Source organism: Haemophilus influenzae, from assembly GCF_019703545.1.
Classification (GTDB): domain Bacteria; phylum Pseudomonadota; class Gammaproteobacteria; order Enterobacterales; family Pasteurellaceae; genus Haemophilus; species Haemophilus influenzae_E.
Map to the genome: position 1 here is coordinate 1,553,469 of NZ_AP018771.1, position 349,068 is coordinate 1,902,536.

Below are 349,068 nucleotides of genomic sequence, written 5' to 3' on the forward strand. Positions count from 1 at the left end.
CACAAAGAATGATTTTATCGTTACCACATTCTTCGATTTTTTCCACAATATTACCCATTTGACCTGGGCTTAAAAATTGTGGTTTTTTCACGTTAATTACCGCACCAGTTCTTGCCATGGCTTCGACTAAATCGGTTTGACGAGCCAAGAATGCCGGTAATTGAATCACATCCACCACATCAGCAACAGGCTGACATTGATAGATTTCGTGTACATCGGTAATAATTTTTACCCCGAATGTATCTTTTAATTCTTGGAAAATTTTTAATCCTTCTTCCATGCCAGGTCCACGGTAAGAATGAATAGATGAACGATTCGCTTTGTCAAAAGACGCTTTAAATACATAAGGCACGCCAAGTTTCTCTGTCACTTTCACATAAGCTTCGCACACTTGCATTGCCATATCACGGCTTTCCAACACGTTCATTCCGCCAAAAAGCACGAAAGGTTTGTCGTTTGCAACATCAATATTGCCAATTTTTACAATTTTATTTTGCATAAATTTTCCTTAAATCAATGGAGGGGAAAAGTATCTTTATTAATCTCGCCTTTAAGTTCTAAAAATTGCGTGCGGATAAACGCCGCCGTTGGATCTTTTGGACAATGTTCCACAAAAAATTCTAAATCTTTCAATGCTGAAGGATAAGCCCCCATTTGAGCTAAAACTAAGCCACGGTCACGGATATGATAAGGATTTTCAGCATCAGTAATCATTAAATTCTTAATATAGTGGTATGCCATATCGTTATGCTCTTCACGAATAAGCGCATTTTTCGCCAGTTGCTCAAAGCGAGAATAAAGTAAAGAAAGATCAGCTCTATCAAGTTCTTCGGGTTGAATTTTCGCCCCAAATCCAAATGCACCTTCATAAAGTTGCTGCAATTTTTCTTGCGATATATAAGTGCCATCCCAAGGATCAATAAAAGCCACTTCATCTCTAATTTCAGCACGTAAAATTAACTGTGTTGGGAAATTTACTGGGTAAATTGGTAAATCTAATACGTCAGCTAAATAAAGCACTATCGCCCCAAGAGTCACTGGCATACCTTGACGATTTTGAAACACATAAGGCAAATATAAATTGCGAGCATAAAAATAATCTTCTGGATCGCAACAAAAGCCCCAATCGCCGTAAAATAGTTGTAGCAAATGATGAATCTGTTCTTCTTTCGACCAATCTGGCGAAATTTCTTTACGCGCTTTACGTACAAGCCCACCAATTGTTCCCCGAAGTTGTGCTTCTGAGCTGCCATCATCTGAGATAACAAGATAAAAATGCACAAATTGATCGTATAACGCACGTTGATAATATTTCATTACTTCTTCCAAAAACCTAAAGTGACGCGCTCATTGTCGCCATAATCACGCACGGTTTCAACCATTTCCCAATGATTTTCGAGGAAAATTGACCGCACTTTTTCGCCTTGTTGCCATCCGTGTTCAAGCAATAATGCGCCATTAGCATTCAAATAACTTGGCGCTAATTCAATAATATGACGTAAATCAGCATAACCCTCATCATTCGCCACTAATGCAGAAAGAGGTTCAAAACGCACATCGCCTTGACATAAATGTTCATCTTGAGCATCAATATAAGGTGGGTTGCTGACGATAAGATCAAACTGCCCTGTTATATTTCCAAACCAACGGCTCTGCAAAAATTGGACATTTAGCTTATTTCTTTCCGCATTAGATTGGGCTAACGCCACAACATCGGGCATAAGATCAACACCAATTATTTCTAATGAAATTTGTCGTTTTTGACAAATAGAGGAAAGCTCCGATGCTAATGCCAACGCGATAGCGCCTGTGCCTGTTCCAAGATCAAGAATACGAAAGTGCGGTGGATTTTGTTCCAGTTTTTCCAAAGAAATTTGTAATGCCTTTTCCACTAAAATTTCCGTGTCTGGTCTCGGAATCAATGTGCCTTTTGAGACATTTAACGGCAACGACCAAAATTCTTTTTCGCCAAGAATGTAGGCAATAGGTTCTCCGTTTAAACGACGATCTAAAAGTGCGGTCAATTTTAACCGCACTTTTTCATCAATCTCAGTATCATCAAAAGCAAGGATTTGCGTACGCGATTTGCCAGTAGCATGTTGAAGAATCACAAGCGCATCAATTTTACTATTTTCAGTGGGATTTTTTTGTGCTAAATCCGTGATCGCTTGTGCCAGCCATTCTTTATAATTCATTAATTTTCGTCTTTTAACACAATCGTGCCAGCCACTAAATCAGTTAAAGAACGGCGGTCATCTCGCACCAGTGCAACAATACCGCTAATAATCAATAAGAAACTCGTCCACGCCAATAAAATATCAATAATCTCACGGCCGATGTATTTACCAAATTCAACGGGTTGATTGGTATGATAATTAAATACACGCAAGCCTAACCAGCGTTTTGCCATTGTTTGACCATAAGTTTTCATAAAATATAACTGAAAACCAATATATACCATAGTCCCCACTACACCGGCAAAATCCCCCAATGCAAAACCAAGACCAACCATCACCCAAAGCACAAGCCCATTAATCATACTCGCAAGCCAGCGTTTAAAACGGCTGGCTTGAGTGGGTTGAGATGGCTGGAAAGCAGAAGAAAACTCCGCATCTTTTTGATTTTCAATGATCATTTTATTTCCTTGTAACGTTAAAAAGGACATCTGAAATCAGACGCCCCTATCATTAATTTTGTTCAGACAATGCCGCCAACTGATCCGCTTGATATTCAGTAATAATCGGCTGAATCAGTTCATCAATTTTACCATTCATTACTTCATCTAAACGGTAAATAGTGAGATTAATACGATGATCAGTCACTCGACCTTGCGGATAATTATATGTACGAATTTTATCAGAACGATCGCCCGAACCTAATAAGTTACGACGCATATCTGTTTGTTCTGCAGCTTGGCGTTCTTGCTCTGCCTGAACAATACGTGACGCTAATACCGACATTGCTTTCGCTTTATTTTTGTGCTGTGAACGCTCATCCTGACATTCCACCACAATACCTGTTGGAATGTGTGTAATACGCACTGCTGAATCCGTTGTATTTACGTGCTGACCACCAGCGCCTGATGAGCGATAAGTATCAATACGTAAATCGGCTGGATTAATTTCTGGCATTTCAGATTCTGGCAATTCTGGCATTACCGCAACGGTACAAGCAGACGTGTGGATACGTCCTTGTGATTCAGTTTTTGGTACACGTTGCACACGATGACCACCCGATTCAAATTTAAGCTGGCCATACACACCTTCGCCACTTACTTTTACGATCACTTCTTTATAACCGCCTTGCTCACTTTCGTTAGCACTGAGCATTTCTACACGCCAGCGTTTACTTTCGGCATAACGGCTATACATACGGAATAAATCACCGGCAAAAATACCCGCTTCATCACCGCCTGTTCCCGCACGGATTTCTAAATAGCAGTTATATTCATCATTAGGATCTTTCGGCAGTAAAAGAATTTGAAGTTGTTGTTCCACTTCTTCAATTTCCGCTTTGGATTCTTCAATTTCCATTTGCGCCATTTCTTTCATTTCAGGATCGTCAAGCAATATTTCAGCTTCTTTAATATTTTGATTTAATTGAGTCCAGCGATTAAAACATTTCACCACTTCTTCAAGTTGCGAATATTCTTTAGAATACGCACGGAATTTATCCTGATCACTAATTACAGAAACATCGCCCAATAAGGCTTCTAGCTCTTCATAACGTTCTTTTAAACTTTCAAGTTTTGCAATAATGGAATCTTTCATATTCTTTTAATGTTAAAGCCAAAAATAAAATCGGCGTATTCTAGCCGATTTTAGGGAAAATTGACAGTGAAAAGGAAATTAAGAATCTCAGACGCTTTATTTGTGATTTACCCACTATTTATTGGTGCCTTGTTTTTGATTGAGCTCACGATATTTATCACACCTTTCTTGACTACGTAGATCGCAAGCCATGCCATAGTAAGATTTAGCTTTTTGCTCATCTTTATAAAGAAACGCGTTCCCTAATTCCACAAACACTGCAGGATCTTGGCTATTTTCCAATTCTAATTGCAATGTTTCAAATTTTGCTTTTACATCATCATTCGGCGCCTCATCTTTTAATTTTATTAACTTCACCTTTGTACCAATCACTGTCATTTCATCTTTAGTTTCTTTATTATGCTCTTGCAATAATTGCTCGGCTTTATTTTCATCTTTTACCGTGCCAATTCCCAAAATATAAAGAATAGCTAATTCACGATAAACGCTATTTGGACGAAGTCGATTATTTTCTACTTGTCTAAACACCGCAGGTTGATGGTGTAATAGACTGCTTTTATAGGCTTTATCCAACCAATAAAACGCCTTTTCCCAATCTGGTTTAATATTATCATTACCATCAAAATACCAACGCCCTAACTGTGCTTCCGCCATTGGATAACCATTATTTGCGGCTTGTTCCACCAACATATAACCTGTCAAAAAATCCTTATCCTTATTTACGGCATCTATAGCAAGAATCATTTTGGCAAAATTATCGCCCGCATCCGCAGCCATTTTCATATAATGTTTTGACGATTCTTTATTTCCTTTGTCATTATAAATGGTTGCCAAACCACGATATGCCAACGGATAATTTTGATTGCTGGCTTTAAGAAACCACTCTGTCGCTAAATTTTTTTGACCTTTGATAAAATAATAACGCCCCAACTGATATTGCGTCACAGCATTGCCTTTTTCTGCCAACACTCGCAAACGTGCTGGAGAAAAATCTTCAAGTGCTTTTCTAGCTTGCTGATCGCCATAATACTCCTGAGCACTAACTAATCGTTCTAGCTGTTTAATCTCACGATATTCTGGGTAATATTGGGTAAAATACACAGCTCCACCACCAATTACTGCCAATAATAAAACGGCTAAGGTTAATTTTTTCTTCATTATTTTGTTCCTTGATTTAATTGTTTATACATCTCACAACCTTTTTGCTCTTTATTATCACAAGCCTTGCCAAACCATTTTTTGGCAGTGGCAAAATTTTGTTTTACTCCTATTCCGCCCATATAAGCAAGACCAACTATTGCCTGCGCTCGAGAATTATTATTTTCTGCTGCTTTTTGATACCATTTTATGGCTTCAGTTTTATTTTCTTTTACTCCATCGCCATCATAATACATATCGCCCAATATCATTTGGGATTCAGTATCATTTTGATTTGCCGCTTTTTTCAACCATTTCACTGCTTCCGTATTATTCTGTTTTACGCCAACTCCATCTTTATACATCATTCCCACTTTAAATTGGGCATCAACATCATCTTGCTCCGCAGCTTCCTTCAACCATTTAAAGCCTTCTTGGTAATTTTGTTTTACGCCCAAGCCGTTAATATACATACCAGCTAAATCATATTGAGCGATACGTACACCTTGTTCAGCCGATTTTTTATACCATTTTATCGCTTCAAAATAATCTTGCTTTATGCCATCGCCATTTTTATATAACACCGCTAACATCCCCTGTGCAATCCCATCTCCCTGCTCTGCTAAAGGACGAATAATTGCTAATGCGGACTTAAAATCTTTCTGTTCAAATAAATGAACAATCTTATCAACTTGCTCCTCTTCCATTGCATAAACGGTTGATTGAAAAGAAAAGATAGAAGCACCGAAAAGTGCGGTGGTAAGAAGTGTTTTTGTTAGTTTCATTTTGTTTTCCTTATTATTAAGATTTAAATACATTACTTATTCTTTTCTCTCGAGAATTATATTGATTAATTAAGTGATAACTTTCTAAATCTGAATAATTAATCATTAATTTTTTATTTGCTTCAAATAAAGCATTTATGAAATTATCATCTATACCAAAATCAAATGAATAAAACTCATCTGCTCTAACAACATCAAAAATTAATTGCTTAATATAAGAAATCGTTTCAGCTGATATATCACTTTCTTTTGCAAAAGTTTCAAAAATATATCTAATATAATTTCGATAAACTTGATGTGCTTTCAACTCGACTCTTGCCAACATTTCATAATAAGGTAAAGATTCTAACCAAATTTCAATCAGCTTATCGTTAAACCTAAGCATTCTATTAGATATTGCCTTCTTTTCTCTTAACTCATTCTCATCTTGTTTAAATTGAGCCAAAATAGAATACAATCTATATCTCATATCAAAACTGTTTTCATCAATCGCTAACTTTAACCAATCTCGTTCATTTTCATTAAGGTGATCATCTAAAACATATTGATAAAGATATTTAAACATTTTTTCTTTATGTGTAGTTTCTTTTAAAATATTATTAATCTCCTTTTCTTTTTCTTTAATATTAGATAACTTTTCTTCAATATCTTTTTTCACTTCAGACTGACGATCATATAGACGTCCTAAATCACTTTCAGCCTTATTAAAATTTTGTTTAAAATCCTTGAATGAAACCAGAGCATAGATTACTGATATTGCCGCCATAATCCCAGCTAATGTCCCTAAAAAAGTCAAAAAAATTACCGTTTTATCCAATAATGTTTTATCTGCCCCATAATGCATCACGGCATTAAAGTAGAGCCAACAAAATAAAACGGCAATTCCACTTACAAGTTTAAATTGCCAATTTTTCATTATTACAATTCCCCTCTATTTAGCTTGCCATAATATTCGCAACCAGCTTGATGACCATTATCACAAGCCTTACCAAACCATTCTTTGGCTAAAGATTTATTTACTTGAACACCTCTTTCTCCTAAAAGATATAAGAATCCCAATAGAGCTTGAGCAGTTGCATATCCCTGCTCCGCTGCTCTGCGAAACCAGTTCACAGCTTCAACACCATCTTGTTTGACGCCTCGTCCACTTTGATACATTACCCCCAAACTACCTTGAGCTTCTGCATATCCTTGCTCCGCCGCTTTGCGATACCAGTTCACTGCTTCAACATAATCTTGTTTGACGCCTAGTCCCTTAGCATACATATTGCCCAAATTTAATTGAGCATCTGCAACTCCCTGCTCCGCCGCTTGGCGATACCATTTCACCGCTTCAAAATCATCTTGTTTGACACCTTGTCCTTTTTTATACATCAAGCCCAAATTAAATTGAGCATCTGCAACTCCCTGCTCCGCCGCTTGGCGATACCACTTCACCACTTCAAAATCATCTTGTTTTACCCCTCGTCCTTTTTCATACATATAGCCCAAATTTAATTGAGCATCTGCATGTCCCTGCTCCGCCGCTTTGCGATACCATTTCACTGCTTCAAAATCATCTTGTTTTACACCTTGCCCCTTATAATACATCACGCCCAAATTAAATTGAGCCTTTGCCTTCCCCTGCTCCGCCGCTTTGCGATACCATTTCACCGCTTCAAAATCATCTTGTTTGACGCCTAGTCCCTTAGCATACATATTGCCCAAATTTAATTGAGCATCTGCAACTCCCTGCTCCGCCGCTTGGCGATACCACTTCACCGCTTCAACATCATCTTGTTTTACGCCTCGCCCGTTGCCATACATAACACCCAAATTATATTGAGCCTTTGCCTTCCCCTGCTCCGCCGCTTTGCGATACCATTTCACCGCTTCAAAATCATCTTGTTTGACGCCTAGTCCCTTAGCATACATATTGCCCAAATTTAATTGAGCATCTGCAACTCCCTGCTCCGCCGCTTGGCGATACCACTTCACCGCTTCAACATCATCTTGTTTTACGCCTCGCCCGTTGCCATACATAACACCCAAATTATATTGAGCATCTGCAACTCCCTGCTCCGCCGCTTGGCGATACCACTTCACCGCTTCAACATCATCTTGTTTTACGCCTCGCCCGTTGCCATACATAACACCCAAATTATATTGAGCCTTTGCATTTCCCTGCTCCGCCAAAGGCAACCAAAGTTTAAAGGCGGTTTGATAGTTGCTTTGCTCATAAGCGGTTAAACCTTGTTGGAATTGCTGTTCCAGCGTATCCCCCCAAGCCGTGGATTGAAAAGAAAATACAGAAACACCGAAAAGTGCGGTGGTAAGAAGTGTTTTTGTGAATCGCATAGAAATCGTCCATTTATTAATCAATAATTGAAATAACCAAACATTTTTTGTTTAGCAAGATGTTTTGTTGTACTCTCTGTAAAGAGAGTACAACACCCAGTATACTGGGTGTGAAATGATTAAAAATTGAACTATTTAATTAGGAGGGAATTGGGGGGATTAAGACTGAAAAAAGTGAGCCATCTTGCTCACTTTCAGCTATTAAATACGCACGACATCAAACTTCACCAGATCAATTTCATCTTCTGTGCCATAAAATGCCACTAACGCCTTGCGTAACATTTCCGCTCGTTTTGGTAAACCTTTTTCTGCGTAAGTTTTCACTTGCTCATACACGGCTTGTTTAAAAGGCTGTGTATCGCCTGGATTGCCATTCAAATTATCCGCACTGGCAAAATAACGGAAACCTGCTGCTGTCGCCAAAATCCATTCTAATGCTTGCGGTTTCACTTCCACCTTTTCAAAATCACGCTGGCGTTCTTCAGAACGTCCATCTGGCTCATACCAATAACCAAAATCTTCTAGTTTACGGCGTTCTTTGCCTGCCACTAACCAGTGGGCAATTTCATGCAATGCACTGCTGTAAGAGCCTCTCGCAAAGTAAATCGCGTTATAGGGTACTTCATCATTTGCGGGTAAATAAATGGGTTCTTCACTGCCTTTGACTAAGCGAGTGTTGTATTCCTCTTCAAAACATTGATTAAAAATTGCAATAATATCTTCTAATTTATGTTCCATTCTATCGACTCCTAAAAAACTGCGAGATTATATCACTAGAGGCTCATTTGTTCTTGTTTATTTTCTTCAGGCAAATTGACATGTAGCCCAATCAAACGAATCGATCGCCCTTTTGCTCGCATAAAAATTTGAGGAAGTAATCGTTGATTTTTAAAATTTAAGGGGGTATATTTTAGTACGCACTTAGAAAAGCGATGAATCTCCCAGATCGCAAGCGAAGAGGTGAAATAGACTCGGGACTGTGTGTAGGTGTGGGGAGCCCTACCTAGGTGCGTAATCCTTTTCTAATAGCTTTTTAAGCTCCTTGTCTTTTATTCGTCTAAACGACAGCACAAAGATTTCTTTTGGGGATATTGAGCCTAATTTACTTCGCTCGTTTCTGGATAATCGTGAATAATGCGTAAATCTCTCAAGTAACTTTGCAAACCAAAGCTCTCACCTTGTGAGTAAGTAAATCGATGTAGTAAAGCCTGTTTCAAGCAGGCTTTTTCATTCTGACTTAACGTATTCGGATAACATTCTTGCCAATCTTGTCCCAAAAGTTTGTCCATATTTTCTCCTATGTTGCTTTTTAAATTTTAAAGGGGTATATTCATGCAAGGCAGTTATTAAAAAAGCGGTGATAATCTCCCTGCCGCAGCCTACTTGAGGTGGCTCGTCCTGCTCAGGTGTCCGAGAGCGTGTGTAAGTGATCGGGAGCCTTACTTGATAACTGCCAATTTACCTTTCATTTTTTCTACTTCCTTGATATTAATCTCCCTTGCCGAAAGCACAAAAATTTCATTAAATTCAGATAAGTGCTTTATTACACCTAAAATACGCTGTTTCTCAAAGTTTTTGATAAAATAAAAACGATCATTATCTTGTAGAACAATATCAGGCTGATTAAATAAATCAGGGAAAAGTGCATAGCTTTCCAGTCCAAAATCTTGCCCATCACGACTATTAAATTGCTTAATTAAAGTATCATCAGAAAGCCACACTGTGCCAGTTTTGCTTTTCAATAAATCCTTACTTTCCGCACTCAAGACACCTGCCGCAAATTTAAAATTTTTGGTAAGACTATCTCGCACCTGTAACATCTGTTCAGCAGTGAGTTTTTTTCCATCTGGGCTGAGCGTTTGTTTCATCTCCGCCATATGCTTTGCCAACAATTCAAAATCGTGCTTAAACTCCCCACCTTTCATCTCAACCTTCGCAAACGCATGCGCCAGTTTTTCAGGATAAAGATCCAAATTAGGCTTGTAGTTTAATCGCCCTACATTGTAATCAAAGCCTTTATCCGTCACACGTATCGTGCCATCAGGCAATTTAAACCCTACCGTCTTTTCACGATTACCTTGCTTATCCGCAGGGCGTTCTACTTCCACCAAAAATTCAGAACTATCGTCAGGCTTATCAATCCCACGTCGTTTTAAATCTCTTTCGCCTAACCTTCCTGCGGTTCAGGAATCCCTAATTTATCCCGCACCCAACTTTCCGAAATCTGCACGCCAATGCCTGTAAGTTTAGGGATGGCATCTGCAAATACCGATAAATCTTCATATTCTTTTGTGTCAAACTCAAAATAAGGGATACGATGTGGCGCAATATTCGGATCAACATTAATTTGCAAATACGGCAAAATGATTTGTTGAGTGATGGTTTGCGCAAGGTGGCGCAATGACAAAACGTGGTGATCAGCCGATTTGTATTGAGTATGAAGAATGCGAACCGAATAAATACGGTGAGATTCGTAAGAAAATTGTGGGGGTAAAAAACAGATTCACAGAAAAGAAAATCATCACCAAATTAAAAAACTGGGTGATTAAATCAGCGAAAAGTGCGTTGGGTTCCACCGCACTTAATTCGGAGTCCACCGAAACAAACAAGGCGCATCGCGCCGCTTGGACTTGTGTCAATAACTGTAACCGTTCAAAAATTGAACAGCAAGCTAATTTATTGATGTTGCCTATTGGTTCGCCATTAAAACCGTCACAAATTGATATGTTAATCAGGTTCGGACGGTTACGGCTTAATGACTATCGGTGGATTTGTTGTGAAAACGATGAAGTTTTCATTAAAGAAGAAAAAATTCCGTTGGCTCAAGCCTTTGATTGGGGCGAGAGCTTGGGGGATTTTAGGGTTAATTTCATGTTCATCATATCGACGAGTTCTTGGTGCTGGCGCTTTTGGTTTCTCAAGATATTTTAGGAGTTTTCTGTTATAAAATCCCATTCAATCGTTTTGGCCATTAGAGCAGAAAGCGAACTACGTTCACGCAAAACTGTTGCTGGAAAGACTTCTTTTAATCGTTAATTTTACCACTCACGAAAGTGTGCTTTTCCTATTTCTTGTAAAGATATTGCGGCAAGCGGAGTTCGAGAAAGACGCAGTAGTCTTATGCACTCTTCACGTTTCCCGCACTTGGTCACGGTGACTTCTTTTAGATACTTATCAATCAGTTCATCCAATGTAATATCAGGGATTTCATTATACTTTTCTGATTCAATTTGTTTTTCGAGCATTTCAGCCCATTTTTTTGCGTCTGCTTGAGTCAAAAAAATGGCTGATTTGCTCACGCCAAACTTGCGCACTTGTGCGTGCCAACGCTTGCCATTCTTGATAATTGTCGCCATTGTTTATTCCATAAAAATGTGTGCAAAAATATGTGCAATGGAGTATAGAACAGATCGAAATCGATCCCAATCGGTATAAAAATACTACCTTTTAGGCGATTTTGATATAAAGAAGGTGTGTTTTAGTGTGTGAAATTATATAAGCTATTGTTTTTAATTATATTTTATCTATTTCTCTCTGAAAATTGGGGAATAAAGAAAAATAGAGATGGTGCGACTAGCTGGATTAGAATTAATTAAATAATATTTTGATTTAAAACGAAATTTTCAAAAGAAATATAATTATATAATACCATTCATAATACCATTATATTTAATGCCATATATCTAGACAAAAAACGTCCTTTAAATCATCATTAAAGGGCGTTTAAATTTTACACTTTAGATAAACCCGCACAACATAACTGTCCCTAAAAAAGCAAGATAATTTCCTTTTCTTGCTTTTTTCATTTAGTGAAATGGCGTTACATATCTGCACTTATTTAGCCGTCCATACCTCCCCAGTCTAATTCGACCGCAGTCAGTCGTTTTGCCGCAATGATGACTTGCTATGCCTGCCGAAGAGAGTAATCCTGTGACCAACTTAAACAAGCACAGGAAACCACAAAATGACAAACTTTAGAATGAGAACCGAGCAAGAAATGATGATGGAATTAGCCCTTGTTGCCGTGAAAGAACACGACGGTTTTATTGCGGACGGTTCGCAATATTCACTACCTAACGGACGGGGGCAAACCTTTGTGTATAACACGGCGTTTTTAGATGTGCGGTTTGTGGAAGACGGGCATAAAGATTGTGTAGTCAGATTTACGTCCACACTTGCCCCTTTCGCCCCACCGTTTTATTGCTTGCTTTCCGAATTAGAAGACTAATGCAAAAGGCTTCGTGATCACGCGAAGCCTTTTTTACTACTAGAATTTATAGACTAAATTATCTTCATACGCCACTTGGTAGTTCAGTTTTGCATTCACCGTAATGCGTTTGGCGTTTTCAAACGCCTGCCAATTATCCACCTTATCTTCCAGCATATAATTCACAAAGCGAATAAACTCCGACTTCGTCGAGCTAAAGAACACATACGGTGGCCGCGTAATATTGACCAGTCGCAAGAAATCAATCAAATCAAAATAGGTGGCTTGTTTGTAGCTTTCCTGCTTGGTGCAAAGGTAAGGCGGATCTAATACAAACAACGCTTTCGGATCATCGCTAAACTTAGGCAAAAGCGTGTGGAATGATTCTTTCACAATCTCTACGCCGTCCAAATAGCCATCAGCCTTTGGATAATCAGACTGACGAATACAATGCCAGAAATTATGTTGGAATAAGTCATCAAGCGTTGCCACTTGTTGCCCACTGAACAATAACCAACTCGCTAAGCAATTTAAATCTTTATACCCTTTGAAGTTTTGAATGATTCTGATGCATTCTGCTTTACAATCCTTCGTCATGCGTTTATTTTTTGACGTAGCATTACCAACTACAGAGTAAAGCTCGGTACGCAACTTGTTAATGTCATCAATGTGCGCCAATCGCTCCGCATAGCCATCAAAATCATTGTAAATCACTCGGGCTTTCGGTTTTAACCGTTTGGCGGTATGGCTGAGCAAGCCTGAACCGCCAAAGGTATCAAGAATTATCCAGCCCTCACCGTCATCGGGAATGTTCTCATTTAAAACTGTTTCAAAATGTTTAAGAAACATTCGTTTTTGTCCGATAAACGGCAATGGGGCTTGTTTAAAGGTGTTTTGATTTGCCATAGTTTTTCCTTTCTATTCTATGGCGTTCCGATGCTCAAGGCATTCTGACACTCAAATCAAATTAACGTGTAGTATTAACGGTTTTGCAACGAGGGCATTTGATTTCTAAATAACCAACTATCCCCACTTTCGCCAATAATTTGTTACAAAATGTGCAACGGATTGCTTTAATTGACTGCATATATTTCTCCTAATCAAAAGATTTGTTACAATCCGCCCGCCTTGCGCAAGGTAGGCGGCGTATGGCTATATGCAGGCACGTTCTGCGTAGCTGGTAACAACGAGCATTCCTAGTGCCGTTGTTATCGCCGTCTTTTCTTTATTGAATTAAACTTTGTGCAGGGTAAACGCTCCTTTTAACTTTTCTCCTTATTAAATATAGCCCCTAATTGATTCGGACTAAATCGCCAGCCATTTTCCCCACCGCAAATCGCATTAAAACACCATTCGCTACAAAAATATTTTGAGCGTTTTTGTTTGATGCCAAGTACGATTCCTAGCGCACCCCACCAGTCGTATTTACATCCCAAAGTGCGGCTAAAATAGGCTTTGATTTGTTCCTCAGTAACATCGTTGAGTGGGATTAAATCCCACTTCAAGCTATCAGAAACATCAATTTCTTTACAACGCACGCCACCGTCACGAATTGAAGACGAATAACACTCGTACGTCACTTCTGTTTCATAGTGATGCCCACTGACAAACGTTTCTTTCATTACTGCAATTTCACAATGTGAATACGCGCCTTTTGTTAGCTTCCTTGTTAACCAATCACTAAATTTTGCTAACAAATCTTTTGGTTTTTTACCTGATTTTTTACCTTTATATAATGCTAAGTAGATTTTAGTCCCAATCATTGTTGTGCCTCCGCTAGTTGTCGCATTTTTGAAACAATATCGTCATGAATGCGTTTCAGCTCTTCATCACTTAATTCTTCACGCTTTAACTCATACTTACGCATTCTTTGCACTGCTAATTGTTGTTGCAATGCACGTAATTTTTCTGCTTGCTGAAGAATCAAAAGTGCTGCAGACTGATTATCAAGACCTGCAACCGTTGCAAAACTGCTGATATAAACGCTTACTTCTCCAGCAAAATTTGCTTCTTTAAAGGCAATAGCAGCAGCTTCTCGCTCCTTATACTCTTCGGCAAACCTTGTCCATCTTGCACTAATGTTAGCCGCTGTATCATCAATGCTATCAACTAGATTTTTAATGAGTTTACGCTTAATTTCAGTTTTCTTTTTTTCATCGACAATCCAACTCTTTCCACTCCATTTGTGTAATTCTGTTGGTTGTCTGCCAACTAAAATATATTGGCCTTTAAAATCAATAAGTTGTTTAGTCTCAAGCTCTGATTCGTTTTCTACTTCCATTTCCACAAAATCATTTAAGTTTTGCGGAATAGGGAAAATTTGATAACTATTCAAATTTTCTTTTAAAAAATAGACTTTCATTTATCACTCCTTTATCGGATATAAATACGTTTTATATAACGATTATCAATTTGACCAATATTTATAGTTTTACCGTCACCAGCAATATACACAGTGAACTCTTTGGGTAGTGTTTGACGATAATTATAGCTGGATACTATTTCACGAATACTAGTCAAACGACCTCCGCCTTCATCTTCTGCACCCACCTCAAAACTGACTAATTCAGTAGTGTCAGGATCATAATTACTCTCTTCAGATAGTTGGAGATAAAAAATTAACGTTTTACCGAAGCACTTCTCTGCTATTTCGATTTGCCCAGAATTCACGTTACCTTCCCAGACTTTTTTTAATGTACCAATTTGAGATAAATTCTCTTTTGCCTGCAAAAATTGCTGATTTATATCAGATTTTGCATTGTTTATTTCTTGTAAAGTAGATTGTTTATTCTCTTCTATTTTTTGTTTAACACTCTCAGATAACGCTTGCATATTTTGCGCAAGTCTGCCCGCGTCTAGCAATCCTGCATTAGTTACATCACCGTGCGATTTAATCCAAAACACAACATCATCAAAACTATTAATGGCCTTGATACATAATTTGAGGATTAATGATTTAGGGCGAGTTTCATTTCCACCTGTTGCCATTTGAGAGGTGTCTTTAGGGGAAACAAAACCATTATCGCTATCTGCATTGTCATAACCAAGAGTGCTCCACAAATCTGAAGACTGGGCAAATGTTGTATAGTCAAAATATGGATTTTTGCTTCCTTGACTTGAGTGATTAAACCAAGAATCGTAGTCTATCGGTACTCTATGCACATGTCGCTTGAATTCATCCTCTTGCGTTTGCCCCACTTGCAAACCATTGCCAGCATTACGGATAAATCTATCCTCTGCTTTTGGCACTGCTGCAATTGAGCCATATTTACCGACTAAGTGACGATATAACTCGGGGTAATTTTGCTGTGTAACGGTTGTTCTGATTGAATCAAAGGCAATCCAGCCTGCAGGAATGTTATCCACGGCAAAATAAGCCGTCATGCCTACATCACTACGAGTTAAATCAGGAAGTTGGTTGCTGTTGCCCAAAGTGCGGTATAAATCGGGAAAGGTTTGTTGGCTGAACGTCGAACCATCAGCACGTAAAAAACCGATAGGATTGGTTACTGCACGAGGGAATGACACCACCGCACCAAGTGGCACGCCGTCGCCGCCTGTCTCTTTCCATTCTGACCAATTTGAGCCATTAAAAAAGCGTGTTTTGATTTTGTTATCATTTGCTTTACGTGCAATTTGACGCACCGCATTTGTTGCCCCTCCGCTCACTACTTCAATATGCCATGCCCCATTTTCGGGTAGATTTTGACCGCTTGCTAAGTAATAATTGCCATCGGTTTTATAGCCATTGGCATCGCCTTGCCCTTGTTCTACTTTGAAATTCCCAATACCATAGCCTGCTAAGGTTGTGGCTGGGGATTGTTTAGCGCTAGCAGCTTCTTTTGCTTCCGTCGCTTTATCATAAGCCGTTTTAACGGCTGCTGAACTCGCAAACTTTGTGTCACTTTCGTCGTCAACAGCAGAGTTTGGGAGTGGCTTGTTTTTGAGTGAGTTATAATCAACGGGTAGTTTATACTCTGTAGCCATGGGTACCCATTGAGCACCATTATATTCTTCAAAAATTTTTGTCGATGGATTCCAGCGTTTTGCTTTTAGCGGGACATTAGTGTGCTCCCCATCCAAAAATGATAAAGCCGCACTAATGGCGGCTCTAATTTCGGTTGGGAATTGCGTATATTCGCTATCGACAGTTGGTTTGTTAAAATCTGCCATTTTTGCTCCTTTACACTCCTTTTACAACCCAGCCAACTTTACCGCTTACACGATTCCCATTTTTATCAAATAAAAATACGTAAAAGCCTTTAGGTTTTGGCTCATCCTTAAAGTCAGATGTTGCAAAAAGTGGTTGTTTAGATTGTGGTGTTAAAACCGGGACAGACGCATCGATAAACTCTGTTGCAAAGTTTACCCATGTGCCTTTTATATCTGACGCATTTGCCTGTACGGTTCCTCCGTCAGTTTTTTGTTTTTGATCGAGTTTTAGATTAAGTGACTCTATTACGACAGGTTTCTGTGCATTGCTCACTGTAATTCTAAACTTAACATATCTAAAGTTGGTTTCATAAACGGATTGTTGGTCGTGTTCGCGCCAATTATCTTTAGCGTTTTCTTTTACTGCTATATGATAGTTAATATCATAACTGCCAGAGCTTATCACCTTAGGGGTAAGAGTAATTTTGGATGATGCTAATACCGTGCCGTAATCCATTTCCTCCTCATAATATCCGCTCTCGTCTATTGGCTGGAGGTACAACGGGAAACCTCTATTAATTTGAGATTTTGGAGTAGCGAGATTATTGGATCTAAAATGCTCTGCCCATGTATCTCGTCTGACTGGTAGATATAACTTGCCATCGATTTTATCCGAACCATTTTTAATTCCGTCATACGAGCTGTTGTAGTCGTATTTAAGGATATAATCTGGCGGTTGCGCAACATTGGATAGCGTATATTGCGGCTCACTTCTGTTACCTGCACTATCAACACCAATAATCCAGTATTTATATAACCCTCCTACAGTTTCAAACTGTGGAAACGCTAACCCATCAATATTTGTGATAAACTCTGAATTTTCTATTGTTTCCCCTTTCCGCAACTCATAATAGACAATCGGCAAGGTAGCCTTGGCACTTTGCCAACGCAACATGACGTAGTTATCGATAACTTGTTGAGATATAGAGACAGGTGTCGGTCGATGGACAATTAGCTGCGCTTGAGCGGATTCACTACGATTTCCGCCTAAGTCAATTGCAGTAACGGTAAATTTTTTATTGCCGTTAAAATCAGCCTTAAATTTAAATGATGTACTTTTAACTAAAGCCAGCACATCATCATCTTTTTTAACCTCGTAGAGCTCAGTCGAAAAAGAGTTGTTTTTTGTCTCACCCCAAGTCATCAAAACTTCATCGCCGACAATTTCTGCAACTAAGTTTTCTACCTGTCCGCCTGAAATATTAAACGTTACTGCAGTGGGCGATTCAGAGCGAACATCGGAAGAATCCACCGCGCTTAGCCAATACTTATGCTCACCAGCGCGAATAAAACCAAGATTAAATTCGTTTGCCTTGATTTTCCCAACTGGTTTAGAAATTTCATAGGTGTCGCCTTTTTTAATCTCGTAATACTCTAAATCTATATCGGGCGATAAATCCCAAATTAAAAAAGCTCCTTCTTGGGCAATAGCCTTGTGTCTTAAATTAGAAACATTATGCGGAGGGCGTAATCTACCTATTGGCTCATAGTTTTGGATTGGATTATCGGACCATACACCTAATACATTGCTTGTTTTGATGCGGATTTGATATAACACACCATCTTTTACATTAGGAATATCAACCGATGTTAAGGTCGTTGGCTCCATCTGTTTCCAGTTGCCATTGCCCTCGCGATACTCAATTTGGTATCGAGATGTGAGTGATGTTGCAGGTTCATAACTTACAACAATTTTGGTTTGGATACTTCCCCCAAGCCCACGATAAATCTCATCGGTAATCACTACATTTTTTACACCAGTATCTAGCGTATTGTTTGTTGTGTCATATTCAATGAGTTCATTTCCATTTTCAATATGCTCAAACTTAGAGGGATTGTAATCAGATGCAGTGATAGTATATGAGCCGTCATCACTCTCAACAATGGAGATAACTCGATAAAGTTCAGGTTTTATATCTGAACTAGCAATAATCCATGTGCTATTTTCTGTGACCGATGTAAAGCCTGGATTTACCTCAATCTCAGTGAGTTTTCCACGTTGTGTAATTGCTCTTTGTTCTAACTCCCCTTTCTCATTCACAATGCTAATCGTTGATTCTTTTGTGATTTCAACTTCCGCATCGAGAATGATTCGATTGACTGTTGAGCCGTCTTTAACTCGCCCACCGCGTCTCTCCCCTGAACGATGGACGTCAGATACTTGTATCACTTCACCAGGGATGGGTATGGCACCATCTTGTCCGCAAGAAAACGTAATAACTTCGCTTTCGTATTGCTCAGTATAAAGTAGCCATTTCCCTAGTCGTCTCGCTTGCCCTCTCGATGTACAGCCGAACGCCACAACTTCCGTTTGGGATATGTACCCCATCTTAACAATCGCCTCCGAGTCCTCGATGTACTCTACAGATTGTTTAAAGTACTTTTTCGGGTCGTTCCACGTCACTAATACAACATTGTGACGAGTTTTAATATTCGAGCCTGAGCGGCTGAATTTACCGCCGATAACATTGGTATTATTAAACTGATAAATAGGCTCTTTGGGTGAGTCTTGGACGAGCATTTGAGTACCGCTACTCCAATAACTCATTGCTCTAAATACCGATGTTAAATCTCGTAACAGCTTAAAGGCTTCTTGTTTGGTTTGGATGTAAACATTACAGGTAAAGCGAGGTTCACGGCCACCAAATCCATCAGGGACTAATTCATCACAGTATTTTGCTATTTGGTACATCGACCATTTATCTAGCATATCTTCTTTGATGTATTCCCCTGCCCCATATTCCTCGTTAGTGAGTAAATCAAAATAAATCCAAACAGGGTTATTTGAGTATTTGACAATAAATGTACCATCCCAATCACCGCTATATTCTCGAGTTTCTGGATTGTAGTTTGAGGGCACTTTTAGTTTGATGCCACGGCAATGATACCCACGAGATGGTATTGAGCTAAATTGCTCAGCGTCTATTTGCACGCCGACATATGCCACGCCAGGATAAGTTAATTTTTCCTCAAAAACCGTTGTGATTTTCGAAAAAATGGTTTTGTTTTGTAAAACCTGGCTATCTGAATCATCAGTTAACCGTGTCACTTTTATATTCCAGGGAGCTTCGCCTGTTAATCTAAAGCTATGTTCGCGATTATATGATGATGTGGTTTTACCCTCGATAACGATATTACCTGCATCTATCCATTGACTACCATTAGCTTGATATTCAACTTTTAACTCAACTTTTGTTCCATTAATATCACCATTACTTTTATTTTGATGACTTAATCCAGGCACAGTAATAGTTACTCTAACAATATCTGCTTCTGGTGCAATAATAGAGCGGGTGATAGGTTTGTCTTTTTTTACTTCGGTATTAACATCTGTTGTCACTTCATTGGTTTGGCAAATTTCTGATGGTGCTTGTCTCACGCTACCAGGTCGCCACTCAATAGCAACATTATTAAAATTGAATTTGCCTTTTTCATCTTGTAACTGTACATCACCAAAGTAAACTGAGTTCAGTCCATTTACCGGTCCTTCAATTTCTCCACAAGAAATAACATCAATAAATTTTGCATAGGAACAAGATTTGAGCGAATCTGGTGCTTCAACTGGTGCTCTACCACCTCCGCCACCACCTTTTCCACCGCCTTTTCTACCAACTATCTGCATTTATCACCCCGAAACTCGTTTAAATTTAAGTTTTCCTCTAGTCTCATTGTTTGATGTAGAATTTGTTCTGATAGGAATTTCTTTATCGGTAAGACCTGCCGATACAACAGCAGATCCAACTATTAATTCGCCATATAACAATGGGATAGGTTGCCCTTGCTCGGTTGTATTTACTGCACCATTAAATAAATAAGACGGCTTATTCTCTGGACGTTCTTGTGGTCCGCTTACTTTTGGCACAGGGACGAGTAATTGGCTGATGCCGCCAAGTACAAGTGACGCACCAATCGTAAGTGGCAAGGTTGCCGCGCTGCTTAAAAAGCCTGTACCGCCTATAGTAGCCCATCCTAAAGGGTTCCAAAATGCAAGACCAATCATCGCAGCCCCCGCTATAAGCTGAAAGAATCCCCCTCGCTTAGAACCCCTAATGATAGGAATAAGATGAAATTCGGCTTGAGCGCCATACCGCATTTGAAATTCATCAGATGATGTTGTCAGCTCTTCTCTCTGCACCAAGAACCGATAAACTATTCCGTGTTTTTCAGATTCTAAGAGAAACTCTTTAAATCCTCTTTTTAAAACACATAAGGCTCGGATGGCTTCCGCTGGTGTTTTTACTGCCAGCTTATGGACTTTACCAAAGCGTTTGCCTAACTCGCCTTTAAGGCGTATTTTCCTTATGTCGCATGATGTGCGTTGTTCGTTCGCGGTAGAATTGTCCATATACATCCTTACTTGATAGTCGTCCGTATAGGTGATGGCCAATTAAACCATCACCAAGATAAACACCAGCATGATTAGGTACATTTGCGTTAATTTGCATCACAATCATGTCGCCTATTTTTAAGTCTTTGACTGGATAAAATCCCGCGTCCTCAAAGTTATCAACATAGAGATTGCCACCATTATCCCACCAGCCATCTATGCGATTGTAGTTTGGGAGATTAATACCCAGTTCTTGGCGATACCAATCACGCACAAATCCGTAGCAGTCGGTCATGCCATGGATAAACTTACGCCCATACAAATCAGGCACCTCTGTAAGTGCAGGCATAAAATGCGTAGATACCTCATCGCCCTCTAGTCCAATAATGCACCATTCCAATCCACTCATTTTATGTGCATCTTGATCTGCAATACTTGGTAAACAGCTCTCGTCAGGATGAGAGTGGACAACGGTTCTAATCTCGCCTACTCCTTCCGCTCTGGCATAATCTTCTATGCCAATCAAAAATTCATCTTCTGTTTCTGCTGCTAAATTGGTACAGGCGACATACTGCAATTTGCCATTTTTAAGCACAAAAAAACCGCAACTTTCGTGCGGATAACTTTGTTTGGCGTGTGCTATTGCATCATCAATATGTTTCATTTTAAATCCTCATATATGCCGCACTAGGGAAACCACCAAAAGGCAATTCAGAGTGCTCACCAAAATGTGCTTTACAGTCAGCAAGTGTTTTAGCGCAAGTTGCTTTATCACCTGTATATCCGCAAAACTGCCCCTTATATTTATGAGTGCAATATTGAGCCACAATCTGCCTACGGGGTAATTTCACCCCTTCTAAATCAGTGGCAGGTAATAGCTCGAAACTAACGGTTAAATGGTCTTCCGATGTTTTTTGCGATATATAAAATATATCATCGGGTAAATGTGCGTTTGGGTCGGCAGTCAAATTTCCATTTTCAAAATTTACCGCATCAAGATAGATTATTTTCGTTCGTTTGCGAGTAAGTCGAGCGCCCTCAATGCCTTTTAATTTTGCCAAGACTAATGTAATCGCCCCACCTAAATTGGAAAATGTAATCCTTGGTCTAACAGGATTTAACCCATCAACTGCAAATCCCTCAGCTTTGACTGGATAAGGTGTATATTCCAGCCCTTGCCACACAATAGCTTGACCTAATGGATTTAATCCATCATGGAAACGATAAACAATATCGCCAAATTTAGTGAGATCGAGTTCAAATAATTCTATCCAACCATGAGAGGCGTATTGTTGCAGTTGTCCGTAAATACTCATATTTACTCCAATAAAAAACCGCACTTTCTAAAAGATTGTGCGGTTATAAGTTCACGAAAAGATCTAACTGTTTAATTTGTAAAAGCTCACGCTCAAGGTCTTGCTTTTCTGATTTGCATTGCTGCAATAATTTTCCCCGTTCACCAGCTCGTTGCGTATATTCAGCTTTCGCTGATGATAGAAATACTTTGAGCGCCGTTTCCTGCCTGACTGTCGGTTAAACCGATAGTCGCCTTTGAAAGTTGGGTTTGATTAGACATAGAATGTCTCCTTTGGTTTGTTTTCGATATTAAGATTTACCCAGTTAAGGGTGCCGGGTGGTTCGAAAGCCGACCAAAAGAAACGGCTGGGATTATTCCCCTTTCGGGTGTTGTATTCTCCGCCCGCCCGACATAGATGAAATTGGATTTATGCGTGTTAAGTCTTAATGGCAATAAAACTAAACGAGATCACAAATTTTGTGCATAAAAAAACCGCTATGCTATCGGGTGCGGACTTCCGCTTTTGGTTTAAGGTTTCGACACCTTGAGAAAGAGTGTATTAATTTATTTGTATACTGTCAATAACAAAAAAGCTCTTGATTACGAGAGCTTAATGTGCCGATATTTAATCACCTCGACAAGTGATTGCCATTCAAACAACCTGCTAAATAGAAAGGCTTTTGAGACCTTGAAAAACATACTAATAAAAAAGCCCATTTGTAGTCAAGAGGCTAATTTTCAATTTTTTGTAAAAAGAAATGTATAAGCAATTAAGAATAGGATAAATGTCACAATAAGAATTTTTCCTATTGGTGGATCATTACTTTTCTCTTTATCTTCAGATTGGTTTAGCTGCAAAAAATATTCGGCAACATCTTCAACATCTTTTCCTGACTTAATGTCAAACACTCTTTGTATATCATTCAAGTAAAAGACCGACTCTTGCTCAAGTTCTTCGCAATATCCCCAAATAGCATTTTTTTCTGGGTAATAATCAGTAATTGCAACATTTAATGTTACAACTTGCCCATCTACAACATAATCAATCAACACATCAAGGTTGCAATAATCCTCCTCTTTGCTTGAGGAAAATTCCAATTTATCTCGCTTAGAGATACCCGTTCCCGGTATGCCTAAATTTCGATAAACCCCATTTTTTCCTATATTAATAGATGCGCCTTTAATTCCGGTTGTAACACTTACGCCGGACTTGCTTATGTTTAACTTTACGCCTGGTAGGATTTTTTTTGTCTTTCTAAATTTTATAGCCATAGGATCTCCTTAAGTAAAGATAAGTCATTATTACAAAATAAGAGATCCTATTCAATGGTAGTCAATTAAACACCTGCTCAAACGGCAGCTCATAATCAACATAAACTCCGTTATCTGTGCTTGTCCACTTACGGCAGACAACTAAGATCGGAGTTTTTTTACCAGGCTGTAGCCACTCAAACGACTTATAGCCTCCGTGTCGCAGTAAAAAACTCTCAAGCTCATCAATAGCCGCTTTGTCTCGTTTGTTTAGACGCACCGTAAGGGTAGCTTTAGAGACAATGTGATTTAAGCCGTCTTGTATTCTCTGCGAGTAGCCATCACCAAATTTAATTTCTTTAACCTTTGGTTCTGTCTCTGTTGATAAACCCCAAAGGGTTTTCCACTTAAAACGCTCTTTTGCCACTTATCGACCTCCCATCATTCCGCCCGGGCGCGATTCATTTCGGATTACCTCATAAACCTGTTGTTTGGTTGCGGCAGCAACCATGCGGGCTAACTCCGCATTGTCTGCACCGTTGCCATCAAAATTATTTGTTTGATTAATCACAACGCTATTTACACCGCCGCCACTACCAAGGGCTTTATTTAGATTTTCGTTACTCGTGATTTGACCGGTTGCGCCCGGCACAAAGATTTCCGGCCCACGCTCACCAACAAGATAAGCTCGACCACCACCAACCGGACCACCATTAGCCCGAGCGCCAGATATTGTAACGCTTTTTATTTGTTGCAATACTGCCGCACCTTGCGCTGCCACTGCCGCCATGTTGGCAAATTTCTGCGCCGGCGTAACTGCGGTAGGGTCATTCATCGCTTTCATGACTGCCGCATGTAGGTTGAGCATTGATTGCGCAATCTGAAATGATTTAGATATTGCAAATAGCGTACGGTAAGCACCGGATTGTTTACCTCCGGCAACCTCAGCCAATCCGGCTAAGCCGTCAAATAAAGATGATGCCATACTCAACTGAGATGATACCGCCTGACGATCTAAATCCTCTTTGCGTTGTCTGTATGTATCCTCAATTAATGCCTTAGCCTCCTCAAATTGCTGTACGCTCAATAATTGTTGATCGTAAAGCTCTTGTGCTTTGGTTAATTGATTCTCGCGAGTAATATCGTTTTGTACATACGGATCATTTCCTGACCCTCTGACATCATTAAAAAAAGACCGCACTTTTTCCGTTTTGTCGTACTCATCACGGCGCATTTTGTCTTTTTGCTTATTGATTGCGTCCTCATAGGCTTGATTTTCAAGTTCAAGGTAATGTTTACGCAATTCTAAAGCTGAGGCAAAGCCACGCTCTTTTGCATCTCTTTCAGAGATTGCCATTTTACCGATAAGCGCTATGCGTTCTTGGTGGTCTAATGTGATTTTTTGCAATTCGTCAGCATACGCCATATCCAAGCGCGCTAAATCATTCGTTTTAGAGGATGATTTGACCGCACTTTTTTTATCCTCGCTTTTTTGGAGCTCCGCCAACTCTTTGTTATAGCTTTGAGTTAATTTATCTAAGGAGGATTGGCGTAGTGCGTCAATATTATCAAAGCCTCTGCGGCGGATTTCTTCTTCGCTCAACACAAGATTTTCAAGGGCTTTTTTGTCCTTTTCGTATTGGGCTGTTAATTTTTCGGATCTGCTTTTTAGCTTATATTCGATCTTTCCGAGCGTTGACGCTCCGGCGGTTTCTCTTTCAGATCTTTCGTGCTTTTCTTTCGCCTCGTTGGCCTCTTGTTGGCGTTTTCTCGACTCTGCCTCTTGCGCATCTAGCTCTTTTCTTGATTTGGCTAGATTTTCACGGGCTTTTTCCAACTCTTTCGTGGTGTGTGCTAACGCATCATTTATGCCATCACCATAAATACCTGACTTAGCCTTTTCTTCGAGGCTTTTTTTGGATTTCTCCAACACATCAATTTGCTTTTCGAGGGTATCTACATGCGTTTTTGTATCAACCCCTCTCATGACTTTTGTCAGCCATAAAAACGCCTCAGCTAATTTATTTATTGAGGCTTTGTATAAGTCAGTGATACCAGTAGAGGTTGCAAACGCCTCTTTTAGCTCATCGGTTGCTTGTCCCAAGGTATCTAACGCACCAGCAACAGTATCGCTTGCAGCAGCCTCACCGGCTCCACCAACACGCTTTTGTAGCTCATGCAAAATAATCTCTTGTGCTTTTGCTTTTTCGCCGCTCTCTACAAAGGATTGGATCAGGTCTTTTTGTGTCTCTGTAAGCTCAATGCCTTTGCGTTTTAATAGAGATACAGCCTCAGCAGGGGACTCTAAAGCTCGCCCAAGATTGCGTGCCTCGCTTGATACATCAGTTTTATAAACTTCCGCCAAGTCTTGCGCTAATTTAATGGCTGTTTTAAATGTCTCACCAGTCACACTACGATAAGTCATCATGACTGACATAGCACTTCTTACGCCATCTACACTTGCTAGGGTGTTCATGGCAAGCGATCCGGCAAAATCATTAAGCTCGTCAGATGTAAATCCAACAGCCGCACCGGTCGCTTTTAATTGCGCCTCTGTGCGAGCTAAGTAGCGTTCTGTTTCGGCGTACAACTCAATCCCTGCCATTGCTGAACTGTACATAGCAGCAAGCGCACCAGCAGCGCTTAATGCGGCAGCGGCTAAACCACCAATCGCCAATTTGGTTAAGTTAATTCCGCCCGTAGTTTTACCCAAACCATTGAGAGAGTTGCGGGCTTTGTTAATTTCTTCAGTAAATTTTGCCGTCTCTGCCTCGAGTTTGATTTTTAAATTGCTGATCTGGTCCAATTCTCAATACTCCATCATTTGCAATAGACGCATCCATCATTTCTTCCGTTGTCATTTCTGCGTTTGGTTTAGCTGTATGTAAAACGCTAAAATCCTGCGCTGTAACAACCTGTTTTAATGCCGCAACGTTGTAAACCGCACTTGCTACCGTGCCGTAGCCGTAATCTAATAACTCAAGTGTAAACGGACGTTTGCCAAAGTATTTACACCAGCAAAAATACTCCGCGACAGACATTTCGCGGAGCATTTGCCGGTAATCGGCGCGTTTAAACTCGTGCGCCAGCTTTAGGACAAAGTCAAGTTCGGTTTCTAGGCGTTTTTTTGCTCACCATCTTCCTGTGTGCTTTCTGACGGATCTGCCTGCGGAAATTCGCAAACATCCTGCACCGCCTCAAGCACGCGGAAAATATCCGCTTGAGTCCAAGTGGTTAATAGCTCTTTTTGTAAGTCATCAACAGACTTATCGCTGTCATACGATAGCGAGATCGCAATCAAGCGAGTGTGCGCCATTAGATTGTTACGAGTGATTTTGTTGAGCTTGCTATTTAATTCCTGCTCGGTGTCGTTCTCCGATACCGGTTCAGGTTTATCTAGACTGTTTAGGTAATCAACATAATCAAGGTAATCAAGCGCGGAGATTGCAGATACCACCAACACTTGATCGCGTAACTCAAACTTAACTTTTTTTAACATAGTAACTAGTCTCCAGCCTCGTTATACTCAGCCAATAACGGTTTACCTACGTTAGTTAGCTTAACTGTACGGGTCATCACTTCGTTTTGTGGCACGGTTTTGCCTAAAGATGACACCCAAGCGTAATACACATCACGTACGCCGTTAGGATAGACAACAAGATAATATTTCTTTTTGCCGGTGTTAAAGTCGCTGACCAATGCTTGTTGGGCGGTATCACCAGGTAACCAAGCAAGCGTTAATGTAGTTTCACCGGCTGATTTTGCGCCTTGGCTTGTGGATTTCCAATCGGCGTTTGCATCGTCTAAATAGTTATCCTCATAGCTATCTGCGGTAACTTCGCCCGGTGACAGTTCTTTGATTTTCGCAATGCGATCCCAGTTTTCTGGCTTTTTAATGTCAACCGCTTTAATTGTGCCGTTTACAATTACGGTTGATTCCTTATCGTCTTTAAGACGATAAAACATCGTTCCCGCGCCTTTTGTAGGAGTTGTGTTTTTAGCCATTATCTACCTCGTATGTAATAGCGTATTGCAAATCGGCCGCTATCCAAGTCGCCATTTGGTCGTCTTGTTCGTAGTCAAATGCCGTAAATGCAATGTTTTCTGTTAGCGTGGTTAAAGAGGATTCAACAATGCCCGATTCGTAGATTTCTTGGGTTAATTTATCCAAGTCATCTTCACGGGCAGCAGACTTCATAAAGCAGGCGACATGGAGCGTTGCCTGCATTGTGCCGTCCAGATAACCGGTAGGGGAGACTCCGCTAATAAACACTGCAACAGTGGGGCTTTGGCTCTCAATATCGGTAAATGACGGCTTGCCATTGCTAAACTCTTTAACTTTTGGGAGGTGCGGTCGTAATGCGTCAATGACCGCCTGTCTTATCTTGGAGTGGATTTTCATTTTTTAACCACTATTTGGATTTGTCGGATTAGCTGAGTGCGTAATTCCTGCGGCATATCCTTTTCGTAAGCCCTTTTCACTTCGGCATTAAATGATTCGGTGAGTGGGGTTTTGAGTGGGATTTTGACTACATTGATTGGGTAGCGATCTTTGCCTTGCCGTTGTAACACTTGCACTCGTCCGTTTTTAAGTTTTTGGACAAATGCTCGAGGGTAAAGACGATTCCCGATCTTTAACTGCCCCTTATTTTCGCCACGGCGCACAAATCGCCCTCCGCCCGTTACTAAACGGATAACTGGGAGATTGCCACGATTTACACGGATAAATGCACTAAGTCGTCTTGGCTTAGCTCTCTCAAGTTTCGCACGACCTTTAATTAGGCGCTTTGGTACATCAACCTTTTTTGATGTCTCAATCACAGATCTAACCATCACTTTAGCAGCAATGTTATTAATCGTGCGTGCCATGGCTTGAGGTACTGCTTTTTTATCAATGTCGGATAAGGCTTTCTTCGCTTTTTCGATGTCGTCATTAATTGCCATCAGTAACTTGCATCCTCCTCTAACTGGAGCATGATAGTGCCGCTGTTAAACGTAAACCCAGTAACAACATAATCAACGCCATTAATGGTTGTTTTATCCCCTTTTTTAGGCTTGTAACCGGAGGATTTAAACATTGTCAACGTACGGTAAACACCATTCATCGGATCCATTTCTTTCGGTGTCTCATCAAGCACCGCTTTGTATTTTTTGCCGTTGATAACATAGACGGACATCATCACGTCAGTAATGACTTTGTCCGCCTGTGCGAGTGCGTCATCAAACGGACTAAGCGTTGATCTTGACATCGACAGTGTCCACGGTTGCACCACTTGCGTGCCATGCAATACCTAAGCGTTTGTTAGTGCCTGCGGTAGTTGTTGCACCCTCAGTCGCAGACCAGTAAACGATCGCACCTTGTTTAATGTCGTCAGCCGCTTTTGCTTTAACGGTAAATACACCGGTAGTCAAACCAACACCAACGGCGGATTTTTCCACGTCGGCAACAGCAATCGCCGCAAGGTTTTCTAACATCACTACATCACCGCTTTTTACGGCAGCGGCAGCGGTAAAACGCACGGTGTTTCCGTCTTGCATATAGTTTTTAGCCATATTTAATGATCCTTTAATTTTGATAATAAAAAACCACACCTCGCTTAAAAGTGCGGTCGTTATTTAAGGCGTTTTAAGTTACTTATTGGTAACTTTTACAATGCCACGGTAGTCAATTACATTAACACCTGCATCAATGCGCACCTTGGTAGATACGCCATCAACAGTGAAACCTTGTTGTTGCTCCATGTATGGCGTATCAATGCCGTCAAGGTAAGAAACTTCAATAGCCTCTTTGTTGATTAAGTACCAAGATTTTGGATCGGCAACTTGTAAACGTGCGGATTTAACTGTCGGCACAATGTCACGGATTGGATTGATAATGCCAGAATTAATATCAGCCCCCTCCACACTTGCCGAACCTAGAACTTGTTTAGCACGAGTATAAAGTGAGGTTGGTAACAACATAAAATCAGGCTCAATCGCTAATGGTTCACCACGAGTATTGACAAATCCATTCATCATTTGAATTGCTTTATCAATATTGGTTACATCTAATGCGGCACCGGTTAAAGTGTTTTTGTGAGATGCGTCAAATAACGCTTTGCCGTCTTGTGCAATCGCGTTACCGGTTAATAACGCAAACACTAATTTAGCGATTGTCGCACGTGCAGCTTGTCCCATTTTTTCAGGGATTTTTGTCAACAAGTGCATATCGTCATTGATGATTGCTTGACGAGTAATGCTAAATAATTGCCCGTAAGTCGCTAATGCAACGCTAGCGCCCTCATCGCCGATTGTGCCGTAGGTGTACTCCTCACCCTCACCAACTTGCGGTAAGTAACCAAAGTCACCTAATCCAACACGTTTCGCCGCGCGGAAGTCGGTTAATGTGCCACGAGATGTAAACTGATCAAAGTTTTCCGCTGCGGTTTCCCAACCTTTAAGCAAGGATTTGTGCGCTACATCAATTAAGATCTGACCAAAGTCAGAGCTTGAGTGAGTAAATGCCAAACCAACCATGCTCATTGCATTTTGACCCGATACACTAATACCTCGATCAACCAATGATGCACGAGCAAGCTCACGCAATGTCATCGCATTGTAGGCGTTGTCTTTAGCATTTACTTTGTCTTTGTCGATACCTGCACGAGCCAATAAGGATTGTTTCACGCTATCACCAACAATGTTACCGTTATCGGCATAAGGCGTTACTGCTGCACTTGGGGTTGTGCCTGCACCAAGTTTTGCTAATAATTTGTCTTTGGCTTGATCTGCGGTAATTGATAAATCACCTAAACACTCCACTAACAAATCATTGTGCGTAGTACCAAACGGTGCAAATACCGCTTTAATGTCGGCGTTACGTTTATTTAATTCAGCCTGCACTTGTGCGGTGTTATCTACCGGTTCAGTTGGTGTTGCTTGTGGTGCGGATGCGCCAGCGTTGCCTTGTGGCTTAAACAACATGTCTTTCATTGCTTTTGGCATATTTTCAAAGTCCTCTAATTTTCTTGATTTAATAGACGCCATCGCCACAAGTGGTTCGGCTAGTTTGTCTGCAAATCCTTGTTCAACACATTCTTTTCCGTTGAGCCAAGTTTCTGCTGATAGCATTTCTGCTAATTCTTCAGGTGTTTTTCCTGTTTTGCTTGCATAAGCTGGGATTAGCGTATTTTCGACCTTGTCTAATAAGTCGGCATATTTGCGCATATCCTCAGCATCGCCACCTTGGATGCCCCAAGGCTTGTGGATCATCATCATTGCATTTTCCGGCATGATTACCTCATTGCCCGACATCGCAATAACGCTCGCCATACTTGCCGCCAAGCCGTCAATGTAAACTGTCACCTTTGCCGGGTGATTTTTTAGCAAGTTGTAGATAGCGATCCCATCAAATACATCGCCACCGGGTGAGTGGATGTGTAGGTTAATCTGCTTAATGTTGTTTCCGCAGTCTTTTAAATCCTGCGCAAAGCTCGCAGCAGATACGCCCCAAAATCCGATCTCATCGTAAATTGAGATCTCTGCCGTATCGTTGGCTTTGGCTTTGATTGAGTACCAAGACTGGTTATTCGTCTTTGTTGCGCTCGTTGCCATCGCCACCGGCGACAGAATCATTTTTTGTTTTGTCATTTGTCGTACCTGTGTTAGTTAAATCCGTGTCAAACTTGAGACCAAATTTGCGGTTTTCCTCAACCTCAACTCTACGTCTGCGTTTAACTTCTGCCGGGTTGCTGCCGCTTGCTCGTACTGCTTGGCTTTCGGTCGCTAATCCACCTTTGATGCGCTCTTTCCACGCTTGCGCCTCTTTTGTCGGGTCGATCCACGGCATCACAGGGCCGCTATAAACAGCGTTATAAAGTGATGCAGGATCAATATCGACTGGCACATCAATTTCGCCGCTGACAATCGCCATTTTTAGCCATTCTCTGTATATCGGGCGTGAGATGTGCGCAACAAAGGTATCTTGTAAAACGGAGTAACCCTCAAAGCTCTCCACCAACTCTTGGCGCTGGCTTGAGTAAGTGCCGTTATAATCTCGCGCAATGCTTGAGTAACTGGAGCGAGTTCCCGCCGCCGTTGCCCTTAATTGTCCGTTTCTAAAGGTTTCAAGGTTAACGTTTGGGCGATTAGAATTGATTAACCCGATGTCCTCACCGGGTTTTAAATCATCAATGATTGCACCGGGAGCAATCTCAAAATCTCGCTCCGGGCTGTCTGCGCTATAATCCTCATTATCCCCATAGATAGCGGCATCACCTTTTTTGATGTACATCGTAAAGGCGGCGGCAATTCGTGCGGCCACACGCTCGCTTTCCTCATAATCTTTAAGGTCAGCAAGTCGGATAATTACACCGTGCAACATCGATACGCCACGCAACTGGTGCAAGCGTTTTTTAAACGCAAGGTGCAACATATTTTCTGCCGGCACCGATTTAACTCGCCCGTAAGTGCGGTTATTTTCTTGGGGGTTGTCCATGTAAACACGGTACGACTTAGGACGACGCCATGCGTCAAGCTCTACCCCTTGAATTAAATTTGCTGTATCAAGGGTATTCATCGGCACAAAATCAGGCTCTAATGCCTCAAGGCTAAATGCGATTTTAGTACTGTGATTGAGACCTGCTACACTGCCTCGCACGAGTTGGATAAACACTTCCCCATCACGGAGCCACGTGCGTAACAACATCCGCTCAAGTTCAGGGCGAGTAAACTGCCCTGTCACTTCAGGACGAATAGACCATTCTGCCCATTTTTTGCGAATCTGTTCAGCTAAGGTTTCATTCACATCACCGTTTAAATTCATCGGCTGTGGTTCAATGTGGATACCTCGTGAGCCAATAACACGTTCTTCCATCTTGTCCAAAATCCCGATCACAATATCGTGATTTTGATCTAATGCCCGAGCCTGTTCTCGCAAACTGACCGCACTTTGTTTGGTTGATACGTTAGCGCCTTGGCTTTCGCGTTTTGCCTTATGTGTACGGCTTGGCATTGCTGCCTCGTATGCATTCATCACATATCGGCTTTTTGCTCGCTGTGCGCCCCATTTAGGCGAGATTGCGGCAATTGTTTTATCTAATATTCCCATCGTTTAAAATCTCGCATATTTGATTCTGTGGCGTTTAACGCGCTGTCTTGTTTCCGCTAATAACTCATTAAGCATTTGTTGATAGCGGTCACGTTGTTTTGTCCATTCGGACACTTGGTAAGATACCGATCGCCCATTAAAACTAACTTGGCTTTGGGCGTTTTCGATCTTTTCATCAAGAGCTCGGATTTTTTCTTCAAGCTCGTCTTTGTCGTAAATCACAGCCACCCACCTTTTTTCTTGCTTGCGCCACCGTTTAACCAATTACTTTTTGGTTTGGGTTTCGGTTGCGGTTTTACTTGTTCAATTTCTACCGCACTTTCAGTTTCTTCTTCCGGTGCTGTTGTCTCTTTTCGGATTACATCAGGATTTAATCCAGGTAGTTTTGCCCAGTATGGGACATTGTCCTCATCGCCCCACTTAATACGCTCATAACCTCGCAAAATAGCAATCGCATGGGCGTAGCAAAATAAGTCAAACGCCTCATTATTACCTTTGCCAGGTTTGCGCCACTTGCCGTCTTGTCCTCGCTCCTCATAGGTCAATTCATCAAAAAACCATTCGCCAAGCCACGACGGAAAATGGATATAGTTAGCCCCGATAGTCTCACGGCTTAGTGCGTTACTAATGCGATCTTTGAGTTGGTCTGTTTGAAGTAGGTATAGCGGCACATCACCTCGTGCTTTAGCATGACGATCTGACCGTGAGGTGTTATCAGGATAAGTTCGAGAAATCATTTTTTGGCGTTTGGTACTATCACCTTTAACGAGATACACTCGTTTTGATATGCCATCTCGTTTGCATCTACGCCAAAACTTATAGGCGTTATCTGTTACACCGTCCTCACCGCCACTATCCACCGCCATTGCAAGGATTGGCATGACTCCGCCGTCTAATCCCTCAATACGATATTGCTTATTAAGCACATCACTGATGAGTAAATCCCAATCCTCAGGGTAGGCGGACGGATCAATTGGTAGGCTTTCCCCCTCTGAATTGCTCCGCATTGATGATTTAATGTTGTATCTATCAATGAGCCACCGTTCGCTGTTTTCGCCATATCCCACAATTTGGACGACAAAACGGCGATTCCGCCCACCCTGTACATCAACTGCAGCCAACAAAAAACGGCACCCATAAGGTACCGTTCTTTTTTCTGTATCTTCTCGCCGCTCCATCAGCTCATCACTTCGGCGTTGCTCAAGTGCGGAGCGTGGTAAATAAGGCAATCCCCAGTCTGTATTTGTTACTGCCTTTAGCGTTTCTTCACTGCCAGTCATTTCAAATTCATGTTCAGCAGTGAGTAATTTATAAGTTAATTGCGCCCATGTTTGATAAGCGGCGGCAGGGCCTTCTAGCCAAAATGACGCAATACGGGAGTTTCTGCCCTCGCCATGTATCACACCATCTTTATCTATCGTTTGCCCCTCTTTTAACCACTTGCCACCGATGTTTAATGCGCGTTTCTTGTCAGGAGCTACGAGAGATTGGCAATGAGGGCATTGCAATCGAGCGTTTTCGCTTGCCTTAACATAGTCAGTATCATTACGATAACCCACCATATTTGCCATTGATGGCTCAAACCACTCTTTGCAATGTGGGCATTGCCAATAGAATCTGCGTCTATCACCACGGTTATATAAAGATAAAATCCCAGTTGTTGGCGGGGCCTCGTGAGTCGTTTTGGGATGATGTTTTATATCAACAATATCCTTGCCTGGCGAACTCTCTACAAGTGTCATACCCGCACTCATAAATGTAGTCGTACGTTTGGACGCTAAACTAAATCCGTCGCCCTCACCGTCCACATCATCGGGCCAGCGGTCGTAATCGGTTAATGCAACGTATTTATAATCTGATGATGACAATACGTTGATTGACGGCCAGCCAATTTTTAATAAATTACCTGCCCTAAAATATTTATCGTGGACATTGTTATCGTTTTTACGCGGACTTAATCTTTTTGCAATCTCAGGTGAGCATCTAAAAGTGCGGTCTAAACGTTTACGGCTATGCTCACTGGCTTTCTCTTGTGTAAGTTGCACCAAGAGGAAATCTGACGGATCACAAATAATCGCATAGGTTATCCAGCCATCAATCAATCCGATTGTTTTACCAGTACGAGCTGGCCCAACAAAAATAACTGCGTCATACTCACGAGAGTTTAGGCAGTCCATCGGATCTAACATATATGCAGTAGTATCTTTATCCCATTTAACAGAGTTACCCCCACCAACTGGCACTCGCATATATTCCGCTACGGCTTCCGATACTTTCATTCGGCGAGGCGGTTTAAGTAGATTTGCAATATCTCGCCTAATATCTTTAGCTGATGCAAACATGACTACTCCTCTGATTTATTATCGCCAGCCTGTATATGTAATGACATTTGCGATTTAACATCATCAATCACCTGTATTACACGAGTTAATTGTGTTGGAGTTAACGCACAATCACGCTCTAAAATATCTGGCAATGTATCAAGTGATTGCACAACAGCTTTAGCCAAAAATCCCATCTCTTGAGCAACTTCAAATGATGGCACCAGTTCGCCTGTATCTCGCTCGTATTTAAGTCTTTCGTTTTCCGCTTGCCAAAATGCTCGTCTCTCAACAGGTGACAAGCTATCAACATTAGCCGTCATTTTTTCGGCAAGTCCGATTTTGATTAAATCAGATAGCGTATAGAGCTTTAATTTGGAATTACTGCCAATAGCTGGCGTTAGTCCTGCAAGCCTTTGTGACACGGTTTGCCGATGCATTCCGACCAGTTCGGCGATCTGATTTATATTGAGTTTTAAGTCGTATAAATTATCCATAGCCGAGACCGTTAAAATGCCCAAAAAAGGGAAAAGATGATGATGACTAGAAACCTAAAAAACTGTCGAAAACCGCGAGCCCGAAACCCCGTGGAAAGGGGTATCCCCTCAGGAGTACCTTTTCTAGCCTGACTTACTCACACTAATTTATTTAATTTGTAATATTTACATTACATAGCTTAGATATAACCCCGAGATTTTTAGAGCGGGGGGATAGCTGAGATATGTGCGCATATAAAACAAAAGCGACTCTTGTCAGCCGCCTTTATTGAAGATTTAAATATTAAATACTGTCTTACCTTGCTCATTGGTAACGTAGATATGATCTCCAGTGCCAATTAAGCTGTATGCAATCTCTTTCTCAATGCCTTGATCGCCGTGCTCGTCGTCCGGTATAAAATCAATCATCATACCAATGATTTTATCTGTTGGATTGTTTCGAGCTGAGCAGTAGATTGACTCCTCGCGGATAACCTCTTTGCACTCTTGGTCGCCGTACATTGGCTGGGTGTAGTAGATGCCGTTAAGTGTGGTCGGCTTTTCTTTTAGTTTGTCCGCCAATCTGAGCATCTCTTTGTACTCACGAGAGGTCTCATCGTAAAATACAAAGCTATTACTCTCGGTGATTGACGTTACACCGTCTTGGATGATTTTAATTGTTAGCATAATTGCTCCTGTTGTTTTTATTGATAAAAAAAGACCGCACTTTAATTGGCGGTCTTGGTTTGGTTAATCCACTTATTGAGATTATCTACCTGGCTTGCGCACTTATCTCGCTCTGCTGTTACCTTAACAAGCTGTATGACTACATCACCGTATGTCTCACCAGTAAATGCTGTTTTAACACAAGGTGCGGTATAGGCTTGAGGCGGATAAATATATTCTGCTTTAGTCGTGACTTTATTTGTACAAGCGGTCAAGAACAGACTGAGGCAAACGAGTGTGAGCGCAAGGTTGAGTCTTAATGATTGTTTTAACTGATTCAGCATTTTCTGTTGCTATCCTTTCTATTTCATCATTACGCTCTTGTTGAGCAATAACGGCATCACGCTCTTGTTGTAACGCAAGGCTCAATGATTTATTAGCATTTTCTTGTTGCTGAATAGTTTGGGCTTGAGCTTGGTTCTCGGCTTTTAAACTACTTATCTTCTGAGATTGAAACCAAGTCCAACCGCACAAGCCCAAAATCAAACAAAGTGCGGTCAATTTTATGGCAGTTTCAAATCGGCTAAACATAATGCTTTCTCTTTTTCTCGGCGAACCACCAAACCTGCTAATTTTTTACCACTGGCATACACCCATCTAGGAAATTCGCCACAAGCCTTTTCATATTGTTTTGCTCGAAGATATTTAAACATCGTAGATTTGCTTACTGCCCCACAACCCACATTAAAAGTGATTGACACCGCAGAATCAAATACCGATTGCGGTAACATCTCGCCATTACCATATTTATTCACACATCGTTCAGCAATCACAATATCATTCTTCCAACGTTCGGCAATTTCCAAATCTGTGTAACGGTATTTTGGATTGATTTTCTTACCACCATATTCAGTTGAACCAATTCCAACGGTCAAAACATCCGCAGGGCATTGATACGGATCACGTCTGCAACCCTCGGCATTCCCAATAATTTCAGCACCTACAGGACTTAATCTTAGCTCGTTACCGAACTGAGCATACATTAATCCCATTACCGTAATCACAGAACAAACACCAAGAGCTTTCCTAGTTTTTGTCAAAATCATCATCAAATCCTAAAGACAATCGTTTCATTTTCACACGGTGTATTTCTTCTGCACGCCGTTCTTCATTTTTTCTAACTTTCCCTTCTTGGCATTTAGCATACATATTCACGAGACCACTTATTAAACCTATAACAAGCCCCATAATAGCCAGCCATTCTTGAAATGAATACATTGCCCAGAACGCACCAAAGCCAGACCAAAAAATACTTTGGCTTCCTGCATCTTTTAACATTTTTACACTCCACCCATTTACAGGGCTGATAAAAAAGCCCACGTATTAACGTGAGCTTGTGATAGATGGCCTTACCCCGTGCGATTTCTCGCGCAATAAAGTCTAACAAGGTAAGGAGCTATTACTGTAAACAAAAAGCCCCGACCGTTTCCGATCAGGGCTGTAAAATTTATTCGGTGAACATTACTTACACAACGACCACCTTACATCTAAATGATAGGACAAGATGACAAGGTTTGTCAATAAGTAATTTTGATATTTCTTGCATTTTGTCGTCCAGTTCGCAGAATAACAAACCCAGTTACAAGAAGTTCGTGAATTATTGCCTTCGCTAATTTTAGCTCTTTTTCAACATTCCGTATCATCGTTTTAAGGCTTGGAATGCGAATATCTGGCTTGCCTGCACACGGCTGCATTTTTATCTCTCCGCAGTTTTCACGGAGTTTAACCGCTATATGATTAATAGTGCTTTTATTAACATAATAGGAAAATACGATATAGTGTAAAGTGCGGTCGTTTTTAAGGAAAAATCTCTCAATAACTTCGCTAATCATCATTCCTGTTGAGTCATCGCAAATTGGTTCATTTGGCTCTGCAGGAATGACTGATTGCATTAGTTTTGCAATAATATTTAATTGCGGTTTATCAAGCCTACCGCTGCGCACCCAAGCACCCCATTGATACATATAACGGTCAACAAATTCTTCTTGTTCAATCGTTAGTTCTGATAATTCGCTAAATTTACGCATTTATTCCTCTAGCTCTTTAATTTTTGTCTTGTAATACTTAATAATCGCCTTGCAATCTTCAATGGTGTATTTTTTCGGTTCGTGGTCTTGCCGTTCTAACCAAGCTACCTTATCCGCACCGATTTTATTGACGAGATTTATTCGATATTCGATGATGTTTCCGCTCTTATGGTCATTACAGGGGGCGCATTGCTTATGTACGTTGAGCTCACAAAATCTTAATTCAGGGCACGCCCCAACGCTCCGATAATGTCCAGCATGGTATTGCCCTTGATGATGCCGACCGCAACTGATACAAGGCTGGTCTTTATCTCGTAAACGGATAAATTTATTAAAGACCGATTGAGCCTCTTTTAACCATTCTGAGCGACTTTTTAATTTATCCTTACGTTCCCTTTGTTTTTTCTTTTCCGCTCGTTCTTGCGCTTTTTGTGCATTATCTCGGGCTAATTTAATCGCACATTCAGGTGAGCAAACTTTTTGAGTTGAGCTAAAGGTTTTTACAAACGGTTGGGCACAAACTTTGCATTTATACTCTTTAGCCATTAGCCAAACACCATATTAAACATTACCCAAACTGCCACAATAAAAAGTACGATTTTTAACTCTAAAATCTCGTCATCATTTAATTTCATTTTCATCCTTTACTTGTGTGTATGCTTGTGTATAATTTATCGTGATTAAGACGACAAGGAGGAAGCATGCGATCCAGCGACTTAATCAAGGAACTTAAAAGTGCAGGTTGTACTTTTGTCAGGCACGGTAAAGGCGATCATCAAATCTGGCAATCGCCCATCACAGGGAAGACGTTCCCCGTACCGCATCCAAAACAACACGTACCCATCGGCACATTAAGATCCATCAAAAAATCGGCAGGGCTTCTATAGCTCTGCCGAGCTAACCCACAAGGAGCGACTATGTTATTCACTATCGGCATTGAAACCCCAACAAACGAAAATGAAGCCTACGGCATTACGGTGCCAGCATTATTTACTGAAGAATATTCCTGCTTTAGTGCCGCTGATACCCTTGAGGAAATCCCAACGCAGGTGACTGATGCCATTCATTCCATCTTAGAAATGATGTTTGAAGACGGAATAGACATCAACGAACTTCAAGATAAAGGCTATCGTCACTACCAAACGCAAGAAGATTTCAACTATTGCGATACTTGGTTGTTGCTTGATGTAGATATTTCCGCATATCAAGGCAAACGCCACCGTATTAATATCAGCTTGCCTGAATACCTTATCAAACGTATTGATAGCCGTGTTGCAAGCAATCCAATCTACAAAGACCGCAGCCACTTTTTAGCGATTGCCTCACAAAAAGAGCTACGGCAATAATTACCCAAAAAACGCATACAACTGATTTAACGTATTTTCATCGGTTGTATCGTTAAAAATATGCTTGATTGCTGCACTAATTAACGCTTTGTAACAGCTTTCAAACTCTGCTTGCTCCATATTCCCATAACTCAAGGATTGCGCCTCAATCCGCAAATCCCCTTTAATGTTGTATGTAGATTCGTAAAATCCCGCCAATACCGTTAGATGTTTACGAAAGGTGTCAAATTGCTTGCGCTCATCAAAGTGAGCCCATTCTGTTTTATCTGCAGCCCAATGGTTAAAACAGAATTTAAAAAAGGCGAACACCTTACGATGGAAAGCGGGATTGCGTGTACGGATGATTTCAATTTCATACTGCTCGCCATTTTTTAATGATTTCAATTCTTCTGATTCCAGTTCATCAAGTGGCGCAAGCACACCGCCTTGTAACTTAATCATCTGAATTTTTAACCGCCCTTCAGTTCGTTTCCCGTGTGCTTTTTTAATATCATCAACACTACAAGCCATTAACCTATTTCTCCATGCGGATATACCCACTAACCTTTTTAATAAAATCAAGGCTAATTGAACGTGTGACAAAGTCTTCCATTGTTGGATCAAAGACTACGACCATTTGCCCTTTGCTATTCCCCTTGATTTCTTTTCCTGTTACAGGGTTGATAAATGCAATTCGACCACCTGTAATATCAATCACTTCATTTGCCACGCCTTGAATATGGTTTTGATACCATTGAGTAGATTTATCATTGTTGAGTAACATCACGACTAAATAACCAGCATCACATAATTCTTTCGCACGTTGTAGATATGGTGTAACGTTGGAATAAGGTGGATTCACATAGATTCTTAACGGAGCCGAAAAACGTTCTGCGACTTCATCCAACAATACATCTAACATTTGATCAATCGGCATTAGAAAGTCATCTGCGATTGATTGATGCTCATCATTATCTGAGTTAGGCTCGCCGATATAGTGACATGTCAAGGCGTTGTTGGCTGTAGCGCAACCATCAAGATCGAACCAGCCGAAACGTTGAGATAGCCATTCAAATACATAGCACGGTGTTTGCCATGTATCTTTATCAAATTGTTGTCCTGTCATTGCAATGCCCCTTTCCCTTTCATCATTGTCATCAAGCTATCTCGAGCTTTATCAGCCTTCGCTTTATCGTAAAAACTTGGTTTTGCTGGAATCATTTTCGGAACATCCTCAAAAGGAAAATTCGACTGCACTTTTTCTACCGCTTCTGTGAGTAATTTCGGAATAGCTTTCAACGTGTCCTCTTCCGATTTTTTCTTGCACTTTTCGTACAGATTTTTAAGCAACCAAAATTCCACTTTTGAACGATATTGAAATTCATCCCGATTGAATTTGGCATAGCCTAAGAAAGTTTGATAACGTTGGTATAATTCCGCTTCATTCGGTAAGCCCAATTCGTGGTAGTCATAGGCTTTGCACCAAAACACAAACAACCCTACGCTAGGTAAAAATTTATCAAGAGAGTTTTCTGCTTCATAAAGCCCGTTCTCCAACTGAGGTCTCGTAATTTTTTCTCGTACCAATACACGCAACCAAGTTTTTTTAGCAGAAAGATAATCCGCTTCGGTTTCAAAGGCTGCACGCCAACCAGGAAAAATCGATTTAAGCTCTTGAAAGAGCCAGTTAATCGTCTCTTCCGCACGCTGTGCACGTTCTGGCGGGAGCGTGTTAATTTGGTCTTGTGTTATGGAATTTTCCATTGCGTACCGTCCACTGTGAAATTCATTCCTGCAGACCAGCCTGTCTGCGTATCGTCAAATTTGGGTTTATTGGGGTGTGATTGCCCTAAGTGCGGTGAATTTGGTCGCAGTTTCTCATCACGCCAATCCCAAGATGCGTTAAATCCCTGCCAGTTGCGTTCGATGCAAATCTCCACCGCTTCACAAATCGAAATCCCAGCCTTGTCCGCCTGTTTTTGCAGACGGTTGAGTTGCGTTTGATTAATGACGCCCTTTTTGGCTTTGCGGTGTGCGATAAAATCTTTCGCCAGTTGTCCGGTAATACCGAACTGCTCAAGCAACATTTCGGCTTCGCTTTTTTGCGTAGTTTTTTTAGGTTCATTGACTGGTTCTAAAGAGTGACTGGTTCTGGGTGAAATATTTTCACTACCCCCTAGTGCAAAATTTTCACTACCTAGTGAAATATTTTCACTACCCAGTGCAAAATTTTCACTACCTTGTTCAAGGTGTAAAAAGTATAAATTTGAGATGGAACCATCTTTATTTTTACGTTCTTTTTTGCTTACTAATCCCATTTTGATTAAATATTCAATGTGATTGATTGCACTACGTCGGGTCATCTCGCATTTATCGGCAATGTATTGATAACTTGGGAAACAAATTCCATCATCATTGGCATTATCAGCCAGTTTTAAAAGCACAAGTTTTCTAGCAGGATTACCAACCTTACAATTCATTGCTTGAACCATTAATCGCATACTCATAACATCAACTCCGAAGCATAACGTGACGCAATAAATTCAATGCCTTTGCTTGTTACACGTGTCTGTGTGTAATTGTGACCGTGTTCAGCGGTACCTGTTTTAACCGTAAAAAGATCTTTGGTGCGTGCCGATTGATAAGGCAAAAGCACGCCAGATTGACGATACAAATATTTATCTTCCACCAAGCGATTGACTAATGCACGCTCAGGCATTTTTAAAATCTTCGCCGTCTCACGAAATGATTTACTCGTCCCTACTTCCACATAGTGATCAACAAAAGCGACTTTAGGCGCATTACGCTCTTTTTCTGCTTGTAACTGAGCGGCTAACATCAACGCCTCAGAAAAAGATTGCGGAATAAGTGCGGTTGGTTTTTGTTGATTTTCCAACGCTTGCCAGCGATCGACAATTGCCGCAGTAAATTCAGGACAATTCTGAGCAACAACAATTAAACTATCTCGTTTGGTTAGATGGTACTCATAATAAGTCTGACCGTTCTGTGGATGGGTGTAAGCCATTGGCTGATACCCCCAAATCACCTCTTTTGCGATAAGTCTTTCGATTGAACGACACAGATCGCTGTGGTTTTTATTGATTAATTCCGCAATTTCACGACTACTCATCGTCAAAGTGCTTGTGTTTTCTTTCGAAATCGTTAATAATTGATTCATCTGTATATTCCTTAATGAATTAGCCACGAAATCTCCTCGTGGCTTTTTTTATTTCTTGTGTAACACAATCGCACATTCAATCGAATGTTGCGTCGCTGCCAAATGTTTACTCAATGCTTGACGTATTTTGTCTTCTTCTTTCGAAGTGATTTCGCCGTCTTCTAACGCTGTTTCTAATGCAGCAAATAACAAGCCTCGTGCGGAAAGCTCGTGCAGTTGTAAATTAGCAAGCTCAACCTTGTCTAATTCATTCTCTGCTACATCAGGTACAAAACGCCCACCAGCCAAACGGCATAGTTCATCAATAAATTGCGTGCAGCCATATTCTTGCTGAATCGCAATTAATTCTTCATTTTTGAATCGCTGTCCCTTTGTTTGATAAAGACGATTGTTTAATTCCGCCTCCGAAAATCCGAGAAACCCTGCAACCGCACTTTTGCCGCCAGGTATCTTTTCAATCATTTCCATAATGACTTTCTTCATTGCCATAATTTTTGCCTTATTTTTATGGTTTTCTTTTCCGTTGGTCTTGTTAAATTAAATTCCGTAAACATCAGGTAGGATTTCAGATTTTTTAACTTGTCTTTTCGTGGCTTTTTCAATTGCAACCGCCACGCTTGGAGGTGCTTTTGATTTGCCAGAAATGATTTGCGAAAGAAATGATGGAGCAATACCAATTTTTCTTGCGAAATCAGCCTGAAATCCACGAGGTTTATCGGAAAAATATGCTTTTAAACTCATATAAATCCCACCATTTAGTAAAAACTAAAGTGAGTTTAGTTTTTATTTAGTATTTTGTCAAGAATATTTAGTTTTTGCTTATTTAGTTAATGCTAAATAAAATCAAAAAAACGGAGGGCGTATGAAACAAATAAGATCGCAAATGGCGGAAATAAGACGGGCAAACCTTAAAATATGGTTTTCCGACAAACAGCTACCGGAGAAAGATAAGAGCTTTATTTCGCAGTTAATAAGCGGCAAAACGGAATCTTTTGGCGAGAAAGCCGCTAGACGATTAGAGCGTGATCATGGTATCCCTGATTTGTTTTTAGACAACCCAAGCATAGCCAACACTGATTTGAGTAACACTAAATTTAGCGGCGGTACAGTATCAATTACGACCGCTAATAAAATTACACATGGCGGCCAGTTAATAGCGCAATCAGAACTAGACGGAAATTACAAACACCGAATAGATTACTTGGACGTTAGAGCGGCGGCGGGGCTGACCGGATTTGAAAACTCGGACTACCCCGAAATAGTATCAAGTCTATTTTTGTCTGATGAGGGGTTATTGCAGATCATCGGTCGTAAGTCTGCCGTCGGCATTAAGATTGTCAACGTGCCAACAGATAGTATGGAGCCAACAATCCGTAAGGGTGATTGGGTGTTTTTGGATACCAATATTGATTATTACAACGGAGACGGCGTTTATGCTTTTGCGATAGATGGTGCACTATTTATCAAACGCATACAAAAACTTGTTGGTGGCGGGTATAGATTGCTCTCAGACAACAAGGACTATGATCCACAAGATATAACAGACGAGATCTGCCAAACTGCAAAATTTGTTGGTCGGTTTATCAAGACAATCCATATTGATGTTGCAACGTTATAAAAGGTCAAAGGGGCAAGCATGCGCGCGGTAGCACAAAGAATAAAACAAGAGCGAGAAAAACAAACTAATCCTCGAGCGCATGGAGCACCTAAATGAAAAGATGGATTTTTTGCTAACAGTTGGCGAAATCACGCCTAAGGATATTAAATGAGTGAAGGAATTTTATCTTTTACAATCGAAGAACAAATTAAGTACAATACAACAGGTGGAATACGCATAAAGGACTTGATAAAGTCACTTGAATCTTTGGAGGAATTGACTAAACAAACCAAGGGTGCGTTATCCGATCTCTTGGGCGTTAAGGTTAAAAGCATTGATCTTAAAGTGTCCGAAGTAAGAGAAGGCAGCATGATTGAAACAATCCATGCAGAAGTAAAATACTACAACGAAAACAAAGATGATGTAGATCAACAAATAAATAAATTCGTTAATAAGAACAAAATGAAAGTAGGTGTATTCGGAGCGGTGTTAGCTGGCATAGCGGCTTTTGGGGTGTGGCATTATGTTACAACCGATTCTGCGAAAAATATTAATGTTAACGTGTCTGGCAGTTATAATAACGTAATTGTGAGCAGCGCAGGTGCCGTTGGCGTGCCTGCCGATGAATTTAAAACCATGATCGAAAAAAGCCCAGTAAACAAAAAAACACTTGCGAAAAGCGCTATAGGATTTATAAACCCAGCAAAACAAGAGAACGGTAGCACCTCAATTTCATTTAGCGACAATAATGTAACAATCCCGACGGAACTTGTAGAACAAACCCCGACAGAATATGTTGCACAAAGCGAAGAAAAAAGCGTTGATCTAAAAGATATTACGCTAAATATCAGAGCTTCCGACCGCGATAGCTACGATAAAGGCTGGTATGGTTTTATTGATGGTATCTTTACTAAGCGGGTGCGTATTGATATACCGACCACAATGGATTTAACCGTATTATCCAAGCAAGAGTCCGTCAAAGCCGATGTTGTTCTTTATTCGACACAAAAAGGCGACAAAACAGACTACAGACATATTGAGCTTAAAGCTATTCACACAAAATAATTTAACTCTGCCAAAACCGCCTAACTGGCGGTTTTTTATTGCTCGTTAAACGCTGCGATCAACTCCTCTAGCACAATCCTCTCCTGCTCATTAGCGTGCACCACTCTCAACTCATCATCTAGGCGCGACACTATCTCATCAATCCCTAAACCATTAATCCCCTCACAATCCAAAGAGATTAGCCATTTTTTAAATTTTTCTTTCATAATTCGCACTCCTTATCGGCAGAGGCATAATAAACCAATCTCAATTTAAACCAATTATCGCTACCAAAACTTGCGATCGGCATCGCAAAAATCTCAAAAACACACCTAAAAACTCAAACTTTACTTGTAATTGATTAAAAAACAAGCAATCAAGCACATTTCTTGAAAATTTATTTCTTTAAAAATCAACTAAATACTAAATTTTATATAAATTTATTCAATTTTTACTAAATAAACCATTTACAAATTGTTTAGCCTTTACTAAACTACACACATCAAAACAAAACACCCATAAGGAACCCAACATGAACATTAATAGCCCAGCAGAATTAAAAGCCTTTTTCATTACCGAAGTGTTAGAGCGTTACGCAGAGAAAACAGGAAAAGCCTTAGAAGCCTTAGCAGATTTGTTTATGACTAATGAAGATTTCAGAAATCTGATTATGGATGAAGTTGAAGTAGAGGCAAAACAAGTTGTAGCACATATTTAAAAATGTACCCACCGCAATAGCAGGCGTAAGCCGAGAGATAAGCAGAGACGGCAGTGGGATTTAATAAAAGAAGAAGAAAAATAAGAACAGTCACTTAAGTTTATCGCCTAAAGTTTTTACTAAGCCCTTTGAGAAGGTCTTGAATAAAAATTTTAATTGCTCTTTAACAAATCGAATCACCCACGAACCAACATCAACATTGGGAATAATGTGTAACTTGAACGCGTGGGGCTGAGGCAATCAAGATAACGCCATTTTTAACCGCACTTTTCTCTTAATGCAGCCGAAATCGATTTGACGGCGACAGCGTTGCGGAATCTGACAGATTAAGCGCATTATCACATTAAAGCGCGGTTAAAAATGGTACACAAACAAGGAGCCAACTATGGCAACTATCATCGTAAAGCGTGATGCAGGTTCACGCAAATTCACCGAAAAAGGCGAAATTTTACAACGTGGTAAAGCGGGCAGATTAGAAAGAATGTTCGATAAACAACGTCGCATTAATGCCGCGTTTGAAAAAATGGTAGAAAAAGAAAGTACGGTGGACCGCGCAATTAAATTTGCAGCCAACCGCCAAAAAGAACAACTTATCGACATCGCCAACTACCACCACTACAAAGGTAAACCTGCTGGCACAAACACCGTGCACGCAATGCAGAAGCGCAGACTAGGGGTAAGAGAATTAATACGATAGCCTCGGCTTGAGCCTTACAAGCATAAAAAAAGCCACCCTATTCTAGACAAAAATTTCGTGATTAGCGGCTTTTAGTCGCCAATACCACTGATTATTTACACCTTTAAATATTTGAAAATACATATAGGTAATTCCTTATGCAAGATGAAATGAAACGCTATGCGATTTCTTATTACTTCGACGGCAAAAGGTGGGCGACAGATGTTTACGCCCATTCATTCGAAGAAGCGGAAGAAAAGCTAAAAGCAATGTCCCAAGGTACTGTTGACGGCGAGATTCACCTTTCAGTTTACATTCCTGAAAATCCGCTATCGAAAGTATCAAGGTTGATTACAAGAATAGCTAAAAAGTTTATGTAAGTCAGTGACTTTCATCACAAATTTTAAACAATTTGGTTAAAGAAACTCACTCGGCGGAAGCGCAGACGGAAGCCCAACGGTGCTAAGCGGTCGTTAGATTGAAAGCCCTAACCTACTTAGTGAAGAGTGAGTTTTAAAGTCTGCCCATGCAAAGCCAGTGAAAAACGGTGCAGTTGCCGAAAGTGGAGCTCAAGCAGGCGAATATCCCAATGTGGATATTTCAAAACACATTTGCTAGTACAGAGACACAACGGCACGTGAAACCGTTGCGAATGATAGATGAAGTGTGTTTTGAAATGGTAACAATAAAACAAACGAGGTTAAAAATGGAAGAAAAACAAGAAAACAGCCTATCTGATAACGATAAAGAACTAATCAAACAGGCTGTATTAGAAAGTGCAGCAAAAAATACTAATTTTCCCCCAGATAAACTAGCCAAATCAATTTGTGATGCTATTTATCTGATTGATTCTTATAAGCATTGAGAATATGAGGAAGTGATACGCTATCATCTAATGCTTCAAAGCGTTTTGATAACATCTCAACAAAATCAGCATAGACTGATTGCACTACTCCAGTTACAGCTCGAAAGGGCGGTTTTTTAAGAGTATTTAAAATGAAAAATAAAATCACAGACTTAAACAATCATTTATTTTCCCAGTTAGAAAAACTGCTTGATGAAGACTTAACCGATGAAGAACTTAATCGAGAAATTAAACGTGCCAATTCCGTATCAGGCATTGCGGCAAATATTATCGCAAGCAATGCGATTTCGCTTAAAGCAATGACATTGTTTGAAAATCGTCAAATTGAAAGAGAATCCCCTGATTTTCTAAGAATATCTAAGGCGCAAGGCGATGACCTCTAATGCGGAACGATTTAAATTCACCGATGAACATATTGCGTTTATTCGCTTACATTGGGATAAAAAGCCATCTGATCTAATTAAATTGTTTCAGCAACAGTTTGATTTATTAATAAATCGTAATGTTTTCTATAAATTAAAAAAGAAACACAATATTCCAAGCCTTAAGCATGCCAATCGTTACAGCAAAGAAGAACTTGCGTTCATTAAAGCGAATTGCACGTTAAATGAAAGAATCTTGGCTCAAAAAATGGAAGTTTATTTCAATAAACCATTTAATCCACACGCGTTAAAGGTTTTGCGCGTGAAGAGACAATGGCTAACCGGACGAAGCGGTCGATTTGAGAAAGGTGAAAATTTAAAACCGATTGGCTTTGAGCGATATTGTGAAAATGCAAAATGTTGGTTAATAAAAGCAAGCATTAAACGTTATGAACGGAAATCGCATTATCTCTGGCGCAAAGCCGGTAGAAAAATTCCGCGTGGACATATTATTGATTACAAAGACGGCAATTCAAGAAATTGCACCCTTGAAAATCTCGAATTAATTTCACGCGTTGAAATGGCTTGGCGAAAGAAATTACAGTATCACCAACTCAATGATGAAATTAAACCCACCTTTTCCGCCTTTGTAAAACTCAAAGAAGGCATAAATCAACGTAAAAAAGAGAAAGATATGGAAGAAAATCAATCCCCCAATATTGCCACGCAGGAACCGACAACATTTACGTTTGAATTTACCGAACACGAATTGCAAACAATGGCGTGGGCGTGGTTTGTGCTTATGCGTAATATGGAAACCTTCCAAGCACTCTATCCGGCAATGGAAAAAATAGGCTCAAGTTATGCGCCGTCAATTTATGACCAAGCCTATGAATATCGCACCACAATTCGTGATATGCATAAAATCATTGAACGAATTACAAGTGGTTTTAAATTTGATCAAATGACAAATTGGCGCATACTAAAACGCATACGCCATTTTAACCCAAAGAAAATGGAATTTTTCGAAATCTAACGCCGCACTCAGTGCGGTATTTTTTTACCCAAAATTCAAGGAAACCCAAAATGAAACGCTCAAAATCCGCATTCTTCCAAGAAAAACAAAGCTTCACGCACTTTATGAATGGCAGTGAAAAATGGCTAAACAGAATCTGCTATTTTCTCGCCGCCTTGATTATTGCCCTGATTGTAGGCGGAATTAGCCTACACGCCAATGCCCACCCCACCGATTGGCACGATAACGAATTAAGCCAACAAATCCAAGCAGAAACACAGTGTGAACTGAAAGGGGGCATATATGAAAACGGCGTATGTTTACCGCCCAATCTTACACTGGCAACAGAAAAAGAACTGCAGGATTACACCGCACAAAAACAAGCAGAAATTAACCGCACTTTAGGAGCAAAACAATGAAACCTTACGCTGATTACTACGCTCAACTCGATGCCGCTTACCAACGTAAAGTGGATTGGCAAGCAGGCTATGAAATCGCCTTAGATGAAGTCGCCACGGAAATCGACAATGATTTACAACAAGGCGACCAAACGCATTATCACGAACTCACAGAAATGTTGTGTGATAACGATAATTTCTGGCTTGCTATTGGTAGCGGTGCAAGTTATGAGCCTTATAGACAAGAGGCGATTAAGAAAATCGCTGAGCGTGAATTGCACGACAGAATGAATGATTATGACCCAGATTAATGGAGGGGCGAGATGACAAACCAAGTCCAACATCAACAAAATAAACAGACGCCTGCACTTAAAACATTTTTTGAAAGTGCGAATGTGCAAAATAAGATTAAGGAACTTGTTGGCAAAAATGCGGCAACCTTTGCAACAAGTGTTATGCAAATTGCCAATAGCAATGCAATGCTTAAAACAGCAGACCCAATGAGTATTTTTAACGCAGCTTGTATGGCGGCTACACTGAATTTGCCACTACAAAATGGCTTAGGCTTTGCCTACATCGTCCCTTTCAGAAACAACAAAGAAAAGAAAACCGAAGCACAATTCCAAATTGGTTATAAAGGTTTTATCCAACTGGCACAACGTAGTGGTCAATTTAAACGCTTAGTCGCATTGCCTGTGTACAAAAAGCAACTTATCAAAAAAGATTTCATCAATGGTTTTGAGTTCGACTGGGAGCAAGAACCCGAGCAAAACGAAAACCCAATCGGCTATTACGCCTATTTTAGACTGGTAAACGATTTTTCGGCTGAACTCTATATGAGTCACGATGACATCGTCAAACACGCTCAACGCTACAGCCAAACATTTAAAAAAGGCTATGGTGTATGGCACGATAACTTCGAGGCAATGGCATTAAAAACTGTAACTAAGTTATTGCTATCAAAACAAGCCCCGCTCTCTGTTGAAATGCAACAAGCCGTATTAGCCGACCAAGCCGTTGTGAAAGATGTAGAAAATCAAGAATTCAACTACACCGACAATATTCAAGAGGCGGAATTTTTAGCGGTTGTTGATGAAGCCACATTCGAACAATGCAAACAAAGCATTGCTAACGGCGAAACCACCCTACAAGAACTTTGTGATAGTGGGGCGTATGAATTTAGCCAAGAGCAGATTGCGGAGTTGGAGGCGATTGAGAATGGAAATGTACAAGCTGAAAGCTAGATGCTCTGGCTTGGCTGATTTAATGGCAAAACCTAAAAGCGGTAACGGAATATCTGCTACCGCTAAAAGTGCGGTGAGAAAGATAGTGAAATATGACCTGTTTGGCTATCAAGATTTTGAGGGGAATAAATACACCGAGAAAGGCATCGCACTGGAAGAACAAGCCATTAAATTAAGCGGCCGTAAACGTGGCTTGCCACTTAAAAAGAACACGGAAAGACGCGAAAACGATTGGATTACAGGCGAGTGCGATATTTATGTGCCAAGCCGAAGATTAATCATAGACACTAAATGTTCTTGGGATATTGGTTCACACCCTTTTTTTGCTGATGAGGCGGAAGAAAAAGCGAAAAAAGCTGGGTATGACGCACAAATGCAAGGCTATATGTGGCTATGGGATTGTAGTGAGGCGCAAATTGATTTTGTCCTCCTCCCTACCCCTTACGACCAATTATCAAGCTATGACGATCCAAACAGATACATTGACTTGGTTGAGCAAATCCCCCAAGAAAAGCGTATCACGACGGTCACAATTAAACGTGATGAGAAAGTCATCGAGAAAATCAAAGAACGAGTAGAAATTGCTCAAGAATATTATCAACAACTTATACAGGAGATGCGCTAATGGCACGTAATACCAATACCGTGATATTAGTCGGTTATTTAGGCAGTGACCCAGAAATCCGCCAATTCCAAAATGGCGGGCAAATTGCCACATTTAATCTTGCTATCAGCGATGATTACCGAGATAGACAAGGCAATACAGTTAAACGTACGCATTGGATACCTATTGTGGTGCATGGCAATTCTGCTGATGTAGCAAGACAATATCTGCAAAAAGGCTCAAAAATCTGCGTAACAGGAAAACTAGTACAGGAAAGCTGGCAAGACCAAAACGGCAATAACCGCACCGCACTTAAAGTAGCAACACAATCCTTTGAAATGCTAGACAGTAAGGCAAGCAGTGAAACACAACAGCCAAGCAAAGACAAAGAAAAACCTGACCCATTAAACGCAGCAGCAGAACAAGATGGGTTTAATGATGATATTCCGTTTTAGAGGGAAAGATAGCTTGTATAACCCTCTGAAGAAATCAAAGCCGCTAAATAGGCGGCTTCATTTAACGAGATTGCTTCCACAATTCAACCGCCTGAATAATCAGTTGGTTTTGTGGAATGTCGTGTTGTTTACTGAGTTGTTCAATTTCAGCGATGGTTGCTAATGGCAACTTGTAAGATTTCGATTTTACACCGCGTTTTTCATCTGAACGCGCTTTAATTTCGTTGATTGACAATTTCATCTTTATAGCCCATAATTTTGAAGAACTGGGGGAACTGGTACTTCCCCCAGATTATCGTTACCTATTAATAAGCAGGAAAGCTAATTAGTAGTAAGACAACGATAAGGAAAATGCGAACTAACATTTTATTTTCCTTCTTCGTAACGTGGGATTAAGCCACACGCTCACTTTCAAGCATCCCCTTGAAAGTGAGATTATTATAAATCGGTATACCGATTAAATCAAGTATTATCTAAGAAAGCCATTGTATTTTACAGTGGCTTTTTTATCGCCCTCAACCCAGCTCGCTTAGGCGGGCTTTTTTATTATCAGGAAAAACAATGAACCTACTAAAATCCCTCGCTAGAAAAATCCTCAAAGAGGAAATCGAAAATAATAAATATCATTTTGAAAAATTAGGCAATGAAAATCTTGCTAAATCAAGACGTATTAAAGAGCTTGAAAGCGATAATTACCGCCTAAGAATTAAAGTGGAACAAATCCGACAAGACAATTTAAAACTCCGTGAAAATCGACCGCACTTTAAACACCATAAGAAAAAAGGAGGGCGAAAATGAATGAAATTAACATCAAAATCCCCTTACATAAATTCCAAACATTAATACACCGTTATGTTAGAGACAGCCTACACGATAACGGAACGCCTGTTTTAATCTGCATCCACGATGTTAAAGAGTATTGGGCGGTGCTAGATAGCCATACAAGAGAAAAAATTAAGGGCGAAGTGAAATTTTTTATCAAAGAATATCATCATCTACGCAATGATGAATTCTTTAAGAAAGATTTAGCTGCTTGGAGTGAATTAGCCGACTGGATAAATGAAAACCGCAGTAGTACATCAACAACTGGCACAACAGCAAAACCACTTGTGCCTGTGTTGCCAGTAATTGATTTAAAACAGAGGGAAAGATGATTGTATGGGCTTTATTTGACAGTGGTAATGGTTGCTACACGCAAGGTGCGGAGCTATTTAATCAGTCAGTCAGTCAGTCAGTCAGTCAGTCAGTCAGTCAGTCAGTCAGTCAGTCAGTCAAAATATACCCTATCGGCATGGATATTGAGTGTAAAAATAATCACTTTATCAATCTTAATCTGGCTGATTATGGTCGTATGTTTGGCGATAACAAGCTATTTGATGAGCTTGATAAACTGCCTAAACCTGATTTGATTATAGCTAGTCCACCTTGTGAGAGTTGGTCAGTAGCTAGTGCGATGTGGGGAGGTAATGCAAGTTGGAAACAGGAAACTGGTGCAGTAAATCGTGAATTGTCTAAATTTACCGTGCGTGGACGAGCAGATTATGATCTACCTCATGTGCAATTTAAGTATGACCGCTCTTTCCTAAACCGCATTAATGGTGAGCTTTGTATCTATAACACAATAGAAATTATCAAACGATATAAGCCTAAAGTTTATGTAATAGAAAATCCAGCAAGCAGTAAGATTTGGCATTATATTAACGATATTTTGAATTTTACTATACCGTTTGACAATCTGGCACATTACCATTGCTATGGTTATCCACTGCGTAAACCAACCCGCTTTAAAAGTAATATCAACCTAAGACTAAAGAGCAACAATAAATTGCCTCCAGTTATGGGATTTCAGGATTTTTCAAAATCATATAACGAGCGATCGAACATCCCACTAGATTTAATCATAGATATTTATAAGGCAGTAAATCAATATTTAACAAACCCAATAGACGTTCCAAGTGAGCGCCTTTTGTTTTAGGAGAAAGAAAATGAAAGAATTTAACTTAGATGCGGCTTTAAATGGCGAGCCTGTTGTATTAAGAAGTGGAAGAAAGGCTTATATTGGTCATAAAACCCCTGACTGTTACGTTTGTGATAGCGGTGAAAAAATCGAATTTCCATTACATGGTTATATTATTAAAGCGGATAACATAATTGAAGTCCCTAATATGTTTTGGGCTATAAATGGGCGAGCGTATAAAGATAATGTTGATAATGCATCTGATATTGTCGGAATGTGGGAAGAACCTAAACTAACGTCAGAACAAGTATTGGAAAAGGCTTACAAGGAAGATTTGCTAGTGCTATGCGATGGTAATCCTGATTTACCACTAAAAGTTATCGCTAAGACTAAAAACGGCGAGTTTGTGATGCAGCCGGAAGACGATACTATCCAACCATGGCTCGCTAATCTGACCATGGAATGGTTTTTTGTAAAAGACTCCGCACCAAAATCCAACACAATCACTGTTACACTGCCTAAGCCGTTTAAAGCCAAAAAAGGTGACAACTTTTGGTTTATTGTAGAGGATTTTGAGATCTGAATATCCAAGTTACAAAGGAAAAGGAACAGAAAATGAACAATGAAATAACCACAAAAGTCCACATGACAATTGAAGTCGAAATGGACGACTACCAACGTGATCAACTCGAAATATCAAAAAGTACGCAAGTGTTAGGCGGAAATATCGTGCGATTAGACTGGGAGGGAGGAGTGTTTAATGAGGTCGATGGTTATCGCAAATTATTTAATGCAGTTGATTCGAATTTGATGGGTATTGCATTTGACAATATGGAGGATGAGGACTTTATAGACGAATTGCAACTAGCGATTAAACGGGTGGTTACGCCGATTATTAAAGCAAAACGCAAAGCAATTTTAGAGGACGAAAATGAGTGAAAACAATGGATGGATTAAATGCACCGAGAGTTTACCCGAACCAGGCATTAAGTGTTTAGTTTTCGATGCTGAAACTCAATGTGTAAGCATGAACTTTCTTATGAAAGATGCTAAATGGTATGTTGGTTATAACATTAAGCACTGGATGCCTTTGCCTAAACCGCCAAACGATGAAACATCGGCGAACATAGCAGATAAATTAAAGGCATTACAATCAAATCCTGATAAAGAAGTGGCGCATAACCAAGCGGATAAAATCCTATGCGATCTATTAAATTCGTTAGGTTATCATGATGTTGTCAAGGAGTTTGAAAACTTAGAAAAATGGTATGCGTAAGCACAGAATATTTATAACCGCCCTTATGGGCGGTTTTTTATTGGAGGAAATATGGAATCTACGACAAGAAAATTACATAATTTGAAAACTGTTTCTGCTTTATTAGATATGAGCACACCAACAATTTATAGAAGGATAAAAAACGACCCCAATTTTCCAAAGCCTCATCTAGTCGGTGGGAATAATTTTTGGACTGATGCACAAATAAATGACTACATTGAAAGAATTGAATCAGGTTGCTATTCATCTTAGCAGCCCATTAATGCTTTCCCATCAGATGCCTCTTCTACAAAATTCCCCCACCACTGCATATATTCGATCCGTTGTGGCATATACTTTGCTTTATTGTATGTGCCACGAACGGAAGAATATTCAAAATGTGCCAAGCACACCTCAATAATCTCACTGTTAAATTCGGCCTCATTCATAGCTGTGCTAAAAACAGATCGTAAACCATGTGCGGTCAAAATATTCCTATAACCGATCCGTCCAAGTGCTTTATTTGGCGTCTCTTTCGATATAGGCTGTCTTGGATTTTTTTTGCTAGGGAAAACAAACTTACTATTGCAACGATTCAACTTCTGTAACAAGCGCAAAATCGTTACAGCTTGTTTGGATAATGGCAAGATAAAATCTTGTACTTTACCTTGTCGCCCCTTCATTTTTTCTTTCGGTATATTCAATAAGCTGTTTTCGAAATCTACATTTCCCCATTCTAATTGAGTAATAGCCCCAGCCCGACCTGCGGTAAGTAGTAGTAGCTCTAATGCACAACGAGTTTCAATTTCAAGGGTACTATTCTGCAAATCTTCAAACAATTTAGGTAATTGCTCTGGGCGAATAGTAGGGTTATTTTCAGCTATTGGTCGAATAAATACCCTTCCAATATCTGCGGTTGCATTATAATTAATTACCCCTCTATTAACCGAATAAATCATTATTTGGTTTAAATAACCAATAATACGATGCAATGTATCCAATTTTCCTGCTCGTTCTAATGGTTTTAATTTCTCAATAGCAAGAGGAGCGGAAATCTCACTAATAGAATAATGCCCCAACACTTTAAACAAGTGACGTTCTAACCGTTTCCCAATATCAATAAAAGTCACTTCTTTTAATCGACCAGTATCAACTTCATTTTTCTTTAGGTATAGCCATTCCTTCCCCATTTCGCTCAAGGTAAATTGACGTTCTTGGATGGCTTTTTGTTCTTGCTGTAAACGATAATCTTGCGGATCGATATTTTTCGCCAACAAAGAACGATATAAATCCCTAATCTCTCGAGCGTCTTTCAATGAAATCTCAGGATAAACACCAAGACTAATTAAAGTTCTTTTTTTAGAAATTGGTTTATAATATTGAAATCGCCAAATTTTCGAACCATTCATTTTTACGAGCAAGAAAAGACCTTGACCATCAGACAGTGAGTAGTCTTTCTCTTTAGGTTTAGCATTATTGATTTCTGTAATGCTTAATGGTTTCACTAATACAGCCATCCTCCCTCCCCATTTGGTATTACGAAAATAATTTTGGTAAGCGTGATTTTTTAATTTTTTTATGAATTTTGGTATTACGACACCTAAAAATCCAAAATCATATTACCAAATATAATACCAAAAAAGTGAGTTAGATTAATATAGATTGATATAGATTGACTTTATAAAAGCAGATAATACCTTGATTTACCAGGAAATTTAATTTTATTTGATATGGATTGAGAGGGATTGAAAAGAAAATTTGGTGCGACTAGCTGGACTCGAACCAGTGACCCCCACCATGTCAAGGTGGTGCTCTAACCAACTGAGCTATAGTCGCACTGTGTGAAGTAGTTGTGATTATAGATATTTTTAACTTGAACACAAGTATTTTTCTTAAAACCCGATATAACTGGCAAAAAAGTAAACAAAACCAGCTTAAATAACTGAGCCGTTTTTGATTTCCAAAAGTTTTAAGCGTATAATGTGCACCGATTTTTTTATCTGGCTAATATGTAGCGAAGTAAAATAACACCTTTAAAATTTTGTAATTATTGACGGAGTAAATAATGTCTAGAAGACTAAGAAGAACGAAGATTGTATGTACTATGGGCCCATCAACTGACCGTGATAACAATCTTGAAAAAATTATCGCAGCGGGCGCAAACGTAGTTCGTATGAACTTCTCTCACGGTACACCTGATGACCATATCGGACGTGCTGAACGTGTACGTTCTATTGCGAAAAAATTAGGTAAAACCGTGGCAATCTTAGGTGATTTACAAGGTCCTAAAATTCGTGTTTCTACTTTTAAAGACGGTAAAATTTTCTTAAACATTGGCGATAAATTCATTCTTGATGCAGAGTTACCAAAAGGCGAAGGCACTCAAGAATCCGTTGGTTTAGACTATAAAACGCTTCCTCAAGATGTTGTGCCGGGCGATATTCTTTTATTAGATGATGGCCGTGTTCAATTAAAAGTATTATCAACTGATGGTGCAAAAGTTTTCACTGAAGTTACTGTTGGTGGTCCATTATCAAATAATAAAGGTATCAATAAATTAGGTGGCGGTTTATCTGCGGATGCCCTAACAGAAAAAGATAAAGCCGACATTATTACCGCTGCACGTATTGGTGTTGATTTCTTAGCCGTTTCTTTCCCTCGTTCAAGTGCAGATTTAAATTATGCACGTGAACTTGCTCAACAAGCAGGTTTAAATGCAAAAATCGTTGCTAAAGTTGAACGTGCAGAAACCGTTGCTAATGATGAAGCCATGGACGATATTATTTTAGCATCCGATGTAATTATGGTTGCTCGTGGTGACTTAGGCGTAGAAATCGGCGATCCTGAATTAGTCGGTGTACAGAAAAAATTAATTCGTCGTTCACGTCAATTAAATCGTGCTGTAATTACAGCGACTCAAATGATGGAATCAATGATTAGTAACCCAATGCCAACGCGTGCTGAAGTAATGGACGTTGCAAACGCAGTATTAGATGGAACTGATGCAGTTATGCTTTCTGCAGAAACAGCAGCAGGTCAATATCCTTCTGAAACAGTGGCAGCAATGGCTAGCGTATGTTTAGGTGCAGAAAAAATGCCAAGCATTAACGTTTCTCGTCACCGTATGGATAAAGAATTTGAAACCATTGAAGAATCTGTTGCGATGTCTGCAATGTATGCAGCAAACCACATGAAAGGTGTAGCGGCAATCGTCACTTTAACTAGCACAGGCCGTACTCCATTATTAATGTCACGCATTAGCTCTGGCTTACCAATCTTTGCTTTATCTCGTAATCAAGAAACCCTAAACCTTTGTGCACTATACCGCGGTGTAACACCAATTTATCACGGTGAAGAAAGTCGTACAGAAGCAGGTGCAAAAGCAGCACTTCAATCATTAAAAGAAAAAGGTTATTTATCTACTGGCGATTTAGTACTGGTAACCCAAGGTGGTCAAGGTGCGACACAAACTAACGTATGTCGCACATTAATTGTTGAATAATCAACAATCTAAATACGTTAAAATGAAAGAGCGGTGGATTTTTCCACCGTTTTTTATTTCCTTTTTTCACCGCACTTTTCACTTAAATCCAATAGATATTTGCGGTATCATAGGCGACATTCTAGTATCGAAATAAGTCCTATGGCATCACAACCTCAAATCAAATCTTCAGACAAAAAAACAGCACAAGTTAGCATTCCTCCGCACTCAATTGAGGCTGAACAAGCCGTGTTGGGTGGCATCATGCTGAGCAATCAACATTGGGATGGCATTGCTGAACGTGTGATTGCTGACGATTTTTATACTTTTCAGCATCGTCTAATTTTTACAGAAATGGAACATCTAATGCGTAATCAATCGCCTATTGATTTAATTACGCTAGATCAAGCCTTAAGAAGCCGCGGTGTCAGCGATGAAGTAGGTGGATTTGCCTATCTAGCAGAGCTTTCTAATAATACTCCGAACGCGATTAATATTTTGGCTTATGCAGATATTGTGCGCGAGAAAGCCATATTACGAGAACTTATTTCGGTAGGGAATCGCATTGCTGAAAATAGCTATTCTCCTAAAGGTCAAGACATCAAATTAATTCTTGATGAAGCTGAGCGTGAAGTATTTGCGATTGCAGAAAAACGAACAACTTCTAGCGAAGGCCCGCAGAATGTGATCAATGTGCTAGAAAGTACCATTGAAAAAATCGATATTTTAAGCAAACTTGAAAATCATTCAGGTGTAACGGGCATTACGACAGGTTTCACTGATCTTGATAAAAAAACGGCAGGTTTACAACCTTCTGACTTAATTATCGTTGCGGCACGTCCGTCAATGGGTAAAACCACTTTCGCTATGAACCTTTGCGAAAATGCCGCAATGGCAAGTGAAAAACCCGTTTTAGTATTTAGTTTAGAAATGCCAGCAGAACAAATTATGATGCGTATGATCGCTTCCCTTGCTCGCGTTGATCAAACTAAAATCCGAACAGGTCAAAATTTAGATGAAATCGAGTGGAACAAAATTGCCAGCGTAGTAGGAATGTTCAAGCAAAAAAATAATCTTTTTATCGATGATTCTTCAGGTCTAACACCTACCGATGTTCGTTCGCGCGCACGCCGAGTTTATCGTGAAAATGGTGGATTAAGTATGATTATGGTGGATTATTTGCAATTAATGCGCGCACCCGCATTTTCAGATAACCGAACACTAGAAATCGCAGAAATTTCTCGTTCCCTCAAAGCACTCGCCAAAGAATTACAAGTGCCAGTAGTTGCCCTTTCTCAGTTAAATCGTACTTTAGAACAACGTGCAGACAAACGCCCTGTAAATTCAGATTTACGTGAATCAGGCTCTATTGAACAAGATGCAGACTTGATTATGTTTATTTACCGAGACGAAGTCTATAACGATAACTCGGAAGATAAAGGCGTTGCAGAAATTATTATCGGTAAACAGCGTAACGGCCCAATTGGTCGAGTGCGGTTAAAATTTAATGGACAATTCTCACGCTTCGACAATCTCGCTGAACAACGTGAATATCGAGATGATTATTAAGGAAAAATAATGAACGTAAAACCGGCGACAGCGAAAATTAGCTCGCACGCCTTAAAACAAAATTTAGAAATAATTAAACAAAAAGCACCAAATAGCAAAATTATTGCTGTGGTTAAAGCAAACGCTTATGGTCACGGCGTTGTATTCGTTGCTTCAACCTTAGAACAAAGCGTCGATTGCTTCGGGGTAGCGCGTTTAGAAGAGGCTTTAGCATTACGCTCAAACGGCATTACTAAACCGATTTTATTGCTTGAAGGCTTTTTTAATGAACAAGATTTGCCTATTCTAGCCGTTAATAATATTGAAACCGTGGTACACAATCACGAACAGCTTGAGGCTTTAAAACGTTCAAATTTACCAAGTCCAATTAAAGTTTGGTTAAAAATAGATACGGGAATGCACCGTTTAGGCGTTGCTCTTGATGAAGTGGATTATTTTTATCAAGAACTGAAAAAACTCCCTCAAATTCAACCGCACTTAGGCTTTGTCAGCCATTTCAGCCGAGCCGATGAACTAGAATCAGATTACACCCAACTTCAAATCAATCGTTTTTTATCCGCCACAAAAGATAAACAAGGTGAACGCACTATCGCAGCTTCTGGCGGCATTCTTTTCTGGCCAAAATCTCACTTAGAATGTATCCGCCCAGGCATTATTATGTACGGCATTTCTCCAACTGATACTATCGGTAAAGAGTTTGGCTTAACGCCAGTGATGAATTTAACCTCGTCATTAATTGCCGTTCGCCATCATAAACAAGGCGATCCTGTAGGTTACGGCGGTATTTGGACAAGTCCACGAGATACCAAAATTGGCGTGGTCGCAATGGGTTATGGCGATGGTTATCCGCGCGATGTGCCAGAAGGTACGCCTGTTTATTTAAATGGCCGTCTTGTACCAATTGTTGGACGTGTGTCAATGGATATGCTCACTGTTGATTTAGGCGCAGATAGCCAAGATTTGGTAGGCGATGAAGTAATTTTATGGGGCAAGGAATTACCTATTGAAACCGTAGCTAAATTCACAGGCATTTTAAGCTACGAGCTAATTACAAAATTAACACCACGTGTTATAACTGAATATGTTGATTAATCACTGCATTTTTTGAACAGAGGGAGTCATTTTCCCTAATAAAAATCCCAGAAAGTGCGGTTAAAATTTCAATTATTTTTAATGAAAGGAAATACTATGAAAAATATTAACCCAACTCACACCCAAGCGTGGAAATCTCTCGAAGCACATAAAGCTGAATTATCAAACACCACAATCCAAGATTTATTTAAACAAGAAAAAAATCGTTTTGACGATTATTCTTTAACATTTAATAACCAAATTCTTGTAGATTTTTCCAAAAACAACATCAATCAAACAACCCTTTCACATCTTCGCCAACTTGCTCAAGAATGCGCGCTTGATAGCGCAAAAGAAGCAATGTTTACCGGTAAAAAAATCAATCGTACTGAAAATCGGGCTGTACTACATACCGCACTTCGCAATCGCTCTAATACTCCAGTGCTTGTAGATGGTAAAGATGTCATGCCTGAAGTCAATGCGGTGCTAACTAAAATGAAAGATTTCTGTCAGCGTATTATTTCTGGTGAATGGAAAGGCTATACAGGCAAAGCGATTACGGATGTTGTGAATATTGGTATTGGTGGCTCTGATTTAGGCCCTTATATGGTAACTGAAGCACTTCGCTCGTATAAAAATCATCTAAATATGCATTTTGTTTCAAATGTGGATGGTACACATATTGCAGAAACCTTAAAAAAAATCAATCCAGAAACCACTCTTTTCTTAGTGGCATCGAAAACCTTTACAACTCAAGAAACCATGACAAATGCGCAAAGTGCGCGTGATTGGTTACTGAAAGCTGCGAAAGATGAAAGTGCGGTTGCAAAACATTTTGCAGCATTATCAACCAATGCTAAAGATGTAGAAAAATTTGGTATTGATACCAATAACATGTTTGAATTTTGGGATTGGGTTGGCGGTCGTTATTCTTTATGGTCAGCCATTGGTATTTCAATTGCACTATCCATTGGCTTTGAAAACTTCGAAGAGTTATTAAATGGCGCGCATGAAATGGATAAACATTTCCGCTCTGCTCCAATCGAACAAAATATCCCAACTACTTTAGCCTTAGTTGGTTTATGGAATACCAATTTTCTTGGTGCGCAAACAGAAGCGATCTTACCTTATGATCAATATTTACATCGCTTCGCAGCCTATTTCCAACAAGGTAATATGGAATCAAATGGGAAATATGTAGATCGTGATGGTAATATTATCAATAATTATCAAACTGGCCCTATTATTTGGGGAGAACCTGGTACAAACGGACAACATGCGTTCTATCAATTAATTCATCAAGGTACCACTTTAATTCCTTGTGATTTTATCGCACCAGCCCAAACCCACAATCCATTGGCGGATCATCACAATAAATTGCTTTCAAACTTCTTTGCACAAACAGAAGCATTAGCATTCGGAAAAACAAAAGAGGAAGTCGAGGCTGAATTTATAAAAGCGGGTAAATCTTTGGATGATGTAAAAAATATCGTTCCATTTAAAGTATTTACGGGTAATAAGCCAACTAATTCCATTCTCGTTCAAAAAATCACGCCATTTATCTTGGGTGCATTAATTGCTATGTATGAACACAAAATCTTCGTACAAGGTGTGATTTTTAATATCTTTAGCTTCGATCAATGGGGCGTAGAGCTAGGCAAACAACTTGCAAACAGAATTCTTCCTGAATTAACCGATTCTGAAAAAGTCGCAAGCCACGATAGTTCAACAAATGGATTAATCAATCAATTTAAAGCATGGCGTTAATTATTTGGATTTGAATAATTCTAGAGCTGTCACAGATAACGACTAAAAACTCTATTTAGGTTAAGATAATCAAATGAGAGAAAGTCGCTTAAGTCAATATAAGCAAAATAAACTTATTGAGATATTTCTGACAAGTGTGACAGCTCTAGCTGCAGCTAAGTTGGTAAATATAAATAAACTTCAGCTTATTACTTTCATCGTCTACCATTATTTATCACTCAAAGCAGCCTACATATGGAAATGTTTGAAAGTGAAATTCAAGCGAATGAAAGCTATTTTGGTGGTGCTCTGAAAGGTAAACTTGGTCAAGGAGAAGCTGGAAAAACTTCCTAATTTTTTTTTTGAAACGAAATGGCAAAGTATACACCGTGGTGGTTATGAATATGCAATCTGCAACACTGTTACCGATTATTCGAGAAAAGGTAAACAAGGTAGTATTGTTTATATGAATTTCTACAGAGGTTATGATATTCTTAAGCTATTTTTAAAGGAATATGAATGGCGTTTTAATCACAGTGATTTAAAAAACTCAAATTTCTATTGTAAAACAATTAATTTAGGAGAGTTTTAACTGGTTATCTATGCATATCCTTTTGTTATTTAAATAACGTATAAAATAATTTAAATAAGAGTGTAAAATTGGAGCTTATATGGAAAATCCTCCATTAGTATCGGTTATTGTTTGTGCTTATAACGCTGAGCAATATATAGATGAAAGCATTTCATCCATTATTAATCAGAGTTATGAAAATCTAGAAATTATAGTTATCAATGATGGTTCAACAGATTTGACTTTGTCTCATTTAGAAAAAATATCTAAATTAGATAAAAGGATAAAAATTATTAGTAATAAATATAATTTAGGGTTCATAAATTCTTTGAATATAGGTCTTGGTTGTTTTTCAGGTAAATATATTGCGAGAATGGATGCTGATGATATAGCTAAACCATCGTGGATTGAGAAAATAGTTACCTATCTAGAGAAAAATGATCATATTACAGCAATGGGATCATACTTAGAGATTATTGTAGAAAAAGAATGTGGAATTATCGGTTCTCAATATAAAACTGGAGATATATGGAAAAATCCATTGATACATAATGAGATTTGTGAAGCTATGCTTTTCTATAATCCGATACATAACAATACTATGATTATGAGAGCAAATGTATATAGAGAGCATAAATTAATCTTTAATAAAGATTATCCGTATGCAGAAGATTATAAGTTTTGGTCAGAGGTTAGTAGGCTTGGTTGTTTAGCTAATTATCCTGAAGCATTGGTACAATATAGACTACATGGAAACCAAACATCATCAGTTTATAATCATAAGCAAAATGAGGTAGCTAAAAAGATAAAGAGGGAAAATATTACATATTACCTTAATAAGATAGGTATAGATATAAAAGTAATTAATAGTGTGTCGTTGCTAGAAATATATCATGTGGATAAAAGTAATAAAGTGTTGAAAAGTATACTTTATGAGATGTATATGAGCTTAGATAAATATACTATAACTTCACTCTTACATTTTATTAAATATCATCTTAAATTATTTGATTTAAAGCAAAATTTTAAGATTATAAAAAAATTTATCAGAAAAATAAATGTTATGTTATGTTATGTTATGTTATGTTATGTTATGTTATGTTTTAGATGGAGTGTTCAGAAAGGGGAGGAACAAATTCCAAGTTTGTCTAAGGACTAAATTAGAATTTAGTCCTTTAAATTTATCTTAGATAAACGATAAATATATATTTTAAATGAGTTTAATTATAAAAAATCAGTGCCTTACTAAGTTAAGGCACTGATTAATCATATTAGACTTTAATGCTATTAGTTATAGCACAGAAACATTTAAGTTCGAGCCGCCACCAACAATACGAACTCGGCGACCAGCTACAAAACTGCTGTCAGCCTTTTGAACAACAACGATCTCTTGACCATCATCTTTTTTAATTACAAGTTCAGCACCGTTTACTTGACTTACTTTCTCTTCGATTTTGCTTCCAGCTACTGCACCACCAATCGCACCAACTACTGCTGCGATAACTTGACCACGACCACCGCCAATTGCACTACCCGCAATACCACCTAACGCACCGCCACCAAGAGTACCAATTACGCCTTGATTATCAGCTTGGATCTTAACAGGACGCACAGAAACAATCGTACCATAAGTAATTGAACGAGCTTCCTTTGCTTGAGATGCACTATACACATCGCCACTAAAAATATCTGTATTCGTACATCCAGCCACACTAAAAATAGTTAAGATAGCTAATGCTAGTGTTTTCTTTTTCATATCTATATCCTTAATTTAAGAATTAAAATGGATTTCTTGGCGAAAATGATGAAATATTCTTTACTTGGCTATTATTAGACACCGTCACACAAGCCCCAACAGCAAGAGTTGAATCATACTTATGCACAATAATAACTTCCTCTCCTTTCTGCTGGTTACCAGAACAATCATTTTTACGAATAGTTAATTTAAGATTTTCGCCTTCCATTTGGCTAAAAACGATTTGACCTTTAAGCATTTTCATCTTTTTGAAAAGAAGAACAAGCACTCAAGCCTACTGTTGCTAAAACAACGAATGCAAGTGATAATTTATTCATTTTTACTAAACCTCAAGTATTTTTTTAATAGAATAAGGATGAACCTTAATGCAAGTATGATTTACTGTTTTATCCGTAAAACTTACTGCAATAGATGGATTTGGTAATCTTTCCCCATCCACCTTAGGCTCGCTCACTTTAATGGTTAATTGAGTTAATTTGTTCCATAAAAAATACATATTAACACGGTCAATCCATTCATTTATCGATTCATTCGGTAAAAATGGCACTACAATCTCAATATGTTCCCAACCTTCAATTGGATATTTTTTATTTTTAGGAAGTGGAAGTTCAATAATATCCACAAATTGATTGGCAAATTTAACTGGTTTTTCTAATTCAATAAGATAAATCTTACGACCATTAACAATATTATCAGATAAAATTCTACCGCACTTTAATAAAAGTATCAGCCAATTTTTAGCACTTTGCTCACTATTTACCCGTAATGCAAGATGATCGATTTCATAGTGAGACAGATCTATTGTCATTTCTTTGGCTAAATGCTGAATTTTTCTTTCAAATGTTGCTAAATCTGCTGAAAGTGCGGTCAAATTTTCCTGTAAATTTGTCATTTTGTCCCTTTGAGAAATATACAAAGAACGGTATCATAACCGATTATTTTTATTATTCAATTTGAACATAGGAAAAAACGTGAATATTCAATCTATTCTATCCGATAAAATTAAACAAGCAATGGTTATTGCAGGTGCTGATCAATCTTGTGATGCGCTTGTTCGTCAATCAGGCAAACCACAATTTGGCGATTATCAAGCCAACGGTATTATGGCTGCAGCAAAAAAATTAGGTTTAAATCCACGAGAATTTGCTCAAAAAGTTTTAGATAATCTTCAACTATCTGATATTGCAGAAAAATTAGAAATCGCAGGCCCAGGTTTTATCAATATTTTCTTAAATCCAACTTGGCTAACAACTGAAATTTCAGCTGCACTTTCCCACAAAAATTTAGGTATTCAAGCTACCAATAAACAAACAGTTGTGATTGATTATTCCTCTCCAAACGTAGCAAAAGAAATGCACGTAGGTCATTTACGCTCTACGATAATCGGCGATGCTGTAGCCAGAACCCTTGAGTTTTTAGGTCACAATGTCATCCGCGCTAACCACGTAGGCGACTGGGGAACTCAGTTCGGAATGCTTATTGCTTATCTTGAAAAAATGCAAAACGAACACGCCAGTGAAATGGAATTGCAAGATCTTGAAGCCTTTTATCGCGAAGCCAAAAAACATTACGATGAAGATGAAGTATTCGCAGAAAAAGCGCGTAATTACGTCGTGAAATTACAAAGTGGAGATGAATATTGTCGAGCGATGTGGAAACGTTTAGTCGATATTACTATGCAACAAAATCAGCATAACTATGATCGCTTAAATGTGACTTTAACCGAAAAAGATGTAATGGGCGAAAGTCTTTATAAGACTATGTTACCGAGCATTGTAGAAGATCTTAAAAAACAAGGCTTAGCTGTGGAAGATGATGGTGCATTAGTTGTTTATTTGGATGAATTCAAAAATAAAGAAGGAGACCCAATGGGCGTAATCGTTCAGAAAAAAGACGGAGGTTTCCTTTATACTACAACTGATATAGCTGCAGCAAAATATCGTTATGAAACATTAAAAGCTAATCGCGCCCTTGTTTTTTCAGATACTCGCCAAAGCCAACATATGCAACAAGCTTGGCTAATTACTCGTAAAGCAGGTTATGTACCAGACAGTTTCTCGTTAGAGCATAAAAACTTTGGGATGATGCTTGGTAAAGATGGCAAGCCATTTAAAACTCGTACTGGTGGCACGGTAAAATTAGCCGATCTATTAGATGAAGCCATCGAACGCGCCACTGTATTAATTAATGAAAAAAATACCAATTTATCTAATGATGAAAAACAAGCTGTGATTGAGGCTATTGGTATTGGATCGGTAAAATATGCAGATTTATCCAAAAACCGCACCACGGATTACGTTTTTGATTGGGATAATATGTTAAGTTTTGAAGGTAACACTGCGCCTTATATGCAATATGCTTACACCCGTATTCGTTCGATCTTTAATAAAGCAGATATAAATTCGACCGCACTTTTAGCTGCACCTTTAACGCTTGAAGATGATAAAGAAAGAACATTTGCAATTAAACTTCTCCAATTTGAAGAAGCGGTGCAAACTGTCGGAAAAGAAGGCACACCACACGTGCTTTGTGCTTATTTATACGAACTTGCTGGCATATTCTCATCATTCTATGAACATTGCCCAATTTTAAATGCTGAAGATGAGGCCGTAAAATTAAGCCGTTTGAAATTGGCATTATTAACGGAAAAAACCTTAAAACAAGGTTTAGAGTTACTCGGTATTAAAACCGTAGAAAAAATGTAATTTAGATAATTAAAATCCCTTTCTCACGAAAGGGATTTTTTATTCTGTAAATAAGCATAAAAAAAGTGCCCCAATGGGGCACTACTCGGAAAGCAAAATAGATGTCGGCTATTTAAGATAGCACTTGTTTTTAGTGGGTTCAGAATAAAGAAATCCTATCAGTTATGCAAATACATATTTTTAGATTTGTGAACTTGGTCACGATTTTTTTATAAAAAACAAATGTATTTATAATAAAGTGCGGTAAAATTCTATTAAAATATTTCCGCACTTTACGCCCCTACTTTAAAGAATATTCTTTTCTCCACGAGATACACTAATCAAGCCAGAACGAACAATTTCTAACAATGTGGTTTCTTCTTTCAATGCAGAAATAAACGCATCAACTTTATCATTTGTACCGCTTAATTGAATTGTGTAAGACTTTGGTGTGACATCTACAATTTGACCGCGGAAAATATCGGCTAATCGTTTAATTTCATCGCGAGATGACCCCACGGCTCTGACTTTCGCTAAAACAATTTCTCGTTCTATATATTCCTGTTCACTTAAATTAACCACTTTAAACACATCCACTAATTTATGGAGTTGTTTTTCGATTTGCTCCAATGCTTGAGTATCGCCCACTGCTTCAATAGTCATTCGAGAAAGCGTTGGATCATCCGTTGGCGCAACCGTCAAACTTTCAATATTAAAGGCACGTTGAGAGAATAAACCAACAACACGCGATAATGCTCCCGATTCATTTTCGAGTAAAACAGATAAAATTCTACGCATTAGTTTGTCTCCTCTTGAGGTTTACTTAAAATCATTTCATTCATTGCGCCACCACGAATTTGCATTGGATAAACGTGTTCAGATTCATCTACATTAATATCTACAAAGACTAATTTATTTTTAATACTGAATGCTTCTTGCAATTTGCTTTCAAGTTCATCGGGGGTAGCAATTTTTATTCCTACGTGACCGTAAGATTCAGCCAATTTCACAAAATCAGGCAAGGAATTCATATAGGTTTGTGAATGACGACCAGAATAAATCAAGTCTTGCCATTGTTTTACCATTCCCAAGAAATGATTATTCAAACAAATAATGACAACAGGAATACCATACTGCGTTGCGGTAGAAAGCTCTTGAATATTCATTTGAATACTTCCATCACCAGTAACACAAACAACTGTTCCTTCAGGATGAGCTAATTTCACACCAAGTGCCGCAGGAAAACCAAAACCCATTGTGCCTGCACCACCAGAATTAATCCAATGACGCGGTTCATCGAATGGATAATGTAACGCAGCAAACATTTGGTGCTGACCTACATCAGAAGCCACATAAGCTTGTCCTTTCGTGAGGCGATATACCGCTTCCACGACTTGTTGCGGTTTAATCACACCAGAAGTGCGGTCAAATTCCAAACATTTTTTTGCTTTCCATTGGTTGATTTCTTGCCACCAACTTTCAAGATCTGTTTGCGATCTCAAGCCTTCTTCATTCAATAAACTCAAAAATTCTTCCAATACATTTTTCGCATTTCCGACAATTGGAATCGCGACTGGAACATTTTTAGAAATCGAGGTTGGATCAATATCAATATGAATCACTTTTGCATTTGGGCAATATTTTTCTAAATTATTTGTTGTACGATCATCAAAACGAACGCCAATCCCCAAAATAAGATCACTTTCGTGCATTGCCGTATTAGCTTCTAAAGTACCGTGCATACCCAACATACCTAAGAATTGTTTATCTGTACTTGGATAAGCCCCTAATCCCATTAACGATGAAGTCACTGGCAAATTTAAGCGTTGTGCAAACTGAATTAACTGCTCACTACATTCAGCAGTGATTGCGCCACCACCGACAAAAAGTATCGGTTTCTTCGCCACTAAAAGTGCTTTTAACGCTTTTTTAATTTGGCCTTTGTGCCCATTTACTGTGGGATTATAAGAGCGTAACTCGACAGATTCTGGGTATTCATAAGGATATTTAAAATTAGGATTTACAGTATCTTTTGGAATATCCACAACAACAGGGCCAGGGCGACCTGTAGACGCAATATAAAAGGCTTTTTTCAAAGTAGATGGAATATCTTCCGCCTTTTTGACAATAAAGCTATGCTTCACAACGGGACGAGAAATACCCAGCATATCACATTCTTGGAAAGCATCACTGCCAATTAAATTGCTCATAACCTGACCCGAAATGATAACCATAGGCACAGAATCGGTATAAGCCGTTAAAATACCAGTGATAGCATTTGTTGCACCAGGCCCCGAAGTCACTAGCACACATCCAACTTTACCCGTTGAACGTGCGTAACCATCCGCCATATGCACCGCAGCTTGTTCGTGGCGAACTAAAATATGTTCAATACCACCCAGCGTATGAATTGCATCATAAATATCTAATACCGCGCCTCCGGGATAACCAAATACATACTCTACGCCTTCATCACGTAAAGATTGAACCACCATCTCTGCGCCAGATAACTTCTTCATTTTTCACTCCTTAAATTCACCGCACTTTTAAAAATACGAACAGATTATGTCAATGTTTCACATAATACAAAGTAAAAAAAATTTGTCTAGCCACTAAAACAACAAAAAAATCAATTAAAAAAATATAAAAAACCAAATATAAATGAAAATTTAGTTTTTTATAAATTTTTCCATCAATAAAAATAAAAAAATGCGACAAAATGCCGCATTTTATAAAATAGTAAAAATATTATTTTTTATTCAAATTTTTGAATGAGATCACAGTTTTAGCGTTTTTTAACTGCAAATACAATGACAATCAATGAAACTGCCGTTGCTGCAAAACCAGCTAAACCTGAATAAGTAAACCCTACCACAATGTAACCAATAGAAGTCGCTGTTGCAACTGTGGCAGCATAAGGAAGCTGAGTAGTAACGTGATCAATATGATTACATTTCGCACCCGTTGAAGACAAAATTGTTGTATCCGACACTGGCGAGCAATGATCGCCACATACAGCCCCTGCCATTACTGCAGATAAACAAGGAAGCAATAATTCTGGTGCGGCATTCGCTGCCATTGCTGCGGCAATTGGCAACATAATACCGAATGTTCCCCAGCTCGTACCTGTTGAAAATGCCATCGCTGCACCAAGAACAAAAAGTATAACAGGCAAAAATTGCATTGGAATATTACCAGACACAAGAGAAGATAGATATTTACCTGTTTGCATATCGCCTACTATTTTATTAATTGTCCAAGCAAAGAATAAAATTGCGATTGCGCCTGACATTGATTTAATTCCCACAATCCAAGAACGTACATATTCAGGAACACTCACTTGACGATCAAGAATAATTAATAAAGTAGAAATAATAATTGAACAGAATCCACCTACAACCAAAGATGTCCCTACTACGGTGTTTTCAAATGCACCTAAAACACTAAACACTTTGCCATCCGCAGCCAATGCCTCTGCACCCGTGTAAATCATCATTGAAACTGTAGCGATAATTAAAACTAAAATAGGTAATATAAGATTACGCACCTGACCTTTTGTACCCGTTTCTTCTTCCAACTGATCTTCAGTATTTTTCAAAGCTAATTTTTCGTGACGCACCATTGAAGCAATATCAAAAGAAAAATATGCCACAAAAAACACCATAATAATGGAGAAAATTGCATAGAAGTTCATTGAACTCATTGCTACGAATGCACCAATTGGTGTGTACTCCGTGATCGAATAAGTCGCTAATAAACCGCCTATTAAAGTAATAATATATGCGCCCCAACTGGAAACTGGCATCATTACACACATCGGTGCTGCCGTTGAATCTAAAATATAAGCAAGTTTCGCACGAGAAACTTTAAAACGATCTGTCACAGGACGAGCAATTGCGCCTACAGCGAGACTATGGAAATAATCGTCAATAAAAGTAACAAAAACCAATGATGCCGCTAATAATTTAGCACCACGACGACCTTTAATACGGCTTTGCGCCCATTCAGCAAAGGCACGATTACTACCTGATACGGTTAAAAGTGCGGTTAAAACACCAAGCAATAATAAGAACAAAACAATGTTCATATTTGAATTGATTTCACCATCGGCATAAACCAAAGAAACCACATTTTTTACCAAATAATTAAATGCGCTGCCGATTTGCCAATCGCTTAACATTAATGATCCAATAATAATCCCCGCACTAAGGGAAACCAAAACACGGCGAGTTGCTATCGCCAAAATTATCGCCAACAAAGCAGGGACGATTGACCAAAAAGATGATGAAAAATCAATAAGTTCCATTAAATAATACCTATAATTAATGGAGAGAACGGAAAGCACAGGACAGAATAAGACCAAAACAACCGTAGCACTCCATAGTTAATCAGAAAAACTATGACAGTGTCGCCCCTTTCGAGTACGCCACCAACCAAACAAAACGACTTTTATTTGATTTCGGCAACTATTCCTTTCTTTTTTCTTCTTCGTTATCCACTCTGAAAAAATACTTATAATAATTGCGCCTCTACTTTTGTAGTGATTGGAGAGATTACCGTAAAACAAACAAAATGCCAACAGATTTTATAAAAATTTTATAAACTTGAATAAAAATACAAAGAAAATAAACACAAAAAAATATATCTGTTTCGACCATTTATTTAATAATAGATATTTACAATAAATTTTATTTTCTCTATTATTAAATTAAATTTTCCCACATTTAATGTTATTTATTGAGGTTTATTATGAACGAATTAGTAAGAGGTTTAACAAATCTTCGTAGTTTACGTGCAGCTGTACGTGAATTAACGTTAGAACAAGCAGAAAATGCCCTAGAAAAATTACAAACAGCTATCGAAGAAAAACGTGCTAATGAAGCAGAATTAATTAAAGCAGAGACAGAGCGAAAAGAGCGTTTAGCTAAATATAAAGAATTAATGGAAAAAGAAGGTATTACACCTGAAGAATTACACGAAATTTTTGGCACAAAAACTGTATCAATTCGAGCAAAACGTGCTCCACGCCCTGCAAAATATGCCTTTATTGATGAAAATGGTGAGCATAAAACTTGGACGGGTCAAGGTCGCACACCACGTCCAATTCAAAATGCATTGAACAAAGGTAAATCATTATCTGATTTCGAAATTTAATTTTTTTATTCGAAACTAGAACTCATTTTTATGGGTTCTATTTTTTTATCTAAACATAGCACACAACATTATGATCGAAAAAAAAATATTACTCACTGATTGCCCTGATGATAAAGGCTTAATCGCAAAAATAACTAATATTTGTTACAAACATCAACTAAATATTCTGCATAATAATGAATTTGTAGATTTTGAAACCAAGCATTTCTTTATGCGTACAGAATTGGAAGGTATTTTTAACGAAGCTACTTTATTAGAAGATCTAAAATATAGCTTACCCGAAGGAACGAATTGTCGATTAATTAGCACCCAACGTAAGCGAATTGTAATTTTAGTCACAAAAGAAGCTCACTGCCTTGGCGATATTTTAATGAAAAATTATTATGGTGCGCTTGATGTAGAAATTGCGGCAGTCATCGGCAATCACGATAATTTACGTGAACTTGTTGAACGTTTTAATATTCCATTTCATTTAGTTAGCCACGAAAACTTAACCCGTGTAGAACACGACAAATTACTGGCAGAAAAAATTGATGAATATACGCCAGATTATATTGTTCTCGCTAAATATATGCGTGTGCTAAACCCTGAATTTGTCGCGCGTTATCCAAATCGAGTGATTAATATCCATCATTCATTCTTGCCTGCTTTTATTGGTGCCAAGCCTTATCAACAAGCCTATGAACGCGGTGTAAAAATTATTGGCGCAACGGCACATTTTATTAATAACGAATTAGATCAAGGCCCAATCATTATGCAAAATGTGATTAATGTGGATCATACTTATAATGCAGAAGCGATGATGCGTGCTGGCCGTGATGTGGAAAAAACCGTGTTAAGTCGCGCCCTTGATCTCGCTTTACACGATAGAATTTTTGTTTATAAAAATAAAACGGTGGTGTTGTAATGGAAAAAATTACTCTTGCACCAATAAGTGCGGTTGAAGGAACAATTAATTTACCAGGTTCTAAAAGTTTATCGAATCGCGCATTACTTTTAGCCGCCTTAGCGAAAGGCACAACAAAAGTAACCAATTTATTAGATAGCGATGATATTCGACATATGCTTAACGCCCTCAAAGCATTGGGCGTACGCTATCAACTGTCTGATGATAAAACTATTTGTGAAATAGAGGGATTGGGCGGAGCATTCAATATACAGGACAATCTTTCTCTCTTTCTTGGTAATGCGGGGACGGCAATGCGTCCATTAACCGCAGCACTTTGCTTAAAAGGAAAAACCGAAAGCGAAATCATCTTAACTGGCGAGCCTCGGATGAAAGAGCGGCCAATTCTCCATTTAGTCGATGCATTACGCCAAGCGGGTGCAGATATTCGCTACTTAGAGAATGAGGGTTATCCTCCGCTCGCAATTCGCAACAAAGGGATAAAAGGTGGAAAAGTCAAAATTGATGGTTCAATTTCATCTCAATTTTTGACCGCACTTTTAATGTCTGCGCCACTTGCAGAAAATGACACAGAAATAGAAATTATCGGTGAACTAGTCTCTAAACCCTATATTGACATTACCCTTGCAATGATGCGAGATTTTGGTGTTCACGTTGAAAATCATCACTACCAAAAATTTCAAGTTAAGGGCAATCAATCCTATATTTCGCCTAATAAATATTTGGTAGAAGGGGATGCATCATCAGCCTCTTACTTTCTCGCAGCTGGAGCAATTAAAGGGAAAGTGAAAGTAACAGGCATTGGCAAAAACTCAATTCAAGGCGATCGTTTATTTGCTGATGTATTAGAGAAAATGGGGGCAAAAATCACTTGGGGAGAGGATTTTATCCAAGCCGAACACGCTGAATTAAATGGCATTGATATGGATATGAACCACATTCCAGATGCCGCAATGACGATTGCAACCACCGCACTTTTTGCCAACGGCGAAACCATCATTCGCAATATTTATAACTGGCGTGTGAAAGAAACAGATCGTTTAACAGCTATGGCAACCGAACTACGTAAAATCGGTGCAGAAATCGAAGAAGGCGAAGATTTTATTCGTATTCAACCGCTTCCACTCAATCAATTTAAACACGCCAATATTGAGACCTATAACGATCACCGTATGGCAATGTGTTTTTCTCTAATCGCACTATCAAACACACCAGTGACGATTTTAGATCCCAAATGTACTGCCAAAACCTTTCCTACATTCTTCAATGAATTTGAAAAGATTTGCTTAAAAAATTAAGTAAAAAAGTGCGGTTAATTTCAAAAAGGTTTTTAAAATTAACCGCACTTTGTATATCAATAGAGTATTTTTACAATATCATACTTTTAACTTATAATTCCAAACTAGATTATTATGGTCTTAAACTGTTAGAAGAATATATATGATTGGAAAAAATCTTTATAACTATTGTTCTAACATTAACTCTAATTAGGATATAAATGCACTTTTATCAATATCTAAACGCATTTCCATATGTAATTTCGGGGGATAAATGAAACTAATATCTCTATTCTCAGGTTGTGGGGGAATGGATATCGGATTTGAAGGTAATTTCTCTTGTCTAAAAAAATCTATTAATGAGGAGCTCCACCCTGAATGGATCAGCTCCACAGAAAATGAATGGGTTACCGTTTCGCCCACCTCTTTTGAGACAATTTTTGCTAATGATATTAAACCTGATGCTAAAGCAGCATGGGTTTCTTATTTCTTAGACCAAAAAGCGAATGCAAACGAAATCTACCACTTAGAAAGCATTGTTGATCTTGTAAAAAAAGAACGGGAAACTCACAATATTTTCCCAAAAGGCATTGATATATTAACAGGTGGATTTCCTTGTCAAGATTTTTCTGTAGCCGGAAAACGATTAGGATTTGATTCTCACAAAAATCATCATGGAAAAATATCAAATATAGATGAACCCTCAATTGAAAATAGAGGACAATTATACATGTGGATGAGAGAAGTAATATCTATAACTCAACCCAAATTATTCATAGCTGAAAATGTAAAAGGATTAACGAACCTTAAAGATGTAAAAGAAATTATTGAACATGATTTTGGTCAAGCTAGTGACGAAGGATACTTAGTTGTACCAGCTCAAGTATTAAATGCTCAGTTTTATGGAGCTCCTCAATCACGTGAGCGTGTCATTTTTTTTGGTTTTAAAAAAAATGCGCTAAATAAAAAAGCTTTAGAAGAATTACAAAAAGAAAATATTGCTGAGGATTACAATCCATATCCTCCCCCAACTCATGGAAAAGAAAATTTGAAAGCTGTTGTTACATGCGCCGATGCATTTATAAATCTACAAGAACCCAATTTTAGCAAAGACCCCTCTCAACAAAAATATTCAAAAGCCAAATATATGGGAAACCATTGTCAAGGGCAGGTTGAAATTAAACTTAATTCTGTTGGCCCAACAATCCGATCTGAACATCATGGTAATATTGAATATCGTAGGCTAAGCATAGAGCATGGAGGGAAATATATTAACGAATTATCTAAAGGCATGCTCGAACGTCGTCTTACTATAAGAGAATGTGCTAGATTACAAACGTTTCCTGATAGATACCAATTTATTTTACCTAAAACAGCAGAAAACGTTTCTGTTTCAGCCAGTAATGCCTATAAAATTATTGGCAATGCGGTACCATGTATATTAGCTTATAATATTGCTAAAAATATAGAAAAAAAATGGAATCTTTATTTTAAATAGGATTTATTTATGATTTTCTCTAAAAATAAGTATCCACCTTTACATGAATTCACGTCATTAATGAATAGAGTCGATAATTTTCTTAATCATGATGCAGAAAATAGGGTTGCATACTATAAGAAACGTAGTGGTATTGATTTAGAAAAAGATGTATATGAGGCTATTTGTTATTGTGCTCAAAATACTCCTTTCGAAGACACTATTAGTTTAGTATCAGGGAAACATTTTCCAGACATTGTAGCTAGTCAATATTATGGTATTGAAGTAAAAAGTACACAAGGAGATAAATGGACTTCAATTGGCAGTTCTATTCTTGAGTCTACACGAATTCCAAATATAGAAAAAATTTTCTTAACATTTGGTAAATTAGGTGGAAATATTAAATTCCTATCCAAACCATATGAGTCGTGTTTATGTGATATAGCTGTAACCCATTACCCTAGATATAAAATAGATATGTTATTAGAAAAGGGGGAGAGCATATTTGAAAAAATGGAGACCACATATGATTCTCTCCGAGAATTAGATAATCCAATAACTCCTGTAGCTAAATACTATAAATCTCTATTAATAGAAGGTGAAAGTTTATGGTGGACTTCAAACAATGTTTTAGATGATATTGCCCCTCCCAAAGTTAGACACTGGAAGGTAATAGAAAAATATGAGCGAGATATGTTAATTGCTCAAGCATATGCTTTCTTCCCTGAAACGATCTTAGGAAATCCTAGAAATAAATATGATAAATTCGCACTATGGCTAGTGACTAAACATGGAGTAATAAACACTAGTTTAAGAGATGAGTTTTCTGCAGGAGGGCAACAAAAAATAACTGATACTTGTGGTGAAACACATCTTTGTTCTGCTGTATTAAAGAGAGTAGAGAACAATATTCTTGCAATTAAAAAATTTATTTTAGAAACTCCTGAAAATATTCTAACTGAACTTTGGGGAAATTACATTAAAGATGATCGTATAACTCAATGGGCAAATTTAGTGTTATCTTATTGTAAACCTTCAAACCACAATGAAATGAAATTAATTTTGACAAAAATTGTAAATGAAAAAACAATTTTTAATGATAAAGATGATGTAAACAAATTAGAAGAAATGGCAAAAATATACATAACCAATCAGAAAATTAATAGTTTATAACAGGCAACCCAAAGTGCGGTCAATTTCAAAAAGGTTTTTAAAATTAACCGCACTTTCATTCCATTCTAAAAAAATCCTAAATAAATATTATTTATACCGTTTTTTCACCGTACTTTTATCTTGCTCACGTAATCGTTCTAGTTTTTCCTTAATCTGAATTTCCATACCTCTATTCGTTGGAAAATAATATTGAGTATCTTTTAATTCAGGTGGGAAATAATTTTCGCCTGCCGCATAAGCGTTAGGTTCATCGTGAGCATAACGATATTCAGCCCCATAGCCAAGCTCTTTCATTAAATTAGTTGGCGCATTGCGTAAATGTGGTGGAACATCGTAATCGGGCAAATCTTTCGCTTGCTGTTTTGCTGTGTTAAATGCAGTATAAACCGCATTACTTTTTGGCGCTACTGCGAGATATATAATGGCTTGGGCGATGGCTCTCTCTCCTTCATAAGCCCCCACTCGAGTAAAGCAATCCCAAGCAGCCAATGCAACTTGCATAGCACGAGGATCTGCATTTCCCACATCTTCTGAAGCAATGGCAAGTAATCGGCGCGCGACATATAAAGGATCGCCACCTGCCGTTAAAATTCTTGCATACCAATACAGTGCAGCGTCTGGAGCAGAACCTCGAACAGATTTATGTAGCGCAGAAATTAAATCATAGAAACGATCACCTTGTTTATCAAATCTCGCTTGACGTTCGCCTAAGACTTCTTTTAATAAAGTGCGGTCAATTTTCTTTCCATTTTCCATTTCATCTGCCATATCCACCATTAATTCGAGGCAATTCAAGGCTAATCGTGCATCCCCATTAACATATTCGGCAAGCACTTGCAGTAAATTCTCTTCTAAAATTAACCGCTCTTTACCCAATCCTCGTTCAGGATCTTCTACAGCTTGCTGCAAAACTTGTTCAATTTCAGCCGTTGTGAGTGATTTCAGCACATACACTCGGGCACGAGAAAGCAACGCATTATTTAGCTCAAAAGAGGGATTTTCTGTTGTCGCCCCAATAAAAATAACGCTTCCGTCTTCAATGTGCGGTAAAAATGCATCTTGCTGGCTTTTATTAAAACGATGGACTTCATCCACAAATAAGATAGTTTTACGATCCGCAAGACGATTTTGTTTTGCACGATCAATCGCTTCACGAATTTCTTTGATACCACTCGTCACCGCAGAAATTCGCTCTACTTCTGCATTAATACGTTGTGCTATGATTTCTGCAAGGGTTGTTTTCCCCGTACCTGGCGGGCCCCACAAAATCATAGAATGAATATGGCCAGCTTGGATAGCTTTTCGCAGTGGCTTGCCCTCGCCAATTAAATGGCTTTGCCCAAAATATTGTTCTAGACTCGTTGGACGCATCTTGGCCGCCAGTGGGCGAAAATCATTTTCGACAAAATCAAAATTGAGGTTAGACATTTTTATTTCTCACAAAATTGAAGGGCGTATTTCTACGCCCTTATTTCAAATAATCATTCATTATTTTTTGCGTTGATCATCAACTTCAATGCCTTTTTCTGGCTTGAATTGGAACAAGCTATCAGACAAGGTTTGATTAGTGATATTACGTAAAACATAAAGATTGGTTTGACCATCTTTCTCTGTCGTACTGAAATTTCGCAATATTCCATTAGCATCAACACGAATATCAAATTGCTTAATGTTGCTTGTGGATAAAGTTGGTTTTAACACAAAGGTGTCCGCTTGTTGTGTTACCGTATATTGATGCCAATGGCTATTATCATTGCTGGTAAGCAAAACAAAAGGAGTATTATTTACCGCATTTTTTACCCATTGTGCGGTCACTTGTTGCACAAATGGATCGTAGAACCATAAGGTTTTACCATCAGAAATAATCTGGGTTTCTTGAGGGGTTTTAGTCTCCATACGGAATAAATTTGGGCGTTTAATTTGAAGTTTGCCACTTCCTTGTTGAACATTTTTTCCACTTCCAGAAGTCACTGTTTGCACAAATTCTGCACTTAATACATCGACTTTAGCTAAACGCATTTGTAATTCACTTGCCGCATCAGCCAATGCCAAATTACTCAAACCAAGTAAGGTAAGTGCGGCAAATTTTAAGGTTGTTTTTTTCATTTTACTTTCCTTTTAAATTAGTATTCTGGACGATGCGATAAAATTTCACGCTTACCATTTTGCATTGGGCTGACAATCCCTTGTTCTTCCATTTGATCCATAATACGCGCTGCTCGGTTAAAACCTACGCTGAATTTACGTTGAATAGAAGATACTGAAGTTGTACCAGTATTAATAACAAAGTCCATTACTTCATCAAAGAGTGGATCTAATTCTCCACCGTTTGATATCCCTTTTTCTGTACTTTCCTCATCATCTGCGCTTTCTAAAATTCCATCAATATAATCAGGTTTACCACGTGCTCGCCAATCATCGGCAATATTGATGACTTCATCATCACTCATATAGGCTCCATGTACACGGATTAAATCAGATGAACCTTGTCCAGAATAAAGCATATCTCCACGCCCTAAAAGGGCTTCTGCCCCCCCTTGATCAAGAATAGTGCGTGAGTCAATTTTACTTGCCACCGTAAAGGCAATGCGACTTGGAATATTTGCTTTAATTAAACCAGTAATCACATCCACAGAGGGGCGTTGTGTGGCTAAAATTAAATGGATACCAATAGCTCGCGCTTTTTGTGCCAACCGTGCAATCAGCTCTTCGATTTGCTTACCCGCTACCATCATTAAATCAGCAAACTCATCGACAATAACCACAATATAACTCAATTTTTTCAACGCTGGTGGCATTGCATCCATCGTATCGCTCGGTCGCCAAATTGGATTTGGCACAGGCATTCCCATTGCTTCGTATTCATCAATTTTTTCATTAAAGCCTTCAATGTTTCGTACGCGTAAAGCTGAAAGCAACTGATAACGACGTTCCATTTCATCTACGCACCAACGCAACGCATTAGCGGCTTTTTTCATATCCGTTACAACTGGTGTCAGTAAATGCGGAATATCATTATAAACAGAAAGTTCGACGACTTTAGGATCAATCATAATAAATTTCACATCTTCTGGTTGAACACGATAAAGTAAACTTAGAATCATCGTATTCACACCAACAGACTTACCTGATCCCGTAGAACCTGCTACCAATAAATGTGGCATTTTTGCTAAATCAACAATGACTGGTTTACCACTAATATCTTTACCTAAAGCAATAGGTAAAGTTGCCTTGCTATCACGGAATTCATTGCTATCTAACACATCACGTAATGGCACCATTTGACGATGAAGATTTGGGGTTTCAATACCAATATAAGGTTTACCTGGAATAACCTCTGCCACACGAATAGAACGAAACATCAATGCTCTTGCTAAATCGGTATCGATGCTCGTGACTTTTGATGCTTTCACACCCGGCTGTAATTCTAATTCATAACGCGTAACAACAGGGCCAACAAGCACATCTTTTACGCTGGCTTTTACATTAAAATTGCGTAATTGCTGTTCAATACGCTGTGAGGTTTCCATTATTTCATCTGGTGTAATGCGTTGTTCATTTGGCGGATATTTTAAAAGCAAATCCAAACTAGGTAATGGTGTACTCGGTTTTTCACGTTTTGTTGTTTGCTGTTGAAATGCAGGATGAATCAAGCTACCGCTATAACCTTTATAATTAGGCTCTTGATTTTTGTCTAATTGAACGGCTTCCATATTATCCTGTAAGGATAGGTTAAATTTCACTCCATCTTTTTCTAAATCTACCATTTCAGTATTCAAAGATTCATGACTGGGTCTTAATAAAACTGTTGGCATTTCATCTTTTGTTAGCAAAGAAACTTGAGTAAAATCATCCGCACTTTGATTAATTACTAAATCTTCTTGAACAACTGTTTTTACAGGCTTATTCCAAGCTGCGACAAAATCATTTTTGCTTACCCTTTGTTCATCTGAATCACTCGATAAATTCACACTAGGCAAACTTTCAGAATCAAACCCAAAAGAAAATTGCGGTTTTTCATTTTCTTCGTTCGCAAGTTCATATTCTGATTTTATAGAAACCTCTGGATTTAAACCATGAATATTAATTAAATGCGAAGGTTGCTCAACTGAGCTTTCTTCTGCCTCTAAAGATGATTTTTGAGTTTCAATCTCACTATTTTGTTCTACATTGAGATAATTTTGATCTAGATTTTCTGTTTCTGAACGATCTGATTTTACAATCACAATTTGCTCTAATTCTTCCGTTGATTTTTCTTGTTTGGCATTTTCTGATTGCTCATTTTTCATTGTTAGCCAATGATAAAATGCAACAATTAATCGAATTAATGATGCGCCAGAACAAAAAATAAAACCAATTAAAGCAAGCACAAAACCAATTAAAATTGAACCAAATTTACCTAATACGGGATAAAACCAATTTACAACAAGCGATCCGCCTAATACGCCGCCACTCAAATAAAAAGTATTACTTGATAAAAGCAACATACTCACTACACAAAGCCCAATAATCAGCATGGTAAAGCCAAAACTACGTAAAATAATTCGAGTACAGGAAAGCTGTTTAACTGCTTTTGTTTTCAATAAATAAATAGGCACGAGAAAAGCGGTGAAAGGAATAATATGGGCAACATAACCTAAAAAAACAAAAAAAAGATCGATTATCCACGCCCCAAATGAACCTACTTTATTAATTGTGTTTCCATACGCACTGGCTGTTGCCCAAGAATTATCAAGGGGCGTATAACTTGACCAAGCAACAATCAAATAAAGTCCAAAAAGTGCGGTTAATCCCAGCAAAAATTCCGCTAAATACTGTCTTGGCGTAAATCGTTCTGTAATTTGTTTAATCATATTATTTCAATACAAGGAAATTGGTTTGTTTTACTTCTTCCATCACAACATAAGTGCGCGTGTCATTTACACCTGGTAAACGTAACAATGTCGTGCCTAGCAATTTTCGGTATTCCGCCATATCTGCCACACGAGTTTTTAATAAATAATCAAAATCGCCCGATACCAAATGGCATTCTTGAATTTCTTCCAACGCTTGAATCGCTGCATTAAATTCTTCAAACACATCAGGCTTACCCCGTACTAATGTAATTTCAACAATCACTAACAATGGCGCATCCAATAATTCTGGATTTAACAGTGCGCGATACCCCATAATCACACCTTGTTTTTCCAAACGTTTAACTCGCTCTAAACAAGGTGTTGGCGAAAGCCCCACTTTTTTCGACAAATCGATATTGGAAATCTTACCGTTGCGTTGTAATTCATTCAGAATTTTTATATCTATCGCATCCAATGCTTTATTTCGTTTTTTTTCCATTTTCTTTATTTCTTTGCACATAAAAAGGAACAACTATTCTACAGAATTTTCCTTTCATTTTCAGTAGGCGATGATTTTTTATAAATTATCTAACACAGCGAGCGCATCCGTGAGTTTTTTCACAGTAAAAACCTGCATATTTTCGACCGCACTTTTCGGCTTGTTACCAAAAGGAACAATAGCACGTTTAAAACCGTGTTTTGCAGCCTCGCTAATACGTTCCTGTCCACTTGGCACAGGACGAATTTCTCCCGCTAATCCAACTTCGCCAAAAATCACTAAATCTTGCGGCAAAGGGCGATTACGGAAACTTGAAATTAACGCAAGCAACAAAGCTAAATCTGCACTGGTTTCACTGACTTTTACACCACCAACCACATTTACAAAAACATCTTGATCCGCCATTTGCAAACCTCCGTGTCTATGTAAAACCGCCAGTAATAGCGCTAAGCGATTTTGCTCTAATCCCACCGCAACACGGCGAGGATTTGCCAGCATTGAATGATCCACCAAGGCTTGAATTTCCACTAAAAGAGGACGAGTACCCTCCCAAAGCACCATAACGGAGCTGCCCGATGTAATCTCATCACCACGACTTAAAAAGATCGCCGATGGATTTTTCACTTCGCGCAAACCCTGCTCTGTCATTCCAAATACACCTAATTCATTGACTGCACCAAAACGGTTTTTATGGCTACGCAAAGTACGATAACGAGAATCGGCTTCGCCTTCTAATAACAATGAACAGTCAATGGCATGCTCTAACACTTTAGGCCCTGCAAGGGTTCCGTCTTTCGTGACGTGTCCAACCATAATAATCGCCACTTGGCGAGTTTTCGCATAACGGGTGAGGAAAGAAGCACATTCACGCACTTGTGCCACACTTCCTGGCGATGATTGAATATCTGCCAAATGCATTACTTGGATAGAATCTACCACGATAATTTGTGGTTTTAATTGATCCGCCAAATTACAAATCTGTTCCACAGAGGTTTCTGACAACATTTTTAATTGATCATTTGGTAATCCCAATCGGCTTGCGCGCATCGCAACCTGTTGTAATGATTCCTCTCCCGTTACATAAAGTGCGGTCATATTTTTTGCCAAACCACACATAACCTGTAGTAACAATGTACTTTTCCCTGCACCAGGATGCCCACCAATTAAAATCGCACTCCCCGGTACGATCCCGCCGCCCAAAACCCTATCTAATTCACTAAAACCACTGGAAAAACGAGGCGTTTCTTGCAAACTAATTTCAGAGAGCGTTTGAATTTTTGCCTGAGTTTCCCCCGCATAACCACTAAAACGATCATTTTTTGATTTTGCCGTGGAAATTAACCGCACTTCCGTGATTGTATTCCACGCTTTACAAGCGGAACATTGCCCTTGCCAACGAGAAAACTCCGCACCACAATCGTTACATACATAAGCTGTTTTCGGGGCTTTAGCCATTTTATTCTCCGTATTTGCCGTGGATAACTTCCCGTGGGTAAGTATACCCACGGTTAATTATAGTTATAGTGGTTCCCCCTTTGAGGAACATCAAACTACCCCAACGGAGTAGCACTGAGATTAGCCTAGGGTATACCTACCCTAGGTCATAAGATAATTCCATTAATTTGATCATTCGCTCAAAATAAACTCGACTTTTCAAAAGTGCGGTCAATTTTTCAATAGTTTTTTCATTGTCTTTCGTTTCACTATGAAAACGAATCAAATCACGGATTTCAGCAAAGATTTTCTGATTGCTTTCTAACAAAGCTGGTAAGCGCGTTTCTTTTTGTTTTTCTGTTGCCACCGCTTCTAAGATTTTCCCATTTTCATCATAATAATGATAAAGATTAAAAAATGCCCCGACTCGCTCCACTGTTTTCATAAAATCTTGGCTAAAAAGTACGGGAGAAAATGATAAGGTTTCTTCCAAAAGTTTCTGTTCCATTTTCAACACAGAATTAAATTTTGCACAAAAATCTACCGCACTTTCTTCTCGTTCTTCTTTTAAAAAATCACGCCATTTATTGAGCCAATCCGTCAAAAATTGTTTTGAACCTAACAAATAACCACGCTTCGCTTTACTTGCACTACTAAAATAAATATCCCTTTCAAAAGGCAAAGTTTCCACAAAATCAAAAAGATCCTGCACATTGCCAGATTTTAATTCAAATTCAATTTCACAAATAGGCTGTTCATATTCGCCTGCAATAATTTTGCCTTGATCGAATGCCACTTCAATTTTGGATTGTTGAAATTCAACTAACCAAAAAGTGCGGTTAAAATCTGTGGAGAAAATAGGTTGTAGTGTAGAACTAGGTAATTGTTCAAAAGAATAAAGTTCTCTTAATTGCGCATTGGTTGGCGTTTCTTTTTCGGTTAATGGTAAATTATATTCTGGACGACTATGCAATCCACCAACAACTTCGCCGTTAGTTTTAAGCGTTAATGTAAGTTCTTGATCTTCTTGACGAATACGCAACCCCATTTTTTGTTTAGCAAGAAAATGATCGGGATAATCATAATAGGTGTTACCCAAAAATAAATTTTGATGTTCTAAAATCGTAAATTTTGCAAGATATTGTGGCAATTCAATACCTATTTGTGGCGAAATCGCCAATTTTAATTCAATTTCTTGTAACATAATATTCTCCATTTAAATTAACTGGTTAAATATACAATACAATAGAAATAAATCAAGATTTTTGTGGTGTTTTACTTTACATATTAAATAGCTATAAATGAATTTTTATTTATTGTGATTAAAATATTGCGACTTTTAAATAAAAAAATAATCCGAAAAACATAAACAGATTTCATCGGATAATATTGATAATTTTAAATAACAAAGCCAGATTAAAATGTGAATATTTACTAATCTAAATTAGCAATAATTGTGAAATGTCAATTAAAATAAGTAAGATGAAAATATGAATATTTTCATCTTACTCAGCATTTTCAAAAATTTTATCTTTGTTCGGGGTAAATTACTTCAGATGTAACCCATTTCATCCATACTTGCTCTAATAATGGGATTATTGAGGTACTGTCTTCAACCATTGTATTAAGAGCAGACAAAACATTTTCTAATGAATTTGGTTGTTCTTGTAGATAACTTAACAACCAGTAATCTAACTCTGAAAGGATTTGTTGCTGAATCCTAAAATCACTATCACGCCATACAATAACTTGAATTGGCGTATCATCAAATTGTTTAAAGTCACTTGATAAAAAATCAACGTCATAACTTTTTAAATAAGCTGCACCAGATAATTGCATTACGCTATGTCTATTCCACTCAAATTTTTCAGGCACTTTGGCTAAAGAAACTTCTGCGAGTAATTGTGTATTTTCAAAATCCATCAATGCCAATATATTTGTATCAAATATCTCTTTTTCTTGACAAAACAAGAGAAATTCTCCTGCAATATCTTGGAAATAAGGAGAATGGGCATTACCATTTTGCACAAAATTTTCTTTAGCATTTTTCCAATACTCTGGCTCAATATGCAATGGTGCTTCAACAAAACAACGATCAATAAAACCAAAAGCATTATTACGAACTAAACGTGTATATACCGCTAAACGGCTTGCAGCATAACCATTTAAAGGATCTGCATTACCTAACCGAATAGCATTTGCCAATGCTTGCTGAGTTTCTTTCAATGATGACTTAGGCAGCATAAGACATTACCTCTGTGTGAGCGTATTTTTGCTGTAATTGTGCAATATGCTCAACTTCGGCGTAAAGTTCTGCAAATGGTGGGAAGTTGAAATCACGCTCCAATAATGTTGGAGGAATCGTAGGTAGTCGTTGATAGGCATATTCGAGTAAATCCCATACAGTGCCTTTTACAGCTTCTCCGTGTGTATCAATTAATAATTCAGGTAAATGGCGATATGCTCCTTTTACTTTATTAAATGATTCATTTGCTGAATTCTCTACAACTTGTGCAGCAGAATGTTCTTCATCGTGCCCTGCAATATGAATGTAATTAACACGTTTAACATCAACTTGATCTAAAAAGATATAAGGATCAAGCAATCCGTGATTAACACCATTAACATAAATATTATTCACATCTAAATGAATGCCACAATCAGCCTCTTGTGCGATAGCATTTAAAAATTCCACTTCATTCATTGTGCTAGTAGGAGAATGCAAATAATAAGAAGTATTTTCTAATGAAATTTGTAATCCTAAGAAATCTTGCACATCACGTATTCGTTGTGCAACGTGTTTTACTGCTTCTTCTGTAAATGGCATAGGTAATAAATCATATAAATGCCCTTCACATTCACAATAACTTAAATGTTCAGAAAAGAAAGACGAATTATATTGATTAATTAATGCTTTCGTATTACGGAGTAATTCGCGATCAAGTGGTGCTTGCCCACCTAAAGAAAGTGAAAGACCGTGTACTGCTAACGGAAATCTTTCTGCTGCTTGATCAAATTGATAACGTGCCATTCCACCCATTTTACTCCAATTTTCTGGTGCGACTTCAATAAATTGAATAGCGTTATTTGAGGGAAGTTGTAAAAAATCCTCAGCTAAATTCCGACGATAACCTAGTCCAGCGCCTTGTAATTTCATAATTAACTCCTTTTTAATAAAAGCTGGCATAAATTGTTACGCCAGCATAATTATTATTCTTATTTAGAACCGCATTTACCTTCGCCACATTTGCCTTCAGCAGCTTTCGGTTTGCTCGCACCACATTTACCCTCGCCACATTTACCTTCAGCAGATTTAGCTTTGTCTGCACCGCATTTGCCTTCACCACATTTACCTTCTGCAGCTTTTGTTTTGACACATTTATCGCCCACACAAGATGTTGCTGTATTATCAGTACTGCTTGACTTTGATTCAGCCTGTGCTGCTGTCGCTACTGCCATCGTTAATGCACCTGCTAATGCTGTTAATGTTGCTAATTTTTTCATTTGAATAATCTCCTAGAGTTTGAATTTTGAATAAATAATTAGAGAAATTTCAACCAGCTTTTAGTTGGATAAACCTTCTTAATAAGCGTGTCTAAAGAGAGTTTCCCCGCTCCCTGCGTAATTAAGATTAATAAAGTCACCACATAAATTAATGGTAATTTATAACCATTATCACATACGTTATAACCTGAATCGGCGTGAATGCTATACCACGCGACAGAGATTAAAATCGTTAAACTTAATGCACTAAAACGTGTTAGTACCCCAAATATCAGCAAGAATGGGAAAATTAATTCTGATCCCATTGCAACGTGCCAATTAATATCGGCAGGAATAAGATTAAATGGAAAAGGAAAACGATCTTGTATTTCAGCGAACCAATTTTGTCCATTCCATTTTTCTAATCCTGATTCAAAAAATTCCCACGCGAGAAAAAAGCGTAAAATCAATAAACTTACGCCACTGCCGATACCTTGCATCTTACAATCCTTCATTTTTTTACCTTTCAAATTTTCTCGCTTTTAAAGCGAAAAGTGTATTGAGTTACTTATCTTACCACACTAGGAAATATTACCCAGTTGCTTACTTAGTCGAAGATAAACCTTTTTTCTTACAAATTTTTTTGAAAAATTTTAACTATCAACAAAAATCGGGTAATATGCGCACGAATTTTTAACCCCTTAATTTGGAGTAAATCACTTATGGCAATGAATAATATTCTCGGATTATTTGCCCATTCGCCTCTCAAACCGTTACAAAAACACTCTGAAAAAGTGACCGAATGTAGCGATCTTTTGATTCCTTTTTTTCAAACTACTTTCTCAAAGAATTGGGAACAAGCGGAAGAAAAACGCTTAGAAATTTCTCAATGTGAACGCGAAGCAGATAGTTTAAAACGTGAAATTCGATTGAAATTGCCACGTGGTTTATTCTTACCTATCGATCGTACTGATCTTTTAGAATTAGTCACGCAACAAGATAAACTTGCCAATTATGCCAAAGATATTGCAGGCCGTATGATTGGTCGTCAATTTGGTATTCCTGAAGAAATGCAAGAAGAATTCTTACATTACGTAAAACGAAGTTTAGATGCTATTCATCAAGCTCACCGAGTAATAGAAGAAATGGATAAGCTATTAGAAACGGGTTTTAAAGGCCGTGAACTCAAATTAGTCAATGATATGATTCAAGAACTTGATTCAATTGAAGATGATACAGACCAAATGCAGATCAAATTGCGTAAAATGCTTTACACCATCGAAAGCCGTTATAATCCAATTGATGTAATGTTCTTATATAAAATTATTGAATGGGTTGGCGTTTTGGCTGACCAAGCACAACGTGTCGGTTCGCGCATTGAATTAATGCTCGCGCGTTCATAATCAACAAAACATAGGAAATAAACTATGGAAATTATTAGTCAATATGGTTCTTGGTTGGTGTGGATCACAGCAGCCTTTGGCTTTTTTATGGCGTTCGGAATTGGAGCGAATGATGTCTCAAACTCAATGGGAACATCAGTAGGATCTGGTACCATAACCGCCAAACAAGCAATTATTATCGCATTAATTTTTGAATCTGCTGGTGCCTATCTAGCAGGTGGTGAAGTAACACAAACCATTAAAAGTGGTGTAATCGATCCAATGCAATTTGTCGATACGCCAGATATTTTAGCTCTAGGTATGCTTTCAACCTTATTTGCATCGGGTGCTTGGTTATTTATTGCAACCAAAATGGGTTGGCCAGTTTCTGGTACACACACTATTATTGGTGCAATTATTGGATTTGCCTGTATTACGATTGGCCCTAGTTCTGTAGATTGGTCAAAGATTGGCAGCATCGTTGGTAGCTGGTTTGTCACGCCTGTCATTGCGGGTATTTTGGCTTATGCAATCTTTGCAAGTACGCAAAAACTTATTTTTGATACCGAACAACCACTAAAAAATGCAAAAAAATATGGCCCTTATTATATGGGGATAACCGTATTTGTACTTTGTATCGTGACGATGAAAAAAGGCTTAAAACACGTAGGCTTAAATCTTTCAAACAGTGAAACTTTAATCATTTCACTTGCCATCAGTCTTATCGGAATGTTTTTCTTCCATTTCTATTTTAAAAGCAAAACCTTCACTCAATCAGCAAACAAAGGCACTTTTGGTGCAGTAGAAAAAGTCTTCAGTATTTTAATGTTATTAACCGCTTGTGCGATGGCATTTGCGCACGGTTCTAATGACGTAGCCAATGCAATTGGCCCTCTTTCTGCAGTGGTCTCTATTGTAAATGAAGGCGGTAAAATTGTTTCAGGTGGAGCCTTAACTTGGTGGATTTTACCACTAGGTGCATTAGGTATTGCAGTAGGCTTAATTACTATGGGACAAAAAGTGATGGCGACTGTTGGATCTGGGATTACCGATTTAACGCCAAGCCGTGGCTTTGCTGCTCAATTTGCTACAGCGATGACCGTTGTCGTGGCATCAGGCACAGGCTTACCCATCTCAACAACACAAACACTTGTTGGAGCTATTTTAGGTATCGGCTTTGCACGTGGTATCGCAGCACTGAATTTAACGGTTATCCGAAACATCATTAGTTCTTGGATTGTCACATTACCAGCAGGCGCATTTTTCGCCATTATTATTTTCTATGTGCTAAGAACTATCTTTAATTAATTGATCTCAATAAAAAGTGCGGTTAATTTTAACCGCACTTTTGTTGTGATGTTTAAGGGGAAAAAATGAAAAAGATCTATAAAGCCTTAATCTCATCTTTACTTTTAAGTACATCAATAAATGTTGCTTATGCGGAAACCCAATATGTTACTGAAAATTTAAGTACTTTCTTACGTCGTGGTGCTGGCGAACAATTTAAAATTGCAGGTTCAATTCAAGCAGGCGAAGCGGTGAATGTATTAGAACGCCAAGGCAAATACACACTCATTCGCGACAATAAAAATCGTGAAGCTTGGATTTTAAATTCAGACTTAAGTAGCACGCCAAGTAGTAAAGAAGAAAATCCAAAATTAAAAGCGCAAGTCCAAGAATTAACCTTAAAACTTAGTCGTTTAGATGGCGATTGGCAACAGCGTACCGTCGAAATGCAACGTCGAACCAAACAAGCTGAGCAACAAAGTGCGGATCTTTTAGAACAAAATTCACAATTGAAACGTGAACTTGAAATGACCAAAAATAAAAATCGTGATTTAGAAGCGATACTTGATGCAGGTAAACGAGAAATTGCGATCCAATGGTTTATTTATGGCGGTTCAGTATTAGGCGTAGGCTTACTCTTCGGCTTGCTCATTCCTTATGTGTTACCAAAACGTCGCCGTCGTGATGGCTGGGAATAATCACGAATGAAAGTTTATTTGGTTGGAGGGGCTGTTCGCGATCAATTATTGGGGTTACCAGTAAAAGATCGTGATTGGATTGTGGTAGGCACAGACCCCGCTACGCTACTCTCTCTCGGTTATCAGCAAGTAGGCAAAGATTTTCCGGTTTTTCTCAATCCTAAAACAAAAGAAGAATATGCGCTTGCCCGAACAGAACGTAAATCTAGCGCAGGTTACACTGGCTTTATTTGTGATTTCTCCCCAACAATCACATTAGAACAAGATTTAATTCGACGAGATCTCACTATTAACGCGATGGCTCAAAGCGAAGACGGTGAAATTATCGATCCTTATGGCGGAAAACAAGATTTAGAAAATCGAATTTTACGCCATATTTCTCCCGCTTTTTCAGAAGATCCTTTACGTGTATTGCGCGTGGCACGCTTTGCAGCCCGTTATCATTCTCTCGGTTTCAAAATTGCCTCGGAAACATTAGCTCTAATGACAGAACTTGCCCTATCGGGAGAATTACAACATCTCACGGCGGAACGCGTTTGGCTAGAAACAGAAAAAGCCTTAAACGAAAAAAATCCTGAAATTTATTTTGAAACCTTACATAAAACAGGCGCATTAAGCGTTTTATTTTCTGAAATTGATGCCCTTCATGGGGTGCCAAATCCAGTAAAACATCATCCCGAAGTGGACAGTTTTATTCATACCATGTTGGTATTAAAACAAGCGGTTAATTTGACTGAAAATAACCCTATCCTAAATAAAAGTGAGGTTCGTTTTGCGGCTATTTGTCATGATCTTGGCAAGGCTCTTACACCTCAAAATATTCTTCCTCATCATTATGGGCATGAACAAGCTGGCATAAAACCGACTAGATCATTGTGCAAACGCTTGAAGGTTCCAAGTTATTTTCAAGAACTTGCAGAACTGACTTGTGAATTTCACACGCATATTCACAAAGCCTTTGAGCTTCGAGCTGAAACCGTCATAACGCTGTTTAATCGTTTTGATGTGTGGAGAAAACCACAACGCTTTCAAGAATTTCTACAAGTATGTCTAGCTGATACTCGAGGTAGAACTGGTTTTGAAACTAAAGACTATCCACAAATAGATTACATCAATCAGTTATTACATACGGCAAATGAAGTAGATGTACAGCAAGTTATTGCCGATGGATTTGAGAAACAAGCAATCAAAAATGAATTAACGAAACGAAGAATCTTAGCGGTTAAACAAACAAAAACGAATTACCCAACAAATTAACAAATAAAAGTAACTTTACTCAATTAAACTAAATCCTTAAAATATGCGAGCTTATTAACTTGATGAATAATATGAAAACGTTTAAATTTCTCACCGCACTTTTTGTCACTGCGATTCTAACCGCTTGCACATTAGATATGGAACGTCCTACTAATGTACAATACATTGATAAAACGGATGCGATATGGCAACAACATTTACAAAAGATTCAAAAAATTCAATCCTATCAAGCCAAAGGACAAATTGGTTATATCAGTCCTACAGAACGTTTTTCTAGCCGCTTTGAATGGCAATACCAAAATCCAAAATCTTATACGCTTAAACTCTATTCTTTAATCAGTAAATCTACCCTGTTGATTCAAATGCATCAAAGCGGGATGACAATTTCCGATAACAACGGTAATCAACAATCTGCAGCCAATGCGAAACAATTATTACAAGAGATCATTGGAATGGACATTCCTTTAGAACATTTAGTTTATTGGTTGAAAGGCCAACCAGCAATGAATGCAGATTATCAAGTTGGCACCAACCATTTACTTGGTGCATTTACTTATCATGTGGATGGTTCTCAATGGACGGCAGATTATCTAACCTATCACTCAAATAATTCGATGCCTGAAAATATTTTGCTGAAAAATGACAGCACGAAACAAACCTTAAAAATTCGCGTAGACGAGTGGATTTACTAATGAATACATTAATGAAATCACATCAATTTTCTACCGCACTTTGCCAAAATACAACAGAATCAAATGGGCAGCCATTACGCTTCCCTAGCCCAGCCAAACTGAATTTATTTCTTTATATCAATGGAAAATTGCCGAACGGCTATCATGAATTACAAACGCTTTTCCAATTTTTAGATTTTGGCGATTGGTTAGACATTAGTATTCGGGAACAAGATAATCAAATTGTTTTAACGCCAGAAATTCCAAATCTAAAAACGGAAAATAATCTAATTTATCGAGCCGCAAAACTTTTACAAGAAAAAGCCAATATTCAATTGGGTGCGAATATTCATTTAGATAAAATTCTTCCAATGGGAGGCGGTGTTGGTGGTGGTTCATCCAATGCAGCAACCGCATTAGTCGCTTTAAATTATTTATGGCAAGCCAATTTATCCATTGATGAACTAGCAAAATTGGGATTAACATTAGGCGCGGATGTGCCAATATTTGTACATGGACACGCAGCTTTTGCTGAAGGCGTTGGGGAAAAAATCACTTATTGTGAACCTGCCGAAAAATGGTTTGTTATATTAAAACCCGATGATTCAATATCGACGGCTGTCATCTTTCAAGATCCAAATTTACCACGTAATACACCGAAAAAATCCCTCGAACAACTTTTGAGTGAACCTTATAAAAACGATTGCGAAAAAGTTGTGATAAATCATTATTCAAACGTTGAAAAAGCGTTAAACTGGTTGCTACAATATGCGCCGGCAAGATTAACAGGAACGGGAGCCTGTGTTTTTGCTGAATTTGATCATGAAGCAGAAGCGCAAGCGGTATTTAGAAAAAAACCAGAAGCATTTTTTGGTTTCGTCGCTAAAGGACTCAATGTGTCTCCCTTGCACGCAATGTTGAAGCAGCTATCATCAACTCATACTCATCGACAATCTAAACCTGAGGTTTTATAAAATGCCTGACATTAAACTCTTCGCGGGTAATGCTACACCTGAACTTGCAAAACGTATTTCTGAACGTTTATATATTTCACTAGGCGATGCAACAGTCGCTCGTTTCAGCGATGGAGAAATTCAAGTTCAAATTAATGAAAATGTGCGTGGTGCGGATGTATTTATCATCCAATCAACTTGTGCGCCAACCAATGATAACTTGATGGAATTGGTTGTGATGGTAGATGCGTTACGTCGCGCATCTGCTGGTCGTATTACTGCCGTAATTCCTTATTTCGGCTATGCTCGCCAAGATCGTCGTGTTCGTTCTGCTCGTGTGCCTATTACCGCTAAAGTTGTGGCAGATTTACTTTCAATTGTTGGTATTGACCGTGTCTTAACCTGTGACCTACACGCAGAACAAATCCAAGGTTTCTTTGATGTTCCCGTAGACAACGTATTTGGTTCGCCAGTTTTAATTCACGATATTTTGAAAAAATCTGATCTTAAAAATCCAATTGTTGTTTCCCCAGATATTGGCGGCGTTGTACGTGCTCGCGCTGTCGCTAAATTATTAAATGATACGGATATGGCTATTATTGACAAACGTCGCCCTCGTGCAAACGTAGCACAAGTGATGCATATTATCGGTGATGTTGCAGATCGTGATTGTATTTTGGTTGATGATATGATTGATACTGGCGGTACGCTTTGTAAAGCGGCAGAAGCATTAAAAGAACGTGGTGCAAAACGTGTTTTTGCTTATGCAACTCACGCCGTTTTCTCTGGTGCAGCAGCCAAAAATTTAGCCAGCGATGCCATTGATGAAGTTGTAGTTACTGACACGATTCCTCTATCAGAAGAAATAAAAGCGATCGGTAAAGTTCGCGTGCTTACGCTTTCTTCCATGCTGGCAGAAGCCATTCGCCGCATTAGCAACGAAGAATCTATTTCTGCGATGTTTAACTAAATTAAAATTTCAATAAAAAATACCGCACTTTTATTGCCAAAGTGCGGTATTTTTTTTATCTATTTTATTCCACAGTCACACGCGCAAATTTTCGTTTACCCACTTGGTAAACATTTGTGCCTTTCGGTGCATTATCTTTTACGTTATCGACTTTTTCACCATTGATTTTTACACCGCCTTGTTGAGCAGAGCGAATCGCTTCAGAAGTGGAAGGAACAAGACCAGCTTCTTTTAATAAGGTGGCTAAACCAATTTCGCCAGAAAACGTAAATTCAGGCATTTCATCAGGCATTGCGCCTTTTTGGAAACGGTTAATAAATTCTTGTTCTGCAGCGTTTGCTGCCTCTTCATTGTGGAAACGTGCAATTAATTCTTTTGCTAATAAGATTTTTACATCACGTGGATTTTTGCCGTTTTCTACTTCCGATTTTAATTGTGCAATTTCACTTAATGGACGGAATGAAAGAAGGTTATACCAATCCCACATGAGTTCATCAGAAATTGACATCACTTTACCGAACATATCGCTTGGTGCTTCCGTTACGCCAATATAGTTACCAAGTGATTTAGACATTTTTTTCTCGCCGTCTAAGCCAACGAGTAATGGGAGTGTAATCGCAACCTGTGGTTTTTTGCCTGCTGATTTTTGTAATTCACGACCAACAAGTAAGTTGAATTTTTGGTCTGTACCGCCTAGTTCCACATCTGCATCTAATGCAACGGAATCGTAGCCTTGCAGTAATGGATAAATAAATTCATGGATGGCAATGGGTTGGTTGTTGCCAAAGCGTTTTTTGAAGTCGTCGCGTTCAAGCATACGTGCAACAGTGTAGTTGCTTGCAAGGCGAATCATACCTTCTGTACCAAGTTTGCTTAACCATTCAGAGTTGAAGACGATTTTGGTTTTTTGAGGATCGAGAATTTTATAAATTTGCTCTTTATAGGTTTCCGCATTGCGCAATACATCTTCACGGCTGAGCGGAGGACGAGTCGCATTTTTACCTGATGGATCGCCCACCATTCCAGTAAAATCGCCAATTAAGAAATAGACTTCATGACCGAGTTGTTGAAATTGACGTAATTTGTTTAATACAACAGTATGTCCTAAATGAATATCTGGTGCGGTTGGATCTGCGCCTAATTTTACTTTTAATGGGCGATTTTCTTTCAGTTTTTCGATTAAATCCGCTTCTGAAAGGATTTCATCAGTACCACGCTTTAGTTCCGCGAGAACGGTATTAATGTCAGTCATTATTACTTCCTAATTATGTTTTTTGAAAGGTTTTATTATAGGGATTCTTGGCGATTTGTGAATAAAAAAAACGCCTATTTGTGGGGAAATAGGCGGGAATGTTGGAGTGATTATCTAATATTGTTGTTGGAATGATTAGATGATAATTGTTATCAATAATGTTGTCAATAAATAAATGAAAATAATTCTCAAAAAAATATTATTTTATATAAGGCACCGATTCTATCAAAGAAAGTGCGGTAGGAATTTCATTAGAAATTTCAAATTGTCCCACATAAGCATAGGCTTCAACACCTTGTTCCATTGCTTCTTTTAATAAGCGATCATATTCAGGATCAATATATTCTGCGATTTTGAAACGATCAAACCCATTATGTAACCCAGCAAATAGCACCACTGCTCTATGACCTTGTTTTTTCATTGCGAGTAATTCACGAACGTGTTTTTGTCCACGCGTAGTAACCGCATCGGGGAACATACCTAAATTACCTTTTACAAGCGTGATTGATTTCACTTCTACATAACAATCAGGCAAACCCTCGCCTTTTAGTAAGAAATCAATTCGGCTATTTTCTTCGCCGTATTTCACTTCAGGATAAATTTCATCATACATTGCTAATTCTTTGATTTGTTTATTTTGCAATGCTTCAAAGACAAGCTGATTAGAACGATGCGTATTGATACAACAAAGTTGTCCATTTGCAAGTTGTGTGAGCTCCCAAGAATGGGGATATTTGCGGGTTTGGCTATCAGAATGTGAATACCAAATGGTATCGCCTTTTTCACCGCAGCCAGTCATCGCACCTGTATTGGCGCAATGAATTGTCATCACATCACCAGTTGGTAGTTCAATATCCGCAAGAAAGCGTTTGTAACGACGAATTAATTTTGCCGATTGTAAAGCTGGAAGTTGCATAAAGTTCCTTATTTAAGTTTTTCTAAACGTTGTAAAATAGCGTTGTCGTTCATAGCTTGCATTTTTTTCATTCTCAAAGAAAGTAAGAATGCCGCAAAAGTGAGCGAGACCACAAAGGCAATCCAGAAACCTTTCGCATCAATGTGTGGCACAAGCCAATCTGTACGACCTAGCGTATAACCAAGTGGCACACCAATTACCCAATAAGAGAAAAGGGTAATGTATAAAATGACTTTAGTATCTTTATAACCACGTAAAATACCACCAACCACCATTTGAATGGTATCTGAAAATTGATAAAGTGCGGCAAATAATAATAGATTTGCTGCCATGGCGATGACAATTTCATCTGTCACGAAGATCGATGCAATTTCATAACGGAAAAAAATCGTAATTAATGCAGTAACAATTGTCACAGTTAGCCCTAATAATAATGCGGCATAGCCAATTTTCTTCGCATTTTGTGGAGAACCTGCACCCAATGCTTGTCCAACTAAAATCGTCGTTGCCATACCAATCGACATAGGGAACATAAAAATAAAAGAACTAGTATTCAGCGTAATTTGATGGCTTGCCACAATAGTTGCACCCAGCGGAGAAAGCATTAAGGACGTAAGTGCATATAACGCCACTTCGCAACAAATTGCAATGGCAATGGGTAATCCTAAACGCAGTAATTTTTTAAGTGTTTTCGGATTTGGCATTTCAATTAATTGACTAAATACTTTTAGTGAACGTTCTTGAGTATTCGTGTAGGAATAGAAAATCATCATTAAGCACATTGCCCAGTTCACAATAGCTGTCGCAATACCACAGCCCACCGCACCAAAAGCAGGCATACCAAATTTTCCATAAATAAAAATGTAATTAAGCGGAATATTAATCAATAAACCTAAAAAGGTAATGACCATCGCAGGCTTGGTTTTCTCAATCCCATCATTTAAACAACGAAAATTAATCAGCATCAAATAAGCTGGCAATCCCCACAACATCGCGTGTAAATAATCGCGTGCTAAATCTGACATTTTGCTTTCCATTTGCATATATTGCAGCGGAATTTCACAGAAATAAATCAGTAAACCTAAAGGAATACTCACGCCTAACACAAGCCAAATGCCTTGGCGAACTTGATGTGCAATGCGATGGTGTTGGCCTGAACCATTCAAATAAGAAATTGTAGGCGGCAATGCCAACAATAAACCTTGCCCAAAAAACATCAATGGCATCCAAATTGAAGCACCAATAGAAATGGCTGCCATATCAGTGGAACTCACTCGCCCCGCCATAATGGTATCCGCTAATCCCATTGAGTTTTGTGCAATTTGCGCTAATAAAATAGGCAAGGAAATTTTAATCAACTTTTTAATATCAGTGTGGTATTGAGATAAAAGACGAAAATTCATAAATTTGATATACTGCTAAAAATTTTTAGAAAAGGAAAAAATTATGTTTACTGGAATTGTCCAAGGCACCGCCCCTATCCACTCCATTAAAGAAAAGGCTAATTTTAGAACACAAGTAGTAAAATTACCACCTGAAATGCGTAAAGATCTGGAAATTGGCGCATCAGTAGCAAATAACGGCGTATGTTTAACTGTAACTGAAATTAACGGCGATCTGGTTAGCTTTGATCTGATGCAAGAAACTTTAAAAATTACAAATCTAGGCACAGTAAAAGTGGGCGATTATGTGAATATCGAACGTGCTATGCAAATGGGAACGGAAATTGGCGGACATTTATTATCTGGTCATATTTATTGCACCGCAAAAATTTCAGATATTATCGCTAGTGAAAATAACCGACAAATTTGGTTTGAACTGCCAAGTGCGGATGTGATGAAATATATTTTAACGAAAGGATTTGTTGCGGTAGATGGCATTAGCCTCACTATTGGCGAAGTAAGAGACACTCAATTCTGTGTAAATTTAATCCCTGAAACTTTGCAACGAACCTTAATGGGGCAACGTAAAGTGGGCGATATTGTGAATATTGAAATCGATCCTCAAACGCAAGCCATTGTAGATACGGTAGAAAATTATTTGCAGTCAAAAAATTTTTAGTTCATTTAAAAATATTCGGTAATTGAATAGAGAATAGGCATAAAGCCTATTCTCACATCATCAAGTGTTACTGCAACGCTTTCTCAATCTTTTCAAATAAATCTTTTGAAAGATTTTCTACGACACTTAGGCGTTCTAAAGCACGTTTCATCAAGGTTTGGCGTTGAGCATCAAAGCGAGAAAAACGAATTAATGGCTCGATTAAACGTGCAGCCACTTGCGGATTACTTTCATTTAAACGGATTAACACATCTGTTAAGAAACGATAGCCAGAACCGCTTACGTTGTGAAATGCTTTTAAATTGTGATTTGCAAAGCTACCTACTAATGCACGTAAACGGTTTGGATTGTTGAAGTTAAAACTTGGGTGATCCATTAATAACTGAATAATTTCCAACACATTTTCATCTGGGCGAGTGGCTTGTAATGCAAACCATTTATCCATTACTAATCCATCGTGCTGCCATTTTTGTTCAAAATCAGCTAACAACGCATCTCTACAAGGTAATGCCGCTTTAGTTGCAACACTTAATGCCGCCAATGTATCTGTCATATTATTCGCATTATTGTAGTGTTTTTGTACTAGGTTGTTACCCAAATTAGTATAAGCCAAATAAGTTAAGCAAAGATTACGCATTGCACGCAAGGCGATGTCTTGTTGCGTAACTTGATACTCATCAAGACGAATATGGGTATAAACACGCAAGAAATCATCTTTTAAAGATTCTGCAATTTGAGCTTGCATAAATGCTCTTGCTGCTGAAATACCATCAGGATCGATGGTTTTGAAACCTTCCGCAAATTCCATTTCTTTCGGCAGTGTGAGAATTAATGTTGCCAGTTCAATATCTTTCTCATAATGGTTCAGAACATAAGAAAGTGCGGTTAAAATTTCAGGCGAAATTTCTAGTGCCTCGCCTTGTTGGAAACGCACAACATTACGACGTAATTCTTGCGCAAATAGCATTTGTGCCGCATCCCAACGGATAAATTGATTGCCTGCAAATTTAAGCAAGCCTAATAACTGCTCCGTTTTATAATCATAATCAAGTTTTACTGGCGCGGAGAAATCACATAATAATGCTGGAATTGGGCGACCATAAATGCCGTGAAACTCAAAGACTTGGTCTTTTTCAGTAACATTTAATACATCACTCAACAATTCGCCATTATGTTGTAACATTTGTTTCGTGCCATTCGCATCATAAAGTGCGATTTTTAATGGAATATGTAAATTCACTTTTTCCATTTGATCTGCGGTTGGCGGTGTGGATTGTGAAACCGTTAAACGATAAGTATGCGTTTTTTCGTCATAAGCATCGCTAATCAATAATTCTGGTGTACCCGATTGGCTATACCAACGGCGGAATTGATTTAAATCGAGGTTATTTGCTCGTTCCATCGCAGAAACAAAGTCTTCACAGGTTGCCGCTTTGCCATCATTTTCAGCAATATAAAGCTGCATCCCTTTTTGGAAGCCTTGCTCCCCTAATAAAGTGTGCAACATACGAATCACTTCCGCCCCTTTTTCATATACGGTTACGGTATAAAAATTATTCATTTCAATCACTTTTTCAGGGCGAATTGGGTGTGACATTGGGCTTGCATCTTCGGCAAATTGCACGGTACGTAAAAATTTCACATTATTAATGCGATTCACAGCACGCGAACCTGTATCAGAAGAAAATTCTTGATCGCGGAAAACCGTTAAGCCTTCTTTCAAACTTAATTGGAACCAATCACGGCAAGTCACACGATTGCCTGTCCAGTTATGGAAATATTCGTGTGCAATCACACTTTCAATGGCAAGATAATCCTCATCGGTTGCCGTTTGTGGATTGGCTAATACAAATTTAGAATTAAAAATATTCAACCCTTTGTTTTCCATTGCACCCATATTAAAAAAATCGACGGCAACGATCATGTAAATATCTAAGTCGTATTCTAAATTAAAGCGATCTTCATCCCATTTCATCGCTTTTTTCAAACTTTCCATTGCCCAAGTTGCACGGTTAAGATTACCGCGATCCACGTAAAGCTCTAACGCAACTTCACGGCCACTTTTAGTAATAAATTTATCTTGTAATAAATCAAAATCCCCCGCCACTAAAGCAAATAAATAGCTTGGTTTTGGGAATGGATCATTCCATTCCACCCAATGGCGACCATCTTCTAATTCGCCACTTGCAATGCGATTGCCATTAGAAAGTAAGAATGGATATTTAATTTTATCTGCCGTAATTTTGGTTGTGTAACGCGCTAACACATCAGGACGATCAAGCATATAAGTGATTTGACGGAAACCTTCCGCCTCACATTGCGTACAAATGCCTTCGCCAGACTGATATAGCCCCTGTAATGAAGTATTTTCAGCTGGCATAAGGAAGGTCACAATTTCAAGTTCAAATTCTTCCGCACTTTTACCTTTTAAATCGAGCGTTAAACTCTCGCCATCTTGTTGATAGGCAGTAAATGGCTCGCCATTAAATTTAATAGAAGAAAACTGGAAGCTATGCCCGTCTAAACGCAAAGAAGTCGCTTCATTATTTAAGCGTTGGAATTTTGAGGTTGCGGTTACCACAGTATGTTTAGGATCAAGTTGAAAATCTAAATAAATGTCTGTGACCGTAAAATCTGGTTGTTTGTAATCTTTTCTATATTTTGCTTTGGCTAACATAATTTGACCTACTTTTGATGAAAGAAAATGTAAATACGTTTTGTTATCTTAAACTTGGTTTTTCACGAAAAATTTTTTCTTGAATCGCTTCCGTAACAAAAGCATTAAGAGAACGATCGCCTGCTATGATCGTAGCTTCTCTATGCAATTCCTCGCCAATTCGTACATTAAATACACCTTTAAAAGGCTTATTCGGTTCTTTACCTAATTCCAAACAATCTTGTAAATATAAATCAACAGATTGACGAAATTCTTTTTCTAGCTCAGATAATGACTCTGCTTCGTAAGTCACTAAATCACGAATGTAAGCAAGTTTGCCAAATAATATATTGTTTTCTAAATCCGCCTCAATCGTGCCAACATAACCTTTATAATTTAATAACTTCATAGAATACCTACCTGTTTTAATGATTCTTTCACTGACTTTAAAGCACCGCCTTTAATATAATTTTCAGGGTGGGGCTTGTGTAACAAAATCGTATGTTCGAGTGTTCTATTATAAAATCTCACTCGAGAGCCTGCCATTTCTCGCTTTTCATAACCTTGTTGAGCTAACAAAGAAACTAATTCATTCCAATTAAATGTAGATTTTGATTGTGCGAGCTTATCTAATAATTTTTCAGTTCGTCCCATATAAACTATCGCCCATTAATTTGGTATCAAGTATAGTTACTAAAATTTAAAAATCAAATAATTATAAAATAATCCCCATTAATACTTACATAAATAGCAAACGTTTGCTCAATATATGTAATCTATGCTATTCTACGCCACGTTTTTAATTAGTTGTAGGGTGGGCTTCAGCCCACTTTTGTTATGGCTAAATGGATAAAAAACGGTGGGCTAAATGAATAAAAATGGTGGGCTAAAGCCCACCCTACGATCTAACATAATTTGACCTATTCTTATAAAAATTGTGCTTAGGATAAAATTTTATCCTTAAAGTTGCAATGGTATTTTCCTATAAAAGCCATTTGGCAAACGTTTGCTCAATATATGTAATCTATGCTATTCTATGCCACGTTTTTAATTAGAAAATTGAGAAAATAGCATGTCAAACACTGCACAAATTGCCGTTGTAATGGGTTCCAAAAGCGATTGGGCTACCATGCAAGAGGCAACTCAGATTTTAGATGAATTAAAAGTACCTTATCATGTGGAAGTCGTCTCTGCTCATCGTACGCCTGATAAACTTTTTGAATTTGCTGAAAATGCACAAAAAAATGGCTACAAAGTGATTATTGCTGGGGCTGGCGGTGCGGCACATTTACCTGGTATGATCGCAGCGAAAACCCTTGTGCCAGTGCTGGGCGTGCCAGTAAAAAGTTCTATGTTAAGTGGCGTAGATAGCCTTTATTCAATTGTGCAAATGCCAAAAGGGATTCCAGTCGGAACATTAGCAATTGGCCCTGCGGGTGCCGCAAATGCTGGATTGTTAGCCGCACAAATTCTAGCAAGTTGGGATGCAGAATTGCTTTCACGCTTGCAATCTTTCCGTGAAAGCCAAACTCGTGCTGTACTGGACAATCCCGATCCACGCACATAAAAACATCTTTAGATCTGACCGCACTTTTAAAGTGCGGTTGTTTTTTTCGTAAATTTAACGAGAAATATTATGCAAAACTCCACCTTATACCCAACGGTTTATGTACTTGGCAACGGACAACTCGGCAGAATGTTAGGTTACGCAGGCACACCTTTAGATATTTATGTTGAACCCTTAGCCTTCAATGCGCCAGTTTTTGACTTACCTGAAAATGCGATCATCACGGCAGAAATTGAACGCTGGGAAAAAATGCCTTTAACTGAATTACTCGGCAATCATAAAAACTTCGTCAATCAACATGTATTTGGATTATTGGCCGATCGTTTTACGCAAAAATCCTTACTTGATGAACTCAATCTTTCTACCTCGCCTTGGTGTTTATTAAAAGATAAAACGCAATGGAATGATGTTTTCCAAATTGTTGGCGAGAAAGTTGTCGTCAAACGTAGAACAGGCGGATATGATGGGCGTGGTCAATGGATTATCAGCGATGAAAACAAAGCGGACATCACTGATGACTTATTTGGTGAAGTGATCGCAGAAAAATTTATTCCTTTCGATTATGAAGTTTCTATTGTAGGCGCAAGATTTAAAAATGGCGAAAAGCGTTTTTATCCCGTTACGCATAACCTGCAACAAAATGGTATTTTGCGTTACAGTGTGGTTGATAGTGCATTTCCTCAACAATCCGCACAACAAAAACAAGCTGAAACAATGCTCGGCAAAATTATGGATAAATTAGGCTATGTGGGTGTGATGGCAATGGAATGTTTTGTTGTAGGCGACAAATTACTAATTAACGAACTTGCGCCTCGCGTACATAACAGTGGACATTGGACACAACTGGGATGTGCTATTAGTCAATTTGAATTACATTTACGCGCGCTACTTGATTTGCCAACACCTGACTTACAAATTTTTGCCCCAAGTGTAATGGTAAATTTAATTGGCACAAACCATAATCCAAAATGGCTTAATATACCTTTTGCACAACTTCATTGGTACGGTAAAGAAGTGAGGGCTGGGCGTAAGGTTGGGCATATCAATCTTTCTCATCCCAATAAAGCAGTCATTATTCAACAATTAGAAAAACTTCGCGCTGAATTACCCGAAGATTATCAATCGGGATTAAATTGGGCGGTTGAAAAACTAAAATAATGTAAAAAATGACCGCACTTTTTGATGAATATTTAAAAATATCAAAGTGCGGTTAATTTTTATAAAAATCTTTCTTGATAAAATAAAACGGCTGAAGTATAAAATTATCCACCACACAACTGATACATAAGGAAAAGCTATGTTTGAACATATTAAAGCGGCACCAGCCGATCCAATCTTAGGCTTAGGCGAAGCATTCAAATCCGAAACTCGCGAAAATAAAATCAATTTGGGCATTGGCGTTTATAAAGATGCGCAAGGCACAACCCCAATTATGTGTGCAGTGAAAGAAGCAGAAAAACGCTTATTTGATAAGGAAAAAACGAAAAATTATCTGACTATCGATGGTATTGCGGATTATAACGAACAAACAAAAGCGTTACTTTTCGGTAAAGATTCTGAAGTCATCAAATCTAATCGTGCGAGAACAGTACAAAGTTTAGGCGGAACAGGCGCATTACGCATTGCGGCAGAATTTATTAAACGTCAAACTAAAGCACAAAATGTTTGGATCAGCACACCAACATGGCCAAACCACAATGCGATTTTCAATGCCGTCGGTATGACAATTCGTGAATATCGTTATTATGATGCTGAACGCAAAGCCCTTGATTGGGATCATTTACTTGAAGATTTAAGCCAAGCAAGCGAAGGCGATGTGGTGCTTTTACACGGTTGTTGCCATAATCCGACTGGTATTGACCCAACCCCTGAACAATGGCAAGAATTAGCCGCACTTTCAGCAAAAAATGGCTGGTTGCCGCTCTTTGACTTTGCTTATCAAGGTTTAGCCAATGGCTTAGATGAAGATGCTTATGGCTTGCGTGCTTTTGCGGCAAACCACAAAGAATTGTTAGTAGCGAGTTCATTCTCGAAAAACTTTGGTTTATACAATGAGCGTGTAGGCGCCTTTACTCTTGTGGCTGAAAATGCAGAAATTGCATCAACCGCATTAACACAAGTGAAATCAATTATTCGTACACTCTACTCTAACCCTGCATCTCACGGCGGCGCAACTGTAGCAACAGTATTAAATGACACTCAACTTCGCCAAGAGTGGGAAAATGAATTAACTGAAATGCGTGAACGTATCAAAAAAATGCGTCATTTATTCGTTCAGTTATTAAAAGAATATGGTGCAGAACAAGATTTCAGCTTTATCATTGAACAAAACGGTATGTTCTCTTTCAGTGGATTAACAGGGGAACAAGTGGATCGCTTAAAAGAAGAATTTGCAATTTATGCTGTTCGTTCTGGTCGTATCAATGTGGCTGGTATTACTGAAGATAATATTCGCTATTTATGTGAAAGCATTGTGAAAGTGCTTTAATAGGGTTAGAAATAATATCCTCTAAAATATTGTAAGTAAAAAATAAAGCCTTGATTATCAAGGCTTTAATTTTATTTAATCATTAATAAATTCTCGGCAATGGTTCATTTGTTGGTAAATCTAATAATTTCTGTGGCTAATTCGTTAATAAATCCATGATGATGGGATGAAATCAAAATGGGTAAGGAAAGCTCACGCAAAAGTGCGGTCAATTTTTCAGTGTTTTTTCGATCTAATCCATTGGTGGGTTCATCTAATAATAAAATTTTTGGCTGCATCGCTAAAACACCCGCAAGTGCCGTGAAATTTTTCTCACCACCAGATAGGGTATGCACCATACGATCTTTTAAACCTGTGATACCAAGACGTTCTAATTGCTGCTCTGCAATATGATATGCCTGCTCTCTAGGCATATTTTGGTTTAATGGCCCGAAGGCAACATCATCCAACACTGTTGGGCCAAAAAGTTGATCATCGGCATTTTGAAAACAAATACCAATCGTGCCACGAAAGGGTGCAAAATCTTTTTCTTCACGACAAACTTGGTCAAATAGTTTAATTTCCCCTTTGGTTACAGGAACAAATCCCAACAAAGCAAGGAGTAAAGTGGTTTTTCCTGAACCAATTTCCCCTTGTACGAAAAGACGTTTTTGACCTTCCAAGGTAAAACTCAAATCTTGAATAATCGCTCTACCATTGCGTTCTATATAAAGATTATTTACAGCTAACATGTTATTTTTCTCTCTTTTTGCCGAACTGAAAACCACGACATTTTAACGCCATTTGCGCAGTTTCAGCTTTCAGCAGAGCATGAATCAATAATAAAGCGACACTTTGAGCCGTCACATAAAGGGTTCGGCGATTAAGCCCAGGACGAAATCCACGAGCTCGCATGGCAATATCCATTTTTTGACGCAGTTCGCCAAGCAGTGCAATGTAACGTACAGTCAGCACAAAAAGTTGAATTAATTTTTCTGGCAAAGGCAATTTACCAATGGCTTGAACAAGTACTGCATCATTAATATTCCACAAAAAAAGCCAAAGAGAAATCAGCAATAAATGAGTCCGTAAACTTAATTTTTCTGCTAATTCGATGCCTTGAAAATTGAGTTCAATGCCATTTTCTCCAATTTGCCAACTTAATGTTGCCCACATTAAAGCAATAAAAATGACTAAAGCAAACCAACGTTTAAGGTAAGGCAAAAAAGATTTTTGACTGAGCTGCAGTGAAATAAAAAAGAGAGAAACTGCAAGCACATTAAGGGAGATAAGCCAAGTAAGATCATTCAATCCACTAATGATTAGCCCCCAGATAAACAGATAAATCAACCTAAAGTGCGGTTGAAATAAGCGATGAATTTTCATTAAGAGACATTCTGGGTACGATTCATGACTTCAGGATACATTTTACCAAGCAAGGTAATCACCCCTACGCTGATAATACTATCCAAAATAAATACCGGAAGATGAGAGACTAGCAAGAGCCAAACAAGATTCAGATAACTTTTTCCACCATCTAACATCAGCACAAAAGAAGCAAGCGCGCCTGCCCCGCCAACGCCAATAACGCCAGCACCAATACCGACTAATAAGCGATCTTTTAATGCCATGTGCGGTTGTAAACGAGAACGGAAAAGATAATAAGCGATCACAGCTGGTATTGCCATCACGCAAAGATTGACACCTAACACGGCAAATCCGCCAAAAGAAAAGAAGATGACTTGCAATAAAAGTGCGATAAGAAACGCAGGAAAAACAGCCCACCCAAGGAATAAACCAGCCATACCATTTAAAATTAAATGCACGCTACCAATTCCTACAGGCACATGAATGGTTCCTGCCACAAAAAATGCAGCGGCAAAAAGTGCGGTGAGCGGTAAACGTTCTGATTCTAAACGACGTAACCCCACAGCAATGCCCGCAACAGCAAGCACTGCGCCAGCTAATAAAATAGGCGTATGTAACACGCCTTCAGATAAATGCATTAAATACGTCCTTGTTTAATTTTACGCGCATTACGTAAAGCAATAAGTCCAGCAATACCAACGATATAACCGATTCCACCTAAAATATCATGCAAATAAATTTTATCTTTTAAATGTGCAATATCTTCACGAAGCAGCATTAAATCTGCACCGCTTTGATTTTCGGCAGAGGTATGAGCGGCAACCACTGACGCACGGTGTCCTTCATCGCCTTCCACCACCACTTTTAAGGTTGTGTGTGGCACATCAGCAATAGAAAGCTTAAATGCACCTTGGCGGTCTGTTTTTCCAGTTAAAACGGGATCAGAAACACCTGAGCGGAAAACTTCTAAATAAGTTTCAGCTGCTGGGGTCATATCAGAATAATAGGATTTGCCAGAGAGTGTTTGCCCATCATATTGGGCAAACACATAAAGTGCGTGGGCATAAGCATTCGGGAGATAGCAAGCCGCAAAAAGTGCGGTTAAAAAAGCAAATTTTTTCATCCCAAATCCATATTATTGTGCGTCAAAAGTTAGCATATATTCCACAGTTCGACGATCGTAATCCGCATTATTTGTTACTTTTTCCTCAAACTCTGCCCATACTTTGTTGAAGCCTTTAGTTGGCGTAAATTGAGCGATACCTTTTTCATTAGTTAAATTGAACGGTGCATCTTCACTCACACCCACTTTAATGCCTTGAACGGGTTTACCATTATGTAAAACAAGGATAGAAAGCGGTTTATTCGCTTGTGCTTTTTCTTGAGGAATCAATTCGTAAGCTTGTTGATGAGATTTGAAAGATTCAGCATCCCATTTCAAAATCGCTTTACCAAATTTAACAGGATTGGTACTAAATTCTGCTGTTGGTTCTTCACGTTTTGTTTTTTCAACGTATTTACCGCTTGGTAATTTTGACCATACACCATTATCGAAATGAACGAAAACTAAATCTGATTTAGGCATAAGATAGGCTTCGCCATTTCTGAATTGGTAATCAACGGCAGTTAATTTGCCTTGCGAATTTAAGGCTTGGATAGATTTAAGTTTAGATTCTGGATAGGTTTCAGTTTGTTCATGTCCAAATTTCACCACGTATTCATCTTGCGATGAAGCAGGCTCAAGCCAAACATTGTGTGCGTTAGCAACAGACATACCTAAAAGTGCGGTTAATCCCACAGCGATTTTTTTCAATTCCATTTTGGATACTCCTTGTTTGTTTAAGAAAATCTAGGCGTATGATAAAATATGAAGTAACTTTAGAATCAAGTCATTTTTTAAGGAAATTGATGAAAATTGGAGCACTTGCTAAAGCCCTAGGCTGTACCGTAGAAACCATTCGTTATTATGAACAACAAGGTTTAATCCCGCCCCCAAAACGCACTTCAGGCAATTTTCGCCAATATAATGAAGAACACTTGCAACGTTTATCATTTATTTGTAACTGCCGAAATTTAGATATTTCATTAAGTGAAATAAAAAGCCTACTGAATTTAGAAAATGCCTCCAAACAACAAGCAGAAGAAATTAATCGTGTGTTAGATAAACACATTAAAGAGGTGGCAACAAGGATTCACGAACTCGCCCATTTACGGATGAAATTAATTGAATTACGTGAAAAAACAGTCTCGAATGATGAAGATCCAATGAAATTGCTATTGCAACATAGTGGCGTGAAATTTGTGCGATTAAAATAACCGCACTTTTAGATTATGGCTGACTAGATAAACGCTGTTTTGCTTCCTGATTACCTAATTCAGCCGCTTTTTTCAGCCATTCTAATGATTTTTCAGGTTGGTTTTGTAAGCGATAAATATTACTTAACATCATCATCGCATCCGTATCTTTAGCTCGAGCTGTACGTTCAAAAAGCTTAATGGCTTGCTCTGTATTTTGTTTGACGTAATCGCCACGTAGATACATAACGCCAAGGTTATTTAGCCCTTTCACACTGCCCTTCTCTGCCGCTTCGCTAAACCACCAATAAGCCTTTTCATAGTCTCTCACCGTGCCACGCCCAAGGTTATATAACATACCTAGATTGCTTTGAGCCGTTATATTTCCTTCTAACGCCATTGGATACATAATATTGAAAACGTCGATCCATTGTTGTTTATTGGCAAACTCTTGTGCCAAATTCATTCTTGCTTGATCATCCATTTTCGGACTCGCTGTAACATCAACGGTTTTCATTGCCCAAATAGGCAAACTAAAACAAAGTAATACTATATGAAAAAATAACTTCAGTTTCATTTACAAGGTTGCTACTAAAAGTAAAATAAAAAACACGGCAGTAATCGCAAATTCGATTAGTCCAACTTGCATAACAGAAAGCTTTTTAGTGGGCAAATAAACGGCTCGCACTAATCCAGGCACAAAAGCTAATGCTAAAATAAATTGTTGCGAAACCACAAAAATCAGCGCACATAATAAGTGAAAAATCACTGATGCCCAAAAATAACGTGGATTTTTTCGTTCACGCATCATTGATTTTACATAAAGTGTTGTTCCAATAAAAAATAATGTTGGATAAATCGCCACCCAAAGTATTTTTTCATCAAAAGTTCGGTCAGAAAAGTAATAGGATCCCATTCCAGCTAGAGCAAAAATTAAGATCCCTGCCAAGTCATTCCATAAATTGCGCTCATCTTTTTTCTTGGTGAAATAAATATTCACCGCAACAAACGGTAACATGGCAAACATAAAATAAAGCACTTGCCAATTATAAATTAACGCGGGAATCGCAAAAATCACGGCGGCAGCAAAATAAATCACAGACCATTTTTTATATAACTCAAAATTTTTACCTTTAAACAAATTCAAAAAAGGATAAGTCATCAAATAAAGCGAAAACCATCCTAATAATAAAAATAAGTGTGCCCATACTGGATTAGCAAGCAACATACCGTAAATAAAAGGCACCAATGCCATAACAATAGCACCGTGCTGATTAGAAATAAGCAGTTTCATAATAATTAAATAATTGAGAATAATTGTCGGATATTTTAGCCTAGTAAAGAGGATTTTACAAAGCAGTAAAGGCTATTTAGAATAGAAGAAAACACCCCAAAGGAGAACCCTATGACAATTCAACGCATTTTACCCAGTGCACGTTTAAGTGAAGTTTCAATTCATAACAACCTCGCCTATTTTGCAGGGCAAGTTCCAGAATTAACCATCGAGCAAAATGCCTACGAACAAACCAAAGAAGTATTAGGTTTAATTGATAAATTGTTAGCAGAAATTGGCTCCAATAAAAGAAATATTTTAACTGCGCAAATTTTCTTAGCTGATATGAAAGATTATGCACAATTAAATCAAGCTTGGGATGAATGGGTCGATCATGTTAGCCCACCAAGTCGAGCGACAGTGGAAGCTAAATTAGCGGATCCTCGTTGGAAAGTTGAAATTGTTATTATTGCAACTTGTTAGTTTTTTAAGCCGAATAAACAGGAGAATATTATGGAAAATTTGACCAATGAAATTTGGGTAGCAATTGGTATCGCTTTTATTGTTGGATTATTTATTGGTTACATTATTGTGCGTTTAACCAAAGGCTCCGTAAAACATCAAGCTAAAACAGAAGCTGAATTAAAAACAGTTAAAACCCAACTTGATACACAAAAGGCGCAAATCGAAAAACATTTCGCAGAAAGTGCTGAGTTATTCAAAACCTTAATTAACGATTATCAAAAACTTTATCGCCACTACGCAACCTCTTCCAATAACTTACTGGGCGAAAAAGATCAAAAAGGTTTATTTACCCAACAGTTAATTACTGCAACAGATAAATCTCAAAATGAACAGCCTAGAGATTATTCGGAGGGTGCATCAGGCTTATTTAAAGAAAATAAAGAAGAAAATTAAAAAGTGCGGCTAAAAATAGAAATATTTTTAGCCGTTTATTATTCTATTATTGCGTTGATTTTTTAGATTTTTTCCATTTCCAAAAAAAGAATAGTACAAGTAACCCAATAAATATATAAATCACAATTTGACCTTTTTGAATTTGTGTATGTAGCCAATCTAAATTTTTAGCCCCCAATTCCCCAAGATAAATCCAAATAGGTACAGAAATAATCGCAGCACAGAAATCTATTAAAACAAAACGAACATAACTTACACGGCGTGTAATACCTGATACCATATAAATTGGAGCGCGTAAACCGGGTAAAAATCGTGCAACAAACAGTACTCGATTGCCATATTGACTGAATTTTTCACGCACCATTCTTAAACGCTGTAATGTTACGATTCTACGTATTGGTCGGAAACGTAAAATTTTCGTGCCATAAATTCGACCAAGCCAATACATACAGGAATCGCCAGCAAGCACACCAATCATACTAACCAGTAACATCAAATGAGAATTGACATTTTCTGGATAAAGCCCCGCAATGACACCACCTGAAACTAATGTTATATCTTCTGGAATAGGTACACCAAATCCACAAATAATTAAAACAAAAAGAACAGCCCAATAACCATATTCAGTAAAAAATCCAATTAAAAATTCCATTTGTTCCTGCTTTTTTATTATATTAATAGATGTGATAAAAAATTGGTTCACATTTTAATCTTTTCAAATCAAAAAGCCTAGAAAAAAGTTTGATTTGAAAATAAGGATATTCTATAATCCACCGCTCTCAAGGTTTGTCTTTGAGCGGTTTTTAGGAAAATTGCTGGGTCGCCTGCAATTTTCTTTCTTTTAACATTAATTTAAAGAGAACATTAAAATGGCATTTAAATTTAACGCTGAAGTTCGTACTGCGCAAGGTAAGGGTGCGAGCCGCCGCCTGCGTCATAATGGTCAAATTCCTGCAATCGTTTATGGTGGCAGCGAAGAACCCGTTTCAATCATCTTAAACCACGATGAATTAAACAACGCGCAAGCACATGAATCTTTCTATTCTGAAGTGATTACTTTAGTGATCGGTGGTAAAGAAGTTGCAGTTAAAGTACAAGCAATGCAACGTCACCCATTCAAACCAAAATTGGTTCACATTGACTTCAAACGCGCATAATTCTAGTTCACGCATTTAAATAAAATAACAAAAAAGCTAAGACATTCATCTTAGCTTTTTTCTTACATATTCATTGTTTCTCAATAAATATCTAAACTTTAATTTTTGATCAAATAACGATTTTTGCAAGTTATTACGAAGATATTGAAAATATGGCTGGGGTACTAGGATTCGAACCTAGGAATGCTGAGATCAAAACCCAGTGCCTTACCGCTTGGCGATACCCCAATTAGATAAATCTTTGATTGGATATAAAGAAGACTTTTTTGATAGTATGGCTGGGGTACTAGGATTCGAACCTAGGAATGCTGAGATCAAAACCCAGTGCCTTACCGCTTGGCGATACCCCAACGACTATTTGACTTACAAAGCGATAAATGGTGCGGGACGAGGGACTTGAACCCACACACCTCTCGGCGCCAGAACCTAAATCTGGTGCGTCTACCAATTTCGCCAGTCCCGCAAATTTGGTGGCTACAGCGAGATTCGAACTTGCGACCCCAACATTATGAGTGTTGTGCTCTAACCAACTGAGCTATGTAGCCATCACTTAATTTGCTTAACCATATCGGCTTTGCGGGGCGTATTATGCTAATTTTGATGATCCTCGTCAAATACTTTTTTACAAAAAAAGTAATTTTATGTTTGTTTGGTTATTAATGAAGCATATCACTTATTTTTTATTCATTTAAACAACTTATATGGCTTTCTCAACAGCCAAATTTTTCCTAATCCTATTTTTTCTTTTATGCGTTCATTTATTTGTTAATTAAAATTTATTTGACAAAAAATGATGAAATCGTTATTTCTATACCCACTATTCTAAAAAAAACACAACATCTAGGAATATCTTATGCCCCATCTCTCAGTCGCCAAATTTGGCGGAACATCTGTTGCTAACCACGATGCGATGACAGCTTGTGCAAAAATTGTCATTGCCGATCCCAATACACGCGTAGTTGTGCTTTCTGCATCAGCTGGTGTAACAAATTTATTAGTAGCTTTAGCAAATGGTGTAAAAACGACAGAACGTGAAAAATTAATTGGCAATGATCTGCATATCACTTCAGGTGTGGCAAAACGTATTTTTGATACTGTTCAATCTTATAATGTGCGAATGATTAGTTATGGGGCAAGTACCAACAATGTTTGTATGTTAGTACAAAGTGAACATTCTGATGAAATTGTACGCTCGTTACACAAATCCTTATTTGAATAAAATTTAAACCTAAAGTGCGGTGAAAAATCACCACACTTTTTCTTTTATATCATTGAGATTAAAGCCGAAAAAGAGTAAAGTAAACGGCTGTTCATTTGACTAATTTAACCGAATAAAAGGCGGAAATTATGGGAAAAAGCGTTGTTATCTTAGGCGCACAATGGGGCGATGAAGGTAAAGGAAAAATCGTTGATCTTTTGACGGATCGCGTAAAATACGTAGTTCGTTATCAAGGCGGTCATAACGCAGGTCACACACTTATTATCAATGGTGAAAAAACCGTATTACGTTTAATTCCATCTGGTATGTTACATCCAAACGTAACTTGCTTAATTGGTAATGGCGTTGTGGTTTCGCCTGAAGCATTAATGAAAGAAATGGGCGAACTTGAAAGCCGAGGTATTAAAGTTCGTGAACGTTTATTAATTTCAGAAGCTTGTCCTTTGATTCTGCCTTATCATGTGGCTATGGATCACGCGCGCGAAGCAGCCCTTGGCAAAAAAGCTATAGGTACAACTGGTCGTGGTATTGGCCCAGCTTATGAAGATAAAGTGGCTCGTCGTGGTTTACGCGTAGGCGATTTATTTAATAAAGAAGCCTTTGCCGAAAAACTCAAAAATATCCTTGAATACTATAATTTCCAATTAGTGAACTACTATAAGGTTGAACCTGTCGATTATCAAAAAACCTTAGATGATGTAATGGCAATTGCCGATGTAATCACTGGTATGGTGGCAGACATCACTACAATTCTTGATACTGCGTGCAAAAATGGCGAACATATTTTATTTGAAGGCGCACAAGGGACAATGTTAGATATTGACCACGGTACTTATCCGTATGTAACCAGCTCAAACACAACGGCTGGTGGTGTTGCAACAGGTTCTGGTTTTGGCCCACGCAATCTTGATTATGTACTTGGTATCATTAAGGCTTACTGTACTCGTGTAGGTGGTGGCCCATTCACAACTGAATTATTTGATGATGTGGGTGCTGAAATTGCGCGTAAAGGTAACGAATTTGGTGCGGTAACAGGTCGTCCACGTCGCTGTGGTTGGTTTGATGCCGTCGCCATTCGTCGTGCAATCCAACTTAACTCTATTTCTGGTTTCTGTATGACTAAACTAGACGTATTAGATGGTTTTGATGAAGTAAAAATCTGTGTTGCTTACAAAATGCCAGATGGCGAAATCGTTGAATATGCACCGTTAGCGGCGAAAGATTGGGATGGTGTAGAACCAATTTATGAAACATTACCTGGCTGGAAAGAAAATACTTTCCGCGTCACAGATGTAAATAAATTGCCACAAAACTGTATTAACTATATTAAACGTATTGAAGAAGTGACTGGCGTACCTATTGATATTCTTTCAACTGGCCCTGATCGTGTAGAAACCATGATTTTACGTGATCCGTTCGCAGCTTAATTGCTTTAAATTTCTGACCGCACTTTTAAAAGTGCGGTCTTTTTTTATTATTTTTTACTATTCTTCGATAGAACGTAATAATTCGTTAATGCCTACTTTACCTAAAGTTTTTGCATCCACTTTTTTCACGATCACGGCACAATATAGGCTATATTTTCCACATTTTGATGGAAGGCTACCTGATACCACCACAGAACCTGCTGGTACACGGCCGTAATGAATTTCGCCTGTTTCACGATCATAAATTTTGGTTGATTGACCAATGAATACGCCCATTGAAATAACACAACCATCTTCAACGATAACACCCTCAACCACTTCTGAACGTGCGCCAATAAAACAGTTATCGCCGATAATGGTTGGGTTAGCTTGTAATGGTTCTAACACGCCGCCGATTCCTACACCACCCGATAAATGCACGTTTTTACCAATTTGTGCGCATGAACCAACCGTCGCCCAAGTATCTACCATGGTGCCTTCGCCAACGTAAGCACCAATGTTTACATAAGATGGCATTAATACGCAGTTTTTAGAAATGTATGCACCTTTACGCACCGTTGCAGAAGGCACAACACGGAAACTTTCTTCAGCAAAACGTTCTTCGGTATAATCCGCAAATTTTAATGCCACTTTGTCGTAATATTTTGTTTCTGCACCATCAATGATTTGGTTATCGTTAATGCGGAAAGATAGCAATACCGCTTTTTTTAACCATTGATGTGTTACCCATTCGCCATCAATTTTTTCGGCTACACGATATTTTCCAGAATCTAATCCTTCGATCACTTCTTCAATTGCCGCGCGCGTTTCTGCATCAACGGTTTTTGGTGTAATTTCTGCACGTTTTTCAAATGCCGCTTCAATAATTGCTTGTAAATTTGACATAGAACTTCCTATATACGTTGTGAATAAAACGGCATTAGTTTTACCATATTTTAAACGGGCAAGCAAAACACCGAAAAAAATCACCGCACTTTGTAGAAACAAAACTGCGGTGATAATAAAAAGTTAGTTTGATTAAAAGATTGAAAGTGCAAGCCCCACGACAACAGACATACTAAAAACAACCATAATCATTGCATAACCAAAATCGCTCATTTTGTTCTCCTCATAAAAAAATAACGCAGACATTCTAGCAAGAATAATACGAAAAAATCACTTCTTTTTATAAAAAATTTGCAATAAAGATGACTAAATTCTCAACAAACCTTTATAATAGGAAAAATTTTTTAGGGATTTAAATATATGGCAACAATTAAAGATGTGGCAAAAATGGCTGGTGTGTCCACCACAACCGTATCTCACGTAATTAATAAAACCCGTTTCGTTGCAAAAGATACGGAAGAAGCGGTGTTATCCGCAATTAAACAACTTAATTATTCCCCTAGTGCTGTGGCACGCAGTTTAAAAGTCAATACCACCAAATCCATTGGTATGATTGTGACAACCAGTGAAGCTCCGTATTTTGCCGAAATAATCCATTCTGTTGAAGAACATTGCTATCGACAAGGTTATTCTTTATTTTTGTGTAACACACAAAATGATCCTGAAAAAGTCAAAAATCATTTAGAAATGTTGGCAAAAAAAAGGGTCGATGGTTTGCTTGTAATGTGTTCTGAATATACTCAGGATTCATTGGATTTACTTTCATCATTTTCCACTATTCCAATGGTTGTAATGGATTGGGGCCCAAATGCCAATACCGATGTGATTGATGATCATAGTTTTGATGGCGGTTATTTAGCAACCAAACATCTTATAGAGTGCGGTCATAAAAAAATCGGGATTATCTGCGGCGAACTCAATAAAACTACCGCAAGAACGCGTTATCAAGGCTTTGAAAAAGCAATGGAAGAAGCTAAATTAACAATCAATCCGTCTTGGGTACTAGAGGGTGCATTTGAGCCTGAAGATGGCTATGAATGTATGAATCGTTTACTAACTCAAGAGGAATTACCAACCGCCCTATTCTGCTGTAACGATGTGATGGCGCTCGGTGCAATATCAGCGCTAACAGAAAAAGGCTTGCGTGTGCCAGAGGATATGTCAATTATCGGCTATGATGATATTCACGCCTCACGTTTCTATGCGCCACCATTAACCACCATTCATCAATCAAAACTACGTTTAGGCAGACAGGCAGTAAATATTCTGTTAGAACGAATTACTCACAAAGATGAAGGTGTTCAACAATATAGTCGTATTGATATAACCCCTGAGCTTATTATTCGAAAATCCGTTAAATCGATTTTATAAACTTAGCAAAAATAGACCGCACTTTTTAAACAATCCCTAAAAAGTGCGGTTCTTTTTTAGCTATTTTTTAGCTTTTCTTGATTATCTTCAAGGTTTCCTTGAATAGCATTTGCCCTCCACCCTATTTTTAGTTATACCTATCGCCAACTGACAAATTTTATTTTTTACTTTTAGGAGTTCCTATGACACAAGAGTACAGTACTCTGCGCAATAACATTAGTATGTTAGGGCGTTTTCTCGGAGAAACCATCAATGATGCACAGGGCGAGGATATTCTCGAGTTAATCGAAAACATTCGTAAACTTTCTCGTAATTCTCGTGCTGGCGATGATAAAGCAAGACAAGCATTGCTCGATACGCTAGGTAGTATTTCTAATGAAAATATTATTCCCGTCGCACGTGCTTTCAGCCAATTTTTAAACCTCACTAACATAGCAGAACAATATCAAACAATTTCCCGTGAACATTCTCTTGCACAAAGTTCTTCTCAATCCTTAAGCGAACTTTTCAAACGCTTAAAAGAACAAAATGCTTCAGTGGAAGAGGTGCATAAAACCGTCGAAAAATTATTAATTGAGCTTGTTCTGACCGCACATCCAACAGAAACAACACGTCGTTCATTAATTCATAAACACATTGAAATCAATAAATGTTTAAGCAAGCTAGAACATCATGATTTAACGGAAAAAGAACGCAATATTATTGAGCGTCTATTACTTCGTTTAATCGCTGAAGCATGGCATACCAACGAAATTCGTACTGTTCGTCCAACACCATTTGATGAAGCGAAATGGGGCTTTGCGATGTTAGAAAACAGTTTGTGGCAAGCAGTGCCAGAGTTTTTACGCCAACTCAACGAAACCGCCCGTGAATTTTTAGGTTACGATTTGTCGGTGGGATTAAAACCTGTGCGTATTTCCTCTTGGATGGGCGGCGACCGTGATGGAAATCCATTTGTTACCGCACAAATTACCAAAAAAGTACTTTATTTTGCCCGCTGGAAAGCGGCGGATTTATTCTTACAAGACATCAGCAAATTAGCCGATGAACTTTCAATGATGAAATGTAGCGATGAATTTCGTGATAAATACGGCGAACATTTAGAACCCTATCGTTTCGTAGTAAAAAATTTACGCAATCAACTTACAGCAACATTAGCTTATTTTGATGATCACTTATCTAATCGCACACCAAGAGTCTCCGAAAGCGAGATTATTTTGGAAGATAATCAACTGTGGGAACCGCTTTACGATTGTTATCAATCTTTAATTCAATGTGGTATGCGCATTATTGCAAATGGTTCATTGTTGGATATTTTGCACCGTATTAGTTGTTTTGGCGTGACACTTTCCCAAATGGATATTCGCCAAGAAAGCACCCGTCACACCGATGCCATTGCTGAAATCACGCGCTATATTGGTTTGGGCGATTACTCTCAATGGATGGAAGACGATAAACAGGCTTTCTTAATTCGTGAATTAAGCTCTCGCCGTCCATTGATTCCGCAAAACTGGACGCCATCGCCTGAAACCAAAGAAATTTTAGATACTTGTAAAGTCATTGCTCAACAAAAACAAGGTGTAATAGCTTGTTATGTTATTTCGATGGCGCGCAGTGCATCTGATGTTTTAGCCGTTCATTTACTCTTAAAAGAAGCTGGCGTGCCATATCATATTCCTGTTGTGCCATTATTCGAAACCTTAGAGGATTTAGATGCAGCCGAAAAAGTGATGACTCAACTTTTCAATGTGGGTTGGTATCGTGGCGTGATCAATAATCGTCAAATGGTAATGATTGGTTATTCGGATTCAGCAAAAGATGCGGGAATGATGGCAGCCTCTTGGGCACAATACCGTGCGCAAGAAGCCTTAGTAAATTTAACAGAAAAACTTGGCATTGAACTCACTTTATTCCACGGACGTGGTGGCACAATTGGTCGTGGCGGTGCGCCAGCACATGCGGCATTACTTTCTCAGCCACCTCGTTCCTTAAAAAATGGTTTACGTGTAACAGAACAAGGCGAAATGATTCGTTTCAAACTGGGTTTACCCGCAGTAGCAGTAGAAACCTTTGATCTTTACGCCAGCGCCATTTTAGAAGCAAATCTTTTACCGCCACCAGAACCAAAACCAGAATGGCGTACTATAATGGACGAGCTTTCCACGATTTCTTGCGATATTTATCGTGGTGTGGTGCGTGCCGATAAAGATTTCGTGCCTTATTTCCGTAGTGCGACGCCAGAACAGGAGCTCTCCAAATTGCCGCTTGGCTCTCGCCCTGCAAAACGCAATCCAAATGGCGGCGTGGAAAGTTTACGTGCGATCCCGTGGATTTTTGCTTGGATGCAAAACCGTTTAATGCTGCCAGCTTGGTTAGGGGCTGGTGCAGCTATTCGTCAAGTTATTGAACAAGGCAAAGGCGATATTATTCATAAAATGTGCGAAAACTGGCCGTTCTTTTCAACGCGAATCGGAATGTTGGAAATGGTCTTTAGTAAATCGGATACTTGGCTTTCCCAACAATATGATCAACGATTAGTGAAAAAAGAGCTTTGGTATTTAGGTGAAAATTTACGTAAGCAACTTGAAGATGATATTCAAACTGTGCTTTCACTTTCTCACCAAAGTGAATTGATGTCTGATTTACCTTGGATTGCAGATTCAATTGCATTACGTAATATCTACACGGATCCACTCAATCTACTGCAAGTGGAATTGCTCCACCGTTTCCGTGAAAATCCAGAGCAAGTCAATCCCGATGTGGAACAAGCATTGATGATTACCATCACAGGTATCGCGGCTGGGATGCGCAATACGGGCTAGAAGGATGAAAAAAGTGCGGAAAATTTTCCGCACTTTTTTATTCAAATCGATCACTTAATAAAAATTGTAAAACAGCATCCATTCTCAAATGAGGAATAGTTTCGCCTTGTTCTAAAGGCTGAGGTTCAAAACTATCAAAATCAAAGTGCGGTTGTTTTTGCCAAAATTCTGCTCTTGGTAATTTACTTGGCACCGTTCCTGGATAAAGTGTAATCAGCTGTTTATCAATAGAACGAATCCCTTGAATTGCTTTAATTTCTTTTCCTTGCTGATTCACAATCACTTGCTTTGTGGTACGAACAGCCGCAATGGCGGTATATTCCGTATCAATTCCTTCAAATTCTACATGGCGACCGCCCTCTTGCACAATTTGGCGCATTAAACTCACTAAATTAGGAATTTGATCACGAGTAATATGATCCGCCTTGGTCGCAACAAACATTAATCGATCAATTTGCGGAGAAAACAAACGATGAAGAAAATTTCTGCTGCCATAATGGAAATTATTAAATAACTGATTTAAGCCCATTTGCATATCTAAAAAGGCTTGCTGACTGTGATTTAAAGGCGTTAAACAATCCGCCAAAATAACTTGACGATCAAAGGTAGAAAAATAATTTTCGTAAAAACCTTTCACAATTTTATTGCGATAATAATTATAACGTTTTGTCAGCACGGCAAAATAGCTATTCGATTTGGCTGTTTTTTTCAAGGTTTGCCAATGTTCTTCCGAAAGATGAATTAATGGGAAAAATTGTAATGCGGGCGCGCCCTCTAAATCACTCGGCAATACAAATCGCCCAGGCTGAATAAATTGCATGCCTTGCGCTTTGCATTGATGTAAATAATCCGTATAACTTTTCGCTATCTTGGCTAAAACATCTTCATTTGCGACCGCACTTAAATCCAAATTCTGCAACATGGAAAGCCAATTTTGCGCCAATTCTGCACGAACGCCAGTTGTGACCTTGATTTGCTCTTGTGACCATTGTTGAAAATCTAAATTTAACAACGGCAAATCGAGCAGCCATTCTCCCGGATAATCAAAAATATCCAGATAAAGCGTGCCTCGTTCTTTCAAATGACGTAGCAAGCCAGATTGGCGTTGAAAACGAATTGCTAAACGCGTTTCACTCACGCCACGAGTAGATTGAAACCATTGAGGCGGATTTTGTGACAAATCATTTAAATTACTTTCATAATCAAAACGTGGCACGCTGAGATCTTGTTGGGATACTCGTTTGACTGCCAAAATTGAACCATTTCTCGCTGCTTCAAACAAGGGCAAATTCTGTGATGAATGTTGATTAATGGAGAGAAGTTGATTGATTAAACTTGTAATAAACGCCGTTTTTCCACTCCGACTTAACCCCGTCACCGCCAAGCGCAAAGTGCGGTCAAAACCACGATTAATAATTTGATTGATTTCCTTTTGAACCCGATTAAACATTCAATATCCTAGCCATTTTTACTAATATGCCTTACAATTTGACACATAATTTATCACAATGCATTTGTTATGTTACGTCTAAATCTGAGATTTTTATCTTTTCTGCTCTGTATAATCCAAAGTGTAGAATTACAGGCTGCGCCAAGTGTTCCAACATTTTTAACTGAAAATGGCTTAACTTATTGCACCCACGCTTCAGGTTTTTCATTTAATCCGCAAACGGCAGATGCAGGAACCAGTATGAATGTGGTCACGGAACAAATTTATAACAAATTATTTGATATAAAAAATCACAGTGCAACATTAACACCAATGCTGGCGCAATCTTATTCCATTTCAGCTGATGGTAAAGAAATTTTATTAAATTTACGTCACGGCGTAAAATTTCACCAAACCCCTTGGTTTACCCCAACACGTGATTTTAACGCTGAAGACGTAGTATTTTCGATTAATCGTGTATTAGGGCATAATACTTATTTACCAACCTTAGCTGAGGCGAATGTTACCTATAGTAACCCACAATATAAAGTGTTTCACGAACAAGCAAGAAAAGTGCGTTTTCCTTATTTTGATAGCATTAAACTTAACGAAAAAATCAAATCTGTGACCGCACTTTCGCCTTATCAAGTAAAAATTGAATTATTTGAGCCAGATTCCTCCATCTTGTCGCATCTTGCCAGCCAGTATGCCATTATTTTTTCACAAGAATATGCCTATCAATTAAGCGCAGATGACAACCTTACTCAATTAGATACCCACCCAGTAGGCACAGGGCCTTATCAAGTAAAAGATTATGTATATAACCAATATGTTCGCTTAGTGCGTAACGAAAACTATTGGAAAAAAGAAGCAAAAATTCAAAATATTATCGTGGATTTATCTACTGATAGAAACGGGCGACTCGTCAAATTTTTCAATAATGAATGTCAAATAGCCTCTTATCCTGAAGTGAGCCAAATTGGCTTATTAAAGAGCAACGATAAGCACTACTATATGCAATCCACTGACGGAATGAATTTGGCATATCTTGCCTTCAATTTTGAAAAGCCATTGATGCAGGATCGCACCATTCGAGAAGCTATCTCACAAAGTTTGAACCGCGCACGTATTATTCACAACATCTATCACAATACTGCGACAGTGGCGAATAACATTATTCCTGAAGTATCTTGGGCTTCAAGTGTCAATACGCCAGAATTTGAGTTTGATTACAATCCCAAAATCGCCAAAAATAAATTAGCAGATAAAAACCTTTTGTTAAATTTATGGGTAATTAATGAAGAACAAGTCTATAATCCTGCACCTTTTAAAATGGCTGAAATGATAAAATGGGATTTAGCTCAAGCGGGTGTGAAAGTTAAAGTGCGTGCCGTAACTCGTCCATTTTTAACTGCGCAATTACGCAATCAATCGGAAAATTATGATTTGATTCTATCTGGTTGGTTAGCTGGTAATCTTGATCCTGATGGTTTTATGCGTCCAATTTTAAGCTGTGGAACAAAAAATGAACTCACTAATTTATCTAATTGGTGTAATGAAGAATTTGATCAATTTATGGATCGTGCCATTACCACCTCACATTTAAGTTCACGCGCAAAATCCTATAATGAAGCCCAAGAACTCGTTTTACGTGAATTACCCATTATTCCTATTGCCAATGTAAAACGAATTTTAGTCGCAAATAGTCGTGTGAAAGGAGTAAAAATGACGCCTTTTGGTAGCTTAGATTTTTCCACTTTATATTTTATTCAGGAGAAACACTAATGTTATGGTCGGCTCTTCGCCATATTCTGTGGGTGGCATTATTATTACTCGTATTATCGCTATTAGGCTTTGTCATTTTATTGCGCGATCCTCTTAATGCGAATCTTGTTACACAAAACATTTATATCGGCTATTTCCATTATTTAGGCACCTTGTTACAAGGTGATTTTGGCATTACCTATAACGGTGGAAAATCATTAATGAACCTTATTCTTACGGTTCTTCCTCCCACATTGGAACTTTGTTTCATTACATTGTTTTTGGCATTTATTTTTGGTTTGCCACTTGGCATTATAAGTGCGGTCAATTCTGAACAAGTTTTTGCAAAAAGTTTACAGAGCTTATCTTATGTAGGGCTATCTATTCCAATATTTTGGTTAGCCCCTATTTTACTGTACGTTGCCGCGCTCTCACATTGGGAAATTGCCGCTATTGGACAATATAATTTGCTTTACGAAATTAAATCCATTACGGGATTTCCTGTTATTGATATGTGGTTTATGGAAGTGCCTTATCGTACAAAAATCGTACAAAATATATTGCAACATTTAGCCTTACCAACATTGGTATTGTGTATTTTGCCAACAATGGAAATTATCCGCATTATTCATCAACGAGCAGAATATATTTTGAATCAAAATTTTTCTAAAGTAGCGACAACACGGGGTTGGTCAAAATGGAAAATTCTCCATCAATACGTATTCCGTAATACTTTTCCCCTACTTGTTCCACAAGTACCACGTGTATTCACATTAGTATTAACGCAATGTATGTTGGTAGAAACGGCTTTAGGTTGGCCTGGCATTGGTCGTTGGTTAATTAATGCCGTAAATGAACAAGATTACAACAGCATTGCCGCAGGTGTAATTGTTATTGGTGTATGTATTATTTTGATTGATACATTCACTAAAATATTCACTTTTATACTCGATCCATTTAAAAAGAAAGGTTGGTATGCAAAATAAAGAACCTGATGAATTCCGCGAAAGCACCTCAATCTTTCAAATTTGGTTACGCTTTCGTCAAAATACCATCGCACTTTTTAGCTTTTATTTATTAATCGCATTAATTTTTACCGCACTTTTTGCTAGTTATCTTGCACCTTATGCTGATAATCGACAATTTATTGGGCAAGAATTAATGCCTCCTTCTTGGGTAGATAGAGGAAAAATTGCTTTTTTCTTTGGTACTGATGATTTAGGTCGCGACATATTAAGTCGTTTAATTATGGGTACTCGTTATACCTTAGGTTCTGCTTTACTGGTTGTCTTTTCAGTGGCAATAATAGGCGGCGCACTAGGAATTATTGCAGGACTACTGAAAGGTATTAAAGCTCGTTTTGTCGGGCATATTTTTGATGCTTTTTTATCGTTACCTATTCTATTAATTGCCATTGTTATTTCAACATTAATGGAACCAAGTTTATGGAATGCAATGTTCGCAACACTCTTAGCGATATTGCCGTATTTCATCCATGCAATTTATCAAGCCATTCAACAAGAATTGAAAAAAGATTATGTGCTGATGTTAAAACTTGAAGGCATTTCTAACTGGGAATTATTAAAAAGCACTATTTTACCGAATATTACTGTTATTTATATTCAAGAAGTGGCTCGTGCTTTTGTTATAGCCGTGTTGGATATTAGTGCGTTAAGTTTTATTTCCCTTGGCGCACAACGACCAACCCCAGAATGGGGCGCAATGATTCGAGATTCTTTAGAACTACTCTATCTTGCACCTTGGACGGTATTACTCCCTGGCTTTGCAATTATTTTTACTATTTTATTAAGCATTATTTTTAGCAATGGCTTAACTAAAACCATCAATCAACATCAAGAATAGCCTATGGCACTTTTAGACATTTGTAACCTCAATATTGAAATTCAAACCTCCAATGGACGTATAAAAATTGTAGATGGCGTCAATCTTTCCCTTAACGAAGGGGAAATCAGTGGATTAGTTGGCGAATCAGGCTCAGGAAAAAGCTTAATCGCTAAAGTCATTTGTAATGCAATCAAAGAAAATTGGATTATTACTGCCGATCGCTTTCGTTTTCACGATATCGAATTACTTAAACTCAGTCCTAATAAACGCCGAAAGTTAGTGGGTAAAGAAATATCCATGATTTTCCAAAATCCCTTATCTTGCCTTGATCCAAGTCGAAAAATAGGGAAACAACTCATCCAAAATATTCCTAATTGGACATTTAAAAATAAATGGTGGAAATGGTTTGGGTGGAAAAAAAGACGTGCTATTGAATTGTTACATCGCGTAGGAATTAAAGATCATCGTGATATTATGGCAAGCTATCCTAACGAACTGACAGAAGGCGAAGGACAAAAAGTTATGATCGCAATGGCTGTCGCTAATCAGCCACGTTTATTAATCGCAGATGAACCAACAAATACATTAGAATCAACCACTGCCCTACAAGTTTTTCGTTTACTTTCCAGTATGAACCAAAATCAGGGAACAACAATTTTACTTACGAGTAACGATATTAAAAGTATTAGTGAATGGTGCGATCAAATTTCAGTGCTTTATTGTGGGCAAAATACCGAATCTGCCCCGACTGAAATATTAATCGAAAGTCCCCATCATCCTTATACCCAAGCCTTAATTAATGCAGTACCCGATTTTACTCAACCTTTGGGGTTTAAAACTAAATTGGGTACGTTAGAAGGCACCGCGCCTATTTTAGAGCAAATGCCAATTGGCTGTCGTCTTGGCCCAAGATGCCCTTTTGCACAAAAAAAATGTATGGAAAAACCAAGACGATTGAAAATAAAACAACACGAATTTTCTTGTCATTATCCTATTAATTTACGAGAAAAAAATTTCAAAGAAAAAACAACCGCCACCCCTTTTATACTTAATTGCAAAGGAAATGAATAATGCCCTTATTACAAGTGGAAGATTTAACTAAAACTTTTAAAGGTCACGCCAGTTTATTTGGTCGAAATCAATTCAATGCAGTGGATAAAGTGAGTTTTACCCTTGAACGTAAACAAACACTTGCAATCATTGGCAATAATGGCTCTGGTAAATCAACCCTAGTGAAAATGATAGCAGGTATTATTCCGCCAACTTCTGGTCGAATTTTATTTAATGATCGAGAATTACAATATCAGGATGCCCAATCTAGAGCTAAACATATTCGTATGGTTTTCCAAGATGCCAACTCTGCATTTAATCCACGTTTAAATATTGGACAAATATTAGACGAACCATTAAGCCTAGCGACAGATTGGACAGAAACACAACGTAATGAAAAAATCTTTGAGACCCTCTCTCTTGTTGGGCTTTATCCTGATTACACAAATCTCAATATTAAGCATCTTTCTATTAGCCAAAAACAGCGTGTCGCTTTGGCACGTGCGCTGATTTTAGAACCTGAAATAATTATTATAGATGATGCAATTGGCAATTTAGATGCTTCTGTACGTATTCAATTGCTTAATTTAACCCTTGATCTGCAGCAACGTTTAGGTATTTCTTATATTTATGTAGGGCAAGATCTCGGTGTAATTAAACATATTGCAGATACGATTATCGTAATGGATGAAGGAAAAATGATTGAATATGGCAGCCCTCAAAATCTTTTTACTGATCCACAAACTGATGTTACTCGTCGCTTAGTCGAAAGCTATTTTGGCAAAATTTTAGATGAAACCGCTTGGGTAAAAGACAAAAACACTCACTAAGGAAAGGAAAAATGAACACTCGTCCCTTTTATTTCGGACTTATATTTATTGCGATTATCGCTATACTTGCTAACTATTTAGGAAACACTGATTTTTCCCATCATTATCATATCAGTGCTTTAATTATTGCCATCTTGCTGGGAATGGCAATCGGCAATACCATTTACCCGCAATTTTCAACACAAGTGGAAAAAGGCGTGTTATTTGCCAAAGGCACGCTTCTTCGCACTGGCATTGTGTTGTATGGTTTCCGCCTCACTTTTGGCGATATTGCCGATGTAGGATTAAATGCTGTTGTCACTGATGCGATTATGCTAATTTCAACCTTCTTTTTTACCGCACTTTTAGGCATTCGTTATCTAAAAATGGATAAACAATTGGTTTATCTCACTGGAGCAGGATGTAGTATTTGTGGTGCGGCAGCGGTTATGGCGGCAGAGCCTGTGACCAAAGCAGAATCTCATAAAGTTTCAGTAGCGATTGCCGTAGTGGTCATTTTCGGGACGCTTGCTATTTTTACTTACCCCTTTTTCTACACTTGGTCACAAGATTTAATTAACGCCCATCAATTCGGTATTTATGTTGGTTCTAGTGTACACGAAGTGGCTCAAGTGTATGCTATTGGGGAAAATATTGATCCTATCGTGGCGAATACTGCCGTCATTTCCAAAATGATCCGAGTGATGATGCTCGCACCATTTTTATTAATGCTTTCTTGGTTATTAACACGTAGTAATGGAGTATCAGAAAATACGTCACACAAAATTACAATTCCTTGGTTTGCTGTACTTTTTATTGGTGTTGCGATTTTTAATTCTTTTGATTTATTACCAAAAGAACTCGTAAACTTATTAGTTGAAATCGATTCTTTCTTATTAATTTCATCAATGGCTGCCCTTGGCTTAACGACGCAAGCAAGCGCAATCAAAAAGGCAGGATTAAAACCGTTTGTTTTAGGAATACTAACTTATTTATGGCTAGTGGTTGGTGGATTTTTAGTGAACTATGGAATATCAAAATTAATATAAAATTCACTTAAGATTGACCGCACTTTTAAAGTGCGGTCTTTTTTACAGATATGGTTATTTAAAGGATTAAATTACGCTTTATTTCAAAGTACGATTTAATAAACCATCCTCTAAAAATAAAGGGCCAATTGGGCGTTTAGGAATATCAAACTTCTGCGGATAAATCACATCAACCAAATACAATCCATCGGGTTTTGCTGTTGGTGCAGCAAGCTGACGATTTTTCTGCTCAAGTAGCCATTGCATCCATTCAATCGGCTGATTTCCAGCACCGACCTCAATCAAACTTCCCACAATATTACGCACCATATGATGCACAAAAGCGTTCGCCTGAATATCCACAATAATATATTGCCCGATACGAGACACATTCAAATGATGCACATTACGCCAAGGGGTATGGGATTGACATTGTGCTGCACGGAAAGAGGAAAAATCATGTTCGCCAAGTAAACATTGTCCTGCCTGATGCATTTTTTCCGCATCTAAATCTAAATGACAATGTGTTATTCCTCCCGCTAAAATTGCAGAGCGTAATTTATTACAATAAAGAATATAACGGTAACGGCGTGCTGTTGCGGAAAATCTGGCGTGAAATTCATCATCAACTTGTTTTGCCCAACTCACTGCAATGTCATCAGGTAAATGAGCATTAGTGCCAAAAGCCCAAGCTTTCTCAGGACGAATCACATTGGTTTCAAAATGAACAACCTGCCCCGTTCCACTTACGCCAGAATCCGTTCGACCCGCACAAAATATTTCAATTTTTTCATTCGCAATACAAGAAAGTGCCTTTTCTAATTCTTCTTGTACACTGCGGACTTTTTCTTGTCTCTGCCAACCATAATAATTTTTCCCGTTATACTCAATGCCTAATGCAATTTTCATTTTTTACCTTTTGGCTTAATAAAGTGCGGTTATGGTAGCTCAAGTTTATTTGGAGCGCAAATGCATAAAAACACTCCAAAATTTATTCAAAAATAAGCGATAGTTTCTAAAAATTGCAGTAATAAATGTGAATTTTTTGTGATAAAGATCCCATTCTGATAATCTGCCATTAGAGTTTACACTCCAAACTTCCTATAATTAACTTACGCATTATGAAAAACTAAAAGGAAAATTATGAAAACATTGAGTGAATTTATCGTTGAACGCCAAGCAGAATACCCAAATGCTAAAGGGGAATTGAGTGGTATTTTGTCGTCAATTCGTCTTTTAGCGAAAATTATTCATCGAGATATTAACAAAGCAGGTTTAACAAATATTCTCGGTCAATCTGGTATTGAAAATGTACAAGGCGAAAGTCAAATGAAACTCGATTTATTCGCCCATAACACGATGAAAGCGGCATTAATGGCACGTGAAGAAGTGGCTGGTTTTGCCTCTGAAGAAGAAGAAAGTTTTATCGCATTTGATACAGAACGTGGCCGTAATGCAAAATACATTATTTTAACGGATCCCCTTGATGGTTCTTCAAATATTGATGTAAACGTATCCGTCGGTACAATTTTCTCCATTTACCGTCGTGTATCCCCTATTGGCTCACCTGTTACCTTAGAAGATTTTATGCAACCAGGTAATAAACAAGTCGCGGCGGGTTATATTGTTTATGGTTCATCAACAATGTTGGTTTATACCACTGGTCACGGTGTGAATGGTTTTACTTATGACCCATCAATCGGTACATTCTGTCTTTCCCACGAAAATATGCAAATGCCAAAAGAGGGCAAAATTTATTCCATCAATGAAGGGCAATACCTCAAATTCCCACAAGGTGTGAAAAAATATATTAAATATTGCCAAGAAGAAGATAAAGCGACTCATCGCCCTTACGTATCTCGCTATATTGGTTCACTTGTAGCAGACTTCCACCGCAACTTATTAAAAGGCGGCATTTATATTTACCCAAGTGCAACCAACTATCCAAATGGAAAACTCCGTTTATTATATGAAGGCAATCCTATTGCATTTTTAGCGGAGCAAGCTGGTGGTGTCGCAACAGATGGTTATCGTCGAATTTTAGATATCGAACCAACCGCACTTCATGAACGTGTTCCACTATTTGTTGGTTCAGAAGATATGGTAAAAAAAGCGCAAGAAATGATGGAAGAATTTAAAGAAGAATAATAAAAATCTCCTCGATTAAAAGGGGAGATTTTTATCAATAAAAAGCATAGCCCAACTTTTCAGCCAACGCATAACAAAGCGTCCCTTTCCCAGCACCACTAGGACCATCAACAGTAATAATCATTCCCATACAAATTATCCTTTCATTCTCAAAATTTTGCGCATTATAGTGAGAATTTGGTAATCCTGCTAATGTTAATATGGTATTAAACAATCTTTATCATATTCCATATTCTTCTATTAATGCTATAACTAAACACAAATAGTAATAAAAATGTAAAAAATGAAAATAAAATGTTAAATTTTATGAGATATTGATCACATTTTCTTAAAATAGGTATATGCTTTTGCATATAAATCCATAAAATAACCACATCTTTTAATCTAACTCTGAGGATATTTTATGCTGTCTTTTATTCTAAGTATTTTTCCTATCGTTTTACTGATTTATCTTATGGTAAAAAGAAACGCGCTACCTTCTTATGTTGCCTTACCTTGGATTGCGACATTAGTTATGGGCGTTCATCTTTTACACTTTAATACAGATATTGTTACTATTAGTGCAAATGTTGTTTCTGCAATTGTTGCGGTACAAACACCTATTACAGTAATTTTTGGTGCGATTCTCTTTAACCGTTTCTCTGAAATTTCAGGCGCAACAAATATTATGCGAAAATGGCTAGGAAATATTAATCCAAATCCCGTTGCACAATTAATGATTATTGGTTGGGCGTTTGCTTTTATGATCGAGGGAGCAAGTGGTTTTGGTACACCAGCGGCAATTGCTGCACCTATTTTAGTGGGATTAGGTTTTCATCCATTAAAAGTGGCGATGTTGGCACTTATTATGAACTCAGTTCCCGTATCCTTTGGTGCGGTAGGTACACCAACTTGGTTTGGTTTTGGTGCTTTAAAATTATCAGAAGATATGATTTTAGAAATTGGGTCTATTACAGCATTTATACACTCCATTGCTGCACTTATTATCCCATTATTAGCACTTCGTATCTTAGTAAATTGGGATGATATTCGTAAAAACATCGTATTTATCTATATTAGCGTACTGGGTTGCGTAGTACCTTATTTCTTGATTGCTCAAGTCAATTACGAATTTCCATCACTCGTTGGGGGGGCAATCGGCTTATTTATTTCTGTATGGGCTGCTAATCGCAATATTGGTTTAGCAAAAGTAACAAATACCCTTGATAATAATGCGGTAAGTACGGGAGAAGTAGTTAAAGCATTATTCCCTACAGGTTTACTTATTGCATTTTTAATTGTAACTCGTATTCATCAATTACCATTCAAAGCAATGATGAATGACGCAACTGTTTGGTTCTCAACCACATTAGGTTCGTTAGGATTATTTGAAATTAGCAAAGGTTTAATCTTTAGCTTAAAAAATATTTTTGGCTCAAATGTTTCATCAAGCTATAAACTTCTTTACGTACCCGCATTGATTCCATTTGTCATTACAGTACTAATTGCGATTCCTGTCTTTAAAATTTCCAGTTCAAATGTTAAACAGATTTTTGTATCAAGTTTACAACAATCTAAAAATCCATTTATTGCCTTAATTGGTGCCTTAGTGATGGTAAACCTAATGTTAGTGGGTGGCGAACATTCTATGGTAAAAATTATAGGTAGAACTTTTGCTGAAATTTCTGGTAGTAACTGGACTATTTTCTCCTCTTTCTTAGGCGCGATTGGATCCTTTTTCTCAGGTTCAAATACCGTATCCAACCTAACATTTGGTAGTGTTCAACTTTCTACCGCAGAAACAACAGGCATTTCTGTCGCACTTGTTCTTGCTTTACAATCTGTTGGTGGGGCAATGGGGAATATGGTATGTATAAATAACATTGTAGCGGTAAGTTCAGTGTTAAATATTTCAAACCAAGAAGGCACAATTATTAAGAAAACCATTATACCTATGATCATTTACGGTATCATTGCCGCACTTGGTGCGCTGTTCTTAGTACCTTTATTTTATAATCTATAAAATTCACGCCAAAAATGACCGCACTTTTGCGGTCATTTCCTATTTTTCTCTTTTATATTTCTACTATCAAAAACGATTTTCAACCCATTAAAGTGCGGTTGATTTTGCGAATAAATTTATCCATTTCGCAAAAACTAAACTTTCTTTTTCTCTATCTTCTAAACGTATTTTCTCTCTAAAAAATTAATTTTTTTCATTATTTTTTTAGGTATTTTCATTAAATTTATTAAATCATTCCTTGAAATCCCTCTTATAAAATGGATAATCGTAATATTTCTCAAAAATAAATAGGAACTATAATGAAGAAAGCTATAAAATTAAATTTAATTACACTTGGCCTAATTAATACGATCGGTATGACGATTACACAAGCTCAAGCCGAAGAAACATTAGGACAAATTGATGTAGTGGAAAAAGTTATATCAAACGATAAAAAACCTTTCACTGAAGCCAAAGCCAAAAGTACGCGTGAAAATGTCTTTAAGGAAACACAAACCATTGACCAAGTGATTCGGAGCATTCCTGGGGCATTTACTCAACAAGATAAAGGCTCGGGTGTGGTTTCTGTAAATATTCGTGGCGAAAATGGATTAGGTCGTGTCAATACGATGGTTGATGGTGTAACACAGACTTTTTATTCTACAGCCTTAGACTCTGGTCAATCAGGCGGAAGTTCTCAATTTGGTGCGGCAATCGATCCTAATTTTATTGCAGGTGTAGATGTTAATAAAAGTAACTTTTCGGGAGCAAGCGGTATAAATGCGTTAGCAGGCAGTGCTAATTTTAGAACATTAAGCGTTAATGATGTCATTACTGATGACAAACCATTCGGCATTATTCTGAAAGGAATGACAGGAAGCAATGCCACTAAATCCAATTTTATGACGACAGCCGCAGGCAGAAAATGGCTTGATAATGGTGGCTATGTAGGCGTGGTGTATGGTTATAGCCAACGTGAAGTTTCACAAGATTATCGTATCGGTGGCGGAGAACGATTAGCATCATTAGGGCAAGATATTCTTGCTAAAGAAAAAGAAGCCTATTTCCGCAATGCAGGTTATGTTTTAAACCAAGCTGGACAGTGGACTCCTGATTTAAGCAAAAACCATTGGTCTTGTAATCTCCCCACCCCCAAGTTAGCTGACTCGACACAAAATCTTGGCGATGATGCATGCAAAAAATGGTACGAAAAGCCTGAAAAAAAGAACATTTTAGAAAAACTTTATACAGAGAAAAAAAATCCATCAGAAATTGCAGAATTACAAAAAGACATAACAGAAACTGATAAAAGCTTTGAACGCAATAAAGATCAATATAGTGTCGCACCTATTGAGCCAGGCAGTTTGCAATCTCGTTCACGTAGCCATTTATTAAAATTTGAATATAGCGATGATCGCCATACCTTAGGGGCACAAATACGTACCCTTGATAATAAAATTGGTTCTCGCAAAATTGAAAACCGTAATTACCAAGTCAATTATAACTTCAATAATAACAACTATCTCGATCTTAATTTAATGGCTGCACATAACATTGGTAAAACCATTTATCCTAAAGGTGGTTTTTTTGCTGGCTGGCAAGTGGCAGACAAACTTATTACCAAAAATGTCGCAAATATTGTTGATATAAATAACAGCTATACCTTCTTATTGCCAAAAGAAATCGATTTAAAAACCACATTAGGTTTTAACTATTTTACCAATGAATACAGTAAAAACCGTTTTCCAGAAGAATTAAGTTTGTTTTATGATGATCCTTCACATGATCGAGGTAACTACAGTAATTTAGGACGATTTAAAGGTAGTCGAAGTTTACTACCCCAACGTTCAGTGATTTTACAACCTTCTGGCAAGCAAAAATTTAAAACGGTGTATTTTGATACCGCACTTTCTAAAGGCATTTATCATTTAAATTACAGCGTGAATTTTATCCATTATGCGTTTAATGGTGAGTATGTTGGATATGAAAATGGAGCGGAACCGATTTTGCATAAATCAGGGCATAAAAAGGCATTCAATCATTCCGCTACATTAAGTGCAGAGCTAAGCGATTATTTTATGCCATTTTTCACTTATTCACGCACACACAGAATGCCGAATATTCAAGAGATGTTTTTCTCTCAAGTGTCTGATGCAGGGGTAAACACGGCATTAAAACCTGAACAATCTGACACCTATCAACTAGGCTTTAATACTTATAAAAAAGGTCTATTCACTCAAGACGATGTGCTAGGCATCAAATTAGTGGGTTATCGTAGCTTTATTAAAAACTATATCCATAATGTTTACGGTGTTTGGTGGAGAAATGGCGTTGTACCTACGTGGGCAAGCAGTAATGGTTTTCGCTTTAATATCGCACATCAAAATTATCAACCTATCGTGAAAAAAAGCGGTGCTGAGTTAGAGCTTAATTATGATATGGGACGTTTTTTTGCGAATGTCTCTTACGCTTATCAACGTACTAATCAGCCAACCAATTATGCCGATGCCAGCCCACGTCCGAATAATGCTTCAAAAGAAGACATTTTGAAACAAGGTTATGGCTTATCTCGTGTTTCAATGCTACCAAAAGACTACGGCAGATTAGAGCTTGGTACACGTTGGTTTGATCAAAAATTAACCTTAGGTATGGCAGCTCGTTATTATGGAAAAAGTAAACGTGCGACAATTGAAGAAGAATATATCAATGGCTCTCGCTATGAAAAATATACTTCAGGTGAAAGAACTTACTATGCCGTGAAAAAAACAGAAGAGATTAAAAAACAACCGATTATTTTAGATTTACACGTCAGCTATGAACCAATCAAAGATTTGATTATTAAAGCGGAAGTACAAAATCTATTAGATAAACGTTATGTTGATCCATTAGATGCTGGAAATGATGCGGCTTCGCAACGTTATTATTCAAGTTTAAATGATTCAATTTGTAGTAAAAAAGATGATATTTGTGAAGGTGGAGGAAAAGATAAAACTGTACTTTATAACTTTGCACGTGGAAGAACTTATATTCTGAGCTTAAACTATAAATTCTAATAGGTTCATATAAAAAGGCATAGCTAATAAGCTATGCCTTTTCAATAATGTTTATGAAATTTGTGATCTTATGAAAAGATTATGGCTACAGTCTATCTATCATCTCTAACACTAATGCGGAAGACTGCTTCGCCGCCAATGGCAAAAACTCTTCAAAAGATATACTTGCTTTGCCATCGCCGCCATCAGAAATAGCTCGAACCACCACAAAAGGCACATTAAACGCATAGCAAACTTGCGCAATCGCTGTGGCTTCCATTTCAACCCCCGTCACATTCGGAAAATCTGCTTGAATTTGTGTAATTTTGTCTTCGCTATTAATAAAACTATCGCCAGAGCAAATTAAACCACGTTTTACCGATTGCCCTTGCTTTTCTGCAATTTCTTGAGCGAGATCTGCCAATTTTTTATCAGATAAAAATGCCGCAGGATTAGCAGGCAACTGCCCTTTTTCATAGCCAAAAGCTGTCACATCCGCATCGTGATAGCGTGTTTCATCAGAAATCACAATATCCCCCACTTTCAAGCCTTTTGCTACCCCACCTGCAGAGCCAGTATTGATCACACAATCTGGTTTGGCTAATTGCAATAATGCCGTCGTGCCAATGGCAGCTGCCACTTTTCCAATGCCTGATTGCAATAATGCAACATCTTTACCGTTAATTTTACCTTCAAAAATGACCGCACTTGCTACTCGAGTTTCCGTTCTATCAGCCATTAAATTTTTTAAAATTTCGACTTCTTGTGCCATTGCACCAACAATTCCTATTTTCATTGTTTTTGTTCCTGTTCTATTTTATTTACCAAAAAATCTAACACTGCTACGCTATAATCATCATTATAAAGCGTACTTGCAGTGAGTACATATTTTCCACCAATGACAACGTAAGGATAGGTAAAAACACCATATTCTTCCGTCAATTCAATCGCATTTTGGATCTGTTCTTTTACGCTTTGTGAATTTTCAGTTTGAATAAATAACTGCTTATCTAGCCCTTGTTCTTCCGCCCATTGCTGAATTTTATTTGCTGTAGACAATTCTGTATAACGGGATTTTTCTGAAGTTTCAAATAACAAAACATTGGATAATTCGCTCGCACTTAATGCTTGCAAAGTATAAAAAATACGTGCGCTAAACTGGCTATCGGCAGTTGCAATAGGATATTGTTCCAACACAACTTTATATGTGCGTATTTGGCTATAAAGCTCTAAAATATCTTGTGCTGACGAACATACGCGGCAATCGTAATCAAAAAAGAATTGAATGCGGATTTTTTTATCGGTTCGAGACACTTGTTCGATAGGTTCTTTATAAGAAAAATAATCACGCCCGTCTTCAAAATAGATTGTGTCCCTTGATGGCAAGTGCGGAGAATTTTGCACTGAAAATTCTTTCTGATTGACTTCTGCTAAAACAAACGACGATAAAAAAAGCAAACAAAATGCCAATAACCCTTTTAATTTCATTCTATCACTCATCTATCGGCTCAATATAATCTACCAATAATTGTACGCTACGATTGCCACGAAATTCGTTAATATCTAATTTATAGGCTAAACGAGCCTGTTTAATTGAAAGATCAGGATACAATCTTGTATTAATATTAAACGCAATCGCATCTAATAAAACCCCGCCTTGTTTCGGTTCTAGCAACATTTTTAGATGATTTTTATTTTGCCCAATTGCGCGCTGATCCAAAATTTTAAATTCGCCATCAAAGCAAGGCTCAGGAAACCCTTGTCCCCAAGTGCCTACCGATTTTATCAGCTCTGCCGTTTCAAGATTAAATTCATTTGAATTCAGTTCGCCATCTGTCCAAATTATGCCTTGCAGATGTTCTTCATCAAGCCAATCGGCAATGGTTTGATTAAAAAGATATTGGAAATCGGCAAAATATTCTTCTCGAATACTCAACCCAGCAGCCATTGCGTGTCCGCCAAATTTTAAAATTATATTAGGATGTTGCGAATGAATACGCTCTAAAACATCGCGCATATGTAACCCCTCAATAGAACGAGCTGAACCTTTCAAAATTCCCTCACTATCTTGTGCAAAGGCAATCACTGGACGATGATATTGATCCTTAATCCTTGATGACACAATGCCTAATACGCCTTGATGCCAATCAGGTTGATAAAGCGTAATACCATAGGGTAACTCTTTAAAAAGTGCGGTAAGATTTTGACAAATTTTTATTGCCTCAAGCTTCATACCCGCTTCAATTTCTTTACGAGTTTGGTTAAGCTGATCGAGATCTAAAGCTAATTCTCTGGCTTTTGACATTTCGTTCGCCAACAAAAGTTCTACCCCAATCGACATATTATCTAAACGCCCTGCCGCATTTAAACGCGGCCCAATACAAAAACCGAGATCACTTGAAGTAAACTGCTCTACGTTACGGTTAGCCACTTCTGCCAACGCAATGATACCGAGACGGCAGTGTCTAGCACGGATACGCATTAAACCTTGATAAGCAAGGATACGATTATTTTGATCTAAAGGCACAACATCTGCGATGGTGCCTAGTGCCACCAGATCGAGCAAATCAGTAAAATTAGGTTGTGTTTCTGCCGTAAAAATACCGAGTTCTCGAAATTTTGCTCGTACGGCTAACATCAAATAAAATGCCACACCCACACCTGCCAAGAATTTTGAAGGGAAATGACACTGACTTAAATTAGGATTAACAATCGCATCGGCTGGCGGCAAAGTTTCGGGGGGTAAATGATGATCCGTGACTAAAACTCGAATGCCTTTTTCTTTCAAAAATGCCACACCGTCAAAAGATGAAACGCCATTATCCACCGTCATTAAAAGCTGAACGCCCTTTTCAATTGCCATTTCAGCCACGGGAATACTCAAGCCATAACCCTGTTCAAATCGATTTGGCACAAGGTAATCCACATCAGAAAAGCCAAGTTGTCTTAAAGCCAGCACACTCAATGCTGTGCTGGTTGCACCATCAGCATCAAAATCCCCAACAATCACAATTTTTTGCTTTTGTTGATAGGCTTCCACTAATAAATTTACAGCTTGATCAATGCCATATAATTGATTTGGATTGAGCATTGATTTCAAAGTGCGGTCTAATTCTTTGGTGTTTTGAATACGACGAGCGCGATAAAGGCGATCTAATAAGGGATGGTTTGAAACAGAGTTTCCAATTGGAATTTCACGGCGTTTGATAAGTTTTTTCACTGGATATTAATTCATACCTAAAAGCAAAAAGCTGTTGAAATCAACAGCTCTTTTATCTATACTTTTTCCTGTTGCTCAGGGCTTTTAACCCTGAATGCTGACAGGGGTTAAAAGCCCTACTGACCATTAGTCTAACTATTGTGTCAGCTAAGGATTTTAATGATGCCTAAATTATGCATTTATATCATAATTTTTGTGTTGTTAATGCTTTTTTGCCCACCAGCATATTAAGCATACCGACTATTAAAACACAAGGGGTAGGCAACTGCCCCTTGCTCTTTATTATAAAATTATTGTGCTGTTTCTTCAAGTGCTCTTAATAAATCAGCGGGTTTTAAATAACCGCCAATAAGCTCACCAGTTGAGGTAACAATACTTGGTGTTCCTCGTACACCAAATTGAATACCTAATTCATAATGTTTTTTCACGATATTTGGCGTTTTAACTTCTTTTGGTAAATTGCCTTTTTCTGCTTCATTTAAAGCAAAAACGGGATCTTTCGCCGTCCAAATCGCTTCCATTTGTTTCGCCGTTTGATTATTCATACCTGCGCGAGGGAAAGCTAAATAACGCACAGTAATACCAAGATCGTTATATTCTTTTAATTGCTGATGTAATAAATGGCAATAATGGCAGGTAATATCCATAAATACTGTTACTACGTGTTTTTCATTTTTCGCAGGATAAACAATCATCTCGTCTTTATAAGAATTAAGTTTATCCACTAAAATTTTACCTGCTACATCAACAGGGCCATTATTTGTGAGTTCATAAAGTTTACCTTCAAAAAGATATTTTCCATCTTCGCTCACATAAAGTATACCTTGATCCGTGACAGCCGTTCTAATGCCTGAAATCGGCGAAGATTTAATAACAATATTTGATACATTAAAAGACTGTAATTTGCGTTTAATTGCCGCATCATCTGCCATTGCATTAGCCGCAGCCACGCACAAAAGTGCGGTAAAAATTTTCTTCATTTTTTGTTCCTAAATTAGCTTGAGTGAGAAAGTCTAAAATTATAGAGAGATTGCTAATTTCTGCAAGGTCAAACTATCCAAAAATCAGAAAATAGCATATAATTCCACAATTTATCACACAGTGAATTTATTATGTTTGAAATCAATCCTGTAAAAAATAAAATCATCGATTTATCTGACCGCACTTCGGTGCTTCGGGGGTATCTTTGACTTCGATGCCAAAGTTGAGCGTTTAGAAGAAGTCAATGCGGAACTAGAACAGCCAGATGTTTGGAATGATCCAGATAAAGCTCAAACGCTTGGTAAAGAACGGGTTTCTTTAGAACAAGTTGTAAATACCATCAAAAATTTAGAACAAGGTTTAGAAGATGTCGATGGGTTGTTAGAACTCGCCATCGAAGCAGAAGACGAAGACACCTTCAATGAAGCGGTCGCTGAATTAGATGAACTCGAACAACAACTCGAAAAATTAGAGTTCCGTCGAATGTTTAGTGGCGAACATGATGCTTGCGATTGCTATGTGGACTTACAAGCTGGTTCTGGCGGTACGGAAGCTCAAGATTGGACAGAAATGTTGCTGCGTATGTATCTTCGTTGGGCAGAAAGCAAAGGCTTTAAAACAGAACTAATGGAAGTCTCTGACGGCGATGTAGCAGGATTAAAATCAGCAACGATTAAAGTGAGCGGAGAATATGCTTTTGGTTGGTTACGAACAGAAACGGGGATTCATCGTTTAGTGCGTAAAAGTCCATTTGATTCCAATAACCGTCGTCACACATCATTCAGTGCAGCATTTGTCTATCCTGAAATTGATGATGATATTGATATTGAAATCAATCCTGCTGATTTACGTATTGATGTTTATCGAGCGTCGGGAGCAGGTGGGCAGCACGTAAACAAAACTGAAAGTGCGGTGCGAATTACCCATATGCCAAGTGGTATTGTAGTGCAATGTCAAAACGACCGTTCACAGCACAAAAACAAAGATCAAGCGATGAAGCAATTAAAAGCGAAATTGTATGAGCTTGAATTACAAAAGAAAAATGCGGATAAGCAAGCAATGGAAGATAATAAATCGGACATTGGTTGGGGAAGCCAAATTCGCTCTTACGTATTAGACGATTCACGCATTAAAGATTTACGTACTGGCGTAGAAAACCGTAATACGCAAGCCGTATTAGACGGGGATTTAGATCGATTTATTGAAGCGAGTCTCAAGGCTGGATTATAAAATTTTTGCCTTCCCCTGTTTACGGGGGAAAGTGGCGCGAAGCAACGGAAGGGGGCTTTCGATAATATATTTCCTTTAGTCTTCGACAGCTCCTAAAGTAAACAAAGAAAATAAAAATTTCTTATTAATTTATAAAAAAGGTAAACAATATGTCAGAACAAGAAGTTAAAGAATTAGATCTCAATGGCGAAATGCTCGTTCGTCGTGAAAAATTAGCCGCATTACGTACAAAAGGTAATGCATTTCCAAACAAGTTTCGTCGTGATGCGCTCGCGCAAGATTTGCACAATCAATATGATGCAGAAGACGGGGAAATCTTAAAAGAAAAAAGCATTGAAGTACAAGTTGCTGGTCGTATTATGACTCGCCGTGCAATGGGTAAAGCAACTTTTATCACTATTCAAGATATGAGCGGTAAAATCCAGCTTTACGTTGCACGCGATAATTTGCCTGAAGGTGTTTATGCTGAAGATGTAGGTAACTGGGATTTAGGTGACATCGTTGGCGTTAAAGGCACTTTATTTAAAACAAAAACTGATGAACTCACAGTGAAAACTACGGAAGTTCAACTTTTAACTAAAGCTCTTCGCCCATTACCAGACAAATTCCATGGTTTAACCGACCAAGAAGTTCGCTATCGCCAACGTTATTTAGATTTAATTTCTAACGAAGAATCTCGCCGCACTTTTATTATTCGTTCTAAAGTTGTCGCGGGTATTCGTGAATATTTCATTTCTAAAGGCTTTATGGAAGTGGAAACGCCAATGTTACAAGTGATTCCAGGTGGTGCGTCTGCTCGTCCATTTATCACTCACCATAACGCATTAGATGTTGATATGTATCTTCGTATTGCACCTGAACTTTATTTAAAACGCTTGGTCGTTGGTGGATTTGAACGAGTATTTGAATTAAACCGCAACTTCCGTAATGAAGGGGTTTCTGTTCGTCATAATCCAGAATTTACTATGCTTGAATATTATCAAGCCTATGCAGATTACCACGATTTAATGGATAACACCGAAGAACTGCTTCGTAAATTAGCGATTGATATTCTTGGTACGACTATTGTGAAATACGGCGAATACGAATTTGATTTTGGTAAACCATTCGAACGTATTACGTTACACGATGCAACCATTAAATATGGTGCTGACAAAGGTATCGTAAAAGAAGATTTATATGACTTTGATCGTGCAAAAGCTACGGCAGAACGCTTAGGTATTGAAGTACAAAAATCTTGGGGTTTAGGCAGCATTGTGAACGCAATCTTTGAAGAAGTAGCTGAACATCACTTAATTCAACCAACCTTCTTAATGGCTCATCCTGCGGAAATTTCGCCACTTGCACGTCGTAATGATGAAAACCCAGATGTTACAGATCGTTTTGAGCTCTTTATCGGTGGTCGTGAAATCGGTAATGGTTTCTCAGAATTAAATGATGCAGAAGATCAAAATGAACGTTTTGATGCACAAGTGACTGCGAAAGAAGCGGGCGATGATGAAGCGATGTTTAAAGATGAAGACTTTGTTGTTGCACTAGAACACGGCTTACCACCAACAGCTGGGGAAGGTTTAGGTATCGACCGTCTAGCGATGCTTTATGCAAATGCACCATCAATTCGTGATGTGATCTTGTTCCCTGCAATGCGTCAGAAATAATAAAGATACAAACAAAAGCCACCAAATGGTGGCTTTTTTATCGAAACATAAAAAGGGAGCTAATGCTCCCCTTACTTTTTAATGATTAACCATTAATAAATTTTTCGCCTAATTCAATATCTGCACGTAAAGTCGGCAACATATTTTCTAGAGCTTGTTGTTCAAAATTGCTTAATGGGCCAATTGGTAAAATTTCTTCTACACCTTCTTTGCCTAAACGAACTGGTTGAGAGAAGAAACGAGCATATTTGCCATCACCTTCAACATAAGTACATTCAACCACTGTCTCGCCACTTAATCCTTTCACTAAAGAACGCGCAAAACGTGCTGCAGCTTGCGCCATTGAAAGGGTTGCAGAACCGCCCCCCGCTTTTGCATTGACCACTTCTGTACCTGCATTTTGAATACGTTTTGTTAATGGTTCGATTTCATCTTCATTCCACTCAGCATATTGAACTTGAGAAAGTAATGGAAGAATAGTCACACCTGAGTGACCACCAATAACAGGAACGCTTGTACGAGAAACATTTAAACCTTTTAATTCAGCCACAAAGGTTTCAGAACGTAACACGTCTAAAGTTGTCACACCAAATAATTTACGTTTGTCGTAAACGCCTGCTTTTTTCAGCACTTCAGCCGCAATTGCAACAGTAGTATTTACTGGGTTAGTGATGATACCAACGCATGCTTTCGGACAAGTAACCGCGACTTTTTCAATTAAACCACGCACGATACCTGCATTAATATTGAATAAATCTGAACGATCCATACCAGGTTTACGTGCAACACCAGCAGAAATTAATACAACATCCGCACCTTCAAGTGCTGGAGTTGGATCTTCACCAGAAAAACCTTTCACATTCACTGCCGTTGGAATATGGCTCACATCCACTGCAACACCTGGGGTAACAGGGGCAATATCATACAATGATAAGTCGGTACCTGCTGGCAACTGAAGTTTTAGTAATAACGCTAATGCTTGACCAATACCACCTGCGGCACCTAATACAGCAACTTTCATAAATACTCCTTATGTGTTAGTTAATTTAAAACAGACTGATTTTAAAATGTTCATCTTACAATTACAAATAGAGAAATATCATTCTATGATCTAGTTCACATTTCTGAGATAAATATTTTCTTCTCTTCGTTCTTATTCATATTTCAGTTGATGAAAGTGAATTTTTATGCAATTCTTATGCAAATTTTGACTATTGAAAAATAAAGATGACTGAGAATTTAACTCGCGCTTTTAAAGAATTACTCAACCAAGAACGCTTTGGTTCTCAAAGTGAAATTGTCGATGCCTTAAAAAAACAAGGCTTTACTGGTATTAATCAATCAAAAATATCAAGAATGCTCAGCAAATTTGGTGCGGTTCGCACCCGTAATACCAAGATGGAAATGGTCTATTGCTTACCAAATGAATTAAGTGTTCCCAATACCAGTAGTCCATTAAAAAATCTTGTCTTAGATGTTGATCACAATGCGATGTTAATCGTAATAAAAACGACGCCCGGTGCTGCTCAATTAATCGCACGATTACTTGATTCCATTGGAAAATCAGAAGGCATTTTAGGTACTATCGCAGGCGATGATACTATTTTTGTCACGCCCACAAACGATAAACCTATCGACGAATTATTGCAAAATATCCAACGTTTATTTGAAAACACATTGTAATGAATATTCTATTAACGGGAGGAACAGGACTTATCGGCAAAGCACTTGTCGAACAACTCTGTTTACGCAATGAACAAGTGACGATCTTAACGCGCTCAAGTTCGCCGCACACTCTCTCAAAGCACAAAAACATCAAATTTATTACCGCACTTTCCCAACTTAATTCACAAGAACAGTTTGATGCCATCATCAATCTTGCTGGCGAGCCAATTTTTCATAAAGTTTGGTCGAAAAACCAGAAATCTATTTTACGAGAAAGTCGTTTAAGCCTCACTACTCAACTGGTTGAATTCATCAATCAGTATCAGCAATACCCAATTTTTATTTCAGGTTCAGCAACAGGAATTTACGGCGATCAAGACGAACAAAAAATTACCGAAACAAGCAAAACAGCAAAAACCTTCACTGCACAATTATGCCAAGATTGGGAAAATATTGCACGACAAGCACATGCTAGAGTTTGTTTGATTAGAACAGGCATGGTCTTTTCTACAAAAGGTGGCGCACTTGCTAAAATGTTGCCTTTATACAAATGGGGACTTGGCGGTAAACTGGGCAAGGGAGAGCAATATTTCCCTTGGATTGCTTTGGAAGATATGGTAAACGGCATTTTATTTTTACTCGATCATTCAGAATGCAGAGGGGCGTTTAACTTCGCTGCCCCCAAGTCTATAAAACAGCATAAATTTAACCGCACTTTAGCTCAACTATTAAAACGTCCTGCTTTTGCAACCATTCCAAAATGGCTATTACATTTCATTCTTGGCAAGCGAGCAAATCTATTACTCGAAAGTCAAAATGTTGTACCTGAAAAATTACTTAACGCTGGATTCCAATTTCAATATGCTGATTGCGAAAACTATCTAAAAGATATCCTAAAAAACAAATAAAAAAATCACCGCACTTTTAATACGATGATTTTTATCCCTCTAAATGCCTAGCATTTATTGTTCATTGTAAATTTCAAGATTGGATGCTTGTTTTTCTCGTTTCTTCTTTGCGTTATCATTGCGTTGAGTTGCGATTTTCTCTAAATATTCAGGGCTAATATCGCCTGTAATATATTCGCCTGTGAAAACAGAACAATCAAAACCTTGAATGGCTGGGTTTTCCAATTGAACAGATTCAGTAAGTGCGGTCAGATCTTGGAAAATTAATTTATCTACGCCAATCAAATGTGCAATTTCATCAACATTTCGTCCATAAGCGATCAGCTCATCGCGACTCGGCATATCAATACCATAGACATTCGGATAACGAATTTCTGGGGCAGCCGAGGCGAAGTAAATTTTCTTCGCGCCAGCTGAGCGAGCCATTTCAACAATTTGCTCAGAGGTTGTGCCACGAACAATAGAATCGTCTACCAATAACACGTTTTTATCTTTAAATTCAGCTTTAATGGTATTCAATTTACGACGAACCGAACTAATACGCTGTGCTTGTCCTGGCATAATAAAGGTACGGCCAACATAGCGATTTTTCACAAATCCTTGGCGATAAGGCTTCCCTAGTACACGAGCTATTTGTAACGCAATATCTGTTGAAGTTTCAGGAACGGGAATCACCACATCAATATTATCAATTTCATCAGCCCATTCTTTTGCAATTTTTTGTCCAAGTTTTTCGCCCATGTGAACACGCGCAGCATAAACAGAGACGCCATCAATCGTTGAATCTGGGCGTGCAAAATAAACATACTCAAAAATACAAGGATTTAACACCGCACTTTCAGCACATTGTTGTGAATAAAGCTCGCCATCAAACGTCACATAAACGGCTTCACCTGCAGCAATATCACGCACAAATTCGAAACCTACAATATCTAAAGCCACTGTTTCAGACGCAAACATATAATCGGTTTTGCCATTTTCCTCGCGTTTACCCAACACCAAAGGACGAATGCCAAAAGGATCACGAAACGCAACCATACCATGCCCAATAATCATCGCTAAACAAGCATAAGCACCGCGAACATCCTTGTGAGTTTTACGAACAGCATAGAAAATATCTTGTGGATCGAGGTGATCTTGAGGAATGTGATCGAGGTGATTGGCGAGAATATTAAGAAGAAGTTCGGAATCTGAATTAGTGTTTACATGGCGGCGAGCAGTTTTAAAGACCTTTTCTTTTAACTCCACTGAGTTGGTTAAGTTGCCGTTATGCACCAAAGTGACACCATAGGGAGAATTCACATAAAAAGGCTGTGCCTCTGAGACGCTAGAACTCCCCGCTGTAGGATAGCGAACATGCCCCAACCCAGCATGTCCTTGCAAGCGTAGCATATGTTCTTGATGAAACACATCGCTGACTAAACCATTAGCTTTACGTAAGCGAAAACGGTTTTCATCATCAACCGTTACAATACCTGCCGCATCTTGTCCACGATGTTGCAAAAGGGTTAATGCTGCATAAATAGATTCATTAACCGGACTTTGGCTAACAATACCGACAATACCACACATTTTGTGTTCCTTATTGATTAAGCGTTGGAGTTAAAAAACTTGAACTCGCCTGAAGTTGTTGAAAGAACCATTCAATAATAAAACCAAAGTGCGGTATTAATTGAGATTCTTTCCACCAATCAGTTTGTTCAAAATTGGTAAAAGTATCCATAAAAAATAACAACGCAGCCACAATCAGCGCACCACGCACTAAACCGAAAGCTGCACCTAATACGCGATCAGTACCGCTTAAACCCGTTTTATCCACTAATTGACTAATCACATAATTTACTATGGCACCCACAATTAAAGTCAGAACAAACAAAATGGCGATTGCAGTTCCATTACGAATATACATTGATTCAATTTGCGTAAGATAAGCAGCAAGATAAGGATAGAACTGACTTGCAACAATAAATGCCACAACCCAGCTACCGAGTGAAAGCACTTCGCGAACAAAACCGCGTAATAAACTAACAAGAATGGAAAAAGCGATAATGCCAATAATAATGTAATCAATCATTAAAAAATCTCTCAATGAAAAACGGCCGTTTAAAACGACCGAGCTATTCTACAAAAATAAAGCCAAAAAGAAAACGTTTGCGTAAACTAAATTTCCTGCCAAAAAGCACGTTCCAATTTACTTTGAGCTTTCTTTAAGACTTCCGCTAAATGTTGATATGTCGGTTTTTCTTGCACAAAAGGCAAGGGTTCATGTAGTTGTTTTAAACGTTCGCAAATATCATAAAACCATACCGCACTTTGATTTTCTAACGGCGTATTGGCACGCTTACCAAGCCAATAAAGACCTTGAAAAGGAATAAGCAAGGCAAAAAGTGCGGTCAAAATTGCGATAGAAAATGCCATCAAATCATTTTTTGCATAAAACTGCTGCCATAGAATTGCAAACACAGCAACAAAAGGCATAAATTTTTGTGCAAAACTCGTGGCTTTCATAATACGGTTTTCAGGGAAAATAATGCCTAACTTCGCCTCCAGCGGCCAAGTATTAAGATAAATTTGCCCCTGTTTAAAAATGGAAAAAAATGCCATAAAAACACCTCAAAAATTGACCGCACTTATCATACGCTATTTTAAGTCTATTTTTAGTAAAAATAGTTTAATTTTTCAAAAAATACGATAAAGTTTGTATTTTTTCCTTACCGATGAATTTATTTTATTCATCAAAAGGTGTATTCTATGTCTGATTTTTCAAACCATCTTAGATGATGGATTTCTATTAACCTCAATCAAATATAGGGTTCCTATGTCAAAACTTGTTCTTATCCTTAACTGTGGTAGTTCTTCACTCAAATTTGCAATTCTTGATCCAGCAACAGGGGAAGAAAAATTATCTGGCTTAGCCGAAGCATTTTTCTTACCTGAAGCACGTATCAAATGGAAACTCAATGGAGAGAAAGGTAACGCAGATTTAGGCGCAGGTGCAGCGCATACTGAAGCGCTTAATTTTATCGCATCTAACATTCTGAATGATGAGCTTAAAAATTCTATCGCGGCAATTGGTCATCGTATCGTTCACGGTGGCGAAAAATACACTCAATCTGTCATCGTAACAGATGAAGTTGTTAAAGGAATTGAAGATGCTGCACAATTTGCGCCACTTCACAACCCTGCTCACTTAATTGGTATTCGCGAAGCATTCAAGGCATTCCCACACTTAAAAGATAAAAACGTGGTAGTTTTTGATACAGCATTCCACCAAACTATGCCTGAAGAAGCCTTCCTTTATGCCCTTCCATACTCTTTATATAAAGAGCACGGCGTACGTCGCTATGGTGCACACGGCACAAGTCACTACTTCGTTTCTCGTGAAGTCGCTAAATATGTAGGCAAACCTGCAGATCAAGTAAATGCTATTATTTGTCACTTAGGTAATGGTGGTTCTGTTTCTGTTGTGCGTAACGGTCAATGTATTGATACTTCAATGGGCTTAACTCCGCTAGAAGGTTTAGTAATGGGTACGCGTTGTGGCGATATTGACCCTGCAATCGTATTCTACCTATACAAAACACTAGGTATGTCTATGGATCAAATCGAAGAGACTTTAGTGAAAAAATCAGGTCTTTTAGGTTTAACTGAAGTAACAAGCGACTGCCGTTATGCTGAAGATAACTACGATGATGAATCTAAACCAGAAACAAGACGTGCTTTAAATGTTTATAGCTATCGTTTAGCGAAATACATTGGTGCTTATATGGCTGTGTTGGGCGATGATCACTTAGATGCAATTGCATTCACTGGTGGTATTGGCGAAAACTCAGCGCACGTTCGTGAATTAGCCTTAAATCACTTAAAATTATTTGGCATTAAAATCGATCACGAACGAAATCTTGCCACACGTTTTGGTAAAGATGGTGTAATCACCACTGATGATTCCGCATTTAAAGCAATTGTTCTTCCAACTAACGAAGAATTGGTTATCGCACAAGATACCGCAAAACTTTGTTTCTAATTTAACAACAAGCTGCCGAATTTTTCGGCAGTTTTTATTTATAATATATACATATTAAGGTTTAACTATGTCTCGCACGATTATTCTTATCCCTGTAAGTACAGGCGTGGGTTTAACTAGCATTAGTCTTGGATTAATCCACTCTCTCGAACAAAAAGGCACAAAAGTTGCTTTTATGAAACCAGTTTCTCAACCAAGCACTGGCGAAGATAAATTGGATCGCACAACTTCTATTATTCGCACTAGCACTAGCCTTGAAACTGCCGAACCTTTTATGTTAAGCGTGGCAGAATCATTAATTGGTCAAAATCAGTCTGACGTATTGTTAGAAAAAATTGTAGCTAACCACCAACAATTAACCAAAAATAATGATATCGTTGTAGTTGAAGGTTTAATACCCACAAGAAAACACGGTTACGCAAACAGTATCAACTATGAAATTGCACAAGCATTAGATGCGGAAATCGTATTAGTTGCAGCGCCAGCAACTGAAACCCCAACCGAATTAAAAGATCGTGTAGAAGCAGCAGCCTCTTTATTTGGTGGTAAAAACAATCCAAATCTTTTAGGTGTTGTTGTAAACAAATTTAATGCACCCGTTGATGAATCTGGTCGTACACGCCCCGATCTTGCCGAAATCTTTGATTCATTCCAACACAATCATATTAGCGAAACAGAAGTAAACAAATTATTTGCAGGTAGTGCCATCAAGTTATTAGCTTGTGTGCCTTGGAATGCAAATTTAATCGCTACACGAGCAATCGACTTAGTCAAACATTTAGGTGCATCAATCATTAATGAAGGGGAAATCAATCGCCGTATTCGTGGTATCACTTTCTGTGCAAGAAGTTTACCAAATATGGTTGAGCATTTCCGTGCAGGCAGTTTATTAGTCGCTTCAGCAGATCGTCCAGATGTGCTTGTAGCAGCCACTCTCGCAGCGTCAAATGGTATTGAAATCGGCGGTATTTTATTAACAGGCGGTTATAAAATTGATGCTCAAATTAATAAACTTTGCCAACCTACTTTTGAAAAAGCAAAATTGCCGATCTTCCGTATTGAAGGCAATACTTGGCAAACGGCATTAAGTTTACAAAGCTTTAATCTTGAAGTGCCTGTTGATGACAAAGAACGTATTGAAAATATTAAACAATACATTAGCCAACACTTTAATGCTGACTTTATCAATAATTTAGTTGCAGATTCTAGCCGTTTACCTCGCTTATCCCCACCTGCATTCCGTTTCCAATTAACTGAACTTGCTCGTGCGGCGAAAAAACGTATTGTGCTTCCTGAAGGCGATGAACCTCGTACAATCAAAGCAGCTGTACTTTGTGCAGAACGTGGCATTGCTGAATGTGTACTTTTAGCAGATCCTGCATCAGTTCAACGTGTTGCAGAAGCACAAGGTGTTAAATTAGGTAAAGGCATTACAATCATCAATCCTGCTGACGTTCGTGAAAACTATGTTGATCGTTTAGTTGAATTACGTAAAGCGAAAGGTATGACTGAAACCGCAGCTCGTGAGCAATTAGAAGACACTGTGGTACTTGGCACAATGATGCTAGAAGCAAATGAAGTGGATGGTTTAGTATCTGGCGCTGTCCACACGACTGCAAACACCATTCGACCACCAATGCAAATCATCAAAACTGCACCAGGTAGTTCAATCGTTTCTTCTATCTTCTTTATGTTATTACCAGATCAAGTGCTTGTTTATGGTGACTGTGCGGTAAACCCAGATCCAACTGCAGAACAACTTGCTGAAATTGCAATTCAATCAGCAGATTCTGCTAAAGCATTTGGTATTGATCCAAAAGTCGCGATGATTTCTTACTCAACAGGTACATCTGGTAGCGGTGCTGATGTAGAAAAAGTGAAAGAAGCAACTCGTATTGCGAAAGAAAAACGCCCTGATTTATTAATCGATGGCCCATTACAATACGATGCGGCAGTGATGGAAGATGTGGCTCGCTCTAAAGCACCAAATTCACCAGTAGCAGGTAAAGCAACGGTATTTGTATTCCCTGACTTAAATACGGGTAACACGACTTACAAAGCAGTACAACGCTCTGCAGATTTAGTGTCTATTGGCCCAATGCTTCAAGGTATGCGCAAACCAGTCAATGACTTATCTCGTGGTGCCTTAGTTGATGATATTGTGTACACAATTGCCTTAACCGCAATTCAAGCAACACAATAATTCAAGTAAAAACATAAAAGAAAATACCGCACTTTGCCCTAGCAGTAAAAGTGCGGTATTTTTTATAACGTTTTTTACAAATCGACCAAAATCAAAATTGCGGCTTCACCGCCCCACTCCCTTGGTGCTTGATGTAATGCCCGCACTTTAGGATGTTGTACTAGCCAACGTGGAATTTGTTTTTTCAATGTAAAGGTGCCATAGCCCGTCATAATGCTGGCACAATCAACATGCTCATTTTCACAAGCCAGTAAAAGTGCAGCTAATTCTTGCTTAGCTTGTTCACGGGTTAAACCGTGTAAATCTAAAAACAATTCTGGCGAAAAATCTCCACGACGAAGTTGTTTTAATAAATGGGAATCTTCCCCATCACGTAAATATTTCACAACACCATCATTGTCATTCAGTAATGGCTCATATTCATCAGAAAAATAGAACAATGTATCTTCTTTAACTCGTAATTCTTTCAATTCTATTTTTTTCTGATCACGTTTTTGGCGGGGGGCAACAAAAGTATCTTGTTTAATTGGCTTAATGCCTTTGGTTTCCGCTCGGAATAAATCAAATTCGTCTTGCATTTTTTTCTCATTAATTTCAAATTTTGCGTATCATATCATAGTTCTACATTCTCATCTGTGGTATAACTACGCCAAATTTTCATACCTAATTTTATGCTAACTTTTCTACTCACTTTTATGGAGAAATGCGATGGAAACCTCACATAACCAAGAATTAGTTGCAACTATCTTGGAAGATAATGTTGCAAACGAACTGCAAACCATCCAAGATTTTCTGCGTTGGACGTATAGCATTCTCAATCGATCTGATATTTACTTCGGGCAAGGGCACGATAATCCTTGGGATGAAAGCCTGCAACTCGTTTTAAGTGGCTTACATTTACCCATTGATTTACCTACCGAATTATTTAACAGTCGATTAACCCCATCTGAAAAAGAAACCTTAATTCAACTTGTATTAACCCGAATCGAACAACGCGTACCTGTGGCATATTTAACAAATAGTGCTTGGTTCTGCGGTCACGAATTTTATGTCGATGAACGAACCATTATTCCACGTTCTCCAATTAGTGCTTTAATTCAAGATCGATTTGAAGATTTAATTTCACAAGAACCAAATCATATTCTCGATCTATGCACAGGCAGCGGTTGTATTGCCATTGCTTGTGCTTATGCTTTCCCGAATGCGGAAGTAGATGCGGTAGATTTATCGGTTGATGCACTTAATGTCGCAGAGATCAATATTTCACGCCATCAATTAGAGCATCGCGTATTCCCGATTCAATCAAACTTATTTGAAAATACTTTGGGACAAAAATACGATCTTATCGTGACCAATCCACCTTATGTGGATGAAGAAGATCTCGCCGATATGCCAGAAGAATTCCATTTTGAACCAGAGTTAGCCTTAGGTTCTGGCAGTGATGGCTTAAACATTACCAAACAAATTTTAAAACAAGCACCAGATTACTTAACTGAAAATGGCGTGTTGGTGTGTGAAGTGGGTAATAGTATGATTAGCTTAATTGAGCAATATCCAGATGTACCATTTGAATGGGTAGAACTTAAAAATGGCGGACTAGGCGTATTTACTATTCAGCGTAAGGATTTAGTGAAATATCACGATCTGTTTTAATCTTTCAAGTGCGGTTAAAATTCTTATTAAATTTCAACCGCACTTCATTTATACATTGTTATCTTGTTTCCAATTCAATGCCTTCAAATAATTTTTTCACTGAATTGTTATCACGCAAACGCTCGGCTTTTTCTACGACACTACGAGTTAAGTGCGGTGAAAAATATTCCATGAAATCGTACATATAATTACGTAAGAACGTGCTATGTTTAAATGCAATATTCGTCATACTCGGGCGGAACAAATGGCTTGCATCAATCAGCACAAGATCCGTATCTAATGCCGTATGTGCCATAGATGCCATAATGCCCACCCCTAAACCCAAGCGCACATAAGTTTTAATAACATCAGCATCGGTAGCCGTAAAAACTATATTTGGTAAAATGCCTGCACTATTAAATGCGTAATCTAAATCAGAAACACCCGTAAAACCAAACGTGTAAGTCACAAGTGGGTATTTGCCTAATTCCTCAATGGTCAGTTCTTTCACTTTGGCAAGCGGATGTTCTGTCGTAACAATCACAGCACGATTCCACCAATAGCATGGAATCTGAACTAAATCATCAAATAAATAAGGTGCTTCAGTGGTAATTGCCAAATCCACTTCACCTGACATTAAAGCATCGTAAATTTGTGTTGGCGAACCTTGATGAATATGCAAGCTCACATCAGGGTATTTTTTAGAAAAACGTTCAATCACGCTTGGCAACATATAACGTGCCTGAGTGTTTGTTGTCGCAATACGTAACACACCGTGATTTGGCTGAGTATATTCATCGGCAACGGCACGGATACCTTGCGCTTTAACAAGTAACTCGCGTGCAATCGAAATAATTTTTTTCCCTGCTGGTGTAATTGATTTTATATGTTTGCCATGACGCTCAAAAATTTCCAGACCTAATTCATCTTCTAAGAGGCGAACTTGTTTACTGATACCCGGCTGCGATGTGTAAAGTGCATTTGCAGCTTCTGTAACATTCAAATTTTGGTTTACAATCTCAACGATATAACGCAATTGCTGCATTTTCATAAAAAAGTCCTTATTTTTTATAACGTTTATTCATCTCCGAATAACGTTTCACCGCTTTACGAATTTGCCCAGATTTTGGACGACGACTTGCCTGTTTTACATCTAATTTCGTTGCGGTTTCAGCAGGTAATCCCACCAATTCACGCAAATAATTGACGTTTTCAAGATCCATTTCTTCCCAGCCACCACGAGGCAAACCTTTCATTAATTTGATATTTCCATAACGAATACGAATTAATCGGCTAACTTGAATACCTTGGGATTCCCACAAACGACGCACCTCACGATTACGTCCTTCCATCAAGGTTACATCATACCATTGGTTAATACCCACACCGCCTGTAAATTTAATTTCTTTAAAATTGGCAGGGCCATCTTCAAGCTGAACGCCTTTGCGTAAACGTGCTAACATCGCATCATCCACTTGACCAAATACACGCACAGAATATTCACGTTCAACTTCACGACTTGGGTGCATTAAGCGATTTGCCAGCTCTCCATCAGTGGTAAAAAGCAATAAACCCGATGTATTAATATCTAAACGCCCCACCGCAATCCAACGAGATCCCGTTAAACGCGGCAAACGATCAAACACGGTCGCACGCCCTTCTGGGTCGCTACGTGTACAAAGTTCGCCTTCAGGTTTGTAATACATTAATACACGGCAAATTTCTTTTTGTGCGTGGCTAAGATTAATGATTTGACCATCAATACGCACTTTCACACCAGAATGTACGTCAATACGATCGCCTAAAGTCGCAATTTTACCCTCTACGCTCACTCGGCCTGCGGCAATCATCGTTTCAATTTCACGACGAGAGCCTTGTCCTGCACGCGCTAAAACTTTCTGTAATTTTTCGCCCTCTGCTTTGGATTGATTCGAGGCTCTTACAACAGGTTTCGATTTTGGCTTCGCTAAAAATTTGTTGTCAGAATTAACCGCACTTTTTTTCGTATTTGCTGTTTCTATGCGAGCAGTACGAGATACTGAACGTCTGTCATTTTTAGCTGAAAAATCACGTTTCTTTGCTGAATCTTTGGAAAAGTGCGGTTGTCTTTGAGTTTGTTTTTGACTAGGTTTCATTGTTTTCCTTGAATAATGGAAAGGTCGCTTTCACAAGCGTCTATAAGTTAAATAAAAGGAGCAGTACTCCCACTTCCTTCGCGCAAAATCACTGGCGATTCTTCCGTTAAATCTACCACTGTTGTAGGCTCTTGCCCTAAATATCCACCATGAATAATTAACTCCACTTGGTGTTCCAAACGATCACGAATTTCTTCAGGATCGGATTGCGTAGTATGTTCTTCATTCGGCAACATTAACGAACAAGATAAAATCGGCTCGCCTAAGGCTGAAAGCAAATCTAAAGCAATTTTATTATCTGGTACGCGTAAACCAATGGTTTTACGTTTTGATGTCATTAAACGACGCGGTAATTCTTTCGTTGCCGTAAGAATAAAAGTATAACGCCCTGGCGTATTATTTTTAATCAAACGATAAGCGGTATTATTTACCCTTGCATAAGTTGAAAGTTCCGACAAATCGCTACACACCAAGGTAAAATTATGTCCTTCAGGCAATTTACGAATTGCTACAATGCGATCCATTGCGTGTTTATCGCCCATCATACAGCCCAAGGCATATCCCGAATCCGTTGGATACACAATCACACCGCCTTTTTGTAAAATCTCTACGGCTTGATTAATCAAGCGCACTTGTGGATTTTCAGGGTGGATATAGAAAAATTGGCTCATGTGTTTCTTCCTTAAAAAGTGTGCGCTGATTATAGCAGTTTTGCACTCACTTTATAATGGCGAGCATATAAAAATAAAGGTGCAGGGAATCAATCTACGCCTTGTCAAACTAAAGTGCGGTTAATTTTTAGATGATTTTAATAGCTTTCTCAAGGCTTCACCAATTTCAGCAAGGCTTTTTACACAGGTCACACCAGCGGCTTCTAACGCTGCAATTTTTTCTACTGCAGTACCTTTTCCGCCGCTAATAATGGCTCCCGCATGCCCCATCCGTTTGCCTTTTGGCGCAGTGATACCCGCAATATAGGCAACCACTGGTTTAGTGACGTTATCTTTAATGAAGATTGCCGCTTCTTCCTCTGCAGAGCCGCCAATCTCGCCAATCATCACAATGGCTTCTGTTTCGGGATCTTGTTGAAATCTTTCGAGAATATCAATAAAACTAGAACCCAGAATAGGATCTCCCCCGATACCCACACAAGTCGATTGTCCAAAGCCTTCATCTGTAGTTTGTTTTACTGCTTCATAAGTTAAAGTTCCAGAACGAGAAACAATCCCCACTTTACCTTTTTTATGTATGTGAGCTGGCATAATGCCGATTTTAGATTCATCAGGCGTAATCACACCTGGGCAATTTGGCCCAATCATCACAACGCCTGTTTCATTTAATTTTTGTTTTACCTTAAGCATATCCAATGTAGGAATACCTTCAGTAATACAGACAATTAACTGAATCCCTGCATCAATGGCTTCAATTATGGCATCTTTACAAAATGATGCTGGCACATAAATGACCGTCGCTGTTGCCCCCGTATTTTCGACAGCTTCACGAACTGTATTAAATACAGGTAAACCAAGATGAGTGGTTCCACCTTTATTTGGCGATACGCCACCGACTAATTGCGTTCCGTAGGCCAATGCTTGTTCAGAATGAAAAGTCCCTTGTCCACCAGTAAAACCTTGGCAAATCACTTTGGTATTTTTATCAATTAAAATCGCCATTAGTGTTCTCCTTTTGCTGCATTCACGGCTAATTCTGCGGCTTGTTGTAAACTCTGTGCGGTAAGAATATTAACGTCACTTTCCACTAAAATTTGGCGACCCATTTCAGCATTCGTTCCTTCTAATCGCACAACCACAGGCACTCTCACGCCCACTTCATTTACTGCAGCAATCACGCCTTCAGCAATCAAATCACAACGAACAATGCCACCAAAAATATTCACTAAAATCACTTTAACGGAAGGATCGGTTAAAATGATTTTGAACGCTTCAGCAACCCGCTCTTGCGTTGCACCACCACCCACATCAAGAAAATTCGCAGGCTTCCCACCATAGAGTTTCACAATATCCATGGTACCCATTGCAAGCCCAGCCCCGTTTACCATACAACCAATATCGCCCTCTAAAGCCACATAGTTTAACTGGAATTTTTCAGCTTCTGCTTCACGGGCATCATTTTGAGTTAAATCTTGCAGTGCCAATAAATCTTTATGGCGAAATAAAGCGTTATCATCGACAGATATTTTGGCATCGAGACAAACCAAATTGCCTTGTTGAGTGAGAACAAGCGGATTGACTTCCACTAAAGATAAATCTTTTTCTAAAAACAAACGAGATAAGCCCATAAAGATATCGGTAAACTGTTTGTTTTGTGCATCACTTAACCCTAATTTAAACGCCAATTCACGGCCTTGATAAGGCAATCCTCCAAATAAAGGATCAATCTCGACTTTGTGGAGTAAGTGCGGTGTATTTTGCGCGACTTCTTCAATATTCATTCCACCAGCAGGAGAAGCAATAAACACCACTTTTTGAGAGGCACGATCAACAACCGCACTTAAGTAAAATTCTTTATCAATATCGCAAGTTTCTTCAAAATAAATCTGGTTTACTGGCTGACCCAATTTATCCGTTTGAAAAGTGACTAAACGTTGTCCCAGCCATTTTTCTGCAAAAGCTCTCGCTTCCTCTACATCCTGTACCAATTTAACGCCACCCGCTTTACCACGCCCACCAGCATGAACTTGGCATTTCGCTGCCCACTTATCGCCAGAAAGTTGAGCCAGTACCAAATCGACATCCTCAACAGATTGACAGACCGCCCCATTTTTTACGGGTAATCCATAATGCTCAAATAGTTGTTTTGCTTGGTATTCGTGTAAATTCATTCGCGACGTCCTTTTTGGTTATGAAAACAATTCACTCAAGGTTTTAATGCTATATGAACCGTGATTTCTTCACGATCGTGATATAAATGTTTTGCTTGGATATCAAAATTTAAATTCTGCTCAGCCAACATAACAGCCAAGTTTTCTAAACATAATATCACTTCTTGATAACGTTTTTTCATGGGTAATTTTAAATTGAAGATGGTTTCTCGGCACCAACCATTCAACAACCATTTACCAATCAATAAAGAAATACGACTTGGTTGTTCCACCATATCACAGACTAACCAATCTACTTTTTTCCTTTTTGGGGGCTGAAATGTAAAACCATCTTCCGCGCAATGTTCAATGCGCCCCGTATCATGCAAACTCGCCGCCATTTTTCCGTGATCAACAGCATAAACAAATAAACCTCGTTTGACTAATTGATACGTCCAACCACCAGGGCAAGCCCCTAAATCAACGCCAATCATATTTTCATTTAAACGTTTATTCTCTTCTTTACGCGGAATAAAAGTCAAAATAGCTTCTTCTAGTTTTAACGTGGAGCGACTCGGTGCATCTGCAGGAAATTTTAAACGAGGGATTCCCATAAAATGGGAGGAATGATTATCCACATAAGAATATCCCACATAACAGCAATTCGGTTTTACAAAAAAACAATGTAAAAATTGACCGCACTTTTGACTCGCCTTTGCCGAAAGCCAACCTTGTTTTTTCAATGCCTGACGTAAAGGCACGGTAAATTTACGACAAAAAGTGGAAAGCTCCTTCGCTTCATTTGTATCTGCAGTTTCTACAAAAAGCTCGCTAGATTGAGCAAAATTAAGTTGTTGTGATAATTCTTTAAACGCCGCCACGATGGGACTAATACGATCAGCGGGATCTAAATCTTCCAATAAATCGGAAATAACCATCATCTGACGAGCAAAAATCAAACGATTAAAAGGAATGTCTCGGGCAAGGCGATCTGCCTCATCAGGTTGATAACATTCAAAAATCACATAGCCCGAATTATCTTGTACTCGTGCAAAACCAAATACACCTAAATGACTTGCTTGATCGGTAATCTCTGCGGCGACTTCTTTCTCAAAACCTGGGCGACAATATAATGCGAGTTTATTCATTTTCTTCTTGTTTAATTGAGTTAATAATCCACTGACGGAATGCTTGAATTTTTTGGTCATCAAGGCGATCAAGATGATTGACCACATAAAATGATTTTGGATCAGGCAAATTAGTCGGCAACACTGCTTGCAATGATCCATTTTCAATTTCTTGCAAGGCTAATAAGCGATTAGCTAATACAATGCCTTGCCCGTGAATAGCCGCCTGTAACGCCATAAATGTATGGCTAAATAACGGCCCTTGCTGAATATTTAAATCATCTAACTGTAAATGATTTGCCATCGCTTGCCAATTATCACAGGTATGAATGTGAATTAATGTGTGTTTTTTTAAATCTTCAGGTTGAATAATTGGATTTTCTGCTAGCAATTCAGGTGAGGCTAAAATCAATAAATTTTCTTCGCAAAGACGATCTACTTGAAGATTCTGCCAATTTCCCAAACCATAATAAATAGCAAGATCAATTTCTTTATTTAACAAACCTTCATCTTGATCCACGCCTGTTAAACGAACCTCAATTTGCGGATAAAGCTGATTAAATTCACTTAAATGTGGCACTAACCATTGGATACCAAAAGTTTGTGGCACACTAATGTTTAAGTGAGGATCTGCTTTTAACATCAACAATCGCTCTGTTGCTTCATTTAAGCGACGCAGAATTTTATTAATATCAACAAAATAAGCTTTACCAAGCTCCGTTAATTCTAAAGAACGATTCTTTCGCTTAAATAATTCAATCCCTAAAAATTCTTCTAATAATTTAATTTGATGACTAACCGCCGCCTGTGTAACACAAAGCTCATCTGCTGCTTTAGTAAAACTTAAATAACGAGCAGCCGACTCAAAAGATTTTAGTGAATTCAATGGTGGCAAACGTTTATACATAAGTATTTCCATTTATAAAATTTTCGTCTATAATGGACAAGATTTATTTCAAATTAGTTTTTCTAATACCTCAAATAAAAAAACGTCACTTGTCCTTTCCTACCCTTTTCCTTACAATACAACCATACTTAATGATTGGTAATTCCTTACTAGTTAATGAGTTTCAGACTTAAGTATGATGTTGTGTTTGCATATAGTTCGGGAAACCGAACTTGAGTAACAATTTGTTACTCATTTACTTCCTGTATATTATTAAACCGATTTGGTTAAACGCTGCTCTCATTGAGTGGCGTTTTTTTCATCCCGATTTTAGCATAACTATATCTTTATTTCCTGCCCTGTTTCCAAAATTTCATTATTCCTTTTTAGTTGGCTAAAAATTGCATCATTTCGAGAATTTATTATTTAAATCACTTCAGGAATGGTGTAGATTAAGCGAAATTTCATTCAAAAAATAATATTAAGGAAGTAAAATGAAAGACTTAGACTGGAATAACCTTGGTTTTAGTTATATTAAAACAGATTACCGCTTCATCGCTCACTGGAAAGATGGCAAATGGGACGAAGGAAAACTCACTACAGATAGCACATTACATATTCACGAAGGTTCAACCGCTCTTCACTACGGTCAGCAATGTTTTGAAGGATTAAAGGCTTACCGTTGCAAAGATGGTTCAATCAACTTATTCCGCCCGCAAGCAAATGCAGAGCGTATGCAACGTACCGCAGACCGTCTTTTAATGCCACGCGTACCAACTGAATTATTCGTGCGTGCATGTAAAGAAGTGGTTAAAGCTAACCAAGATTGGTTGGGTCCTTACGGTTCTGGTGCAACCTTATACTTACGTCCATTCTTAATTGGCGTGGGCGAAAATATCGGCGTGAAAACGGCACCAGAGTTTATTTTCTCTGTTTTTTGTTGCCCAGTGGGTGCTTACTTCAAAGGTGGTTTGGCTCCATCAAACTTTATCACGACTGATTACGACCGTGCTGCACCAATGGGCACTGGTGGTGTGAAAGTGGGCGGGAACTACGCAGCAAGCTTACTTCCACACGAATTAGCCGCAGAACAAGGTACGCCAGAACGTAAATTTGCGGATGCAATCTATTTAGATCCAAAAACTCACACAAAAATTGAAGAAGTCGGTGCGGCAAACTTCTTTGGGATCACAAAAGACAATAAATTCATCACACCAAAATCAGAATCTATTTTACCAAGTATCACTAAATACTCTCTTTTACATATCGCAAAAGAGCGTTTAGGTATGGAAGCTATTGAAGGCGATGTGTATATCGATCAACTCGATCAATTCGTAGAAGCGGGTGCGTGCGGTACAGCGGCGGTGATTACCCCAGTGGGCGGCATTCAACACAACGGAAAATTCCACGTATTCTATTCAGAAACTGAAGTAGGCCCTGTTACCCGTCGTCTTTATGATGAATTAACAGGCATTCAATTCGGTGATATCGAAGCGCCTGAAGGCTGGATTGTGAAAGTGGAATAATTTCTACCAATAGAAAAACGAAAGTGCGGTTAAAAATCAACCGCACTTTTTTATTGATTCAATCCCCATTGGCGAGAATCTTTATCAAATTTAACACCTGAATGCGAACCTTCTGCACCGTTAAAATACACATCCTTATTTGCGCAAGCTGAAATAATCAACGCGCCTGCGATAATCAACAACCATTTTTTCATAAGTAAACCTTTTTGCTAAATTAAAAACCTGCGAATTGTAGCACAACGACTTCACATCCAACGAAATATTTCACTTGTCTTGCTAAAATAGAACTTCCCCACTAGAATACCCCCCGTAGTTCGCAAACCTCCTACAATAAAAAACTAGGTAAAATATGAATATTTTCAATCCAAACCACGATCGTAAAGCGATTGTCATCTTTTCAGGTGGACAAGACTCCACGACTTGTTTATTCCAAGCTATTGCTGAATACGGCAAAGAAAACATAGAAGCCATTACCTTTCAATATGGGCAGCGTCATGCTATTGAGTTAGAAAAGGCGCGCGCCATTGCGCAAGATCTCGGCATTAAACAAACCTTGATTGATACATCTGTTATGAAAGCTATCACGCATAATGCATTAATGGATGAACAGGCGCATATTGAGCAAAAAGAGAGTGAATTGCCAAACACTTTTGTTGATGGTCGCAATGCCCTATTTTTACTTTATGCAGCGATTTATGCGAAAGGCCAAGGCATTCAAGATATTATCACTGGCGTATGTGAAACAGATTTCAGCGGTTATCCAGATTGCCGAGATGTGTTTATCAAGTCAATGAATGTCACATTAAATTTAGCTATGGATTATCAATTCAATATCAAAACACCATTAATGTATCTCACTAAAGCCCAAACTTGGCAACTTGCTGATGAATTAGGCGTATTAGATTATGTACAAAAACATACTCACACTTGCTATGAAGGCATCGAAGGTGGATGCGGAAAATGCCCAAGCTGTATTTTACGCAATAAAGGTCTAAAGAAATATTTGACTCAAAAAGGTAGAAAAAATGTTTAAAATTTCCAAAGAATTTAGCTTTGACATGGCACATTTATTAGATGGTCATGATGGGAAATGTCAAAATTTACATGGACACACATATAAATTACAAGTTGAAATTTCGGGTGACTTATATAAATCAGGTGCAAAAAAAGCAATGGTCATTGATTTTTCAGATCTAAAGTCTATTGTGAAAAAAGTTATTTTAGATCCGATGGATCACGCCTTTATTTATGATCAAACCAATGAGCGAGAAAGCCAAATTGCCACTCTATTGCAAAAGTTAAACTCAAAAACTTTTGGTGTTCCCTTTAGAACTACGGCAGAAGAAATAGCTCGTTTTATTTTTAATCGTTTAAAACATGATGAACAACTGTCCATATCATCCATTCGTTTATGGGAAACCCCAACTTCATTTTGCGAGTATCAGGAGTAAATGTTGATGGAAAAATATCATGATTTTGAACCGAACTTTAACATAGTCGAAATTTTTGAAAGTCTGCAAGGGGAGGGCTTCAATACGGGAATGCCAAGTGTTTTTGTACGATTTGGTAAATGCAATCTAGACTGTCCTTGGTGTGATACACCTTATAATAATTTTAAACGCTGGTCTGTATCACAAATTCTAGAAAAAGTGCGGTCATTTTCGTCAAAGAATATTATCATCACAGGTGGTGAGCCAACAATTGTACCAAAAATTGAATACTTACTTGAGCAATTTAAATCAGATGGCTATTTTCTTGCAATTGAAACCAATGGTCTAAAAGCAATTCCTGCACAAATAGATTATATTGCGACGAGTCCTAAGAGCCTTTATGCTCATAAGTATGAAAAGCGTTGCATTCCATTTGCAAATGAAGTACGTATTGTAATGGACAGTAATATGCCATCATTTTGTGAATTGATCGAGCAAAAAATAAAAGCAAAGAATTACTATCTTTCACCTTGTGAAATTGATGGGAAAATGAATTTACTTGAGACTATCACTTTACTTGGTCAATTGAATCAACGTTCAAATAAACCTAAATGGCAGCTAAGTTTACAAACACATAAATTGATTGGTATTGAGTAATAGAAGGAAATATTATTTTTTGATCAGTATATAATTTAGTATATGACGTTTTCTACTTTAGAGAGTGATCATAATGAAACTTGGATAGCACACTTCTCCCATTCCTTTGTGCTAACCATTTTTTGGAATTTTGTACCGTATCTCACTCTTTCTTATTTGTGTTAATTATGAATAACATTAAATTTGAGTAACTTTTTAACCTAAAACTTAATTCGGACAAAATCACCGACTATGCGTAAAATGGCGTGCAAGTAGAAGGAAAAGCAAATGTTTATAAAATCATTACAGGAATCCTAGCAAATCAAGTATTGATTAAGTCATTAAACAACATTCCTATACTATTATTGTTCATCATGGGTATTTTTGGAAAAATGAGAAACCTTGCATTTTAGGAATGAGAGGTAAACGAATTAAAAGTTTGTTTATAAATAGTATAAAAATAGCTTTCAAAGCATATGGTTTTGATGTTGAGTTTAAGGATATAGGAGAATCCCGCTTAATATTATTCTTAAAATGTTCTACCCTACTTTTGATATACTCACAAATCTTATTGTTTCACAAGATAGATGGGACTATAATAACTGTAAATTTAAACAGATTAAAGATAGTTTATGATGGATATTTCTGAATTACTTGACGGACTCAACGATAAACAACGCGAAGCCGTAGCAGCCCCTCTTGGTAATCACTTAGTGCTAGCTGGTGCAGGCTCGGGCAAAACGCGTGTATTGACGCACCGTATTGCTTGGTTAATTGCGGTCGAAAATATTTCTGAAGGCAGCATTATGGCGGTGACGTTTACCAATAAAGCCGCAGCAGAAATGCGTCATCGTATTCAATCTACCCTTGCCAAACACGCACAACATCAATTATTTGGTATGTGGATTGGAACCTTCCACAGCATTGCCCATCGTTTATTGCGAGCTCATCATTTAGATGTGGGATTGCCACAAGATTTCCAAATTTTAGATTCAGAAGATCAACTTCGTTTAATTAAACGATTATTAAAATTACATAATTTTGATGAAAAAGCTTTTCCGCCTAAACAGGCTTGTTGGTACATCAATAACAAAAAAGATGAAGGCTTGCGACCAAATGATATTGAAGATTTTAATGATCGCCAAGAACGTGAATGGATTAAAATTTATCAGATCTATCAAGACACTTGCGATCGCGCAGGGTTGGTCGATTTTGCTGAATTATTAATTCGGGTCTATGAATTATTTGAGAAAAAACCATTAATTTTGCAACGTTATCAACAACGTTTTCAGCATATTTTGGTGGATGAATTTCAAGACACCAATAAAATTCAATATAAGTGGATTAAAATTCTTGCTGGAAAAACAGGCAAAGTCATGATTGTGGGCGATGATGATCAATCTATATACGGCTGGCGTGGCGCACAAATTGAAAATATCCAAAAATTCTTGAAAGATTTCAAAGCCGAGACAATTCGCCTTGAACAAAACTATCGTTCTACCGCCAATATCCTAAACAGTGCAAATGAATTAATTGCAAACAATAGTGATCGTCTTGGTAAAAATTTATGGACAGAGGGTGAAAAAGGCGATCCTGTGGGCATCTATTCTGCCTTTAATGAATTAGATGAAGCAAAATTTGTTGCTTCACAAATTCAGGATTGGGTAGAACATGGCGGAAAACTTGATGATTGCGCTGTACTTTATCGTAGTAATAGCCAATCACGGGTTATTGAAGAAGCTTTAATTCGTTGTCAAATTCCATATCGTATTTATGGCGGTATGCGTTTCTTCGAACGTCAAGAAATTAAAGATGCGTTAGCCTATCTTCGTTTGATTAATAATCGTCAAGATGATGCGGCTTTTGAGCGTGTAATTAATACGCCAACCCGTGGCATTGGCGACCGCACTTTAGATATATTGCGTAACTTAACACGTGAACTCCAAATTACCTTATGGCAAGCAGTACAAGTCGCAACACAAGAAAATATGTTGGCAGGGCGAGCCTCAACAGCCTTATTACGTTTCAAAGAATTAATTAATTCACTACAACTTGATACCGCAGAAATGCCGCTTTTCGCACAAACTGATTTTGTGATTAAACATTCGGGCTTATATGAAATGTATCAACAAGAAAAAGGCGAAAAAGGCGAAGTGCATATTGAAAATTTGGAAGAATTAGTTACTGCAACCCGTGAATTTATCAAACCTGATAATGCGGAAGAAATGACCGAACTCACTGCCTTTTTAACGCACGCTTCCTTAGAAGCTGGCGAAGAACAAGCCTCGCCGCATCAATCTTGTGTAGAAATGATGACGTTGCACTCTGCGAAAGGCTTAGAATTTCCTCGTGTATTTATGGTGGGCGTAGAAGAAGGATTATTCCCAAGTTTTCGTTCTTTTGAAGAACCCGGACGTTTAGAAGAAGAGCGTCGTTTAGCTTATGTCGGTATTACTCGCGCGCAGAAAAAACTGACCATCTCTTATGCGGAAAGCCGTCGATTATATGCCAAAGAAGAACGCCATTTACCATCACGGTTTATCGCAGAATTACCGAGAGAATGTATCCAAGAAATTCGTTTACGAGGGACAGTCACACGAGCGATGAACCTAGCAAAAGTCGGTTCATTGTCGAATACCAGTGCGGTCGAAAATGAATGGAAAATGGGTCAAAAAGTTAAACACGAAAAATTTGGTTTCGGCACAGTGATTAATGTGGAAGGATCTGAAAATAACACACGTTTACAAATAGCGTTCCAAGCGCAAGGCATTAAATGGTTGATTGCGCATTTGGCAAAATTGGAAAAAGTGCGGTAGAATTCAAGAGTATTATATTTTTTACCGATTAATTTCTTTGAAAAGTGCGGTGAATTTTTACCGCACTTTTATTATCTACGAGTGATGGAATGTTTAAATTTGTATTCAAACGAATCTTAATGGTGATCCCTACTTTTATTGCCATTACTCTTATTACCTTTGCCCTTGTGCATTTTATTCCCGGTGATCCTGTGGAAATTCTGATGGGGGAACGTGGCTTAACGGCAGAAGTACATCAACAAATGATGCACCAATTGGGTTTAGATTTACCTCTTTATCAGCAATATTTCCACTATATTGGCAATGTAATTCAAGGGGATTTCGGTGCATCGTTCCGCACTCAACAACCTGTCCTTACTGAATTTTTTACGCTTTTTCCTGCTACCGCTGAATTAGCTTTTTTTGCGTTATTTTGGTCATTATTAGGTGGAATAATTTTAGGCACGATTGCCGCAGTAAAAAAAGACAGTTGGATTTCTCACACCGTTACAGCTGCATCGCTCACAGGTTATTCTATGCCGATTTTCTGGTGGGGATTGATTTTAATTTTATATGTTTCGCCACAACTCGGTTTGCCACAAGGTGGGCGTTTAGATAATGAATTTTGGATCGATACACCAACAGGATTTATGCTCATTGACAGCTGGCTTTCTGGTATGCCAGGTGCCTTCGAAAATGCGGTGAAATCATTAATTCTTCCTGCAATAGTCCTAGGCACAGTTCCTCTTGCCATTATTACGCGTATGACACGATCTGCGATGTTGGAAGTATTAGGCGAAGATTACATTCGCACGGCTAAAGCAAAAGGTTTAAGCTATACTCGAATTGTTATTGTTCACGCATTGCGTAATGCGTTAATTCCTGTTGTCACTGTGGTCGGGTTAATTGTAGGTCAATTGCTTTCTGGTGCAGTTCTCACAGAAACCATTTTCTCTTGGCCGGGGATTGGAAAATGGATTATTGATGCCATTCAAGCCCGTGATTATCCGGTATTACAAGGTTCTGTACTGATTATTGCGACGATTATTATTGTGGTGAATTTAACCGTCGATTTACTTTACGGCGTGGTCAATCCGCGTATCCGTCATTAATTGTAGGAGAAATTATGTCTGACACGCCTTTAACTTTCGCGCCAAAAACACCCTTACAAGAATTTTGGTTTTACTTTAAACAAAATCGTGGTGCGCTAATTGGTTTAATTTTTATTTTGATTGTTGCCTTAATCAGCATTCTCGCACCTTATATTGCACCTTTTGATCCAACAGAACAAAATCGTACCGCACTTTTACTTCCCCCTGCTTGGTATGAGGGCGGTAATCCTGCCTATTTACTCGGCACAGACGATATTGGGCGAGATATTCTTTCGCGTATTATTTATGGAACGCGAATTTCCGTCTTTGCGGGATTTATCATCGTATTACTATCTTGCGCCTTTGGTACCAGCCTTGGCTTGATTTCTGGTTATTATGGCGGCGTGCTAGATACAATTATCATTCGCCTAATTGATATTATGCTCGCAATTCCAAACTTACTTTTGACGATTGTAGTCGTCTCTATTTTAGAGCCATCACTCGCCAATGCCACTTTAGCGATCGCCGTGGTATCGATTCCTAGCTATGTGCGTTTAACTCGAGCAGCGATGATGAATGAAAAAAATCGTGATTATGTGACTTCATCTAAAGTGGCAGGGGCAGGTATTTTACGCCTCATGTTTATTGTGATTTTACCAAACTGTTTAGCCCCTTTAATTGTGCAAATGACTATGGGCATTTCCAATGCTATCTTAGAACTCGCAACACTTGGTTTCTTAGGCATTGGTGCAAAACCACCAACACCTGAACTTGGCACAATGCTTTCAGAAGCACGTGGTTTTATGCAAGCGGCAAACTGGTTGGTTACAATTCCTGGCTTAGTGATTTTATCTTTGGTGCTTGCTTTCAACTTAATGGGCGATGGCTTGCGTGATGCCCTTGATCCAAAACTCAAACAATAGGAAAACAGAATGGCATTATTAGATGTAAAAGAACTTTCTGTTCACTTTGGCGATAAAAAAACGCCATTTAAAGCAGTGGATCGTATCAGCTACCAAGTCGCACAAGGCGAAGTGCTTGGCATTGTGGGGGAATCGGGTTCAGGTAAATCTGTGAGTTCTCTCGCAATTATGGGATTAATTGATCATCCTGGACGTGTATCTGCTGAATCCTTGCAATTTGAAAATACTGATTTACTCACTTTAGAGAGTAAAGCTAAACGCCAGCTTATTGGTGCTGATGTTGCGATGATTTTCCAAGATCCGATGACAAGTTTGAATCCAGCTTATACTGTGGGCTTCCAAATTATGGAGGCGTTAAAAACTCACGAGGGCGGCACAAAAAAGGCAAGAAAAGACCGCACTTTAGAGCTTTTAAAATTGGTCGGTATTCCTGATCCTGAATCTCGGATTGATGTTTATCCCCATCAGCTGTCTGGTGGAATGAGCCAGCGCGTGATGATTGCGATGGCAATTGCTTGCAGACCTAAATTATTGATTGCTGACGAACCAACCACGGCATTGGACGTGACTATCCAAGCTCAAATTATGGAACTCTTACTTGAATTGCAAAAGAAAGAATGTATGTCCCTAATTTTGATTACTCACGATCTAGCACTTGTGGCTGAAGCGGCAGAGCGAATTATCGTGATGTATGCAGGACAAATCGTTGAAGAAGGCACCGCAAAAGATATTTTCCGCGAGCCAAAACACCCTTACACACAAGCCTTGTTACGTTCATTACCTGAATTTGCAGAGGGAAAATCTCGCTTAGAATCATTACAAGGGGTCGTCCCTGGAAAATACGATCGCCCAACAGGCTGTTTATTAAATCCTCGCTGCCCTTATGCCACCGAATATTGTCGCCAAGTTGAACCTCAATTGCATCAGATCGGTTCGCGTAAAGTAAAATGCCATACTCCACTGAACGAGCAAGGCAATCCAGTTGAATATCAAGGAGCTTAATAATGACGAATGAAGTAAAAGAAAATCCGCCATTATTAAATGCCATTGGCTTAAAAAAATATTACCCTGTAAAAAAAGGCTTGTTTGCAAAACCACAGCAAGTAAAAGCGTTGGATGGTGTCTCTTTTCAGCTTGAACGAGGTAAAACTTTAGCAGTCGTGGGTGAATCAGGTTGTGGAAAATCAACGCTAGGGCGTTTGCTAACCATGATTGAAGAACCAACCAAAGGCGAACTTTATTACAAAGGGCATAATTTTTTAGAAAATGATTCTGAAACAAAAGCACTACGTCGTAAAAAAATTCAAATAGTTTTTCAAAATCCTTACGCATCGTTAAATCCACGCAAAAAGATTGGTTCAATTTTGGAAGAACCATTAATCATCAATACAAAACTTTCCGCCAAAGAACGTCGAGAAAAAGTTTTATCGATGATGGAAAAAGTGGGCTTGCGCGCTGAATTTTATGATCGTTATCCCCACATGTTCTCAGGCGGACAACGCCAACGTATTGCCATCGCTCGTGGTTTAATGTTAGATCCCGATGTGGTTGTTGCCGATGAGCCTGTTTCTGCATTGGATGTTTCCGTGCGTGCGCAAGTACTGAATTTAATGATGGATTTACAAGATGAACTAGGCTTGTCTTACGTATTCATTTCACACGATCTTTCCGTGGTAGAGCATATCGCCGATGAAGTGATGGTAATGTATCTAGGTCGCTGTGTCGAAAAAGGAACAACAGAACAAATTTTCTCTAATCCTCAGCATCCTTATACCAAAGCGTTACTTTCAGCAACGCCACGTTTGTCGCCAAACTTGCGCCGTGAGCGCATAAAACTGACAGGCGAATTGCCAAGCCCAATTAATCCGCCAAAAGGCTGTGCATTTAATCCTCGTTGTTGGAAAGCGACAGAAAAATGTCGTGAAAATCAACCGCACTTGGAACAATATACTGATGGAAAATTAATCGCTTGTTTCCATATTGATTAAATTCATTTTGTCAGATTTATAAATAGGCTCATTTTTTCTCTCGCCAATAGGTTGCAAATCGAGGTTTTCCACTATTCGTAATGCCTCGATATTTATAAGTAATCACAGATCCTATCGGAGGGGGATTTTCTCGTTCCTTTAAATTAAAACCCGAACCGATTTTAAATTCTCCCCGATGATTTTTACAAGTTAAAGCACCCATCACATTTTCAAATTGTCCTTTGCCTTTATGGTGTGCAATAACCGTACATTCTTCATCTCGTGCTGTTTTCAATTTTAAAATTTGTGAGCTTCGCTTACGTTCATAAGGTGCATTAGGGTTACGTACAACAATGCCCTCGCCTTGCAAATTTTCGACTTGTGCAAGAAATTGATATAAATGGGTTTTATCTTTAACAGGAATTTGCTCAATAATTTCAATGTAAGTTGTTGGATGTTCAAGTAAATGCGCTTTTAATTTAGCTAAACGCTCAAATAAATTGCCCTCTGCATCAGGCACATCAAAAACATACAATTTCAGTTTTTCCCAACCATCGCCTTTAAAAGATTTTGTGATGGATGAAATTTCCTCAAAATGATTTCGCTCACTAAATAATTCACCATCAATGGCAAAAGGCGGAAAATCCTTAGTGAAATAGGCGGGCGGTGATAAACGTTGCCCTTGTCGAGTTAATAATTGCTTTCCATCCCAATAACCGCGTACACCATCTAATTTTTCAGACATCACCCAACCTTCTATTGATTGATTATCGTAGGTATGAAGAAGCATTAAATCTGAGTTAGCATAAGCAAAAGAACTAGCAAAGAAAAGTAACAAAGTGCGGTAAAATTTCATTGTGTTTTTGAAAATTAAGGGCTAAGAATTTACGTAAGATAAACATATCTTGAAAAATCCCCAACTACTCAAACTTATTTTTTCGATCTAAATCGCAAAAAATCATCATTTCATCGAAAAAAGATGAATTTTTATTTAGGCTAGCGAAGAATCTTCATCTGCTATACAATGCCATTGTGATTTTATTCCCAACAAGGAGCAATCAATGTATTTAGATCAAATCAAAGCAGAACTTGTGGAAGCACAAGATTTGTTAAACAAATTTATTTCTGACGAAAATAACATTAAATTAATTCAAGAAGCCGCATTATTAATTTCGAATAGCTTCAAACAAGGAGGCAAAGTGCTTTCTTGTGGTAATGGCGGCTCGCATTGTGATGCGATGCATTTTGCAGAAGAATTAACGGGTCGTTATCGTGAAAATCGCCCAGGTTATCCTGCTATTGCGATTTCAGATGTAAGCCATTTAAGCTGTGTAAGTAATGATTTTGGTTATGAATATGTCTTTTCACGCTATGTTGAAGCGGTGGGTCAAAAAGGCGATGTGTTATTCGGTTTATCAACCTCTGGTAATTCAAAAAATATCTTAAATGCTATTGAAGCGGCAAAAACAAAAGGCATGAAAGTGATTGCGATGACAGGCAAAGATGGCGGAAAAATGGCAGGATTAGCAGATGTTGAAATTCGCGTACCCCATTTCCGTTATGCAGATCGTATTCAAGAAATCCATATCAAAGTTATTCATATTTTAATGATGTTAATTGAGTTTGAAATGGCAAAACAAGCCTAAAGTGCGGTTGATTTCAAGCGAGTTTTTTAAATCCCAAAATTTTTTGGGATTTTTTATTAACAGCACTTGCATAATTATGCATAAAAATGTAATATTTTTTCATCTTATAAAGCATAGAGAAGAAAAATGGCTATTCGTGTTAAAAATCTCAATTTCTTTTACGGTTCATCACAAACGTTATTTGATATTAACCTTGAAGCAGAAGAAGGCGATACCGTTGTGTTGCTGGGCCCAAGTGGTGCAGGCAAAAGTACATTAATTCGCACATTAAATTTGTTAGAAGTGCCAAAGTCTGGTGAATTAAGTATTGCAAATAATGAATTTAATTTATCCAATGCAATGGCAAATCCCAAAGCAATCCGACAATTACGCCAAGATGTAGGAATGGTGTTTCAACAATATCATCTTTGGCCACACTTAACGGTAATTGAAAACCTAATTGAAGCACCAATGAAAGTGCGTGGTGTGAGTGAAAATGAAGCGAAAACCGATGCAATGGAATTGTTAAAACGTTTACGTTTAGAACAACTTGCCGATCGCTTTCCATTGCATTTATCAGGCGGTCAGCAACAACGTGTTGCAATAGCGCGCGCACTAATGATGAAGCCACAAGTTCTATTATTTGATGAACCAACGGCTGCGCTAGATCCAGAAATTACTGCGCAAGTTGTAGATATTATTAAAGAATTACAAGAAACTGGCATTACGCAAGTGATTGTGACCCACGAAGTCAATGTGGCGCAAAAAGTGGCGACAAAAGTCGTCTATATGGAACAAGGTAAAATCATCGAAATGGGATCGGCTGATTGCTTTGAAAATCCAAAAACGGAACAATTTAAACACTATCTTTCTCACTAGAAAATAAGGAACTTACGATGAAAAAAACATTATTAACTGCCATTTTATTGGGATCATCTATTGCTGTAAGCGCACAAGAACTCACTTTTGCAATGGAACCTAGCTATCCACCATTTGAAACCACAAATGCAAAAGGCGAAATTATTGGTTTTGATGTGGATGTGGCGAATGCAATTTGTCAAGAAATCCAAGCAACCTGTAAATTCAAGAGCGAAACCTTTGATTCATTAATTCCAAGTTTAAAAGCAAAACGTTTTGATGCAGCAATTTCCGCAATCGATATTACCGATGCTCGTGCAAAACAAGTGTTATTCTCTGATGCGTATTACGATAGCTCTGCAAGCTATGTTGCTCTTAAAGGCAAAGCAACCTTAGAAAGTGCAAAAAATATAGGTGTTCAAAATGGTACAACATTCCAACAATATACCGTAGCAGAAACCAAGCAATATAGTCCAAAATCCTATGCAAGTTTACAAAATGCCATTTTAGACTTAAAGAGCGGTCGGATTGACATTATTTTGGGCGATACCGCAGTGCTTTCCGATATGATTTCCAAAGAGCCAGAAATTCAATTTGTAGGCGAAAAAGTGACCAATAAAAAATATTTTGGTAATGGTTTAGGTATTGCAATGCACAAATCAAACAAAGATTTGGCTGCACAATTAAACAAAGGTTTAGCTGCAATTAAAGCAAATGGCGAATACCAAAAAATCTATGATAAATGGATGACAAAATAATTTATGTTTTCTGACTTTCTTTCTTTAATGTTTACCGCTGCTCTAATGACTTTAGGGCTTGCGGTCTGTTCATTGCTCTTAGGCTTATTTTTAAGCCTTATTTTTGCCGTGCTTGAAGCAAATCGCTTTGTTGGCAAGCCGATGACAGTATTTGTGGCATTATTACGTGGCTTACCCGAAATTATTGTTGTATTACTTGTCTATTTTGGTTCTACTGAATTAGTAGAAATGCTGACAGGAGAATACATTGAATTTGGTGCATTTGGCTGTGGCATGCTTGCGCTTTCTCTTATTTTTGCAGCTTATGCTTCACAAACATTACGCGGCGCAATTCAAGCTATTCCGAAAGGTCAATGGGAATCTGGTGCGGCGTTAGGCTTAAGCAAAAGCTATACGTTCATTCATATTGTTATGCCACAAGTATGGCGTCACGCTTTACCGGGTTTAAGCAATCAATGGCTTGTATTACTAAAAGATACGGCATTGGTTTCATTAATTGGCGTAGACGATTTGATGCGCCAAGCGGATCTGATTAATACCAATACTCATCAACCCTTCACTTGGTACGGTATTGCTGCGTTAATTTATTTGGCAGTGACATTAATTAGCCAAGTTGGTATTCGAAAATTAGAGCTGCGTTTTACTCGTTTTGAAAGGGGCATGAAATAATGTTTCAAGAATATTTAAGCGTGATCGTACAAGGGATTCCAACGAGTTTGTTGCTTACAGTCGTATCGTTGCTGATTGCCTTCTGTTTGGCATTATTTCTCACCTTTTTGCTTTCAATGGAAAACAAATGGGTAAAAAGAGCGGTTAATTTATACCTTACTTTATTCACTGGCACGCCACTGTTAGTACAGTTCTTTTTAATTTATGCAGGGCCAGGCCAATTTCAATGGATTATTGACAGCCCATTATGGTATGTCTTATCCAATGCGTGGTTCTGTGCTGCATTAGCTTTAGCACTAAACAGCGCAGCTTATTCCACCCAATTATTTCACGGTGCAGTAAAAGCCATTCATAAAGGACAATGGGAAAGTTGCGCAGCGTTAGGGTTAAGCCGATTACAGACACTCAAAATCTTAATTCCCTACGCTTTAAAACGCGCATTGCCGTCTTACAGTAACGAAATTATTTTGGTATTTAAAGGCACGGCATTAGCATCCACCATTACGATTATGGATATTATGGGTTACGCACGCCAACTCTATGGTACAGAATATGATGCACTCACAATTTACGGCATCGCGGGTGGTATCTATTTAATTATCACAGGCATTGCGACTTTATTACTACGTAAATTAGAGAAAAAAGTGTTGGCATTTGAACGTTTTGAAGTAAGCAAAGCATAAAGTGCGGTAAAATTTTTAGTGATTTTAAATCCCAATCTCCGTTGGGATTTTTTATTTTGTGATCTTGATCACATATTTTTGAAATTAAGCCATTGGAAAATGCTTATAAAACAGAGCGTCAAAATTATGCTGATTTGGCAGAATTACGTAATATTCTTTACGATTTGCCGAAAAAAAAGAGGAAGTTGCTGGGTTAAAAAGCAATATGGAACAGTTGAAAACCGCAGCTAATCCAAATCAAGCTAAGATTGACAATGCGACTAAATCTTATGAAACAGCTAAAAATAAATTAGTTTCAACTTGGAAAGGCACTGCGGGTTCGGTTTCAGTGGGGAATAAAATAAGAGGCATAACCCGCCAAATTACTGGCGTAGCTGCAGGGACTTATCGAGGACAATCTGCCGTTGCAGCTGGAGTCCGTTATACGCCTAAACCAAATATGGTAATTAGCCTTTCTGGCTCTGCTGATACCAATAACGGTGTGGGTGCTGCAACTGGGGTAAGTTTTGGGTTTTAGCGTATTGAAATAATCCCAAAATAAATAACGGTGATTGTTTTAAACGATCACCGTTAAATTAAAGTGTTTTATAAAAAAGATTTTTGTATTCTAAAAATTAGAATCCGTAACCCACACCAACTTTCGCACCATAGTTATTAACTTTGGTACTATCAAAATTACCTAAACGATTGTACTCAATCCCACCATTAGCGTACCAGTTGCCATCTAATTTATATTTCGCACCTGCTACAACACCATATCCGAGCTTAATATCAGAAGAACTTTTAAACTTTTGTTCTGCGCGATTGGTGTATTTAAATTGATTAGTCGCTACACGAGCACCAACATAAGGTTGCACTTTAGAATTCGTGTCAAAATCATATAATACTGATGCACCTAAACCTTGAATTTTTGTGCCATCAACTTTTCCATTATGAGTATAATCACCCGCAACACGTGTATTTCCTACTTTATAACCCACGGATACGCGAGGTTCAACTCTTGTATTGTTACTACCGTTTGCTTTAGTTTGAGATAAACCGATATCGCCTTCAGCATAGATATTCGCATTTGCAACAGAAGCAAAGGCAAATGCACCAACAATAACTGCTAATAAAGATTTTTTCATTGGATAACTCCTTTATTTATTGAATAAACTGAAAAAATATATCACAAAAATTATTCTTCATCATCGACAAAAACTAATTTTCCCTTACATTTTTTACACAAATATTCGATGTTTTCTTTCATTATTTTGTTATGCCGACGAATAGTTAGAAAATGGGTTTGGCAAGCACAACGATATTCAAAGGTTTTACCTTGCACATTTTTTATATCAAATTGATGGCAAGTGTCTTCGGGAAGCTTAAAAATTTCATTCATTACAAGCTGCCACTCTTTCCCGTGTGGTTTTACGCGACCAAACATTTGATACACAATCAAATGTGCAAGCTCATGTGGCACGACTTGTCGAATAAATTCATCCGTATTTTCTTGCAATAAAGTGCGGTTAAATTTTATTTCATTTTTTTGTAGGTAAGCCAAGCCTGCCTTTATGCCACGTAACTCATAATTTACCTCTGGCATTGTAAATTTTCGCTTAAAATAAGCCTCTGCAAGCAGCAAAGACTGATTCAATTTGCGTTGCACTTGCATTTTTAAATGACGAAATGGAATGAGTGATATTGATGTCATCGGTAAAAGCAAAAACCGCTAGATAAGCGGTTTTTATATGATAGAATAACCAGCGGTTGGTCAGGTACGTTATTGCCTGACTGGCGGGTCAGGCAGTAACTCAATCTCGATCAGCTTTGTTTAACAACTCTGAAAGGAGATAGCCTTATGATAAAAATCATCTTAATGATTATTATCGGGTTCTTGTTGCTGTCCTTTAGCTCCCCAGCTTGGTAGCAACCTAAACCAACTAAGGCAACAAGAAACCTTGTTGCCTTTCCAATATAAACCTTTCAAACTAAAAATTCAAGCCTATTATTTTAATCCTGCTGCAACACGTAATTCTGCTGCACGATCCACTTTTTCCCAAGGGAATTGCTCACGACCGAAATGGCCATAAGCCGCCGTTTCACGATAGATTGGTTGGATTAAATCTAACATTTTAATTAAGCCATAAGGACGTAAATCAAAAAACTCACGAACTAATGACACTAATAATTCATTTGCAACTTTTCCAGTTCCAAAGGTTTCGACCATGATAGATGTTGGATCAGCCACACCAATCGCATAAGAAAGTTGGATTTCACAACGATCTGCTAAACCAGCTGCCACAATATTTTTTGCGACATAACGTGCAGCATAAGCCGCAGAACGATCTACTTTAGATGGATCTTTTCCTGAGAATGCGCCACCACCGTGACGAGCGGCACCACCGTAAGTATCCACGATGATTTTACGGCCAGTTAAACCACAATCACCCATTGGCCCACCGATAACAAAACGACCAGTCGGGTTAATGAAGAATTTTGTTTCTTTAGAAAGCCATTCACTTGGTAATACAGGTTTGATAATTTCTTCCATCACACCTTCATGTAAATCTTTTTGGCTAACTTCTTCAGAATGTTGAGTAGAAAGCACAACCGCATCCACACCAACAATTTTATTATCTTCATATTTTAACGTAACTTGGCTTTTCGCATCTGGGCGTAACCATGCTAATTTACCGCTTTTACGCACTTCAGCTTGTTTTTCCATTAAGCGATGAGCATAAGTAATGGCTGCAGGCATTAATACATCCGTTTCATTGGTGGCATAACCAAACATAATACCTTGGTCGCCTGCGCCTTGATCTAATGGATTTTCACGATCAACGCCTTGATTAATATCTGCAGATTGTTTACCAATCGCATTAAGCACCGCACAAGAATGACCATCAAAACCCATTTCAGAATGTTCATAACCAATATCACAAATCACTTTACGGGTTAAATTCTCAATATCAACCCATGCTGATGTGGTGATTTCCCCACCCACCAATGCCATACCGGTTTTTACGTAAGTTTCACAAGCTACTCGTGCTTTTGGATCTTGTTTTAGGATTTCATCAAGTACTGCATCAGAAATTTGATCGGCAATTTTATCTGGATGCCCTTCAGAGACAGATTCAGATGTAAATAAATAGCTAGACATATTTTCTCTCTTCTTCTTTTAAATTTGGATGTATTGACGTATAGACGGCTATAATACGCATTTTTGCTTAATAAGCAAGCGGTATTATGGGTTAGTTGTGGGAGGAATCGCCAACCAATTACGCAAAATTTTCTCGCCAAAGTCTGACATATAAGATTCTGGATGAAACTGGACACTATAAATTGGCAAAGATTTATGTTGCATCGCCATCACTACATCTTCATCACAAAGTGCGGTGATTTCTAGGCAATCAGGAAAATCTTCTTCCTGTACGCCCCAAGAATGATATAGCCCGATATTAAATTCAGTTGGAAGATCAAAAAACAATGGAGAATTTGACCGCACTTTTAATGTTCGTTTCTGCCCGTGACGAACATTCTCTAAGTTATACAATGTACCACCAAAAAATTCACATAAGGTTTGATGCCCTAAACACACACCTAAAATAGATTTTTGCTGATAATATTTTTCCAACATGGAAAAAAGTTGTGGATAAGCGCATGGTATATCAGGCCCTGGCGAAATCAATATATGGCTATAATTTTCCGCTGTATTTTCTTTCAAATCTTCTACGTTTAAAACATCATAAGGCACATTTAATTTTCGAATTAAATCCACCAAGTTAAAAGTAAAAGAATCGTGATTATTAATGATGAGTAATTTCATAACAGTTCGGTATTCGTTATAATCAGGTCATTTTACGCAAAATGGCACAAAGCACAATGCAACATTTTATTGAACAGGCTAATCATTATGGCAAACAACGCACGCCATTTTTCTTTCTTATTGATTTTGAAAAAGAAAAACCCTTGATTTGTCCTCTCGAAAATTCTGCACAACAAGGCATTTATTTTGATATTTTAGGCAAAAAAAATTGCACGATTTCTCCACGGCCTCTCCCTCTTAATTTTACCAAACATCCAATGCCTTTCTCGCATTATCAACAAGGTTTTAAACTTGTTCAAAGTGAATTACAAAAAGGTAATTCTTATTTATTAAATCTCACCTACCCCACTGAAATTTCAGGTAATCTGTCACTTGAACAAATTTTTCATCAAACCAACGCACCTTATAAATTGTGGTTACAAGATCAATTCGTTTGCTTTTCACCTGAATGTTTTGTCAATATTCATGACAACAATATTTTTACCTATCCCATGAAAGGGACAATTAATGCCTCTCTGCCCGATGCAGAAAATCAGTTACTCACAAATGAAAAAGAACAACGCGAGCATTACACGATTGTTGATTTAATGCGTAATGATTTATCTATGGTGGCAGAACACATTCAAGTGAAAAAATTTCGTTATATCGATCGTATCAAAACCCAGAAAGGCGAAATACTGCAAACCAGTTCTGAAATTTACGGAAAATTGAATGAAAACTGGCAAAATCAAATTGGTGATATTTTAGAGAAACTGTTGCCTGCTGGGTCTATTAGTGGTGCACCAAAAGAAAAAACCACGCAGATTATTCAACAAGCAGAAAAACAAAAGCGCGGTTATTACACAGGAATTTTTGGCATATTTGATGGCAAAACACTACAAAGTGCGGTGGCAATTCGATTTATTTCTCAAGTAGATGAAAAATTTTATTTTCATAGTGGAGGGGGAATTACCATTCATAGCAATGTGCAAGATGAATATGAAGAATTGTTAGAAAAAGTCTATTTACCGATTGAAGGTGCGGATTAATGTATCCTCTATTTGAAACCCTTTGTATTGAAAACGGGAAAATTCAAAATATCGATTTACACCAAGTGCGATATGAACGTAGTTTGCGTGAATATTATGGTAAAAGTGCGGTGAAAATTTTTAATCTTTTTTCACTCATTCAACTTCCAACGCCTTTACAAAATCAATTAATTCGCTGCCGCATTGATTACAATGCCGAAACCACACAAATTCAATATTTTGAATACCAACGAAAAATCTACCGCACTTTTCAACCTGTAATTTGTGATGACATTGAATATAGTTTGAAATATTCAGATCGCAGTTTAATTAATACATTATTTGCTCAACGTGGTGCTTGTGATGAAATTATGATTATCAAAAATGGAAAAGTGACAGATTGTTCCATCGGTAATTTAATTTTTCGCCAAGGAAAAAAATGGTACACGCCAGACACGCCATTGCTTTTAGGCACACAACGAGAAAAATTATTACAAGAAGGGAAAATTCAAGAACGCACAATATTCCAAGAAGATATTGTCAATTTTGATGAAATTAAAATCATTAACGCAATGAATAGCTTATAAAAAATAAGCCGACTGATTCAGTCGGCTCTAGTTATCCTATTATTTTTCAGCATTTTTCAATAATTCTGCGTGTGCTTTTTTCTGTTCTTTCATTTTCGTACTCGCTTCACGGCGTTGCTTAGAAAGTTCAGCATTGCGAATTGTGTAATCATCCACACGGCTTTCATAATCATCACGCATACTTTCAATAATTCCGCGTACTTCTGCAATAGTCATATCATCACGAATATATTGATTTAAATTATCCAATAACAATATGCGTTTTTGGTTATCGCGAATCTTACGATTATTGTCTTCCATATCTCGTTTAATTCTATTTTTTAAACGATACATACGCACGTATTCCAACACATCTTGAAAAGATTGTTTATTCACAATTTCCATAACAACTCCCTTTAAAATAAATAAAATGACTGTGCCGTAATTTAGCTTTTTTTTAATCAATCGTCAAAATTTACCCTCTATTTTATGAATGATAGAAAGAATTTTTTTGATTTCAGTAAAAAGCATTGATTATCGATTTTTGTAGTGATAAAAAAGACACCATTATTTTCATAAAAAGCAAGGAAATACAATGTCACAAGTCTTTAATTTTAGCGCAGGTCCTGCGATGATTTTCCCAGAAGTGTTGCAAAAAGCACAAAATGAACTTACAAACTGGCTCAATCAAGGTGTGTCCGTAATGGAAGTAAGCCATCGAGGAAAGTATTTTATGGAACTCGTTACCCAAGCGGAAAAAGATCTACGTGAGGTTTACAATATTCCTGATAACTATCGTGTACTTTTCTTACAAGGTGGTGCTCGCGGTCAATTTGCCGCGATTCCGATGAACTTAATCGGTAAAAAAGGCAAAGCCCTTTATTTAAATAGTGGGCATTGGTCAGCTACAGCAGCAAAAGAAGCAAGAAATTTTGCAGAAATTGATGAAATCACTATCGTAGAAAATGGCGAACAGACTCGAATTACCGATCTTGATTTTAGCCATATCGCTGATCAATATGGCTACGTTCATTATTGCCCGAATGAAACCATCAGTGGTGTGGAGATTTTTGATGTACCAAATGTGGGCAATGCCGTATTGGTCGCGGATATGTCTTCAAATATTCTTTCACGTCAAATTGATATCAGTAAATTTGGGGTAATTTATGCAGGTGCGCAAAAAAATCTTGGCCCAGCGGGCATTACGTTAGTCATTATTCGTGATGATTTAATCGGTAACGCGCGTAAAGAAACCCCATCCATTTGGAATTATGCAACTCAACGTGATGCAGATTCAATGATCAACACCCCCCCAACTTTTGCTTGGTATTTATGTTCCCTCGTCTTTAAACATCTTAAAGAAATAGGTGGCTTAGAAGTAATCGCAAAACGTAATGTGCTAAAAGCACAAACTCTTTATAATTATATTGATTCGAGCAAACTTTACCGCAATGTGGTAGCAAAAGAAAACCGCTCAACAATGAATGTGACTTTCATCACTGGCAATGCTGAATTAGATGCAAAATTTGTCGCAGAGTCTACTGCTGCAGGCTTACAAGCCTTGAAAGGACACAAAGTTTTAGGTGGAATGCGTGCATCTATTTATAACGCAATGTCGCAAGATGGTGTTGAAGCACTGATTACATTTATGAAAAAATTTGAAGCTGAAAATCTTCCTCAATAGTTAAAGAACATTTTCAATGGGCATATTTACCACGCCCAAATTTATTTGAAAATTCATACTAACCCATATCAATATTTACAAATAACACTATGCAGTACATCAACATTGCCAATTGTGGCGTAAAATCCTTATCCCCTTATCAAGCAGGCAAACCCATTGAAGAATTAGAACGAGAACTTGGCATTTCCAATATCGTTAAACTTGCCTCAAACGAGAACCCATTTGGTTTTCCAGAAAGTGCAAAAAAAGCAATTTTTGAACAATTAGATAAACTAACTCGTTATCCTGATGCCAATGGCTTTGAACTAAAACAAACTATCGCAAACAAATTTGGCGTTCAACCAAATCAAATTACGCTCGGAAATGGCTCAAATGATTTATTAGAACTTTTTGCTCACACTTTCGCAGCAGAAGGCGATGAAATCATTTATTCACAATATGCCTTTATTGTTTATCCTTTAGTAACTAAAGCGATTAATGCAATTGCAAAAGAAATTCCAGCTAAAAATTGGGGGCATAATTTACAAGGATTTTTGACCGCACTTTCTGATAAAACAAAGCTCGTTTACATTGCTAATCCCAATAATCCAACGGGTAATTTTTTAACTTCACAAGAAATTGAAGATTTTTTAGCAGAAGTCCCTCAAAATGTAATCGTGGTATTAGATGAAGCCTACACGGAATTTACCAAAGCTGAAGAACGAGTAAACTCTTTCAGTTTATTAAAAAAATATTCAAATTTAATTATTTCACGCTCTCTTTCTAAAGCCTATGGCTTGGCAGGCTTACGCATTGGTTATGCGGTATCTAATCCTGAAATCGCGGATTTATTAAATCGAGTTAGACAACCATTTAATTGTAATTCTTTGGCATTAACCGCTGCTGTTGCCGTAATGAATGATGATGAATTTGTTGAAAAAGTCGCTGAAAATAATCGAGTAGAAATGCGACGTTATGAAGACTTTTGTCAAAAAAATCAATTGGACTATATTCCCTCCAAAGGAAATTTTATAACCATTGATTTCAAACAACCTGCCGCTTCGATTTATGATGCGTTGTTACGAGAAGGTGTAATTGTTCGCCCAATTGCTGGTTATGGTATGCCAAATCATTTACGCATAAGTATTGGTTTACCTGAAGAAAACGATAAATTTTTTACCGCACTTTCTAAGGTATTAAAGTTTGCTTAATCTATTATTTAATAATGAAAGGTAAATTTATTATATAAAAAACCCGCTTATTGCGGGTTTTATTTTTCCACTGTGATTAAGCGTGCTTTGCTGCCACTTCAGCTAATAAAGTTTGCAATTCGCCTGCTTGATACATTTCTAAAATAATATCACAACCACCAATTAATTCTCCCTCAACCCATAATTGTGGGAAAGTTGGCCAATTTGCATATGTTGGTAATTCAGCGCGAATATCTGGATGTTGCAAAATATCCACATAACCAAAAGGCACTTTGCAGTGCATTAATGCCTCAGATGCACGAGCAGAAAAACCACAAGATGGTAATTTTGGCGAACCTTTCATATAAATAAGAATGGGATTTTCACTAATTTGCTTTTTGATTTTGTCTAAGGTTTCCATAATGTTCCCTATAAATAAACGAGGTAAGCATTTTATCACAAGTTAAAACTTGATTGAAATGCTTGGTTTTATATTCATTTAAAACAAAAGGCCTAAACCGAAGTTTAAGCCTTTTGCTGTATTTAATCTTTCGTTAAACAAATACTAAAATTATTTAGTACCGTTTACCGCGATTTCTACACGACGGTCTGGAGCAAGACAAGCGATAAGCGCTTTACGACCTTTAACTTGGTCACAAGTTGCGCCAGTTACTGGGTTTGCTTTACCGTAGCCAGTTGCAGAGATTGCGTCTGCTGCAACACCTTTAGCAACAAAGTAGTTAGCTACTGAATCTGCACGTTCTTGAGAAAGTTTTACGTTGAACGCATCAGAACCAATACGGTCAGTGTAACCAGCAACAGCTACTTTTGCACTTTTAACTTGTGACATTTCGCCATAGATGCTGTCTAATGTTGCTTGTGCTTGAGGTTTTAAGTTTGCTTTACCAAATGCGAAAGTTACATCAGAGTTTAAGCTGAAAGTTTTGCTTACAACTTCAGGTGCTGCTACAACTGGCGCTTCGCCTTGACCAAAACGGTAAGAAATACCCGCATTGATAGAACCAATCCAAGGGTTGTAGTTAAGTGCACTATTTGGTTTATCTTGAGGGCGGTATTTACCTACGCGAGTTAGCCATTGGTATTCTAAACGAACTGCTAATTCTGGTAATACTGCGTATTCTGCACCTACTGCAAATAAACCAGAGGCACGTGCTCTGTGATGTTCGCCTAGGTTTTCAAAAGTACTACTACTACTATTTTTATCGTATAATTTATAGTCAGAACGAACTAAAGCAACACCTGCTTTACCATAAACATCTAAACCTTCTAACACTTCATAGCTACCTTTTAAGCTTAAATGTGCACCGTGGTTAGTGTGTTTAGCAACAGTTCTACCTTTTTCACGACCTTTAGCACGACCGAAATCGTCGTAACCTAATTCAACCGCTAAACCTAAGTTATTTTGATTTAAAATTTGATAACCACCGAATACACCATAAGTGAAAGAATTACGGTGATAACCTGCATTATTTTCACGAGCTAGAGCACGAAGTCCATCGTGAAAAGATGCTTGACCAGCTTTAACGCCAGCGTAGAAAGTGTTTTCTTGTGGAGCTGCTTGAGCTACTGAAGCCGCTGCTAAACCAGCAACTACTAATGCGATTGCAGTTTTTTTCATTTTGATGTCCTCTATTTAGTGATCGAATAGTAATAAAAAAGTGTCCTTGTTTATACTGAACTTTTAATTAAAGCTACATTCTAAACAGTCACTTAACTAGGGTTTTGAATTTGCCCTACTTTATTACCTTTTGACAAATTCAATTCCTTTGCTTATGTTTACCCCAAAGGAACGTTCAAAAGTGCACTTATTATCCTATAAAAATTGAAAAGATCAAATTCTTTTGAGTGTTTTGACTATTATTTAATCAAACAACATCATTTTCTTGACTAAATTCACTCCATAAAATGCCTCCCCAAAACGCTTAAAATCTAATTCGACATTGTTCGCACCTTAAGATATTATCAAGAACCTGCCGTTTTACCTTCAAATGAGTTAAATACTATGTTGCCAAATCTAAATCGCATTCCTCAAGTTGAACAATATGTACTTGATTATCTTGATGATCTTGATGATCTTGATGATCTTGATGATCTTCAATGCCAACATTTTGAGGGGGATATTGCAACAAATTATTCGGATAGATTAAGTCTGGCTACGGATAACAGCGTTTACCAACAACTTCCACAAGCGATTCTTTTTCCGAAAAATGTTGCTGATATAGTGCGTATAACCAAATTGGCAAATTTACCAAAATATCAATCAATCAGCTTTACGCCTCGCGGTGGAGGCACTGGCACAAATGGGCAATCCATCAATAACAATATAATAGTGGATCTTTCTCGTCATATGACTGCCATTTTAGAACTCAATGTAAAAGAACGTTGGGTTAAAGTACAAGCAGGCGTTGTAAAAGATCAACTTAATCAATTTTTAAAACCACATGGTTTATTCTTTGCTCCAGAGTTATCCACCAGCAATCGAGCGACTTTAGGCGGAATGATTAACACAGATGCCTCGGGGCAAGGTTCATTGCAATACGGTAAAACCTCTAATCATGTTTTGGCATTACGTGCAGTCTTAATAAATGGCGAAATTTTAGATACAAGTGCGGTCAATTCTGTTGATGTTTTAGAAAACATTGATGCGCTTAAATTAAGTGAGAGTAGCAAAAGACTCCATCAAACAATCGCGCAACACTGTAAAGAAAAAAGAGCGGCTATCATTAAAGATTTGCCACAACTTAACCGTTTTTTAACGGGTTACGATCTGAAAAATGTCTTTAATGAAGATGAAAGTGAATTTAATCTCACGAGAATTCTCACTGGTTCTGAAGGTTCTCTCGCATTTATTTGCGAAGCCAAACTCAATCTTCTGCCAATTCCGCAGTATCGCACGCTCATCAATATTAAATATCGTTCTTTTGATGCGGCATTACGCAATGCACCCTTTATGGTAAAAGCCAATGCGCTTTCTGTGGAAACCGTTGATTCCAAAGTCTTAAACCTCGCCAAACAAGATATTATTTGGCACTCTGTGAATGAACTTCTTACAGAAGATGAAAAAGATCCAATCCTCGGATTAAATATTGTGGAATTTGCTGGTAATAATAAAGAAAAAATAGACCGCCAAGTCACCGCACTTTGTCGCTCACTTGATGAAAAAATCGAACACAACCAAGATCACATTATTGGCTATCAAGTTTGTTCTGATTTACCTTCTATTGAACGTATTTATGCAATGCGAAAAAAAGCCGTGGGCTTACTTGGTAATGCAAAAGGTGCTGCCAAACCGATTCCTTTCGTGGAAGATACTTGTGTCCCCCCAGAAAATCTTGCGGATTACATCAGTGAATTTCGCGCTTTATTAGACCAGCACAATTTACAATACGGCATGTTTGGGCACGTGGATGCTGGTGTGTTACACGTTCGCCCTGCGCTTGATTTATGCGATAAAGAACAAGTGAAATTATTCAAACAAATTTCAGATGAAGTGGCAGAACTTACGATTAAATATGGTGGATTACTTTGGGGAGAACATGGAAAAGGCGTGCGTTCCCATTACGGCGAAAAATTCTTTACCCCAGAACTCTGGCACGAACTTCGTTATATCAAAACCTTATTCGATCCGAACAATCGCTTAAATCCTGGCAAAATCTGTACACCTTTGGATTCCAAAGAGGAACTTTATTCTATTCTTTCGCCGATGCGAGCTGATAAGGATCGCCAAATTCCTATCCAAGTGCGTGATGAATTTAAGGGTGCGATGAACTGCAATGGAAACGGCTTATGTTTCAATTTTGATGAACACAGCATTATGTGCCCATCGATGAAAGTCAGTAAAAACCGTGTATTTTCGCCGAAAGGTCGTGCAGCCATGGTTCGAGAATGGCTTCGATTGATGGCGAATGAAAATGTTTCGTCCGAACAATTAGACTTCCGTAAAACAGAAATAAAACTAACCGCACTTGTAAAAAGACTAAGCAATACAGTTCAAAAATGGCGAGGCGACTATGATTTTTCTCACGAAGTGAAAGCTGCAATGGACACTTGCCTTGCTTGTAAAGCCTGTGCGAGCCAATGCCCGATTAAAATCGATGTACCAAGTTTCCGTGCGAAATTCTTTCATTTTTATCATAGCCGCTACTTACGCCCCGCAAAAGATCACATTGTAGCAAATTTAGAAATCGCAGCGCCTTATATGGCAAAACAGGCAAAATTCTTTAATTATTTTACCAAGCTAAAAGTCACGCAAACATTAGTGGAAAAAACGCTAGGCATGACCGATTTGCCCTTGCTTTCTGAACCCAATTTGCAACAACAACTGGTGGAAATTCATTATCAAGGCAAATCCTTGGAAGAATTGGAAGACCTAAGTGCGGTAGAAAAAAACGATATTTTATTTATTGTGCAAGATCCTTACACATCTTACTATGATGCGAAAGTGGTACGCGATTTTGTTATGCTTACGCAGGAATTAGGCTTTACACCAATTCTGTTGCCATTTAAACCAAACGGCAAAGCAATGCACATTAAAGGTTTCTTAAAACGCTTTAGCAAAACAGCAAAAACCCAAGCCGAGTTTTTAAATCGAATGGCAAAATTAGGCATTCCGCTTGTGGGCGTTGATCCAGCCATCGTGCTATCTTATCGAGACGAATACAAAGAAGCACTACAAGAAAAACGGGGCGACTTTCACGTTCTCACCGCACACGAATGGTTAAAACAAAGATTACAAAATGCGGATTTACAAGAGAAGTTAAAAAACATCGCCAAAACTGACCGCACTTTCGATTGGTATTTATTCCCGCATTGTACGGAATCTACTTTTATGCCGAACAGTCCAAAAGAATGGCAAGAAATTTTTGGAAGATTTGGACAACAACTTAATGTAGAAAAAGTAGGATGTTGCGGTATGGCTGGTGTATTTGGACATGAAGTGCAAAATCAAAAAATGAGCCGAGAAATCTACGATGTATCGTGGCATAAAAAACTACATGGAAAAGATCCGCACTTTTGTTTAGCAACTGGTTATTCTTGCCGCAGTCAGGTAAAACGTTATGAACATGTGGTGTTAAAACACCCTGTTCAAGCCTTACTTGAGATATTTAAATAAAGAATGATAACTTGCCTTCCCCTGCTTGCGGGGGAAGGTGCCCGAAGGGCGGAAGGGGGATATAGGGATATAGGGATATGCGAAATAAAAATAAACGATTAGCCCAATATGCTACAGAATTAAGACATAATATGACAGATGCAGAGTATGCACTATGGTACCATTTGAGAAATAAACTCTTTTGTGGTATCCGTTTTAATAGACAGGTTATTATTGGTCATTACATTGTGGATTTTTGCAGTAGAAAATTAAAACTTGTTATTGAATTAGATGGCATTCAGCACGTAGAACAAGAACAATATGATTTAGAAAGAACAAAATTCTTAACAGCACAAGGCTATAAAGTTATTCGGTTTTGGAATGATGAAGTACTAAAAGACATAGATAATGTACTTGAGGCAATTTATGTTGAAATTGAGCATTTATCCCCCCTCAGCCTTCGGCAGCTCCCCCCATAAATGGGTGGAGCCAAGATTAGAAGTTATAAAATAAATAATGATAACTTACCTTCCCCTGCTTATTAGAGGTTTTAAAAACTTGCCTTCCCTGCTTGCGGGGGAAGGTGCCCGAAGGGCGGAAGGGGATATAGGGATATGCGAAATAAAATTTTGGAATGATGAAATATTAAAAAAAGATAATGTACCTAAAACAATTTATGTTGAAATTGAACATTTATCCCCCTCAGCCTTCGGCAGCTCCCCCCCCATAAATGGGTGGAGCCAAGATAATTGATAATATGGAATAGATTAAATGCTCTGGAAAAAAACTTTTACCCTTGAAAACTTAAATCAACTCTGCTCCAACACTGCAGTTAGTCATCTTGGCATTGAAATTTCAGCTTTTGGCGAAGATTGGATTGAAGCGACAATGCCTGTGGATCATCGTACTATGCAGCCGTTTGGTGTGTTGCACGGTGGGGTTTCGGTTGCTTTAGCTGAAACAATTGGTTCCCTTGCGGGTTCGCTTTGTTTAGAAGAAGGCAAAACCGCGGTTGGATTGGATATTAACGCCAATCATCTTCGCCCTGTTCGTTCAGGTAAAGTGACTGCAAGAGCCACACCAATTAATTTGGGCAGAAATATCCAAGTTTGGCAAATTGACATCCGCACAGAAGAGAATAAACTTTGTTGTGTTTCTAGATTAACCCTTTCCGTAATCAATTTATGACAAAACCAGCAAAAATCGGCGTATTACTTGCCAATCTAGGCACGCCAGATAGCCCAACGCCGAAGTCAATTAGCCGTTATTTATGGCAATTTTTAACGGATCCTCGCGTGGTCGATTTACCGCGTTTCAAATGGTATCCACTGCTTAAAGCCATTATTTTGCCATTGCGTTCAAAACGTATCGCCAAAAATTATCAAGCCATTTGGACAGAACAAGGTTCGCCTTTACTTGCCATTTCACGACAACAAAAAGACGCATTACAAGCCTATTTAGATAATCAAAATATCGATACTCAAGTAGAAATTGCCATGACTTATGGCAATCCATCAATGCAAAGTGCGGTGAAAAATTTGCTTAAAAATCAAGTTGAGCGAATTATTGTCTTGCCTCTTTATCCGCAATACTCTAGCTCAACTACAGGCGCAGTATTTGATGCTTTCGCTAACGCTCTTAAAGAAGAACGAGGATTACTGCCTTTTGATTTCATCCATTCTTATCATATTGATGAAAATTACATTAATGCCTTAGCCGACTCCATAAAAGTGCGGTTAAAATCCGATGAGTTTTTGTTATTTTCTTATCACGGTATTCCTCTGCGTTACGAAAAAATGGGCGATTATTATCGTGAACATTGTAAACAAACGACTATTGCAGTTGTTAATAAGCTAGGCTTAACAGAAAAACAATGGGGAATGACGTTTCAATCTCGCTTTGGACGTGAAGAATGGCTACAGCCTTATACCGATAAATTTTTAGAATCTGCTGCAACACAGAACATTCAAAAAATTGCTGTTGTTTGCCCAGGTTTCTCCGTAGATTGTTTAGAAACCATTGAAGAAATTGACAAAGAAAATCGAGAAAATTTCCTAAACAATGGCGGACAATCTTATCAATATATTCCTGCACTTAATGTAGAGCATGCACATATTGAAATGATGGGAAAATTGATCTTAAAAAAACTTGATTAATAATAGAAATGGTAAAACGTTTCTAAAATCTTCCGCACTTTGCTAAAATCAGCCATTATTTTTTCACAAGGATAAAACATGGCTGATTTTCCTTTTATCGTTGAGATCAACGAACAAAACCTTACTGAAATACTGCAACAATCCTTAGAAAAACCACTTGTCATCAATTTTTATGCGCCAACGCATAAAGAATCCGCAGATTTTTTGGTGCTACTTGAGCAAGTTGCAGAACAATATCAAGGACAATTTATTCTTGGAAAAGTAAATTGTGAAAAAGAGCAAATGATTGCCGCACAATTCCGCATCCAAGCATTACCAACCACCTATTTGTTTAAAGAAGCACAGGCATTAGATGCATTTTCAGGCATGCTTGATAAAGCGTCATTAATCCAACGATTAAGCATTATTTTACCGAAAGAGGAAGATTTAAAATTCCAACAAGCATTAGATTTCTTGCAAGTAGAAAATTACGAAGCTGCATTGCCATTGTTGAAAGACGCATGGGAACTTTCTAATAAGAAAAACAGTGATGTTGCCCTACTCTACGCAGAAACCTATATTGCAATGAAGAAAACGGAGCCAGCACAAGAAATTTTAAATCAAATTCCATTGCAAGATCGTGATAGCCGTTGGCACGGATTACAAGCACAAATTGAGCTACAAATTCAAGCAGCCGATACACCTGAAATCCAACAATTACAGGCTGATTATGCTAAAAACCCAACAGCTGAAATTGCAATAAAACTTGCTGTACAACTTCATCAAGCTGGACGAAATGAAGAAGCACTGACACTACTTTTCGGCATTTTAAAAACAGATTTAAGCGCGCAGAATGGCGAAGTGAAACAACAATTTTTATCTATTTTAAGCGCAATGGGCAATGCTGATCCGCTGACAAATAAATTTCGTCGATTGCTTTATTCGCTGCTTTATTAAGCAAAAAGTTTATAATCAGTAAAATGCAACTTATTGCATTATATTATTACTTAACTACAAACAAGGATTCTTTATGTCAGATACCAAACACGCAAAACTTTTAATTTTAGGCTCAGGCCCTGCTGGTTATACAGCAGCCATTTACGCAGCACGTGCAAACTTAAAACCAGTATTGGTGACTGGTTTGCAACAAGGTGGGCAGCTGACCACTACAGATGAAATTGAGAACTGGCCAGGCGATTTTGAGATGACTACTGGTTCAGGTTTAATGCAACGTATGTTGCAACACGCAGAAAAATTTGAGACAGAAATCGTCTTCGATCATATCAATCGCGTAGATTTATCTTCTCGCCCATTCAAACTTTTTGGCGATGTACAAAATTTCACTTGTGATGCGTTAATTATCGCAACAGGTGCCTCTGCACGTTATATTGGCTTACCTTCAGAAGAAAACTACAAAGGTCGTGGTGTTTCCGCTTGTGCAACCTGTGATGGTTTCTTTTATCGCAATAAGCCTGTCGGTGTGATTGGTGGTGGAAATACTGCGGTGGAAGAAGCGCTTTACTTAGCCAATATTGCAAGTACAGTGCATTTAATTCACCGTCGCGATAGCTTCCGTGCGGAAAAAATCCTTATCGACCGTTTGTACAAAAAAGTGGAAGAAGGAAAAATCGTTCTGCATACTGACCGCACTTTAGATGAAGTATTGGGCGATAATATGGGCGTAACGGGCTTACGTTTAACCGATACAAAAACGGGCGAGAAAGAAGAACTCAAATTAGATGGCTTATTCGTAGCGATTGGTCACTCGCCAAATACGGAAATTTTCCAAGGGCAACTAGAATTAAATAATGGCTATATCGTTGTAAAATCTGGTCTTGAAGGCAATGCAACAGCCACTTCTGTGGAAGGCGTGTTCGCAGCAGGCGATGTAATGGATCACAATTATCGCCAAGCCATTACCTCCGCGGGAACTGGTTGTATGGCAGCATTGGATGCAGAACGCTATTTAGACTCTCAAGAAGCATAAATCTTCTAACCAATTCCCCTCTTTTAAAGAGGGGAACTTTCTCTATATCACGATAAAACTATGAACAAACTTCGCCAAAAATATTTACAAAAATGGCTTCGCGCACAACAAGAACCTATCAAAAAATTAATGCGTGTGAACATTGTCTTAGCTACGCTTTCTTCATTCATTTTAGTCGCACAAACTTATTTTCTTGCGACGTTGCTCGATAAATTGATTATACAAAATGTGCCTCGTGATGAACTTATTCCTTATTTTCTCGGGCTAATTATCGGCTTCGGGATGCGTGCTATTATTTTATGGGCACGCGAAAAAATAGGTTTCCAAAGCGGACAATTATTACGCAACCATATTCGTCAAAAAATTCTGGATAAAATTCATCTTGTCGGCCCTGCGACAATCAATCAAAAACCAGCTGGAAGTTGGGCAAGCATTATGTTGGAACAAGTTGAAAACTTACATAATTTCTATGCCCGTTTTCTGCCTCAACAAAGTCTTTCAGCCATTGTTCCAGTGGTTATTTTCATTGCTGTATTTCCCTTGAACTGGGCGGCAGGCTTAATCTTAATGATTACCGCACCGCTTGTTCCTCTGTTTATGATCATTGTCGGTATTGCTGCGGCTGACAACAGCCAAAAAAATATGGATACCCTTTCTCGCCTCAGTGCCCAATTTTTAGATCGCTTACGCGGCTTGGAAACCTTGCGTCTTTTTAACCGCACTTCTGAACAAACGGAGCATATTGAAAATGCCACTGAAGATTTCCGTGAAACCACAATGGATGTGCTAAAACTCGCTTTTCTCTCTTCTGCCGTATTGGAATTTTTTACCTCTATTTCCATTGCACTGATAGCGGTCTATTTTGGTTTTAGCTACTTAGGTCAAATTGAATTTGGTACCTATAATGCACCGCTTACACTTTTCACAGGTTTCTTTTGTTTAATTCTTGCACCTGAATTTTATCAACCCTTACGCGATCTAGGCACTTATTACCACGACCGCGCAGCGGGTATTGGCGCAGCTGATGCTATTGTTGATTTTTTAGAATCCGATTATTTAACCGTTCATCAAAATGAAAAAACAATTTCTTTAGAAAGTGCGGTTGAAATTTCTGCCGAAAATTTAGTGGTGCTTTCGACACAGGGTTCAGCATTAACCAAGCCGTTAAACTTCCAAATTCCAGCAAATCACAATGTTGCGCTTGTAGGGCAAAGTGGCGCAGGAAAAACTTCATTAATAAATGCGATTTTGGGCTTTTTACCTTATGAGGGCTCTCTTAAAATTAATGGGCAAGAACTTCGCGAAAGTAATCTAGCTGACTGGCGCAAACATATTGCGTGGGTAGGACAAAATCCATTGTTATTACAAGGCACAATTAAAGAAAACTTACTACTTGGCAATATTCAAGCCAACGATGAAGAAATTAATCAAGCGTTAATACGCTCTCAAGCCAAAGAATTTACCGATAAACTTGGACTTCATCACGAAATAAAAGATGGTGGATTAGGCATTTCTGTGGGTCAAGCGCAACGCCTTGCCATTGCTCGGGCATTGTTACGCAAAGGCGATTTACTTCTGCTCGATGAGCCAACCGCAAGCCTAGATGCGCAATCAGAAAATCTTGTTTTACAAGCATTGAATGAAGCAAGTCAGCATCAAACTACACTGATGATTACCCACCGAATTGAAGATTTGAAACAATGTGATCAAATTTTTGTGATGCAACGAGGAGAAATAGTACAGCAAGGTAAATTTACCGAATTACAACATGAAGGTTTCTTTGCTGAACTACTCGCTCAACGACAACAGGATATCCAATAATGCGCACATTACTTCCATTTATACGTTTATTTAAATTCGCCAAATTTCCGCTTATTTTAGGCTTGGTGCTGATGATTTTAGGATTGGGATCCAGCATGAGCTTGCTTACCGTTTCAGGCTGGTTTTTAGCCGCTACAGCCATTGCAGGACTAGGCACGCTATTTAACTTTTTCTACCCTTCAGCCAGTGTGCGAGGTTTAGCTATCGGACGAACCGTCATGCGCTATTTTGAAAAAATAGTGACGCATGATGCAACATTCCGCATTTTGTCGAAATTACGCGTACAAGTATTTGAAAAAATCATTCCTTTAAGCCCAGCGGTATTAAATCGTTATCGCAACAGCGATTTATTAAATCGTTTAGTTTCCGATGTGGATACCCTTGATAGCCTCTATTTACGTTTACTTGCGCCATTTTTCACTGCTGTATTTGTAATCATTGCCATAACGATTGGACTTAGCTTTATCAATATTCCACTCGCACTTGGTTTAGGCTTATTTTTGTTAATTTTATTAATAATTATCCCAACTGTTTTCTATCGACTAGGACAGCAATTTGGCGAACGCTTAATCCAAGCACGCGCGACCTATCGAACCCAGTTTTTAGAATTTATCCAAGCACAAGCCGAGCTTTTATTATTTAATGCGGAAGATAGATTAAAAGAAAAAATGTCAGTCACAGAAAAAACATGGCAGGAAGATCAAGCTAAAGAAGCAAAATTAAACGGATTCTCTACCGCACTTGTTCTCTTTCTTAATGGTTTGTTGATTTCTGGAATGCTATGGTTTGCAAGTAACGCCGATTTTGGCACAGATGAATATCGCACGGCTTATATTGCACTTTTCACTTTTGCTGCACTTGCCGCCTTTGAGATCATCATGCCATTGGGTGCTGCTTTTTTGCATATAGGTCAAGTGATTGCTGCAGCAGAACGTGTGACCGAAATCATTGAGCAAAAACCGCTTGTTGAGTTTAATGGTAACGAGGAATTTGAAACAAAAGTGCGGTTAATTTCTGCGAAGAATTTAAATTTTTCCTATCCCGAACAAGAAACACTCGTATTAAAAAATCTTACATTAGATTTAGAACAAGGACAAAAAATTGCTATTTTAGGCAAAACTGGAAGTGGAAAATCTTCACTCCTTCAACTTTTGGTACGCAATTATGATGCGAATCAAGGTGAGCTTTTATTGGCAGAAAAACCCATTTCCGCCTATTCAGAAGAAACATTACGCCGCCAAATTTGTTTTTTAACTCAACGTGTTCACGTATTCAGCGATACACTTCGTCAAAATTTACAATTTGCAAGTGCGGATAAAATTTCTGATGAAAAAATGATTGAAGTACTACATCAAGTTGGCTTAAGTAAATTACTTGAGCAAGAAGGAAAAGGTTTAAATCTTTGGCTGGGAGATGGCGGTCGTCCACTTTCTGGTGGGGAACAACGCCGTTTAGGTTTAGCGCGTATTTTACTCAATAATGCGCCCATTTTATTATTGGATGAACCGACAGAAGGCTTAGATCGCGAAACTGAACGTCAAATTTTACGTTTAATTCTGCAACATGCCGACAATAAAACCCTAATTATAGTCACTCACCGTCTCAGTTCAATTGAACAATTCGATAAAATTTGTGTAATTGATAACGGAAGATTAATCGAAGAAGGCGATTACAATAGTTTAATCACCAAAGAAAATGGGTTCTTTAAAAGATTGATTGAGCGAGTATAAGAAAAGGAAGTTGGGCGGAAACCTTCCCAGCTTCTTCTCGGCACACAGTAATTCCGACTTTGGCTGCTTCCTTCCAGACCTGACCGAGTAAACCAGACACCGTTGCGAGAGACCGAGAAGGTTTCCATTGATATCGCAATGCGATTGCGTGCTATTATGCAGAAATTACCGCCGTATTGCAAAGACTAATTCAAAAGTGCGGTGAATTTGGCGAGAATTTAAGCCACATTTTCAGGATTGTTATGAAATGAACTACCTCCAATACTACCCGACCGATGTGATCAATGGCGAAGGCACAAGATGCACACTTTTCGTCAGTGGCTGTACGCACGCTTGCAAAGGTTGCTACAACCAAAAAAGTTGGTCATTTTCAGCGGGTGTATTATTTGATGATGTAATGGAACAACAAATCATCAATGATTTAAAAGACACACGCATTAAACGCCAAGGGCTGACGCTTTCAGGTGGCGATCCACTTCATCCCCTCAACGTAGAAACATTATTGCCCTTTGTGCAACGTGTAAAACAAGAATGTCCCGATAAAGACATCTGGGTTTGGACGGGTTATAAGCTAGATGAATTAGACGAACAACAACGTGCTATGTTGCCTTATATTGATGTATTAATTGATGGGAAATTTATTCAAGAACAGGCTGACCCAAGTTTAGTTTGGCGAGGTTCCGCAAATCAAATTATTCATCGATTTAAGTTATAAAACACTGAAAAGAACCACCGCACTTTTTAGTCAAAAGTATTGAGCGATAAAAAATCTGCAACTGAATTCTCAATTGCAGATTTTTTTATTGATTTCCAGTTACTTATTTAGCAAGCGATCCGTAATCGTGCCAGCCACCATGGCACCGTTTACGTTAAGTGCGGTACGTCCCATATCGATGATCGGTTCGATGGAAATGAGTAAACCGACTAATTCCAGTGGTAAACCTAACGTAGATAGCACGACGATAGCGGCGAATGTGGCTCCGCCACCTACGCCTGCGATACCGAATGAAGAAATGGCGACCACGAAAATTAAGGTTAGAATGTAGCTGAAGCTAAAAGGGTCAATGCCGACCATTGGGGCGACCATTACAGCAAGCATCGCTGGATAAATGCCGCCACAGCCGTTTTGTCCGATAGTGGCACCGAATGAGGCAGCAAAGTTGGCGATGACATTGTTGTTACCTAATTTTGCGGTTTGCGTTTCAATATTTAACGGAATTGTCGCCGCACTTGAGCGAGATGTAAACGCAAAACTTAAGGTTGGCAACACTTTTTTGTAGTAATCCACAGGATTGACTTTAACGAAGAACAATAAAATGCCGTGAACCACAAACATTAAGGCAATAGCAGCGTAAGAAGCCACAATAAAATTGCCCAAATTGACAATATCCGCCCATTTTGAGGTGGCAGCCATTTTAATCATCAACGCAAACACGCCGTAAGGGGTTAAGCGAATCACAAAACGCACCAAACGCATCACTAATTTGTTTAAAGTTTCTACACCTTGTGCAATTCGTTCGCCAAGTGCTTGATCTTCTTTGCCTAAACTCAAAGCCGCCACGCCAAGTAATGCTGAGAAAATTACGACACTAATAATGGACGTTGGGTTGGCACCCGTGAGATCAGCAAAAGGATTTTTCGGAATAAAGGACACCAACATCGCAGGCACAGTTAAATTGGACACTTGCCCTGCTTTATCTAACACTTTGCCTTGAGCCGCTAATTCACGATCGCCCACGATTAATCCTGCCGCCGACACATCAAATAAATGCACCATCGCAATCCCAATTGCAGCGGAAATGGCGGTGGTAATCAGCAAGGTGGATAACACGCCAACGCTGACTTTGCCCAATGATCTGGTTTGATTGATACGAGCGATAGCAGATAAAATCGACACGAACACCAACGGCATCACGATCATCTGCAATAAACGAACATAACCGTTACCGACCACGTTGATCCAATCTAAAGTTTCGTCTAACAAAGGTTTTTCAAAAGCGGATTGCAATACCGCACCAAAAAGCAAACCGAGCAATAAACCGATAAATACCGTTTGCCCTAATTTTTCGGTTTTGCGATATAGCTGTGCTAACAGCAATAAAAAAGCAATAAATATCGCCAAATTGACTAATAACATAAAAAATCTCCAAAACTGATTAAAGTGTTTGGAGACTATCAACTTCAGTAAAAATAACAAGTTTTCTTTCGTTATATTTTATACTTTTTGGTAATTAAAATGCGGCTGCAGTGGCTAGCACGCCTGAATAAACTAAATAGTCGCCGAAAAATAAGAAAATTGCCCCAGCAAGATTATCAATATAACGGCTGTATTTGCTGTAAAAAGATTTAGCAAGTGATCGAGAAAATAGCAATGAAATAATACAAAAAAGTGCGGCTAAAAATTCATTTAAAATTTCAACCGCACTTTTCAATAAAATCAAATTATTCTTCTAAAACAACTTTACCGATATAGCCTAAATTACGATGGCGTTGCGCGTAATCGATACCATACCCCACCACAAATTCATCAGGAATTTCAAAACCAATCCATTCAACAGGCACTTCCACTTCCCGACGAGAAGGTTTATCAAGTAACGTACAAATTGCAAGGCTCGCAGGATCACGCAAATTCAAAATATCACGCACTTTTTCCAAGGTATAGCCCGTATCAATAATATCTTCCACAATTAAAACGTGTTTACCTTTTATATCGCCGTCCAAATCTTTGGTAATACGAACGTCGTGATTCGTGGTCATACCAGTGCCATAACTTGAAGTAGTCATAAATTCAATTTCCACAGGTAAATTTATCTGACGAACAATATCCGCCATAAACATAAAGGAACCACGTAAAAGTCCCACTACAACAAGGCTATCGATCTGTTTTTCTTGATAAAATTTTGTAATTTGAGTACCTAATTCAGCAATACGAGCATGAACATCGTTCTCTGAAATTAAAACATCTACGTGGTGTTTTTTCATTGTGTTTCCTTATGAAATGACAGGGGATAAAATAGTTTGCTATTTTACAAAAAAAAGGCTGAAGTTTAAACCTTCAGCCTTTTTGAACCCTAACGAATTTACTTTCTACTCTACCTGTTGGAGCAACCTGCAATCGCTTAACAGATGTGCGTATAGTAGCAGATATTTATCCATTGTCAATAAGAATTATTCTCAATTTCAAAAATATTCTTAATTTCCTGAAATTTTCATTTTATCTAACAAAATAGAACCCGTTTGGATGTTAGAACGATGCTCTATATCATCCGCTACAGCAACCATATTCTTCAACATATCTTGCAATTGCCCCGCAATAGTAATTTCGGCGACGGGATATTGAATTTCCCCATTTTCCACCCAAAAACCTGATGCACCACGGGAATAATCGCCAGTAACGATATTGACCCCTTGCCCCATCACATCTGTTACGAGTAAGCCTGTTCCCATTTGACGTAAAAGTGCGGTCAATCCACCCGTTAAATTTGGCTTAACAAGCCAGTTGTGAATACCTCCAGCATGACCAGTGCTCGGCATACCGAGTTTTTTACCACTGTAACTTGTCACTAAATAAGTTTGTAATATGCCGTTTTCGACAATTTCACGATCTTGCGTGCGAACACCCTCACTATCAAAAGGCGTTGAAGCTAAACGGCGTAATAAATGTGGTCTCTCACTAATATTGAACCAATCTGGTAAGACCTGTTTACCTAAATGATCGAGTAAGAAACTTGATTTTCTATATAAGCTGCCACCACTTATTGCAGCGGCAAAATGAGAAATAAGAGCAGTTGCAACATCATTTAAGAAAATGACAGGTACTTCTCGTGTACTCAATTTTTGAGGATTTAAACGAGAAACGACTTTCTTTGCACAATTTTCGCCAACCCAAATTGGCGATTGGAGTTTATCGAATTCACGAGAGATCGCGTATTCGTAATCATTTTCTAAGGCATCTTCTACGCCACCAATAACCGAACAAGATAAGGAATAACGGCTTGATAAATAACTTTGCAACATACCATGGCTATTTCCATAAACTTTCACGCCTGTATGTGAATTAAAACTTGCACCATTACTATTTATAATGCGTTTATCCGCTTGCAAAGCGGCTTGTTCTGCTTGAAGTGCCAATTCCGTCGCTTTATCAACATCCACATCAGCAGCATGATAAAGTTCTAAATCAGGCGCATTAAAAGCCATTAAATCCTTATCCGCAAGGCCTGTGCAATCATCGGGTGAAGTGTATTTTGCAATTGCAAGTGCGGCTTCTACCGCATTTTTAATTGCGCTTTCGCTTAGATCGGAAGTAGAAGCATTGCCTTTTTGTTGCCCCATATAAACGGAGATCCCCAATGCGCCATCATTAGTAAATTCTACGTTTTCAATTTCTTGCAAACGAGCAGATACGGATAAACCGCTCACTTTTGTGACTGCGACTTCTGCACTTGCGCCAGCTTTCGTTGCTAACTCCACTGCAAAACTGACGGCTTGACGTAATTCTTGTTCTTGTGCTTTTAAAAGTGCGGTTGAATTTTCAGCTGTTTTCATTATTTTTTCCTATTAAAAATTTTCAACATTTTATCTTATTTTCAAAGTTTATGGTAAAATGTGCACCAATTTTTATAAAGGATAAAAAATGGCAAAACGTAAGAAAAAAGAAGTTTTCGATTGGGAAGATGAAGATCAAGAAGAAATTATTTGGGTGAGTAAAAGCGAAATCAAACGCGATGCGGAAGATTTAAAACAACTTGGCGAAAAGATTGTCAATTTAACCAAAGCTAATCTTGCCAAAATCCCACTTGATGAATCCTTACTTGATGCCATTGAACTTGCACAGCGTTTACAAAAAGAAGCTCGCCGCCGTCAATTACAATATATCGGTAAATTGTTGCGTGGAATTGATGTTGAGCCCATTCGTGAAGCCTTAGATAAAATCGAAAATAAACATAACCAACAGCAAGCTATGCTGCATAAAATCGAAAAAGTGCGCGATGAATTGGTGGAAAAAGGCGATGTGGCTTTAACAGATTTATTAAATGATTATCCTAATGGCGATCGTCAGCAACTACGCAATCTGATTCGTTCTGCACAAAAAGAACTGGAGCAAAATAAACCATCGAAAGCCTATCGAGAAATTTATCAAATGCTCAAGGTATTAATGTTGGAAGATTAAAAATATTGAAATTTTCATCCGCACTTTGTGGATAAGTGATTGAAATAAAAATGAATATTCGTTGGAATGTAATTTTGGGCGTTATCGCACTTTGTGCTTTGGCGTGGTTTTATTCCTTAAATCAGGAAACCGCAGATTTATCTGAACTGGTGAAAAAGCCAGATAGTCCTGATTATGTGGGTTATAAAATGGAAACTACGGTTTTTTTCCCTGATGGTAAAAAACAATATTTGGCTTTATCCGATAAAATTGAGCATTATACAGTCAATGAACAAACCCTTTTTACCGCGCCTTTAGTTTATTTATATCCCACAACATCAAATGAAAAGGAAGAGGAAAAAAATGCCAATCAAAATGTAGATTTTTTTAGCACACAAAGCTGGAAATTAAGTGCAAATCAAGCAAGATTGACAAAAGATCAAATATTGTATTTAGAGGGTAATGTCGTCGCGCAAAATTTAACATCAGATTCACGTTTGCAACGCATTGAAACAGAATCAGCGGTCGTCAATTTGAAAACACAGGATATGACTTCCGAAACACAGGTTAAAATTAAGGGTAAAAATTTTAGTTCTACAGGATTAAAATTAGTCGGAAATTTACGCCAACAAGTGGCGACATTAAAGGAACAGGTAAAAACATATTATGAAGTTAGTAAGCAATAAAATTCTTTTTCTTGCAACGATGGTATTAGCATCAAGTTCAGCTTTTGCATTGAAAGGTGATGTTAATCAGCCGATAAATATTGTTTCGGATAATCAATCCTTAGATATGGAAAAAAGTGTAGTGACATTCACAGATAATGTGGTAATTACACAGGGGTCTATTGTTATCAAAGCAAATAAAGTTGTCATCACTCGTCCTGCTGAAAAATCAGGGAAAAAAGAAACGGTAGAAGCATTCGGCACGCCAGTCACATTCCATCAACAGTTAGATAATGGTAAGCCAGTGGATGGAAAAGCAAATAAAGTTCATTATGATCTTGGTAACGAATTTTTAACATTAACTAACAATGCCGAATTAAAGCAGCTTGATAGTAAAATTAATGGCAGTGTTATTACCTATGATGTGAAAAAACAACAACTTAAAGCTAATGGTAATGGAAAATCACGGGTAACAACAGTTCTTATTCCATCTCAATTACAACAAGCTAAAGGGAAGTAATCTATGTCAATTTTGACTGCAGAGAATTTAGCTAAAAGCTACAAAAGTCGTAAAGTTGTTTCGGATGTTAGTTTAACCGTAAACTCTAATGAAATTGTTGGTTTACTCGGGCCAAACGGTGCAGGGAAAACAACAACTTTCTATATGGTCGTTGGGCTTGTTCGCCAAGATCAAGGTAAAATTGTTATTGATGGCGAAGATATTAGTTTGCTCCCAATGCATAATCGTGCGCAACGTGGCATTGGTTATTTACCGCAAGAAGCCTCGATTTTTCGCCGTTTGACTGTCTATGAAAATTTGATGGCGGTATTGGAAATTCGTAAAGATTTAACCCCACAACAACGTCGCGAAAAAGCAGATGAATTAATTGAAGAATTTAATATTGGCCATATTCGGGATAATTTAGGGCAAGCCTTATCAGGCGGAGAACGTCGCCGTGTAGAAATCGCACGTGCCTTAGCAGCAAATCCAAAATTTATTCTATTAGACGAACCTTTTGCTGGTGTAGATCCTATTTCTGTGAGCGATATTAAGAAAATTATCACCGACTTACGTAACCGAGGATTAGGCGTTTTGATTACTGATCATAATGTTCGTGAAACCCTTGATGTTTGCGAACGCGCTTATATTGTTGGCGCAGGTAAAATTATCGCAACAGGCACACCAGAACAAGTGATGAACGATGAACAGGTTAAACGCGTTTATCTTGGCGAACAATTCAAATTATAAAAATGAAAATAACTGAACTATTAAGCCCTGAAAATATTCGTCAGGGCGTTAGTTTTTCTAGCAAAAAACGATTATTTGAGTCTATTGCGCATTTTGTAGAGGAACAAATCCTTGCAGAACAAGGCGAACAAGCCTGTTTTGAATGCCTTTTTGAACGCGAAAAACTGGGGAATTCTGGTTTAGGAAATGGGATTGCAATGCCAAAAGCGAAAATCCCCGTAACAGTATCAGATAAAGCAATCGCAGTGTTTATGCAACTCGATAATCCGATTGATTACGATGCTGTTGATGGTAAACCAGTGGATTTAATCTTTGCCTTGCTGATTCCAGAAAATCAATGTGAAACCTACATTCCAGTTTTAGCATCATTAATAGAAAAACTGACTGATAAAAATGTGTTGAAACAATTACGATCAGCCAAAAGTGCGGATGAAATTTGGCAAGTTTTTGAAATTACCGATCAATCAGAAACGACATTTGAAGAAGTGAAAGAATAATTACAGTGGGGAAACTTATGGAAATTATCATTATTAGTGGACGTTCTGGCGCAGGAAAATCTGTAGCCTTACGAGCATTGGAAGATACAGGATATTATTGTGTTGATAATATTCCTCTGGATTTACTTCCTCAATTGACTGATATTCTATCTCAATCCCAATCATCTGTCGCCATCAGTCTTGATATTCGTAATATTCCAAACTCCGCTCATTCTCTTAAGCAAACCCTTTCAACATTACAAAAGCATCATCAGATTAAAATCATTTTCTTAGAGGCTGATCGTGCCACCCTAATTCGCCGATATAGCGATTCACGCCGTTTGCACCCGCTTTCATTAAAAGATTTATCTCTTGAAGCCGCAATTGATGAAGAATATTGCTATCTTGAACCATTGATTCAACACGCAAATCTTATTCTTGATACCACCCATCTTTCTACACATAGTCTTGCAGAGCGATTACACGAATTTTTACGCGGTAATAGTGAAAAAGAATTAAAAATTATTGTTGAATCTTTTGGTTTTAAATATGGGATTCCTTTAGATGCGGATTATGTTTTCGATGTACGATTTTTACCTAACCCCCATTGGGATCCAACATTACGCCCAATGACTGGATTAGAAGCCCCTGTCGCAGAATTTCTAAATAGTCATACAGAAGTCAATGAATTTATTTATCTCACTCGTCATTACATTGATACTTGGTTACCGATGTTAGAAAAAAATAACCGTAGCTATTTGACGATTGCCATTGGATGTACTGGGGGAAAACACCGCTCCGTTTATATAGCACAGCAGTTAGGCGAATATTTTCAAGCCAAAGGAAAAACGGTACAAATTCAACATAAATCCTTAGAACGGAACAAAAAAATATAAAAAGTGCGGTCATAAAAACATCATTTTTATTGACCGCACTTTTTTATACACTCACAGGCTTTACAATCTCACTAGGATAACAACCTAAAATCTTTAAGTAATTGCTATAACCTTTTAATTCTTCCAAAGCCTGTTTTGTATCTGGATGATGAATATTTGCTTCAATTTCTAGATAAAACATTTCTTCCCAAGGCTTACCATAAATCGGTCGAGATTCCAGTTTTGTCATATTTATTTGATGCTTTTTAAACACGAATAAAGCATCCACTAACGCACCAGCTTGCTGTGAAGTTGTCATTAATAATAAGGTCTTTGTGGGAATCTGTGATGAAACTTCGCGAGGATCTTTAGCCACCACAATAAAACGCGTAATATTGTTCTCTTGATTAGCAATATTAGTTTTTAATACACTAAGTCCATACAATTTTCCACCGTCTTCATTGCCCAATGCTGCAATATTAGGTTTATTCAAACTTGCGACTAATTGCATTGCGTGTGAACTACTTTCGCAATATTCAATATGCATGCGATCAAGGCTATGAATAAATTGGCTACATTGTTGAATCACTTGAGGGTGGCTATACAACGTATCAATTTGACTCAAATCTGTTTTATCATTGACAAGCACGCAATGTTTGATTGGATACGCCAACTCCCCCACTAATGATAAATCAGTATGCTGAAGTAAATCATAAACTTCATTAATTGCACCCGATGTTGTATTTTCTAAAGGCAATACACCAAAATCAGCTTCTCCACTTTGCACTTTTTCAAATACTTGCTCAAAAGACTGACATCCTAGTTCTACAAATTGTTTTTGATAACGAGCAGCATAATTACGTGCAGCTAAATTAGAATAAGAACCACGTTTACCTAAAAAAGCAATATGTAAATTTTGATTACGTTGTTCATTAAGTTTATTCTGCAAGTAGACTTGCTGGGTCAATACCGAGTCTTCAATAATTTTTTGGAAAATTGAAGTAATGTATTGTGCTTCAAGCTGATAATTTTCATTTTCAGCAAATTGCACTAGTTCTTGTAAAAGTTGCTGCTCACGCGCGACATCACGTAAAGCCTTCTGCGAGATCTCTTTACTTCTCACTACATCGAAAGCTAAACGATGACGCTCAGAAAGTAATTTTAATAAACTACGATCTATTTGCGTAATTTGTTGGCGAATGTCAGATAATTCTAATGCCATAATGCTTCCTTATAAAAAATCCCACGAAATTGACCGCACTTTTAGTACATTCGCCATTTAAGCACGAGATGAAATAAAAAAGCTATACTTCCCACCAGAAATATAGCTTTTTCAACAATAAAACAATTAAATAAGCACTTGTGCTGGGGAAATATACCCTTGTGGCACTTGCTCTTTATCTTCAAAGGTTACAAATTCCCACGCTTCTTGATTTGCTAAAACAGCACGGAGTAACTTATTATTTAAACCGTGACCAGACTTATAAGCTTTAAAATCGCCAATAATGTTATAACCAGCCATATAAAGATCGCCAATTGCGTCTAACATTTTATGACGAACAAGTTCATCTTTAAAGCGTAAGCCATCTTCATTTAAAATTCTATAATCATCAAGAACAATCGCATTATCAAGGCTACCACCTAATGCTAAACCTTGAGATTGAAGATATTCAATATCTTTCATAAAGCCAAAAGTTCTTGCTCGGCTAATTTGATGAACAAATGCTTGGGCGGAAAAATTCATTTCATAGTTACGTACATCTTTGCCAATAGCAGGATGGTCAAAATCAATAGTGAAATCTAAACGGAAACCATTATAAGGTTTAAATTCAGCCCATTTATCGCCATCTTCAACTCGTACATATTCTTTAATGCGAATAAATTTTTTCGCTGCATTTTGTTCTTCAATTCCCGCATCTAACAACAAATAGATGAATGGACTAGCACTGCCATCCATAATAGGAATTTCAGGGGCATCAACTTCAATAATGATATTATCAATACCAAGCCCTGCCAAAGCTGCATTTAAATGCTCAACGGTAGAAATGCGAACACCTTGATCATTAATTAGTGCGGTACAGAGCATTGTATCACGCACTGAATTAGGATCGGCAGGGAATGCCACTGCTGGGTTTAAATCTGTACGATAATAAACAACACCTGTGTTTGGCATAGCTGGGCGTAAGGTTAATGTCACTTTATTACCGCTATGTAAGCCAACGCCTGTTACTTTAATACTTTGTTTTAATGTTCTTTGTTTAATCATTCTACTACCTTCATTTACTAGGTATTTTCTGAAACTTATTAATTTTCTTTACGCTGTGCAGGATTAAAAAAATTATTTTTCTTAAATGCTTCCAAGCGATCTGTAATCGGTTTATCTAACGGTCGTTGATATTCTTCTGATGCAGACCTTGACACTTCAACAGATTCACGACGATGAAGTTCAGGAACAATGTTTACACGCCCTTCGCCTTCAATATTCTGCGTAGAAAGCCCTTGACGAACAACTTGAATTGGCTCATTTCCTGCAATTTCCCCTAGACCAGTTGCCACAATAGTTACACGAATTTCATCGCTCATCTCAGGCACTAAACTCGTACCAACAACAACTGTCGCCTCTTCAGAAGCAAAGCTACCTATTGTCTCACCTATAATGTTAAATTCATCAAAAACTAAATCCATTCCAGCAGTAATATTAACTAAAATACCTTGAGCATTAGAAAGATCTATTTTTTCTAGAAGATCGTTACGTACCGCAAGGCGAGCCGCCTCTTCTGCTCTACCCGCACCAGGTTCTCCCACCGCTGAACCAAAACCTATCATTGCTTGCCCTTGAACGGACATTACCGTTCTTACATCGGCAAAGTCCACATTGATTAAGCCAGGCGATGTAATCATATCCGAAATACCCATAACCGAATTACGTAACACATCGTTTGCAGCAGCAAAAGCCTCTATTAATTTAGCATTTTTAGAGAGAACTTTTTGAATTTGTTGATTCGGAATAATAATCATTGAATCAACATATTGGGATAAATCTTTAATACCAAGCTCTGCAAATTGCATACGTTTTTTGCCTTCAAAAGCAAAAGGTTTAGTCACTACTGCAACAGTTAAAATACCCAGTTCTTTAGCAATTTTAGCAACAACAGGCGCCGCACCCGTACCTGTGCCGCCGCCCATACCTGCTGCAATAAAGACCATATCTGCGCCTTCAAGCATTTTGCGGATTTCATCCTGATCATCTTCAGCTGCTTTACGACCAATATTCGGATTTGCCCCAGCACCTAAACCTTTAGTTGTTTCTCCACCGATTTGTACAGTCTGTTGAACTTGGCTTTTACGCAATGCTTGAGCATCAGTATTGACGGCATAAAATACTATACGACCGTGTTCTTCTGATGTTAATGAATTTTCGCCAACAAAGGTTCCGCCCATTTCTTGTTTTACCATATTCATTACCATATGGTTTACGGCATTACCACCGCCACCGCCTACACCTACGACTTTGATCAGTGCGCCGGATTCGTTAAAATTGTCGTACTCAGGGTACTCTGGGTATAGCATTGATATTCTCCGTTACTGCCAGATAAGCTGACTAAATATATAAAATATAAATTCCCTTTATTGTAGATGAAAAATTAAAATAATCAAAATTCTGACCGCACTTTATTGACAATTTTTTTTACTCCTTGCCAAATAGATTCAAAGAAAGTTCCTTCAGAATCATCACTTCCTGAAATTAAATCATCGTCACTATTACTGTGATTATATTGCAATAATCCCACCACCGTTGAATATTGTGGACGATTCACATAATCAGTCAAACCAGTAATATTTAATGGGCTTGCTATACGTACTTGGCAATGGAAAACATTTGAAGCGCATTCTTTAAGATCTTCAATCTGTGCTCCACCACCAGTCATAACCACACCTGCAATTAATTCAAATTTAATATGTTTTGCTTCTAATTCAGCTTTTAACTTATCTAATTCATCTTTTACCACACCTAAAAGCTCCGTATAACGAGCCGATGTAATTAAAGATAAATCACTTTTTGTTAATGAACGAGGCGCACGACCGCCAATACTTGCTACCTCAATTTTTTTATCTCCGTGCAAGCGAGCTGGGTAAAATGCACTCGCATAGTTCACTTTAATGCGTTCTGCTTCTGATCGCGAAATTGTACAAGCGTGCGCAATATCATTCGTCACAATATTACCAGCGTAAGGAATTACCTTGCTAAAACGTAATGCACCATTCGTGTAAACCATCACGTTCATTGTGCCTGCACCAAAATCAATTAGACACACACCGAGATCTTTTTCATCCTCAGTTAGCACAGAATGTGTCGCTGCGAAACCAGAAAAAACGACTTTATCTACTTGTAAACCACAACGTTCAACGGCTTTTTTTAAGTTATTTTGCCAATCTTGATGACAAGCGATCAAATGTACTTGTGCTTTTAAACGCACGCCTTGTAATCCTAATGGATTTTTAATGTTCATCTGACGATCAACAGCGTATTCTTGTGGAATAACATGCAATAAAGATAAGCCTTCTGGTAATTTTATTGAACTTGCTGTATGAAGTGCCGAATCGATTTCTTCTTGGGTTACTTCACTTTCTGCTATCGGCACAAAACCACTTTCATTAAGGCTTTGAATATGCTCTCCAGTAATGGCTAAAGTCACACTCATAATCTGACAATCAGCCATAGATTCTGCCGCTTCAATAGCACGTTGAATCGAACCTACCACAGCATCAAGATCAGTGATACTGCCACGATCAATCCCTTTTGAAGGACAACTGCCTACACCAAGCACATTCACTACACCATCAGGAAATACTTCGCCAACTACAGCGACCACTTTTGAGGTGCCAACCTCTAAACCTACTATTGTTTTTGCTTCCACACCTTTAACCATTTTTACACCCAGTTATTTTTATCTATCAACCATACCTACAGCGGCACCTGCCGTATATCTTAAATCTATATAATCTATTTTTTTGTTTTCTGGCACATCAATTTGCGGATAAATTGTGACAAATCGCTCAAGTTTTGATTTCCAATCGCCACGACCTAATTTTAGCACAATATCGTTATCAAGCTGGACCTGCCACGCACCGCGATCATCAATATTGACTCCCTTTGCCATTATATTATTTGATTTTAAATTGACATAAATTTGATTCCACGTCTCAATTACCTTCAAACTCTGATAATCGGGCCCGCCCAAATAGGGCAAATTTTTTGCTGTTAAACGTACAGAGGGAAGCTGAAAAACGATACCATCAAGGGTAACAAATTGATTTTGATTCCAAAACGCAACGGGTTGATATTCCGACACCCAAATACTTAAACGATTTGGCCACATTTTTCTTACTATTGCACCTTTAACCCAAGGTAAAGCCTCAATTTGAGCTTGAATCGGTGCCACATCTTGCCCCCAAAATCCTTTTAATTCGCCCATTTTTAATAGGCTTTCTTTAATATCATTATCGGTAGTAAAGGTATTTTGTCCAACAAGTGCAAATGCGCTAATCGGCTTATCATCCATTTTTTCTAAAATGCTTTGCCAATTAAAATAAACACCAAGTAAAAAAAAGACGCCAAGCAACACCGCAAAAGCCCGAATATGAAAATAATATTTAGGCTTTTGTTCTCCAAAACGAATATTCTGTGGCGTTTTTCTTTTCAGAATGTTCATTACACACTTAGCTCCAAGATTTTCACAACAAGCTGTTCAAAAGAAATACCTACTGTCGCTGCAGATTTTGGGAATAAACTATGGCTAGTCATTCCTGGATTAGTATTAACCTCAACCAAACGGAAATTGCCTTTTGCATCACACATTACATCAATACGACTCCAACCTCGACATCCCACTGCATCATAAGCACGTTTTACTAATATTGCTAACGCTTGCTCACGTTCAGGCGTTAAACCTGCTGGGCATAAATATTGCGTATTATCAGAAATATACTTCGCTTCATAATCATAAAATTCGCCCTCTGGAACAATACGAATTGCGGGTAATACTTGATTGTCAAGCACAGGCACAGTTAATTCATCGCCAGCTAACCACTCTTCAATTAGAATGGTATTATCAAATTTAAGCGCATATTCCACCGCACTTTTTAACTCTTCTACCGCTTTTACTTTCGTTAAGCCGACGCTAGAGCCTTCTAAAGAGGGTTTAACCATTAATGGTAAACCTAATTTTTCCACAACAGACTGAGGATCTAATTCAGAAAAAGTTTCTCGGGTAACCACTTCCATATCTGCAACAGGTAAACCAAAAGCTTTCCACAACATTTTTGTACGCATTTTGTCCATGGTCAATGCTGAAGCCATCACGCCACAACCAGTGTAAGGTAAACCAATTTGCTCTAATAAACCTTGCATTGTGCCATCTTCTCCACCACGACCGTGCAAAATATTAAACACTCGATGAAAACCATCCTTTTTAAGGTTAGCAACATTATATTCTTTAGGATCAATAGGATGAGCATCATAACCTTGCTTTAATAAAGCCTCTAATACTGCGTTACCTGAATTGAGGGAAACTTCACGTTCAGCAGATGTGCCGCCCAATAACACCGCAATTTTTTCTTGTTTTAAGTTCATTTTTTATCCTGTTTTTCTTCTTATGATGATATTTTTCTAATGCTAAGATTTTCAATCAATCCATCTGGCATTAATTCTTCCAACATTCAGCCAAGCCACGAGAAATTTTACTTACACTGCCCGCACCTTGTGCCAAAATTAAATCGCCATCTTGAATAATTTGATCAAGAACGTCGCCTAATTGTGATGTGTCAGAAACCAAGATTGGATCGATTTTTCCTAAATTTCTAATTGAACGACAAAGTGATTTACTATCAGCTCCAACAATTGGTGCTTCTCCCGCTGCGTACACATCAAGCATAATTAATGCGTCCACTTGCGAAAGCACTTGTACAAAATCATCAAATAAATCACGAGTACGAGAATAACGATGCGGTTGGAAAATCATCACAATTCGTTTATCTCCCCAGCCTTCTCGCGCCGCTTTAATGGTTACGCCTACTTCTGTTGGATGATGACCATAATCATCAACTAAACGTACTTTACCATTTGGACGAATAAACTCACCTAACTGATCAAAGCGACGACCTGCACCTTGGAAATCAGCCAGAGCTTCTAAAATTGCCTCGTTAGCAATACCCTCTTCTTTTGCTACAGCAAGTGCAGCCGTTGCATTTAACGCATTATGTTTTCCTGGCACATTTAACAGTACATTAATACGTTCATTATTTGGGCAAAACACTGTGTAATGACCTTGAAAACCTGTTTGTTCATAATCTTCAATGCGATAATCTGCCTGTTCACTAAAACCATATGTAATCACTTGGCGACCAACTTTTGGCACAAGTTCCATTAAAACAGGATCATCAGCGCACATCACGGCTAAACCATAGAATGGTAAATTATGCAGGAATTTCACATAAGTGGCTTTCATTTTTTCAAAATCGCCTTCGTAAGTATCCATATGGTCTGGCTCCATATTAGTTACAACAGATACCATTGGCTGTAAATGCAAAAACGACGCATCACTTTCATCGGCTTCGGCAATTAAATAACGACTTGCCCCTAAATGTGCATTCTTACCCGCCGATTTCACTAAACCGCCATTTACAAAAGTCGGATCAAGTTTAGCTTGGGTGTAAATCATTGAAATCATTGCTGTTGTTGTCGTTTTCCCGTGTGTTCCTGCAACAGCAATACCGTGACGAAAACGCATAATCTCCGCCAACATTTGTGCGCGTTGAATCACTGGAATGCGTTTTTGTTTCGATGCAACTAATTCAGGGTTATCATCTTTTATCGCACTAGACACAACAACAACACTGGCACCTTCAATATGTTCTTCTGCATGACCAATGTAGATTTTTGCCCCAGCTTGAGCTAAACGTTGAGTGACTACGCCATCGGCAATATCTGAACCTGAAATTTGATAACCTTCATTTAATAAAATTTCTGCAATGCCGCTCATTCCCGCACCACCAATGCCAATGAAATGAATTTGCTGTACACGGCGCATTTCAGGGATAATTTTTCTAATTTCTTCGTGGGAATGTTTCATTTATTTTTCCTTTTCTCCCAATGACAAAACTCAACTAAAAGTGCGGTCAAAATTCGCAACGTTTTTATTTCTAATATTAGCACTTTTGGATATAAAAATACTTATGACTGAGGCTATTTATAAAACGCCACAACCCCTAGTTTGAATATTGTTTAATTACTTCAGCTACACGTTGTGCCGCATTAGGCATCGACATTGTTTTCGCTTTCAATGCCATCTGCAATAAATTTTCACGAGTGAAATTTTTTAAAGAATTCACTAGAATTTCAGGCGTTAAATCTGCCTGTTCTATAATTTTCGCCGCGCCAACATCTGATAAATATTTCGCATTTAAATATTGTTGGCGATCTTTATGTTGGAAGGGTACAAAAATTGCTGCGGCTCCCACTGCTGCAATTTCACATACGGTTAATGCGCCAGAACGGCAAATCACCACATCAGCCCAAGCATAAGCCTCTGCCATATTATCAATAAATTCTGTTATTTTAACTTGTTCTAAATTCTCGCCATAAAGTTGGCTGACTTCTTCTACCGCACCTTTACCTACTTGATGACGAAGCTCTAATTTATCTGCAAGCTGGGCTACTACTTTAGGTAAAGTATGATTAAGCACTCTCGCTCCTTGACTACCACCAACCACTAAGACACGTAATTTTTCCTCACGATCCGAGAAACGAATATCAGGATTTGGCACCTCAAATAAATCTTCTCGAACTGGGTTTCCTACTACTTCAGCATGAGGAAAAGCAGTTGGAAATGCCTGCAATACACAGGTTGCAATTTTACCTAATAATTTATTCGTTAAACCCGCTATCGCATTTTGTTCATGTAAAATGATTGGTACACCACAAAGTTTTGCCGCAACGCCAGCGGGGCCAGAAACATAGCCTCCCATACCAAGTACAGCGTCAGGCTTTTCTTCTTGAATAATTTTTTTTGCCTGCAACACGGCACGAAAAATGGCAAAAGGCGCATTTAACAAAGCTTTTATACCTTTACCACGCAAGCCAGAAATTTGAATAAATCGAATAGGAATACCATATTTTGGTACAAGTTGAGCCTCCATTCTATCTTTCGTACCTAACCAGCAAATATCCCATTCTTGTTTTTGTAAAGTTTGAGCAACTGCAATGGCAGGAAAAACATGACCGCCAGTGCCACCCGCCATCACTAATAATTTTTTATTTTTCATCTTTTCTATCTCTAATCATCACGCAAGCGTGCTTGACCTATACGAAATAAACGATTTTCGTGATCAATTCGCAATAAAATACCAATAGTGGCGGACATAATGATAATACTCGAACCACCATAACTCACGAGTGGAAAGGTTAAACCTTTAGTTGGTAGTATTCCAAGAGCCATACCTAAATTCACAAAGCCTTGAAAGAAAATCCAAAAACCAATACCTAATGCAAAAAAACCTCGAAAACGTTGTTCTAACATTAAGGATTCTCGTCCAATTTTCATTGCACGAAAAATTAATAAACCTAATAAAAGAATAACAATCAATATACCGATAAATCCAAATTCTTCGCCGATAATCGCCATAATGAAATCGGTATGTGCTTCAGGCAGATAATCTAATTTTTGAATTGAATTACCTAATCCTTCGCCAGTAATTTCTCCCCGCCCAAATGCTATAAGAGAGTTTGTTAATTGGAAACCAGTGCCATAAGGATCTTTAAAGGGTTCTAAAAAACCTATAAATCGCTTTAACCGATAAGAGGCGGTCAATACTAGCCAAACGAATAAGATTCCACCTAATGCTATCAATCCTACAAACTGTAAAATTTTCGCCCCTACGATAAAAAGCATCCCAGACATAATAATAAATAGCACGACTGTACTACCTAAATCAGGTTGCAATAAAAGAAAACAACCCAATACAAGCATAACAATAAACGGTTTAAAAATACTAACATGTCGCGACCGCACTTCATCATAACGACGAGTGAAATAACTTGCTAAAAAACAAGTCAAAGCCAATTTTGCAAATTCTGCAGGTTGAAAGTTTAAGATCCCCAATGAAATCCAACGTTTTGCGCCATTAACCGATGTACCGATAAAAGGGACAAGCAATAATAATATGACAGAAAATAAAAAAATTTTAGCGTGCCATTTTTCCCATTGCGAAGAAGAAATTTGTAATGAAATATAACAAGTGAGCAAAGAAAGTAGCACATAAATAGCGTCGCGTTTTGCAAAGTAAAAAGGATCATTAAATAAACGAGAGCTATAAGGAATAGAAGCAGATGTTACTGCCACTAAACCAATTAAAAGCAAAATAACAAATAACCAAAATAGTGCACGATCATACAACAAACCTTGCGGTGTGATGCGTGTCCATTCATCGTAATTTTTTTTGATGTTCTGTAAAAATTCCATCTTATTTTTATTAATGACTAAATTAGACTGAATATTGAGCTAAATGCGTAAATTCTTCGCCGCGCTTTTCAAAAGAAGCAAACTGATCGAGACTTGCACAAGCAGGCGACAATAATACCATATCTCCGCTTTGCAATGTTGGGCGTAAAAATTCTATCGCTTGTTCCATTGTTTCAAACAAATAGCTTTGTGATGAAAATTTTGCAAGCAGCGCACCATCTCGACCAAAACAATAACAAATAATGTGTGGTTGATTAATTAATTCAGCTAATTCTGAAAAATTAGCCCCTTTTCCGTCTCCGCCTAGCAACAAATGCAATTTACCCTCAATATAAAGCCCAGCCAATGCAGCAACTGTACTCCCCACATTTGTTGCTTTAGAGTCATTAATCCAACGAATGCCATTAGCTTGATGCGCTAATTGAAAACGATGATCTAACCCTTTAAAATGGCGAAGTGCGGCACGAATTGAATCTAAATTAATACCTATAGCTTGTGCCAATGCTGTTGCTGCCAAAATGTTCATATAATTATGGCGACCAACCAATGTAGCTTCTTCACAAGGTAAAATCACTTCATCTTTTACCATTAAATATTGCTTGCCATTTTCAGTTTTTAGCCAATAATCCGCACTATTTTCCGCAAAAGAAACGGTATGTTTCGCTTGATTTTCGTTTTCCCCAAAAGTCAGCCTATCTTCATTGTTCAACACACCTACTTTAGCATTATGATAAATGCGTAATTTTGCTTGGCGATAATCTTCTAAATCCATATAGCGATCCATATGATCTTCAGTCACGTTCAAGATAGTCGCAGCCGCAGCTTTTAAGCTATAAGTTGTCTCAAGCTGAAAACTAGAAAGCTCTAATACATAAAGTTCACAATCTTCATTCAACAATGACAAAGCGGGAATCCCAATATTTCCGCCCATACCAACTTTCACGCCAGCAGCTTTCGCCATTTCATAAACTAAAGTCGTCACAGTACTTTTACCATTTGAGCCTGTAATCCCCACAATTGGCTTTGTCGCTGCGCGGCAGAATAATTCAATATCGCCGATTACTTCCACTCCCGCTTTAAGTGCGGTTTGAATTTCTGGTGTTTTTACCGCAAGCCCTGGGCTAATAACAATCATATCGCTTTCAAGTAACCATTCCTGATTTAAACTACCAGTATGAAGAGGGATATTTTGAGGAAGTTTATCAATACCAGTAGGATTTTTTCGAGTATCAATCACACGAATATTAGCCTGTTGGGATAAGAGATAATCCACACAAGAAAGACCTGTTTTGCCAAGCCCAATGATCGTAATATTTTTGTTTTGATAGGCATTCATTTTATTTCTTCTTAATTACTATAAGTTTTAAATTTTGCTGATGGGAATATCAATTTATAACGTAAAAAGCTCGCTCTTTCAAAAACTGAAAGAGCGAACCTCACAACATTTATTAACGCAACTTCAAGGTTACTAATCCCATCAACACTAACATTAAGGAAATAATCCAAAACCGAATAATCACTCTTGGTTCTGGCCATCCTTTCAATTCAAAATGATGATGAATCGGTGCCATTCTAAAAATGCGTTGTTTGCGTAACTTATAAGACCCTACTTGCAAAATAACAGAGAGCGCTTCAACAACAAATACGCCACCCATTATCACAAGCAAAAATTCCTGACGAACAAGAATTGCTACGACACCCAGCGCGCCACCTAATGCTAGAGAACCCACGTCCCCCATAAATACTTGAGCTGGATAAGTATTAAACCATAAGAATCCCAAACTTGCGCCAACAATAGCTGTACAGAACACCACTACTTCAGAACTGTATTTAATATACGGAATGTGCAAATATTCAGCGAAATTCACGTTACCTGTAGCCCAAGCAATTAAAGCAAACGCACCTGCAACAAGCGCAGTAGGCATAATCGCTAATCCATCTAAACCGTCGGTTAAATTCACTGCATTACCCGTGCCAACAATCACAAAGTAAGATAACACAATATAGAACAAACCTAATTGAGGCATAATGTCTTTAAAGAATGGAATCACTAAACGGGTGGCATCAGTGTCGTGACCAAGCCAATAAAGCCAAAGGATTGCCACTAATGCCACCACAGACATCCAGAAATATTTCCAACGAGCAATCAATCCATCAGTATTTTTACGGGTAATCTTGCGGAAATCATCCACAAAACCAATTGCACCGTATCCAAATAAAACAAATAAACAAACCCAAATATACGGATTAGCAAGATTTGCCCATAATAACGTACTTACGCCAATAGAGAATAAAATCATCACACCGCCCATAGTGGGTGTGCCTTTTTTTGCAAAGTGACTTTCAGGGCCATCATTTCGCACTTCTTGGCCAAATTTTAAGATCTGCAAGCGTTTGATTACTTTAGGGCCAATCCAAAGTGAGATAAAAAGTGCGGTTAATAATGCAAGAATTGCACGGACGGTAATATAAGAAATCGCATTAAAGGCGGTTTCGTAACGAACAAGATATTCAGCAAGCCAGACTAACATTTAATTTTATCCTTTAATGAATAGATCACATCTTCCATTTTCATTGAGCGTGAGCCTTTTCCTAGCACCACAACTTTTTTATTTTGTTGTAATTGGTTTTCAATAAGTGGAACTAAGAAATCCACCATTTCAGTTTTATCCGTAAAATGCTTGCCCAAAACAGCCTCAGAAATAACCGCACTTTCATTGCCATAAGAACACACTAAATCTAAATTTACCAAATTAATATATTGTCCAACTTCACGATGAATAGCGAGAGAATTTTCGCCCAATTCTTTCATATCTGCGACACATAGAATACGGAAAGCATCATAATTTTTTAGGACATCAATAGCCGAACAGAGAGAATCTTTATTTGCGTTATAAGTATCATCTAATAACAATAAATTAGGCGTTACTTGAATAGGAAATAAACGCCCTTTCACTTGTGAACGTTGTTCTAATCCAGCTTTGACATCGGCAAGCGTAGCACCAACATTCATCGCTAGTGCGGTAGCAGCTAAAGCATTTTTTACATTATGCTCTCCAAGATAAGGCAAACTAATATCAATTTCGCCTTGCGGAGAAACTAACGTAAAGGTTGAACCTTGTTCGTTACCTTGAACATTTTTGACGGAATAATCCTTGCCGTTGAAATATTGAATGGCGTGATTGCTGATTTCTTTTTGCCAAATATCTAAGTGATTATGTTCAGCATTGATAATCGCCACACCATTTTTTGTTAAACCTCGATAAATCTCGCCTTTTGCTTGAACAACTCCCACTAAAGAACCAAACCCCTCTAAATGTGCGGGCGCAATATTATTAATCAATGCGGCATTAGGTTGAACTAATTTTGTGGTGTAATTGATTTCATTTTGATGATTTGCACCAAGTTCAATCACAGCAAAACGATGTTTTTCTGTTAAGCGAAGTAGAGTTAAAGGCACACCTATATCGTTATTGAAGTTACCATTGGTAAAAAGTACCGCTTCTGAATCTGCTGCGGTATGTTGCAAAATACTTGCCGTCATTTCTTTTACCGTGGTTTTACCAGAAGAGCCGGTCATCGCCACAGTACGTGGATTAATTTTCTCACGTAACCATTTTGCAAGTTCACCCAAGGCAATACGGGTATCCTTAACCACCAATTGTGGAACAGAAATGGATGAATTTTCTTGCTGAACAACAAGCGCAAGCGCACCCTGTGACACCGCTTGATCAAGATATTGATGAGCATCAAATTTTTCGCCTTTTAAAGCAAAAAATAAGCTATTTGATACGCTTTTTCGAGTATCTGTATTAATTTCTTCAACTTGCACATTTTCATCGCCAATTAATTTAGCTTGAAGAATCTGTGCAAGTTGTACAGTAGAGAGTTTAATCATAATTGAGTGATTATTATTTTAAGAAATCAAGTGCAATTTCTTGGTCGGAAAAATGCACAACTTCCGAACCAATAATTTGATAATGCTCGTGACCCTTTCCAGCAATTAAAATCACATCATTTTCAACCGCACTTTCAATCGCAAACTGGATTGCCTGTGCGCGATCAGGAATAATCCCCACTTTTTCCATATTTTTAAAGCCAGCGACAATATCTGCTTCAATTTGGCTTTGTGGTTCTGTTCGTGGATTATCTTTTGTCACAATAATCTTTTCAGCAAACTGCTCTGCAACCTGTGCCATTAACGGACGTTTGCCTCTATCACGGTCTCCGCCACAACCAAAGATGCACCATAATTCGCCTTGGCAATGTTCACGCGCAGCAATCAACGCTTTTTCCAACGCATCTGGTGTATGCGCATAATCTACAATAACGGTTGGTTTATTTGGATATTGAATCATTTCCATTCTTCCACATACTCCTTTTAAAGATTTCGCCGTAGCGAGTAAATTTTCCAATGGATAACCAAACGATAACAACGTGGTCATTACTAATAATAAATTACTTACATTAAAAGCACCAATTAATGGGCTATGCAAAACACCATTACCCCAGCTAGATTCAAAAGTAATATCTGCACCTTTAAAATGATAATGGATATTTATTGCTTTCATCCATTGGTGTGAACCTACTTTAAAATCCGCATTCATACTTACGGCAATAGCATCAGGTAGTTCAGTTAGCCATTGGTATCCAATTTCATCATCAGCATTAATCACTTTAATTTGGGTATCTAATTCAGTGAACAAGCGTTTCTTCGCCGCAGCATAATTTTCCATAGATTGATGATAATCTAGATGATCACGGGTTAAATTTGTGAAAATTGCTGCTTTAAAATGCAAGGCTTCTACACGATGCTGCGCCAAACCGTGTGATGAAACTTCAATAGAGGTAAAATCTGCACCTGCGTGTTTGAAAGTTGAAAGAGATGACTCAATTTCTACTGCTGAACCTGTCGTATTTTTAGCTTCTACAATTTGCCCAAAAAGTCCATTACCAATGGTTCCCATCACAGCCGCACGATGCCCCAATAATTCCACCCATTGCGCTAATAATTGAGAAATAGTGGTTTTGCCATTTGTTCCTGTAACACCAACAAGGGTTAAATTTTTAGAGGGCGAATCATAAAAAACATCAGCTAAGGACGAAAGATGACGTGAAAGTTGATGATATTTCACTACGGGAACATTCCCAATAAACTCTACAGTTAAATGCTCGCTAGATAATTCTGTCTCAGAAACCACCGCACTCGCACCAGAATGAAGAGCAGAATCAATAAATTGATTTCCATCCACCTGATGACCTTTTATCGCCACAAAAAGATCGCCAGCTTTAACCTTACGGCTATCTAACACCATATTATGGAGTTCTATATCATTCTTTAATTCAGGCAAATTAAAAAGTGCGGTGAGTTTTTTCATAATTTTTCCTTAATTCACTTTTTGATTCTTGTGTTCGCCAATATAAACAATACGTTTTGCACTTTTCGTTGTTGTGTTTTCAGCTGCTTCAGCATCTTGCGGAATAGCATTTGCACGTAACGCATAGCCCATAATGTTAGAGAATACAGGGGCAGAAACCGCACCACCATAATATTCTCCTGCTTTTGGATCATTGATCAAAACCACTAATGCATAACGAGGATCACTAATTGGTGCAATACCCGCAGTAAATGCCACATACTTATTTACATAATGTCCATTTTCAATCTTACGTGCCGTACCTGTTTTTACGCCGACACGGTAGCCTTCCACCATTGCGCGTTTATTTTTAATTGCTACTTTCTCTAAAATTCCCACAATATCTTTAGTTATTTTTTCAGAGAAAACCCGTTTCCCAATAACTGGCGGATCAACTTTAGTGATAGAAAGCGGACGATAAACACCGAAACTACCAAGGGTTGCATAGGCACGAGCAATTTGTAAAGGTGTCGCAGTAATACCATAACCATAAGCGACTGTTGCACGCTCAATATCTGCCCAGCGTTTACGATTTGCATTCAAAATCCCAACTTGTTCTCCGATCAAGCCTAAATCTGTCGGTTTACTTAAACCTGCATTTTGATAAGTTTCCATTAATGCACTAGGTGGCATACGTAGTGCAAGACGACTTACACCACGGTTACTAGAATTCATTAAAATCTCGTCTAAAGTTTGCTGAGCACGTGGTGCTACGTCCACAATTTCTTTACCGCTTAATTTAAAGGACGTAGTATCAATAATTTCATCTCGTTTAACGACACCTCGTTGAAGTGCGGTTAAAACAACGAAAGGTTTTACCGTAGAACCTGGCTCAAAAGTATCGGTAATTGCACGGTTACGCATTAACTCTGATTTCACGCCGACACGGTTGTTTGGATTATAAGAGGGCGCAGTCGCCATAGCTAACACCTCCCCAGTACGAACATCAACTAACACCGCAGTACCAGACTCCGCATTATTCTCAGACACCGCCTTTTTAATCTCACGATACACCATAGATTGCAATTTTTCATCGATACTTAAGGTAACATCTTGTGCATCATATTTTTTCTCATCGGAGATATGTTCAACAATATTCCCACGTTTATCTTTACGAACAGTACGTGAACCGTCTTTACCAACAAGCAGGGAATTAAAACTTTTCTCAATGCCTTCAATACCATTTCCATCAATATCCGTATAACCCACCACGTGTGCAGCTTCTTCTACACGAGGATAAAAACGGCGATGCTCTGTTTCTAAAATAATACCCTTAATTTTTAATCTACGAATATAGTTAGCTTTACTTAATTCAACTTGACGTGCTAAATACAAATAACCAGATTTAGAATTTTTCTCAATTTTTTTCACTAAATCATTTTCAGTCATACCTAATTCTTCGGCTAAAGCTGCAATTCGTTCTTTATCCGCAAGCGAATTTTCCTTCAACATCGTTTTTGGATCTGCCACAATCGCGCTCATCGGCACGCTTACAGATAAAAGCTGACCATTACGATCTAAAATAGAACCACGCACCGATAATACTTCATCTTTACGCAAAGAACGCTTATCCGCTTCATTTGATAACGTATCGGCATTAATAGATTGAACATAAGCTGCTCGTGCGACTAAAGCACACAGACCAAGTAAAATAAGAACCGTAGAAAGCATATAACGTCCACGCATAAAGCATTTTTCAAACACCTTTTGAGGCTTGTTTTGCTTTACAGTTTCAGGTGCGGTCAATTTTCTAATTGTTTTTTTTGACTTACCTGATTTACGCGAGGAATTAAATTTCACCATTTTTTTACCTATTATTCTCTAATTTCAACTTCTTGCTCTGAAGAAACAACTTTCATTTTTAATGTACTAATCGCAATAGATTCTACACGCGTGCTATCCCCTTCCGTAGCTTCCTGCACTTGTAAATTACGGTATTCATTCTCAAGTGCTTGACGCTGTAAAATTAACATTCCATTTTCAGAAATTAGTTGGCGAGTTTTATGGGTTATCCAAATCGTTCCCATTGCAGAAACTAAAATCCCTATTAACAGCAACACCACTAACTTATTTGAAGAAAATAAATCTTCGACTAAAATCTGCTGTAACGGATAACGAGGCTTATTATTTTCAGACATCGCTAAATTCTCTCTGCCACACGTAATATGGCACTTCTTGAACGAGGATTTGCTTGAATTTCTGCATCACTTGGCTGAATGGCTTTACCAATAATTCTTAATTTTTGATTACGCTGAATTTGATCTTCTCGCAATGGTAAACCTTTGGGAATATCCTCGCCCTTACTTTGTTTTTTCATAAAATGTTTCACCATTCTATCTTCTAAAGAATGGAAACTAATAATTGATAAACGACCTTCTGGTGCTAACATATCTAACGCAGAATTAAGCAGACTTTCTAATTCATCTAATTCCGAATTAATAAAAATACGAATAGCTTGGAAACTACGCGTCGCAGGATGTTTATGTTTATCTTTAAAAGGAACTGCCTGTGAAATAAGTTCCGCCAATTGACTGGTACGTGATAAAAATTCTGTGCCATTTTTTACCGCACTTTTATTGAAATCAACAATAGCAGTGGCAATACGTTTAGCGAAACGCTCTTCGCCAAAAGTTTTCAACACCCAAGTTAAATCCTCAATGGACACTTGTTTTAACCATTCTTCAGCAGATAAACCTTGAGTTGTATCCATACGCATATCAAGCGGGCCATCTTTCATAAAACTAAAACCACGTTCTGCTTCATCAAGCTGAGGGGAAGACACACCAAGATCAAGCAAAATACCGTCAATTTTGCCCACTAAATTTAATTTGTCACAAATTTCAGGAATATGCGAAAAGCTGTTATGTTCAATCTGAAAACGCGAGTCTTGGATTTTGTGTGCTTCTGCAATAGCACGAGGATCGCGATCTACAGCTATCAAACGACCATTAGAAGAAAGTTGAGAAAGGATAAACCGAGAATGCCCCCCACGCCCAAAAGTACCATCAATATAAATGCCATTCTCCTTCAATGCCAAGCCATTCACGGCTTCGTGAAGTAAAACTGTAATATGTTCAGATGAAGAAAAGGAATTTTCGCTATTCATAAATTTAAGATAAAAGTACTACATTATTTTCTATAATGAGAAATCATTTAACGCATCAGCAGCAAAATCTGCACTGGAGCCAATTTCTATATCCTCTGCAATTTGAGTATGCCATTCTACATCGCTCCAAATTTCAAATTTATTAAGTTGCCCTACCAACATTAAACCTTTTTCTAATTTTGCGTGTTGGCGTAATGGCCCACTAAGCAAAATACGACCCTGAGCATCCATCTCACATTCAGTGGCATGACCAAGCATTACTCGCTGCAAACGGCGTTGGGTAGGATCAAAGTTAGAAAGTGCGAGAAGTTTTTGTTCGATTTTTTCCCATTCATCAAGGGGATAAAGTAAAAGACAGGATTGGCGAATATCTACAGTACAAACCATTTGCCCTTGGTTCTTTTCAAGAATTTCAGCGCGATAGCGAGTTGGGATCGCTACACGTCCCTTAGAATCTAAATTAACCGCCGTTGCACCACGAAACATATTACACCTTAAAAATTGAACTTATTTTTAGAAAATCTCTAAAAATCTCCACAAAACACCACTTTTCTCCACTTCTAGCAAGTTTATAATTTGTTCGCTCAACTTGCAAGTAATTCCACATTAAAGCAACTGATTTTTATCAAAATAAAAAAGCCGTTTGAATAAACAATTCAAACGGCTTTTTTCATCAAATTTTATTGACTAATTATTTATATAAGCTTCTTCATCTCGCGTACCTAATGGTTTAAGCATTGTGAAGAACAATACGATACAAACGATGGTTGTTGCTAAACCAAGATACACAGAAAGCTGATAATCTAAGCCGAAACCAATTTTGTTGTAGAACAAATAAGTTGCACATACTGTTGTGATAAACCACGCAGGAAGAGACGCAACCCAGTGGAATTTATGATAACGATATAAATATCCCGCTGCAGTCCATAACATTACCATTGCTGTCATTTGGTTTGCCCAAGTGAAATAACGCCATAATACGCTGAAATCAATGGTTGAAATAAAATAACCTAATACAAACAACGGCACAGCAATTAATAAACGTTTAGGTAATGAACGTTGATCAACATTAAAAATTTCGGCTATCTGTAAACGCGCAGCACGGAATGCCGTATCGCCAGAAGTAATAGGAAGAACAATCACGCCTAATATGGCAAAAATACCACCAATAAAACCTAAGAAATGTAACGAACTATCATACACAACTTTAGATGGAGAACCTGCTGAAATTGCATCTTGTAACGCTTGTGGATTTTCATAGAATGCAAGACCAACCATACACCATACTAATGCAATTACCCCCTCAGTAATCATTGCACCGTAGAAAATGAAGCGACCTTCACTTTCATTTTCTGTACAACGCGCCATTAATGGAGTCTGCGTTGCGTGGAAACCTGATAATGCACCACAAGAGATAGTTAAGAATAAAAGTGGCCAAATTGGAACATCACCTTTCACTTGGAAATTTTGTGTAAATTTCGCCCAAGTTAAACCCTCGCCATCAGCATTGATTGTACGGAAAAACTCAATTGGATCTGTTGCACTAAAATGTGAAACAACTAATCCGTATACCATACCAACTGACATAAAGAGTAATAACGCACCAAAGAGTGGATAAATTCGACCAATAATCTTATCAACTGGAAGTAAGGTTGCAAGAATATAATAAGCAAAAATAATTGCTGTCCACACAGCAACCACTGTTGCTTTATCCATTCCCCATACTTTAATCCCACCAGCTTCAACAGAATGATGAACTGCCTCTGCATCACCAAGCACTAACGCACCTTGCGAAGCACCAAATACATCCATTGTAATGGTACCCATCAATTGAGCTGGGCTTGCCACAAACACAACACCGACAAGTAAAAGCAACACAAGTGCTAATGTATTGATAAAGACTTTAACGGGACGGCCTAAAAACTTACCCGCCAAATATGGCATTGTTGCGCCACCGTGACGAATACTTAACATACCACAGAAATAATCGTGTACTGCGCCAGCAAAAATACAACCAATAACAATCCAAAGCATTGCAACAGGTCCATATAATGCACCAAGAATAGGGCCAAAAATAGGACCTGTTCCCGCAATATTTAATAATTGAATTAGCCAAATTTTCGTTTTAGACATTGGCATATAGTCCACACCATCATTTACTTGGTAAGCAGGTGTTTGACGTTTTGGATTAATCACAAAAATTTTTTCGATAATTTTTCCATAAATAAAGTAACCGATAATCAACACGGCTACACAAAAGAAAAACCATAACATAGGAAGGCTCCTCAAAAAATAAAGTAAAAGTATTTATATGCCCTAAACAAGCGGCTGTATTCTATTTCAAATTACGTCAAATCAAAATTGAATTTAAAGATTTTTATAAGATTTGTGACTTGTATCACATTTGTAAAATCTAAAACATCCATTAAAATGCTAATAAATAAGTAATTGAATAGGTATAAAAGCAAATATGTCCTTAACAAGATGCCCTGAATGCAGAAAAAAGATTAGTGAAAATGCAAAAAATTGCCCTAATTGCGGCTTCTCTTTCAAACAAAAAGATCTAGAGATGTACAAACAAAGATTAGAAGCTCGACGTTTACATAATGAAGAAGTCAATCGTAAAAGCACAAAACTCCACATAATTTGGTTTTGCATCTTTGCAATTTTTATCGCAGTCACAAGCTGGATGGTAAATTAATCTATCAATGATAAATTTATTAAGGAGTTACTATTAACTCAAAAAGCTGATAAAAATTATAATTCTATTTATAACTTACAATGGCTTGATGAAAATACATCGAAAAAAGATGCTTCTCTTGAAGAATGGGTAAATAAAAATACAAAATCTAATATAACCTCTTTTCTCGACAACCATCTTTATACCTGATGTGAACTTATCTATTGGTAATTTTGCTCAATTCTTTGAGGAAAGAAAAATTATCTTAATTAAGAAATTAAGTGATTTATTAAGCTAATTTATAATCATATATCAAATGGTAATCATTCCAGAATGTATAAAATATTGGGAAGACTACCACTTTTCTCTGATATTATCGCAAGTTAAAATTCTAACTACTAATTTAGTATAAATTAGAAATATAATTTATCTTTATTAAAATATTTTTATAATAAATTTCATCTATTTTGTTATGAAAATGTATTACTTAATAATATTTCTGTAACCATTATCTATCGCTGCTAGGAGTAAATAAACAAAAATACACCGAATTTTTACCGCACTTTTATATCTTAATAAATAAAAAATCTGCACTCAAATTAGTTAAATATTTTCTTTAACTAATTCAAGAGCAGATTGAAGTGCGGTTATTTTTTATATTGAATTATAGATTAAAGTTTTGCTGAAAGCATGGTTTCCAATTTTTCTTGGTCAATAGCAAATTTACGAATACCCTCTGCTAATTTTTCAACAGCCATAGCATCGCTGTTATGTTGCCAGTAGAACTCAGCTTCTGTTAATGGTTGTGGTTTCGCTTTTACTTCGCCTTTATATTCTAGTTTGCGTACAAGTGCGGTTGAATTTTCTTGTAATTCTTTCAGTAATGCTGGTGCAATGGTTAAACGATCGCAACCTGCAAGTTCAGTAATTTCGCCTACATTACGGAAACTTGCGCCCATCACAACGGTGTTGTAGCCATATTCTTTGTAGTAATTGTAAATTTTGGTGACCGAAATAACGCCTGGATCTTCTGCTGGCGCATATTCTTTTTTGTCGGAGTTTGCTTTGTACCAGTCTAAAATACGACCTACAAATGGCGAAATTAAGTAAACGCCTGCTTCTGCACAAGCACGAGCTTGAGCTTCAGAGAATAATAAGGTTAAGTTACAGTTAATGCCTTCTTTTTCAAGGATTTCTGCAGCTCGGATACCTTGCCATGTCGAAGCGATTTTAATCAAAATACGATCATTTGAGATGCCTGCTGCATTATAAAGTACGATTAATTTACGCGCTTTTTCAACCGTTGCTTGGGTATCGTAAGAAAGGCGAGCATCCACTTCAGTAGAAATACGTCCTGGAACAATTTTTAAAATTTCTAAGCCGATGTTTACCGCTAATTTATCTTCTGCATCAATAAGTTGCTGTGCTTTATCATTGCTTTGAGCTTTTGCATAAGCTACCGCTTCATCAATTAATGGCGCATATTGTGGAAGTGCAGATGCGCTTAGAATTAATGATGGGTTTGTTGTTGCATCTTGTGGTTGGTATTTTTTGATTGCATCAATATCGCCAGTATCAGCTACGACGACGGTCATATTACGCAGTGAATCTAACTGTGTTGTCATTGTATTCTCCTTGAATGGACTTGTTTAAATCTAATCAGGTTACGATAGCACAATTAGCATTAAAAGGGTAATTTATGTAGGAAAATATTTACAATAGGAAAAATCAATACATCCTAGATTCCCCCCTCTCATATCATTACTTTTAGCAATTTTTTTAGCGATTTATTAGACACAACTCACAAAACTCAATTTTTCTTCAAATAATTTCCTGACAAATCTTTACAAAAATGAATTTTTGAGCTAATAAGTAGAAGACTTTTTATAAAAATATCGCCTAATGACAAGGAGGCTCAAATGCAACACAAACTACTCTTCTCTGCAATCGCTCTTGCTCTTTCCTATTCTGCGCAAGCAGTTATAGTGCCTGAAGGAACACAATTAGATGAAAAACAGCATATCGTGTTCAATAATGGGGCTGAACCACAAAGTTTTGACCCACACAAAACCGAAGGTGTGCCAGAATCCAACGTTGCTTATCAATTACTTGAAGGCTTAGTCACCTCAGACTCTGAAGGTAAACTTCAACCGGGTGTGGCTGAAAGCTGGGAAAATACACCTGACTTCAAAACCTGGACATTCCATTTACGTAAAGATGCTAAATGGTCAAACGGAGATCCTGTTACTGCACATGATTTCGTGTTTGCGTGGCGTCGTTTAGTGGATCCTGCAACTGCTGCACCTTACGCGAGTTACCTAAGTTATTTACAAGTTGAAAATGCACAAGACATTATTGACGGTAAGAAAAAACCGGCTGAATTAGGCGTGGAAGCAAAAGATGATTACACCTTTGTGGTTCATGCAATCAATCCTGTGCCTTATGCAGTCAGTTTAACGACTCACCAATCCTTATTGCCATTACCACAAAAAGTAGTCGAAAAATTGGGTGATGCATGGGTGAAAAAAGAAAACTACGTGGGTAACGGTGCGTATAAGCTGGCTAACCACATCATTAACGAAAAAATCGAATTTGAACGTAACCCACTTTATTGGAACGATAAAGAAACCGTAATCAATAGCGCGACATTCCTCGCCATTGAAAACCCAAGTACCGATGTAGCGCGTTATCGTGCGGGCGATTTAGACATGACCAGTTATGGTTTACCGCCAGAACAATTCGCTAAATTACAAAAAGAATTGCCAGGCGAAGTATACGTTACTCGTACCCTAGGAACTTATTCTTATGAATTAAACAATAAGAAAGCACCTTTTGATAACGTGAATATTCGTAAAGCCTTGAACTTATCTCTTGATCGTCATGTGATCACCGATAAAGTATTGGGCCAAGGTCAAACACCAACCTATGTGTTTACCCCAACTTACATCGAAGAAGGTCATCTCATTCAACAACCTGCTTATTCAAAAGAACCGATGGCACAACGTAATGAAGAAGCCATTAAACTCTTAGAAGAAGCTGGTTACAGTAAAGCGAATCCGCTGAAATTCAGCATTCTTTATAATACCAATGAAAACCACAAAAAAGTGGCTATTGCTGCAGCATCTATGTGGAAAGCGAACACCAAAGGTTTGATTGATGTGAAATTAGAAAACCAAGAGTGGAAAACTTACATTGATAGCCGTCGTGCAGGTCGTTACGATGTGGCACGCGCAGGATGGAGTGCGGATTACAACCAAGCAACAACATTCGGCAACTATTTCTTATCTAATTCTAGTAACAATACTGCGAAATACGCGAACCCAGAATATGATAAAGCGATGGCAGAATCTTACGCAGCAACTGATGCAGAAGGTCGTGCAAAAGCTTATGCGAAAGCCGAAGAAATTCTTGCAAAAGATTACGGTATCGTACCAATCTTTAACTATGTGAATCCACGCTTAGTGAAACCTTACGTAAAAGGTTATTCAGGCAAAGATCCGCAAGATCACATCTACTTACGAAACCTTTATATTATTAAACATTAATTCGTTGCTCGTATTTAAGTGCGGTTAAAAATCGTCGTGTTTTTTGACCGCACTTTTCGCCCATTTTGGTTGGAGTTGTTATGCTCAAGTTTATTTTTAAACGGCTGTTGGAAGCCTTGCCGACGCTGTTTATTTTGATTACTTTTTCTTTCTTTTTGATGCGTCTCGCCCCTGGCAGCCCCTTCACTTCTGAACGCGCTTATCCGCCAGAAGTCATGGCTAATATCGAAGCGAAGTATCATTTAAATGAACCATTATATAAACAATATTTCCTTTATTTAGAAAATCTTTCCAAAGGAGATTTTGGTCCCTCTTTTAAATATAAAGACCAATCAGTCAATGATTTAATCGCGTCAGCTTTCCCTGTTTCCATAAAATTGGGCATGGTGGCCTTCGCCTTTGCAGTCGTGCTAGGAGTAACAGCAGGTACGCTCGCCGCTCTCAATCAAAATAGCCGTTGGGATTATATTTTGATGAGTTTCTCGATGCTTGGGGTCATTATGCCAAGCTTCGTATTTGCACCTATTTTAGTGCTAATTTTCGCCATTTATCTAGGATGGCTGCCAGCTGGCGGTTGGAACGGCGGTACCGCCATATACATGATCTTACCTGTAGCCTCCTTAACTATCGCTTATGTTGCAGGGATTGCGCGTATCATGCGTGGTTCGATGATTGAAGTGTTACATTCCAACTTTATTCGAACCGCCAAAGCTAAAGGACTTTCCATGTCGAGAATCATTTTAAAACATGCTTTGCGTCCCGCACTTTTACCCGTGATAACCTATTTAGGACCTGCTTTCGTAGGGATTATTACCGGCTCAATGGTCATCGAAAGCGTATTTGGTTTACCTGGCATGGGATTATTATTTGTAAACGGCGCATTGAACCGCGATTACTCTTTAGTTTTGAGCCTCACCATTTTAGTGGGGACATTAACCATTTTATTTAATGCGATTGTGGATATTTTATACGCCATCATCGATCCAAAAATTCGTTATTAAGGATAAGTTATGACAGATTATCGTACTCAGCCGATTAATCAGAAAAATGCGGATTTTGTGGAACAAGTGGCTGACCGTATTGAAGAAATGCAACTGGAAGGCCGCAGCCTATGGCAAGATGCGAAACGCCGTTTTTTCCGCAACAAAGCGGCCGTTGTCAGTCTGATTATTTTGGCGTTTATTATTATATTTATCACCGTAGCGCCTTGGTTCTTCCCATTTACCTATGAAGATACCGATTGGAATATGATGAGCGCCGCACCAACAATGGAAGGCTATCACTTCTTCGGTACCGATGCCTCAGGTCGAGACTTGTTGGTACGTACTGCTATCGGTGGACGTATTTCATTATTGGTCGGTATTGCTGGTGCTTTCATTTCCGTCACTATCGGCACAATTTATGGGGCTATTTCCGGTTATGTAGGCGGTAAAACAGATATGCTGATGATGCGCTTTTTGGAAATTCTTAGCTCATTTCCATTTATGTTTTTCGTGATTTTGTTGGTGACCCTTTTTGGCCAAAACATTTTCTTAATTTTTATCGCTATCGGGGCCATTGCCTGGCTTGGTCTTGCACGTATTGTACGCGGACAAACCCTCAGCCTAAAAAATAAAGAATTCGTCGAAGCCGCCATCGTTTGTGGCGTACCTCGTCGCCAAATCATTTTGAAACACATTATTCCGAATGTATTAGGCTTAGTGGCAGTTTATGCCTCGCTTGAAGTGCCTGGGCTCATTCTATTTGAATCATTCTTAAGCTTCTTAGGATTAGGTACACAAGAGCCGATGAGTAGTTGGGGCGCACTCTTAAGTGATGGTGCTGCACAAATGGAAGTGTCGCCTTGGTTATTAATTTTCCCGGCATTTTTCCTTTGCCTTACCCTATTTTGTTTTAACTTTATCGGTGACGGGTTGCGTGATGCGCTCGATCCGAAAGATAGATAGGAGCGAATAATGAATCCTTTATTAGATGTAAAAAATCTCTACGTTCGCTTCAAAACACCAGATGGCGTCGTCACAGCAGTGAATGATTTAAACTTCACGCTGAATGCAGGAAGTACGCTCGGTATTGTAGGCGAAAGTGGATCAGGCAAGTCACAAACAGCCTTTGCTTTAATGGGTTTATTGGCAGCCAACGGTGAAGTAGAAGGCTCTGCCATTTTTGAAGGGAAAGAATTAGTTAATTTACCGAATGCTGAATTGAATAAAATCCGCGCCGAGCAAATTTCCATGATTTTCCAAGATCCAATGACGTCGCTAAATCCTTACATGAAAATCGGTGAACAACTCATGGAAGTGCTGCAATTGCACAAGGGCTATGATAAACAAACTGCCTTTGCTGAATCCGTGAAAATGTTAGACGCAGTTAAAATGCCAGAAGCTAAAAAACGCATGGGCATGTATCCGCACGAGTTTTCTGGCGGTATGCGTCAACGGGTGATGATTGCGATGGCCTTATTATGCCGTCCCAAACTACTCATTGCAGATGAACCAACAACAGCTTTGGATGTGACCGTTCAAGCACAAATCATGACTTTATTAAATGAACTAAAACGTGAATTTAATACTGCAATTATTATGATCACTCACGATTTAGGTGTGGTAGCAGGTATTTGCGATCAAGTTATGGTGATGTATGCTGGACGAACCATGGAATACGGCACATCGGAACAAATTTTCTATTATCCAACCCATCCCTATTCCATAGGCTTAATGGATGCGATTCCTCGCTTAGACGGCAATGAAGAACACCTGGTAACCATTCCTGGCAATCCACCGAATTTATTACATTTGCCAAAAGGTTGTCCATTCTCACCTCGTTGCCAATTTGCTACCGAACAATGCCAAATTGCGCCAAAACTGACTACATTTAATCACGGTCAATTACGTAATTGTTGGTTACCAGCGGAGAAATTTAACCTATGACAGTCTCAAACAACAAAGAATTACTCCTTGAAGTCAATCACTTAGGCGTCAGTTTTAAAATTAAAAATGATAAATCCCTTTTCTTCGCCAAACCGCAAACCTTAAAAGCGGTGAAGGATGTGTCTTTTAAACTTTACGCAGGTGAAACTCTCGGCGTAGTAGGTGAATCTGGTTGTGGTAAATCCACACTTGCACGCGCTATTATCGGTTTAGTCGAAGCGAGTGAAGGGGAAATCTTGTGGCTTGGTAAACATTTACGAAAACAATCAGCGAAACAATGGAAAGAAACGCGTAAAGATATTCAAATGATTTTCCAAGACCCACTAGCCTCTCTCAATCCGCGAATGAATATTGGCGAAATCATTGCTGAGCCATTAAAGATCTACCAACCGCACTTAAGTGCCGCCGAAGTGAAAGAAAAAGTGCAAGCTATGATGTTGAAAGTTGGGCTTTTACCGAACTTGATTAACCGCTACCCACATGAATTTTCTGGTGGTCAATGTCAGCGTATCGGTATTGCTCGTGCATTAATCATTGAGCCCAAAATGATCATTTGTGATGAGCCCGTTTCAGCGTTAGATGTGTCGATTCAGGCTCAAGTGGTGAATTTATTGAAATCCCTGCAAAAAGAAATGGGGCTTTCCTTAATTTTTATCGCTCATGATTTAGCGGTGGTAAAACATATTTCTGACCGCGTATTAGTGATGTATTTAGGCAATGCAATGGAATTAGGCAGCGATGTGGAAGTATATAACGATACCAAACATCCTTATACCAAAGCCTTAATGTCTGCTGTTCCGATCCCCGATCCAAAATTGGAACGCAATAAATCCATCGAATTACTTGAAGGTGATTTGCCTTCACCAATTAATCCACCGTCTGGTTGCGTATTTCGTACTCGCTGTCTAAAGGCTGATGAGAATTGTGCGAAACAAAAACCACCTTTCACCAGCCAAAACAACAGCCATTTTGTGGCTTGCTTGAAAGTCTTATAAAACAAAAAGTGCGGTTAAAATTCACCGCACTTTTTACTTTTACAATCCTAACTTTTCTTCAATTACCTTAGCCAAATCATCTAGCATCGCATAACGTTTACGATACATGGAACGTTTTTTACTTGGAATATCATCCAGATTTCTATCCATTTCTAAAGGTAATTCCCAGTAATCTTTTAATTCTCCGCCTGATTCGCCAAAAATTGCATCATAGTCCACTGTGTATTGTTTGCTTTGGATGAAGCGAGATTTATTTTGGTATTTTTGTGGAATGCCCAGCAATTTATTGTAGCCTAGTATTTTTGTGAGTGATTTCATGGTTTCAACCATTAAATAGGCAGGGCGCAAACCGTGGCATAATTTGGTTAGTTGCTTCACCATTTCTTTTGAGCCTTCAAAATTTGGCCCTTGTACAACAGCAATAAGCAACGCATCGCCTAATTTGGCAAAAGTAAGCAAATAAACTAATTCATTTCTTGGTTTATGCCATAGCTCCAAGACCCAATATCCTTCCATCGGTTGATGGGTTGTCATGCTTAATGTCATTTCAAAATCAGGAATGACTTCGCCAAAACTTAATGGTTTTTCCCATAACGGCATCGAAAGTGCGGTAAGTTTTTCAGGTAAAAATAAAAGGTTATCACAAACGGCATGAAAACGTTGTGATGCGTTAAAACGCTTATCTAAAAAACGACAAGCAACAGGATAACTATAATCCAAGTGCGTATTAAAAATATCGACGAGAAAAGGATATTGATTGATAAATTGTTCAAAGCGACGAATTGAACCACGATTTAAAAAGCTACGTAAGTTATAACGCCAATGTTTTGGGGCATCAAAACGCCCTGGTCGATATGGATAAATATCCTTAGATTGAGGCCATTGGTAAGTTGTTTTTGTTGTCATCTGGATTGCCATTAATTGATTATAATTTCAGAGAGAATTTTGACATAATTTCAGGAAATTTTCCATTTATGCTATTCTAAACACAATTTTTAAAAGGAATACTTATGTCTGAAATTAAACTTAATTACCACAAAACCCACTTTTTAACGAGCGCACCGAATATTCGTTCCATTCCTGAAGATACGGGCATTGAAATTGCGTTTGCGGGTCGTTCAAATGCAGGAAAATCGACCGCACTTAATGCATTAACCAATCAAAAAAATTTAGCGCGCACCTCAAAAACACCGGGGCGCACGCAATTGATTAACTTATTTGAAGTAGAGCCTAATTGTAAATTGGTAGATTTACCGGGCTATGGCTATGCCGCAGTGCCAGAGCAAATGAAAATCCAATGGCAAAAATCCTTGGGCGAATATTTGCAAAAACGAGAATGTTTGGCGGGATTGGTTGTGTTGATGGATATTCGCCATCCGCTTAAGGATCTTGACCAACAAATGATTGAATGGGCGGTTTCTGCAGATTTACCAGTACTTTTATTGCTAACTAAAGCCGATAAATTGAGCCAAAGTGCACGTAGTAAACAAGTAAAAATGGTGCGTGAAGCAATTCTTCCATTTCAAGGCGATATACAAGTTGAGGCTTTTTCTGCACAAAATAAAATTGGTATTGATAAATTGGCGGCGAAATTAGATTTTTGGTTTTCGCCACTTTTTGCGGAATAAAATATGAATTTTGCGATCTAGATCGCAAAAAAAGCACGGAATGAATGATTTCATTACGTGCTTTTTTTATAGTGCAAAAACTATCTTCATTTTTACCGCACTTTAAGGATTATCATGTCCCTTGCTATTGTTTACAGCCGTGCTTCTATGGGTGTGCAAGCACCGCTAGTCACCATTGAGGTGCATTTAAGCAACGGAAAACCAGGATTTACACTTGTTGGTTTGCCAGAAAAAACCGTGAAAGAGGCACAAGATAGGGTGCGTAGTGCGTTGATGAATGCACAATTTAAATACCCAGCCAAGCGTATCACAGTGAATCTCGCCCCTGCGGATTTACCGAAAGAAGGTGGGCGATTTGATTTGCCTATTGCTATCGGAATTTTAGCTGCATCGGATCAGCTTGATGCAAGCCGTTTAAAGCAATTTGAATTTGTGGCTGAACTTGCGCTGACGGGACAATTGCGTGGCGTACATGGTGTGATTCCCGCTATTCTTGCAGCACAAAAGTCAAAGCGAGAGTTAATTATCGCGAAACAAAATGCTAATGAAGCCTCGCTCGTGTCTGATCAAAATACTTATTTTGCACAAACGCTTTTAGATGTAGTGCAATTTCTCAACGGTCAGGAAAAATTACCACTCGCCACTGAAATTGTGAAAGAAAGTGCGGTAAATTTTTCAGGTAAAAATACGTTAGATTTAACGGATATTATTGGACAACAGCACGCTAAACGAGCATTGACCATTGCCGCAGCAGGGCAGCATAATTTGCTCTTTCTTGGCCCACCGGGTACAGGAAAAACCATGTTAGCCAGCCGTTTGACAGGGCTTTTACCTGAAATGACAGATTTAGAAGCGATAGAAACAGCATCTGTAACGAGTTTAGTTCAAAACGAGTTAAATTTTCATAATTGGAAGCAACGTCCTTTTCGCGCACCACATCATAGTGCATCAATGCCAGCTTTAGTTGGTGGTGGGACGATCCCTAAACCTGGCGAAATATCCTTAGCAACAAATGGGGTGCTGTTTCTTGATGAACTTCCAGAGTTTGAACGAAAAGTGTTAGATGCACTACGTCAGCCTTTAGAAAGTGGTGAGATTATTATTTCTCGTGCTAATGCCAAAATTCAATTTCCGGCTCGTTTTCAATTAGTGGCAGCGATGAATCCAAGCCCTACAGGCCATTATACTGGGACACATAACCGCACTTCACCCCAGCAAATTATGCGTTATTTGAATCGACTTTCAGGGCCATTTTTAGATCGTTTTGATTTATCTATTGAAGTGCCTTTATTGCCACAAGGCAGCTTACAAAATACAGGTGATCGTGGCGAAACCAGCGCGCAAGTTCGTGAAAAAGTGTTAAAAGTGCGTGAGATTCAAATGGAAAGAGCAGGGAAAATTAACGCTTATTTGAACAGTAAAGAGATTGAGCGTGATTGCAAGTTAAATGATAAAGATGCCTTTTTCCTTGAAAAAGCACTGAATAAACTGGGGCTTTCTGTTCGGGCTTATCATCGTATTTTGAAAGTTTCTCGAACCATTGCCGATCTACAAGGAGAACAACAAATTTCTCAACCGCACTTGGCGGAGGCCTTGGGCTATCGAGCAATGGATCGTTTGCTGCAGAAATTGTCGAATATGTAAAAACGCGTGGAAAGAATACCACCCGTGAAAGGATTAGTAAGTGCTTTGAGTGTCTTGAGTACCGCTAATAATTGCAATGCCAGCGCTTGCACCAATGCGAGTCGCACCCGCCTTAATCATTGCAAGTGCAGTTTCAGTATCACGCACACCACCTGATGCTTTAACACCAATATTGCCGACCGTTTGTTTCATCAATGCAACATCTTCTACAGTCGCCCCGCCTTTATTGAAGCCTGTTGATGTTTTTACAAAAGCCACGCCGATTTCTTTACAAATTTCACAGGCTTTCACTATTTCATCTTTAGTGAGCAAACAAGTTTCTAAAATCACTTTTAATGGCGTGCCATTACAAGCATTAAATACCGCTTGAATATCTTGTTTTACTGCATTCCATTTTTGCGATTTTATCCAACCTACATTGATTACCATATCAATTTCATCTGCACCTGCTTTAATGGATTCTTGTGTTTCAAATGCTTTGACTGAGGTTAAATTCGCCCCCAAAGGGAAGCCAACTACGGTGCAAATTTTTACATTTGAGCCAGCAAGTTTTTCTTTAGCGAGTGGAATATAAGCAGAATTGATACATACAGAATAAAATCCGTGTTCAATCGCTTCATTACAGAGTGTCGAAATATCTTGTTCATTTTTTTCTGCGGTAAGTGCGGTGTGATCGATATATTGAGCAAGTTGATTCGGTGTCATGATTTTCCTCCTTTTATTTATGTTTTACCTATTGTAGCAAAAATTCTTTATTTTTGACTATGGTTTTACGCTCAATTACAATCATCTCAACAAGATAAGGAATAAATAAAATGAAGATTAAAAAATTACTCAAGAATGGATTATCCCTCTTTTTAACATTTATTGTGATAACTAGCATACTGGATTTTGTTCGTCGCCCTGTAGTGCCAGAGGAAATAAATAAAATCACGTTACAAGATCTTCAAGGGAATACGTTCTCTCTTGAAAGTCTTGATCAAAACAAACCCACATTACTTTATTTTTGGGGAACTTGGTGTGGTTATTGTCGTTATACTTCGCCAGCAATTAATTCTTTAGCAAACGAAGGCTATCAAGTTGTATCGGTGGCATTACGTTCAGGCAATGAGGCGGACGTAAATGATTATTTAAGTAAGCATGACTACCACTTCACTACGGTTAATGATCCTAAAGGGGAATTTGCAGAACGATGGCAAATTAATGTGACGCCCACAATTGTGCTGTTGAGTAAAGGCAAAATGGATCTTGTTACGACCGGCCTAACGAGTTATTGGGGATTAAAAGTGCGGTTGTTTTTCGCAGAGTTTTTTGGCTAAGCAGTAGAAAATCTATTACAATACGCAGACTTATTTTAAAGAGGACAGAATTATGATTATCGTAACAGGCGGCGCTGGTTTTATTGGCAGCAATATTGTCAAAGCATTGAATGATTTAGGGAGCAAAGATATTTTAGTGGTCGATAACTTAAAAGATGGCACGAAATTTGCCAATTTAGTTGATTTAGACATTGCAGATTATTGCGATAAAGAAGATTTCATTGCTTCTATTATTGCGGGCGACGAATTTGGCGATATTGATGCGGTATTCCACGAGGGGGCATGTTCTGCGACTACGGAATGGGATGGCAAATACATTATGCACAATAACTATGAATATTCTAAAGAGTTGTTGCACTATTGCCTTGACCGCGAAATTCCTTTTTTCTATGCCTCAAGTGCAGCAACTTATGGAGACACCAAAGTATTCCGTGAAGAACGTGAATTTGAAGGCCCATTAAATGTTTATGGCTATTCTAAATTCTTGTTCGATCAATATGTACGCAACATTTTGCCAGAAGCAAAATCGCCAGTATGTGGTTTCCGTTATTTCAATGTTTACGGGCCGCGTGAAAATCATAAAGGTTCTATGGCGAGTGTGGCATTCCACTTGAATAACCAAATCTTAAAAGGCGAAAATCCAAAATTATTTGCAGGCAGCGAAGGATTCCGCCGTGATTTTGTTTATGTGGGCGATGTGGCTGCAGTGAATATTTGGTGTTGGCAAAATGGTATTTCGGGTATTTACAACCTTGGTACAGGAAATGCAGAAAGTTTCCGTGCGGTGGCTGATGCGGTAGTGAAATTCCACGGAAAAGGCGAGATTGAAACCATTCCATTCCCAGAGCATTTGAAATCTCGTTATCAAGAATATACTCAAGCAGATTTAACTAAACTTCGCTCAACAGGCTACGATAAACCATTCAAAACAGTCGCGGAAGGCGTGGCTGAATATATGGCGTGGTTGAATAGAAAATAAATTATTAATGGAGTAAATCCCCTATAGCTTATCGGTATAGGGGATTTTATTTAATATAATTGTGATAAATGTGTTAAATAACGCTCATAAGCACTTTGATAATTTTTCACCTGTGATAAGTTGGGATAAGCTTTTGAGTTTTCATCTAAGTGAATGAAGGTTTCGCATAAAAATTCCAGTTCTCCTTCTCCATTTGCCCACATAGTTTGAATTGCTCCTCCTAATGCAGCAGCTTCTTCTTCCTGCAAACATACCACTTCAGAATTCATCACATCAGCAATCATTTGCCGCCAAAATGAGCTTTTTGCGCCACCTCCAATTAGGCGAATTTGTGAGGTTTTGAGGCCAGCTTGACGAAATAAATCTAAGCCATAGCGAAGCGTAAAAGTAGCACTTTCCATCATTGCTCGACAAAGATTTTCTCGTGTGAAATTACTTGAATCTAATCCTAAAATGCTCGCTTTTGTATTGGGTAAAGGTGGAACTCTTTCACCATTAAAGAATGGCAAAATAGTAATGCCATTCGCGCCAATAGGTGCTTGTTGAGCAAGTTGATTTAATTCTTCAATATCAATATTGAGCAAATTCATTAGCTGTTTATTTGAGGAGGTTATATTCATTACACAAACCAGTGGTAACCAGCCATTATTACTTGAACAAAAATTTGCGATCATTGGTGGTAAATTAAGTAATGGCTTTTGCGTATAAGCATACAAGGTACCAGAAGTACCGAGACTCATCGTAGCAATCCCTTCTCGAATATTTCCTGTACCAATTGCTCCCATCATATTATCGCCTCCACCTGTGGAGACGATGACATTATCATTAAAACCAAATAAAGTCGCAATTTCAGGTTTAATCACACCGATTTTTTGTTCGGCAGAAAGTAATTTTGGTAACACTTCATCCATATTTAATTCTGGCGCAAGATATTTGAAGACTTCTCTTTTCCATTCTCTTTTCACAACATCGAAATAACCACTACCGGAAGCATCACCAAATTCAGTGCAGAATTTTCCTGTTAGCCAATAATTTAGATAATCGTGTGGCAGCATAATTTTGCGAATATTGGCAAATTTATCAGGATAATTTTGACGAAACCAACTCAGTTTTGAAGCCGTGTAACCAGTTTGACAAATGATGCCTAATTTTTCAAATACGGCTGTTTGTCCGCCTAATTTTTCGATCAATATATCATTTTCCGTAGCGGTTTCTGTATCACACCAAAGCTTAGCCCTATATAGAGGACGATCGTTTTTATCTAACATTACCAGTCCATGTTGTTGTCCTGAAATGCCTATTCCCTTCACTAAATTAGGTGAAAAGTGCGGTGAATTTTTTGCTTGTTTCAATGCAATTTGTAATGCTTGTTGTAATGCCTCAATCCACCAATTTGGTTGTTGTTCACGTCTTCCATTGGATTGTGTAATTAATTCATGTTTTGCGTAACCAACTCCAATCACTTTTTTTTGGACAGAATCAAGCACTATCGCCTTTGTTCCTTGTGTGCCACAATCAATTCCTATATACATAATGTCTCCTAAAATAAAAAAGTGCGGTGGAATACAACCGCACTTTTGCTTCATTTTTAGCTATAAATAACTTGGTTTACCAAATTTTCCAAATATTCTTGCTGACCTGAAACTGGTTTTGGCGCTAAATCTTTTTGTTGGACTAGTTGCGCAAGTGTTTCAAGTGAAGTTTTACCTTGCAAAATATGCTGACCAAGTTCACTATTCCAACCTGCATAGCGTTCATTAACAATTTTTTGTAAGGTTTCCTCTTGTAACATTTTTGCTGCACGTTTTAAGGATAATGCCAATACATCAATTGCACCGATATGAGCGTAAAATAAATCATAAGGATCAATACTTTGTCGGCGAATTTTCGCATCAAAATTAAAACCTCCAGTAGTAAAACCACCATGTTTTAAAATTTCATACATAACTAACGTGTTTTCTTCAACACTATTTGGGAATTGGTCGGTATCCCAGCCTAATTGTGGATCGCCACGATTAGCATCAATTGAGCCAAAAATATCTAATGCACAAGCTGTTGCAATTTCATGTTGAAAGGTATGGCCAGCAAGCGTCGCGTGGTTAGCTTCAATATTAACTTTAATTTCTTTTTCTAAACCAAATTGTTTTAGGAAACCATACACTGTTGCCACATCATAATCATATTGATGTTTAGTTGGTTCTTGCGGTTTTGGCTCAATTAATAATGTACCTTTAAACCCAATTTTATGCTTATGTTCTACCACCATTTGCATAAAACGACCAATTTGTTCACGTTCACGTTTCAAATCGGTATTCAATAAAGTTTCATATCCCTCACGTCCACCCCATAATACGTAATTTTCTCCACCTAAACGTTGAGTGGCATTCATCGCATTAAACACTTGTGTTGCAGCCCAAGCAAAAACCTCAGGATTAGGATTGGTTGCTGCACCAGACATATAACGAGGATTAGTAAAACAATTTGCAGTTCCCCATAAGAGTTTTACACCCGTTTCTTCTTGTTTGCGTTCTAAAATATCAACAATATGATGAAAATTTTGTACATATTCCCGCACTGAATTACCTTCAGGTGCAATATCAACATCATGAAAACAATAATAAGGCACGCCTAACTTATTCAAAAACTCAAAAGCAATATCGGCTTTTTGTTCTGCGCCAGCAAGCAAATTTGAATTTTTCTGCCAACTTCGCTCCAAAGAACCTAGCCCAAACATATCATTCCCATTCCAGCAAAAGGTATGCCAATAACACACCGCTAAGCGTAAATGTTCAGCCATAGTTTTACCTAAAATTACTTGATTAGCATCATAATGTTTGAAAGCAAAAGGATTTGTGGATTTTTCTCCCTCAAAGGAGATTTTTTCAATTTTATCGAAATAGGTTGTCATAACATTTTCCTCTCTAGGTGATGAAATTTTTCGTATTTTTGTGAAAAACTAGCTTTTCATCAATTATGTTATTTAATTTTTCTATGTTGATTATTTGCAACTGTGGAGTGGATCACAGTTGTGAAAAAACGTAATAGATAAAGTAGTTTTAGTAATTTTAATTCTTTTCTTCTTTGACTAAAGTAAATTTGCCTTATACATCAGGAGGAATAATGAATAATTTTTATAATTTTGATGTGATTATTGATCGTCTAAATACATTTAGTGCTAAATGGAATGTAGATAATGATATTATTCCAATGTCTGTTGCGGATATGGATATTCCAGCCCCTCAGATAATGATAGATGAATTAGAAAAATTTAATCGTTTAGGAATTTATGGTTATACTGAATTACCAGCCGACTATTACAAGATAATCAGTGATTATATTTTCGAACAATATCATTATTCTGTTCTCTCTGAAAAAATTGTATTTTGCCCAAGAATAATCCAAGCCGTATCTATTTATATACGAGCATTTACAAAAGAAAATGATGGAATATGTATTCTATCACCTTCATATAGTCCAATATTAAACACGATAAAATTAAATGACAGAAAATTATATCAATGTCCTTTGGTTTATGAAAATAGAAAGTATCATATTGATTTTCATTTATTAGAGGAATGTTTTAAACATTCTAAAGTATTTGTTTTAATTTCTCCTCATAATCCAACTGGAACGATTTGGAATAAAGAAGTCCTTATTAAAATTATAAACTTAGCTAAAAAACATAATGTATTTATCATTTCCGATGATGTCCACGCAGACTTTACACTAACAAATGACTCCCACTATTTAATATCATCATTAGATGAATGGGTAGCAAATCACTCAATGATCTGTTTATCCCCAGCAAAAACTTTTAATATTCCTGGATTGGAAATAGCTAACCTAATTATTGAGAATAAAGAAATTCGAGAAAAATTTATAAAAGAAATGATGGCATTAGGTATACATAATCCAAATTATTTCTCTATACCAGCTATTATTTCGTTATATAAATATTGTACTGATTGGGTAATCTATCTAAAAGAATACATAAAGAATAATAAGAAGATAGTAAAAGAATTTTTCAATGAGTATATTCCATTATTAGATATTACTGAAAGTGATGGAACTTATTTACTTTGGATAAACTATAAAAAGCTAAGTATAAATGAAAATGAATTAGCTTATTGGATTAATAATTTATCAAGAGTAAAAGTATCTTTGGGGAGTGAATTTGGCAAAGAGGGAGATGGTTTCTTTCGTATGAATGTCGCTATGCCTAGAAAAAAATTATTAGAAGCATTGAATCGAATCAAAAATGGGTTTTGTTTATTAAACAATAGGGAGATTTAATATGAAAACCACTCATCGCACAAGAATGCCAACAACATTAGAAGCTTTTTCACCAATCATTGTGATGCTATTACTGTTAGGGCTTGGGTATGCTTTATTTGATTTGCCAGCAGAGCCATTAATGATTATTTCAACGGTATTTGCTGGTTTTTTAGTTATTAAATTAGGTCATTGCTATTTAGATATTTTAGACGCCATTTCAGAAAAAATAGCTAAAACAATGCCTGCGCTATTAATTTTAATTACTGTAGGATTATTAATTGGAACTTGGATTAGTGGAGGAACAATTCCTATGATGATCTACTACGGACTAAAAGCGATATCACCAGAATATCTTTATGTGACCGCCTTATTCCTTACTGCTATTGTTTCCATTTGTACTGGAACCTCTTGGGGGTCAGCAGGGACTGTCGGCGTGGCATTTATGGGAGTTGCGATTGGATTAGACGCCAATTTGGCTGCTACGGCAGGTGCTGTGGTCGCTGGTGCGTATTTTGGAGATAAATTATCGCCATTATCTGATACAACCAATATTGCATCCGCAGCTGCTGGCGTAGATTTATATGAGCATATCACTCACTTACTTTATACAACATTACCATCTTTTATTCTTTCGGCTACTGTCTATGTGGTATATGGTTTAAACTACGATTTTTCTAATGTGGCGACTCCAGAAAAAGTAAATACAATGATTCATGAGTTAGAGCAAGTTTATCATTTTAACTTTCTATTACTTATTCCAGTCGCTATTGTATTATGGGGATCTATTACTAAGAAACCGACTATTCCAGTGATGTTATTATCAGCATTTATCGCAATTATTAATGCTATCTTAATTCAAAAATTCTCTCTATCTGATGTGATTAATAGCGCAGTTAATGGATTTGATACCTCAATGATTCACCATACTTCAGTTAGCTCTGATTTAAGTCGTTTGTTGAATCGTGGTGGAATGAACTCAATGATGGGAACACTATTAATTTGTTTCTGTGCATTGTCATTTGCAGGTGTATTACAATTGAGCGGTGCATTAACCGTGATTATTCAAAAATTACTCACCTTTGTTCATTCAACTCTTTCTTTGATTATTACAACGATTCTTTGCGGTCTAACAATGATTGGGGTTACTTGTAATGGGCAAATTTCTATTCTAATTCCAGGAGAAATGCTTAAAGATGCGTATGTAGAAAAAGGATTACATCCAAAAAATCTAAGTCGAACAGCAGAAGACTCCGCAACAATTATTGAACCTATTTTGCCATGGACTGCCGCAGGTGCATATATGGCAGGCACATTAGGTGTTGCAACATTGTCTTATTTACCTTGGGCAATTTTATGTTGGAGCGGTATTATCTTTGCTATTATTTATGGTGCAAGTGGAATAGGTATTGCGAAGCTAAAAAAATAAATGTGGTATTGATATAAAAATGGCCAGTTATTCTGGCTATTTTTATCTTGAAGCTAAATATCTTTTCTATTATAACTTAAATAGCAATTTCCCATAGATAAGGATATAAAATGACGGAACAATACTACAAAATTGCCCTCTTATTTAATGCAAACAAAGTATATGATCGGCAGGTGGTGGAGGGTATTGGACAATATATTCAGGCATCGCAATGTATGTGGGATATTTTTGTAGAAGATGAATTTATCTATCATACTGATACCATTAATCAACTTTCTATTGATGGCATTATTGCAGACTTTGATGATCCAAAAACTGTTGAATTATTGCAACACACTCTTATTCCTACTATAGCAGTTGGTGGATCTTATAAACAAGCTGATTTTTATCCGCACTTTCCTTATATAGCAACAGATAATATGGCATTGGTTGAAATGGCTTTATCTCATTTACAGGAGAAAGGACTGTCACAGTTTGCATTTTATGGTTTGCAAGTAAATACTCATAAGCATTGGTCTATAGAACGAAGAGATGCTTTTGTAGAGTTGATGGAGAAAAATCATTACCCTATTTACCTATATGAGGGTGTGCAGGTTCATGCTCAAAATTGGTTGGAAGAGCAACAAAAGCTAATTGTCTGGTTAAAATCTCTTCCTTCTCATACTGGTATTATTGCAGTTACGGATGCGCGTGCTCGTCATTTATTGCAGGCTTGTGAGTACAGTAAAATTGCTGTACCTGAAGAGCTTTGTGTGGTTGGTATTGATAATGAAGAATTGATCCAATATTTATCGCGTATGTCCCTTTCCTCCGTAGAACAAGGCACGAGAGAGATTGGTTATCAAGCTGCGAAATTATTACACAAATTACTCAATGGTCAAAAAGTTTCACATACCCCTATTTTAATTCCACCGATTACCGTTCACTCTCGAAATTCTACAGATTATCGATCATTAACAGATCCGCTTGTCATTCAAGCAATGCATTATATTCGTCATCGTGCCTGTCATCGAATTAAAGTAGAACAAGTTTTAGATCATCTTGAAACCTCACGTTCTAATCTTGAACAACGTTTTAAGAATGAAATGAATAAAACAATTCACCAAGTCATCCACGAAGAAAAAATTTCCCGAGCAAAGAATTTATTACAACAAACAGATATTTCTATTCAAGAAATTGCTGAGATTTGCGGCTATCCATCAATTCAATATTTTTACTCTGTTTTTAAGAAAGAATTTGAAATGACTCCTAAAGAGTTTCGACTAAATTGTTAAAGGAGCATATTTTTATTCAACTCTGTGTCATAATAACAAGTATTTTTGACCGCACTTTTATCTGAAAGACAGAAAATGAATATTCTAATTATTGGCCCATCTTGGGTTGGCGATATGATGATGTCGCACAGTTTGTACCAGCAACTGAAAATTCAATATCCAAACTGCAATATTGATGTGATGGCACCGAATTGGTGTAAGCCTTTGCTTGCGCGAATGCCAGAGGTGCGTAAGGCGATTGAAATGCCATTAGGGCACGGATCCTTTGAATTGGGAACGCGTTATCGTTTAGGAAAGTCTTTGCGTGAACAATATGATATGGCGATTGTTTTGCCTAATTCATTGAAATCTGCGTTTATTCCTTTCTTCGCAAAAATTGCTCATCGTCGCGGTTGGAAAGGCGAAAGCCGTTATATTTTATTGAATGATTTACGAGCCAATAAAAAAGATTATCCAATGATGGTGCAGCGTTATGTTGCATTGGCTTTTGAAAAAGATGCTATACCAAAAGCTGATGATATTCCTATCTTGAAACCCTATTTGACGGTTGAGCCAGCGCAACAAGCTGAAACCTTAAAAAAATTTGAAAAACAAACCGCACTTTTAGGCGGACGTCCAATTATTGGTTTTTGTCCTGGTGCGGAATTTGGCCCGGCAAAACGTTGGCCACATTATCATTATGCAAAATTAGCAGAAATGTTAATTACCCAAGGCTATGCTGTGGCGCTATTTGGTTCTGCTAAAGATGAACCAGTAGGCGAAGAAATTCGTCAAGCACTACCTGAAGAGTTGCGTAAGTTTTGTGTCAATTTAGCAGGAAAAACCAACTTGAATGAAGCGGTGGATTTAATTGCAAATTGTACGGCGGTCGTGACCAATGACAGTGGTTTAATGCATATTGCGGCAGCAGTCAATCGTCCATTGATTGCACTTTATGGCCCAACGAGTCCGCAATATACGCCGCCGCTTTCGGATAAGGCAACGATTATTCGTTTAATTGAAGGCGGATTAATTAAAGTCCGTAAAGGCGACAAAGAGGGCGGTTATCATCAAAGTTTGATTGATATTACGCCAGAAATGGCATTAGAAAAACTGAAGGAACTATTGGCAAAATAATGAAAATTTGCTTAGTGAAAAGAAAACTTATAAAGATATTACTTATAAGATGACTTGTTTCATAAAAAATGCTCGCACTTGGCGAGCATTTTTATCTTTTATATTTTCTTAGTCTAAGGCTTTACCTTTTAATTCAGGGATTAAGAAAATTGTCGCTAACATATCAATTACGTAGATAATCGCAAGTAGAGCGATGGCCGTTTGGAAAGAGTAAGCAAGTACAACTGCGCCCACAACTACAGGTCCAAATCCCCCTACGGCACGACCAATATTGAAAAGTACGTTTTGTGCCGTTGCTCGAGCTTCTGTTGGGTAGGCTTCCGCCATCAATGCACCGTAACCGCCCAGCATTCCGTTCACAAACATACCTAAAAATGCCCCAGCAAGAAGCATGATGTCAGGATCGGTAAGTTGTGAGTAAACCACAATACTTATCACTGCGCCTAATTGGAAAAGTAAGAAACTTGGTTTGCGTCCGATGCGGTCGGCGAGTTGTCCGAAAATCCAAATGCCAACCATCATGCCGCAGACGGTAACGGCGGTCCAAAGCCCAGATTTAGTTAAACTGAATCCAAGTTGTTTTGATAAGAAATTAGGTAACCAAATCATAATGCCGTAATAACCGAAGTTTTGTACGGAGGTGAGTACGACGATACCAAGACTAATTTTGCTCGTGGCTTTGTCTTTAATCAGAAGCTGAAATGAACGTAATTTATCAGTAAAGCAGGATTGCGTTGAAAGTGCGGTTTGTTTTTGAGTGAAAATTTCAGGTTCGTGCAGATGAGAACGTAAGAACCAAGCGACAAATGCAGGGAAGATACCCACTAAGAACATTCCACGCCAGCCAATATGCGGGAGCAATAATGGTGTAAGCAACGCAGCACCTAACACACCAACTTGCCAACCCAATGCAACATAAGATGCTGCTTTAGCTCTGTGGCGTGCGGGCCATGCTTCCGCTGCTAGAGCCATCCCAATTCCAAATTCACCGCCTAAGCCAATGCCAGCAATTGTGCGATAAATCAGTAAATCCCAATAACCTTGTGCAATCGCACACAACCCAGTAAATACCGCAAAAAGAAGAATAGTCCAAGTCAGTACGCGTACACGACCGTATTTATCGCTTAATGCACCAAATAAAATGCCGCCAAATACGGCACCACTCAGAGTCCAAGTTACGAGAGAGCCACCTTGGGCGGGTGTTAGATTTAAGTCTGCGGAAATTGCACTAAGCATGAAACCTAAAATGAGAAGATCGAAACCGTCCATTGCATAGCCGACGGCAGAGCCAATTAAGGCTTTCCAGCCATAACTGTTTACTTTGTTTGTCATGATGTGTCCTTTTGTTACTCGCGGGTAACATTTAAAGTGAAAAGAAAGGTGATTAAAAATCGGTGGATAGTTTACTGCATTAATAAAAAAATTCAATGAACAGAATATGAAAAGAAGAAAAAATTGATTTTGAATAAGAAGGAAAGGATAAAATAAGGGGATTAAACAATCTGATGTCATTCAGATTGAACTACTCTAGTCTTAATAAAAGTGCGGTAAAAATTCACCGCACTTTATTCTTTTTTGTTTATCCCTCAATCCCTTCAAACAGTGCTGTGCTTAAGTAGCGTTCAGAAGCTGAAGGCAAAATAACAACAATGAGTTTATCGGCAAATTCTGGTAATTTAGCTAAGCGATCTGCAGCCGCGACAGCTGCACCAGATGAAATACCTGCAAGAATGCCTTCTTCCGCCATTAAGCGACGAGCTGTTGCAAGTGCGGTATCACTATCAACAGTTTCTACGCGATCAATAATAGATAAATCTAAATTTTTAGGAATGAAACCCGCACCGATACCTTGAATTTTGTGTGGGCCTGGTTTTACTTCTTCACCCGCTAAAGTTTGACTAATGACTGGAGATTCCACTGGCTCAACGGCAACAGAAGTGATTTGTTTACCAAAATCTAATTTAATCGCGCGAGAAATACCCGTAATCGAACCACCTGTTCCTACGCCAGCAACAACAACATCGACTTTGCCATCCGTATCTTTCCAAATTTCAGGCCCTGTTGTTTCTCGATGAATTTGTGGGTTGGCTGGATTTTCAAATTGTTTAAGCATGACATAGCGGCTTGGATCAGAAGCAACAATTTCTTCTGCTTTCGCAATAGCACCTTTCATTCCTTTTGCGCCTTCGGTAAGCACTAAATTTACACCCAATCCGCACAATAAGCGTTTTCTTTCAAGACTCATTGTTTCTGGCATAGTGAGCGTGATTTTATAACCTCTAGCCGCCGCAACATAAGCCAAAGCAATGCCCGTGTTACCACTCGTTGCATCTACAATCTCTTTCCCTTTTGTGAGCGTACCATCTTTTTCTGCTTGCCACACCATATTCGCCCCAATACGGCATTTTACGCTGTAGCTTGGGTTACGACCTTCAATTTTTACCACCACATTGCCGTTATGGCCAAAGTGTTTTAAACGCACAAGCGGCGTATTTCCGATAGAATAAGAATTGTCTGCATAAATTGTCATAATATTTCCCTTTCGTTGGACTTCGTTAATGTTGGTTTATTTATAGTACCGCACTTTTGATTAAAAAAATAGTTATTTGATCTATTTATAACTGTAGGCTATTTAACAATCCCTGTATTTTCTGAACGAACATCAAGCCCCGTTTGAGAGGAAAAAGATCTATTCATATTAAAACCTAAGTCATTACGATAATTTTCCACCCACATCAGCGTCGCACCACATACTGCAACAGGCATAATTAATAAATTAATCACTGGCACAAATGTGCAACAAGTAACCAATCCACCAAAAGTTAAACTTTGAGTTCGTTGATTGCCAAGTGCATTTTTCATGATATCAAAAGAGACTTTGTGATTATCAAAAGGATAATCACAATATTGAATTGCCATCATCCAACAAGTGAACAAGAAAGTAAGTACTGGCACGATGGTTTGCCCAATCAGAGGAATAAAACTCAGTAAAAATAAGGCGATAATTTTGGGTAGGCTATAACGTAATTTTTGCCACTCTCGAGCAAGCATACGAGGCACATCCCTCATTATATCCACGAGACCATCATCATTAATATTTTCCCCCGTCAGCATTTTTTCTACTTTTTCCGCCAACAAACCATTAAAAGGTGCGGCGATAAAGCCAGAAAACGTGGTAAAAGTAAAATAAAAGAGCAATAAAATCGTTAAAATCGAAAGTGTCAGTAAAATGACACTGAGAAAACTAAGCCAGTCTGGAATAAAATTCATCACCCAATCAATAGCACTGCTGATTTGGCTAATAAAAAGCCAAAATAAACCACAAAGCAAAACAGTATTGAGCAAAATTGGCATAATAACAAACCGACGCAAACCTTTTTGTGTGATGAAATGCCAGCCCATCACAAAATAATGGAAACCAGATTTTAATTCATTAAGATTCAACATTTTTCTTTCCTTTCAATAAAAATATGCTTAAAACAGACCGTACTTTTCCTTTAAAATTCCACACTTTGAAGTATTTTTTCACCTACTGAAATATGGTAGCATTAGCACCATTTATAGCACTCTCGCCGAACTATCGCGCGTAAGGAATAAAAATGGATTTAAATACAATTTTGATTATTGTGGGTATCGTGGCACTTGTCGCCTTAATCGTACACGGATTATGGTCAAATCGTCGTGAGAAATCAAAATATTTTGATAAAGCCAATAAATTTGACCGCACTTCTCTAACATCTAGATCCCATACGCAAGAAGAAATGGTACAGCCAAACAATATTTCGCCAAATACCTATGTGGAAAATGGGCATACACCAATTCCTCAACCGACCACAGAAAAAGTACCATCAGAAGCTGAATTGATCGATTATCGCCAAAGCGATAAAAGTGTGGATGACATCAAAATTTCTATTCCTAACACGCAACCTATTTATGATATGGGGAATCATCGTTCCGAGCCAATACAACCAACGCAACCTCAATACGATATGCCAACCGCAAATAATGTCGCAAGTATGACCTTAGAACAACTTGAAGAACAAAGTCAAAATATTGGTTTTAATGGCATTAATTCATCATCGCCAGAATTAAGAGTTCAGCTTGCAGAATTATCTCACGAAGAACATCAAGTAGACTACAACCTCTCGTTCAATGAACCAAAAGCAGAAACGACAGCTCAGCCAAAACAAACAACTGGCTATATTCAACTTTATCTTATTCCAAAATCTAGCGAAGAATTTAATGGTGCTAAATTGGTGCAGGCTCTTGAAAACTTGGGTTTTATCTTGGGTAAAGATGAAATGTATCATCGTCACTTAGATTTAAGTGTGGCAAGTCCTGTGCTTTTTAGTGTGGCAAATTTAGAACAACCCGGCACATTCAATGCTTATAACTTAGCGGAATTTAACACCATAGGAATTGTATTATTTATGCAATTGCCCTCTCCAGGTAATAATCTTGCTAATTTACGTATGATGATGCGTGCTGCCCATACATTAGCCGAAGATTTACAAGGTGTTATACTGACTGAAGAACAAGAAATTTTTGATGCAAATGCAGAGCAAGCCTATCTTGCTCGAGTGTAAATTCATACCTTAAATTTACCGCACTTTTATATTCATTTAGACAGGCTTTGTACCTGTCTATTTTCACGCTAAATACATAGAAAAGTGCGGTCATTTTTCTCCGAGAATTTTATGACAAATATTCAAACTCAACTAGACAATCTACGCAAAACCTTGCGTCAATATGAATACGAATACCACGTTTTAGATAATCCGAGCGTGCCTGATAGCGAATACGATCGTTTATTTCATCAGCTCAAAGCCCTAGAATTAGAGCATCCTGAATTTCTGACGTCAGATTCGCCAACTCAACGTGTTGGTGCAAAACCACTTTCTGGGTTTAGCCAAATTCGTCACGAAATTCCTATGCTCTCTTTGGATAATGCTTTTTCCGATGCAGAATTTAATGCTTTTGTAAAACGCATTGAAGATCGTTTAATCCTATTACCGAAACCACTTACTTTCTGTTGCGAACCTAAACTTGATGGCTTGGCTGTGAGTATTTTGTATGTTAATGGTGAACTTACACAAGCCGCCACTCGTGGTGATGGCACCACAGGCGAAGATATTACAGCCAATATCCGCACGATTCGTAATGTTCCATTACAACTTCTAACAGATAATCCTCCAGCACGTTTAGAAGTGCGGGGCGAAGTTTTTATGCCGCACGCAGGCTTTGAGCGTTTAAATAAATATGCGTTAGAACATAATGAAAAAACCTTTGCTAATCCTCGCAATGCAGCGGCAGGCTCTTTACGCCAGCTTGATCCTAATATTACCAGCAAACGTCCGCTGGTATTAAATGCTTATGGTATTGGGATTGCTGAGGGGGTTGATCTGCCGACTACGCATTATGCTCGTTTGCAATGGCTAAAATCTATCGGGATTCCAGTAAATCCTGAAATTCGTTTATGCAACGGTGCAGATGAAGTTTTAGGTTTTTATCAAGATATTCAAAACAAACGTAGCTCGTTAGGTTATGATATTGACGGAACGGTATTAAAAATCAATGATATAGCCTTACAAAATGAATTAGGATTTATTTCTAAAGCACCTCGCTGGGCGATTGCTTATAAATTCCCCGCCCAAGAAGAATTAACCCTGTTGAATGATGTTGAATTCCAAGTGGGTCGAACTGGCGCAATCACACCAGTTGCCAAATTAGAGCCTGTGTTTGTTGCAGGCGTTACAGTAAGTAATGCCACCTTACATAATGGCGATGAAATTGAACGTTTAAATATCGCTATTGGCGATACTGTTGTTATTCGTCGAGCAGGCGATGTAATTCCACAAATTATTGGCGTATTACACGAACGTCGCCCTGATAATGCTAAACCAATCATTTTCCCAACAAATTGCCCTGTGTGCGATTCTCAAATTATTCGTATTGAAGGCGAAGCAGTAGCACGTTGCACGGGAGGATTATTCTGTGCGGCACAGCGTAAAGAGGCGTTAAAACATTTCGTCTCTCGTAAAGCAATGGATATTGATGGTGTAGGCGGAAAATTAATAGAGCAATTAGTCGATCGAGAACTGATTCATACACCTGCGGACTTATTTAAACTTGATTTAACCACGCTCACACGCTTAGAAAGAATGGGTGCAAAATCTGCAGAAAACGCACTCAATAGTCTTGAAAATGCAAAAAGCACAACGCTTGCTCGCTTTATTTTTGCTTTAGGCATTCGTGAAGTGGGCGAAGCCACTGCATTAAATCTTGCTAATCATTTCAAAACTTTAGATGCGCTTAAAGACGCAAATCTTGAAGAACTTCAACAAGTGCCTGATGTAGGGGAAGTTGTAGCGAACCGAATTTTTATATTTTGGCGTGAAGCGCATAATGTTGCAGTCGTGGAGGATTTAATCGAACAAGGTGTGCATTGGGAAACTGTAGAAGTGAAAGAAGCAAGTGAAAACTTGTTCAAAGATAAAACTGTAGTACTGACAGGCACTCTTACACAAATGGGGCGTAATGAAGCAAAAGCCTTATTACAACAGCTTGGCGCAAAAGTAAGTGGTTCGGTATCCAGTAAAACAGATTTCGTTATCGCAGGCGATGCAGCAGGCTCTAAACTTGCAAAAGCTCAAGAACTAAATATTACAGTATTAACAGAAGAAGAATTTTTAGCACAGATAACAAGATAATTTTTTATCTAAAATAGTGATAATTATAATGATACCCGACGCTTGGTGTGACTGGAAGAACAGGCAATACACGTCTTGTTCTCGTTTTAACTTTATTGTCACTTTGGTTTAATTTTAAACTTGTATCAATTTGTTGCGTTATTTTATCCTTTTGAGTTTGTGTAACAGTATTACCACTAATAACTCGAGCATTATATTCTTGCACAGTTTTCATATCGTAAACACCGCCACCAATTTGTTCTGGTTGAGATGAACATGCTGCTAAACCTAAAATTACACAACTAACAAAAACTATTTTTCTCATTAAATACATCCTATTTACAAATTACGTCAGTTAATACAGCCCTACCTTCTGATACATAATTCGCTGCTTTTTCCTTTAATGTTTTATTTTCTTTTAACTGAATACGCTTAGATAAATCTTTATCTGTAATTGAATAAACTGGCACATAACTTAAATTTTGAGGATCTTTTTGGTTATAAATAGTTGCACCAACCACACTGCCATAGAATTCTCCTCTATTGTCTGGATAAAGATAATGGTAAGTCGAATTTGTGTAATCTACACCTCTTGTAATCTTAAATCCCTGACAAATTCCAGTTGGAGATTCATAAATACTTTCTGATGAAGTGGTTTCATCTATTTTATAAACTTTAAATTCAATACTTTGAGCTAGTTTTTGAGCATCATTATTTGAAACATCGGAATTAAATGCTTTTTTATCTTCAGAATCAATATAAGTGACTGCACTAGAATCATTTTCTGCAATCGAAAATTGTGAAGTAAATAAACTTCCAATAATGACACAGAACAAAGAAAAAAAGTGCAATTTTTGTTATTCATTTCTCGTTCCTTTAGTACTTTATTAAATGCTAATCTGTTCGACTACGAATAATTTTTTCGCACTATATCAAAAAGTCTTATAACGTACTAGGTTATTTTTCGGGAGTGATACTTTTTGATTTTTCTTCATTTTGCGCTTCTAAAGCATCACGCGCGGTACGAATACTTTTTTCAATTAGAGGAACACGCTCATCATCTTTCGGCATTAAGCGTAGCATCATCGCCCAAGTCACTGCCGCCATTTTATAATCTTCCGTTTCAAAATAACGGAATGCGAGTAAACTCAATGCTTCAATGTTAGTGTGTTCTTGACGAATCACTTCACGCAATAAATTGCCACCTTTAAGTTTATCAGTCGCATCTTCAGAAAACATCAATATACGAGCATAGCCTAATTTATATTGCACATTATCTGGTTCAAGTTTATTAGCCTTTTGATAGCTATCGAATGCCAAACGTGCATCACCTAAATTCATCCCAATTTGACCGAGCATCCACCATTTTTTGGCATCAGTTGGATTTTTTTGCAAATCGATTCGAAGTGCGGTAGAAAATTGCTGCATTTCTGTATCAGAAAATGGATTTTTATCTTCATCTTTCATTCGGTCAAAGAAATAGGGCAATTTCGCATAAGTTTGCTCTAACATCGATTCGGCTTGCCAAGATCCCACCATAAAATAAGAAGGACCTGCGATAATTCCTAACGCTAATACACCAGAGATAAACCAAATTTTTCCATAAGATTTGCCAGAATAATCCACATTCTCTTGAACCTTGCTCGGAACATCATCAAGCAAGGTTTTCTGTAATTCTTGTTTGAGTTGCTCAACATTTTCAACTAAACCTTGGGAATTATCTTGCTCAATTTCTTCCAAGCGCGAGAAATATAACGCCTTATTTAAATCATCACGTTTTTGCCCATGTTTCGCTTTGAATTGACATAATAAAGGATAAAAACAAATTAACGCCACAACTAAAGTGGTTAAGATAAAAATTAATGTAAAATTCATCTATTTATCCTTGTTTAATAATTCTGCCAAACGTGCATTATCTTCATCCGTTAAAATCTCTTGGGATTTCACCGCACTTTGGGTTTTAGGTTTGCGTCTTAATAAAAACACCACGCCTAACAACACAAGCAATAATGGCGCAATCCATAGCACTAATGTGCTCGCTGTTATAGGAGGATCATAGGTTACAAAATTGCCATAGCGAGCCACCATATAATCCACTACGTCATTTTTCGATTTGCCTTCTTGTAAAAGCTCAAATACTTTGCCACGCATATCCACTGCGATAGTCGCATTGGAATCCGCAATATTGTTATTTTGACATTGAGGGCAACGCAAAGATTGTGTTAATTGATGGTAATCACTCTCTTGCTGTGGAGAACTAAAATTTAATGCGTCAATAGCTGAAAACGCCACTGAGCTAAACAAAAATGCGGTCAAAAATAGCCATGTTTTTTTCATTATTGTTGCTCCGAAAGTTTGTCATGAATTGGTTTTAAAGTCTGAGTCCAAACTTTTTCGTTTACATCTCCAGCATAACGATAATGAATCACACCTTTTCCATCTACAATGAACGTTTCTGGCGCACCATATACCCCTAAATCCAAACCGAAAGAACCTTTTTCATCTTTTAAAACAACTTGATAAGGATTGCCAAGATCTTTTAACCACTTCATTGCTTTAGGTGATTCATCTTTATAATCTAAACCGATAATTCTCACACCCTCTTTAGCAAGTTTGTTTAAATATTGATGTTCGGCATAACAAGTCGGACACCAAGTCGCCCATACGTTAAGCAAAACTGGCTCACCTTGTTGAAACAATTCATTCGTGTAAGTTTTATTTTCAAACAACTCCGTCAAATTTTTTGCCGGCACAGGCTTTCCAACCAAAGCAGACTCTAATGCTTTAATATCTTCACCTTGCGCATTGCGTTTTAATTGCACCAAAAATGCAATTGTTATCGATAAAAAGAGAATAAGAGGAACGAGTAATTTTTTTTTCATTTTTTACCGCACTTTTTCATTAACTTTGCTCCACCCATTTATGGGGGGAGCTGTCGCGAAGTGACTGAGGGGGGATATCGTAATCCCCCTTCCGCCCTTCGGGCACCTTCCCCCGCAAGCAGGGGAAGGCAAGAATAAAATTATTTCTTCAACAACACATTAAACCGATAGCGTCGATCGAACATGCACAACAATCCACCTAACGCCATAAATAAGCCGCCAATCCAAATCCAGCGAATAAATGGCTTGTAATATAAGCGTAACGCCCAAGAATTATCCTCAAGTTTTTCGCCGAGAGCCACATAGAGGTCACGAGTTAAACCACCAGCAATTGCGGCTTCTGTCATAGACATCCGACTTACTGTGTAAAAACGTTTTTCTGCGAATAAACTTGCCTCTGGTTGCCCATCTTTCGAAATATCAATTTGAGCTTTTCCACCAATATAGTTTGGACCATTTTCATCCGTCACACCAGCGAATTTAAAATCGTAACGACCAATTTGTGCGTTCTCGCCAACTTTCATTCTCACATCACGTTCTACGCTAAAGTTTTGGCTAAATGCGATCCCCCAAACAGTCATAGCTACGCCTAAGTGAGCTAACATCATTCCCCAATGAGAACGAGATAGTTTGCGTACGCCAACAAAGAATGATTCACGATGCGTCGCACGTTGTTGCAATTCATAAAGCACAAGTAACACAATAATCACAGTCATCATTGAACCAAGCACTGAACTCACGGTAATTTTATCTTGCAAGAAATAAGGTAACGCAAAACCTGCAATCAGCATAACAAATACGCTGATAACAACAGGCGTACGAATTGCAGAAAATTGGTCTCTACGCCATTTCACTAAAGGTCCAATACCAAGCAATAATGCAAATGGTGTCATAATAATTAAGAACATTTGATCAAAGAACGGTGCACCAATAGAAATAGAGCCTAAACCAAGTTGTTTGTGAACGAGTGGTAACAACGTTCCTAAGAATACAACGCAAAGTGCGGTCATTAATAAGATATTATTCAATAACAACATACTTTCACGTGAATAGCGTTCTGCATTATCACGAGAACGAATTTGACTGCCTTTATACGCATAGAGTGCAAGCGAACCGCCAATTACCACAACGAGGTAAGCCAAAATATACAAACCACGAGTTGGATCCGATGCAAATGCGTGAACTGAAACTAAGATACCAGAACGAACTAAGAAGGTGCCGAGCAGACAAAGTGAAAAGGCTAAAATCGCAAGTAATACCGTCCAAGCTTTGAAAGAACCACGTTTTTCTGTCACAGAAAGAGAGTGAATCAATGCAGTACCAGCAAGCCACGGCATAAACGATGAGTTTTCTACTGGATCCCAGAACCACCAGCCCCCCCAGCCAAGCTCATAATAAGCCCACCAAGAACCGAGTACGATACCTAAAGTTAAAAACACCCAAGCAGCAAGCGTCCAAGGACGTGACCAACGTGCCCAAGCTGAATCTAATTTTCCAGTCATTAAGGATGCAATCGCAAACGCAAATGCCACCGAAAAACCCACATAGCCCATATAAAGTAATGGAGGGTGGAAAATCAAGCCTACATCTTGCAACATTGGATTAAGTTCTTTTCCATCTACTGGGAAATCAGGGAAAGTACGCGTGAAAGGATTTGATGTAAACAAGACGAACAATACAAAACCGACGCTAATAATCCCCATAATACCAAGCACGCGAGCAACCGCTTCTTGGGGTAAATGTTTACTCAATAAAGCAACGGCAAATGACCAAACCGCCAGTAGCCAAATCCACAGTAACAAAGAGCCTTCATGGGAACCCCATACCGCAGATAAACGATAATAAATGGGTAAAGTAGTATTAGAATTATTTACAATATATTGCACGCTAAAATCATTGACTGCGAATAGATAAAATAGCGCAGCAAAAGCAATGCTTAGGCTTGCAAATAAACCATAAGTCATTGGGCGAGCTAATGCCATTAATTGTACATTGCCCTTTTCCGCCCCCCACAAAGGGAAAATCGCCAACATAAGCGATACAGCTAAACTTAAAGCCAGCGCATAATTTCCTAATTCAGCAATCATTTTGCGCCTTCTTTTTCTTGACGATCACGCTCACTTTCGCCTTTTAAATCTGCTGCCTTAATCCCCATTGGTTTATGTACTTTTTGCATTTTTTCGCCTAATTCTGGCGGCACATAATTTTCATCGTGTTTAGCCAATACTTCTGTCGCGCTTAAAACCGCTGACTGAGTTAATACGCCTTGAGCCACAATCCCCTGCCCTTCACGGAAAAGATCTGGCAAAATGCCTTCATATTCAACAGTGATCGCAGGACCAATATCATTTAAATCGAACCGCACTTTTAAGCTTTTTGGATCACGCACTACCGTGCCTTCAACCACCATACCGCCAACACGAATACGCTGCCCCACTTCAGGTTTTTGATTCGGATTATTATCCTTACCTTGAATCACTTCAGATGGCGTATAAAACAAGTCGATATTTTGACGTAATGCATACAGCATCAATCCACTTGCAATAGCAATGCCAAGCACAACAAAAATGACTAATTTAAATCTGGATTTACGTCTTGGATTCATAGTGTGTCCCCCTTATTTGCTTGTTGTAAACGTTCTTCGCGTTGTTGCTCACGCAATACATTTTGTAACACTGTCTTGCGTTGTTTTACACTTTGAACAATTAAGGCAATAACTGCCACTAAACTTACTGCATAGGATAACCATACGTAAAAACCGTAGCCACCCATATTAAAAAAATCACTCCAAGTTTGGAAAAACATAAAATATTCCTTATAAAAAATCGCTAAAAAACTAACCGCACTTTATTTCAGTGTTTGAGCTAATGCTTTAACCCAAGGACGTTTTGCATCTTCTTTCAATAATTCCACGCGATAACGAACTAAAGTAAGCCAAATATACAAGGTCAAAAAACCGAAGATACACAAAATTAATGGAACCAACATTGGAATTGCAATGGATGGTTTTTCAAATTTGGTAATACTCGCCCCTTGATGTAATGTGTTCCACCACTCCACCGAAAAATGAATAATCGGTAAAATCACGACCGTTGTAATGCATAAAATCCCCGCCGCTTTTGCGCCTATGTTACGATCTGAAAAAGCAGAATAAAGGGCTAAGATACCAAGATAAAGAAAGAATAAAATCAATTCTGCAGTTAAGCGAGCATCCCACACCCACCAAGTACCCCACATTGGTTTCCCCCAAATTGCCCCCGTAACAAGCGATAAGAAAGTAAACAATGCACCAATTGGTGCCATTGCAATCATTGCGAGGTGAGCTTGCTTAATTTGCCACACTAGGGCAACCACAGCTGCAATCGCCATTGAACCGTACACACCCATTGACCAAATCGCTGTCGGCACATGTACATACATAATTCGGAAACTATTGCCCTGTTGGTAATCTGCTGGGGCGAATGCTAAGCCCCATACAATGCCAACACCGAGTAAGATAAGCGTTAAAAATGCAAATAACGGACTCAATTTACCGCAGATACGATATTGAGTTTCAGGTTTTGCATAAGGATGTAACCACTTCCACATAAAAAAGATCCTTAAAAATTAAAGAGAAAAACCACCGCACTTTTATACAATGAAATAAAATTAATTATCTAAACTAATTCGCAACGCTGCCGCGATAGCAAAAGGCGAAAGCGTTACTGCACCAACCATCATGGCACCTAAAATCGCCAGTTGTCCCCCATAAGGCACATTTAATCCTGCTGCCTCTAATACAGATGAAGCAAAAATTAAAACAGGAATAAACAACGGAACAACAAGCAAACTCAACAACACGCCACCTTTTCGCAATCCCACCGTTAAAGCGACGCCAATTGCACCGATACAACTCAATACAGGGGTGCCCAGTAACAATGTCAAAACTAATGCCCACCAAATATTGACCTCAAGAGAAAGCAACAAAGCGGCAATAGGTGATAGCAAAATAAGCGGCAAACCAGTGAGCAACCAATGTGCAACGACTTTAGCCAAAGCTGTCATTGGCAAAGGCTGTGCGGTTAGCATTAATTGTTCAAGAGAGCCATCAATAAAATCATCACGGAATAAACGCTCAAAAGAAAGCAATGCTGAAAGTAATGCAGCTACCCATGCGATACCCGGTGCGATACGGGAAAGTAATTTAGGCTCTGGCCCAATAACAAGCGGAAACAAAGTAATCACAAGCAAAAAGAACCATAGCGGATTTAAAATCTCCGCATTTTTGCGCATCGCAATTTGAAGTTCTCGTTTAATTATCTCTAAAAAAATCATTAAGTTATTCCGCTTTATAAGCCGCTAAATTCAATTTTTGCAGATGAGAACTTGGCACTTCTTGGTGGCTGGTCAATAACACAATACCTCCACGTTGAGCGTGCTCATCAAAAAGTGCGGTTAGAATTTTCACGCCTTTTTTATCAATCGCAGTAAAGGGCTCATCTAAAATCCATAAGGGCGCTTGAGACAGCCATAAGCGACCTAACGCGATACGCTTTTGTTGCCCAGCAGAAAGTTGTGCAGCAGGCAAATCTTCACGCCCTAATAATCCCACTTTCTCAAGCAAATCCCACAACATATCGGTGTTTTGTTCAGCTTGACTAATTCGTTGATAAAACTGCAAATTTTCCCACGCCGTTAGCTCTGGTTTAACGCCTAAAAGATGTCCTAAATAAAGCAAATTTTGATGATACTGTTCACGTTGTTTAGAAATTGCTTCAGCATCCCACCGCACTTCGCCTTCTAAAGGTTGAGCTAAACCAGCAAGAATACGTAACAAGCTCGTTTTACCTATGCCGTTATGCCCTTCAATTTGTACAAAATCACCGCTATTAAAATCGCAAGTCAAAGCACGAAAAAGTACTCGCTCACCACGTTGGCAGGATAAATTTTGCAGAGATAACTTGTGTGGTTCAAACATAATTGCAAAGGGAAAATAAAAAGTGGTGGTATTCTAATATTTGATGAAATTTTCGCAACTCAAACACATAACTCTTTAGAAGTAGATCGATAGGTTTATTGATTTAAAACAAAATTTAATAAATTCACTTTTTAAAAAAGAAAAAACATTTAATGATCTAAATCAATTTTTTTGCTATTATTTGCTCAATTTTGGTTATAGACCAAAACCTCAACGAAATCTGTTTTTAACAATAGAAGGAATACATTATGTCTTACACTCTCCCTGAATTAGGCTATGCCTACAATGCGTTAGAACCACATTTTGATGCGCAAACAATGGAAATCCATCATAGTAAACACCACCAAGCTTACGTAAACAATGCAAATGCTGCATTAGAAGGTTTACCTGCTGAATTAGTAGAAATGTATCCGGGTCATTTAATTTCTAACCTTGATAAAATTCCTGCAGAAAAACGTGGAGCATTACGTAATAATGCTGGAGGCCACACAAACCACAGTTTATTTTGGAAAAGCTTGAAAAAAGGCACTACTTTACAAGGCGCATTAAAAGATGCGATTGAACGCGATTTCGGTTCTGTAGATGCATTTAAAGCAGAGTTTGAAAAAGCAGCAGCAACTCGTTTCGGTTCAGGATGGGCATGGTTAGTATTAACCGCTGAAGGTAAATTAGCCGTTGTATCAACAGCAAACCAAGATAACCCATTAATGGGTAAAGAAGTGGCAGGTTGTGAGGGTTTCCCACTTTTAGGTTTAGACGTTTGGGAACACGCTTACTACTTAAAATTCCAAAACCGCCGTCCAGACTACATTAAAGAATTCTGGAATGTGGTAAACTGGGATTTCGTTGCAGAACGTTTTGAACAAAAAAACAGCACACTGTAACTGTGCAAAATAATAAACATAGGAAAACCTAGCAAAAGTTAGGTTTTTCTGCTTTCCTCTCTATAACTTTTCTTTTGCAATCTTTTTTATCAAATCTGTATCTTTTACAGGCTTATTATTTATAGGCATTTATCAATGTTTATTTTCCATAAACAAAGTATTATTAAAATTCAATAAATAATGAAGAAATGTAAAGCTGCTTTAGTGAGGTCAAAAAGAATGTTACTATGGCAAAATTTTAAGTTATTAAAAATAGAATTTATCACTATTTTTTATAGCTATTTTTATGACCACATTAAAGTTAAGCCAAAGAAATGTGTTGCTATAAATAACAAAACTTAATCTTTAAATTAAACAAATCTAACTTTTTAAGGTCATATAAAACTGATTGAACTTTTTATTTATAAACGAGATTTTAATGAATCAAAATCTAATTGAAGTTAAGAATCTCACCTTTAAACGCGGTGATCGCGTGATTTACGATAACCTGAATTTGCAAGTAAAAAAGGGGAAAATCACTGCGATCATGGGGCCGTCGGGGATTGGTAAAACCACCTTACTTAAATTGATCGGTGGGCAACTAATGCCAGAGCAAGGTGAAATTTTGTTTGATGGACAAGATATTTGTCGTCTATCTAATCGTGAACTGTACGAAGTACGCAAGCGGATGGGGATGTTATTCCAATCAGGTGCACTTTTTACGGATATTTCTACTTTTGATAATGTCGCCTTTCCAATTCGTGAACATACGCATTTGCCTGAAAGTTTAATTCGTCAAATCGTGTTGATGAAATTGGAGGCGGTTGGGTTGCGAGGTGCTGCCGCATTGATGCCTTCAGAACTTTCCGGTGGTATGGCTCGTCGAGCTGCATTAGCGCGTGCTATTGCGCTTGACCCTGATTTAATTATGTTTGATGAGCCATTTACGGGGCAAGATCCGATTAGTATGGGCGTAATTTTAAGCCTGATTAAACGATTAAATGAAGCGTTAAATTTGACTTCTATCGTAGTGTCACACGATGTGGAGGAAGTATTGAGTATTGCAGATTATGCCTATATTATTGCAGACCAAAAAGTCATCGCAGAAGGAACATCTGAGCAGCTTTTACAAAGCCAAGATCCGCGAGTGGTGCAATTCTTAAAAGGTGAATCTGATGGTCCTGTGCGCTTTAAGTACCCAGCGCAAGATTATATGAAGGAATTGTTTGAATGATCGTCAATTTTATTTCTGCTTTAGGAAAACAGGTGATCGACTTTTTCCGTGCATTGGGGCGAGCAGGCTTTATGTTATTTGGTGCATTGATCGGCAAGCCACAAATTCGTAAGCATTTTCCTTTGCTTGTGAAGCAAATGCATGTTTTAGGTGTCCAATCGTTACTCATTATTTTGTTGTCCGGTTTATTTATTGGAATGGTGTTAGGACTACAAGGTTATGTCGTATTAGTTGATTTTTCTGCTGAAACAAGTTTAGGTCAGTTAGTGGCACTTTCTCTTTTGCGAGAATTAGGGCCTGTTGTTACCGCACTTTTATTTGCTGGTCGAGCTGGTTCGGCTTTAACAGCTGAAATAGGCTTAATGAAAGCCACTGAACAACTTTCTAGTCTTGAAATGATGGCTGTTGATCCTTTACGTCGAGTGATTGCACCTCGTTTTTGGGCAGGGGTTATTTCCATGCCAATTTTGTCAATCTTGTTTATCGCGATTGGTATTTGGGGCGGTTCCTTAGTAGGTGTGGATTGGAAAGGTGTTGATTCAGGCAGCTTTTGGTCTGTTATGCAAAATTCCGTGAGTTGGAGCTATGATATTTTAAATGGCTTTATTAAAGCGGTTTTCTTTGCTGTAGCCGTAACTTGGATTGCACTTTTTAATGGTTATGATTGTATGCCAACATCAGAAGGTATCAGTCAAGCTACAACACGAACAGTTGTGCATGCATCTCTTGTTGTTCTAGGATTAGATTTTATTTTGACTGCTATTATGTTTGGTGCAAGTTAAGGATTTTTTATGAGACAAACAATTAAATATGAATTTTGGGTCGGGTTATTTTTATTACTTGGTATTGGTGCCTTAGTTTTTTTAGGTTTACGCGTAGCTAATGTACAAGGTTTTGCTGAGACGAAATCTTATACCGTGACGGCAATTTTTAATAATATTGGCGGACTTAAAGTGCGCGCACCACTAAAAATTGGAGGCGTAGTAATTGGGCGTGTGAGTGCTATTACGCTTGATGAAAAAAGCTATTTACCAAAAGTAAGTATTGCGATTAATCAAGAATATAATGAAATCCCAGAAAACAGTTCTTTATCAATTAAAACATCAGGTTTATTAGGTGAGCAATATATTGCCTTGACAATAGGTTTTGATGATGGAGATACAGCAATGCTTAAAAATGGTAGCCAAATTCAAGACACTACATCAGCTATAGTATTGGAAGATTTAATTGGGCAATTCTTATACGGAAGTAAAAAATCAGACGGCAATGAAAAATCAGAATCCGCAGAATAATAGGTTAAATTTTATAAATTAGGAGATTGATAATGAACCTTACTCAACTAAAAAAATGGTTTACTATTTTAACTTTCGTATTAACCGCACTTTTGGTTACACGAACAGCTATTGCAGAAACAAGTCCTTATGTTTTAATGCAGCAAGCGTCAGATAAACTATTTTCTGATATACAAGCTAATCAAAGTAAAATTAAACAAGATCCAAATTATTTACGTACTATTGTTCGTAATGATTTATTGCCTTATGTAAACTTAGAATATGCAGGTTCTAAAGTATTAGGTTCATACTACAAATCAACCTCTACAGAACAACGAGAAAAATTTTTCAAGACTTTTGGTGAATTGATTGAGCAAAAGTACGCACAAACATTAACAAATTATTCTAATCAAAAAATTCAAATTGAATCAGAAAAAGAATTAGGCGATAACAATTTTGTAAATATTCGCGTAAAGATTATTCAAACTAATGGCGTTGCTCCGATCCTATTAGATTTTAAATGGCGTAAAGGCAATAAAAGTGGGGAATGGAAAGCCTACGATATGGCAGCAGCAGGCGTAAGTATGCTGGAAGATACGATAAAAAATTGGGTTGGTATTTTAAACAAACAAGGTATTGATACATTAATCACAAAGATGCAGCAATCTGCCTCACAACCTATAATTTTCAATCAATAAATGAATAACTATGCTAAATTGGGATTTGCAAAAAAATAATGATAAAATAACGCTCTTTTTGTTTGGGGAACTATCTCGCAGCACCTTGTTACCAATGTGGCAGCAACGTGGCGTTTTTTTGTCAGAAAGTACACTTGATAAAACTATTGTTGAATGGAATTTATCTGGTCTTCAGCATATTGATTCAGCTGGTTTTACAGCTCTTTGTGATTTTTTACGAGAGTGTCAAAAGATTAACAAAACAGTACGATTAGTTTATCCACCAAAACAATTATTAACCCTAGCAGATCTTGTTGGTTTATCTGATTGGATCGCAAATTTTACATAGCTTACTTAAACGGAAATCCAATGGAACTTCAAAAAATTGAACAAATTTTAAAAGACACGCTAAATATCGTAGAAGTCTATGCACAAGGTGAAAATGCACATTTTGGTGTAATTGTAGTGAGTGATGAAATTGCTGCACTATCTCGTGTAAAACAACAACAAACGATTTATGCCCCTTTAATGCCTTATTTTAGCACTGGTGAAATTCACGCTCTAACCATCAAAACTTATACCGTAGAAAAATGGAAACGCGATCGTGCATTAAACCAGTTTAATTAAGGATTTAAAAATGGATAAATTTCGTGTTTATGGGCAATCTCGTTTAAGTGGAAGTGTGAATATTTCAGGCGCAAAAAACGCCGCACTTCCAATTCTTTTTGCGGCTATTTTAGCTACAGAACCTGTTAAATTGACAAATGTTCCCGAACTTAAAGATATTGAAACAACTTTAAATATTTTGCGTCAATTAGGCGTGATTGCAAATCGTGATGAAACTGGTGCAGTTTTATTAGATGCCTCTAATATCAATCATTTCACTGCACCTTATGAATTGGTTAAAACTATGCGTGCTTCAATTTGGGCATTGGCACCTTTAGTCGCTCGTTTCCATCAAGGTCAAGTCTCATTACCTGGAGGTTGTTCTATCGGAGCTAGACCTGTTGATCTCCACATTAGCGGTTTAGAAAAATTAGGTGCGGACATCGTTCTTGAAGAAGGATATGTAAAAGCACAAGTATCAGATCGTCTTGTTGGAACTCGAATTGTAATAGAAAAAGTAAGTGTAGGCGCAACTTTATCTATTATGATGGCAGCAACCCTTGCGAAAGGTACGACTGTTATTGAAAACGCCGCTCGTGAACCTGAAATTGTAGATACTGCAGATTTCCTTAATAAAATGGGTGCAAAAATATCTGGTGCAGGTTCTGATCACATTACGATTGAAGGTGTTGAACGTTTAACTGGTTGTGAACATAGTGTTGTGCCAGATCGTATTGAAACGGGAACATTCTTAATTGCTGCAGCCATTTCGGGCGGTCGTGTTGTTTGTCAAAATACTAAAGCGGATACTTTAGATGCCGTAATTGATAAACTCCGTGAAGCTGGTGCGCAAGTTGATGTAACTGAAAATAGCATTACTTTAGATATGCTTGGTAATCGCCCTAAAGCAGTGAATATTCGTACTGCACCACATCCAGGGTTCCCAACTGATATGCAGGCTCAATTTACTTTATTAAATATGGTGGCAGAAGGTACAAGCATTATCACTGAAACGATTTTTGAAAATCGTTTTATGCATATTCCTGAATTAATTCGTATGGGTGGTAAAGCTGAAATTGAAGGGAATACAGCGGTATGTCATGGTGTTGAACAATTGTCTGGCACAGAGGTAATAGCGACAGATTTACGCGCTTCAATCAGTTTAGTGCTTGCAGGTTGTATCGCAACGGGTGAAACCATTGTAGATCGTATTTATCATATCGATCGTGGTTATGAACATATCGAAGATAAATTACGTGGTCTAGGTGCGAAAATTGAACGTTTTTCTGGAAGTGATGAAGCGTAATTAGGTACGCTGCTTTTCTATAATAAATTACAAGTTTATTTATAATCTTAAATTTCTATTAATGCCTTTCTTTAGAAAGGCATTTTTTTACTGAAATTTTATAAGAGTAGATTGATTGCATTGTTTAGAAACGTATTTTTCTACAAGAAAGTGCGGTAGATTATTTCTTATTTTGATAGTAATCACTTATATCAATTTTTTATAACTAAAATTTATAAACCATAAATAAATAATCTTTTTTTTTCATAAGTTTGTTTTTTATAATCACGCTTAGACAAACACAACACAAGGAAGAAAAAATGAAAAAATTACTTTTTACGACCGCACTTTTAACTGGAGCTATTGCTTTCTCAACTTTTTCTCACGCAGGCGAAATTGCCGATCGTGTTGAAAAAACTAAAACTTTATTAGTCGGAACAGAAGGGACTTATGCACCATTTACTTTCCATGATAAAAGTGGAAAATTAACAGGCTTTGATGTAGAGGTTATTCGTAAAGTTGCTGAAAAGCTCGGTTTGAAAGTGGAATTTAAAGAAACACAATGGGATGCAATGTATGCGGGGTTAAATGCAAAACGTTTTGATGTGATAGCAAACCAAACTAACCCAAGCCCAGAGCGTTTAAAAAAATACAGTTTCACCACGCCTTATAATTATTCTGGTGGGGTGATTGTAACAAAATCATCGGATAACAGTATTAAATCATTTGAAGATTTGAAAGGTCGTAAATCTGCACAATCTGCAACAAGTAACTGGGGTAAAGATGCAAAAGCTGCAGGCGCGCAGATTCTTGTAGTGGATGGTTTAGCACAGAGCTTAGAGCTTATTAAACAAGGCCGTGCAGAAGCAACAATTAATGATAAATTGGCTGTATTAGATTATTTTAAACAACACCCAAATTCTGGTTTAAAAATTGCTTATGATCGTGGGGATAAAACTCCGGCTGCCTTTGCTTTTTTACAAGGTGAAGATGCATTGATTACAAAATTTAATCAAGTACTTGAAGCACTTCGCCAAGATGGTACATTAAAACAGATTTCAATTGAATGGTTTGGTTATGATATTACTCAATAATTGGTTGGCGAGTCTTCCATTTATGAGTGCAGAACGAGCTGATTATGTAATCAGCTCGTTTTGGCCTATGTTGGAAGCAGCAATTTTATACACATTGCCATTGGCAGTCATTTCCTTCTTCTGTGGTTTGCTTATTGCAGTGATTGTTGCAGTTATTCGTACTTTGCCTAGTCCTAATTTACCCTTAAAATTGTTACAGGCTTTATGTCGAGTGTATATCTCTATAATTAGAGGTACACCGATGTTAGTACAAATTTTTATTATTTTTTATGGGTTACCTGAAGTCGGTATTACTTTAGAGCCTTTTCCGACAGCGATTATTGCATTTTCTATTAATATTGGTGCTTATGCAGCAGAGACAGTTCGTGCTTCAATTATTGCTATACCTAAAGGGCAGTGGGAGGCCTCTTATGCGATAGGTATGAATTATCGACAAGCATTTATTCGTACAATTATGCCACAGGCTTTACGTATTTCAGTACCATCGCTTTCTAATACTTTTATTAGTACAGTGAAAGACACTTCATTAGCTTCTCTTGTTTTAGTGACAGAATTATTCCGTGTCGCACAGAATATTACGGCAGCAAACTATGAATTTATTTTAATTTATAGTGAGGCAGCTTTGATTTATTGGATTTTCTGTTTTGTTTTATCTTTCTTACAAGATCGTCTTGAAATTCGCTTATCTCGCCATTTATAAGGAATGTCTATGTTAAAAGTAAGTAATATTCAGAAAAACTTTAATGGCAATCATGTGTTAAAAGGCATTGATTTTGAAATTAATAAAGGTGAAGTGGTCGCAATTTTAGGCCCTTCTGGTTCTGGAAAAACCACCTTTTTACGTTGTTTAAACTTGCTTGAACGACCAGAGCAAGGCATTTTGGAATTTACTGATGGCAGTCTAAAAATTGATTTTAGCCAGAAAATTAGTAAAGCAGATGAATTGAAGTTACGCCGACGTTCATCAATGGTCTTTCAGCAATACAATTTATTCCCTCATCGTTCTGCCCTTGAAAATGTTATGGAGGGAATGGTTGTTGTGCAAAAACAAGATAAAGCTCAAGCTCGTGAAAAAGCACTTAGTTTGCTAGAAAAAGTAGGGCTTAAAAATAAAGCGGATTTATTTCCATCCCAACTTTCTGGCGGTCAGCAACAGCGAGTGGGGATTGCTCGAGCCCTTGCGGTAAAACCTGATATTATTTTATTAGATGAACCTACATCGGCATTAGATCCTGAATTGGTGGGCGAAGTGTTACAAACACTAAAAATGCTCGCCCAAGAAGGCTGGACAATGATTATTGTTACTCACGAAATGCAGTTTGCGAAAGATGTCGCGGATCGTGTGATTTTAATGGCGGATGGATATATTGTAGAACAAAATACGGCAGATAAATTCTTCACTTGCCCACAACACGAGCGCACTAAACAGTTCTTGTTACAAGCAAAAATACCACTTGAGCTTGATTATTATATTTAAAGTGCGGTCAATTTTTAGAGCGTTTTTTGAAACAAACTCAATAATGGATAATGTAGGCTTTAATTAAAACGTGATGGATTTCACAACTTTAGAATTAAATGCTTCTACACCTTTACATTACCAATTCACTATGCAAGAATAAGAATGCTCACGTTAAAATTTAAGTCAATAGGAGTAAATAATGACTTTGGCAGCGCGTTTAAAACGAGAATTTGTTTCTGGTTGGAAACCTTTTGAGGTGGTTTGGCTTGCGCTTTTTATCATTGCGCAAATTTGGGCTTATGTACAAACACCTGATTCTTGGTTAGCAATGATTTCTGGTATCTCGGGTATTTTGTGTGTGGTATTGGTAAGTAAAGGCAAAATCAGTAATTATTTCTTTGGATTAATTTTTGCTTACACTTATTTTTATGTTGCTTGGGGATCGAATTTCTTAGGCGAAATGAATACCGTACTTTACGTATATTTGCCATCTCAATTTATTGGTTACTTTATGTGGAAAGCCAACATGCAAAATAGCGATGGTGGAGAAAGTGTAATTGCAAAAGCTTTAACTGTTAAAGGATGGATGACATTAATTGTTGTGACTACGGTTGGTACTTTGCTTTTTGTTCAAGCATTACAAGCTGCTGGTGGTAGTTCAACTGGTTTAGATGGTCTAACTACAATTATTACGGTTGCGGCACAGATTTTAATGATTTTGCGTTATCGTGAACAATGGTTGTTATGGATTGGATTAAATATTCTTTCTATTTTCTTATGGGCAGAGACACCTGCAATATACTTAATGTATTCAGCCTACTTACTTAACTCATTGTATGGTTATTATAACTGGACGAAATTAGTTAAGCGTACTAACTAAATATAAAAACAGTAAATAGCTTATAAAAAATCCCCGTTAAATGATAAATTTAACGGGGATTTTTTTACTTCAAAAACATCAAGTTATCATAACCAAATAAAAATATTTCATTTTTTTACCGCACTTATATGCAGAACCAAGAATTACTTCACAGATTTTTTGTGATTTTCATAGGCTGCTTTTACAAAGCCTGCAAACAACGGATGACCATCACGAGGCGTAGAAGTAAATTCTGGATGGAATTGGCAAGCGACAAACCAAGGATGATTTGGCACTTCGATAATTTCTACCAATTTTTTATCTGCAGATAATCCAGTTACTTTCAATCCTGCTTTTTCAATTTGTGGAAGCAAGGTATTGTTCACTTCATAGCGATGACGATGACGCTCTTCAATGGTTTCTTTGCCATAAAGCTCGCGAGCACGGCTACCTGATACCAAATGACATTGTTGTGCACCTAAACGCATTGTTCCGCCAAGATCTGATTCATCGGTACGCACTTCAGTATTACCCTCCGCATCTTGCCATTCTGTGATTAATGCCACCACAGGTTGTTCACAATCTTTATCAAATTCAGATGAATTGGCTTTAGTTAAACCCGCTACATTACGTGCATATTCAATCAACGCGATCTGCATACCTAAGCAAATACCCAAGTAAGGAATTTTGTTTTCTCGTGCATATTGTGCGGTACGAATTTTACCCTCTACACCACGATAACCAAATCCCCCTGGAACAAGAATGCCATCAACGCCTTTTAATACTTCAACACCTTTGGTTTCAACATCTTGGGAATCAATATATTTAATGTTTACACTTAAACGGTTCGTTAAACCTGCGTGTTTTAAGGCTTCATTTACTGATTTATAGGCATCGGGTAACTCAGTGTATTTACCTACCATACCGATGGTTACTTCTCCCACTGGATTGGCTTGCTTGTAAAGCACTTGCTCCCATTCAGTAAGATCTGCTTCTGGGCAAGTTAAACGGAAACGATCACAGACGAAATCATCTAAACCTTGAGATTTTAATAATGCGGGGATTTGATAAATTGAATTCACATCTTTTAATGAAATGACTGCACGTTCTGCAACATTACAAAATAAAGCAATTTTCGCACGTTCATTTGGCGGAATCATACGATCTGAACGGCAAATCAACACATCAGGTTGAATACCAATAGAAAGCAATTCTTTTACCGAATGTTGGGTTGGTTTAGTTTTTACTTCACCCGCCGTTGGAATATAAGGCACTAAAGTTAAATGCATAAATAACGTATGTTCACGACCAACTTGAACGGCTAATTGACGTAATGCTTCTAAGAATGGAAGTGATTCAATATCCCCAACAGTGCCACCCACTTCAACAATCACAACGTCGTGACCTTGAGCACCAGCAATAACGCGATCTTTAATTTCATTAGTGATATGTGGAATCACTTGAATTGTTGCACCAAGATAATCGCCACGACGCTCTTTACGTAATACTTCAGAATAAATTTTACCTGTAGTGAAGTTATTACGTTTGGTCATTTTCGTGCGGATGAAACGCTCATAATGACCTAAATCTAAATCTGTTTCTGCGCCATCTTGAGTAACGAAAACTTCCCCGTGTTGGGTTGGGCTCATCGTACCAGGATCCACATTAATATATGGATCTAACTTCATAATGGTTACGTTTAAACCACGTGCTTCTAAAATTGCCGCCAATGATGCTGCCGCAATGCCTTTACCTAACGATGAAACCACACCGCCAGTGACGAAAATATAATTTGTAGCCATAGGGAACCTAATCTGTATTGGGATATAAATGATTATAGCTAATCATCCTACAGACAAAATCAACCAAAAGTGCGGTCAAAAATCGAAGATAATTAGCTATCAAAGACGGGACGGTAGTTTACCTGATTTGTGCAATGAACTCAATGCTAGTTTTGTCTTAATCCTTTTTATCCTTGGAAAGGATCAACAATCACATTACAAATGTTGAATGATAAATTAAGTATTAAATGCCACTACATACTTACTCAAGCAGTTAAAAACATCAAGAGATGTGTTGGTTGAGACAAATATTAAAATATGCTCTTACACAATGAAATTAATCATCTTTAAAACAAAAATTATTGCAAAAATGTCAATTTGATCTAAGTCAATTAAATGAAATATAACAAATAAGCCCTATTTTTGTATTTATATCAAAAATGTGATCTATATAGCATTTTTTACTATTTTTTATCCTTATGTTTAGTAGTAGAATAGCCGCCAATTTGGATTATCTCTATAATAACTGGTGTTTTTTTAACCTTTAAAAATAATTATGTAGATAAGTCAATTTAAACTTAGCTGATTGGAGTTGAGTAATTAGGGATTATTTAAGGCATCGCCTTGTTAATCATTGTTGGAACTAATGTTGTTTATACAAAGGAGTTGAGAATGTTAGACGTTGTTGATCTTTCTCGCTTGCAGTTTGCTTTAACTGCGTTGTATCACTTCATTTTCGTGCCGCTAACATTGGGTTTATCCTTTATTCTTGTAATTATGGAAACTATTTATGTGGCGACAGGTAAAGAAGTTTATAAAGATATGACAAAATTTTGGGGAAAGTTATTTGGTATTAACTTTGCCCTTGGGGTGACCACCGGTATTATTATGGAATTCCAATTTGGTACTAACTGGTCTTATTATTCTCATTACGTAGGGGATATTTTTGGTGCGCCACTTGCTATTGAAGCGTTACTTGCCTTCTTCTTAGAATCCACTTTTGTGGGGTTATTTTTCTTCGGTTGGGATCGTTTATCAAAAGGAAAACACTTATTAGCAACTTATTGTGTGGCTTTCGGTTCTAATTTATCTGCTATGTGGATTTTGGTTGCAAATGGCTGGATGCAAGCACCAACAGGTTCAGAATTCAATTTTGAAACTGTACGTATGGAAATGACTAACTTCTTAGATCTTTGGTTAAACCCTGTTGCACAAAGTAAATTCTTACATACTCTTTCTGCAGGTTATGTGACAGGCGCATTTTTTGTTTTAGCCATTAGCTCATACTTTTTACTAAAAGGTCGTGATTTTGAATTTGCAAAACGTTCTTTCTCCGTAGCTGCTACTTTTGGATTTATCGCCTCTATTTCAGTGCTAATTCTTGGTGATGAATCTGGTTATGATATTGGTAAAGCACAACCAGTAAAATTAGCCGCAATGGAAGCTGAATTTGAAACTCACGCAGCACCTGCTCCATTCCTTCCAGTAGCAATTCCAAATACGGCTGAAATGAAAAATGATTTTGCGATTGAAATTCCTTATCTTGGCGGTGTAATAGCAACTCGTTCAATTGATAAAGAAATTATAGGTCTAAAAGATCTTCAAGCATTAAATGAAACTCGTGTACGTAGTGGTATCCGTGCTTATGAATTATTTACTCAACTACGCGCTGAGAAAAAAGCAAATGGTCAAGTAAATGAAGAAACCAAAGCACAATTTAATGAAGTTAAAAAAGATCTTGGTTTCGGTTTATTATTAAAACGCTATACAAACAATGTTGTTGATGCAACAGAAGAACAAATTAAACAAGCCGCTCGTGATACTATTCCAAATGTAGGCCCTAATTTTTGGGCATTTCGTGCAATGATTGCAGCTGGTGGTTTAATTGCTTTACTTACATTCGGCGCATTTGTTCAAAATTTACGTAATAAAGTCACTCAAATTCCATTATTGTTAAAAGTTCTTTTATGGGGATTGCCATTACCTTGGATTGCCATTGAGTGCGGTTGGTTCTTAGCAGAATATGGTCGTCAGCCTTGGGCTATTTACGAGATCTTACCTGTTGGCGTATCCGCTTCTAATTTAAGTACAGGCGATTTATGGTTCTCTATTGGTTTAATTTGTGCGCTTTATCTTGCGTTCATTATTGTTGAGATGTATTTGATGTTTAAATATGCGCGTTTGGGTCCAAGTGCGTTAAAAACCGGCAAATACTACTTTGAACAATCAGCTAAATAAGTAGGAGATAAATTATGATTGATTATGAATTTCTACGTTTTATTTGGTGGGTGTTAGTTATTGTATTATTGATTGGCTTCTCTGTAACTGATGGATTTGATATGGGCGTGACCGCACTTTTACCTGTAACAGGTAAAAAAGAAGTGGAACGCCGTATTATGATCAACACTATTGCTCCCCATTGGGATGGTAACCAAGTTTGGTTATTAACTGCAGGTGGTGCAATATTTGCAGCTTGGCCAATTGTATATGCAGTATCTTTCTCAGGTTTTTACATTGCATTAGTATTAGTCTTGGCAGCGTTATTCTTACGTCCATTGGGTTTTGAATATCGTGCAAAAATTGATAATCCAACTTGGCGTTCTGTTTGGGACTGGGGATTATTCGCAGGTGGTTTTGTACCAGCATTAGTATTTGGCGTGGCTTTTGGTAATTTATTACAAGGCGTTCCATTCCATTTTAACGAATTAACTCAAGTGACTTATACAGGTTCATTTTTTGAGCTATTAAATCCATTCGCATTATTATGTGGTGTTATTAGCTTATCAATGCTTGTCACTCACGGCGCAAACTGGTTACAAATGAAAACCACTGAAGTCTTACGTGATCGTGCTCGTTCAGTAAGTCAAATTGGTTCTATTGTGACTTTAATTGCATTCGTATTAGCTGGCGTATGGTTATATTCTAAAGATGGTTATGTAGTTACTAGCACTATCGATCATTTCGCTCCATCGTCTCCAATGAATAAAGAAGTTGCTGTAGAAACTGGCGCGTGGTTTAGAAATTTCAATGAAATGCCAATTCTTTGGATTTTCCCTGCGTTAGCTGTAGTTGCTGCATTATTAAATGCTGCATTTTCTAAAGCTAATCGTTGTGGTTTTGCATTTTTCTTCTCTGCATTAACAATGGCTGGTGTGATTATTACTGCAGCAGTATCAATGTTCCCATTTGTGATGCCTTCAAGTTCACATCCTGAACAAAGTTTATTAATGTGGGATTCGACTTCAAGTGAATTAACATTAACATTAATGCTGATTTTTGCAGTTGTTTTTGTGGTCATTGCTTTAGCTTATACTATTTGGTCTTACTCAAAAATGTTTGGTCGTTTAGATGCTAATTTCATTGATAAAAATAAACACTCATTATACTAAGGAGAAATAGAATGTTATATGCGATTTGGGTAGTGGGTGTATTGTTTGCAATTTGGGCTAGTGCGAAATGCACCATCAATAAAGAAAAAAAAGGTAAATTTGAAGAATAAATTATTTAAGAATTTTACCAACTAAATAAAAGGGTTCATTAATGAACCCTTTTTAACTTTTCTCATTTATCTTTTTCTCAACAACAATGGAAAATAATTTTACGAATTTCTATGCTAGAATATTTACCAAAATTTCCATTTTTTTAACCGCACTTTATGACATTACAACTCAATACCATTGCTCTATTACTAGTGATACTTCTTATTCTTGGCGTATTAAGCAACAACAGTACAATTACCATTTCTGCTGCCGTATTACTTATCATGCAGCAAACTTTTTTATCTTCTCATATTCCTTTGCTCGAAAAATATGGCGTTAAAATTGGTATCATTATTTTAACCATTGGGGTTTTAAGCCCCTTAGTTTCAGGGAAAATTCAGTTGCCTGATTTATCAGGTTTTGTTAGTTGGAAAATGGCTCTTTCTATTGCAGTTGGAATGCTTGTGGCATGGCTTGCAGGCAAAGGTGTGCCTTTAATGGGCGAACAACCGATTTTAGTCACTGGCTTGCTTATCGGCACAATTATTGGTGTAGCATTTTTAGGTGGAATTCCCGTTGGCCCACTTATTGCTGCAGGTATATTAGCTTTATTTTTAGGGAAAATTTAAATGAAAAACAAATACCTTACTCTTGTTGCTTTAAGCGGATTCTTCTGTGTCGCACTAGGCGCATTTGCAGCGCATGGTTTAAAGAACATTTTAGATGTTAAAGCATTATCATGGATTGATACGGGGTTAGAATATCAAATGTTCCATACCATTGCAGTACTTGCCGTTGCATTATCTGCTTTACGTGACAACAAATTCGCCCGATTATCTATGTCTTCTTGGTTAATTGGAATCTTATTATTTAGTGGAAGTTTATACGCACTTGCTTTCGAAGCAAGCAATGTAATTGTATGGATTACGCCTATTGGCGGCACTTTATTTTTAATCGGATGGATTAGCTTAGCTTACGGAAGTTTCAAAAGTAAATCGCTATGAAAAACAGCTCGGTAAAACACACATTAACTCCCTTACAACAATCTCTTTTTTCTCAATTAAATGACATTATGCTGGTGGATCAACGTCGCTTATCCGCCCGCATTCATGGTATTGGAAAAATTAAAAGCCAAGAGGCTCAACAAGCTGTTGCCGCTGAAATCCAACAGCAAATTGAACAAGCTAGATTACGTGTAGAACAACGAAAAAGTGCGGTACAAAATCCGATTGTTTTTCCAGAGAGTTTGCCCGTTAGCCAACTCAAAGTCGAAATTCAAAAACTGCTTTCTGAACATCAGGTCATCGTGGTGGCAGGGGAAACTGGTTCAGGTAAAACCACCCAATTGCCGAAAATGTGTTTGGAATTAGGTTTCGGCAATTTAGGCATGATTGGTCATACCCAGCCACGCCGTATTGCTGCTCGTTCGGTGGCGGTGCGTATTGCGGAAGAACTAGAAACGGAGCTAGGCGATTTAGTCGGTTATAAGGTTCGTTTTAACGATCAGATCAGTGATGATACACAAATCAAATTGATGACTGACGGGATTCTGTTAGCGGAAATTCAAAACGATCGTTTTCTCAATCAATATTCTTGTTTGATTATCGATGAAGCCCACGAACGTAGCCTAAATAACGATTTTATTCTCGGTTATCTGAAACAGTTGTTGCCACGTCGTCGTGATTTAAAACTTATTATCACTTCTGCAACCATTGATGTGGAACGCTTTTCTAAACACTTTAACAATGCGCCGATTATTGAAGTCTCAGGCAGAACCTATCCTGTTGAAGTGCGTTATCGTCCCGTAGTGGAAGAAAACGATCAAGATCAGCTACAAGGTATTCTGAATGCGGTGGATGAATTGCAAGCAGAAGGTCGAGGCGATATCTTGATCTTTATGAATGGAGAGCGTGAAATTCGTGATACTGCCGAAGCCTTGCAAAAGCAAAATCTAAAACACACGGAAATTCTACCGCTCTTTGCTCGATTGTCTGCACAAGAACAAAATAAAATTTTCCATCCAAGCGGTTTAAATCGCATTGTATTGGCGACCAACGTCGCAGAAACCTCATTGACCGTGCCAGGCATTAAATATGTGATTGACCCAGGTACAGCACGCATTTCCCGTTATAGCTATCGCACCAAAGTACAACGTTTACCGATTGAACCTATTTCACAGGCATCCGCTAATCAGCGTAAAGGTCGTTGTGGTCGCGTAAGTGAAGGGATTTGTATTCGTTTATATTCGGAAGAGGATTTTAATTCTCGTCCAGAGTTTACCGATCCTGAAATTCTACGCACCAATTTAGCCTCCGTTATTTTGCAAATGACGGCATTGGGTTTGGATGATATTGAAGCGTTCCCATTTGTTGATGCGCCAGATAAACGCCATATTCAAGATGGGATAAAACTGTTGGAAGAATTGGGCGCGTTTGAAACTGTTCAAACTAAATCGGGTGAAAAACGCCTATTAACTAGAGTTGGTCGCCAACTCGCTCAACTTCCAGTCGATCCGCGCCTTGCCAAAATGATCCTAAGTGCGGTCAATTTTGGCTGCGTTTATGAAATGATGATCATCGTCTCTGCGTTATCCATTCAAGATCCGCGCGAGCGTCCACAAGAAAAACAGCAAGCTTCTGATGAAAAACATCGTCGTTTTGCCGATAAAAAATCAGATTTCTTGGCTTTCCTCAATCTTTGGTATTATCTACAAGAACAACAAAAAGAATTGAGTAAAAACCAATTCCGTCGTCAGTGCCAAAAGGATTTCTTAAATTATTTACGCATTCGTGAATGGCAGGATATTTATCATCAAATTCGTTTAACCGTGCGTGAAATGGGCTTACCGATTAATTCTGAAAAAGCAGAATATCAGCAAATTCATACCGCACTTTTAAGCGGTTTGCTTTCTCATATCGGTTTAAAAGAAGCGGAGAAACAACAATATCTTGGCGCACGTAATGCCCATTTTGCGATTTTCCCCAATTCTGTGCTTTTCAAAAAACAACCGAAATGGGTGATGGCGGCAGAGTTAGTGGAAACCTCCAAACTTTGGGGGCGTATGGTGGCAGAAATCGAGCCAGAATGGATTGAGCCACTTGCCGAGCATCTCATTAAAAAATCCTATTCAGAACCGCGTTGGTCGAAATCCCGTGGCGCCGTGATTGCAGATGAAAAAGTCACACTTTACGGTGTGCCGATTGTGGCTGAGAGACCAGTGAATTACGGTGCTATTGATCCAACGGTAAGCCGTGAGATTTTTATTCAATCTGCCTTGGTGGAAGGGGGTTGGAATACCAAGCATAAATTCTTCAAAGAAAATCAAAGGCTCGTTCAAGAAGTAGAAGAATTGGAACACAAAAGCCGCCGCCGCGATATTTTGGTGGATGATCGCACATTGTTTGAATTTTACGATCAGCGTATTGGCACGGAAGTGGTTTCCCAGAAGCATTTTGATACGTGGTGGAAAAAGGAACAGCAAAAAGATCCAGAATTGCTTAATTTTGAACGTTCATTTTTGATCAATGATAATGCGGAACAAGTGAGCAAGCTGGATTTCCCGAATTTCTGGCATCAAGGTAATTTAAAACTCAAATTGACTTATCAATTTGAACCAGGTACCGATGCGGACGGCGTGACAGTACATATTCCATTGCCATTGCTCAACCAAGTGGAAATGACAGGCTTTGACTGGCAAATTCCAGGCTTGCGTGAAGAGTTGGTGATTGCGCTGATTAAATCGCTGCCGAAATCTTATCGCCGTAACTTCGTACCTGCACCTAATTATGCTCAAGCTTTTTTAAGTCGAGCCATGCCGTTGGAAAAGCCATTATTAGATACGCTGATTTATGAATTGCGTCGTATGACGGGCGTTACTGTAGAAGCGGAACATTGGAATTGGGAGCAAATTCCAAGCCATTTGAAAATGACTTTCCGTGTGGTGGATGAAAACGGTAAGAAAATTGCGGAATCCATGAATTTGGACGAGCTGAAATTCAACTTAAAAGATCGTGTGCAGGAAAGTATTTCTGCTGTGGCAGATGATGGCATTGAGCAAAGTGGGCTGCATATTTGGAGTTTTGCAGATTTACCACAATGTTACGAACAAAAACAACGTAGTTTCAGCGTCAAAGCGTTCCCCGCCATTGTAGATGAAAAAGATGCCGTAGGTATCAAACTGTTTGAAACAGAGTTTGAGCAATCGGTGGCGATGCAACAAGGTTTACGTCGTTTGTTATTGCTCAATGTGCCGTCACCGATTAAATATTTGCATGAAAAATTGCCGAATAAGGCTAAATTGGGTCTGTATTTTACTCCGTTCGGTCGCGTATTGGATTTGATCGATGACTGTATTGCTTGTGCGGTGGATAAGCTAATTGCCGATTTTGGCGGTTTTGTGTGGGATGAAGCAGGTTTTGAAAAATTGCGTGATTTCGTTCGAGAAAACCTTAACGAAGTGACCGTGGATATTGCGCAGAAAGTGGAGCAGATTCTTACTCTCACTTACCAACTTAACCAACGCCTTAAAGGCAAAATGGATTTCACGATGGCATTTGCATTATCCGACATCAAATCGCAACTTGCAGGTTTGGTGTATCAAGGTTTTGTGCAAAAGAGCGGTTATGATCGCCTACCAGATTTACAACGTTATCTGCAAGCCGTTGATAAACGCATTGATAAACTGGCTCAAGATGTGAACCGCGATCGTGCCGCGATGCTACGCGTGGAACAAGTGCAACAGGCTTACCAACAATTACTGGCTAAACTGCCAAAATCTAAACCGATTTCTGATGAAATTGCGGAAATTCGCTATATGATTGAGGAATTACGAGTGAGTTTATTTGCCCAGCAGTTGGGGACAAAATATCAAATATCGGATAAAAGAATAGCAAATATTATTAGTCAATACTAATGATAATAATACTCAAAATTAAGGCGGTTTTATACCGCCTTAATTTATCTAAAACAACAACATACCTCTTTTTGAGTATTTTAAAAGATAAGCTTGATCAAGCTCAAACTTTAGCATTCTGCGAGTAGAAAAACTTTTTTCTTTTGGTATCTTACGCTTGAATGAAAATATATATCTACGTTTTGTGTGGATATTAATAATAATTCTCAACTTTCTACTTAACCTTTTTATTACAACAAATGGAGTAATTATCGTGAACGCATTCAAAAAAAGCCTTATTGTGGCAGCGTCTTTCGCGAGTTTAAGCTTATTTAACTCAGCTACTGCTGAGCTTGTATATAAGCCATTAGAACAACCTGTTGAACCCGCAAAACCTGATTTGAAAATTGAATCTGTAAATGAAAAATTTGCAGAAAAATATCCAAATCAATATAACAGCTGGCGTTCTACAGCAAACGGCGATGGCGAAAACATTATTTATGCTGATGAAGAAAATCCGCGCCTAATCGTACTTTGGGGTGGTTATGCATTTGCAAAAGAATATAACGCACCACGCGGTCACTTTTATGCGGTAACAGATGTGCGTAATATTTTACGTACAGGTGCGCCAAAAACTGCAAATGATGGCCCTCAAGCTATGGCATGTTGGACATGTAAAGGTCCTGATGTTCCACGTTTAATCGCGGAATGGGGTGAGAAAGATTATTTCAATGCGAAATGGGCAAAGGGAGGGCCTGAAATCGTGAACTCAATTGGCTGTGCTGACTGTCACGACACAACCTCTAAAGATTTTGCAGAAGGCAAACCAGCATTACGTATTGCTCGTCCACACGTATTACGCGCCCTTGATGCTTTAGAAAAAGCCACTGCTGAAAAAGATAAAGCAGAAGGTCGCCCACACAACAATTTAAGTTTCAACACGGCAGCGCGTACTGAAAAACGTGCAGAAATTTGCGCAAACTGCCACGTTGAATACTATTTTGCAGGGGACATCAAGCAAGTAACTTTCCCTTGGGATAATGGTCAAACCGTAGATGATATTGAAAAATATTATGATGATATTGGTTTCACTGACTGGACTCACTCACTTTCTAAAGCACCAATGTTAAAAGCACAACACCCTGACTTTGAAATTTGGTCTTTAGGTATGCACGGTAAAAATGGGGTAACTTGTGTAGATTGCCATATGCCAAAAGTACAAGGTGCGGACGGTAAAGTTTACACCGATCACCAAATTCAAAATCCATTTGAGGCATTTGACAGCACTTGTGCAAATTGTCACGATCAAAGCAAAGAAAAATTACGCGATATTGTTACTTCACGTAAAAAAGAAGTGAAAGATGTAATGGGTCGTTTAGAAGACCAAGTTGTCAAAGCTCACTTTGAAGCAAAAGAGGCTTGGGACGCAGGTGCAACTAAAGAAGAAATGGAAGCAGCATTAATGGATATTCGTCATGCTCAATGGCGTTGGGATTACACTGCTGCAAGCCATGGTGGTCATATGCATGCGCCTGAAGTAGTACTTCGTGTATTAGCTTCTGGCTTAGATAAAGTAGCAGACGCACGTACTAAACTTGCTGTAATCTTAACTAAACGCGGTGTGAAAACTCCAGTTCAAATCCCAGATATTTCAACTGCTGATAAAGCGTGGAAAGTAATGGGTATTGATATTGAAAAAGAACGTAAAGCGAAAGAAGAATTCTTAAAAACTGTGGTACCACAATGGGAACAACAAGCTAGAGAAAAAGGCTTATTAGTTGATCCACCAGCACAAAAATAAATGAAAAATGCACCGCACTTTTTAGTGCAAACTGGAAAGTGCGGTGATTTTCAAGGTCAAATTTGAGGTAACCCAAATGAATTTAACTTCTTTAATCAACAAATCTGCAAAAGCGTTAGCGTTAAGTGCGGCATTTGTAGCATTGCCATTTTTGGCTTATGCCGATGATGCACAAAAACCTGCGGATCATGTTACTTATGAACCGCAATTAGATAACCAACGCGATCCTAATCAATATTGTGCTAAATGCCATAAATTCGACAAAATAGATAAAAACCAAACGCTAGATCGGTCTGGTGGAGAACTCCACTTTGGTAAATTCCATGGTGCACATTTAGATAAGAAAAATCCAAATAACGGTAAAGCTATTACTTGTGTAAGCTGTCACGGCAATGTTTCCGAAAATCATCGTCGCGGTGCTAAAGATGTTATGCGTTTTGAAGGAGATATTTTCGGTAATAAAAAACCGATGTATTCAGCTCAAGAACAAAACCAAGTTTGTTTTGCTTGCCATCAACCTGACAAACTTCGTGAAAAATTATGGGCTCATGATGTACACGCAATGAAATTGCCTTGCGCAAGTTGCCATACGCTTCACCCTAAAGAAGACGCAATGAAAGGTATTCAACCAAAACAACGCGTTAAACTTTGCGTAGATTGTCATGGTAAACAACAAAAACGTAAAGCTGAACAAGATAAACTAACCAAACAAAAGGATAAACAATGACAGTCTGCTCACGCCGAAACTTTGTTTCTGGCATGGGGGCAGTGATCCTTATGACGGGAACATCTTTACCTTCTTTTGCAAAAGAAGACAAGGCGGATAAACCTAAACGTTACGCAATGATACATGATGAAAATGCGTGTATCGGTTGTACAGCCTGTATGGACTCATGTCGTGATGTAAACCAAGTGCCAGAAGGCGTTTCTCGCTTAGAGATTCTACGTAGTGAACCTTATGGGGAATTTCCAAATCAAGAATACGAGTTCTTTCGTCAATCTTGCCAACATTGTACAAATGCACCTTGTGTAGCAGTTTGTCCAACTGGTGCATCTTTTATTGATAAAGAGACTGGCATTGTAGATGTACATAAAGATTTATGCGTAGGCTGCCAATACTGTATAGCAGTTTGCCCATATCGTGTACGTTTTATTCATCCAGTACATCGTACCGCAGATAAATGTAACTTCTGCCGCGATACAAATTTAGCCAATGGTAAACAACCTGCTTGCGTAGAGGCTTGCCCAACCAAAGCATTAACCTTTGGGGATATGAATGATCCAACAAGTGCAGTTTCACGTAAAGTGAAAGAAAAACCGGTTTATCGCACTAAAGTGGAATTAGGTACACAACCAAACTTATATCACATTCCATTCCAACATGGGGAGCCTAGAAGATGACGTTAGATTATCCAGTTCCATTTCATACGCCTAATCTAGTGTGGGATTATACCATTGCGATCTACTTGTTTTTATTGGGGATTTCATCTGGTGCAGTACAGTTAGCAATTGCCTATAAACGCAGTAATAAACTAGAAAATCTAAGCCAAAACTGGATTATTCGATCTGGGGTAATTTTAGGGTCTGTACCAACATTAATTGGTTTAACGCTATTAATTTTCCACTTGACTCGACCTTGGACATTCTGGAAATTGATGTTTAACTATCAATTCAACTCCGTAATGTCGATGGGGGTCATGCTATTCCAAATCTATATGTTATTTTTAGTAATTTGGGGTGTAGTGATTTTCAAAAAAGAAATCGAAGCATTAATTAATCGCTTTATGCCAAAACTGCAATTTGTGATGAAACTCATCGGTATTGCAGAACGTATTGTAAGTCCAGTCGAAGTTATTCTTTTCATATTGGCTGCTGTGCTTGGAGCATACACAGGGTTCTTACTTTCTGCATTGATTAGCTATCCAATGTTAAATAACCCAGTATTACCCGCATTATTCTTAGCCTCTGGCACATCATCTGGTATTGCTGCAACCTTCTTAATTATCTTAATTGCAGGAAAACTAAAAGGTGATTCTCACGAATCGCACTTCATCCACAAATTTGAAGTGCCAATTATGGTGACAGAACTTGGTTTGATTGTGTGTTTCTTCGTTGGCTTACATTTTGGTGGCGGACAAAAAACAGTTGCGTTACATAATGCCTTATCTGGTTTTTGGGGAGCGATATTCTGGGTTGGAGTATTGATTATTGGTATCTTGATCCCATTAATCGCCAATATGTTTGTAAATGACCGTTTAAAATACAATCGTAACTTTATTATCTTGGTGTCAATTTTTGACTTAATTGGGGTATTCTGTTTACGTTTCTTTGTTTTATATGCGGGACAACTCACTGTAGCCTAAACTGACTTTTTATAAAAAATTAATCTGCATTCTAAAAGTTTGATTAACTTTCTCACTTATTAGAGTGCAGATTTTTATATCTAAATAATCCAACTATGAAGACTAAACAGAATTTACGAAAACTTTCATTCCTGCCGTAATGCTTTATTTAAATTAAAAAGACTAAACTCAATGAATTAAAAGTTTAGTCCTTAATTTAATTATGTATTTTCTTTAATATTATTCTTTTCAACATTCACTAACAAATAGTGGTGCCTTCTTCAGTACCAGTCACTACCTGACGTAACGCTCCAGGTTTACCCATATTGAACACTCTAATCGGCATGCCATGATCGCGAGCTAAAGTAAACGCCGATAAGTCCATCACTTGTAATTCTTTATCGATCACTTCTGCATAAGTTAAATTTTTATAAAGTTTTGCATCAGGATTTTTCGCTGGATCACAATCATACACACCATCAACTTTAGTCGCTTTCAACACAACATCAGCTTCAATTTCAATACCACGCAAACAAGCGGTAGAATCAGTGGTAAAGAATGGATTTCCCGTTCCCGCAGAGAAAATGACTACGCGTTTTTCGCGTAACATTTTGATTGCTTCAGACCAGTTATAAGTATCGCAAATACCATTTAATTGGAAAGCGGACATTAATTTTGCGTTCACATCAGCACGGAATAAAGAATCACGCATTGCCAAACCATTCATCACCGTAGCAAGCATTCCCATATGATCGCCCACCACGCGATTCATCCCCGCTTTTGCTAGTTTTGCGCCACGGAATAAGTTGCCACCACCAAGAACGACACCGACTTCCACACCCATCTCCACTAATTCTTTAATTTCAACAGCCATACGATCGAGAATCGCAGGATCGATACCAAGACCATCTTCTCCTTGTAATGCTTCACCGCTTAATTTCAATAAAATACGTTTATAAATTGGTTGGCTCATTGTTTTTTCCTTCTGGCTTAAAAAAATTGGCTTATTCTATAAAATAACCGCTCAAGAGTGAAGAAGTTAAATATGGAAATTCTGAGTGAAAGGTGGATAATAGCGATATTTTCTTTTCAGGGAAGACAATGATGAACACGAAAAAAACAAGCCAAATTTTGCCCGCACTTTTTGCGGTGATTTGTGCCGCATTCGCGGGTTATTTTATTTTAATCGGTTCTGGGGTGTTTACAGAACCAACTGTAGATCTTATTCTGCTTGCGACAATAACTATTCTCTTATTAAGCAGCAGTAAAAAATCCTTCTATTTTATTTTGCTACCGCTTGCATTACTACATGCTTTTTATACGCCTACGGGGCTAAATTTTGGCCCTCCAAGCTATCAATATATCGCCTCGCTTTTCGCGACAGATATATTGGAAACGAAGGAATTTCTATTGCAAATTCCAGTGAGTAGTTACTTAATTGCTTTCGCCATTCCTATTTTGATTTTTCTTCAGTACAAAAGTGCGGTGAAATTTGGCATAAAATTTTATCGTAATAAAACATTTATTGCCTTGGCGACATTGCTTTTTGCTTACAACATGCCGCTTGCTGAACCGATTAAAGAAACGGTAAGTTCCACATTAAAAATTGTAGATGAAGTACAAAAACTAAAACAAATTTCTCAATCTGATAACTGGGGAAAATCAACATTAGAAAATTCACGCTATGATGATTATGTAATTGTACTCGGAGAAAGTGCGCGGAAAGATTACCACCATGCCTACGGCTATCCAATAGAAAACACACCCTTTATGTCTAACGCTAAAGGCACGTTGATTGATGGTTTTCGTTCAGCAGGAACAAATACCGTCGCCTCACTTCGTTTAATGCTAACCTTTCCTAACAAAGAAAAATGGGAACCCAATTACAGTTTGAGTTTAGTGGATCTCATCAAATCTGCAGGCGTAAAAACTTATTGGCTTTCTAATCAAGGGATGCTCGGCGAATTCGATACGCCCGTTTCATCCCTTGCATCAAAATCTGATGAAACCTTTTTCTTGAAAAAAAGCGGAAGCTTTAATTCGACTAACTTTAGTGACTTTGATTTATTACCCAAATTCGCCCAAGTATTAGAAAATTCTGTTCAAGGAAAACGTTTTATTGTGTTGCATATTTATGGTTCACACCCAATGGCTTGCGATCGTATCGAAGATTATCCAAAAATCTTTGATGATAAAGATCTTAATCCGAAATATGGTTATTTAAATTGCTATGTTTCATCTATTAAGAAAACTGACGAATTTTTAAAACGTGTATATGATCAGCTTGAAGAAAACGTGAAGAAAAATCACCGCACTTTTTCAATGATTTATTTCTCAGATCACGGTTTGTGCCACCAACAAGATGAAAAAAACAATATACTTTTGTTCAATCAAAACTGTTTCAGCCGAGAACATCATAATATTCCGCTATTCAAAATTTCATCAGATGATATGGAACGCAAAGAATATAAGGTGTTTAAATCAGGTTTAAACTTCTTAGAAGGAATCGCAAATTGGATAGGAATTAAAAATCCTCAATTAACGCAAACAGAAGATTTATTTTCTAACGAATCGGATAAAAATGACTTTGGATTGCAAAAACGAATTGATGAAAAATATCGTAAAGATGACGATCCTGCCATTGATATTCGTCCTAAACACTAGACTATATTGAGTACGTTTTATTTTTAGCTATAAATATCGTATAATCCGACAGATTTTATTTGTTTATTTTTTGTAAGGTATCAACGTGTCAGAACAACAACCAAGAGTGATCGAATCAAAAGAAATTATGACTTTATTGCCACATCGCTACCCATTTTTGTTAGTGGATCGCGTATTGGATTTTAAAGAAGGCGAATGGTTAAAAGCGATTAAAAATATCAGCGTGAATGAGCCTTGTTTCACAGGTCACTTCCCGGGCGAACCCATTTTACCGGGCGTTTTAATTTTAGAAGCTTTGGCACAAGCAATGGGCATTTTAGCCTTTAAAACTCTCGAATTAAAAGGCGGCGAACTATTCTACTTTGCAGGTATTGATGAAGCGCGCTTTAAACGCCCAGTATTACCGGGAGATCAAATGGAATTAAACGTTCAAGTGATTAAAGAACGCCGTGGTATTACTGCATTTACTGGCGTTGCCACCGTAAACGGCGAAATCGCTTGTGAAGCAAAACTAATGTGTGCTCGTCGTTAATTAAGGGGTAAATATGATCCACCCAAGTGCAAAAATTCATCCAACTGCCCTCGTTGAAGAAGGTGCGGTAATTGGCGAAGATGTTTTTATTGGGCCTTTCTGTATTATTGAAGGCAGTGTTGAAATCAAAGCTCGCACTGTATTGAAATCTCACGTTGTGGTACGTGGCGATACCGTGATTGGCGAAGATAATGAAATCTATCAATTCACTAGTATTGGCGAAGTAAACCAAGATTTGAAATACAAAGGCGAAGCTACAAAAACCATTATTGGTAATAGCAATAAAATTCGTGAACACGTGACAATCCATCGTGGCACGATTCAAGGCTGTGGCGTAACCGCTATTGGCAATAACAATTTATTAATGATTAATGTTCACGTTGCACACGATTGCCAAATTAAAAATAACTGTATTCTGGCAAACAATGCAACGCTTGCAGGTCACGTAGAATTAGATGATTTCGTGATTGTTGGCGGTATGTCAGCAATTCATCAATTTGTGATTGTTGGCGCACACGTTATGTTAGGCGGTGGTTCTATGGTAAGCCAAGATGTACCACCTTATGTTATGGCGCAAGGCAACCACGCCCGCCCATTTGGCGTAAACTTAGAGGGTTTGAAACGTCGTGGTTTTGATAAACCAACTATGCACGCAATCCGTAACATTTATAAAATGATCTATCGTAGCGGTAAAACACTTGAAGAAGTGTTACCAGAAATTGAGCAAATTGCGGAAACCGATTCAGCGATCAGTTTTTTTGTTGAATTTTTCAAACGTTCAACTCGCGGGATTATTCGTTAATAAAACTTCTCCATTTTCAACCGCACTTTACACACCAAAGTGCGGTTATTTTTTAGGATAAATTTGATGAACAAAACAAATCCAACCATTGCTCTTGTTGCAGGAGAAGTGTCTGGCGATATTCTCGGGGCGGGATTAATACGCCAGCTCAAAGCACATTATCCTAATGCGCGCTTTATTGGCATTGCAGGCCCAAGAATGTTGGCTGAAGGCTGTGAAACGCTTGTTGATATGGAAGAGCTTTCAGTCATGGGCTTGGCTGAAATATTAAAACATCTTCCTCGTCTGTTGAAAATTCGTAAAAATGTCATTCAAACTATGTTGCAAGAAAAACCTGATGTTTACATCGGCATTGATGCACCTGATTTTAATTTGGATGTAGAACTTAAACTAAAAGCGAACGGAATTAAAACTATTCATTACGTGAGCCCCTCTGTATGGGCTTGGCGTCAAAATCGCATCCATAAAATTGCCAAAGCGACCCATCAAGTTCTAGCCTTTTTGCCTTTTGAGAAAGCCTTTTACGATAAATTTAATGTGCCTTGCCGTTTTATTGGGCACACAATGGCAGATGCTATTCCGCTCAAACCAAACCGTGCCGAAGCCTGCCAAACGTTACAGATTGATCCCGCACAACGCTATTTAGCAATCTTAGTTGGAAGCCGTGGTTCAGAAGTGGAATTTCTAGCTGAGCCTTTCTTAAAAACCGCTTTATTATTAAAAGAACAATTCCCAGATTTACAATTCCTCGTGCCTTTAGTGAACGAAAAACGACGAATTCAATTTGAAGCCATTAAAGCTAAAATTGCGCCAAATCTAGACCTGCATTTAATTGATGGCAATGCACGACAAGCAATGATCGCCGCTGATGCAACATTGCTTGCTTCAGGAACAGCAGCACTTGAAGCCATGCTTTGTAAATCACCCATGGTGGTTGGCTATCGAATGAAACCACTGACCTATTTCTTAGCAAAACGTTTAGTGAAAACCGATTATATTTCTTTACCAAACTTGCTTGCGAATGAAATGCTTGTTCCTGAAATGATTCAAGAAGAATGCACGCCAGAATTGCTTGCTGAAAAACTATCTGCTTATCTTTCAGATGATGAAAGTGCGGTAAAAAATCGCCATGTTTTAATTCAGCACTTCACGGATTTACACCAAAAAATTCAATGCAATGCCGATAAGCAAGCGGCTCAAGCAGTCATTGATTTATTAGAAGGAACAGAAAATGTTTGAATATCCACAAGGCTATGAATTGATCGCTGGCGTTGATGAAGTTGGGCGAGGCCCTCTCGTTGGGGCTGTTGTAACAGCAGCTGTCATTTTAGATCCGAATAACCCAATTGAAGGCCTCGCTGATTCTAAAAAACTTTCTGAGAAAAAACGTTTAGCCCTTGCTGAAGAAATCAAAAAAAAAGCCCTTGCTTGGGCATTAGGTCGAGCTGAAGCTAACGAAATTGACGAAATCAATATCCTGCAAGCCTCCTTGCTGGCAATGACTCGAGCGGTAAAATCTTTAAAAATTCAACCGCACTTTGTGTTGGTTGATGGCAATAAGATCCCAAAAGATTTAGATATTCCAGCGCAAGCCGTCGTAAAAGGCGATAGCCTTGTGGCAGAAATCAGTGCAGCTTCTATTTTGGCGAAAGTAGCACGAGACCAAGAAATGGAAGAATTAGACAAGCAATATCCAGAATACGCTTTTGCCCAGCATAAAGGCTATCCGACCAAATTACATTTGGAAAAATTAGCTGAACTTGGCGCGTTACCACAACATCGTCGTAGCTTTGCCCCAGTGAAAAAAGCACTAGAACAGTTTTAAAATGCTAATTTGGTTTAACAAAGGCAGTGTTTTAATACTGTTTTAATACTGTTTTAATACTGTTTTAATACTGTTTTAATGCTTTCACTAAAATTTGATGCACATAAACAAAATTTTTTGACTTCTGTGCGTTAAAGAAAACAGGTTAAGAGAGTAATTAAACCTGTACGGTCGATAAATATACCTAAACACTCTGCTATTCCTTTGTAATAGCACATTAAAATAACTTATGAGGATTGATAACGATGAAGACAGACATTCAAACCGAATTAACCCAAGCCCTGCGATCACACGAAAAAGTATGGGCAAACGAAGAAAAAACCATTTTAGCCAAAAACATTCTATTGGATTTGGTGGAAAAAACCGACCCGACCATTATCGGTTTGTTATTGAGTAATGATAATTTAAAACGCCATTTCTTTGTGGAAGTGAATGGTGTTTTGGTGTTTAAATTGCAGGATTTTCGTTTTTTCTTGGACAAACACCGCATCAATAATTCCTACACAAAATACGCCAATCGCATTGGCTTGACGGACGGCAACCGCTTTTTGAAAGACAGTTCGGATATTGTGTTGGATTTTCCGTTTAAAGATTGTGTATTAAATGGCGGACAAAGCACCGAAGAAGGCGAAGAGATTTATTTTAAACGTAATAATGACCAGTCAGATAGTCAGTTATACACTAAATTAACCCGAAAAAGACAAGAAATCTTTTTTAATCAAACCCTTGCTTTTGATGAAATTGACCGACTTTTTGACGCAAAAGCATTCTCAAAATTCTCTCGCCACACCGCAGATGGCAAACAACCCGTTGGCGAAATCAAACGCCATTTTGACGGCACGCCAGCTGAAAATCTCATTATCAAAGGCAATAATCTGATTGCCCTGCATTCGCTTGCCAAGCAGTTTAAAGGCAAAATCAAGCTGATTTATATTGATCCGCCATATAACACGGGCAATGACGGTTTCAAATACAGCGATAAATTTAATCATTCCACTTGGCTGACTTTTATGAAAAATCGCCTCGAAGTAGCGCGTGAGCTTTTGAGTGATGATGGCGTTATATTCGTGCAATGCGACGACAACGAACAAGCATATCTTAAAGTGCTTATGGATGAGATTTTTGGTAGAGAAAATTTTATTTGTTGCATTACTTGCAAAGTAAAAAGCGCCGGCGGACTTACAACCGATACGGAAATGTTTTTTGATTGTGCCGAGTATTTAATTGTTTATTCTAAGAGTATAGATAGTTTGCAATATAATTCAATTAAAATTCAAACAGAAGTTATAAACGCAAGCTCCAAGACGGTAAAACAATATAAAAATATCATTAATAATATTGACTTTAGTAAAAAAGAGTTTATTGCACAAAAAGATGAAATTAAGTACTACAAAATTCCAAAAGGCAGTTTCAATATCGAAACTTTGCCTATTAAGCAAATGACTGAGAAAGATTTTTTCGAGAAAAGAGATGAAATTTTTAGATTAACTGCATTAAGCGGAGGAATTGGCAAAAAAATAAAGGCGCACATTGAGGATTTTACTAATAATGATGATTTGTTTATGTTTGAATATATTCCTAGCAAAGGAAAAGATAAAGGAAAAATGTCTCAGTATTTTTTATTTAAAAGCCAGACGGTTACTATGCTAAACAAATTAGTAGATGTGGATTTTAATAAGCAAAGAATTATAAAATTAGAGCCTATAAGCAACATAATATCGGATGATTTGTGGCAAGGTATTTCAAAAGAAGGGCAGATACAATTTAAAAACGCCAAAAAACCAGAAACTCTACTTCAACGAATAATAGAAATTTCAACCAACGAAAACGACATAGTCCTTGACTTCTTTGCTGGAAGCGGAACAACTGCGGCGGTTGCGATGAAAATGAATAGACAATTTATTACTATCGAACAGATGGATTATATTGAAACGATAACAAAAGAGAGGCTTAAAAAGGTGATTGAGGGCGAACAAGGCGGCGTAAGCAGGGCTTTGGGTTGGCAAGGCGGTGGTGAGTTTGTCTATGCCGAGCTTGCTCCATTTAACGAAACTGCAAAACAACAAATTTTGGCTTGTGAAAATTCAGACGACATCAAAACGCTGTTTAATGAATTATGCGAACGCTATTTCCTAAAATACAACGTCAGCGTGGATGAATTTAGTCAAATTATTGAAGAACCTGAATTTCAATCTTTGCCATTAGACGAACAAAAACAAATGATGCTTGAAATGTTAGATTTAAATCAAATGTATGTTTCATTATCCGAAATGGACGATGAACAATTTGCAGGCTGCCTGAACGATGACGATAAAGCGTTAAGCCGTGCGTTCTGTCAATCAGTAAAAAATCAAGCGGAGAAAAAAGATGGCGAATGATAAAACGTTGTTTGAAGTAATTGAAAACCGCAAAGCTGTGTATTTGGAAGACGGAGATGATGAAAAATACAGGCTGCCTGAATTTGTAGAACGCAATTTAAAATATCCGTTTTTTGAATGGCAAAAATCGGCTTTAGAAAACTTTGTGATTTTTGACCGCACTTCAAAATTAAAGGATTTTCCCGATATCAAAAACCGCCCTACCCATTTGCTATTTAATATGGCAACAGGTGCAGGCAAAACGATGATGATGGCGGCGTTGATTTTGTACTATTTTGAAAAGGGGTATCGGCATTTTCTGTTTTTTGTGAATCAAAACAATATCGTGGATAAAACGGAAAATAATTTTATTGACCCAACGCACGCAAAATTTTTATTTACCGAGAAGATTTTGCAGGGCGATACGGTAATTCCTATTCGCAAAGTGGAAACGTTTAGCCAATATTCAGACGGCATTGAAATTAAATTTACCAGCATTCAAAAACTGTATAACGATATTCACATCCAACGAGAAAACCAAACCACATGGGCGGATTTGCACAAATTGAATCTTGTGATGCTGGGCGATGAAGCACATCATTTAAACGCGCAAACCAAAGGCAAAAAACAAGGCGAATTAGAGTTAGAAAAGGAAATGAACGACCGTACCAGCCATGCCGAAATTGAACGAAAAGGCTGGGAGCATATGGTTTTGGAATTATTACTCAATAAAAAGGGTAATCCTAGCCAAAATGTGCTGTTGGAATTTACTGCCACGCTGCCTGAAAATGCTGACGTGCAACAAAAATACGCTGATAAAATCATCACAAAATTTGGCTTAAAAGAATTTTTGCAAAAAGGTTATACCAAAGAAATCAATTTGGTATCCAGTACGCTGGGTAAGAAAGAACGAGTATTGCACGCTTTATTGTTTGCTTGGTATCGCCATCAAATTGCGTTGAAATATGGCATTGCCAATTTCAAGCCTGTGATGTTATTTAGAAGTAAGACGATTGATGAATCAAAAGCGGATTATTTGGCATTTTTAAATTGGGTAGAAAATGTGCAAGCGGATGATTTTTCGTTTTTAACGACATTTTCAACAAGCCTGAACGATAGCGATAACGCCAACGAACAAGGCAAAACCCGCACCGAACAAGCCCTAAAATTTATGCAGGAAAATGGCTTTGAGTTTGTGCATTTGGCAAATTGGGTAAAACAAAATTATCAAAAACACAATGTGATTATTACCAACTCCGAGACCAACAAAACCAAAAAAGAAAAAACCGACAGCGAAACGGAAAAATTGCTAAACAATTTGGAAGCGGCTGATAATCCGATCCGCGCTATTTTTACGGTGGACAGATTAACCGAAGGTTGGGACGTTCTGAATTTGTTTGATATTGTGCGTTTATATGAAGGGCAAAACGGCGGCGGTTCAAATAAAAAATCGGGCAAAACGGCTGCCGCCACCGTATCAGAAAAGCAGTTAATTGGTCGTGGCGTGCGTTATTTTCCATTTGCGTTTGAAGATAAACAGCCGAATAAACGCAAATTTGACAACGATATGCAACACGAATTGCGTATTTTGGAAGAATTGTTTTATTACACGCACGATGAGCAATCCCGATATATTACAGAACTAAAAAACGAGTTGCGAAAAGACGGTTATTTGCCTGAAAAAGACGATGATAAGGTATTGGCAACATTTAAACTCAAATCTGAATTTGCTGATAATAAGGATTTTAGAGAGTTGTTAATTTGGGCGAATAAAAAAATCCCCAATCCCAATGCCAAAACCAATAATGCAGACAGCCTAAAAGCCAAACCGCAAACGCTTTCGTTCCAAGTTCACGGCAATCAATTGTTGCAGGAAACGCAATTTACAGCCGATGAAAATGATGAAATAGCCCGACAAATCGGCACACAAAATAATTTTCCTCGAACCATAAAAATGAGTGAAATAGAGCGACACATTTTTAATAAAGCCTTGCATATCAAAGGAAAAAATAGTCAATCTTTATTTCATTTCGATCGCTTGCAAAGCAAACTCGACATTCAAAATCGCAATGAATTGCAAAATAACTTGTTAAAAGATTGGCAAATTGAATTTTTGGGATTAGGGCAAGATAAACAGATTAGCCCAGATGACAAACTTGCAGGCTGCCTGAAAATCTTGGAAAAGGTTGAAAAACATCTCAATGAAAGTGATATGCCATTTATCGGTACAAAAGAATTTACACCTAAAAAATTGTGGGAAATTTTTGGCACACCAAAACAAAAATGGGTCAAAAAAGATGATGTAAAAACTGCTATTGCCACGCAAAATGATTGGTATGTGATGGATAATTTTGCTGGAACGAGTTTGGAAGAAGCGTTAATTCAATTTATTTCAGAGCGTTTGGGCAATTTGAAATCTCAATATGACGTTCATTTAATCCGCAATGAAGAAGTGTTTAAATTGAATAACTTTTCCGATGGTGAAGGATTTATGCCGGACTTTATTTTATTGCTGAAAAATAAACAAAAATCTTCTTCCAATGGTGTGGATGACTTTTTGCATTACCAAATTTTCATTGAACCGAAAGGCGGGCATTTAGTGGAAAATGATGAGTGGAAAAACGCTTTTTTAGAGGCAATCACAGTGGAATATGGGAAGAATAAGATTCTGCAAAAAGATACACCGCATTATCGTTTGATTGGTTTGCCGTTTTTTACTGACAATGAGAAAAATCCAAAAGAATATGAACAATTTACGAAGTCATTCCCTTTAGGTCCAGCATCGCTTGAAAAATAGAGTGGTGTATTATTAAAACACTGCCTTAACAAAATAAGGGAGCATTAAAAAAATGCTCCCTTTCTCTTAATCAACTTAACTTTATGGAATGATGAGTAATTAAGCTTTCTGTACGCTATATGCTTCTAATGCACGTAAAGAATAAGTATAAGCTGCACCTGCATTTAATGCGATAGCTGTTGCTAATGCAGCAGCAACTTCAGCTTCGCTTGCACCAGCTTTTACCGCTTCTTCTGCGTGTACGCTAATACAGCTTTCACAACGCGTTGTTACAGCAACGGCTAATGCGATAAGTTCACGAGTTTTAGCGTCAAGCACATTGCCCTCTGCTGCTGCCGCGCCTAATGCTTGGTAAGCTTGTAACATTTTAGGGTGTTGTTTACCCAATTCACCAAATGATTTTTTAACGTGAGATGTGTGTTCTTTCCAATCTGTAAACATAATGTTCTCCTAAATATATTGAATTAATAACCAACTGGTGTGGCAAATTATAGGCGGATTAGATTATGATACTTGCTTATTTATCTCAATTTTTATCGCTAACATCTCATTATGGACTATTTAGATAAACTTACCCATTTAGCACAAGTGCGTGGAGAAATTAATATTCGCTGTGAATTTCAAGGCGAATGGCAAATATCTCATCAAGAAAAGGATGCAGGAAAAGGCATATTCCATCTTATTGAACAAGGCGAGTGCTGGCTTACACTAAATGAAAAACAATTTCATTTAAAAGAGGGGGATGTTTTTTTTCTTCCTCAAAATCAACCGCACTCTATGCATTATTCAGCAAATAAAAGAGCGGATATTCCTACAAAAAAAAGTCATCAAGGATTATTTGAGTTACATCAGATTGGACGAGGTACACCAGATTTAAAAATGTTCTGCGGTAATTTTTATTATCAACAAGATGCGCTTCTTACAGCATCAATGCCTGAATATTTACATATAAATTTATGCGACACGCCAATTCATCCTTTAGTACAGCTTTTTTTACAAGAAGCGCAAAAAAATGATGCGGGTACGAAATCCGTCGTTGATGCACTTTCAAATGTACTTTTAATTTATATTTTACGCCACGCTATTCAACAAAATTTAATTGAACAAGGCATCTTATTTGCCTTGCAAGATAAGCGATTAAATACTGCACTGATCGCAATATTACAACAACCTCAAAATAATTGGCATATTGAACAATTAGCTGAACTTGCAACAATGTCTCGTGCAAACTTTATTCGTATCTTTCAACAACATATTGGTATGTCGCCAGGACGTTTTCTCACGAAAGTGCGGTTACAATCTGCGGCGTTTTTATTAAAACAATCACAACAATCTGTGCTTGCCATTGCTTTAGAAGTGGGGTATCAATCAGAAGCGCATTTTTGTAAAGTTTTTAAAAATTACTACCAACTTTCTCCAAGCCAATACAGAAAATCTGTCAGCCTATAAATTGATTTGTTTTTGTGCTATAATAATATGCACTTCTAAAAGGCAACCTGCGTTGCCTTTTCTTTTTAAGGAAAAGATATGTTTAACAAAATTTTTTCGTGGTTTGAAAATCGTTTAAATCCCTATCCAGAAAGCAATCCAACAACACCTAAAAAAGGTTTGTTCCGTTTTATTTGGTCTAGTATTACAGGAATGAAAGGCTGGATTTTTTTGCTCGCAATTTTAACCGTAGGTACAGGTGTAATGGAAGCTGTATTATTCCAATTTATGGGAACGCTTGTAGATTGGTTAGGCACATTTACACCTGAAAGATTATGGCAAGAAAAAAGTCATTTATTAATTGGAATGGCTGCTCTATTACTTATTAGTATTGTGTGGGGATTTTTAGCTTCGGCCGTGCATTTACAAACCTTACAAGGCGTATTTCCAATGCGATTACGTTGGAATTTCCATCGTTTAATGCTTGGACAAAGTTTAAGTTTTTATCAAGACGAATTTGCAGGTAGAGTATCCGCAAAAGTAATGCAAACCGCCCTTGCAGTACGTGACACAGTACTTACACTTGCAGATATGTTCGTTTATGTATTGGTATATTTTATTACCTCTGGCGTAGTGCTAGTGGCATTAGATTCTTGGTTCTTATTACCATTTATTACTTGGATTATACTCTTCGGTTTGATCCTACGAACCCTAATTCCTAAACTATCAAAAACCGCACAACGACAAGCTGATGCTCGTTCTTTAATGACAGGACGCATTACAGATGCTTATTCTAATATTGCTACAGTAAAATTATTTTCTCACGGCTCACGCGAAGCTACTTATGCCAAGCGTTCTATGCAAGATTTTATGGTAACAGTACACGCCCAAATGCGCTTAGCAACATCACTAGATACACTCACTTACGCTACAAATATTCTACTTACGTTAAGTACTGCAATACTTGGTATTATTTTATGGAAAAATGGTCAAGTTGGCGTGGGTGCAATAGCAACGGCAACGGCAATGGCATTACGCGCAAATGGGCTTTCTCGCTGGATTATGTGGGAATCTGCCCGTTTGTTTGAGAATATCGGAACCGTAAACGACGGAATGAATACTTTAACCAAACCTCACACCATTGTGGATAAACCACAAGCGTCACCGTTACAAGTGAAACAAGGGGAAATTAAGTTTAACGATATTACCTTTGCTTACGATCCGACAAAACCATTACTCAATCATTTCAATCTCACTATCAAACCAGGGGAAAAGGTTGGGTTAATCGGTCGTTCTGGTGCAGGAAAATCTACGATTGTGAACTTATTGCTTCGCTTTTATGAAGCACAACAAGGCGAAATTACCATTGATGGACAAAATGTACTCAATGTGCAACAAGAAAGCTTACGTCGCCAAATCGGTTTAGTCACTCAAGACACTTCGTTGCTACATCGTTCTGTACGTGACAATATTATTTATGGTCGCCCAAATGCTACTGATGAAGAAATGGTTTTAGCTGCTGAACGAGCGGAAGCCGCTGATTTCATCCCATTTCTCAGTGATTCTCAAGGTAGAAAAGGCTATGATGCCCATGTGGGAGAACGCGGGGTAAAACTTTCTGGTGGTCAGCGTCAGAGAATTGCCATTGCTCGTGTAATGTTAAAAGACGCACCAATTCTATTGTTAGATGAAGCCACAAGTGCATTGGATTCAGAAGTGGAAGTGGCAATACAAGAAAGTCTCGATAAGATGATGGAAAATAAAACTGTGATTGCCATTGCCCATCGTTTATCCACCATCGCAGCGATGGATCGCCTGATTGTGCTTGATAAAGGACAAATTGTCGAACAAGGTACGCACGCCGAATTACTAGAGCTCAATGGTCTGTACGCTAAACTTTGGAATCATCAAAGTGGCGGATTTTTAAGCGAAAGTGCTGAATAATATTGCGTTTATCATATTTAATTAATTGTACTGTAATCAAACTAATTAAAAAATTAGTCTAATTTAATAGCTAAAGAAAAGTGCGGTGAATTTTTACCGCACTTTTTTGCTAGATATTTAGCGTTTAATTCACGACTTCAGCAGTATATTTCAGCTTGTGAATTGCATCGAATAATTGTTGGTTTGTGACTTTTGGATCTTCCACAACCGTCACTAAACCATCTTTAATAGATGCTTTTGTTGAAATAACGCCATTGATATTACGCAGTTCTTTATTGACTAAGTAAGCACAAAGCTGGCAATTCATTTCCTTTACTTTTAGCACAATTTGTTTGGTTTCATTCGCATGAGCGAAAGAAATTGCAAACAGCGAAAGCAAAAGTGCGGTACATAATTTCTTCATTTTTATTCCTAATTAGCTAATTCTAAAATCCAAGGTAAAATTGTTGGATAGGTTAAGAAAAAAATCATCACGATAAATACAATCCAATATAAAACGATAAGTTTTTTACGGGAAATATATTTGCTACAAATGATTTTTTTGGAAAACATCAACAGCCAAAATCCATAGGCAAAGGCACATAATGAAATGATAAGCATAGGAATGCGCAAATAATCATATTCGCCTAAGCCAATCAACCAAGTGGACGACACACCAAATACTAAATAAATTAATGGTGCGATGCAGCACAAGGTTGATGCCACCGCAGCACTTAGTGCGGTGGCTATGGCAGCCCAAAAGGATTTATTAGAGTTTTTTAGAGACGTAGTCATATTTAAATTCTTTTGGGTCAAAGGAATTTAACGGATCTCCACCTACTTCTGCATATGGATAGCCGAAGTTATTGATTGGAGCCAGTTCTGGTTGTGGATATAAATCGAAGTCACGGGCATGATTAAATCCCACCCAGTTTGCTTCCCAGTTACCAAACAAATATTTTGCTACGGCTTGTGTATCTTTATCTTCAACAGATTTTTTCTCTGCTAAACGCATTTTGGCAACGTCTGCGGAATCAACTGGTACCCATCCAAATCCTGCAAGGTAGAATTCAGCGCGGCAGTGCTGACCGCCACTTACGTTTGCGATGCCTTGTTCATTTGCACTACCGAAGGCACCTTTTGAATATTTGCCCATTTTCTCTGCCGCACCTAAGCGAATACCAAAAATTTCACGAGCAGGGATGCCTGCAGCACGAGCAAGTGCCACAAATACAGAGTTAATATCGGTACATTTACCTTTTAACACGCCAGTGGTAAGAATTTTTTCTACATCGCCGTCGCCACAACCTAATACAGAATTATCACGTTCCATATTTTTTACGATCCAACGGTGAATAAGTTCTGCTTTTTTCAATGGATTAGTTTCTTTACCTACGATTTTGTCAGCAAATTCTTTCACAATGCCATCAGTTTTAATATGTGGAGTAGCTTTTAAGTATTCTTGTACATCCACGGAATACTGAATATCTTTTGGCGGAGTATAATTCTCTAAAGCACCTTTCACCATCGGTTCACGGTCTTTTGTTTCAATGACCATCGTGACTTTTAAATCACGTTTTTGTGCATCTTTATCCCAAGTGGCAAATAAGGTTTTCGCTCCGTATTTATTGTTTTCTGTTACATAGGCATTCATGTAATTACCTTCAAAGTGAATCGATTTCACTTGTTGGTATTCCCCATTAAATGGTAATGGAACCCATAAATTGGTTTGTCCTTGCGAGCCTTTTGGCACAACTAAATCATAGGTTTGCGTGAATTCGTAAAGATGGGCGTCTGTATTGTAGTTTGGAATATTAGTGTTTGCATGAGCTAACGAGCCACATGCAGAAAGCACCGCAACTGCGATAAGTTTCTTCATGAAGAGATCCTCTAGTTAATAATAGTTAAACTTAACATATTAGATAAACTAATACGCCACTATGCTAACGGGTTTTTAAATCCATAGTCAATTTGTTATTCCAAAATTTATTAAAACATCAATCTACTAAAATACCCTATAAATAATATACCTATTAATGATTAATTGATTTGGCTCAAGTAAAACTTCTATACAAAGATTATAATTAACTCGTTTTAGTTATTTTTCAATCTGACTGTGGGGGAACGATATAATGAGTAACTTTAATCAAATAAGTCGCCGAGATTTTGTCAAGGCGTCATCTGCGGGAGCTGCACTGGCAGTTTCAAATCTTACTTTACCTTTCAATGTAATGGCTAAAGAGACACAACGCCTCAATGAAAATAATCAAGAACGTATTGTTTGGAGTGCTTGTACAGTAAACTGTGGTAGCCGTTGTCCATTACGAATGCACGTAAAAGATAACCGAATCACTTATGTGGAAACCGATAATACGGGGACAGAAACATATAATCTTGATCATCAGGTTCGTGCTTGTCTACGTGGACGTTCTATGCGTCGTCGAGTATATAACCCAGACCGTTTAAAATATCCAATGAAACGTATAGGTAAACGCGGAGAAGGCAAATTCAAACGAATCAGTTGGGATGAGGCTTTAACTGAAATTGCAGACGCATTGAAACGCAATATCAAAAAATATGGCAATGAATCAATTTATTTAAACTATGGTACGGGAACACTCGGTGGCACAATGGCTAAATCTTGGCCACCTGCATCCACTATGATCGCTCGTTTTATGAATTGTATTGGTGGATATTTAAACCATTATGGTGATTACAGCACCGCACAAATTGCTGTCGGTTTAGATTATACCTATGGTGGTGGTTGGGCATTGGGAAATGGAATGGCTGACATTGAAAACACCAAATTAATAGTGTTATTCGGTAATAATCCTGCAGAAACTCGTATGAGTGGAGGTGGTTTAACTTATTGTATTGAACAAGCCAAAGCTCGTTCCAATGCCAAAATGATTATTATCGATCCTCGTTATAATGATACTGGTGCAGGGCGTGAAGATGAGTGGATCCCAATTCGTCCAGGCACTGATGCAGCCCTCGTTTCTGCCCTTGCTTATGTAATGATTCAAGAAAATCTCGTGGATCAACCTTTCTTAGATAAATATTGTGTTGGTTATGATGAAAAAACATTACCTGCGGATGCCCCTAAAAATGGTCATTATAAAGCCTATATTTTAGGTTATGGTGATGATGGTATCGCTAAAACCCCTGAATGGGCGGCTAAAATCACTGGTATTCCAGCGGAGAGAATTATTAAACTCGCACGTGAAATTGGCAGTACAAAACCCGCCTTTATTTCCCAAGGTTGGGGGCCTCAACGTCGTAGTAATGGAGAATTAATCTCTCGTGCCATTGCAATGTTACCAATCTTAACGGGTAATGTTGGAATTCACGGTGGTAACACTGGTGCTCGTGAAAGTGCGTACAGCATTCCATTTGTGCGGATGCCAACGCTGAAAAATCCCGTGAAAGCAAGCATTCCAATGTTTTTATGGACAGATGCAATTATTCGCGGCACAGAAATGACCGCACTTACAGATGGTATTCGTGGTGTTGATAAATTATCTTCCCCCATTAAAGTAATTTGGAATTACGCAAGTAACTGTTTGATTAATCAGCATGCACAAATCAATCGTACCCACGATATTTTACAAGATGATACCCAATGTGAAATGATCATTACTATTGATAATCATATGACATCTACTGCCAAATACAGTGATATTTTATTACCAGATTGTACAACTTCAGAACAAATGGATTTCGCTTTAGATGCCTTTGTATCCAATATGGCCTATGTCATTTTTGCAGATCAAGTGATCAAACCATCTTTTGAATGCAGACCTATTTACGATATGTTGAGTGATTTAGCTGAGAAAATGGGCGTAAAAGAAAAATTTACTGAAGGAAGAACACAAGAGGAATGGTTACGCCATATTTATGAGCAATCTCGAGAAAAATTACCTGAATTACCTACTTTTGAAGAATTTAGACAACAAGGTATTTTTAAAAAGGTTGATCCTAATGGCTTTAAAGTTGCATACAAAGATTTCCGTGATAATCCAGAAGCCCATCCACTTAAAACGCCATCTGGCAAAATTGAAATTTATTCTTCTCGTCTAGCTGAAATAGCAAAAACTTGGAAATTAGCAGAAGATGAAGTAATTCATCCTTTACCAATTCACGCCCAAAGTTTTGAGCATTACGGTGATCCATTAATGGAAAAATATCCGTTACAACTAAGTGGTTTTCACTACAAAGCAAGAACCCATTCAACTTATGGCAATGTGGATGTATTAAAAGCAGCTAATCCACAAGAAGTTTGGATGAATCCTATTGATGCAGAACCTCGTAATATTAAAAATGGCGATATGATTCGTATCTTTAATGATCGAGGCGAAGTACGTATTAATGTAAAAATTACCCCCCGTATTATTCCAGGGGTTGTGGCATTAAGCGAGGGGGCTTGGTATGCACCAGATAAAGATCGTATCGATCATTCAGGTTGCATTAATGTACTTACGACACAACGCCCATCACCGCTTGCGAAAGGTAATCCGCAACATTCTAATTTAGTTCAAGTGGAACGTTTGTAGGGGGATAATTATGGAACAATATGGTTTTTATTTTGATTCTGAACGCTGCACAGGCTGTAAAACTTGTGAATTAGCCTGTAAGGATTACAAAGATCTTGGCACAGAAGTCAATTTTCGTCGTATTTATGAATATACAGGTGGTCAGTGGAATCAACAAGCAGATGGATGCTGGCATCAAAATATATTTGCTTATTATATGTCTATTTCTTGTAATCATTGTGCAGATCCTGCTTGTACAAAAGTTTGCCCAACTGGTGCAATGCACAAAAATGCAGATGGTTTCGTGATCGTCAATGAAGAAATCTGTATCGGTTGTCGTTATTGCCATATGGCATGTCCTTATGATGCACCGCAATATGATGCACAAAAAGGTCATATGACAAAATGTGATGGATGTTATTCTCGTATAAAATCAGGTCAAAAACCGATTTGTGTTGATGCCTGCCCACTACGCGCATTGGATTTCGCTCCTATTGATGAACTTCGAGCAAAATACGGCACTCAAGCCTCCATCGCACCACTACCACCGGCTGATATCACTCAACCAAATTTAGTGGTAAAACCCAATAAATACGCTCGTTTAAGTGGCGATACAAGTGGGTTCTTAGGAAACCCAAGAGAGGTGTAAGATGAATACAGGATTATATGAACTGCCATTAGTATTTTTTACAGTTTTGGCACAAAGTGCGGTCGGTGCTTGGCTTGTTTTCACATTTGTACTATTAAATGAGAAAAATACAAAAAGTCGCACTTATATTCATAAAGTAATGTTTGTGATTTTGGCTTTGCTAGGTATTGGATTTATTGCTTCTATTATGCATCTTGGCTTACCTATACGTGCATTTAATTCACTTAATCGAGTCGGCTCATCAATGATGAGTAATGAAATTGCCGCTGGTGCAATATTTTTCACATTAGCAGGTTTCTACTGGCTGATTGCAATTTTAGGTAAAATGCCAGTTTCACTTGGAAATGTATGGCGAATTGTGACCGCCCTTATCGGCATACTATTTATGTATGTAATGAATCAGGTTTACCATATTACAAGCATACCAACTTGGAATAATGCATTAACCTCCTGGTCATTCTACCTTACCGTTGTATTAGGTGGATTAACATTGAGCTATGCGTTATTAATCCCTAATAAACAACGTGAATATCAGCTTCAGCATCTGCCAAGTTTATTCGCCATTGGGGTATCATTGGTCGCAATAGTAGCCATATATCAAGGCTTCAATTTACACAATATTCACAGTGCTATTCAAAATGCCGCTGACCTCGTACCAAATTATGCCATAATGACCGTAACTCGCTTATGTTTACTTTCCATTGTAGCTTTCCTCTTATTCCGAGTGAAAAACATAGGACTATTAGGTATTTCCGTTCTATTAACGTTAGTAGCTGAAGGCATCGGTCGCGTATTATTTTATGGATTACATATGACTTACGGCATGGCGATTGGTGGTTAAATTATGTTGAGGCGTATAGCATACGCCTCAATTTTTAGAAACGTTAATTAGTAATATTTAACCAACCCTCATATCCCCATTCACTAATGACAAATTGTTTTCGGAGATACTATGCAAAATACTCTTCAACAAATTTCTATTTATGGGCGTTTACTCGGTGCAGTATTTTACTATGAGCCTAATGATGCACGACTTACTGATATTTTGACATTCTTTCGCCAACCAAATTGGATGCAAGAATGGGAAATTTCATTTGATGTAAAAACACATAAAAAAATTACCGCACTTATTGAAAAAGGGCTGCAACAAAATATCACTGAACAATATCAGTATTTATTTATTGGTCCAAATGAATTACCTACGCCACCTTGGGGATCTGTATATCTTGATCCTGAATGTGTTATTTTTGGTAATTCTCTCTTAGCATTACGCGATTTCTTACAACAACATCAAATCGCATTTCAAACACAACAAGATGAACCAGAAGATCATATTGGCTTAATGCTAATGCTTGCTGCATATTTAGCAGAAAATCGACCGCACTTATTAATCGAATTTTTACGTGAACACTTCTTAACTTGGGCGTATCATTTCCTTGAACAACTAAGCAAAATAGAAAATTCTGATTTTTATCAAGCTCTTGCATTACTTACCATAAAAACTTTACAACAATGGCAAGTAGATTTACATATTAATGTACCAACAGTAAGATTTTATCGATAATGAAAAACGAAGCCTATTATCAGGCTTATTTAAGCCACCATCACATTTCTCGTAGAGGACTATTGCGTCATGTATTTCCAGCTACAAAATCAACAATAGAAAAAACGCAGTCTCGTCCTCCCTTTTCAGCACGAGAAGATTTATTTTCCGCCGTCTGCAATGGTTGTGGGGAATGCGCTTCAGCTTGCCCTAATGGTTTAATTCAACTAAAACAGCAACAAGCCACCCTTGAAATTGACTACGCACCTTGTGATTTGTGTGGTAAATGCGCAGAAGTTTGTCCGACAAATGCACTACATCCTAATTTTCCAGCAGATACATTACTTCGTCCACAATTTTCCTCAGCCTGTTTAATCCTACAAAATCAAACCTGTCCAGACTGCCAAACCGCTTGCCCACAACAAGCAATCTCCAGCACTTTAGAGATTGATAATGAACGTTGCAATGGGTGCGGAGAATGTAAAATTACCTGTTTTGTCGCAGCCATTACACTTAAATAAAAAACCTTAATTTTCCACCGCACTTTCCTTCTAACATTTGACCCCCCTAGCCCTTACACCTATTATTCCGTAGTTATTTATTTAAGATTTACAGAACAAAATAATTATAGTGAATAAAACCGCTCAACTTAAACAAGCTCTAGAAAATCGCATTCTCATTTTAGACGGTGCGATGGGGACGATGATCCAAAAATATAAACTGACCTAAACCGATTTTAGAGGCGAGAAGTTTAAGAAAAGTGCGGTCGATTCTGTCGCAGAATGGTACACTTGGCCAGTGGGAGAACTTTTAAAACACGCCCTTGTGAAAGGGATTACCACTTGCCAAACATTACCAAGCCCACTAGATGTGATTGAAGGCCCGTTGATGGCTGGCATGGACGTAGTCGGCGATTTATTCGGCGATGGTAAAATGTTCCTGCCGCAAGTGGTAAAATCGGCGCGCGTGATGAAACAATCCGTGGCCTATTTAGAGCCGTTTATCAACGCCACCAAATAAAAAGGTTCAAGCAACGGTAAAATGGTGATTGCCACCGTGAAAGGCGACGTACACGACATCGGCAAAAACATCGTAAGCGTGGTGTTGCAATGTAATAACTTTGAAGTGATTGACTTGGGCGTGATGGTGCCTGCAGATAAAATCATTAAAACTGCTATTGATGAAAAAGCGGATATCATCGCATTAAGTGGCTTTAGTGGTGAATGGGCAGATTACGTGCCACCAACGCCAAAATAAACGGGCATTGTGGAATTTAAAAACGTGCCGATTGCCGAGCTGCGTAAATTTATCGACTGGTCGCCATTCTTCCGTATTTGGGGCTTGATGGGCGGCTATCCGGATGCCTTTGATTATCCTGAAGGTGGCAAAGAAGCACGTAAAGTATGGAATGATGCGCAAGTGGTTTTAGATGAATTAGAGCAAAACCACAAACTCAACCCAAGCGGTATTTTAGGCATTTTCCCTGCAGAACGTGTGGACGATGATGTTGTGCTATTCTCTGATGAAGAACGCACGAAAACAATTGGCACCGCTTACGGCTTACGCCAACAAACGGAACGTGGTAAAAACAGCAAGAGCCCATTTAACTTCTGCTTAAGCGACTTTATCGCCGATCGCGAAAGCGGTAAAAAAGACTGGTTCGGCATGTTCGCCGTCTGTGCGGGTGTTGAAGAAATGGATTTAGTAGAAGGCTATAAAGCTGCAGGCGATGACTACAATGCTATCTTACTACAAGCTGTGGGCGACCGCTTAGCTGAAGCAATGGCGGAATACCTACACTTTGAGCTACGCACCCGCATTTGGGGCTACACGCAAGAAGAATTCGACAATCAAGGTTTAATCAATGAAAACTATGTCGGCATCCGCCCAGCACCGGGCTACCCAAGCTGCCCAGAACACACGGAAAAAGCCTTGATTTGGGATTTATTAGAAGTGGAACAACGCATCGGCATGAAACTCACCGAAAGCTACGCCATGTGGCCTGCAGCCTCCGTCTGCGGTTGGTACTTCACCCACCCTGCAAGTAACTATTTCACTTTAGGTCGCATTGATGAAGACCAAGCTCAAGATTATGCCAAACGTAAAGGTTGGGATGAGAGAGAGATGATGAAGTGGTTGGGGGTGGCGATGAAGTAGAACAAATAAATTTAAAAGTTACTCGAGGTTTTCGAGTAACTTTTACGCATTTAATTATTAATAATTTCTGCTTTAGATATACCAGATGTTTTCATTTTAATTCCCCAAGGATATTTTCTTTCAGAGCCTTTTTCATATTGATAAACAATAATTTCAGGCAAATTTCTATTGTCATATATTCTTCCTAGGTTAAAAGAGACGCTATTCTGTGCAGCTAAAATAAGATGGACTTTTTTAGCACCCTTTGCTGATAGCGCTTGGAGCAATTCAAAGAAATTCCTCTGTAAATTAATATGAAACTGCTTATCCCAATGATTATTTATATTTATATTTTTAATTTTAATGCTTGATATTGGATATTCAGGAAAAGAATTTTTTATTTCATCATAGTTTATAGGATAAGAACAAGCTATAACAACTATACTATCCCCATCTTTATTACCTTTATTTTCAGAAAACATAACATTTTCATCAGAATCTATTTTATTATTAATTTCTTTCCATGCTTTACTTTCTCTATCATAATCAAAAACAGTTATATCGTATCTGTCATCAAGCTCCATCCCTGTGTAAAAAGAAAAAGGAACAGATACTAAGCCAGCATAATATAAATCAGAATCATAATGTGAGTCTTTTACAGTATCAATAAATCTACAAATTCCTTTATCTATTTCTTCTAAAGCTTTATCAACTTCTTTTACCTGATTATTCTCCATATATTGATGTATATCTATTTTTATGATTGGTATATTTGATTTTATTTTTCTAGTTAATGAAGATGTAATATTTTCCTCCAAAACATTAAGTAAACCAGATTGATATAATGCTAATTTTATTCTGCTAGAAATTTTAGACTCATTCTTATATATTAAAAACATAGCAAATAATATCATTACAATCCCTAAAGGAGCCGAATAATAATATGCCGTAGAATATTCAATTTCTACACTAGATAAATAAGGAATATACTCGCCTAATGATATTTTTATAATAAATATGACTAATGATCCAGCGCCTAAAATAAGTCCAGATCCTATTTGTAAAAGTAAGGTAACAGGAGTTTTTTTTCTAAGTAAGTACTCAAAAAATATAAACAATAATTTTCTCATTAAAATATGTTCCTTGTTTAAATTGGTACATCAATAGTTTCACGAGCTATACAAACACTATTTCTAATAACGTAGCATTCAACATAATGCTCTCCGCTAAAGTCTGAGTGTTCTTTCTTGAGAGTAGAACCTTTTTCAATTTGTCCCCTTATCCCCCTTCTGTCAGCTTCTTCTCCAACATTAAGAACTTTCCAATAAAAATCACATCCAATAAAATCTTCAACATTTTCTACTCGAAAAACTAATTCTCTCCCTTTTGGAATTAATTTTAAACTACGATCAAATCTCGAAATTACAGAATAAATCAAAGGGCTATAATTAGATACCTTTAGAGAGAGATTCAATGGTTTCATCTCTTTTGATAAAGAAAACTTATCTTCAATAAATTCTTCAGTTGGTAAATTAGTATTCTCTGGAATAGGAAAATCTTGTCCAAAATGTTTTCTCATTTTTTTACAAGCATCTTCAACTCTTTTATTTTCATTTCTTGTTTCCTCAAGATCATCCTTAAGCTTACGTAATTTAGCCCTTAAATCGTTAGCTTGAGCATCAGTCAGATTTCCAAGCAAATTACTATATGGGGGTGTTGGCAATAAAATGTTTTTACGGAATATTGCATAATCTAGTTTACCTAAAAACTTAACCAAAGCTTCAACATCATTTGGGTTATCTTTCTCATTATTATAAAATGATGGCTCAAAATCATAATATGCCGCAACAGTAATAGCTATACTTGGTAGATTTTTATGATTTAATCGATTAGACCGCCACCGTTTCAATGCTCGAATACACCTTTTATACTAGGCTTTTTCTGCATCATTTGTAAATTTATTCTTAATTTTATTTACTAGATCTTTAGGCTCTGCTAATTCCCATCTTAGCTCTTCATCGTTAGGAGATTTTCCTCTTGCAAAATGAATCCTCCCACTTTTATCTTCTTTATAAATAGCAAAATCGACATGGTATTTATCCTTTTCACCTGATGTATATTGAACTGTAACGCAAGGCCGCTTAATCTTTACTGTTCTATTTTGATGTTGTAAAGCGATATAAACTTTATTTTTTATGTCATAAGGACAATTAAAAACGTTATTATCGGATTCTTTTAAAATAATTCCGACATCTATGTCAAAATCTCCATCCTCAGGTTTTACACCAGTTCCCATTCCGTAACTACCTTGATTAAAATGATCAAAATCTAGATGAAGATGATCTTCCAAATTAGAAATTAGAGTATCTCTCTTCTCTTTTAATTCAAAATTATACTTATATCCTGTTCTAATTCTTTCATTAAATTGTTCAAAGTATTTTTGTATATTAGCCATTAGTTACCCTTGGTTCATAAAAGTAAGTAAATAAATTTTAAGTATATAATTATAAAATTTACTAATTCAAGCCCTGATAAAGATTATTTTAATCTGGTAATGCCCCACGATGGCACAAGCGTCCTCTCTTGTGCCTATCAACTAAAAGTGCAGCCAAAAAATCCAAAGAATTTCGAATATTGGTTCTACCGACGGTTATGGGTAAAATTCGCAATGTTTTTATTAAGCAGCACCTGCGTGGATGCTGGCGCTATCTTTCCTTATTAGCACAATCTGTTGGTGCACGCTTCCTAGCGTGTACCTAATTTCACTAAAAAACACTTCAAAAACTCACCGCACTTTATTCACTTTCTAGGGCACATGTTAGGAAACGCGCGCCAGCATAAGCGTTAAACACTAAAAGTGCGGTGAAAATTTTCAGCGTTTTTAGATTTACTGCAGCAACCAATCCACCACATAAATCACTTCAATCCCATCAATCTCTGTTTGTTCGTAATATTTCCCCGTAATTAAAGTCTTTTTATAGTTATCTTTAATATGCAAAAGATTATCTGTTTCGTGGGTATTTTCAGGGATTTCAAAAGCGACTTGTACATATAAAATTTCATCAGCTTTTCGGGCGATAAAATCAATTTCTTTGCTGTCGAGTTTACCCACATCAACGGTATAACCTCGTCTAAGCAATTCAATAAAGACAATATTTTCTAGGCGATTGGCATAATTCGCACCTTTTTTGCCGATAGCGTGTCGTCTTAAACCGTTATCCACAATAAAATATTTGGCATTGGTTTTTAAATAGCCTTTTCCGCGAATATCGTATTGTTTTGCTTTATAAAAAAGAAAGGCATTTTCTAACAAATCAAGATATTTGCTTATGGTGTGATTTGAAGTGGGAACACGTTCGGACGTGAGCGTGTTGCTAATTTTGCTTGGATTCACCAACTGCCCTACGTTATCCGCTAAAAAGAGAATTACACTTTTAAGAATATGCGTGTCTTTCACTCCAGCTCGGTGGGCAATATCATTTAGCACGATGGAATCAAAAATACCCGATAAAATCGTTTCTTTTAAAGGCTCATCAGCCATCACAACGCTGGGGAAACCGCCATATTTTTCATATTCCGAATAGAGTTTATCGACCAATCTTGATTGGCTATCCACATTTTTGGCGTGCAAAAATTCTTTGAAAGAAAGCGGGTAAATTTTGATTTCTACATACCGACCGCTTAACAACGTCGCAAGCTCACCGGAAAGCAAGTTGGCATTGGAACCTGTAATCACTATATCGGTGTTAAAACTTACGCGAAGCGCATTGACGATTTTTTGCCAACCTTCCACAAACTGAATTTCATCAATCAGAAAATAGATTTTCTCTTGAGAAGACGGCATTTTTTCTTGAATCAGCTGTTGAAAATCTTGAGCGTCTTTCACCCATTGATATTCAAAAGATTCAAAATTGAGATAAAGAATATTTTCGGAAGCAATGCCTTGTTGTTGAAGGTAATCACGGTATTGCATGAGTAGCACCGATTTACCGGAACGACGAACACCCGAGATGACTTTGATAAAATCAGTATCTTTAAATTGAATCAGTTGCTGTAAATAATTTTCACGAGAGATCATAGTTTTACTTATTGGAAGTTTATTTCATATTTTTAAAAGTATACGGAAATTGGAAGTTGATTTCCATATTATTTGTTTCCTGATGCATTTGGAATTACATTTCCAGTTTTTATTTCGGTTTTTTAGTCTCATTCCAATCCCTTGCACAATCCCCAATTTCCGCTATCATACGCGCTTTCTTATTTTTCGGAATTTTGTATTTATGAATAAATTAAAGATGGCATTGCTTGTTGTTTTCCTTGTGAGTTTATTTGCTTGTACCACAATACATCAGCCGAAAGAGACTGTTAAATCTCGATTTTTAAAGAATAATAGATTAAATAAGATTTCTATCATTAATATCTATACAACATAAAAATTCATTAAATCTCTCTTGATATTCTCCCTATAATGGTGTTAAATCGCTCACATATTGTGAGGTTATATCTAATTAAAGTTATGTGTCAATTACTCGGAATGAATTGTAATACGCCAACGGATATTGTTTTTTCTTTTGAAGGTTTCCGCCGTCGTGCAGGTTTAACAGATTGCCATTCAGATGGCTTTGGAATCGCTTTTTTTGAAGGACGTGGTGTACGTATTTTTCGTGATAATCAAGCAGCCAGTCTTTCCCCCATCGCAGATTGTATAAAACAATATAATATTAAATCTCTTAATGTTATTGCGCATATTCGTAAAGCAACACAAGGCGAAGTCAATATTGAAAACACCCATCCGTTCATTCGTGAAATTTGGGGACAAAACTGGGTTTTTGCGCATAATGGTAATTTAAAAAACTTACCAGATATGACAGATCATTTTTTACAGCCAATAGGTTCTACAGATTCTGAAGCTGCTTTCTGTTATATGGCTGAATATCTTAAAAATACTTTCCGCAAAAAACCAAGTGAAATGGAAATTTTTGAAGCAATTCAAAAAGTAACAAAAGAACTTGCTCAACACGGTACGTTTAATTTCATTCTTTCTAATGGCGAGTGGATGATTGCACATTGCTCAACAAACTTACATTATGTTATGCGAAAAGCACCTTTTGGCAAAGCTCACCGTATTGATGATGATGGAGTAATTGATTTTAGCTATTATGCAAAAGCAGGAGATAAGGTCAATATCATCACAACATTTCCTTTAACCAAAAATGAATCTTGGACAAAAATGGAAAATGGTGGATTTGTGTTTTTTAAAAATGGAGAGAAAATCGCCGAAGTTATTGGGACGCCAAAAGAAGCGATTGATGATGGTACTTTAGGTAATAGGACAATAAATTCTGCTATTTAAATGTCAATGTAAATAAACTTCCCCTTATTTTTATAAAAGAATTTTATATCTTTTATAAGAATTATAAAAATCAAAAACCTCTAAAAACGAAATAAAAAGGTAAGAATAGAAAATACTATTCTTACCAACTAAATCTTCAATATTTTTATAAAGCAATATTCAAATAAGGAATATGAATACCTAACCAGCGATAATCCAAAGTCTCCCTAGAAGATCAAGCATAAAATTGTTTAAAAACAATAAGATAAACACAACGACCATCGGAGAAAAATCAATCATTCCTAATGTAGGTAATAATCGACGGATTGGTTTTAAAAGTGGTTCGGAGAGTTGATAAAAGGCATAACTTATAGAATTATTACCTCGATTAAACCAACTTAAAACAGCCCCAATAAAAAGCACATAGAAAATAGCTAAACCAATGCTTTTCAATACAGTTAATACACCCAATACTAAGAGTACATTTACTGATAAGCCAAAATAAATAATACCTTTTAACATACCAATAATAAATACAAGCAGTAATGCGGAAGTATCAATATTTTTTACCGTTGGCATAACTTTACGCAGAGGTTTTAATACTGGATCAGTCATTTTTACCGCAAATGTTGAAACAGGGTTGTAATAATCCACACGAGCAAACTGCAACCAAGCTCGTAAGATTAATACAAGTGCGTAAAGATTAATAATTGATCCGATAAATAATGCGGTTTGGGATAATTCCATCATAACCATCCTTTTCTTCTAAAATAAATATATGGTGTCAGTGCGGCTGCGATCATTAATCCAATTGCCATTGGATAGCCATATTTAAAATGTAATTCAGGCATAAAATCAAAGTTCATACCATAAGTGGATGCAACTAATGTTGCAGGAAGGAACATCACAGAAACAACTGAGAAAAATTTCATAATTTTGTTCTGTTCAATATTGATGTAACCCATTGCAGCTTGCATTAAAAAGTTTACTTTTTGGAATAATGATTCATTATGCGGTTGCAAAGATTCAATATCTCGTAAGATTTCTCGTGCTTGTTCTAACTGATTAGTTGGTAAGCGAGTTTTACGAACCAAGAAACCTAATGCACGTTGAGTATCCATCAAGCACAAACGAACTTTTGAGCTCGTATCTTCTTGTTCCGTGAGTGTATTTAATGCTTCATCAAAGGCTTCATCTTGTTTTCCGTTTAAAATAACGCGACTTAACTCTTCCAAATCTGCATAAATATTTTCAATCACGTCCGCTAATTGCTCAATTTTCGTTTCAAATAAATCCAGTAAAACTTCATAGGAATTGCATTCTAACAAACGCTGGCTACGTGAACGCATACGATATAAACGAAATGCGGGTAGCTCGCGATCACGCAACGTAAATAAACGACCATCACGAATAGTAAAAGCAACGCTCGCTAAATCAGCATAATTGTCTTCATCTTCGCAATAAAAAAATGAGTGAAGGTGTAAACCATCTTCATCTTCAAAGAAACGGGCGGAAGCTTCGATATCTTCCAGTTCTAGAAAAGATGCTAGGCTCTGACCTAAGCCTTCTTGTAGTATTTCACGTTCTTCGCCTGTCGGCTCAAGTAAATCAAGCCAAATGGCAGTATTGAGATCAGTTTGGTCTTCGTCAATACGAACCAAGCGGGAATCATTGATAGCAAACGCATTGATCATTTCATACTCCTTATAGGATTATGAACAGCTAACAGTGAACAAATTAAAGAAGAAACGAAAGTGCGGTAAAAAATCGCAAAGTTTTCGTTAAGAGATGCCGAAACAACGGTAAATTTACCGGCGAACGCACGCCGATAATAAAAGGCGGGCGTCTAGAGCGATATTCGGTATCGACTATGACTGTCCAAAGTGTGTGTCCTTCTCGTTAAAAAATCGGGCGAATGTTACGCTTGAAAGCGGTGTTCGTCAAGTTTTATCAAAAAACTATGGCAACATTTCGCCCTTATTTGAAAAACTAATCTCTAAAATTATTAAATTGGAATGGCTGACCTAATTCAGCACTTTTTACAAGTTGAATCACTGCTTGTAAGTCATCGCGTGACTTACCTGTCACACGCACTTGTTCGCCCTGAATTTGAGTTTGAACTTTGATTTTAGAATCTTTTACTAATTTAGTAATTTTCTTCGCCATCTCTGTTTCAATACCCTGTTTAAGTTTTATTTCTTTACTGTAAAGTTTACCGTGGTGTTCGCTTTCTGCTGGAATATCTAAAGAACTGTGCTCAATACCACGTTTAATACAAGATCCAATTAAAATCTCAATTAATTGTTCAAGTTGGAAATCAGATTCTGTAGTAATTTTAATCGTTTCATTTTTTTCATTTAATTCAATTACCGCTTCGACACCACGAAAATCATAACGCGTGCTAAGCACACGGTTGGCATTTTCCACTGCATTACGAACTTCGTGTAAAGTAATTTCAGAAACAATATCAAAAGATGGCATAGTCTTCTCCCGTTTTATTAAATTCGATCATTGGCACTTAAAAGGCATAAAAGTGCGGTTAAGTCGGCGAAGTTTACCACAATTTGCGCTTGTTGTTGCACTTTAGGTTTAGCATGGAACGCAACACCTAGCCCCGCCACATTCATCATTGCCAAGTCATTTGCCCCATCGCCAATAGCAATAGAATGTCGTGAATCAATACCGTATTCCTCTAACAAATGTTGCAATGTTTTAGCTTTATATTGGGCATCAACCACATCACCTTTAACTAATCCTGTGAGTTTTCCATCTTCAATATCAAATTGATTTGATGCGGCAAAATCAAACTGTAATAAGGCTTTCAAATAATCCGCAAAATAAGTAAATCCGCCTGAAGCAATTGCAGTTTTCCAGCCATATTTTTGTAAGGTTTGGATCGTTTCAACTAATCCAGGCATTAGCGGTAAATTCTCTCTAACTTGCTGTAAGATACTTTCTGGCGCACCTTTTAATGTACCCACTCGACAACGCAAACTTTGCTCGAAATCCAACTCGCCTCTCATTGCACTTTCCGTAATCGCAGAAACAAGTTCGCCAACACCCGCTAATTTCGCAATTTCATCAATACACTCAATTTGAATAGCGGTAGAATCCATATCCATCACCAACAACCCTGCTTGAGACAATTTAGGGCTGAAATCTAATTTAGCAATATCCACTTCAACATCGTGAGCAAATTTAATGAAATCAGAAAACCATTGACCTTTCAATAAGACGATAATATTTTTCGCTACCATCCAAACATCAAAAATCTGAAAATTTTGACCGCACTTTTGTTGAAATTTTTCTAGCTTAGTTATGTCCAACTTTGTGCCGTATAAGATAAAAGGTTCCCCGTTCTGTATAGGCTCCTCATTAGCCAAAAGTGCGGTAGGAAATTGTGGGTATTTTTGTGTAATACTTTCGAAACGTTGAATTTGCATAAAAATCCTGTAAGTTGTGGCGACTAAAAAGATTTTAACCGATGTGAATTGAAAAAGTGAAAATAATTAAAGAAAAACTACTCAATGATACTTGCAACGATTATTTCGCTAAGACTAGCGATATTTGGCGTTATCTTATTTGGTGTAAAACAAGTATTTTTTAAGTCATTATCGCTGTTCTTATCATAAACTCAAAGAGAAAAAAGTGCGGTAAATTTGACAATAAAATCTAGTAGTATGCGTTTTCATCAATGTCGTCGTAGAATTTGATTATTGTCACAAACTATTAAATTGAGTGCGGATTTTTGCTAAATTTCCTTCAGAAATAAGGTAGAATGCGCAAGATTATTTTTCAAAACGAATTATCACAGGAGAACAAAATGGCAACTCGTAGACAATTAGCCAATGCAATTCGTGTCTTAGCAATGGATTCTGTACAAAAAGCGAAATCTGGTCACCCTGGTGCACCAATGGGGATGGCGGATATTGCTGAAGTATTATGGCGCGACTTTTTAAAACACAATCCAACCAATCCTAAATGGGCTGATCGTGACCGTTTTGTGCTTTCAAATGGGCACGGTTCTATGTTGATTTATAGTCTTTTACATTTAACTGGCTATGATCTTTCTATCGAAGATTTAAAACAATTCCGTCAATTACATTCTAAAACCCCAGGTCACCCAGAATATGGTTATGCCCCTGGTGTTGAAACCACGACTGGCCCGTTAGGTCAAGGTATCACTAATGCGGTGGGTATGGCAATTGCTGAGAAAACCTTAGCTGGACAATTTAACCGTGAAGGCCATGAAATTGTCGATCACCACACTTATGTGTTCTTAGGCGATGGCTGTTTAATGGAAGGGATTTCTCACGAGGCTTGCTCTTTAGCAGGAACATTAGGTCTGGGTAAACTAATCGCATTCTACGATGACAACAACATTTCCATTGATGGTCATGTTGATGGTTGGTTCAGCGATGATACCGCAGCTCGTTTTGAAGCTTATGGCTGGCAAGTAATTCGTAATGTAGATGGCCACAATGCAGAGCAAATTCGCGCTGCTACCGTTCTTGCTCAAGCAGAAAAAGAAAAACCAACGTTAATTATTTGTAAAACCATCATTGGTTTTGGTTCTCCAAATAAATCAGGTTCTCATGATTGCCACGGTGCGCCATTAGGCGATGAAGAAATCGCTTTAACCCGCAAAGCACTTGGTTGGGAATATGCGCCATTTGAAATTCCAGCTGAATACTATGCTGAATGGTCGGCAAAAGAGAAAGGTGCTGCAGCAGAAAAATCTTGGGAAGAAAAATTTGCCGCTTATGCAAAAGCCTATCCTGAATTGGCAGCAGAATTTAAACGTCGTGTTTCTGGCGAATTACCAACAAACTGGGCGGCAGAATCTAAAGCGTTCATCGAAAAATTACAAGCAAATCCAGCGAGTATTGCAAGCCGTAAAGCATCACAAAATGCCATTGAAGCTTATGCACACGTATTGCCAGAATTTTTAGGTGGTTCTGCAGACTTAGCAAGCTCCAACTTAACCTTATGGAGTGGTTCTAAACCGATTCGTGCCCACGAAAACGTAGGTGGTAACTACATTAACTACGGTGTTCGTGAATTTGGTATGTCTGCCATTATGAACGGCATTGCTTTACACGGCGGTTTCATTCCTTACGGCGCAACCTTCTTAATGTTCTATGAATATGCTCACAATGCGGTGCGTATGGCAGCATTAATGAAACAACGCACATTATTCGTTTATACCCACGATTCCATCGGTTTAGGTGAAGATGGTCCTACACACCAACCAGTTGAGCAAACTGCATCATTACGCTTAATTCCAAACCTTGAAACATGGCGTCCATGTGACCAAGTTGAATCAGCCATCGCATGGCAACAAGCGGTTGAACGTCAAGATGGCCCAAGTGCGTTAATTTTCACTCGTCAAAATCTTGCTCAAATGAACCGCACTTCTGCACAATTAGATGCGGTTAAACGTGGTGCTTATGTGTTAAAAGACTGTGATGGCACACCTGAGTTAATTTTCATTGCGACAGGTTCTGAAGTGGAATTAGCAGTGCAAGCAGCCGAAGCATTAAGTGCTGAAGGTAAAAAAGTACGCGTTGTTTCTATGCCAAGTACAAACCGTTTTGATAAACAAGATGCAGCGTACCGTGAAAGTGTATTACCTGCAGCGGTAACCAAACGTGTTGCGATTGAAGCGGGTATTGCTGACTTCTGGTATAAATACGTTGGATTCAATGGTCGTGTTGTCGGTATGAATAGCTTTGGCGAATCCGCACCAGCAGATCAATTATTTAAACTCTTTGGTTTCACTGTTGAAAACGTGGTAGCAAAAGCGAAAGAAATTCTTTAAGATTAAACTAAACTAGCTCCTTGATATTCAAGGAGCTTTTTTATTGGCTATTGAAAATTATTGTGAGATATGAAATAAAGAAAGGAATAGATTTATACTTAATTTCTCAGCTATCTAACGCAAACTACAACTTTTTATTTTCTGCAGTTTCTGGCTCTAAATCTAATTTTGCCATCAATAACTGATCGCCATCTTCTTCTGGATTATCTGTAACAAGTAATTTATCGCCATAGAAAATAGAATTTGCCCCCGCCATAAAACACATCGCTTGCATTTCTTCAGTCATACCACTGCGACCTGCAGAAAGGCGAACATAACTTTTTGGCATAGTAATACGTGCAACAGCAATCGTTCGCACAAACTCCGTCCAATCTAATTCTTCCGCATCGGCTAACGGTGTACCTTCAACCTTAACGAGTTGATTAATCGGCACTGACTCAGGTTGCGGATCAAGATTTGCAAGGCTCGCGATTAATCCAGCCCGTTCTTTACGGGTTTCATTCATCCCCACAATGCCACCACAACACACTTTTAATCCAGCTTTGCGCACTTTTCCTAAGGTGCTAAGACGATCATCAAAACGGCGAGTACCAATCACTTCTGCATAATGTTCTGGTGCGGTATCAAGATTATGATTGTAATAATCTAATCCAGCTTCTTTTAAATCTTCCGCCATACCGTCTTGCAATAAACCAAAGGTACCGCAAGTTTCTAAACCAAGTGATTTCACGGCTTTAATAATTTCTGTGACTTTCTCAATATCTTTTGGCTTAGGGCCTCGCCAAGCAGCCCCCATACAGAAACGCCCCGCACCACGTGCTTTCGCAATTTTTGCTTTAGCGACGATCTCATCAACATCTAATAACTGCTGATTTTGTACGCCAGTATGATAACGGGCTGATTGAGGGCAATAACTACAATCTTCTGGGCATCCCCCCGTTTTGATAGACATTAACGTGGATAACTGAATCGTGCGAGGATTAAAATGCTTACGATGAACTTGCGTTGCTCGGTAAACTAATTCCAAAAATGGCGTTTCAAATAACGCCTCAACTTTGCAAACAGACCAATATTCTACACTTGGATGAGGTGTAATAGAGTTAATTTGTAATTTTTCCGCTAACATGTTTTTCCTTTGAAAGTGCGGTTAAAAACACCACGCTTTTTATACTTTCTTAATTGATGAATTAGTGTATATGGTAGAAACAATCAATTCAACGTTATGAATGAAACTAATTTTACACCTCTTTTTGTAATTGACTTATCTGACCATTTTCCACCACTAACACTTGATCTATCGAACCGATTAATTCCGATGGTTGGTGGGTAACAAGTAGCAATGTTAAATCTTTCTCGTCACAAAGTTTAGCGATTAAAGCCAGCATTTCTACCCGAAGTTTCTGATCTAATGCAGAAAAAGGCTCATCTAATAACAAAATTGGCTTATCTCGCAACAAACAACGTGCCAATGCCACTCGTTGTTTTTGCCCCCCCGAAAGAGAATTCGGTAAACGCTCTAAATAATCGCCCAATCCTACGGAGCAAGCGGCCTGTTCAATTTTTTCCTGCTCAAGTGCGGTTAATTTTAAAGAGGGTTTTATTCCTAAGGCAAGATTTTGTTGTACAGTCAAATGGGGAAATAAGTTATTTTCTTGAAATAGCATAGAAACAGGACGCTCGTAAGGCGCACTACGCGTATGATTTTTATCGTTTAACCAAATTTCTCCTTGAGCAGGAAATTCAAACCCAGCAATTAAATTCAATAAAGTACTTTTCCCTGCGCCACTTTCGCCAATAATTGCAACACGTTCGCCAGCATTTACGCTCAAATTAAAGCACATCGGTAAGGTTTTATCATTCAAAATCACATTATTTAGATAAATCATCGGCATCCCTATATGTGTGAATAAAGGCAAACAATATGCCACAAAGCAATAATAAAATCCCTGCGGTTACAGCTGCATCTTGATTACGATAATTCCCTAGCTGCTGATATAACAAATGCGGTAGAGAAGTAAACTCTTGATTGCCAAATAACGCAATCGCCGTAAAATCGCCGAGAGATAACGCTAAACCTAAAGCAAAAGCATAACGCAGCGGTGCGCGCAAGGTTTTCCACTCAATCAGATAAAAACGTTGCCAACCCACAATTCCTAGACTATTACACAGATTTTCGTAATAACGCATATTGTTATGAAAAGGTGCGCTTAAAATACGTAAAACAAAAGGCATTGCACTTAAGGCATTACAAAATACAACGATGATAAACAAATCAATATTCGAAAAATCACGATCTTGTAATAATAAAAACAACCCCATCGCAAGCACTAAAATCGGGATGGCTAAAATTACCATTCCAGCATTAATAATAAATTGCGAGATTTTTTGATAATTCAACCATTCTAAACGGCGTGATAAAAGCAATAAGGCAATTGCCATCGTTAATGCAAGTAATGCGGACAAGGGTGCGATAGAAAGTGAATAGCCTAAGGCGTGCCAGAGCTGGGAATTATGCCAAACTGTGAGCAAACTTGATGAGCTCAATGTGCTGACAAGAATATTCAAAACTGGCGAAAAAAGGAAAAAGACAAAAACAAGTAAAACCAAAATATGGAAAATTTTGACCGCACTTTTAGGTTTCTCAAACCAAATATTACTATTACTCAAGCCATTTTGATTAGAAGGTGAAAAACGCGATGTTAAGCTAAATAAAACCAAGCAAAATACAAATTGCAACATAGCAAAAAGTGCTGCTTTCGGCAGATCAAATTCAAATAAAATCGCTTGGTAGATTGCGGTTTCTAATGTTGTATATTGAGGCCCACCGCCTAATGTAAGAACAACAGTAAAACTGGTAAAGCAAAGCATAAAAATTAAGCTGAATGTAGGCAAACATTGCTGACGAAAAACCGGCCACTCCACCAATTTAACAAATTGCCAACCTTGCAAATTAAGCTGGGCTGCAAGCTGACGTTGCTGATAAGGGATACTTTGCAAACTTTGTAAGAAAAGCTGTGCCGCCAGTGGGATATTGAAAAAAAGGTGGGCAATTAAAATACCCGATAGCCCGTAAATATGCCCCTGCCACGACATTCCAAAAAGGTTAGCAAACCAAGCTAACCAACCACTTGAACCATAAATGCCGATCAAACCAAAAATTGCCACTAAAGCAGGTAAGACAAAAGTTAGCGACATTAATTTTAACAACCACTTTTTTCCCAAAAATGGCTTATAAAATAATGCCCTAGCGAGAAGTAAACCAAAGAAAATAGATAAAACGGTAGAAAGTAAGGCTTGCCCAAAACTGAAAAGAATCAGATGCTGTAGGTAATCATCAGTAAACCAAGCTCGCCATTGCAATTCATCGCCCAATGTAAAGATCGAACTTAAGGCACTACCATAAAAAAGAATAATGAAACTAATGACAACAACCCCGCCCGCATAATGACGAGGGCGAAGTTGTGGATGATGAAATAACGACAACATCAAATTATTTTGTTAATGTAGTTTGCCAAGTGCTGATCCAATTTTTTAACTGCTCAGCATTCACTGTTGGATTAATTGACGTTTGAGTTTTTTGTTGAACTTTAAGCGCATCAAAGTGCGGTTCAATTTCGCCTTGAATAACTGGCAACATAATGTTCGCGGTCACAATATGTTTTTGTGCTGTAGGCGAAATTAAAAATGCCATAAAATCATCCGCACATTGATTTGGATGGTTTGCAACTCGCGCCGCTAATTCTACTTGAGTAATATGACCTTCCGCAAAATCTGTCGCCGCATAATTATCTTTTTTCTCAAAAAGTTGATGATAAAGTGGCGATGTGCTGTAACTTAATACTAAATCCGCTTCGCCTTTCAAAAATGCGCCGTAAGTATCTGACCAGCCTTTACCTACTGTCACTGTGTGCTTATCTAAATTTTTCCAAGCGGATTGAATTTTATCAGCAGGGTAAACGGCATTCATCCAAACCAATAAACCACGACCCACACTGCTGGTGCGAGGATCTTGATAAATCACACTAAGATCTTGACGTTCAACTAATTCTTTCAAACTTTTCGGCGGGTTTTGTAATTTAGTTTTATCGTACACAAAAGCATAATTACCGAAATCAAAAGGTAAGAAGGTTTTATTCGCCCATTTTGTTGGTAAATCCAGCTGAGTTAAATCCACGTTATTTGGCGCAAAAATACCTGTTTTTTCAGCTTGTTCCAAAAAAAAGTTATCTAAACCTAGCACAATATCCGCTTTTGTTTTCTTTCCTTCCAAACGAACACGGTTGAGCAACACACCAACGCTTTCAAAAGGCGTAAAATTAATCGCACATTGTGGATGGGCTTTTTCAAAATCTTGTTTTACTTTTGGCCCAGCCCCCCATTCAGAAGTGAAAGAGTCGTAGCTATATACGTTTACACTTTGCTGTGCTTGAGCTAATGCCGCGGTGGAAAAAAGTGCGGTAGAAATTAAGGTTAATTTAAGAAGTTTCATTATTACATCCTTATTTATGATTAAAAGGCAGCAATAATGACGAAAAGGAGATAAGGTTGTATTCCTAGTTTCCTACGTCAGTATTAACTGTTTCAGGTTCACGGGTATGATCTCAGCGTATTGCACCCCGACTAGACTTTCTAGTGTATTAAAATTTACTCAAGTTGCCAACGGCTTTTTAAAAAGAAATAAACTTTCTACATTTTCTGAAAAAATAAAGGGGCTGACGTAGATTAGCAAGTATGCTAGTCTATAAAAAAATGAATATTGGCATGATAGCGTGAATAAGACGCAGCATAAAATCACGTGCTGGGTTGATTGCATAACTCGTTAATCCACCAAAGGACATAACACCACCAGCTACTCCCGTAAAAACAAAGAACATTGCAACACCATTAGTAGGTTGTTGATGATTTAGTGTGAATAAAATAAATAACAATGAAAATGTGGTGACAATTTCAGAAAGTAAATTGCGTAAGTTATTAGAGTTTGTTGCAATAGTGGCAAAAGAACCTAATTGACAATTTTGATTTTCTTCTTCATCTAAATGATCTTTAAATAATAGCCATACAATCAGAGCAACAATAAACGCACCGATACATTGAGCAATAATATAGACTAACACAAGTTCTGTTGGAAATTTACCTACCTCCCAAAAATCGATAGTAACAGCAGGATTTACATGAGCACTGGTGAGTGGTTCAAAAATAACAGTAATGGACACCATTGATAACCCAAACCACAAGCGGCAAGTAAACCACCATTCCCATACATTCCTGATTTTTTTAAGGAAATATTGGCACAAACGCCAAGTCCTAACACCATAAAAAATGCTGTTCCCACAAGTTCACCAAGATAAAGGTTGATATTTTACATAATCTTCACTCCTATCTAGATATAAAAAGAGTGCTAGAGATAACCCTAGCACTCCATCATTTATTCAATTTCAGCAATACAAGTTGGCTTGAATCTAGCCCGACAATACGTAATGGTGCATTGATAACCTAAGATCGCTTGGTGGCAATTTTTCGGATTTTCTGTATCAGGGATGGGATAGATACATAAACATAGTTAATCTCCTTACTTACGTTTTTGTTGCACTAACCATTGCATCACTTCAGGGCTATTAAATACTGCATCCCATGTGTTGTGAGCATTATTATTTACAATTCCATTATCACCAATATTTTCCATAGTGAATTCCGTATATTTCACATTTGGTGCTTGTAATTCTTCTGTCAATATTTTGACATTAATCCGAGAACCTTTTACTGGCGAGATGTTGTCTTCTTTGCTGTGGAAGAACCACATTGGTATATTTTTAATTGGCGCAAGATTTTCTTTCGTGGCGTTGCCATCCGCCCACTCGTGGGTATAAGCCTCGCGCCCACTCATCAATAAAGCAGCAGCAAAAAAGTGCGGTCGATTTAACAAAAGTTTTACTGAGCCTTCAGCACCACGCGATAATCCCACTAAATAAATTCGATTTTTATCAATTTGTGGATATTGCGCTAAGGTGTCATCAATCATTTTTAGCACCAAATCACGACGATTATTCGTTTGCCAATGAATGCCGCCTTGTTTATCAAAGGGATCAAAAACCGTTTGGTATTGTGGCGCAAGCACAACACCTTGTTCATATTGCAACGTGGAAATCGCTCCTTTGCTGGATAATAAATGTGCTAGATTGTCTGAGCCAACTTGCCCTGAACCATGTAAAAAAATTGTCAATGGATAGGCTTTTCCTTGCTCAAAGTGTGGGGTAAAAATTCGATAATTCAGCGCATTAGTTTTGTCATTTAGAAAAACTGATTTCGCTTGAAATTCGTCTAACCAAAGTGTTTTTACTTTGTCATGTGTTGCAGCTTGAGAAATTGAGATCGGTGCTAAAGTTTTACCCGTCATTAGTTTCAAATAACCTGTTTGATTAATTTGGTAAACTAGCTTCTCACCATAATATTGTGGGACTTTAGTCGCTTGTTTTTTCTTGATCTCAACAATGTTGCCATCCTTATCTTTACCTTTGAACTTCATAGGCTGATCATTTTCTGTTTTTAAACTGTAAAGGTCGGCATTTTTATCTTGATCATCTAACTCAATAATGACAAATTTACCCGCTTTAGATTGAGCGGAAGTTTCTGGTTTATCATTAACATAAGAGCGTAAAATAGTGCGCGGTGTTTGTTCTTTTCCTTCAAGGGTGGTGAAAATTTGATAAGTTTTGCGTAAATCTGACCCTGAAAGCAGATTTCCTTCATATTCTAGTGCAACAGCATTTACTTTTTGACCTTGAGCAGTAATTTCAGCTAAAAGTGTGGCATTAATAGTTTTAGCCGTTTCTGGCAGATCATCTTGTGCATAAACTGCTAATTGAATAACTAAAAAAGATAATATAAGAAGAGATTTTTTAAACATAAAAAGTTCCTCATAAAATAAAGGCAAGTTATATTTCCATAACTTGCCTTAGCATTGATTAAACAAAAGCCCACATTAAACACACAAATCCAAATGCGATTGTGCCGTAAATTGTCGTGAGAATTGACCAAGTTCTCAATCCCTGAGAAATTGTAATGCCAAAGAATTTCGTCCATACCCAGAACAAGCTATCGTTAACATGTGATAAGGTCATAGAACCAGCCCCTATCGCTGCGGTAACTAATGCGGCTTGAATACCCGTATAACCTGCTGCAGTAATTGCTGGCGCTAAAATAGTTGCTGTAGTAATTACGGCTACTGTAGCTGAACCTTGTGCTGCGCGTAACAATGCGGCAAGAATGAAACCGAGCAATAAGACAGGTAATCCAGTACTGGATAAGACATCTGCTAATGCTTTACCTACGCCACTCGCATCTAACACTTTACCAAACATACCACCAGCACCAGTAATTAAGATAATGCCCGCGATAGGTGCTAATGCTGAGTTTAAGATTTCTTCTAATTGATCTTTGCCCCAGCCACGTTTAATACCAAGTACATAAGAGGATAAGCATACGGCAATCATTAAAGCAAACGGTGACGCCCCTACCATACTAAAAAATTCACGAACAACACTTTCTTTTGGTAATGTTGTAGCTGTTACTGTCCCCAACATGATTAATACTAATGGGAAAACTATCATTGATAACACAGTTCCAAATGATGGTAAGCCATTATTTTCTTGTGAACGAAGTTTTTGATATTCAAGTAGATCACTTGAAGCTGGAATGCTCACAAAATTATTTTTTGTAAAAAATGGAATAAATGTTTGACCAATTAAAACTGCAGGAAGCGCTGCGACAAAGCCTAATCCTAGCACTAAACCAATATCAGCATTTAACACTTGAGCGCCAGCAACCACACCTGGATGAGGTGGCATAAGTACATGCACTGTCAACATAGACAAACCAATTGGTAATGCATAGACCAACATATTACCACCAAGACGACGAGCCACACTGAAGATAATTGGGATTAATACAATGAAACCAACATCAACAAAAACAGGAATACCAAAAATAAAACCTGTCATTGCTAATGCAAATGGCGCTCTTTTGGCACCAAACTTATCAAGCAACCAACTCGCAAGTACATCTGCGCCATTAGATTTCTCAATCACTTTACCTAACATTGCTCCAAGACCAACAATCAAAGCAACGCTACCTAAGGTGCCACCCATACCACTAATTAACGTTGGAATAACTTTCCCCATCGGAATGCCAGCAGAAAGCGAAACTGCAATACTCACCAGCCCTAACGCAATAAATGGATGAACTTTACCTTTAATCATCAAAGTCAAAAGCGCGATAACACTCACAACACCGATTAAAATAAGAACTTCATTTGACATAAAGATACCCTCTTATTCAAAAATGTTCTGGCCAAAGCAGAACGTTTAGCTGAGATAACACTTTAAAATTTAAAGTGCGGTTAAATTTTTACCAATTATTTATATTTTTGAAACCAATCCAATCCCGTTACGGTTTCACCACGTGGTTTGTATTCACAGCCAACATAGCCTGTATAACCGATTTCATCTAGTTTATCGAAGATATATTGGTAGTTAATTTCACCTTCGTCGGGTTCATGACGGTCTGGTACAGAAGCAATTTGAACGTGAGCAAATTTGCCATTTAATTTATCGGTTAAACGTGCAAGATTGCCATCTACATTTTGTGCATGAAAATAGTCGAGTTGAACAAATACATTATCACGATCAACCAATTCCACCACTTCAAGCGTATCAAATTGGCTTTTGAGTAAATAATTAGGTTTCACTTCAGGGCTTAAAGCTTCAAGCTGAATTTTGATTCCATATGGTTTATATTTATCAGATGCATAGCGTACGTTTTTAATAAAGGTTTGTTTATATTCTTCACGGCTTGCACCTTCTGGCACAACTGCTGACATGATATGTACATTTGGACAACCTAATGCAAGTGCATATTCAAGAGCCAAATCAATATCTCTATGGCTATCAGCTTCTCGGCCAGGGATTGCCGAAACACCCCATTCACCTTTGTTTACATCACCAGCTGGGGTATTAAATAACACAACTTTTAGGCCATGCTTATCTAAAATTGCTTTGAGTTCTTGTGCAGGGTAATCATAAGGCCATAAGAATTCGACATATTTAAAGCCTGCTTTAGCCGCCGCTTCAAAGCGATCTAAAAATGGCACTTCGTTAAACATCATTGTTAAGTTTGCTGCAAATTTAGGCATAATTATTTTCCTCTATTTTCTAAATCTTTCACTTCGGTATCAGTGAGATAGCGGATTTTTTGTCCTTGCAAAGTGAAGAATAATTTTGCGGTTTCTTCTAACTCTTCTGTATTATCTGCCGCATCAAGCAAGTCTGAGCCAGTGACAACAACACCATGATTAGCGAGTAAGAAGGCTTTGCCTGTTAAAGCTCTGTTACTTAATTCTTCTGCAATCTTTGGTGAACCTGGTCTATAGTAGGGAATAACTTGCATTTTTCCCACGCGCATTACGTAATACGGTGTAAATGGCTCTATAGCATTATTAGGATCCAAATTATCTAAGCAAGAAAGTGCGGTCAAATAGGTACTATGTAAATGCACAATGGCTTTGCACTCAGGATTTTTCTTGTACATAGCCAAATGAAATACTGCTTCTTTCGATGGTTTATCGCCCCCTAAAAGATTACCTTCCATATCCAATACAGATAAACGTTCTACACTTAACCGACCGAGTGAAGAACCTGTAGGAGTCACTAACACACGATTGTCATCTAAGCGAACTGATAAATTACCTGCACCGCCCACGGTGTAACCTCGCTCATAAAAAGAACGTCCGAGCTGCACCATTAATTCTTTTTGTGCTAAATCCATCATAGGAACATTCCTTGTGCATATTCAAAAAAGTCTTCTTTGCCGAAATTGCCTGATTTAAGCGCAAGGAAAATATCTTCTTCTACCGCTTTTAACCAAGGCACACCCGGGGCAATTTGTTTACCAATATGGAACCCAGTAAAACCAAGTTCTTGCACCACAATACTTGAGGTTTCACCACCAGCAGTAATAAAATTGACCACGCCAGCTTGTTTTAATTTATCGGCAAGTTTGGCGAAAGTGCTTTCAATGGCATGGCTTGCTTGATCCACCCCAAATTGATGTTGAATAGCTTTTAATGCATCTGGTGGCACTGTTGCATAGACCATAGGGGCAAATTCGCTATCGAGATTTGCTATCACCCACTGATAAAGTTGTTCTATATAATTTTCATTATGGATGGCTTGCTCAACATCGAGTTGAAAGTGCGGTGCTTTTTCTTTATATTTTTCCACTTGCTTGTTCGTCATCACAGAGCAAGACCCTGAAAGCACCACGGTTTTACCTTTAGTTGGCGTAAAGGCATTGGCACCTTTTTTGCCACCACTTAAACGTGCAGCCATATAAGCTCCTAAGCCTGAACCGCCTGTCACCAATTTGAAATCCGCCACTGCTTCAGCAAGTACTTCCAACTGCGAATTATCCACGGCATCAACAACCGCATAACGGTAGCCTTGTGCTTTTAATTCCGCAAAGCACTCTTGCACACGCGAAGCCCCTTTAATCACATCAGCATACGCCACCAAACCTGTTTTACCTTTGGCTTGTGCATCCATTAAACGCATTAAATTAGCATCAGTCATTGGCGTAATCGGATGGTTTTTCATGCCTGATTCACTCAACAATACATCACCTACGAATAAATAGCCGTTAAAAATAGTGCGACCATTTACAGGTAAGGCTGGTGTAATAACGGTGAAATCTTCATTTAATTCATCTAGTAAAGCATCCGTGACAGGACCGATATTGCCTTTCGCTGTGCTGTCAAAGGTGGAACAATATTTAAAATAAAATTGCGTACAACCATTTTCCTTTAACCATTGATAAGCCCTCAATGACTGTTCAATGGCTTCATTCACAGGGTTGGAACGTGATTTTAGACTGATCACAATGGCATCTACTTTGCTGTTTAACGATTGTGTTGGAACACCGTTCATTTGCACCGTACTTAAGCCATTTTCAACCAAAAAACTGGCGATATCGCTTGCGCCTGTAAAATCATCTGCAATAACACCTAACATCGCTACGCTCCTTTTTTCGGTAAGTTAACGCCACTAAAAATTTTAATCACTGCACTATCATCTTCTTTACCATAACCCGCATTGCTTGCCTCAGTGAACATAGAATAGGCTGTGCTTGCCAAATGAAGTGGGAAATGAAGTGATTTTGCAGTGTCATTAACTAAGCCTAAATCTTTCACAAAAATATCAACCATAGAAAGCGGCGTATAGTCACCTTCTACTACGTGTTTCATCCGGTTTTCAAACATCCAAGAGTTACCAGCTGCATTGGTCACAACATCATACATAACATCAAGTGGAATACCCGCTTTTGAGGCAAGGGCCATAGCTTCCGCACCTGCTGCAATATGTACGCCGGCTAATAATTGATGGACGATTTTCACCGTTGCACCTAAACCAATTTCTTCACCAATGTTATAAACTTTTGCCGCAGTGGCATCTAAAACGGGTTGTAACAACTCAAATGCTTGTTTTGAACCCGATGCCATAACAGTCATTTCACCTTTTAATGCTTTAGCTGCACCACCAGAAACAGGTGCATCTAACATAATCAAACCTAATTCTGTTAATTTTTGTGAAATTATTTGAGCATCTTGAGCCGCCATGGTAGAAGAAACCATCACCGCTGTACCTGCTTTTAATTTTTTAGCAATACCATTTTCGCCAAATAATACTGCGTTAGCTTGGGCTGCATTAACCACTAAAATCACTACAGCATCAAGTTCGTGAGCGAAGTCATAGCCATTTGCCGCTACAGCTTTTGCACCTGCCGCTTTTAATTTTTCAAGTGCAACTGGGTTTAAATCAATACCATAGGTCGTTAATCCTGCATTAATGCAAGATACCGCTGCGCCCATACCCATAGAACCAAGACCAATTACTGCGACTGAATAATTTTGATTTTCCATTTTTAATCTCCCAATAGATCTTAACTAAATTTCTCTGTATATTAGCCGATACAATAAATTAAATCTGAGATCTAGATCACAGAATGATAAAAAATGTTATTTTTTGTTAATTTTAGTGATAAAACGTTATGAGCTCATAATCTGATTTGAAATCAGGTATGGAGAAAAAGATGATTCCTGCTGAACGGCAAAAGACATTATTAAACTTAATTAGTAAACAAAGCGTTATTAGTATAAATAACTTAGTCAATATCTTAGGCGTATCGCATATGACCGTACGTCGTGATATACAAAAGCTCGAAGAGGATGGAAAAGTCATCTCTGTTTCGGGGGGGGTTCAATTACTTGAACGTTTATCCAGTGAACCAACACATGACGATAAATCATTACTAGCAACGACTGAAAAGGCGGCTATTAGTAAAAAAGCAGTTGAGTTAATACAAGAACATTCCACTATATATCTAGATGCTGGCACGACAACACTTGAAATCGCAAAACAAATCGCTAATCGAAACGATCTACTTGTAATTACTAATGATTTTGTTATTGCCCATTATTTAATGGTCAATAGCCAATGTAATATTATGCATACTGGTGGGCTCATTAATAAATCAAATCGTTCCTCTGTGGGAGAATTTGCTGCCCAATTTCTACGTCAAATTTCAGTTGACATTGCGTTCATCTCGACTTCATCTTGGAATTTAAAAGGGCTAACCACGCCTGATGAGCAAAAAATTCCTGTCAAAAAAGCTATTATCCAATTTAGTCAAAAAAATATCCTTGTTACTGATTCATCCAAATATGGCAAAGTAGCAACATTTCTACTATATCCACTTAGTTCACTAGATACGATTATCTGTGATAAAGGATTACCCGAAAATGCTCAAGCTAGAATCGATGAAATGAATGTTGAATTATTTTTAGTATAAAATAAAAAAGCCCTGTGAAACAGGGCATTCATTGGAGGTTAGAAAATTAAAAGATTATACGATCACGATTTTTCTCTAGTGTTGCTTTGCCAATTCCTTGTACTTCTAAAAGCTGTTCTGCATTAGTAAAATTACCGTGTTTTTCACGATATTGCACAATAGCTTCCGCTTTTTTCGTACCAATGCCAGTTAGGGATTTTTGAATTTCACTGGCAGTTGCTGTGTTGATATTCAATTTATCGCTCACTACGGCTGGTGCTACTTGAGCTTCAGCTTGAGTTGCTACAACAGGTTGAGCGGTTTGTTCTGTCGCTTTTTCCTCAGCAAAAGACGAAGAAGCAACCAGCGCACCACACAATACAACCGAAGTGAATAATGTTTTCATTAATTTCATAGAGGTTTCCTTATAATATGAATCGTTGATCAGCAATCAACACACCTATTTTTTCCTGCCTTGCAAAAACCCTCAAGAAACTGACCGCACTTTTGCGATCTCGATCGCAAAAATTCTTAATTTGAATGAAAAAACAAAGGGCTTATCATTTACGACAAGCCCTTAGTATTAATTAACTTCTTTTATTCTCAGCTCTTTTGGCACCTCAAAGAACATATTTTCTTCTAAACCTTGCAGTTCTTCTATGGAATTCGCACCAAACCTTTTTAAACGAGAAATAATCGATTGAACTAATTCCTCTGGCGCAGAAGCACCAGCTGTAATCCCAATGGTTTTTACATCATTAAACCAATCAGCTTGAATATCGGCAGGATCATCAAGAAGCTGTGATTTAACCCCCATTCGAGAAGCCAATTCAGCTAAACGATTTGAATTGGATGAATTTTTAGAACCTACAACCAACACTAAATCTGATAATTTTGCTAATTCTCGCACCGCTTCTTGACGATTAGTTGTCGCATAACAAATATCGTTTTTATGTGGTCCTTGAATAGCGGGATATTTTTCCTTTAATGCAGCAATAGTTTCAGCCGTATCATCTAGCGACAACGTCGTTTGCGTCATAAAGGTTAAATTATCATTTTCTTGCATTGGCAAACGTGCAATATCTTCTACTTTTTCAATTAGGAAAATACCGCCATCTTCATTGCTATACTGCCCCATTGTGCCTTCAACTTCAGGATGCCCTTTATGCCCAATCAAAATCGCTTTTGTACCCTTTCGACTTGCACGCGCAACCTGCATATGCACTTTAGTCACCAAAGGACAGGTTGCATCAAATACTTTGAGATTACGGTCTTTTGCTTCTTGCCGAACCGCTTGAGACACTCCGTGTGCAGAAAAAATCACGATCGCACCATCAGGCACCTCGCTTAATTCTTCCACAAAGATCGCACCACGCTCACGCAATCCGTTCACAACAAATCGGTTATGTACCACTTCGTGACGAACATAAATCGGTGCGCCATGAATTTCTAAGGCTAATTCAACAATACTAATGGCACGATCTACACCGGCACAAAATCCTCGTGGATTGGCTAAAATTATCTTCATTTTTGACCGCACTTTTCTACTTGTTTATCTTGTACTTTTTTCTTTTCGCTCTTAAACGCATCTAATACTAATAACCCTGCGCCAATACAAATGGCGATATCGGCGATATTAAACACTGGATAATGGTAAATATCCCAATAGAAATCAAAGAAATCCACGACAAAACCGTTATAAGCACGATCCACCATATTCGCTAATGCACCACCAATAATCAGTGCATAAGCAGAATTTTGGATTTTTTGTTCGGCATTATTTTTTGCTAAAAAATAAACCAACATGCCAGAGATAGCCAACGCTAACAAAATAAAGAAATATTGTTGCCAGCCACTATGATCCGCTAAGAAACTAAATGCCGCACCATAATTGCGAACATAGGTAAGATTGAAAACAGGCAGCACATTAACACTTTCATACAAATCAAATTTTTGTACCACAATGTATTTTGTAAACAAATCCACCACAAAAGCGACCGCACTTAACCATAAAAATGAAAGCCCTGATTTTTTGGACATACTATTTCCCTTTTAAAAAAATTCCGCTAATTCTAGCATAAGCCAATAAATGATAAAGCAGGATCTTATTTACTGAACGTATTTTGGTAATTTTGCAGGATCATCAGCCAACTCTTTAACATTCACAACATTTTTCCAATCAAATACTTTAATTTCCTGTTTTTCAGGATGGAAGAAATCCACGCCTTGTAAATGCTTTTCCTTAATTCCCATCCAATCAGCAAAACCATAAACAAAATTAAATGCCGATTGTGGCGTTTTTATTTTTTCTAGCTTTTTACTATCACTCGAAAACATAACGAAAGGAATTTCATAATTTTGTTTATAAAGATTATTTGGATGCAATGATAAACCTTCAGAATCCTCATAATGAGCAAGCCCATGATCAGAAAAGTAAATCACCGAATAGGGTTCATTTTGCGATACTAACTGCGAATTTAATTTTTCTAAAAACTGATCCGTATATTTAATCGATTCTAAATAACAAGACATAGATTGATTAATAAAATAATTTTTAACTTCGTACGGAAGACGCTCACAAAAGGCTGGATGTGAGCCCATTAAATGAATCACAATTAATTTTGGATTCGTAATATTTTCTTTTAAGGCTTTATCTAATACAGGCAACATTTCATCGTCATAAACTTTTTTAGAGTTATAACCTAACGGCTTCATAAAAATCGTTTCATCTGCACTTTGACCAATACGAGATGCGATCGTATCAAATTCCCCAATTTTGCCTTGATTAGAAATCCAATAGGTTTTCACACCCGCTTTTTTGGCTAAAGAAATAATATTATCCGTATAAACCGTTTCCCCTTTTTCTGCTCGATATAGGGTGAGTTGTAAAGACGGTTGCGTATTCGGTGCTGCAGAATAATAATTTTCAAAAACAGTGCCTTTCACACGCTCTAAAAATGGTGTAGTTTTCAATGGAAAACCATATAACGACATATAATCTTTTCGCATGCTTTCACCGATAATCAAAATATAATTTTTATATTTTGGCATAAAAGATTGAATATCCCATTGAGAAGGTGCATTAACGGATTGATTTAGAAAATCACGTTGTTCTAAATACAGATCATTCATTCGATCAAATTCAGAATAAAAAAGAACGGGATAAAAACGGAATTTATACGCATAGTTCCAATCAGAAAATTGATTGTAAGAAAAAACTAATAATAGGCTGATAACAGCCGTATTTAGCCATTTAAATGCTTGTTGTTTAGCATGAAAACTTAATTTCATTAAAATAACAAACAGGATGAAATAACTAGCTTGAAATAAAAATATCCAAAAAGGAATAGTTGTGTAGTATTCCAAGGTTTCATTAATATTCGTTTCATAAACAGAAGCAATAATACCCAAAGATGGAATACCATAGAAAAAACCAGCAGAGCAATAAAATAACGCACTGAGGAATAATACAGTGATTAATATTCGCCCAACCCAAGGGGTGAAATAAAAAGAAATCGCCGTGATAACAAATAAAATTGCGTAATCTGAAACAGGAATATTCTCACTTAATACATTGCCTAATCCCATATTGGTAAATATAGAAAAGAGAAACAATAAAAAATAAAACCATATTGTTTTAGAATGAATTATTTTTTTCCCGAACATCATTAACTTCCTTTCGCACAAAAGTAAAAAAGTGCGGTGAAATTTACCGCACTTTTGAGCAGAATTTATCTCAAATTATAATTTAACCTACTATTGTTGTGCTTCATCATCTTGATTGATGAAAGAATCATTTACCTCAATTTTCGCTCTCTCACGTAATCCTTGTATTAACTGAACTTGTAATTCAGATTGATGACTACGCAATAATTGCATAGCAAATTGCGACAATTCTTTTTCACTTAAACTGCCTTGTTCAACCTTATTCAAAGCGACAACAACGACATCGCCATTTGAATTATGCACCACTTGATAAAGAGCTTTACTTGATTCAGGTTTAGCAATTGAAAATATACCATTTGTTAAAATAGGATCTTTATTTTCGCTTAAAGTAAAAGTCTGCTCACTTGAGAAATTAATGCCATCTACTTTTGATTCAGGGTTTTCATTTAATTTTTTCACTGCTTGTTGTGCTTTTTCATTAAGCGCATTCTCAGCTTTCTGACGTTTTAAGAAAGTTTCAATATCTATTTTAGCCTCTTCTAAACTTTTTACGCCCTCTGCTTTGCGATCCAACACACGTACAATAATTGTGTGATAATCGCCTACATTAATTGGTTCAGAATTCATACCAACATTCGTAGTATCTGATTCAAATATTGTGTAAATAACATTAGGGAAATTTAATCCAGCTGGCACATTTTGACGAGAAAAATAATCGCTCTCTTGAACCTTAACACCTGCTGCTTGTGCTGCAGTATTAAGAGACTTACTGTCTTCAAAAGCCTTATCACTCGCTTGTTTTTCTAAAGAAAAATAACGACTCTCCATTAAAGATTTACGAACTAAATCTGCAATTTGAGCTTTCACATTCTCCAAACTTTGCGCTTTACGTTCTTGCACTAACACAATATGGTAATTGCCATCCACATTGATTGGTTGGCTATATTGCCCTACCTGCAATGCAGCTGCGGCATCTTCAAAGGCTTTTGGTAATTCATTCTCATTTACCCAGCCTAAATCCCCACCATTCTCACCAGAAATTTTATCCAAAGATTTCGCTTTAGCGACATCAGCGAAATTTGCCCCTTTCTGTAATTCCTCGTAAGCCACTTTCGCATCTTGTTCATTTGCAAATTGAATATGTGCTAAATGTTGAGTCATAAATTGTGCTTTATTATCTTGATAATATTGCGCAATTTCTACATCTGTAACTTGAAGATTTCTACTGATGTTATCTGCAGAAAGATCAATATACTGAACTTTAACCTGCTCTGGCTGAACAAAAGACTTTTGATTAGCTTCATAATACGTTTTGATTTCATCATCAGAGACTGATTGTTTTGCCATTTCATCTGCAAGAGATAAAGTTGCTAAACGAGCTAAACGCTTTTGAAAGAAAACTTCTGCACTATTTTTTACTTGAGCAGGAACAATAAATTCACTGTTAGCAACGCCATTTTGTATTTGTTCAAGAGGTAACGAAGCACGTAGAATTGAAGCGTAACCATCTGAAGTTAAATGATTTTGTTGTAATATTCGTTGATAAACAGCATTATCAAATTTACCCTTTACTTGAAAATTAGGATCGGTCACGATTGCACGTTTAATCATTTCATCACTCACGCCTAATTTTAATTCTTTAACATATTGGCGAAGTAATTCTTGATCAATCATTAGATTGACGATGTTTTGACGAAGTGCGGTAACAAATTCAGGAGAATCGGACTGACCCATAAACGCCTCTCCCTCACGTTGTGCGCGTATTTCAAATTCTTGATTATAGCGATTTAAAAAATCTTGTTGAGAAATCACTTCGCCGTTCACTTTTGCCGCATAAGTATCATTTGAGCTAAAAAGATAGCCAGACATTCCACCAACTAAAAACGATACAGTAATCAAACCTAAGATAAATTTAGAAATCTTTGAGTTTGTTAAATTGTGCATTTTTTCAATTAACATTCTATAACCCTTGTTATAAATATAAAAATTTTCCCGATTATAATCTAAACGTAAAAAATTAGCATCTTAAAAAGTGAAAACACCTAGTTCGTAAAGCAAGCTAATACTAATTTCTGTCAACAAGACTCTACCAAATATTGCCGCTTTTGATTTGAATTTTTGCCCAAGAAAATGACCGCACTTTATCCTTCCTATTTTCCAATGCAGAAAGAACTAAAAATACTGCCGAGTAAATCATCGGATGTGAATTGACCCGTAATTTCACTTAAATAGCTTTGAACTAAACGTAATTCTTCCGCTAAAAGTTCCCCCGCGTGAAATTCAGTAAGTTGAACCAAACCGATTTGTAAATGCTCTGCGGCTTTCTCAAGTGCATCTAAATGACGACGACGAGCTAAAAATCCCCCTTCAATACCTGTTTGAAAACCCATTGCTTGTTTTAAATGCTCGCGTAAAAGTTGTACACCATCATGCGTTTGAGCGGAAAGACTAATAATTTGATAACCACCCTGTTCGCTTTCACTTGCTTGTTCGCCATTTAAATCAATTTTGTTTCTAACAATAGTAACTGGCAAGGTTGAGGGTAATTTTGCTAAAAATTCTGACCGCACTTTGCTTAAATCTGCACTTTCAGGATCGCTACTATCTAACATCAAAATAATACGATCGGCTTGTTCAATCTCTGTCCAAGCACGAGAAATCCCAATTCGCTCCACTTCATCGGTTGCATCTCGAAGACCTGCGGTATCAATAATATGCAATGGCATACCGTCAATATGAATATGTTCACGCAATACATCACGGGTTGTACCTGCAATATCCGTGACGATAGCCGCTTCGCGACCAGCAAGTGCATTAAGCAAACTCGATTTACCCGCATTCGGACGACCAGCAATCACGACTTTCATTCCTTCACGTAAAATAGAACCTTGTTTAGCTTCAGAGCGAACATCTTCCAACTGATTAATAATACCACGTAAGTTTGCTTCAATTTTTCCATCCGCCAAGAAATCAATTTCTTCATCAGGAAAGTCAATGCTTGCTTCTACATAAGTACGTAAGTAAATCACAGAATCAACTAATGTATTTACTTTTTTAGAAAACTCTCCTTGTAAGGATTTTAATGCAGAGCGTACCGCTTGTTCTGATGTTGCATCAATTAAATCTGCAATCGCTTCCGCTTGAGCAAGATCCAATTTATCATTCAAAAAAGCTTGTTCAGAAAACTCGCCTGGTCTCGCCAAACGGATTCCATCAATTTGTAAAATACGTTTGAGTAATAAATCTAATACAACCTGCCCACCGTGACCTTGCAATTCCAATACATCTTCACCAGTAAATGAATTTGGCGATTTGAAATAAAGCGCAATCCCTTGATCTAAAATAGTGCCATCAGCATCTTTAAAAGGAAGATAATCTGCCATTCTTGGCTTCGGGCATTTACCTAATATAGCTTGAGCAACTTTTGTTGCTAAAGGCCCAGAGACCCTTAAAATCCCAATGCCACCACGACCTGGTGCAGTAGCTTGAGCAACGATTGTTTCTTTCATAAAAAACTCTTTAAAATCTAGCCGCACTTTTAATTTAGAGGGATAACGCTTATCCCTGTTTCTACTAAAAAAACTCTATCTCTACAAAATGCAGAATATATTAAGATCAAATAATAAAGAAAGGCACATTCCGTGCCTTTCTTTTTGCCTGTTCGTGACTATTTCTTACGAGAATGCAACCCTTTTTTCTCTAATCCACGATAAATTAATTGCTGTTGGGCGATAGTGATCAAGTTAGATACTAACCAGTATAATACCAAGCCTGATGGGAACCACAAGAAAAAGAACATAAAAACTAATGGCATAAAATTCATTACTTTTTGTTGTGTTGGGTCAGTTACTGGTGTTGGCGACATTTTTTGCAACAAGAACATTGAGATACCCATTAAAATAGGGAGAATGTAATAAGGATCTTGTGCCGATAAGTCTTGAATCCAACCAAAGAACGGCGCATGACGTAATTCAACGGCTTCTAAGAACGTCCAGTACAATGCAATGAAAATTGGCATTTGAAGAAGAATTGGCAAACAACCACCAAGTGGATTTACTTTTTCTTCTTTATAAAGTTTCATCATTTCTTGGCTCATACGTTGGCGATCATCTCCAAAACGTTCACGCATTTCTTGCATTTTCGGTTGCAAAATACGCATTTTAGCCATTGAAGTATATTGTGCTTTTGTAAGAGGATACAAAATTGCTTTCACTACAATTGTTACACAGATAATCGCCAAACCCCAGTTAGACACAATCCCTTGAATAAAGGTTAATAACCAGAATAACGGTTTAGCAATAAACCAAGCCCAACCATAATCAACCGTTAAATCTAAATTATTTGCGACAGTTGCCATTTGATTTTGAAGTTTAGGGCCAGTCCACAATGAACTTGTAATCGTCTCTTGGCTACCAGCAGGAATAGTGACAACAGAACCACGATAACCAATTGATGCAACATTATTTTTACTATCTGTAATGGTATAAAGTTGATTATTTACATCTTGATTTGGGATCCACGCAGAAACGAAATAATGTTGTAACACCGCAACCCAACCAGCTTTAGTATCAATAGAAAGATTATTATCTTGCATATCACTAAAACTATATTTTTTATAGTTAGTTTCTGAAGAAGAATATGCACCGCCAGTATAAGTAGGCATTGCAACATTACCAGAGTTTTCAACAATAGAATGCTTCAATTGACCATAAGGCTCCACTTCAATAGCTTGACCACTTTGGTTATCAATCTTGTAATCTACGCCTAAATCATAGCTACCACGTTTTAATACGAAGATTTTTTGATAAGTTACGCCATCTTTTTCAAAAAGAAGCGGTACAGAAAGAGATTCTTGCCCCTCGGCTAATTTAAAATTATCGCCTTCAATTTGATATTGCGCACGACCAGAACGGGTATCAATACCGTTTTTACCAATTAAACCACTTTGCGCAATATAAATATGCTCTTTAGTATCTTTTAATAATTCAAACGGTGTTTTTGAATCCAATTCTGCATCATATTTTAATAATTCAGAGCTAATTACATCGCCACCCAATGTATCAATTTTCAAACGGAACACATCGTTTTCAAGAGTAATAATACGACCACGAGTTTGAGAATCTGCTATGGCTTGTGAATTAGAAGGGGAACTTGCCGGAACGTCAGAAGTGGCAGTTATTGAAGTTGTTTGTTCAGTTTGCACAGGTGGATTTTTATCCAACTGCCATTGCTGATAAACAAGGAAAGAAATAAAAATCAGTGCAAGCACTAATAGGCTACGTCTTGAGTCCATTATTTTTTCTCATCATTATTATTGGTTTTTGGTGGAACAGGATCGAATCCACCTGCGTTTAAAGGATGGCATTTTAATACACGTTTCAGCGTAAGCCAACCACCTTTTAATAATCCGTGTGTTTTTAATGCTTCAATACCATAGCAAGAACAAGTAGGCACAAACCGACAACGAGCCCCAATAAACGGACTAATCATTATTTGATAAAGACGAATAATCTTAATTAAGATTTTTGTGCCAAACGAATGTGTCTCTGCCATAATTTTTCGAGTATTTGTGCAAATGTATTATTGTCGAGTTTTCCAATACCATTTTTAGCTACAAAAACAAAATCATAAGCAGGCAAACGATGCTGTGATAAACGAAAACTTTCTCGTACTAAGCGTTTAATTCGATTACGCTCGTGGGCGCGTTTTAAATGTTTTTTAGCAACGGTCAAACCTAAACGCGGATGTTCAAGATTATTTTTTCTAGCAAGGATTGTAATTTCGGGAGTACTAGCTCTGAATGGCTGTTCGAAAACATTTTTGAATTGAATGGGAGTTAATAAACGTAACTCCCTTGAAAAGTTCAGCTTAACCACTAAGAATTGTGATTATGCAGATAAACTTTTACGACCTTTAGCACGGCGACGCGCTAAAACTTGACGGCCATTTTTAGTTGCCATACGAGCACGGAAACCGTGAGTACGACTACGTTTTAATACAGAAGGTTGAAATGTACGTTTCATTTTAATTTACCTAAATACAATTAAGAGTGAATAAAATAGGGTGCAATTCTAGTCATAAAATGCGCGTTCGTCAAATAAGAAACAGAAATTTTTTAAAAAATCTCAAACTAATATTAAAAATATAGTGTATGCACTTTGACAATGTTAGAGATAACTCAACAGTTAGTTTACAACCTTAAAATATTTTTCCAATTTCGAGATAAATTCTATTTTTATCATAACGATAAAAAGCATGATTACTAGTGGATTTTTGATAATCCCACGATAATTTAGGTGTTAATCCCATAAAATGTATATTTCTATGCCATAAAGTAATTGTGGTTGTGTATTCACGATTTTTTTGCTGTATCCCAATCAAATCTTTCTCTCTATACACTCGGTTGGCATAACTAAAAGTAAGACGTGATGAAATACCATAAGACCAATCCTGCCCCCAACCAAGTCTCAATGTCTTTTGTTGATAGGCATTATCTAATGCTTGTGTATTTTCTCTATGAAAATCCATGCCAGCAAACCAAAATTGGGTGCTTTTAGGTAAATAAAATAATGTTGATGAAATGAAATAATAATTACCATCTAAATGTTTTCGGATTTTATAACGAGATTCTCCATACTCAAGTGCGGTAGAAATTTGCCAAGTTTTACTTAGCCAATCTACGTTTTCTAAACGAATACCTAATTTATCCGCATATTGCTTCATTGTATTCGTTCCAGAGCTACCGCCTGCATACCAGCGTTTTTCTTGAAAAGGAAACAACGAGACTTCAACTGAGGCAGTTTGATAACCTAAACCACCACCTATACGCAAAGTAGCCTCATTGTATTTTTTATTATCCCAATAATATTTTCCATTTCCATTAAACATAGTTTTACTAAAAAAATGATCTGCCCACGGCCATTTTTTTTCTACTGATAAAGAATACCCTACACCCTTCCCACTTTCTTTTTCCCAAGCGGTCCAATTACCAATTTTTGTGCCACTTTTTGGAGCGTTATTCAAATTATCATCATTTAAAAAATTTAATCCTACTTGCCATATCCATTGATTCCGCTGATTTAGTGTTAAAAGATACTGATCAATAACACCTAAAAATTTTTCATCATCTACCTCTGTACGTAATTTTTCAAATTGAATTTTGGCAGATTCATTTTCATAGTTAAAAAATAGAGCTTGAGCTAATTGATAACGTAAAGGTAGTAAAGATGCGTCTCGAGCGAATAATTCACGATAATAAGCAATAGATTGAGTTAAATCACCTTGTTCACGAGCTTCAATAGCCTTTGCCCAAGTTAGCAAGAAATTATCTTGCTGAGGAAATTGTTTATATAGTGGTAATAACAGTTGAACTGCCTGAGTGTTATTTTGATATAAAGCAGGAATTAACCCACGCAAAACAAGTCTTGGATGGTGCGCTAATTGGCTTTTGGAAAGAGAAATAATATGCCTATTTGGTATTTCTTTCTTAGGCATAGAAGAAAAAGAGGAGGTTTTTAATTCCGCACTTTGAATCGTATTTGTCAATGTATCATTTTTAGGACGTGCAACTTCTGCCCAAGCTACATTCGTTAATGATAAGCCTATTAATGATAAGCCTATTAATGATAAGAAAGAAATTTGTTTTACGCCATTTTTCATATTTTATCCATGAACTTAAAAAACTCTAACTTGACATTATTACAAAAAAAGAACAATAATGCGAATTATTATCAATTTTGTATAAGTATAATTCTATGAAATCTGTACCTTTTATCACTGGTGGACTTTCCTTTTTACTAAGCGCTTGTAGCGGGGGAGGTGGATCTTTTGATGTAGATGACGTCTCTAATCCCTCCTCTTCTAAACCACGTTATCAAGACGATACCTCGAATCAAAGAACAAAATCTAATTTAGATCAGTTGTCCATTCCTTCTTTAGGGGGAGGGATGAAGTTAGTTGCTCAAAATATACATCCTAACTCAAGCAAAGAACCAAGCTTATTGAATGATTATAGTGTCTTAACTGACCTCTCTTTGATTATGAAGGATGTTAAAAATAACAATCAAAATGGGGATACTCCAATTGGCTCAATAGACGAGCCTAACGCAACAAATCCAAACAAAAATCATCATGGACAAAAATATGTATATTCGGGGCTTTATTATATTCCATCGTGGCGTCAAACAGATCCCTCAAAGAACAAGTATTATGCTGGTTACTATGGATATGCGTTTTATTATGGTAATAAAACTGCAACAAACTTGCCAGTAAGCGGTGTAGCTAAATACAAAGGAACTTGGAGCTTCATCACTGCAACTAAATATCGCCAAAATTATTCTTTGTTCAGTAATGCTAGAGGTCAAGCTTATTTTCGACGTAGTGCTACTCCAGGAGATATTGATTCCGAAAATAATTCCAGTAACGGTGACACGGGCTTAATAAGTGAATTTAGTGCAGATTTTGGGAATAAAAAACTGAAAGGAGAACTGTCTTACACCCAAAGAAAAACTAATAATCAAGCATATAAAAAGGAAAAACTCTATGATATAGATGCCAATATTTATAGTAATAGATTCAGGGGTAAAGTTATTCCTAAAGATAAAGACCCCACATCTACGGAACATCCCTTTACCAGCGAGGGAACATTAGAAGGTGGTTTTTACGGGCCTAAAGGTGAAGAATTAGGAGGAAAGTTTTTAGCTGATGATAACCGAGTTTTTGGGGTATTTAGTGCTAAAGAAACGGAAAAAACCCCAGAATTACGCAGAGAAACCTTAATTGATGGCAAGCTAACTACTTTCTCTACTAAAACAACCAATGGAACAACCAATGCAACAGCCAATACAAAAACCAATGCAATAACCGATGCAGAAAACTTTAAGACGGAAGATATATCAAGTTTTGGTGAGGCGGATTATCTTTTAATTGACAATCAGCCTATTCCGCTTTTACCTGAAGAAAAGACTAGTGATTTCATAACTAGTAGGCACCATACTGTAGGAAATAAACGCTATAAAGTGGAAGCATGTTGCAGTAATCTAAGCTATGTAAAATTTGGTATGTATTATGAAGACCCACTTAAAGAAGAAAAAGACAAAGAAAAAAACAAAGAAAAAGAAGAAGACAAAGAAAAACAAACGGCGGCAACGACCAACACTTATTATCAATTCTTATTAGGTCTCCGTACTGCCAGTTCTGAAATTCCTAAAATGGGAAACGTGGAATATCGCGGTAATTGGTTTGGTTATATTAGTGATGGCACGACATCTTACTCCCCCAGTGGTGATAAGGAACGCAGTAAAAATGCTCCCGCCGATTTTAATGTTGATTTTGTCAATAAAAAGCTAACAGGCACATTAAAACGACACGATAATGGAAATACCGTATTTAGTATTGAGGCAAACTTTAACAGTGGGAATGACTTCACTGGTAAAGCAACCGCAAAAGATTTAGTAATAGATGGTAAAAGTACACAAGCCACATCTAAAGTCAATTTCACGGCAACAGTAAAAGGGGCATTTTATGGACCTGATGCTTCTGAATTAGGCGGTTATTTCACCTATAACGGAAAAGACACTACACCTAAAAATTCCTCAGCCGTACCTTCATCACCCAATTCACCAAATGCAAGAGCTGCAGTTGTGTTTGGTGCTAAAAAACAAGTAGAAACAAACAACAAGTAGAAAAAAACAAATAATGGAATACTAAAAATGACTAAAAAACCCTATTTTCGCCTAAGTATTATTTCTTGTCTTTTAATTTCATGCTATGTAAAAGCAGAAACTCAAAGTATAAAAGATACAAAAGAAGCTATATCATCTGAAGTGGGCACTCAAAGTACAGAAGATTCAGAATTAGAAACTATCTCAGTCACTGCAGAAAAAATAAGAGATCGTAAAGATAATGAAGTAACTGGACTTGGCAAAATTATAAAAACTAGTGAAAGTATCAGCCGAGAACAAGTATTAAATATTCGTGATCTAACACGCTATGATCCAGGTATTTCAGTTGTAGAACAAGGTCGCGGTGCAAGTTCTGGATATTCTATTCGTGGTATGGACAGAAATAGAGTTGCTTTATTAGTAGATGGTTTACCTCAAACGCAGTCTTATGTAGTGCAAAGCCCTTTAGTTGCTCGTTCAGGATATTCTGGCACTGGTGCAATTAATGAAATTGAATATGAAAATGTAAAGGCCGTCGAAATAAGCAAGGGGGGGAGTTCTTCTGAGTATGGTAATGGAGCACTAGCTGGTTCTGTAACATTTCAAAGCAAATCAGCAGCCGATATCTTAGAAGGAGACAAATCATGGGGAATTCAAACTAAAAATGCTTATTCAAGCAAAAATAAAGGCTTTACCCATTCTTTAGCTGTAGCAGGAAAACAAGGTGGATTTGAAGGACTTGCTATTTACACTCAACGAAATTCAATTGAAACCCAAGTCCATAAAGATGCATTAAAAGGCGTGCAAAGTTATAATCGATTAATCGCCAAAGAAGATGGATCTAATGCATACTTTGTGATGGAAGATGAGTGTCCAAAGGATTATAACAGTTGTATACCTTCAGCCAAACCACCTGCGAAGTTATCCTCCCAAAGAGAAACCGTAAGCGTTTCAGATTATACGGGGGCTAACCGTATCAAACCTAATCCAATGAAATATGAAAGCCAGTCTTGGTTTTTAAGAGGAGGCTATCATTTTTCTGAACAACATTATATTGGTGGTATTTTTGAATTCACACAACAAAAATTTGATATCCGTGATATGACATTTCCCGCTTATTTAAGATCAACAGAAAAACCGGATTTAGAAAATAGTTCTTTTTATCCAAAGCAAGATTATGGTGCATATCAACGTATTGAGGATGGCCGAGGCGTTAAATATGCAAGTGGGCTTTATTTCGATGAACACCATAGAAAACAGCGTGTAGGTATTGAATATATTTACGAAAATAAGAACAAAGCGGGAATCATTGACAAAGCAGTGTTAAGTGCTAATCAACAAAACATTATACTTGACAGTTATATGCAACATACACATTGCAGTCTTTATCCTAATCCAAGTAAGAATTGCCGCCCAACACTTGATAAACCTTATTCATACTATCATTCTGATAGAAATGTTTATAAAGAAAAACATAATATGTTGCAATTGAATTTAGAGAAAAAAATTCAACAAAATTGGCTTACTCATCAAATTGTCTTCAATCTTGGTTTTGATGACTTTACTTCAGCGCTTCAGCATAAAGATTATTTAACTCGACGTGTTACCGCTACGGCAAAGAGTATTTCAGAGAAACCTGGTGAAACACCAAGAAGAAATGGTTTCAAATTACAACCTTACTTATACCCAAAACCAAATGCATCTTTTGTAGGACGAGATCATTGTAATTATCAAGGTAGCTCCTCTAATTATAGTGACTGTAAAGTGCGGTTAATTAAAGGGAAAAATTATTATTTCGCAGCACGCAATAATATGGCATTAGGGAAATACGTTGATTTAGGTTTAGGTATTCGGTATGACGTATCTCGTACAAAAGCTAATGAATCAACTATTAGTGTTGGTAAATTTAAAAATTTCTCTTGGAATACTGGTATTGTCATAAAACCAACGGAATGGCTTGATCTTTCTTATCGCCTTTCTACTGGATTTAGAAATCCTAGTTTTGCTGAAATGTATGGATGGCGGTATGGTGGCAAGAATGACGAGGTTTATGTAGGTAAATTTAAGCCTGAAACATCTCGTAACCAAGAGTTTGGTCTCGCTCTAAAAGGGGATTTTGGTAATATTGAGATCAGTCATTTTAGTAATGCTTATCGAAATCTTATCGCCTTTGCTGAAGAACTTAAAAATGGAAAGGGCAAGGGCAAGGGCAAGGGCAATTATGGATATCATAATGCACAAAATGCAAAATTAGTTGGCGTAAATATAACTGCGCAATTAGATTTTAATGGTTTATGGAAACGTATTCCCTACGGTTGGTATGCAACATTTGCTTATAACCGAGTAAAAGTTAAAGATCAAAAAATCAATGCTGGTTTAGCCTCCGTAAGCAGTTATTTATTTGATGCCATTCAGCCCAGCCGTTATATCATTGGTTTAGGCTATGATCATCCAAGTAATACTTGGGGAATTAATACAATGTTTACTCAATCAAAAGCAAAATCTCAAAATGAATTGCTAGGACAACGTTCATTAGGTAACACTTCAAGGGGTGTAAAATCAACAAGAAAACTTACTCGGGCATGGCATATCTTAGATGTATCGGGTTATTACATGGTGAATAGAAGTATTTTGTTCCGATTAGGAGTATATAATTTATTAAACTATCGCTATGTCACTTGGGAAGCGGTGCGTCAAACAGCACAAGGAGCGGTCAATCAACATCAAAATGTTGGTAATTATACTCGCTACGCAGCATCAGGACGAAACTATACCTTAACATTAGAAATGAAATTCTAAATTAAAATGCGCCAGACAGGTTAAGCACGCTATCTATATCGCACTGGCGCATTTCTTTTCAGTTCTATAATCTTATGAAATGAAAA

At 37.9% G+C, this 349,068-nt stretch carries 346 protein-coding genes, 5 tRNA genes, 1 other RNA gene, 8 pseudogenes and 3 riboswitches (1 of these 363 cut by a window edge); of the genes and pseudogenes, 162 read left to right on the forward strand and 198 right to left on the reverse strand.

The window, feature by feature from the left end:
• The 13 genes and pseudogenes from kdsA to K6J66_RS07805 all read right to left on the reverse strand — a co-directional run.
• Positions 1 to 499 carry the 5' portion of a 3-deoxy-8-phosphooctulonate synthase gene (gene kdsA, locus K6J66_RS07745; RefSeq protein WP_038439922.1) on the reverse strand. 356 nt of this gene lie to the left of the window's left edge, so the window shows 499 of its 855 coding nt (coding positions 1–499); the start codon lies at positions 497 to 499; the stop codon falls past the left edge of the window.
• A gap of 14 nt (positions 500 to 513) precedes the next feature.
• Positions 514 to 1,317, reverse strand: coding sequence for a SirB1 family protein (locus tag K6J66_RS07750; RefSeq protein ID WP_038439924.1), 804 nt, complete (start codon positions 1,315 to 1,317; stop codon positions 514 to 516).
• Positions 1,317 to 2,195, reverse strand: coding sequence for a peptide chain release factor N(5)-glutamine methyltransferase (gene prmC / locus K6J66_RS07755; protein WP_038439925.1), 879 nt, complete (start codon positions 2,193 to 2,195; stop codon positions 1,317 to 1,319). The genes K6J66_RS07750 and prmC overlap by 1 nt, the downstream gene beginning before the upstream one ends.
• Positions 2,195 to 2,635, reverse strand: a complete 441-nt coding sequence (locus K6J66_RS07760; RefSeq protein WP_038439926.1) for an RDD family protein — start codon at positions 2,633 to 2,635, stop codon at positions 2,195 to 2,197. The genes prmC and K6J66_RS07760 overlap by 1 nt, the downstream gene beginning before the upstream one ends.
• A 52-nt stretch (positions 2,636 to 2,687) precedes the next feature.
• On the reverse strand, positions 2,688 to 3,770 hold the full coding sequence (gene prfA / locus K6J66_RS07765) for a peptide chain release factor 1 (protein WP_110442471.1): 1,083 nt from the start codon (positions 3,768 to 3,770) through the stop codon (positions 2,688 to 2,690).
• Between the two features lie 114 nt (positions 3,771 to 3,884).
• Positions 3,885 to 4,928 carry an SEL1-like repeat protein gene (locus tag K6J66_RS07770; RefSeq protein ID WP_110442470.1) on the reverse strand — a complete coding sequence of 348 codons (1,044 nt, stop codon included), beginning with the start codon at positions 4,926 to 4,928 and terminating at the stop codon, positions 3,885 to 3,887.
• Complete coding sequence (locus tag K6J66_RS07775; RefSeq protein ID WP_005687753.1) at positions 4,928 to 5,692, reverse strand: tetratricopeptide repeat protein; 765 nt, start codon at positions 5,690 to 5,692, stop codon at positions 4,928 to 4,930. The genes K6J66_RS07770 and K6J66_RS07775 overlap by 1 nt, the downstream gene beginning before the upstream one ends.
• A 16-nt stretch (positions 5,693 to 5,708) precedes the next feature.
• On the reverse strand, positions 5,709 to 6,608 hold the full coding sequence (locus tag K6J66_RS07780; RefSeq protein WP_038439928.1) for a hypothetical protein: 900 nt from the start codon (positions 6,606 to 6,608) through the stop codon (positions 5,709 to 5,711).
• Positions 6,609 to 6,610: 2 nt separating this feature from the next.
• Positions 6,611 to 8,029: a tetratricopeptide repeat protein gene (locus K6J66_RS09680; RefSeq protein ID WP_221260113.1), complete on the reverse strand. Its 1,419-nt coding sequence runs from the start codon at positions 8,027 to 8,029 to the stop codon at positions 6,611 to 6,613.
• Between the two features lie 201 nt (positions 8,030 to 8,230).
• Positions 8,231 to 8,767 (reverse strand): elongation factor P hydroxylase, encoded by a 537-nt coding sequence (locus tag K6J66_RS07790; protein ID WP_110442622.1) that lies wholly within the window; start codon positions 8,765 to 8,767, stop codon positions 8,231 to 8,233.
• 359 nt (positions 8,768 to 9,126) lie between these two features.
• The gene (locus K6J66_RS07795; RefSeq protein WP_038439929.1) at positions 9,127 to 9,318 is read right to left on the reverse strand and encodes a hypothetical protein; all 192 of its coding nucleotides are present in this window, start codon (positions 9,316 to 9,318) and stop codon (positions 9,127 to 9,129) included.
• 150 nt (positions 9,319 to 9,468) lie between these two features.
• Positions 9,469 to 10,137 (reverse strand): PBECR3 domain-containing polyvalent protein, encoded by a 669-nt coding sequence (locus tag K6J66_RS07800; protein WP_051614237.1) that lies wholly within the window; start codon positions 10,135 to 10,137, stop codon positions 9,469 to 9,471.
• A 62-nt stretch (positions 10,138 to 10,199) separates the two neighbouring features.
• Positions 10,200 to 10,421, reverse strand: a pseudogene (locus tag K6J66_RS07805) (phage portal protein family protein); the annotation flags it as partial.
• Positions 10,422 to 10,429: 8 nt separating this feature from the next.
• On the opposite strand from K6J66_RS07805, the gene K6J66_RS07810 reads away from it, so the two are divergent.
• A complete protein-coding gene (locus K6J66_RS07810) occupies positions 10,430 to 10,960 on the forward strand; it encodes a hypothetical protein (protein ID WP_038439933.1) in 531 nt (176 codons plus the stop codon).
• A gap of 107 nt (positions 10,961 to 11,067) precedes the next feature.
• Here the strand turns inward: K6J66_RS07810 and K6J66_RS07815 are convergent, their stop codons facing one another.
• Positions 11,068 to 11,385 (reverse strand): hypothetical protein, encoded by a 318-nt coding sequence (locus K6J66_RS07815; RefSeq protein ID WP_038439934.1) that lies wholly within the window; start codon positions 11,383 to 11,385, stop codon positions 11,068 to 11,070.
• A 608-nt stretch (positions 11,386 to 11,993) separates the two neighbouring features.
• Here K6J66_RS07815 and K6J66_RS07820 point away from each other — a divergent pair.
• Positions 11,994 to 12,257: a hypothetical protein gene (locus K6J66_RS07820; protein WP_005640694.1), complete on the forward strand. Its 264-nt coding sequence runs from the start codon at positions 11,994 to 11,996 to the stop codon at positions 12,255 to 12,257.
• Between the two features lie 39 nt (positions 12,258 to 12,296).
• Here K6J66_RS07820 and K6J66_RS07825 read toward each other — a convergent pair whose 3' ends face one another.
• The 31 genes from K6J66_RS07825 to K6J66_RS07975 form a co-directional block, all read right to left on the reverse strand.
• Positions 12,297 to 13,142, reverse strand: a complete 846-nt coding sequence (locus K6J66_RS07825) for a hypothetical protein (RefSeq protein ID WP_110442624.1) — start codon at positions 13,140 to 13,142, stop codon at positions 12,297 to 12,299.
• A gap of 61 nt (positions 13,143 to 13,203) precedes the next feature.
• The gene (locus tag K6J66_RS07830) at positions 13,204 to 13,323 is read right to left on the reverse strand and encodes a Com family DNA-binding transcriptional regulator (RefSeq protein WP_005641687.1); all 120 of its coding nucleotides are present in this window, start codon (positions 13,321 to 13,323) and stop codon (positions 13,204 to 13,206) included.
• A 175-nt stretch (positions 13,324 to 13,498) separates the two neighbouring features.
• Entirely contained in the window at positions 13,499 to 13,999 is a 501-nt protein-coding gene (locus K6J66_RS07835) for an enoyl-CoA hydratase (RefSeq protein WP_110442625.1), read from the reverse strand.
• Positions 13,996 to 14,598, reverse strand: coding sequence for a hypothetical protein (locus K6J66_RS07840; protein ID WP_136440498.1), 603 nt, complete (start codon positions 14,596 to 14,598; stop codon positions 13,996 to 13,998). The genes K6J66_RS07835 and K6J66_RS07840 overlap by 4 nt, the downstream gene beginning before the upstream one ends.
• 11 nt (positions 14,599 to 14,609) lie before the next feature.
• On the reverse strand, positions 14,610 to 16,409 hold the full coding sequence (locus K6J66_RS07845; RefSeq protein ID WP_246587784.1) for a pyocin knob domain-containing protein: 1,800 nt from the start codon (positions 16,407 to 16,409) through the stop codon (positions 14,610 to 14,612).
• A 10-nt stretch (positions 16,410 to 16,419) separates the two neighbouring features.
• Positions 16,420 to 20,070, reverse strand: coding sequence for a TipJ family phage tail tip protein (locus tag K6J66_RS07850; protein ID WP_110442483.1), 3,651 nt, complete (start codon positions 20,068 to 20,070; stop codon positions 16,420 to 16,422).
• A gap of 3 nt (positions 20,071 to 20,073) precedes the next feature.
• Positions 20,074 to 20,793, reverse strand: coding sequence for a tail assembly protein (locus tag K6J66_RS07855; protein ID WP_080291956.1), 720 nt, complete (start codon positions 20,791 to 20,793; stop codon positions 20,074 to 20,076).
• A complete protein-coding gene (locus K6J66_RS07860) occupies positions 20,732 to 21,439 on the reverse strand; it encodes a C40 family peptidase (protein WP_042611836.1) in 708 nt (235 codons plus the stop codon). Before K6J66_RS07860 ends, K6J66_RS07855 begins: the two co-directional genes overlap by 62 nt.
• Before the next feature lies 1 nt (position 21,440).
• Positions 21,441 to 22,091, reverse strand: coding sequence for a phage minor tail protein L (locus K6J66_RS07865; protein ID WP_038440725.1), 651 nt, complete (start codon positions 22,089 to 22,091; stop codon positions 21,441 to 21,443).
• 719 nt (positions 22,092 to 22,810) lie between these two features.
• Positions 22,811 to 23,344: a DUF4236 domain-containing protein gene (locus tag K6J66_RS07870; RefSeq protein ID WP_044365105.1), complete on the reverse strand. Its 534-nt coding sequence runs from the start codon at positions 23,342 to 23,344 to the stop codon at positions 22,811 to 22,813.
• 61 nt (positions 23,345 to 23,405) lie between these two features.
• Positions 23,406 to 23,750: a phage tail protein gene (locus K6J66_RS07875; protein WP_042603541.1), complete on the reverse strand. Its 345-nt coding sequence runs from the start codon at positions 23,748 to 23,750 to the stop codon at positions 23,406 to 23,408.
• Positions 23,751 to 26,129 (reverse strand): phage tail length tape measure family protein, encoded by a 2,379-nt coding sequence (locus tag K6J66_RS07880; protein WP_110442484.1) that lies wholly within the window; start codon positions 26,127 to 26,129, stop codon positions 23,751 to 23,753.
• Positions 26,071 to 26,376 carry a phage tail assembly protein T gene (locus K6J66_RS07885; RefSeq protein WP_080317055.1) on the reverse strand — a complete coding sequence of 102 codons (306 nt, stop codon included), beginning with the start codon at positions 26,374 to 26,376 and terminating at the stop codon, positions 26,071 to 26,073. The genes K6J66_RS07880 and K6J66_RS07885 overlap by 59 nt, the downstream gene beginning before the upstream one ends.
• Before the next feature lie 62 nt (positions 26,377 to 26,438).
• The gene (locus K6J66_RS07890; RefSeq protein WP_005668576.1) at positions 26,439 to 26,822 is read right to left on the reverse strand and encodes a phage minor tail protein G; all 384 of its coding nucleotides are present in this window, start codon (positions 26,820 to 26,822) and stop codon (positions 26,439 to 26,441) included.
• 5 nt (positions 26,823 to 26,827) lie between these two features.
• Positions 26,828 to 27,328: a phage tail tube protein gene (locus K6J66_RS07895; protein WP_110442485.1), complete on the reverse strand. Its 501-nt coding sequence runs from the start codon at positions 27,326 to 27,328 to the stop codon at positions 26,828 to 26,830.
• Positions 27,321 to 27,725 carry a phage tail terminator protein gene (gene gpU / locus K6J66_RS07900; protein ID WP_005668573.1) on the reverse strand — a complete coding sequence of 135 codons (405 nt, stop codon included), beginning with the start codon at positions 27,723 to 27,725 and terminating at the stop codon, positions 27,321 to 27,323. Before gpU ends, K6J66_RS07895 begins: the two co-directional genes overlap by 8 nt.
• Entirely contained in the window at positions 27,722 to 28,267 is a 546-nt protein-coding gene (locus K6J66_RS07905; protein WP_110442486.1) for a phage tail protein, read from the reverse strand. Before K6J66_RS07905 ends, gpU begins: the two co-directional genes overlap by 4 nt.
• On the reverse strand, positions 28,267 to 28,572 hold the full coding sequence (locus tag K6J66_RS07910; RefSeq protein ID WP_044365096.1) for a hypothetical protein: 306 nt from the start codon (positions 28,570 to 28,572) through the stop codon (positions 28,267 to 28,269). Before K6J66_RS07910 ends, K6J66_RS07905 begins: the two co-directional genes overlap by 1 nt.
• Complete coding sequence (locus tag K6J66_RS07915; protein WP_044365093.1) at positions 28,553 to 28,876, reverse strand: DUF2190 family protein; 324 nt, start codon at positions 28,874 to 28,876, stop codon at positions 28,553 to 28,555. The genes K6J66_RS07910 and K6J66_RS07915 overlap by 20 nt, the downstream gene beginning before the upstream one ends.
• Before the next feature lie 78 nt (positions 28,877 to 28,954).
• Complete coding sequence (locus K6J66_RS07920) at positions 28,955 to 30,952, reverse strand: ClpP-like prohead protease/major capsid protein fusion protein (protein WP_192876820.1); 1,998 nt, start codon at positions 30,950 to 30,952, stop codon at positions 28,955 to 28,957.
• A complete protein-coding gene (locus tag K6J66_RS07925; protein ID WP_105182805.1) occupies positions 30,888 to 32,411 on the reverse strand; it encodes a phage portal protein in 1,524 nt (507 codons plus the stop codon). Before K6J66_RS07925 ends, K6J66_RS07920 begins: the two co-directional genes overlap by 65 nt.
• A gap of 3 nt (positions 32,412 to 32,414) precedes the next feature.
• Entirely contained in the window at positions 32,415 to 32,633 is a 219-nt protein-coding gene (locus K6J66_RS07930; protein WP_042593429.1) for a hypothetical protein, read from the reverse strand.
• On the reverse strand, positions 32,630 to 34,753 hold the full coding sequence (locus K6J66_RS07935) for a phage terminase large subunit family protein (RefSeq protein WP_110442487.1): 2,124 nt from the start codon (positions 34,751 to 34,753) through the stop codon (positions 32,630 to 32,632). Before K6J66_RS07935 ends, K6J66_RS07930 begins: the two co-directional genes overlap by 4 nt.
• Positions 34,754 to 34,755: 2 nt before the next feature.
• Entirely contained in the window at positions 34,756 to 35,229 is a 474-nt protein-coding gene (locus K6J66_RS07940) for a DUF1441 family protein (RefSeq protein WP_042594852.1), read from the reverse strand.
• 276 nt (positions 35,230 to 35,505) lie between these two features.
• Positions 35,506 to 35,895 (reverse strand): hypothetical protein, encoded by a 390-nt coding sequence (locus K6J66_RS07945; protein ID WP_042600478.1) that lies wholly within the window; start codon positions 35,893 to 35,895, stop codon positions 35,506 to 35,508.
• A 41-nt stretch (positions 35,896 to 35,936) separates the two neighbouring features.
• Positions 35,937 to 36,218 (reverse strand): Rz1-like lysis system protein LysC, encoded by a 282-nt coding sequence (lysC, locus tag K6J66_RS07950; RefSeq protein ID WP_110442488.1) that lies wholly within the window; start codon positions 36,216 to 36,218, stop codon positions 35,937 to 35,939.
• Positions 36,130 to 36,465: a DUF2570 family protein gene (locus K6J66_RS07955; protein ID WP_110442489.1), complete on the reverse strand. Its 336-nt coding sequence runs from the start codon at positions 36,463 to 36,465 to the stop codon at positions 36,130 to 36,132. The genes lysC and K6J66_RS07955 overlap by 89 nt, the downstream gene beginning before the upstream one ends.
• A complete protein-coding gene (locus tag K6J66_RS07960) occupies positions 36,438 to 36,980 on the reverse strand; it encodes a lysozyme (RefSeq protein ID WP_110442490.1) in 543 nt (180 codons plus the stop codon). The genes K6J66_RS07955 and K6J66_RS07960 overlap by 28 nt, the downstream gene beginning before the upstream one ends.
• Complete coding sequence (locus K6J66_RS07965) at positions 36,961 to 37,212, reverse strand: phage holin family protein (protein ID WP_005688862.1); 252 nt, start codon at positions 37,210 to 37,212, stop codon at positions 36,961 to 36,963. The genes K6J66_RS07960 and K6J66_RS07965 overlap by 20 nt, the downstream gene beginning before the upstream one ends.
• A gap of 239 nt (positions 37,213 to 37,451) precedes the next feature.
• Positions 37,452 to 37,961 (reverse strand): antiterminator Q family protein, encoded by a 510-nt coding sequence (locus tag K6J66_RS07970; protein WP_105872415.1) that lies wholly within the window; start codon positions 37,959 to 37,961, stop codon positions 37,452 to 37,454.
• Positions 37,962 to 38,507, reverse strand: a complete 546-nt coding sequence (locus K6J66_RS07975) for a recombination protein NinG (protein ID WP_005668550.1) — start codon at positions 38,505 to 38,507, stop codon at positions 37,962 to 37,964.
• A gap of 155 nt (positions 38,508 to 38,662) precedes the next feature.
• Between K6J66_RS07975 and K6J66_RS07980 the strand changes: the two genes are divergently transcribed.
• Together K6J66_RS07980 and K6J66_RS07985 are read left to right on the forward strand one after the other, a co-directional pair.
• Positions 38,663 to 38,848 carry a type II toxin-antitoxin system HicA family toxin gene (locus K6J66_RS07980; RefSeq protein WP_005643265.1) on the forward strand — a complete coding sequence of 62 codons (186 nt, stop codon included), beginning with the start codon at positions 38,663 to 38,665 and terminating at the stop codon, positions 38,846 to 38,848.
• A gap of 30 nt (positions 38,849 to 38,878) precedes the next feature.
• Positions 38,879 to 39,307, forward strand: a complete 429-nt coding sequence (locus K6J66_RS07985; protein WP_005692602.1) for a type II toxin-antitoxin system HicB family antitoxin — start codon at positions 38,879 to 38,881, stop codon at positions 39,305 to 39,307.
• On the opposite strand, the gene K6J66_RS07990 is transcribed toward K6J66_RS07985, so the two are convergent.
• From K6J66_RS07990 to K6J66_RS08020, 7 genes are read right to left on the reverse strand one after another with little or no spacing between them, the layout of a single operon-like run.
• On the reverse strand, positions 39,308 to 39,817 hold the full coding sequence (locus tag K6J66_RS07990; RefSeq protein ID WP_110442491.1) for a DUF1367 family protein: 510 nt from the start codon (positions 39,815 to 39,817) through the stop codon (positions 39,308 to 39,310).
• A gap of 4 nt (positions 39,818 to 39,821) precedes the next feature.
• Positions 39,822 to 40,412 carry a DNA N-6-adenine-methyltransferase gene (locus tag K6J66_RS07995; RefSeq protein WP_110442492.1) on the reverse strand — a complete coding sequence of 197 codons (591 nt, stop codon included), beginning with the start codon at positions 40,410 to 40,412 and terminating at the stop codon, positions 39,822 to 39,824.
• Complete coding sequence (locus tag K6J66_RS08000) at positions 40,409 to 41,050, reverse strand: replication protein P (RefSeq protein WP_110442493.1); 642 nt, start codon at positions 41,048 to 41,050, stop codon at positions 40,409 to 40,411. The genes K6J66_RS07995 and K6J66_RS08000 overlap by 4 nt, the downstream gene beginning before the upstream one ends.
• Positions 41,035 to 41,793, reverse strand: coding sequence for a helix-turn-helix domain-containing protein (locus K6J66_RS08005; protein ID WP_110442494.1), 759 nt, complete (start codon positions 41,791 to 41,793; stop codon positions 41,035 to 41,037). Before K6J66_RS08005 ends, K6J66_RS08000 begins: the two co-directional genes overlap by 16 nt.
• Positions 41,790 to 42,464, reverse strand: a complete 675-nt coding sequence (locus K6J66_RS08010) for a phage antirepressor KilAC domain-containing protein (protein ID WP_011272606.1) — start codon at positions 42,462 to 42,464, stop codon at positions 41,790 to 41,792. The genes K6J66_RS08005 and K6J66_RS08010 overlap by 4 nt, the downstream gene beginning before the upstream one ends.
• 48 nt (positions 42,465 to 42,512) lie before the next feature.
• The gene (locus K6J66_RS08015) at positions 42,513 to 42,953 is read right to left on the reverse strand and encodes a YmfL family putative regulatory protein (RefSeq protein ID WP_005651303.1); all 441 of its coding nucleotides are present in this window, start codon (positions 42,951 to 42,953) and stop codon (positions 42,513 to 42,515) included.
• Between the two features lie 48 nt (positions 42,954 to 43,001).
• Positions 43,002 to 43,205 (reverse strand): transcriptional regulator, encoded by a 204-nt coding sequence (locus K6J66_RS08020; protein ID WP_005651305.1) that lies wholly within the window; start codon positions 43,203 to 43,205, stop codon positions 43,002 to 43,004.
• A 121-nt stretch (positions 43,206 to 43,326) separates the two neighbouring features.
• Between K6J66_RS08020 and K6J66_RS08025 the strand changes: the two genes are divergently transcribed.
• Entirely contained in the window at positions 43,327 to 44,082 is a 756-nt protein-coding gene (locus K6J66_RS08025; protein ID WP_005668731.1) for a S24 family peptidase, read from the forward strand.
• A gap of 147 nt (positions 44,083 to 44,229) precedes the next feature.
• A complete protein-coding gene (locus K6J66_RS08030) occupies positions 44,230 to 45,126 on the forward strand; it encodes a hypothetical protein (RefSeq protein ID WP_005651307.1) in 897 nt (298 codons plus the stop codon).
• 35 nt (positions 45,127 to 45,161) lie between these two features.
• Here K6J66_RS08030 and K6J66_RS08035 read toward each other — a convergent pair whose 3' ends face one another.
• Complete coding sequence (locus tag K6J66_RS08035) at positions 45,162 to 45,332, reverse strand: hypothetical protein (protein WP_005651308.1); 171 nt, start codon at positions 45,330 to 45,332, stop codon at positions 45,162 to 45,164.
• 305 nt (positions 45,333 to 45,637) lie between these two features.
• On the opposite strand from K6J66_RS08035, the gene K6J66_RS08040 reads away from it, so the two are divergent.
• Positions 45,638 to 45,823, forward strand: coding sequence for a hypothetical protein (locus K6J66_RS08040; protein ID WP_005651099.1), 186 nt, complete (start codon positions 45,638 to 45,640; stop codon positions 45,821 to 45,823).
• 385 nt (positions 45,824 to 46,208) lie between these two features.
• Entirely contained in the window at positions 46,209 to 46,520 is a 312-nt protein-coding gene (locus tag K6J66_RS08045; protein ID WP_005668736.1) for a hypothetical protein, read from the forward strand.
• Positions 46,521 to 46,571: 51 nt separating this feature from the next.
• On the opposite strand, the pseudogene K6J66_RS09685 reads toward K6J66_RS08045, so the two are convergent.
• Positions 46,572 to 46,643, reverse strand: a pseudogene (locus K6J66_RS09685) (DUF1508 domain-containing protein); the annotation flags it as partial.
• Between the two features lie 14 nt (positions 46,644 to 46,657).
• On the opposite strand from K6J66_RS09685, the gene K6J66_RS08055 reads away from it, so the two are divergent.
• The 9 genes from K6J66_RS08055 (at position 46,658) to K6J66_RS08095 (ending at position 51,442) form a co-directional block, all read left to right on the forward strand.
• Positions 46,658 to 46,879 carry a hypothetical protein gene (locus K6J66_RS08055; RefSeq protein WP_005688815.1) on the forward strand — a complete coding sequence of 74 codons (222 nt, stop codon included), beginning with the start codon at positions 46,658 to 46,660 and terminating at the stop codon, positions 46,877 to 46,879.
• 326 nt (positions 46,880 to 47,205) lie between these two features.
• Entirely contained in the window at positions 47,206 to 47,364 is a 159-nt protein-coding gene (locus K6J66_RS08060) for a hypothetical protein (protein ID WP_005668691.1), read from the forward strand.
• 131 nt (positions 47,365 to 47,495) lie between these two features.
• The gene (locus K6J66_RS08065; RefSeq protein WP_110442495.1) at positions 47,496 to 47,747 is read left to right on the forward strand and encodes a hypothetical protein; all 252 of its coding nucleotides are present in this window, start codon (positions 47,496 to 47,498) and stop codon (positions 47,745 to 47,747) included.
• Positions 47,737 to 48,762, forward strand: coding sequence for a P22AR C-terminal domain-containing protein (locus tag K6J66_RS08070; RefSeq protein ID WP_042600457.1), 1,026 nt, complete (start codon positions 47,737 to 47,739; stop codon positions 48,760 to 48,762). The genes K6J66_RS08065 and K6J66_RS08070 overlap by 11 nt, the downstream gene beginning before the upstream one ends.
• A gap of 50 nt (positions 48,763 to 48,812) precedes the next feature.
• Positions 48,813 to 49,160, forward strand: coding sequence for a hypothetical protein (locus K6J66_RS08075; RefSeq protein WP_110442496.1), 348 nt, complete (start codon positions 48,813 to 48,815; stop codon positions 49,158 to 49,160).
• Positions 49,157 to 49,450, forward strand: a complete 294-nt coding sequence (locus K6J66_RS08080) for a hypothetical protein (protein ID WP_110442497.1) — start codon at positions 49,157 to 49,159, stop codon at positions 49,448 to 49,450. Before K6J66_RS08075 ends, K6J66_RS08080 begins: the two co-directional genes overlap by 4 nt.
• Positions 49,451 to 49,462: 12 nt before the next feature.
• On the forward strand, positions 49,463 to 50,383 hold the full coding sequence (locus K6J66_RS08085) for a recombinase RecT (protein ID WP_110442498.1): 921 nt from the start codon (positions 49,463 to 49,465) through the stop codon (positions 50,381 to 50,383).
• Positions 50,358 to 51,008: a translocation protein TolB precursor gene (locus K6J66_RS08090; RefSeq protein WP_110442499.1), complete on the forward strand. Its 651-nt coding sequence runs from the start codon at positions 50,358 to 50,360 to the stop codon at positions 51,006 to 51,008. The genes K6J66_RS08085 and K6J66_RS08090 overlap by 26 nt, the downstream gene beginning before the upstream one ends.
• Positions 51,008 to 51,442, forward strand: coding sequence for a single-stranded DNA-binding protein (locus K6J66_RS08095; protein WP_110442500.1), 435 nt, complete (start codon positions 51,008 to 51,010; stop codon positions 51,440 to 51,442). Before K6J66_RS08090 ends, K6J66_RS08095 begins: the two co-directional genes overlap by 1 nt.
• 61 nt (positions 51,443 to 51,503) lie before the next feature.
• Here K6J66_RS08095 and K6J66_RS08100 read toward each other — a convergent pair whose 3' ends face one another.
• Positions 51,504 to 51,683 (reverse strand): hypothetical protein, encoded by a 180-nt coding sequence (locus tag K6J66_RS08100; RefSeq protein WP_005652248.1) that lies wholly within the window; start codon positions 51,681 to 51,683, stop codon positions 51,504 to 51,506.
• Between the two features lie 320 nt (positions 51,684 to 52,003).
• Here K6J66_RS08100 and K6J66_RS08105 point away from each other — a divergent pair, with 320 nt between their 5' ends.
• The 6 genes from K6J66_RS08105 to K6J66_RS08130 are packed head-to-tail and all read left to right on the forward strand — an operon-like array spanning position 52,004 to position 54,675.
• Positions 52,004 to 52,240, forward strand: a complete 237-nt coding sequence (locus K6J66_RS08105; RefSeq protein WP_110442501.1) for a hypothetical protein — start codon at positions 52,004 to 52,006, stop codon at positions 52,238 to 52,240.
• On the forward strand, positions 52,237 to 52,596 hold the full coding sequence (locus K6J66_RS08110) for a hypothetical protein (protein WP_048946982.1): 360 nt from the start codon (positions 52,237 to 52,239) through the stop codon (positions 52,594 to 52,596). Before K6J66_RS08105 ends, K6J66_RS08110 begins: the two co-directional genes overlap by 4 nt.
• Positions 52,593 to 53,417, forward strand: coding sequence for a class I SAM-dependent methyltransferase (locus tag K6J66_RS08115; RefSeq protein WP_105877137.1), 825 nt, complete (start codon positions 52,593 to 52,595; stop codon positions 53,415 to 53,417). The genes K6J66_RS08110 and K6J66_RS08115 overlap by 4 nt, the downstream gene beginning before the upstream one ends.
• A gap of 10 nt (positions 53,418 to 53,427) precedes the next feature.
• Positions 53,428 to 53,982, forward strand: coding sequence for a hypothetical protein (locus tag K6J66_RS08120; RefSeq protein WP_053082785.1), 555 nt, complete (start codon positions 53,428 to 53,430; stop codon positions 53,980 to 53,982).
• Positions 53,983 to 54,014: 32 nt separating this feature from the next.
• Positions 54,015 to 54,338 (forward strand): hypothetical protein, encoded by a 324-nt coding sequence (locus K6J66_RS08125; RefSeq protein WP_110442502.1) that lies wholly within the window; start codon positions 54,015 to 54,017, stop codon positions 54,336 to 54,338.
• Positions 54,331 to 54,675 (forward strand): DUF551 domain-containing protein, encoded by a 345-nt coding sequence (locus K6J66_RS08130; protein WP_005651298.1) that lies wholly within the window; start codon positions 54,331 to 54,333, stop codon positions 54,673 to 54,675. Before K6J66_RS08125 ends, K6J66_RS08130 begins: the two co-directional genes overlap by 8 nt.
• A gap of 248 nt (positions 54,676 to 54,923) precedes the next feature.
• On the opposite strand, the gene K6J66_RS08135 is transcribed toward K6J66_RS08130, so the two are convergent.
• Together K6J66_RS08135 and K6J66_RS08140 are read right to left on the reverse strand one after the other, a co-directional pair.
• On the reverse strand, positions 54,924 to 56,171 hold the full coding sequence (locus K6J66_RS08135; protein ID WP_105872745.1) for a tyrosine-type recombinase/integrase: 1,248 nt from the start codon (positions 56,169 to 56,171) through the stop codon (positions 54,924 to 54,926).
• Positions 56,172 to 56,413: 242 nt separating this feature from the next.
• Positions 56,414 to 56,490: transfer RNA gene (locus K6J66_RS08140), tRNA-Val, on the reverse strand.
• Positions 56,491 to 56,719: 229 nt separating this feature from the next.
• On the opposite strand from K6J66_RS08140, the gene pyk reads away from it, so the two are divergent.
• The 6 genes and pseudogenes from pyk to K6J66_RS08170 all read left to right on the forward strand — a co-directional run.
• Entirely contained in the window at positions 56,720 to 58,156 is a 1,437-nt protein-coding gene (pyk, locus tag K6J66_RS08145) for a pyruvate kinase (protein WP_005665278.1), read from the forward strand.
• Between the two features lie 132 nt (positions 58,157 to 58,288).
• Entirely contained in the window at positions 58,289 to 59,704 is a 1,416-nt protein-coding gene (locus K6J66_RS08150) for a replicative DNA helicase (RefSeq protein WP_258172160.1), read from the forward strand.
• 9 nt (positions 59,705 to 59,713) lie between these two features.
• On the forward strand, positions 59,714 to 60,796 hold the full coding sequence (alr, locus tag K6J66_RS08155) for an alanine racemase (RefSeq protein ID WP_038439938.1): 1,083 nt from the start codon (positions 59,714 to 59,716) through the stop codon (positions 60,794 to 60,796).
• A 96-nt stretch (positions 60,797 to 60,892) separates the two neighbouring features.
• Positions 60,893 to 62,542, forward strand: a complete 1,650-nt coding sequence (pgi, locus tag K6J66_RS08160; protein ID WP_038439939.1) for a glucose-6-phosphate isomerase — start codon at positions 60,893 to 60,895, stop codon at positions 62,540 to 62,542.
• A 73-nt stretch (positions 62,543 to 62,615) separates the two neighbouring features.
• Positions 62,616 to 63,102 (forward strand): annotated as a pseudogene (locus K6J66_RS08165) (transposase).
• A gap of 90 nt (positions 63,103 to 63,192) precedes the next feature.
• Positions 63,193 to 64,158: pseudogene (locus K6J66_RS08170) on the forward strand (glycosyltransferase family 2 protein); the annotation flags it as partial.
• Between the two features lie 225 nt (positions 64,159 to 64,383).
• On the opposite strand, the gene K6J66_RS08175 reads toward K6J66_RS08170, so the two are convergent.
• From K6J66_RS08175 to K6J66_RS08185, 3 genes and pseudogenes are all read right to left on the reverse strand, one after another.
• A complete protein-coding gene (locus K6J66_RS08175) occupies positions 64,384 to 64,848 on the reverse strand; it encodes an outer membrane lipoprotein (protein ID WP_011272483.1) in 465 nt (154 codons plus the stop codon).
• Positions 64,849 to 64,870: 22 nt separating this feature from the next.
• Positions 64,871 to 65,165, reverse strand: a pseudogene (locus tag K6J66_RS09660) (hypothetical protein).
• A gap of 5 nt (positions 65,166 to 65,170) precedes the next feature.
• Positions 65,171 to 65,740 carry a VOC family protein gene (locus tag K6J66_RS08185; RefSeq protein WP_110442503.1) on the reverse strand — a complete coding sequence of 190 codons (570 nt, stop codon included), beginning with the start codon at positions 65,738 to 65,740 and terminating at the stop codon, positions 65,171 to 65,173.
• A 79-nt stretch (positions 65,741 to 65,819) separates the two neighbouring features.
• Here K6J66_RS08185 and argS point away from each other — a divergent pair, with 79 nt between their 5' ends.
• Positions 65,820 to 67,553 carry an arginine--tRNA ligase gene (argS, locus tag K6J66_RS08190; RefSeq protein ID WP_110442504.1) on the forward strand — a complete coding sequence of 578 codons (1,734 nt, stop codon included), beginning with the start codon at positions 65,820 to 65,822 and terminating at the stop codon, positions 67,551 to 67,553.
• 285 nt (positions 67,554 to 67,838) lie between these two features.
• Here the strand turns inward: argS and ilvN are convergent, their stop codons facing one another.
• From ilvN to K6J66_RS08205, 3 genes are all read right to left on the reverse strand, one after another.
• On the reverse strand, positions 67,839 to 68,330 hold the full coding sequence (gene ilvN, locus K6J66_RS08195) for an acetolactate synthase small subunit (RefSeq protein ID WP_110442505.1): 492 nt from the start codon (positions 68,328 to 68,330) through the stop codon (positions 67,839 to 67,841).
• A complete protein-coding gene (locus K6J66_RS08200; protein ID WP_048949938.1) occupies positions 68,330 to 70,051 on the reverse strand; it encodes an acetolactate synthase 3 large subunit in 1,722 nt (573 codons plus the stop codon). The genes ilvN and K6J66_RS08200 overlap by 1 nt, the downstream gene beginning before the upstream one ends.
• A gap of 266 nt (positions 70,052 to 70,317) precedes the next feature.
• Complete coding sequence (locus K6J66_RS08205; protein WP_040034841.1) at positions 70,318 to 71,838, reverse strand: Na+/H+ antiporter NhaC family protein; 1,521 nt, start codon at positions 71,836 to 71,838, stop codon at positions 70,318 to 70,320.
• Between the two features lie 57 nt (positions 71,839 to 71,895).
• Positions 71,896 to 72,072, reverse strand: a riboswitch (Lysine riboswitch).
• 209 nt (positions 72,073 to 72,281) lie between these two features.
• Here K6J66_RS08205 and K6J66_RS08210 point away from each other — a divergent pair.
• The 5 genes from K6J66_RS08210 (at position 72,282) to K6J66_RS08230 (ending at position 77,520) form a co-directional block, all read left to right on the forward strand.
• A complete protein-coding gene (locus tag K6J66_RS08210) occupies positions 72,282 to 72,686 on the forward strand; it encodes an H-NS histone family protein (protein ID WP_005647241.1) in 405 nt (134 codons plus the stop codon).
• A 70-nt stretch (positions 72,687 to 72,756) separates the two neighbouring features.
• Entirely contained in the window at positions 72,757 to 73,593 is an 837-nt protein-coding gene (purU, locus tag K6J66_RS08215; RefSeq protein WP_038439945.1) for a formyltetrahydrofolate deformylase, read from the forward strand.
• A complete protein-coding gene (gene aroA, locus K6J66_RS08220) occupies positions 73,593 to 74,891 on the forward strand; it encodes a 3-phosphoshikimate 1-carboxyvinyltransferase (RefSeq protein ID WP_005691273.1) in 1,299 nt (432 codons plus the stop codon). Before purU ends, aroA begins: the two co-directional genes overlap by 1 nt.
• 253 nt (positions 74,892 to 75,144) lie before the next feature.
• Entirely contained in the window at positions 75,145 to 76,368 is a 1,224-nt protein-coding gene (locus K6J66_RS08225; RefSeq protein WP_038439946.1) for a DNA cytosine methyltransferase, read from the forward strand.
• A 9-nt stretch (positions 76,369 to 76,377) separates the two neighbouring features.
• A complete protein-coding gene (locus tag K6J66_RS08230; RefSeq protein ID WP_038439947.1) occupies positions 76,378 to 77,520 on the forward strand; it encodes a hypothetical protein in 1,143 nt (380 codons plus the stop codon).
• An 87-nt stretch (positions 77,521 to 77,607) separates the two neighbouring features.
• Here the strand turns inward: K6J66_RS08230 and K6J66_RS08235 are convergent, their stop codons facing one another.
• The 10 genes from K6J66_RS08235 to K6J66_RS08280 form a co-directional block, all read right to left on the reverse strand.
• Positions 77,608 to 78,948, reverse strand: coding sequence for a replication-associated recombination protein A (locus K6J66_RS08235; RefSeq protein WP_005687702.1), 1,341 nt, complete (start codon positions 78,946 to 78,948; stop codon positions 77,608 to 77,610).
• A 60-nt stretch (positions 78,949 to 79,008) separates the two neighbouring features.
• The gene (gene lolA / locus K6J66_RS08240; RefSeq protein WP_005687700.1) at positions 79,009 to 79,626 is read right to left on the reverse strand and encodes an outer membrane lipoprotein periplasmic chaperone LolA; all 618 of its coding nucleotides are present in this window, start codon (positions 79,624 to 79,626) and stop codon (positions 79,009 to 79,011) included.
• Between the two features lie 17 nt (positions 79,627 to 79,643).
• Positions 79,644 to 82,373 carry a DNA translocase FtsK gene (locus K6J66_RS08245; protein WP_038439949.1) on the reverse strand — a complete coding sequence of 910 codons (2,730 nt, stop codon included), beginning with the start codon at positions 82,371 to 82,373 and terminating at the stop codon, positions 79,644 to 79,646.
• 1 nt (position 82,374) lies between these two features.
• Positions 82,375 to 82,854: a leucine-responsive transcriptional regulator Lrp gene (gene lrp, locus K6J66_RS08250; protein WP_005664572.1), complete on the reverse strand. Its 480-nt coding sequence runs from the start codon at positions 82,852 to 82,854 to the stop codon at positions 82,375 to 82,377.
• A gap of 78 nt (positions 82,855 to 82,932) precedes the next feature.
• Complete coding sequence (gene radA / locus K6J66_RS08255; protein ID WP_005691269.1) at positions 82,933 to 84,309, reverse strand: DNA repair protein RadA; 1,377 nt, start codon at positions 84,307 to 84,309, stop codon at positions 82,933 to 82,935.
• A 136-nt stretch (positions 84,310 to 84,445) separates the two neighbouring features.
• A complete protein-coding gene (locus K6J66_RS08260; protein ID WP_038439950.1) occupies positions 84,446 to 85,492 on the reverse strand; it encodes a CYTH domain-containing protein in 1,047 nt (348 codons plus the stop codon).
• Positions 85,493 to 85,815: 323 nt separating this feature from the next.
• Positions 85,816 to 86,532 (reverse strand): HvfC family RiPP maturation protein, encoded by a 717-nt coding sequence (locus tag K6J66_RS08265; RefSeq protein ID WP_005664578.1) that lies wholly within the window; start codon positions 86,530 to 86,532, stop codon positions 85,816 to 85,818.
• Complete coding sequence (locus K6J66_RS08270) at positions 86,522 to 87,445, reverse strand: HvfB family MNIO-type RiPP peptide maturase (RefSeq protein ID WP_005647267.1); 924 nt, start codon at positions 87,443 to 87,445, stop codon at positions 86,522 to 86,524. Before K6J66_RS08270 ends, K6J66_RS08265 begins: the two co-directional genes overlap by 11 nt.
• A gap of 59 nt (positions 87,446 to 87,504) precedes the next feature.
• Positions 87,505 to 87,792, reverse strand: a complete 288-nt coding sequence (gene hvfA, locus K6J66_RS08275; protein ID WP_038439952.1) for an oxazolone/thioamide-modified RiPP metallophore HvfA — start codon at positions 87,790 to 87,792, stop codon at positions 87,505 to 87,507.
• Positions 87,793 to 87,830: 38 nt separating this feature from the next.
• The gene (locus K6J66_RS08280) at positions 87,831 to 88,271 is read right to left on the reverse strand and encodes an HvfX family Cu-binding RiPP maturation protein (RefSeq protein WP_005653243.1); all 441 of its coding nucleotides are present in this window, start codon (positions 88,269 to 88,271) and stop codon (positions 87,831 to 87,833) included.
• 222 nt (positions 88,272 to 88,493) lie between these two features.
• Between K6J66_RS08280 and K6J66_RS08285 the strand changes: the two genes are divergently transcribed.
• The 7 genes from K6J66_RS08285 to K6J66_RS08315 all read left to right on the forward strand — a co-directional run bounded on the left by K6J66_RS08285 (position 88,494) and on the right by K6J66_RS08315 (position 94,989).
• Positions 88,494 to 89,174, forward strand: coding sequence for a TIGR00153 family protein (locus K6J66_RS08285; RefSeq protein WP_005647270.1), 681 nt, complete (start codon positions 88,494 to 88,496; stop codon positions 89,172 to 89,174).
• A 24-nt stretch (positions 89,175 to 89,198) separates the two neighbouring features.
• Positions 89,199 to 90,461, forward strand: coding sequence for an inorganic phosphate transporter (locus K6J66_RS08290; protein WP_005664582.1), 1,263 nt, complete (start codon positions 89,199 to 89,201; stop codon positions 90,459 to 90,461).
• A 65-nt stretch (positions 90,462 to 90,526) separates the two neighbouring features.
• The gene (locus K6J66_RS08295; protein ID WP_005664583.1) at positions 90,527 to 91,138 is read left to right on the forward strand and encodes a TIGR04211 family SH3 domain-containing protein; all 612 of its coding nucleotides are present in this window, start codon (positions 90,527 to 90,529) and stop codon (positions 91,136 to 91,138) included.
• 6 nt (positions 91,139 to 91,144) lie between these two features.
• The gene (locus K6J66_RS08300) at positions 91,145 to 92,395 is read left to right on the forward strand and encodes a multifunctional CCA addition/repair protein (protein ID WP_110442506.1); all 1,251 of its coding nucleotides are present in this window, start codon (positions 91,145 to 91,147) and stop codon (positions 92,393 to 92,395) included.
• Between the two features lie 71 nt (positions 92,396 to 92,466).
• The gene (gene lolB, locus K6J66_RS08305; RefSeq protein WP_038439955.1) at positions 92,467 to 93,087 is read left to right on the forward strand and encodes a lipoprotein insertase outer membrane protein LolB; all 621 of its coding nucleotides are present in this window, start codon (positions 92,467 to 92,469) and stop codon (positions 93,085 to 93,087) included.
• Between the two features lie 11 nt (positions 93,088 to 93,098).
• Complete coding sequence (ispE, locus tag K6J66_RS08310) at positions 93,099 to 94,040, forward strand: 4-(cytidine 5'-diphospho)-2-C-methyl-D-erythritol kinase (RefSeq protein ID WP_038440258.1); 942 nt, start codon at positions 93,099 to 93,101, stop codon at positions 94,038 to 94,040.
• Position 94,041: 1 nt separating this feature from the next.
• Positions 94,042 to 94,989, forward strand: coding sequence for a ribose-phosphate pyrophosphokinase (locus K6J66_RS08315; protein WP_038439956.1), 948 nt, complete (start codon positions 94,042 to 94,044; stop codon positions 94,987 to 94,989).
• A 64-nt stretch (positions 94,990 to 95,053) separates the two neighbouring features.
• Here the strand turns inward: K6J66_RS08315 and tyrS are convergent, their stop codons facing one another.
• The 3 genes from tyrS to hmrM all read right to left on the reverse strand — a co-directional run bounded on the left by tyrS (position 95,054) and on the right by hmrM (position 98,560).
• Positions 95,054 to 96,241: a tyrosine--tRNA ligase gene (gene tyrS, locus K6J66_RS08320; RefSeq protein ID WP_021035315.1), complete on the reverse strand. Its 1,188-nt coding sequence runs from the start codon at positions 96,239 to 96,241 to the stop codon at positions 95,054 to 95,056.
• A gap of 199 nt (positions 96,242 to 96,440) precedes the next feature.
• Positions 96,441 to 97,157 carry a DNA/RNA nuclease SfsA gene (gene sfsA, locus K6J66_RS08325; RefSeq protein WP_014550863.1) on the reverse strand — a complete coding sequence of 239 codons (717 nt, stop codon included), beginning with the start codon at positions 97,155 to 97,157 and terminating at the stop codon, positions 96,441 to 96,443.
• An 8-nt stretch (positions 97,158 to 97,165) separates the two neighbouring features.
• Positions 97,166 to 98,560, reverse strand: a complete 1,395-nt coding sequence (gene hmrM / locus K6J66_RS08330) for a sodium-coupled multidrug efflux MATE transporter HmrM (RefSeq protein ID WP_038439957.1) — start codon at positions 98,558 to 98,560, stop codon at positions 97,166 to 97,168.
• A gap of 43 nt (positions 98,561 to 98,603) precedes the next feature.
• Here hmrM and ribE point away from each other — a divergent pair, with 43 nt between their 5' ends.
• Positions 98,604 to 99,218 (forward strand): riboflavin synthase, encoded by a 615-nt coding sequence (ribE, locus tag K6J66_RS08335; RefSeq protein WP_005647294.1) that lies wholly within the window; start codon positions 98,604 to 98,606, stop codon positions 99,216 to 99,218.
• A gap of 67 nt (positions 99,219 to 99,285) precedes the next feature.
• On the opposite strand, the gene pepN is transcribed toward ribE, so the two are convergent.
• Genes pepN through K6J66_RS08350 form a run of 3 tightly spaced genes read right to left on the reverse strand, consistent with a single transcriptional unit; the run spans position 99,286 to position 102,528 of the window.
• Positions 99,286 to 101,895 carry an aminopeptidase N gene (pepN, locus tag K6J66_RS08340; protein WP_038439959.1) on the reverse strand — a complete coding sequence of 870 codons (2,610 nt, stop codon included), beginning with the start codon at positions 101,893 to 101,895 and terminating at the stop codon, positions 99,286 to 99,288.
• 43 nt (positions 101,896 to 101,938) lie between these two features.
• Positions 101,939 to 102,283 (reverse strand): type II toxin-antitoxin system HicB family antitoxin, encoded by a 345-nt coding sequence (locus K6J66_RS08345; protein ID WP_005653201.1) that lies wholly within the window; start codon positions 102,281 to 102,283, stop codon positions 101,939 to 101,941.
• Positions 102,280 to 102,528 (reverse strand): type II toxin-antitoxin system HicA family toxin, encoded by a 249-nt coding sequence (locus tag K6J66_RS08350; protein WP_005653200.1) that lies wholly within the window; start codon positions 102,526 to 102,528, stop codon positions 102,280 to 102,282. The genes K6J66_RS08345 and K6J66_RS08350 overlap by 4 nt, the downstream gene beginning before the upstream one ends.
• A gap of 418 nt (positions 102,529 to 102,946) precedes the next feature.
• Between K6J66_RS08350 and purE the strand changes: the two genes are divergently transcribed.
• The 3 genes from purE to K6J66_RS08365 all read left to right on the forward strand — a co-directional run bounded on the left by purE (position 102,947) and on the right by K6J66_RS08365 (position 105,929).
• Entirely contained in the window at positions 102,947 to 103,441 is a 495-nt protein-coding gene (gene purE, locus K6J66_RS08355; protein ID WP_005664624.1) for a 5-(carboxyamino)imidazole ribonucleotide mutase, read from the forward strand.
• Between the two features lie 69 nt (positions 103,442 to 103,510).
• Positions 103,511 to 104,599 carry a 5-(carboxyamino)imidazole ribonucleotide synthase gene (purK, locus tag K6J66_RS08360; RefSeq protein ID WP_038439960.1) on the forward strand — a complete coding sequence of 363 codons (1,089 nt, stop codon included), beginning with the start codon at positions 103,511 to 103,513 and terminating at the stop codon, positions 104,597 to 104,599.
• Between the two features lie 139 nt (positions 104,600 to 104,738).
• Positions 104,739 to 105,929 carry an amino acid aminotransferase gene (locus K6J66_RS08365; protein ID WP_038439961.1) on the forward strand — a complete coding sequence of 397 codons (1,191 nt, stop codon included), beginning with the start codon at positions 104,739 to 104,741 and terminating at the stop codon, positions 105,927 to 105,929.
• Positions 105,930 to 106,033: 104 nt separating this feature from the next.
• Here the strand turns inward: K6J66_RS08365 and K6J66_RS08370 are convergent, their stop codons facing one another.
• Genes K6J66_RS08370 through K6J66_RS08390 form a run of 5 tightly spaced genes read right to left on the reverse strand, consistent with a single transcriptional unit; the run spans position 106,034 to position 109,095 of the window.
• The gene (locus K6J66_RS08370) at positions 106,034 to 106,660 is read right to left on the reverse strand and encodes an energy-coupling factor ABC transporter ATP-binding protein (RefSeq protein WP_005671598.1); all 627 of its coding nucleotides are present in this window, start codon (positions 106,658 to 106,660) and stop codon (positions 106,034 to 106,036) included.
• Position 106,661: 1 nt separating this feature from the next.
• Entirely contained in the window at positions 106,662 to 107,294 is a 633-nt protein-coding gene (locus K6J66_RS08375) for an energy-coupling factor transporter transmembrane component T family protein (protein WP_032824077.1), read from the reverse strand.
• Positions 107,294 to 107,914 (reverse strand): cobalt transporter CbiM, encoded by a 621-nt coding sequence (gene cbiM, locus K6J66_RS08380; RefSeq protein ID WP_032824078.1) that lies wholly within the window; start codon positions 107,912 to 107,914, stop codon positions 107,294 to 107,296. The genes K6J66_RS08375 and cbiM overlap by 1 nt, the downstream gene beginning before the upstream one ends.
• A complete protein-coding gene (locus K6J66_RS08385; RefSeq protein ID WP_005657038.1) occupies positions 107,914 to 108,399 on the reverse strand; it encodes a hypothetical protein in 486 nt (161 codons plus the stop codon). Before K6J66_RS08385 ends, cbiM begins: the two co-directional genes overlap by 1 nt.
• A gap of 12 nt (positions 108,400 to 108,411) precedes the next feature.
• Positions 108,412 to 109,095, reverse strand: a complete 684-nt coding sequence (locus K6J66_RS08390; protein WP_005689200.1) for a DUF4198 domain-containing protein — start codon at positions 109,093 to 109,095, stop codon at positions 108,412 to 108,414.
• Between the two features lie 89 nt (positions 109,096 to 109,184).
• On the opposite strand from K6J66_RS08390, the gene K6J66_RS08395 reads away from it, so the two are divergent.
• On the forward strand, positions 109,185 to 109,592 hold the full coding sequence (locus K6J66_RS08395; protein WP_005633867.1) for a Cd(II)/Pb(II)-responsive transcriptional regulator: 408 nt from the start codon (positions 109,185 to 109,187) through the stop codon (positions 109,590 to 109,592).
• A gap of 13 nt (positions 109,593 to 109,605) precedes the next feature.
• Here K6J66_RS08395 and K6J66_RS08400 read toward each other — a convergent pair whose 3' ends face one another.
• The gene (locus K6J66_RS08400) at positions 109,606 to 110,148 is read right to left on the reverse strand and encodes a tetratricopeptide repeat protein (protein ID WP_038439962.1); all 543 of its coding nucleotides are present in this window, start codon (positions 110,146 to 110,148) and stop codon (positions 109,606 to 109,608) included.
• On the reverse strand, positions 110,149 to 110,865 hold the full coding sequence (locus K6J66_RS08405; protein WP_038439964.1) for a YwiC-like family protein: 717 nt from the start codon (positions 110,863 to 110,865) through the stop codon (positions 110,149 to 110,151). It lies immediately after the preceding gene.
• A gap of 111 nt (positions 110,866 to 110,976) precedes the next feature.
• Between K6J66_RS08405 and K6J66_RS08410 the strand changes: the two genes are divergently transcribed.
• Positions 110,977 to 111,327, forward strand: coding sequence for a RidA family protein (locus K6J66_RS08410; protein WP_005647339.1), 351 nt, complete (start codon positions 110,977 to 110,979; stop codon positions 111,325 to 111,327).
• Between the two features lie 30 nt (positions 111,328 to 111,357).
• A complete protein-coding gene (locus K6J66_RS08415) occupies positions 111,358 to 111,762 on the forward strand; it encodes a Z-ring associated ZapG family protein (protein WP_038439965.1) in 405 nt (134 codons plus the stop codon).
• A gap of 46 nt (positions 111,763 to 111,808) precedes the next feature.
• Here K6J66_RS08415 and K6J66_RS08420 read toward each other — a convergent pair whose 3' ends face one another.
• The gene (locus K6J66_RS08420; RefSeq protein WP_005653150.1) at positions 111,809 to 112,414 is read right to left on the reverse strand and encodes a DedA family protein; all 606 of its coding nucleotides are present in this window, start codon (positions 112,412 to 112,414) and stop codon (positions 111,809 to 111,811) included.
• Between the two features lie 217 nt (positions 112,415 to 112,631).
• Here K6J66_RS08420 and rplY point away from each other — a divergent pair, with 217 nt between their 5' ends.
• Positions 112,632 to 112,919, forward strand: a complete 288-nt coding sequence (gene rplY, locus K6J66_RS08425) for a 50S ribosomal protein L25 (protein ID WP_005633680.1) — start codon at positions 112,632 to 112,634, stop codon at positions 112,917 to 112,919.
• 153 nt (positions 112,920 to 113,072) lie between these two features.
• On the opposite strand, the gene K6J66_RS08430 is transcribed toward rplY, so the two are convergent.
• The 4 genes from K6J66_RS08430 to K6J66_RS08445 form a co-directional block, all read right to left on the reverse strand.
• Positions 113,073 to 113,147: transfer RNA gene (locus K6J66_RS08430), tRNA-Gln, on the reverse strand.
• Positions 113,148 to 113,194: 47 nt separating this feature from the next.
• Positions 113,195 to 113,269 (reverse strand) — tRNA-Gln (locus tag K6J66_RS08435).
• 28 nt (positions 113,270 to 113,297) lie between these two features.
• Positions 113,298 to 113,382: transfer RNA gene (locus K6J66_RS08440), tRNA-Leu, on the reverse strand.
• A 5-nt stretch (positions 113,383 to 113,387) separates the two neighbouring features.
• Positions 113,388 to 113,464 (reverse strand) — tRNA-Met (locus K6J66_RS08445).
• A gap of 308 nt (positions 113,465 to 113,772) precedes the next feature.
• Between K6J66_RS08445 and K6J66_RS08450 the strand changes: the two genes are divergently transcribed.
• Both K6J66_RS08450 and purA read left to right on the forward strand, forming a co-directional pair.
• Positions 113,773 to 114,138, forward strand: a complete 366-nt coding sequence (locus K6J66_RS08450) for an ACT domain-containing protein (RefSeq protein ID WP_038439966.1) — start codon at positions 113,773 to 113,775, stop codon at positions 114,136 to 114,138.
• Positions 114,139 to 114,266: 128 nt separating this feature from the next.
• On the forward strand, positions 114,267 to 115,565 hold the full coding sequence (purA, locus tag K6J66_RS08455; RefSeq protein WP_038439967.1) for an adenylosuccinate synthase: 1,299 nt from the start codon (positions 114,267 to 114,269) through the stop codon (positions 115,563 to 115,565).
• 57 nt (positions 115,566 to 115,622) lie between these two features.
• On the opposite strand, the gene dapD is transcribed toward purA, so the two are convergent.
• Positions 115,623 to 116,450, reverse strand: a complete 828-nt coding sequence (gene dapD, locus K6J66_RS08460; protein ID WP_005657060.1) for a 2,3,4,5-tetrahydropyridine-2,6-dicarboxylate N-succinyltransferase — start codon at positions 116,448 to 116,450, stop codon at positions 115,623 to 115,625.
• A gap of 360 nt (positions 116,451 to 116,810) precedes the next feature.
• On the opposite strand from dapD, the gene purR reads away from it, so the two are divergent.
• A complete protein-coding gene (gene purR, locus K6J66_RS08465) occupies positions 116,811 to 117,821 on the forward strand; it encodes an HTH-type transcriptional repressor PurR (RefSeq protein ID WP_038439968.1) in 1,011 nt (336 codons plus the stop codon).
• Positions 117,822 to 118,003: 182 nt separating this feature from the next.
• The gene (gene ppc / locus K6J66_RS08470) at positions 118,004 to 120,643 is read left to right on the forward strand and encodes a phosphoenolpyruvate carboxylase (RefSeq protein ID WP_038439969.1); all 2,640 of its coding nucleotides are present in this window, start codon (positions 118,004 to 118,006) and stop codon (positions 120,641 to 120,643) included.
• Between the two features lie 37 nt (positions 120,644 to 120,680).
• Here ppc and K6J66_RS08475 read toward each other — a convergent pair whose 3' ends face one another.
• Positions 120,681 to 122,093, reverse strand: coding sequence for a YcjX family GTP-binding protein (locus K6J66_RS08475; RefSeq protein ID WP_038439970.1), 1,413 nt, complete (start codon positions 122,091 to 122,093; stop codon positions 120,681 to 120,683).
• A gap of 69 nt (positions 122,094 to 122,162) precedes the next feature.
• Between K6J66_RS08475 and K6J66_RS08480 the strand changes: the two genes are divergently transcribed.
• The 6 genes from K6J66_RS08480 to K6J66_RS08505 are packed head-to-tail and all read left to right on the forward strand — an operon-like array spanning position 122,163 to position 128,589.
• A complete protein-coding gene (locus K6J66_RS08480; RefSeq protein ID WP_038439971.1) occupies positions 122,163 to 123,857 on the forward strand; it encodes an ABC transporter substrate-binding protein in 1,695 nt (564 codons plus the stop codon).
• Positions 123,857 to 124,822, forward strand: coding sequence for an ABC transporter permease (locus K6J66_RS08485; protein WP_038439972.1), 966 nt, complete (start codon positions 123,857 to 123,859; stop codon positions 124,820 to 124,822). The genes K6J66_RS08480 and K6J66_RS08485 overlap by 1 nt, the downstream gene beginning before the upstream one ends.
• The gene (locus K6J66_RS08490) at positions 124,812 to 125,699 is read left to right on the forward strand and encodes an ABC transporter permease subunit (RefSeq protein WP_005647371.1); all 888 of its coding nucleotides are present in this window, start codon (positions 124,812 to 124,814) and stop codon (positions 125,697 to 125,699) included. The genes K6J66_RS08485 and K6J66_RS08490 overlap by 11 nt, the downstream gene beginning before the upstream one ends.
• A 3-nt stretch (positions 125,700 to 125,702) precedes the next feature.
• Entirely contained in the window at positions 125,703 to 126,752 is a 1,050-nt protein-coding gene (locus tag K6J66_RS08495) for a peptide ABC transporter ATP-binding protein (RefSeq protein WP_038439973.1), read from the forward strand.
• Complete coding sequence (locus K6J66_RS08500; protein WP_015702452.1) at positions 126,752 to 127,561, forward strand: peptide ABC transporter ATP-binding protein; 810 nt, start codon at positions 126,752 to 126,754, stop codon at positions 127,559 to 127,561. Before K6J66_RS08495 ends, K6J66_RS08500 begins: the two co-directional genes overlap by 1 nt.
• 11 nt (positions 127,562 to 127,572) lie before the next feature.
• The gene (locus tag K6J66_RS08505; RefSeq protein ID WP_021035347.1) at positions 127,573 to 128,589 is read left to right on the forward strand and encodes a YeiH family protein; all 1,017 of its coding nucleotides are present in this window, start codon (positions 127,573 to 127,575) and stop codon (positions 128,587 to 128,589) included.
• A gap of 78 nt (positions 128,590 to 128,667) precedes the next feature.
• Here the strand turns inward: K6J66_RS08505 and truA are convergent, their stop codons facing one another.
• The gene (truA, locus tag K6J66_RS08510) at positions 128,668 to 129,477 is read right to left on the reverse strand and encodes a tRNA pseudouridine(38-40) synthase TruA (protein ID WP_110442507.1); all 810 of its coding nucleotides are present in this window, start codon (positions 129,475 to 129,477) and stop codon (positions 128,668 to 128,670) included.
• A 234-nt stretch (positions 129,478 to 129,711) separates the two neighbouring features.
• On the opposite strand from truA, the gene fbp reads away from it, so the two are divergent.
• Positions 129,712 to 130,716, forward strand: a complete 1,005-nt coding sequence (gene fbp / locus K6J66_RS08515) for a class 1 fructose-bisphosphatase (RefSeq protein WP_005660494.1) — start codon at positions 129,712 to 129,714, stop codon at positions 130,714 to 130,716.
• Between the two features lie 43 nt (positions 130,717 to 130,759).
• Here fbp and K6J66_RS08520 read toward each other — a convergent pair.
• Positions 130,760 to 130,852: pseudogene (locus K6J66_RS08520) on the reverse strand ((d)CMP kinase); the annotation flags it as partial.
• A 267-nt stretch (positions 130,853 to 131,119) separates the two neighbouring features.
• Here K6J66_RS08520 and K6J66_RS08525 point away from each other — a divergent pair.
• Both K6J66_RS08525 and K6J66_RS08530 read left to right on the forward strand, forming a co-directional pair.
• On the forward strand, positions 131,120 to 132,718 hold the full coding sequence (locus tag K6J66_RS08525) for a lactate permease LctP family transporter (protein WP_110442508.1): 1,599 nt from the start codon (positions 131,120 to 131,122) through the stop codon (positions 132,716 to 132,718).
• Positions 132,719 to 133,017: 299 nt separating this feature from the next.
• Positions 133,018 to 135,750, forward strand: coding sequence for a TonB-dependent receptor domain-containing protein (locus K6J66_RS08530; protein ID WP_110442509.1), 2,733 nt, complete (start codon positions 133,018 to 133,020; stop codon positions 135,748 to 135,750).
• An 85-nt stretch (positions 135,751 to 135,835) separates the two neighbouring features.
• On the opposite strand, the gene K6J66_RS08535 is transcribed toward K6J66_RS08530, so the two are convergent.
• The 4 genes from K6J66_RS08535 to dsbC form a co-directional block, all read right to left on the reverse strand.
• Positions 135,836 to 136,525 (reverse strand): 5'-methylthioadenosine/adenosylhomocysteine nucleosidase, encoded by a 690-nt coding sequence (locus K6J66_RS08535; RefSeq protein WP_110442510.1) that lies wholly within the window; start codon positions 136,523 to 136,525, stop codon positions 135,836 to 135,838.
• Positions 136,522 to 137,217 (reverse strand): thiol:disulfide interchange protein DsbA/DsbL, encoded by a 696-nt coding sequence (locus K6J66_RS08540; RefSeq protein WP_110442511.1) that lies wholly within the window; start codon positions 137,215 to 137,217, stop codon positions 136,522 to 136,524. Before K6J66_RS08540 ends, K6J66_RS08535 begins: the two co-directional genes overlap by 4 nt.
• A 4-nt stretch (positions 137,218 to 137,221) precedes the next feature.
• Entirely contained in the window at positions 137,222 to 138,949 is a 1,728-nt protein-coding gene (gene recJ, locus K6J66_RS08545) for a single-stranded-DNA-specific exonuclease RecJ (protein ID WP_110442512.1), read from the reverse strand.
• A 290-nt stretch (positions 138,950 to 139,239) separates the two neighbouring features.
• Positions 139,240 to 139,929, reverse strand: a complete 690-nt coding sequence (dsbC, locus tag K6J66_RS08550; protein WP_110442513.1) for a bifunctional protein-disulfide isomerase/oxidoreductase DsbC — start codon at positions 139,927 to 139,929, stop codon at positions 139,240 to 139,242.
• Positions 139,930 to 140,061: 132 nt separating this feature from the next.
• On the opposite strand from dsbC, the gene prfB reads away from it, so the two are divergent.
• Positions 140,062 to 141,160 (forward strand): peptide chain release factor 2 gene (prfB, locus tag K6J66_RS08555; RefSeq protein ID WP_105182830.1). Its coding sequence is split into 2 segments (ribosomal slippage): positions 140,062 to 140,136 and positions 140,138 to 141,160, totalling 1,098 coding nucleotides; the frame shifts between segments, so codons are not numbered across the junction.
• A gap of 149 nt (positions 141,161 to 141,309) precedes the next feature.
• Entirely contained in the window at positions 141,310 to 142,818 is a 1,509-nt protein-coding gene (gene lysS, locus K6J66_RS08560) for a lysine--tRNA ligase (protein ID WP_110442514.1), read from the forward strand.
• An 85-nt stretch (positions 142,819 to 142,903) separates the two neighbouring features.
• On the opposite strand, the gene mdh is transcribed toward lysS, so the two are convergent.
• Positions 142,904 to 143,839: a malate dehydrogenase gene (gene mdh / locus K6J66_RS08565; RefSeq protein ID WP_005660475.1), complete on the reverse strand. Its 936-nt coding sequence runs from the start codon at positions 143,837 to 143,839 to the stop codon at positions 142,904 to 142,906.
• 206 nt (positions 143,840 to 144,045) lie between these two features.
• On the opposite strand from mdh, the gene argR reads away from it, so the two are divergent.
• Both argR and K6J66_RS08575 read left to right on the forward strand, forming a co-directional pair.
• The gene (argR, locus tag K6J66_RS08570) at positions 144,046 to 144,501 is read left to right on the forward strand and encodes a transcriptional regulator ArgR (RefSeq protein ID WP_005660473.1); all 456 of its coding nucleotides are present in this window, start codon (positions 144,046 to 144,048) and stop codon (positions 144,499 to 144,501) included.
• On the forward strand, positions 144,501 to 145,391 hold the full coding sequence (locus K6J66_RS08575) for a TIGR01777 family oxidoreductase (RefSeq protein WP_110442515.1): 891 nt from the start codon (positions 144,501 to 144,503) through the stop codon (positions 145,389 to 145,391). Before argR ends, K6J66_RS08575 begins: the two co-directional genes overlap by 1 nt.
• Before the next feature lie 54 nt (positions 145,392 to 145,445).
• On the opposite strand, the gene purF is transcribed toward K6J66_RS08575, so the two are convergent.
• The 3 genes from purF to yfbV form a co-directional block, all read right to left on the reverse strand.
• The gene (purF, locus tag K6J66_RS08580; RefSeq protein ID WP_012055454.1) at positions 145,446 to 146,963 is read right to left on the reverse strand and encodes an amidophosphoribosyltransferase; all 1,518 of its coding nucleotides are present in this window, start codon (positions 146,961 to 146,963) and stop codon (positions 145,446 to 145,448) included.
• A 10-nt stretch (positions 146,964 to 146,973) separates the two neighbouring features.
• Positions 146,974 to 147,465: a CvpA family protein gene (locus K6J66_RS08585; RefSeq protein ID WP_005647427.1), complete on the reverse strand. Its 492-nt coding sequence runs from the start codon at positions 147,463 to 147,465 to the stop codon at positions 146,974 to 146,976.
• Between the two features lie 86 nt (positions 147,466 to 147,551).
• Positions 147,552 to 147,995, reverse strand: a complete 444-nt coding sequence (gene yfbV / locus K6J66_RS08590) for a terminus macrodomain insulation protein YfbV (protein WP_005694240.1) — start codon at positions 147,993 to 147,995, stop codon at positions 147,552 to 147,554.
• Positions 147,996 to 148,209: 214 nt separating this feature from the next.
• Here yfbV and K6J66_RS08595 point away from each other — a divergent pair, with 214 nt between their 5' ends.
• Together K6J66_RS08595 and pta are read left to right on the forward strand one after the other, a co-directional pair.
• Positions 148,210 to 149,415: an acetate kinase gene (locus K6J66_RS08595; RefSeq protein WP_005667382.1), complete on the forward strand. Its 1,206-nt coding sequence runs from the start codon at positions 148,210 to 148,212 to the stop codon at positions 149,413 to 149,415.
• Positions 149,416 to 149,482: 67 nt separating this feature from the next.
• Positions 149,483 to 151,618 (forward strand): phosphate acetyltransferase, encoded by a 2,136-nt coding sequence (gene pta, locus K6J66_RS08600; protein WP_110442516.1) that lies wholly within the window; start codon positions 149,483 to 149,485, stop codon positions 151,616 to 151,618.
• Positions 151,619 to 151,692: 74 nt separating this feature from the next.
• Here the strand turns inward: pta and smrB are convergent, their stop codons facing one another.
• On the reverse strand, positions 151,693 to 152,196 hold the full coding sequence (gene smrB / locus K6J66_RS08605) for an endonuclease SmrB (protein WP_005663788.1): 504 nt from the start codon (positions 152,194 to 152,196) through the stop codon (positions 151,693 to 151,695).
• Between the two features lie 130 nt (positions 152,197 to 152,326).
• On the opposite strand from smrB, the gene prmB reads away from it, so the two are divergent.
• Complete coding sequence (gene prmB, locus K6J66_RS08610) at positions 152,327 to 153,271, forward strand: 50S ribosomal protein L3 N(5)-glutamine methyltransferase (RefSeq protein WP_110442517.1); 945 nt, start codon at positions 152,327 to 152,329, stop codon at positions 153,269 to 153,271.
• Positions 153,272 to 153,329: 58 nt separating this feature from the next.
• On the opposite strand, the gene cysB is transcribed toward prmB, so the two are convergent.
• The 7 genes from cysB to K6J66_RS08645 all read right to left on the reverse strand — a co-directional run bounded on the left by cysB (position 153,330) and on the right by K6J66_RS08645 (position 160,240).
• The gene (gene cysB, locus K6J66_RS08615; RefSeq protein WP_110442518.1) at positions 153,330 to 154,301 is read right to left on the reverse strand and encodes an HTH-type transcriptional regulator CysB; all 972 of its coding nucleotides are present in this window, start codon (positions 154,299 to 154,301) and stop codon (positions 153,330 to 153,332) included.
• 10 nt (positions 154,302 to 154,311) lie between these two features.
• Positions 154,312 to 155,385, reverse strand: coding sequence for a 23S rRNA pseudouridine(2605) synthase RluB (gene rluB, locus K6J66_RS08620; protein WP_110442519.1), 1,074 nt, complete (start codon positions 155,383 to 155,385; stop codon positions 154,312 to 154,314).
• A 47-nt stretch (positions 155,386 to 155,432) separates the two neighbouring features.
• Positions 155,433 to 156,056 carry an L-threonylcarbamoyladenylate synthase gene (locus tag K6J66_RS08625; RefSeq protein WP_038439985.1) on the reverse strand — a complete coding sequence of 208 codons (624 nt, stop codon included), beginning with the start codon at positions 156,054 to 156,056 and terminating at the stop codon, positions 155,433 to 155,435.
• A 120-nt stretch (positions 156,057 to 156,176) separates the two neighbouring features.
• Entirely contained in the window at positions 156,177 to 157,058 is an 882-nt protein-coding gene (gene sucD / locus K6J66_RS08630) for a succinate--CoA ligase subunit alpha (RefSeq protein ID WP_038439986.1), read from the reverse strand.
• Positions 157,058 to 158,227, reverse strand: coding sequence for an ADP-forming succinate--CoA ligase subunit beta (gene sucC / locus K6J66_RS08635; RefSeq protein WP_038439987.1), 1,170 nt, complete (start codon positions 158,225 to 158,227; stop codon positions 157,058 to 157,060). The genes sucD and sucC overlap by 1 nt, the downstream gene beginning before the upstream one ends.
• 35 nt (positions 158,228 to 158,262) lie before the next feature.
• Positions 158,263 to 159,354 (reverse strand): 23S rRNA (cytidine(2498)-2'-O)-methyltransferase RlmM, encoded by a 1,092-nt coding sequence (rlmM, locus tag K6J66_RS08640; protein WP_038439988.1) that lies wholly within the window; start codon positions 159,352 to 159,354, stop codon positions 158,263 to 158,265.
• Entirely contained in the window at positions 159,347 to 160,240 is an 894-nt protein-coding gene (locus K6J66_RS08645; protein WP_032826763.1) for a transcriptional regulator GcvA, read from the reverse strand. Before K6J66_RS08645 ends, rlmM begins: the two co-directional genes overlap by 8 nt.
• A 473-nt stretch (positions 160,241 to 160,713) precedes the next feature.
• On the opposite strand from K6J66_RS08645, the gene ilvE reads away from it, so the two are divergent.
• On the forward strand, positions 160,714 to 161,745 hold the full coding sequence (gene ilvE / locus K6J66_RS08650; RefSeq protein ID WP_038439989.1) for a branched-chain-amino-acid transaminase: 1,032 nt from the start codon (positions 160,714 to 160,716) through the stop codon (positions 161,743 to 161,745).
• Between the two features lie 50 nt (positions 161,746 to 161,795).
• Here the strand turns inward: ilvE and K6J66_RS08655 are convergent, their stop codons facing one another.
• On the reverse strand, positions 161,796 to 161,939 hold the full coding sequence (locus K6J66_RS08655) for a hypothetical protein (protein WP_005634891.1): 144 nt from the start codon (positions 161,937 to 161,939) through the stop codon (positions 161,796 to 161,798).
• 109 nt (positions 161,940 to 162,048) lie between these two features.
• Positions 162,049 to 162,093: riboswitch (PreQ1 riboswitch) on the forward strand.
• Between the two features lies 1 nt (position 162,094).
• On the opposite strand from K6J66_RS08655, the gene queC reads away from it, so the two are divergent.
• The 8 genes from queC (at position 162,095) to K6J66_RS08695 (ending at position 170,608) form a co-directional block, all read left to right on the forward strand.
• Positions 162,095 to 162,778 (forward strand): 7-cyano-7-deazaguanine synthase QueC, encoded by a 684-nt coding sequence (gene queC / locus K6J66_RS08660; RefSeq protein ID WP_013526026.1) that lies wholly within the window; start codon positions 162,095 to 162,097, stop codon positions 162,776 to 162,778.
• Positions 162,771 to 163,196: a 6-carboxytetrahydropterin synthase QueD gene (gene queD, locus K6J66_RS08665; protein ID WP_005663812.1), complete on the forward strand. Its 426-nt coding sequence runs from the start codon at positions 162,771 to 162,773 to the stop codon at positions 163,194 to 163,196. The genes queC and queD overlap by 8 nt, the downstream gene beginning before the upstream one ends.
• Complete coding sequence (locus K6J66_RS08670) at positions 163,197 to 163,832, forward strand: 7-carboxy-7-deazaguanine synthase QueE (protein WP_005686506.1); 636 nt, start codon at positions 163,197 to 163,199, stop codon at positions 163,830 to 163,832. It abuts the gene before it with no gap.
• Between the two features lie 614 nt (positions 163,833 to 164,446).
• Positions 164,447 to 166,627: a DNA helicase II gene (uvrD, locus tag K6J66_RS08675; protein WP_168769619.1), complete on the forward strand. Its 2,181-nt coding sequence runs from the start codon at positions 164,447 to 164,449 to the stop codon at positions 166,625 to 166,627.
• Between the two features lie 89 nt (positions 166,628 to 166,716).
• Complete coding sequence (locus K6J66_RS08680; protein ID WP_005647473.1) at positions 166,717 to 167,718, forward strand: ABC transporter permease subunit; 1,002 nt, start codon at positions 166,717 to 166,719, stop codon at positions 167,716 to 167,718.
• A 14-nt stretch (positions 167,719 to 167,732) separates the two neighbouring features.
• Positions 167,733 to 168,620 (forward strand): ABC transporter permease subunit, encoded by an 888-nt coding sequence (locus tag K6J66_RS08685; RefSeq protein WP_005653671.1) that lies wholly within the window; start codon positions 167,733 to 167,735, stop codon positions 168,618 to 168,620.
• Between the two features lie 9 nt (positions 168,621 to 168,629).
• Positions 168,630 to 169,622 (forward strand): dipeptide ABC transporter ATP-binding protein, encoded by a 993-nt coding sequence (gene dppD, locus K6J66_RS08690; protein WP_038439990.1) that lies wholly within the window; start codon positions 168,630 to 168,632, stop codon positions 169,620 to 169,622.
• A gap of 2 nt (positions 169,623 to 169,624) precedes the next feature.
• Entirely contained in the window at positions 169,625 to 170,608 is a 984-nt protein-coding gene (locus K6J66_RS08695) for a peptide ABC transporter ATP-binding protein (RefSeq protein ID WP_005657163.1), read from the forward strand.
• Between the two features lie 28 nt (positions 170,609 to 170,636).
• Here the strand turns inward: K6J66_RS08695 and K6J66_RS08700 are convergent, their stop codons facing one another.
• The gene (locus K6J66_RS08700) at positions 170,637 to 171,443 is read right to left on the reverse strand and encodes a DNA ligase (RefSeq protein WP_038439991.1); all 807 of its coding nucleotides are present in this window, start codon (positions 171,441 to 171,443) and stop codon (positions 170,637 to 170,639) included.
• Between the two features lie 205 nt (positions 171,444 to 171,648).
• Here K6J66_RS08700 and lpcA point away from each other — a divergent pair, with 205 nt between their 5' ends.
• The 6 genes from lpcA (at position 171,649) to K6J66_RS08730 (ending at position 175,697) form a co-directional block, all read left to right on the forward strand.
• Positions 171,649 to 172,233, forward strand: coding sequence for a D-sedoheptulose 7-phosphate isomerase (gene lpcA, locus K6J66_RS08705; RefSeq protein WP_005660419.1), 585 nt, complete (start codon positions 171,649 to 171,651; stop codon positions 172,231 to 172,233).
• Positions 172,234 to 172,359: 126 nt separating this feature from the next.
• Positions 172,360 to 173,091, forward strand: a complete 732-nt coding sequence (artP, locus tag K6J66_RS08710; protein WP_038439992.1) for an arginine ABC transporter ATP-binding protein ArtP — start codon at positions 172,360 to 172,362, stop codon at positions 173,089 to 173,091.
• A gap of 17 nt (positions 173,092 to 173,108) precedes the next feature.
• Positions 173,109 to 173,828, forward strand: coding sequence for a lysine/arginine/ornithine ABC transporter substrate-binding protein (locus K6J66_RS08715; protein WP_038439993.1), 720 nt, complete (start codon positions 173,109 to 173,111; stop codon positions 173,826 to 173,828).
• A 3-nt stretch (positions 173,829 to 173,831) separates the two neighbouring features.
• Entirely contained in the window at positions 173,832 to 174,497 is a 666-nt protein-coding gene (gene artQ / locus K6J66_RS08720; RefSeq protein WP_038439994.1) for an arginine ABC transporter permease ArtQ, read from the forward strand.
• The gene (gene artM / locus K6J66_RS08725) at positions 174,497 to 175,180 is read left to right on the forward strand and encodes an arginine ABC transporter permease ArtM (protein WP_038439995.1); all 684 of its coding nucleotides are present in this window, start codon (positions 174,497 to 174,499) and stop codon (positions 175,178 to 175,180) included. The genes artQ and artM overlap by 1 nt, the downstream gene beginning before the upstream one ends.
• Positions 175,181 to 175,385: 205 nt before the next feature.
• Positions 175,386 to 175,697 (forward strand): YadA C-terminal domain-containing protein, encoded by a 312-nt coding sequence (locus tag K6J66_RS08730; RefSeq protein WP_038439996.1) that lies wholly within the window; start codon positions 175,386 to 175,388, stop codon positions 175,695 to 175,697.
• A 97-nt stretch (positions 175,698 to 175,794) separates the two neighbouring features.
• Here K6J66_RS08730 and K6J66_RS08735 read toward each other — a convergent pair whose 3' ends face one another.
• From K6J66_RS08735 to K6J66_RS08750, 4 genes are all read right to left on the reverse strand, one after another.
• On the reverse strand, positions 175,795 to 176,307 hold the full coding sequence (locus tag K6J66_RS08735; protein ID WP_038439997.1) for an opacity family porin: 513 nt from the start codon (positions 176,305 to 176,307) through the stop codon (positions 175,795 to 175,797).
• A 50-nt stretch (positions 176,308 to 176,357) separates the two neighbouring features.
• The gene (locus tag K6J66_RS08740) at positions 176,358 to 176,873 is read right to left on the reverse strand and encodes a SprT family zinc-dependent metalloprotease (protein WP_038439998.1); all 516 of its coding nucleotides are present in this window, start codon (positions 176,871 to 176,873) and stop codon (positions 176,358 to 176,360) included.
• A 294-nt stretch (positions 176,874 to 177,167) separates the two neighbouring features.
• The gene (metK, locus tag K6J66_RS08745; protein WP_005627231.1) at positions 177,168 to 178,322 is read right to left on the reverse strand and encodes a methionine adenosyltransferase; all 1,155 of its coding nucleotides are present in this window, start codon (positions 178,320 to 178,322) and stop codon (positions 177,168 to 177,170) included.
• 84 nt (positions 178,323 to 178,406) lie between these two features.
• Positions 178,407 to 178,988: an anthranilate synthase component II gene (locus K6J66_RS08750; RefSeq protein WP_038439999.1), complete on the reverse strand. Its 582-nt coding sequence runs from the start codon at positions 178,986 to 178,988 to the stop codon at positions 178,407 to 178,409.
• A 41-nt stretch (positions 178,989 to 179,029) separates the two neighbouring features.
• Here K6J66_RS08750 and K6J66_RS08755 point away from each other — a divergent pair, with 41 nt between their 5' ends.
• A complete protein-coding gene (locus K6J66_RS08755) occupies positions 179,030 to 180,016 on the forward strand; it encodes an aminodeoxychorismate synthase component I (RefSeq protein ID WP_038440000.1) in 987 nt (328 codons plus the stop codon).
• Positions 180,016 to 180,582, forward strand: a complete 567-nt coding sequence (locus tag K6J66_RS08760; protein ID WP_038440001.1) for an aminotransferase class IV family protein — start codon at positions 180,016 to 180,018, stop codon at positions 180,580 to 180,582. Before K6J66_RS08755 ends, K6J66_RS08760 begins: the two co-directional genes overlap by 1 nt.
• Before the next feature lie 39 nt (positions 180,583 to 180,621).
• Here the strand turns inward: K6J66_RS08760 and K6J66_RS08765 are convergent, their stop codons facing one another.
• Entirely contained in the window at positions 180,622 to 180,966 is a 345-nt protein-coding gene (locus tag K6J66_RS08765) for a DUF496 family protein (protein WP_005653635.1), read from the reverse strand.
• Between the two features lie 190 nt (positions 180,967 to 181,156).
• On the opposite strand from K6J66_RS08765, the gene serC reads away from it, so the two are divergent.
• A complete protein-coding gene (serC, locus tag K6J66_RS08770) occupies positions 181,157 to 182,245 on the forward strand; it encodes a 3-phosphoserine/phosphohydroxythreonine transaminase (protein WP_110442521.1) in 1,089 nt (362 codons plus the stop codon).
• Between the two features lie 89 nt (positions 182,246 to 182,334).
• Complete coding sequence (gene hisC / locus K6J66_RS08775; protein WP_110442522.1) at positions 182,335 to 183,435, forward strand: histidinol-phosphate transaminase; 1,101 nt, start codon at positions 182,335 to 182,337, stop codon at positions 183,433 to 183,435.
• A gap of 76 nt (positions 183,436 to 183,511) precedes the next feature.
• Here hisC and grxD read toward each other — a convergent pair whose 3' ends face one another.
• Both grxD and ompA read right to left on the reverse strand, forming a co-directional pair.
• Positions 183,512 to 183,835, reverse strand: a complete 324-nt coding sequence (gene grxD, locus K6J66_RS08780) for a Grx4 family monothiol glutaredoxin (protein ID WP_005653629.1) — start codon at positions 183,833 to 183,835, stop codon at positions 183,512 to 183,514.
• Positions 183,836 to 183,985: 150 nt separating this feature from the next.
• Entirely contained in the window at positions 183,986 to 185,053 is a 1,068-nt protein-coding gene (gene ompA / locus K6J66_RS08785; protein WP_110442523.1) for a porin OmpA, read from the reverse strand.
• A 384-nt stretch (positions 185,054 to 185,437) separates the two neighbouring features.
• Between ompA and ydiJ the strand changes: the two genes are divergently transcribed.
• The 8 genes from ydiJ (at position 185,438) to cydC (ending at position 196,200) form a co-directional block, all read left to right on the forward strand.
• Entirely contained in the window at positions 185,438 to 188,548 is a 3,111-nt protein-coding gene (gene ydiJ / locus K6J66_RS08790; protein WP_110442524.1) for a D-2-hydroxyglutarate dehydrogenase YdiJ, read from the forward strand.
• Between the two features lie 77 nt (positions 188,549 to 188,625).
• Positions 188,626 to 189,006, forward strand: a complete 381-nt coding sequence (locus tag K6J66_RS08795) for an endonuclease domain-containing protein (protein WP_005657205.1) — start codon at positions 188,626 to 188,628, stop codon at positions 189,004 to 189,006.
• 292 nt (positions 189,007 to 189,298) lie between these two features.
• Entirely contained in the window at positions 189,299 to 189,715 is a 417-nt protein-coding gene (locus K6J66_RS08800) for a hotdog fold thioesterase (protein ID WP_038440006.1), read from the forward strand.
• Positions 189,712 to 190,683 carry a ferrochelatase gene (gene hemH, locus K6J66_RS08805; RefSeq protein ID WP_038440007.1) on the forward strand — a complete coding sequence of 324 codons (972 nt, stop codon included), beginning with the start codon at positions 189,712 to 189,714 and terminating at the stop codon, positions 190,681 to 190,683. The genes K6J66_RS08800 and hemH overlap by 4 nt, the downstream gene beginning before the upstream one ends.
• A 78-nt stretch (positions 190,684 to 190,761) precedes the next feature.
• Entirely contained in the window at positions 190,762 to 191,619 is an 858-nt protein-coding gene (locus K6J66_RS08810; RefSeq protein ID WP_038440008.1) for a co-chaperone YbbN, read from the forward strand.
• 73 nt (positions 191,620 to 191,692) lie between these two features.
• Positions 191,693 to 192,649 (forward strand): thioredoxin-disulfide reductase, encoded by a 957-nt coding sequence (trxB, locus tag K6J66_RS08815; protein ID WP_005630407.1) that lies wholly within the window; start codon positions 191,693 to 191,695, stop codon positions 192,647 to 192,649.
• A gap of 60 nt (positions 192,650 to 192,709) precedes the next feature.
• Positions 192,710 to 194,470 carry a heme ABC transporter permease/ATP-binding protein CydD gene (gene cydD / locus K6J66_RS08820; protein WP_038440009.1) on the forward strand — a complete coding sequence of 587 codons (1,761 nt, stop codon included), beginning with the start codon at positions 192,710 to 192,712 and terminating at the stop codon, positions 194,468 to 194,470.
• Positions 194,470 to 196,200, forward strand: coding sequence for a heme ABC transporter ATP-binding protein/permease CydC (cydC, locus tag K6J66_RS08825; RefSeq protein ID WP_038440010.1), 1,731 nt, complete (start codon positions 194,470 to 194,472; stop codon positions 196,198 to 196,200). The genes cydD and cydC overlap by 1 nt, the downstream gene beginning before the upstream one ends.
• 20 nt (positions 196,201 to 196,220) lie before the next feature.
• Here cydC and ffs read toward each other — a convergent pair.
• Positions 196,221 to 196,319: signal recognition particle sRNA small type (gene ffs, locus K6J66_RS08830), an RNA gene on the reverse strand.
• A gap of 128 nt (positions 196,320 to 196,447) precedes the next feature.
• On the opposite strand from ffs, the gene nrdG reads away from it, so the two are divergent.
• The gene (gene nrdG / locus K6J66_RS08835; protein ID WP_038440011.1) at positions 196,448 to 196,915 is read left to right on the forward strand and encodes an anaerobic ribonucleoside-triphosphate reductase-activating protein; all 468 of its coding nucleotides are present in this window, start codon (positions 196,448 to 196,450) and stop codon (positions 196,913 to 196,915) included.
• Between the two features lie 99 nt (positions 196,916 to 197,014).
• Here the strand turns inward: nrdG and K6J66_RS08840 are convergent, their stop codons facing one another.
• The 4 genes from K6J66_RS08840 to pmbA all read right to left on the reverse strand — a co-directional run bounded on the left by K6J66_RS08840 (position 197,015) and on the right by pmbA (position 200,748).
• Positions 197,015 to 198,337 carry an L-cystine transporter gene (locus K6J66_RS08840; protein WP_011272409.1) on the reverse strand — a complete coding sequence of 441 codons (1,323 nt, stop codon included), beginning with the start codon at positions 198,335 to 198,337 and terminating at the stop codon, positions 197,015 to 197,017.
• A 94-nt stretch (positions 198,338 to 198,431) separates the two neighbouring features.
• Positions 198,432 to 198,641, reverse strand: a complete 210-nt coding sequence (locus tag K6J66_RS08845) for a LysE family translocator (RefSeq protein WP_005661330.1) — start codon at positions 198,639 to 198,641, stop codon at positions 198,432 to 198,434.
• Between the two features lies 1 nt (position 198,642).
• Positions 198,643 to 199,182: a hypoxanthine phosphoribosyltransferase gene (hpt, locus tag K6J66_RS08850; protein ID WP_005661327.1), complete on the reverse strand. Its 540-nt coding sequence runs from the start codon at positions 199,180 to 199,182 to the stop codon at positions 198,643 to 198,645.
• Between the two features lie 210 nt (positions 199,183 to 199,392).
• Entirely contained in the window at positions 199,393 to 200,748 is a 1,356-nt protein-coding gene (pmbA, locus tag K6J66_RS08855; RefSeq protein ID WP_038440013.1) for a metalloprotease PmbA, read from the reverse strand.
• Between the two features lie 88 nt (positions 200,749 to 200,836).
• Between pmbA and yjgA the strand changes: the two genes are divergently transcribed.
• The 6 genes from yjgA to rapZ are packed head-to-tail and all read left to right on the forward strand — an operon-like array spanning position 200,837 to position 204,638.
• Positions 200,837 to 201,373: a ribosome biogenesis factor YjgA gene (gene yjgA / locus K6J66_RS08860; protein WP_038440014.1), complete on the forward strand. Its 537-nt coding sequence runs from the start codon at positions 200,837 to 200,839 to the stop codon at positions 201,371 to 201,373.
• Positions 201,374 to 201,423: 50 nt separating this feature from the next.
• Positions 201,424 to 202,038, forward strand: a complete 615-nt coding sequence (lptC, locus tag K6J66_RS08865; protein ID WP_005647563.1) for an LPS export ABC transporter periplasmic protein LptC — start codon at positions 201,424 to 201,426, stop codon at positions 202,036 to 202,038.
• The gene (gene lptA / locus K6J66_RS08870; RefSeq protein WP_005661318.1) at positions 202,019 to 202,537 is read left to right on the forward strand and encodes a lipopolysaccharide transport periplasmic protein LptA; all 519 of its coding nucleotides are present in this window, start codon (positions 202,019 to 202,021) and stop codon (positions 202,535 to 202,537) included. Before lptC ends, lptA begins: the two co-directional genes overlap by 20 nt.
• Positions 202,538 to 202,540: 3 nt before the next feature.
• Positions 202,541 to 203,266 carry an LPS export ABC transporter ATP-binding protein gene (lptB, locus tag K6J66_RS08875; protein WP_005657236.1) on the forward strand — a complete coding sequence of 242 codons (726 nt, stop codon included), beginning with the start codon at positions 202,541 to 202,543 and terminating at the stop codon, positions 203,264 to 203,266.
• A gap of 2 nt (positions 203,267 to 203,268) precedes the next feature.
• The gene (ptsN, locus tag K6J66_RS08880) at positions 203,269 to 203,763 is read left to right on the forward strand and encodes a PTS IIA-like nitrogen regulatory protein PtsN (RefSeq protein ID WP_038440015.1); all 495 of its coding nucleotides are present in this window, start codon (positions 203,269 to 203,271) and stop codon (positions 203,761 to 203,763) included.
• Between the two features lie 17 nt (positions 203,764 to 203,780).
• A complete protein-coding gene (rapZ, locus tag K6J66_RS08885) occupies positions 203,781 to 204,638 on the forward strand; it encodes an RNase adapter RapZ (RefSeq protein ID WP_038440016.1) in 858 nt (285 codons plus the stop codon).
• A 43-nt stretch (positions 204,639 to 204,681) separates the two neighbouring features.
• Here the strand turns inward: rapZ and K6J66_RS08890 are convergent, their stop codons facing one another.
• From K6J66_RS08890 to K6J66_RS08975, 18 genes are all read right to left on the reverse strand, one after another.
• Positions 204,682 to 205,839, reverse strand: coding sequence for a chorismate mutase (locus K6J66_RS08890; RefSeq protein ID WP_110442525.1), 1,158 nt, complete (start codon positions 205,837 to 205,839; stop codon positions 204,682 to 204,684).
• Between the two features lie 126 nt (positions 205,840 to 205,965).
• Positions 205,966 to 206,883, reverse strand: a complete 918-nt coding sequence (gene lpxC / locus K6J66_RS08895; protein ID WP_038440018.1) for a UDP-3-O-acyl-N-acetylglucosamine deacetylase — start codon at positions 206,881 to 206,883, stop codon at positions 205,966 to 205,968.
• 38 nt (positions 206,884 to 206,921) lie between these two features.
• Positions 206,922 to 208,187 carry a cell division protein FtsZ gene (gene ftsZ, locus K6J66_RS08900; protein WP_038440019.1) on the reverse strand — a complete coding sequence of 422 codons (1,266 nt, stop codon included), beginning with the start codon at positions 208,185 to 208,187 and terminating at the stop codon, positions 206,922 to 206,924.
• Positions 208,188 to 208,270: 83 nt separating this feature from the next.
• A complete protein-coding gene (gene ftsA / locus K6J66_RS08905; RefSeq protein ID WP_038440020.1) occupies positions 208,271 to 209,548 on the reverse strand; it encodes a cell division protein FtsA in 1,278 nt (425 codons plus the stop codon).
• An 18-nt stretch (positions 209,549 to 209,566) separates the two neighbouring features.
• Positions 209,567 to 210,331, reverse strand: coding sequence for a cell division protein FtsQ/DivIB (locus K6J66_RS08910; protein WP_038440021.1), 765 nt, complete (start codon positions 210,329 to 210,331; stop codon positions 209,567 to 209,569).
• Positions 210,331 to 211,251 (reverse strand): D-alanine--D-alanine ligase, encoded by a 921-nt coding sequence (locus tag K6J66_RS08915; RefSeq protein WP_038440022.1) that lies wholly within the window; start codon positions 211,249 to 211,251, stop codon positions 210,331 to 210,333. Before K6J66_RS08915 ends, K6J66_RS08910 begins: the two co-directional genes overlap by 1 nt.
• 70 nt (positions 211,252 to 211,321) lie before the next feature.
• On the reverse strand, positions 211,322 to 212,749 hold the full coding sequence (murC, locus tag K6J66_RS08920) for a UDP-N-acetylmuramate--L-alanine ligase (protein ID WP_038440023.1): 1,428 nt from the start codon (positions 212,747 to 212,749) through the stop codon (positions 211,322 to 211,324).
• Between the two features lie 136 nt (positions 212,750 to 212,885).
• The gene (gene murG, locus K6J66_RS08925) at positions 212,886 to 213,941 is read right to left on the reverse strand and encodes an undecaprenyldiphospho-muramoylpentapeptide beta-N-acetylglucosaminyltransferase (RefSeq protein ID WP_038440024.1); all 1,056 of its coding nucleotides are present in this window, start codon (positions 213,939 to 213,941) and stop codon (positions 212,886 to 212,888) included.
• 11 nt (positions 213,942 to 213,952) lie between these two features.
• Positions 213,953 to 215,137, reverse strand: coding sequence for a putative lipid II flippase FtsW (gene ftsW, locus K6J66_RS08930; protein ID WP_005651826.1), 1,185 nt, complete (start codon positions 215,135 to 215,137; stop codon positions 213,953 to 213,955).
• A gap of 22 nt (positions 215,138 to 215,159) precedes the next feature.
• Positions 215,160 to 216,473 (reverse strand): UDP-N-acetylmuramoyl-L-alanine--D-glutamate ligase, encoded by a 1,314-nt coding sequence (gene murD, locus K6J66_RS08935; RefSeq protein WP_038440026.1) that lies wholly within the window; start codon positions 216,471 to 216,473, stop codon positions 215,160 to 215,162.
• 112 nt (positions 216,474 to 216,585) lie between these two features.
• The gene (gene mraY, locus K6J66_RS08940; RefSeq protein ID WP_005651824.1) at positions 216,586 to 217,668 is read right to left on the reverse strand and encodes a phospho-N-acetylmuramoyl-pentapeptide-transferase; all 1,083 of its coding nucleotides are present in this window, start codon (positions 217,666 to 217,668) and stop codon (positions 216,586 to 216,588) included.
• Positions 217,662 to 219,035 (reverse strand): UDP-N-acetylmuramoyl-tripeptide--D-alanyl-D-alanine ligase, encoded by a 1,374-nt coding sequence (gene murF, locus K6J66_RS08945; RefSeq protein ID WP_038440027.1) that lies wholly within the window; start codon positions 219,033 to 219,035, stop codon positions 217,662 to 217,664. Before murF ends, mraY begins: the two co-directional genes overlap by 7 nt.
• A gap of 13 nt (positions 219,036 to 219,048) precedes the next feature.
• A complete protein-coding gene (murE, locus tag K6J66_RS08950) occupies positions 219,049 to 220,515 on the reverse strand; it encodes a UDP-N-acetylmuramoyl-L-alanyl-D-glutamate--2,6-diaminopimelate ligase (RefSeq protein WP_110442526.1) in 1,467 nt (488 codons plus the stop codon).
• A gap of 9 nt (positions 220,516 to 220,524) precedes the next feature.
• A complete protein-coding gene (locus tag K6J66_RS08955; RefSeq protein WP_005647598.1) occupies positions 220,525 to 222,357 on the reverse strand; it encodes a penicillin-binding transpeptidase domain-containing protein in 1,833 nt (610 codons plus the stop codon).
• Positions 222,358 to 222,368: 11 nt separating this feature from the next.
• Complete coding sequence (ftsL, locus tag K6J66_RS08960; protein ID WP_005647600.1) at positions 222,369 to 222,692, reverse strand: cell division protein FtsL; 324 nt, start codon at positions 222,690 to 222,692, stop codon at positions 222,369 to 222,371.
• Positions 222,693 to 222,694: 2 nt separating this feature from the next.
• Positions 222,695 to 223,660, reverse strand: coding sequence for a 16S rRNA (cytosine(1402)-N(4))-methyltransferase RsmH (gene rsmH / locus K6J66_RS08965; protein ID WP_006996539.1), 966 nt, complete (start codon positions 223,658 to 223,660; stop codon positions 222,695 to 222,697).
• A gap of 30 nt (positions 223,661 to 223,690) precedes the next feature.
• A complete protein-coding gene (mraZ, locus tag K6J66_RS08970) occupies positions 223,691 to 224,146 on the reverse strand; it encodes a division/cell wall cluster transcriptional repressor MraZ (RefSeq protein ID WP_005661293.1) in 456 nt (151 codons plus the stop codon).
• Positions 224,147 to 224,347: 201 nt separating this feature from the next.
• Positions 224,348 to 225,934: a carbon starvation CstA family protein gene (locus K6J66_RS08975; RefSeq protein WP_038440030.1), complete on the reverse strand. Its 1,587-nt coding sequence runs from the start codon at positions 225,932 to 225,934 to the stop codon at positions 224,348 to 224,350.
• Between the two features lie 196 nt (positions 225,935 to 226,130).
• Here K6J66_RS08975 and K6J66_RS08980 point away from each other — a divergent pair, with 196 nt between their 5' ends.
• Positions 226,131 to 226,361: a zinc ribbon domain-containing protein gene (locus tag K6J66_RS08980; RefSeq protein WP_061723865.1), complete on the forward strand. Its 231-nt coding sequence runs from the start codon at positions 226,131 to 226,133 to the stop codon at positions 226,359 to 226,361.
• A gap of 650 nt (positions 226,362 to 227,011) precedes the next feature.
• On the opposite strand, the gene tal is transcribed toward K6J66_RS08980, so the two are convergent.
• Positions 227,012 to 227,965 (reverse strand): transaldolase, encoded by a 954-nt coding sequence (gene tal / locus K6J66_RS08985; protein ID WP_038440031.1) that lies wholly within the window; start codon positions 227,963 to 227,965, stop codon positions 227,012 to 227,014.
• 294 nt (positions 227,966 to 228,259) lie between these two features.
• Here tal and K6J66_RS08990 point away from each other — a divergent pair, with 294 nt between their 5' ends.
• From K6J66_RS08990 to oppF, 5 genes are all read left to right on the forward strand, one after another.
• Positions 228,260 to 229,885, forward strand: coding sequence for an ABC transporter substrate-binding protein (locus tag K6J66_RS08990; protein ID WP_038440032.1), 1,626 nt, complete (start codon positions 228,260 to 228,262; stop codon positions 229,883 to 229,885).
• 80 nt (positions 229,886 to 229,965) lie between these two features.
• Positions 229,966 to 230,886 carry an oligopeptide ABC transporter permease OppB gene (gene oppB / locus K6J66_RS08995; protein ID WP_005661284.1) on the forward strand — a complete coding sequence of 307 codons (921 nt, stop codon included), beginning with the start codon at positions 229,966 to 229,968 and terminating at the stop codon, positions 230,884 to 230,886.
• A 9-nt stretch (positions 230,887 to 230,895) separates the two neighbouring features.
• Positions 230,896 to 231,831 carry an oligopeptide ABC transporter permease OppC gene (oppC, locus tag K6J66_RS09000; protein WP_005661282.1) on the forward strand — a complete coding sequence of 312 codons (936 nt, stop codon included), beginning with the start codon at positions 230,896 to 230,898 and terminating at the stop codon, positions 231,829 to 231,831.
• Positions 231,832 to 231,840: 9 nt separating this feature from the next.
• Complete coding sequence (oppD, locus tag K6J66_RS09005) at positions 231,841 to 232,812, forward strand: ABC transporter ATP-binding protein (RefSeq protein WP_005662746.1); 972 nt, start codon at positions 231,841 to 231,843, stop codon at positions 232,810 to 232,812.
• The gene (oppF, locus tag K6J66_RS09010) at positions 232,809 to 233,807 is read left to right on the forward strand and encodes a murein tripeptide/oligopeptide ABC transporter ATP binding protein OppF (RefSeq protein WP_005657282.1); all 999 of its coding nucleotides are present in this window, start codon (positions 232,809 to 232,811) and stop codon (positions 233,805 to 233,807) included. Before oppD ends, oppF begins: the two co-directional genes overlap by 4 nt.
• 39 nt (positions 233,808 to 233,846) lie before the next feature.
• On the opposite strand, the gene K6J66_RS09015 is transcribed toward oppF, so the two are convergent.
• The gene (locus K6J66_RS09015; protein WP_038440033.1) at positions 233,847 to 234,713 is read right to left on the reverse strand and encodes a VirK/YbjX family protein; all 867 of its coding nucleotides are present in this window, start codon (positions 234,711 to 234,713) and stop codon (positions 233,847 to 233,849) included.
• Positions 234,714 to 234,817: 104 nt separating this feature from the next.
• On the opposite strand from K6J66_RS09015, the gene yihA reads away from it, so the two are divergent.
• The gene (yihA, locus tag K6J66_RS09020) at positions 234,818 to 235,435 is read left to right on the forward strand and encodes a ribosome biogenesis GTP-binding protein YihA/YsxC (protein WP_005632793.1); all 618 of its coding nucleotides are present in this window, start codon (positions 234,818 to 234,820) and stop codon (positions 235,433 to 235,435) included.
• Positions 235,436 to 235,549: 114 nt separating this feature from the next.
• On the forward strand, positions 235,550 to 237,079 hold the full coding sequence (locus K6J66_RS09025; RefSeq protein WP_032824634.1) for a YifB family Mg chelatase-like AAA ATPase: 1,530 nt from the start codon (positions 235,550 to 235,552) through the stop codon (positions 237,077 to 237,079).
• 33 nt (positions 237,080 to 237,112) lie between these two features.
• Here the strand turns inward: K6J66_RS09025 and deoC are convergent, their stop codons facing one another.
• Positions 237,113 to 237,784 carry a deoxyribose-phosphate aldolase gene (deoC, locus tag K6J66_RS09030; RefSeq protein WP_038440034.1) on the reverse strand — a complete coding sequence of 224 codons (672 nt, stop codon included), beginning with the start codon at positions 237,782 to 237,784 and terminating at the stop codon, positions 237,113 to 237,115.
• A 110-nt stretch (positions 237,785 to 237,894) separates the two neighbouring features.
• Between deoC and K6J66_RS09035 the strand changes: the two genes are divergently transcribed.
• On the forward strand, positions 237,895 to 238,398 hold the full coding sequence (locus tag K6J66_RS09035) for a protein disulfide oxidoreductase (RefSeq protein WP_005651783.1): 504 nt from the start codon (positions 237,895 to 237,897) through the stop codon (positions 238,396 to 238,398).
• 52 nt (positions 238,399 to 238,450) lie between these two features.
• A complete protein-coding gene (rfaD, locus tag K6J66_RS09040) occupies positions 238,451 to 239,377 on the forward strand; it encodes an ADP-glyceromanno-heptose 6-epimerase (RefSeq protein ID WP_038440038.1) in 927 nt (308 codons plus the stop codon).
• 50 nt (positions 239,378 to 239,427) lie between these two features.
• Here the strand turns inward: rfaD and xylB are convergent, their stop codons facing one another.
• A complete protein-coding gene (gene xylB / locus K6J66_RS09045) occupies positions 239,428 to 240,909 on the reverse strand; it encodes a xylulokinase (protein ID WP_038440039.1) in 1,482 nt (493 codons plus the stop codon).
• 56 nt (positions 240,910 to 240,965) lie between these two features.
• Positions 240,966 to 242,285, reverse strand: coding sequence for a xylose isomerase (xylA, locus tag K6J66_RS09050; RefSeq protein ID WP_005661807.1), 1,320 nt, complete (start codon positions 242,283 to 242,285; stop codon positions 240,966 to 240,968).
• 212 nt (positions 242,286 to 242,497) lie between these two features.
• On the opposite strand from xylA, the gene K6J66_RS09055 reads away from it, so the two are divergent.
• The 4 genes from K6J66_RS09055 (at position 242,498) to waaF (ending at position 247,468) form a co-directional block, all read left to right on the forward strand.
• Entirely contained in the window at positions 242,498 to 243,670 is a 1,173-nt protein-coding gene (locus tag K6J66_RS09055) for a MalY/PatB family protein (RefSeq protein ID WP_011272389.1), read from the forward strand.
• A 1-nt stretch (position 243,671) separates the two neighbouring features.
• On the forward strand, positions 243,672 to 245,078 hold the full coding sequence (gene nhaC, locus K6J66_RS09060; protein ID WP_038440040.1) for a Na+/H+ antiporter NhaC: 1,407 nt from the start codon (positions 243,672 to 243,674) through the stop codon (positions 245,076 to 245,078).
• Between the two features lie 110 nt (positions 245,079 to 245,188).
• A complete protein-coding gene (locus tag K6J66_RS09065) occupies positions 245,189 to 246,352 on the forward strand; it encodes a XylR family transcriptional regulator (protein ID WP_038440041.1) in 1,164 nt (387 codons plus the stop codon).
• Positions 246,353 to 246,427: 75 nt separating this feature from the next.
• Positions 246,428 to 247,468, forward strand: coding sequence for a lipopolysaccharide heptosyltransferase II (gene waaF, locus K6J66_RS09070; RefSeq protein ID WP_038440042.1), 1,041 nt, complete (start codon positions 246,428 to 246,430; stop codon positions 247,466 to 247,468).
• A 108-nt stretch (positions 247,469 to 247,576) separates the two neighbouring features.
• On the opposite strand, the gene K6J66_RS09075 is transcribed toward waaF, so the two are convergent.
• The 3 genes from K6J66_RS09075 to cysZ form a co-directional block, all read right to left on the reverse strand.
• Positions 247,577 to 248,800 carry an MFS transporter gene (locus K6J66_RS09075; protein WP_038440043.1) on the reverse strand — a complete coding sequence of 408 codons (1,224 nt, stop codon included), beginning with the start codon at positions 248,798 to 248,800 and terminating at the stop codon, positions 247,577 to 247,579.
• Positions 248,801 to 249,047: 247 nt separating this feature from the next.
• Positions 249,048 to 249,998 (reverse strand): cysteine synthase A, encoded by a 951-nt coding sequence (gene cysK / locus K6J66_RS09080; RefSeq protein ID WP_005690723.1) that lies wholly within the window; start codon positions 249,996 to 249,998, stop codon positions 249,048 to 249,050.
• Positions 249,999 to 250,096: 98 nt separating this feature from the next.
• Entirely contained in the window at positions 250,097 to 250,915 is an 819-nt protein-coding gene (gene cysZ / locus K6J66_RS09085) for a sulfate transporter CysZ (protein WP_038440044.1), read from the reverse strand.
• A gap of 152 nt (positions 250,916 to 251,067) precedes the next feature.
• On the opposite strand from cysZ, the gene zipA reads away from it, so the two are divergent.
• Both zipA and ligA read left to right on the forward strand, forming a co-directional pair.
• A complete protein-coding gene (gene zipA / locus K6J66_RS09090) occupies positions 251,068 to 252,054 on the forward strand; it encodes a cell division protein ZipA (RefSeq protein ID WP_038440045.1) in 987 nt (328 codons plus the stop codon).
• Positions 252,055 to 252,165: 111 nt separating this feature from the next.
• Positions 252,166 to 254,178 carry an NAD-dependent DNA ligase LigA gene (gene ligA, locus K6J66_RS09095; RefSeq protein ID WP_038440046.1) on the forward strand — a complete coding sequence of 671 codons (2,013 nt, stop codon included), beginning with the start codon at positions 252,166 to 252,168 and terminating at the stop codon, positions 254,176 to 254,178.
• A gap of 4 nt (positions 254,179 to 254,182) precedes the next feature.
• Here ligA and K6J66_RS09100 read toward each other — a convergent pair whose 3' ends face one another.
• From K6J66_RS09100 to ccmA, 11 genes are all read right to left on the reverse strand, one after another.
• A complete protein-coding gene (locus K6J66_RS09100; protein WP_005647674.1) occupies positions 254,183 to 254,482 on the reverse strand; it encodes a hypothetical protein in 300 nt (99 codons plus the stop codon).
• A gap of 10 nt (positions 254,483 to 254,492) precedes the next feature.
• Positions 254,493 to 254,993 carry a DUF8095 domain-containing protein gene (locus K6J66_RS09105; RefSeq protein WP_038440261.1) on the reverse strand — a complete coding sequence of 167 codons (501 nt, stop codon included), beginning with the start codon at positions 254,991 to 254,993 and terminating at the stop codon, positions 254,493 to 254,495.
• Positions 254,994 to 255,114: 121 nt separating this feature from the next.
• Positions 255,115 to 256,032 carry a c-type cytochrome biogenesis protein CcmI gene (ccmI, locus tag K6J66_RS09110; protein ID WP_005665888.1) on the reverse strand — a complete coding sequence of 306 codons (918 nt, stop codon included), beginning with the start codon at positions 256,030 to 256,032 and terminating at the stop codon, positions 255,115 to 255,117.
• Complete coding sequence (locus K6J66_RS09115) at positions 256,033 to 256,494, reverse strand: cytochrome c-type biogenesis protein (RefSeq protein ID WP_038440047.1); 462 nt, start codon at positions 256,492 to 256,494, stop codon at positions 256,033 to 256,035.
• The gene (locus K6J66_RS09120) at positions 256,494 to 257,039 is read right to left on the reverse strand and encodes a DsbE family thiol:disulfide interchange protein (protein WP_038440048.1); all 546 of its coding nucleotides are present in this window, start codon (positions 257,037 to 257,039) and stop codon (positions 256,494 to 256,496) included. The genes K6J66_RS09115 and K6J66_RS09120 overlap by 1 nt, the downstream gene beginning before the upstream one ends.
• Before the next feature lie 140 nt (positions 257,040 to 257,179).
• Positions 257,180 to 259,126 (reverse strand): heme lyase CcmF/NrfE family subunit, encoded by a 1,947-nt coding sequence (locus K6J66_RS09125; RefSeq protein WP_005662798.1) that lies wholly within the window; start codon positions 259,124 to 259,126, stop codon positions 257,180 to 257,182.
• On the reverse strand, positions 259,123 to 259,644 hold the full coding sequence (gene ccmE / locus K6J66_RS09130) for a cytochrome c maturation protein CcmE (RefSeq protein ID WP_005651737.1): 522 nt from the start codon (positions 259,642 to 259,644) through the stop codon (positions 259,123 to 259,125). Before ccmE ends, K6J66_RS09125 begins: the two co-directional genes overlap by 4 nt.
• Positions 259,641 to 259,844, reverse strand: a complete 204-nt coding sequence (gene ccmD, locus K6J66_RS09135) for a heme exporter protein CcmD (protein WP_005651736.1) — start codon at positions 259,842 to 259,844, stop codon at positions 259,641 to 259,643. Before ccmD ends, ccmE begins: the two co-directional genes overlap by 4 nt.
• A gap of 42 nt (positions 259,845 to 259,886) precedes the next feature.
• Positions 259,887 to 260,627, reverse strand: a complete 741-nt coding sequence (locus tag K6J66_RS09140) for a heme ABC transporter permease (protein ID WP_005690745.1) — start codon at positions 260,625 to 260,627, stop codon at positions 259,887 to 259,889.
• A 60-nt stretch (positions 260,628 to 260,687) separates the two neighbouring features.
• Complete coding sequence (ccmB, locus tag K6J66_RS09145; RefSeq protein ID WP_005662805.1) at positions 260,688 to 261,353, reverse strand: heme exporter protein CcmB; 666 nt, start codon at positions 261,351 to 261,353, stop codon at positions 260,688 to 260,690.
• Positions 261,354 to 261,357: 4 nt separating this feature from the next.
• Positions 261,358 to 261,996: a cytochrome c biogenesis heme-transporting ATPase CcmA gene (gene ccmA, locus K6J66_RS09150; RefSeq protein WP_038440049.1), complete on the reverse strand. Its 639-nt coding sequence runs from the start codon at positions 261,994 to 261,996 to the stop codon at positions 261,358 to 261,360.
• 248 nt (positions 261,997 to 262,244) lie between these two features.
• Between ccmA and sodA the strand changes: the two genes are divergently transcribed.
• The 12 genes from sodA to pnuC all read left to right on the forward strand — a co-directional run bounded on the left by sodA (position 262,245) and on the right by pnuC (position 271,365).
• The gene (gene sodA / locus K6J66_RS09155; protein ID WP_005647694.1) at positions 262,245 to 262,880 is read left to right on the forward strand and encodes a superoxide dismutase [Mn]; all 636 of its coding nucleotides are present in this window, start codon (positions 262,245 to 262,247) and stop codon (positions 262,878 to 262,880) included.
• Positions 262,881 to 263,298: 418 nt separating this feature from the next.
• Positions 263,299 to 264,093: a phospholipid ABC transporter ATP-binding protein MlaF gene (mlaF, locus tag K6J66_RS09160; RefSeq protein WP_005651729.1), complete on the forward strand. Its 795-nt coding sequence runs from the start codon at positions 263,299 to 263,301 to the stop codon at positions 264,091 to 264,093.
• Positions 264,090 to 264,875 carry a lipid asymmetry maintenance ABC transporter permease subunit MlaE gene (mlaE, locus tag K6J66_RS09165; protein WP_005647697.1) on the forward strand — a complete coding sequence of 262 codons (786 nt, stop codon included), beginning with the start codon at positions 264,090 to 264,092 and terminating at the stop codon, positions 264,873 to 264,875. Before mlaF ends, mlaE begins: the two co-directional genes overlap by 4 nt.
• 9 nt (positions 264,876 to 264,884) lie before the next feature.
• Positions 264,885 to 265,385, forward strand: coding sequence for an outer membrane lipid asymmetry maintenance protein MlaD (gene mlaD, locus K6J66_RS09170; protein WP_005647699.1), 501 nt, complete (start codon positions 264,885 to 264,887; stop codon positions 265,383 to 265,385).
• 32 nt (positions 265,386 to 265,417) lie between these two features.
• A complete protein-coding gene (mlaC, locus tag K6J66_RS09175) occupies positions 265,418 to 266,062 on the forward strand; it encodes a phospholipid-binding protein MlaC (protein ID WP_038440050.1) in 645 nt (214 codons plus the stop codon).
• 10 nt (positions 266,063 to 266,072) lie between these two features.
• Positions 266,073 to 266,390, forward strand: coding sequence for an STAS domain-containing protein (locus K6J66_RS09180; RefSeq protein ID WP_005651726.1), 318 nt, complete (start codon positions 266,073 to 266,075; stop codon positions 266,388 to 266,390).
• A 20-nt stretch (positions 266,391 to 266,410) separates the two neighbouring features.
• On the forward strand, positions 266,411 to 266,668 hold the full coding sequence (locus tag K6J66_RS09185; RefSeq protein ID WP_005647705.1) for a BolA family protein: 258 nt from the start codon (positions 266,411 to 266,413) through the stop codon (positions 266,666 to 266,668).
• Positions 266,669 to 266,678: 10 nt separating this feature from the next.
• Positions 266,679 to 267,953 (forward strand): UDP-N-acetylglucosamine 1-carboxyvinyltransferase, encoded by a 1,275-nt coding sequence (gene murA / locus K6J66_RS09190; protein ID WP_005647706.1) that lies wholly within the window; start codon positions 266,679 to 266,681, stop codon positions 267,951 to 267,953.
• 299 nt (positions 267,954 to 268,252) lie between these two features.
• The gene (locus K6J66_RS09195) at positions 268,253 to 269,026 is read left to right on the forward strand and encodes an amino acid ABC transporter substrate-binding protein (protein ID WP_005669886.1); all 774 of its coding nucleotides are present in this window, start codon (positions 268,253 to 268,255) and stop codon (positions 269,024 to 269,026) included.
• Positions 269,010 to 269,726, forward strand: coding sequence for an amino acid ABC transporter permease (locus K6J66_RS09200; RefSeq protein WP_005633396.1), 717 nt, complete (start codon positions 269,010 to 269,012; stop codon positions 269,724 to 269,726). Before K6J66_RS09195 ends, K6J66_RS09200 begins: the two co-directional genes overlap by 17 nt.
• 9 nt (positions 269,727 to 269,735) lie before the next feature.
• Positions 269,736 to 270,503 carry an amino acid ABC transporter ATP-binding protein gene (locus K6J66_RS09205; protein WP_005647711.1) on the forward strand — a complete coding sequence of 256 codons (768 nt, stop codon included), beginning with the start codon at positions 269,736 to 269,738 and terminating at the stop codon, positions 270,501 to 270,503.
• Between the two features lie 181 nt (positions 270,504 to 270,684).
• A complete protein-coding gene (gene pnuC, locus K6J66_RS09210) occupies positions 270,685 to 271,365 on the forward strand; it encodes a nicotinamide riboside transporter PnuC (RefSeq protein ID WP_015702049.1) in 681 nt (226 codons plus the stop codon).
• A gap of 143 nt (positions 271,366 to 271,508) precedes the next feature.
• On the opposite strand, the gene pyrG is transcribed toward pnuC, so the two are convergent.
• Positions 271,509 to 273,146 carry a glutamine hydrolyzing CTP synthase gene (gene pyrG, locus K6J66_RS09215; protein WP_005662817.1) on the reverse strand — a complete coding sequence of 546 codons (1,638 nt, stop codon included), beginning with the start codon at positions 273,144 to 273,146 and terminating at the stop codon, positions 271,509 to 271,511.
• A gap of 651 nt (positions 273,147 to 273,797) precedes the next feature.
• Here pyrG and K6J66_RS09220 point away from each other — a divergent pair.
• The 9 genes from K6J66_RS09220 to nrfD all read left to right on the forward strand — a co-directional run bounded on the left by K6J66_RS09220 (position 273,798) and on the right by nrfD (position 285,659).
• Complete coding sequence (locus K6J66_RS09220; protein ID WP_005665906.1) at positions 273,798 to 275,363, forward strand: cytochrome ubiquinol oxidase subunit I; 1,566 nt, start codon at positions 273,798 to 273,800, stop codon at positions 275,361 to 275,363.
• Positions 275,364 to 275,377: 14 nt separating this feature from the next.
• Positions 275,378 to 276,514 (forward strand): cytochrome d ubiquinol oxidase subunit II, encoded by a 1,137-nt coding sequence (cydB, locus tag K6J66_RS09225; RefSeq protein WP_005656051.1) that lies wholly within the window; start codon positions 275,378 to 275,380, stop codon positions 276,512 to 276,514.
• A 266-nt stretch (positions 276,515 to 276,780) separates the two neighbouring features.
• Entirely contained in the window at positions 276,781 to 277,233 is a 453-nt protein-coding gene (locus K6J66_RS09230; RefSeq protein WP_005659371.1) for a DUF441 domain-containing protein, read from the forward strand.
• Entirely contained in the window at positions 277,234 to 277,608 is a 375-nt protein-coding gene (locus tag K6J66_RS09235) for a DUF423 domain-containing protein (protein ID WP_038440051.1), read from the forward strand.
• Positions 277,605 to 281,516, forward strand: a complete 3,912-nt coding sequence (hrpA, locus tag K6J66_RS09240) for an ATP-dependent RNA helicase HrpA (RefSeq protein ID WP_110442721.1) — start codon at positions 277,605 to 277,607, stop codon at positions 281,514 to 281,516. The genes K6J66_RS09235 and hrpA overlap by 4 nt, the downstream gene beginning before the upstream one ends.
• 253 nt (positions 281,517 to 281,769) lie before the next feature.
• Positions 281,770 to 283,296 carry an ammonia-forming nitrite reductase cytochrome c552 subunit gene (gene nrfA / locus K6J66_RS09245; protein ID WP_005662840.1) on the forward strand — a complete coding sequence of 509 codons (1,527 nt, stop codon included), beginning with the start codon at positions 281,770 to 281,772 and terminating at the stop codon, positions 283,294 to 283,296.
• A gap of 76 nt (positions 283,297 to 283,372) precedes the next feature.
• On the forward strand, positions 283,373 to 284,023 hold the full coding sequence (nrfB, locus tag K6J66_RS09250) for a cytochrome c nitrite reductase pentaheme subunit (RefSeq protein WP_005651711.1): 651 nt from the start codon (positions 283,373 to 283,375) through the stop codon (positions 284,021 to 284,023).
• Complete coding sequence (gene nrfC / locus K6J66_RS09255; RefSeq protein ID WP_005651710.1) at positions 284,020 to 284,697, forward strand: cytochrome c nitrite reductase Fe-S protein; 678 nt, start codon at positions 284,020 to 284,022, stop codon at positions 284,695 to 284,697. The genes nrfB and nrfC overlap by 4 nt, the downstream gene beginning before the upstream one ends.
• Positions 284,694 to 285,659: a cytochrome c nitrite reductase subunit NrfD gene (gene nrfD, locus K6J66_RS09260; RefSeq protein WP_005651709.1), complete on the forward strand. Its 966-nt coding sequence runs from the start codon at positions 284,694 to 284,696 to the stop codon at positions 285,657 to 285,659. Before nrfC ends, nrfD begins: the two co-directional genes overlap by 4 nt.
• A 238-nt stretch (positions 285,660 to 285,897) precedes the next feature.
• Here nrfD and pyrH read toward each other — a convergent pair whose 3' ends face one another.
• Positions 285,898 to 286,611 (reverse strand): UMP kinase, encoded by a 714-nt coding sequence (gene pyrH, locus K6J66_RS09265; RefSeq protein ID WP_012055380.1) that lies wholly within the window; start codon positions 286,609 to 286,611, stop codon positions 285,898 to 285,900.
• A gap of 131 nt (positions 286,612 to 286,742) precedes the next feature.
• Here pyrH and K6J66_RS09270 point away from each other — a divergent pair, with 131 nt between their 5' ends.
• From K6J66_RS09270 to K6J66_RS09300, 7 genes are all read left to right on the forward strand, one after another.
• Positions 286,743 to 288,302 carry a phosphoethanolamine transferase gene (locus K6J66_RS09270; protein WP_038440053.1) on the forward strand — a complete coding sequence of 520 codons (1,560 nt, stop codon included), beginning with the start codon at positions 286,743 to 286,745 and terminating at the stop codon, positions 288,300 to 288,302.
• Between the two features lie 127 nt (positions 288,303 to 288,429).
• Positions 288,430 to 288,834: a 3-hydroxyacyl-ACP dehydratase FabZ gene (fabZ, locus tag K6J66_RS09275; RefSeq protein WP_005685437.1), complete on the forward strand. Its 405-nt coding sequence runs from the start codon at positions 288,430 to 288,432 to the stop codon at positions 288,832 to 288,834.
• A gap of 13 nt (positions 288,835 to 288,847) precedes the next feature.
• Entirely contained in the window at positions 288,848 to 289,636 is a 789-nt protein-coding gene (lpxA, locus tag K6J66_RS09280) for an acyl-ACP--UDP-N-acetylglucosamine O-acyltransferase (RefSeq protein WP_005656031.1), read from the forward strand.
• Positions 289,637 to 289,702: 66 nt separating this feature from the next.
• Complete coding sequence (gene lpxB, locus K6J66_RS09285) at positions 289,703 to 290,875, forward strand: lipid-A-disaccharide synthase (protein WP_038440055.1); 1,173 nt, start codon at positions 289,703 to 289,705, stop codon at positions 290,873 to 290,875.
• Positions 290,868 to 291,461 (forward strand): ribonuclease HII, encoded by a 594-nt coding sequence (rnhB, locus tag K6J66_RS09290; protein WP_038440056.1) that lies wholly within the window; start codon positions 290,868 to 290,870, stop codon positions 291,459 to 291,461. The genes lpxB and rnhB overlap by 8 nt, the downstream gene beginning before the upstream one ends.
• Before the next feature lie 245 nt (positions 291,462 to 291,706).
• Positions 291,707 to 293,839, forward strand: a complete 2,133-nt coding sequence (locus K6J66_RS09295) for a DNA methyltransferase (RefSeq protein ID WP_038440057.1) — start codon at positions 291,707 to 291,709, stop codon at positions 293,837 to 293,839.
• The gene (locus K6J66_RS09300; protein WP_038440058.1) at positions 293,829 to 296,615 is read left to right on the forward strand and encodes a DEAD/DEAH box helicase family protein; all 2,787 of its coding nucleotides are present in this window, start codon (positions 293,829 to 293,831) and stop codon (positions 296,613 to 296,615) included. The genes K6J66_RS09295 and K6J66_RS09300 overlap by 11 nt, the downstream gene beginning before the upstream one ends.
• Before the next feature lie 99 nt (positions 296,616 to 296,714).
• Here the strand turns inward: K6J66_RS09300 and K6J66_RS09305 are convergent, their stop codons facing one another.
• Positions 296,715 to 297,056, reverse strand: coding sequence for a carboxymuconolactone decarboxylase family protein (locus K6J66_RS09305; RefSeq protein WP_005662881.1), 342 nt, complete (start codon positions 297,054 to 297,056; stop codon positions 296,715 to 296,717).
• A gap of 111 nt (positions 297,057 to 297,167) precedes the next feature.
• Here K6J66_RS09305 and K6J66_RS09310 point away from each other — a divergent pair, with 111 nt between their 5' ends.
• Positions 297,168 to 298,064, forward strand: a complete 897-nt coding sequence (locus K6J66_RS09310) for a cupin domain-containing protein (protein WP_005690793.1) — start codon at positions 297,168 to 297,170, stop codon at positions 298,062 to 298,064.
• Between the two features lie 78 nt (positions 298,065 to 298,142).
• The gene (locus K6J66_RS09315) at positions 298,143 to 299,987 is read left to right on the forward strand and encodes an ABC transporter ATP-binding protein (RefSeq protein WP_038440059.1); all 1,845 of its coding nucleotides are present in this window, start codon (positions 298,143 to 298,145) and stop codon (positions 299,985 to 299,987) included.
• Positions 299,988 to 300,111: 124 nt separating this feature from the next.
• Here K6J66_RS09315 and K6J66_RS09320 read toward each other — a convergent pair whose 3' ends face one another.
• Genes K6J66_RS09320 through K6J66_RS09330 form a run of 3 tightly spaced genes read right to left on the reverse strand, consistent with a single transcriptional unit; the run spans position 300,112 to position 301,845 of the window.
• Positions 300,112 to 300,390, reverse strand: coding sequence for a heavy-metal-associated domain-containing protein (locus K6J66_RS09320; protein ID WP_006996602.1), 279 nt, complete (start codon positions 300,388 to 300,390; stop codon positions 300,112 to 300,114).
• Positions 300,391 to 300,398: 8 nt separating this feature from the next.
• The gene (locus tag K6J66_RS09325) at positions 300,399 to 300,761 is read right to left on the reverse strand and encodes a mercuric transporter MerT family protein (RefSeq protein WP_038440060.1); all 363 of its coding nucleotides are present in this window, start codon (positions 300,759 to 300,761) and stop codon (positions 300,399 to 300,401) included.
• A complete protein-coding gene (locus K6J66_RS09330; protein ID WP_038440061.1) occupies positions 300,736 to 301,845 on the reverse strand; it encodes a transglutaminase-like domain-containing protein in 1,110 nt (369 codons plus the stop codon). The genes K6J66_RS09325 and K6J66_RS09330 overlap by 26 nt, the downstream gene beginning before the upstream one ends.
• Positions 301,846 to 302,098: 253 nt before the next feature.
• Between K6J66_RS09330 and K6J66_RS09335 the strand changes: the two genes are divergently transcribed.
• From K6J66_RS09335 to K6J66_RS09365, 6 genes and pseudogenes are all read left to right on the forward strand, one after another.
• On the forward strand, positions 302,099 to 304,519 hold the full coding sequence (locus K6J66_RS09335) for a DMSO/selenate family reductase complex A subunit (RefSeq protein WP_038440062.1): 2,421 nt from the start codon (positions 302,099 to 302,101) through the stop codon (positions 304,517 to 304,519).
• Between the two features lie 10 nt (positions 304,520 to 304,529).
• Positions 304,530 to 305,147, forward strand: a complete 618-nt coding sequence (locus tag K6J66_RS09340) for a DMSO/selenate family reductase complex B subunit (RefSeq protein WP_038440063.1) — start codon at positions 304,530 to 304,532, stop codon at positions 305,145 to 305,147.
• Position 305,148: 1 nt separating this feature from the next.
• Positions 305,149 to 305,988, forward strand: a complete 840-nt coding sequence (locus K6J66_RS09345) for a dimethyl sulfoxide reductase anchor subunit family protein (protein ID WP_005690803.1) — start codon at positions 305,149 to 305,151, stop codon at positions 305,986 to 305,988.
• A 111-nt stretch (positions 305,989 to 306,099) separates the two neighbouring features.
• Positions 306,100 to 306,711, forward strand: a complete 612-nt coding sequence (gene dmsD / locus K6J66_RS09350; RefSeq protein WP_005686307.1) for a Tat proofreading chaperone DmsD — start codon at positions 306,100 to 306,102, stop codon at positions 306,709 to 306,711.
• On the forward strand, positions 306,711 to 307,211 hold the full coding sequence (gene napF / locus K6J66_RS09355) for a ferredoxin-type protein NapF (RefSeq protein WP_005656004.1): 501 nt from the start codon (positions 306,711 to 306,713) through the stop codon (positions 307,209 to 307,211). Before dmsD ends, napF begins: the two co-directional genes overlap by 1 nt.
• Before the next feature lie 214 nt (positions 307,212 to 307,425).
• Positions 307,426 to 308,847, forward strand: a pseudogene (locus tag K6J66_RS09365) (vitamin B12 dependent-methionine synthase activation domain-containing protein); the annotation flags it as partial.
• A gap of 50 nt (positions 308,848 to 308,897) precedes the next feature.
• Here K6J66_RS09365 and K6J66_RS09370 read toward each other — a convergent pair.
• The 4 genes from K6J66_RS09370 to K6J66_RS09385 form a co-directional block, all read right to left on the reverse strand.
• The gene (locus K6J66_RS09370) at positions 308,898 to 309,956 is read right to left on the reverse strand and encodes an SAVED domain-containing protein (RefSeq protein ID WP_038440064.1); all 1,059 of its coding nucleotides are present in this window, start codon (positions 309,954 to 309,956) and stop codon (positions 308,898 to 308,900) included.
• 17 nt (positions 309,957 to 309,973) lie between these two features.
• Positions 309,974 to 310,735, reverse strand: a complete 762-nt coding sequence (locus tag K6J66_RS09375) for a nucleotide-binding domain-containing protein (protein ID WP_110442720.1) — start codon at positions 310,733 to 310,735, stop codon at positions 309,974 to 309,976.
• A gap of 21 nt (positions 310,736 to 310,756) precedes the next feature.
• On the reverse strand, positions 310,757 to 311,281 hold the full coding sequence (locus K6J66_RS09380; RefSeq protein ID WP_110442719.1) for a cyclic GMP-AMP synthase DncV-like nucleotidyltransferase: 525 nt from the start codon (positions 311,279 to 311,281) through the stop codon (positions 310,757 to 310,759).
• A gap of 432 nt (positions 311,282 to 311,713) precedes the next feature.
• Positions 311,714 to 312,904 carry an ATP-binding protein gene (locus K6J66_RS09385; RefSeq protein WP_038440065.1) on the reverse strand — a complete coding sequence of 397 codons (1,191 nt, stop codon included), beginning with the start codon at positions 312,902 to 312,904 and terminating at the stop codon, positions 311,714 to 311,716.
• A gap of 49 nt (positions 312,905 to 312,953) precedes the next feature.
• Here K6J66_RS09385 and K6J66_RS09690 point away from each other — a divergent pair.
• Together K6J66_RS09690 and K6J66_RS09390 are read left to right on the forward strand one after the other, a co-directional pair.
• Positions 312,954 to 313,217 (forward strand): annotated as a pseudogene (locus K6J66_RS09690) (hypothetical protein); the annotation flags it as partial.
• Positions 313,218 to 313,342: 125 nt separating this feature from the next.
• Positions 313,343 to 314,179, forward strand: a complete 837-nt coding sequence (locus K6J66_RS09390; protein ID WP_005647819.1) for a class II glutamine amidotransferase — start codon at positions 313,343 to 313,345, stop codon at positions 314,177 to 314,179.
• Between the two features lie 180 nt (positions 314,180 to 314,359).
• Here the strand turns inward: K6J66_RS09390 and K6J66_RS09395 are convergent, their stop codons facing one another.
• From K6J66_RS09395 to serB, 4 genes are all read right to left on the reverse strand, one after another.
• Complete coding sequence (locus K6J66_RS09395; protein WP_038440066.1) at positions 314,360 to 314,905, reverse strand: YggT family protein; 546 nt, start codon at positions 314,903 to 314,905, stop codon at positions 314,360 to 314,362.
• On the reverse strand, positions 314,905 to 315,852 hold the full coding sequence (gene corA, locus K6J66_RS09400) for a magnesium/cobalt transporter CorA (RefSeq protein WP_005655990.1): 948 nt from the start codon (positions 315,850 to 315,852) through the stop codon (positions 314,905 to 314,907). The genes K6J66_RS09395 and corA overlap by 1 nt, the downstream gene beginning before the upstream one ends.
• 295 nt (positions 315,853 to 316,147) lie before the next feature.
• Positions 316,148 to 316,639, reverse strand: coding sequence for a YajQ family cyclic di-GMP-binding protein (locus K6J66_RS09405; protein ID WP_005651674.1), 492 nt, complete (start codon positions 316,637 to 316,639; stop codon positions 316,148 to 316,150).
• 17 nt (positions 316,640 to 316,656) lie between these two features.
• Positions 316,657 to 317,601, reverse strand: coding sequence for a phosphoserine phosphatase (gene serB, locus K6J66_RS09410; protein WP_038440067.1), 945 nt, complete (start codon positions 317,599 to 317,601; stop codon positions 316,657 to 316,659).
• Between the two features lie 380 nt (positions 317,602 to 317,981).
• Here serB and tkt point away from each other — a divergent pair, with 380 nt between their 5' ends.
• Complete coding sequence (tkt, locus tag K6J66_RS09415) at positions 317,982 to 319,979, forward strand: transketolase (RefSeq protein ID WP_038440068.1); 1,998 nt, start codon at positions 317,982 to 317,984, stop codon at positions 319,977 to 319,979.
• A 124-nt stretch (positions 319,980 to 320,103) separates the two neighbouring features.
• Here the strand turns inward: tkt and bioB are convergent, their stop codons facing one another.
• The 11 genes from bioB to ltnD form a co-directional block, all read right to left on the reverse strand.
• Complete coding sequence (bioB, locus tag K6J66_RS09420) at positions 320,104 to 321,105, reverse strand: biotin synthase BioB (protein WP_005647862.1); 1,002 nt, start codon at positions 321,103 to 321,105, stop codon at positions 320,104 to 320,106.
• A gap of 112 nt (positions 321,106 to 321,217) precedes the next feature.
• Positions 321,218 to 321,865, reverse strand: a complete 648-nt coding sequence (gene thiQ / locus K6J66_RS09425; RefSeq protein ID WP_038440069.1) for a thiamine ABC transporter ATP-binding protein — start codon at positions 321,863 to 321,865, stop codon at positions 321,218 to 321,220.
• Complete coding sequence (gene thiP, locus K6J66_RS09430) at positions 321,849 to 323,465, reverse strand: thiamine/thiamine pyrophosphate ABC transporter permease (RefSeq protein WP_038440070.1); 1,617 nt, start codon at positions 323,463 to 323,465, stop codon at positions 321,849 to 321,851. Before thiP ends, thiQ begins: the two co-directional genes overlap by 17 nt.
• Before the next feature lie 4 nt (positions 323,466 to 323,469).
• Positions 323,470 to 324,468, reverse strand: coding sequence for a thiamine ABC transporter substrate binding subunit (gene thiB, locus K6J66_RS09435; protein WP_038440071.1), 999 nt, complete (start codon positions 324,466 to 324,468; stop codon positions 323,470 to 323,472).
• 52 nt (positions 324,469 to 324,520) lie between these two features.
• A riboswitch (TPP riboswitch) is annotated at positions 324,521 to 324,608 on the reverse strand.
• A 110-nt stretch (positions 324,609 to 324,718) separates the two neighbouring features.
• Positions 324,719 to 325,195, reverse strand: coding sequence for an MIP/aquaporin family protein (locus K6J66_RS09440; protein WP_038440072.1), 477 nt, complete (start codon positions 325,193 to 325,195; stop codon positions 324,719 to 324,721).
• Positions 325,196 to 325,548: 353 nt separating this feature from the next.
• Complete coding sequence (locus tag K6J66_RS09445; protein ID WP_005662932.1) at positions 325,549 to 326,883, reverse strand: phospholipase; 1,335 nt, start codon at positions 326,881 to 326,883, stop codon at positions 325,549 to 325,551.
• 58 nt (positions 326,884 to 326,941) lie between these two features.
• Positions 326,942 to 328,294, reverse strand: coding sequence for a GntT/GntP/DsdX family permease (locus tag K6J66_RS09450; protein ID WP_038440073.1), 1,353 nt, complete (start codon positions 328,292 to 328,294; stop codon positions 326,942 to 326,944).
• A gap of 95 nt (positions 328,295 to 328,389) precedes the next feature.
• Positions 328,390 to 329,166 (reverse strand): 2-oxo-tetronate isomerase, encoded by a 777-nt coding sequence (gene otnI, locus K6J66_RS09455; protein ID WP_005647880.1) that lies wholly within the window; start codon positions 329,164 to 329,166, stop codon positions 328,390 to 328,392.
• A gap of 2 nt (positions 329,167 to 329,168) precedes the next feature.
• The gene (gene otnC / locus K6J66_RS09460) at positions 329,169 to 329,801 is read right to left on the reverse strand and encodes a 3-oxo-tetronate 4-phosphate decarboxylase (protein ID WP_005665968.1); all 633 of its coding nucleotides are present in this window, start codon (positions 329,799 to 329,801) and stop codon (positions 329,169 to 329,171) included.
• Positions 329,798 to 331,039 (reverse strand): 3-oxo-tetronate kinase, encoded by a 1,242-nt coding sequence (gene otnK, locus K6J66_RS09465; protein ID WP_038440074.1) that lies wholly within the window; start codon positions 331,037 to 331,039, stop codon positions 329,798 to 329,800. Before otnK ends, otnC begins: the two co-directional genes overlap by 4 nt.
• 2 nt (positions 331,040 to 331,041) lie before the next feature.
• The gene (ltnD, locus tag K6J66_RS09470; RefSeq protein WP_015702001.1) at positions 331,042 to 331,947 is read right to left on the reverse strand and encodes an L-threonate dehydrogenase; all 906 of its coding nucleotides are present in this window, start codon (positions 331,945 to 331,947) and stop codon (positions 331,042 to 331,044) included.
• A gap of 170 nt (positions 331,948 to 332,117) precedes the next feature.
• Here ltnD and K6J66_RS09475 point away from each other — a divergent pair, with 170 nt between their 5' ends.
• Positions 332,118 to 332,876, forward strand: a complete 759-nt coding sequence (locus K6J66_RS09475; protein ID WP_005647892.1) for a DeoR/GlpR family DNA-binding transcription regulator — start codon at positions 332,118 to 332,120, stop codon at positions 332,874 to 332,876.
• Positions 332,877 to 332,922: 46 nt separating this feature from the next.
• On the opposite strand, the gene K6J66_RS09480 is transcribed toward K6J66_RS09475, so the two are convergent.
• The 11 genes from K6J66_RS09480 to K6J66_RS09530 form a co-directional block, all read right to left on the reverse strand.
• Positions 332,923 to 333,270, reverse strand: a complete 348-nt coding sequence (locus K6J66_RS09480) for a helix-hairpin-helix domain-containing protein (RefSeq protein WP_042603648.1) — start codon at positions 333,268 to 333,270, stop codon at positions 332,923 to 332,925.
• A 168-nt stretch (positions 333,271 to 333,438) separates the two neighbouring features.
• Positions 333,439 to 334,383: a 4-hydroxy-3-methylbut-2-enyl diphosphate reductase gene (gene ispH, locus K6J66_RS09485; RefSeq protein ID WP_005647895.1), complete on the reverse strand. Its 945-nt coding sequence runs from the start codon at positions 334,381 to 334,383 to the stop codon at positions 333,439 to 333,441.
• Entirely contained in the window at positions 334,380 to 334,895 is a 516-nt protein-coding gene (gene lspA / locus K6J66_RS09490; protein WP_105887300.1) for a signal peptidase II, read from the reverse strand. Before lspA ends, ispH begins: the two co-directional genes overlap by 4 nt.
• A gap of 69 nt (positions 334,896 to 334,964) precedes the next feature.
• Positions 334,965 to 336,524, reverse strand: a complete 1,560-nt coding sequence (locus tag K6J66_RS09495) for a phosphoethanolamine transferase (RefSeq protein WP_110442718.1) — start codon at positions 336,522 to 336,524, stop codon at positions 334,965 to 334,967.
• Between the two features lie 87 nt (positions 336,525 to 336,611).
• Positions 336,612 to 338,480: a SurA N-terminal domain-containing protein gene (locus K6J66_RS09500; protein ID WP_110442717.1), complete on the reverse strand. Its 1,869-nt coding sequence runs from the start codon at positions 338,478 to 338,480 to the stop codon at positions 336,612 to 336,614.
• Between the two features lie 191 nt (positions 338,481 to 338,671).
• The gene (gene mnmE, locus K6J66_RS09505) at positions 338,672 to 340,030 is read right to left on the reverse strand and encodes a tRNA uridine-5-carboxymethylaminomethyl(34) synthesis GTPase MnmE (RefSeq protein WP_110442716.1); all 1,359 of its coding nucleotides are present in this window, start codon (positions 340,028 to 340,030) and stop codon (positions 338,672 to 338,674) included.
• 158 nt (positions 340,031 to 340,188) lie between these two features.
• Positions 340,189 to 341,814, reverse strand: coding sequence for a membrane protein insertase YidC (yidC, locus tag K6J66_RS09510; RefSeq protein ID WP_110442715.1), 1,626 nt, complete (start codon positions 341,812 to 341,814; stop codon positions 340,189 to 340,191).
• Positions 341,814 to 342,074 (reverse strand): membrane protein insertion efficiency factor YidD, encoded by a 261-nt coding sequence (gene yidD / locus K6J66_RS09515; RefSeq protein ID WP_005659282.1) that lies wholly within the window; start codon positions 342,072 to 342,074, stop codon positions 341,814 to 341,816. The genes yidC and yidD overlap by 1 nt, the downstream gene beginning before the upstream one ends.
• Positions 342,038 to 342,397 carry a ribonuclease P protein component gene (gene rnpA, locus K6J66_RS09520; protein WP_005647913.1) on the reverse strand — a complete coding sequence of 120 codons (360 nt, stop codon included), beginning with the start codon at positions 342,395 to 342,397 and terminating at the stop codon, positions 342,038 to 342,040. Before rnpA ends, yidD begins: the two co-directional genes overlap by 37 nt.
• A gap of 12 nt (positions 342,398 to 342,409) precedes the next feature.
• A complete protein-coding gene (gene rpmH / locus K6J66_RS09525) occupies positions 342,410 to 342,544 on the reverse strand; it encodes a 50S ribosomal protein L34 (RefSeq protein ID WP_005539760.1) in 135 nt (44 codons plus the stop codon).
• Positions 342,545 to 342,719: 175 nt separating this feature from the next.
• Positions 342,720 to 344,180 carry a surface lipoprotein assembly modifier gene (locus tag K6J66_RS09530; RefSeq protein WP_110442714.1) on the reverse strand — a complete coding sequence of 487 codons (1,461 nt, stop codon included), beginning with the start codon at positions 344,178 to 344,180 and terminating at the stop codon, positions 342,720 to 342,722.
• A 95-nt stretch (positions 344,181 to 344,275) separates the two neighbouring features.
• Here K6J66_RS09530 and K6J66_RS09535 point away from each other — a divergent pair, with 95 nt between their 5' ends.
• Together K6J66_RS09535 and K6J66_RS09540 are read left to right on the forward strand one after the other, a co-directional pair.
• Positions 344,276 to 346,204, forward strand: a complete 1,929-nt coding sequence (locus tag K6J66_RS09535) for a transferrin-binding protein-like solute binding protein (RefSeq protein WP_110442713.1) — start codon at positions 344,276 to 344,278, stop codon at positions 346,202 to 346,204.
• 27 nt (positions 346,205 to 346,231) lie between these two features.
• A complete protein-coding gene (locus tag K6J66_RS09540) occupies positions 346,232 to 348,982 on the forward strand; it encodes a lactoferrin/transferrin family TonB-dependent receptor (protein ID WP_110442712.1) in 2,751 nt (916 codons plus the stop codon).
• The last annotated feature ends 86 nt before the right edge of the window (positions 348,983 to 349,068 follow it).

What these genes read in the sequence shown, in the direction of transcription:
- hvfA (WP_038439952.1), bottom strand. Translation starts at nt 87,792, where the DNA reads ATGAAAAAATTAGCAACATTAACAGCATTAGCAGGTGCATTAACGATG.
- K6J66_RS07865 (WP_038440725.1), bottom strand. Translation starts at nt 22,091, where the DNA reads ATGAGTATTTACGGACAACTGCAACAATACGCCTCTCATGGTTGGATA.
- fbp (WP_005660494.1), top strand. Translation starts at nt 129,712, where the DNA reads ATGAAAACATTGAGTGAATTTATCGTTGAACGCCAAGCAGAATACCCA.
- ccmD (WP_005651736.1), bottom strand. Translation starts at nt 259,844, where the DNA reads ATGTTTTTCCAAACTTGGAGTGATTTTTTTAATATGGGTGGCTACGGT.
- K6J66_RS08740 (WP_038439998.1), bottom strand. Translation starts at nt 176,873, where the DNA reads ATGACATCAATATCACTCATTCCATTTCGTCATTTAAAAATGCAAGTG.
- K6J66_RS08175 (WP_011272483.1), bottom strand. Translation starts at nt 64,848, where the DNA reads ATGAAAAAGAAAACACTAGCATTAGCTATCTTAACTATTTTTAGTGTG.
- K6J66_RS08000 (WP_110442493.1), bottom strand. Translation starts at nt 41,050, where the DNA reads ATGGAAAATTCCATAACACAAGACCAAATTAACACGCTCCCGCCAGAA.
- K6J66_RS08670 (WP_005686506.1), top strand. Translation starts at nt 163,197, where the DNA reads ATGTTGATGGAAAAATATCATGATTTTGAACCGAACTTTAACATAGTC.
- K6J66_RS08205 (WP_040034841.1), bottom strand. Translation starts at nt 71,838, where the DNA reads ATGGAACTTATTGATTTTTCATCATCTTTTTGGTCAATCGTCCCTGCT.
- grxD (WP_005653629.1), bottom strand. Translation starts at nt 183,835, where the DNA reads ATGGAAACCTTAGACAAAATCAAAAAGCAAATTAGTGAAAATCCCATT.
- K6J66_RS08480 (WP_038439971.1), top strand. Translation starts at nt 122,163, where the DNA reads ATGTTACGTCTAAATCTGAGATTTTTATCTTTTCTGCTCTGTATAATC.
- K6J66_RS09680 (WP_221260113.1), bottom strand. Translation starts at nt 8,029, where the DNA reads ATGCGATTCACAAAAACACTTCTTACCACCGCACTTTTCGGTGTTTCT.
- K6J66_RS08075 (WP_110442496.1), top strand. Translation starts at nt 48,813, where the DNA reads ATGAAACGCTCAAAATCCGCATTCTTCCAAGAAAAACAAAGCTTCACG.
- K6J66_RS07810 (WP_038439933.1), top strand. Translation starts at nt 10,430, where the DNA reads ATGACAAAACGTGGTGATCAGCCGATTTGTATTGAGTATGAAGAATGC.
- K6J66_RS09345 (WP_005690803.1), top strand. Translation starts at nt 305,149, where the DNA reads ATGAATACAGGATTATATGAACTGCCATTAGTATTTTTTACAGTTTTG.
- K6J66_RS08070 (WP_042600457.1), top strand. Translation starts at nt 47,737, where the DNA reads ATGACCTCTAATGCGGAACGATTTAAATTCACCGATGAACATATTGCG.
- K6J66_RS08915 (WP_038440022.1), bottom strand. Translation starts at nt 211,251, where the DNA reads ATGAACTTAAAACAAGAAAAAATTGCGGTGTTATTGGGCGGCACATCT.
- K6J66_RS08185 (WP_110442503.1), bottom strand. Translation starts at nt 65,740, where the DNA reads ATGACAAATTTACAGGAAAATTTGACCGCACTTTCAGCAGATTTAGCA.
- lptA (WP_005661318.1), top strand. Translation starts at nt 202,019, where the DNA reads ATGAAGTTAGTAAGCAATAAAATTCTTTTTCTTGCAACGATGGTATTA.
- lpcA (WP_005660419.1), top strand. Translation starts at nt 171,649, where the DNA reads ATGTATTTAGATCAAATCAAAGCAGAACTTGTGGAAGCACAAGATTTG.
- K6J66_RS08265 (WP_005664578.1), bottom strand. Translation starts at nt 86,532, where the DNA reads ATGCTGCCTAAGTCATCATTGAAAGAAACTCAGCAAGCATTGGCAAAT.
- cbiM (WP_032824078.1), bottom strand. Translation starts at nt 107,914, where the DNA reads ATGCATTTATCTGAAGGCGTGTTACATACGCCTATTTTATTAGCTGGC.
- K6J66_RS07760 (WP_038439926.1), bottom strand. Translation starts at nt 2,635, where the DNA reads ATGATCATTGAAAATCAAAAAGATGCGGAGTTTTCTTCTGCTTTCCAG.
- K6J66_RS07770 (WP_110442470.1), bottom strand. Translation starts at nt 4,928, where the DNA reads ATGAAGAAAAAATTAACCTTAGCCGTTTTATTATTGGCAGTAATTGGT.
- uvrD (WP_168769619.1), top strand. Translation starts at nt 164,447, where the DNA reads ATGGATATTTCTGAATTACTTGACGGACTCAACGATAAACAACGCGAA.
- K6J66_RS09320 (WP_006996602.1), bottom strand. Translation starts at nt 300,390, where the DNA reads ATGAAGAAATTATGTACCGCACTTTTGCTTTCGCTGTTTGCAATTTCT.
- sucC (WP_038439987.1), bottom strand. Translation starts at nt 158,227, where the DNA reads ATGAATTTACACGAATACCAAGCAAAACAACTATTTGAGCATTATGGA.
- K6J66_RS08450 (WP_038439966.1), top strand. Translation starts at nt 113,773, where the DNA reads ATGCCCCATCTCTCAGTCGCCAAATTTGGCGGAACATCTGTTGCTAAC.
- K6J66_RS09220 (WP_005665906.1), top strand. Translation starts at nt 273,798, where the DNA reads ATGTTAGACGTTGTTGATCTTTCTCGCTTGCAGTTTGCTTTAACTGCG.
- pnuC (WP_015702049.1), top strand. Translation starts at nt 270,685, where the DNA reads ATGACTTTGGCAGCGCGTTTAAAACGAGAATTTGTTTCTGGTTGGAAA.
- K6J66_RS08395 (WP_005633867.1), top strand. Translation starts at nt 109,185, where the DNA reads ATGAAAATTGGAGCACTTGCTAAAGCCCTAGGCTGTACCGTAGAAACC.
- oppD (WP_005662746.1), top strand. Translation starts at nt 231,841, where the DNA reads ATGAATCCTTTATTAGATGTAAAAAATCTCTACGTTCGCTTCAAAACA.
- K6J66_RS08980 (WP_061723865.1), top strand. Translation starts at nt 226,131, where the DNA reads ATGTCCTTAACAAGATGCCCTGAATGCAGAAAAAAGATTAGTGAAAAT.
- K6J66_RS09495 (WP_110442718.1), bottom strand. Translation starts at nt 336,524, where the DNA reads ATGATGTTCGGGAAAAAAATAATTCATTCTAAAACAATATGGTTTTAT.
- purK (WP_038439960.1), top strand. Translation starts at nt 103,511, where the DNA reads ATGCAAAACTCCACCTTATACCCAACGGTTTATGTACTTGGCAACGGA.
- murE (WP_110442526.1), bottom strand. Translation starts at nt 220,515, where the DNA reads ATGAAAAAACTCACCGCACTTTTTAATTTGCCTGAATTAAAGAATGAT.
- K6J66_RS07940 (WP_042594852.1), bottom strand. Translation starts at nt 35,229, where the DNA reads ATGGATAATTTATACGACTTAAAACTCAATATAAATCAGATCGCCGAA.
- dsbC (WP_110442513.1), bottom strand. Translation starts at nt 139,929, where the DNA reads ATGAAGAAAATTTTTACCGCACTTTTGTGCGTGGCTGCGGCTAATGCA.
- K6J66_RS08840 (WP_011272409.1), bottom strand. Translation starts at nt 198,337, where the DNA reads ATGTTATTAGTCAATTTGGCGATATTTATTGCTTTTTTATTGCTGTTA.
- lrp (WP_005664572.1), bottom strand. Translation starts at nt 82,854, where the DNA reads ATGGAAAAAAAACGAAATAAAGCATTGGATGCGATAGATATAAAAATT.
- K6J66_RS07975 (WP_005668550.1), bottom strand. Translation starts at nt 38,507, where the DNA reads ATGGCTAAAGAGTATAAATGCAAAGTTTGTGCCCAACCGTTTGTAAAA.
- K6J66_RS08125 (WP_110442502.1), top strand. Translation starts at nt 54,015, where the DNA reads ATGAACAATGAAATAACCACAAAAGTCCACATGACAATTGAAGTCGAA.
- ispE (WP_038440258.1), top strand. Translation starts at nt 93,099, where the DNA reads ATGAAATCACATCAATTTTCTACCGCACTTTGCCAAAATACAACAGAA.
- K6J66_RS07965 (WP_005688862.1), bottom strand. Translation starts at nt 37,212, where the DNA reads ATGTTAAAAGATGCAGGAAGCCAAAGTATTTTTTGGTCTGGCTTTGGT.
- K6J66_RS07915 (WP_044365093.1), bottom strand. Translation starts at nt 28,876, where the DNA reads ATGGCTAAAAACTATATGCAAGACGGAAACACCGTGCGTTTTACCGCT.
- hmrM (WP_038439957.1), bottom strand. Translation starts at nt 98,560, where the DNA reads ATGAATTTTCGTCTTTTATCTCAATACCACACTGATATTAAAAAGTTG.
- ftsZ (WP_038440019.1), bottom strand. Translation starts at nt 208,187, where the DNA reads ATGCTATACCCAGAGTACCCTGAGTACGACAATTTTAACGAATCCGGC.
- K6J66_RS09270 (WP_038440053.1), top strand. Translation starts at nt 286,743, where the DNA reads ATGAACACGAAAAAAACAAGCCAAATTTTGCCCGCACTTTTTGCGGTG.
- K6J66_RS08585 (WP_005647427.1), bottom strand. Translation starts at nt 147,465, where the DNA reads ATGATTGATTACATTATTATTGGCATTATCGCTTTTTCCATTCTTGTT.
- K6J66_RS08230 (WP_038439947.1), top strand. Translation starts at nt 76,378, where the DNA reads ATGATTTTCTCTAAAAATAAGTATCCACCTTTACATGAATTCACGTCA.
- lolB (WP_038439955.1), top strand. Translation starts at nt 92,467, where the DNA reads ATGAAAACGTTTAAATTTCTCACCGCACTTTTTGTCACTGCGATTCTA.
- K6J66_RS08410 (WP_005647339.1), top strand. Translation starts at nt 110,977, where the DNA reads ATGACAATTCAACGCATTTTACCCAGTGCACGTTTAAGTGAAGTTTCA.
- ilvE (WP_038439989.1), top strand. Translation starts at nt 160,714, where the DNA reads ATGAAAGACTTAGACTGGAATAACCTTGGTTTTAGTTATATTAAAACA.
- K6J66_RS07825 (WP_110442624.1), bottom strand. Translation starts at nt 13,142, where the DNA reads ATGGCAAATCAAAACACCTTTAAACAAGCCCCATTGCCGTTTATCGGA.
- K6J66_RS07855 (WP_080291956.1), bottom strand. Translation starts at nt 20,793, where the DNA reads ATGGACAATTCTACCGCGAACGAACAACGCACATCATGCGACATAAGG.
- murA (WP_005647706.1), top strand. Translation starts at nt 266,679, where the DNA reads ATGGATAAATTTCGTGTTTATGGGCAATCTCGTTTAAGTGGAAGTGTG.
- purA (WP_038439967.1), top strand. Translation starts at nt 114,267, where the DNA reads ATGGGAAAAAGCGTTGTTATCTTAGGCGCACAATGGGGCGATGAAGGT.
- rapZ (WP_038440016.1), top strand. Translation starts at nt 203,781, where the DNA reads ATGGAAATTATCATTATTAGTGGACGTTCTGGCGCAGGAAAATCTGTA.
- K6J66_RS09115 (WP_038440047.1), bottom strand. Translation starts at nt 256,494, where the DNA reads ATGAAAAAAACATGGCTATTTTTGACCGCATTTTTGTTTAGCTCAGTG.
- cydD (WP_038440009.1), top strand. Translation starts at nt 192,710, where the DNA reads ATGAACAAACTTCGCCAAAAATATTTACAAAAATGGCTTCGCGCACAA.
- K6J66_RS09305 (WP_005662881.1), bottom strand. Translation starts at nt 297,056, where the DNA reads ATGTTTACAGATTGGAAAGAACACACATCTCACGTTAAAAAATCATTT.
- queD (WP_005663812.1), top strand. Translation starts at nt 162,771, where the DNA reads ATGTTTAAAATTTCCAAAGAATTTAGCTTTGACATGGCACATTTATTA.
- K6J66_RS08405 (WP_038439964.1), bottom strand. Translation starts at nt 110,865, where the DNA reads ATGAAACTGCTTATTTCTAATCAGCACGGTGCTATTGTTATGGCATTG.
- pepN (WP_038439959.1), bottom strand. Translation starts at nt 101,895, where the DNA reads ATGTTAGCCAAAGCAAAATATAGAAAAGATTACAAACAACCAGATTTT.
- K6J66_RS09395 (WP_038440066.1), bottom strand. Translation starts at nt 314,905, where the DNA reads ATGGAATTATCCCAAACCGCATTATTTATCGGATCAATTATTAATCTT.
- K6J66_RS08990 (WP_038440032.1), top strand. Translation starts at nt 228,260, where the DNA reads ATGCAACACAAACTACTCTTCTCTGCAATCGCTCTTGCTCTTTCCTAT.
- lpxA (WP_005656031.1), top strand. Translation starts at nt 288,848, where the DNA reads ATGATCCACCCAAGTGCAAAAATTCATCCAACTGCCCTCGTTGAAGAA.
- argR (WP_005660473.1), top strand. Translation starts at nt 144,046, where the DNA reads ATGACTGAGAATTTAACTCGCGCTTTTAAAGAATTACTCAACCAAGAA.
- K6J66_RS08890 (WP_110442525.1), bottom strand. Translation starts at nt 205,839, where the DNA reads ATGGCATTAGAATTATCTGACATTCGCCAACAAATTACGCAAATAGAT.
- oppB (WP_005661284.1), top strand. Translation starts at nt 229,966, where the DNA reads ATGCTCAAGTTTATTTTTAAACGGCTGTTGGAAGCCTTGCCGACGCTG.
- K6J66_RS09205 (WP_005647711.1), top strand. Translation starts at nt 269,736, where the DNA reads ATGTTAAAAGTAAGTAATATTCAGAAAAACTTTAATGGCAATCATGTG.
- K6J66_RS08290 (WP_005664582.1), top strand. Translation starts at nt 89,199, where the DNA reads ATGGAAATTATTAGTCAATATGGTTCTTGGTTGGTGTGGATCACAGCA.
- deoC (WP_038440034.1), bottom strand. Translation starts at nt 237,784, where the DNA reads ATGACACCGAATCAACTTGCTCAATATATCGATCACACCGCACTTACC.
- K6J66_RS07990 (WP_110442491.1), bottom strand. Translation starts at nt 39,817, where the DNA reads ATGGCTTGTAGTGTTGATGATATTAAAAAAGCACACGGGAAACGAACT.
- K6J66_RS07910 (WP_044365096.1), bottom strand. Translation starts at nt 28,572, where the DNA reads ATGTCAAGATCAACGCTTAGTCCGTTTGATGACGCACTCGCACAGGCG.
- xylA (WP_005661807.1), bottom strand. Translation starts at nt 242,285, where the DNA reads ATGACAACCTATTTCGATAAAATTGAAAAAATCTCCTTTGAGGGAGAA.
- K6J66_RS08525 (WP_110442508.1), top strand. Translation starts at nt 131,120, where the DNA reads ATGCTGTCTTTTATTCTAAGTATTTTTCCTATCGTTTTACTGATTTAT.
- K6J66_RS08955 (WP_005647598.1), bottom strand. Translation starts at nt 222,357, where the DNA reads ATGGTGAAATTTAATTCCTCGCGTAAATCAGGTAAGTCAAAAAAAACA.
- K6J66_RS07895 (WP_110442485.1), bottom strand. Translation starts at nt 27,328, where the DNA reads ATGGCTAAAAACACAACTCCTACAAAAGGCGCGGGAACGATGTTTTAT.
- K6J66_RS09125 (WP_005662798.1), bottom strand. Translation starts at nt 259,126, where the DNA reads ATGATTGCTGAATTAGGAAATTATGCGCTGGCTTTAAGTTTAGCTGTA.
- rpmH (WP_005539760.1), bottom strand. Translation starts at nt 342,544, where the DNA reads ATGAAACGTACATTTCAACCTTCTGTATTAAAACGTAGTCGTACTCAC.
- K6J66_RS08235 (WP_005687702.1), bottom strand. Translation starts at nt 78,948, where the DNA reads ATGTCTAACCTCAATTTTGATTTTGTCGAAAATGATTTTCGCCCACTG.
- K6J66_RS08095 (WP_110442500.1), top strand. Translation starts at nt 51,008, where the DNA reads ATGGCACGTAATACCAATACCGTGATATTAGTCGGTTATTTAGGCAGT.
- murF (WP_038440027.1), bottom strand. Translation starts at nt 219,035, where the DNA reads ATGATTAAACTCTCTACTGTACAACTTGCACAGATTCTTCAAGCTAAA.
- mraY (WP_005651824.1), bottom strand. Translation starts at nt 217,668, where the DNA reads ATGTTAGTCTGGCTTGCTGAATATCTTGTTCGTTACGAAACCGCCTTT.
- mraZ (WP_005661293.1), bottom strand. Translation starts at nt 224,146, where the DNA reads ATGTTTCGTGGTGCAACGGCGGTTAATTTAGATTCTAAGGGACGTGTA.
- dppD (WP_038439990.1), top strand. Translation starts at nt 168,630, where the DNA reads ATGGCATTATTAGATGTAAAAGAACTTTCTGTTCACTTTGGCGATAAA.
- K6J66_RS08080 (WP_110442497.1), top strand. Translation starts at nt 49,157, where the DNA reads ATGAAACCTTACGCTGATTACTACGCTCAACTCGATGCCGCTTACCAA.
- nrfC (WP_005651710.1), top strand. Translation starts at nt 284,020, where the DNA reads ATGACAGTCTGCTCACGCCGAAACTTTGTTTCTGGCATGGGGGCAGTG.
- pyrG (WP_005662817.1), bottom strand. Translation starts at nt 273,146, where the DNA reads ATGGCTACAAATTATATTTTCGTCACTGGCGGTGTGGTTTCATCGTTA.
- K6J66_RS07780 (WP_038439928.1), bottom strand. Translation starts at nt 6,608, where the DNA reads ATGAAAAATTGGCAATTTAAACTTGTAAGTGGAATTGCCGTTTTATTT.
- K6J66_RS09185 (WP_005647705.1), top strand. Translation starts at nt 266,411, where the DNA reads ATGGAACTTCAAAAAATTGAACAAATTTTAAAAGACACGCTAAATATC.
- cysZ (WP_038440044.1), bottom strand. Translation starts at nt 250,915, where the DNA reads ATGTTGAATCTTAATGAATTAAAATCTGGTTTCCATTATTTTGTGATG.
- K6J66_RS08795 (WP_005657205.1), top strand. Translation starts at nt 188,626, where the DNA reads ATGCGAAATAAAAATAAACGATTAGCCCAATATGCTACAGAATTAAGA.
- K6J66_RS09440 (WP_038440072.1), bottom strand. Translation starts at nt 325,195, where the DNA reads ATGGTGTCCATTACTGTTATTTTTGAACCACTCACCAGTGCTCATGTA.
- K6J66_RS07850 (WP_110442483.1), bottom strand. Translation starts at nt 20,070, where the DNA reads ATGCAGATAGTTGGTAGAAAAGGCGGTGGAAAAGGTGGTGGCGGAGGT.
- K6J66_RS08295 (WP_005664583.1), top strand. Translation starts at nt 90,527, where the DNA reads ATGAAAAAGATCTATAAAGCCTTAATCTCATCTTTACTTTTAAGTACA.
- cysB (WP_110442518.1), bottom strand. Translation starts at nt 154,301, where the DNA reads ATGAAAATGCAGCAATTGCGTTATATCGTTGAGATTGTAAACCAAAAT.
- K6J66_RS08245 (WP_038439949.1), bottom strand. Translation starts at nt 82,373, where the DNA reads ATGATTAAACAAATTACAGAACGATTTACGCCAAGACAGTATTTAGCG.
- K6J66_RS07945 (WP_042600478.1), bottom strand. Translation starts at nt 35,895, where the DNA reads ATGCTAACAATTAAAATCATCCAAGACGGTGTAACGTCAATCACCGAG.
- ptsN (WP_038440015.1), top strand. Translation starts at nt 203,269, where the DNA reads ATGAAAATAACTGAACTATTAAGCCCTGAAAATATTCGTCAGGGCGTT.
- K6J66_RS08695 (WP_005657163.1), top strand. Translation starts at nt 169,625, where the DNA reads ATGACGAATGAAGTAAAAGAAAATCCGCCATTATTAAATGCCATTGGC.
- K6J66_RS07980 (WP_005643265.1), top strand. Translation starts at nt 38,663, where the DNA reads ATGCGATCCAGCGACTTAATCAAGGAACTTAAAAGTGCAGGTTGTACT.
- K6J66_RS07835 (WP_110442625.1), bottom strand. Translation starts at nt 13,999, where the DNA reads ATGATTGGGACTAAAATCTACTTAGCATTATATAAAGGTAAAAAATCA.
- K6J66_RS08030 (WP_005651307.1), top strand. Translation starts at nt 44,230, where the DNA reads ATGAGTGAAGGAATTTTATCTTTTACAATCGAAGAACAAATTAAGTAC.
- rsmH (WP_006996539.1), bottom strand. Translation starts at nt 223,660, where the DNA reads ATGAATAGCGAAAATTCCTTTTCTTCATCTGAACATATTACAGTTTTA.
- ribE (WP_005647294.1), top strand. Translation starts at nt 98,604, where the DNA reads ATGTTTACTGGAATTGTCCAAGGCACCGCCCCTATCCACTCCATTAAA.
- K6J66_RS08135 (WP_105872745.1), bottom strand. Translation starts at nt 56,171, where the DNA reads ATGGCTGTATTAGTGAAACCATTAAGCATTACAGAAATCAATAATGCT.
- thiP (WP_038440070.1), bottom strand. Translation starts at nt 323,465, where the DNA reads ATGTTGTCGTTATTTCATCATCCACAACTTCGCCCTCGTCATTATGCG.
- radA (WP_005691269.1), bottom strand. Translation starts at nt 84,309, where the DNA reads ATGGCTAAAGCCCCGAAAACAGCTTATGTATGTAACGATTGTGGTGCG.
- cydC (WP_038440010.1), top strand. Translation starts at nt 194,470, where the DNA reads ATGCGCACATTACTTCCATTTATACGTTTATTTAAATTCGCCAAATTT.
- rplY (WP_005633680.1), top strand. Translation starts at nt 112,632, where the DNA reads ATGGCATTTAAATTTAACGCTGAAGTTCGTACTGCGCAAGGTAAGGGT.
- K6J66_RS07830 (WP_005641687.1), bottom strand. Translation starts at nt 13,323, where the DNA reads ATGCAGTCAATTAAAGCAATCCGTTGCACATTTTGTAACAAATTATTG.
- sfsA (WP_014550863.1), bottom strand. Translation starts at nt 97,157, where the DNA reads ATGCAACTTCCAGCTTTACAATCGGCAAAATTAATTCGTCGTTACAAA.
- K6J66_RS08345 (WP_005653201.1), bottom strand. Translation starts at nt 102,283, where the DNA reads ATGAAGTTATTAAATTATAAAGGTTATGTTGGCACGATTGAGGCGGAT.
- lysS (WP_110442514.1), top strand. Translation starts at nt 141,310, where the DNA reads ATGTCAGAACAAGAAGTTAAAGAATTAGATCTCAATGGCGAAATGCTC.
- hrpA (WP_110442721.1), top strand. Translation starts at nt 277,605, where the DNA reads ATGAAAAACAGCTCGGTAAAACACACATTAACTCCCTTACAACAATCT.
- sucD (WP_038439986.1), bottom strand. Translation starts at nt 157,058, where the DNA reads ATGGCGATTTTAATTGATAAAAATACCAAAGTGATTTGCCAAGGTTTT.
- ppc (WP_038439969.1), top strand. Translation starts at nt 118,004, where the DNA reads ATGACACAAGAGTACAGTACTCTGCGCAATAACATTAGTATGTTAGGG.
- K6J66_RS08800 (WP_038440006.1), top strand. Translation starts at nt 189,299, where the DNA reads ATGCTCTGGAAAAAAACTTTTACCCTTGAAAACTTAAATCAACTCTGC.
- K6J66_RS09140 (WP_005690745.1), bottom strand. Translation starts at nt 260,627, where the DNA reads ATGTGGAAGTGGTTACATCCTTATGCAAAACCTGAAACTCAATATCGT.
- K6J66_RS08625 (WP_038439985.1), bottom strand. Translation starts at nt 156,056, where the DNA reads ATGAGCCAATTTTTCTATATCCACCCTGAAAATCCACAAGTGCGCTTG.
- lptC (WP_005647563.1), top strand. Translation starts at nt 201,424, where the DNA reads ATGAATATTCGTTGGAATGTAATTTTGGGCGTTATCGCACTTTGTGCT.
- K6J66_RS08810 (WP_038440008.1), top strand. Translation starts at nt 190,762, where the DNA reads ATGGCTGATTTTCCTTTTATCGTTGAGATCAACGAACAAAACCTTACT.
- cydB (WP_005656051.1), top strand. Translation starts at nt 275,378, where the DNA reads ATGATTGATTATGAATTTCTACGTTTTATTTGGTGGGTGTTAGTTATT.
- ydiJ (WP_110442524.1), top strand. Translation starts at nt 185,438, where the DNA reads ATGTTGCCAAATCTAAATCGCATTCCTCAAGTTGAACAATATGTACTT.
- K6J66_RS09055 (WP_011272389.1), top strand. Translation starts at nt 242,498, where the DNA reads ATGAATAATTTTTATAATTTTGATGTGATTATTGATCGTCTAAATACA.
- artM (WP_038439995.1), top strand. Translation starts at nt 174,497, where the DNA reads ATGTTTCAAGAATATTTAAGCGTGATCGTACAAGGGATTCCAACGAGT.
- K6J66_RS07775 (WP_005687753.1), bottom strand. Translation starts at nt 5,692, where the DNA reads ATGAAACTAACAAAAACACTTCTTACCACCGCACTTTTCGGTGCTTCT.
- purE (WP_005664624.1), top strand. Translation starts at nt 102,947, where the DNA reads ATGTCAAACACTGCACAAATTGCCGTTGTAATGGGTTCCAAAAGCGAT.
- fabZ (WP_005685437.1), top strand. Translation starts at nt 288,430, where the DNA reads ATGACTTTATTGCCACATCGCTACCCATTTTTGTTAGTGGATCGCGTA.
- K6J66_RS08645 (WP_032826763.1), bottom strand. Translation starts at nt 160,240, where the DNA reads ATGTATAAACGTTTGCCACCATTGAATTCACTAAAATCTTTTGAGTCG.
- K6J66_RS08715 (WP_038439993.1), top strand. Translation starts at nt 173,109, where the DNA reads ATGAAAAAAACATTATTAACTGCCATTTTATTGGGATCATCTATTGCT.
- nrfB (WP_005651711.1), top strand. Translation starts at nt 283,373, where the DNA reads ATGAATTTAACTTCTTTAATCAACAAATCTGCAAAAGCGTTAGCGTTA.
- K6J66_RS07820 (WP_005640694.1), top strand. Translation starts at nt 11,994, where the DNA reads ATGACAAACTTTAGAATGAGAACCGAGCAAGAAATGATGATGGAATTA.
- tal (WP_038440031.1), bottom strand. Translation starts at nt 227,965, where the DNA reads ATGACAACACAGTTAGATTCACTGCGTAATATGACCGTCGTCGTAGCT.
- lpxB (WP_038440055.1), top strand. Translation starts at nt 289,703, where the DNA reads ATGAACAAAACAAATCCAACCATTGCTCTTGTTGCAGGAGAAGTGTCT.
- K6J66_RS08105 (WP_110442501.1), top strand. Translation starts at nt 52,004, where the DNA reads ATGAACCTACTAAAATCCCTCGCTAGAAAAATCCTCAAAGAGGAAATC.
- K6J66_RS08415 (WP_038439965.1), top strand. Translation starts at nt 111,358, where the DNA reads ATGGAAAATTTGACCAATGAAATTTGGGTAGCAATTGGTATCGCTTTT.
- murD (WP_038440026.1), bottom strand. Translation starts at nt 216,473, where the DNA reads ATGAATGCCTATCAAAACAAAAATATTACGATCATTGGGCTTGGCAAA.
- serB (WP_038440067.1), bottom strand. Translation starts at nt 317,601, where the DNA reads ATGCAAATTCAACGTTTCGAAAGTATTACACAAAAATACCCACAATTT.
- cysK (WP_005690723.1), bottom strand. Translation starts at nt 249,998, where the DNA reads ATGACAATTTATGCAGACAATTCTTATTCTATCGGAAATACGCCGCTT.
- K6J66_RS08065 (WP_110442495.1), top strand. Translation starts at nt 47,496, where the DNA reads ATGAAAAATAAAATCACAGACTTAAACAATCATTTATTTTCCCAGTTA.
- queC (WP_013526026.1), top strand. Translation starts at nt 162,095, where the DNA reads ATGAATATTTTCAATCCAAACCACGATCGTAAAGCGATTGTCATCTTT.
- K6J66_RS08040 (WP_005651099.1), top strand. Translation starts at nt 45,638, where the DNA reads ATGAACATTAATAGCCCAGCAGAATTAAAAGCCTTTTTCATTACCGAA.
- bioB (WP_005647862.1), bottom strand. Translation starts at nt 321,105, where the DNA reads ATGTTAGCGGAAAAATTACAAATTAACTCTATTACACCTCATCCAAGT.
- K6J66_RS07885 (WP_080317055.1), bottom strand. Translation starts at nt 26,376, where the DNA reads ATGCTCCGCGAAATGTCTGTCGCGGAGTATTTTTGCTGGTGTAAATAC.
- nhaC (WP_038440040.1), top strand. Translation starts at nt 243,672, where the DNA reads ATGAAAACCACTCATCGCACAAGAATGCCAACAACATTAGAAGCTTTT.
- prmC (WP_038439925.1), bottom strand. Translation starts at nt 2,195, where the DNA reads ATGAATTATAAAGAATGGCTGGCACAAGCGATCACGGATTTAGCACAA.
- ccmA (WP_038440049.1), bottom strand. Translation starts at nt 261,996, where the DNA reads ATGTTTGAACCACACAAGTTATCTCTGCAAAATTTATCCTGCCAACGT.
- K6J66_RS09445 (WP_005662932.1), bottom strand. Translation starts at nt 326,883, where the DNA reads ATGTTTAAAAAATCTCTTCTTATATTATCTTTTTTAGTTATTCAATTA.
- pmbA (WP_038440013.1), bottom strand. Translation starts at nt 200,748, where the DNA reads ATGAAAACAGCTGAAAATTCAACCGCACTTTTAAAAGCACAAGAACAA.
- K6J66_RS09340 (WP_038440063.1), top strand. Translation starts at nt 304,530, where the DNA reads ATGGAACAATATGGTTTTTATTTTGATTCTGAACGCTGCACAGGCTGT.
- K6J66_RS08090 (WP_110442499.1), top strand. Translation starts at nt 50,358, where the DNA reads ATGGAAATGTACAAGCTGAAAGCTAGATGCTCTGGCTTGGCTGATTTA.
- K6J66_RS08130 (WP_005651298.1), top strand. Translation starts at nt 54,331, where the DNA reads ATGAGTGAAAACAATGGATGGATTAAATGCACCGAGAGTTTACCCGAA.
- K6J66_RS08370 (WP_005671598.1), bottom strand. Translation starts at nt 106,660, where the DNA reads ATGTTAGCTGTAAATAATCTTTATATAGAACGCAATGGTAGAGCGATT.
- purF (WP_012055454.1), bottom strand. Translation starts at nt 146,963, where the DNA reads ATGTGTGGTATTGTCGGTATTGTTAGCCAAAGTCCGGTTAATGAATCT.
- K6J66_RS07955 (WP_110442489.1), bottom strand. Translation starts at nt 36,465, where the DNA reads ATGTTTAGCCGATTTGAAACTGCCATAAAATTGACCGCACTTTGTTTG.
- K6J66_RS09480 (WP_042603648.1), bottom strand. Translation starts at nt 333,270, where the DNA reads ATGAAATTAATGAAAACATTATTCACTTCGGTTGTATTGTGTGGTGCG.
- hemH (WP_038440007.1), top strand. Translation starts at nt 189,712, where the DNA reads ATGACAAAACCAGCAAAAATCGGCGTATTACTTGCCAATCTAGGCACG.
- K6J66_RS09195 (WP_005669886.1), top strand. Translation starts at nt 268,253, where the DNA reads ATGAAAAAATTACTTTTTACGACCGCACTTTTAACTGGAGCTATTGCT.
- K6J66_RS08385 (WP_005657038.1), bottom strand. Translation starts at nt 108,399, where the DNA reads ATGAAAAAATTTGCTTTTTTAACCGCACTTTTTGCGGCTTGCTATCTC.
- K6J66_RS07845 (WP_246587784.1), bottom strand. Translation starts at nt 16,409, where the DNA reads ATGGCAGATTTTAACAAACCAACTGTCGATAGCGAATATACGCAATTC.
- K6J66_RS08595 (WP_005667382.1), top strand. Translation starts at nt 148,210, where the DNA reads ATGTCAAAACTTGTTCTTATCCTTAACTGTGGTAGTTCTTCACTCAAA.
- truA (WP_110442507.1), bottom strand. Translation starts at nt 129,477, where the DNA reads ATGAAAATTGCATTAGGCATTGAGTATAACGGGAAAAATTATTATGGT.
- K6J66_RS09385 (WP_038440065.1), bottom strand. Translation starts at nt 312,904, where the DNA reads ATGATCTCTCGTGAAAATTATTTACAGCAACTGATTCAATTTAAAGAT.
- tkt (WP_038440068.1), top strand. Translation starts at nt 317,982, where the DNA reads ATGGCAACTCGTAGACAATTAGCCAATGCAATTCGTGTCTTAGCAATG.
- K6J66_RS09405 (WP_005651674.1), bottom strand. Translation starts at nt 316,639, where the DNA reads ATGCCATCTTTTGATATTGTTTCTGAAATTACTTTACACGAAGTTCGT.
- K6J66_RS08115 (WP_105877137.1), top strand. Translation starts at nt 52,593, where the DNA reads ATGATTGTATGGGCTTTATTTGACAGTGGTAATGGTTGCTACACGCAA.
- K6J66_RS09475 (WP_005647892.1), top strand. Translation starts at nt 332,118, where the DNA reads ATGATTCCTGCTGAACGGCAAAAGACATTATTAAACTTAATTAGTAAA.
- K6J66_RS08765 (WP_005653635.1), bottom strand. Translation starts at nt 180,966, where the DNA reads ATGGAAATTGTGAATAAACAATCTTTTCAAGATGTGTTGGAATACGTG.
- mdh (WP_005660475.1), bottom strand. Translation starts at nt 143,839, where the DNA reads ATGAAAGTTGCTGTATTAGGTGCCGCAGGTGGTATTGGTCAAGCATTA.
- K6J66_RS08280 (WP_005653243.1), bottom strand. Translation starts at nt 88,271, where the DNA reads ATGCAAGGTATCGGCAGTGGCGTAAGTTTATTGATTTTACGCTTTTTT.
- K6J66_RS09300 (WP_038440058.1), top strand. Translation starts at nt 293,829, where the DNA reads ATGGCGAATGATAAAACGTTGTTTGAAGTAATTGAAAACCGCAAAGCT.
- pyrH (WP_012055380.1), bottom strand. Translation starts at nt 286,611, where the DNA reads ATGAGCCAACCAATTTATAAACGTATTTTATTGAAATTAAGCGGTGAA.
- K6J66_RS09535 (WP_110442713.1), top strand. Translation starts at nt 344,276, where the DNA reads ATGAAATCTGTACCTTTTATCACTGGTGGACTTTCCTTTTTACTAAGC.
- K6J66_RS08755 (WP_038440000.1), top strand. Translation starts at nt 179,030, where the DNA reads ATGGCACAAAGCACAATGCAACATTTTATTGAACAGGCTAATCATTAT.
- serC (WP_110442521.1), top strand. Translation starts at nt 181,157, where the DNA reads ATGTCACAAGTCTTTAATTTTAGCGCAGGTCCTGCGATGATTTTCCCA.
- K6J66_RS08700 (WP_038439991.1), bottom strand. Translation starts at nt 171,443, where the DNA reads ATGAAATTTTACCGCACTTTGTTACTTTTCTTTGCTAGTTCTTTTGCT.
- K6J66_RS08750 (WP_038439999.1), bottom strand. Translation starts at nt 178,988, where the DNA reads ATGAAATTACTCATCATTAATAATCACGATTCTTTTACTTTTAACTTG.
- K6J66_RS09065 (WP_038440041.1), top strand. Translation starts at nt 245,189, where the DNA reads ATGACGGAACAATACTACAAAATTGCCCTCTTATTTAATGCAAACAAA.
- K6J66_RS09330 (WP_038440061.1), bottom strand. Translation starts at nt 301,845, where the DNA reads ATGAAGAAACTTATCGCAGTTGCGGTGCTTTCTGCATGTGGCTCGTTA.
- yidD (WP_005659282.1), bottom strand. Translation starts at nt 342,074, where the DNA reads ATGGCAGAGACACATTCGTTTGGCACAAAAATCTTAATTAAGATTATT.
- mnmE (WP_110442716.1), bottom strand. Translation starts at nt 340,030, where the DNA reads ATGAAAGAAACAATCGTTGCTCAAGCTACTGCACCAGGTCGTGGTGGC.
- waaF (WP_038440042.1), top strand. Translation starts at nt 246,428, where the DNA reads ATGAATATTCTAATTATTGGCCCATCTTGGGTTGGCGATATGATGATG.
- pgi (WP_038439939.1), top strand. Translation starts at nt 60,893, where the DNA reads ATGAAAAATATTAACCCAACTCACACCCAAGCGTGGAAATCTCTCGAA.
- K6J66_RS08210 (WP_005647241.1), top strand. Translation starts at nt 72,282, where the DNA reads ATGAACGAATTAGTAAGAGGTTTAACAAATCTTCGTAGTTTACGTGCA.
- K6J66_RS08420 (WP_005653150.1), bottom strand. Translation starts at nt 112,414, where the DNA reads ATGGAATTTTTAATTGGATTTTTTACTGAATATGGTTATTGGGCTGTT.
- lpxC (WP_038440018.1), bottom strand. Translation starts at nt 206,883, where the DNA reads ATGATTAAACAAAGAACATTAAAACAAAGTATTAAAGTAACAGGCGTT.
- K6J66_RS08010 (WP_011272606.1), bottom strand. Translation starts at nt 42,464, where the DNA reads ATGAATCAATTATTAACGATTTCGAAAGAAAACACAAGCACTTTGACG.
- K6J66_RS08655 (WP_005634891.1), bottom strand. Translation starts at nt 161,939, where the DNA reads ATGAAAAAATGGTTGTTGATTATCGCAGGCGCGTTGATTATTTCAGCT.
- hisC (WP_110442522.1), top strand. Translation starts at nt 182,335, where the DNA reads ATGCAGTACATCAACATTGCCAATTGTGGCGTAAAATCCTTATCCCCT.
- K6J66_RS08760 (WP_038440001.1), top strand. Translation starts at nt 180,016, where the DNA reads ATGTATCCTCTATTTGAAACCCTTTGTATTGAAAACGGGAAAATTCAA.
- K6J66_RS07905 (WP_110442486.1), bottom strand. Translation starts at nt 28,267, where the DNA reads ATGGCAATTAATGACGACATCGAAAAAGCGAAGAAAGCCTTATCCGAC.
- ilvN (WP_110442505.1), bottom strand. Translation starts at nt 68,330, where the DNA reads ATGCGTAGAATTTTATCTGTTTTACTCGAAAATGAATCGGGAGCATTA.
- ltnD (WP_015702001.1), bottom strand. Translation starts at nt 331,947, where the DNA reads ATGGAAAATCAAAATTATTCAGTCGCAGTAATTGGTCTTGGTTCTATG.
- purR (WP_038439968.1), top strand. Translation starts at nt 116,811, where the DNA reads ATGGCAACAATTAAAGATGTGGCAAAAATGGCTGGTGTGTCCACCACA.
- K6J66_RS08390 (WP_005689200.1), bottom strand. Translation starts at nt 109,095, where the DNA reads ATGGAATTGAAAAAAATCGCTGTGGGATTAACCGCACTTTTAGGTATG.
- K6J66_RS08685 (WP_005653671.1), top strand. Translation starts at nt 167,733, where the DNA reads ATGTCTGACACGCCTTTAACTTTCGCGCCAAAAACACCCTTACAAGAA.
- K6J66_RS09450 (WP_038440073.1), bottom strand. Translation starts at nt 328,294, where the DNA reads ATGTCAAATGAAGTTCTTATTTTAATCGGTGTTGTGAGTGTTATCGCG.
- K6J66_RS07890 (WP_005668576.1), bottom strand. Translation starts at nt 26,822, where the DNA reads ATGTTAAAAAAAGTTAAGTTTGAGTTACGCGATCAAGTGTTGGTGGTA.
- hpt (WP_005661327.1), bottom strand. Translation starts at nt 199,182, where the DNA reads ATGAAAAAACACCACGTAGATGTTTTAATTTCAGAGAACGATGTTCAT.
- K6J66_RS08475 (WP_038439970.1), bottom strand. Translation starts at nt 122,093, where the DNA reads ATGTTTAATCGGGTTCAAAAGGAAATCAATCAAATTATTAATCGTGGT.
- K6J66_RS08505 (WP_021035347.1), top strand. Translation starts at nt 127,573, where the DNA reads ATGAACACTCGTCCCTTTTATTTCGGACTTATATTTATTGCGATTATC.
- K6J66_RS09325 (WP_038440060.1), bottom strand. Translation starts at nt 300,761, where the DNA reads ATGACTACGTCTCTAAAAAACTCTAATAAATCCTTTTGGGCTGCCATA.
- K6J66_RS09315 (WP_038440059.1), top strand. Translation starts at nt 298,143, where the DNA reads ATGTTTAACAAAATTTTTTCGTGGTTTGAAAATCGTTTAAATCCCTAT.
- K6J66_RS09180 (WP_005651726.1), top strand. Translation starts at nt 266,073, where the DNA reads ATGCTAAATTGGGATTTGCAAAAAAATAATGATAAAATAACGCTCTTT.
- K6J66_RS07920 (WP_192876820.1), bottom strand. Translation starts at nt 30,952, where the DNA reads ATGACAAAACAAAAAATGATTCTGTCGCCGGTGGCGATGGCAACGAGC.
- murG (WP_038440024.1), bottom strand. Translation starts at nt 213,941, where the DNA reads ATGAAAAATAAAAAATTATTAGTGATGGCGGGTGGCACTGGCGGTCAT.
- K6J66_RS08540 (WP_110442511.1), bottom strand. Translation starts at nt 137,217, where the DNA reads ATGAAATTAAAAGGGTTATTGGCATTTTGTTTGCTTTTTTTATCGTCG.
- K6J66_RS08005 (WP_110442494.1), bottom strand. Translation starts at nt 41,793, where the DNA reads ATGAGTATGCGATTAATGGTTCAAGCAATGAATTGTAAGGTTGGTAAT.
- K6J66_RS08350 (WP_005653200.1), bottom strand. Translation starts at nt 102,528, where the DNA reads ATGGGACGAACTGAAAAATTATTAGATAAGCTCGCACAATCAAAATCT.
- K6J66_RS08060 (WP_005668691.1), top strand. Translation starts at nt 47,206, where the DNA reads ATGGAAGAAAAACAAGAAAACAGCCTATCTGATAACGATAAAGAACTA.
- K6J66_RS07995 (WP_110442492.1), bottom strand. Translation starts at nt 40,412, where the DNA reads ATGACAGGACAACAATTTGATAAAGATACATGGCAAACACCGTGCTAT.
- K6J66_RS09075 (WP_038440043.1), bottom strand. Translation starts at nt 248,800, where the DNA reads ATGACAAACAAAGTAAACAGTTATGGCTGGAAAGCCTTAATTGGCTCT.
- oppF (WP_005657282.1), top strand. Translation starts at nt 232,809, where the DNA reads ATGACAGTCTCAAACAACAAAGAATTACTCCTTGAAGTCAATCACTTA.
- K6J66_RS08055 (WP_005688815.1), top strand. Translation starts at nt 46,658, where the DNA reads ATGCAAGATGAAATGAAACGCTATGCGATTTCTTATTACTTCGACGGC.
- otnC (WP_005665968.1), bottom strand. Translation starts at nt 329,801, where the DNA reads ATGATGGATTTAGCACAAAAAGAATTAATGGTGCAGCTCGGACGTTCT.
- K6J66_RS09100 (WP_005647674.1), bottom strand. Translation starts at nt 254,482, where the DNA reads ATGAGAAAAATAGTTTTTGTTAGTTGTGTAATTTTAGGTTTAGCAGCA.
- ftsA (WP_038440020.1), bottom strand. Translation starts at nt 209,548, where the DNA reads ATGGTTAAAGGTGTGGAAGCAAAAACAATAGTAGGTTTAGAGGTTGGC.
- mlaE (WP_005647697.1), top strand. Translation starts at nt 264,090, where the DNA reads ATGATCGTCAATTTTATTTCTGCTTTAGGAAAACAGGTGATCGACTTT.
- ccmE (WP_005651737.1), bottom strand. Translation starts at nt 259,644, where the DNA reads ATGAATCCAAGACGTAAATCCAGATTTAAATTAGTCATTTTTGTTGTG.
- corA (WP_005655990.1), bottom strand. Translation starts at nt 315,852, where the DNA reads ATGATCAATGCGTTTGCTATCAATGATTCCCGCTTGGTTCGTATTGAC.
- artP (WP_038439992.1), top strand. Translation starts at nt 172,360, where the DNA reads ATGGCTATTCGTGTTAAAAATCTCAATTTCTTTTACGGTTCATCACAA.
- K6J66_RS07795 (WP_038439929.1), bottom strand. Translation starts at nt 9,318, where the DNA reads ATGGACAAACTTTTGGGACAAGATTGGCAAGAATGTTATCCGAATACG.
- aroA (WP_005691273.1), top strand. Translation starts at nt 73,593, where the DNA reads ATGGAAAAAATTACTCTTGCACCAATAAGTGCGGTTGAAGGAACAATT.
- rfaD (WP_038440038.1), top strand. Translation starts at nt 238,451, where the DNA reads ATGATTATCGTAACAGGCGGCGCTGGTTTTATTGGCAGCAATATTGTC.
- K6J66_RS08085 (WP_110442498.1), top strand. Translation starts at nt 49,463, where the DNA reads ATGACAAACCAAGTCCAACATCAACAAAATAAACAGACGCCTGCACTT.
- lolA (WP_005687700.1), bottom strand. Translation starts at nt 79,626, where the DNA reads ATGAAAAAAACAACCTTAAAATTTGCCGCACTTACCTTACTTGGTTTG.
- rnhB (WP_038440056.1), top strand. Translation starts at nt 290,868, where the DNA reads ATGTTTGAATATCCACAAGGCTATGAATTGATCGCTGGCGTTGATGAA.
- napF (WP_005656004.1), top strand. Translation starts at nt 306,711, where the DNA reads ATGAAAAACGAAGCCTATTATCAGGCTTATTTAAGCCACCATCACATT.
- dapD (WP_005657060.1), bottom strand. Translation starts at nt 116,450, where the DNA reads ATGTCAAATTTACAAGCAATTATTGAAGCGGCATTTGAAAAACGTGCA.
- K6J66_RS07925 (WP_105182805.1), bottom strand. Translation starts at nt 32,411, where the DNA reads ATGGGAATATTAGATAAAACAATTGCCGCAATCTCGCCTAAATGGGGC.
- K6J66_RS09370 (WP_038440064.1), bottom strand. Translation starts at nt 309,956, where the DNA reads ATGAGAAAATTATTGTTTATATTTTTTGAGTACTTACTTAGAAAAAAA.
- xylB (WP_038440039.1), bottom strand. Translation starts at nt 240,909, where the DNA reads ATGTATATAGGAATTGATTGTGGCACACAAGGAACAAAGGCGATAGTG.
- K6J66_RS08910 (WP_038440021.1), bottom strand. Translation starts at nt 210,331, where the DNA reads ATGAACATTCTGAAAAGAAAAACGCCACAGAATATTCGTTTTGGAGAA.
- ispH (WP_005647895.1), bottom strand. Translation starts at nt 334,383, where the DNA reads ATGAAGATAATTTTAGCCAATCCACGAGGATTTTGTGCCGGTGTAGAT.
- purU (WP_038439945.1), top strand. Translation starts at nt 72,757, where the DNA reads ATGATCGAAAAAAAAATATTACTCACTGATTGCCCTGATGATAAAGGC.
- K6J66_RS07970 (WP_105872415.1), bottom strand. Translation starts at nt 37,961, where the DNA reads ATGCGTAAATTTAGCGAATTATCAGAACTAACGATTGAACAAGAAGAA.
- K6J66_RS07750 (WP_038439924.1), bottom strand. Translation starts at nt 1,317, where the DNA reads ATGAAATATTATCAACGTGCGTTATACGATCAATTTGTGCATTTTTAT.
- alr (WP_038439938.1), top strand. Translation starts at nt 59,714, where the DNA reads ATGAACGTAAAACCGGCGACAGCGAAAATTAGCTCGCACGCCTTAAAA.
- pyk (WP_005665278.1), top strand. Translation starts at nt 56,720, where the DNA reads ATGTCTAGAAGACTAAGAAGAACGAAGATTGTATGTACTATGGGCCCA.
- K6J66_RS08300 (WP_110442506.1), top strand. Translation starts at nt 91,145, where the DNA reads ATGAAAGTTTATTTGGTTGGAGGGGCTGTTCGCGATCAATTATTGGGG.
- ftsW (WP_005651826.1), bottom strand. Translation starts at nt 215,137, where the DNA reads ATGGAATTTTTACAGAACATCAAAAAAAATTACGATGAATGGACACGC.
- K6J66_RS07860 (WP_042611836.1), bottom strand. Translation starts at nt 21,439, where the DNA reads ATGAAACATATTGATGATGCAATAGCACACGCCAAACAAAGTTATCCG.
- K6J66_RS08400 (WP_038439962.1), bottom strand. Translation starts at nt 110,148, where the DNA reads ATGAAACTGAAGTTATTTTTTCATATAGTATTACTTTGTTTTAGTTTG.
- rluB (WP_110442519.1), bottom strand. Translation starts at nt 155,385, where the DNA reads ATGAAACCTAGTCAAAAACAAACTCAAAGACAACCGCACTTTTCCAAA.
- K6J66_RS08015 (WP_005651303.1), bottom strand. Translation starts at nt 42,953, where the DNA reads ATGGCAATGAAGAAAGTCATTATGGAAATGATTGAAAAGATACCTGGC.
- ccmI (WP_005665888.1), bottom strand. Translation starts at nt 256,032, where the DNA reads ATGAATTTTACATTAATTTTTATCTTAACCACTTTAGTTGTGGCGTTA.
- ftsL (WP_005647600.1), bottom strand. Translation starts at nt 222,692, where the DNA reads ATGTCTGAAAATAATAAGCCTCGTTATCCGTTACAGCAGATTTTAGTC.
- mlaC (WP_038440050.1), top strand. Translation starts at nt 265,418, where the DNA reads ATGAACCTTACTCAACTAAAAAAATGGTTTACTATTTTAACTTTCGTA.
- K6J66_RS08035 (WP_005651308.1), bottom strand. Translation starts at nt 45,332, where the DNA reads ATGAAAGAAAAATTTAAAAAATGGCTAATCTCTTTGGATTGTGAGGGG.
- ligA (WP_038440046.1), top strand. Translation starts at nt 252,166, where the DNA reads ATGACAAATATTCAAACTCAACTAGACAATCTACGCAAAACCTTGCGT.
- K6J66_RS08575 (WP_110442515.1), top strand. Translation starts at nt 144,501, where the DNA reads ATGAATATTCTATTAACGGGAGGAACAGGACTTATCGGCAAAGCACTT.
- thiB (WP_038440071.1), bottom strand. Translation starts at nt 324,468, where the DNA reads ATGAAACTTCTTAAATTAACCTTAATTTCTACCGCACTTTTTTCCACC.
- K6J66_RS08490 (WP_005647371.1), top strand. Translation starts at nt 124,812, where the DNA reads ATGCAAAATAAAGAACCTGATGAATTCCGCGAAAGCACCTCAATCTTT.
- lysC (WP_110442488.1), bottom strand. Translation starts at nt 36,218, where the DNA reads ATGCTGAATCAGTTAAAACAATCATTAAGACTCAACCTTGCGCTCACA.
- nrfD (WP_005651709.1), top strand. Translation starts at nt 284,694, where the DNA reads ATGACGTTAGATTATCCAGTTCCATTTCATACGCCTAATCTAGTGTGG.
- K6J66_RS08730 (WP_038439996.1), top strand. Translation starts at nt 175,386, where the DNA reads ATGGAACAGTTGAAAACCGCAGCTAATCCAAATCAAGCTAAGATTGAC.
- K6J66_RS08535 (WP_110442510.1), bottom strand. Translation starts at nt 136,525, where the DNA reads ATGAAAATAGGAATTGTTGGTGCAATGGCACAAGAAGTCGAAATTTTA.
- K6J66_RS08110 (WP_048946982.1), top strand. Translation starts at nt 52,237, where the DNA reads ATGAATGAAATTAACATCAAAATCCCCTTACATAAATTCCAAACATTA.
- K6J66_RS09295 (WP_038440057.1), top strand. Translation starts at nt 291,707, where the DNA reads ATGAAGACAGACATTCAAACCGAATTAACCCAAGCCCTGCGATCACAC.
- K6J66_RS08365 (WP_038439961.1), top strand. Translation starts at nt 104,739, where the DNA reads ATGTTTGAACATATTAAAGCGGCACCAGCCGATCCAATCTTAGGCTTA.
- K6J66_RS08735 (WP_038439997.1), bottom strand. Translation starts at nt 176,307, where the DNA reads ATGAAAAAATCTTTATTAGCAGTTATTGTTGGTGCATTTGCCTTTGCT.
- thiQ (WP_038440069.1), bottom strand. Translation starts at nt 321,865, where the DNA reads ATGATTTATCTAAATAATGTGATTTTGAATGATAAAACCTTACCGATG.
- K6J66_RS09390 (WP_005647819.1), top strand. Translation starts at nt 313,343, where the DNA reads ATGTGTCAATTACTCGGAATGAATTGTAATACGCCAACGGATATTGTT.
- K6J66_RS08100 (WP_005652248.1), bottom strand. Translation starts at nt 51,683, where the DNA reads ATGAAATTGTCAATCAACGAAATTAAAGCGCGTTCAGATGAAAAACGC.
- mlaD (WP_005647699.1), top strand. Translation starts at nt 264,885, where the DNA reads ATGAGACAAACAATTAAATATGAATTTTGGGTCGGGTTATTTTTATTA.
- K6J66_RS09025 (WP_032824634.1), top strand. Translation starts at nt 235,550, where the DNA reads ATGTCCCTTGCTATTGTTTACAGCCGTGCTTCTATGGGTGTGCAAGCA.
- tyrS (WP_021035315.1), bottom strand. Translation starts at nt 96,241, where the DNA reads ATGACTGACATTAATACCGTTCTCGCGGAACTAAAGCGTGGTACTGAT.
- K6J66_RS07960 (WP_110442490.1), bottom strand. Translation starts at nt 36,980, where the DNA reads ATGATTTTGACAAAAACTAGGAAAGCTCTTGGTGTTTGTTCTGTGATT.
- K6J66_RS09235 (WP_038440051.1), top strand. Translation starts at nt 277,234, where the DNA reads ATGAAAAACAAATACCTTACTCTTGTTGCTTTAAGCGGATTCTTCTGT.
- murC (WP_038440023.1), bottom strand. Translation starts at nt 212,749, where the DNA reads ATGAAACATTCCCACGAAGAAATTAGAAAAATTATCCCTGAAATGCGC.
- K6J66_RS09530 (WP_110442714.1), bottom strand. Translation starts at nt 344,180, where the DNA reads ATGAAAAATGGCGTAAAACAAATTTCTTTCTTATCATTAATAGGCTTA.
- oppC (WP_005661282.1), top strand. Translation starts at nt 230,896, where the DNA reads ATGACAGATTATCGTACTCAGCCGATTAATCAGAAAAATGCGGATTTT.
- K6J66_RS08495 (WP_038439973.1), top strand. Translation starts at nt 125,703, where the DNA reads ATGGCACTTTTAGACATTTGTAACCTCAATATTGAAATTCAAACCTCC.
- K6J66_RS08020 (WP_005651305.1), bottom strand. Translation starts at nt 43,205, where the DNA reads ATGAGTTTAAAAGCATATTTTTCCGATAAACCTCGTGGATTTCAGGCT.
- K6J66_RS08260 (WP_038439950.1), bottom strand. Translation starts at nt 85,492, where the DNA reads ATGTTACAAGAAATTGAATTAAAATTGGCGATTTCGCCACAAATAGGT.
- ompA (WP_110442523.1), bottom strand. Translation starts at nt 185,053, where the DNA reads ATGAAAAAAACTGCAATCGCATTAGTAGTTGCTGGTTTAGCAGCGGCT.
- K6J66_RS09200 (WP_005633396.1), top strand. Translation starts at nt 269,010, where the DNA reads ATGATATTACTCAATAATTGGTTGGCGAGTCTTCCATTTATGAGTGCA.
- K6J66_RS07790 (WP_110442622.1), bottom strand. Translation starts at nt 8,767, where the DNA reads ATGGAACATAAATTAGAAGATATTATTGCAATTTTTAATCAATGTTTT.
- zipA (WP_038440045.1), top strand. Translation starts at nt 251,068, where the DNA reads ATGGATTTAAATACAATTTTGATTATTGTGGGTATCGTGGCACTTGTC.
- prfA (WP_110442471.1), bottom strand. Translation starts at nt 3,770, where the DNA reads ATGAAAGATTCCATTATTGCAAAACTTGAAAGTTTAAAAGAACGTTAT.
- artQ (WP_038439994.1), top strand. Translation starts at nt 173,832, where the DNA reads ATGTTTTCTGACTTTCTTTCTTTAATGTTTACCGCTGCTCTAATGACT.
- yihA (WP_005632793.1), top strand. Translation starts at nt 234,818, where the DNA reads ATGTCTGAAATTAAACTTAATTACCACAAAACCCACTTTTTAACGAGC.
- dmsD (WP_005686307.1), top strand. Translation starts at nt 306,100, where the DNA reads ATGCAAAATACTCTTCAACAAATTTCTATTTATGGGCGTTTACTCGGT.
- otnK (WP_038440074.1), bottom strand. Translation starts at nt 331,039, where the DNA reads ATGTTAGGTGTTATTGCAGATGATTTTACAGGCGCAAGCGATATCGCC.
- pta (WP_110442516.1), top strand. Translation starts at nt 149,483, where the DNA reads ATGTCTCGCACGATTATTCTTATCCCTGTAAGTACAGGCGTGGGTTTA.
- yjgA (WP_038440014.1), top strand. Translation starts at nt 200,837, where the DNA reads ATGGCAAAACGTAAGAAAAAAGAAGTTTTCGATTGGGAAGATGAAGAT.
- K6J66_RS08025 (WP_005668731.1), top strand. Translation starts at nt 43,327, where the DNA reads ATGAAACAAATAAGATCGCAAATGGCGGAAATAAGACGGGCAAACCTT.
- K6J66_RS07870 (WP_044365105.1), bottom strand. Translation starts at nt 23,344, where the DNA reads ATGGCTATAAAATTTAGAAAGACAAAAAAAATCCTACCAGGCGTAAAG.
- rlmM (WP_038439988.1), bottom strand. Translation starts at nt 159,354, where the DNA reads ATGAATAAACTCGCATTATATTGTCGCCCAGGTTTTGAGAAAGAAGTC.
- K6J66_RS08120 (WP_053082785.1), top strand. Translation starts at nt 53,428, where the DNA reads ATGAAAGAATTTAACTTAGATGCGGCTTTAAATGGCGAGCCTGTTGTA.
- K6J66_RS09310 (WP_005690793.1), top strand. Translation starts at nt 297,168, where the DNA reads ATGGACTATTTAGATAAACTTACCCATTTAGCACAAGTGCGTGGAGAA.
- K6J66_RS08375 (WP_032824077.1), bottom strand. Translation starts at nt 107,294, where the DNA reads ATGAAAATTCATCGCTTATTTCAACCGCACTTTAGGTTGATTTATCTG.
- K6J66_RS07815 (WP_038439934.1), bottom strand. Translation starts at nt 11,385, where the DNA reads ATGGCGACAATTATCAAGAATGGCAAGCGTTGGCACGCACAAGTGCGC.
- K6J66_RS09120 (WP_038440048.1), bottom strand. Translation starts at nt 257,039, where the DNA reads ATGAAAAAAAAATTACTCGTTCCTCTTATTCTCTTTTTATCGATAACA.
- lspA (WP_105887300.1), bottom strand. Translation starts at nt 334,895, where the DNA reads ATGTCCAAAAAATCAGGGCTTTCATTTTTATGGTTAAGTGCGGTCGCT.
- lptB (WP_005657236.1), top strand. Translation starts at nt 202,541, where the DNA reads ATGTCAATTTTGACTGCAGAGAATTTAGCTAAAAGCTACAAAAGTCGT.
- K6J66_RS09015 (WP_038440033.1), bottom strand. Translation starts at nt 234,713, where the DNA reads ATGACAACAAAAACAACTTACCAATGGCCTCAATCTAAGGATATTTAT.
- metK (WP_005627231.1), bottom strand. Translation starts at nt 178,322, where the DNA reads ATGTCTAGCTATTTATTTACATCTGAATCTGTCTCTGAAGGGCATCCA.
- K6J66_RS08285 (WP_005647270.1), top strand. Translation starts at nt 88,494, where the DNA reads ATGGCAATGAATAATATTCTCGGATTATTTGCCCATTCGCCTCTCAAA.
- K6J66_RS07985 (WP_005692602.1), top strand. Translation starts at nt 38,879, where the DNA reads ATGTTATTCACTATCGGCATTGAAACCCCAACAAACGAAAATGAAGCC.
- K6J66_RS09230 (WP_005659371.1), top strand. Translation starts at nt 276,781, where the DNA reads ATGACATTACAACTCAATACCATTGCTCTATTACTAGTGATACTTCTT.
- K6J66_RS08975 (WP_038440030.1), bottom strand. Translation starts at nt 225,934, where the DNA reads ATGTTATGGTTTTTCTTTTGTGTAGCCGTGTTGATTATCGGTTACTTT.
- K6J66_RS08200 (WP_048949938.1), bottom strand. Translation starts at nt 70,051, where the DNA reads ATGAAGAAGTTATCTGGCGCAGAGATGGTGGTTCAATCTTTACGTGAT.
- prmB (WP_110442517.1), top strand. Translation starts at nt 152,327, where the DNA reads ATGGAAACCTCACATAACCAAGAATTAGTTGCAACTATCTTGGAAGAT.
- K6J66_RS09035 (WP_005651783.1), top strand. Translation starts at nt 237,895, where the DNA reads ATGAAGATTAAAAAATTACTCAAGAATGGATTATCCCTCTTTTTAACA.
- smrB (WP_005663788.1), bottom strand. Translation starts at nt 152,196, where the DNA reads ATGCAAGACGAATTTGATTTATTCCGAGCGGAAACCAAAGGCATTAAG.
- K6J66_RS07935 (WP_110442487.1), bottom strand. Translation starts at nt 34,753, where the DNA reads ATGTTTGCATCAGCTAAAGATATTAGGCGAGATATTGCAAATCTACTT.
- K6J66_RS08485 (WP_038439972.1), top strand. Translation starts at nt 123,857, where the DNA reads ATGTTATGGTCGGCTCTTCGCCATATTCTGTGGGTGGCATTATTATTA.
- nrdG (WP_038440011.1), top strand. Translation starts at nt 196,448, where the DNA reads ATGAACTACCTCCAATACTACCCGACCGATGTGATCAATGGCGAAGGC.
- sodA (WP_005647694.1), top strand. Translation starts at nt 262,245, where the DNA reads ATGTCTTACACTCTCCCTGAATTAGGCTATGCCTACAATGCGTTAGAA.
- K6J66_RS08045 (WP_005668736.1), top strand. Translation starts at nt 46,209, where the DNA reads ATGGCAACTATCATCGTAAAGCGTGATGCAGGTTCACGCAAATTCACC.
- K6J66_RS07840 (WP_136440498.1), bottom strand. Translation starts at nt 14,598, where the DNA reads ATGAAAGTCTATTTTTTAAAAGAAAATTTGAATAGTTATCAAATTTTC.
- K6J66_RS09540 (WP_110442712.1), top strand. Translation starts at nt 346,232, where the DNA reads ATGACTAAAAAACCCTATTTTCGCCTAAGTATTATTTCTTGTCTTTTA.
- K6J66_RS08225 (WP_038439946.1), top strand. Translation starts at nt 75,145, where the DNA reads ATGAAACTAATATCTCTATTCTCAGGTTGTGGGGGAATGGATATCGGA.
- K6J66_RS08270 (WP_005647267.1), bottom strand. Translation starts at nt 87,445, where the DNA reads ATGAAATTACAAGGCGCTGGACTAGGTTATCGTCGGAATTTAGCTGAG.
- K6J66_RS08500 (WP_015702452.1), top strand. Translation starts at nt 126,752, where the DNA reads ATGCCCTTATTACAAGTGGAAGATTTAACTAAAACTTTTAAAGGTCAC.
- yidC (WP_110442715.1), bottom strand. Translation starts at nt 341,814, where the DNA reads ATGGACTCAAGACGTAGCCTATTAGTGCTTGCACTGATTTTTATTTCT.
- mlaF (WP_005651729.1), top strand. Translation starts at nt 263,299, where the DNA reads ATGAATCAAAATCTAATTGAAGTTAAGAATCTCACCTTTAAACGCGGT.
- trxB (WP_005630407.1), top strand. Translation starts at nt 191,693, where the DNA reads ATGTCAGATACCAAACACGCAAAACTTTTAATTTTAGGCTCAGGCCCT.
- K6J66_RS08315 (WP_038439956.1), top strand. Translation starts at nt 94,042, where the DNA reads ATGCCTGACATTAAACTCTTCGCGGGTAATGCTACACCTGAACTTGCA.
- K6J66_RS09335 (WP_038440062.1), top strand. Translation starts at nt 302,099, where the DNA reads ATGAGTAACTTTAATCAAATAAGTCGCCGAGATTTTGTCAAGGCGTCA.
- K6J66_RS09500 (WP_110442717.1), bottom strand. Translation starts at nt 338,480, where the DNA reads ATGTTAATTGAAAAAATGCACAATTTAACAAACTCAAAGATTTCTAAA.
- K6J66_RS09380 (WP_110442719.1), bottom strand. Translation starts at nt 311,281, where the DNA reads ATGGCTAATATACAAAAATACTTTGAACAATTTAATGAAAGAATTAGA.
- yfbV (WP_005694240.1), bottom strand. Translation starts at nt 147,995, where the DNA reads ATGGCATTTTTTTCCATTTTTAAACAGGGGCAAATTTATCTTAATACT.
- otnI (WP_005647880.1), bottom strand. Translation starts at nt 329,166, where the DNA reads ATGCCTAAATTTGCAGCAAACTTAACAATGATGTTTAACGAAGTGCCA.
- ccmB (WP_005662805.1), bottom strand. Translation starts at nt 261,353, where the DNA reads ATGATTTTTTTAGAGATAATTAAACGAGAACTTCAAATTGCGATGCGC.
- K6J66_RS08680 (WP_005647473.1), top strand. Translation starts at nt 166,717, where the DNA reads ATGTTTAAATTTGTATTCAAACGAATCTTAATGGTGATCCCTACTTTT.
- gpU (WP_005668573.1), bottom strand. Translation starts at nt 27,725, where the DNA reads ATGAAAATCCACTCCAAGATAAGACAGGCGGTCATTGACGCATTACGA.
- K6J66_RS08530 (WP_110442509.1), top strand. Translation starts at nt 133,018, where the DNA reads ATGAAGAAAGCTATAAAATTAAATTTAATTACACTTGGCCTAATTAAT.